We start from the raw sequence: 455892 nt of genomic DNA on the forward strand, positions 1-455892 counted from the left end.
ACGCCGCGCACGACGGCCACTGGGACGACCACTGACCACCGGGCCCACCCGGCCGCACCACCAAGCCGCGCCCACCAGGCCGCACCGACTCGGCGCACTGGCCGAGAAGACACCACGACAGCTCCCCGGCGCTCTGCGCGGGGAGCTGTCGGCCTATGGTGGCCCCGATCACGTTGGGCTCCCCCACTGGACGACATACCGACTGGTCGGCATCATAAGTCAGGTCCCGTTCACGTGCCTTTAGGAGCGCAGTATGAGCACCGACCATCCGCCCGGACTCGACCTCGACCGGCTGCGCGGCCTGCTCGAGCGCGAGCAGCCCGGTCTGGCGCAGGGTCCGCTGACCGGAAGGCTGATCGAGGGCGGACGGTCGAACCTCACCTACATGGTCTCCGACGGCGCCTCGAAGTGGGTCGTACGGCGGCCCCCGCTCGGCCACGTCCTCGCCACCGCGCACGACATGAAGCGCGAGCACCGCGTCATCAGCGCGCTGCACCCGACGAACGTGCCCGTGCCGCGGCCCGTGCTGCTGTGCGAGGACGAGGAGGTGCTCGGGGCGCCGTTCTACGTCATGGAGTTCGTCGAGGGCACCCCGTACCGCACCGCCGACCAGCTCGCCCCGCTCGGCCCGGAGCGCACCCGCGACGCGGTGCTGTCGCTGGTGGACACGCTGGTCGAGCTGCACGCCGTGGATCCCGCGTCGGTGGGCCTGGACGACTTCGGCCGCCCCGAGGGCTTCCTGGACCGGCAACTGCGCCGCTGGGGCAAGCAGCTGGACGCCTCCCGCAACCGTGAGCTGGCCGGCATCGACGAGTTGCACGCGACCCTCGGACGGCGGCTGCCCGCCTCCCCCGCGCCGGCCGTCGTGCACGGCGACTACCGGCTCGACAACGTCCTGATCGGTGCGGACGACCAGATCAAGGCGATCCTCGACTGGGAGATGTCGACCCTCGGCGACCCGCTGACCGACCTGGGCCTGCTGGTGATGTACAGCATGCCGCTGGGCATGGCGGACTCCCCCGTCTCCACGACCGCCGAGGCCCCCGGGCACCCGGACCCGGCCGAGCTGATCGAGCGGTACGCCGCGCGCTCGGGGCGCGACGTCTCCGCTGTCTCCTGGTACACGGCGTTCGCCTGGTTCAAGCTCGCCGTGATCCTGGAGGGCATCCACTACCGCTACACGCTGGGCCAGACGGTCGGCCGCGGCTTCGACCGCATCGGCGACCTGGTGCCGGTCTTCATCGAGCACGGCCTGACCACTCTTCAAGACGGCATCCAGGAAGGCTGACGGACATGGACTTCGCGTTCGACGCACGCACCGAGGAGCTGCGCGGCAAGCTGCTCGCCTTCATGGACGAGTACGTCTATCCGGCCGAGGCGGTGGCCGAGGAGCAGCGGGCCGCGCTGGCGTCCCCGTGGGACACGCCGGCCGTGGTCGGGGAGCTGAAGGCGCAGGCGCGCAGGCAGGGCCTGTGGAACCTCTTCCTCCCCGACGCCGAGCACGGCGCCGGACTCACCAACCTCCAGTACGCCCCGCTCGCCGAGATCACCGGCCGCTCCCCGCACCTGGCACCGACGGCCACGAACTGCGCGGCGCCCGACACCGGGAACATGGAGGTGCTGGCGCAGTTCGCCGACGACCAGCAGAAGAAGCAGTGGCTGGAACCGCTGCTGGCCGGTGAGATCCGCTCGGCGTTCGCCATGACCGAGCCGGACGTGGCCTCCTCGGACGCCACCAACATCACCACGCACATCGAGCGGGACGGCGACGAGTACGTCATCACGGGCCGCAAGTGGTACATCTCCGGTGCGATGAACCCGGACTGCAAGATCTTCATCGTGATGGGCAAGACGGACCCGGACGGCGAGGACATCCGCCGTCAGCAGTCCATGGTGCTGGTGCCCCGCGACACCCCGGGTGTCACGGTCAAGCGCGCGATGCAGGTGTTCGGCTACGAGGACCACTCCCACGGCGGCCACGCCGAGGTGATCTTCGACCACGCGCGCGTGCCGGTGTCCAACCTGATCGGCGAGGAGGGGGGCGGCTTCGCCATCGCCCAGGCCCGGCTCGGCCCCGGCCGGATCCACCACTGCATGCGGCTGATCGGCATGGCCGAGCGGGCGATCGAGCTGATGTGCCGACGGGCGGCGTCCCGTACGGCGTTCGGCAAGGCGCTGGCCCAGCAGGGCGTGGTGCACAACTGGATCGCCGACGCGCGCGTGACCGTCGAGCAGCTGCGGCTGCTGGTGCTGAAGACGGCCTGGCTGATGGACACCGTCGGCAACAAGGGCGCCCACACCGAGATCCAGGCCATCAAGATCGCCACGCCGCGTGCGGTCGTCGACATCATCGACCGGGCGATCCAGCTGCACGGCGCGGGCGGCGTCAGCCAGGACTTCCCGCTGGCGGAGCTGTACGCCAGTGCGCGGACGCTGATGATCGCCGACGGGCCGGACGAGGTGCACCAGCGGTCGCTGGCGCGGCGGGAGTTGAAGAAGTACCTGTAACCGGACGTGTGTAAGGGGCGGCCGCCTTTGCGGCCGCCCCTTACACGTGGGTCTCAGGGACGCAGTGCGCGCAGCAGCAGGTCGGCAAGGTGGTCGGCGACCTCCTGCGGGCTCATCGGGCCGTCGGGCCGGTACCAGGTCGACAGGTGGTGGACGGAGCCGAAGTGGTAGTCCACCACCAGGTCGGCCGGGGTCGCCTTCGAGAAGACGCCCGACTCCTGGCCCTCCTCGACGAGCGCACGGAAGCGTTCGTGGTAGCGCCGACGCTCGGCGCGCACCTGCTTGTTCTTCTCCGGGCTCAGGTGGTGCATCGAGCGGAAGAAGATCATCGCGTCGTCGAGGTTGTCGATGGTCGTGACGACGACGTCGGCGGCCGCGCCTCTGAGTCTCTTCTCGATGGGTTCGTCGGCGTCCGCGAACGCGTCGAGCCGCTCCTGCTGGACGCGCAGCACGCGCGCGTACACCTCGTGCAGGAGGTCGTCCTTGGAGCCGAAGTAGTGGTACAGCGCCCCCTTGGTGACGCCGGCCGCCTCCACGATCTCCTGCACCGAGGTGCGGTCGTAGCCCCGCTCGGCGAAGAGCCGGGTGGCGGCGGCGAGCAGCCGCTGCGGGACGGGCGTACCGTCACCGTCCATCGTCCTGGCCACTGTGCCGCCACCTGCCCTTCCGAGATGTCTGCCTGCTGTCTAGCCGTTGTCCACTCGGGAACGAAGTTCCCGCCGGAGGATCTTCCCACTAGCCGTCTTGGGCAAGTCGGGCAGGATCTCCACCTGCCGGGGATATTTGTAGGCCGCCAGTCTCTCCTTGCAGTACGCGGCGAGTGCGTCGGGGTCCGTTTCCGCACCCGGACGGAGGCTGATGTACGCCTTGACGGTCTCCCCGCGGTACCCGTCGGGCACCCCTACGACGGCCGCCTCGCGCACCGCCGGGTGGGTGTAGAGCACGTCCTCGACCTCGCGCGGCCACACCTTGAACCCGGACGCGTTGATCATGTCCTTCTTGCGGTCGACGACGTACAGCCAGCCCTCGGCGTCCATGAAGCCGATGTCGCCGGTGTGCAGCTCGCCGTCGGGGAAGGTCTCGGCGGTGGCCTCGGGGCGGCGCCAGTATCCGGGGACGACCTGCGGCCCTCGTACGAGGATCTCCCCCTGCTCGCCGAACGGCACCTCCTGCCCCAGGTCGTCGACGATCCGTACGACCGTCTCGGGCCCCGGCAGACCCACCGCGAGCGTCCCGGAGACCGGGTCGACGGGGGCCTCCAGGCCGGGCGGGACGGAGGCGCAGGGGGCGGTGCACTCGGTGAGGCCGTAGCCGTTGCGGATGTACGGCCCGAAGCCGGCCCGGAACTTCTCCACCAGGGCGGGCGGCAGCGGCGCGCCGCCGGAGGAGATCATCCGGAAGGAGGCGAAGTGGTCGCGGGTGACGCCCGGGTGGGCGGCCAGCGCCATGAAGGCGGTCGAGGGGCCGACGGTGTAGTGCGGCCCGTGCTCGGCGAACGCGTCGAGCACGACACCCGCCTCGAAGCGGTACGCCAGCACGAGCACGCCCGCGCTGTTGAGGCAGGCGGCGAGCTGGGCGACCATCCCGGTGATGTGGAACAGCGGCGCCATCGCGAAGTAGACGGGCGGGTCGGGCAGGTCCAGTCCGGTCCGCTGCCGCTCGGCGTTGTACATGATGTTGCCGTGCGTGTTGGTGGCTCCCTTGGGCGTGCCGCTGGTGCCCGAGGTGTAGCTGATCAGCGCGATGTCGGACGGACCGAGGTCGCGCCCCTGCGGCGCCTTGTGGCCGGCGCGGGCCACGCTCGTCAGGTCGTCGGTGTCGTCGGCCTGCGCGAGCCGCTCGAACGACAGCACGCGCGCGTCGTTGCGAGTCTGGAAATCCAACTCGCACCCGGTGAGCACGATCCGCACCGGCGAGTCGGCCGCTGTCTCGCGCAGATACGACTCCCAGGCCCGGTCGGAACAGATCAGCGCGGCCACGTCACCGTCCCGCAGGACGTGGGCGACCTCCCCCGACTTGTACATCGGGTTGACGGGCACGACGACCGCCCCCGCCTTCCAGGCACCCAGCAGGGCGAGCACGAAGTGCGGGGAGTTCTGCAGCAGGATCGCCACGCGGTCGCCGCGCTCCAGACCGCGGGCGGCCAGGTGCCCGGCGACCGAGTCGCTGAGCTCGTCGACCTCGCGGTAGGTCAGTCGGCCGTCGAAGTAGGCGAGGAAGACGCGCTCGGGGGTGTCGACGGCGGCCCGGCGCAGGGCGTGCGCCGGTGAGTCGTCCGGCGTTATCGGCGCACGCTGGGCGTCGGTGAGCAGGGCGAGCCAGGGCTTGGCGGAGTAGCGGGAGGGTTCGGTCACCGGCTCGCCTCCCACTTCTGCTGGAGGTGGTTCATGTTGCTCAGCCAGCGGTCGGGCTCGGCGGCCCGCGCCTGGTAGTACCCGGCGACCTCGGGGTGCGGCAGGATCAGGAACCGGTCCTCCTCCATGCCCTTGAACAGGGCGGCCGCGACATCCTCCGGCGCGATGGCGGTCGGCTTGAGCACCAGGTCACCGGCGGTTCCGGTGGCGGCGAGCATGTCGGTACGGACACCCTGCGGGCAGATGGCGTGCACCTTGATCCCTCGGTGCCGGTACGTCAGCGACAGGTACTCGGCGAAGGCGTACGCGCCGTGCTTGGTGACGGCGTAGGGCGCGGCCCCGATCATGGTGAGCAGCCCGGCGGCGGAGACGGTGGAGACGAACCGCCCGCTGCCGCGCTCCAGCCACTCCGGGAGCAACTCGCCCGCGGCACGCACATGGGCCATGACGTTGACGTCCCAGGACAGCGCCCAGGCCTTGCCGTCGGCGAGGTCCGCCACATCGGGCCCACCGAAGGCGACACCGGCGTTGGCGCAGTAGACGTCGACGGTGCCGCCGAGGGCCGCACGGGCGTCAGCGACGATCGCGGAGGCGTCCCCGGGGACCGCGGTGCCCCCGATCTCGTCGGCGACCGCCTGAGCCTTGTCGGCATCCAAGTCGTTGACGACGACCCGAGCCCCTTCGGCGGCGAAGCGGCGGGCAAGGGCAGCTCCGATACCGCCCCCGGCCCCCGTGACGACTACCCCAGCACCCTGCACGGCGTCCACCATTGGTCTCCTTCGACTGCGGCTCGACAAGACATCAGACTAACCGGTCGGTATGTTGCTGGGAAGGGCGACCGCCACGCCACCAGGGACGCGGGACTGCACCTACCTGCGGCTCCGCCGCGTGGGCGCGACAAGCCACGATTCACCCGCATCTTCCCCGCAACCTGCGAGAGCAATACCGTGCCCCCCATGCGCCTATCCAGACGAGCTCTCCTCGCGGCGACAACGGCAGCAGCAGCCGTACCTTCGGCAGCATCGGCGTCCGAGCGCCACACGCAATTGCGCACCGGCTTCGAGCGGCTCGCAGCCGACGGTTACTCGGTCCTCGAAGGCCAGAAGGTCGGAATCGTCACCAACCCCACCGGCGTGACCCGAGACGTCCGCCACATCGTAGACGTCATGCACGCCGACGAAAGGGTGAACCTGGGGGCCGTCTTCGGCCCCGAACACGGCTTCCGCGGCACCGCCCAGGCCGGCGGCTCCGAAGGCCGCTACGACGACCCGGCGACCGGCCTCCCGGTCTACGACACGTACCTCAAGAGCGGCCGTCCCCTCGCCGACATCTTCACCGCCTCCGGCGTCGACACGGTGGTCTTCGACATCCAGGACGTGGGCGCCCGCTTCTACACCTACATCTGGACGCTCTACGACTGCATGGAGGCGGCCCAACTGGCGGGCAGACGCCTCGTGGTCCTGGACCGCCCGAACCCGGTGACCGGACGAGCGGCGCAGGGCCCGGTGCTCCACAAGGAGTTCGCGACCTTCGTGGGCCGACAGCCCGTCTCCCAGGCGCACGGCATGACGGTCGCCGAGCTGGCCCGACTGTTCAACGAGGAGTTCCTCACCACCCCGGTCCCCCTGGAGACCGTATGGATGACGGGCTGGCGGCGGTCCGACTTCTTCGACGCCTCGGGCCTGCCCTGGGTGCCGCCGAGCCCGAACATGCCGACCCCGGACACGGCCCTCGTGTACTCCGGGACCTGTCTCTTCGAGGGCACGAACCTCTCGGAGGGACGCGGCACCACCCGCCCCTTCGAACTGCTGGGCGCGGAGGGCATCGACGGACGCTGGGCGGCGACGGCCAACGAACTCGGCCTTCCCGGCGTGCGCTTCAGGGAGGCGTACTTCGCGCCCACGTTCTCCAAGTTCCAGGGCAAGACCATCGGCGGTGTGCAACTCCACGTCCACGACCGCGCCGCGTACGACCCCGTCCGCACCGGAATCGCCCTGCTGGTGACCGCCAAGAAGGTCTGGAGCGGCTTCGCCTGGCGCGCCGACAACTGGATCGACAAGCTCACCGGTTCCACCCGGGTACGGACGATGATCGACGCCGGCGCGAGTGCCGACGAGGTGGTGGCGGGCTGGCAGCAGGAGCTGGCGGCGTTCCGGCGGATGCGCAAGGAGTACCTGCTGTACAAATGAGCGCCCCACTGATGGGTGACGACGTATGGCCTTTCCCGCCCGCCGGCAGGACGATGCGCCCGTATCGCACCACTTCGGGGGACGAGGGGGCCTGTCATGGCGGATCCGGCAGTGAGCGTGACTCCCTACTGGGAGCTGACCTTCGACGCGGACGGGGATCCGGACGCCCGCCGACGGGACCGGCTGCTGGACGGCGTGACGCGCAAGGGCGTGCGCGATCTGATCGTCTTCGCGCACGGCTGGAACAACGACCGCTCGGGCGCGACCCGGCTCTACGACGGCTTCTTCGCGCCGATCCCGCGGCTCGTCCCCACGGCGAAGATCGGGTACGTGGGCGTGGTCTGGCCGTCGATGCGGTTCTCCGACGAGCCGATCCCTGACTTCCCGCGGGCGTTGGCGGCCGAGATGCCCCGTCGGCCGGCGCTCGACAAGGACACGCGGCACGCGCTGCTGGAGACGTTCCCGGGGCGGGCGACCGTGATCGACCAGATCGCGCGGATGCTGGACCAGCAGCCGCGCGAGGAGGCCGAGTTGGAGGAGTTCGGGCGGCTGGTGCGGATGCTGGTGGACGTCGTGCCGCCCGGTCCGCAGGCGCTGTTCGCGGCGGACACGCTGTGCGAGGGGGTGCCGCAGGACTCGCCGGACATGCTCTCGGGATCCGTCGCGGCCGCGTGCAAGGAGTTCGCGCAGGCGCTGACGTTGCTGGAGTCGCCCGACGGGGCGCCGGACGGCGCGGCCTCCTTCTCGTTGCCGAACCCGTGGGAGGGTGCGCACGAACTGCTGCGGCAGGCGACGTACTACGCCATGAAGCGGCGCGCGGGGACAGTCGGTGAGCGCGGGCTGGGCCGGGTGATCGGGCAACTGGCCGCGCGGGAGCCCGAGGTGCGGGTGCATCTCGTGGGGCACAGCTTCGGCGCGCGGCTGGTGTCGTTCGCACTGCGCGGGCTGCCGAAGGGGGTGCGCACGGTGAAGTCCGTGACGCTGCTCCAGGGCGCCTTCTCGCACTACGCGTTCGCGTCGCGGCTGCCGCACGACGCCCGTGCGGGCGGGGTCCTGGAAGGCCAGCACAAGCGTATCGACGGGCCGCTGGTGTGCTGCTACTCGCGGCACGACTCGGCCCTGTCCACGATGTACCCGCTGGCCTCCCGCATGGCGGGGGACGCGCGCGGGGTCGCGGCCCAGGGGATCGGCCGGATGCTGGGCGACAAGTGGGGTGCGCTGGGGCACGACGGGGTGCAGGCGGTGCCGGGGACGAAGTCTCTGAAGCTGGCCGACGCGCTGGAGGGGAAGCTGCCCACCTCGGGGTGCGTGAACATCGACGCGGCGGCGGTCGTCAGGCGTGGCGGGGCACCGGCGGGAGCGCACAGCGACATCGTGCACCGGGAGCTGGCGCAGGTGGTGCTGGCGGCGGGCCGCGTCAAGTGACCCGCCGCCGGCAACCCGTCCCCGTTGGGACGTGATCACCGGTGTGACGTGATCACCGGTGTGAAGTGAACTCCACGACCTGCTGATACGTCGGCCGGTTCTGCCAGCTGATCCTGCCGTGCTTGATGCCGCCCAGGGTGCGCTGGACGATCGAGTCTGCGCACCACTGGTCGCCCGCCGAGCACTGGTCGTCGCCCGGGTAGACCTGGGCGGCGGTCTTGCCGGCCGCCTCCTTCAGGGTGCTGATGAGGATGTCCCGGCAGGCGCTGAGGCTGCCCCCGCCGCAGTACTTCCGGTCGAGCGGACCCTGGACCGGCTCACCGAGCACGGCCCGGATGTCCTTGTCGACATAGCTCCACCAGCCGTACTGGAAGGAGCTTCCGGCGTGCGAGCCGGTCGGGCCGTGCCCGGCCGACGGGGACTCGTCGATGGGCAGGTTGTTCGTCATCGCGGCGTACAGCTCGCTGCCGAGGCCCGGCTCGAACTCCGCCTTCACCAGCAGCGGCCACCACGCGTCCAGGATGCGGATCGCGTCGGCGTCGGCGTACTTCTTCGAACCCGCGGACGTCTCGGTGCGCTTGCCGCCCGCCGACAGCCACGTCTGGAGTTTGCTCACGGCCGCCGCGGCCGCCGAGTCGGTCACCGTGGAGCTGGTGACGACCTTGAGCAGGTCCGGCAGTACGTCCTCGGCCCGCAGGTCGGCCAGGCCCGCGTCGGCCATCGCCTTCACCAGCGAGGCTCGGGTCACGCCGCCCGCGTCGACCAGTTCCCTGACCCGGTTCTCCAGCAGGTTGCCGCGGTGGACCGAGCCGTCGCCCCAGGGAGCGGTCGTGTAGTCCTTGGCCTGCTTGTTGTTCCAGGAGATGTAGTAGTCCTGGTCGAGGGAGTTGGGGTGCGCCGAGGCAGGCGTGTACTGGGCCGTGTTGGTCGCCGGGTCCCACCCCCGCCACTCGTACGCCGACTGCGCCCACACCGGGAACTCCGCGTCGACGCCGGTCGCCCGGACCGGGTTGTCGCCGCTGTTGTAGTAGGCGGTGTGCTCGGAGTCGGCGTAGAACCAGTTGAACGTGTAGTTGATGTGCCGCGCCGCCTCCTGGAAGTCCTCGGGGCCCTTGACGTAGTCCGGGTCGTTCAGCATCTGGAAGCCGATGATCGAGTCGGCCTCGTGCAGGTAGGACGAGCGCAGGGTCGTGTAGGCGACCTTCTTGCCGCCGACGGTCGCGCGGTGCGTGACGGGTCCGTACTTCGTGCGCCAGACCCGCATCGTGTACGAGCCCTCGGGGGTGCTGTCGGCGGTCGTCGGTTTCCAGGCGTTCTTCTGCTCGACCTTCTCCATCGCGGTGCAGGTGCCGCGGTAGAGGTAGTGGTGGTCGTCCTGGCACAGCTCGACGGCGTAGGTGTCGATGATGTCCTGGCCGGAGGTGGTGGCGCTCCACGAGTAGTCCTGGCCGCGGCCGAGCTCGACGTACATGCTCAGGCCGGCGAAGGAGGCGCCGCGTGCGCTGATGCCCGGGCCCTGGATCTCCTGGAGCAGGAGCAACTGGGGCGCGAAGTAGCCGGTCTGCGGGCCGAAGACGGCGACCGGGTGGCCGCTCGCGGTGTGCTCGCCGCTCACCACGAGGGCGTTGGACATGCCCCGCCTGGCCGAGGTCATGGCGGTCGCGGCGGCCGTGGTGGAGGCGCTGGTCGCGGCTGTGCCGGCCGCGCTGCCCGTACGGTCGTACACGAGCTGCTCCTCGGTCACCGATCCGGCGTCGGGCAGGGCCTCGCCCTGCGGGTCGGCGGGCTTGGTGGCGTACGGGAAGCTCTTGTCGTGGACGGTGACGACCGCCTCGGGGTCGTTGCGCTCGCGGAACGACTCCCACAGCTTCGTGCCCTCGGCCACGCCGTACTTCTCCTGGGCGGCCAGCAGGGAGATCGCGTTGTTGACCTCGCCGCCGCCTCCGGAGCCGAACAGGGCGCCGATGACGGAGCCCAGCGCGACCAGGTCGGTGATCTTGAAGTGCTCGATGGTGCCGGCGTTGGTGACGGAGTCCTTGTGGCCGGTCAGGACGTACTCGCCGGGGAAGTAGCGGCCGCTGTCGGAGGCGTCGATGTAGGCGTTGATGCCGTCGAGGTAGGCCTTGGCGTCGGCGAGGGCCAGCTGTCCGCGTTCGCCGTTGGTGGCGACGGCGTTGTCGATCTGGGCCTGCAGATCGGCTTCGGTGTAGGGCGCGTGGCGCCAGAACTGCTGCTCCAGGCCCTGGTTGGAGACCGCGCCGCCCGCGAAGGAGGTCAGCCGGCCGCGTCCGACGTGCCGGAAGACGTCCATCAGCCACAGCCGGTCCTGGGCGGCCGCATAGCCGGCGCCGAACTCCGTGCCGTATCTGGTGGTACCGGTGATGTGCGGCACACCCGTCTTCTTGTCGCGGACGATCGTCACGTCGCCGCGCCCGGCGGGATTGACGGTGGAGGCGACTTGGTCGGAGGGGACACCGAACGAGGCATCGTTGAAGAAGGAGTTGATCGTCGCGTTGGTGAGGCCGGAGTAGCCCTTGGCCAGGTTGGCGTACGGGCCCAACTGGTCCGAGGCATGCTCGGGCATGGCTCCGAAGGCCTGGTTGAGCAGGATCTGGGCGAGGGTGGCGTTGCCGTTCTGCCCCGGCGGCAGGATGTCGGAGCACTGCTTGCCGCAGTGGTCGTTCGCGGCCGTCGCCTCCGCCGCCGCTGCCTCGGGCGTGCCCACCGCTTGGGAAAGAGGTGACAAAAGACCGGCAATCAGCGCGCATACGGATGCCGTCTTCAGGAACCCGGGGAATCTGCCGGGAGTTCTCAGTCTGGACAGGGCGTTACGGGGGATACGCCGTGGCATGGCAGCTCCTACCGACGAGGGGGGGCCGGGACGTTACCGGCGGTATCCCCGGGATTGAAGATGAACATGCGTCACTTTTTGGAGTCACCAGGACTCGCTATGGAGGTCATCGGAAATCGGATGGAGCCGAATCGCTTGTCGATACGTCTATTCGTCAACGTCGCGCGAAGTCCGTGCGGCGACGCCGAAGTGACCGAAGTACAGGTGCAGATGTGACGGAGGTGCAGGGCGATGGCCGGTTTCCGGAGTCTGGCGAGACAGGTGCGAGATACGCGGTGCGATCTGGCGCTGCGGCGCTACTCGCTGCGTAAGTGCCTGGAGCGGTTCGCTCCTTACGGGCACAGGGCGACCTGGGACCACTTGTGCTCCCGGGCGGGATTCGGTCCGGAGGACCGCTCCCCCGATCCTGCGCGGCTCGTGGCCGCGTTGGACGAGCTGGAAGAGGCGCGTTCGGTCTGGCTGGCCTATGAGGTCGAGTTCGCCGAGCGGCGCAAGAAGGAAAAGCACGACGGACTGCGCAGGCCGGGCAGCGTGGACGACTGGCACCGGCTGACCTGGGGCGGTTTCGGAGTCGCCTGGTGCGACAACCCCCGGGTCCACCCGCACGAACCGCTGGCCGAGGTGCTGCGCCGACTGATCTCCGCGCTGGAGCGCGATCCGGGCTCGGAGTGCCCGGTGTGCGGCGGGGAGCGGCTGATCTGGATGTACGACCTGGCCCATGAACCGTCGTCGGGCCCGGTCTGCACGGACTGCGGAATCGTGGTGCCGCGTCCGATTCTCACGCCGGAAGCGCTCGCGGCATCGCGGCGCGAACGGCGGCTGCTCATGTCCGCCTAGTACGACGGGGGTGCGCCGGGGATGCCGCACCCCCTCTTGTATGCGTAGGGTTCCCCGCTTTCTCCGCCCGCCGTTGTCAGTGGTGACTGGCACCATCGAGACATGATCCAGGTGTGTCTCAACGGGCCCCGAGGGGCCGGTGACGGTGCCGCGGTGCCGCTCTCGCCGGAGGCGCTGGCCGACTCCGCGGCCGAGGCGGTCGCGGCCGGAGCCACGGACATCCATGTCCACGCCAAGACTCCCTGCGGACAGGACAGTCTGTCGCCGCGCGTGCTCGCGCCCACGCTGGAGGCGATACGGGCCCGGGTGTCGGTGCCGGTCGGGGTGACGACGGGCGCCTGGGCGGAACCCGACCCTGTGGCCCGGGTGCAGCATGTCCGGAGCTGGACGGTGCTGCCGGACCACGCCTCGGTCAACTGGCACGAGGAGGGTGCCGAGGCCGTGGCCGCGGCGCTGATCGAGCGGAACATCGGCGTGGAGGCCGGCATCTGGTCCGGCACGGACGGGGCGGCGCGGTTCGCCGCCTCACCGCTGGGGCCGAGGGTGCTGCGGGTGCTGGTGGAGGTGACGGACCCCTCCGCGGAGACGGCCGAGGAGAGCGCGCGTGCGCTGCTCGCCGACCTGGGCTCGACGTTCGACCGCCCCGTGCTGCTGCACGGGGAGGACGGCGGGGCGTGGCCGGTGCTGAGGCTGGCGGGGCGGCTGGGGCTGGCGACGCGCATCGGCCTGGAGGACACGCTGGTCCTGCCGGACGGGGAACGGGCCGTGTCCAACGCTCAGTTGGTGGCCGAGGGCCTGGTCCAGTACGGGTGGGCCCAGCGCTCGTCGTAGGGCAGCGCGAGGAGTTCGGCGCGGATCGCGAGGTCGGGCTCGCCCTGGGCGCGGAGGCGGGCGGGGGCGTGTGCGGTCAGCCAGGACTGGAGTTCGGCGACGACGGGGGCCTCGTCGTCGTGATCCCACCAGCGCAACGGCGCGGCGTCGGAGTCCAGGTCGTACAGCCACGTCGCCGCGCAGCTCGCGAGGTGGGCGTCGGCGACAGGACCGCTGCCCCAACGGTCGAGCAGCGGCGTCATGGTTCCGAGGATCATCGCGCAGGTCTCGAACACATCGGCCACGGGGTACGGCGGCTCGGACGCCGTGAGAACGTCCTGCCACCAGGCGTACACGAACGCCTCGACGGCGGCCGCCTGCTCGGCGGGCCAGGCGCGCCAGTCGACCCGGCTCCACCCGTGGTGTCCCCAGCCGACGCCGTCCAGTGTGCCCTCGGCCATCGCATGCGCGGCCTGCGGCAGAAGCCGCCGCATCACGGCGGCGTGGTCCTCGAAGTGGCCGGGGACCTTGAAGACGAACCTGCCGACCAGACCGGCGGGCACGCGCGTGTACGGCGTGCGCAGATACGCCGTCTCCTCCGGGAGAAAGCACCGCTCACAGCCGGTCTCGGAGGGGCTGGCGAAGCCGTTGAAGACGGTGTCGATGTCCGCGAGGGCGGCGTCGAGGGAGGGCGAGGACATGGAGGGTCGTCCCGTCAGGACTCCGTGCGCGGCGGCGGGCCGCCGGCCGAAGATCGCGACGATACCAGCCGCTAATCCGCTCGCTCCAGCCCTTTCCCGTCCGGACAGTTGGGGGCGATGAAACCCGGCCCGAGTCCCTGAAGGAGCCCCTCATGTCGACGCTGCGCGTCACCGCCGAAGTGCTGACCGTCCACGAGCATCCGAACGCCGACGCCCTCGAACTGGCCCAGGTGGGCCTGTACCGGGCCGTCGTCGCCAAGGGCGCGTACCGCAGCGGTGAGGCCGCCGTGTACATCCCCGAACAGTCCGTGCTGCCGGCCGGGCTGATCGAGGAGCTGGGGCTGACCGGGCGGCTCGCGGGGAGCAGGTCCGACCGGGTCAAGGCGGTGCGGCTGCGGGGCGAGCTGTCGCAGGGGATCGTGTGCCGTCCGAAGGCGCTGGCCGACGTGGATCTGGAGCGGGCGGCCGTGGAGGGCACCGACTTCACCGAGGCGCTCGGGATCACCAAATGGGTGCCGCCGATCCCGCCCACGATGTCCGGTGACGTGGAGTCGGCGCCGGATCTGCTGCCGTGGGTCGACATCGAGAACATCCAGCGCTACCCCGACATCTTCGCTCCGGGTGAGCCGGTGGTGCTGACCGAGAAGCTGCACGGGTCGGCGTGCCTGCTGACGTATGTCGCCGACGAGGAGCGGGTGTACGTGTCCTCCAAGGGCTTCGGCGCGAAGTCGCTGGCGCTGAAGGAGGAGCCGCGGAACCTGTACTGGCGCGCGGTGCGGGGGCACGGTGTCGCCGAGGCGGCGGCCCGGATCGCCGAGCGGCTCGGGGCTCGGCGGGTCGGGATCTTCGGGGAGGTGTTCGGGGCGGGCGTGCAGGACCTGAACTACGGGGCCGACGGGCGCCGGGAGACGTTGGGGTACGCCGCTTTCGACGTGTCTGCCGACATCGACGGGCAGGTGCGGTGGCTGGACGCGGCCGAGGTGCTGGAAGGCGAACTGCCCCTGGTGCCGCGCCTGTTCGAGGGGGCGTTCGACATCGAGCGGGTGCTGGAGGTCGCCACGGGGCGGGAGACGGTCTCGGGGCGGGGGCTGCATCTGCGCGAGGGCGTGGTGATACGGCCGGCTGCCGAGCGGTACAGCGCGGTCACCGGCGGGCGGGCGATCGCGAAGGCGGTGAGTCCGGCCTATCTGACGCGCAAGGGCGGGACCGAGTACGAGTGACGTGGTGCCGCTGGGCCGGTAGAGCTTCCCAGCGGCTGCTCACCCACGGCCGTCCCCGGCCTCCTGTCCCTGCCCGCCGGCCCTCTCGGCGCCGTTCCCCTTCCGGCGCCCCCTCCCTTGTTCCACCATCAGTCGGGAACCCGCGTGGCGCTGGCCGAAGGCGTCGTCCGGGTTGGAGAGGACGCAGGTCTCGAGCGACAGGCAGCCGCAGCCGATGCAGTCGGTCAGGTGGTCGCGGAGGCGGTTGAGCTGCTTGATGCGCTCCTCCAGCTCCGAGCGCCAGGCCTCCGAGAGGCGTGCCCAGTCCTCGTGGGTGGGGGTGCGCTCCTCGGGGAGTTCGGCGAGGGCCTCGCGGATCGTGGCCAGGGGGATGCCCACGCGTTGCGCGGCCCGGACGAAGGCCACCCGGCGCAGGGTGTCACGGGTGTAGCGGCGCTGGTTGCCGGACGTACGACGGCTGCTGATCAAGCCCTTGGACTCGTAGAAGTGCAGGGCGGAGACGGCGGCGCCGCTGCGGGCGGCGACCTGGCCGACCGTGAGTTCGTGGATCTTCTCGGGGATCTGGGGCACGTCCCCCAACCTACCTATCGCGACTCGGCCCCGGACCGTTGACAGAGCCTTCCCGGCCTAGCATGCTAAGCAGTCGCTTAGGCATGAGGCTTGGACATACGCGACGCGAGAGGCCTGGACATGGCAGAGCCGAGGATCTTCACCTCCGCCGACGACCTGAAGGCGGCGGTGGGAGAGCAGCTGGGGTACACCGACTGGCTGGAGGTCGACCAGAAGCGGATCGATCTGTTCGCGGAGGCCACCGGCGATCACCAGTGGATCCACATCGATCCCGAGAAGGCCGCCGCGGGCCCCTTCGGGACCACGATCGCCCACGGCTACCTCACGCTGTCGCTGCTTCCGCTCTTCGGACCCCAGCTCATCGCGGTCGAAGGCGTGAAGATGGGCGTCAACTACGGGACGAACAAGGTTCGCTTCCCCGCCCCCGTACCGGTCGGCTCGCGGCTGCGCGCCACCGCCACCATCACCGGCGTCGAGGACGTGACCGGCGGCATCCAGGTCACCGTCGCCTTCGCCGTGGAACGCGAGGGCGGGGACAAGCCCGTGTGCGTCGCCGAGTCGGTGTCCCGCTACTACCTCTGAGCCGGGCAGTGGGCTACTTCGCCCCCACCATCCGCAGCACGAGGTCGGCGTCCAGCGCGCCGACCTCGTCGGGCGTCCAGGGGCCGTCGACGTTGAACCAGCGGGCCACGTCGATGCAGAGCGACATGACGGCGAGGGTCGTGCCCTTCACGTCCAGCACGTCGAAGTCACCGGCCGCCACACCGTCCTCGATGATCCCGCGCACCTCGGCGTCGCACTGCCGGCGCAGGGCGAGGATCTCGGCGCGGGCGTCCGGGCCGAGCGAGTCCAGCTCGTACTGCACGACGCGCGCGGTCGTACGCCCCCCGGCGTGCCAGCGGACGAAGGAGCTCACCGCGTCGGCGAGCCGCTCGGCCGGGGTGCCCTCGCGGCGGGCCGCGGTCCGCAGGATGTCGAGGGCCTTGGCGTGGCCGATGCTGCTGATGCGGTGGAGGAGCTCTTCCTTGGTCTTGTAGTGGATGTAGAGCGCGGCCGGGCTCATGCCGGCGCGGCCCGCGATGTCACGGGTCGTCGTGGCGTGGTAGCCGCGCTCGGCGAAGGCCTCCACGGCGGCGACCAGCAGCCGCCGGGCCGCGTCGGGCGTGACCTCACCCCACGCCGACGTCTCGCCGCCGGCCGTCTCCTCCGCCGTACTCATCGCTCACTCGCCCCTCTCGCCCGCCCGTCACCCACCACCGCCCTAACGGAGGCCCTTCGGGCCACACCTTTTCATCGGGCGAGCCCCCACCATACCGCCGATGCTGAGCGAGCGCTTAGTGAGTCCGGTCGGAGGCGGCCGTACGAGGTGAGGCCTTCTCGTAGGGGTCGTGGTCGGCGAGCAGCTTCTCCAGCCGCGCCTGGTCGACCCGGCTGACGATCTGCCCGGCCTCCTGGCGGTCCCGGATGACCTTGGCGAGGGTGAACGCGGAGGTCACCAGGTAGAGGACGGCGATCGCGAGGAAGCCGCGCACCCAGGCGTTGGCGTTCAGCTGGTAGATGCCGATGGCGGTGGCGGCCATGGCGACCGCGAAGGAGGCCACGGCCTGCCCGTAGAACGCCGCCGTGCTCTGCTGCTTGACCGGTGTGTCACTCATGGGGAACAGGGTCGGCGACGGTGGCGCCGGCCACATCCGCCGAAGTACTCAGACGCGTACTCAGAACGCCGAAACGCCCGTCAACGCCCGCCCGATGACCAGCTTCTGGATCTGGCTCGTGCCCTCGTAGAGGGTCATCACCCGGGCGTCGCGCAGCAGCTTGCCCGCCGGGTACTCGTCGATGTAGCCGTAGCCGCCGAAGACCTGAAGGGCGTTGTTGGCGGCGCGGACGGCGGCCTCCGAGGCGAAGAGTTTGGCCTTGGAGGACTCGACGGCGAAGGGCAGCCCGCGGTCGATCAGGTCGGCGACGCGCCAGGTCAGCAGGCGGGCCGCGTCCACGTCGACGGCGATGTCGCTGATCAGCTCCTGGACGAGCTGGTGCTGGGCGATGGGCTTGCCGAACTGCTCGCGTTCACCGGCGTACCGGACGGCCGCGTCCAGCGCGGCCTGGGCTATGCCCACGCACCCCGCGGCGACCGACATCCGCCCCTTGGCCAGGGCGGACATCGCGACCGAGAAGCCCTTGCCCTCCTCCCCCAGCATGGCCGCCGCGGGCACCCGTACGTCCTCGAGGACCAGCTCGGCGGTGGCCTGGCCGCGCAGGCCGAGCTTGCCGTGGATGGTGCGGCGGGTCAGGCCGGGGGCGCCGGTGGGGACCAGGAAGGCGGAGACGCCCTTGTGGCCGGGCGCGTCGGTGGAGCGGGCGAAGAGCAGGACGACGTCGGCCCACGTGCCGTTCGTGATGAACATCTTGGTGCCGTTGATGACGTAGTCGTCGCCGTCACGGACCGCGCGGGTGGCCAGGTTGCCGGCGTCGGATCCGGTGCCCGGTTCGGTCAGGCCGAAACAGCCGACCAGTTCGCCCGCGGTGAGCCCCGGCAGCCAGCGGCGCCTGTGCTCCTCGCTCCCCCAGGCGGCGATCGTCTTGGCGACCAGGCCGAGCGAGACCGACACGATCCCGCGCACCGAGGAGTCGCCCCGGCCCAGTTCCTCCGTGACCAGGCAGTACGCGAGATGGTCGCCGCCCGAGCCGCCGTACTCCTCGTCGATCGTCAGACCGAGGAAGCCGACCTCGCCGAGCTTCTTGACGATCGAGCGGTCCACCTCCTCGGCACGGTCCCACGCGACGACGTTCGGGGCGATCTCGCGGTCCACGAAGTCCCGGGCGAGCCGTCGGACGGCGATCTGTTCCTCGCTGAGCTCCAGGTTCATGCCGAGTCACCCCACAGACAGCGGCCACCGAGGGCCGTCCATTGAAAGCCGTACATTTAAATTAGCACTGCTAGTTTCCGTTGGGCAGCCCTACTATGTGCGCCATGGCCCGACCGCGCAAGCCCCTCCTCAGCTACGACCGGATCGTCGAGACGGCGCGCGAACTCGTGGACGGGGAGGGCCTCGCGGCCTTCTCAACCCGCCGGCTCGCCGCCGAACTGGGCGTGAGCGGGCCGTCCCTGTACAACCACTTCCGCACCAAGGACGAGATCCTGGAGGCGGTCGCCGACTCGGTCAGCGCGCAGGTCGACCTGTCGATGTTCGAGGACGGCCGGGACTGGCGGACCGCGCTGCACGACTGGGCCGTCTCCTACCGGGCCGCCCTGCGCGACCACCCGAACATCGTCCCGGTCCTCGCCCAGGGCCCCGGCCGCCGCCCCGCCGGTCTCCGCCTCGCCGACGCCGTCTACGGCGCGATGGTCCACGCGGGCTGGCCGCCGGCGCAGGCCACGTCCATCGGCGCGCTGATGCGGTACTTCATCATGGGCTCGGCGCTCGGCTCGTTCGCCGGCGGCTTCGTGGACGACGCGAGCGCGTACGACCCCGCCGACTACCCCCACCTCGGACAGGCCCACCTCCTCGCCGAGCAGCAGGAGAAGATCGACGAGCGGGCCTTCGAAACCGGGCTCGCGGCGCTGCTGGACGGGCTGGCCCGGCAGTACGAGCAGGTCGGGCGGGCCGGCTGACACCGGCTGGGAACCTTTCGGTGAGCGCCGAAGTGTCCGTGCCCCATCCTGGGACGCATGGCCACCAAGGACCCCCAGGCACCGCACCTCGCCCGGCTCGCCGCGCTCATCGCCGACGAGACCCGGGCCGCCTGCCTGCTGGCGCTGCTCGACGGGCGGGCGTGGACGGCCGGTGAGCTGGCGCGGCATGCCGGGGTCGCCGCGTCCACGCTGAGCGAGCATCTGGGCAAGCTGGTGGCGGGCGGGCTGCTCACCGAGGAGCGGCAGGGACGGCACCGGTATGTCCGGCTGGCCGACGCGCGGGTCGCCCAGCTGGTGGAGGACCTGGCCGCGCAGGTCACCCCGGCAACGGCCGTACGGCCGCGGAATCTACGGGAGTCCAGCGCGGGGTCCGCCATGGCGCGTGGGCGCACCTGCTACGACCATCTCGCCGGGCGGCTCGGCATCGCGGTCACCGACGCGCTGACCGTGCGCGGGCTCTTGCGGCAGGACACCGGGTTCGCTCTCACGGACGCGGGGCTGGGCTGGTTCGACTCCGCCGGGATCCACCTCGAACGCACCGGGCGTCGGCCGCTTGCCCGAGCCTGTCTCGACTGGACGGAACGCCGGCCTCACCTGGCCGGTGTCGCGGGCGCGGCCCTGTGCCGGCATGCGCTGGATGCGGGGTGGTGCGTGCGGATCGGGTCGGAGCGGGCGGTGAAAGTGACTCCGTCGGGGGAGCGGGCTCTGGGGGAGCTCCTGGGTATCGAGGCGGGGGCGTTGTGGTGAGGCGGGCGGCTACGGGGGTGGGTGGTTGTGTTGTGTGCCGAGTGCGGGTGCGTGGGGGCTTGTCGCGCAGTTCCCCGCGCCCCTGGGTCGGCTGCAGCCGACGCCGTTGAACAGGCACCACACGCCCCATCGTCCCGTCCGAAATCCGCGAGCCCTCGCCCACCCTCCCCTCCTAGCCTCTGGAGCATGATGAACGCCTCCCCTGCGCGCCGTACCGAACTGCTCGCCGCCGGTGCCGCCACCCTCACCGTCGTCCTGTGGGCCTCCGCCTTCGTCTCCATCCGCAGTGCGGGTGAGGTGTACTCGCCGGGTGCGCTCGCGCTGGGGCGGCTGCTCGTCGGTGCTTTGGTGCTGGGGGTCATATGCCTCATCCGGCGCGAGGGGCTGCCCCCTCGGGCCGCCTGGCCCGGGATCGCGATATCGGGGCTGCTGTGGTTCGGGTTCTACAGCGTCGTGCTGAACTGGGGCGAGCAGCAGGTGGACGCCGGTACGGCGGCGCTCGTGGTGAACATCGGGCCCATCCTGATCGCGCTGCTGGGCGCCCGGCTGCTCGGTGACCCGATGCCGCCGCGGCTGCTGGCCGGGATGGCGGTGTCGTTCGCCGGTGCGGTGACCGTGGGGCTGTCGATGTCGGGCGGGGGCGGTTCGTCCGTGCTCGGGGTGGTGCTGTGTCTGCTCGCCGCGGTCGGGTACGCGGGCGGTGTCGTGGCGCAGAAGCCGGCGCTCGGCCATGCGAGCGCGCTCCAGGTGACGACGTACGGGTGCCTGGTCGGCGCGGTCCTCTGCCTGCCGTTCACCGGACAGCTGATCGGCGAGGTGGCCGACGCGCCCCTGTCCGCCACGCTCAACATGGTCTATCTGGGCGTCTTCTCGCTGGCCCTCGCCTTCACCACGTGGGCGTTCGCCCTGGCCCGCACGACGGCCAGCCGTATGGGCGCGACCACGTACGCGGTGCCCGCGCTGGTCGTGCTGATGTCGTGGCTGGCGCTGGGCGAGGTGCCGGGGCCGCTCACGCTGGCGGGCGGGGCGCTGTGTCTGGCGGGGGTCGCCGTGTCGCGGTCCCGGACGCGGTCCGCCCGGGTCGTGGCTGCGGCGCCACGACCCGAGCAGGCTCGCGAGTCAGCGTGAACGCGCCCTGTCCGCAAGGACCTTGATGGAGAGCAGGGCGATCACCGAGAGGCCGATGATGTAGCCGGAGACGGCCATCGAGGTACCCGTGGCCTCCAGCAGCAGCACCATGATGAACGGGGCGAGGCCGCCGCCGAGCACGGCCGCGATCTGGTAGCCGAGGGAGGCACCGGTGTAGCGCATCTCGGGCGTGAACAGTTCGGCGAACAGGGCCGCCTGGGGGCCGTACATGATGCTGAGGAAGCAGCTCGCGACGAACGTGCCGACCGCCAGCCACAGCAGTGAACCGGTGTCGATCAGCAGGAACAGCGGTACGGCCCACAGGGCGATACCGGCCGCGCCGATCGCGTAGACGCGGATGCGGCCGACCTTGTCGGAGAGCGCGGCCGCGGCCGGGATCAGCACCAGCTGGGTGAGGCTGATGCAGAGCGAGACCATGAGGACGGCGCTCTTCTTCATGCCGAGTTCGCGGGTCGTGTAGTCGAGCACGCCGGTGATGATGATGTAGAAGGTCGCGGTGTTCACGGCGAAGGAGCCGCCGGCCAGGAGGACCGTGCCCAGGTGGTCCTTCAGGATCGTGCGCAGCGGGGAGGACTGCTCGGCCTTCTCCTGCTCGGCCAGCTTCTGCTCCGCCTCCCGGAACTCGGGGGTCTCCTCGACGCGGGTGTGGATGTACCAGGCGAGCACGAGGACGAACAGGCCGACGAGGAACGGCACGCGCCAGGCCCAGGCCGCGAACTCGGAGTCGGTCGTGAACGCCCCGGCCAGCAGGAAGACGGTGTTGGCGGTCACCACGCCGATGGGGACGCCGAGCTGGACGAAGCTGCCGTAGACACCGCGCTTGCCCTCGGGGGCGTACTCGGTGGCCATCAGCATCGCGCCGCCCCACTGGGCGCCGACGGCGATGCCCTGCAGCACCCGGAAGAGGACCAGCAGGATCGGGGCGGCGACGCCGATCGTCTCGTACGTCGGGAGCAGGCCGATGCCGGTGGTGGCGAGGCCCATGAGGGTGAGCGCGAGGACCAGCATCGGCTTGCGGCCGCGCTTGTCGCCGAGCTGGCCGGCGACGATGCCGCCGAGGGGGCGGGCCAGGAACCCGACGGCGAAGGTGGCGAAGGAGGCGAGCACTCCGGCGGTGGAGCTGCCGGCCGGGAAGTACAGGTCACCGAGGACCAGTGCGGCGGCGATACCGAAGACGAAGTAGTCGTACCACTCCACGGCTGACGCCAGAGCGGCGGCGGTGGCGACACGGCGGCGGTTGCCGACGGCGGTAGCGGTAGGGGTGAGCGGCTGGGCGGAAGGTGCCGTGTCCATGCGTGCACACTCCGATGGGTGCGGGGACGGAACAGGGGGTGGCTCGGGTTCCGGGAACGTACTGACCGGACGGTATGGACGTCAACGGGTCGCGCAGCAGCAGTTTTGCCTGTAGACGGCACGCAGAGCGGGATCCGGGCATGCCGAGGGCCCCGGCCTCGCACGGAGACCGGGGCGCGCGGGAGGCGGGGCTAGAACACCACCAGCGCCCTGCCGCCCTTGCCCGCCAGCATGTTCTCGAACGCCGCCGGGATGCCTTCCAGGGCGATCCGTTCCGTCACCAGGGCGCCCAGGTCCAGGCGGCCCGCCCGCACGTGCTCGGCCAGGATCGGCACGTCGCGGGCGGGGTCGGTGTTGCCGTAGACGCAGCCGGAGAGGGTGCGGCCCCAGTGGAAGATCTCCAGGGCGTTGAAGGTGACCTGCTGGTCCTTGCCGCCGATGCCGACGACCGTGGTGCGGCCGCCGCGGCGGGTGGAGTCCCAGGCCGTGCGGATGGTGGTCGCACGGCCGACGCACTCGACGGCCACGTCGACGCCCTGCTTGCCGGTGAGGGCGCGGATCTCGCGGGCGGTGTTCTCGGAGGCGACGACGTAGTCCGTGGCGCCCGCGGCCCGGGCCAGCTCCTCCTTCTCCGGGGAGACGTCGACCGCGACGATCTTTGCCGCGCCCGCGATCCGGGCCGACTGCAGGGCGGCCAGGCCCACTCCCCCGACGCCGAACACCGCGACCGTCTCGCCCTCCCGGACCCGCGCCGAGTGGTGCACGGCGCCGTAGCCGGTGAGCACGGCGCAGCCCAGCAGGGCGGCGTCGGTGAGCGGGATGCCGTCCGGGAGCGGCAGGACGCAGCCCGCCGAGACGACCGTCTCCTCGGCGAACGCGGCGACGTTCAGGCCGGGGTGGAGGTCTACGCCCGCCGCGGTGCGGGCGTAGACGTCGGCGGCGCCGTTCAGCGCGTTGGCGCACAGCCAGACCTCGCCGAGCCCGCAGGCGTGGCAACCGCCGCAGGACGGCGCCCAGTTGAGGACGACCGCGTCCCCCGGGGCGACATGGGTGACGTCCTCCCCCACGGCCACCACCGTGCCCGCGCCCTCGTGGCCCAGCACCGCGGGGACCGGGACGCGCATCGTGCCGTTGGACAGGGACAGGTCGGAGTGGCAGACACCGGCGGCGGCGAGGCGGACGCGGACCTGGCCGGGGCCGGGGTCCGGGAGGTCGATCTCGGTGATCTCCAAAGGAGCGTCTACGGCGGGAAGAACTGCTGCGCGAACCACGTGAAGGCTCCTCAGAACTGCAGGGACTTGGTCTGGAGGTACTCGGTCAGGCCGTGCGCGCCCAGTTCGCGGCCGACGCCCGACTGCTTGTACCCGCCGAAGGGGGCGAGCGGGTTGAAGCGGCCGCCGTTGATGTCGACCTGGCCGGTGTCCATACAGCGCGCGAAGGCCACCGCCTCCGCCTCCTCGCCCGCCCAGACGGCGCCCGCGAGGCCGTAGACCGTGCCGTTGGCGATCCGCAGGGCGTCCGCCTCGTCCTCGTACTTCAGGATCGACAGGACCGGGCCGAAGATCTCCTCCTGCGCGATGGTCATCTCGGGCGTCACGTCGGCGAAGACGGTCGGGCTGACGAAGTAGCCCTGCTCGCGTGGCGCTTCGGGCCCGCCCGCGACAAGGCGCGCGCCCTCCGCGACACCCTTCTCGATGTAACCGCGCACCCGCGTCTGCTGCTTGGCGCTCACCACCGGGCCGATGCGCTCCCCGTACTTCGCAGCGGCGGCCCGGGCCAGCTCCACGGCCTCGTCGTACTGGTCCCGGTGCACCAGCATCCGCGTCCAGGCACTGCACGTCTGCCCCGAGTTGGACATGACGTTGGCGACGCCGACGTTGACCGCCTTGGCCAGGTCGGCGCTCGGCAGGATGACGTTTGCGGACTTTCCGCCCAGCTCCAGGGCGACCTTCTTGATCGCCGCGGCGGCCACGGCGGCGATCTGCCGGCCGACGGCGGTGGAGCCGGTGAAGGAGACCAGGTCGACGTCCGGGTGCTCGGCGAGCGCCTGGCCCGCGACCGGGCCACGACCGGTGACGAGGTTGAAGACGCCCGCGGGCATGCCGGCCTCGTGCACCGCCTCGGCGAAGAGCTGGGCCACCAGCGGGGTGTCCTCGGCCGGCTTCACGACGACCGTGCAGCCGGCGGCCAGCGCCGGGCCGACCTTGGCGACGATCTGGTGGAGCGGGTAGTTCCAGGGCGTGATGGCCCCGACCACACCGATCGGCTCGTGGTACACGGTCGAGTTGCCGACCTTCTCCTCGAAGGCGTACGTCGCCGCCAGCTCGGCGTACGAGCCCGCGACCGCGATCGGCACGCCCGCGTGGACCGCCTGCGAGAAGTTCAGCGGCGAGCCGAGTTCGGCGGTGACCGTCTCGGCGATCTCGTCCTTGCGGGCCACCAGCACGTCCCGCAGGGCGGCCAGCCGCGCGGCCCGCTCGGCGGGCGGGGTCGCGGCCCAGCCCGGGAAGGCGGCACGGGCGGCCCGTACGGCGGTGTCGACGTCGGCGGCGGTGCCGGCCGGGACCCGGCCGACGACCTGCTCGTCGGCCGGGTTCACGACCTCGATGACCTCCCCGCTCGCGGCGGGGCGCCATGCGCCGTCGATGTACATGCCGTCGTGTGCCTTCATCGAGCTTCCTCCCGGGTGGGCCGTTTCATCGACCGGCTGCCGTCGCCGTCGTCCGGCTCGTCGTCCGGCTCACAAACTAGCGGCGATAGTTTTACCGCGCCAGACGCCTCCGGAGTGAGCCGCGCCCCATGACATCAGAAGTCGACCCGCGCCCTGTCGTCCACCCTCGCCACCGCCTCCTGGCCGAAGGCCTTCTCGTAGGCGCGGCGGATCTCCTCGATCTTGCGGTCACTGCTCTGCGCCTGCCCCCGCGGGTAGAGCAGGATCAGCTCGTACGACCGCTCCTTCTCGATCGTCCCGCTCGCGTCCCGCCACTGTCCGCGCCCGGACTGGATCGTGAGCCCGTCCGGGAAGTCCGGCGTGACCTCCTTGTCGACGAACGCCATGAACTGCTGGTCGGTGACGGCCGGGCCGGCGTCCGGGCGGGCGGTGCCGAAGAACAACCGGGTCTCGATGTACGGCTCTCCCCGTGCGGGGGCCAAGGACGCGGCCGGCGCCGCGGAGGTGTCGTCGTCGAGGGTGGCGTACGCGGTCGGCGCGCCGACGGCCAGCAGGAGGCCGACGGCGGTGAGGACGGCCCGGGTTCGGGTGAAGTGCACGTTCATGGCCGCATGACTAGCCATGTCCGGCGGACTTCACTCCTCCAGGTCGGGAAGGCGCGCCGGGGCCGGGCAGATGCGGTCGCCGTGCTGGTCGAAGACGAACAGATGGGCGAGGTCGACGAGGAGCGGGACGTGCATGCCGTGCCGGAGCTCGAAGTCGGGGGTGGTACGGACGATGAGGTCGCCGGGGAGTCGGCCCTCGGGCGGTGTCGGATCGGGCCCGGCGTCGGCCGGGTCGTCGAGCGTCACCACCGGGCCGGCGCGCAGGGCGCCCGCGCGTTCCCTGAGGCGGTCCAGGACCGTGCCGCCCTCGCGGCGACGGCGGCGCGCGGGGCGGACGGCCGGGCGCGGGGCCTCCAGGTCCGGTACGACGGCCGGGCGGGAGCCCGTGTTGAAGTGGACGAGGACCTCGTGACCCTGGAACTCCACGTGCTCCACCAGCCCGGTGATGTGCACCTCGCCGGGCCGTGCGGAGGCGGGCTTGGCGATGCGCACCGCCTCGGAGCGCAGACCCACGATGACCTCGCGGCCCTGCTGGACCCGGAGCAACTGGTGGTCCAGGCAAAGGGGTTCGGGCAGGCGCAGGTACTGCTTGCCGAGGCTGATGGTCATCGCGCCGTCCAGCGGGGCGCGTACGACGCCGCGCAGGAGGTTGATGCGCGGGGTGCCGATGAAGGCGGCGACGAAGACGTTGCGGGGCAGGGCGTACACCGAGCGCGGAGCGCCGACCTGCTGGAGGACGCCGCCGCGCAGGACGGCGACCCGGTCGCCGAGCGACATCGCCTCGGCCTGGTCGTGGGTGACGTAGACCGTGGTGACGCCCAGTTTCCGGGTGAGGCCGGAGATCTCGGCGCGCAGGTGGTTGCGGAGCTTGGCGTCGAGGTTGGACAGCGGCTCGTCCATCAGGAACGCGGTGGGGTGGCGGGCGATGGCCCGGCCCATGGCGACGCGCTGGCGTTCACCGCCGGAGAGCTGCGCGGGGAAGCGGTCGAGGAGGTCCTCGATGCCCAGCATGCGGGCGGTGGCGTCCACCCGTGGGCGCGGGTCCGCGCCGGGCGACTCGATGCGCAGCGGGAACCCGATGTTGTCGCGGCCGGTCATGCTCGGATAGAGAGCGAAGTTCTGGAAGACCATCGCCATGCGCCGGTCGGCGGGCAGCAGGTCGTTGGCCCACTCGCCGTCCAGGAGCAGTTCGCCCTCGTCGATCTCCTCCAGGCCGGCGATCATTCTGAGCACGGTGGACTTGCCGCAGCCGGAGGGCCCGAGGAGGACGAGGAACTCACCGGGCTCGATGTCCAGCGAGAGCCGGTCCACGACCCGGACACCACGCGTGTAGGACTTGCTCACGTCGTGCAGGGAGATGGCGCGTGTCATGACTGCTGCCCCCGAGGGCTGTGCGGAGCGCCGCTGCTCCGTGGATTCGAAGGCCCCGTGCGGGTCGTACGGGGCCTGTGAGTCACGGAAGTTAACGGAATGTGCCCGGCCGGGGGAAGGGGTTGGTCACTTCGTCCGGTCATCGGTCACTTCGTCGCGGTCAGCGGTCACTTCGCCGCGGCCATGGGACACTCCGTCGCGGCCATGGGTCACTTCGTCGCCGTCAGGTGGGCGAAGACCACCACGTTGCTGGTGTAGCCCGTCTCCCGGTCGAAGAGGCCGCCGCAGGTGAGCACGCGGAGTTCCGGACGCCGGGCCGGGCCGTAGACCTCCTTGTCGGGGAAGTTCGCCTTGTCGTACACCTTCACCCGGTCCACGGTGTAGACGGCGGTACGGCCGTCCTCGCGGCGCGCCTCGATCTTCTTGCCGCGCTTCACCGAGGCGAGCCCGGCGAAGACGGCGGAGCCGGTCGTGGTGTCGCGGTGGCCCACCGCGATCGCGACGCCCCGCTCACCGGGTGTGGGACCGCCCCGGTACCAGCCGATGAGCTTCGGGTCGTCGACCGGCGGTGTCTCCAACTCGCGGGTCGCGGTGAGCCCGAGGCCCATCACCGGGGCGTCGATGCCCAGGGACGGGATACGGACGGACGTCGGCCGGGACCTCGGGAGCGGGCGGGGCGGGGGCGTGGGCTCGGCGGCCGCCACGGGGTGCCGGCCGTCGGGCCCTGTCGGCGCGATCGGGTCGCCGTGCCCCTCGCACCGGACCACCACCGTCACCAGGATGACCGTCAGCACGGCCGTCCTGGCGAGGCGGAAGGCGCGGGTCCGGTACCAGGGCCTGCGTCTGCGCCTACGCGGCACCATGGGGCTGCCGGCGGGTCCTGCGGACGTACACGGTGCCGCCGACGGCTACCAGGCCCACCAGGCCGGCGCCCGCCACCGGCGCGTACGCGGCCACGGTGTCGCCGAGCCCGCCACCGCCCGCGTGCACACCGCCTCTCGGGCCGTCGTTGTCGCCACGGCCCCATCCTTCGCCGCGGTCGCCGCCTTCGCCGCCCCGCTCGTTGTCCCCGATCTCCCCACGCGGGCCGTCGTCCCCGCGCGGGCCGCCGTCCTCCCCGCGCGGGCCGCCGTCCTCCCCGCGCGGACCGCCGTCCCCGTCCCGCCGGTCGCCGTCCCGCCGGTCGCCGCACCTGACCCGGAAGACCTTCTCCTTCGGCGGGATGCCCGTCACGACCCAGGTGAGCTTGTACTGGCCTTCGGCAAGCCCCAGGACATCGGTGTGCCCGGCACCCCCGGCGAGCTGGATGGCGCCGGTGACGGTGGCGCCCGTGGGCAGCGGAGGCTGCGGCGAGATGGTGTACGTGATCGACGCGAGGATGTCGAAGTTGACGGCGTCGAGGTAGAACCGGCAGACCACCGGGTCGTCCTTCGGAACCCCGTAGGGCACGCCCTCGCGGTGGATCCTGATGTCGCCGTTCTCCCCCTGGGCCCACGCGGTCGGCGCCGCCACCCACGACGCACCCGCCGCGGCGAGGGCCGTGAGGACGACTGTGGCGCCCGCGCGAGCACGGAAGGCACGTGAGGGTGTCAGGGTCGGCATACGCGCTCCTCAGATTCAGACGATTTTCATACAAATCGTTCTTTCGCCTGACTCTCCTTCACGCGCACCACGACGCGCCGCACGACGTCCGGCGCGTCGTCAAATATCGCTCGTCCGGCGCAATCCCGAGCCTTTCGGCCGCTCCCGTGCGGCTGATCGGGGCCCCCCGGGCCGCTTCGGCGTGCGCACCGCGACCCCCGCCGACAGCAGCAGCAACGCCGCCAGCATCACGAACGGCGCAGCGACCCCGGCGACGCCCGCGACCAGGCCGGCCGACGCCGGGGCGGCGACCTGGCCGAGGCGGTTGCCGGTCAGCCGCAGGGCGAGCGCTGTCGAGCGGGCACCCTCGGGGGCCGCCTGGACGACCGTCGTCATGGACAGCGGCTGGCCGACGCCGAGGCAGAAACCGAGCACCGCCAATATCACGGCCAGCGCCCACACGGGCACCGGCAGCGCGATCCCGGCGCACAGCAGGGCCGCCAGCAGACAGGTCACGGTCAGCAGCAGGGTGCGGCCGAGCAGTCGCAGCAGGGGCGTCAGAACCAGACGGCACGCGATGGTGGCCGCGGCGCGCAGGCTCAGCAGGAGGCCGATCACGGACGGCGCGATGCCCCGGTGCTCGCCGACCACCGGAAGGTAGGCGGTGAGGATGTCGGTCGCGGACAGCACGGCGAGGCTGACGAAGATGCCGGCGGGCACGCCCCGGGCGCGCAGGATGCGCCGTACGGGAACGCGTTCGCCCTGCTCCTCACGGGACTTGGCCGTCGTACGGCTCTCTATCCGCCACAGCGAGGTGAACGCGACCGCGCCGCCCGCACCCGCCACCAGCAGGGCGAGGGCGCTGGTGGCCGCCATGTCCCGGCCGCCGATCAGCGCGCCCGCGGCGATCGGGCCGACCAGCTGGCCGAGGGAGGCGCCGATGGTGAAGTGGCCGAAGTTGCGGTCCTGTTCGTGCGGGGCGGACTGGCGGGCGACGAGCGACTGGGCGCCGATGACGAAGCAGAGGTGGCCCAGGCCCATCACCCCGCTCCAGATCGCCATCGCCCAGAGGGAGCCCGCGATACCACTCATCGCGCATCCGCCGGATATCAGGACCACGCCGATCGGCAGCAGGGGCGCGCACCGGCCGTGGTCGGTGCGACGCCCCAGGGGGACCGCGGCGAACAGCGGGAGCAGGGCGTACACCCCCGCGATCACACCGATCGCCCGCTCGTCCGCGCCCAACGCCAGCGCCCGGTAGGAGACGGCGGGCCGGGCCATCGACACCGCCCCCTGCGCGAAGCTGAAGGCGATGACGAGGCGGAGCAGCCAGCCGCGGTTCCCACCGGGCGCCATGAACGAGTCCTCCTGCAAGGTGGTTGCGGATCAGATGATTCCGAAGAGCATCCCTGCCCCGAGGATGATGAGGCATGTGAGCGCCGCCCACTTGACCACGAACTTCGTGTGGTCGCCGAACTCCACCTTGGCCATGCCGACCAGGACGTAGACGGCCGGGACGAGCGGGCTCGACATGTGCAGCGGCTGGCCGACCAGGGAGGCGCGGGCCATCTCCAGCGGGGAGACGCCGTGCGCCGCGCCGGCCTCGGCGAGGACCGGCAGGACGCCGAAGTAGAAGCCGTCGTTCGACATGAAGTAGGTGAGCGGAAGGCTCAGCAGACCGGTGACCAGGGCCATGTGCGGGCCCATGCCCTCGGGGATGACGTCCACCATCCACTTGGCCATGTGGTCGACCATGCCGGTGCCCTGCAGGACGCCGGTGAAGACGGCGGCGGCGAAGACCATGCCGGAGACGTTGAGGACGTTGTCGGCGTGGGCGGCGAGGCGGGCCTTCTGGTCCGGGATGTGCGGGAAGTTCACGGTGAGCACGAGGGCGGCGCCGAGGAGGAACAGCACCGGGATCGGCAGCCACTCCATGATCATGGCGGTCAGCAGGGTGGCCGTGACCAGCGCGTTGAACCAGTACAGCTTGGGGCGCAGGGTGGCGCGGTTCGGGTCGAGGACGGTGAAGCGCTCCTCGTCGTCGTCCTCCGCGTCGGTGCCGGAGCCGGCGCCGCCGGTGGCCTTGTCCTTGCCGGACGTCCCGGACGTACCGGAGGCACCGGAACCGGCGCCCACGAGGACCGTCTCGGTCTCCTTCTCCTCGACCTTCTCCTCCACCAGGACCTCGTCCAGCGTGAGCACTCCGAGGCGCTTGCGCTCGCGCAGGCCGAGGAAGTACGAGAGGACGAAGACGCCCAGCAGACCGACGAGCAGGGCCGGGATCATCGGGACGAAGATGTCGCTGGCGTCGAGCTTGAGCGCGGTGGCGGCGCGGGCGGTCGGGCCGCCCCACGGCAGGGTGTTCATCACGCCGTTGGCCATGGCGGCGACACCGGTCATCACGACCAGGCTCATCTTCAGGCGCTTGTACAGCGGGTACATCGCCGAGACGGTGATCATGAAGGTGGTCGAGCCGTCGCCGTCGAGCGAGACGATCGCGGCGAGGATCGCCGTGCCGACGACGATCCGCATCGGGTCGGCCTTGGCGAACTTCAGGATTCCGCGCACGATCGGGTCGAAGAGACCGACATCGATCATCACACCGAAGTAGACGATCGCGAACATCAGCATCGCCGCGGTGGGAGCGAGGCTGGTGACGCCGTCGATGACGTAGTCACCGAGGTTGGCGCCCTTCCCGACGAAGACGCAGAACAATGCCGGGATCAGCACGAGCGCCGCGATCGGCGACATCTTCTTCATCATGATCAGGACCAGGAAGGTCGCGATCATGGCGAAGCCAAGGATGGTCAGCATGAGTGGATACCTAACGTTCGCCCTTGAACGACCCACCAGGGCCGGCGGTGCGTTGACGTTAGGTCCCGCTCTACGGCGTTAACAAGACGTTGACGTGCGAGCAATAAGCGCAAAACCCCAGGTCACAGCTTTGCGCTGCTCACAGGGCCGCCACGGTGGCCGGTTTTACTCAGGCTTCGCTTCGCCGACGTCCGCGCCGGTCGCCCCCGCCGACTGCTTTTCTGCTGGGGGTCCGGGGGTTATCCCCCGGGAAAAAGCAGTACCGGTACTCCGTTGAGGACCGCGTTGCCCGACAGCGGGTCAAGCAGGCTGCCGTCGAGGAGCTGGTTGACGTTGACGCCGGGTTCTTTCCGCGCGTGGTTCAGCCGGGTGCCGGGGCGGTCGTGTCCCCAGCCGTGCGGCAGGCTCACCACGCCCGGACGCACGCCGTCGGTGACCTCCGCGGGGGCGGTGACCTCTCCCCCGGCGCCCTTGACCCGCACGGGCGCTCCGTCCGTGACGCCGAGCCGTTCGGCGTCCTCGGGGTGGATGTGCAGGGTGCAGCGGTTGGTGCCGCCGGTGAGGGCGGGGACGTTGTGCATCCAGCTGTTGTTGGAGCGCAGATGGCGCCGGCCGACGAGGACGAGCCCCTCGGGGCGCTCGTGCAGGGCCTGCCTCAGGCGCGGCAGATCGTCGACGATCGGCTGCGGCAGCAGCTCGACCTTGCCGCTGACGGTCTTCAGCGGCTGCGGCAGCCGGGAGCGGAGCGGGCCGAGGTCGATGCCGTGCGGATGCGCCAGCAGTTCCTCCAGGTTCAGCCCGTCCGGTCGTACGCCGAAACCGTCGCCGTAGGGGCCGAGGCGCAGCATCATGTCGAGCCGGCGCTCGGGGCCGGTGTCGCCGAAGAGCTGTGCGGCGAGTTCCTGGGGGTCGCGGCCGTGTACCGGGGAGTGCGCTTCCTTCACCGCCTTGCCGAGGGTCTGCCCGATGACCAGGTCGTCGACGGCCGCCGGATCCGCGCCGTGCATCCCGGTGGCGGCGAGGGTCAGCCGGGCCAGGATCTCCGTCTCGGCCATGCGACCGGGCTCCAGCGGGACGGCGGGCCGGTTGTAGCGGACCTGGTTGCGTACGGCGAGGGTGTTGAAGGCGAAGTCGTGGTGCGGGCTCTGCGAGGGCGGGGGCGGCGGCAGCACGACGTGGGCGTGGCGCGAGGTCTCGTTCAGGTACGGGTCGACGCTGACCATGAAGTCGAGCGAGTCGAGGGCCTTGTCGAGCCGGTCGCCGTCGGGCACCGACAGGACGGGGTTGGCGGCGACGGCGATGACGGCCCGGATCGGCTCGCCCTCCTCGGTCGCGGTGTCGATCTCCTCGGCGAGCGCGGAGATCGGCAGCTCGCCCTTGGCCTCGGGGTGCCGGCTGGCCCGGGAGTGCCAGCGCGCCAGCGCGAAACCGTGGCCGGGCCCCGCCGGGCGAGGCGTCCTGTCGGTGGCCGCCTGTGGGAAGAGGGCGCCGCCGGGGCGGTCGAGGTTGCCGGTCAGGATGTTCAGTACGTCGACCAGCCAGCTGGCGAGGGTGCCGTGCGGGACGGTGCAGCTGCCGATCCGGGCGTACACGGCGGCGGTCGGCGCGGCGGCGAGCTCGCGGGCGAGGGTACGGATGGTGCCGGCGTCGATGTCGCAGGCGGCGGCCACGGCTTCGGGGGTGAAGTCGCGTACGGCGTCGGGGAGTTCGGTGAGTCCCTGGAGGTGCGGGGTCAGCTCGCCGGTGTCCACGAGGTCTTCCTCGAACAGGACGTACGCCATCGCCGCCAGCAGGAGCGCGTCGGTGCCGGGGCGGATCGCGAGGTGCCGGTCGGCGAGCTTGGCGGTGCGGGTGCGGCGCGGGTCGATGACGGTGAGGGTGCCGCCGCGGGCCTTGAGCGCCTTGAGCTTGCCCGGGAAGTCGGGCGCGGTGCACAGGCTGCCGTTGGACTCCAGTGGGTTGGCGCCGATCAGCAGCAAGTGGTCCGTGTGGTCGAGGTCGGGGACGGGGATCGCGTTGGCGTCGCCGTAGAGCAGCCCGCTGGAGACGTGCTTGGGCATCTGGTCGACCGTGGACGCGGTGAAGAGGCTGCGGGTGCGCAGGCCGGCGATAAGCACCGGCGGGTAGAGGGCGCCGGCCATGGTGTGCACGTTGGGGTTGCCGAGCACGACGCCGACCGCGTTCGGTCCGTACCGCTCGACGACCGGGCGCAGACCGGCGGCCACCGCGTCGAAGGCCTCCTCCCAGGTGGCCTCGCGCAGCTCGCCGTCCTTGCGGACCAGCGGGGTGCGCAGCCGGTCGGGGTCGCCGTCGACGGCACCGAAGGAGGCGCCCTTGGGGCAGATGAACCCCTTGCTGAACACGTCCTCGCGGTCGCCGCGGGCGTGGGTCACGGCGGTCCCCTCGATGGTGAGGGTCAGGCCGCAGGTGGCCTCGCACAGGGGACAGATGCGCAGTGCGGTGCGGGACACGGGTCCTCCTGAGGGGCGGCGACGATGACGCGCGGACTCAGGGCGAGCATACCGACCGGTATGCAGGGAGGGGAGTCCCAGCCGGGGACAAGGTCGGAAATTCGCGAGCCTCCGGCCCGGGACGGTCAGTCCAGCACGCGCGCCAGATACGCCCGCAGCATCTCCCGCGCCTCCTCGATGATCCGCTCGTCACCCTCCGGTGCCATCCGGAAGGCCAGGTGGACCAGGGTGTCGGCGGTCTCGACGGCGATGAGGAAGATGCGGCGCAGATCGTCGTCCGGCTCGCGGCCGAGGTAGCCCGAGAGCAGCTCGGTCAGCCGGTCGGCGACCCGGTGGTTGGGTTCGCTGCGGGTGCCGACCGGGATCTGGTTGCCGAAATCGACGAGCGAGAAGCCGGGCGCGGTGCGCTTCATGGCGAGGTACTCGTCGAGCACGACGTCCATGGCCGCGCGCCAGCCTCCCTCGCCGGTCTCCTTGAGGCGGTCGGTGACACGGGCGGTGTAGCGCTCGAGGTTGCGCTGGGCGAGGGCGTCGGCCATCTGCCGCTTGTTGCCGAAGAAGCGGTAGACGGAGCCGATGGGGACGCCGGCACGCTGGGCGACGGCCCGGGTGCTCAGGTCGTCGTAACCGACCTCGTCGAGGAGGTCGGCGCAGGCGTCGAGGATCCGGGTGAGCCGTTCGGCACTGCGCCGCTGCACGGGCGCCCGACGAAGCGATGCGGGGTGAGGCACGGTCTTCATGATGCCTTTCCGGCTCGGTCCGGTGAACCTCGCCCCCCAGTACGGGAGCGGACGCCCGGCGCACTCACTGCCGGGCCGGACGGATCCGCCGTCGGGGGCGCGGTCGTCTCCGCCGCCGACGCCGTGAGGGCGGCCGTGCTCTCGACGGGGTCGCCGTCCACCGCCCAGACCGTGCCGTCGTCGGCGTACAGCCGGACGGTGACCTGGTGCGTGCCGCGTGGGACGAGGCCGGAAGCGAGGCGGTACTCGGGGTTGCGCAGCCTGGTGACGAGCCGGTCGTCCACGTAGAGGTGAGCCAGCCCCCGGCCGGCCACCGCGCGCGTCTGCGCCCCGGCGGCCGAGAAGCGGAAGTCGCGCAGGGTCAGCCGTACGTCCCAGGCGCCGTCGCCCTCCGGGTCCGGCTGCACCTCGATGCCGACCTCGGGGGCGTCGTCCTCGTCCACCTCACGCAGGTGCCGCCCCTCGCCGTCGGTGTCGTCGAGGACCTTGCCCACGGGAGAGGACGACACCCCGTTCTCCCCCTCTTCCCGCGCAGCATCGGAGTCGCAGCCCGAGGTTCCGGTCAGCAGCAGGACACAGACCCCGAGCGCGGCGAGAAAGGTCCGCGTCCATGACATATCCGGAGACTAGAACACCCTTCCGACAGCTGAATCCCCCTGAAGTCTGGTTGGCGTCCGTATCCGGTCGTACCTCCAGGGGATGACCGGCCGATCTTCCGCGCTTCTCTTGCGCCCGCGAAACCGCAATCCTACGGTGTTACATAGGAATCAGATCTCGAGGGAGCGATCATGAGCGATGGGGGTACCTCCCGCGCGAGCGTGTTCGAGCGTGAGGGAGCGCGGAAGACCGCGGAAGGGCTGACCTACCTCTCCGGTTTCGGCAACGAGCACAGCTCGGAGGCGGTGCCGGGCGCCCTCCCGGAGGGCCGCAACTCACCCCAGCGTGCCCCGCTGGGCCTGTACGCGGAGCAGCTGAGCGGGACGGCGTTCACCGAGCCGAGGGCGCACAACCGCCGCTCGTGGCTGTACCGCATCCGCCCGTCGGCGGCGCATCCGGCATTCACGCGCACGGACAACGGCGCGATCCGTACGGCCCCCTTCACGGATTCGGTGCCGGACCCGAACCGACTGCGCTGGAACCCGCTGCCCGAGCCGTCGCCCGGCACCGACTTCCTCGCCGGCCTGTGGACCCTGGGCGGCAACGGCGACGCGACCCAGCGCACCGGCATGGCCGTGCACCTCTACCACGCCAACTCCTCGATGGACCGCGTCTTCAGCGACGCCGACGGCGAGCTGCTGATCGTGCCGGAACTCGGCGGACTGCTGCTGCGCACGGAGTTCGGCCTGCTGCATGTGGAGCCGGGACATGTGGCGCTGATCCCCCGTGGGGTGCGCTTCCGTGTGGAGCTGCTGGATGCTTCCGCGCGCGGTTATGTGTGCGAGAACTATGGGGCCCCCTTCCACCTCCCCGACCTCGGCCCGATCGGCGCCAACGGCCTGGCGAACGCCCGCGACTTCATGGCACCGGTGGCGGCGTACGAGGACGTCGAGGGCCCGGTGGAGGTGGTGAACAAGTTCTGCGGCAACCTGTGGACCGCCACCTACGGCCACTCGCCGCTCGACGTGGTCGCCTGGCACGGCAACCATGTGCCGTACGTCTACGACCTGCGCCGGTTCAATGTGATCGGCACCATCTCGTACGACCACCCCGACCCGTCGATCTTCACGGTGCTGACGTCCCCGTCGGACACCCCGGGCCTCGCGGGCGTCGACTTCGTCGTGTTCGCCCCGCGCTGGCTGGTGGGCGAGGACACCTTCCGGCCGCCGTACTTCCACCGGAACGTGATGAGCGAGTACATGGGCCTCGTCGAGGGCGCCTACGACGCCAAGGCGGAGGGCTTTGTGCCGGGCGGCGGCTCGCTGCACAACATGATGTCGGCGCACGGCCCGGACCGGGAGACGTTCGACCGCGCGAGCGCCGCCGAGCTGAAGCCGCAGCGGGTCGACGACGGCCTGGCCTTCATGTTCGAGACGCGCTGGCCGGTGACGCTCACCCCGCAGGCGGCGGGGGCGGAGCACCTCCAACAGCGCTACGACGACGTCTGGCAGGGGCTGGAGCGCCACTTCCGCCCCTTGCGGTAAAGATCCCCCACCGGTACGGATGGCCCCGTGACCTCCTTCGCCCCGGACTCGATCGTCCTGAACCGCAAGCTGCCGCTCTGGTACCAGGTGTCGCAGTCGCTGCGCGCCTCGATACTGGGCCGCCGCCCGCAGGACCCGCTGCGCCTGCCCACCGAGGAGCAGCTGGCCGAGCACTACGGCGTGAGCGTGCTGACCATGCGGCAGGCGCTGAAGGAGCTGGAGGACGAGGGGCTGATCACCCGCCACCGCAGACGCGGCACGTTCATCGAGCCGGACGCCCGCCGGGGTGCCCCCGTTCGGCTGCTCGGCTCGGTGGACGCGATCGTGGCCCAGCAGTCCGGCATGGCGACCGAGCTGCTGGACCACGGCAGGGCTCCGGTGCCGGCCGAACTCGCCGAGTACTTCCCGGACATCGACGAGGTGGCGACGTACCACCGCCTGCGCGGCGACGAGAAGACGGGCGAGCCGACCAACCACGCCCGCAACTACGTCCGCCCCGAACTGGCCGCGCGCATCGACCCCGACGACCTGGTCCGCTGGCCGATGACCAAGGTGCTGCGGGACGTCGTCGGGGCGGACATCAGCCGCATCACGGACACCGTGGAGGCGCGACTGGCCGACCCGGAGACGGCGCGACTGCTCCAAGTCCCGCTGCTGAGCCCGATCCTGCACTACACAGGTGTGACGTACGACGAGCAGGGCCGCGTGCTGGACGCCGCGGTCATCCACTACCGGGGCGACCGCTTCTCCTTCACGGTGACCCTGGAAGCCACATGACTTCACCGTCGGTGACAGGTCGTACGATGCCCAGCGTGACGCACGACGACGCTCCGCCGCTGGCGGACCTCATGCCGTGGTCCGTCGCACCGCCGCGGCTCGGCCGGGGGTGGCCGACGGGCCCCGACGCGGCATCCCTGAAAGCCCGCTGGGACGCCTTCGTGCAGGCCGAGGGCCCGGACCGGGAGGCCCTGCTGGAGCCGACGCGCTCTCGCACCCTGCACTCGGCGGTCGGGCAGCTGCCCGGCCGGTCGACCGGCACGGAGAGACTGCTCCGCGCCTCGGGCCCCTGCCCCGAGCCGGTGCGCGTCCTGTGCGCCCCGTTCGACGAACAGTGGTTGATCCCCGACCACCGCCTGATCGACGCGGCGCGTCCGGAGCTGTGGCGGGTGGCGGACGAGCACCAGATCTTCGTGCTGGAGACACCCGACTCCGCCCTGCTGGCGACCTCCCTGCTCCCCCTGCTCCGCCCGGGCCGCGTCCGCCCCCTCTACCGCCGCCCCGCCGGCGAGGAGCCCAATCTCGCCCCGGGCCTGCTGCGACACCTGACCTCCCGGCTGGGCCACTCCCCCGCACCCGCGGACCTCCTGGCCTGGATCCTGGCCGCCGCCCGCCCCGATCTCACCGTCCCCCTCACGGAGGACCCCGAACTCTGGACGCGGGGCGTCGAGTTGGGCCACCGCCTGCTCTGGCTGATGCGCCGCAACGGCGAACGCCCCAAGCTGCCGGGCGGCCGCCGCCCGTACGTCCGGGCTCCGCTCCCCTCCCGCCCCCTCAACCTGCACTACGACCGCGACGAGGAGACCCTGGAGCTGGACGAGGGCCGCATCTCCCCGGTGCCGCCGGAGGCATGGGACTTCGAGACGGGCGGAGTGCGGGTCCTGGAGCACTGGTTCACGACCCGCACCGCCACCCCGGAACCGGGCACACTGGCGGCGATCCGCCCGGCGACGTGGCCACAGGCATGGACGTCGGAGCTGCTGGAGCTGATCACGGTCCTGGCGCTGCTGGCTGAACTGCGCCCGCAGCGGGAGGAGTTGACGGTCAAGGCGCCGATCACGGCGACGGAGCTGCACGAGGCAGGCGTACTGCCGGCACCGGAGGCGGCACGCCGCCCGGCATCGGTCCTCGATCACCACGAGGAAGGCCCGGAAGGCCAGTTCGCGCTGATCTAGTTCCTGGGATCGAAGGCGTCGAGCAGTCGGCCGAGCATCATCTCGAACGCCCCGTCCAGATCGATCGGCCCCTGATCCTCCGCGAACGACGCGGCCAGCCGCGGATAGGCCCCCGTGGCCACCTGACTCCCCAGATAGGCGATCCGCACCGCGTTCTCCTCCTCCGCCGACCACGGCAACGACCGTGTCCGCTCGGCGGCGGCCAGCTCCGTCGCCACGTACGACGTGACGCACCCGTTCAGCATCCCGACCAGCTGCATCTTCATGCCGTACGCGGCCTCCAGCGGATCCAGGCACGCCAGACAGTGCTCCAGATACCGCAGGGCGTTCGGGGAGAAGCCGTAGATCGGTGACATCAGCCGCGGCATCCACGGGTGCCGGTGCATCAGCGCCCGCGTCTGCCCGGCGACCCGGCGCATGTCCGCCCGCCAGTCCCCGCTCGGCTCCCACAGCTCGTGCTCCGCGCTGACGGCGTCCACCATCAACTCGTACAGGTCCTCCTTGCGGGGCACGTAGTTGTACAGCGACATCGTGCCGCACCCCAGTTCACCGGCCACGTGCCGCATCGACACCGCGTCCAGACCCTGCGCGTCGGCGACCCGCACCGCGGCCGCCGCGATGTCGGCCCTGGTGAACGCCGGTTTCGGCCCACGCCCCGTCCGCTCGGGTCGCGCCCAGATCACCCCGGGTTCGGCCGTCTTGCCCGCCATCGATCATCACCTCGACCTCCATCCTAGTTACGTACAGCGTACGTAGTGCGCTATGGTCGAGACATGACTTCTACGTACGCTGTACTTAGTGAAGGTCTGGAGAAGCGCTTCGGCGAGGTCCATGCCCTGCGCGGGCTCGATCTGGCCGTCCCGCAGGGCACCGTCTGCGGTCTCCTCGGGCCCAACGGCGCGGGCAAGACCACGGCCCTCAGGCTCCTCACGACGCTCCTGCGCCCGGACGCCGGCTCGGCCCGCATCGCCGGACACGACCTGCTGCGGGACCCGGCCGCCGTCCGCCGCCGCATCGGCGTCACCGGTCAGTACGCCTCGGTCGACGGCGAACTCACCGGCCGCCAGAACCTCCAGCTGTTCGCCCGGCTGCACCGGGTGCGCGGGCCGGCCGAGCGGGCCGGCGAGCTCCTGGACCGCTTCGGCCTGACCGAGGCCGCCGACCGCCCGGCGTCCACGTACTCGGGCGGGATGCGACGCCGCCTCGACCTGGCGGCGAGCCTCGTCCGCCGACCCGACGTGCTGTTCCTGGACGAGCCCACGACCGGCCTGGACCCCGCCAGCCGCAACCGGATCTGGGACGCCGTACGGGAGCTGACCGCCGACGGCACGACCGTGCTGCTGACCACGCAGTATCTGGAGGAGGCCGACCAACTCGCCGACGACATCGCCCTGATGGGCCAGGGGCGGGTCGCGCACACGGGTTCGCCGGCCCAGTTCAAGGCGGTCATCGGCGCGCGCGTCGAGGTCGTCGTCACCGACCCCGACTTCCTGGTGAAGACCGCCGCCGTACTGGATCAACTCACCGGCGCCGAGCCGTCGTTCGACCACGAGCGGCGCGCCGTCGGCGCGGTCACCCGGGACGGCACGCTCACGCTCCCGCGCCTGGTCCGCGAACTCGACGCCGCGGGCGTGCCGTTGCTCGACGCGAGCATCGAACCACCGACCCTCGACGACGTGTTCCTGCGACTCACCCAGGAAGAGGAGCGTGCGGCATGAGCACCCTGGCCCACGACGGCAACGCGATGCTGGGCAGGCAACTGCGGCGGATCCGGAACAACCCGGGGCTGCTCGTCCTGACCCAGACCATGCCGATCACGATGCTGCTGTTCTTCGGCTACGTCTTCGGCAGCGCGCTGGCGATGCCTGGCGCGGAGTACCGCTCCTTCCTGGTGCCCGGCCTGCTGGTGGCGACCGCGGCCAACGGGCTCATGACCGGTATGTTCCAGGCCGCCCAGGACACGCACCGCGGCGTGATGGACCGCTTCCGGACGCTGCCGATGAGCCGGGCCGCCGTACCGCTGGGACAGGCGGGTGCGGACCTGGTCGTGACGGCCGTCGGGACCGTGCCGTTCCTGCTGGTCGGACTCGCGGTGGGCTGGCGGATCGAGGGGTCCGCGCTCGAAGCGGTGGGCGCCTTGGGGCTGTTGCTGCTGTTCCGGTTCGCGACGGCGTGGGCCGGGATATTCCTGGGGCTGCTGACCCGGAACGAGGAGGCCGCCGGTCAGCTCGGCGGGGCGACCTTCATCCTGCCGCTGCTGTCCAACGCGTACATCCCGACCGAGGGCCTGCCGGGCTGGCTGCGCACCCTCGCCGAGTGGAATCCGATCAGCGCGGTCACCATGGCCCTGCGGGACCTCTTCGGCAACGCCCCGGTGCCGGACGGCGCCGCCTGGCCGGTCGCCCACCCCGTCGCCGGGTCACTGGCGTGGTGCGCGGTGCTGCTCGCGGTGTTCGTGCCGCTCGCGGTGCGCAGGTACGCGCGCGGCGAGCGCTGAGGGCAGCGCCCGACAAGGACGGCCCCGTCCATCCTCGTGCATGCCCGTGCACGACAACGGCCCCGTCAACGTCAGTACTCGGCAGAGCCGTTACGTACGGGGACGGGGCCGATGAGCGGGTGGGTGAAGCGGGGGACGCACCCGCGCCCGGGTGGCACTCCGAAGCCACGCCGCGCGCCGCGGGGATGACGGCGACGACAGCGCGGTACAGCACCGGAGACGGTGGAACTGCCGGGCGCGGGCCTGGAATTCGTTCGAGGAACGCCGGTACGAGTCAGCGTCCGCCGAACAGCGAGCGGCGGAGCCGACGCAGCGGGGCGAAGAGCGAGACGCGTCGCACCCGCGCACCGCGGTCGCTGCGCGACTTCGTGGTGTCACGAGTGGTCAGTTCAAGCATCAGCGAGGTCGCTTCGGCCGCCTCCGTCTGCGGCACGGCGGGACCCGCCAGCACCGAGAGATGGCGGTCGAGGCGCGAACTCGTCGCGCTGCTCCCGCAGGTGATCGCAGGGACCCTGGCCCTGCTGCGCACTGTTATCTGATCCATGTCACTCCCCACCCGTACGAGTCCACCCGGCCCGGGCAGGTTAACCCTATCGCCCCGGTGGGGCACTCGTGTATCGCGGTCACAGGATTCACCTTCCCCGTAAGGGTGTTGACAACCCGTCTTTGATTACTCTCCGAATCCAACCGATTTCAGGGCGAGTTGGACAACGGGCTGGCTGGTGGGTTGCGGAGAGCCTCCGTCCGGCTCGACGGTCACAGCCAGTGACGTCGCCGACTTGTCGAGACCGGACGCGACCAAGGGCGTGTCGCCGTCGAAAAGCCCTAGGGAGCGCGGCTGCACATCCGGGCGCATGAGCCAGAGCTGATGCACACGGCCGCTCGACAGCTCGCCATATCCGCTCAGAGTGACGATCGCACGCCCCTCCGATACGGAGGCGACAACTCCGATTGTCCGGCCCTTCGCGTCCTCGCCGGCGGTCGCGCGGGCGTCGGGTGCCGCGAGAACGTTAGCGATCTCACTCGCCCGGTCCCGCTGGGCGTCCAGCTGATCCTGCGTGCGGCCGGCCTGGACGGCGAAGAGGGAGGCGACGACGAGGGCCGCGGCGGCCGTGGCCGTGGCGAACGGCACGAGCAGCGGGCGCGTCCCGCGCGTCCGGGTGCGCGGCGGCGGCTGGGTCCCCCATACATGCGGCGGCAGTTGGGTGGCACGCGCGTGTGCCGGTTCCCGCCCGGTGGACTCCTGCGGAGTCGTCCGTACGGCGGCCAGGACCCGGTTGCGCATCGCGGTCGGCGCCGGGGCGGCCGTCGACCAGGCGAGGCGGACGGCGTCCTCGGACAGGACCCGCACCTCGGCGGCACAGCTGTCACAGGTCTTCAGATGCTTCTCGAAGCGGAGCCGCTCACCGGGTTCCAGGGCGTCGAGGGCGTAGGGGGCGGCGAGCGAGTGCAGGTCCTCGCGCCGCAGCAGACGGTCGACGAAGCTCACGCGACACCTCCCAGACACTTGCGCAGCTGGGTGAGTCCGTCGCGCATACGGGTCTTGACCGTGCCCAGCGGCAGGGAGAGCCGCTCGGCCACTTCACGGTAGGTGTAGCCCTCGTAGTAGGCGAGGGTGACGGACTGGCGCTGCAGCGCGGTGAGGCGTTCCAGGCAGCGGCGCACCCACTCGCGTTCGAGGCCGGCCTCGACCTCCTCTGCGACATGGTCGAAGGCCGGCTGGTTCGCGCGCAGGGCCTCGCGCTGCTCGCGCTCGCCGGCCGCGCGGGCGCTGCGCACCCGGTCGACGGCGCGACGGTGGGCGAGGGTGAGGATCCACGACAGGGCGCTGCCCCGCCCCGGGTCGAACTTCGCGGCGGACCGCCACAGTTCGAGCAACACCTCCTGCGCCACCTCCTCGGACTGGGCGGGATCGCGCACCACACGTCGCACCAGCCCGTACACCGGCCCGGAGACCAGTCCGTACAGCTCCTCGAACGCCTTCTGGTCACCGCCCGCAACGAGCACCAGCAGCTCGTCCGCCTCCAACTCGTCTCCCCCTCCAGTCAGGCCGCAGCGCGGCCGTCTAGTCCCACGAGGCATTCGCAACGAACCCACCTCCGGATGGGGTTACGGATCAGCGCGCCGAAAACGCGGGTCGTCCGCCGATGAAACAACTTTTCAGTTCCGCCGTAAGAACGCTTGAGATTCGACCAATCCACCCTGGCGGCCGCTCCGAATCGGGTTCGTCAGGCAAGTTGGCACTGAGGACGGACGGCATGACACCTATTTCCAGGAGCGGTGCGGGACGCAAGGGCCTCGCGACCCTCGTATGTGGTGCGCTGGCCGCCGGGGGGCTCGCAGCCGCCGGCGTCGCCGCGCTGGCACCGGGGGCGGCCTCCGCCTCCAGCCACCGGGAGGCCCCGCTGATCTCGGGGACACCGCAGTACGACAACACGGACGTGTACGCGTTCGTCAGCCCGGACAAGCCGGACACGACGACGATCATCGCGAACTGGATCCCGTTCGAGGAGCCGGCCGGCGGGCCGAACTTCTTCACGTTCGCCGAGGACGCGCAGTACGACATCCACATCGACAACAACGGTGACGCGCAGGGCGAGCTGCTCTACCGCTTCACCTTCGACACGCACATCAAGAACAAGAAGACGTTCCTGTACAACACCGGCCCGGTCGAGAGCCTCGACGACGCCGACCTCAACATCACGCAGACGTACGACGTCGAGCTGATCAAGCTCAAGAACCAGAAGCTGGTGTCGAAGACGAAGGTCGCCAACGACGTGCCGGTGGCGCCGTCGAACGTCGGCAAGGCGTCCATGCCGGACTACGCGAAGCTGCGCGAGCAGGCCGTCCACGAGCTCCACGGCGGCACCACGTCGTTCGCCGGGCAGGCCGACGACCCGTTCTTCCTGGACCTGCGCGTCTTCGACCTGCTGTACGGCGGGAACCTCTCCGAGGTCGGCAACGACACGCTCAAGGGCTACAACGTCAACTCCATAGCCCTGCAGGTCCCGACACACATGCTCGCCGAGTCGGCGGACCAGCCGATCGTGGGCATCTGGTCGACGACGCAGCGCAAGAACGCCAGGGGCTACTTCGAGCAGGTCTCGCGCCTGGGCAGCCCGCTGGTCAACGAGGTCGTCAACCCGCTCAAGGACAAGGACAAGTTCAACGCGTCCGCGCCCTGGGACGACGCCCAGTTCCTGAAGAACGTCACCAACCCCGAGCTGCCGAAGCTCATCGAGGCGATCTACAAGATCCCGGCACCCAAGGAGCCGCGCAACGACCTGGTCGACGTCTTCCTGAAGGGCGTGAAGGACCTCAACCAGCCGCCCCACGTCCGCCCGGCGGAGATGCTGCGCCTGAACACCTCGATCAAGCCGGCCGCCGAACCCAAGCGGCTCGGTGTCCTCGACGGTGACACCGCGGGCTTCCCGAACGGCCGTCGCCTCACCGACGACGTGATCGACGCCTCGCTCCAGGTCGTCGAGGGTGAACTGCTGGGCGCCAAGAACGACTTGGGCGACGCGGTCGACAAGAACGACAAGGAATTCGAGAAGTCCTTCCCGTACGTCGCCCTGCCGACCGAGGGTTCGCGCGGCCCGCTCGCCAAGGGCACGGACGGCGAGACCGACGTGCGCAGCCAGCTCGGCGACGCCCTGCAGCCGGCGGGTGCCTCCGGCAGCACCGACAACACGACCCTGATCGCCGGGTCGGCGGGCGCCGGCGCGATCGGAGTCCTGCTGATCGGCGCGGGTCTGGCCTGGTGGCGCCGGACGCGGGAGCGGGCGTACTAGGCCCCGTCGACTGGCGCGGCCCGCGCAGTACTCATCCCCCACGGCGCGGGCCGCGCCGCCGTATGCGACAACGACCGTTCCTGCAAACCCGATCGAGGAGAGGGCATGGCCCCGCGGACGAACGACAACGCACCGCAGAACGAGGAGCACGGCCAGGCCGCCGGTGCGGATGCCGCTGCCGCGGAGACCGATGAGCGGGTTGCCGCCATGCGGCGGGTGAGCAGCGCGAGGCGGCAGGGGCTTCGCTTCTGCCGAAGCGGGGTCCGGGGGCTCAGCCCCCAGCGGGGCCCAGGGGCAGAGCCCCTGGACGGGGTCGAAGGGGCGGAGCCCCTGGAGGACGGGAAGGGTAGGGGCGGCGGGGGCGAAGAATCCGCTGACCAGCGCATCGCCGCCGTACGCCGCGCCGCGGCAGCGGGACGACGCCGGCGGGCTCTTCATCTCGCCGGCTGCACCGCCCTGCTGGCCATCGCCTTCACCGCCGGCTCCATCGCACTCGACGCCGTACGCGACAACCCGGCCACCGGCATCGCCCCCGCCTCCGCCGCCGTCGCACCCGGCCTCCTCGCCACCGGCGACCTGGACACCGGCGTCTCCTCCCTCCAGGCCCACCTGCGCGATCAGCCGAGGGACTTCGTCGGCTGGTCCACTCTGGGCCTCGCCTACGTCGAACAGGCCCGCACCAAGGGCGACCCCTCCCGCTACCCGCAGGCCGAGCAGGCCTTCAAGCGCTCCCTCGCGCTGAAGTCCGACAACGACCAGGCCCTGGCCGGCCGCGCCGCCCTCGCGGCCGCCCGCCACGACTTCGAGGACGCCCTGAAGTACGCCGACCAGGCCCTGAAGGTGAACCCGTACAGCGAACGCGCCCTGTGCACCCGCGTCGACGCCCTGGTCGAACTCGGCCGCTACACCGACGCGTCCAAGGCCGCCGACACGGCCGACGACCGCCGCCCGGGCATCCCGGTCTTCACGCGCTACGCGTATGTCCACGAGCTGCGCGGCGACGTCCGCACGGCCCGACGCGTGCTGGACCAGGCGCTCTCCTCCGCGGTCACCCCCGGCGACATCGCGTACGTCGCCACCCAGCTCGGCCAACTCGCCTGGAACCAGGGCGACTACGACAGCGCCCTCACCCACTACGCCCGCGCCCTCGCCGCCGACGAGAACTACGTCCCCGCCCTCGAAGGCCGCGCCCGTGCGCAGGCCGCGAGCGGCGACAGGACCGGCGCGCTCAAGGGCCTGCGGGACGTCGTCTCCCGCTACCCCCTCCCCGGCCCGCTCGTCGCACTCGGCGAGCTGTACGAGGCGTCCGGCGACCGGGCCGAGGCCGTCGACCAGTACGCCCTGGTCGACGCCTGGACGGCCCTCGCCCGCGCCAACGGCGTCAACGCCGACCTCGACACCGCCCTCGCGGCCGCCGACCACGGCGACAAGGCGTCCGCCCTGCGCGCCGCCCGCGCCGAGTGGGACCGTCGGCAGACCGTGCACACCGCGGACGCCCTCGCCTGGGCACTGCACGCCAACGGCAAGGACGAGGAGGCCCTGCCCTACACCCGCAAGGCCACGGCCACCGGCTACCGCAGCGCCGCGTTCCTCTTCCACCGCGGCGTCATCGAGCGCGCCACGGGCCACGCCGAGGACGCCCGCGAGCACCTGCGGGCCGCGCTGAAGCTGAACGCCGGCTTCTCGCCGCTGGGCGCCCGGGAAGCCCGTACGGCACTCAAGAACCTGGAGGCGGGCAAGTGACCCCCCGTCGGCTGTTCGCCTCCGGCGCCGCCGTCCTCACGGCGGCCTGCGCGCTCGCGCTGTTCTCCTCCCCTCCCGCGAGCGCGCACCCCCTCGGCAACTTCACCGTCAACCGCTACGACGGCCTCGTCGCCGCCCCCGGCGAACTGCGCGTCCACCATGTCGAGGACCTCGCCGAGATCCCGGCTACGCAGGCGAAGCCGGACATCGAGAAGGCGGGCATGACGGAGTGGGCCCGGCAGCGCTGCGAGAACGCCGCGCAGGGCAGCGAGGTCACCGTGGACGGCCGTACGGTCGAGCTGACGCTGAACAGCAGCCACTCGCGCGTGCGGCCAGGTCAGGCGGGTCTGGACACCCTCCGTGTGGAGTGCCGGCTGACGGCGCCGCTCCCCGAGGACGCCACGGTCGCCCTCGGCTTCCGGGGCGCGGGCGCGCAGGCCGGCCCCGGCTGGCGGGAGATCACGGCACGCGGCGACCGTATGACGCTCACCGCCTCGGACGTGCCGAAGGAGTCGGTCTCCCGCGAACTGACCGAGTACCCCGAGGAGTTGCTCTCCTCGCCGGCCGACACCAAGGCCGCGTCGCTGCGCGTGCGCCCCGGCGGACCGGCCCTCGCCGAGTCCGCGCCTGACGCCCCCGCCTCCTCGGTCCTGCCCCGAGGCGCCGACCGCTGGACGCGCGCCCTGGACGGACTGGTCGCCCGCCACGACCTCACCGTCGGCTTCGCCGCCCTCGCCCTGGTGATCGCGGTCTTCCTCGGCGCGATGCACGCGCTCGCCCCGGGCCACGGCAAGACGATCATGGCCGCGGTCGCCACGGCACGCGGCGGCAACGCACGCCTCAAGGACGTCATGCCGCTGGCCGCCTCGGTGACGGTCACCCACACCCTGGGCGTGGTCGCCCTCGGCCTCCTGATCACGGCGGGCTCGGCGGCGGCACCGTCGGTCATCACATGGCTGGGCATCGCGAGCGGAGTCCTGGTGACGCTGGCGGGGGTGACGCTGGTCCGCCGGGCCTGGCACATCCGCAAGCACACCCAGCCGCACGGGCACGGGCACGACCACTCACACACCCACGATCACGACCACTCCCACGGGCACGAGACCGAGCACGAGACCGAGACCGACGAGGTCCGCGAGCACCAACCGGTCCTGGTCGCCGCCCACACCCACGCCACGGCGCAGACCCACGCACCCGCACAGGGCCACGTCCACGCGCACGAGGACCATCAGCACCACGAGCACGACCACACGCACGATCACCCCCACCCCCACCCCCACAGCCACACCCACGGCCTGCTCACCCACACCCACGGCGGCTTCACGCACACCCACCCCACCGCCCCGACCCTCCGCGGCACGATCCTCCTCGGCTTCGCCGGCGGCCTCGTGCCCAGCCCTTCCGCGGTCGTCGTGCTCGTGGGCGCCGCGGCGCTCGGCAAGGCGTGGTTCGGGCTGCTGCTCGTCGTCGCGTACGGGGTCGGGCTGGCCCTCACCCTCACCGCGGCCGGGTTCGCGGTCGTCAAGCTGGGGACCGGGGTCACACGGGTACTGGACAAACGCCCCCGCTGGACCACCCACCCGATCACGACCTTCCTGCGCAGGACCGCTCCGCTGGGCTCGGCGCTCCTCGTCGTGCTGCTCGGGGCCGGATTGGTGTTCCAGGGGGCGGCATCCGCACTCGGCTGAGCTACTTTTGGGAAGAAATCACACGGAGTGGAGATTTCGCACGGATGCGAATGGGGGACGCCCGTGTCCGAAGAACACGGCAGTGAACGTGTCATCGCGGGCCGCTACCGCCTCCTGTCCCCGCTCGGCGAGGGCGGCATGGGCACCGTGTGGCGGGCGCGCGACGAGGTGCTGTACCGCGAGGTCGCCGTCAAGGAGGTGCGTGCGCCGCACGGGCTGCCGGCGCCCGAGGTCGAGCGGATGTACGCCCGGCTGGAGCGCGAGGCGTGGGCGGCGGCGCGGGTCGCCAACCGCAATGTCGTCACGGTGTACGACGTGGCCACGCAGGACGGCCGGCCCTGGATCGTGATGGAGCTGGTCCGCGGCATCTCGCTGGCCGAGCTGCTGGACGCCGAGGGCCCGCTGAGCCCGCAGCGCGCCGCGCACATCGGTGCCGAGGTGCTGTCCGCGCTGCGGGCCGCGCACGAGGCCGGGGTGCTGCACCGGGACGTGAAGCCGGCCAACGTGCTGATGTCGAACGACGGCCGGGTCGTGCTCACCGACTTCGGCATCGCCATGGTCGAGGGCAGCTCCGCGCTGACGATGACCGGCGAGGTCATCGGCTCCCCCGAGTTCCTGGCCCCGGAGCGGGCACTGGGCCGCACGCCCGGCCCGGAGTCGGACCTGTGGTCGCTCGGCGTGCTGCTCTACGCGGCCGTGGAGGGCAACTCCCCCTTCCGCCAGAACACCCCGCTCAGCACCCTGCGCGCGATCGTCGACGACGAGCTGCCCCCGCCGCACCGGGCCGGTCCGCTCACCGGCGTCATCGAGGGGCTGCTGCGCAAGGACCCGGCCGAGCGGCTGCCCGCCGACCGGGCCGAGCAGGACCTGCGGATCATCGGCGCGGGCGGCACGCCACGCGCGGACGCCGTGCAGGCGACCCCGTACACCCCCACCGTCGCGGCGTTCCCGGCGCCGTCGCAGACCGCCCCGACGGCCCCGGTCCCACCGCCCGCGTCGACCCGGCCCGTCACCGCCACCCCCGCCGACACCACGGCTCCCGTCCGCCCCGACCGCAACCGCCGCGCCGCCGTCGTCCTGATCGCCGGCGTCGCCGCACTCGCCTTGGCCGTGGCAGGGCTGACGTACGCCCTCCTCAACCGCGGGGGCGACGGGGACAAGGCGCGCGGCGACGAGACCACCAGCCAGACCGGCGGCGGGACTTCACCGGCCGAGACCGAGGACGAGAACGCCTCGGGCGGGGGCCAGAGCCCGACACCGAGCCCGAGCGACAGTGACACGCCCTCCGCTGCCCCGCAGTCCGTGAAGGTGACGTTGGCGGGCTCGAACCTCGAGTACTCCGGGTCCTGTCCACCGCCGAACGGCGAGGCGCCCGCCTTCACGGCGACGTTCACGGTGGGGCGGCTGCCGGCCGAGGTCACCTATCGCTGGGTGTCGCGGGACGGCGACGTCATGGACCAGGGCTGGAAGACCCTGTCGTTCCCGGAGGGGGGCGAACGGACCAAGCAGGACAAGGCGTTCGTGACGACGTACGACGACAGCGGGACGTTCGAGAACGAGATCGGCGTCGAGGTGCGCGACCCGGTGGAGACGAAGTCCGACTCGGTGCCGTTCTCGGTGACCTGTGTGACGGAGACCCCGACGGGCGGGGTCTCGCCATCGCCCAGCGGATCGCCGGGCTCGTAAGGGGTCAGGCCGCGCTGGCCAGCACCGGCAGATAACCACCCGACTGGCCCGCGGCCGTCGGGTGGTACGACTCCGGGATGTTGAGCCAGTTCACGGCGTGCATCCACGAGCTGCCGGAGCAGATCTCGTGCCCGGTGAACGTGGGACGCACGTCGGCGAAGGTGAACCCGTGGTCGAGGGCGCGCTTCTCGGTCGCGGCGTCGATGTAGTCGGCCGCGTCGTTGAGCGCCCTGCGCTTGGTCTCGGACAGACCGAGGCACCCGGACACGCCCAGCTTGTAGAAGCGGGGGTAACCGAGCACGACCACATGGGCCGACGGGGCCTTGGTGCGAATGGCCGAGTAGACGGTGTCGAGCCGGCCGGGCAGCGTCGAGTCGACGTACGCCTTGGCGGTGTTGATGCGGGAGACGCAGGCGCTGTCGGACTGCAGCACACAGGTCGTCATGATGTCCGAGAACCCGGCGTCGTTGCCGCCGATCGAGATGGACACGAGGGCGGTGGCGGGGCTGAGCGGGCCGAGCTGACTGGCCGTGACATCACTCGTACGAGCGCCCGCGCAGGCGGTGAAGTCGAACGACGAGGGTGAGTTCGCGGCGGCCCACAGATACGGATACGCCTTCGTGCTGCGTGCGCAGTCGCCGCTGGAGGCGAGGTAGCTGCCCGCACCGAGGCCGGAGGAGTAGGAGTCGCCGAGGGCCACATAGCCGCCGATTGCGGCGGTTTCGGAGGCCTGCGCGGCGCCGGTCCCGGTGAGGGCGGTGCCGACGGCGAGGAGGAGCGAGGCGACGTATGCGGAAAGTCGGGAACGTCTCATGGAACCTCCCTATAGCAGGATCTCTGCATTAACCGTCGTACCAACTACGCGTGTTGACCGGAAGTGTCCATGCCAAGACCTTTCCGGGCATCACGACCTCCACTCCGGGCGTTCACCACCCGTCCGATTGCGTGCACATGTCATGTGTGTTGACAGGTCGTCAACCGCCTTGTTCTACCCCCGTAGACCGCCCAGTCTTTACATCAGCCCCGAGCGGAACGCGACGCTCCAGGCTGTGCCCGCGATCACGCGCGCACCCCCCACAGACGCGCGCCCCACCCGGGCTCGCGCCGCCTAGAGGAGGACTCCCTCGTAATGGCACAACTGCGTAGCAAGAAGGTCCGGTTCGCCGCGATAACCAGCCTGGCGACCGCCGCCCTCGTCGGCGGACTCACCGCTCTCCCCGCCCAGGCCGCCCCGGCCGAGGGCAAGGTCCTGGCCGCCGGTTCGGCCACGGCGATCAAGGACAGCTACATCGTCACGCTCAAGAAGAGCGCGGGCCTCAAGGCCTCCTCGGCCGCGGGCAAGGACGTCGTCGAGGAGTACGGCGGCACGGTGAAGAGGACGTTCACCAAGGCACTGAACGGCTACTCCGCCACCCTCTCGGCGACCGAGGCCAAGAGACTCGCGGCCGACCCCGCGGTGGCCTCCGTCGAGCAGAACCAGCGCGTCCACGCGGACGCCACGCAGTCCAACGCCCCCTGGGGCCTGGACCGCATCGACCAGGCCGCCCTTCCGCTCTCCGGCACCTACACCTACCCGGACAGCGCAGGCAGCGGCGTGACGGCGTACGTCATCGACACCGGCGTGCGCATCACGCACCAGCAGATCAGCGGTCGGGCCACCTACGGCTACGACGCCGTCGACGGCGACACCACCGCCTCCGACGGCAACGGCCACGGCACCCATGTGGCCACCACCATCGCGGGCTCGACCTACGGCGTCGCCAAACAGGCGAAGATCGTGGCGGTCCGTGTGCTCGACAACTCGGGCTCCGGCACCACCGCGGGCGTGATCGCGGGCATCGACTGGGTGACCAACAACCACTCCGGCCCCTCGGTCGCCAACATGTCTCTCGGCGGCGGCGCCTCGGCCTCGCTGGACACGGCGGTGCGCAACTCCATCGCCAGCGGCGTGACCTACGCGGTAGCGGCCGGCAACAGCAGCGCCAACGCCTCCTCGTACTCCCCGGCCCGGGTCACCGAGGCGATCACCGTCGGCGCCACCACCAGCTCGGACGCCCGCGCCAGCTACTCCAACTACGGCTCGGTCCTGGACATCTTCGCGCCGGGCTCCTCGATCACGGCGGGCTGGTACACCAGCGACACCGCGACGAACACCATCTCCGGTACGTCGATGGCCACCCCGCACGTCGCGGGCGCGGCCGCGGTCTACCTGGCGAGCCACACCTCGGCCACCCCGGCCGCGGTCGCCTCGGCCCTGACCTCCGGCGCGACCACCAACGTGGTCACCAGCCCGGGCAGCGGCTCGCCGAACCGCCTGCTGAAGCTCGTCCCGTGACGCACCCCCGCACCATCTGAACCACCGGCCCCCGCAGGCCCCACGCCTGCGGGGTCCGTCCGCGCTCCCGCGCGCCACGAACAGATGTCAAGAGTCCGACCGCATCTTGACGGCCGACGCGGCGCTGAGCCACATTGAAGCCCGGCATCCGGCGCTTCGGGGGGCAAAGTCGCCAATGCAGACCTTACGTATCAAGACAGCTTCATCCAGAGCCGAGGCTCAGGACACCGAGCGAGCGCGACCAGGACCGGGGAGGGACCTGACGCCGCTGCTCGCGGGTGCCGCAACGGCCGTGGGGGGAATCGGCGCGGTCCTCGCGCTCGTCGACTCGGGCTCGCCGCTGCGCGGCCCCTTCACCCTGTTCTTCCTGCTCGCGGCACCGGCCGGGGCGATCGCCGCCGCGCTGCGCGGGCTGGAACCCTTCGGCCGTGCCATCGCCTCGGTTGCGGGCGCGGTCGTCGTCAACATGCTGGTGACCCAGGGCATGCTGGCCGTGCACCGGTGGTCGGTACGCGGCGGGATCGTGGCCGTGACCGCGATCAGCGCCCTCGTTCTCCTGCTGGTTCTGCTGCGGCGGCTGCGCGGCCGTACGACGCGAAGGCGGACTGACTGACGTGGACATCAGCGTGTACCGCCCCGGCGAGCTCAGCTCCGCCGACCGGGCGGCGTGGACATCGATGCAGTCCAAGGCCCATCTCCAGGGTTCGCCCGAGCTGGGCAACCCCTTCCTCTCCCCCGAGTTCGCCCTCGCGATCGGCCGCTGCCGGCGCGGGGTGCGGATCGCTGTCGTACGGGAGGGCGGCGAGCCGGCCGCGTACTTCCCGTTCCAGCGGACGGCGGCCGGCGTCGGCCGGGCCATCGGCCTCGGTGTCTCGGACGCCCAGGGAGTGGTCCACCGGCCCGGGTTCACCTGGGACGCCAGGGAGCTGCTGAAGGCCTGCGGGCTCGCCGTCTGGGAGTTCGACCACCTGGTGGAGGGCCAGGCGGCGTTCGGGGCGGAGGCGTCCGGCAGGTATCCGTCCCCGGTCATGGACGTCGACCAGGGATACGACGCCTATCTGGCCCAGCTCCGCGCGCAGTCACCGAAGTTCACGAAGTCGACGCTCGCCAAGGAGCGCAAGCTGGGCCGGGACCACGACGGCGTGCGGTATGTGCACGACGAGCGCGATCCGGCCGCTCTGCGCGCGCTGATGGCGTGGAAGTCCGCGCAGTACCGCAGGACGGGGCGCAGCGACCGGTTCGCGCACGAGTGGATCACCCGGCTCGTGGACCAGCTGTTCCACACCCGCTCCGAGCCGTTCGCGGGGATCCTGTCGGTGCTGTACGCGGGCGACAGGCCGATCGCCGCGCACTTCGGGCTGCGCTCCGAGCGGGTGCTGGCCTGCTGGTTCCCGGCCTACGACCCGGCGTTCTCGAAGTACTCGCCGGGCCTGGTCCTGCATCTGCGCATGGCCGAGGCGGCCGCCGCCGACGGCATCGCCTACCTGGATCTCGGCCGGGGCCAGAAGGAATACAAGGACTCCCTGAAGACACGCGAGCTGATGGTGTCGGAGGGGTGGGTGACCCGGCGTCACCCGGTCGCGTTCGGACACCGGGCACGCCGTGCCCCGGTCCGGGCGCTGCGCAACACCGTGCAGAGCCGGCCGGAGCTGTTCGCACCGGCGGACCGGCTCCTCAAACGCATGGGGAAGATCCGCTCGGGACGGCGGTAACGGCAGGCCCGGCCGGGCCGGTTGCCACTACAGCAATCGGGCCGGTTACGGTCAAACCAACAAAAACGTGAGAGCTCGTTCCAGCTCTTGCCATACAGGCTCAATCGTCAATACCGTCGTACATCTCACCCGCATCGGACTGTCGGCTAACGGCTCTAGGGGAGGGCTCAAGTGCCGCGACGGTCCCGGGGCGGGGCGCGGTAGGGGGGTGCTCGGTGAAGGTGTCCGCACTTGTCGCTGAGTCGTGCCGCGCGACCGGCTGCCGATCTTCTGGTGGTCGGCCAGACATGCCAGCTCACCACACGCGCGCGGAGATCCACTTATCCGTGCCGTGAGTGAGAAACCCCCCTTTCGAACCGGACCAAGAGCCGGGCCGCCCAGGGGCGGGCGGTCCACCGGACGAGAGGGACCTGACTCATGAGTTCTGTTCTGCGCCCGGCGGTCGCGGACCAAGATCCGTCACCGGTCGGCAAGTACCGGCCCGTCTCCACGCACCTGGCCATCGCGCCACCGGTGAGCGTGGTGATACCGGCCATGAACGAGGCGGAGAACCTTCCGTACGTCTTCAAGACCCTGCCGGACTGGATACACGAAGTGGTCCTGGTCGACGGCAACTCCACCGACAACACCGTCGAAGTGGCCCGTGAGCTGTGGCCCGATGTGAAGGTCGTGCGCCAGCGCGGCAAGGGCAAGGGGGATGCCCTGATCACCGGTTTCGAGGCGGCCACCGGCGACATCATCGTGATGGTCGACGCGGACGGCTCGGCCGACGGCAACGAGATCCTGTCGTACGTCTCCGCCCTGGTCTCGGGCGCGGACTTCGCCAAGGGGTCCCGCTTCGCCAACGGCGGCGGCACCGACGACATGACGCCGATCCGCAAGCTGGGCAACTGGGCGCTGTGCACGGCCGTCAACCGCAAGTTCGGCGCCCGCTACACCGATCTCTGCTATGGATACAACGCGTTCTGGCGGCACTGCCTGGACAAGATCGACCTCGACTGCACGGGCTTCGAGGTGGAGACCCTGATGAACATCCGGGTCGTCAAGGCGGGGCTGAAGGTGCAGGAGATACCCAGCCACGAGTACCTCCGTATCCACGGCACGAGCAATCTGCGCGCCGTGCGGGACGGGCTGAGGGTGCTCAAGGTGATCCTCAAGGAGCGCTCCAACCGGCGTGCCCTGCGCCGGCGCAGGAACCACTCCCAGGTGCTCAGCTCGGTCCGGGGAGAGGCGTCTTGAGCGATCCCGACATCTCCGTCGTGATCTGCGTGTACACCGAGGACCGCTGGGAGGACATCCTCGCGGCGGTCTCCTCGGTGCGGGCGCAGTCGTATCCGGCGCTGGAGACGCTGCTGGTCGTCGACCACAACGAGGCGCTCCTGGACCGGCTGACCAAGGAGTACAAGGAAGCGGCCGACGTTCGGGTGCTCGCCAACGCGGGTCCCCGCGGCCTGTCCGCCGGCCGCAACACCGGGATCGCATCCTCGTACGGCGAGGTGATCGCGTTCCTCGACGACGACGCCGTGGCCGAGCGCGACTGGCTGCGGCACTTCGCGGCCGGGTACGCCGACCCGCGCGTGATGGCCGTCGGCGGGCGCACCGAGCCGATCTGGGCGTCGGGACGCCGGCCGCACTGGTTCCCGGAGGAGTTCGACTGGGTCGTCGGCTGCACCTACCGGGGTCTGCCGAGCGGCCGGGTCAAGGTGCGCAACGTCCTCGGCGGCAACGCCTCCTTCCGGCGCACCGCGTTCGACTTCGCCGGCGGTTTCGCCACCGGCATCGGCCGCGACGGCGACCGGCTGCCGCTGGGATGCGAGGAGACGGAGCTGTGCATCCGGCTCACCCGGGCCCGGCCCGACGCGGTCCTGCTGATCGACGACCGGGCGGTGATCCACCACCGGGTTCCCGAGGCCCGTGAGCACTTCCGGTACTTCCGCACCCGCGCCTACGCCGAGGGCCTGTCGAAGGCGCTGGTGGCCCGAAGTGTGGGCGCCGACAAGGGACTTGAGTCCGAGCGCCGGTACGCCACCCGGGTACTGCCGGCCGGGGTGGCGCGCGGCGTCCGGGATGCCGTACTGGCCCGGACCGGCGGTGCGGGGCGGGCGGGTGCGATCGTCGCGGGGGTGCTGACGGCGGCCGGTGGGTACGTCGTGGGGAGTGTCCGCGCGCGCCGGGGAGGCGCCATGTACTCGGTGGCGGGGCTCGCCGGGGAAACGGGCAGCGGGGAGGAACCGGGCATCAAGGGGGGAAGAAGATGACCGACGCGCGTGTGCCGATCCTGATGTACCACGCCGTCTCCACCTCGCCGAACGACGCCACCCGTGAGCTGTCGGTGGCGCCGGAGGCGTTCGCGGAACAGATGGCGCTGATCGGCGACCTGGGACTCACGCCCGTGCGGACGGCCGATCTCGCGGCGCGCTGGCGTTCCGGCAAACCGCTGCCCGAGCGCCCCGTGCTGATCACCTTCGACGACGGCTACGAGGGCGTGCACCGGCACGCCCTGCCCGTGCTCGCCAAGCACGGCTTCGCGGCCACGGTGTTCGTCTCCACGGGCTGGCTGAAGGGCCCGCACGACATGGGCGGCGGCCTGGACACCATGCTCGACTGGGACCAGGTCCGCGAACTCGCCGAGGCGGACGTCGAGATCGGCGGCCACAGCCACACCCACCCCCAGCTCGACCAGCTCCCGGACGACAGGCTGCGCTCCGAGCTGATCCTGTGCAAGGAGATCGTCTCGGACCAGCTCGGCACCGTCCCGGCCTCGTTCGCCTACCCGTACGGCTACTCCAGCCGCCGGGTGCGCGAGGCCGTGCGGGAGACCGGGTACGCCCAGGCGCTCGCCGTCAACAACGGCCTCGCGCGGCGCCGGCAGGGGCCGTACGCCCTCACCCGGCTGACCGTGCGCCGTACCACCGGCATCGAGGAGTTCGGGCGGATGGTCGAAGGCCGTGCCATCGCCCGCACCTTCGCCGGGGACCGTGCCCTCACCAAGGGGTACGCCCTGGTCCGCAGAGCCCGACAGGTCCGCCGGAAGGCCATCCGTTCCCGTGTCTGACACGACGACGACCGAGCCCGCATCGACCGACGCGACGGCGCCCGAGCAGTCGGGGCGCCGCCTTCGCCTGCCCGGCATGGGCGGGTCCTCCGGGGGCAGCCAGCTGTTCCGCAACGCCTACGCCCTGATGATCAACACGGGCATCTCCGCCGTGCTGGGGCTCGGTTTCTGGCTGGCCGCGGCCCGCTACTACTCCGAGTCCGCGGTCGGCCAGGGCTCCGCCGCGATCGCCGCGATGAAGTTCCTCGCGGGGCTCACCGCGGTGACGCTGACGGGCGCGCTGGCCCGGTTCATCCCGGTGGCGGGGCGCAGGAGCGGCCGGCTGATCTTCCGGACGTACGCGGGCAGCTGTGTGGTGGTGGCGCTGGCCGCGGGCGGCTTTCTGCTGACGCTGGACCTGTGGGGGCCGTCGTACCGGTTCCTGAACGGGGCGGCGGGCGGGCTCTTCTTCGTCGTGGCCGTCATCGCCTGGAACCTGCTCACCCTCCAGGACGGCGTGCTGACCGGGCTGCGCAGCGCGGTGTGGGTGCCGGTCGGCAACACCGTGTTCTCCGCGGTGAAGCTGGGCCTGCTGGTGGCCTTCGCGGTGGCGATCCCCACCGCCGGGGTCTTCGTGTCCTGGGTCGCGGCGATCGCGGTGTCGGTGCTGCCGCTGGGCTGGCTGGTGTTCCGGCGGCTGGTGCCGCGCCATGTGGAGGCGACCAAGGACAACGGCAGCCCGCCGTCCCTGAAGGAGATCGGGAAGTTCCTCGCGGGCGACTACACCGGCTCCCTGTTCTCGCTCGCCGTGGTCTATCTGATTCCGGTGATCGTGGCGGCGCAGGTCTCCTCCGAGGACAACGCGTACTTCTACATCACGGCCACGATCGGCGGCACAGTCAACCTGCTCGCCATCAACATGGGCGCCTCCCTGACGGTCGAGGGCTCGCACGACCCCGGCCGGCTGGCCGCCAACACCCGGGCGGCGCTGCGGCGCATGGCGCGCATCATGGTGCCGGTCGCCGCGATCCTGTTCTTCGGCGCGCCCTGGATCCTGGGCGTCTTCGGCCAGGGGTACGCGGACGCGGCCACCCCGCTGCTGCGCTGGTTCGCGGTCGGCGCGCTGCTGCGGGTCGTCATGGAGACGTACTTCGCGGTGCTGCGCGCGCAGAGCCGTACGGCCGGACTGGCGTGGCTGCAGGGCCTGTTGTGTGCCCTGGTGCTCGGCCTGACGCTGCTGCTGCTCCCCCGCATGGGCCTGACCGGCGCGGGCGTCGCCGAGATCGTCTCCCTCGCGGTGATCGTCACGATCGCCGCGCCGAAGCTGTACCGGACGGCCCGGGCCACCTCGGCCGACGTTCCCGAGGACGCGGCTCCCGACGGTGACCTCGCCGATCTGGGGGCGCGCGAGGTGCCCGAGGGGGCGCGCAAGCGCATGCCCGGCTGGGCGCTCGACTCCGACACCCTCGCCCTCGGAATCCACGTCGACTTCGACCACCTGGAACGCCGCCCGGATGTCCGCCCGGGCCCGGGCACGCCGCCCACCGGTACGCCCCCGGTCACCCCGCACCAGCACCGGCCGACCTGGGCACGCAAGCCGGAGTTCGGGCCTCCGGTGGAGACGGGGGTCCCCCCGCTCGAGCGCATTCGGGAGTGGGGGAGCGAGCCCGGTTCGGAGGCCTCGCAGGGGCCCGCCGAGGTGGACGCGCCGTTCGAGGCGGAGTACGACGCGGGCAAGGGCGAGGAGGCCGCACCGGAGGAGCGCGAGGAGGCTGCCGTACGGGAGGAGGCCGTCGTACGGCAGGAGACCGCCGTACGGGAAGAGCCGCCCATGCCCGAAGATCCCGTACGACTGCCGCAGGCGCCCGCGCCGACCTGGCGTGAGCGGTTGCTGCCCACCCGGCTCGGGGTGGTCCTCGGCTGTCTGCTGATCGCCGCGCTGCTGCTCTACTGGGTGCCCGCGCTGCGGCTCGGCGAGGCGGACCTGGACGGCATGGGCGGGCTCGGGCTGATCTCCGTGCTGCCGATGCCGACGCTGGTCGGGGCCGCGCTGCTGGTGGTGGTGTTCGCCTCGGTGCTGTGGCTGGGGCGCGAGCACAGGGCGTTGCTGCTGGTCACCCTGCTGGCGACGGTCGTGTCCCTGCACGCCCTGCCCGCGCTGATCGAGACCGAGCCGAGGTTCGCGACGGCCTGGCAGCACCTCGGCTTCCTCGACTACATCGACCGCACCGGGTCGGCGGTGCCCGACCTGGACGCGCGCTGGAGCTGGCCGGGCTTCTTCGCGGCGGCCGCGTTCGTCGCGAAGGCCTGCGGGGTCGGCGACTTCACCGAGGTCATCCGCTGGTGGCCGCTCACCATGCAACTCCTCTACCTGGTGCCGATGTTCCTGCTGGTGCGCTCCATGCGGGCGAGCTGGCGGGCCAAGTGGACCGGCATCTGGGTCTTCGTGCTCAGCGGCTGGGTGGGCCAGGACTACTTCTCGCCGCAGGGCTTCACCTACCTGCTGTACCTCGTCTTCGCGGCGATCCTGCTGGTCTGGTTCCGCGCGCCGCATGTGATCTGGACGAAGCGCCGCCCCGGCGAGGTCGAGGTCGAGCCGGCGAACCGGCGGCAGCAGGCCGTGCTGCTGGCGGTCGTGATCGGACTGTTCGCGGCGAGCGTCCCGGCCCACCAGCTCACGCCGTTCGTGATGCTGGGCGTGCTGACGGCGCTGGTCCTGATCGGCAAGTCCGAACTGCGCGGCCTGCCGATCCTGTTCGGCGTCATGGTCACGGTCTGGATCGGCTTCCTGGCCGAGCCGTACTGGTCCGGGCACTTCGACGAACTCTTCGGCGGGGTCGGCGGCGTCGGCGGCAACGTGTCGTCGTCCGTCTCCGGCCGTATCGAGGGCGGCAGCTCCACCCACAAGCTCGTCCTCTACACGCGCGTACTGCTGGCCGGCGGCGTGATGGCCTTCGCCTGCTGGGGCTGGTGGCGGCGGCGCTTCCACCACTACCGGGAGCGCTCGCTGCTCGTCCTCACCTTCGTGCCGTTCCTGGGCTTCGGCATGCAGTCGTACGGCGGTGAGATGGCGCTGCGCGTCTTCATGTTCGCCCTGCCCGGCGCGGCCCTGCTGGCCGCACTCGCCTTCTTCCCGCGCACCGGCGTCACCGCCAAGGAGCGCGACAAGGACCGGGTGAGCCTCGCCCCGCTGGCCGCGCTCATGGCGGGCCTGGTGCTCATGGGCGGCTTCCTGGTGGCCCGCTGGGGCAACGAGCCGTTCGAGCGGGTGCGGCCCGGCGAGGTCGCCGCCATGGAGTACGTGTACGCCCATGACGATCCGAGTCTCAGGCTGCTGTGGCTGAGCGACGACCCGGTCAACGTCGTGACGCCGTCGATGCCGTGGGGCTCACGGGACATGGAGAAAGTGGAGTACCTGCCCACGCTCGCGCCGGCCGACCCGGTGCTGGTGTCGGGGCTGGTGAAGGCGCTCAAGGACGCCGGCCCGAACTCGTATCTGATGATCAACCGCGGCCAGGTGACCTATCTCCGGCTGGACGTCGGCTACTCGGCGACCTGGGAGTCGCGGCTGATCCAGAACCTGGACAAGCGCCAGGAGCTGAAGAAGGTCTTCGTCAACGCCGACGTGACCATGTACGCGCTGCGCAAGCAGCCGGCGGGCGAGATCCCGAAGGCCGATCCCGGTCCGATCGGGCCGCAGGTGACCTGGACGCCGTGGTCGGTGGTCGGCGGGCTCGCGGCGGTCGCGCTGATCCTGCTGCTGATGGCCCGCGAGATCGTGCGGGTGGCGCTGGCGCCGAGCGTGCGGCAACTGCGCTGGCTGCAGAGCAGCTTCTGGTTCTCGCTGCCGCTGCTGGCGGTGCTGCTGGCCTCCCTGGTGCAGCGGTTCCTGACGATCGAGTAGAGGGCGTACGAGGTGAAGCGGCTCAGCGCTTCAGCCACTTCACCTCGTACGCCTGCAGCTCGACCTTCTTGCCGTCGATCTTCGCGCTGGTCTGGCGGTCGAGGGTGTTCACGGCCAGGACCACCTTGTCCGTGGCCAGGACCCGCACGTCGGGGCTGTCCACGGACACCTTCGTGTACTCGGTCCCCGGCCGGAACTCCTTGCTGAACCGGGCGAGCAGGTCGTACATGGGCAGCTTCTCGCCGCCTCCCGAGCCGTCGGTCGGCGTCCACAGACAGCCGGCGCATTCGGTGCCCTTCTCCTCCTCCGGATTCCAGTAGAAGGCGGAGGTGGCACCTCCCTTGGCCAGCGCGATCATCCCGGCGGCCTGGACGGCACCGCGGCGGGCCTCGGACCAGCCCTTGCGGTCGTCGTTGCCGTCGGCGGGCTCGACGTAGTACTCGGCCCACCACAGCGGCAGGTCACCGGTCTGTTCGCGCACCCACCGGCTCACGGCCGTGAACTTGTCGGTGGCGGTGAACTCGTCGGGCAGCAACTCGTCGTCCCGGGTGTAGCTGGAGCCGTCCACGACGACGAAGTCGGCGCCGACTTTGTGCTCGTTCCAGTACGCGAAGGCGTCGATCGTGCGCTGGTCCAGGGCGCCCCAGGAGCCCTTCAGCGCCGTCGATGCCTCTTCGGCGCGCGGGTCGACGCTGTCCATCACGAGGTACGGCCCGCCGACCATGATCTCCGGGTTGACCTTCTTGAGCGCCTTGTGGACGAGGTTGTAGAGCTGTGTGTAGCCCTCGTAGTCCCAGCGGGCCTCGGCGTCGTTCCAGAAGCCCTTGAACTCGTTCCAGACGATGAAGTGGCGTACGTCCGGGTAGCGCTTGGCGACGGTGACGGCGAGCGCGGCGAAGTCGTCGAAGTGTTCGGGCTCGGGTGCCGTCTCCAGGGCGGCCTGGCTCCAGTTCGTGTTGTCGACGCCGGGCTCGCCGCCCTTCATCCAGTCGGGGGCGCAGCACAGGGTGACGACCGGGGTGCTGCCGGAGGCGCGGACGAAGTCGATCCGGCGGTCCATCGCCTCGAAGTCGTAACGCCCCTCGACCGGCTCGGGGTTGTCGGCGCCCCAGCCCATGATGTGCTGGATCTGCGGCAGTCCCCCGGCGTCCGCGAGCCGTTCCTCGACGCGCTTCACGGCCGCCGCGGCGCCCTCGTCGGCGCTGTGCCGGGTGTGGGTGAACCCCCAGCCCACCTGCGGGTTCGTCGCGTCCGGCGTGGCCGTCGGGCTGCCGTGCACCTTGTCGCCGTCACGTGTGGTGCCCTCGGTGCTCGCGCCGTTGCCGGGAAGCGTGTTGAGCAGGGTCACCACCAGGGCCAGGGCGGCCGCGCCCACACCGAGCAGCGCGGTGAGCCGCCACCGCCCTGCCCCCGAATTCCACCCATGACGTCCCATCAAGGACAACGGTAACGGGGGTGACCGCCGCTCGGGCAGGTTTCCGCCTACACAGTCCTGCAACAGGACGGAGGGGACACGGGGAGGACACGACGGCCGCACGGGCACGGCGCACGGCGGCCACGCCCCGGTTCTCGGGCGTGCACCTTTGGCGGGACGTGCCAGGGAAACCGGGTGCAGAGGGACGCCACGTGCCGGATCATGGCCGCATGTCTGCGAACCCACACGACGCTCTGCCGATCCGGCTCAACGTCGACGACAGCGACTCGCCGTCCGACGTCGTCGACGCGCTGTTCCTCGGCCGCTTCGCGACGGGCGAGCAGCCGTTCTCGCACGCGGTGAACATCGACCGCGTGCGGTCCGGGGCGACACTCCTGCCGCCGGGTGCCCGCGTGCTGCGCGCCGCCCGCGACGACGACCGCAGCGCGACGCTGGCGGAGGGCGAGGGCTGGACCATGCTGATCTCCCGCTGGAACCGGGGCGCCGACGTCACGGTGACGGCGACCAGCGAGGAACTGGCGGCACGGGTGCTGGGCGAGGCGACGGACGGCGCGGCGGACGAGCCCGAGCCGCAGCCGGAGAACGTGACCATGGGCTTCTGGTACGTCTCCCCCAGGCGCGGCCCGCATCGCACCACCCGGCAGATCTCGGCGGGCACCTGGGACGAGGTGCGGGCCAACTACACCGCGCCGGTCGCGGACGCGATGGACCGCCTGATGAAGACGACCCCGCAGGACATCGCGGGCCGGCTGCTCCTGCTGCACGGCCCGCCGGGCACCGGCAAGACCTCCGCGCTGCGCACCCTGGCCCGCTCCTGGCGGGACTGGTGCCAGGTGGACTGCGTCCTGGACCCGGAGCGGCTCTTCAGCGACGTCGGCTATCTGATGGACATCGCGATCGGCGAGGAGGACTCCACGGGCAAGGGCCGCTGGCGGCTGCTGCTCCTGGAGGACTGCGACGAGCTGATCCGGGGCGAGGCGAAGCACACCGCGGGCCAGGCGCTGTCGCGGCTGCTGAACCTGACGGACGGCCTGCTGGGCCAGGGCCGCAACGTCCTGGTCGGTGTGACGACCAACGAGGACCTGGAGCGCCTGCACCCCGCCGTCGTCCGCCCCGGGCGCTGTCTGGCCCGCATCGAGGTGGGGGCGCTGACGCGCCGGGAGGCCGTGAACTGGCTGGGCACCGATGAGGGCGTCGGCCGCGAGGGGGCCACCCTGGCGGAGCTGTACGCCCTGCAGCGGGGCACGTCCCCGACGTCGCTGCCGGAGCCGCGGGACGGGGCGGACGCGGGGCTGTACCTCTAGCCTTCCGGTGCTTTCATGGTCGTATGACCCTGTTCGTCGGGACGTCGGGGTGGCAGTACCGGGACTGGCGGGGTGCTCTCTACCCCGCCGACGTGCCCATGCGGCTGTGGCTGGAGGAGTACACGCGGCACTTCGCCACGGTGGAGATCAACAACGCCTTCTACCGGCTGCCCACGCGCGAGAACTTCGAGGCCTGGCGCGACCGGGTGCCGGGGGACTTCGTGGTCGCGGTGAAGGCGAGCCGCTATCTGACCCACATCAAGCGCCTCAAGGATCCCGAGGAGCCGGTCCACCGTCTGATGTCCCATGCGGCGGGCCTGGGCGACCGCCTGGGGCCGGTCCTCCTCCAACTCCCGCCGACCCTGCGCGCCGACCCCGACCTCCTGGACGCCTGCCTGGCCCGCTTCCCGTCCGGGGCGCGGATCGCGGTCGAGCCCCGCCACGAGTCCTGGTGGGTCTCCGGTACCCGCAAGGTGCTGGAGTCCCGGGGTGCCGCCCTGTGCTGGGCCGATGTCCGGGCCCGCCCGGTGACCCCCTTGTGGCGCACCGCGGACTGGGGCTACGTCCGCTTCCACGAGGGCCGCGCCCACCCCTGGCCCCGCTACGGCCGGCGCTCCCTGGAGACCTGGGTCGACCGCCTCGCGACCACGTGGTCCGACGCCGAGGACATGTACGCGTACTTCAACAACGACCCGGGCGGGGCGGCGGTGGAGGACGCGGTGGTCTTCGGGAGGGCGGCGACGCGAGCGGGCCTCGCGGTGACGCGCACGCCGGGTTTCGCCGCACGCCGCTGACTACTCGCCGTAAGCCGCCCGCAGGGCGTCCCGCACGGCCGCCAACGCGTCGCCCTCCGGGAGCCCGAGCCTGCGGGCCCGCTCCACGTACGCCTGCGCGGCCGACGCCAGCTCCCGCTCCGCGGCCGATCCGGCGGCGGCCACGAACGTGCCGTTGCGGCCCCGCGTCTCGATCACCCCGTCGCTCTCCAGCGCCCGGTACGCCTTGGCGACGGTGTTGGCCGCCAGCCCCAGCGACTCCGCGAGCCCCCGCACGGTCGGCAGCCGGTACCCGACCGGCAGCACCCCCGCGCGTGCCTGCTCGGAGATCTGCGCCCGTACCTGCTCGTACGGCGCCGCACTGTCGTCGATGTGGATCTTCAAGGTCACAGGGCCGATTGTCCCGTAACCCCTCGGAAAATGAGAGGCACCCCGACGCCGGCCCCCGTAGCGTGCGCCGTGATGACTGTAATCGTGCGCCCCCTGCGTCCCGAGGTACGAGCCGACGTCGAGGGCTTCTCCCGCGTCCGCCATCGCGCCCTGCCCTTCTTCGTGGTGACCCCGGACTCCATCACCTACGACGTCACCCACATGCACCCCGACGCCCACTACCGGCCGCTCGTCGCCGAGAAGGACGGCGAGGTGATCGGCACGGCACAGGTCGGGCTCGTGCACGACAGCCCGGAACCCGGCCAGGGCTACGTCAACGTGTACGTCGACCCGGCGCGCACCCGCCGCGGCGCGGGCACGCTGCTGGTCCGCACCGCCGAGGAGTACCTGTCCGAGCGAGGGGCGACCAGGCTGTTCGCATGGATCCTCGACGCACCGGGCAACCGTGCCTTCGCCGAACGGCACGGCTACCGCGAGGGCCGCTCGGCGCACTTCCTTCGCCTGGACCTGGCGAACGGCACCCTGCCCGCGCTCCAGGCCCCGCCCCCGGGCGTCGAGCTGCGCACGGCGGCCGACTTCGCGGACGACCCGCGCCCGCTGTTCGAACTGGACGCGGAGACGGCGTCGGACGAACCGAGCGACGTCGCCTACGAGTTCACGGACTACGAGGCCTGGCTGGAGGAGACCTGGAACCACCCGCTCCTCAGCCGGGAACTGACCTCCGTCGCCGTCGTCGACGGCCGTCCCGCCGCCTTCACTCTGGCCCGCACCGACGGCGGCACCCGGTACACCTCCGGCATGACCGGCACCGCGCGCGCCTTCCGCGGCCGCGGCCTGGCCAAGCTGGCCAAGAACGACTCCCTGCACCGCGCCCGCGCCGCCGGTCTCACGGAGGCGTTCACCGGCAACGACACCGGCAACGGACCGATGCTCGCCATCAACAAGTGGTTCGGGTACGAGATCTGCGCGACGGAGGTGCGCCATGTCCGCGAACTCGGCTGACCAGGGCCGCCTCCTGGACGTGGTCCTCGTCAAGTCCGGCCGTACGAAGATCCGTTACGCGGCCGAACTGCTCACCGACGACGGCACCCGTATCACCGTCCGCGCCCCCTGGTCCGGCGACGGCGTCCGTGACTTCGGGTTCGTCCGCTTCGAGCCGGGCGACGTCTTCACCGAGTACTACTGGCGCGACCGCTGGTACGCCGTGAAGGAGGTCCGCGACGCCGCGGGCGCCCTCAAGGGCTGGTACTGCGACGTCACCCGCCCGGCCACGCTGTCCGGCGCCGAGCTGGTCGTCGAGGACCTCGACCTGGACCTGTGGCGCTCCGCCGACGGCACGGACGTACGGCGCCTGGACGAGGACGAGTTCGCCGAGAGCGGCCTGGCGAAGACGGATCCCGAGGCGGCCGCGGCGGCGGTGGCGGCGCTGGACGAGCTGGAGGCGTCCGCCACCGGGGCGGGCGGCCTGGAGTCGCTGCTGGCCTAGCTGGCTAGACCCTCGCCACCAGGGCGTACCGCTCGTCGTCCACGGCCTTCGCCCACAGCAGCTCGTCGTCGGACAACCGCTCCAGGTGCACCTGCCCGGCGAGCGGGGCGAGGAGGGCGGCGAGCCGGTCCGCGGGTATGCCGACGGGGCCGACCGTCCCCCACACGCCCTCGACCAGCACCAGCCGCCCGCCGGGTCGCAGCAGCCCCGCCCAGTGCCGCAGCACGCGCGCGGGGTCGGGCAACGTCCACAGCACATGCCGTACGAGCACGACGTCGAACCGCTCCTCCCCCACCGGCGGCGCCGCCGCGTCCCCGACGAGGAACACCGCGTCACGCCCGGCGAGCTTGGCGCGGGCGAGGTCCACCATCGCCGGGGACAGGTCCACTCCCGTGACCCGGTGCCCCTGCTCGGCCGCGAGGAGCGACAGGCTGCCGGTGCCGCAGCCGAGGTCGAGGACGTCGCACGCCCGCTCGGGCAGCCAGGAGCGCAGCCGGGAGGCCCAGGCCCGGCGCACCTCGGGGTCGCGCAGGCCGTGGTCCGGTTCGTCGTCGAAGGAGGCGGCCGCCGTGTCCCAGTCCGTGCTCGTCCCGGTAACGGCGTGTTCACCGTTCGTCGTGTCGGTCATGGGGCCAAGAGTGACACCCGCCACTGACAGTCGAATGGTGACAGCCGCCACTGACAGGACCAGCGGCGATGAGCAACTCTCCCCGCAAGGGTCTACCTCCGTAAGAACGAGGAACTCGGTGGACCCTGAAGGAGGCAGCCATGCGCCGTATGCAGAAGCCCCTGAAGAGGAAGTCGGACACCCGTCGGGTCCGTGAGGAGGCCGACGAGCGCCCCTCGGGACGACCCGAGGTCCGCAAGGACATCGCCCGGACCTGGTGGCCGGACGGCTGAGACGCCCTGCCGGTCGCACAAGACACAGACGGAAGACACGGACGCGTCAGGCAAGCCGCTTGCGGTAGTGGACGCGGTCGTACGGCCCGTCCACGCGACGCTCGACGACCTCGTAGCCGTACTTCGGGTAGATCTTCTGGTTCTCCCACATCAGCGCGTTCGTGTAGAGCCTGACCTCGGCCAGGCCCAGCGCACCCGCGTGTGCGTCCACGAAGTGCAGCAGCCGTCGCCCTACGCCCTGCCCCTGGGCGTCGGGGTGGACGGCGATGTTGTCGACGTACAGGTGGTCCTCGTACGCCTCGACCACGACGAGCCCGACCACGCGCCCCGTGCCGGGTTCCTCCGTGACGAACACCTTCCCCTCGGCCACGTACGCCGCGTGGTCCCGCTCCATGGGCTGCGGCACTCTGCCGATCCGCTCGATGTAGTGGTGGTAGGCGGCATCGGTGACGGCTTTGACGGCCGGTACGTCGGCGGCGACGGCGGGCCGGATCCCCTGATCGGTCATGGCTGGAACCGTACCTACCTGATCTCCGCCTGAGCACTCCCTTAAGGCGGCCCTAAAGATCGCCTGGAACCCCCTGCGACAGGCGAATTCACGGTTTCTTGGATCCGGCACTCATCAGTTTCGGTTCCGAGGAGATCCCCCATGCCCGCACGCCGCAAGGCCGCCACCGTCGCCGCCCTCGGCCTGACCCCGCTGGCCCTGACCGCCCTCGCCACCTCCCCCGCGTCGGCGCACGGTTCGATGGGCGACCCGGTCAGCCGGGTGTCCCAGTGCTACGCGGAGGGCCCGGAGAGCCCCAAGTCCGACGCGTGCAAGGCGGCGGTCGCGGCGGGCGGCACCCAGGCCCTCTACGACTGGAACGGCATACGCATCGGCAACGCGGCCGGCCGGCACCAGGAGCTGATCCCGGACGGCAAGCTGTGCAGCGCCGACAGCGAGGAGTTCAAGGGCCTCGACCTGGCCCGCGCCGACTGGCCGGCGACGAGCGTGAGCAGTGGGTCGTACACCTTCAAGTACCGCGTCACCGCCCCGCACAAGGGCACCTTCAAGGTCTACGTCACCAAGGCGGGCTACGACCCGACGAAGCCGCTGGCCTGGTCCGACCTGGACCTGGCGAACCCGGTGGCGACGGCCACCGACCCGGCGGCGTCGGGCGGCTTCTACACGTTCTCCGGCACCCTGCCCGAGCGCTCCGGCAAGCAGCTGCTGTACGCGGTCTGGCAGCGCTCGGACAGCCCGGAGGCGTTCTACTCCTGCTCGGACGTGACCTTCGGCGGCGGCGAGGGCAACGGTGACTCCGACGGCGGTGGCGGCGGGGGCGAGGTCACCGCGGCCCCGAGCGCCTCCGCGCCCTCGGAGGAGCAGATCGAGGACGGTGCCGACCAGTCGACGGTCGAGCACAACGGCCACGGCGACCAGGACGCCAGTACGTCGGCGGAGCCGGCCGCTGCGGCCGAGGAGGCGCAGTCCGCCACCCCGGCCAACCGGCCGAAGGCCGCCGGTGCCACCGAGAACCTCGCCGAGACCGGCGGGGACAGCGGCACGGCGTATCTCGCGATGGGCGGTGCGGCGACCCTGGCGCTGGGTTCGGCGGTCCTGTTCGCGTCGGTGCGCAGGCGGGCGGCGGCCGGTGGCGGCCGGCACGGCCGCTGAGCCGAGGCTCGACCGCCCCGGTACTCCGGGGCCTGACCGGCGGCTCAGGCCGGTCAGGCCCCGGCGGATGTTCCGCGCCTACCGCTCTCAACCGATCGCAGACGCGCAGGTGGTGGGGGTCGCGCGGGCCGGGTCGAGCGCGTTGGCCACCTCATGGAAGGCGATCCGGTCGGTCAGGCCGATGAGCGCGTGCTCGGACAGGTCGACCGCGCACAGGTCCTGGATCAGGACGTTCTTCACGTCGGGCCCGTTCAGGAACTGAGTCCGGTACGGCGTGACCACCTCGTCGTACTTGGTGGCGATGACCGTGTAGCGGACGCCGGGGACGGTGTCGCCGCCGGCGTTGAGCCTGGTCATGAACTCGGAGCCGGCGACCTGCTGGGCGAGGGCGGGGATGGCGGTGGACAGCAGGTCCTCGGCGCCGGGGAAGTACGGCAGCAGGTTGGCCAGCCCGGACAGCGTGGTGCCGTGGTTGTTGGGCGCGATGCCGACGAGGGCGTTCACCTTGGCGGCGCCGCCGAGGAACTTGACGTAGTAGCGGGGCATCATGCCGCCCTGCGAGTGGCCCACGAGGTCGGCCTCGGCGGCGCCGGTCGCGGCGAGCACCTTGTCGACATGGGCGGAGAGTTGCTCCGCCGACTTGTCGATGGGGCCGAGGGCGTGGAAGAACGGGACACCCGGCAGCTGGCCGTAGTCGAGGGAGAAGACGCAGTAGCCCCGGTTCTTCAGATAGGGGGCGAGGGCCAGCCAGTTGTCGACGGAGTTCGCGAAGGTGCCGTGCACGAGGACGACGGGGCGGGGATGGGCGGCGGACGGTTTGCAGGAGTAGTCGTTCCAACCGCTGCTCGCGGTCGCCGTCGTCTCGGCCGCCTGGGCGGTGGTGGCGGGGACGACGGCGACCGCGGCGGTCAGCAGCAGCGCGGCCAGGGGTCTGAGCGCTCGTTTCCAGGGCAGCATCGTGTGATCTCCTTGCGGCTCAAGGGAGGTGCGACGGCCTTACGCCCTGTGATCCGGATCACGAGGATGCTGTTCACTCGTCAAGTTACGGGCGAGTAGGAGAAGTGTGAAGTTACGCGTCAGTAAAAACTTCCAGTGATAGTCGCCGACGGCCGGAGACGGATCACCGCCACTGACGAACCGTCACCAGGAGGGCCTGATGGGCCCATTGGGCGCGATGCGCAGCAACTGCGCGAGCAGCGCCCGGACTTCACCCTCCCCCAGCAGATCGCCCCACGTCCGCACGGCGTCCGCGGCCGCCTCCTCGGCCGCCCGGGCGCAGGCCCACCCCCGTTCGGTCAGCACGACCAGCCGGGCACGCGCATCCCCGGGATGCGGCCGCCGCTCGGCGTACCCCTTGCGCACGATCTCGTCGACGAGCTGACTCGCCGCCTGCTTGGTCACGCCGAGGTGGACGGCGAGGTCGGTGACCGTCGCGCCGCCCGGGGCCAGTCGCGCGAACGCGAACCCGTGCACGGGCCGCAGCCCTTCGAAGCCCCGGTCGACCACGCCGTCATGGATGCGTTGCGTGAGCTCACCGGCGACGGCGAGCAGGGCGGCGGACAGGGCCATGGCTTCGGAGTTGTGCACGCAGGCATTGAAACACCCTTGACTGATTGGTCAAGCTGCTTGACCATCTAAGGAGCTACATGGTCAAGCAGCTTGACCATTCCCGGCCGACAGCGATCACCAGGAGGCACCGATGCCCGTAGTCCGCGCGTCCGAAGCCGTCACCCACGAAATCCACGGCGCCCGCTTCATCTCGTACGCGACCCCCGGCACCGGCAGCAAGGAGCTCTGCGCCTGGCGCGGCGAGATCCCGGCCGGCACCAAGGCTCCCGCGCACACCGTCAGCCGCGAGGAGATCCTCCATCTGCTCGACGGCGAGCTGCTGGTCACGCTGGACGGCCGCACCGAGGAGATCCGCTCAGGCGACACTCTGATCATCAACCCCGGCGCGACCCTGACCATCGAGAACCAGGCCGACCGCACCGCCGTCACCTGGGTCACCACGTCCATAGGCCTGACGGCGGAGCTGGCCGACGGCACGCGCATCACGCCGCCGTGGGCCAACTGAGCCCTGCTCGGCGAGCGGATCGAACGCGGGCCGGTACGGGGCCTGCTCGGCGGGGCCGAGACCCTCGGCGCGCAGGGCGAGGGCGCGGACGCGGGCGGGCCGCAGGTCGAGGGCGTCGTACAGGGCGTACGCCGCACCGGTCAGCGCCGCCGAGCGGGCCGTCGGTGCCGTCAGGGTGTGACTGTGGACCGTCGGGGCGCTGTCGGTACGGCGGACGGTGAGGGTCAGGGTGCGGCAGACCTTGTCCAGGGCGCGCAGCCGGGCACCCAGCTCCTCGGCGGCCGAGAGCAGGGCGCGGCGGTGCCGCTCGGGGTCCGACTCGTCACGGGCGAGGGGGCGTTCGGTGGCCAGCGAGCGCGATACGGCGTTCGGGACGACCCGGCCCCGGTCGATCCCGCTCGCCTTCTCCCGCAGCTCGCGCCCGGCCCTCGCGCCGACCAGGCGCTGGAGCGTGGAAAGGGGCGCGGCGGCGACCCGGCCGAGGGTGTCGAGGCCGTGCTCACCCAGGGTGCGGGCGGTCGCGGCGCCCACGCCGGGCAGCGCGTCGACGGGCTTCCCGCAGAGGAACTCCGCGACGGCGTCCGGCTCCTGGGGCACGGCACACGTCTCGCCGGGCCGCGCGTCCCGCAGCGCGACGCGGGCCAGCGTCGGCCCCGGCCCTGCGCCGATCGCGCAGTCGACCCCGTGGTGGGCGAGGGCACGCGTCCGGATCACCGACGCCAGCTCGACCGCGCCGCGCCCGAAGTGCCGCTCGGCGCACCGCAGATCGGCCAGCGCCCCGTCCGGCGGCAGCGCCTCCACGACCGGCGTGAAGTCCTCGAGTAACCCGAGCAGTCCCGGCAGGACCGCCGCCTCGCCCGTCGGCGGCAGCTGGAAACGTATGCAGAGGATGGTCATCCCGCACTCCCGGGCTCTGGTGCCACGACTTCCACGACTTCCACAACTTTCGTACCTGTGAAGGCACTTGACCCGCGGTCGCGGATCGGCCCACGGGTTCGGTTCGTATCCCGCGGGCATTTGGATTCACCCGACCTCGCAGGCGGCGTCAGGGGACGGCGTTCTGGGCGCACGTGATCAGTCCGCCAGCGTCGCGGGCCGTACGGCCTGTGGTCCGAAGCGTCGGCGGGCGCGGTCCGCGGCGACTTCGGCCGCGCGGGCCCGGGCATCGGCGGGATCCAGGGAGAGCTGCCAGTAGGCGCTCTCGGCCGGCAGCAGTCCGTCGGCGCGGATCGCGTAGGCGCGGACTCTCGCCCGTTGCAGGCCGAGGCCGGCCAGCAGTCCCAGGGCGGTCGCGGCGAGGGCGGGCGAGTGGTCGGTGGGCTGCGGCAGCGCACGCGTGCGCGTGCTGGAGCTTCGGTCGGCGTACCGCACCGTCAGACTCAGCCGACTCGCGATCTGCCTTTCCCCGCGCAGACGTTGGCCCAGCTGTTCGGCAAGTCCCAGCACCGCGCGGTGATGCCGTGCGGGGTCGAGGCAGTCCCGCTCCAGCACCAGGTCGGCGGTCAGGTGCTCGGCCGGTTCCGCGGGAGTGACCGGGCGGGGGTCGTGGCCGCGGGCGCGTTCGGCCAGCAGCCGTGCCTGGCCCGCGCCGAGGAGCCGCTGCAGGGTCGCCGGGGGCAGGTCGCCGAGCTGGCCGATGGTGTGCAGACCGTATCTGCCGAGCGTCGACGCCGTGGCGCGGCCGATGCCGGGCAGCGCGGTGACCGGGCGCGGGTGGAGCCAGTCGGCGGCCCGCTCGGCGGGAACCCAGGTGGTCTCGCCCGGCGCGGAGGCATCGGCCGCCATCGCCGCCAGCATCCGGTTGTTCGCGAGGCCGGCGCTGCAGTCGATGCCGTGGAGGAGCTTCAGTCTCATCATCGTCGTCTGGACCATGTCGTAGGGAGAGAGGTCGAAGTACCTGAGCGCCGACGTCAGGTCGAGCTGGACGGCGTCGGGCGGGACGGCCTGCACATGAGGCGTGACACCGCACATCAGTTCGATTATGTCACCGTACTCATCCTCGGTCAGCGCGGCGTGCAGATGGAGATGGGCAATGTGCCGCTGCCGCGCACTCATCCCACTCATCCCACTCATCCCTCTTGTTCCGCCTGTCTCACTCATCTGGCCCGTACCCCTTATTCCGCTCATCCCGCGCTCCCGGAGCTTCGATGGCCGAACTTCTTCAGGTCGGCGGAACGGGTTCCGGCGGGCTGGAGGTCGGCGTACGGATGCAGCCGTGCGCCCGCGGTACCGTCGGCCAGGGTGCGCTGCGGCTGGGCGGGGGTCGGGTGCGGGCGGCTCTCGCCGAGGAGGGCGAGCGCGGCCTCGGGGCCGTTGTCGCGGCGGGCGGCGGCGATCTCGTCCAGGTCCCAGGCCATGGTGCCGACGACGGTACGGCGGGTACCGCGCACCTGGACCGTGCCCCGCACCAGCAGCAGCCCGCTGTGGAAGACGGTGTGCGCGCAGGCCGGGTGGGAGTCCTCGAAGAAGGCCAGGTCGACCAGCCCGGACCCGTCCTCCAGGGTGACGAAGATGATCCGCTTGCCACTGGCGATCGGCGGCGTCTGAGTCGATGCCCGTACCCCGGCCACGAGCACCTGCTGCCCTGCCCGCATCCCGGCCAGATGCGCCGCGTCGGTCGCGCCGATCTCGCGCAGCAGCCGGTGGTGGTGCTCCATCAGATGCTTGGAGACATCGATGCCGAGGGTGCTCAGCTCGGCGCTCAGCGCCTCCCGGCCGGTCATCTCCGGCAGCCCGCTCGGCTCCGCCCCGCCGACCGCGCCCGCCACGATGGGCAGTTGGCCCTCGTGCGCGGACCGGTTCCGGGACTGGCGATGCAGCTCCGCGATCTGGAGCAGCAGGTCACGCCGGGTGAGCCGGCCGTCGTGCAGACAGTCCAGGGCGCCGATCTCCGCGAGACGCTCGGCGACCGGCCTGCTGGGACGGCCCCGCTGCCAGAAGTCCGACAGCGATCCGTACGGCTGGCTCTCCTCGATCCGCGCGCACTCGTCCTCACTGATGCCGTGCACCGCGGCCAACGCGATCCGCACCCCCCACTGGTCCCCGTCGGCCTTCTCCACGGTGTGCCGCACCCGGGAACGGTTGATGTCGACGGGCAGGACCTGTACGCCGCCCCGCCGGGCGTCGGCGACGAGCACGCGCTTGGGCCACATCCCGGGATCGTGTTCGAGCAGGCCGGCCAGCAGGAACGCCGGATAGTGCGCCTTGAGCCAGGCACTCTGCAGCGCCGGTACGGCGAAGGCGACCGCGTGCGCGCGACAGAAGCCGTACGCCCCGAAGGCCTCGACGGTCTTCCAGACCTCGTCCCGCACGGCCGCGCTGTAGCCACGCGCGCGTGCCCGCTCGTGGAACCAGTCCCGGATCCTGGGCAGTTGCTCCTTCTCGCCGAGGGCCCGCCGGGTGATCTCCGCGAAGGCCCGGTCGCAGCCGGTCATCACATGCAGCGTCTCGATGATCTGCTCGTGCCAGATCGTCACGCCGTAGGTGTCGGCGAGCACCGGCTCCAGGTCCGGATGGGCATACGACGGCGTGCCACCATGGCGCGCGGCGATGTACCGCTCGGGCATACCGCCGGCGACCGGCCCGGGCCGGAAGAGACTGATGTCGGCGATGACGTCCTGCACGTCGCGCGGCTGCAACCGGGACAGCAGATCCTGCTGACCGGGCGACTCCAGCTGGAACAGACCCAGGGTCTGACTCTCCTGGATGAGCTTGAAGGCGAAGACGTCGTCGAGCGGCACCTGCTCGGGGTCGTCCAGGTCGATGCGATCGCCCGTGGTCCGTTCGATCTCGGCGACGGCATGGGCCATGGCGGACTGCATCCGCACCCCCAGCACATCGAGTTTGATGTTGCCCAGCGCCTCGATCTCCTCCTTCGCGGCCATGGCCATGGGGTAGTCGCCCTGCGGGGTGGGCTGCACCGGCAGCCGGTCCAGGAGGGTGGCGTCGCTGATGACCACGCCGCAGGGGTGCATGGCCATGCCGTGGACCAGGGAGTCGAGGCCCTCGGCGAGTTCCCACAGGGGCCCGTACCGGCCCGCCTCGCCCGCCAGCTGCCGCAGTTCGGGCAGTTCGGCGAGCGCGCCGGTGATGTCGGCGGCCCGCAGATGCGGGAAGCTCTTGGCGATCCGGTCGACCTCCGCGGGCGCGATCCCCAGCGCGAGGCCGGTGTCCCTCAGTGCCCGGCGCGCCCGGTAGGTCTCGGGCATCGCGGTGACCGCCACCCGCTCCTTGCCGAACCGTTCGAAGATCGTGTCGTAGCACTCCAGCCGGCGGGCGGACTCCACGTCGATGTCGATGTCGGGCAACGACTCCCGGCGCCTGCTCAGGAACCGTTCGAACAGAAGACGGTGGTCGAGCGGGTTGGCGGTGGCGATGTCCAGGGCGTGGCAGACCATCGATCCGGCGCCGGAGCCGCGGGCCGCGACCCGGATGCCCTTGGCCCGGATGTCGGCCACGACCTGGCCGATGGCGAGGAAGTACGCGTCGTAGTTCCAGTGGGAGATGACGGCGAGCTCCTCGTCCAGCCGGTCGAGTGCCGCCCGGTCGCGGTCGAGGCCGCGTCGGACCATGCCCTCTTCGCACCTCAGGCGCAGCAGTCGGGCCGCACCACCCGCTCCCGGCCCGGCGCCGAAGAGTGACGGTTCCGGAAGGTGCGGTGTGCCTAGACCGAGGTCCGCTCGGGGGTCGACATTGCACCCCGCAGCCGTATCCACGGTGTCCGCCATGAGGCGGCGGGCCCGGCGGACATCGGTTCCGGCGCACTCGGCGACCATCCGCGCGACGACCGCCATCCCCCGCTCGCCCTTGAGCCAGCGCTGACCACTGTCCAGGTGACGCCGGTCGATGGGGCGCAGCAGCCGGGCGGCGTCCAGGACGTCAGCGAGTCGGTGCTGTACGGGATCGGCGTAGCGGACGGCGTTGGAGAGCACCGCGGTGGTGCGGGTGCGGTCGGCCAGGGCCAGCGTCCGGGCGGCCAGCCGAAGCGATCCCGCCCCCATGCCAAAACGTTTCTGCGCCACTACCTCCAGCCTGACCCCCCTCCCGAAGACCTCCCGCCACGGCGCCAGCAGCTTCACCGCGACATCCTCCCGCCCCACCGACAACGCCCGCACCGGCTCCGAGAGCGGCCCGAGCAACACCATCAGCCCGGGACCGCCGTACTCGCGCAGCGCCTCCCACGGCACCACCGGCGGCGTACCGGACAGAGCACCCTCGTGCGCCGCCGAGGTGATACGGCACAGCCGCGCCCACCCCGCCCGGTCCTCGGCGAGCAGCACGAACCGAAGCGGCGGCTCGACGACGTACGCACCACCGCGTGCGGGAGTACGGCGGCGCCGACCGGGTGGCGGAGGCGCGAGAGCCTCCACGGCCAGATCGATCCCGAAGACCGGCCGGACCCCCTCCTTCGCACATGCCTGCGCGAACCGCACAGCCCCGGTGACCGTGTCCCGGTCGGTGAGCGCGAGCGCGGCCATACCCCGCTCGGCCGCCCGCCGGGCGAGCTGCTCGGGATGGGAGGCCCCGTAGCGGGCGGAGTAACCGGACGCGACGTGCACGTGGGCGAAACCCGCCATGCCGCACCTCCATCACTCCACCCCTTTTAAGCCATAAGCCCGATATGTTCATCGTACTCGCGTTCGATTACTCTAACCCCATCAGCCCCGGTCAGCGACCCACATTCGAACACGTCATCGATTCCTCAAGGTGTGAGCGGCGATCGGAACAAGCCCCACCCCGCCAGCTCCCCAGCCCCCGAGAGCAGTTGAGGAAGCGCACGGAAACGGAACACCCGTACGACATCCATTCGGCCGCCCCCCGCCTGCACAACCCCCACAGGCCCCAGACCGTGGGGGCATGACGCAGACCACCGGCGCCGACACCTCCGGCAGCCCCTTCCTCGCCGAAGTGAAGGACGCAGTCACTCCACGAGCCACCCTGCTCGTGACCGGCGTGGTGATCCTCCATCTGCTCTTCATCGCCTCCTATGTGGGCGCACTCCACGACCCGAAGCCCAAGGACGTGCCCTTCGGGGTCGTGGCACCCCAGGTCGCCGCCCAGCAGACGGTGACCCGGCTGGCGAACCTCCCCGGCGACCCGCTGAACCCACGCGCACTGCCCGACGCGGCGACAGCCCGCGCACAGATCCTGAATCGCGACATCGACGGCGCCCTGCTGATCAACCCGAGCGGCACCACCGACACCCTCCTGGTCGCCACCGGCGGCGGAAGGGTGCTGGCCACCACCCTGGAGAACCTCGTATCCGCACTGGAGAAGTCCGAGGCACGCACCCTCCGCACCATCGACGCGGCCCCGGCCGACCCACAGGACGCCAACGGACTCTCGTCCTTCTACCTGACCGTCGGCTGGTGCGTGGGCGGCTACCTGTGCGCGTCGATCATGACGATCAGCTCCGGCGCCGGCCGCCCCACACCCAGACGCTCGGTGATCCGGCTCATCGCCATGGCCCTGGTCGCGATCGTCGGCGGCCTCGGCGGCGCACTGATCGTGGGCCCCGTCCTCAACGCCCTACCGGGCAGCATCGCCGCCCTCTGGGGCCTCGGCGCCCTGATCATCTTCGCGGTGGGCGCGGCCACACTCGCCTTCCAGGCCATCTTCGGCATGGCCGGTATCGGCCTGGTCATCCTGATCATCGTCATCCTGGGCAACCCGAGCGCCGGCGGCGCCCTCCCACCCCCACTGCTCCCACCGTTCTGGAGAGACATCGGCCCAGCCCTGCCACCCGGCGCGGGAACATGGGCAACACGCTCGATCGCCTACTTCAACGGCAACGACATGACCAGCGCACTGCTGGTGCTGTCGGCGTGGGCGGCAGCAGGGATCGTAGTCACACTCCTGGCGGCGACCCTGCGAGCGGGCGGCAGCACATCCAAGGCGCCGCAGGCGGCAAAGACCCTCTGAGGCGCACCCCCGCAGCGCGGCACCCCCGCAGCGCGGCACCCGCGTACGGCGGCAAGGGGACGCGTCGGGGGGTGTCCGCCCGCAGTGGCCGGCGTCAACACGCAGCACCTCCCGGCCTAAGTCCAGCCGCCGGTCCGAGGACGGACACCCCCCGACGCGGCCCCGACCCACAACAAAACGCAAGGCGCTACACGCACCCCCACCGAGGCCGCACAGGCGCCGCAGGCACAGACGCGCGCCCCCACCGAACCCACGCCCCCCACATGCGAAAGCCCCGCCCCTCACACGCAGGGGCGGGACTCCACGAACCGACGAACGAACCGTCAGCCGATCTCGGTACCCGTGGCAGACAGCGCCTCGGTCACCGGCTGGAAGAACGTCTCCCCACCGGAGGTGCAGTCACCGCTACCACCAGAGGTGAGGCCGATCGCCTTGTCACCGGAGAACAGCGACCCGCCACTGTCACCGGGCTCGGCGCAGACGTCGGTCTGGATCAGCCCGTTGACGATGTCGCCGTTGCCGTAGTTCACCGTGGCGTCGAGCCCGGTGACCTTGCCGTCATGCACCTGGGTGGTCGACCCGCTGCGGGTGACCTCCATGCCGACGGTGGCCTCGGCGGCGCCGCTGATGGCCTGCGAGGAGCCGTTGTAGAGGTTGACCTCACTCGGGTGGTCGACCTCGGCGGTGTACTTCACCAGCCCGTAGTCGTTGTCCGGGAAGCTGGACGTCTCGTTGGTGCCGATCTGGTTGCCGCTGGAGTCGGACCAGTCCGTGATGCCCTCGGTGCAGTGCCCGGCGGTCAGGAAGAACGGCTCGCCACCCTTGACGACGTTGAAGCCGAGCGAGCAACGGCCACTGCCACCGGTGATGGCGTCACCACCCGCGATGAAGGGCTTGAACTCCCCCTTCGTGCGCTGGAGCTCGGCCTTGGCACCGAGCCCGTCGACGACCTCGGTCAGCTTGGCCAGCTCGGCCTTGGAGACCGTGCGGTCGGCGGTGACGACGACCTTGTTGGTCGTGGGGTCGGTCGCCCATGAGGTACCGGGAATGGTCGCGTCCGACTTCAGCGTCGCACGCGCGCTCTTCAGCTCGGCGAGCGAGTTCTCGACGACCCGCGCCTTGGCGCCGGCCGCCTCGACGGCGTCGGCAGCGGCCTCGTCGAGGACGTTCACCACAAGGCTCTTGGCCTGCGCGTCGTAGTAGGTACCCGCGGCATCGGCGCCGAGGTCCTTGGCGAGCGTCGAGGCGAGCTTTCCGGCCGCGCCGACCGACAGGGTCTTGAGCGCGGGCGCCTCGGGCGTCTCACTCGCGTTCGCAGTCTGCAAGGTCACTCCCGCGGCCACCAGTGCGGCGATGCCCGCACCTGCCACGGCTGCACGCCGCTTGGGTATGCGTCGGTGCTTCAACTTACGTCCTCCTGTGGGGGGTCGGCCCGAGAGGTTGTGGGGACCTCGCCGGACCGGAAGGCGTACGGCTTCGGGGGCGGTGCACAACAAAAGCCGCACCCGCGCCGGTTGAACAACGCTCACTATTCCGAGGCCCACAGGGAGCGCACAAGGTCGACTTCCGGACGCGCGTAGAACACGGTTGCACGCCCCCCTCGTCTTGACCGTGCACAGTCACGCGGGGCCTCTTCGCACAGCAAACACCGCAAGCGAGCGAACCATACGCAACGCGTTAGGTCTACTCCTGTCTTGAAATCGACCCTCCGGGATCCAAATCCAAGCGCGGCTCAAGGGGCGGAAGTTCTTCCTGCACGGCCCGAGACTCGGCCCGCACCCCGGCCCGAGACTCGGCGGACGGGGCCCGCTGCGCACCGGCGACCTCCCCCGGTACCTGCGCCCCTTTCTCCAGAAACCGCAACAACTCCACCGGAATCGGAAGCACCAACGTGGAGTTCTTCTCGGCCGCCACCGCCATCACCGTCTGCAGCAGCCGCAACTGAAGAGCCGCGGGCGCATCGGCCATCTGATGCGCCGCCTCCGCCAGCTTCTTCGAGGCCTGGAGCTCCGCGTCGGCGTTGATCACCCTCGCCCGCCGCTCCCGGTCGGCCTCGGCCTGCCGGGCCATCGACCGCTTCATGGTCTCGGGCAGCGACACGTCCTTGATGTCCACCCGGTCGATGGTCACGCCCCACTCCACCGCCGGGCTGTCGATCATCAACTCCAGCCCCTGGTTGAGTTTTTCCCGGTTGGACAGCAAATCGTCCAGTTCGCTCTTGCCGATGATCGACCGCAGCGACGTCTGCGCCATCTGCGAGACCGCGAACCGGTAGTCCTCCACCCGCACGACCGCCTCGGCCGGCGAGGTCACCTTGAAGTAGACGACGGCGTCGACCCGCACGGTGACGTTGTCCCGCGTGATGCCCTCCTGCGCGGGCACGGGCATCGTCACGATCTGCATGTTCACCTTGCGCAGCTTGTCGACACCCGGAACGATCATGGTGAACCCGGGCCCGCGCACCTGTGACCGGAGCTTCCCGAGGCGGAAGACCACGCCCCGTTCGTACTGTTTGACGACCCGCGCGGCCGCCGCCAGATACACCACACCGGCGGACGCGAGCGTCACTCCTGCCGCCACCAGCTCCTCGACCATCACCGACCCCCAGGGTCCGACGTGGGCGCGTTACAGGCGAGTAGGGCCTGTACGTCGACGGTAACCCCGCGGCGCGACCAAGGGCGAGCCCCCGCACGACAGTTGCGTGCGGGGGCTCGCATGCTGCCGGCCGCAGTTCAGGCCGTACAGGTGCCGATGTCCGGCTGAGTGTCAGCAGGCGCCGAACGTCAGTAGACGCTCACGCCGTACGCGCTGAGGGCCTCGGTGACCGGCTGGAAGAAGGTCGTGCCACCGGAGCTGCAGTTGCCGCTGCCGCCGGAGGTCAGACCGTAAGCGGTGCCGTTGCTGCCGTACAGCGAGCCGCCGGAGTCGCCGGGCTCGGCGCAGACGGTGGTCTGGATGAGACCGCCGACGACGTCGCCGCCGCCGTAGTTGACGGTCGCGTTCAGGGCGGTGACCCGGCCGCTGTGCGTACCGGTGGTGGAGCCGTCGCGGATGACGGTGGTGCCCACGCTCGGCGTGGCCGCGCGGGTGATGTCGACGCCGTTCGCGGTGCCGGGCCGGCTGACGGAACCGGAGTAGCGCACGATGCCGTAGTCGTTGCCCGGGAAGCTGGAGCCGGCGGTCGAGCCGATGACCTGGGTGCGGCCGGAGTTGGAGTACCAGGTGCCCGCACCGTCGGTGCAGTGGCCGGCCGTCAGGAAGTACTGGTTGCCGCTGCTGTCCTGGACGTTGAAGCCGAGCGAGCAGCGCCAGCTACTCGCATAGATGGCGTCGCCGCCCTGGATGAACTTGCTGAACTTGCCCGCGGTGCGCTTGATCGTGAGCGCGTCGGCGTTGGAGCCGGCCTGCTCCTTGATCTTCGCGATCTCCGCCTGGGAGACCGTGGAGTCGACGGTCACCGTGACGCGGTTGGTCTTGCTGTCGACCGCCCAGGCGGTGCCCGGGATGTCGGCCTTCAGCACCGAGCCGCTGGCGCTCTTGAGCTCGGCGGCGCTGAAGGTGGTGGAGGTGTCGGCGGCGGTCGCGTTGGGGATCGCGATCGCGGCTGCGGCCACGAGGCCGGAGGAGACGGCGATCAGCCGGGTCCGTCTCGTAATGCCACTGCGGGGGATGGTGCGCTTGATCCTCACTTTTCGTTCCCTCCAAGGGAAGTCGGGGGCCCGCGTGGGGTGGGGCCCGTGAGGCGCAGTCAGCGGGCCACATGTCCGGATTTCGAACACGCCGTGCCCCTGACAAGCGCTGAGGGGGAGTATTCGGCCGAACGACCGGTAGCCGCAAGGGCGCCTTTCGGCCGTCAACCGTTGAACGATCTGCGTGAATTGGCCGCTCCTGCCCCGGTCAGCGCGCTCCCTTCAAAAGCCCGGCACGTCTCCGCAGCAAGGTCGAGGGGACGGGGGCGTACGCCCCCGCGCCCTCACACACCAGCACAACCAGCCGACGCGCCCCATACGCCACCCGCGCCCGCCTCACCGGCCCTGAGCACAACTCCGTCACCATCGGCCACCCATGCCCCGGGGATGTCCGGAAGTCGCCGCTGCTTCCACAAACCGTCAGCAGCCGTCGCAGGGGCAGCAGCAGCCGCAGTCGCCGCAGTCACAGTCACGGCAGCAGCCCTCGCGCTTCTTGCGGGACCAGGGCCCCTCGTACTCCTTCGCGCAGCACAACTTGCAGGTGCAGCACAGCAGCCAGAACATCCCGCAGCCGGCCCAGAACCCACGCCGTCCCTTCGGCGGCTGCGGGGCCGGCCCACCACCGAACCCGCCGAAGCCACCACCGCCGCCACCGGCACCGCCCCCGCCGAGCGCTCCGCCACCCCCGGCGTACGGGTTCCCTCCGGCGTACGGATTCTGCGGTGCCCCGTACGGCCCCTGCCCCTGACCCGGCCCATGCCCATGCCCATGCCCATGCCCATGCCCATGCCCATGCTGCGGCGGCTGCCCATAGGGCCCCGGCCCCGGCTGGTGCGACGCGCACATGGGCGCCGTGCCGAACGCGCGGTCCACCGAGCGCCGCAGCTCGTGCACGAGCAGCAGGTGCGCGAGCCCGGCGCCCGTGCTGTGTTTTTCTGGGGAGACCCCAGACCCCCAGGCGACCTCGCGCAGCGCCAGCCGCACCCCGTGCACGGCGTCGTCGGCGAGCCGTCGCGCCTCGGTGAGCGAGGTCCCGGTCGCGGTGAGCGGGTTCCACGCACCCGCCTCGGCGTCGGCCACCTGGTCCTCCACGGCGTCCAGGAGGTGCGCCAGCCGGCCGAAGAGGCGCCCGGCCTCGGCGAGCGGCACGGCGTTGTGCGGCCGTCCGGCCAGGATCGCGGTGTGGGCGAAGGCCGCGGCGGTCGCCGTCTCGGTCGGTTCGGTCACCGTGAGGATCGGCGTCCCGGGCCCGGCGAGCGACTCGATTCCGACCTGCCGGTCCACGGCGTCGACGAGCACGGCGGTGTCGAACCCGACGGCCGAGCCGCTACGGGCACCCGCCGCGCCCCAGCCCGAGGCCACCCGGCGCGCGGCGAGCGCCAGCGGCCTGCGGGCCAGCAGCCCGTCCCCGTCGGCCACATGGTCCCGCACCTTGGCCGAGGCGAGCACCAGCGAGACGGCGGCGGCGAGCCGCGCGCCCTCACCCTGCGCGACGGACGCGGTCCGCATCCCGCGCAACGGGCACGGTCCCGCCGTGCGCCGCAGTCCGCTGTTCTGCTCGGCCTGAGCCTCCGTCAGAACGGAGATCAGCAGCCCGTCGTAGTTCGTCACGATCCGAGCGAACTGACCGTGGTCCCCGCGCAGTGAGAGGCACAGCCCGCACAAATGAGCCATCCACTGCCCGGTGAGGTTCTCTCCGAGTCGATGGCGACAGGGCCTGACGATTCCGAACACAACGTTCCCCCGAGGTTCTTACGACGTTCCTGCGACGCTGAGCTGCCGCATCGTACCGACCGGCGTACCGGTCGCGACGGCCGACTCGTTCACCCGTACGCACCCCGGCTCACCCATACGCCGCGAAGAATCATATTTCACTCACAGTCAGCAGCCGTACGTGGCATGCCCCTTGGGGGACACGGGCTCTCGACGGATTCGCTGTGCACCAGTACCGTCACAAACCCCCCGCGCGGCGTCTATCCACTTGGCACGACGTCCGCATCATGGATGACCATAGGGATGCGGAAGGCAGAAGAGACCGCTGTGAGAGGAGGCGTCCATGGGATCGGTACGCAAGGCGAGTGCCTGGCTGGGCCTCGTTGACGACAACGATGACGAGCGTTACTACGACGACGACTACTCCGAAGGGACCGAGTCCGGGGATGCCTGGGTCACCGACCCGCGGGTGAAGGTGGCCACGGACGTCGCCGAGGAGAAGGGCCGCCGTATCGGCACGGTCACCCCGGACAGCTTCCGGGACGCCCGCGCCATCGGCGAGCTGTTCCGGGACGGCGTCCCCGTCATCATGAACCTCACGGCCATGGAGCCCGCCGACGCCAAGCGGGTCGTCGACTTCGCGGCGGGGCTCATCTTCGGTCTGCGCGGCTCGATCGACCGCGTGTCCAACCGTGTGTTCCTGCTGACCCCGGCCGACACGGAGATCATCAACGGAGAGGCGTCCGCACACCGCACGGACGGCTTCTACAACCAGAGCTGAGGCAGGGCCGCTCACCGGCCCTGCCCCCTGGTGGGTCAGCGGAAGGCGTCGAGTCCGGTGAGCGCCTTGCCCAGCACGAGCTGGTGCATCTCGACGGTGCCCTCGTAGGTGAGCACCGATTCGAGGTTGGTCGCGTGCCGCATCACGGGATATTCGAGCGAGATCCCGTTGGCACCGAGGATCGTCCGGGACGTACGGCAGATGTCGATGGCCTCGCGGACGTTGTTGAGCTTGCCGAAGCTGACCTGCTCGGGACGCAGGCGGCCGGCGTCCATGCGCCGCCCCAGATGGTGGGCGAGCAGAATCCCCTTGTGCAGTTCGAGCGCCATGTCGGCGAGCTTGGCCTGGGTGAGCTGGAAGCCCCCGATCGGCCGGCCGAACTGCTCCCGCGACTTCGCGTAGTCGACAGCGGCCTCGAAACAGGACCGCGCCGCGCCCATGGCACCCCACACGATCCCGTACCGGGCGTGCGAGAGACAGCTGAGCGGCCCCTTGAGCCCGACGACCTCCGGCAGCACCGCATCGGCGGGCAGCCGTACGTCGTCCAGGACGAGCTCACTGGTGACGGAGGCGCGCAGTGACAGCTTGTGCTTGATCTCCGGGGCGGAGAACCCGGCACTGTCGGTCGGCACGACGAACCCGCGGATCCCCTCGTCGGTCTGCGCCCACACGACGGCGACCCCGGCGACGGACCCGTTGGTGATCCACATCTTCCGCCCGCCCAGCACCCAGTCGCCGCCGTCCCGCTTGGCGTACGTCCGCATGGAGGCCGGGTCGGAACCGTGGTCGGGCTCGGTCAGCCCGAAGCACCCGATGACCTCACCGGAGGCCATGCGGGGCAGCCACTGCTGCTTCTGCTCCTCGCTGCCGAACCGGTGAATGGCGTACATGGCGAGGGATCCCTGCACGGAGACGAGGGAGCGGATCCCGGAGTCGGCGGCCTCCAGTTCCAGACAGGCCAGCCCGTACTGCACGGCGGAGGCCCCGGCACACCCGTACCCGCTGAGCGACATCCCGAGGGCGCCGATCTCCCCCAGCTCCCGGGCCAGCTCACGAATCCCCGGCAGCTCGCCGGTCTCGTACCACTCGGCGACGTACGGCAGCACCCGATCCGCCGCCCAGTCCCGCACGGTGCTCCGGATCGCCAGGTCCTCGGGCTCCAGGAGGTCGTCGATACCGAGGGGGTCGGCGGGGTCGAACGGGGGCAACTTCGAGGACGCGGACATGGGAGACCTTCCGGCAGGGACGGAAAACTATCACCGCTAGTTACGACGAGGATGACGCTACGACGCGAGGTGCCTTGCGTCCAGTACCGCCCGAGGCCCACGCACAGCGCACGGCGAACGCGCCCCCCGGGGGGCGCCGTCACCTCGGACAGCCGCCGGCGGGCAACCGCCACGGGAGACGTGGGCAACCCCTACGGGAGACGTCCACCCCATCAAGAAACTGGAAAGGGTGGCGCGTGGGTGGGAGAAGGCTTGGTCAAGCGGAGACGCGGGACTCCGCGACTTCCCTCGGCTTGGGCAACTCCACCGCAGGCGCCTCACACTGCATGGCCCGCGGCAACCGCAACGCCATCACCGCCCCCAGCAGCAACAACCCCGCGCTCACTAGCAACGTGACATGCAGCCCGTGCACGAAGGAGTCCCGAGCCGCGTGCCGCAGGGCAGCCCCCGCAGGCCCGCCCAGCTGCGCGGCAACCTCGTACGCCTCCCCCAACGAGTGCGAGGCGGCCGTAGAGGCAGAGGCAGGGACGCCCCCCACATGCGCCAGCCCGGGGGCATACGCCGCGTTCATCACGCTGCCCAGCAGCGCGATCCCGATCCCGGCGCCCAGTTGGTACGACGTCTCACCGATCGCCGCCGCCCCGCCGGCCTGCTCCTGCGGAGCCTCGCTCAGCATCGACTCGTACGCCCCGAAGAGCGTCGTCTCCAGCCCGAAGCCGAGCAGCACGAACCCGAACAGCAGCAGCGCGGGGTTGTCCGATCCGCCCATGGCCGTCAGCAGCACGACCGCGGCCGCGGTCAGGCCGAACCCGGCGCACACCATGCGCCGCGGCCCGAACCGGCGTAGCATGCGCGCCCCCGCCAGCCCCGCCGCCATCGCGGCGAAGGTCAGCGGCAGCAGCCTCAGGCCCGTCTCCAGCGGCGAAAGACCCAGCACGAGCTGCAGATACTGCGCCGCGATCAGTTCGAGCCCGACCAGCGCGAGCATCGCCAGCACGATGCACCCGACGGACGTGCTGAACGCCGGTCGCGCGAACATCCGCAGGTCCACCAGCGGATGCGCACGGCGTCGCTGGCGGCGCACGAAGAGCACCAACAGCACCGCACCGATCACCAGCGGTGCCACGGTGAACACGCTGCCCGCGGCCTCGCCGCCGCCGAGCCGCTTCACGCCCAGCACCACACCGAACAGGCCGGCCGCCGCCAGCAGCGCGCCGACCACGTCCCAGGGGCCCTTGCCGTCGCCCTTGGACTCGGGCAGCAGAAGTCGTCCCACCGGAAGGCTGACCAGCATCAGCGGGATGTTGACCAGGAAGACCGAGCCCCACCAGAAGTGCTCCAGCAGGAACCCGCCGAGCAGCGGCCCGACCGCCGCGCCCACCGCGGCCACGGCACTCCAGATACCGATCGCGAGGGCGCGCTCCCGCCGGTCCGGGAAGACCTGGCGCAGGATCGACAGTGTCGCGGGCATGATCATGGCGCCGCCGACGCCGAGCAGGGCGCGGGCGAGGATCAGCACCTGTGGGTCGTGCGCGAGGGCCGCGAGGCCGGAGGCGATGCCGAAGAGGCCGTATCCGAGCAGCAGGACGCGTCTGCGGCCCACCCGGTCGCCGAGCGTGCCGAAGAGGATCAGCAGCGAGGCGCAGACCAGCGGGTAGATGTCGACGATCCAGAGCAGTTCTATCGCGCCGGGCCGGAGGTCCTCGGTGACGGCGGGGATCGCCACGTGCAGCACGGTCGCGTCGACCGCGACCAGGAGCAGGCTGACGCAGAGGACGACGAGAACGACCCAGCGGTTGGCACCGGCCCCGGCCGCCCGACGGCGCAGCGCAGCGGCAGCCGTGGTCGTCCCGGACATGTACGTACCTCCCAGTGTTTCCTCTGCCCTCGGCGGGCTCACGGGGTGGGGACTTCCCGTGACTCGGCCGGAGAGGAGCGGTGATCTCCGGCCCGCGCAACGAAGGGCGAGTGACTCGTCAGGTTACGCGAGTCCTCGTCGGTGCCGAGTGGCGGACCTCTCAGACCTCGCACAGAACGCGTGTGGCGTACGCCACTCCCCTGCCCTGTGACCACGTCCCGGCGGCCGGTCCGGTTCGGCCCACCGTCGATAATCGAGCCCGTGACCGATCTTGACACGCGCATGGCACCGCCCGGCCCGTCGGCCCTGCGCCGCGCGGCCCCGGCCCTCCTCGGCTACGCGGCCGTGCGCGCCCTGAGCCTGCTGGCCCTGGCCGCGTGGAGCGCGGCGCGCGACAAGAGCGCGTACACCCTGCTGACCGCCCGCTGGGACGCGCTCTGGTACGCGAGGGTCGCGGAGCTTGGCTACGGCTATGAGGTGCGCATGCCGAACGGCGACGTGCACTCGAACCTGGCGTTCTTCCCCCTCCTGCCCTGGCTGGAGCGGCTCGGCGCGGCCCTGACCCCGCTGTCGCACGCCGACGCGGGTTTCGCCGTGAGTCTGCTCGCCTCGTTCGCCGCGGCCTGGGGGATCTTCGCGGTCGCCGATCACGTATACGGCCGCCGAGCGGGGGTGTGCGCCGTGCTGCTGTGGGCCGTGCTCCCCGTGGGGATCGTGCAGTCGATGGCGTACAGCGAGTCGCTGTTCACCGCGCTCGCCGCCTGGTCGCTGTACGCCGTCCTGACCGGCCGCTGGCCGGCGGCGGGTGCCCTCGCCATGCTGGCGGGCCTGACCCGCCCCGTGGGGCTCGCCGTCGTGGCGGCGGTGTGGGCGGCGGGGATCGCCTCTTTCGTGCGAGACCGGAGCACACCGGGTCCGCACGGCTCACGACACGTGACGCGCGCCCTCGGCATGCTTCTCGCCCCCCTCGGCACCGCCGGCTACGTCCTCTGGGTCGGCCACCGCACCGGCAAGGGCCCGCTCGGTTATGTCGACGTCCAGGCCGGCTGGCGCAACGGCTTCGACGGCGGCTACGCCTTCGCCCGGTTCGTCGCGGACAAGTTCACGTCGTTTCCGTCGGCCCTGGCGGGGATCGGGCTGATCATCGGGGTCGGGCTGGTGGTGTGGCTGTACGTCGTCTGCGTACGGCAGCGCCAGCCGCTCCCGCTCCTGGTGTACGGCGGCATCGTCACCGCGCTCGCCCTGTGCGCGTCGAGCTACTTCGGCTCGAAACCGCGGCTGCTGCTGCCCGCCTTCCCCCTGTTGCTGCCCCTCGCGCTCGCCCTGTCCCGGCTGCGTACCCGCAGGTCGGCGGGGGTGCTGGCCGGGGTCGCGGTGGCCTCGGCGGTGTACGGGGCGTTCTGGCTGAACGGCTCCGGTCCGCCCTGACCGAGCCCCGGCCGCCAGTGAGCGCCCGGATAATTCCGCCCCAGCATTCGGTGAACGAATTCATAAGCGGCGAAAAACAAGCGCATCAGAATGATCAAAGGAAATGAAGGGTACAGCGCGCGAGGATTGTGGATTCCGAGGAAATAGACGCCTCGCTGAGAGGAATCCCACATCACATCGTCATCACAAACCGGCGGAATCGCACGGGAACAGAGCTCACTCGCTGTAACGTCGATTGGGTGCGTACCGAACGAACCCTCACCCGTCTGGACCGGGTGTTCGCCAGGCTGGACCGGGAACCGGAACGTCCGGCACACATCGACGTGCCGAAGATGAGCCGGCACCGGATCGTGCTGCTCGCCTCCACGCTGGCCTTCTATGTGGCGATCGTATGGGCCGTCCTCATCACTTCGTGGCTGGTCCGGCTCGACTGGCAGGTCATGTTCTTCCGGCCGTACCAGCAGTGGGCCGAGATCCACGCGTTCGTCGACTACTACGTGGTGCTCGGCCAGCGCGGCCCGACCGCCGTGATGGTCGCGGCCTGGCTGGGCTGGCGTTCGTGGCGGCAGCACACGCTGCGGCCGCTGCTCGCGCTCGGTGTCTCACTGCTCCTGCTGAACATCACCGTGGGTGCCGCCAAGCTCGGCATGGGCCGTCTCGGCCCCCACTACGCGACCTCCATCGGCTCGAACGAGATGTGGCTGGGCGGCGATATATTTCCCAGCGGCCACACCGCCAACGCCGTGGTGACCTGGGGAATCCTGGCCTATCTGGCCTCGACCCCGAGAGCGCGCCGCTGGCTGTCGGCCCTGTCCGCGGTGACCTCGCTGGGCGTCGGCCTCGCCACGGTCTACCTCGGTACGCACTGGCTGAGCGATGTGCTGCTCGGCTGGGCCGCGGGACTGCTGATCATGCTGGCGCTGCCGTGGTTCGAGCCGCTGATCGCACGCGCGGAGACCTGGATCCTCGACCTGCGCGACCGTCTGCGCGCACGTCAGGCCGTCCCGGCACAGCTGCCGCCCGCCCCCGTCGAGGTGCCGGTGCTGCTCAAGCCGCACCCGGCCGCCGCCGAGGACGAGGCAGCGGCATGCGAGGCGGCCTCCGCGGCCCGCTCCGCGCGGACATCCATCCACTTGTCACCGGTACCGCACACGGCCCGCGCGGAGCGCGCACCGGTCACGCCGGTCGGCAGCCGTCGCCCGCCCCACCCGGACCGCCTGTCGCGCGGCGCCGCCCCGGCGGCCCGGCCGCTGACGGGCGGCTGAGCACAGGCCGGCGCGGGACGGCACGGAACAGCGGGGTTCGGCACGGGTTCGGTACGCACAACCGGCCCGCACGACGAAGGCCCCGGCTCCTCTCCAGGAGCCGGGGCCTTCGCTCTCGCACAGCCCCGCGTCAAGCCTGCGTCAGCCCTTCCAGGCCCGCGCCACCTGGCCGTCCTTGACCTCGAAGTTCAGCCGGCCCTCGCGGTACTCCATGGTGATGATCGCCCCCGGCGGCAGCGAACGCACCGTCGACCACCCTCGGTCACGGGCGAGCCGCTCGGCCCGGTCGGCGTCGAGTCCGACATAGGTGTCCGGGTTGTCACCGGCTTCGGCAGGGGGTTTCGGAATGGGTGCCATGCCGCCACGCTAGGGCCTGCACGAAGGGTCGGGCCAGAGCGGACCGTGAACCTTTGTAGCTGCCATCCGAGTCACACGTACCTCTCGGGTCACGCTTTTGTCACAGGATCACGACACGCGTTTCAGCCGTACTTCGTCACACTAACGAGCGGTTCCATAGGCCTTCCGCAGGCATTCGATCGTAATTCCCGCGTGTCGCGACGACCCCGTCAATAGCCCGGCGGAAAAGTTCCCGGAGAACTGCCCGCGAACTCGTTTTCCCCGCCATTCCGCACCGGCCGCGGAAGCCGTTTCCGCACAGAAAGTACATGGTTCTGGCACAGAACCCCCGTACGCCCCCTGTCGGAGCGCTGCCGACGCGAGCATCATGGCGTGAGCTCGCGTCGGCGCGTGCGGCGCGGGTTCAGCGGGCCCGGGGCGCGACGAGCGAAGGGGCGAGCCAGCGATGGGGACGCAGACCGTACGAGGGACGGCACGGCCCATGCGAGGCATCCAGCCCGGCGGCCGTGTGGTCGTCGACTGGCTGACCACCACCGACCACAAGAAGATCGGGCACCTCTACCTGATCACGTCATTCGTGTTCTTCCTGGCCGGTGGTGTCATGGCACTGCTGATGCGGGCCGAACTGGCCCGGCCGGGGCTGCAGCTGCTGACCAACGAGCAGTTCAACCAACTGTTCACCATGCACGGCACGATCATGCTGCTGCTGTTCGCGACCCCGACCTTCGCGGGCTTCGCCAACGAGCTGATGCCGCTGCAGATCGGCGCCCCGGACGTGGCCTTCCCCCGGCTGAACATGTTCTCGTACTGGCTGTTCCTGTTCGGCGGCCTGATCGTGATGGGCTCGCTGATCGTGCCGAGCGGGCCCGCCTCCTTCGGCTGGACCGCCTACGCGCCGCTCAACGGCCTGGAGCGCTCCCCGGGGATCGGCGCCGACCTGTGGATCATGGGCCTCGCGCTGGCCGGCTTCGGCACGATCCTCGGCGCGGTCAACTTCATCACCACGATCATCGGGATGCGCGCCCCGGGCATGACGATGTTCCGGATGCCGATCTTCGTGTGGAACACACTGTTCACGTCGATCATGATCCTGATGGCGTTCCCGGTGCTCGCGGCGGCGCTGCTCTGTCTGGAGTCGGACCGGCGGTTCGGCTCGCACATCTTCGACGCGACCAACGGCGGGACGCTGCTGTGGCAGCACCTTTTCTGGTTCTTCGGCCATCCCGAGGTGTACATCATCGCGCTGCCGTTCTTCGGGATCATCAGCGAGATCATCCCGGTCTTCTCGCGCAAGCCGATGTTCGGCTATCTGACGCTGGTCGCGGCGACGATGGCGATCACCGGTCTGTCGATGGTGGTGTGGGCGCACCACATGTTCGCGACGGGCGCGGTGCTGCTGCCCTTCTTCTCCTTCATGAGCTTCCTGATCGCGGTGCCCACGGGCGTGAAGTTCTTCAACTGGACCGGCACCATGCTCAAGGGCTCGCTGTCCTTCGAGACGCCGATGCTGTGGTCGGTGGGCTTCCTGGTGACGTTCCTGTTCGGCGGCCTGACCGGGGTGATCCTGGCGTCGCCGCCGATGGACTTCCACGTCACGGACACCTACTTCGTGGTCGCGCACTTCCACTACGTCGTCTTCGGCACGGTTGTCTTCGCGATCTTCGCCGGGTTCTACTTCTGGTGGCCGAAGTTCACCGGGAAGATGCTGGACGAACGGCTCGGCAAGATCCAGTTCTGGACCCTGTTCATCGGCTTCCACACCACCTTCCTGGTGCAGCACTGGCTGGGCGCGGAGGGCATGCCGCGCCGGTACGCCGACTATCTCGCCGCCGACGGCTTCACGGCGCTGAACACGGTCTCGACGATCGGCGCGTTCCTGCTCGGCATGTCCACACTGCCGTTCCTCTACAACGTCTGGAAGACCGCCAAGTACGGCAGGAAGGTCGAGGTCGACGACCCCTGGGGCTACGGCCGCTCCCTGGAGTGGGCGACGTCCTGCCCGCCCCCGCGGCACAACTTCACGACGCTGCCGCGGATCCGTTCCGAGTCCCCGGCGTTCGACCTGCATCATCCCGACCACGCGTGGGAGGCTCCGCAGCCCGAGCCAAGGAGCGAGCAAGCCGGCCGTGAGCCGTCCTGATCCTCTCGACGAGTTCGTCCGGCTCCAGGACCTCGAACTCGAAGCCCATCAGCATCACGTGGATCACCATCACGTCGAGGCTCCCGGCGCCGGTGCGCAGCAGACAGCTGTCGGGACCCTCCGCCTCCAGCTGCCCGGTGGTGGGCGAGATGCTCGCCGCCGCCTCCTCCAGGGGCACCAGCAGCCGGATGACGGCGTGCGAGGCGTACGCGCGCGTGGAGACGCCCTGGGAGACGTACGCGGCGAGGTCCTCGGCGGGCGGGGTGCGCGGGGCGAAGCGCGGGCCGTGCGGCGGCTTGGGGGTGATGCGGTCGACGCGGAACGTACGCCAGTCGTCGCGGTCGAGGTCCCAGGCGACCAGATACCAGCGGCGCTCGCTGCACACCAGGCGGTGCGGTTCGACGCTGCGGCGGGTGGGGGCGCCCTCGTGGTCGCGGTACTCGAAGCGCAGCCGCTCGGCGTCCCGGCAGAGGTGGGCCAGCTCGGTCAGGACGGCCGGGTCGACGGCGGAGGGCTGGGGGCCGCGCAGCATCGGCACGGTGAAGGCGTTGAGGGCGCCCACCCGGCGGCGCAGGCGGCCCGGCAGGACCTGCTCCAGCTTGGCGAGGGCCCGTACGGAGGTCTCGCCGATGCCCTCGATGCCCTGGCCGGCGGCGGTGCGCAGGCCTACGGCGACCGCGACGGCCTCGTCGTCGTCCAGCAGCAGGGGTGGCAGCTCGGCGCCGGCGCCGAGCTGGTAGCCGCCGCCCGTGCCGGGGCTGGCGTTGACCGGGTAGCCCAGCTCGCGCAGCCGGTCGACGTCGCGGCGGACCGTGCGCGGGGTGACGCCCAGGCGTTCGGCCAGGTCGGCGCCGGACCATTCCCGGTGGGCCTGGAGGAGGGAGAGGAGCCGCAGGAGTCTGGCGGAGGTGTCCAGCATGAAGCGCCTAACAGCTCGGGGATGCGGGTTTCACGGGCGAGTGCGGGTCCATCGTGGCCGATCGCGCCCGCGCGGCGGTAGCCGCAGATTCGGCACAGCCCCGCGCCCCTAACGGCGTCGCCGGGACCCGGGATTCCACGCTCAAGTTGCCCTGGCGAGTTTCGTACGGGACTCGGGAAGCGTGAGAGTGCACCTTCATCGCGCCCGGCGCCAAGCGGTGCGGCTGGCCCTTCGTCACGCTGGCGTACGCGTCCCAGTGGCCCTCCGGCAGGGCGACGCTGCTGGGCAGGGCGGCGCGCAGACGGCCGCGGGTGGCGGGGGTCAGCGGGAGGCTGACCTCCTCGTGGCCCTCGCGGTGGCGCAGCACCAGGTGGGCTTCACCGGTGGCTCCGGCCACGGTGACGTCGAAGGTCAGTCCGCCGGCCGAATCCGCGATGCAGTCGGCGCGCAGTGGTACTGCCTGCGGCACGGGCGTCGTCATGCGGTGCGGTTTCCTCCCTCGGCGTTCTGCTCCGCCAGTTGGACCGGCGACGCGGCCTTTTGGTTGCCCGTCAGGGCTCGTACGACAGCTGTGGGACGTCGAAGCACGTGTTGTTCATGTCTCCCTGGGCGACCCATCCCCGGCCGTCCTCCCAGCGGGCCACCGACAGACAGGTCCGGCGGCTCTTCGGTGGTTCGGCCAGCCGCTCGAACCTGACCGGGATCAGCAGGCCGTCGGCGGTGTATCCCTGGCTGCGGTTCATGTGGTCGTCGACGCACGCGCGCGTGACGCCCCGGTCGGCGCACGCCTTCGCCGCGTCCGTGAACCACATGGCCGCGGCCCAGCCCTCCAGTTGCCACTGGGAGTGCGCCTCCAGGTCGTTCGTGGCGTCCCGGAACTCCCGTACGGCGTCCTGGTCCTTGTCCTCGAAATTGCGGGACGACCCGGTCGCCCACAGGGCGTTGCGGCAGCGCGGGGCGTCCTTGTAGTCCTCGGTGACGGTGGAGGTCCAGTTCTGTACGTTCGTGACCTTGGCGGTGACCTCGGCGCCGACATCGTCCATCGCCTCGCACAGCCGGGCGTTGCCGTGGCTGTCGATGGCGTCGAAGACGAGGTCGGCGCCCTGCTCCTTCAGATCGGCCGCCACCGCGCGGAAGTTGGGCAGCGCGAAGTCGACCTGCTCGGTGACCACCTTGTAGCCCTCGGCCTTCAGCCCCCGCTCGACGAGCCGGGCGTAGGCGGCGGACGCGGGCTGGTTGTACGAGACGACGGCGGCCGTACGGGCACCGTGCTCGCGCTTGAAGTAGCGGTAGACCTCGGTGCCGCCGTACTGCTTGCCGTCCCAGCCGGTCGTGCCGTCGCGGGGGGCGAGGCTGCCGTAGATGCCGTAGAGGTGCGGGTAGGTGTCGTAGGCGGCCCCGATGGGCTGGCCGCCGATGTCGGGCACGCGCGCGCGTGAGACGCGGGAGGCGCCCGCGTAGTCCAGGGCGGTGGTGGCGACCAGGGCGACGACCTTCTCCTCGTCGATCAGCTCGTGCACGCACTCGTTGTTGCCGACGCCGCTGCCGCCGTCGTCGCACTCGCGCACCTCGACCAGGCGCCCGTCGACGCCCCCGCGCGCGTTGAGGCGGTCGAAGTAGGCTTTGGCCCCGTCGCGCGGGCCGGTGAAGGCGTTGCCGCCGACGGGACTGGTGGCGCTGGTGACGATGCCGACCCGGATCGGGGTGCGGTCGCCCGCGGGCTCCGAGGCAGTGCCCCGGTCGCGGTGCTCGAAGTCGCTCTCCGGCAGCCGGCTGCCGCACGCCGTACTCAGAGCCAGCACCATCACGGCGATCGCCGCCTCAGCACCCCGGGATCGGCGACCCATTGCCGCTCAACTGGACCAGCGCGCACAGCGTCTTGGCGGACACCTTCCAGGTGCCGTCCTGTTCGACGGCGGTTCCGGAGGCGTTCGGCAGGGCGGTCGCGCCCTTCAGGGTCAGGTCGTACGTCACGTTCGCCTCGGTCGGCGAGGTGAACTCGACCTTGGAGACCTTCGCCTGGACCTGTCCGCCGCGCTCGTCACCGCTGAACGCCTGCAGGACCGGCGCCATCCGGTCGCCGTTCTCCAGGACGGTCTGCTTGTCCTCCATGGACGTTGCCGGGTCGAAGAACTTCCGCCAGTTCTGCTTGATCTCCGTCTCGGCCGCCCCCGCGTCGGCGGGTGCCGTCGCGGCCGGCGACTGCCCGCCGGGTTCGGTCTGCTCGACGGTCGGTGTCGGCGGCGTCTCGTTCCCGCCGCCTCCCTCGTCGTCGCTGCAGGCCGCGAGGGCCGGGGTGAGGAAGAGGAGCAGGGCGGCCGCCAGCGCCGTCCCCCGTCCCCTGTGCGCGATGCTCCGCCTGACGTCGCTCCCGAGAACCATCTGGCTCACCGCCGGGTGTCGATCCGGGCCGTGCGCGCCCGGTGCTTTCAGGGTCAGCTTGCAGGAGGCATAGTGCAAGTCCATTGGCGGACATGGAAGAGCGCCAGGCACATGCGCAGAAACCAGACGTGCGTGCACTGAGATCCCGGCACGCACGCACCGAACCCGATGTGTGGGAGCCAGCGATGCGGACAGCCCGACTGCGGACCGTGCACCCGGTGATCTGGGCCGGCTGGGCCGCGCTCGCGGCCGGTGCGGTGCTGTGCGTCATCGGCTGGTACGGCGTCTCCGGCGAGCGGTTCGCCGAGCGGCAGCTGCCGTATCTCGCGTCCTGCACGGTGCCCGGCGCCGCGCTGATCATCGCCGGCTCGGTGCTGCTGACCCATGGCCGGGGCGCGCTCGCCGCCGCGCGCGTGGAGGAGCTGTACGGCCTTCTGGTGGCCGCCGAGCCCGCCGACGCCGAGGAGTCCGGCCAGTCGCCCACGGCGCCGCTCGCGGTCAGCGGGGACCTGCTGATGGTGCCCGGGGGCACCCTCTGGCACCGCGCGGACTGCCCGCTGGTCGCCGGGAAGGCGGAGGCCGTACCTGTCGATGCGAAGCTGGTGAGGAGTGGCGAACTGGGCCCGTGCCCGATCTGTGAGCCCGTCGAGGCGGATCACTGAGGCGGATGACCGAGGCGGATGACCGATGTCCTCGCTGACGTACGACCTCGCCCTGGCCGGCCTGTCGGTCGGCAGCGCCGCCGCGCTCACCGGGATCGGCCTGATCGTCACCTACCGCGCGACCGGCGTGCTGAACTTCGCGCACGGGGCGATCGCGATGGTGTGCGCCTACGCGCTGCGCCAGTGCGTGGTGGAGTGGGGCTGGCCGCTGTGGGCGGCCGCGACGGTGACGCTGCTGGTGCTGGCGCCCGGTATCGGGATGGCGCTGGAACGGTTCGTCTTCCGGCCGCTGTCGGTGCTGGGCAGCGACCCGGCACAGACCCTGGTCGCGTCCATCGGCGTGTTCGTGCTGCTGGTGGGCGGCGCCGCGCTGCTGTGGGGCCAGGGGGCGCGGGACGACGCGCCGGAGCTGGTGTCGGCGGACCCCTGGGGCCAGCTGGCGGTGGCACTGCTGCTGGCGGCCGGCGTCGGCGCGGTCATCCGCTGGACCCGCTTCGGCCGGGAGCTGCGGGCCGTGGTCGACGACCGCCAACTGGCCGTCCTCGGGGGCGTCGACGCGGACCGGGTGGCGGCCGCGGGCTGGGCGTTCGGCTCGTTCACGGCGGGCCTGACGGGCGTACTGCTGGCACCGTACGTGCGCCTGGACCCGTACGGCCTTCCGCTGCTGGTCATGGAGGTGGTCGCGGTCGCGGTGGCGGCCCGGATGCGCAGCCTGCCGGTCGCCGTGCTGACGGCGCTGGCCATCGGGGTGGCGCAGAGCCAGCTGACGCGCCTGCACCCGACGGGCTGGGGCGCACCCTTGCTGCAGGCCGTCAGCACGAACCTGTTCGTCGTCGCCCTGCTGATCGCGGCCCTGGCCCTCCCCCGCGTGGGCACCCGCGACGCCCTCCCGCGCACGGCCACCGCGCGCGTGCCGACCCCACCGGGGGCCTGGATCGTGGCGGCGGTGCTCTTCCTGCTCCCGCTGGGCTTCGCGGGCTCCGACCTGCATACCTCGGTGCAGGTGCCGGCGCTGGCCGTGGTGCTGCTCTCCCTGGTCGTGGTCACGGGCCGCGGCGGCCAGATCTCCCTCGGCCAGGCGGCGTACGCGGGCCTGGGCGCCCTGTTCACGGCCCTGCTGGCGGCCGGCCGCTTCCCGGGGCTGCCCCGGCTGCCGGAGCTCGCGGCACTGGCCCTGGCGGTCGCCTTGGTGGCCCCCCTGGGTCTCCTGACCGGCTGGCCGGCGATCAGCCGCCGGGGCCTGGCCCTGGCGCTGGTGACCTTCGCGGTGGGCGTGGGCGTGAGCCGCTTCGTGTTCGCCCAGCCCTACGCCGTCTCGGGCCTGTCCCTGGGCCGCCCGGCGGGCTTCGAGGGCGACCGCGCGTACTACGTCCTGGAACTGACCCTCCTCGCGGCCGCCCTCCTGGCGACCTGGCTGCTGCGCCGGGGCCGCACGGGCCGGGCCCTGGCGGCGATGCGGGACCACGAGCCGGGCGCGTCGGCGGCGGGCGTCCAGGTGCCCTCCTTGAAACTCCTGGCCTTCGTCTCGGGCGCGGCCCTGGCGGCCCTGGGCGGCGGCCTGCTCGGCATGGGCCTGCGCGCCTTCGACCCGTCCGCCTACGACCCCGTCCGCGGCCTCCTCTGGTTCGCCGCGGTGGTCGTCCTGGGCGCCGACAGCACCCTGGGCGCCCTGGCCGCGGCGGCCCTCCTGGTGGGCCTGGACGCGGGCGCCCGGGGCGGGGTGGCCGCGGCCCTGATCGGGGTGCTGGCGGTGCTGGTGGGACGGTTCCCCGGGGGGCCGTACGAGGCGGCTCGGGCGGCGGCGGGGAGGCTGCGGGGGCGGCGGGGGGTGGCGCTGACGGCGTTGGGGGTGGAGGTGCGGGGGCGGCTGCGGCCGCCGGATCGCCGGGCGGCGCCACCCCGGGTGGCACGATCAGCCGCCGGCGGCGCCGAGCCCCCACAGGGGCCACCCGCAACCGACGACGAAAGCCGCACGAGCGGTGCGGGTGGGAAACCGAACGCGGCCGAAGGCCGCGTGCCCACCCACGCGCAAGCGCCCGAAGAGCCCACCCTCACCACCCACCACCTCCAGGCCCGCTACGACGGCTTCACCGTTCTGGAGGACATCACCCTCACCGTCCCACCGGGCCGGGTCACCGCCGTCATCGGCCCCAACGGCGCAGGCAAGAGCACCCTGTTCCACTGCCTGGCCGGCACCCACCGCCCCACCCGAGGCCAAGTCCTCCTCGGCACCCGCGACATCACCCACCTGCCCGCCCACGCCCGCACCCGCCTCGGCATCGCCCGCACCTTCCAGCAACTGGCCGTCTTCCCCTCACTGACCGTCGCCGAGAACGTCCGCGTAGGCGCCGAACAGGGCCGCCTCCATGACCCGTCGGCCGTGGAACGATCCCTGCGCCTCCTGGGCCTCGACGGCCCTGTACGCGACCTCCCCGCCGCCGGCCTCCCCACCGGCACACTCCGGCGCGTCGAACTGGCCCGGGCCCTGGCCGGCAGCCCGCGCGTACTGCTGCTCGACGAGCCCGCCGCCGGCCTGGACACCGCCGAGGTCACCTCACTGACCCGGATCCTGAGGGCCCTCGCCGCCGACGGCACCGCCCTGCTCGTCGTCGAGCACGACCTCGACCTGGTCGCCGACCTCGCCGACACCGTGCACGTCATGACGGCGGGCCGCATCGTCGCCTCCGGCCCACCCGACCGCGTACTCGACGCCACAGGCCACCAGGAGACCCCGGCATGACCACCACCATCGCCCTGCGGCACGCGCGCGTGCGCTACGGCCCGTTGGAGGCCCTGCACGGCGTCACCCTCGCCGCCCCCGGCCCCGGCCTCACCGTGCTGCTGGGACGGAACGGGTCCGGCCGTACGACCGCCCTGCGAGCGCTGGCCGGAACGGTGCCCCTGTCCGGCGGCACGGTGGTCTGGGACGGCACCGACATCACCCGTGTGCCCGCCCACGAGCGGGCCCGCTGCGGACTGTGCCTGGTCCCCGAGCGCCAGGCCGTGTTCGGCTCCCTCACGGTGCGCGAGAACCTCGAACTGGCGGCGCGCTCGTACGACATCGCCCTCGACGCCTATCCCGCGCTGGAGCCCCTTCTCGCGCGCCGCGCCGGCACCCTCTCCGGCGGCGAGCAGCGCATGCTCGCGCTGTCCCGCGCCCTGTTGGCACGCGCACGCGTGCTGCTCGTCGACGAGCCCACACAGGGCATGTCGCCCACCGTGGCCGCCCGTACGTACGAACTGCTGAGCGAACTCGACGCCTGCGTGGTCGTCGCCGAGCAACGAGTGCCGCCCGTCCTGCGCGGCCGGACGGCACTCGTGCACGAACTGCGGCGCGGCGCGGTCGTGTTCAGCGGCGAGACAGGCGAATGGGAGCGCCGTGCAGGGCGCCGAACCGGGTCGAGCCCTTCCGGAGGAGCAGCGACGCCCCCAGGGACGCGCCCGAGGTCAGCCGGTTCGTGACGCTCAGTTTCCAGGTCTGCGTTCGGCCCGTGAGCCCGTACCGCCTGGAACAGTGCGGCCAGGCGCCCCATCCCTGCACGGCCACCACCTTCTTGGCGATCGCGATCTGCTCCTTGCGGGTGGCGAGATCCGCGCGCGGGGCGTACTTGGCGCCGCCGAAGCCCACCCAGGTCCGGTGCGAGAACTGCAGGCCGCCGTAGTGGCCGTTGCCGGTGTTGATGTGCCAATTGCCGCCGCTCTCGCACTTGGCGACGCAGCCCCAGGGCCACTGGTCCTTGGCACAGCCGAACGCCGCGGGTTTGGGAGGCGGTCCAGGGGCCGGTCGTGGCGGCGCCGTATGGCTTGCACGTGTTGTGTGCGTGGCCGGCGCGGCCTGCGACGTTCCCGGGGCAACTGCGGTGAGCAGTGCGGCGGCGATGACGATCGTGAGCGGTGTGCATTTCATATGAGCACGCTAGGCAGCTTGTTGCGCTCAGCCGTCGCGGCGCGTCCGAGGTGCCCCGGGGCCCCACCCGGTCGGCGGACCGGGTGGCACCCCGTGCCTCTACAGGGAGCGGCACTCAGAGTTCGAGGCGCTGCCCGGGCACGATCAGGTCGGGATCACCGCCGATGACGGCCTTGTTGGCGGCGAAGATCCGCTGCCATGTGGTCCCGTGCCGGGCGGCGATGCCGCTCAGCGTGTCGCCCTCGCGGACGGTGTAGTCACCACGGGACGAGCCACGGGTCGTGTGTCCCGACGAACGCTCCGGCGTCCGCGCCGGATTCGACCGGGCCGCCTCGGTGTTCGACGGAGCCGCCTTGCTGGAGGAGGAGGCCGCCGAGCCGGTGGCGGGAGCCGCGGGTGCGCTCCCGTACGCTCCGGCCCGGGCCGAACAGGTCGGCCACGCGCCCCACCCCTGGGCACGCTGGACCTTGGTGGCCACTGCGATCTGCTGGGCCCTGGTGGCCCGGTCCGCCGTCGGCGCGTAGGCCGTACCGCCGTACGCGCGCCAGGTGGAGGCGGCGAACTGCAGCCCGCCGTAGTAGCCGTTGCCGGTGTTGATGTGCCAGTTGCCGCCGCTCTCGCACTGTGCGATACGGTCCCACACTCCGCCGTCCGCCGCCGCGGCGTTGCCGGTGGCGGCCAGCAGCCCGAGCGGGGCGAGCAGTGCAGCCCCGGCGAGGACCGCCGTCGTACGAGTCCGGCTCCCGTTCGGAGCCTTCGGCGCCTTACGAGCGATGTCGTGAGTGTTATCGGCACATTCGGACATGTAGTTCCCTCCCGAAGGACTCGGGGTCCCCCTGAGGCGGAACGCCACTGCGCACGCCATGGGGCGTGTGAGTCGCGCCCGCCCCGTCCGCCGAGGTTTGGTGCTGAGTGCTGGCTGATGCGGTCGGCGGACGTACCCGAGCGGTGCTCGTTGCACACGGCCGAGGAATGTAGGGAGGCCGAGCGGCCGGTATCAACCAACTCCTTGTCATTCCAGGCCAGTTCGCCGTTACCTCCGGTATCAGCGATTTTCGGCCACCCACTTCATTCGCTGATTTCGGGATTTGTCGACCAGTCACCTCAGTGATCTGTGACCCACCTCACGCAACCAACTTCCTTGGAAATCCAAGGACTTGACGGTGAGTGCGCAATTCCGTACGCGAGGTGACCGTGCGCGGTGGATGGTTCGATTCCGTTCGGTGTGGTGCGTGACTCCCGCCACAGATCACCCGTTGTCTTCTTCATGAGCCCGGGACCCGCCCGGTTCACGGGCCGGGAGCCACCCGGCCCCGCCACGCCACATCCCGAGGAGCCACCCGTGCCGCGCATGCTCGACGTCAGCGACGAGGTACGTGCCGAGATCGGCGACGACGAAGCCGACCGGCTGCTCGCCGGAGACAACGCCCCCGGCAGTTACGACTGCACGTCCTGCCGCACCCCGGGCGACTCCGAACAGGAGCGCACCAGCACCGTCCTGTTCATCGGGGACGAGACCGCCGTCCTCGCCTTCGCCCACGCCACCTGCCTGCCCTCGCAGGTCGTCCAGGTCACCGAGGCGCAGCTGCAGGGCGCCGTGAAGTCCATCACCGGCGACCGGGTCGACCTGGAGCCGGACACGATCGTGCCGGAGCAGGCCGTGCTCGGGGTGACCAGCGGACTGGTGCTGATCGCCGGGGAGTTGCACCCCGCGCTGGTCGTCGAGCCGACCGGGCCCATCGTGCGTCCCGGGGCGGTCGGCGCCGGTGACGACTTCCTGCCGCTGCTCATCGAGCAGGGGTTCATGCCGGCGTCGGAGCTGGCGGATGTGCCGCCGGTACTGCACGGCTGGTCCGTGCTGCTGGCCATGGGGCAGCTGCACGCGGTTCTGCAGCCGGGCACGAATGGGGGGCAGCCGGTCGCGTGGTGGCAGGCGCACCAGCCGCTGCTGGTGACGGACGGCTGGAGGGCCGCCGCGAACAAGCATCAGCAGGTACTGATGTTCGCCGCACCCGTGGGGTCCATCGGCCGACAGCCCAGGGAGGACCTGCTGCGGGAGGCCCTGGACAAGGCCGCCGCCAACGGAAAGCTGGTCGCGGCCGCGCTGCCGCTCGCCGGAACCTGAGCGCGGTTACCGCCCCCCTGAGGCGTGGCCCGCGCCCCTGATGAGCAGGCGGTCCGTCACCACGGCCGCATCTCTTCGAGCGCGGTGTCGTTTGGACATACGTGCATGCATACGACGTTCCCCGCCTTCAGGGCGGCCCATCGGCCACGCCCATCTACGACGCGCTCTACGCCGAGTACGTCAAGTCCTTCCGCTCGCTGCCGGGTGACCGCAGTGGCGAGGAGGACCTGGGGTTCACCGCGTTCGGGAACATTCCGCGGAGCACGGGCCCGTACGGAGGCCATCGCCCGGGGTCGTTCAGCAGCTCGTACAGCGCCTACAGCGCGGGGGCCCACAGCGCCCGCCACGGCGCCGGTCAGCAGCCGCAGTGGCAGCGCGTCGGGCACATCGGCCCGCAGGGCTCGGGTATGCACCACGTCCCGGCCGCACTGCCCCCGGCGCGCAGAGGCTGAACACACGGAAGGGCGGCCCGATGAGGGCCGCCCTTCCGTGTGCGTGCGCTACTTCTTCTTGCTCCCGCGCTTCTCACGCACCCGCACCGAGATATGGATCGGCGTCCCGTCGAAGCCGAACTCCTCGCGCAGCCGGCGTTCGATGAAGCGGCGGTAGCCCGCCTCGATGAACCCGGAGGCGAAGAGCACGAACCGCGGGGGCTTGGTGCCGGCCTGGGTGCCGAAGAGGATGCGGGGCTGCTTGCCGCCGCGGATCGGGTGGGGGTGGGCGGCGACCAGCTCGCCGAGGAAGGCGTTGAGCCGACCGGTCGGGACCCGGGTCTCCCAGCCCGCGAGGGCCGTCTCGATCGCCGGGACGAGCTTCTCCATGTGTCGCCCGGTGCGCGCCGAGACGTTCACCCGGGGCGCCCACGCGACCTGGCCGAACTCGGTCTCGATCTCCCGTTCCAGGTAGTAGCGGCGCTCCTCGTCGAGGGTGTCCCACTTGTTGTAGGCGATCACCATCGCGCGGCCCGCCTCGACGGCCATCGTCACGATCCGCTGGTCCTGGACCGAGATGGACTCGGAGGCGTCGATCAGGATGACCGCCACCTCGGCCTTCTCGACGGCGGCCGCGGTGCGCAGCGAGGCGTAGTAGTCGGCGCCCTGCTGGAGGTGGACGCGCTTGCGGATGCCGGCGGTGTCGACGAACTTCCAGGTGACGCCGCCGAGTTCGATGAGCTCGTCGACCGGGTCACGGGTGGTGCCGGCCAGCTCGTTGACGACGACGCGCTCCTCGTTCGCCACCTTGTTCAGCAGGGAGGACTTGCCGACGTTCGGGCGGCCGATGAGCGCGATACGACGCGGCCCGCCGACCCCGGCGCCGCCGAAGGTCTGCTCGGGCGCCTCCGGCAGGGCCTCCAGGACGGCGTCCAGCATGTCGCCGGTGCCACGGCCGTGCAGCGCCGAGACGGGGTGCGGCTCGCCGAGGCCCAGGGACCACAGGTACGTGGCGTCCGCCTCACCACTGGGACCGTCCACCTTGTTGGCGCACAGCACCACGGGCTTGCCGGCCTTGCGCAGCAGTCGTACGACGGCCTCGTCGGTGTCGGTGGCACCGACCTTGGCGTCGACGACGAACACGACGGCGTCGGCGGCCTCGATGGCGTACTCGGCCTGCGCGGCCACCGAGGCGTCGATGCCGAGGACGTCCTGCTCCCAGCCGCCGGTGTCGACGACCTTGAAGCGCCGGCCCGCCCACTCGGCCTCGTAGGTCACGCGGTCGCGGGTGACGCCGGGCTTGTCCTCGACGACCGCCTCGCGGCGGCCGATGATCCGGTTGACGAGAGTCGACTTGCCGACATTCGGCCGGCCGACGACGGCGAGGACGGGCAACGGCCCGTGCCCGGCCTCCTCGATGGCACCCTCGACGTCCTCGAGGTCGAAGCCCTCTTCCGCGGCGAGCTCCATGAACTCCGCGTACTCGGCATCGCCAAGCTCTCCGTGGTCGTGCCCGTCGGGCGAGCCCTCGGAGTGGATGTGGTCGTTCATGAAGTCCGTACCTCGTCGTTCATCGTGGTGATCGGTGGACCTTCCGGGGTTCTCCCGGCTGATCCACTACTCAGTGTCGCCTAGCGGCCGGTCAGCTGCCTGGCGTTTTCCAGGTGCGCGCTGAGCTGCTTCTGGATGCGCTCGGTCGCCTCGTCCAGCGCCCTGCGGGTGCGCCGCCCGCTGCCGTCGCCCGCCTCGAAGGGATCGCCGTAGACGACGTCGACCCGGTGGCGCAGCGGAGGCAGCCCCTTTATCAACCGTCCCCGCTTCTCGGAACTTCCCAGCACCGCGACCGGGACGATCGGCGCACCGCTGCGCACCGCGAAGTAGGCGAGCCCGGCGCGCAGCGAGGCGAAGTCGCCCTCGCCACGGGTGCCCTCGGGAAATATGCCGAGGACGCCGCCGTTCGACAGGACGTCGAGGGCCTGCGTGATCGCCGTCCGGTCGGCGGAGTGACGGTCCACCTTCAGCTGGCCGATGCCGGTCAGGAAGGGGTCGAGCGGGCCGACGAACGCTTCCTTCTTGATCAGGAAGTGCACGGGGCGCGGCGACACGCCCATCACCATCGGCCCGTCGATGTTGTGGCTGTGGTTGACCGCGAGGATCACCGGCCCGGTCGCGGGCACCTTCCAGGCGCCCAGGACGCGCGGCCGCCACAGCCCGAACATCAGGCCGACGCCGATGCGTCGCCCGACGTCGGCACCCCGCTCGGAGGGAGCTGTCACTTCGCGGTCCGCTTCTCCTCGACGAGCGTGACGACGCACTCGATGACCTGCGTCAGCGTGAGCTCGGTGGTGTCCACCTCGACCGCGTCGTCCGCCTTGGCGAGCGGCGAGGTCTTGCGGCTGGAGTCGGCCGCGTCCCGCTTGATCAGTGCCTCGCGGGTCGCGTTGACGTCGGCGCCCTTCAGCTCACCGCTGCGGCGGGCGGCGCGGGCCTCCGGGGAGGCGGTGAGGAAGATCTTCAGATCGGCGTCGGGCAGCACGGTCGTACCGATGTCGCGCCCCTCGACGACGATGCCCCGCTCGGCGGAGGTGGCCAGCGAGCGCTGCAGCTCGGTGATCCGGGCACGCACCTCGGGCACCGCGCTGACGGCGCTGACCTTGGAGGTGACCTCCTGGGTGCGGATCGGGCCGGACACGTCGGTGCCGTCGACGGTGATCGTCGGACCCGCCGGGTCGGTGCCGGAGATGATCTCGGGCTTGCCGGCCACCGCGGCGATCGCGGTCGGGTCCTCGATGTCGATGCCGCTGGTCACCATCCACCAGGTGATCGCCCGGTACTGGGCGCCGGTGTCGAGGTAGCTCAGCCCGAGCTGCGCGGCGACGGCCTTCGACGTGCTCGACTTGCCCGTGCCGGAGGGGCCGTCGATGGCGACAATCACGGGCTTGGCGGCACCGTTTTCCACGGGAGGACACCTTCCTGGTGCGGTGAGGCGGGGTGTGGGGACGCGAGGGCGCCCCGCACAAGGTTACTGGGTTCACGTCACTCGTCCGGCCGCGCGTGCCCCGCCCGGCGAACGCGGGCCCAGGCAGTTCAGCCCGTCCGGCGTTCGAGGACGAGGCCCTCCTACTGCCGAATCGCCCAGCCCCGCTCCCGCAACGCCGCCGACAACACCGTCGCAGCCTTCGGCTCCACCATCAGCTGCACCAGACCGGCCTGCTGCCCCGTCGCATGCTCGATCCGCACGTCCTCGACGTTGACCCCGGCCCGCCCGGCATCCGCGAAGATCCGCGCCAACTGCCCCGGCTGGTCGTCGATCAGCACGGCGACAACCTCGTAGACCCGCGGAGCGGCCCCGTGCTTGCCGGGCACCCGAACCTGCCCGGCGTTCCCACGCCGCAGCACGTCCTCGATACCGGAGGTCCCCTCCAGCCGCTTCGCCTCGTCGGCGGACTGCAGCGCCCGCAGTGCCCGCACCGTCTCCTCAAGATCCCCGGCGACGTCGGTGAGCAGGTCGGCCACCGGCCCCGGGTTCGCGGAGAGGATGTCGATCCACATCCGGGGATCGGACGCGGCGATCCGGGTCACGTCCCGAATGCCCTGACCGCACAGCCGTACGGCCGCCTCCTCGGCGTTCTCCAGCCGCGCGGCGACCATGCTGGACACCAGGTGCGGCATGTGGGACACCAGCGCGACCGCGCGGTCGTGGGCGTCGGCGTCCATCACCACCGGCACGGCACGGCAGTGCGAGACCAGTTCCAGGGCGAGGTTCAGCACCTCGGTGTCGGTGTCCCGGGTCGGCGTGAGCACCCAGGGCCGGCCCTCGAAGAGGTCACCGGTCGCGGCCAGCGGCCCGGACTTCTCGCGCCCCGACATGGGGTGCGTGCCGATGTAGGACGACAGGTCGAGCCCGAGCGCCTCCAGCGCCCGGCGCGGCCCTCCCTTGACACTGGCCACGTCGAGGTAGCCGCGTGCCACGCCCCGGCGCATGGCGTCGGCGAGCACCTCGGCCACGTGCGCGGGCGGGGAGGCGACGATCGCGAGGTCGACGGGGCCCTCGGGCGCCTCGTCGGTGCCGGCGCCGAGCGCGGCCGCCGTGCGGGCCTGCTCGGGGTCGTGGTCGGCGAGGTGGACGACGACACCGCGACCGGCCAGCGCGAGCGCTGCGGACGTACCGATGAGGCCGGTGCCGATGACGAGTGCGGTTCTCACTGGGCGATGTCCTTGCGCAGGGCGGCCGCGGCGCCGAGGTAGACGTGCGCGATGTCGGCGCGGGGCCGGTCGGACTCGATGTGCGCGAGGACACGGACGACCCGCGGCATGGCGCCCTGGATGTCCAGTTCCTGGGCGCAGATCAGCGGTACGTCGACGATGCCGAGCTTGCGGGCGGCGGCCGCCGGGAAGTCGCTGTGCAGATCGGGCGTGGCCGTGAACCAGATGCTGATCAGGTCGTCCGCGCTCAGCCCGTTCCGCTCCAGGATCGCGGTGAGCAGGGCCCCGACCTGCTCGTCCATGTGGCCGGCCTCGTCCCGCTCCAGTTGGACGGCCCCCCGGACCGCTCGTACCGCCACGGCTGTGCTCCTTGCTGCTGTACGGATCGGCTCTTCGACCAGCCAGCCTAGTCAGCCCGCGCGCGACGGACGCGGGTCGCCCGCCCGCTGAGACACCGGGGACCCGGGTGGTCGGCTTTGAGTCAATGTCACCCGTCCCTCCCGATTTCGCTACCGGACCGCGAACGCCTCCGTACGCCTCTGGACGGCGCGTTGCAGGTCCGCTCTCATGGCAGGAAGCTCGCCTCGGGGGAGGCCTCGTGAAGCGTCCCGGCCCCTTGCTCACCCTTCTCGCGGGACTGTTGGTCGGCGTGTTCCTGCTGTCGCTCAACGTGACGACGGGGGTGAGAAACGCGTCGTCGCCCTCGCCCAAATCGTCGCCCTCGTCCGCGGACACCACGAAGGAGTCGCCCGCGGCGACACCGCCACCGGCGCCCTCTCAGACGACTCCGTCGCCGTCACCGTCGAAGACCCCTGTCCCGAACGCCGGCTACACGGGCCGCACCGACGACGACTCCTCCGCCGTGGCCGTCACCCTGCGCGACGGCAGGGCGATCGCCTACTTCTGCGACGGCCGCGCCAAGGAGTCCTGGCTCAAGGGCGACGTGAACGACGACGGGACCATGCGGCTCACCGGCAAGGACGGCTCCGTCCTGAACGGCACCCTCAAGGAGGGCGTGGGGGTCCCCCCGCTCGAGCGAAGCCGAGAGTGGGGGAGGATCCGCGGCACGGTCGACATCGACGGCGGGCACCACGCCTTCACCGCCGACAGGACGAAGAAGCCCTCGGGCCTGTACCGGGCCACCGCCACCGTGCGTGGTGCCGAGGTCGACGGCGGCTGGATCGTGCTGCCGGACGGCCGGCAGGTCGGCGTCCTCACCCGCGACGACCGCCCCTCGCCCGCCCCGCGGATCAACCCGGAGACCGGCGCGGTGACGGTCGACGGACAGCGACTGACGGCCCGCCCCGCGGCCCCCTGATCCCTTCCCCGACCTCCCCGAACCGTCCTCGATACCCCTCCTCACGGGAGTCGATCATGACCGTCGACCCGAACGCCGTCACCCAGGACTTCCCGTCCCCGCGGCCCGGCCACCGCCGCCCGAGCCCGGCCCGCTACCTGGTCCCTGCCCTGGTCGCCGGCGCCGTCGCGGTGGGCCTCGGGGCGTATGGCAAGGTCCACGACCCGTCGGGGACGGCCTTCAACCTCGCCGGGTTCAACAGCACCGGCGCGGTCAAGTCATGGCTGGCGACGGGGGCGGTCTTCTTCGCGCTGGTCCAGGTGGTCTCCGCGTTCATGGTGTACGGCAAACTCCCCGGGCCTGCCTGGTCGTCCGCGCTGCATCGCCGGTCGGGCCGAGTGGCGTTCCTGCTGGCCGTGCCCGTGGCGGTGCACTGCCTGTACGCGATGGGCTACCAGGCTTACGAAACGCGCGTTTTCCTCCACTCTGTCCTGGGTTGCTTCTTCTTCGGTGTTTTCAGTGCAAAGATGCTGTTGCTCCGGTCGGAGCGACTCCCCGGCTGGCTGCTGCCCCTCGTGGGCGGAGTGGTCTTCGCCGCTCTCACCATCATCTGGCTGACCTCCGCCCTCTGGTTCTTCCGCACTTTCGGAGTGACGACATGAGCATCCGTCCGACGCGGCGCACGATCCTCATCGCGACAGGCGGGGCCGGCGCGGCGGCGCTCGTCGCCGGCTGCGGCGATTCCGGCGACAACGGCGATGCGAGCACCTCGACACCGACCTCGACCACCTCCCCCGGCCAGGGCGGAGAGGAGCTGGCCACCACGGACGACATCCCGGTCGGCGGCGGCACGATCTTCAAGGACCAGGAGGTGGTGGTGACCCAGCCGGAACAGGGCGAGTTCAAGGCCTTCTCCGCCATCTGCACCCACCAGCGGTGCACGGTCTCCACCGTCGCGGACGGCACGATCAACTGCCCCTGCCACGGCAGCAAGTTCAACATCACGGACGGCTCGGTGGCCAACCCTCCGGCGACGAAACCGCTGCCCGAGAAGCAGATCACCGTGGACGGAAATTCGATCCGCCTGGTGTGACCCGCCACGTACGCTCCGGGGCATGCGCCCCGAGCCCCTGACACCGGTCCACGACACACTCGTACGCGACCACACGATCTACGCCTGCGTGATGGGCTCGCGCGCCTTCGGTCTGGCGACGGACGGCAGTGACACCGACCGCCGGGGTGTGTTCCTCGCCCCGACACCGCTCTTCTGGCGTTTCGACAAGCCCCCGACGCACGTCGAAGGCCCCCGGGAGGAGCAGTTCAGCTGGGAGCTGGAGCGCTTCTGCGAGCTGGCCCTGCGCGCCAACCCGAACATCCTGGAGTGCCTGCACTCCCCGCTCGTGGAGCACGTCGACGACACGGGCCGCGAGCTCCTCGCCCTGCGCGAGGCGTTCCTGTCCCGCCGGGCCCATGAGACGTTCACGCGCTACGCGCTTGGCCAGCGCAAGAAGCTGGAGGCCGACGTCCGCGTCCACGGCGCCCCGCGCTGGAAGCACGCGATGCACCTGCTGCGTCTGCTCGCGAGCGCCCGCGACCTGCTGCGCACCGGCCGGCTGACGATCGACGTGGGCGAGCGGCGCGCGTCGCTGCTGGAGGTCAAGCGCGGCGAGGTCCCCTGGCCGGAAGTCGAGTCCCGGATGACCCGCCTGGCGAGCGAGGCCGACGAGGCCCTCGCCCGCAGTCCGCTCCCGGCCGAGCCGGACCGCGGCCGGGTGGAGGACTTCCTGATCCGGACCCGCCGCGCCTCAGCCCTCCAGCCGGGCCCGTACGACGAGGGCGTGCAGGGCGTCGTAGGCACCCGGGGCGTCGGGCAGCGCTGAGGCCGCCTGCGCCTCGTCCAGCACGGCGTGCAGGCGCTCGACGTCGGCCGCCACGCGCGCGTGGTCGACGCCGGCAGTCCCGTGCTCCTGCTCCGCCTTCGCCGCGATCAGCTCCGGCAGGTAGGCCGGGGCGTCGACATGCTCCAGCAGCGTGGGCAGATGCGCCTGCACCTCACCGCCGCGCATGAGGTGGACGCCGGTGAGCAGCACCCGGAAGGTGTAGAGCAGCGGCTTGAGCTCGCCGGTCTTCTCGAACAGCCGCCACTGTGTGGTCGCGCGCTGACATCAGCCGCTCCGCGGCGGGCACGGTAGTGGTGGGCGTGGTGGCTGGTGAGGACACCGGGCGCGAGCTCGGCCAGCTCCCGGTGGGCGTCCGTCGTGTGCACGACCAGCGGCGAGAGCAACTGCTCCAGCACATAGCCGTTGCGGCGCAGCATCAGCCGTACGAACGTGCGCAGGTCGTGCGTGACCAGGTCCATCTCGACGCCGTCCCGCACCCACATCCGCGTCCGCGTCTCGTCCGGCTCGCGCAGACCGACGAGGTCGGCCGCCGGCAGCAGGTGCGCGCCCGAGACGGTCGCGAACAGCACCGGGTCGGGCTGTTCGGCGACGACGGGCGCGAGGTCGATGTCCAGGGCGTCGATCATCCCTCAAGCGTCCCAGAGCGCCCCGAGGGTCAGCAGGTCCCCCCGGTACTCGATCCGGTCCGCCCACTCCGTCGGCCAGGCGTCGGCCCCGAGCCAGGCGCCCGCGAACGCGCCCGTCAGGCACGCGATCGAGTCCGAGTCGCCGGAGGTGCAGGCGGCCCGGCGCAGGGCGGTCAGCGGCTCGTCGACGAACCACAGGAAGCACAACAGGCCGCCGGCCAGGGCCTCTTCGGCGATCCAGCCCGCACCGGTGGCCAGGCACGGGTCGGTCTCGGGCGACGCCGTGCGCACGGCGTCCTGGAGGCGGTCCAGAATCGCCAGGCACTCGTCCCAGCCGCGCGCGATGAAGTGCTCGGCCGTGGGGTCCTGGCTGCGGGTCCACAGGTCGCCGAGCCAGCGCTCGTGGTAGCGGGTGCGGTTCTCGTAGGCGTACGACCGCAGCAGGCCGACCAGCCCGGTCGGCTCGGCGCCCTGCGCGAGCAGTCGTACGGCGTGCGCGGTCAGGTCGGAGGCGGCGAGCGCCGTCGGATGTCCGTGGGTGAGCGCGGACTGCAACTGGGCGGCGCCCGCGCGCTGTTCGTCGCTCAGGCCGGGGACGAGGCCGATCGGCGCGACGCGCATGTTGGCGCCGCAGCCCTTGGAGTCGATCTGGCTGGCGTCCTGCCAGAGCGTGCGCTCGTTCTTCAGCAGATTGCAGGCGACCATGCAGGTCCGGCCCGGCGCGCGGTTGTTCTCCGGGGACTGGTACCAGTCGACGAACTCCTCCCGTACCGGCCGCTCCAGCCGCTTCGGCCCGAGCACGCCCCGGTCCATCGCCGACCGCAGCCCCTTCCCCAGCGCCAGCGTCATCTGCGTGTCGTCGGTGACGATCGCCGGCGTCGGCAGCTGCATCTCGCGCCACGGCCCGCACTTGGCGAGGATCGACGGCACGTCGCTGAACTCGGTCGGAAAGCCGAGCGCGTCCCCGAGGGCGAGGCCGAGCAGGGAGCCGGTGGCGGCGCGCTTGCGCACGGTGGTCATGGTCATGCGGGGCGTCCTTCGGGGGTCGGCCGGAGCAGGGGCGGGTGGAGGGTGGTCGCGGTGCCCGGGCGGTACAGCGCGGCCGGTTTGCCGCGTCCGCCGGTGAGCCGGGCGGCGCCGGGGACCGGCTCGACGAAGCCCGGCGTGGCGAGCACCTTGCGGCGGAAGTTGGGCCGGTCGAGGGCCGTGCCCCACACGACCTCGTAGACGTGCTGCAGCTCGCCGAGCGTGAACTCGGGCGGGCAGAAGGCGGTGGCGAGGCTGGAGTACTCGAGCTTGGCGCCGACCCGGTCATGGGCGTCGGCCAGGATCCGGTCGTGGTCGAAGGCGAGTGGCCCCGCCTTGTCGTACGGCACCCAGCACGCCTGGGCCGCGTCGCTGCCGCCGTGCGGTTCGGGCGGGTGGGGCAGCAACGCGGTGAAGGCGACCGTGACGACCCGCATGCGGGGGTCGCGGTCGGGCTCGCTGTAGGTCCGCAGCTGCTCCAGATGCAGCTCGGAGACGTCCGACAGGCCGGTCTCCTCGGCGAGTTCACGCCGGGCGGCCGTCTCCGCCGACTCGTCCGGCTGCACGAAGCCGCCGGGCAGCGCCCAGTGGCCCTGGTACGGCTCCTGCCCGCGTTCGACGAGCAGGACGTGCAGGACGCCGTCGCGGATGGTGAGGACGGCGAGGTCGGCGGTGACCGCGAAGGGTTCGTGGGCGTACTTGTCGTAGCCCTCGGGCACGGTGGGTCCCGGCATGCCGCTCACCCCTCTTCACGGGCATCTTTATAGTCGGATCGACTATTAGTCACTACGACTATAAAGAGGGCGGCCGGGTTGCACAACCAGCGGACGGCAAACCCGCGTCACCCCGGCAGGAAATCCCGCCGCCCCAGGAACCCCAGCAACCGCACGCCGGGCCCGGCTCCCACCGGCACGGCGACCGGCGCGCCGAACCGCACACCCCGGTCCGCCTCCGCGACCACGCACCGGGCGACGGGCAGCAGCTCGGCCGCGAGCGCGACGGGCAGGGGCCGGGGCCGACCGCAGGCCTGGGCGACGTCCCACCCGTGCACGGCGATCTCCACGGCTCCCAGGGCCGCCATCACCCGCACGTCCAGCGGCCGTTCGCCCACCAGCGCCGACTCCGGCGGCCCGGCCGCCCAGGCGCCGAGCACCGCGCACGCGCGCGTACGGAACCCGCAGGCACGGTCGGAGCGCGGGACCAGCCCGATCCGCCCGCCGGTCAGGCCCTCGTACAGGGCGTCCAGCGAGTCGTCGAGGTGCCCGAGCAACTCCCCCAGGTCCCACTGGGCACAAGGCGTCCCGCGCCCCAGACTCCCGGACCCCACTCCGGCGACACTGCCCAGCGCGTAACCGAGCGAACGCTCCAGAAGCTCCCCCGAGTTCATCGGCCCTCACCCCGCCGGCACCGCGGGCCCCACCCTGCCGCAAAGGCCCTCAGCGGCCCCTCAGGCGCCTCCCACGGCCCTCCGGGGTCCGAGGGGGCCGAGGCCCACGCGCGGCTCTTCAGCGCCGTCACACACGCGCTGACGGCACTCCGGCCCTCGATCGTCCCCATGTCCACTCCCTCCGTCACGGATGAAGACCGGCCGAGGGGCGAAAACGAATCGGCCGGTCCCGGACACATCCCGGAACCGGCCTGCACACACGCGTGGGCTCAGGAACCCGCACGCACGCGTGGGCTTACAGATCGACTTCCTTCATGAGCATCCCGACCTCGGTGTTCGACAGCCGCCGCAGCCAGCCCGACTTCTGGTCGCCGAGGGTGATCGGCCCGAAGGAGGTCCGCACCAGCTTCTCCACGGGGAAGCCGGCCTCCGCCAGCATGCGCCGCACGATGTGCTTGCGGCCCTCGTGCAGGGTGACCTCGACCAGGTAGTTCTTTCCGGTCTGCTCGACGACCCGGAAGTGGTCCGCGCGCGCGTAGCCGTCCTCCAGCTGGATGCCGTCCTTGAGCTTCTTGCCCAGGTCGCGCGGGATCGGGCCGACGATGGCCGCGAGGTAGGTCTTCTTGACGCCGTACTTGGGGTGCGTGAGGCGGTGGGCCAGCTCACCGTGGTTGGTCAGCAGGATGACGCCCTCGGTCTCGGTGTCAAGCCGGCCGACGTGGAAGAGCCGGGTCTCGCGGTTGGTGACGTAGTCGCCGAGGCACTGGCGGCCTTCGGGGTCCTCCATCGTCGAGACGACACCGGCGGGCTTGTTGAGCGAGAAGAACTGGTACGACTGCGTGGCGACCGTCAGCCCGTCGACCTTGATCTCGTCCCTCTCGGGGTCGACGCGCAGGCCCTGCTCCACGACGATCTCGCCGTTGACCTCGACCCGCGCGTCCTCGATCAGCTCCTCGCAGGCGCGCCTGGAGCCGTAGCCCGCGCGCGCGAGCACCTTCTGGAGCCGCTCACCCTCCTGCTCGGCGCCCGGGAAGGTCTTGGGCAGCTTGACGTCCTTCTTGGCCGCGTAGCGCTCGCGGTTGCGCTCCTCGGCGCGCGCGTCGTACTCGCGGGAGGTCGCCGGAGCCGAACGGCCCCGACCGGTGCCGCGCTGCTGGCCCTGCTTGGGCCCGCCCTTGGCGCCGCCGCGCGCGGAGGCGCCGCGCCCGGACTTCGGGCCGTCCTGCGTCGCCCCGGGGCCCACGTCGTAGCGGCGCTCCTCGGGACGGGGCTTGCGGGGGCGGCCCTGACCCTGCCCCTGCTTCTGGTCCCTGCTGTTGCCGGCACCGCGGTAGTTACCGCGCCCGCCGCTCTTGCCGCTACCGCTGCCGCTGCTTCGCATCAAAGTTCCGTCTGGTCGTCTACGTCGTCGGTGCCCCGGGGTGCCGGGGCGCCCGGACCGTCATCGGGAGCGTCCGGGTCGAACGACGGCACCCCTTCCTGGGTCTCGGCCTCGATCGCCTCAGCCTCCGGGAGGAAGGGCGCGAGCTCCGGGAGCTCGTCCAGACCGCGCAGGCCCATCCGCTCCAGGAAGTAGTTCGTCGTCCTGTACAGGATCGCACCTGTTTCGGGTTCCGCGCCCGCCTCCTCGACCAGCCCGCGCTGGAGCAGGGTGCGCATGACACCGTCGCAGTTCACTCCGCGCACGGCCGAGACGCGGCTGCGGCTGACCGGCTGGCGGTAGGCGACGACGGCGAGCGTCTCCAGGGCGGCCTGGGTGAGGCGGGCGGTCTGCCCGTCCAGGACGAGGCGCTCCACGGCCGGGGCGTACTCGGCACGCGTGTAGAAACGCCAGCCGCCCGCGACGAACCGCAGCTCGAAGCCGCGCCCCTGCATGACGTACTCGTCGGCGAGCTCCCGCAGGGCGTCGGCGATCTGCCGTCGCGGCCGCTCCAGGAGCTTCGCGAGGTGCTCCTCGGTCGCGGGCTCGTCCACGACCATGAGCATCGCCTCCAGGGCGGGCTTGAGGTCGAGGTCGGCGACGGTACGCAGCCCGGCCGGAAGTTCGGTGGTCTCCTCACTCACGCCTTCTTCTCCTCCTTCGGCGGCTCGGGCGGCCGGTCGAACTCGTCGGTCACCATGGGCGTCTCGTCCCCGTCCCCGCCGGTCCACCGCACGAGGAGCTCCCCGAGCGCGGTCTCCTGGTCGAGGGCCACGGCCTTCTCGCGGTACAGCTCCAGCAGCGCCAGGAAGCGCGCCACGACGGTGAGGGTGTCGTCGGTGTCCTCGATGAGCGCCCGGAAGCTGGCCTCGCCGAGCTCCCTGAGCCGGGCGACGACGATCCCGGCCTGCTCCTGCACGCTGACCAGCGGCGCATGGATGTGATCGACGTAGACCTGCGGCTTGGGCTTGGGCTGCATCGCCTTGACCGCCAGCTTGGCGAATCCTTCCGCCCCGATGCTGATGACGACCTCGGGCAGCAGCTCCGCGTGGTGCGGTTCGAGCCCGACGGTACGGGGGTGGCGCCGCGCCTCGTCGTCGAGCCGCCGGCTGAAGATGTCGGCGATCTGCTTGTACGCGCGGTACTGGAGCAGCCGCGCGAAGAGCAGGTCCCGCGCCTCCAGCAGCGCGAGGTCGGCCTCGTCCTCCACCTCGGCGGAGGGCAGCAGCCGGGCCGCCTTGAGGTCGAGCAGGGTGGCCGCGACCACGAGGAACTCGGTCGTCTCGTCGAGATCCCAGTCGGCGCCCATCGCCCTGATGTGCGCCATGAACTCGTCGGTCACCTTCGACAACGCGACTTCGGTGACGTCGAGCTTGTGCTTGGAGATCAGCTGGAGGAGGAGGTCGAAGGGGCCCTCGAAGTTCGAGAGGCGGACCTTGAAGACGCCGTCGTCGGGTTCATCGGGTTCACCGGATGCGGCGGGCTCGGGCCCGGGCTCGGCAGCAGCGACTTCCGGGGCCGACTCGGGCACCACGACCGGAGGTTCCGGCTCCGTGTCGACAACCTCGGGTTCCGGCTCGACGACCTGCGGTTCCGCCTCGAGGAGCTGAGGTTTCGGCTCCGGGACGACGACCTCCGGCTCCACGGGATCGGGAGCCGCCACCGGCACCGGCTCGACCGGCGGAGCCACAGGCGCCGCCCCCGGCCCCCGGCCCAGCACACGCCGCCGCCCGCCGGAGGCACCGGCGCCGGATGCGGGAACGTCGTTCGAGGTCATGGCCCCCGCAGGCTACCGCTACCGCCCGCGAAGCCGTCGTACCAGGATGCTGGCGTCTCCCCGGCTCTCCAGATCCGCGAGGACCACGGCCACCGCCTCGCGGACGATCCGCCCGCGGTCCACGGCCAGCCCGTGCTCGCCACGCAGCACCAGACGCGCGTGCTCCAGATCCATGAGCTCCTCGGCGGAGACATACACGGTGATCTTCTCGTCGTGCCGCTCTCGACCACTGGGCCGACGGGAGGCCTGCCGTCCGCGCTTGCGCGGCGCGGCGGAGGCAGCCCCACCGGACGCCGCAGAGCCGCCCGCGGCACTCGCGGACGCCCCGGCAGAACCTTCCTGCGCCCCCTGACGCCGTGCGGAGCGCTCCGCGGCCGCAGCACGGCTGCGCGACTCGCCGGCGTCGACGGACTCGGCGTCGGCGGCGACATGCTCCGCGCCGTCGCCGTCACCACCCTGCGCGGGCACCGACTGCGGCGCGTCCTCCGCCGCGACGGCGTCGGACTCCCCCGCGGGAGCCGGCACCCGGGCCTCGCCGTTGGCCGGGCGCCGGGGAGTGGACGGCTGGAGCGCCATACCCCCTGTCGTGCGGAACAGTTCGTCGGCCCCCGGCAGACTCACTCGGCGTGACACCGGGCGAGCACCTCCCTGGCGAGCTGGCGATAGGCGGCGGCGCCGACGGAGTTGGAGGCGTACGTGGTGATCGGCTCACCGGCGACCGTGGTCTCCGGGAAGCGGACCGTGCGCCCGATGACCGTGTGGTAGACGTGATCGTCGAACGCCTCGACGACACGCGCGAGCACCTCACGGCTGTGCACCGTGCGCGAGTCGTACATCGTGGCGAGGATCCCGTCGAGCTCCAGGTCCGGGTTGAGCCGCTCCTGGACCTTCTCGATGGTCTCCGTCAGCAGCGCCACACCACGCAGGGCGAAGAACTCGCACTCCAGCGGCACGATCACCTTGTGGGCGGCCGTCAGCGCGTTGACCGTGAGCAGGCCGAGCGAGGGCTGACAGTCGATCACGATGAAGTCGTAGTCGGGCAGCAGCGGCTTCAGGGCGCGCTGGAGCGTCGACTCACGCGCGACCTCGCTCACCAACTGGACCTCGGCGGCCGACAGGTCGATGTTGCTCGGGAGCAGGTCCATGTTGGGGACCGCCGTCTTCAGAAGCACCTCGTCGGCCGACATCCCCCGCTCCATGAGCAGGTTGTAGACCGTGAGGTCGAGCTCCATCGGATTGACGCCGAGACCGACCGAGAGCGCGCCCTGGGGGTCGAAGTCGACGAGCAGGACCCGGCGCCCGTACTCCGCGAGCGCGGCACCCAGGTTGATGGTCGACGTGGTCTTGCCGACGCCGCCCTTCTGGTTGCACATCGCGATGATCTTCGCGGGGCCGTGGTCGGTCAGCGGACCCGGGATCGGGAAGTACGGCAGCGGACGCCCGGTCGGGCCGACGCGCTCACGGCGCTGCCGGGCAGCGTCGGGCGCGAGCGTGGCCGCGTACTCGGGGTCGGGCTCGTACTCCGCGTCGGGGTCGTAGAAGTGCCCCTCGGGCAGTTCGTCGTAGTCGGCGAAGTGGTTGTGGGGCGCGCCACTTCCGTCGCCGGCCATGGCGTTCACGTGATGGCCATCCATGCTCATGTTTGCTGGCTGAGTCACCCTTGAGGTCAGGGGACCCTGGTGGGCTGCGAAGGTGCGCACCGCGACGGAGCCGACAGCCTCGAACCCCGCGGGACCCTGGCCCCGTACCGGCATTCCTGGTTGACCACCCCCGGGAGAAAATGTCGACTCATTCACAAGTCGTCTTACCTCCTTGGTGACCAGGAAACTTCTAGACAGGTCAGCGTGGCACCATGCCGACGGTTGGCGACTCTATGGCGTGTCGGCGGTTCGCAGCAACACAATCCGCCGGACCGGGCAGATGTGTCGACAATGAAACATCCCGCTGTCAAGGGCGTACGGCCGTCGCATGGTGGGTTTCACCGGTGTGCGAATCGGGCGAAGGGTTGCGTTCGAGGCGAGTTGACCGAGAGTCGCAAAGTGACCATACACACATCCGGCCGGACCTTTTTGGGCAAGGTCCGGCCGGGTGCGTGCGGTTGACGACTTGTGTTGACGTATCGCCTTTACCAGAAAGTGACTTAACCGATCGGCTCAGCCGAGCAGCGATTCGAGCTCCGCGTGCTCCAGGCCGTGTGCCTCCGCGACGGTCCGGTAAACCACCTTGCCGTCGTGCGTGTTGAGGCCCTTCGCCAGCGCGGGGTCACGGCGCAGCGCCTCCACCCAGCCGTGGTTGGCCAGTTCGAGGATGTACGGCAGCGTGGCGTTGGTCAGCGCGTAGGTGGAGGTGTTGGGCACCGCGCCGGGCATGTTGGCGACGCAGTAGAAGACCGAGTCGTGGACCGGGAAGGTCGGCTCGGCGTGGGTGGTGGGACGCGAGTCCTCGAAGCAGCCGCCCTGGTCGATCGCGATGTCGACAAGGACACTTCCCGGCTTCATCCGCGAGACCAGCTCGTTGGTGACCAGCTTCGGGGCCTTGGCACCCGGGATGAGGACGGCGCCGATGACGAGGTCGGCCTCGAGGCAGGCCTTCTCCAGCTCCAGGGCGTTGGAGACGACGGTCTGGATCTTCGTGCCGAAGACCTTGTCCGCCTCCTTGAGCTTGTTGATGTCCTTGTCGAGCAGGGTCACGTGGAAGCCCATGCCGATGGCGATCTGCGCGGCGTTCCAGCCGGAGACGCCACCGCCGATGACGACGGCCCGGCCGGCCAGCACGCCCGGAACACCGCCGGGCAGCACTCCGCGGCCGCCGTTGGCCCGCATCAGGTGGTAGGCGCCGACCTGCGGGGCGAGGCGGCCGGCGACCTCGGACATGGGGGCGAGCAGCGGCAGGGCCCGGGAGGGCAGCTCGACCGTCTCGTAGGCGATCGCCGTGGTGCCGGACTCGATGAGCGCGTCCGTGCACTCCTTGGAGGCGGCCAGGTGCAGGTAGGTGAAGAGCGTCTGGTCCTTGCGGAGGCGGTGGTACTCCTCGGCGATGGGCTCCTTGACCTTCAGCAGCAGGTCGGCGGTGGCCCACACCTCGTCGGCGGTGTCGAGGATCCGGGCGCCTGCGGCGATGTACTCGGCGTCCGGGATCGACGAGCCGACACCTGCGCCGCGCTCGATGACGACCTGGTGGCCGTGGCGCACCAGCTCGTGCACACCGGCGGGGGTGATGGCCACCCGGAACTCGTTGTTCTTGACCTCGCGGGGGATGCCGACCTTCACGTCGATCACGGTCCTTGGCTCAGAGGGTGTGGGGGCATTGCAAGACATACCCGTGCATGCATGGGCACACCGGGAGACACCGCAGGAGAAGGTGCGGCAGAGCCAGTCTAATGAAGGTGTTCCCGCTGTCTAGCCTTTCATTGCATCAATCTTCAGCAGATGTACTGCGGATTTCGCAGGCGTTAGGGCCGTGTTCCGGCTCGAAACTGTCTTGCTGGGGCTCTGCCGGGTCCACATCGGCCTCCTCGGGCTCCTCCCCCAGGATCCGCCGGGCCGCGCCCCGGTGCAGCTGCGCCGCCGCCGAATCGCCCAGGTGGTCGAGGGTGTCGGCGAGCCGCAGATACAGGGCGCCCTGCAACCGCGGGTCCTCGGCGCGCCGCGCCCACTCCACCGCCTCCTGGCAGGTCCGCAGCGACTCCTCGGGCCGTCCCGCGTACTCCTGGACCCGCGCCAGCTCGCTCAACGCCCGGGCCTGCCCGGCGACATCGCCGTTCTTGCGGTGTCCGGCGACGGCGGCCCGCCAGTTCCGCAGGGCCTCGCCGTACCGGCCCGCGTAGGTGTGGGCCTCGGCGATACGGCCGTACAGCCGGGCGGCGTCGACACGCTCGCCCCGGGCCAGCCGCTGGGCCAGCGCCCGGCCGAACCAGTCGGCGGCCCGGTCGTAGTCCCGCAGGTCCAGGTGGGCCCCGCCTACGGATTCCATCGCGCGGCCGGCCGCATACGGGTCGTTCGCCTGCCGTGCGGCGTCCAGCGCAGCCCGATAGCGCGCCAGCGCCTCCTGTCCGCGCCCCGTCCGGGCGTCGACGTCGCCGAGGTTCAGCAGGGCCGCGGCCATCTCGCGGGGCAGGTTCTGCCGCTCGGCCACATCGAGGACCAGGCTGTGCACGGCGTACAGGTCGTCGGCGGCCGCCTGTGTGCCGACGTGCACGACCAGCGCCCTGACCAGCTGGGACATCAGGCGCCGGGCCAGGGTGTCCAGCTCTCCGTCGGCGACCGCGGCCCGAACCGAGGCCAGCAGGGCGGGCCTGCGGATGGCCAGCCAGTCGGCGGCCGCCCGGGGGCTGGGGAAGCGCAGGGCCTGGGGCATGGCGAGGAGCTTGTGGCGGGTCTCGGGGCTGTCGGTCTCCGTGATCGCCCGGCAGGACTGCAGCAGCCGCACGGTCCGCTCCAGCATCCGGGCTCGGGCGAGCTGCAGCTCGGCGGGGCGGTCCTGGGTCTCGGTGAGGGTCCTGAGGTACGGGTGCAGACAGCCCGGGATCTCGTACTGGGGCAGCGGCGAGTCGACGGAGTGCAGCAGGCCGAGGGCGGTGAGGTCGTCCAGGGTGGTGCGGGCGCCGTCGACCGAGCTGCCGGCCAGGGCGGAGGCGGTGTGCGGGTCGACGATGCCGCCGGGGGCAAGGGTCAGCAGGCGCAGTATGCGGGCGGCCGGGGTCGGCAGGGACGCGTAGGCGAGGCGGAAGACCCGGCCGAGCGGCGCCCCCTCCTCGCCCTCGGCGCGCAGCTGCTTGGCGAGGTCGGCGACGGCCGCCTTGGGGCGGGCGGCGAGCCAGCCGCCGGCCAGCATCAGGGCGGCCGGCTGCCCCTGGCACACCTCGACGAGGCCCTCGGCGGCTCGCGGGTCGACGGTGATGCGGACCGAGCCGGCGTACCGGGACAGCAGCTCCACCGCCGACTTGGTGTCCAGGCCGCCGAGGGTGCAGGGCCGTACGTCCGAGATCCCGGTCAGCGGGCCGTCGGAGACGGCGACGGCCAGGCACTCCGGGGAGTCCGGCAGCAGGGCGTCGACCTGCTCGGCCTCGGCCGCGTCGTCCAGCAGGAGCAGGACCCGGCGCTCCGCGAGGGCCTCGCGCAGGGCCGCCGTGAGGTCGTCCTCGGCGGCGCCGGGCGGGATCGGCCGGTCCAGGGCGGTGAGCAGGGCGCGGGCGGCGCGCCCGACGGGGACAGGGGTGCCGTCGGGCTCGCTCAGGCGGGTGCGCAGGACGCCGTCGGCGTAACGGTCCGCCACCTGCCGTGCGAGTTCCTCGGCGAGCGCGGTGCGGCCGCAGCCGGGACGGCCCGCGATGAGCAGTACGCGCGCGCGTGGCGCCTTGCGACCGGAGAGGGTGTCCAGGCCCGCGCGCTCGATGTCGGCGCGGAGCTCCTTCAACTCGCGGGTGCGGCCCAGGAATTGGTTCTCACCGGACGCGTGTGCCGACACCCGCACGCCGCCTGTGTCCACCACCTGATCCGTCACGGGCCACGCTCCCGTCCCACCACACGCGCAAGCCCGCCGGGACTCCGGTTCGGGCGTATTCAGAGCCTAGTTCACGCTCTGCTACGTTCCGTGCGGAGCACGGCGGGCAGGGAGAGGACGTCCCCCGATCGGATCAGCCGATCTTCACACTGAAGGGTGTGCTCAGGATTCGAAGGGACGGGCCGGCCACGGCGCCTCCGCCGGGCGCAGCGCGTCGAGTCCGTCGCCGGTGCGCGCGGCGACCAGCGACAGCACGCCCACCACGAGGCAGTTGTTGTGCAACTCGCCCGCGAGCACGCCCCGGACGAGTTCGTCGACCGGCACGCGCGCGTGCTCCATGTCGGCCTCCTCGTCCTCCACCTCGAAGCGGTCGCCGTCCGCCTCGGACAGACCACGGGCGAGGAAGATCCGCACGGCCTCGTCGCAACCGCCGGGAGTCGTGTAGACGTCCGTCAGCACCCGCCAGTCCTCGGCCTTGACGTGCGCCTCCTCGTAGAGCTCGCGCTGGGCGGCGTGCAGCGGGTTCTCGCCGGGGATGTCGAGCAGGCCGGCCGGGATCTCCCACAGCTTCTGGCGCACCGGGTGGCGGTACTGCTTGATGAGCAGGACGCGGTCCTCCTCGTCGAGGGCGAGGACGGCCACCGAGCCGGGGTGGACCTGGTAGTCGCGTCGCACCACCGAGCCGCCGGGCATGACCACGTCGTCCGTGCGGACCGAGGTCTTGTTGCCCACGAAGGGGGTGTCCGTCGCCCGGACCTCCCACTCCTGCGGGGTGTCCTTGATCGTCATGCCCTGCCCTTCCACGTGCGCAAAGAAAAACCGGGGTGCCCACCTTTGAAGGTTTGCACCCCGGCCACCGTACAACTCTCGTGTTACTTCGAATCCTTGCCGACGCCCTCGCCCTGCTGGCGCTGGACGGCTGCCTTCACCAGCCCGGCGAACAGCGGGTGCGGGCGCGTCGGACGCGAGCGCAGCTCCGGGTGGGCCTGCGTGGCCACCAGGTAAGGGTGGACCTCGCGCGGGTACTCCACGTACTCCACCAGCTTGCCGTCGGGCGACGTGCCGGAGAACAGGATGCCCGCCTTCTTCTCCAGCTCCGCCCGGTAGGCGTTGTTCACCTCGTAGCGGTGACGGTGCCGCTCCTCGACGTACTCCTTGCCGTCGTACACCTCGCGCACGATCGAGCCCTCGGCCAGCTTCGCCGGGTACATGCCCAGGCGCATCGTTCCGCCCATGTCGCCCTCACCGGCGACGATGTCCAGCTGCTCGGCCATGGTGGAGATGACCGGGTGGCCGGTCGCCGGGTCGAACTCGGTGGAGTTGGCGTCGGAGATGTCGGCGAGGTTGCGGGCCGCCTCGATCACGATGCACTGCAGGCCCAGGCACAGGCCCAGCAGCGGGATCCGGTTCTCCCGGGCGTACTTGATCGCGCCGACCTTGCCGAGCACACCGCGGTCGCCGAAGCCGCCCGGGATGCAGATGCCGTCGACGTCGGCGAGCTGCTGCTTGGCGCCGGCCGGGGTCTTGCAGTCGTCGGAGGTGACCCACTTGATCTTCACGCGGGCCTTGTTGGCGAAGCCGCCCGCGCGCAGCGCCTCGGTGACCGAGAGATAGGCGTCGGGCAGGTCGATGTACTTGCCGACCAGCGCGAGGGTGATCTCGTGGTCGGGGTTGTGGACGCGGTCGAGCAGATCGTCCCAGGTCGTCCAGTCCACGTCGCGGAACGGCAGGTCCAGCTTTCGGACGACATAGGCGTCCAGGCCCTCGCCGTGCACGGTCTTCGGAATGTCGTAGATCGAGCGGGCGTCGGGGCAGGCGACCACGGCCGCCTCGTCGACGTCGCACATCAGGGAGATCTTCCGCTTGATCGCGGTCGGCACCTCACGGTCGCAGCGCAGCACGATCGCATCTGGCTGGATACCGATGTTGCGCAGAGCCGCAACCGAGTGCTGGGTCGGCTTCGTCTTCAGCTCTCCCGAGGGGCCGATGTACGGCAGGAGCGAGATGTGGACGACGAAGACGTTGTCACGGCCGACCTCGTGACGGACCTGGCGGACGGTCTCCAGGAACGGCAGCGACTCGATGTCGCCGACCGTGCCGCCGACCTCCGTGATCACGACGTCGACCTCGTCCGTCGCCATGCGACGGATGCGGTGCTTGATCTCGTTGGTGATGTGCGGGATGACCTGCACGGTGTCGCCGAGGTACTCGCCGCGCCGCTCCTTGGCGATCACGGTGTTGTACACCTGACCGGTGGTGACGTTCGCGGAGCCGTCCAGGTCGCGGTCGAGGAAGCGCTCGTAGTGGCCGATGTCCAGGTCGGTCTCGGCGCCGTCGTTGGTGACGAACACCTCGCCGTGCTGGAAGGGGTTCATCGTGCCAGGGTCGACATTGAGGTACGGGTCCAGCTTCTGCATGACCACGCGCAGGCCCCGCGCCTTGAGGAGCATGCCGAGACTGGAGGCCGTCAGGCCCTTGCCGAGCGAGGAGGCGACACCCCCGGTGACGAAGATGTGCTTGGTCGTCGTGGATTTGGGCGTCATGGCCAAAGGGGGGCTCCCGTGGTCGCGGTCTGGGGTGCGTTACGGCTGCCTGGCCGGAGAGTTTTCCGGGGTCGCCGTCGCTGCGGTTCCGGGGTTTCTCGCCCACCGGTCCACGGGCTACCAGGGTATCAGCGACAGAGACCGATGGCTTCCGGCCACGCTCCGCACACGAGTCGCCACGAACCTGCACAGGTGTCTTGGTTTCTCACCCGTTGCTCACCCGTTCGGCAGACCCGGGTTGCCCGGACCGGCACGCAGATCATCTACGTGCGTCGTATCCTGCTCGGACATTCGCTGCCGAGCCCGTCCGGCAAACACGGCACCACCCCCGCCCGTCACACCCGGAACAACGAGAGCTCGTCAGTTCGTTGAGCAGAGATTGTCGAGAAGAGACTGTCGTTTTGCCTCACGGCGGAAACGACTGCTTTGCTTCACCGCTCAACGACGCTTAACAACCACCCCTTGACCGCACTAAGCGAGAGCCTCCTTGCCAGAAGGGGGCGACGTGGCCGTTCGACTGGAGTTGCACGTGGCCGGGCGCATCGAAGACTACGCACTCATCGGAGACATGCAGACCGCTGCCCTGGTCTGCCGGGACGGCACAGTGGACTGGCTGTGCCTGCCCCGCTTCGACTCGCATGCCATCTTCGCCGGCCTGCTGGGCACCGAGGAGCACGGCTTCTGGCGACTCGGCCCCGCCCACGCCTCCGACTCCCCGCCGCCCACCGCGGCCCGGCGCAGCTACCGCGGCGACTCCCTGATCCTGGAGTCCGAGTGGGACACGCCGCGCGGCACGGTCCGGGTGATCGACTTCATGCCGCCGCGTGACGGCGCGCCCCAGCTGATCCGGATCGTGGAGGGCGTGTCGGGCCGGGTGCCGATGCGCTCGGCCCTCAGGATGCGTTTCTCGTACGGCCGTGTCGTGCCGTGGGTGCACAAGCACGAGGGCCGTACGGTCGCCGTCGCGGGCCCGGACTCGGTGTGGTTCGACACGGAGGCCGAGACCTACGGCAAGTCGCTGACGACGTACTCGGACTTCACGGTCGCCCCGGGTGAGCGGATCGCGTTCACGATCTCCTGGGAGCCCTCGCACAAGCAGCCGCCGGCGCTGCCCGAGCCGGAGCAGTCGCTGGAGGCGACGGAGGAGTTCTGGCGCGAGTGGGTCGAGCACTGTACGTACCACGGCCCCTACCGCGAGGCGGTCGTCCGCTCGCTGATCACGCTGAAGGCGCTGACGTACGCCCCGACCGGCGGCATCGTCGCGGCGCCCACCACCTCGCTGCCGGAGGACATCGGCGGCGTCCGCAACTGGGACTACCGCTACACCTGGCTGCGCGACGCGGCCATCACCCTGTCCTCGCTCCTGCGCACCGGCTACCGCGAGGAGGCCCGCGCCTGGCGCGAGTGGCTGCTGCGGGCCGTCGCGGGTGACCCCGAGAACCTGCAGATCATGTACGGCATCGCCGGCGAGCGCGAGCTGGGCGAGGCCGAGCTGGACTGGCTGCCCGGCTACGAGGCGTCCGCGCCGGTCCGGGTCGGCAACGGCGCCGCGCACCAGCTCCAGCTGGACGTGTACGGCGAGGTCACCGAGGCCCTGCACCTGGCCCACATGACGGGCCTGGCCCGCAACGACTACGCCTCGCTGCTCCAGCTCAAGCTGATCCGCTACCTGGAGGACCACTGGGACGAGCCGGACGAGGGCATCTGGGAGGTGCGCGGCCCGCGCCGCCACTTCGTGCACTCCAAGGTGATGGCCTGGGTCGCCGTGGACCGGACGATCAAGCTCATCGAGTCCGGCGACGCGGACGGCCCGCTGGAGCGCTGGCGCGAGCTGCGCGACGACATCCACCGGGACGTGTGCGAGAAGGGCTACGACAAGGAGCGCAACACCTTCACGCAGTCGTACGGCTCCAAGGAGCTGGACGCCTCGCTGCTGCTGATCCCGCAGATGGGCTTCCTGCCGCCGGACGACAAGCGCGTCATCGGCACCATCGAGGCGATCCAGCGCGAGCTGTCCACCTCGGACGGCTTCATCCTGCGCTACCCGACGCAGGGCGACGACGAGGGCGTGGACGGCCTCCCCGGCGACGAGGGCGCCTTCCTGGCCTGCTCGTTCTGGATGGCCGACGACCTGGCGATGATCGGCCGCGTCGACGAGGCCCGCAAGCTGTTCGAGAAGCTGCTGTCACTGCGCAACGACCTCGGTCTGCTGGCCGAGGAATGGGACCCGCACCTGCAGCGCCAGGTCGGCAACTTCCCGCAGGCCTTCAGCCACGTTCCGCTGATCGACACCGCCCTGCGGCTGACGGCATCCGGGGCGTACGGCGGCTGACAGGGCCTGGCCGCAAGGCCCGCCGCGGCGCTCGACAGGACGGACGTGACGCGCCCGCCTAGCCTGGAAACAAGCGATTGCCCCTTGTCCTGCCGTTTTTCGGAAGGGGGCGGCCATGGCTTCCCGGTCGAAGGCGGGCGCAGCGCTCGACGCGCTGCGTGAGGGTCTCTCCGGTGATGTGTTCGCACCGGGGGACTTCGGTTACGACGACGCCCGGGGTGTCTTCAACACCATGATCGACCGGCGGCCCGCGGTGATCGCGCAGTGTGTGGACGAGGACGACGTCGTGCGGGCCGTGCGGTTCGGCCGGGAGCTGGACCTCAACATCGCGGTGCGCGGCGGCGGGCACAGCGTCGCCGGCATGGCGCTGAACGACAACGGTCTGGTCGTCGACCTGCGCCACATGCGTGCCGTCACCGTCCACCCCGCGGCCGAGGCGGTACGGATCGCGGGCGGCGCCACGATGAGCGATCTGGACCACGCCACCCAGCCGTACGGCCTCGCCACGACCGGCGGCCGGGCCTCGACCACCGGCGTCGGCGGCTTCGTCCTCGGCGGGGGCACCGGCTGGCTGGACCGCTGCTGCGGGCTCGCCGTCGACAATCTGCTCGGCGTGGAGCTGGTCACCGCCGACGGCAACCGGGTGCACGCCAACGCCGACGAGAACCCGGACCTGTTCTGGGCCCTGCACGGAGGCGGCGGCAATTTCGGCATCGCCACCGCGATCACGCTGAAGCTGCACGAACTGCCCGACTTCGCCATCGCGATGGTGCTGTACCGGCCCGAGTTCGGGCCCGACGCAGTCCGCACGTTCCGCGACGTGATCGAGTCCGGCCCCGACGAGGTGGGCGGCGGCAGCATCTACTTCACCGGCCCGCCCGAGGAGTTCGTACCGCCGCCGCTGATCGGCACTCTGGTCTGCGGTGTGCTGCTCACCTACGCCGGTACCGAGCAGGACATGCGCAAGTACGCCGAGCCGCTGCTGGCGCTGCCGCACGAGGCGGAGATCGTGGGCGCGATGCCGTACACCGACGTGCAGTGCATGATCGACGATCCGCCCGGCATGCGGCACTACTGGTCGGCGGAGTACCTGACGGGCGCGCCGGACGACTTCGTGGACGTCTACGGTGCCGAGGCGCGGTCCATGCCCGTACCGACCGGCACCCAGCACGTCCTCCTCCCGCAGGGCGGCGCGATCGCGGCCGGCCCGCACGAGTACCCGGTGCCCTACCGGGACGCGCCCTGGGCGATCCATCCCTACGGCATGTGGGAGGACCCGGCGGACGACGAGCGGTGTGTCCAGTGGGTACGTGACGTCCGGGCCGGCGTCCGGCCGTGGAGCACCGGTGCGGTGTACCTGAACTTCATCGGCGCGGAGGGCCAGGAGCGCGTGATCGCCGGCCTGGGCGCCGACAACTACCGACGTCTCGCGTCACTGAAGCGGCAGTGGGACCCGGACAACGTCTTCCGCTTCAACCACAACATCACGCCGGCCTGAGCGCCGTCAGCGTCCGCTCCCCGCCGGGATCGCCCGCCGTCGCCGGCACGAGGGCGATCTCGTCGAGTCCGGCTTCGGCGTACTCCTCGGCACGCGCGCGTACGGCGTCCAAGTCGCCGACCAGGCCGACCGTGCCCGCCGCCGCGGCGGGCAGCGCCCGCACCAGTGTGCCGGGGTCCGCGCCGGTACGGGCCAGCTCGACCGCCTCTCCGAATCCGGCCGCCTCGAACATGTCGCTGTACCCGGGCACGGTCAGATACCCGGCGATGCTCCGCAGGACCTGCGCGAGGGAGTGCGGGTCCGGATCGACGGCGACCGGCAGCCAGGAGGCCAGGGTCGGCGGCGACGTACGGCCCGCACGCGCGGCGGCCGCCTCGAGCTTGGCCCGCAGCAGGCGCACCTGGTCCGGCGAGACGATGTCGAGCAGCATCCGGTCGGCGTGCGCGGCGGCCGTGGCGATCGCGCGGTCGCCGAAGGCCGCCACGGTGAGCGGGCCGCCGGGCGGCGGTAGACGGCGCGGGAAGACGCTGCCGGGGGCCGCCGGCTCGCCGGGCTTGCCGTGCAGGAAGCCGCGTACGGCCGCTGCCGAGGCCTCCATCGCCGCCGCGGGCCGTACGCGCGGCACCCCGTGCACGCCCTCGACCACCCGCTTGCTGGACGTCCCCAGCGCCACCCCGACCGGGCGTCCGACGACGGCGGCGACCGAGGCGGCACCCCGCGCGATGCCGAACGCGTCCCGCACCGACACCGCCACCGGACCGGCCGTCAGCGCGACCCGCTCGGTGGCCCGCCCGATCGCCGTGGCGAGGACGAAGGAGTCCCAGGTGGGCCCCTCCCCCGCCCACACCTCGCGGTACCCGAGCCGGTCGGCGACCGCTGCCACCCGCAGCGGCTCCTCGACCGGACTGTCGTCCTCCCGTGCCACGGCGACCACGCTGAAGTCCATGCAGGCGCGGCTACCCCGCCGAGCGTGCCCCAACCGGGGCCTGCGTTCGCTCCGCCGAGTCCTCCAGCACGATCCTGCCGATGACGTCGTAGCGCTCCGGCCGCCGCGCCTTCAGATACAGACCGAGCCCGAGACCGCCGAAGAAGACCAGCCCCACGATCCACGGGATGGCCTTGAAGAAGAGTGAGTGGGCCGCCGTGCCGGCCGCGGTGTCCAGGTTGGTCACCAGCAGGCCCACGACCGCGATCATGCCGATGCCGCCGAGCAGCGGGGCGGTGAACGTGCGGAACCAGTGCCGGTCCTCGGGGTGGTTGCGGCGGAAGTAGCCGATGACCGCGAACGAGCACAGGGTCTGCACGATGAGGATGGCCATCGTGCCGAGGATCGCCAGCAGCGTGTAGAGGTGGATGTACGGGTCCTGACCGGTCAGCCAGAAGGCGCCGACGAGCGCGACCGCGATGACCGACTGCACGAAGGACGCGATGTACGGCGATCCGTGCCGGGCGTGCGTACGGCCGAGGGCGGGGTGCAGGAAGCCCTCGCGGCCGATGGCGTACAGATAGCGCGCCGCGCACTGGTGGAAGGCCATCCCGCAGGCGAACGAGCCGGTGATCAGCAGCCACTGGAAGGCGTCGACCGCCCAGGCACCGATGTAGGTGTGCGCCGGGTCGAGGAACAGGTCGAGCGGGCTGGTGCCGGAGGAGATCTCGACGGAGCCCTTGAGGCCGTTGCCGGCGATGGTCATCCAGGAGACGTAGATGTAGAAGATGCCGACCCCGATGACGGAGATCAGCGTCGCGCGCGGGATGACGCGCTTGGGGTCGCGGGACTCCTCGCCGTACATCGCCGTCGACTCGAAGCCGACCCACGACCAGAAGGCGAAGAACAGGCCGAGACCGGCGGAGGCGCCGGTGAAGGCGTTCTTGGGGTTGATCGGCTCGACGGGGATGCCGTCCGGGCCGCCGCCGTGCAGCAGGACGGCCGTGGCGACCGCGAAGAGGACCGCGATCTCGGCGATCAGCATCACGCCGAGGGCCTTCGCGGTGAGGTTGATGTCGAAGTACGCCAGGACCGCGGTGACCAGCAGCATCGCGGCGGCGTACAGGATCCAGGGCAGATCGAGGCCGAGCTGGTCGTGGACCGTCGTCTGCGCGAAGTACGAGAAGACGCCCACGATGGACGCCTCGAAGACGATGTAGGCCAGCACGGCGAGCATCCCGGAGGCCATGCCGGTGATCCGGCCGAGCCCGTGCGAGATGTAGCCGTAGAAGGCGCCCGCGGCGGTGATACGGCGGGCCATGGCGACGTATCCGACGGAGAACACCGTCAGCACGAGGGTCGCGAAGAGATAGCCGGCGGGCGCGCCCGTGCCGTTGCCGAAGCCGACCGCGATGGGCAGGTTGCCGGTCATCGCGGTGATCGGCGCGGCGGTGGCGACCGCCATGAAGACGACGCCCACCAGGCCGACGGAATTCGCCTTGAGCCGGTGAACCTCTCGCGTGGGTGTTTCCGTCATTTCATCCCTCTCGAGGTGCTTCCACAACGAAATCCGAAGCCGAAGGCACCGCTTCCCTTCGGATGCGCCAGTCTGACGGCACAGTGATGTACGCCACAACCGACAAGGGGTCCTGCAATCCGGCGCGCGGCGCGACGCATTGTCGGGCGCCGGGAGCCGATGATCGTCTCCGTAACCGTCCGGAGATGTCGCCGAAGCATCCCCACGGGTAGCGTCCGACTCATGGGCAGCGGCACGGGCGGTACGGACAGCGGATTCGAGACCTACGGCGCCGGAATCACGGTGCGGCGGGCGCTGGAGCTGCCCGGGCTGCGCAGCGGGCTCCCCGAGGTCCTCGCGGGCGCCGACCGGCTGGGGCGGTCCGTGCGCTGGGTGCACGCGGGCGAGGTGCCGCACATCGCCTCGCTGCTGAAGGGCGGGGAGCTGCTGCTGACCACGGGCTACGGCCTCGGCACCCGACCGGCCGACCAGCGCGCGTTCGTGCGCACCCTGGCCGAGCGCGGTATCGCGGCCCTCGTCGTCGAACTCGGCCCGCGCTTCACACGCCTGCCCGCCGCGCTGGTCGACACGGCCCGCACGGCCGGTCTGCCGCTGGTCCAACTGCACCGCGAGGTGCCCTTTGTGACGGTCACCGAGGAGATCCACACCGAGATCGTCAACGGCCACTACGCGCTGCTGCAACGGGCGGAGGAGGTGCACCGCCGGTGCACGGAAGCACTGCTCGGCGGCGGTGGTGTGCCCCAAGTGCTCGGCATCCTGGCCGACTTCAGCGGCAACCCGGTGTTCCTGGAGACGACGGACGGACGGCTGCTGTACGCCGCCGGGGCCGGCCCCGAGGGCGCGGATCCGTTGCAGGTGTGGGAGGGGCTGCGAGGCCAGCACAAGGACGCTCCGCCGCCCGCCGGGTCGGTGCTGGTGGATGTCCCGGGAGGTGGTCCCGGGACGGGTTCGGTGCGGGCGCGGCTCGTCCTCCTGCCCGTGCGGGGCGTGCTGACGCCCGTCCACCGCATCGCGGCCGAGCGGGCCGCGGGCATCCTCGCCGTGGTGCTGATGCAGGCCCGGCAGGAGGAGGAGCTGGCGGCGCGCGGGCGCGGCGACTTCCTGACCGACCTGGCGGAGGGCCGCGTCGACGCCGAGGACGCCCCGGCACAGGCGCGCGTGCTCGGCTTCAAGCCGGGCAACAGCCCGCTGCTGCCGGTGGTGATGCGGCTCGGGGACGTGCTGTCGCCGGGCGGCGGCTGGGCGGTGCTGGCGCGGGCGGTCGGGGAGGAGCTGGCGTCCGTGGGGGTTCCGGTCCTGCTGGGCGTGCGGCCGGTCGAGGGTCGCGTCCCCCTGCTGCTGGGCCTGCGTGCGGAGTCGGAGCGGTCGACGGTCGCGGACCGGGTCGCGGCGGCGCTGCGGGCGGGTGTGGAGCGGGCGGGGATCCAGCGGCCGGGGGCGCAGCCGCCGGTCGTGGTCGTCGGGGTGGCCGGCGGCTGGGCGGCGGCCTCGGCGGGTCTCAGGCACGCGGCGGAGACGGCGACCGCGGCGCAGGGCCTGTCCGACCGCCCCTGGTACGACGCCCGGCGCCTGGACATCGACCTGCTGCTGTGGCGGCTGCGCGAGCACCCCGACCTCGCGGCCTTCGTGGACCGCGCGATCGGCCCGCTCCGCGACCACGACAGCCGCTCCAAGCCGCCCCTGCTGCCCACGCTGGAGACGTACTTGGCGCACGCGGGCCGCAAGGCGGAGACGGCCCGCGAACTGCACCTCAACCGGCAGACCCTCTACAACCGCCTCGCGCGCATCGGCGAGTTGCTCGGCACGGACCTCGACGACCCGCAGACGGTACTGGCGTTGAGCCTGGCGCTGCGGGCGCGCAGGCATGTGGGCTAGGGACGCGCTCCGGCGGCTAGGCCCTGTCGTTTGGATCAGGCCGGCTGCGAGGCACCGCGCCTTTCAACTGAGCCGAGCGGGGCCTGGTGCGTGCAGCTGCAAGGCGGAGGAGGGAGTCGACGCGATGGGGGTCCCCCCGCGCGAGGTTGTTCGAGCGTGGGGGAGTCGGCGAGTGACGACAACGCGGCTGGGGGTCCCCCCTCTGGGGGAGTGCGTGCCAGGCCCCGCGACGCCGGGATGATCCAAACGACAGGGCCTAGATCATGGGCTGCGGCTGCGTCAACTCGTCGTAGACGCTCAGCACTTGGGCCACCGTCTCGTCCTCCGTCGGCCAAGTGGCCGCCTGCCGCACACCCCGCTCCCTGAGGAGCTCCTGGCGCTCGGGGTCGCCCAGCAGCCGTACGACGGTGTCGGCGAGTGCCTGCGGGTCGCCGTACGGCACGAGCTCGGCCGCGTCGCCGACGAGTTCCGGGATGCCGCCGACCTCGGTGGCGATGAGCGGCACGCGCGCGCGAAGGGCTTCCTGGGCCAGCAGGGACCGCGACTCCCAACTGCTAGGCAGGAGCGCGACATCGGCGGCGGCGAGCAGCTCGGGGACGTCGGCGCGCCGCCCGATGAGCCGCACGGGCAGCCCTTCGTCCTCGATCCGGCGCTGCAGTACGGCCCGCAGCTCCCCTTCGCCCGCGATCACGACCAACGGCGCGGGATCGAGCCCCCGCCACGCGCGCGAGGCGTCCAGCAGCACGTCGTATCCGCGCTGCCGCTCGAGCGAGCCGACGGCGATCAGCAACGGGCGCCCGGTGGCACCGAGTTCGGCCCTGATCTTGGGACGCAGCCGGTCGGGGTCGTCCCGCTCGACGGGACGGCCGGGCTCGGGCAGCGCGACCGCGGCCAGGCGGGCGTCCCGCGCTCCGGTCCGGCGGGCCCGGTCAACGAGCGCCGAGGTGGACCCGAGCACGACGGAGGCGGCCTTGACGACCCGCCGCTCCAACAGCCGTACGAGATGGGCGCGGGCCCCTTCGGCATGGGCCCGGTCGTGCCAGGTGACGACGAGCGGTGTACGCCGCCCGCTGAGCGCGAGCACGGTACGGAAGGAGGCGTGCAGCCCATGCGCGTGGACCAGGTCGGCGTCCGCGCACGCGGCCCGCAGGGCGGCCACGGAGCCGGGGTCGCTGCTGCGCGGCACATGCACGTGCTCGGCGCCGACGCCGGTGAAGTCGTAGAGGTGATCGGCCTCGACAGGAGCACAGACGACGACCCGCACGCCCCGCGCGACCAGCCCCGAGGCCAGCGATCGCACGTGCGCGCTGCTGCCGGCGTTGCCACCGCCCAGCACCTGCACGGTGCGCAGCGACGACTGGCCGTGCGGTGAGTGGCTGCTCACGGGGGTCACGTGGCCGGGGCTCCTGGTTGTGGGTCGGGCGGTCACGAAGAAAGTACAGAAGGATCGCGCGGAGGGGGTGTACCGCGAGGATCCCTGCGCATACGACGTGCTTACGCCAAGGATGCCAGGACGCACGGGGGTTCCGGGAACGGCGGGAGCCCGGAGGGCGGGCAACACGGCGTGCGGGGTCACCTGTACGAGTGAGGTTCGGTAGGCGGATGTGCCCGAACACGCGCGCGTGGCGCACGCCTCCTACGCCGGCCCGAACCAGTGCGCCGCACCGGGCCGGTGGACTCGTCCGGGCTCGTCGCCCCACGACCGCACCACGGGTCGTCGCCCCACGACCGCACCACGGGTCGTCACGTCCGACCGCACCCCAGCGGGCCGACCGTTCGTCTCAGCGGGCGCCCGACGCCCGCACCGCCTCGCTGACCTTGTCGCCGTACGCCGCGGCGGCCACGAGCGCCGCGGCGTGCGCGACCAGCCCCGCCCGGCCGTTCCCGGCGACGACAGCGGCGCCCAGGGCCGCGCCCAGCGCATGCGCGCCGGTGTCCCCGATCATCGCCCGCTCCCCGAGGTCGTCGGGCAGCACCGCCGCGGCGGCGCCCATGGCGGTGGCGGCGATCTGCGCGCCGGGCCCTTCCCGGAGCAGCCCCGGCGCCCCGAGCGCGAGCACCGCGGCGGCGGCCCTGCCCGGGCGCACGTCGACGAGGTTGACGAAGTGCGCGGCCCCGGCGATCACCACGCCCGCGAGCAGCTTGTCCACGGGCCGCTCCTTGAGGAACGCCCCCGCGACGAGCCCCGCGGCGGACACCCCGAACAACTTGACCGCGCCGCTGGTGACTTCACCGTCCCGAAGAGCCGAAAGATGTGCCCTAAACCCACGCCGACGGTCTCCGGCCCCCGCGACGTCGTCGTACGCCCCGCAGACTCCGGCGACGGCCACGGCGACCCCGGCGGCCGGCCGTATCCGTCCGGCACCCACCGTCGCCGCCAGCGCGGAGGCGGCACCGGCGTACAGCTCGACGGTGCGGCCCGCGTAGTTCTTCCGCTCCCAACGGCCGGGGCCGCCCGGCGCCTTGGCGCGCAGGGCGGTCACAGTGGCGCGGGTGAGGGCGGCGGAGAGGCCGAAGGCGGTGGCCCTGGGGGCACGTTCGATCATTCGGCCACCCTACGGGCCACCACTGACAACCCGGCCCTGCCCGCGCCCAGGCCGACAGCACCGCCCCTCGCGCAGGGGCCCGCTACCCGTCGGCCCGAGCCGTCGCCAGCAGTTCCTCGGCGTGCGCCCGCGCGGTCTCCGAGTCCTCCTGCCCGGCCAGCATCCGGGACAGCTCCCGGACCCGCTCCTCGCCCTCCAGGACCTTCACGCCGGAGCGGGTGACCGACCCGTCGTTGGTCTTCTCGACGAGCAGCTGCCGGTCGGCGAAGGCGGCCACCTGCGGAAGGTGGGTCACGACCACGACCTGCGCGCTCTTCGCGAGCCGCGCCAGCCGCCGCCCGATCTCCACGGCCGCCTTGCCACCGACACCGGCGTCGACCTCGTCGAAGAGATACGTCGGCACGGGATCCGTCCCCGCGAACACGACCTCGACGGCGAGCATCACGCGCGAGAGCTCACCACCGGACGCGCCCTTGGCGATGGGCCGCGGCGGAGCCCCGGGATGCGGGGCGAGCAGCAGCTCGACCTCGTCCGCACCCGACGGCCCGTACGCGACCGTACGCCCGCCGACCTCGACCCCCTCCGGATCCTCGGTCTGGCGGATGTCGAAGGACACGCGCGCGTGCGGCATGGCGAGCGAGGCCAGCTCGGCGGTCACGGCGGCGGCGAACCGTTCGGCCGCCTCCGCCCGCGCATCGGTCAACGCCTGCGCCAGCCCGCCCAGCTCGGTGCGCAGCGCGTCCCGCTCGGCGGTCAGCTCGTCGATCCGCTCGTCGTCGCCGTCCAACTCGGTGAGCCGGGCGGCGCTCTGCTCGGCCCAGGCCAGCACCGAGGCGACGTCCTCGCCGTACTTCCGCGTCAGCGCGCCGAGCGCGGCCCGCCGTTCCTCGACGGCCGACAGCCGCAGGGGATCGGCGTCCAGGTCATCGGCGTACCCCGCCAGCTCCCCCGCCACATCGCCCAGCAGGATCCCGATCTCGCCGATGCGGTCGGCCAGGGCGGCCAGCGCCGGGTCGTGCGACCGGACGGCGTCCAGGGCGCGCTGCGCCCCCGCGACGAGCGTGGCGGCGTCGATGCCCTCGGGGTCCTCGGGATTGCCGGCGAGCGCGGCGTGAGCGGCCGTGGCAGCGGACGACAGCGCCTCGGCATGCCCGAGCCGCTCCGCCTCCTCCGCCAGCTCTATGTCCTCCCCGGCACGCGGCTCCACGCCCGCGACCTCGTCGAGCCCGTACCGCAGCATGTCGGCTTCCTGGGCCCGCTCACGCGCGCGCGTGACGATCTCCTCCAGCTCCACCGACACGGCCCGCAACCGCCGGTAGGCCTCGCCGTACTTGGCCAGCGGCCCGGCGACCGCGTCACCGGCGTACCGGTCGAGCGCCTGCCGCTGCCGGGACAGCTTCAGCAGCCCCTGCTGGTCGGTCTGCCCGTGCACGGCCACGAGGTCGTCGGCGAGGTCGGCGAGCAGCCCCACGGGCACACTGCGCCCGCCCACATGCGCCCGCGACCGCCCCTCGGCGGAAACGGTACGGCTGATCAGCAGCGCCCCGTCGTCGAGCTCGGCCCCGGCCTCCTCGGCCCGCACAACGGCCGACGCGCCCGCGGAGACGGTGATCCGCCCCTCCACGACCGCCTTGTCGGCCCCGATCCGCACGAGCGCCGGGTCGGCACGCCCCCCGAGCAACAGCCCGAGGCTGGTGACGACCATGGTCTTGCCCGCACCCGTCTCACCGGTGACGGCGGTGAACCCCGGCGACAGCTCGACGACAGCGTCGTCGATGACTCCGAGCGACCGTATCCGCATCTCCTCCAACACGGACACGACCTTACGAGGTCGGGGGCGGGGAGTGCGACGGGCCCCGGGCCCATGATGTGAAGGTGCAGGTGACGAATGTGTATCGGCCGCACATGTCACCCAGCCGAGTGCAGCGCCGCCAGGAGCGCGGGGCTGTATCGATTTGCGGCTCCGCCGCGGTGGGCGCGACCAGCCACAGACCACCCGCACCCGCCAACGCTCTCAAGCCACCCCCCACGGTTGGCTAATGAGGCGCCCCACGCCACCCAGAAACCGGCAACGCAAACTTCGCAACCAGACGATCCGTGAACGAAGCATGATGCAACCGAGCCAGCCGCACCGGCACGGCCCCCCGCCGAACCTCCACCCGCGCCCCCGGCGGCAACTCGACAGTCCGCCGCCCGTCGCACCACAACACACCCGGCGGAATATGAGGCAGAACCTCCACCGCCAGCACGGAGTCCGGCGACGTCACCAACGGCTTCGCGAACAACGCATGCGCACTGATCGGCACCATCAACAACGCCTCGACCTCGGGCCACACCACAGGCCCGCCCGCGGAGAACGCATACGCCGTCGACCCGGTCGGCGTGGACAGCACGATGCCGTCGCACCCGAACCCCGTCACCGGCCGCCCGTCGATCTCCAGCACGACCTCGAGCAGCTTCTCGGCCCCGGCCTTCTGCACGGCGGCCTCGTTCAGCGCCCAGTCGGTGTGCACGACGTTGCCGTTCTGGTGCACGACGACGTCGACGGTCATCCGCTCCTCGACCTCGTACGCCTTGGTGACGACCCGGTCGACAACCTTGTCGAGATCGTCCCGCTCGGCCTCCGCGAGGAACCCGACCCGCCCGAGGTTGACGCCCAGCATCGGCACCCCGGACGCCCGGGCGAACTCGGCGCCACGCAGCAGCGTCCCGTCACCGCCGAGCACGATGAGCAGCTCGCAGCCGTCGAGGCACTGCGGGGTCGCCTCCTTGACGAGCTGCACCTCGTCCGGCAGGGGCAGGTCGGCGGCCTCGTACTCCAGGACGCGCACCCCGATGCCCTCCCGCAGCAGCCCCTTCACCACAAGCTCCGCGCTGCGAATAGCGGCCGGCCGCCCCGTGTGGGCGAGCAGGAAAACAGTACGAGCTCGGTTCTGCATCAACGCGGCCCCTCCGCAACTGCACGGTCAACGTCGGCCGGGTCCAGAGCGGGCGCCCCGGCACGCAGCCACAGAAAGTACTCGACATTCCCGGAGGGTCCGGGCAACGGACTGGCCGTGACCCCGTTCACCCCGAGCCCGAGTCCCCACGCCTTCTCGGCCACGCCGCGCACGGCCTCGGCCCGCAGCTGAGGGCTGCGGACGACCCCGCCGCTCCCCAGCCGTTCCTTCCCCACCTCGAACTGCGGCTTGACCATCATCACCAGATCGGCGTCCGGCTTCACGCACCGCACCAGGGCGGGCAGCACCAGGCCGAGCGGGATGAAGGACAGATCCCCCACGACAAGATCCACTGGTTCCCCATCGATCGCTTCGAGCGTCAACTCGCGTACGTTCGTACGGTCCTTGACGGTGACGCGTTCATCACTCTGGAGAGTCCAGGCGAGTTGTCCGTATCCGACGTCGACGGCGACGACGTGCGCTGCTCCCGAGCGCAGCAGGACGTCGGTGAAACCGCCGGTCGACGCGCCGGCGTCCAGCGCCCGCCGCCCCTCCACCGCGAGCCCCTGGGGTACGAAGACCTCCAGCGCGCCGGCGAGCTTGTGCCCGCCCCGCGACACGTACTCGGGATCGCTGTCGTCGGCCACGACGACGATCGCCGCCGCGGTCTCCACCTGCGTGGCCGGCTTGGTCGCGACGGTCTTGCCGACGGTGACCCGCCCGGCGGCGATCAGCTGGCTGGCGTGCTCGCGTGAGCGCGCGAGCTTCCGGCGGACCAGCTCCGCGTCGAGACGGCGACGTGCGACTCCTGCCACTTTCGGTTCAGCTCCTGTGTTGGTACGACGGTGAAGGCGCCGGGGGCCCCTGGCGGGCGTCGAGCGCGGTGAGCGCGTCGCGCAGCCCCCGATGCACATCCTCGTACACCTCGAGGTGTCCGTCGGTGGCGAGGTGGTCGGCATCACCGAGCCGCTCCAGCTGGGCGTCGACGTCGGCGTTGCCGGTGGGCGTGCGCGGGACGTTCAGCGGGGCGGGAGCGGCGGGGTCGTACTCGGGTTCGCCGGCGAGCCCGGCCTCGACGACCTCGACCTCGCCCTCGGCCTCGGCCCCGACCGCAGCCTGCGCTTCGGCCACCTCCGGGATCTCCGTCTCCGGAACTGTGTCGCTCATGCCCAGACGCTACCCCGAACCGCTGGGGTACCGTCGATCGCGATGGCCACGATCGAGGAGTGCCGTGCCGCACTCGAAAAGCTCTCGGACAGCATGCAGCGTGCCGAAGGGGACGTCCGTACGGCCGCTGCCCTGGACCGCTCGGTGAGCTGCCACATCACCGACCTGGACGTCACGTTCGCCGGCCGCATGGCGGGCGGCCGGATCCATGTCCAGGACACGCTCCAGGGCCCGCCCCGCGAGAAGGCCCAGATCAGACTCGGCATGACCGGCGACGACCTGGTCGCCCTGGTCGACGGCGAACTGCACTTCGCCAAGGCGTGGGGCTCGGGCCGGGTGAGGCTGCACGCGGGCCTGCGCGATCTGATGCACCTCAGGAAGCTTCTCTAGCCCGCTCCTCAGGGGTCCTTGCTCGGCCCGCCCTCCGGAAGCCGCCTCAGGACGCTTCCGTGGCCGCGACCTTCGTGACGTCGGCCTTGCCCCCGGCCCGCGCCTTGCGTGCCGCGGGCACCACGAGCGGCGTCCCCGTCTCCGGGTCGTCGATGACCTGGCAGCGCAGCCCGAAGACCTCCTCGACCAGCTCGGCCGTGACGATGTCGTTCGGCGCGCCCTCGGCGATGATCTCCCCGCCGCGCAGGGCGATGAGGTGCGTGGCGTACCGGGCGGCGTGGTTGAGGTCGTGCAGCACGGCGACCAGCGTCCGCCCCTGCTGCTCGTGCAGCTCGGCACACAGGTCGAGGACGTCGATCTGGTGCTGGATGTCGAGATAGGTGGTCGGCTCGTCCAGCAGCAGCAGCGGCGTCTGCTGGGCGAGCGCCATGGCGATCCACACCCGCTGCCGCTGACCACCCGACAATTCGTCGACATAGCGATCGGCCAGCTCGGCCACCCCGGTCTGCTCCATCGACTCCTGGACGACCCGCTCGTCCTCGGTCGACCACTGGCGCAGGATCCCCTGATGCGGGTACCGGCCCCGGCCCACCAGGTCGGCGACGGTGATGCCGTCGGGCGCGATCGACGACTGCGGCAGCAGACCCAGCGTGCGCGCGACCTTCTTCGCCGGCATCGACTGGATGACCGACCCGTCCAGCAGGACCCGGCCCTGGCTGGGCTTGAGCATCCGCGACAGGGCCCGCAGCAGCGTGGACTTGCCGCACGCGTTCGGGCCGACGATCACGGTGAAGGAGTTGTCGGGTATCTCCACCGACAGCTGCTCGGCGATGACCCGCTGGTCGTAGGCGAGGGTGACGTTGTCGGCGGACAGGCGGTTCACAGTGCTCCTTCGGTTGTTCAGCCCGTTGTTCGGCCCGCTGCTGTTGCTGCCGGCGCTCATATCCGGCCCGCCTTGCGCTCGGTGACCAGCAGCCAGAGCAGGTATACGCCGCCGAGCACGCCCGTGACCACGCCCACGGGCATCTGGTCGGCGCCGAAGACCCGCTGGGAGACCCAGTCGGCGGTGACGAGGAGGGCGGCGCCCATGCACAGGGAGGGCAGCAGGTTCGGCCCGGGCGAGCGCGTGAGGCGCCGGGCGAGCTGCGGGGCGGTGAGCGCCACGAAGCTGACGGGGCCGGCGGCGGCGGTGGCGGCCGCGGTGAGCAGCACGGCGGCCAGCATCAGCAGCATCCGTACGCGTTCGACACGCACTCCGAGGGCGTACGAGACGTCGTCGCCCATCTCCATCATCCGCAGGGCTCGCGCGTTGCCCAGGACGAGCGGTACGAGGATGACGCACAGCGCGGCGAGCGGCGTGACCTGGTCCCAGTCGCTGCCGCTGAGGGATCCGGTCATCCACACGACCGCTCGGGCCGCGTCGAACAGGTCGGCCTTGGTCAGCAGATAGCCGTTGACCGCCGTCATGATCGCGGACATGCCGATACCGACCAGGACCAGTCGATAACCGTGCACGCCCCGCTTCCAGGCGAGCAGATAGATGGCGAGTCCGGTCGCGAGTCCGCCCAGGAGCGCACCGGCGGTGACCTCGCCGGCGTCCCCGGAGAACAGCACGATGACCACGAGCGCCCCGGCCGTGGCCCCCTGTCCGAGGCCGAGGATGTCCGGGCTGCCCAGCGGGTTGCGGGACAGCGCCTGGAACAGCGCGCCGCCGAGGCCGAGCGAGGCACCGACGAGGAGCCCGACCAGGACCCTCGGCAGCCGCAGCTCGTTGACGATGAACTCCTGCCCCGCGTTGCCGTCACCGAGCAGCGTTCTGAGTACGTCACCCGCCGCGATCGGGAAGTCGCCGGTGCCGATCAGCAGCACGCTCGCGGCCAGCGCGGCGAGGAGCAGCAGGACGACGGCGGTCAACGCCCGGGCGTCCAGCCGGACCGAAAGCCCGCCCGGGGTCCGCACGGCACGGATGGCACGGATGGCACGGTGAGCCTTTCCGGAAGCCTTCCCCGCGTCCTTCCCCGCGGCCTTCGCGCCGCTCGTCGACGCGCTGCCGGACGCGCTGCTCGACGCGCTCTTCGTGTCGCTCTTCACTGCGCTCCTCACAGCTGCGCCGTCCTCCGCCGTCGTACGAGAAAGATGAAGACCGGTCCGCCGATGACCGCGGTGACGATGCCGACCTGGAGTTCGGCGGGCCGGGCGACGATCCTGCCGAGGACGTCGGCGCCGAGCAGCAGCACGGGCGACAGGACGGCCGCGTACGGCAGGATCCAGCGCAGGTCGGGACCGGTGAAGGACCGTACGACGTGCGGCACCATCAGGCCGACGAACACGATCGGCCCGCAGGCGGCGGTCGCGGCCCCGCACAGCACGGTCGCGGCGAGCATCGCCAGCACCCGGGTGCGGTTCAGGTGGGCGCCGAGCGCCTTGGCGGTGTCGTCGCCCATCTCCATCGCGTTGAGCGGCCGGGCGAGGGCGAGCGCGAGGACGGTGCCCGCGAGCAGGAACGGCAGCACCTGGGTGATGGTCGCGTCGGTCGCCGAGGACAGTGAACCGACCGTCCAGAAACGCATCTTGTTGAGCGCGGCGTCGTCCATGATCATCACGGCCTGGAGATACCCGTAGAGCGCGGCGCTGATCGCCGTACCGGCCAGCGCGAGCCGCACCGGCGTGGCACCCCGGCTGCCGCCGAGGAACCAGACCATCGCCCCGACCGCGGCCGCCCCGAAGAAGGCGAACCAGACATAGGCTGTCAAGCTCGTGACGCCCAGGAAGGTGATGGCGGTGACGACGGCGGCGGACGCGCCCGCGTTGATGCCGAGCAGGCCCGGATCGGCCAGCGGGTTACGGGTGAGCGCCTGCAGCACGGCCCCGGCGAGACCGAGGGCGGCGCCGGCGAGCAGTCCGAGGGCGGTGCGCGAGATCCGGTCGTCGACGACGACGTCGCCGTAGGTACCGGAGGCCTCGAACAAGCCGTGCCAGACCTCTCCGATGGACAGCTGTTTCGCCCCGATCGCGATGCTCGCCGTCGCGACGACCACCAGAATCAGGACAGAGACAAGCAGACCAACGGCTCGTATCGCCCGTCGGGTTGGGGGCGCGGACCCGGACTCCGCGCGCTGTTCGGGAGGACTGTCGACCAACACGCAGTTAGGTTAGCCTACCCTCCTATTCAGCCACGATCCCGCTGCACGCGGGTGCCCGGCGGCACCACGGAACCGTACGACCGCTCCGGAGCCGTACGACTACGCCTTTCCGGAGCCGGACGACGGCTCACAACCCCAGCCGCGCCAGCGCCTTCCCCGCGTCCAGCGCGCACGAGCCCTCCCCGGCCACGGTCCAGGCCGCCGCGCACAGCGCCCGCAGCCCGTCCAAGGCCGCACCGCCACCGTCGAGTTCCAGCCGCTCGGCCCGCGCGACCGCCGCCCAGCCACCACACCGGAAGCCATCCCCGTCGGCAACGACCTCCGGCTGCCCGGTGAGCAGCCCCCGCAGATCGGCGTCCACATACGTCGGCCGGTGCTGCGGCGGCGCCGCCAGCAACTGCGCGCCGTCGGTAACCCCGGTCAGCACCAGCAGCGAGTCGACCTCCCCGTTGAACGCGCCCTCGATGTCCGTGTCCAGCCGGTCCCCGACCACCAGCGGCCGCTCGGCGCCCGTCCGCAGGATCGTCTCCCGGTGCATGGGAGGCAACGGCTTGCCCGCCACCTGCGGCTCGGCGCCGGTGGCTATCCGTACGACCTCCACCGCGGCCCCGTTGCCCGGCCCGATCCCCCGCGCGCCGGGAATCGTCAGGTCGGTGTTGGACGCGAACCAAGGCACCCCGCGCGCGACGGCGTACGAGGCCTCCGCGAACCGCCCCCAAGGCAGCTCGGGCCCGCCGTACCCCTGCACGACCGCCGCCGGATCGTCGTCCGCCGACTCCACCGGTTCCAGCCCGCGCTCGCGCAGGGCCACCCGCAGCCCCTCCCCACCGATCACCAGCACTCGCGCCCCGGCCGGCACCTGCTCGCTGATCAGCCGCGCGACCGCCTGAGCCGAAGTGATGACGTCGTCCGCCCCGGTGGGTATCCCGAGCTCCGTCAGATGCACGGCCACCGCGTCAGGCGTCCGCAGGGCGTTGTTCGTGACGTACGCGAGATGCATCCCGCCCGCGCGGGCCACGGCGAGCGACTCGACGGCATGCGCGATCGCGTTGCCCCCCGCGTACACCACACCGTCGAGGTCGAGCAGCGCCGTGTCGTACGCCTCGCTCAGGGCCTGGCCACAGCCATCGGGGCTCGTCCTGACGCTCTGGCTCATTCCGCATCGCTCCTCGTTCGACGTCTTTCCCCGATCATCCCCCATGCCACTGACACCCGTACGATGCCTGGATGAACACAGCAGGTCACCCGGAAGCAACGGCGCGCCGAGGCCTCGAACTCACCCCGTTCCGAGGCCTTCGCTACGACCCCGACCGGGTCGGCAGCCTGGCGGCCGTGACGTCACCGCCGTACGACGTCGTGGTCCGCCCCGACGGCCTGCTCCATCTCGAGTCGGCCGACCCGCACAACATCGTCCGCCTGATCCTCCCCCAGGCCGACACCCCCAGCGCCCGCAACGAACAGGCGGCGCAGACCCTCCGCCGCTGGCTGTCCGAAGGCGTCCTGACCGCCGATCCGGAGCCCGGCCTCTACGTCTACGAACAGCACGACGGCAACGGCATGCTGCAACGCGGCATCATCGGCGCCCTGCGCGTCTCGGAACCGGCGGAGGGCCTGGTCCTGCCGCACGAGGACGTCATGCCGCACGTGGTCGCCGACCGCGCGGCCCTGATGCGCGCCACGTCCGCGAACCTCGAACCCCTGCTCCTGACCTACCGCGGCAACGGCACGGCGGCCGACGCCACCGCCGTGATCGAGCGCACGACGGAACACCCGCCGCTCCTGTCGACCACCACGGAAGACGGCTTCAGCCACCGCCTGTGGTCGATCACCGACCCCACCGACCTGGCCCGCGTCCAGTCCGACCTGACCCGCCACCAGGCCCTGATCGCCGACGGCCACCACCGCTGGGCCACGTACCGCCGTCTACGCGCGGAGCACCCCTCACCCAGCGCCTGGGACTACGGCCTCGTCCTCCTGGTCGACACGGCCCGCTACCCCCTGCGCGTCCGCGCCATCCACCGCCTCCTGCACGACCTGCCCGTGCCGGACGCCCTGGCCGCACTCGACGGCCTGTTCCGCGTACGCCGCCTCGAAGTCCCGCTGGCCCAGGCCCTGGAGACGCTGGCCGACGCGGCCTGCGCCGGCAACGCCTACCTCCTCGCCGGAGACGGCGCCTTCCACCTCGTCGACCGACCGGACCCGGCCCTCCTCGCCCGTACGGTCCCCACCGAGCGCCCCGCAGCCTGGCGCACCCTGGACGCGACGGTCCTGCACGCCACACTCCTCGCCCACGTCTGGCACATCCCCGAGGACGACCCCACCCGCATCGCCTACATCCACGACACCGCCGCCACCGTCAAGAAGGCGGAACGCGACGGCGGTACGGCCGTCCTGATGCACCCGGTCCGCGAGGACGTCGTACGCGACCTCGCTCGCCAGGGCGTCACGATGCCCCGCAAGTCGACGTCCTTCGGCCCGAAGCCGGCCTCGGGCCTGGTCCTGCGCGCCCTGGACCACTGAACGCGAAAGGGGCGGGACCCCGATCCGGGATCCCGCCCCTCACATCAAGCGATCAAGCGCCGCTCACTCCTTGTGGCCCTCGTCGGCCGCACCCTGAGCCTGCTGCTCGTCCCCGCTGTCGCCCTCGCTCTCGCTCTCATCGAGGGCGTCCACGAAGTCGACACCGTCCAACTCGGCAAGCCGGTCGGAGGCGTCCGTGCTGCCGTCCTTGTCGGCCTCGACGGCCTTGGCGAACCACTCCCGCGCCTCACCCTGCCGCCCGGCGGCAAGCAGCGCGTCGGCGTACGCGTACCGCAGCCGCGCGGTCCACGGCTGTACGGCGTTGGAGGCCAGCTCCGGGCTCTGCAGCGTCACGATGGCCGCGTCCAGCTGCCCCAGGTCACGCCGGGCGCCGGCCGCGACGAGCCGCATCTCGACCTGCCCGGCCTTGTCCAGCTTCTGCACCTCGGGCGCCCCGGCCATGTCCAGCGCCTTCTCCGGCCGTCCGAGCCCACGCTCGCAGTCGGCCATGAGCGGCCACAGCTCCACGCTGCCGGTCATCCGCCGCGCGGCCCGGAACTCGGCGAGCGCCTCGGAGTACTTCTGGTTCGCGTACGCCGCGAACCCGCCCGCCTCTCGTACGGCAGCGACCCGCGACGCCAGCCGCAGGGCCACCTTGGAGTAGCCGTAAGCGCCCTCGGGGTCCTCGTCGATGAGCCGGGCGACCATCACCAGGTTCTTGGCGACGTCTTCCGCGAGCGTCTTCGGCAGGCTCTGCAGCTCCTGCTTGACGTCCTTGTCGATCTCGTCGCCCGTGACGTCCTCGGGAATCGGCAGCCGCTTGATCGGCTCGCGGTCCCCACGGTCCCGGTCCCGCTCATCACGGAACCGGCCACCGCCACGCCGGTCATCCCGACGGTCGTCACGCCCACGGAACCCTCCCGGACGCCCACCCCGGTCATCACGACGGGGCCCACGACCACCACGGTCGTCACGCCCACGGAACCCACCACGGTCGCCTCGGCTGTCGTCCCGCCGGAAGCCACCACGGTCATCACCACGACGGTCATCCCGACGGTCGTCACGGCGATCATCACGCCGGAAACCGCCCCGGTCACCACCACGGTCGTCACCACGACGATCATCCCGGCGATCGTCACGGCGGAAGCCACGGTCCCGGTCGTCGCCACGGAAACCACGGTCGCGGTCGTCGCGGCGGAAACCACCACGGTCGTCACCACGACGATCGTCACGGCGGTCACCGTCACGCCGGTCATCGCGCCGGCCGTAGCCGCCACCTCGGCTGTCGTCCCGCCGGAAGCCGCCCCGGTCATCACCACGACGGTCATCCCGACGGTCGTCACGGCGATCATCACGCCGGAAACCGCCCCGGTCACCACCGCGGTCGTCACCACGACGGTCATCCCGGCGGTCGTCCCGACGATCGTCACGCCGGAAACCGCCACGCTCGTCGTCGCGACGGTAGGACGGGCGATCGCCGTCGCGGCGGAACCCACGGTCCCGGTCGTCCCTGCGCGGCCCGCCGGGACGGTCGTCCCTACGGAACGGCGGACGGGGACCACGATCGCCGTCACGCCGGTCATCGCGTCGGTCATCGCGCCGGCCGTAGCCGCCACCGCGGCTGTCGTCCCGCCGGAAGCCGCCCCGGTCATCACCACGACGGTCATCCCGACGGTCGTCACGGCGATCATCACGCCGGAAACCGCCCCGGTCACCACCACGGTCATCACCACGACGATCGTCACGCCGATCGTCCCGACGACCGTAACCACCACGGTCGTTGTCGCGACGGAAACCGCCACGGTCCCCTCGGTAACCGCCTCGGTCACCCCGGTCGCCGCGGTCACCACTGTCCCGTCGCCGCTGGTCGCGCTCCGGTCGGTCGTCGGGAGAGTTGGTGGACATCGGTGACTCCTGTCTTCGGTACTGCAAGCATTGTAAAAACAAAAGGACCCCTGGTCCCAGCTGAACGCTGGGACCAGGGGTCCTCCAAAGATTGTTCGGCGGCGTCCTACTCTCCCACAGGGTCCCCCCTGCAGTACCATCGGCGCTGTAAGGCTTAGCTTCCGGGTTCGGAATGTAACCGGGCGTTTCCCTCACGCTATAACCACCGAAACCCTAATGGTTTCGAGCGAACAAGCACACTCTTCTTTTGTCTGTTCTACTCAAAGCCGACAACGGTCGTTGTCTCAGAACTAACACAGTGGACGCGAGCAACTGAGGACAAGCCCTCGGCCTATTAGTACCGGTCACCTCCACACCTCACGGTGCTTCCAGATCCGGCCTATCAACCCAGTCGTCTACTGGGAGCCTTACCCCATCAAGTGGGTGGGAGTCCTCATCTCGAAGCAGGCTTCCCGCTTAGATGCTTTCAGCGGTTATCCCTCCCGAACGTAGCCAACCAGCCATGCCCTTGGCAGAACAACTGGCACACCAGAGGTTCGTCCGTCCCGGTCCTCTCGTACTAGGGACAGCCCTTCTCAAGACTCCTACGCGCACAGCGGATAGGGACCGAACTGTCTCACGACGTTCTAAACCCAGCTCGCGTACCGCTTTAATGGGCGAACAGCCCAACCCTTGGGACCGACTCCAGCCCCAGGATGCGACGAGCCGACATCGAGGTGCCAAACCATCCCGTCGATATGGACTCTTGGGGAAGATCAGCCTGTTATCCCCGGGGTACCTTTTATCCGTTGAGCGACGGCGCTTCCACAAGCCACCGCCGGATCACTAGTCCCGACTTTCGTCCCTGCTCGACCCGTCGGTCTCACAGTCAAGCTCCCTTGTGCACTTACACTCAACACCTGATTGCCAACCAGGCTGAGGGAACCTTTGGGCGCCTCCGTTACCCTTTAGGAGGCAACCGCCCCAGTTAAACTACCCATCAGACACTGTCCCTGATCCGGATCACGGACCCAGGTTAGACATCCAGCACGACCAGAGTGGTATTTCAACGACGACTCCACGAACACTGGCGTGCCCGCTTCACAGTCTCCCACCTATCCTACACAAGCCGAACCGAACACCAATATCAAACTGTAGTAAAGGTCCCGGGGTCTTTCCGTCCTGCTGCGCGAAACGAGCATCTTTACTCGTAGTGCAATTTCACCGGGCCTATGGTTGAGACAGTCGAGAAGTCGTTACGCCATTCGTGCAGGTCGGAACTTACCCGACAAGGAATTTCGCTACCTTAGGATGGTTATAGTTACCACCGCCGTTTACTGGCGCTTAAGTTCTCAGCTTCGCCACCCCGAAGAATGACTAACCGGTCCCCTTAACGTTCCAGCACCGGGCAGGCGTCAGTCCGTATACATCGCCTTACGGCTTCGCACGGACCTGTGTTTTTAGTAAACAGTCGCTTCTCGCTGGTCTCTGCGGCCACCCCCAGCTCAAGCAGCAAGTGCCATCACCAGGTGTGGCCCCCCTTCTCCCGAAGTTACGGGGGCATTTTGCCGAGTTCCTTAACCATAGTTCACCCGAACGCCTCGGTATTCTCTACCTGACCACCTGAGTCGGTTTAGGGTACGGGCCGCCATGAAACTCGCTAGAGGCTTTTCTCGACAGCATAGGATCATCCACTTCACCACAATCGGCTCGGCATCAGGTCTCAGCCTTAACGGTGTGCGGATTTACCTACACACCGGCCTACACCCTTACCCCGGGACAACCACCGCCCGGGCTGGACTACCTTCCTGCGTCACCCCATCACTCACCTACTACAAGTCTGGTCCGTCGGCTCCACCACTCCCCTTTGCCCGAAGGCTCCAGGGCGGCTTCACGGACTTAGCATCGCCTGATTCGATGTTTGACGCTTCACAGCGGGTACCGGAATATCAACCGGTTATCCATCGACTACGCCTGTCGGCCTCGCCTTAGGTCCCGACTTACCCTGGGCAGATCAGCTTGACCCAGGAACCCTTAGTCAATCGGCGCACACGTTTCTCACGTGTGAATCGCTACTCATGCCTGCATTCTCACTCGTGAACCGTCCACCACTGCCTTCCGGCGCGGCTTCACCCGGCACACGACGCTCCCCTACCCATCCATACACCCGTTGGGGCTGTTGCATGAATGACACGACTTCGGCGGTACGCTTGAGCCCCGCTACATTGTCGGCGCGGAATCACTAGACCAGTGAGCTATTACGCACTCTTTCAAGGGTGGCTGCTTCTAAGCCAACCTCCTGGTTGTCTCTGCGACTCCACATCCTTTCCCACTTAGCGTACGCTTAGGGGCCTTAGTCGATGCTCTGGGCTGTTTCCCTCTCGACCATGGAGCTTATCCCCCACAGTCTCACTGCCGCGCTCTCACTTACCGGCATTCGGAGTTTGGCTAAGGTCAGTAACCCGGTAGGGCCCATCGCCTATCCAGTGCTCTACCTCCGGCAAGAAACACACGACGCTGCACCTAAATGCATTTCGGGGAGAACCAGCTATCACGGAGTTTGATTGGCCTTTCACCCCTAACCACAGGTCATCCCCCAGGTTTTCAACCCTGGTGGGTTCGGTCCTCCACGAAGTCTTACCTCCGCTTCAACCTGCCCATGGCTAGATCACTCCGCTTCGGGTCTTGAGCGCGCTACTATATCGCCCTATTCGGACTCGCTTTCGCTACGGCTTCCCCACACGGGTTAACCTCGCAACACACCGCAAACTCGCAGGCTCATTCTTCAAAAGGCACGCAGTCACGAGAACAAGGCAAGCCTTGTTCCGACGCTCCCACGGCTTGTAGGCACACGGTTTCAGGTACTATTTCACTCCCCTCCCGGGGTACTTTTCACCATTCCCTCACGGTACTATCCGCTATCGGTCACCAGGGAATATTTAGGCTTAGCGGGTGGTCCCGCCAGATTCACACGGGATTTCTCGGGCCCCGTGCTACTTGGGTGTCTCTCAAACGAGCCGCTGACGTTTCGACTACGGGGGTCTTACCCTCTACGCCGGACCTTTCGCATGTCCTTCGCCTACATCAACGGTTTCTGACTCGTCCTGTCGCCGGCAGACGACAGAAGAGAGATCCCACAACCCCGCATACGCAACCCCTGCCGGGTCTCACACGTATACGGTTTAGCCTCATCCAGTTTCGCTCGCCACTACTCCCGGAATCACGGTTGTTTTCTCTTCCTGCGGGTACTGAGATGTTTCACTTCCCCGCGTTCCCTCCACATACCCTATGTGTTCAGGTATGGGTGACAGCCCATGACGACTGCCGGGTTTCCCCATTCGGAAACCCCCGGATCAAAGCCTGGTTGACGACTCCCCGGGGACTATCGTGGCCTCCCACGTCCTTCATCGGTTCCTGGTGCCAAGGCATCCACCGTGCGCCCTTAAAAACTTGGCCACAGATGCTCGCGTCCACTGTGCAGTTCTCAAACAACGACCAGCCACCCGTCACACACCACTCACGCGATGCTTCACCGGGGCCGGCACTGAAGGCAGCCGCATTCGGCCGTACCCTCAGACACCCAACAGCGTGCCCGACACACTCCCCGCTCCCCTCAACGTTCCACGCTCCGAAGAGCAGTACTAGAAGGAGAAGACGACCGAGTGTGCCGAATAATCAACGTTCCACCCATGAGCTGACCACCGTCGATCGTTCGCCGACGTAGTGGCTCTGGACCACCAAGCAAGCTTGGCGGCCTAGATGCTCCTTAGAAAGGAGGTGATCCAGCCGCACCTTCCGGTACGGCTACCTTGTTACGACTTCGTCCCAATCGCCAGTCCCACCTTCGACAGCTCCCTCCCACAAGGGGTTGGGCCACCGGCTTCGGGTGTTACCGACTTTCGTGACGTGACGGGCGGTGTGTACAAGGCCCGGGAACGTATTCACCGCAGCAATGCTGATCTGCGATTACTAGCAACTCCGACTTCATGGGGTCGAGTTGCAGACCCCAATCCGAACTGAGACCGGCTTTTTGAGATTCGCTCCACCTCACGGTTTCGCAGCTCATTGTACCGGCCATTGTAGCACGTGTGCAGCCCAAGACATAAGGGGCATGATGACTTGACGTCGTCCCCACCTTCCTCCGAGTTGACCCCGGCGGTCTCCTGTGAGTCCCCATCACCCCGAAGGGCATGCTGGCAACACAGGACAAGGGTTGCGCTCGTTGCGGGACTTAACCCAACATCTCACGACACGAGCTGACGACAGCCATGCACCACCTGTACACCGACCACAAGGGGGCGACCATCTCTGGCCGTTTCCGGTGTATGTCAAGCCTTGGTAAGGTTCTTCGCGTTGCGTCGAATTAAGCCACATGCTCCGCTGCTTGTGCGGGCCCCCGTCAATTCCTTTGAGTTTTAGCCTTGCGGCCGTACTCCCCAGGCGGGGAACTTAATGCGTTAGCTGCGGCACCGACGACGTGGAATGTCGCCAACACCTAGTTCCCACCGTTTACGGCGTGGACTACCAGGGTATCTAATCCTGTTCGCTCCCCACGCTTTCGCTCCTCAGCGTCAGTAATGGCCCAGAGATCCGCCTTCGCCACCGGTGTTCCTCCTGATATCTGCGCATTTCACCGCTACACCAGGAATTCCGATCTCCCCTACCACACTCTAGCTAGCCCGTATCGAATGCAGACCCGGGGTTAAGCCCCGGGCTTTCACACCCGACGTGACAAGCCGCCTACGAGCTCTTTACGCCCAATAATTCCGGACAACGCTTGCGCCCTACGTATTACCGCGGCTGCTGGCACGTAGTTAGCCGGCGCTTCTTCTGCAGGTACCGTCACTTTCGCTTCTTCCCTGCTGAAAGAGGTTTACAACCCGAAGGCCGTCATCCCTCACGCGGCGTCGCTGCATCAGGCTTTCGCCCATTGTGCAATATTCCCCACTGCTGCCTCCCGTAGGAGTCTGGGCCGTGTCTCAGTCCCAGTGTGGCCGGTCGCCCTCTCAGGCCGGCTACCCGTCGTCGCCTTGGTGAGCCATTACCTCACCAACAAGCTGATAGGCCGCGGGCTCATCCTTCACCGCCGGAGCTTTCAACCCTCACAGATGCCTGCGAGAGTGGTATCCGGTATTAGACCCCGTTTCCAGGGCTTGTCCCAGAGTGAAGGGCAGATTGCCCACGTGTTACTCACCCGTTCGCCACTAATCCCCACCGAAGTGGTTCATCGTTCGACTTGCATGTGTTAAGCACGCCGCCAGCGTTCGTCCTGAGCCAGGATCAAACTCTCCGTGAATGTTTTCCCGTAATCGGGACGACACATCACGAGAGCGGAACAGTCGAGCGGAATAGGCCCGACCGTTCACAGCGTCCTCGCTGTGTTATTTCAAAGGAACCTCGTCCCGACCGTGATGGCCGGAGACGGGGTATCAACATATCTGGCGTTGATTTTTGGCACGCTGTTGAGTTCTCAAGGAACGGACGCTTCCTTTGTACTCACCCTCTCGGGCTTTCCTCCGGGCGCTTCCCTTCGGTCTTGCGTTTCCGACTCTATCAGATCTTTTCTCGATCCGATTCCCTGTCGGCGGGATGTCATGAGCCTCTGGGCTTTCGCCCGTCGGCCTTTCGACATTCACTACGTTAACCGATTCCCCCGCCCGATTCATAATCGGGCCTCTTGGATTCGAATTCGGGCATGCAGGCACGCCGAAATCGACCCCGTTGAGGGTGTTCGTAGGTAGTGGGTTGGCCGCTCCGGCTGCTGACTACGCAGTACCCGGTTCAGCGGCTCGGGCTACGTTACGCGCCTCTCCAAGGAGCGTCAACTTGAGCGGCGCCGCGGGACATGGGCCCTATAGGGGCTCACCGTTGGGTCGTCGGCGATCCAGAAGCGCCACGGGTGGATGTCGCCGTTGCCGCCGTCACCTGCCACGCCGGTGCGGGGGCCGTTGCGTACCTGGTCGGAGGGGATCGGAGTGCCGGCGAGGATCCGCAGCTGTGTCTCGCCGGAGGCACAGGCGTCCGTGCCGTCCAGGGACCGGTCCACGTCCAGGGCGGTGGCCAGACGTGCCGGTCCTTTGGCCAGTTCCTTGTCGTTGCGGGCCGAGAGTCGACGTTTGCGAGCGAGCTCGCTGCCCTCGACGATCTCGCCGGCCCGGAGCAGGACCGCGCTCGCTTGGCCGTCGGGGCCGCACACCAGGTTCATGCAGTGCCACATGCCGTAGGTGAAGTAGACGTAGACGCGTCCGGGGGGACCGAACATCACGTCGTTGCGGGCGGTGCGACCGCGATAGGCATGGGAGCCGGGGTCGCTCGGGCCGTCGTAGGCCTCGACCTCCGTGAGGCGCAGGGCGATCGGACCGTCCGGTGTGGTGCGTACGAGGATGCGGCCCAGGAGGTCGGGGGCGACCTCCAGGACGGGCCGGTCGAAGAAGTCCCTGGGGAGGGGCGTACGGTCGGGGGTCGCGATCATGCCGTCCGAGGGTAGTGCAGACGGGTGGTTGCGACGGGGTGGTCAGGGGACGTGCACCTTGCCAGGGTGGGAGCGCGGAACCGGCCACGACCGGATCGCGTTTGTAGGGATCAAGGATCCACTCTGAAAGAGGAGAGACATGGCGTTCAAGAAGCTGCTCGCGAGCCTGGGGGCCGGTGGGGCTTCGGTCGAGACGGTGCTGACGGAGGTCAACGTCGTTCCGGGCGGTGTCGTCCAGGGTGAGGTGCGGATTCAGGGCGGGTCCGTGAGCCAGGACATCGAGGGCCTGTCCGTGGGCCTGCAGGCCCGCGTCGAGGTCGAGGGCCAGGACTCGGAGTACAAGCAGGACATCGAGTTCACGAAGCTGCCGCTCGGTGGTGCCTTCGAGCTGCAGGCCGGGGCTGTGCACGCGGTGCCCTTCGGGCTGGAGATCCCGTGGGAGACGCCGGTCACGACGATCGACGGTCAGACGCTGCGCGGCATGAACATCGGTGTGACGACGGAGCTGGCGATCGCGCGGGCCGTGGACTCCACCGACCTGGACCCGATCAACGTGCACCCGCTGCCCGCGCAGAAGGCGATCCTCGACGCCTTCATCCAGTTGGGCTTCCGCTTCAAGAACGCGGACATGGAGCGCGGCCACATCCGGGGTACGCGGCAGAAGCTGCCGTTCTACCAGGAGATCGAGTTCTTCCCGCCGCAGCAGTACCGCGGCATCAACCAGGTCGAGTTGAGCTTCGTCGCGGACGAGAACGCGATGGACGTCGTCCTGGAAATGGACAAGAAGCCGGGGCTGTTCAGCGAGGGCAGCGACACCTTCCGGTCGTTCCAGGTGGGTCTGAACGACTTCCACGGGACGGACTGGGCGGCGTATCTCAACCAGTGGCTGTCCGAGGTCGGCAGCAAGCGCAACTGGTTCTAGGCTCGGAACTGCTGATTCCACTGGTTCGTCAGGAGGTATCGAAGTGACCGAGCTGAAGAGGCGGCCGCTGCCGCACGACTTCCATCCGCCCGTGCCGTCGTTCACGGTCGCGAGCGAGGACGTCGAGCACGGCGGGACCCTCAAGGACGCTCAGGTCTACGCGGACGGCAACACCTCGCCCCAGCTGCGCTGGGAGGGCTTCCCGGCCGAGACCAAGAGCTTCGCCGTGACCTGCTACGACCCCGACGCCCCTACGGGCAGCGGGTTCTGGCACTGGGTCGTCTTCGACATCCCGGCCTCCGTGACGGAGTTGCCGGCGGGGGCGGGCAGCGGCAAGTTCGAGGGGCTGCCGGAGGGGGCCGTACAGGCGCGGAACGACTACGGGTCGAAGGACTTCGGTGGTGCAGCGCCGCCCCCGGGCGACGGGCCGCACCGCTATGTGTTCACGGTGTACGCCGTGGACCAGGAGAAGCTCGGTCCGGACTCGGACGCCAGCCCGGCCGTCGTCGGCTTCAACCTGAGGTTCCACGCGATCGCGCGTGCCCATGTGATCGGTGAGTACGAGGCGCCCGCCGAAGCCTGACGTTCATGGAACGTTTGCCCGCCCCTGGTCTTGGAAGTGATCAGGGGCGGGCATTTTTTATTTCGTTGTCCATCTCGGCGCGCCCGGCCAGAGTTGATCCCAGTCCGCCAGGGGGTGGGCAGGTGCACACGGGAGGTGGGCTGGTCATGCGGGACACGTTGGTACTCAACGCGAGTTTCGAGCCGCTGTCGACGGTGACGTTGAATCGAGCCGTCGTTCTGGTGCTTCAGGACAAGGCCGTCGTCGAGCAGGCCCACCCCGAACTGCGCATGCGTGGAGCCGAGGTCGACATACCCGCGCCCCGGGTGATCCGGCTGTGCAGGTACGTACGGGTGCCGTTCCGAAGACAAGCGCCGTGGTCGAGGCGGGGTGTGCTGGTGCGTGACCGGCACAGGTGCGCGTACTGCGGGCGCAGGGCCACGACGGTGGACCATGTGGTGCCGCGGTCGCACGGTGGGCAGGACACGTGGCTGAACACGGTCGCCTCGTGTGCGGAGGACAATCATCGGAAGGCTGACCGGACGCCTGAGCAGGCGGGTATGCCGTTGCTTCGGGAGCCGTTCGAGCCGACGCCGGCTGATGCGATGCTGCTGGCGCTGGGGGCCGACGAGTTTGCTGCGCTGCCGGATTGGCTTGCTCTGGACGCGGCGTGAACTGGTCGCCGTAGGACCTGGTGTTGTTCGTTGGCTGCGGGTGCGTTGGGGCTGGTCGCGCCCACGCGGCGGAGCCGCACATCGATACAGCCCCGCGCCCCTGAAAAGCCTTTGGGCCCGCCTTCCTCAGAAGGCGGGCCCCTTTGTCGTACGGCCGACTTGGCGTCAGTCGATCGACGGCTTCTCTCGGCGTTCCGCGCCTGAACCGCTGTTGCCGGACGACCCGTTGCCTCCGCCCAGGCCGCCCAGGTTGCCCATCGCGCCGGAGAGGCCCTTGAGGGCGTCGCCGATTTCGCTGGGGACGATCCAGAGCTTGTTGGCGTCGCCCTCGGCGATCTTGGGGAGCATCTGGAGGTACTGGTAGGACAGGAGCTTCTGGTCCGGGTCGCCTGCGTGGATCGCCTCGAAGACCGTGCGGACTGCTTGAGCCTCACCCTCGGCTCGCAGGGCCGCCGCCTTGGCCTCACCCTCGGCGCGCAGGATCTGGGACTGCTTCTCGCCCTCCGCGGTGAGGATGGCGGCCTGGCGCGTACCTTCGGCGGTGAGGATGGCGGCGCGCTTGTCGCGGTCGGCGCGCATCTGCTTCTCCATCGAGTCCTGGATGGAGGTGGGGGGTTCGATCGCCTTCAGTTCGACTCGGTTGACCCGGATTCCCCACTTGCCCGTCGCCTCGTCGAGGACGCCTCGCAGCGCCGCGTTGATCTCCTCGCGGGAGGTCAGGGTGCGCTCGAGGTCCATGCCACCGATGATGTTGCGCAGTGTGGTGACCGTCAGCTGCTCGATTGCCTGGATGTAGCTGGCCACTTCGTAGGTGGCGGCGCGGGCGTCGGTCACCTGGTAGTAGATGACCGTGTCGATGTTCACGACCAGGTTGTCCTGGGTGATCACCGGCTGCGGCGGGAACGGCACGACCTGTTCACGCAGGTCGATGCGGTTGCGGATGGTGTCGATGAACGGGACCACGATGTTGAGGCCCGCGTTGAGTGTCCGCGTGTAGCGACCGAAGCGTTCGACGATGGCCGCACTCGCCTGTGGGATGACCTGGATCGTCTTGATCAGGGCGATGAAGACCAACACCACCAGAATGATCAGGACGATGATGACCGGTTCCATCGTCGTTCCCCGTACCCCTTCTCCACCGCGGCGTTTTCCGCAGATCTTATGGTTGTTGAAGATCTTGCTGGTCGAGTCTGACAGACCGTCGTGCGCCTCGTGGCGGGTTCGCGCCACTTACGTCGGGCGAGGTCACATGACGATCGCCGTGGCCCCCTCGATGTCCACGACGTCCACTTCCTGGCCTACTTCGTAGGCGCGGTCGGTGTCGAGGGCGCGTGCCGACCAGACCTCTCCGGCGAGCTTGATCCGGCCGCCGGAGGCGTCGACGCGTTCCAGGACGACGGCCTGTTTGCCCTTCAACGCCTCGATGCCGGTGGCCAGTTGGGGCCGCTGCGCGCGATGCCGGTTCGCGATGGGTCGTACGACGGCGATGAGTGCGGTCGAGATGACGACGAAAGCCACGACCTGGATGACGGCGTCACCGCCGAAGATGCCGGCGACCACCGCGGCCGCGACGGCACCGACCGCCAGCATGCCGAGTTCGGGCATCGCGGTGATCACGAGCCCGATGCCGAGCGCTGCCGCGCCGATCAACCACCAAACCCACGCGTCGATTTCCACATGGTCATGGTATGACTGCGGGCCCTGTCGCGGACAGGGCGCCGATCAGTTTGAAGGGCCTTCTTACCGGGGTTTCGCCGAGAGTTCGCGGGGTGAAGGGCGGGGTCAGGACAGGGGGAGGCCTTGTGCGGTCCAGCGGTCGCCGACCTGTTCGACGACGAGGGGCAGGCCGAAGCAGAGGGAGAGGTTGCGCGAGGTGAGCTCGAGTTCCAGCGGGCCGGCGGCGAGGACCTTGCCCTGACGGATCATCAGGACGTGGGTGAAGCCGGGGGCGATCTCCTCGACGTGGTGCGTGACCATGATCATGGAGGGGGCGATCGGGTCGCGGGCGAGCCGGCCGAGGCGGCGGACGAGGTCCTCGCGGCCGCCGAGGTCGAGGCCGGCGGCGGGCTCGTCGAGGAGGAGCAGCTCGGGGTCGGTCATCAGGGCGCGGGCGATGAGGGTGCGCTTGCGCTCGCCCTCGGAGAGGGTGCCGAACTTCCGGTCCAGGTAGTCGCTCATGCCGAGGCGGTCGAGGAAGGCGCGGGCGCGCTGCTCGTCGATCTCGTCGTAGTCCTCGTGCCAGCCGGCGGTCATGCCGTACGCGGCGGTCAGCACGGTCTGCAGGACGGTCTGGCGCTTGGGCAGCTTGTCGATCATCGCGACACCGGCCGTGCCGATGCGCGGGCGCAGCTCGAAGACGTCGGTGCCGGGCTTGCCGAGGGTCTCGCCGAGGATGGAGACGGTGCCCTTGCTGGGGTAGAGGTAGCTGGAGGCGAGGTTCAGAACGGTGGTCTTGCCGGCGCCGTTGGGGCCGAGGATGACCCAGCGCTCGCCTTCCTTGACCGACCAGGAGACCTGGTCCACCAGAGCCCGGCCCTCACGGACCACGGATACGTCCTGAAGCTCCAGAACATCGCTCATGAGCGCGTTGTCTCCCCTTGCAGTGTGACCGGTGTCGGCGTCTCGGCGTCTCGGTGGTCGCGTGCGCCTGTGGGCGCAGCCCTCAAGGAAATCTACGCCACCGGTCCACCGCTTCATTCCATCGGTCCGGTCCTTAGGGTGGGGGCATGCTCTCGGAACCACGTTCAGGACGCCTTGCGGCTTGGGGAAATGCCCTTTTGGCCGGACTTGTCTCGCCGGATGACGCTGTGCTCGAGATCGTCGGGGACGATGCCGTGCACCGGGTGGAGGGGCTGCCGGGTGAGTCCGCGCCGGTCGGGCTCACGCTGGCGCTGGGGCGGCTGCGGGCGCTCGGGGTGAGCGGGCTGCGGGTCGCGCTGCCCGCGCCGGGGCATCCGCTGGGGTTGAGCGGGCCGCCGGAGTTCAATGCGCGGGCGATGGAGGCCGAGCAGGCGGTCGTCTGTCACGGGGCCGCGTTCGGGCTGGTGCCCGAGGTGTACGAGGCCGGGCCCGACGGTGATGTGCATGTCGAGGTGGTCTGGCACTGTCTGGCCGTGCGGGAGGCGCCGCCCGCCGATGTGCCCTCCCTGGGGGAGGCCGAGCGGGAGCTGGCGGAGGCCCTGCGGGACGCGACCGAGGTGTTGTCGCGGTTGGATGTCGCCGGGTCGGGGCCGGTGGCGGAGGCGGCGATCGACGCGTATCGGGCGCGGGCCGAGCGGGGGCGGGAAGTGTTGGCGCCGGGGTATCCGCCCCGGGCGGTGCGGGTGCTGGAGCTGGCGCAGCGGGTGGGGTTGCTGGTGTCGCTGGCGTGTGAGAACGGGCACGGGGCTGCGGTCAGCTCCGCTGAGATGAGAGCTCGGGCGGAGGCGCTGCGGCCGGTGGAGCGGGTGGCTCGGCGGGCGCAGGTGGCGGCGTACAACGCGTATGTGGAGGAGCGGGAGCGGGGCGTGCGGTGAGCGTCGGCTGGGCTGGTGCCCGGCGCGGGGCTGGGCGGGGGTAGGTCGCGCAACCCGGCGCCGACGGGTGCCGCCTGCGCCCACCCGTGCCGCCCCGGCGGCACGACTGCCCGCAGGCTCAGCCCTCAGTGGTGAGCCGGCAAACAGACCGGCCTCCCGGGGTACCCGGGAGGCCGGAGGTCACTGCTCGCTTCGAGGCGGCGTCAGTTGTTGACGGCCAGGTTGCCGAAGGCGGGGTTCAGGACGCCGACGACGTTCACGCTGTTGCCGGAGATGTTGACCGGGACCTTCACCGGGACCTGGACGACGTTGCCCGAGGCGATGCCCGGGGAGCCCACGGCCTTGCCCTCGGCCTGCGCGGCGTCGGTGGCGGAGGCCATTCCGGCACCGGCGGCCAGCAGGCCACCGGCCACCATCGTCACAGCCGCTGCCTTCTTCAGGTTCTTCACTTCTAAGCCCTCCTTGCGATTGCCGCGGCAAGTCGCCGCAGCACGCACTGAAGAACGGCGGAGATCCGCGGAGGATGCGCCATCTGGGGGACATTCCCACGACGGTATGAATCTCAGTCCGGAGCGGAACGCTCCATATTGCCGTCGGTGACGTCCTGCGGAGAGCGTTTCAGCCGGTCACGCCATGGCGTACGGCCCACAGGGCCGCCTGTGTGCGGTCTGCCAGGTCGAGCTTCATCAGGATGTTCGAGACGTGGGTCTTGACGGTCTTCTCCGACAGGACCAGGGCCCTGGCTATCTCCCGGTTCGAGCGGCCGTCCGCGATCAGACCGAGCACCTCGCGCTCCCGCTCGGTCAGGGAACCTGCCCTCCCCTGCCCCGAGTTGGCCTCCTCCTGGGACAACAGGGCGCCCGCGACCTCGGGTTGGAGCAGGATGTGGCCGGCGTGGACCGAGCGGATGGCACCGGCGAGTGCGTCCGGGTCCACGTCCTTGTAGACGTAACCGGCGGCGCCCGCGCGCAGGGCGGGGATCACCGTGCGCTGTTCGGTGAAGCTGGTGACGATCAGCACGCGCGCGGGGTTGTCCAGTTCGCGGAGCTTGCGCAGGGCGTCGACGCCGTCCATGCCCGGCATCTTGACGTCCATGAGGACGACGTCCGGCTTCAGTTCCTCCGCGCGGGCCACTCCTTCGGCGCCGTCGGCGGCCTCGCCCACGACCTCGATGTCGTCCTGCACCTCGAGGAAGGTGCGCAGGCCCCGGCGGACCACCTGGTGGTCGTCGACGAGCAGCACCTTGATTGCGTCAGCCACCGGGAGCCTCCATTTCGATCGTGGTGCCCTTGCCGGGCGCCGATTCCACGGTCAGCGTGCCGCCGACCCCGCTCGCGCGGTCCCGCATCGAGACCAGGCCCAGGTGGCGCCCGGCGCGGCGTATCGCCTTCGGGTCGAAGCCGTTGCCGTCGTCCGTGACCCGCAGGACGGCTCCGCTGCCGCGCCGGTCCAGCGTCACGTCGACGTGCTCGGCTCCGGAGTGCCGAAGGGCGTTGTGCAGGGCCTCCTGGGCGACACGCAGCACGGCCTCCTCCTGGGCGGAGGGCAGCGCCTTCACGCCGCGACCGGCGAAGGTCACGTGCGCGCTGTGGGCGCGGTCGAGGACCTGGATCTGGGTACGCAGGGTGGCTACGAGGCCGTCCTCGTCCAGGGCGGCGGGGCGCAACTCGACGACCGCGGCGCGCAGTTCGTCGGCGGCCTCGGCGGCGAGTGCGGCCACCTGGTGCAACTCGCCCTTGGCGCGGGACGGGTCACGGTCGATCAGGGCGGCGGCGGCCTGGGCCGTCAGACGCAGGGAGAACAGCTTCTGGCTGACCGCGTCGTGCAGTTCGTGGGCCAGGCGCGAGCGCTCCTCGGAGATCGTCAGCTCGCGGCTGCGCTCGTAGAGGCGGGCGTTGGTGAGGGCGATCGCGGCGTGCTGGGCGAGGATGGAGAGGAGTTCCTCGTCCTCCTGCGTGAAGCCGCAACTTCCCTCCGGCTTCGGGCAGTTCTTGTTGGCGAGGAACAGCGCGCCGATGACCTCGTCGCCGTCGCGGATCGGCAGGCCCAGGAAGTCGGACATGTCGGGGTGCGCCGAGGGCCAGCCCTCGAAGCGCGGGTCCTTGCGCACGTCCGCGAGGCGCTCGACCTCGGCCTCCTGGAGCATCGCGGCGAGGATGCCGTGCTGGCGGGGCAGCGGGCCGATGGCCTTCCACTGCTCGTCGCTGACCCCGTCGACCACGAACTGGGCGAAGCCGCCGTGGTCGTCCGGCACTCCGAGCGCGGCGTACTGCGCGCCGAGCAGCTCGCGGGCCGAGGCGACGATCGTCTTGAGGACGTCGCGCACCTCCAGATGCCTGCTCATGGCCAGCAACGCGGAACTCACCGCGGCGAGGCCGGACCTGGGACCTTGACTCATGCCCTCACGGTACCGGCGGGGTGTGACAGCCGGATCGGACCTGTGGCGGCGGCCGGCTGGGGCGCGGGACCTAGGGCTGTGGTCCCGGGCTCGGCTGCGTAGGGCGACGGGCCCCCGGCGCGCGACGTAGGACGAAAGGCCCTGGTGGGCGGCGTAGGACGAAGGGCCCCGCCGCTTTGCGGCCCGCGTCCGAGGCGGAGCGGGCGTTCCGGTTCCTACGTTGAGGGCACCGCCGATCGGAGGCGGTCCGGGACGAGGGGACGGTTGTCATGCCGGTAGCGATCATCACGGGGGCCTCGAAGGGACTGGGGCGGGCGCTCGCCGAGGCGCTGGCCGGGCGGGGCTGGGACCTGGTGCTCGACGCCAGGACGGCGGAGGTCCTCCAGGAGACGGCGGCGGGGCTTCAGGTGTACGGCACGCGCGTGACGGCCGTGCCGGGGGACGTCACGGACGCCGGGCACCGGGCCGGGCTGGTGGCCGCCGCCTGGCAGCTGGGCGGCGTCGATCTGCTGGTGAACAACGCCAGCGCACTGGGCGCCGAGCCGCTGGTACGGCTGGACGAGCTGCCCCTGGCGGGGCTGCGGCGGGCGCTGGAGGTGAACGTGGTCGCCGCGTTGGCCCTCGTCCAGGAGGCGCTGCCGCTGCTGCGGGCGTCCGGGACGGGCACGGTGATCACGGTCAGCTCGGACGCGGCCGCCGAGGCGTACGCCACCTGGGGCGGGTACGGGGCGTCGAAGGCCGCGCTGGACCATCTCGCGGCGGTGCTCGGCGAGGAGGAGCCCGGGCTGCGGGTGTGGGCGGTGGACCCCGGGGACATGGCCACGGACCTGTACGCGGCGGCCGTACCGGACGACGACGATCCGCGGCCGGCGCCGGACAGTGTGGTGCCGGCCTTCCTGCGCCTGCTGGACGAGCGCCCGGCGAGCGGCCGCCACGGGGCGCCGTCTCTGTTGGAGGGGCGGCGATGACGCTGGCGGTGACGGTGCCGGAGGAGTTGTCGGCCCGGGTGCCGGCCGAGCAGCGTGGGCCGGGGCTGGACCGGGATGCCGTACGGCTGCTGGTGTCCCGGGGCACGGAGGTGTCGCATCACGCGTTCGGCGAGCTGCCGCGGCTGCTGCGGGCCGGGGACCTGCTGGTCGTCAACACCTCGGAGACGCTGGCCGCCGCCGTGGACGGGCGGATCGGGCACGCGCGTGTGGTGGTGCACTTCTCCACGCGCGGGGACGACGGGCGGTGGGCGGTCGAGCTGCGGGATCCCGACGAGCGGGGCACCACGCGCGCGCGTGCGGGCGGGCCCACGGGGACCGAGGTGCGGCTGCCGGATGGGTTGTGGCTGGTGCTGGAGGAGCCGCTGAGCGCCGGGAGCGAGCGGCTGTGGTGGGCACGGGTGGGCGGAGCGCAGGGGGCAGGGGCCCCCTGCACGCAGAACTCACGGATCGCCGGCCCGCAGGGGGCAGGAGGCGGACCACAGGACCCGCGGGTCGCCGGCGCGCAGGACCCGCCGGGCATCGACCCTGAGGGGGCCGTCGTCCTCGGGCTGATGCGTGAGCACGGGCGGCCGATTCGCTACTCCTATACGGAGCGGGATCAGCCGTTGTCCGTTTACCAAACGGTGTTCGCGTTGCCGTCGGCCGACGGCACGGGCAGTGCGGAGATGCCGAGCGCGGCGCGGCCCTTCACGGTGCGGATGGTGACGGAGCTGGTGAGCCGGGGTGTGCAGTTCGCGCCGATCACGCTGCACACCGGGGTGGCCTCGGCCGAGGCGCACGAGCCGCCGTATCCGGAGCGGTTCGCGGTGCCGGAGTCGTCGGCCCGGCTCATCAACGCGGCGAGGGCGGGCGACGGGAGGGTCGTCGCGGTCGGGACCACGGCCGTGCGGGCCGTGGAGTCGGCGGCGGACGCCGACGGGGTCGTACGCGCGCGTGCGGGGTGGACGGACCTCGTCGTCACCCCGGAGCGCGGGGTGCGGGTGGTGGACGGGCTGCTGACCGGGCTGCACGAGCCGGAGGCCTCGCACCTGCTGATGCTGGAGGCGGTCGCGGGTCGAGCCGCTGTCGGCCGCGGCTATGAGGCGGCACTGCGAGAGCTCTACCTCTGGCACGAGTTCGGCGACGTGCATCTCATCCTCCCGTCGGAGGCTCCTCACTCAGAGCATTGCTCCAGCAACTGCCGGTGAGACTGTTACGAGGCCGATGTGAGCCCGCGCATAGGGCGCAGGTCACGTACGAAAGTCCGTAGTAGGTAGAGGCGTCCCATTTGAACGGCATAGACGGTCCTGTCTGTCCTATTTTGCCCTTCCCGGCTCCACTATCGGGGATCGTACGTCACACCTTTGCCACGCAATTTTGCGGCCGCTAAGAATTGCTCTCGTCGCTCAGCGCCGCGGGTTCCGCCCGCGGCGTTTGTGCCGGAAGCACCCGTGTCCCCCGACGGACAGCGAGCGACCTCCTGCGCTATTCGAAGAGGTCAATCTGCCATGCTCAAGAACACCAAGAACCGCGGTCCCATTCGTGCGCTGACCCAGCGGCACAAGATCGCGATCGCCGGTGTCGCCACCCTCGGCGCCGCCGCCCTCGCCTTCTCCGCCGTCCCCGGCAACGCTCAGACGACCACGGCCGAGGCCCCCACGGGCCAGGTGGCTTACAGCAATGAGCAGATCAAGGACGTCAAGGGCAGCGTCACCGACCAGCTGGCCGGCGACAAGGTGAAGGCCGAGCAGATGTCGGCCAAGCACAAGGCCGCCGTGGCTGCCGCCAAGCACCGGGCCGCGGAGGCCGCCGCCAAGCACCGGGCCCACGTGGCTGTCGTCAAGAAGCAGGCCGCCGAGGCCGCCGCCGAGAAGAAGGCCGAGGCCGCCCGCAAGGCCAAGGAGGCCGCCAGCCGGTCCGCCAAGCGCATACAGGTCAAGCCGGTCGCGGCCAAGACCTACGCCAACAACCTCGACGGCTGGATCCGTGAGGCCCTGGACATCATGAAGAAGCACAACATCCCGGGCACCTACGACGGCCTCTACCGCAACACCATGCGGGAGTCCTCGGGTAACCCGAACGCCATCAACAACTGGGACATCAACGCCCAGAACGGCGTCCCGTCGATCGGTCTGCTCCAGGTCATCAAGCCGACCTTCGACGCGTACCACGTCCCGGGTACGGCCTTCAGCCAGTACGACCCGGTCGCCAACCTCACCGCCGCCGCCAACTACGCGGCCGACCGGTACGGCTCGATCGACAACGTCAACAGCGCGTACTGATCGAGGTAGGCGCGGGCCTCTGATCCGTACGCCGAAGGGCGGCACCCTCCTGACGGGGTGCCGCCCTTCGGGCGTCGTACGACAGCGACTACTTGCGCATGACCTCGGGCTCGTGCCGGCGCAGGAAGCGGGCCACGAAGAAGCCGCAGATCACGCCGAGGGCGATCAGGGCGAGCATGTCCATGGTCCAGGCGCCGACCGTGTGCTCCCAGAGCGGGTCGTTGCTCTCGCCCTTGGCCGGCGGGCTGATCCTGTTGAAGTCCAGCGTGGCGCCCGCGGCGCCCACCGCCCAGCGCGACGGCATCAGGTACGAGAACTGGTTGACGCCGATCGAGCCGTTCAGGGCGAACAGGCAGCCGGTGAACACGACCTGGATGATCGCGAACATGACCAGCAGCGGCATCGTCTTCTCGGCCGTCTTCACCAGCGCCGAGATGATCAGGCCGAACATCATCGAGCTGAAGCCCAACGCCATGATCGGCAGCGACAGCTCCAGGAGCGTCAGCTTGCCGAGCACCAGGCCCTCGTCGGGGATCTTGCGGCTGGAGAAGCCGATGACGCCGACCATCAGGCCCTGCAGCACGGTGATCACACCGAGCACGAACACCTTGGACATCAGGTACGCGGACCGGGACAGGCCGGTCGCGCGCTCCCGCTCGTAGATGACCCGTTCCTTGATCAGCTCACGTACGGAGTTTGCGGCGCCGGCGAAGCAGGCGCCCACCGCGAGGATCAGCAGGACGGTCGTGGCCGTGCCGTTCGGGACGGGCAGGCCGGTCTTCGGGTTCACCTCCGTGTTCACCAGCAGGTCCTTGTCCGCGTCGATGAGCAGGCTCACCGCGCCGAGGACGGCCGGCAGGATCACCATCAGGGCCAGGAAGCCCTTGTCGGAGGCGATCACCGAGACATAGCGGCGCACCAGGGTGATGAACTGGGACATCCAGCCCTGGGGCTTCGGCGGCTTCATCGCCTGCATCGGAGGCATCTGTACGGACTGCGGAGCAATCGCGTCGATGTCCGCGGCGTACATCTGGTAGTGCTGCGAGCCCTTCCAGCGTCCCGCCCAGTCGTAGTCGCGGTAGTTCTCGAAGGCGGAGAAGACATCGGCCCAGGTGTCGTAGCCGAAGAAGTTCAGCGCCTCCTCGGGCGGGCCGAAGTAGGCGACCGCCCCGCCCGGGGCCATCACCAGGAGCTTGTCGCACAGCGCCAGCTCGGCCACGGAGTGGGTGACGACGAGGACCGTACGGCCGTCGTCGGCGAGGCCGCGCAGCAGCTGCATGACGTCGCGGTCCATGCCCGGGTCGAGGCCCGACGTGGGCTCGTCGAGGAAGATCAGCGACGGCTTGGTGAGCAGCTCCAGGGCCACCGAGACGCGCTTGCGCTGGCCGCCGGAGAGGGAGGTGACCTTCTTCTCCTTGTGGATGTCCAGCTTGAGTTCACGCAGCACCTCGTCGATGCGGGCCTCGCGCTCCTTGGCCGTGGTGTCGGCCGGGAAGCGGAGCTTCGCCGCGTACTTGAGGGCCTTCTTGACGGTCAGCTCCTTGTGCAGGATGTCGTCCTGCGGGACCAGACCGATGCGCTGGCGCAGCTCGGCGAACTGCTTGTAGAGGTTCCGGTTGTCGTAGAGGACGTCGCCCTGGTTGGCGGGGCGGTAGCCGGTGAGCGCCTTGAGCAGGGTCGACTTGCCGGAGCCGGACGGGCCGATCACCGCGATGAGGGACTTCTCCGGGACGCCGAAGGAGACGTCCTTGAGGATCTGCTTGCCGCCGTCGACCGTGACGGTCAGGTGGCGGGCGGAGAAGGAGACCTCACCGGTGTCGACGAACTCCTCGAGTCGGTCGCCGACGATACGGAACGTGGAGTGGCCGACGCCCACGATGTCGGTGGGGCCGAGCATCGCCGAGCCGCCCTTGGGGATCGGCTGGCCGTTGACGTACGTGCCGTTGTGCGAGCCGAGGTCGCGGATCTCCATGCGGCCGTCGGGCGTCGAGTGGAACTCGGCGTGGTGGCGGGAGACCTGGAGGTCGGAGACGACCAGTTCGTTCTCCAGGGCACGGCCGATGCGCATGACACGGCCGATGGCGAACTGGTGGAACGTGGTGGGGCTGCGGTCGCCGTAGACCGGCGGTGCCCCCGCGCCACCGCCGGGGGCCTGCTGGGCCGGGATGTGGGCCGCGGCCTGCTGGGGCTGCTGCCAGCCGGCCTGCGGGGCCTGCTGTTGCGGGACCTGCTGGGCCGGTGGCTGATGAGCCGGTGCCTGCTGGGCCGGTGCCTGCTGGGCCCAGCCGGCCTGCGCGCCCTGGGCGGCGTACGGCTGCTGCTGTGGCTGGGCCTGCGGAGAGGCGACGGCGGGTGCGGGGCCGGAGAGTTTCAGGCGCGGTCCGTCGGTCGCGTTGCCCAGGTGCACCTCCGAGCCGGGGCCGATCTCCAGGTGATGGATCCGGTGGCCCTGCACGAAGGTGCCGTTGGTGCTGCCGTGGTCCTCGAGGACCCAACTGCGGCCGCCCCAGCTGATCGTGGCGTGACGCCAGGACACTCTGGCGTCGTCGAACACGATGTCGCCCTGCGGATCGCGTCCGAGGGTGTAGGACCTGGACGGGTCGAGCGTCCAGGTCCTTCCATTCAATTCCAGTACGAGTTCCGGCACTCCATGCCCCACTGAGTAGTCCCCCGAGTTACCCCCAACACAGGGAGTCTAGGGATGTCGAACATCGTCGGGAACTATTTCAGGCTCCGCCCCCTGACTGAAAGTCGGGCCTTATGAAGAGCACGCGCGCGTGCTTCGACTGGTTCCGTTGACGGGGTTGAAACCAGCCCGGAGAGTGGTAATCCACGCGAGGGGGACATGCGCGGCGAGCCGGCCGCGGAGCGGATCGGGGGGTCTGCCATGAGCGCGTCCACGAACGTCGAGTCCGCGACGCACGGCACGCGGCTGCCGTGGGGGAACATCCTGCTGTCCGCGATCGCCACCGTGAGCTGGGCGTTGATCGGGATGGCGGGCACCGCGGCGCTGGGTCTGCATCTGCTGGAGGCGGACACAGCGAGCTCTCTGGGCCCGATGACCGCGGCGGTGGTGGCCCTTGGGGCGGGTGGTTCCGTCACACCGTCCGGGGATGTGTCCGCTTTCGGGTTGACGGGCGCGGAGGCGGCCACCGCCATCGAGATCACGCCACTCGGAGTCAGCCTGGTCGGCGCGGTCCTGCTGGCGTGGTTCTTCTTACGGTCCCTGCGGGGCGCGGGAGTTGTGATCGCGCCGACCGAACTCCTGGCGCGCGCGGGCGCGGTGGTCACGCTGTTCGTGGCGACGCTGGGCGGGCTGGCCTGGGCGGGCCACGACGTCATCACGATCGACGGGAGCTCGCTGGGGCTCGACGACCTGCCGAGCGGCGGGGGCGGCGGTGTCGAGATCCCTGGAGTGGGCGACATCGGGGACATCGGCGGGCTGCTGCCCGACCAGATCGGAGACCTCATCGACGCGAAGGCTTCGGTGGGCTTCACGGTGGACACCGTGCCGACGCTCCTCGGCGGCCTGGGCTGGTCCGCCGGCATCCTGCTGATCGCCCTGCTGGCCTCGCGCCGCACCCCGCTGCCACGCGGCTGGGAGGCCGTGCACCACGTCTTGCGGCCCGCCGTGTCCGCCCTCGTCACGGTGCTGCTCGTCGCGGTCGCGGCGGGGCTCGCGGCGGCGGCATACGCGGCGATCGGCGACGAGCACCCCAAGCGCATCGCGGGCGCCGCCCTGCTGGGTGCCCCGAACGGCGTGTGGCTCGGCATCCCCATCGGCCTGTTCGTACCGTTCGACGGCAGGGCGACGGGGGTCCTGGTCGGCCTGCTGCCGGATCCGCTGGACGACCTGCTGAACAGCGGATCCGACCAGTCCGTGACGCTGAGCGGGCTGGCGGAGCTGGACGGGCGCGTGTGGCTGCTGGGAGTCGCGGCGGCGGTGATGATGCTGCTCGCGGGGGTGCTGACCGCTGCGCGGACGCCGGTGGGGGTGGGGGCAGGCGGTGGCGCGGGGGCTGGTGCTGGGGCTGGGCTCGGGGCCGGGGCCGGGAGCCGGGGCAGGGTCGGCGGGCCCGGCGAGGTTCCGGGTTCGCGAGGCGGGGTGGCTCCCGGTGCCGGGGCGGCGTCGGGTGCGGGGCCGGCAGGTGGCTCGGGTGGTTCTTGGGGAGTACGGGCATCGGGAGCCGGGAGCGCGTCCGTCGGGGGGCCGGATTCGGGTGTCGTACGCCCGTCAGGTGGCGGCGCCTCGGGAGGGCCGGGCGTCGGAGGCGTACGGGACCCAGGGCCCTTCGGATTCGCCGGGCGGTGTGCGCTGCGGCTCGGGATCGCGACGGCGTTGACCCTGCCGTTGCTCACGTGGCTGACGGGACTGTCCGTGGACGCCTCGCTGTCGGTGCTGGGCTTCGACGCGTTCGGCGCCGGGGTGGAGCTGCGGGGGAACCTCGGCATGGCGCTGCTCCTCGGGGCGGCTTGGGGCGCGGTGGCGGGGGCCGTGGGGGCGTTGCTGGCCCGGGCGACCGGGGCGGCGGGACAGCGGGCGGCGGCGCCGGCTCTGGGCTCGGCCGTGGGTGCGAGGCCGGGTGCGGCTGCCGCGACGGCGGCGACGGGGACCGCGGGTGCCGGGGGCACGGCGGCGGAGGGTGCCGGGGCCTTGCCGTACGGGAGCCCGTCGGGGCCGTACACGCCGGGCACGCCGTACCGGCCACCGAATCCGGCGACGAATCCGTATCTGCGGGTGCCGGAGGAACTGCGTGAGCCTGAGGACGCGCGGCCGCCGGGCGGGGGGCCGCGTTCCGGGGGTGCGTGGCCGTCCGATTCCGGGAGGGCGTGGCCGTCCGATTCTCGCGGTGCGTGGCCGTCCGTCGAGGGGCGTGGAACCGATGCGAGGTCGGGGGGCGACGCGGGCTTGGGGCACCACGAGGTTCCGGGAGGCGACGCGCACTGGGACCGCGACGCGGGGCAAGGGCACAGTGCGAGGTCGGGGCGCGACGAATCACGGCGGCCCGGTGACCCGGCGTCCGGGGACCAGACTTCCGGCGATCCACCGCCCCCCGCCGGCGACGACGTGTACGGCGCGCCCACCGTCGCCCGGCCGATCGAACCGCCGCCGAGGTCGCCCCGGCCTCCCCGGCGGCGTGGGAACCGGTCGCCGTCCGGAGCGGACGAAGGACCTCCTCCTCCGCCACCGCCGCCACCGCCTCCTCCCCCGCCGCCGGGGAGGCCGAAGCGGCGCCCATGATCCGCGCCAGGGGGCCGAAGCAGCGCTCGTGATCCTTGGGCTGGTCTGACGGGCTCTGGGCTGGGCCGTGGGCTGGCCGGGGCTGGGCTGACGAGCCTCGCTGTGATCCGCCCGGGCACAGCCGCCGTACGCCCCGGAGACACCCGGCGCAACCGGAGCGAGTCGACGACCCGACTCACAGCTACCCCTGTGCCGTTTCACAGGTACCGATACGACCGTGGCCCGAATGTAAGACCCGCGCCACCCGAGCGACACCCACTGTTCCGTGTCCGCTAGACGGACCTCAGGGGCGCCAGGCACTGAGTGCCGGATACGGTGGAAGCACCATGAGCGCTTCGCAGACCTCCGACATCCCCACACTTCTCGTCAAGATCTTCGGGAAGGACAGGCCTGGCATCACGGCCGGCCTCTTCGACACGCTGGCCGCCTACTCCGTCGACGTGGTCGACATCGAGCAGGTCCTCACCCGTGGCCGGATCACGCTGTGCGCGCTCGTGACGCAGCCTCCCGCCGGGATGGAGGGGGATCTGCGGGCGACCGTCCACAGCTGGGCGGAGTCGATGAAGATGCAGGCGGAGATCATCTCCGGCCGAGGTGACAACCGGCCCCGTGGGCTCGGTCGGTCCCTCGTGACCGTGCTCGGGCACCCGCTCACCGCCGAGGCGACGGCCGCTATCGCCGCCAGGATCACCAAGTCCGGCGGCAACATCGACCGTATCTTCCGGCTCGCCAAGTACCCCGTGACAGCGGTGGAGTTCGCGGTGTCCGGCGTGGAGACCGAGCCCCTGCGCACCGCGCTGGTGACGGACGCGGCGGCACTGGGTGTCGACATCGCCGTCGTCGCGGCCGGTCTGCACCGGCGCGCGCAGCGCCTGGTCGTCATGGACGTGGACTCCACACTCATCCAGGACGAGGTGATCGAGCTCTTCGCCGCGCACGCCGGCTGCGAGGACAAGGTGGCCGAGGTGACGGCCGCCGCGATGCGCGGGGAGCTGGACTTCGAGCAGTCGCTGCACGCGCGCGTGGCGCTGCTGGAGGGGCTCGACGCCTCGGTGGTGGAGAAGGTGCGCACCGAGGTGCGGCTGACGCCGGGGGCGCGCACGCTGATCCGTACGCTGAAGCGGCTCGGCTATCAAGTGGGTGTCGTCTCGGGCGGGTTCACCCAGGTCACCGATGATCTGAAGGAGCGGCTCGGACTCGACTTCGCCCAGGCGAACACGCTGGAGATCGTCGACGGGAAGCTGACGGGCAAGGTCACCGGCGAGATCGTGGACCGGGCGGGCAAGGCGCGGCTGCTGCGCCGGTTCGCCGCCGAGGCGGGTGTGCCGCTGTCCCAGACGGTCGCGATCGGTGACGGTGCCAACGACCTCGACATGCTCAACGCGGCCGGCCTCGGCGTCGCCTTCAACGCCAAGCCGGTGGTGCGGGAGGCGGCACACACGGCCGTGAACGTGCCGTTCCTGGACACGGTCCTGTATCTGCTCGGCGTCACCCGTGAAGAGGTCGAGGCCGCGGACACGCACGACGAGGACTGAGGTGCCGCATGCGCGCCGTGTGCCGCCCACCGCACGGTGACGGCGGCTGCCACCGCGCATGTCCTGCCGACCCGGGCCTGGCGCCTGGGGCCCGCACCCGATGGCTGCATGCGCAGGGGCCCGGCACCGTGACGGTGCCGGGCCCCTGCGCATGGGTCGGTCACTCGGACGGGGCCCAGTAGTCGACGAGCGTGGCAACGCCTGGCTCCAGCGTCTTCCAGGTGCCGCTGAAGGAGAGCACGGCGAAGGCGGCGGCGGGGAAGCCGCGGCGGCTCAGCCGGTCGCGCGCGTCGCCCTCGGCCGAGCCCGACAGGATCTCGGCGAGTCCCTGTACGCCCGGGTTGTGGCCGATCAGCAGGAGGTTCTGCGCGTCGTCGGGAGTCTCGTTGAGCACGGCGATCAGCTCGCCGGGCGAAGCCTCGTAGATCCGCTCTTCGTAGATGGTTTTCGGCCGGTGCGGGAACTCGTGGACGGCGAGCTTCCAGGTCTCCCGGGTCCGGGTCGCGGTGGAGCACAGGGCCAGATCGAAGGGGATGTCGGTGTCGGCCAGCCGGCGTCCGGCCTCTGCCGCGTCCATTCGGCCCCGATCTGCGAGCGGCCGCTCGTGGTCGGTCACCTGTGGCCAGTCGGCTTTCGCATGCCGGAAGAGGACAATCCTGCGGGGTTCTGCGACGCTCATGAGTCCCAGCTTCGCATGAAACAGGCCATGGGGCGCAGGGAGTTGACGTGCGGCTTCGGCCGTGCTCAGCGCATGATCAGCTGTTGTACGCGCTCGAAGAGCTGGGTGATCGCGGGTTCGGCGGTCGCGGCGTGGGCGTCGGACGGGTTGAGTATCAGCGTCAGCAGCGTGATGAAGGCGAGTGTCGGCAGGGCGAGGGCCCACCAGGGCAGCCGGATGTCGGCACGGCCCGTGGACGCCGGGTGGGGCGGGGTGTGCGTAGGGGCCGACATGATGCCTCCGTGGGTCTTCGAGTGGTCCGTGTCCGCCTCTCGCGGTCACACTCCGAAGTTACGGAAATCCCGGCCCTCAACCCATCCGGTGATCCACCCAGTTGACCCTGACACTCACCCCCTAGGGGATGGTGGTGCTAGCCCCACCATCCGCCCGACGCGCGTCAGGGAGAGGCGATCGTCGCGATGATGCCGATGATCACGAAGATGGCGAAGAACGCGCCGAAGACGAGCAGCATCTTCTTCTGGCCGTTCTGGGGGTTCGGGTCGAGCACTGGCATACGGCCAGTCTCGCACCCCCCTCCCGCATCGAGCGCGCCGGGGTGAGGCTCAGCGGGTCGCCTCGTCCTCGACCGTGCGGTTGCGTCCCGCGAGGACGCCCACCAGCATCTGCGGGATCATCAGGCCGGTCATGAGCGCGATGGGCAGCCCCCAGCCGCCGCTGTGCTGGTAGAGCACGCCCACCAGGAGCGGACCCGGGATGGAGAGCAGATATCCGGTGCTCTGCGCGAAGGCGGACAGCTGGGCGACGCCGGCGCCCGTCCTGGCCCGCATCCCGACCATCGTGAGGGCCAGCGGAAAGGCGCAGTTGGAGACGCCGAGCAGCAGCGCCCAGGCCCAGGCACCGGCGGCCGGCGCGAAGTACAGGCCGGCGTAGCCCGCCAGACCGCAGACGCCGAGCGCGAGGGCGATCGGGCCCTGGTGCGGCAGCCGGGTGGCCACGCGCGGGATGACGAAGGCCAGCGGCACGCCCATCACCATGGTGACGGCGAGCAGCAGCCCGGCCGTGGACGCGGGCACGCCGGCGTCCCGGAAGATCTGCGGCATCCAGCCCATCGTGATGTAGGCGGCGGTCGCCTGGAGCCCGAAGAAGACGGCGAGCGCCCATGCGGTACGGCTCCGGGTGACACGCAGGGCGACGGGAGGCTCCCCGCGCGCGTGCTCCGGCCGAGCCGTCGACGGCTCGGCCGGCTCCGCGCCCCGCCGGCGTACGAACGGAATCCACGGCAGTACGGCCGCCGCGGCCAGTCCCGCCCACACCGCGAGGCCGGTCTGCCAACTGCCGCCGAGTGTCTCGGTCATGGGCACGGTCACCGCGGCCGCCGTCGCGGTCCCGAGGGCGAGGGCCATCGAGTACAGGCCGGTCATGGAGCCGACGCGGTCCGGGAACCAGTGCTTGACGATGACCGGCATCAGGACGTTGCTGACGGCGATGCCCATGAGGGCGAGGGCGCTGGCGGCCAGGAAGCCGGGGGTGCTCCCGGCGTACGGGCGCAGCAGCAGTCCGGCGGTGATGGCGGCCATGCCGGCGCACACCACCGCGCCGGGGCCGAATCGGCGGGCGAGCCGTGGGGCCATGACGCCGAAGACAGCGAAGCAGAGCGGGGGCACGGAGGTGAGTACTCCGGCCAGGCTGCCGCTCATACCGAGCCCGTCGCGGACCTCCTCGAGGAGGGCGCCGAGGCTGGTGATGGCGGGGCGGAGGTTCAGTGCGGCCAGCACGATGCCGAGTACGAGCAGCCGTGTCGTCCACGCGCGCGTGGAGGGCGTACTGGGCTCGGACGCCTCCGAAGTACGTATGGATGTCGGTGTCGTCGTCCGGGTCTCCTGGCTTGCCATGCCGCCCATCATAGAATCATGGGATGATTGGTTGTCCACCCCCGGGCCGCCCGGCCCCGGCCCTCCCGTGCGAAGGTGTGCCATGCCCCTGAGCCACCCCCGCCGTTCGGCGCTGTCCGAGCAGGTCATCGCGGCGTTGCGGAACCAGATCACCTCGGGCGAGTGGCCGGTCGGCTCCCGGATCCCGACGGAGCCGGAGCTGGTCGAGCAGCTCGGCGTGGCCCGCAACACGGTCCGCGAGGCCGTCCGCGCACTCGCGCACAACGGCCTGCTGGACATCCGCCAGGGCTCCGGCACCTATGTGGTGGCGACCAGCGAGCTGGCCGGCGTGATGCACCGCCGCTTCGCCGACGCCGACCCCCGGCACATCGCCGAGCTGCGCTCCACGCTGGAGTCGGCCGCCGCCAAGCTGGCCGCCGAGCGGCGCACGGAGAAGGACCTCAAGCAGCTGGACGCGCTGCTGGTGCGGCGCGAGGAGGCCTGGGCGTCGGGTGACGCGGAGGCGTTCGTGGCGGCCGACGCGACCTTCCACCTGGCCGTGGTGGCGGCGTCCCACAACGACGTCATGACCGCGATGTACGCGGACCTCGGCGAGGTGCTGCGGGACTGGCTGCGCGAGGACGTGGGCGAGAAGCTGACGCCGGAGACGCACATGGACCACGGGCGCCTGGTCGACGCGATCCGCGCGGGTGACGCGACGACGGCCGCGGCGGAGGCGGCCGGCTATCCGTTCCTGTGCCGTCCGGGGCGCTTCAGCTCTCCCGCCGGTGACTGACCCACACCGAGCCGACCTCTTTCCAGCAGCGGGCGGTCAGCCGCACGGTCTGCGCGGGCTCTGCGTCCACCCAGGAGCCGTCGCTGTCGATGTCCCACCAGCGGGCGCACTCGACGTGCAGGCTCACCCGGTCGGTCTCCGGATACGGGTTGTGGCAGTAGGCGGTCACGTGTGAGCCGGTGAGACGGATCCAGCACTCGGCGCCGTACGGCTCCCGGGGCTCCGTTTCAGCGGCGTGCACGCGCGCGTGGGCCATCACCTCGAGCGGCAGAGGCAGGACGAGTGCGACGGCGACGGTCGTTGAGGCCAGGCGGCGGGACAAGCGCACAAGGGGACCTCCTCGGCCGTACGGGGGAGGGGCTCGCGTGGTGAACGCGTACTTCAGAGTGTGCGTTCGCGGGTCTCCCCCGCCCGGCCGGATGGGCCGAACGGGTGACGCCCCGCTCCCCGCGCGGTGCGGGGAACGGGGCGTCGACGACGTACCGGGAAATCAGGCGCCGATGGCGTGCAGGCCGCCGTCCACGTGGATGATCTCGCCGGTGGTCTTCGGGAACCAGTCGCTCAGCAGGGCGACGATGCCGCGGCCGGCCGGCTCCGGGTCCTTGAGGTCCCACTCCAGCGGGGAGCGGCTGTCCCACACGGAGGCCAGGTCGCTGAAGCCCGGGATGGACTTGGCGGCCATCGAGCCGAGCGGGCCCGCCGAAACGAGGTTGCAGCGGATGTTCTGCTTGCCCAGGTCGCGGGCCATGTAGCGGCTGGTGGCCTCCAGGGCGGCCTTGGCCGGGCCCATCCAGTCGTACTGCGGCCAGGCGTACTGGGCGTCGAAGGTGAGGCCGACGACGGAGCCGCCGTTCTGCATCAGCGGCAGGCAGGCCATGGTCAGCGACTTCAGGGAGTACGCCGAGACGTGCATCGCCGTGGCGACCGACTCGAACGGCGTGTTGAGGAAGTTGCCGCCGAGCGCGTCCTGCGGGGCGAAGCCGATGGAGTGCACGACGCCGTCGAGACCGCCGAGCTCCTCGCCGACGATGTCGGCCAGGCGCCCGAGGTGCTCGTCGTTCGTCACGTCGAGCTCGATGACCTTGGTGGGCTTGGGGAGCTTCTTGGCGATGCGCTCGGTCAGCGTGGGCCGCGGGAAGGCGGTCAGGATGACCTCGGCGCCCTGCTCCTGGGCCAGCTTGGCGGCGTGGAAGGCGATGGAGGCCTCCGTCAGCACACCGGTGATCAGGATGCGCTTGCCCTCGAGAATTCCGCTCATGGTGATCAGTGACCCATTCCCAGTCCGCCGTCAACAGGGATGACGGCTCCAGTGATGTACGAGGCGTCGTCCGAGGCGAGGAACCGCACCGTCGCGGCGATCTCCTCCGGCTGCGCGTAACGACCGAGCGGCACCTGCTTCACGATGCCCTCACGCTGCTCGTCGGTGAGCACCTTGGTCATGTCGGTGTCGACGAAGCCGGGCGCGACGACGTTGAAGGTGATGTTGCGCGAGCCCAGCTCACGGGCGAGGGAGCGCGAGAAGCCGACCAGGGCGGCCTTGGAGGCGGCGTAGTTCGCCTGGCCGGGACCGCCGTACAGCCCGACGACCGAGGAGATGAGCACCACGCGGCCCTTCTTGGCGCGCAGCATGCCGCGGTTGGCGCGCTTGACCACCCGGAAGGTGCCGGTGAGGTTGGTGTCGATGACCGAGGTGAAGTCCTCCTCGGACATGCGCATCAGGAGCTGGTCCTTGGTGATGCCGGCGTTGGCGATCAGAACCTCGACCGGGCCGTGCTCGGCCTCGATCTCCTTGTAGGCCTGCTCCACCTGCTCGGTGTCGGTGATGTCGCACTTGACGGCGAGGAAGCCGGCCGGCGGCTCACCCGAGCGGTATGTGATCGCGACCTTGTCGCCGGCGTCGGCGAACGCGCGGGCGATGGCGAGGCCGATGCCCCGGTTGCCTCCGGTGACGAGAACCGAGCGGCTCAACGGATCACCCTTTCGATAGCGGTCTGATACCCCGCCCGAGCACCTGTGGACAGGCGGCGATGACAGGCGGCTTCTCCGAAAACCTATCGGTCGCGTCCCGCCGTCGGACATTCGGGCACCGACAGTGGCTTACGGGTGTCACTGTCGGGTCCCTACAGAAAGATGCGGACTCCAGCCGGAAACGTGTGGTCCACGGCCCCGCCCGCGCGAAATGATCGGTGCCGACAGGCCACGACAGCAGGGAGACCTCCGTGCCTCATACGATCGATGAAGCCTTCACGGCGCTTCCGCTACGCGCCCTGGCCGACGCGGCGCTGGCACGCGCGCGTGCGCTGGGTGCCGAGCATGCGGACTTCCGGTTCGAGCGGGTGCGCAGCGCGTCCTGGCGCCTGCGGGACGCCAGGCTCGCCGGGTCGTCGGACACCACCGACCTCGGGTACGCGGTGCGGGTCGTGCACGGCGGGACCTGGGGGTTCGCCTCCGGGGTGGATCTGACACTGGACGCCGCCGCCAAGGTCGCGTCGCAGGCCGTGGCGATGGCGAAACTGTCCGCCCAGGTGATCAAGGCGGCCGGGTCGGACGAGCGGGTGGAGCTCGCCGACGAGCCCGTGCACAGCGACAAGACGTGGATCTCGTCGTACGAGATCGACCCGTTCGGCGTACCCGACGAGGAGAAGTCGGGGCTGCTGGCGGACTGGAGCGCGCGGCTGCTGGCGGCGGACGGGGTCAATCACGTCGACGCCTCGCTGCTCACCGTCCACGAGAACAAGTTCTACGCCGACACCGCCGGGACCATGACCACCCAGCAGCGCGTCCGGCTGCACCCGCAGCTGACCGCCGTGTCGGTGGACGAGTCGAGCGGCGAGTTCGACTCCATGCGCACCATCGCGCCGCCCGTGGGACGCGGCTGGGAGTACCTGACGGGCACCGGCTGGGACTGGGAGAGCGAGCTGGAGCAGATCCCGGAGCTGCTCGCCGAGAAGATGCGGGCGCCGAGCGTCGAGGCGGGGCCGTACGACCTCGTCGTCGACCCCTCCAACCTGTGGCTGACCATCCACGAGTCCATCGGCCACGCCACCGAACTGGACCGTGCCCTCGGCTACGAGGCCGCCTACGCCGGCACCTCCTTCGCCACGTTCGACCAGCTCGGCAAGCTCAGGTACGGCTCGGACCTGATGAACGTCACCGGTGACCGCACCGCCGAGCACGGCCTGGCGACCATCGGGTACGACGACGAGGGCGTCGCGGGCCAGTCCTGGGACCTGGTGAAGGACGGCACGCTGGTCGGCTACCAGCTGGACCGGCGGATCGCGAAGCTGACCGGCTTCGACCGGTCCAACGGATGCGCGTTCGCCGACTCCCCCGGGCATGTGCCGGTGCAGCGCATGGCCAACGTGTCGCTGCAGCCGGATCCGGCCGGGATGTCGACCGAGGATCTGATCGGGAGCGTCGACCGCGGTATCTACGTCGTCGGCGACCGGTCCTGGTCGATCGACATGCAGCGCTACAACTTCCAGTTCACCGGGCAGCGGTTCTTCCGGATCGAGAACGGGCGGATCACCGGGCAGCTGCGGGACGTGGCCTACCAGGCGACGACGACCGACTTCTGGGGCTCGATGGCCGCTGTGGGCGGTCCGCAGACCTATGTCCTGGGTGGCGCCTTCAACTGCGGCAAGGCGCAGCCGGGGCAGGTCGCGGCGGTCTCGCACGGGTGCCCCTCGGCCCTCTTCAAGGGAGTCAACATTCTCAACACCACGCAGGAGGCCGGTCGATGAGCGCCCGTACCAACAAGCCGCACGAGATCGTCGAGCGGGCCCTGGAGCTGTCGCGGGCGGACGGGTGCGTCGTCATCGCCGACGAGCAGTCGACCGCCAACCTGCGCTGGGCGGGCAACGCGCTGACCACGAACGGCGTCACGCGCGGGCGGACGCTCACCGTCGTCGCGACGGTCGACGGCAAGGAGGGCACGGCGTCCGGGGTCGTCTCCCGGTCCGCGGTGACCGCCGACGAACTGGAACCGCTGGTCCGGGCCGCCGAGGCAGCCGCGCGCGGGGCCGGGCCCGCCGAGGACGCGCAGCCGCTGGTGACGGACGTACCGGCGTCGCCCGACTTCACGGACGCCCCGGCCGAGACGTCGTCCATCGTGTTCGCCGACTTCGCCCCGGCGCTCGGCGAGGCCTTCGCCCGCGCGCGTGCGGGCGGTCGGGAGCTGTACGGCTTCGCCAACCACGAGCTGGTGTCGACGTACCTGGGCACGTCCACAGGGCTGCGGCTGCGGCACGACCAGCCCAACGGGACGCTGGAGCTGAACGCCAAGTCGCCGGACCGTACGCGCTCGGCGTGGGCGGGGCGCTCCACGCGGGACTTCAAGGACGTGGACCCGACGGCGCTGGACGCCGAGCTGGCCGTACGCCTCGGCTGGGCCGAGCGGCGCCTGGAGCTGCCGGCGGGCCGGTACGAGACGCTGCTGCCGCCGACCGCCGTGGCCGACCTGCTGATCTACCAGTACTGGTCGGCTTCGGGACGGGACGCGGCCGAGGGCCGGACCGTGTTCTCCAAGCCGGGCGGCAGGACGCGCGTCGGCGAGAAGCTGAGCGAGCTGCCGCTGACGCTGCGCAGCGACCCGAACGAGCCGGGCCTGGAGTCCGCGCCGTTCGTGATCGCGCACTCCTCCGGAGGCGACCAGTCGGTGTTCGACAACGGTCTGCCGCTCGCGCCCACCGAGTGGCTGCGCGAGGGCGAGCTGAAGCACCTCACGACCAGTCGGCACAGCGCGGGGCTGACGGGCCTGCCCGTGGCGCCGGCCGCCGACAACCTGATCCTGGACGGCGGCGAGGACCGCTCGCTGGAGGAGATGGTCGCGAACACCGAGCGCGGGCTGCTGCTGACCTGCCTGTGGTACATCCGCGAGGTCGACCCGGCGACGCTGCTGCTCACCGGTCTGACCCGGGACGGGGTGTACCTCGTCGAGAACGGCGAGGTGACCGGCGAGGTCAACAACTTCCGGTTCAACGAGTCGCCGGTGGATCTGCTGGGACGGGCGAGCGAGGCCGGTCGTACGGAGAAGACGCTGCCCAGGGAGTGGGGCGACTACTTCACCAGGGCGGCGATGCCGGCGCTGCGCGTCCCCGATTTCAACATGAGCTCTGTCAGTCAGGGCGTATAACCTCGTAGGCGTTCCCAGTCGGGCTGTCATCCGGCTGGCCGAAGATCACTGAGGAGACACGAGAACCGTGACGGACATCGTCGACGAGCTGAAGTGGCGCGGCGTGATCGCCCTGTCCACTGACGAGGACGCATTGCGCAAGGCGCTCGCGGACGGTCCCGTCACGTTCTATTGCGGTTTCGACCCGACCGCGGCCAGCCTGCACGTCGGCCACCTGGTCCAGGTGCTCACCATGCGCCGCCTCCAGCAGGCGGGCCTGCGCCCGCTGGCGCTGGTCGGCGGCGCGACCGGCCAGATCGGCGACCCGCGCCCGACGGCGGAGCGCACGCTGAACGACCCGGAGACGGTCGCGAACTGGGTGAACCGCCTGCGCGCGCAGATCGAACCCTTCCTGTCCTTCGAGGGCGACAACGCCGCGACGATGGTCAACAACCTGGACTGGACGGCCGGCCTGTCCGCCATCGAGTTCCTGCGCGACATCGGCAAGCACTTCCGCGTCAACAAGATGCTGACCAAGGACTCGGTCGCCCGTCGGCTGCAGTCCGAAGAGGGCATCAGCTACACGGAGTTCAGCTACCAGCTGCTGCAGGGCATGGACTTCCTGGAGCTGTACCGGCGGCACGGCTGCACGCTCCAGCAGGGCGGCAGCGACCAGTGGGGCAACCTCACGGCGGGTCTGGACCTGATCCACCGGCTGGAGCCGCACGCCCATGTGCACGCTCTCGCGACGCCGCTGATGACCAAGTCGGACGGCACCAAGTTCGGCAAGACCGAGGGCGGCGCCATCTGGCTCGACCCGGAGATGACGACGCCGTACGCGTTCTACCAGTTCTGGCTGAACGCGGACGACCGGGACATCTCCACGTACATGCGCATCCTGTCCTTCAAGTCCCGTGCGGAGCTGGAGGAGCTGGAGAAGCAGACGGAGGAGCGCCCGCAGGCCCGTGCCGCGCAGCGTGCGCTGGCCGAGGAGCTGACGACGCTGGTGCACGGTGCCGACCAGACGGCCGCCGTGATCGCCGCGTCCAAGGCCCTCTTCGGCCAGGGCGAGCTGACGGAGCTGGACGACCGGACGCTGGCGGCGGCCCTCTGCGAGGTGCCGCACATCCAGGTCGAGCGGCTCGGCCAGGTCGTCGACCTCTTCGCCGAGGTCGGCCTCGTGGCCAGCAAGTCCGCGGCGCGGCGCACCGTGAAGGAGGGCGGGGCCTACGTGAACAACGTCAAGGTCGCCGGTGAGGACGCGGTGCCCGCGAAGGAGGACCTGCTGCACGGGCGGTGGCTGGTGCTGCGGCGCGGGAAGAAGAACCTGGCGGCGGTCGAGGTCACGGGCGTCTAGCCGAAGTACAGGAACCTGTGTACGACGAAGGGGCGGCTTCCCGCGTGGGAGGCCGCCCCTTCGAGGTCCCCGACCTCATGTCCGCTGCTTGCGCTTGCCCAGCGTGGCCATGTACAGCATGTCGCCCACGTACACGATGATCACCGCGGCCACGATCTGGAAGGCGTGCCGGCTCCAGTCGATGCCGCGGGTCGATTCGACGCCGAACGCGCGCGCGATGGAGTTGCCGACGATCGCGCCGAGGATGCCGAAGATGGTGGTCAGCCAGAGGGGGCTGTGCTGCTTGCCCGGGATGATCGCCTTCGCGAGCAGACCCAGCACGAATCCGACGATGATCGCCCACAACCAGCCCATGGCTGCCTCCTCCTACGGCTCGGTCGAGCCTCCCGCCCAGTCTTGGACCGGCCCTGGTACGCCGCACGCCGGGTACCGCCGTACGCGTTACGCCTGGCGGCGTTCCCCCAGGTGGCAGGGGCCCCGGTCTCGTAGGCGGCGCAGGCGGGGCGTACCGTGGAAGGTGTCCTGGCCCGGGTCCCCGACCAGGGGCGGACGGGTAGGGGCAGGGGGAGAGTCCGATGCGGGCGGATGGTGGAATCTGATGCGGAAGCTGCATGCCGGCGGTAACGCCCAGGTGTTCCGGATCACCGGGGCCCGGGCGGGGCTCCACGACGATGTGCGTGCCCGGCAGCGCCGGTACGTCATCTCCATGTCGGTCCGCACGGTGTCGGTGATCCTCGCCGCCTCGCTGTGGAACGTCCAACGGCACGTCGCGATCGTGGCGTTGGTGCTCGGGGCGGTCCTGCCGTATATCGCGGTGGTGATCGCCAACGCGGGGCGGGAGAATGCGCCGGGTCTGCCGTCGACGTTCGTGAGCGCGCCGATGCGGCCGATGATCGCGCCGCCCCGGACGAATGACGGCTCCGCGGAATCCGTCCCGGAAGATGTCGCGGACGACTCCGCGCCGGGCGCACAAAGCAAACCGGGCGACGGGATGTGATCCTGCGGAGCGTTGTCCTCCGGACATCTCAAGGGGTCGAGTCCGCGCCAAGCTCAGGAAAAGCTCAGATCAATAGTGCTGTTCCGGTGCCGGGCGAGGGGTTACCCATGACATACTTCGTGGACGCTCCGCATCCCCCGTCGGAGCGACGGACCGACGCCGGGCAGCTCCCCCCGTGGCTGCTCGGCGTCGCCTTTTGTGTACGACGGTTTCTTGCAACGGTGAGATGAATCTGTGAGTGACACGCCCATCTGTTCTGCCAAGGGATGCCGTGCCGACGCCGTGTGGGTGCTGGCGTGGAACAACCCGAAGATTCATACGCCGGAGCGGCGGAAGACGTGGCTCGCCTGCGAGGAGCATCGCGAGCATTTGTCGCAGTTTCTTGGGGTGCGGGGGTTTTTGAAGGACGTTGTCCTGCTGACGGAGTGGGAAGCGCCGGACGTTTGAGGGCGCGCCATCCGTCCGGGGCGGTGTGGGACGAATGGCGTATGCGGATCCGTTGTGGTTGCTCGCGCAGTTCCGCGCGCCCCTGAGTTCCGTCAGCCACCGATCGCTGACATGGGCCGGTCCGGCTGGACGAAGCTCGGGTCGTCCAGGCCTGCTCCCGCCTTCTTCCCCCACATCGCCAGGCGCCAGATGCGGGCGATCTCCTCGTCGGGGGCGTCGGAGCGCAGTGCCGCCCGTAGGTCCGTCTCCTCCTGGGCGAACAGGCAGGTGCGTATCTGGCCGTCGGCCGTCAGGCGGGTGCGGTCGCAGGCCGCGCAGAACGGGCGGGTGACCGAGGCGATCACGCCCACCACGTGCGGGCCGCCGTCGACCAGCCAGCGTTCCGCCGGGGCCGAGCCGCGCTTCTCCTCGCCCTCGGCCGTCAGCTCGAAGCGGGTGCGCAGGGAGGTCAGGATGTCGCCGGCGGTGATCATGCCGTCGCGCTTCCAGCCGTGCTGGGCGTCCAGCGGCATCTGCTCGATGAACCGCAGTTCGAAGTCGTGCTCGACCGCCCAGGCCAGCAGGTCCGGGGCCTCGTCGTCGTTCAGACCCGGCATCAGCACCGAGTTGACCTTCACCGGGGTCAGACCCGCCTCGCGGGCGGCGTGCAGGCCCTCGATGACGTCCTTGTGGCGGTCGCGACGGGTGAGGGTCTTGAAGACATCGGGGCGCAGGGTGTCCAGGGAGACATTCACCCGGTCCAGGCCCGCCGCCTTCAGGGCGGACGCCGTGCGCTTCAGCCCGATGCCGTTCGTCGTCAGGGACATCTGGGGGCGGGGCTCCAGGGCCGCGACACGCTCGACTATGCCCACCAGGCCGGGGCGCAGCAGGGGCTCTCCGCCCGTGAAGCGGACCTCCTCGATGCCCAGGGAGGTGACCGCGATGTCGATCAGACGGACGATCTCGTCGTCCGTGAGCAGGTCGGGCTTGGCCAGCCACTGCAAACCCTCCTCGGGCATGCAGTACGTACAGCGCAGATTGCAGCGGTCGGTCAGCGAAACCCTCAGGTCGGTGGCCACCCGGCCGTAGGTGTCGATGAGCACGTGGGCCCCCTCCCTCGGCAAGACCGGATTCAACTTCCTTCACCTGCGAGCCTACGTGACCGCACTGACAGCGACACCGGCCCGATCCCACTACGTACGACGCGGCCGCGTCGTAGGGATCTACGACGCGGCCGCTCGAGGGACGTGCTCAGAGGTGCGTGCTCAGTGGGCGCCGGTGCCGGTCAGGGACCGGACCTCCAGCTCCGCGTACTTGCCGGCGTCGGGCTCCTCCTTGGACAGGACCGTGCCGAGCCAGCCCATGAGGAAGCCGAACGGGATGGAGATGATGCCCGGGTTCTTCAGCGGGAACCAGGCGAAGTCGACGTCCGGGAACATCGCCTTCGGGTCGCCCGAGACGACCGGGGAGAACAGCACCAGACCGACGGCGACGATCAGGCCGCCGTAGATCGACCACAGGGCGCCCTGGGTGGTGAACCGCTTCCAGAACAGGCTGTAGAGGATCGTCGGCAGGTTGGCGGAGGCCGCGACGGCGAAGGCCAGGGCGACCAGGCCGGCGACATTCAGGTCGCGGGCGAGGGCGCCGAGGAGGATGGAGACGGCGCCGATGCCGATGGTGGCGAGGCGCGCGGCCCGGACCTCCTCCTTCTCGGTGGCCTGGCCCTTCCTGATGACGTTCGCGTAGATGTCGTGGGCGAACGACGAGGACGAGGCCAGGGTCAGGCCGGCGACGACGGCGAGGATCGTGGCGAAGGCGACGGCCGAGATGGTGGCGAGCAGGATCGCGCCCCACGCCGAGTCCACGCCGCCCAGATGCAGCGCGAGCAGTGGTGCGGCCGTATTGCCGGACGGGTTCGAGGCGATGATCTCGTCCTGCGAGATGAGCGCCGCGGCGCCGAAGCCGAGGGCGATGGTCATCAGGTAGAAGCCGCCGATGATGCCGATCGCCCAGTTCACGGACTTACGGGCGGCCTTGGCGTTGGGCACCGTGTAGAAGCGGATCAGGATGTGCGGCAGACCCGCGGTGCCGAGGACCAGGGCGATGCCCAGGGAGATGAAGTCCAGCTTGGAGGTGCCGGTCGCGCCGTACTGGAGGCCGGGCTCCAGGAAGGCGGCGCCCTTGCCGCTGTTCTCGGCGGCCTTGCCTAGCAGGTCGGAGATGTTGAAGTTGAACTTCAGCAGCACCAGGAACGTAATCAGGATCGTGCCACCGATCAGCAGCACGGCCTTGACCATCTGGACCCAGGTGGTGCCCTTCATACCGCCGATGGAGACGTACACGATCATCAGGACGCCGACGAGGGCGACGATCAGGATCTTGCCCGCGTCGGTGGTGATGCCGAGCAGCAGCGAGACCAGGACGCCCGCGCCCGCCATCTGGGCCAGCAGGTAGAAGATCGACACGACGATCGTGGAGGTGCCGGCCGCCGTACGGACCGGGCGCTGGCGCATGCGGTAGGCGAGGACGTCACCCATCGTGTAGCGGCCGGAGTTCCGAAGCGGCTCGGCCACCAGGAGCAGGGCGACCAGCCAGGCGACCAGGAAGCCGATGGAGTACAGGAAGCCGTCGTATCCGAAGAGGGCGATGGCGCCCGCGATGCCGAGGAAGGACGCGGCGGACATGTAGTCGCCGGAGACGGCGAGGCCGTTCTGAAAGGCGCTGAACGACCGGCCGCCCGCGTAGAAGTCGGCGGCGTCCTTGGTCTGGCGGCCGGCCCACACGGTGATGAAGAGGGTCGCGATCACGAAGGCCGCGAACAGGGAGATGATCAGCGGCCGGTGCTCGCTGGCCTCGTTGGCGGCGAGCTGTACCTGGGCAATCGCGGGGCTCATGCGCCGCCCTCCATACGGGTCTTGATGGCCTCGGCCTTGGGGTCGAGCTTGGCGCCGGCGTGGCGCGCGTACCACCAGGCGATGAGGAACGTGGTGACGAACTGGGCGATACCGAAGACGAACGCGACGTTGATGTTGCCGAACAGCTTGGTGCCCATGAAGTCGCCCGCGTAGTTGGAGAGCAGGACGTACAGCAGGTACCAGACGATGAAGGCGACGGTCAGCGGGAAGGCGAAGGAGCGGTAGGAGCGGCGCAGTTCACCGAACTCCGCACTCTGCTGCACCTCGGCGAACTCCTCGGTGGTGGGGAGTTTGTGTTCCTCTTTCGAGGGGGGCGGTGCGTCGGTAGCCACGGAGTCTCCTCGCGTTGCGGGCGCTGTTGCGACGGTGGACGGGGACGGGTCGGGGGGTGGGGACGAGTGGGATGCGGGCATGGCGGCTCTGTTCCTAGCGGTGACATGGATCACTTGAGCCGGGTGGCGATGTTAGGGCCACGGCGTGTGATCCGACAGAGGGCTCGATCCTGCTCGCGCCCCCTTCCCAAGGTCACGGCGCCACGCGAGGACCGGTTCAACTCCGAGGGCTTCTTTCCGAAGTCGCCCGGGTGAGTGATTGCTGGCCAGGAGGTTCGGGGGATAGCTTCGCTCCAGCACCACTCGTCATGTACCTGCCCGGGCGCCCATCAGCGTCCGGGCAGGTTCCCGTTCCGGATGATGTGGAGATCCCATGGTTCATCTGCGGTCCAGACGCCGACTCGGCCTCGCCGCATCCCTCGCCCTGTCGCTGACCGCCTCGCTCGGCTTCCTGCCGGCGGCGGCCTCGGCCGCTCCGTTCGCGGAGTCCGGCACGCAGGCCACGGACGCGACCGGCCTGGCGTACGTCGTCAACACCCGCACGGACCGTCGCACGATCGAGTCGGTGAAGAAGGCGATCGCCGCAGCCGGCGGCACCGTCGTGATCGCCTACGAGAAGATCGGCGTGATCGTCGTCCACTCGGCGAACCCCGACTTCGCCAAGGCGATACGCGCGGTGCGCGGTGTGCAGTCGGCGGGCGCGACGCGTACGGCGCCCCTGGCCCCCGCCGGGACGACGGACGAGGGCCCCGCCCAGCCGTTGACGAAGGGCCAGGCCTCGAAGATCGCGCGCGCGTCCGCCGCGGCACAGGACAGCGAGCCGCTCGAGGCCGACCAGTGGGACCTGCGGGCGATCGGCGCCGACAAGGCCGCCCGGATCAACCCGGGCAGTCCGAAGGTCACCGTCGCCGTCATCGACACCGGCGTCGACGACACCCACCCGGACCTGGCACCGAACTTCTCCGCGTCCCAGTCGGCGAACTGCGTCGGCGGCGTCGCGGACACCGGCGCGGGCGCCTGGCGTCCGTACACCGCCGAGGACTACCACGGCACGCACGTCGCGGGTGAGATCGCCGCGGCCCGCAACGGCATCGGCGTCGCGGGTGTCGCGCCCGGCGTGAAGATCTCGGGCATCAAGGTGAGCGACCCGAAGAACGGCCTCTTCTACCCGGAGAGCGTCGTCTGCGCCTTCGTGTTCGCCGCCGACCACGGCGTGGAGATCACGAACAACAGCTACTACGTCGACCCGTGGCTGTACAACTGCATGGACGACCCCGACCAGAAGGCCATCGTCGACTCGGTCAACAGGGCCCAGCTGTACGCCCAGAAGAAGGGCACGCTGCACCTGGCCTCGGCGGGCAACTCCAACCACGACATGGACGCCGACTCGATCGTGGACGAGACCAGCCCCGACGACTCCACGCCGGTCACCCGCACGATCGACCCGCACGAGTGCTTCGACGTGCCGACCCAGCTGCCGGGCGTGGTCACGGTGAGCGCGACGGGCGTGCAGAACGTCAAGTCGTACTACTCGTCCTACGGTTACCGCGTCGTCGACGTCGCTGCGCCGGGCGGCGACCGCAAGTTCCAGATCCCGACGGACACCCCGTCCGCGAACGGCCGCATCCTGTCCACCATGCCGAACGGCGAGTACGGCTGGCTGCAGGGCACGTCCATGGCCTCCCCGCACGCGGCCGGCGTGGCCGCGCTGCTGAAGTCGCGGTACCCGAAGGCGTCTCCGGCCCAGTTGCAGGGGCTGCTGAAGGTCCAGGCGGACAACCCGGGCTGCCCCGAGTCGTACGACCAGGACGGCGACGGCAAGCAGGACGCGGTGTGCGAGGGCGGCGAGCGGTTCAACGGCTTCTACGGGTTCGGCGTCGTCGACGCACTGGACGCCGTTGACTGACCGGATGGGCCGCATGTAGCCGGGCGACCGTCCGGTCAACATGTTGATCGAGTCAACACTGCATAGTGCAGTCATGACAGGAATCAGTACCGCTTGGTCCGCGGTGGGCGGCGATGCCGCCCTCCTCCCCCGTGTGACGACCGTGGTGCGGGAAGGCGCGCTTCACGCGCGTCTTCCCGTACGGGAGTTGGCGCGCGCGTGCGTGGGCGCGTGCGCGCTGGCCGCGGCCGAGCTGGGGGCGCGGCGGGCCGGGCTCGCCGAGGTGCCCGAGGTGCGGCTGGACGACGGGGCGATCGCCACGGCGTTCGTGAGTGAACGCCATCTGCTGGTCGAAGGGCGCGCACCGGTCAACTTCGCGCCGCTGTCGCGGTTCTGGCGCACGGCGGACGGCTGGGTGCGGACCCACGCGAACTATCCGCATCACCGGGCCCGGCTGCTGGCCGCGCTGGGGGTGACGCAGGAGGATCCGGCCGCCGTCGCCGCGGCGCTCGCCGATCGGTCCGCGCACGAGATCGAGGAGTCCGTGTACGCGGCAGGCGGGCTGGCCGTGGCGCTGCGGACGGCCGAGGAATGGGCGGCGCACGCGCAGGCGGCCGCGGTGGCCCGACGGCCGCTCGTGGAGCGTGAACGGCTCGACACGGCACGCGCGCGCGTGCTCCCGCCTCTCGACGGGGCTCCCCTGCTGCCCGCCGCCGGAGTGCGCGTACTGGACCTGACGCGGGTCATCGCGGGCCCCGTCGCCACGCGCACACTCGCGCTGCTCGGCGCGGACGTCCTGCGCCTGGACCCGCCGCGACTGCCCGAACTGGCCGACCAGCACGCCGACACGGGCTTCGGAAAGCGCTCGGCGACCCTGGACCTGGCGGCTGACCGGCGCGTCTTCGAGGAACTGCTCGCGACGGCGGACGTCGTCGTGACCGGGTACCGGCCGGGCGCCCTCGACCGGCTCGGGCTGTCGGCGCGGGAGTTGGCCGAGCGGCGGCCCGGCCTGGTGGTGGCACAGCTGTCGGCATGGGGGGCGTACGGGCCGTGGCGCGAGCGGCGCGGCTTCGACAGCCTCGTGCAGGTCGCCACCGGCATCGCCGCGATCGAGGGGGCCACGACCGACGGAGCATCCGAACGGCCCGGCGCGCTGCCCGCGCAGGCCGTCGACCACGGGACGGGTTATCTGCTGGCGGCGGCCGTACTGCGGGCGCTGACCGAGCGGCAGGAACAGGGGTACGGCCGTTGCGTACGGCTGTCCCTGGCGCGCACGGCGCAGTGGCTGACGAGCGGCATCCGGCCCGGCCCGGAGGGGGAGATGACGTACGACGCGCCGGACGCCTGGCTCGGCGAACAGGACAGCGCGCTCGGGCGACTTCGGTACGCCCTGCCACCTGTGTCGTTCGCGGGCGGTCCCGTCGACTGGGCGCGGCCGCCGGGGGTGTGGGGCGCGGAACCGGCGCGGTGGGTCTGAACCACCGAGGCCCGGTCCCCTCCGCATCGGAGCTGAGCGTGCGGGCCGCCCGAGCCGTACCCCTGGGCGGAATGCCGCACCACCACTTGTTTTCCGGCGCTTGCCCGAATCTGTGATGTTTTGTGAAGCTCTTGAGGTGACATTGACCGAACCCTCCCCCTCCCGATCCGACGGGAGCGCACCGAGACCCCGCCCCGGGGTCGGCCCGGCCGCCGCCGTTCTCGTCCTGGTGGGGCTGGCGGCGCTGATCCCGCTGCTCGGACCGCCGGCCGCGCTGCACGGCACCGGGGAGGCCGCCGCGCCCGGCACCGGTGGGATCGCGCTGCTGCGCACGGTGCTGTTCGCGGCGCTGTGCGTCCCGGTGGGCGAGCTCTTCGTGAGCAGGCTGGCCCGTTCCCTGCCCGGCGCTCCCCGGGCCCTGCCGCGCAGTTGGGCGCCGTACGCGGCCGCCGCCGGTTTCGTCGCCGCCCTCGGTCTGGCCTCGGTCGTGTCCACGGGCAACCTCGTGCCGCACAGCCCCGCCGACCTCGACTTCGGCGGCCTGTACGCGTCGCGCGACGGCAAGCTCGCGCTGGTGGAGGTCAACGCCTTCGCCGTGGCCGGGCTGTGCGCCCTCTCGCGCCGGCCGGCCGCCCAGATCTGGCCGCTGGCCGCGGTGGTGGTCGCCGAGGCACTGCGTGCGCACCCCACGACCGAGTACGGCCCGCTGCTCGGCTCGGGCCTGACGCTCGTGCACCTCGCCTGCGCGTCGCTCTGGGTCGGCGGGCTGCTGTCCGCGCTGCGGACGCTGCGCGGATGGGGCGCAGCGGAGGCGGGTGCGGCCCTGCTCGGCCTCTACGCGCGCGTGGCGGTCGTACTGCTCGCCGCCATCACCGCGACCGGGGTGTGGAGTTCACTGCGCCGGATGCCGTCGGACACGGTCCTGGCGCAGCTGACGGACACGGCGTACGGCCGTGCGCTGCTGGCCAAGGTGATCCTGGTGACGGCCGTGGCCGCGCTCGCCCTGTGGGCACGGATCCGGCTGCGCCGGGCGGCCGACCCGCTGACCGCCTGCGCTCCCGCGCGGGCGGAGGTCTTCGCCCTGGGAGTGGTGGTCGCGCTGTCGGGGCTGCTGACGGCGCTGCCGGTGCCGATCCGTTGGTGAGCCCTTCTCAGGGCCCTCAATCGGCTTCTCCGCGCCCTCAGTTGGTGACCAGGACCTTGAGCGCGGTGCGCTCGTCCATCGCCTTGTAGCCGGCGGGGACGTCCTCCAGGCCGATGGTCATGTCGAATACGGGCGACGGGTCGATCGTGCCGTCCAGGATGTCGGGCAGCAGCTCGGGGATGTACGTGCGGACGGGCGCGACGCCGCCGCGCAGCGCGATGTTCCCGTCGAACATGACACCGAGGTCGAGCCCGGTGCCGCTGCCGTGCGGCACACCGACGAAGCCGACGGCGCCGCCGTCCCGGGTGATGTTGACCGCCGTACGCATTGACTGTTCAGTACCGACTGCCTCAACCACCGCGTGTGCGCCCTGCCCGCGCGTGAGTTCGCGTACGGCTGCGATGGCTTCGTCCCCGCGCGCGGCGACGACGTCGGTGGCGCCGAAGCGGCGCGCGATGTCGGTGCGGACCCGGTGCCGGCCCAGCGCGATGATCCGCTCGGCACCGAGCCGCTTGGCCGCGAGCACCGCGCACAGTCCGACGGCACCGTCCCCGACCACGGCGACCGTGGCGCCCGCGCGGGCTCCGGCGCCGAGGGCGGCGTGGTGGCCGGTGCCCAGGACGTCGGACAGGGTCAGCAGGGCGGACAGCAGGTGGTCGTCGGAGGCCGCGTCCTTGGGGAGCCGGACGAGGGTGGCGTCGGCGTAGGGGACGCGCACGGCCTCGCCCTGGCCGCCGTCGGAGCCGACGGAGCCCCAGAAGCCGCCGTCCTCGCAGGAGGTGGTGAGCCCCTCGCGGCAGTAGTCGCAGACGCCGTCGGACCACATGAAGGGCGCGACTACGAGGTCGCCCCGCCGGACGCCGGTCACCTCGGAGCCGGTCTCCTCGACGACGCCGAGGAACTCGTGGCCGATGCGCTGGCCCGGCTGCCGGCCCGCCTCGCCCCGGTACGCCCACAGGTCGCTGCCGCAGATGCAGGCGCGCAGCACGCGGAGCACGGCGTCGGTGGGCTGCCGCACCACGGCGTCGGGCACGTCCTGCACACGCATGTCGAACGGGGCGTGGATGGTGGTGGCGCGCATGGCGGGGTCCTTCTCGTCTCTTGTCCTGCATGCGCTCGACAAAGGGGTGGTCGAGCGCGCATCTCACCGTACGCCGCGGTCCGGGACGACCGCGCTCCGAGGGCCCCGGAAACCGCGCTGAACTGCGCAAACCCCGTGGCCCTGAGCCGGCCGGGTCGCGGCGCTACACCCCCGCCACGTCCAGCAGCGACCCCGCCGCGTAGGTGACCGCCATGGCCAGCGCGCCGCCCGCCACATTGCGCAGCACCGCTCGCACCGGGGCGGCGGCGCCCAGGCGGGCGCTGCTCCAGCCGGTCAGGGCGAGGGCGGCCAGCACGGAGGCGACGGTGACCGCCAGCCGCCAGTGCGCCGGCGGCAGCACCATCGCGAGCAGCGGCAGCAGCGCCCCCGCCGTGAACGCCAGGAAACTCGCCCACGCCGCGTGCCACGGGTTGGTCAGCGCGTCCGGATCGATACCGAGCTCCACGCGCGCGTGGGCCTTCAGCGCGTCCCGTTCCGTCAACTGGGCGGCCGCCTCCATGGCCACGTCCCGGGTCAGTCCGCGCCGCTCCAGGAGTACCGCCAGCTCCTCCAGTTCCGCCTCCGGCCGCTCCCGCAACTCCCGTTTCTCCAGGGCCAGCGCGGCCTTCTCCGAGTCACGCTGGGTGGAGACCGAGACGTACTCCCCCGCGGCCATGGACATCGACCCGGCGAGCAGCCCGGCCAGCCCGGCCGTGAGCAGCGCCGAGCGGTCGTCCGTCGCGCCGGCCACACCGACGACGAGTCCCGCGGTCGACACGATGCCGTCGTTCGCCCCCAGGACGGCAGCCCGCAGCCAGTTCAGCCGCTCGCCCAGCGCGCCGCCGTGGGCCTCGTCATGCGTTGGTTCGGTCACATGCGGAGGATCGCACCGCGGGGGACATCCCGGACGTACCGACGCACCCGGCCGGACACCGCGGCCATCGGGGCGCGGCAACACGGCGTGCCCGCCGACCGGTTGACGTCCGTGCGTTCGCCGCACTCGAACAGGCGGGCGCGGCAAGGCACCTGACGGTCAGGACTGTCAGTCCCGGCCCGTATCCTCAGTGACCATGCTCGAAGACCGTGCGACCGCAGCGTCCTCCCCCACAGCATGGCCGACCGCGTATCCCCAGGGGTACGCGGTCGTTGACGTGGAGACCACCGGCCTGGCCCGGGACGACCGGATAATCTCCGCGGCCGTCTACCGGCTGGACGCGCGCGGCGAGGTCGAGGACCACTGGTACACGCTGGTCAACCCGGAGCGCGATCCGGGCCCGGTCTGGATCCACGGGCTGACGAGCGATGTGCTCGAATCGGCGCCTCTCTTCACGGACATCGCCGAGGAGTTCTCGGCCCGCCTCGACGGCCGGGTGCTCGTCGCGCACAACGCCGTCTTCGACTGGCAGATGATCGCGCGGGAGTACGCGCGCGCGGAGCGCCAGGCGCCGGTACGGCAGCGGCTGTGCACCATCGCGCTCTCCAAGGAGCTGGGCCTGCCGCTGCCCAACCACAAGCTGGAGTCCCTGGCCGCACACTTCGGCGTCGTGCAGCAGCGCGCGCACCACGCGCTGGACGACGCGCGCGTGCTGGCGGAGGCGTTCCGGCCGAGCCTGCGGGCCGCGGCGGCGGACAGCGTGCGGCTGCCGCTGCAGGAGTGCCGGCCGCTGACCGAGTGGCGGGACGGCGCCGCGCCCCGGATCGGGCAGCAGGCGGGGGGCTACGGCGGTGGCGGTTACGGCGGCTACCGGCCGACCAGTTGGCGTCCGTCCCGGAAGAGGCCCGCCTGCCCCTACCCCAACCCTGGCCGTTACGAAGAGGGCAAAAGACTCAAGCAGGGCATGCGGGTCGCGTTCTCCGGAGACACCTCGATCGAGCGCGACCTCCTGGAGGACCGCGCGACCGAGGCCGGGCTGCATGTGTCGACGAGCCTGTCCCGGCTGACCAGCCTGCTCGTCACGAACGACCCGGACGCCGGCACCTCGAAGGTGGTCAAGGCCCGGCAGTACGGGACGCCGGTGATCGACGAGGCCGCCTTCGGGCAGCTCCTGAGGGATGTGGAACCGGCGTCGGAGCGGTGACCGTACGGACGGGTGATTGCCGCGCGACTCGCCCGCAGCCGTCTCGCCCGGGCCGCGGTGACGGCTCACCCTGTGGCGCATGGCGACATGTGAAGTATGCGGAAACGACTACGGCATGACCTTCGAGGTGCACGCGCAGGGCGCGGTGCACGTCTTCGACTGTTTCTCCTGTGCGATCCACCGCATGGCCCCGGTCTGTGAGCACTGCCGCGTCCAGATCATCGGGCAGGGCGTCGAGGTCGAGGGCCAGTGGTTCTGCGGCGCCCACTGCGCCCGCGCGGAGGGAAAGGTGGGGATCGTCGACAAGGTGTGACCGGCCAGGACCCGTACCCGCCTGAGAACACCCCACGACCGAGTTGTACGGTCGTGGGGTGTACCGCTTCCTGTTGTCCCGGCAGTGGGTGATCCTCACGCTGGTCGCCCTGCTCCTCATCCCCACGATGATCAGGCTGGGCATCTGGCAGATGCACCGCTACGAGGAGCGCAGCGCCCGCAACCAGCTGGTCGCCGACGCGCTGGGCGCGAAGGCGGTGCCCGTGGAGAAGCTGACCTCCCCGGGACACACCATCACCTCCAAGCAGCGGTATCGCACCGTGACCGCCGAGGGGCGGTTCGACACCGACCGGGAAGTCGTCGTCCGGCGGCGCGTCAACGCCGACGAGGAGGTCGGCTTCCACGTCCTGACCCCCTTCGTCCTGACGGACGGCAAGGTGCTGCTGGTCAACCGCGGCTGGATCCCCGCGGACGGGCCCAGCCAGACCGCCTTCCCCAAGATCCCCGCGCCGCCCAGCGGCCGGGTCACCGTCAGCGGGCGGCTGATGCCCGACGAGACGACCGAGGCCAGCGGGATCAAGAACCTCGAGGGGCTGCCCGACCGACAGGTCATGCTGATCAACAGCGAGCAGGAGGCGCGGCGGCTGCACGCCCAGGTGCTGGGCGGCTATGCCGTGCTGACGGCCCCCGAGCCGAAGGGCGACACGCCGGAACTGATCGGGAAGCCCGGTGACGAGAACGCTCCGCTGAACTACGCGTATGCCGTGCAGTGGTGGCTGTTCGCCGCGGGTGTGCCCGTCGGGTGGTGGATTCTGCTGCGCCGTGAGGTCCGCGACCGGGCGAACGCGGCCGCCGCGGAGGAGACGCAGACCGCGCCCGCTCCCGTGTAGCGTCCCGGGCGTGGCGTACGTGATCGGTCGCCGCTGTCACTTCCGGCGGCCGACCGACCGGTCCCGCCAGTAGCGGAAGGCGCGTTCCGGCTCGGGCAGCAGGTCCCACGGGTGGCGGGTCATGTGACGGCCGACGCGCTGGAAGACGGGGCCCGCCTCGGTCGGGCGGTGGGCGCGGGTCAGGGCGAAGGCCAGGACGTTGAGGTCGACGACGGCTTCGGCGTGCGGTGCGGCGCCGGCGGGAACCAGCGGGAGAGGGCCGTGTCGATCTCCCTTGCCGCCCTGGGTTCGTTCCAGTCGCCGCTCGTGCCGAGCGCGTCGCGCCCTGTCCGCCCCTGGCGGTGAGCGACGAGCTCCACCCGGGCCGCGACCGGCAGCAGAGCGATCGGGGAGCCGTGCGGCGCCTGGAAGGCGGCCTGCCAGGCGAAGTCCATCATGTCGGGGACCGTGCCGTGGCCGCGCGGGGACAGGTACCGCAGGAGCAGGTGACAGGCCGTCCGATGCCAGGGCGCGCGGTTGACGGCCTGCGTCCAGACCGGCACCGCGTCCCGCACCGGTACGGCGGCGGCGTGCATCAGGGACAGCAGCGCCAGCCAGGGCGTCGGGTCCTCCGGGCAGGCCGCGGCCGCGCGCGGACACGTCTGCTCGGCCTGGCGGACCGCGGCGTGTCCCTCGGCCGGGGCGCGGGCCGACTGGACGAAGGCCCGCAGGACCAGGGCGTCACCGTCGTCGGGCCGGTCCGCGGCCCATCGCTCGCAGACCACGGCCGACAGGCCCCGGGCGAGGACGGAGACCCGGTGGGCACGGCGGTCCCAGTCGCGTCCGGTGGCGTGCAGCAGTTCGGCCACGGGGCCCCATGCGGGGCTTGTGCGGCCGGCGCCGAGGCCGTGGAGTTGTTGGGTGGGGCGGAGGTCGCGCAGGGTCCTGTGCAGGGGGTCGTCGTCGAGTTCGGGACGGATCAGGAGGGATGTTCGGCGTCTCAGCATCTGGGTGTGTCTCGCCGTGGAGTGTCTGCTTCGGGGGCGGGTGCGGGTTGTTCGTGGTTGCTCGCGCAGTTCCCCGCGCCCCTGGGCGGGTGCACTGCACCTGCCCAGGGGCGTGCCGTGTCAGCAGCAGCGGCTCTGCGGATGCTGCTCGCGGTGCAGGGTGCGCAGTACCTCGTACTCCCGCCGGGTCGGCACCGGGGCCCGGGGGTGACGGCGGCGGTGCCGGTCGCAGTAGCGGTCGTACTCCGCCTCGCCGGTCAGCTCACGCGCGTACCAGCGCAGCGCACCCAGCACCTTCCTCACGGTGCTCATGAGCGTGCCCCGACCAACGGCTCCTCCGAGTGCTCCGGCACGTCGATGCGGGACTCCACGTACGGCGCCTCGGTGGTCGGCAGCGGCTCCCTGGCGCGGACGGCACGGACGCACACCACCGCGCAGTTGACCAGGACCGTGAGGACCAGCAGCAGGAAGACCGCCATGATGACGCCGTCCACCGTGTTGTTGAGCACGATGGTGTGCATGTCGTCCATGTTCGTGGCGCCCGGCAGCAGCTGACCGTCGTCGATGGCCTGCGCGTACTTGTCCCGCAGGGCGAAGAAGCCGATCGCCGGATTGTCCGAGAAGATCTTCTGCCAGCCCGCGGTGAAGGTGACGGCCACGTCCCAGGCCAGCGGGATGCCGGTGACCCAGGCCCAGCGCAGCCTGCCGGACTTGATCAGCACGGTGGTGGTGACGGCCAGGGCCACCGCGGCCAGCAGCTGGTTGGCGATGCCGAACAGCGGGAAGAGCTGCTTGATGCCGCCCAGGGGGTCGGTGACACCGGCGTAGAGGAAGTAGCCCCAGGCGCCGACGACCAGGGCGCTGGTGATCCAGATGCCGGGCTTCCAGGTGACCCGGCCGATCGGCTTCCAGACGTTTCCGAGCATGTCCTGGAGCATGAACCGGCCCACCCGGGTACCGGCGTCCACGGTGGTGAGGATGAACAGGGCCTCGAACATGATCGCGAAGTGGTACCAGAAGGCCTTCATCCCGGCCCCGCCGAACACCCCGGCGAAGATCTCCGACATACCCACGGCCAGCGTGGGCGCACCACCGGAGCGGCCCACCAGCGTCTCCTCCTCGACGGCCTTGGCCGCCGCGGTGAGCTGGTCCGGGGTGATGGTGAAGCCGAGGTTGCTCACGGCCTCCGAGGCGGTGTCCACGGTCGGGCCGAGCAGCGCGGCCGGGGAGTTCATCGCGTAGAACAGGCCCGGTTCCAGCACGCAGGCCGCGATCAGCGCCATGACGGCGACGAAGGACTCCGTGAGCATGGAGCCGTAGCCGATCAGCCGGACCTGGGACTCCTTCTGGATCAGCTTCGGCGTGGTGCCGGAGGAGACCAGGGCGTGGAAGCCGGACAGGGCGCCGCAGGCGATGGTGATGAACAGGAACGGGAACAGCGACCCGGCGAACACCGGTCCGGCGCCCGTCGAGGCGAACTCCGTCACCGGCTCGGCCTTGAGGTTCGGGGCGGCGATCACCACGCCGACGGCCATCAGGGCGATGGTGCCGACCTTCATGAAGGTGGAGAGGTAGTCGCGCGGCGCCAGCAGCATCCACACCGGCAGCACGGAGGCGAAGAAGCCGTAGCCGACCAGGCAGAAGACCAGGGTCTGCGGGCTCCAGACGAAGTACTCGGCGAGCGAGGAGTCCTGGATCCAGCCGCCGCCGAGGATGGCGAGCAGCAGCAGCGCCACCCCGATCAAGCTGGTCTCCACGACCCGGCCGGGCCGCAGATAGCGCATGTAGAAGCCCATGAAGAGGGCGATGGGGATGGTCATGGAGACCGAGAAGGTGCCCCACGGGGACTCCGCCAGCGCGTTGACGACGACCATCGCCAGCACCGCGAGCAGGATGATCATGATGGCGAAGACGCCGATCAGCGCGGCGGCACCGCCCACCTTGCCGATCTCGTCCCGGGCCATCTGCCCCAGGCTCTTGCCGTCCCGGCGCATCGAGAGGAACAGGACGATCATGTCCTGCACCGCGCCGGCGAAGATCACGCCCGCGATGATCCAGATCGTGCCCGGCAGATAGCCCATCTGGGCCGCCAGCACCGGGCCGACCAGCGGGCCGGCGCCGGCGATCGCCGCGAAGTGGTGGCCGAACAGCACCCGCTTGTCGGTGGGGTGGTAGTCGACGCCGTCCTCCAGCCGTTCGGCCGGCGTGGCCCGTGTGTCGTCGACCCGCAGGACCCGCCGGGCGATGAACCGCGAGTAGAAGCGGTAGGCGATCGCATACGACCCGAGGGCCGCCACGACCAGCCAGACGGCCGAGATCTCCTCGCCCCGGGACAGGGCGAGCACGGCCCAGGCGAGGGCGCCGACGAGGGCGACCGCGATCCACAGGGCAACCGACTTCGGCGACATCCGGGATCTGCCCGGCGCCTCGCGACCGGATTCGGGCATGACTGACGTGGGCATGGCGGCTCCTGAACTCAGTGGGCAGAGCGGGTGTGTGGCGGAAAACAGATGTGCGGCGGAACGCAGATGTGCGGCGGGAAGCGGGCGTGCGGCAGAAGCGGAAGAACGGCTCAGCGATCTCGATGCCGATGTCGATCTCGATGTCCGTCTCGATCTCGATTCCGGTCCGTCAGCGCGTACGCCGCGAGCAGGCAGAGGCCGCACCCCGGCACCCAGGCGAGCTGGTACCAGTAGAAGAACAGCGTCCCGGCCAGCCGCGGTTCGGCACCGGCGTACAGGGGGACCCACAGCAGGCCTGCGGCGGGCGCGAGGAGCAGTACGGCGATCGCGACGCGCCGTAGCCGGTGATGACCGGTCCGTGCCATGACCTGCGCTCCTCTCCCGCTCGCTGTCGGTCTGTGCAAGAGTTGCCCACCCCCGGAGACCGGTTGACAGGGAATTTCCGGGAAATTTCCCGCCGGTTTTCTGTCATCCGTTCCGGCCGCTCGCGCAACTCAGACGCGAGGGCACAGGCACACCAAGGACGGTGACCACCCATGGCCGACGGCGCCATGACCGCGACGTTCCTCGCCGTGATCGGCGGAGCGTCGCTGCTCGCCGTCACCGCGCGGCGCCTGAGTCCGAGCGAGCGGCTGCCGTCCCTGGAGGGCTGGGCGCTGGCCGACCGCAGCCTGGGCCCGGTGTGGACCTGGCTGCTGCTCGGCGGCACGATCTTCACCGCGTACACCTTCGCCGCCATACCGGGACTGGCGTACGGCAACGGCGCACCGGCCTTCTTCGCGGTGCCGTACACGGTGATCGTCTGTCCGCTGGCGTTCGTGCTGCTGTCCCGGCTGTGGACCGTGGCCCGCAGGCACGGCTATGTCACGGCGGCCGACTTCGTGCGCGGCCGGTACGGCTCGGCGCCGCTGGCCCTGGTGGTCGCGCTGACCGGGATCCTCGCGACGATGCCGTATCTGGCGTTGCAGCTGCTCGGCATAAGGGCGGTGCTGGCGGCCGGGGGCGTGTATCCGCGGGGTGCGGCCGGTGATCTGGTGATGGTGGCGCTGTTCGCCGGGCTGGCCGTGGCCACGTACCGGCACGGGCTGCGTGCCCCCACCGTCATCTCCGCGCTGAAGGCCGTGGCCGTCTTCGTCTCGCTGACCGCGGTGACCTGGCTGGTCCTCGCCCGGCTCGGCGGCCCGGGTGCCGTCTTCGACGGTGCGGCCGAGCGCCTCGGCGGCCCGGCCCTGCTCCTCGCCCCCGAGCAGCAGCCCGCCTACGCCACCCTCGCCCTCGGCTCCGCGCTGGCCCTGCTGATGTACCCGCACGTGCTCACCGCCGGTTTCGCCGCCGACGGTCCGCGGACGCTGCGCAAGGTCTCGGTCGCGCTGCCCGCCTGGACCGGGCTGCTCGCCCTCTTCGGCTTCCTCGGCATCGCGGCCCTCGCGACGGGCGTGCGCGCCCCCGCGGGCGGCGCCGAGGCGGCCGTACCGATGCTGGTCGACCGGCTGATGCCGGCGCCGCTGGCCGGGCTGGTGTTCGGGGCGATCACCGTGGGGGCGCTGGTGCCGGCGGCGGTGATGTCGATCGCGGCCGCCACGAGCTTCGTACGCAATGTGTACGTCGAGTACGTCCATCCGACGGCCACGCCCAAGCGGCAGGTGCGCATCGCCAAGGCGGTGTCGCTCACCGCGAAGGTGGGCGCGGTGGCGTTCGTGTTCGGGCTGCGCGACCAGGACGCCATCAACCTCCAGCTTCTCGGCGGGGTCTGGATCCTGCAGATCTTCCCGGCCGTCGCGGTGGGCCTGTTCACCGGGCGGCTGCATCCGCGGGCGCTGCTCGCCGGGTGGGGCGTGGGCATGGTGGCGGGGACCTTCATGGTCGTACGGGAAGGGTTCTCGTCGGTCGTGCCCTTGGGCGGCGGGCCCGAGATCTACGCCGGGCTCGCCGCACTGTTCCTCAACCTGACCGTCGCCGTGGCCGGTACCGCGGTGCTCGAACGCCTCGGCGTCCCGCGCGGCGCCGATCTCACCGACCTGCCGTCGCGCCTGAGCGTCAGGCGGCGCCCCGAGACGGGAGCGAACAACCCGTGAGACAGCACCTGAGACGTGAACGTGAAACCGGTGGTGCCGCGGTACCGGCCGTCCCGCTCACCCCCGCGGTGAGCGACCCGGCGGACCTGGAGCGCGAGGCCGGTCTGGCGCGCCTGTTCGAGCTGCACTACTCCTCGATGCTGCGCCTCGCCGTCCTGCTCGGGGCCGACGATCCGGAGAACGTGGTCGCGGAGGCCTACTACCAGATCTACCGGAAGTGGCGGCGGCTGAGGGACATCGAGGCGGCGGAGGCGTATCTGCGCTCCACGGTGTGCAATCTGACGCGGATGCGGATACGGCATCTCCAGGTGGCCCGCAAGCACGTCGAGAAGCCGACGCCGGACGAGGTCGTCGCCTCCGCCGAGAGCACCGCGCTCCTGCACGATGACCAGCGTGTGCTGATCGACGCGCTTCAGCAGCTGCCGGCCCGGCAGCGCGAGGCGCTGGTGCTGCGGCACTGGCTCGGGCTGAAGGAGAGCGAGATCGCGGCGGCGATGGGGATCTCCTGCGGCTCCGTGAAGACCCATACGTCACGCGGCCTCGCCGCCCTGACCCAGGCGATGGAGGCCCGGCGATGACGCATCGAGATGCGACTCCGGCGCATGACACCGGCCCGGACCGCACGGAGCGGGAGCTGCGCGAGGCGCTGTCCGCGCTCGCCGACGGGGTACAGGCGGCGCCCGACGCCTACCGCACGGCGCGCGGCGAGTGGCTGCGCCGGGAACGCCGACGTCGGCTCGTCCTCGCCGTCCTCATCGCGGTCGTGTTCGCCCTGGCCACGCTGATCGGGCTGTGGGTCCTCAACCAGGCCCCGGCGGACCCCGGCGTCATCTTCTCCGGCACCGGCACCGGCATTGGCTCCGCAGCGAGCGAGCCACTGGCCCGGCCTCAGCCGTGACGTGCGGTTCCTCGGCCTGGGCCCTTGGGGCGCCGTTCCCCGGCCCACCCGTGACGCGTCATTGCTCGGGCCGCCCCGGACGCGCCTTCCCGGACCATCCCCGGCCCGGCATTCCCGGGACCCACCCCTGGCATGGCATTCCCCGAGCCACCGCCGACGCGCCGTTCCCCGGCCCACCCTTGGCGCGTTGCTTCCCGGGCTCATGCCCAGCCCGGCATTCCCGGGGCCACCCCTGGCACTCCCCGGATCACCCCTGACGCACCGTCCCCCGGCCCACCCTTGGGGCGCCATTCCTCGGCCCACCCGTGACGCGTCATTCCTTGGGACACCCCTGACGCACCGTCCCCCGGCCCAACCTTGAGGCGCCATTCCTCGGCCCACCCCTGGGACTGCCCGGCCCGCTCCCGACACACCGGTCCCCACCCACCCCTGACGCGCCTTCCCGGACCACCCTTGACGTGCCTTCCCCGACCCATCCCGGCCCGCATTCCCCGACCCATCCGGGCCCGGCATTCCCCGGAGCCATCCCTAGCACTCTCCCCTGCCCACCCTCGACACACCGGTCCCCCTCCCACCCCTGACGTACCTTTCCCGACCCATCCCGCCCGGCGTTCCCCGGGCCACCCCTGGCCCGTCATTCCCCCGGCCACCCCGACACGCCACTCCCCCACCCACTCTCGAAGCATCACTCCCCAAGCCCGGCCCCCCCACCCACGGCCCCACTCCTCAACCCACCGCTCCACACCCCGACGCATCCCTCCCCGGCCCCACCCCCCCCCGACACGCCATCCCTCCGGCCTCCCCCCAACCCATCACTCCCCCGGCCCCACCCCTGATTGCCCCACCGCCCCTTGGGGAACCCGCACTTGCGTGCACCCCCGCATCGAGGACTACGCCCTTATCGGCGACGAGCAGACGGCCGCCCTGGTCGGCAGGGACGGGTCCGTCGACTGGCTGTGTCTGCCCCGGTTCGACTCGGCCGCCTGCTTCGCCAAGCTCCTCGGCGACAAGGACAACGGCCACTGGCGCATCGCCCCCAAGCACACGAAGGGCCCCTGCACCCGGCGCGCCTACCGCCCGGACACCCTGGTGCTGGACACCGAGTGGGAGACCGCCGAGGGGGCGATCCGTGTCACCGACCTGATGCCCCAACGCGACCGCTCCCCCGACCTCGTACGCATCGTGGAGGGGCTGAGCGGCCGGGTCACGGTGCGCAGCAGTCTGCGGCTCCGCTTCGACTACGGCTCGATCGTCCCCTGGGTGCGCAAGTCCCGCGGCCACCGGGTGGCCGTCGCCGGCCCGGACTCGGTCTGGCTGCGCAGCGAACCGGCCGTGCCCACCTGGGGCGAGGACTTCGGTACGCACTCGGAGTTCACGGTCGAGGCCGGTGAGCGGGTCGCGTTCGTCCTCACCTGGCACCCCTCGCACGAGCCGCGCCCGCCGCTCGTCGACCCGTACAAGGCGTTGCACGCCAGCATCCGCGACTGGCAGAAGTGGGTGAGCCGCTGCAACTACGCCGGCCCGTACCGCGACGCCGTCGTCCGTTCCCTGATCACTCTCAAGGCCCTCACCTACCGCCCGACCGGCGGCATCGTCGCGGCCGTCACCACCTCGCTCCCCGAGGAGATCGGCGGCGTCCGCAACTGGGACTACCGCTACTGCTGGCTGCGCGACTCCACCCTCACCCTGAACGTGGGCCTGTCGGCGGGCTACCGGGCGGAGGCGGAGGCCTGGCGCGACTGGCTGCTGCGCGCGGTCGCGGGCGACCCGGCCGACCTGCAGATCATGTACGGCCTGGCGGGCGAGCGACGGCTGCCCGAGTTCGAGGTGCCGTGGCTGTCCGGCTTCGCCGGCTCCGCCCCCGTACGCATCGGCAACGAGGCCGTGGAACAGCTCCAGTTGGACGTCTACGGCGAGGTCATGGACACCCTGGCGCTGGCCCGGGACGCGGGACTGCCCTCCAAGCCGCACATCTGGGCGATCCAGGCCGCCCTCATCGACTGGCTGAACGAGCAGTGGCGGCAGCCCGACGAGGGGCTGTGGGAGGTACGCGGGGGGCGCCGGCACTTCGTGCACTCGAAGGTGATGGTGTGGGTGGCCGCGGACCGGGCGGTGCGCACGCTGGAGATGAACCAGACCCTCGAGGGCGACCTCGCCGGCTGGCGGGAGTTCCGCGACGAGGTGCACCGCGAGGTGTGCGAGAAGGGCTTCGACGCCGAGCGGAACACCTTCACGCAGTACTACGGCTCCCGTGAACTGGACGCCGCGCTCCTGCTCATGCCGCGCGTCGGCTTCCTGCCGCCCGACGACCCGCGCGTCATCGGCACCATCGACGCGATCCGCGCCGAGCTCAGCCACGACGGGTTCCTGCGCCGCTACAGCCAGGAGACGTCCGTCGACGGACTCCCGGGCGGCGAGGGCACGTTCCTGGCCTGCTCGTTCTGGCTCGCGGAGGCGCTGCACATGACGGGGCGTACGCAGGAGGCACGGGAGCTGTTCGACCGGCTGGTGCGCCTCGCCAACGACGTGGGCCTGCTGTCCGAGGAGTACGACCCCGTGGCCGACCGCCAGCTCGGCAACTTCCCGCAGGCCTTCAGCCACATCGGCCTGGTGAACACCGCTCTCGCGCTGTTCGGCGGCGACGGGGCAGGATAGGGCCATGGATCTTGGACTGAGGAACCGGGTGTACGTCGTCACGGGGGCCACCCGTGGACTGGGCAACGCGGCGGCGCGTGAGCTGGTGGCCGACGGGGCGAAGGTCGTCCTGACCGGCCGGGACGAGAAGCGGGTCGCCGCCGTGGCCGCCGAGTTGGGGCCGAACGCCGTCGGGGTGGCCGTCGACAACGCCGATCCGGAGGCTCCGGGGCGGCTCATCGCGGTCGCCCGGGAGGCCTTCGGCAGGTTCGACGGCATCTTCATCAGCGTCGGCGGACCGGCTCCGGGATTTGTCGCCGACAACACGGACGACCAGTGGCAGTCGGCGTTCGAGTCGGTGTTCCTGGGCGCGGTGCGGCTGGCGCGGACCGCGGCGGCCGAACTGGAGGCGGGGGGCGTCATCGGGTTCGTGCTGTCGGGGTCGGTGCACGAGCCGATTCCGGGGCTGACCATTTCCAACGGACTGCGCCCGGGGCTCGCCGGATTCGCCAAGTCCCTCGCGGACGAACTGGGGCCTCGGGACATTCGAGTCGTCGGGTTGCTTCCGGCCCGCATCGATACGGACCGGGTGCGGGAGCTGGACGGATTGTCCGCGGATCCGGAGGCCACTCGGGCCGCGCACGAGGCACGAATTCCGCTGCGTCGTTATGGAACTCCGGAGGAGTTCGGGCGTGCGGCCGCGTTCTTGCTGTCTCCGGCGGCTTCCTATTTGACGGGGATCATGCTGCCGGTGGACGGCGGCATGCGGCACGGGTTCTAACTGACCCTCTCCGCACGGTGTTTGACGCCCTTCAATCGAACCTCCGTCGGCAATTGCGCCAGCCCCGCTGAATTGCGCGCGTGGGCCAGGGCCTGAGTGGTGAGGTCGTTCAGTGCCGTCCCGGGGTCCACGTGCGGTTCCAGCAGGAGGCGTACCCGGGTCTCGGGGGTGCTGCGCCTGCCCGTCAGGTGGACGCGGGCCCGCTGCACGCCCTCGCCGCCCGCCGCCTCGCCCTCCAGGACGTTCTCCAGGGCGCGCCCCCGCAGCAGCGCGCCCTCGCCGTCGCCGGTGTCGACCAGGACCTCGGCGAGGCGGCGCCGGCGCAGGTTCGCGGTCAGCCACCACAGGGCGAGCAGGACCAGGACGGCCAGTACGGCGAGGACGGTCGGCCACCACCAGCCGTCGTCCCGCCAGCGGGTCCGCTCGGCGTCGCTGAGCAGTACGTCGTGCCGGCTGTCGTGGATCCACCAGGACGGCGGGTCCAGCCCGAGTCCCACGGCCAGCACGGACCCCCCGATCACGAGCAGCACCAGCCCGACGATCCCGATCAGCACCCGGTTGACCACCCTGAGCACGGCCCTCACCCCTTCCGTCCGGGCCGCCGCACCCGCACCGACAGCGCGGGCGGGCGGGACAGGCCCAGGCCCCGGATCGCGTCGGCGAGCGTGGCGTCCAGGTCGGCGCGTACGTCGTCCAGGTCGCGGAAGTGCGCGACGGCACGGACATCGGCGCGGGCCCGGCCCATCCGTACCCGTACCGACTGGACGCCGGAGACCTCCATGGCCCGGTCGCGCAGCACGAGGGCGGCGAGATCGCGGTGGAGTCCGGCGCGGACGTCGGGGTGGGTGCGCCGCATCGGCAGGACGGCGCGCAGTCCGGGGGTGGTGGCCAGGACGAGCAGCCACAGGCCGATGACGGCGGCGACACCCGCGCCGACGAGCACCCAGATGTCGTCGAGGGGGCGTGTGGCGAGCTGGTCGGCCAGTTCCCGGCGCCAGCGCATGGCGGGCCGGTCGGCGCGCACGGAGGCGATGTCGTACAGGAAGAAGCCTGCGACGAGGAAGAGCAGGAGCGCCATGATCGCGGCCGGGATCCGGCGTGCCGACCAGAAGCGGCCGTCCTTGCCGCCCTCGCCGTCGAGCGGGGGCGGGGGCTCGTAGTCCGCCGCCGACGCCGACTGGTCGAGGGTGTCGGGGCCGGTCTCCTTCTCGATGACCGGCAGTCGCTGTGTGGTGCCCTCGGAGCCCTGGGACTCGCTCATCGCGTCCTCCCCTGTGCCGTGCCCTGCACGGGCGCCGAGTGCAGCCGCTCCACGTGCACGGCGACCTCCGGCACCTCCATTCCCACCAACGCGCCTACCCGCTCGGCGACGTGTCGACGCACGGCCGCGCAGCGGGCGCCGATGTCGGTGGGGTAGTCGAGTTCGACGTGGACGCGGATCCGGGCGGTCTCGTGCGCGACGACGACGTTGGCGTACTGCCGGGCGGCGTCCGTGACCGACCCCACCGCCTCGCGTGCGGCCTGTGAGGCGACCTTCGCGACGACCCGGTCGGCGATCCGCGTCGCCCCGCGCTCACCGGGCGGGACGGCGGCCGACGGTCGGCGGAACTCCGCGGCCCCCTCGCTCACGGATGTCACCGCCGCCGTTCGTCACGGTGCCGGAAGAAGTCTCCGAGCTCCCAGTCCCCCTCCAGGAACCGCCCGGCGACGAAACCGACGGCGCCCAGGGCCGCCACCAGCAAGAAGGCGCCGAATCCGCCGAAATACCCGGCGAAGCCCAGTGCCATGCCGGCGATCATGCCGACCACGGCCATGCTCATGATGCGCTCCTCAGCTTCTCGGCGACTGCCCGGCCGCCGTGTTGTCCGGTCGCCGGCGCATCACTGGATCCGGCGCTCCGGTTCCTCTTCCTCTTCCTCCGGCAGCTTCACATCACTCACCGCGATGTTGACCTCTACGACTTCGAGGCCGGTCATCCGCTCGACGGCGTTGATCACGTTCTCGCGCACGTACCGGGCCACATCGGCGATCGAGACGCCGTACTCGACGACGATCTCCAGGTCGAGCGCGGCCTGCACCTCGCCGACCTCGGCCTTCACCCCCCGGGTCACCGACTTCGTCCCGCCCGGCACCCGGTCGCGCACGGCCCCGAAGGTCCGCGACAGTCCGCTGCCCATGGCGTGTACGCCGTCCACATCGCGTGCGGCCATCCCGGCGATCTTCTCCACGACGCCGTCCGCGATGGTCGTCCGGCCCCGGGCGCCGGCGTCTCCCCCACCGCGCTTGGTCACCTGGGTCTTGCGGGTGACGGGGGCCTCGCCCTCCGTCCCCCGGTTCTGCTCCGTGGTCTCAGTCATGGCCGTTCGTCCTTTTCGGTTGTTGTCCCCTGACCACGGTAAGCACGGTTGCGCGTTCGCGCGCCGGGGATGCGGCAGGCTGGAGGAATGACAACGGCGGACAGGTGGACGCAAGCAGTCCGGCATCAGCTGGGGCTCGGCAGACTGCTGCCCCTGGGCAGCGCGCGCGACGGAGCGTGGATCTCCGAGCGGGCGGCCGAGGCGGTGCTGCGGCACGCGGCCGAGGACATGCGCGGGGTGCGACTGGACGTGCTCCGGATCGCTCTCACCGACCCCGAGGACACGCACGAGGCCGCCGTACCGCCCCCGCCGAGCGCCCTGCCGCCGGGGCCGCTGAGAGTGACGGCGGACTTCGCGGCGACGTCGGCCGAGCCGCTGCCCGCGACGGCGCAAGGGCTGCGCGGCCTGCTGGCCACCGCGGCCACGGAACGTCTCGGCCTGACGGTGACCGAGGTGGACCTGCGCGTGACGGCCCTGCTCGACGAGGACGAGGGCACCGAGCCCCCTCCCGTGCGGGAGCCCGAGCCGGCGGCGGCCGCGGAGCCGGGGAACCCCGACGAGGAGCGCATCACCGCCGCGGTCCTCGCCGTCCCGGGCGTGGCCCGGCTGACGGGCGCCCTGGGCGGGTTGGGCCGTGCCGTGCACATCGAGGAGCGGCAGGGCGGGACAGCCCTGCCGCGCCGGCATGTGCGCGTGGAGATCTCGGTGCGCGCGGAGCACCGGGCCGTGGAAGTGGCCCGGGAGGTCCGTACGCGGGTGGGGCAGGAGTTGGCTGATCACCCGACGGTGGCCGTACTGGTCACCGCCGTCGGCTGATCAGCGCATGGCTCACTCGCCGAGGCCGGCCAGGTCCCGCAGCCGTCGCGCCTGCGCGGCCCGCTCGGCGCCGCGCTGCTCGTCGTACACGCGATCCACGGCACCACGAAGCAGCGCCTTGGTCTCGATCACGGCATCCCGCGGCGCGGCCACGATGGCCCCCGCCAGATCCCGTACGGCGTCGTCGAGCTGCTCAGCGGGCACCGCGAGGTTGGCGAGCCCGCTGCTCACGGCCTCCTCGGCCAGCACGAACCGGCCCGTGACACAGATCTCCAGCGCGCGGCCGTAACCGACCAGCCCGACCAGCGGATGGGTACCCGTCAGGTCCGGCACCAGCCCGAGGCTGGTCTCACGCATGGCGAACTGCACGTCGTCGGCGACGACGCGCACGTCACAGGCGAGCGCGAGCTGGAAGCCCGCCCCGATGGCATGGCCCTGGACGGCGGCGATGGACACGATGTCGTTGCGCCGCCACCAGGTGAAGCCCTCCTGGAACTCGGCGATGGCAGCGTCGAGTTCACCGTCGCTGCTGCGCGCGAGGTCGATGAAGGAGGGCTCCCCTTCGATCCCGTCAGGCGTGAACATCTGCCGGTCGAGGCCGGCGGAGAAGGACTGGCCCTCTCCACGCAGCACGACGACCCGCACGCTGCCCGGCAGAGCCCGCCCGGCCTCGGCGAGCGTCCGCCACATGGCGGGGCTCTGCGCATTGCGCTTGGCCGGGTTGGTCAGGGTCACCGTGGCGATCGCGCCGTCGACGGTGAGCCGTACGCCGTTCTTGTCGAGCAGGGGAGCGAGTTCCTGGCCGGACGAAGCCATGGGGTGCCTCCGATGAGTGCGGTCATCACGGGATGCCCGGGAGGGCACCCCCTAAGTGACTGCACAGTAACCACCCGGTCAGTCAGCCGACCGACCGGGTGGCCACCATCGAAGCCGATGGGCCGCCCGGGCTCAGGACGATGCGGCCTTCTTGCCCCGCGTCGCCCCGCCACGCCCACGGAGCGTGACGCCCGATTCGCTGAGCATCCGGTGGACGAAGCCATACGAGCGGCCGGTTTCCTCGGCCAGTGCCCGAATGCTCGCACCGGAGTCGTACTTCTTCTTCAGGTCTGCCGCGAGCTTGTCGCGCGCGGCGCCGGTTACCCGGCTGCCCTTCTTCAGAGTCTCGGCCACCCGTGCCTCCTCATGGGAAGTGCGCTCTGGTCTCCTCATGATCACCCCTCCGGGCCTTCATGGCCACCCATTCGGCAAGGTCCGTAAGACATCGTCGTGACGACAGGAGCACATCCCCACAAGCGGAATCTGGAATTCCGTTGAGCGATGCCCGTACGGCCGAACGGGTTATTTCGCGAAGTGCCAGGTCAGGGACGCGAGACGGCCGAGCCCTTGTCGATAAAGGACTCGGCCGTGAAATTGATGTAGTACACACCTCGGTACGAGGAGATCTCACACAGATGATGGATCACCGATGGGCCGAATGATCCATACGCCGGTGATCACGCATTCGATCAAGCCAGGGCGACGAGATCCGCGTAGTCGGCGCCCCACAGGTCCTCGACACCGTCCGGCAGCAGAATGATCCGTTCCGGCTGCAGCGCCTCGACGGCGCCCTCGTCGTGGGTGACGAGCACGACCGCGCCCTTGTACGTGCGCAGCGCGCCGAGGATCTCCTCGCGGCTGGCCGGGTCGAGGTTGTTGGTGGGCTCGTCGAGGAGCAGGACATTCGCCGAGGAGACGACCAGGGTCGCGAGCGCGAGACGGGTCTTCTCACCGCCGGAGAGGACCCCGGCAGGCTTGTCGACGTCGTCACCGGAGAACAGGAACGAGCCGAGCACCTTGCGGACCTCGACGAGGTCCATGTCGGGGGCCGCGGAGCGCATGTTCTCCAGCACCGTGCGCTCGGGGTCGAGGGTCTCGTGCTCCTGGGCGTAGTACCCGAGCTTGAGGCCGTGGCCCTCGATCACCTCGCCGGTGTCGGGCTTCTCGACGCCGCCGAGGAGGCGGAGCAGGGTGGTCTTGCCGGCGCCGTTGAGCCCGAGGATGACGACCCTCGACCCCTTGTCGATGGCCAGGTCGACGTCGGTGAAGATCTCCAGCGAGCCGTACGACTTCGACAGGCCCTCGGCGGTCAGCGGGGTCTTGCCGCAGGGCGCGGGCTCGGGGAAGCGGAGCTTGGCGACCTTGTCGCTCTGGCGCACCGCCTCGAGTCCGGCGAGCAGCCGGTCGGCACGCTTGGCCATGTTCTGCGCGGCGACGGTCTTGGTGGCCTTGGCGCGCATCTTGTCGGCCTGCGAGTGCAGCGCGGCGGCCTTCTTCTCGGCGTTCTGCCGCTCGCGCTTGCGGCGCTTCTCGTCGGCCTCGCGCTGCTGCTGGTAGAGCTTCCAGCCCATGTTGTAGACGTCGATCTGGGCACGGTTGGCGTCCAGGTAGAACACCTTGTTGACGACCGTCTCGACCAGGTCCACGTCGTGGGAGATCACGATGAACCCTCCGCGGTAGGTCTTCAGGTAGTCCCGCAGCCAGACGATCGAGTCGGCGTCGAGGTGGTTGGTCGGCTCGTCGAGCAGCAGGGTGTCCGCGTCGGAGAACAGGATGCGGGCCAGCTCGATACGGCGGCGCTGACCGCCGGAGAGGGTGTGCAGCGGCTGGCCGAGCACCCGGTCGGGCAGGTTGAGCGCGGCGGCGATGGTGGCGGCCTCGGCCTCGGCGGCGTACCCGCCCTTGGTGAGGAACTCCGTCTCCTGGCGCTCGTACTGCTTCAGGGCCTTCTCGCGGGTGGCGCCCTGGCCGTTGGCGATGCGCTGTTCGTTCTCGCGCATCTTGCGGATCAGTACGTCCAGGCCGCGCGCGGACAGGACGCGGTCGCGGGCGAGGACGTCGAGGTCGCCGGTGCGGGGGTCCTGCGGGAGGTAGCCGACCTCGCCGGAGCGGGTGATGTTGCCGCCGGCGGGGATGCCCTCGCCGGCCAGGCACTTGGTGAGGGTGGTCTTGCCGGCGCCGTTGCGGCCGACGAGGCCGATGCGGTCACCCTTGGCGACTCGGAAGGTCGCGGACTCGATGAGGACGCGCGCACCGGCGCGCAGCTCGATACCGGAGGCGGAAATCACGGACAGACTCCAGGGCGGGGTTAAGTGGCGGGATGGGCGGCTGAGGACGTTCCCGCCGTCTAATGCGCGAGGAGAATGGCCATGAGGCCAGTCTAACGGGGCCGTGCAACCACTTTTCGTGGGTCCGGGTGTTCGGGCCGCCGCCGAGCCCCTTCCTCGCGGACTTCGTCGCCGAGCGACCTGCGGTCCGGGGTGATCCGCCCCAGGTCGTGCACGGCGATGAGCTGGGCGGTCCAGGCCGCGCGGGGGCGGGGCCTGGCGAGGAGCAGCGCCCCGCCGTGACGTTCGGCACGTGCGGGCTCGAAGGCACGGCCCTCGCGAGCGGGAAGCACCCGGCGCGGGACGCCGTCGGCGATCCGGTACGCGACGACGCGGCCCGGCGTGACGACCGCGAGCATGCCCGCCCGAGGGGGCGCAGGACGCCGGTGCCGCGCCGTGGGCCGGCAGCCAGTCGCCGGCCGCGGGCAGCGCGCGGTGCCGGCGCACGGAGCGACCGTCGGTGTCGGTGACCATGCCGTCGCCCCAGAGCGTGACGACCTCCACGCGCGCGTGGAGCCGCGCCTGGAGCGAGGTCAGGGGGCGGCGGCCTTCGCGGGTGTGGCGCCACAGGAGGAGGCCGACGCGGGGGTCGTGGGCCTCGATGGCGGCGAGGCGCGTGCGCAGGTGCGCCGGGGCCTGCGGGTGCGGCCGCAGTGGCAGCGGGGTGGCGTGCGGTACGCGTGCGTGGACGGTGAGGTGGTCGCCGTAGGGGGCGGGGCGACGTGGTGGGCGGCGGCGAGGACGGGGAGGACCAGGAGCAGGAGCGACGCGGCCGCGAGGAGGGGGCTCGGAGCGGGGGGGGCGGGGCTGCTCGGTCACCTCGGTCGGCAGGACGATCACCGACGCTCCCTCGGACCCCGTCCCGGGTTCCTCCTGGGCCTCGGCGGCCTGCGGGGCAGCGACTGCACCGCGGCCCGCTTCCGGCGGATCAGCCGCGGAGCGCAGCAGGTTCGGGGCGGACGACTGGGGCGGGCGGTCGGGACACGGCAACTCGCCGGGGCCTTCTCCCCCGTTCGGCCCTCGGGAGGGGCCCGGTGGCCCGACCCGCGGGCCGTTGTCGGTGGTCGCTGCAAGACTGGGCAGCGGGTCGGGATCCGGCATTTCGGCGGCTGTGGACCACAGCGATTGATCACGGGATTGATCACAAAGGGGTGATCGGTATGGCAGGCACGAGCGGTGGGCGTCCGAGCATCTACCCGACGCTGCACTACGTGGACGCGAAGGCGGCGATCAAGCAGCTCACGGAGGCCTTCGGGTTCACGGAACTGGCGGTGTACGAGACCGAGGACGGCAAGATCGCGCATGCGGAACTGGTGCAGGGCAACGGCGCGGTGATGCTCGGTTCGACGGGCACCGGCAGCACCTTCGACAAGCTGATGAAGGACGCGGGCCCGACCGGCGTGTACGTCGTGGTGGACGACGTCGACGCACACCACCGGCGGGCCGTGGAACACGGCGCGGAGATCCTGATGCCCCCGACGGACCAGGACTACGGCTCGCGGGACTACATGGCCCGCGACAGCGAGGGCAACGTGTGGAGCTTCGGCACCTACGCCCCCGCGCTGGGGAACTGAGGCCGGCCCGGCTCAGCTCCCCCCGGTGTGCACCTGGAAGGCGGCGCGGCGCACGGCCTTCGCGAGCGCGGGGTCGGGGTGCGCGGCGGCGAGTGCGACCAGAACCTGCACGGTGCGGGGATGACCGACGGCACGCACCTCGACGAGGAGCGCGGGCACGGTCGGCTGCAGCGCCGACTCCAGGTGCCGTACGAGCATGGGGGCCTCGCCGTGGTCGGCGACGGCGGCGGCGGTGTCGACCCACAGCCAGGTGGCCTCTTCCCGGGTGAGCACCTCGTGGGCGTCCTCGGGGTCGATCCCGTCGTGCTCGGCGAGCCACAGCAGGGCGTACGGCCGCAGGGTCGGCTCGTCGACGACGGCACGTACGTCGGGCTCGGCGGGGGCGCCGACGACGCGCAGCGCCTCGAAGGCGAGGCCGCGCAGGAGGGCGTCGTCGCCGCGGGCGGCGCCGAGGAGTTCGGTGACGGCGCTGCCGACCGGGCGTGCGGCGAGCCAGGCGCGGTATTCGTCGCGGGCGGCGTTGGGGCGGAGCTGGGCGCAGCCGCGGAGCATGTCCTCGGCCGCCTGCTCGATGTTCCCGGCGGGGCTCTGGGCGGCGACGCAGATCTGCTCCAGCTTGACCCAGACCGCCCAGCTGCCGAGCGGGGTGAGGGTGGCCTGGCCGTCGCCGTAGGTGAGGGCGCCGACGGAGGCGAGGGCGTGCAGGGCCCAGTCGAGGAGCGGGGCGAGGGGCGTGTCCGCGGCGGCCGGGTCGGCCATCGGCTCGGGCTGCGGCCCGTAGGGGATCTCGCATCTCTCGGTGCGCAGTTCGGTGACGCGCTGCTCCAGCAGGTCCAGGAGCTGCTCGACGGGGACGGGCCCGGCGGACAGCTGGAGGAAGGAGAGCACCTGCGGCATGGCGGACACGACGTCGGCGACGGCGCCGTGCGCGAGCCGCTCGGGTTCCGGGTGGGCGATCGACCAGGCGTCGAAGAGAGCGACCCAGCCGCGCAGGACGGCGCTGTCGTCGCGGTCCCAGGCGCGCAGTCGCCAGCCGGGCCGCGCGCTGTCGCCGTGCACCTCGACGAGACCGGCGAGCCGGGCGGTGTCCCAGTCCGCGCGCACCTGAGCCACGGTCAGGCCCAGGTCGATCGCGGCCCGTTCGGCGGTCGCGTCGGAGAGGGTGCCCTTGCCGTCGGAGCCGGCACCGTCCCGGCCGGGGCGCAGGGCGGCGTCGGCCCAGTGGGCGACGCGGGCCGCGCTGGCCAGACCGGAGCGAGCCATTCTGGCCAGCTCGGACGGGGCCGGTGTGCCCTCCGGAGGGCGGGGTACGGGGCGCCGTGGGCGTCGCTGGTTCACGGCTCTGGGGGCGGCGGCCAGGGGTCGCGGGCGGACGAGTCGAAGCCTGGAGTCGCGCGGGATACGGGACGTCACGGGTGCAGTCTTCCGGTTGACGGTCCGAAAACCCAAACGGAATGTCACCAGGGGCTACGGGGATGGCCAACGCACGGGGTCCCGTGAGCGGCGAAGGACCGATAACAGGCCAGTGGTACGGGGTTAAACGGAACCTGTGCCACCGGTGCGGGAGCCAGGGGAGGGCGACGTCGGTCGAGCGGCGTCACATGAGCGGTGTCATGAAGCGGCGCAGGGCCTCTTCGTAGAACTCGGGGTCGGCGTTCCACATGGCGGCGTGGGGGGCGTTGCGGACCGTGTGGAGGGCCACCAGGTTGGGGTGGGCGTCGGCGAGCCGGCGGGAGAGGGTCCAGGGGGCCACCCTGTCGCCGGGGCCGTGGAAGATGAGGGTCGGCACCGTGAGGCGGTCGGGCGCACCGTTGCCGGTGGCGCGGTCGGTGTCCAGGCCGGTGCGGCCCTGTGCCGCGCGGACCGCGAGCGGCAGCAGCACACTCGGCGTGTGGCGGGCCCTGGCGAGGGCACGCAGTGTGGCCTCCCAGTTGAGCACCGGGGAGTCCAGGACGAGGCCGGAGACACGCTCACGCAGGCCCGAGTGCGCGGCGGCGCGCAGCGCCATGGTCGCGCCGGTGGACCAGCCGAGCAGGACGAACTGTTCGGCGCCGTACCGCACGGCGTAGCGCATCGCCGCGTCCAGGTCGCGCCACTCGGTCTCGCCGAGGTGGTTCAGTCCGTCCGGCGGGCGGGGTGCGCCGAGGTCGCCGCGGTAGGAGAGGGCGAGGACCGGGAAGTGGCGGCCGTTGAGGAACCGCATGACGTTCATGGCGTGTTCGCGGGTGGTGCCGAGGCCGTGCACCGCGATGACCCAGGTGCTGCGGCTGCCGGGGACGAACCAGGCGGGCAGGGCGCCGAGTTCGCCGGGGATGTCGACGTCGGCGTGGTCGAGACCGAGGGCGGCGCTCGGGTTGCCGACGTACACGTTCGGGGTGAGCCAGACGGTGTCGCCGGGCTTGAAGCTGCCGTGGGTGACGCGCTCCAGGCGGCGTACGACGGTGTCGGCGGAGTGGCTCGCCGCGGGCAGTACGGGGCCGACGACCGCGTGCGAGCCGTCGCCGGAGAGGCCGTAGGTGCCGGGGCGCAGGGAGGCGAGGTCGCGGGTGAGGGCGATCTGGCCGGCGGCCGTGGCGTGCACGGTGAGCCGGGGTTCGGTGGGCAGGGGGCGGCCGGCGGGCGCGGTCAGCGCGGCTCCGCTGGCGAATCGGCCGGCCGCCACGGTGGCGGCGCCGGCGGCCAGGGCCACGGTGACGGCGGCGGCCGTCGCTTTGACAGTGCGCACGTGTTCCAGTGTCCGGGCGGACGGGAGGAGCGGCCAGTGGGAGGGCGGGTTTGGGTGAGGTTCCGCCTGTCTCGCCCCCGCCGCCCCTACCCGTCCCGTCCCTGGGGGCTGCCGCCCCCATACCCCCGCTTCGGCCCTGAACGGGCCTCGTCCTCAAACTCCCCCAGAGGGGGCCCACCCCCAACGGGCTGGAATGCCTGGGCCTGCGTCCAAGTGCGCCAGCACCCCTCACCCCCGTTGCCCATACCCCCGCAGCCGCTCCCCCGCCTCCGCCACCTGCTCCTCCGACAGCAGTGTCGGTGCGAGTCCCGGTACCGAGGACGCCGTGAGCCACAGGCGGCACATCCACTCCAGCTGGGCCGTACGGTCGTAGGCCTGGTCCAGGGTCGCGCCGTAGCCGATCGTGCCGTGGTTCTGGAGGAGGCAGGCGGTGCGGCCGGTGAGCGCCCGGAGCATGTTCTCGGCCAACTCCTGGGTGCCGTACGTCGCATACGGGGCGACTCGGACGGGTCCGCCGAGGCCGCCGGCCATGTAGTGGATCAGCGGGAGCTCGGGAACCAGGGTCGAGACGGCCGTCGCGTGGACCGCGTGGGTGTGGACGACGGCACGGGCGTCCGTGGCCCGGTAGACGGCCAGATGCATGGGCAGCTCGCTCGTCGGCACCAGCGACCCCAGCACCTGCCTGCCGTCCAGGTCGACCCCCGTCACATCGTCCGGCGTCAGGCGGTCGTACGGCACTCCCGACGGGGTGACCAGCACCGTGTCACCGACCCGCACCGAGACGTTCCCGGACGTGCCGACGACCAGCCCGTCGGACACGGTGCGCCGCGCCGTCGCCACGAGGGCCTCCCAGGCCTCCGTCTCCTCGGGCCGCGCACTCCTGCCCCACGGCTCCCCCACTTCCTGTGCGCCCTCCCGCGCATCCCGCGCTTCCCGATCGCCCCGCTGGTCCCGCCGCTCCTCAGCCATGCGGCGATCCTGCCAGGCGCGACCCCGAGACGGTCTCAAGTCGCCGACGGGCCGGGGCACTTTAGGGCGGAATGCAGGCATCCGGAAGATGACATATCAGGATGAATCCCCCTCTCTCCGGCTTGGCCTGAGATCGATCGGCTTTCAACGGCCCTCCAGTAATCTCTGGGAGATTTGTCGCGCACGTCGCCATTCCGGGGGGAAATATGGCTCGTGATCACAAACCGTCCCGTCACCGCTCCCGCCTCGTAGCGGCATCCGTGGCCGCACTCGCGCTGGGGGGAACCGCACTCGCCGAGATCCCGGCGATGGCAGCCGGCAAGCCCAAGGGGCACGACGTCTCTTCCCATCAGAAGAACGTCAACTGGCAGAGCTCGAAGGCGAAGGGCGCGCGGTTCGTCTACGTCAAGGCGACCGAGTCCCACACCTACCGCAACCCGTACTTCGACCAGCAGTACAACGGCTCCCGCAACGCGGGCCTGATCCGCGGCGCGTACCACTTCGCCCTGCCGAACAAGTCGGCCGGCAGGACGCAGGCGCAGCACTTCGTGCGCAACGGCGGCGGCTGGACGTCGGACGGCTGGACTCTGCCGCCCGCGCTCGACATCGAATACAACCCGTACAGCAAGCACAAGTGCTACGGACTGAGCAAGGCCAAGATGGTCAACTGGATCCAGTCCTTCAGCAACGAGGTGAAGCGGCTCACCGGCCGCCGTCCGGTGATCTACACCACCACCCACTGGTGGAACACGTGCACCGGCGCCAGCCGCGCCTTCGCCTCGAATCACGCGCTGTGGATAGCCCGCTACAACTCCTCCAGCGCGGGGGCACTGCCGGCGGGATGGCAGTTCTGGACCATCTGGCAGTACGACAACGGCGGCAGCCTGCCGGGTGATCAAAATCTCTTCAACGGGTCCATGACCCAGCTGCGGAAGTTCGCCCGGGGCTACTAGCCCTGCGGCGCCTGGGCCGCGCGCCATCCGGCGGAAGGGGGACCCTCTCCCGTTGGGGAAAGCCCTCCCTCCCGGACACCGTGCGGCCTGCCCCAGTTCACCTTCCGTTCATCCAGGTTACCTACGTTCGTCCGGCCAATGACCTCGAACGATTGCCTGGGTAAATGGAAAACTTCTCGCTGATCCTCGCGATTGTGGTGGTAACCGCACTCGCGTTCGATTTCACGAACGGTTTCCACGACACCGCCAACGCGATGGCCACGACCATCTCGACCGGTGCGCTCAAGCCCAAGGTCGCGGTGGCCATGTCCGCCGTACTGAACCTTGTCGGCGCCTTCCTCTCCGTGGAGGTCGCCAACACGATCTCCAAAGGTCTCGTGGACGAGACCGGCATCCGTCCCGAAGTCATATTCGCCGCGCTGGTCGGCGCGATCCTCTGGAACCTGCTGACCTGGCTGGTCGGACTGCCGTCCAGCTCCTCGCACGCCCTGATGGGCGGCCTGATCGGCGCCACCATCGCCTCCGCCGGTGTCGGCGCGGTCCACGGCGACGTCCTGGTGACCAAGGTCCTGATCCCGGCGATCGCCGCCCCGCTGGTCGCGGGCATCGCCGCGCTGCTGGCCACCCGCCTGACGTACAGCCTCGGCAAGAAGGCGGACGGCAACGCCTCCAAGAAGGGCTACCGCGCCGGCCAGATCGCCTCCGCCGGCCTGGTCTCCCTCGCCCACGGCACCAACGACGCGCAGAAGACGATGGGCATCATCACCCTCGCCCTGGTCGCCGGCGGCACCCTCGCCCCCGACTCCGACCCGCCCATGTGGGTCATCCTCTCCGCGGGCGTGGCCATCGCGCTCGGTACCTACCTCGGCGGCTGGCGCATCATCCGCACCATGGGCAAGGGCCTGACCGACCTCCAGCCGCAGCAGGGCTTCGCCGCCCAGACCAGCGCCGCGACGGTCATCCTGGCCTCCTCCCACCTCGGCTTCTCCCTCTCCACCACGCACTCCGTCTCCGGCGCGGTGATGGGCGCGGGCCTCGGCCGCAAGGGCGGCGTGGTCCGCTGGTCGACGGCCACCCGCATGTTCGTCGCCTGGGGCCTGACGCTCCCGGCCGCGGCCCTGGTCGGCGCGCTCGCCGAGTACGTGACCGGCTTCGGTGCCTGGGGCACCGCCCTCGTCGCGGTCTTCCTGGTCACCTCCAGCGCCGCGATCTGGAAGATCTCCCGCCGCGAGGTCGTCGACCACACGAACGTCAACGAGACCGACGAGCCGGCCGGCGTGGTGACCACCGCCATCGCCGCGGTGACCCCGCCGCCGGCGGGCACGGCGACCGAGGACCTGTCGGCCACGATTCCGGCCCCCGCCTCCGAGGCAGCGCCTTCGCAGGCCACCGTCTGATCCCCGCCCGGTTACTCGACCCATCTCCTCAGGAAGTAGCAGCATGAAGATCGACTGGGCAGCTCTCGGCTCCGTCTTCGGCGTCAGTCTCGTGGTCACCGTGGCCCTGGTGGGCCTGTTCACCCTCGGCATCGCGGGCCTGTCCCGCCAGGAGAAGGCCTCCGCGCAGGGGGGCTCGGCCGCGCTCGCGGTGACGGGGGCGTATGCGTGCTTCGCGGCGTGCGCGGCTGCCGTGGGGTACGGGATCTATCTGATCGTGGCCTGACGCACAGCGCGCGAGAACACCTGAGGTGCGGGACGGAACACCGTCCCGCACCTCACGTCTGTGTGGGCCTTCGCACACTCTCCCGTCGCAGGTCAAAGGCAAGTTGACGCCCCTTCCAACCCCATGGTGGACTGCCGGAGCCATATACGGCGGCAGGAGAGGAAGCCGGTGTGAATCCGGCGCGGTCCCGCCACTGTCACCGGGGTAGATAGCCCCGGGAGCCAGGAACTCTCGCCGCCGGTCTCGTCGTACCAGGGCGTGGACACCCTGAGTGAGGACATAACGCGATGCTCGCCTGCCGATCGACATGCAGTGTCGGACCCTCGTCTGAACCCACGGTCGGCTGACCCCGATGCGTGCCGATCGCGTCTTCGCGTACGGCGCCGCCGCCGGACTTCTCGGTGATCTGCTGCTCGGCGATCCGCGTCGTGGGCATCCGGTCGCCGCGTTCGGACGGGCCGCGGGGGCCGTGGAGAAGGTGGCGTGGCGGGATCACCGGGGGTGGGGCGCGCTGCACACCGCCGTGTGTGCGGGGGGTGCCGTGGCGCTCGGTGCCGTGGCGCAGCGAGTCGTGCGTCCGTCCCGTACCGCCTCTGTCGCGCTGACCGCCGCCGCCACCTGGGCCGTTGTCGGCGGGACCTCGCTCGCGCGCGAGGCCCGGGTCATCGGGCGTGCGCTGGAGGCAGGGGACGTCGAGGGGGCCCGGGAACGGCTGCCGCATCTGTGCGGGCGGGATCCGCAGGCGCTGGATGCGGACGGGATCGCGCGGGCCGTCGTGGAGTCCGTCGCCGAGAACACCTCCGACGCGGTGGTGGGGGCGCTCGTGTGGGGCGCCGTCGGCGGGGTGCCGGGGCTGCTCGGGTTCCGGGCCGTCAACACGCTGGACGCCATGGTGGGGCACAGGTCGCCCCGGTTTCGGCGGTACGGGTGGGCCTCGGCGCGCCTCGACGACGTGGCCGGGTGGCCGGGGGCGCGGCTCACCGCCGTACTCGCGACGGTCGCCGGGCGCGATCCCCGGGGCGCCGTACGGGCCTGGCGCGCCGACGCCGGCAAGCATCCGAGCCCCAACGCCGGGCCCGTGGAGGCCTCGTTCGCGGGGGCGCTCGGGGTTCGGCTGGGCGGGACCCTGTCGTACGGCGGGCGGGTCGAGCACCGGCCCGTCCTCAACGGGGCGGGACGTACCGTCGCCGTCCACGACATCGAGCGGGCCATACGGCTGTCCAGGCGCGTCAGTTGGCTGGCTCTCGGCGCCTGTGTCGCCGCGCGCCGCATCGTGAAGGGGCGTACGTCATGACGGGCGGTGGGCTTCTCGTCGCCGGCACCACCTCCGACGCAGGCAAGAGCGTCGTCACCGCCGGGATCTGCCGGTGGCTGGTGCGGCAAGGGGTCAAGGTCGCGCCGTTCAAGGCGCAGAACATGTCCCTCAATTCGTTCGTCACGCGCGAGGGTGCCGAGATCGGGCGGGCTCAGGCCATGCAGGCGCAGGCCTGTCGCGTCGAGCCGACCGCGCTGATGAATCCCGTGCTGCTCAAGCCCGGTGGCGAGCAGAGCAGTCAGGTCGTGCTGCTCGGGAAGCCGGTCGGTGAACTGAGTGCGCGCGGCTATCACGGGGGGCGGCAGCAGAAGCTGCTCGGGACCGTCCTGGAGTGCCTCGCCGAACTGCGGGGCACTTATGACGCGGTGATCTGTGAGGGGGCGGGGAGTCCGGCTGAGATCAACCTCAGGCGGACCGACATCGTGAACATGGGCATCGCCCGCAATGCCGGGCTGCCCGTGCTGGTGGTGGGTGACATCGACCGCGGCGGCGTCTTCGCCTCCTTCTTCGGGACCGTCGCCCTCCTCTCCCCGGAGGACCAGGCGCTCGTCGCCGGGTTCCTGGTGAACAAGTTCCGGGGGGACGTGACGCTCCTCGAACCCGGGATCGACATGCTGCACGGACTGACCGGGCGGCACACCTACGGCGTCCTCCCCTTCCGACACGGCCTCGGCATCGACGAGGAGGACGGGCTCCGGGTCTCCCTGCGCGGCACCGTGCGCGAGTCGAACGTCGCCCCGCCCGTCGGGGAGGACGTGCTCCGGGTCGCCGTGTGCGCCATCCCCCTGATGTCCAACTTCACCGACGTGGACGCCCTCGCCGCCGAACCGGGCGTCGTCGTGCGGTTCGTGGACCGGCCCGAGGAGCTCGCCGACGCCGACCTCGTCGTCATTCCGGGGACCCGGGGGACGGTGCGTGCCCTGGAGTGGCTGCGGGAGCGGGGGCTTGCAGAGGCCATCGGGCGCAGGGTCGCCGAAGGGCGGCCCGTCCTCGGTATCTGCGGTGGCTTCCAGATCCTCGGCGAGCACATCGAGGACGAGGTCGAGAGCCGGCGCGGGCATGTCGAAGGGCTCGGCATCCTGCCCGTCCGCGTCCGGTTCGCCCGCGAGAAGACCCTCACCCGGCCCGTCGGCGAGGCCCTCGGGGAACCCGTCGAGGGGTACGAGATCCATCACGGCGTCGCCGACATAGCCGGGGGAGATGCCTTCATCTCTGATGACCAAGGACACAGCCTGGACGGCTGCCGGGTCGGGCAGACCTGGGGCACGCACTGGCACGGCTCCCTGGAGTCGGACCGTTTCCGGCGGGCCTTCCTGCGCGAGGTGGCGGCCGCCGCGGGCCGTCGCTTCGTGCCGGCCCCCGACACCTCTTTCGCCGCGCTGCGCGAGGAACAGCTCGACCGGCTCGGCGATCTGATCGAACAGCACGCGGACACGGACGCGCTCTGGCGGCTCATCGAGTCGGGCGCGCCGCAAGGACTGCCTTTCATTCCACCGGGAGCGCCCGCATGAGCACTGTGTTGTTGTTGTCGACCGCCGACACGGATCTGCTGGCGGCCAGGGCCGCCTCCGGTGCCGACTACCGGATCGGCAACCCGACCCGCCTCGACGTCGAGGCCGAGCTGCCCGCGCTGCTCGACGGGGCGGACATCGCCGTCGTACGGCTGCTGGGCGGCAAGCGGGCCTGGGAGGACGGGCTCGCAGGGCTCAGGGCGTCGGGCATCCCGACCGTGCTGCTCGGCGGCGAGGCCGTGCCGGACGCGGAGTTGATGGCCGAGTCGTCCGTGCCGGCCGGTGTCGTGGCCGAGGCGCTGAAGTATCTGGTCGAGGGCGGCCCCGCCAACCTCACCGAGCTCGCCCGGTTCCTCTCCGACACCGTGCTGCTGACCGGCGAGGGGTTCGTCGAGCCGCAGAAGATGCCGGAGTACGGCGTCCACGGCGACCGTACGGTCCAGGAAGGCCGTCCGACCGTGGGCGTGCTCTTCTACCGGGCCCATGAACTCAGCGGCAACACCGCCTTCGTGGACACCCTGTGCGATGCCGTCGAGGCACACGGCGCCAACGCCCTTCCCGTGTACTGCGGTTCGCTGCGCGGGGCGGACGCCGAGCTGTACGAGATCCTCGGGAAGGCCGACGCCCTCGTCGCCACTGTCCTCGCCGCCGGCGGCACGCACGCCTCGCAGGCCTCGGCGGGCGGTGACGAGGAGGCGTGGGACATCGGCCGGCTCGCCGAGCTCGACGTGCCCGTGCTGCAGGGGCTGTGCCTGACGTCCTCCAAGGGCGCCTGGGACGAGTCCGACGCCGCCCTCTCCCCCATGGACGCGGCGATGCAGGTCGCGATCCCCGAGTTCGACGGCCGCCTGATCACCGTCCCGTTCTCCTTCAAGGAGCAGGGCCCGGACGACGTCCCGGTCTATGTCGCCGACCCCGAGCGGGCCGGGCGCGTCGCCGGAATCGCCGTACGGCACGCGCAGTTGAAGCACAAGGCGAACGCGGACAAAAAGCTCGCGCTCGTCTTCACCGCCTACCCGACCAAGCACTCGCGCGTCGGCAACGCGGTCGGCCTCGACACGCCCGCGTCGGCGGTACGGGTGCTGGACGCGCTCAAGCAGGCCGGGTACGGCGTCACCGAGTACCCCGCAGGCGGCGACGAGTTGATCCACCGCCTCATCGAGGCCGGCGGGCACGACGTCGAGTGGCTCACCGAGGAGCAGCTGGCGTCCGCGCCCGCGCGCGTGCCGCTGGCCGACTACCAGGCCTGGTTCGACAAGCTCGACCCGGAGCTGCGGGAGGCGATGCTGGAGGCGTGGGGCGAGCCGCCGGGGTCCCTCTACGTCGACGGGGACGACATCGTCCTCGCCTCCCTCCGGTTCGGGAACGTCGTCGTGATGATCCAGCCGCCGCGCGGCTTCGGTGAGAACCCGATCGCGATCTACCACGACCCGGACATGCCGCCGTCGCACCACTACATGGCGGCCTACCGGTGGCTGGACAACTCGTTCGGCGCCGACGCGATCGTGCACATGGGCAAGCACGGCACGATGGAGTGGCTGCCGGGCAAGGGACTGGGGCTCAGCGGCGGGTGCGCTCCGGACGCCGTACTCGGTGACCTGCCCCTGATCTACCCGTTCATCGTCAACGACCCCGGCGAGGGCACCCAGGCCAAGCGCCGCGGGCACGCCACCGTCGTCGACCACCTCGTGCCGCCGATGGCACGCGCCGACACCTACGGCGACCTGGCCAAGCTGGAGCAGCTCCTCGACGAGTACGCGCTCGTCTCCGACCTGGACCCGACGAAGGCGCCGGCCGTGCGCGCGCAGATCTGGACGCTGGTCAAGGCGGCCGAGCTGCACAACGACCTGCATGTCGACGAGCAGCCGGACGACGACGACTTCGACGAGTTCGTCATGCACATCGACGGCTATCTGTGCGAGATCAAGGACGTGCAGATCCGCGACGGTCTGCACATCCTCGGCGGCGGTCCGGTCGGTGAGCCGCGCGTGAACCTGGTGCTCGCCGTGCTGCGCGCCTCGCAAGTGTGGGGCGGGCAGGCGAACGCGCTGCCGGGGCTCAGGGCGGCGCTGGCCGCTCACTTCGGGCTGGTCGAGAAGGAGCTGCTCGCCGAACCGGGCGCGCCGGTGAAGGTTCCGGTCGAGCTGAGCGACCTCGTCGAGGGCCCGTCCCGTACGGCCGCCGACGCGATCGACCTGCTGGAGCAGCTGTGCCGGCGGATCGCGGAGGGGATGGAGGAGCGCGACTGGGCGGTCACGGAGGTCCGTACGCTCGTCCGTGACGTCCTCGGCACCGAACTCCCCGACGCGCTGGCCGTGTTGGAGTTCGCCTGCACCGAGGTCGTGCCGCGCCTCGCCCGCACCACCGACGAGATCGGCCACATCCTCAAGGCGCTCGACGGCGGTTACGTCCCGGCGGGCCCGTCCGGTTCGCCGACGCGCGGACTGGTCAACGTCCTGCCGACCGGCCGGAACTTCTACTCCGTCGACCCCAAGGCCATCCCGTCCAGGCTGAGCTGGGAGGTCGGGCAGGCGCTCGCGGACTCGCTGGTGCAGCGGTATCTGCAGGACACCGGCGAGTTCCCGCAGTCCGTCGGCCTGACGGTCTGGGGCACCTCGGCCATGCGGACCCAGGGCGACGACATCGCCGAGATCCTCGCGCTGCTGGGCTGCCGCCCGGTGTGGGACGACGCCTCGCGCCGGGTGACCGGCTTCGAGGTCATCGGTCTGGAGGAACTGGGGCGCCCGCGCATCGACGTCACGGTGCGCATCTCGGGGTTCTTCCGGGACGCCTTCCCGCATGTCGTCGGCCTCATCGACGACGCCGTCCGCAAGGTCGCCGAGCTGGACGAGCCCGCCGAGCGGAACTTCGTGAAGGCCCACGCCGACGAGGACACCGCCGGGCACGGCGACCGGCGGCGCGCGACGGCCCGTATCTTCGGCTCGAAGCCGGGGGCGTACGGCGCCGGTCTGCTGCCGCTGATCGACGCCCGCAACTGGCGCTCGGACGCCGACCTGGCCGAGGTGTACGCCGTCTGGGGCGGCTACGCCTACGGGCGCGGGCTCGACGGGCGGGCGGCGCGCGGGGACATGGAGACCGCGTTCAAGCGGATCGCCGTCGCCGCGAAGAACGTCGACACGCGCGAGCACGACCTCGTCGACGCCGACGACTACTTCCAGTACCACGGCGGCATGGTCGCCATGGTGCGGCACCTGACGGGCGCCAACCCCGAGGCGTACGTGGGTGACAGCGCCACCCCGGACCAGGTGAAGACCCGCACGCTCGGCGAGGAGACCCACCGTGTCTTCCGCGCCCGCGTGGTCAACCCGCGCTGGATGGCGGCCATGCGCCGGCACGGCTACAAGGGCGCCTTCGAGATGGCCGCGACCGTGGACTACCTCTTCGGGTACGACGCCACGGCCGGGGTCGTCGACGACTGGATGTACGAGAAGCTGTCGGCCGAGTACGTCTTCGACGCCGAGAACCGGGACTTCATGAAGAAGTCCAACCCGTGGGCGCTGCGCGGCATCACCGAGCGGCTGCTGGAGGCCGCCGACCGCGGGCTGTGGGCCGAGCCGGACGCGGACACGCTGGAGCGGCTGCGCGCCACGTACCTGGAGCTGGAAGGCGACCTGGAGGGTGACGAGAAGTGAGCACCCCCTTCCCCTTTACGGCCGTTGTCGGCCAGGACGATCTGCGGCTCGCGCTGCTGCTGAACGCCGTGTCGCCCGCGGTGGGCGGTGTGCTGGTGCGCGGCGAGAAGGGCACCGCCAAGTCGACGGCCGTGCGCGCGCTGTCGGCGCTGATGCCCGAGGTGCCGGTGATCGCCGGATGCCGCTTCTCCTGCGACCCGGGCACCCCCGACCCGGCGTGCCCGGACGGGCCGCACGAGACGGGTGCGGGCACCGCTCGCCCCGCCCGCATGGTCGAACTCCCCGTCGGCGCCTCCGAGGACCGCCTGGTCGGCGCGCTGGACATCGAGCGCGCGCTGGCCGAGGGCGTCAAGGCCTTCGAGCCGGGGCTGCTCGCCGACGCCCACCGCGGGATCCTGTACGTCGACGAGGTCAACCTGCTCCACGACCACCTCGTCGACCTGCTCCTGGACGCGGCGGCGATGGGCGCGTCGTACGTCGAGCGCGAGGGTGTGTCGGTCCGGCACGCGGCGCGTTTCCTGCTCGTCGGCACCATGAACCCCGAAGAGGGCGAGCTGCGGCCGCAGTTGCTCGACCGGTTCGGCCTGACCGTCGAGGTCGCGGCCTCGCGGGAGCCCGACCAGCGGGTGGAGGTCGTACGGCGGCGGCTGGCGTACGACGACGATCCGGGCGGGTTCGCCGCTCGGTGGGCGGACGAGGAGGCGGCCGTACGGGCACGGATCGTGGCGGCGCGGGAGCTGCTGCCCTCCGTGCGGCTGGGTGACGGGGCGCTGCGGCAGATCGCGGCGACCTGTGCCGCGTTCGAGGTGGACGGCATGCGGGCCGACATCGTGATGGCCCGTACGGCCACCGCGCTGGCCGCGTGGGCCGGGCGGACCGATGTGCTCGCCGAGGACGTCCGGCAGGCGGCGCTGCTCGCGCTGCCGCACCGCAGGCGCCGTAACCCCTTCGACGCGCCGGGGCTCGACGAGGACAAGCTCGACCAGACGCTGGAGGAGTTCAGCGGCGAGGGCGACGAGGATCCCGACCCGGACGGGCCCGGTGGCGGTGGCGGGCAGCCGCCGTCCGAGGGGCCGCAGGGCGAGGGGGGTTCCGGGGCCCGGCCGGAGGCCGGTGACGGTGGCGAGCCGCAGCCCTCGGGGGCCGGCGCGGGCGAGCAGTCCGCCGTACGGGCCGCCGAGCCCTTCCGCACCAAGGTGCTCAGCGTGCCCGGGCTCGGTGACGGCGCTGCCGGGCGGCGTTCTCGGGCGCGGACCGAGCACGGCCGGACGACCGGTGCGCGGCGGCCCCGGGGGACGCTGACCAAGCTGCACCTGGCGGCCACCGTGCAGGCGGCGGCGCCGCATCAGCGGGCGCGCGGACGGTCCGGGCCGGGCCTTGTGCTGCGCCGGGACGATCTGCGGCAGGCGACGCGGGAGGGGCGCGAGGGGAACCTCGTGCTGTTCGTCGTGGACGCCTCCGGGTCGATGGCGGCGCGGCAGCGGATGAGTGCGGTGAAGGGGGCCGTGCTGTCGCTGCTGCTGGACGCGTACCAGCGTCGGGACAAGGTGGGGCTGGTGACGTTCCGTGGGTCGGCCGCCGATGTCGCCCTGCCTCCGACCTCCTCCGTGGACGCGGCCGCGGCACGGCTGGAGTCGCTGCCCACCGGGGGGCGTACTCCGCTGGCGGCCGGGCTGTTGAAGGCCCATGAGGTGTTGCGGGTGGAGCGGCTGCGGGATCCGGCTCGGCGGGCGCTGGTGGTTGTGGTGACCGATGGGCGTGCCACGGGCGGGACCGAGCCGGTGGCGCTCGCGGGGCGCGCGGCTCGGCTGTTCGCGGCCGAGGGCGTCGCGTCCGTCGTGGTCGACTGCGAGTCGGGGCCCGTGCGGCTGGGGCTCGCGGGGCAGCTCGCGGGTGAGCTGGGTGGTACGGCGGTGACGTTGGACGAGTTGCGGGCCGACTCGATCGCCGGGCTGGTCAAGGACGTTCAGCAAAGCAGGAGGGCCGCGTAATGCCGCAGGGGCAGCCGAGTGTCGTACCGGACGACGGACTGACGACCCGTCAGCGGCGCAACCGTCCGCTCGTCGTCGTGCACACGGGCATCGGCAAGGGCAAGTCCACCGCCGCCTTCGGGCTCGCGCTGCGGGCCTGGAACCAGGGGTGGCCCATCGGGGTGTTCCAGTTCGTCAAGTCGGCGAAGTGGAAGGTCGGCGAGGAGAACGCGCTGCGGGTGCTGGGCGCCAGCGGTGAGGGCGGGTCCGTCGACTGGCACAAGATGGGTGAGGGCTGGTCGTGGGTGCAGCGCGATCAGCAGATGGACAACGAGGAGAAGGCCCGCGAGGGCTGGGAGCAGGTCAAGCGGGACCTGGCCGCCGAGACGTACAAGCTGTACGTCCTCGACGAGTTCGCGTACCCGATGCACTGGGGGTGGGTGGACACCGACGAGGTGATCGACGTGCTGCGCGACCGTCCCGGAACCCAGCATGTGGTGATCACGGGGCGCAACGCGCCCGAGAAGCTCGTCGACTTCGCCGACCTGGTGACCGACATGTCCAAGGTCAAGCACCCGATGGACGCCGGGCAGAAGGGGCAGAGGGGCATCGAGTGGTGACTTCTTCCGTCCCTCGGCTGGTCATTGCCGCGCCCTCCTCGGGCAGCGGCAAGACCACCGTTGCCACGGGGCTGATGGCCGCGTTCGCCGCGCGGGGGCTTGCCGTGTCCCCGCACAAGGTCGGGCCGGACTACATCGACCCCGGGTATCACGCGCTCGCGAGCGGGCGGGTGGGGCGGAACCTCGACGCGTATCTGTGCGGGCCGGAATTGATCGGGCCGTTGTTCCTGCACGGGGCGGGCGGGTGTGACATCGCCGTCGTCGAGGGGGTCATGGGGCTGTACGACGGGGCCGCGGGGGAAGGTGAACTGGCGTCCACGGCTCATGTGGCGAAGGTGCTGCGGGCGCCGGTGGTGCTGGTGGTGGACGCGTCGTCGCAGTCGCGGTCCGTCGCGGCGCTGGTGCACGGGTTCGCGTCGTGGGATCCGCAGGTGCGGGTCGGGGGCGTGATCCTGAACAAGGTCGCGTCGGATCGGCACGAGGAGTTGTTGCGGGAGGCGCTGGACTCGGCGGGGGTGCCGGTGCTGGGGGTGTTGCGGCGGGTTGTTCAGGTGGACACGCCGTCGCGGCATCTGGGCTTGGTGCCGGTCGCCGAGCGGCGGGCGGAGGCGGTGGAGGCGGTTGCGGCCATGGCCGCGCAGGTCTCCGACGGGTGCGATCTGGAGGCGTTGCTGGGGCTGGCGCGGAGTGCGGGTGCGTTGGAGTGTGCGGCTTGGGGTGCGGCTGAGGCCTTGGCTTCCTCGCCCGCGCCGCCCCTTCCCGTCCCGTCCCCGGGGGTTGCCGCCCCCGGACCCCCGCTTCGGCCCGAAGGGCCTCGTCCTCAAACTCCCCCAGAGGGGGGACCCCCAGACGGGCTGGATTGTGCCGACCTGGGCTCAGGAGTGAGAGTCGCCATCGCCGGCGGCCCCGCCTTCACCTTCTCCTACGCCGAGCACGCCGAGCTTCTCACCGCCGCCGGTGCCGAAGTCGTCCCCTTCGATCCCCTGCGCGACGAGCAACTCCCCGAGGGGACGCGCGGCTTGGTCATCGGCGGCGGGTTCCCGGAGGTATACGCCGCTGAGCTGTCCGCCAACGAGCCCCTGCGCAAGGCCGTCGCCGCCCTCGCCGAGAGTGGCTCTCCCGTCGCCGCCGAGTGTGCCGGGCTGCTCTACCTCTGCCGGGAGCTGGACGGGCGGCCCATGTGCGGGGTGCTGGACGCCGGCGCCCGGATGTCCGAGCGGCTCACCCTCGGGTATCGGGACGCGGTCGCCGTCAGCGACAGTCCGCTGGCCGTCGCGGGGACGCGCATGCGGGGGCACGAGTTTCATCGGACCGTCGTCGAGCCCGGCTCGGGGGCGGCGCCCGCCTGGGGTGTGCGCAGCCCCGTGCGGCGGGTCGAAGGTTTCGTACAGCAGGGCGTGCACGCGAGTTATCTGCACACGCACTGGGCCGCAGAGCCCGGTGTCGCCCGTCGGTTCGTGGAGAGGTGCCGGACGTCATGAGCAGCAGCAGGTTGGTCGGAGTCGGGGTCGGTCCCGGGGATCCGGAGCTGGTGACCGTCAAGGGCGTCAACGCTCTGCGGGCCGCCGATGTCGTCGTCGTACCCGTGATGGCTGCGTCTGATGGAAAAGACGGGGGTGAGCGTGGGCGCGCCGAGGCGACCGTGCTGCACTACGTGCCCGAGGAGAAGGTCGTCCGGGTCGTGTTCGCCCTCAATGAGCGCACCGACCGGGCGCGGCGCGAGGCCGCCTGGGACGCGGCGGGCGAGCGGGTGGCCGCGTTGTTGCGCGGGCATGGCACCGTCGCCTTCGCGACCATCGGCGACCCCAACGTGTACTCCACGTTCACCTATCTCGCCCAGACCATCGGCGAGCTGGTGCCCGGCACCGTCGTCGAGACCGTCCCCGGTATCACCGCCATGCAGGACCTCGCCGCCCGGTCGGGCGCCGTGCTCACCGAGGGGACCGAACCGCTCACGCTCGTGCCCGTCACCGCGGGGACGACCGTGCTCAAGGAGGCCCTCGCCGGGCCCGGGACCGTCGTCGCCTACAAGTTCGGGCGGCAGGCGGCCGAGGTCGCCGAGGCCCTGCGGGAGACCGGGCGGCTCCAGGACGCGGTGTGGGGGTCGGCGCTGGGGCTGACGGAGGAGTCGATCCGGCCGGCCGCCGAGCTCGACGGCACCCCCCTCCCCTACCTCTCGACGCTCATCGCACCCGCGCGGCGCGAGGGCGGCCGGGGCGGCAAGCTCTGACGCGCCCGTCGACAGCCTGGCCCCCAACTCCACCCCCGATCCCCGTCGACAGCCTGGCCCCCGACCCCACCCCCAACCCTCGCCGCCCCCCTGTGGCCGACCCCTTGTAGGAGGACCGATTCCCATGGCCGATGCCCTCACCGGCAAGGTGACCTTCGTCGGTGCCGGCCCCGGTGCCGCCGATCTGCTGACGTTCCGTGCCGCCCGTGCCATCGCCGAGGCCGACGTCGTGATCTGGGCGGCCAGCCTGGTCCAGGCGGAGGTCCTCGAGCACGCGCGCGAGGACGCCGAGATCCTCGACTCGGCGACCATGTCCCTGGAGGACGTCGTCGCCGTGTACGAGCGGGCCCGGGAGGAGGGCCTCAGGGTCGCCCGCATCCACTCCGGCGACCCCGCTCTTTGGGGCGGTACGCAGGAGCAGCTCGACCGGTGTGCCGGGATCGGCATCGAGACGGAGGTCGTGCCCGGGGTCTCCGCCTTCTCCGCGGTCGCCGCGCTCGCCCGGCGGGAGCTGACCATCCCCGAGGTCGCCCAGTCGGTCGTCCTCACGCGGCTCGGGGGCGGCAAGACGCCGATGCCGCCCGGGGAGGAGGTCCGGGAGTTCGCCAAGCACGGCACCACGATGGCGATCTTCCTGTCGGCCGCCCGCAGCGGGCAGCTCGTACGGGAGCTGCTGGAGGGCGGGTATCCGACGTCCACTCCGGTCGTCGTCGCCTACCAGGCGACCTGGCCCGAGGAGCTCGTCGTGCGGTGCACCGTCGGCACGCTGGAGGAGACCGTCAAGGAGCACAAGCTCTGGAAGCACACCCTGTTCCTGGTCGGCCCGGCCCTCGACGCGCACGGCACGCGCTCGCACCTCTACCACCCCGGTCACTTCCACGGGTACCGCAAGGCCGACCCGGAGGCCCGCAGGGCCCTGCGTGAGCGGGGGGCCAGTACGTGATCACCGTCGTCGGTACGGGGACGGGGGCGCCGCCGCCCGAGGACGTCCTCGCCGATGCCGAGCTGGTGGTCGGCGGGCGGCGGCATCTGGAGGCCGTACGGCTGCCCGACGGGGTGGAGCGGGTCGTGCTCGGGGCGCTCGCGCCCGCCCTCGACACCATCGAGGAGTACGTCGCCAAGGAGCGGCCGGTTGTGGTGCTGGCCTCCGGTGACCCCGGGTTCTTCGGGATCGTGCGGGTGCTCGCCGAGCGGTTCGGGTCCGAGCGGCTCGATGTGCGGCCGGGGGTGTCGTCCGTCGCCACCGCCTTCGCGCGGCTCGGGCTGACCTGGGACGACGCCGTGGTCGTCAGCGCGCACGGGCGGGATCCGCGGACGGCTGTGCATGTGTGCCGGGCGCATCCCAAGGTGGCGGTGCTGACCGGGCCGGGAGCCGGGCCCGCCGAGCTGGGTGCGGCGCTGCGGCACACCGGGCGTGTCCTGGTCGTCGCCTCCGCGCTGGGCGATCCGGAGCACGAGCGCGTGGAGCGGGTGATGCCCGCCGAGGCGGCGGCCCGTGACTGGGGCACGGCGGTGAGCGTCGTGCTGTGCCTGGACCCCGAGCGGGCGCTGGGCGCGGTGCGCGCGGTGGCCGGTCCGGCGCCGGGGCCCGCAGGATGGGCCCTGGACGAGGCCGAGTTCGCGCACCGCGACTCGATGATCACCAAGTTCGAGGTACGGGCCCTTGCCCTGGCCCGGCTGGGGCCACGCCTGGGCGACCTGGTGTGGGACGTCGGCGCGGGGTCCGGCTCCGTGGCCGTGGAGTGCGCCCGGCTCGGGGCGGCGGCCGTCGCCGTGGAGAAGGCTCCGGACGGGGTGGAGCGGATCCGCGCCAACGCCGCCGCGCACGGCGTGGACGTGCACGTGGTGCACGGCTCGGCGCCGGACGCGCTCTCGGAGCTCGCCGACGACCCCGACGCCGTGTTCGTCGGCGGCGGCGGGCATGAACTGCCCGCCGTCATCACCGCCTGCGCGCGGCGCGCCCGGCGCACGGTGGTCGTCGCGATGGCCGCGCTCGACCGGGTGCCGGCCGCGCGCGAGGCCCTGACCGGCGCCGGGTTCTCCTGCGACGGGGTGCTGTTGCAGTCGTCCCGGCTCGCGCCGCTGCCCGGGGACGTGACCCGGCTGGCGGCGACCAATCCCGTTTTTCTGCTGTGGGGCGTGCGGCCTCAAGCCTGTTCTGAAGGAGTTGCCCAGTGATCGGCCTCATTTCCGCCACCGCGGCGGGGGCTGCGGCGCGGGACCGGCTGGCCGCGGCGTGGCCGGACCGCACGCGCGTGTACGAGGGTCCCGTGAAGGACGCCGTACGGCGGGCGTTCGCCGAGTGCGAGCAGTTGGTGTGCTTCCTGGCGACGGGGGCGGTCGTACGGCTGATCGCCCCGCTGCTGGGCGACAAGGCGGCCGACCCGGGTGTGGTGTGCGTCGACGAGGGCGGGCGGTTCGCCGTGTCGCTGGTCGGCGGGCACGGCGGCGGGGCCAATGAACTCGCCCGGGAGGTCGGGGAGTTGCTGGCCGCCGAGCCCGTGGTGACCACGGCGACGGACGCCGTGGGGGTGCCCGGTCTGGACACGCTCGGGCTGCCGGTGGAGGGCGATGTCGCCGGGGTCTCGCGGGCCCTGCTCGACGGGGAGCCGGTCGCGCTGAAGACCGAGGTGTCCTGGCCACTGCCGCCGTTGCGGGCCGGCGCCGAGGGGTCGTACGCGATCCGGCTGACGGACCGCCTCGTCGAGCCCGCCGAGCGCGAGGTCGTCCTGCGTCCGCCGACCCTCGTCGTCGGCGTCGGCGCCTCCAAGGGCGCCCCCGTCGACGAGGTGCTCGGACTGGTCGAGAGCGCGCTGCGCGACGCCGGCCTCTGCGCCCGGTCCGTCGCCGCACTCGCCACCGTCGACGCCAAGGCCGACGAACCCGGCATCGTCGAGGCCGCCCGGCGGCTCGGCGTGCCCCTGGTCACCCACTCCGCCGAGGAGCTGGCGGCCGTCGAGGTCCCCAACCCCTCCGACGCCCCCCTCGCGGCCGTCGGCACCCCCTCCGTCGCCGAGGCCGCCGCCCTGGTCGGCGGCGGCGAACTCCTCGTACCCAAGCGGAAGTCAGAGCGTGCCGACGGGCAGGCGGCGATGGCGACCTGCGCCGTCGTACGGCGTCCGGGGCGCGGGCGGCTCGCGGTGGTCGGGCTCGGGCCGGGCGCCCGGGACCTGCTGACGCCTCGCGCGAAGGCCGAACTGCGGCGTGCCTCCGTGCTCGTCGGCCTCGACCAGTACGTCGACCAGATCCGCGATCTGCTGCGGCCCGGCACCCTGATCCTGGAGTCCGGGCTCGGCGCCGAGGAGGAGCGGGCGCGCACGGCCGTGGCTCAGGCCCGCAAGGGGCAGGCCGTCGCGCTGATCGGCAGCGGGGACGCGGGCGTGTACGCCATGGCCTCCCCCGCGCTCGCGGAGGCGTCCGACGACATCGACGTGATCGGCGTGCCGGGTGTGACCGCCGCCCTCGCCGCCGCCGCGATCCTGGGCGCCCCGCTCGGCCATGACCATGTGTCCATCAGCCTCTCCGACCTGCACACACCCTGGGAGGTCATCGAGCGGCGGGTGCGGGCGGCGGCCGAGGCGGACATCGTGGTCACCTTCTACAACCCCCGTTCCCGGGGCCGCGACTGGCAGCTGCCCAAGGCCCTCGCGATCCTCGCCGAGCACCGCGCGGCGACGACGCCGGTCGGTGTCGTGCGGAACGCGTCACGGCCGGACGAGTCCAGTCGGCTCACGACACTGGGCGCCCTGGACCCGGCGACGGTCGACATGATGACGGTCGTGACCGTCGGCAACACGGCGACCCGGGACATCGCGGGGCGCATGGTGACGCCGCGCGGCTACCGCTGGCAGGCATCGCGGGAGGGGGCGGAGTGAACCGCGTCGTTCATCCGATCGAGGTGGAGTCCTACCGGCGGCTGCGCGCCCGCCTGGACACCTCGCACTTCCCGCCGCTGACCCGGGCGGTCGTGGAGCGGGTCATCCACTCTGCCGCCGATCTGGAGTACGCGGACGATCTCGTCATGGACGAGGGCGAGTTGGAGAAGGCGTACGCGGCCCTGCACGCGGGGGCGCCGGTCGTCGTGGACGTGGAGATGGTCGCCGCCGGCATCACCCGGCGCGAGACCGTCTGCCGTCTGAGGGACGCCGTGGCCGGCCCCGGCCTGACCCGTTCGGCGCACGCGATCCGGCTCGCCTACGAGCAGGTCGGCCCCGGTGCCCTCTGGGTGATCGGCAACGCGCCGACCGCGCTGGAGGAGCTGCTGACCCTGGACGCCGCCCCCGCGCTCGTCATCGGCCTGCCCGTAGGCTTCGTCGGCGCGGTCGAGTCCAAGGCAGCGTTGCGCGAGAGCGGGTTGCCCGCCGTGAGCAACGTGTCCGAGAAGGGCGGTTCGGCGGTCGCCTCCGCCGCGCTCAACGCCCTGCTGTACCACCCCGTCGCACCAGCCGTTTCCCACTCCGCTTCGTCATCCGATTCGCATTCCGAGGAGAAATCGTGACCACCCCGCCGCCCGCCCTTCTCATCGCCGGTCACGGCACCCGGGACGAGGCCGGAGCCGAGGCGTTCCGCGACTTCGTACGGGAGCTGGGGCGCCGCCACCCCGAACTGCCCGTCGCGGGCGGCTTCATCGAGCTGTCCCCGCCCCCGCTGGGCGAGGCCGTCAACGAGCTGGTCGAGCAGGGCGTACGGCGGTTCGCCGCCGTGCCCCTGATGCTGGTGTCCGCCGGCCACGCCAAGGGCGACATCCCGGCCGCGCTGGCCCGCGAGAAGGAGCGGCACCCCGGGATCTCGTACACCTACGGCCGTCCGCTGGGACCGCACCCGTCGCTGCTGTCGGTGCTGGAGCGGCGGCTCGACGAGGCGCTCGGCACCGAGGGCCACCGCACGCCCGGCGACCGGGCCGATGTGACCGTGCTGCTGGTCGGGCGCGGTTCCACCGACCCGGACGCCAACGCCGAGGTGCACAAGGCGGCGCGGCTGCTGTGGGAGGGGCGCGGATACGCGGGTGTGGAGACGGCGTTCGTGTCGCTGGCGGCGCCGGACGTGCCGAGCGGCCTCGACCGCTGTGTGAAGCTGGGGGCGAAGCGGATCGTCGTCCTCCCCTACTTCCTCTTCACCGGCATCCTGCCCGACCGCGTGCGCCAGCAGACCGAGGGCTGGGCGGCCGCGCACCCGGAGGTCGAGGTGCGCTCGGCGGACGTCATCGGTCCGGAGCCGGAGCTGCTCGACCTGGTGATGGAGCGGTACGAGGAGGCCCTCAAGGGCGACCTGCGGATGAACTGCGACTCGTGCGTGTACCGCATAGCGCTGCCCGGCTTCGAGGACAAGGTCGGCATGCCGCAGCAGCCGCACTTCCACCCGGACGACGACGGCCACCACCATGGGCACGGTCCTCACGACCACGGCCACCACCACCATGGCGCCCACTCCCATGCCCACTGAGGCGCACGACCTCCGGCATCACGGCGACGCCGAGGTCCGCGGTGACGGCGCGGCGCTCGTCGACCTGGCCGTGAACGTCCGCGCGGACACACCGCCCGTGTGGCTGCGGGAACGGATCGCCGGGTCGCTGGGCTCCCTCGCGGCCTACCCGGACGGGCGGGCCGCGCGGGCGGCGGTGGCGGCGCGGCACGGACTGCCGGTGGAGCGGGTGCTGCTGACGGCGGGGGCGGCGGAGGCGTTCGTGCTGCTCGCGCGTGCCCTGAAGGTCCGCCGGCCGGTCGTGGTCCACCCCCAGTTCACGGAGCCGGAGGCGGCCCTGCGGGACGCCGGGCACACGGTCGACCGGGTGCTGCTGCGGGAGGAGGACGGCTTCCGGCTCGACCCGGCGGCCGTCCCCGAGGAGGCCGACCTGGTGGTGATCGGCAACCCGACGAACCCGACGTCGGTCCTGCACCCGGCCGCCTGCATCGCCGAACTCGCCCGGCCCGGGCGGACGTTGGTGGTGGACGAGGCGTTCATGGACGCCGTGCCGGGTGAGCGGGAGGCGCTGGCCGGGCGGACGGACGTGCCGGGCCTGGTGGTGCTCCGCAGCCTGACCAAGACCTGGGGACTGGCCGGCCTGCGGATCGGCTACGTCCTGGCCGCCCCGGAGACCATCGCCGACCTGGAGCGCGCCCAGCCCCTGTGGCCGGTCTCCACGCCCGCGCTCGTCGCCGCGCAGGCCTGCGTGTCGCCCCCGGCCCTGGCGGAGGCGGCCCACGCGGCCCACCGCGTCGCCTCCGACCGGGCCCATCTCGTCGCGGGGCTCGGCGAGTTCGCCGCGGCCGGACTGCGGGTCGTCGAGCCCGCCGAGGGCCCCTTCGTCCTCGTACGACTGCCGAGGGCGGCCGCCGTACGACGGCATCTGCGCGAGCTCGGGTTCGCCGTCCGGCGCGGGGACACCTTCCCCGGGCTGGGCGAGGAGTGGCTGCGGCTGGCGGTGCGGGACCGGGGAACGGTCAGTTCCTTCCTCGGGGCGCTGGAGCGGGCGATGACGGCCGCGGGGCGCTGAGCGGGGGGACGCGCTCCCGAGCCCCGTCCGGGAAGCGGCGGTCGACGGTGCCGTCGGCTGGAGAACGCGAGTTGGCCCAGGCCAGCCGCTGAGGCTGACCTGGGCCAGGAGTGAAAACGCTTCCGCTCGGTTGGCGGCGGGAGTCAGCCGCGACCCCGGCGCGCCAGCGCGACCGCTCCCCCGCCCGCGACGAGCAGCGCGACCGCGCCGCCCGCGATGTACGGCGTCATGGAGTTGCCGCCGGTCTCGGCGAGGCCGTCGTCGGAGGACTCGCCCTGCGGCTTCACGTCGCCGGCCGGGTCCGTGCCCGTGCCCGGGTCCGTGCTCGGCTCGGCGCTCGGGTCGGTCGCCTGCTCGGCCGCGGCCGGTGTCTCGCAGGTCGCCTTCGCCAGGGTCAGGGTGCCCTCGACCTCGGCGACGTTCAGCTTCAACGGGTCGACGGAGACCTTGAGTTCGAGGGCGGTGGCGGCGGCCGTGTCCGACGTGGTCTGCGTCTTGGAGTAGTCCAGCCGCACCTCGCCCACGTTCGGGACCTCGACGTTCGTGGTTCCGCCCGCGGTCAGGGTGACCTTCTTGCCCAGCACGGTGACGTCGCCCAGCAGGTTGGACGAGGCGGTCGGCTTCTTGCCGGCTTCGCAGGTGGCCTTGGAGGTGACCTGGCCGACCTCGATGAGCGACAGGAGGGGCAGGCCGGGGACATGGACCTTGGCGTGGGCGAGGTTGGTGTACCCCTCGGCCTTGCCGCCTTCGACCGTGGCCTTGGACCGGGCGACCTCGGCGTTCAGGACGCTGAAGGACCGGCCGCCGTCAACGCCGTTCAACTGGGCGGTCAGCGTCGACTTCTCGGCGCTCTGCGGCGCCTGCACTTCGTTGAGGGAGACCGCGAGCGGGACGTTCACGGTCTTGTTGAGCAGGGAGACGTCGAGCCCGGTACGCAGCACGACGGCGCTCGCGCGGCCCTCGTCGCCGGTCGCCTGCGCGGGGCCCGCCGCGGCCAGGACCGCGGGCCCGGCGGCCAGGGCGGTGGCCGTCGCGACGGTGGCGAGACGGCGTGCGGGCAGGCGGAAGTTCTTGCCGTTCAAGGTGGGGACCCCTCGGAGGAGACTTGCTCGGGACCTGCCAAGAATCGCGCATGCGGGGTGCCCGGTCAGCATCCTTACGGGAGTTCACCCCTACGTGTGTTTCCCGTGCAGGTTTTCGAACCTCGTGGCACGCACGTTCTCCACAGTCACAGGCGCAACAGCCGCCTCAGCTCACGATCTTCCCGTTCAGGACGACCCGTCGCGGTGCCGCCAGCACCCGTACGTCGGCCCGCGGATCCGTCTCGTACACCACGAGGTCGGCCGCCGCGCCCTCGTCGAGGCCCGGCCGGCCGAGCCATGTCCGGGCCGCCCAGGTGGTTGCCGCGAGGGCCTCGACGGCGGGGATTCCCGCGGTGACCAGTTCCGCCACCTCGGCCGCCACCAGGCCGTGCGGCAGGGTGCCGCCCGCGTCGGTACCGACGTAGACCGGAATGCCGGCGTCGTAGGCGGAGCGGACCGTGTCGTAACGGCGTTCGTGGAGCCGGCGCATGTGGTCCGACCAGCGGGGGAACTTGGACTGGCCGCCGTCGGCCAGCTTCGGGAAGGTCGCGATGTTCACGAGGGTGGGGACGATCGCCACGCCGTGCTCGACGAAGAGCGGGATCAGGTCCTCGGTGAGGCCCGTGGCGTGCTCGATGCAGTCGATGCCCGCCTCGACCAGGTCCGGCAGGGACTCCGCGGAGAAGCAGTGCGCGGTGACGCGGGCGCCCAGGCGGTGGGCCTGCGCGATGCCCGCCTCGACCGTCTCCCGCGGCCAGGTGGGCGCGAGGTCCCCGAGGTCGCGGTCGATCCAGTCGCCGACCAGCTTGACCCAGCCGTCGCCGCGCCGGGCCTCCCGGGCGACGTACGCGACGAGGTCCTCCGGCTCGATCTCGTGGGCGTAGCCGCGGATGTAGCGGCGGGTGCGGGCGATGTGCCGGCCGGCCCGGATGATCTTCGGAAGGTCGTCGCGGTCGTCGACCCAGCGGGTGTCGGAGGGCGATCCGGCGTCCCGGATCAGCAGGGTGCCCGCCTCGCGGTCGGTCAGCGCCTGCTTCTCGGCGACGTCGTCGTCGACCGGGCCGTGCGCCCCGAGGCCCACATGGCAGTGCGCGTCGACGAGGCCGGGCAGGGCCCAGCCCTCGACGGTCCGGACGTCGTGGGCGCCGACGGGACGGTCGTAGGAGATCCGGCCGTCGACGACCCACAGCTCGTCCCGGACGTCGTCCGGGCCGACGAGGACCCGGCCCTTCACGTGCAGCACCGCGCGTTCGCTCATGCCTGCACCCTAATGACCGGGCCCCGATGACCGGACAGGCCCTAGTCGCCCTTGCCCACCTGGTCCGAGGTCTCCTCCTCCACGTCGGCCATCGCCGGGTCGAGCAGGCGGGAGAGGAAGTGGCGGGTGCGCTCGTGCTGGGGGTTGCCGATGACCTGGTCGGGGGTGCCGTCCTCGACGATCACGCCGCCGTCCATGAAGACGACGCGGTCGGCGACCTCGCGCGCGAAGGTCATCTCATGGGTGACGACCATCATCGTCATGCCCTCGTTGGCGAGCATGCGCATGACGGCCAGGACGTCGCCCACCAGCTCGGGGTCCAGCGCGGACGTCGGCTCGTCGAACAGCATCACCTCGGGGCCCATGGCGAGGGCCCGGGCGATGGCGACGCGCTGCTGCTGGCCGCCGGAGAGGGAGGCCGGGTAGGCCGTCGCCTTCTCCGACAGGCCGACCCGCTCCAGGTTCTCGGCGGCGGCCTTCGCGGCCGACGCCTTGTTCCGCTTGAGGACCCGGCGCTGCGGCAGCGTGAGGTTCTCGGTCACCGTGAGGTGCGGGAACAGGTTGAACTGCTGGAAGACCATGCCGATACCGCGGCGTGCGGCGTCGATGTCGACGTCCGGGTCGGTGAGCTCGGTGCCCCCGACGAAGACCTGGCCCTTGGTGGGCTCTTCGAGCAGGTTCACGCAGCGCAGCAGCGTCGACTTGCCCGAGCCGGACGGGCCGATCACGCACACGACCTCGCCCTGGTTGATCTCCAGGTCGATGCCGCGCAGCACCTCGTTGTCGCCGAAGGACTTGTGCAAGCCGCGGACTTCGATCTCCGGGCCGGCCTTGAGAAGGCTCTCGCTCATTTCACGGCCTCCTGGGCCTTCGCCTCCATACGGCGTACGACGAAGCCGAGCGGGATGGTCACCAGCAGGTAGCACAGGCCGGCGACCAGGATCGGCGTGGAGTTGGCGGTCGTGCTGGCCAGGTCACGCCCGAACTTGGCGAGTTCTCGCTCCTCAAGAGTGACGCCGAGGAGCAGGACCAGCGAGGAGTCCTTGAAGAGGATCACGAACTCGTTGGTCAGCGGCGGGAGGATGATCCGGAACGCCTGCGGGATGATGATCGAGATCATGGCCCGGGCGGGCGAGAAGCCGAGCGACCGTGCCGCCTCCATCTGCCCCTTGGGCACCGCCTGGATGCCGGCACGGAACGTCTCCGCCAGATACGCCGCCCCGACCAGGCCGAGCGCGATGGCGGCCTTGCCGTACGTCCCGCCGACGATCTCCGTGCCGGGGAAGGCCAGCGGAACGGCCACGCCGATGAAGATGAAGATCAGCAGGGCGGGCAGACCGCGGAAGATCTCGATGTAGACGCCGGCGACCCAGCGGTACGGCGCGACGGACGACAGCCGCATCAGCGCGACCACCAGACCGAGCACCAGGGCGAAGACGAACCCGGACACGGTGTACAGCACGGTGTTCTTCAGCGCGAGGGTGATGACGTCCGGGAACATCTCCCGGGCGATCTCCCACTGCGCGAACTGGTTCTTCAGCCGGTCCCAGTCGGCCGCGACCGCGAAGGCGACCACGGCCGCGACGAACACGACGTACTGGATGCCGCGCGAGAGGCTGCGCTTCTGCCGCCGGGTCAGGCCCTTCTTCTTGAGCTGCTTCGACCTGAGTGGTACGTCCGCGTCACTCATCGGGGTCAGGCGGCGGGCGACGGAGAGGCGGCGGACTCGTCGTACGGACCGATCCACTGCTCGTACAGCTTCTTGTACGTGCCGTCGGCCTTGGCGTCCTTGATCGCCTTGTTGATGGCCTCGCGGAGCTTGTCGTTGCCCTTCTTCACCGTGACGCCGTACTGCTCACCGGTGTTGACCTGCTCGGCGACCTCGAAGGCGGCGGCGTTGGCCTTGTCCTTCAGCCAGCCCTGGACGACCGGGTAGTCGATGACGACGGCCTCGACCTGCCCGGTGCGCAGGCCGTTGAGGACGGCGTCGGAGGACTCGAAGGAGACCGGGTCCAGGCCCTTGCTCTTGGCGTAGTCCTCGCCGGTGGTCTGCGCCTGGGCGCCGACCTTCCTGCCCTTGAGGTCCGCGAAGGAGGAGATGCCGCTCTTCTTGTCGACCAGGACGGCCTGGGTGGCCTCGAAGTACGGGTCCGAGAAGTCGACGTTCTTCTTGCGCTCCTCGGTGATGGTCATGCCGGCGGCGGCGAGGTCGCACTCGCCGGAGTTGAGGAAGGCGCCCGTCTTGAAGTTCTCGAAGGGCGTGTCGAGGATCTCCTGCTTCACGCCCAGGTCCTTGGCGACCAGGTCGATCAGGGAGACGTCGAAGCCCTGCACCTTGCCGCCGATCTCCGACTGGAAGGGCGGATACGGCAGGTGCGTGCAGGTGGTGAGCTGGCCCGCCTTGACGAGCTCCACACCGCCGGCCGCGGTCTTCGTGCCGCTGCCACCGTCGTCACTGGAGGTGCAGCCGGCCACGAGCACCAGCCCGGCCGTCGCGGTGGTGGCGGCCAGAACGCGGGTCCGGCGCGCGAAGGTCGTCTTCACGGGGAGCCTCCTTCAGGGAACTGTGAGTTCCGATTATAAGGAGAAGTTTGAGATCCTCAAACCAAACCGATGGTATAGGGGCTGTTCGACCTAAGAAGTCGGGATCGTCAGGGGTGTTGGGGCAGCCGGTTACCCTCGTGATCGTCGATCCCGGAGCGAAGAGAGCGAAGAGAGCCCTGTCGTGACCCACCCCTTCCTGGACCTTGCCCCGCTGAGCGCCGCACGATTCGCCGCCATCGAGGCCCGGGTGGCCCGGCTGCTCGGGACCGGGCAGGACGTCGTGATCATGCAGGGCGAGGCGCTGCTGCCGCTGGAAGGCGCGATCCGCGCGACGGCCGGGCCCGGCACGACCGCGCTGAACGTGATCACCGGTCCGTACGGGCAGACCTTCGGGGACTGGCTGCGCGACTGCGGCGCGACCGTGATCGACCTGGCGGTGCCCTTCCACACGGCCGTCACGGCGGACCAGATCCGCGAGGCCTTCGCCGAGCACCCCGAGATCGACTTCGTGTCCCTCGTGCACGCGGAGGCGGCCACCGGCAACACCAACCCCGTCGCCGAGATCGGCGAGGTCGTGCGGGCCCACGGGGCGCTGTTCTACCTGGACGCGGTGGCGTCCGTCGGGGCCGAGCCGGTGCTGCCGGACGCGTGGGGTGTGGACCTGTGCGTGATCGGGGCGCAGAAGGCGATGGGCGGGCCGGCCGGGGTGTCGGCGGTGTCGGTGAGCGAGCGGGCGTGGGCGCGGATGGCGGCGAACCCCCGGGCGCCGCGGCGGTCGTACCTGTCGCTGCTGGACTGGAAGGAGCGGTGGGTCGACGGCGGGCGCAAGGCGCTGCTGCACGCGCCCGCGCAGCTGGAGATGCTGGCGCTGGAGGCGTGTGTGGAGCGGATCGAGGGGGACGGCCTGGAGGCGGTGATGGGCCGCCATCGGGCCGCCGCGCGGGCGACTCGGGCCGGGGCGGTGGCGCTGGGTGCGGGGTTGGAGCCCTATGTGTACGACGATCGGGAGGCCGCGCCGGTCGCCACGACGTTGAGGGTGCCGGCGGGGGTGGTGGCGTCGGAGGTGGTGGCTCGGGCGCTGGCGTCCGATCCGGCGTTGCCGCTGGCCGCGGGGGGTGGGGCGTTGGCCAAGGAGATGATTCGGGTCAATCACTACGGGGCGGACGCGACGGTGGGGGCTGTGCGCGGGAGTCTGGCGGCGCTGGGCGCTGCGCTGGCGGAGGAGGGGCTGGGTGTGGATGTGGAGGGGGCGCTTCGGGCTGTGGACGCGGGGTGGGTGTAGGGGTTTTCTCGCCCCCGCCGCCCCTACCCGTCCCGTCCTCCAGGGGCTCCGCCCCTTCGACCCCGGACCGCTTCTGGGGGCTGCCGCCCCCAGACCCCCGCTTCGGCCCTGAACGGGCCTCGTCCTCAAACGCCGGACGGGCTGAAAGGCCGGGACCGGCGCCGGGAAGTGGCACTCGCTCACATCACGCCCCCTGCCGACGGGCTGAAATGCGCGGGCGGCATCGAAAGGGTGCGCCATGCTGCCCCCATGACCACCGACACTCCCACCCACCTCCCCGACGGCCGCCCCATCCCTCTCATGACCGGCCCCGAGCGCCCCATGCTCGACAGCTGGCTCGACTTTCACCGCGCCACCCTGGAGCTCAAGTGCGCGGGGCTGGACGACGCGCGGTTACGGCTCGCATCCGCCGAACCCTCGGAGTTGACCCTGCTCGGCCTGGTGCAGCATCTCGCCGAATGTGAGCGGAACTGGTTCCAGCGGGTGGTGGGCGGGGTCGATGTGCCGCCGGTGTTCGAGGACGAGACCGGGTACGGCCTCGACCCCGGGCGAGGGATCGACGAGGTTCTGTCGGTGTGGCGGCGGGAGATCGCACGGGGGCGCGAGGTGTGTGGCGGGCTGTCGCTGGAGAGTGTGGGGCGAATCGGGGGTGGGCCGATGGCCGGCGTCGAGGTCAGCCTGCGGTGGGTGCTCGTTCACATGATCGAGGAGTACGCCCGGCACAACGGTCACGCCGACATTCTGCGAGAGCGCATCGACGGCGTTATCGGGGCCTGAATTCGGCGTAATTTTGGAATTCCCTTCCAGGGCAGCTTCCCATTCTCTTCTGCCCGCTTTTTCCAGACCTAAACGCAAAGATTCCGCGAACACCAACCGACGTAATTCGGGCAGATCTCGTGAGAGTTACATGGCTGTGACGCGTTCCACATCACGCCCCTTTTGTGGGGTATTAACCGGACAGACAACGCATATCACAGCCGTATCGCAGGGGGTCTCACGCCCGCGTGATAACACAGGCGGCCCGCACACGTAACCCCTGACGGCCATGCAATTTCGAATTTCCCTCGGTAAATTCAATTCGCATGACTGCCGCACAAGCAGACCTGCAAATCGACCGTCCGGCGGTGGCCGACGGGGCCGCGCTGTGGCGGATTGCCAGAGACTCCAAGGCCCTCGACCTCAACTCGTCGTACAGCTATCTGCTGTGGTGTCGGGACTTCGCCGGCACGTCGGCCGTCGCGCGTGACGAGCGCGGGGAGCCGGTCGGCTTCGTCACCGGATACGTACGGCCGGAGCGTCCGCACACCCTGCTCGTCTGGCAGGTGGCCGTGGACGACGCCCATCGCGGCCGCGGCATCGCCGCCGCGCTGCTCGACGGGCTCGTCGCACGGGTCGGCCGCGAGTACGGCATCACAAGCGTCGAGACCACCATCACGCCCGGCAACACCGCCTCCGAACGCCTGTTCGTCTCCTTCGCGGAGCGGCACGGTGCCGCCCTGGAGCGCGAGGTGCTGTTCCCCGCGAGCGTGTTCCCGGACGGACCGCACGACCCCGAGGTCCTGTACCGCATCGGTCCCCTCTCCCTCTGACTTCCCCCCACGCAACGAGGAGCGATTCGTCGTGACCATCACCCAGCCCGACCTCAGCGTCTTCGAGACCCTGGAGTCCGAGGTGCGCAGCTACTGCCGCGGCTGGCCCACCGTCTTCGACCGTGCGCGGGGCAGCCGCATGTACGACGAGGACGGCCACGAGTATCTGGACTTCTTCGCCGGGGCCGGCTCGCTGAACTACGGGCACAACAACCCGGTCCTGAAACGGGCCCTGATCGACTACCTGGAGCGCGACGGCGTCACGCACGGGCTCGACATGTCCACCAGCGCCAAGCGTGCGTTCCTGGAGTCCTTCCAGAACATCGTGCTGCGGCCGCGTGACCTGCCTTACAAGGTCATGTTCCCCGGCCCCACGGGCACCAACGCCGTGGAGTCGGCGCTCAAGCTGGCACGGAAGGTGAAGGGCCGCGAGTCCATCGTGTCCTTCACCAACGCCTTCCACGGGATGTCCCTGGGCTCCCTCGCCGTGACCGGCAACGCCTTCAAGCGGGCCGGGGCCGGGATCCCGCTCGTGCACGGCACGCCGATGCCGTTCGACAACTACTTCGACGGCACGGTCGAGGACTTCCTGTGGTTCGAGCGGCTCCTGGAGGACCAGGGCTCCGGGCTCAACAAGCCCGCCGCCGTGATCGTGGAGACCGTGCAGGGCGAGGGCGGCATCAACGTCGCCCGCCCGGAGTGGCTGCGCGCCCTGTCCGAGCTGTGCGAGCGGCAGGACATGCTGCTAATCGTCGACGACATCCAGATGGGGTGCGGGCGGACCGGGGCCTTCTTCTCGTTCGAGGAGGCGGGCATCACCCCGGACATCGTCACCGTGTCCAAGTCCATCAGCGGCTACGGACTGCCCATGTCGCTGTGCCTGTTCAAGCCCGAGCTGGACATCTGGGAGCCGGGCGAGCACAACGGCACCTTCCGCGGCAACAACCCCGCCTTCGTCACCGCGACCGCCGCCCTGGAGGCGTACTGGGCGGACGGGTCCGCGATGGAGAAGCAGACCCAGGGGCGCGGCGAGCAGATCGAGCAGGCGCTCATCTCCATCACCGAGGAGAACCTCGCCGACGTCAAGGAGTACCGCGGACGCGGGCTCGTGTGGGGCCTGGAGTTCCACGACAAGGACCGCGCCGGACGCGTCGCGCACCGAGCGTTCGAACTCGGGCTGCTCATCGAGACGTCGGGCCCCGAGAGCGAGGTCGTGAAGCTGCTTCCGGCGCTCACGATCACCCCGGAGGAACTGGACGAGGGACTCAGCGTCCTCGCCCGCTCCGTCCGGGAAACCATCTGAAACACCACCTAGGAGGCATCGCAGCACCGTGATCGTCCGTTCGTTCAAGGACATCGAAGGAACCGACCGCCATGTGAAATCGGCGTCCGGCACCTGGGAGAGCAAGCGCATCGTCCTCGCCAAGGAGAAGGTCGGCTTCTCCCTGCACGAGACGATCCTGTACGCGGGTACGGAGACGTCGATGTGGTACGCGAACCACATCGAGGCCGTCGTCTGCGTCGAGGGCGAGGCCGAGCTGACCGACCACGAGACCGGGCGGACGCACACCATCACGCCCGGGACCATGTACCTCCTGGACGGGCACGAGAGGCACACGCTGCGGATCAAGGAGGACTTCCGCTGCATCTGTGTCTTCAACCCGCCCGTGACCGGCCGGGAGGACCACGACGAGAACGGCGTGTACCCGCTGCTCACCGAGCCCGAGGAGGTGTGAGAAACCCATGACCACCGCCATCACCGGAAACGTCACCGATCTCTACCCCAGCCGCGGCGCCACCGAGGTGTCGACCCCGCGCCAGGACCCCGTCGTGTGGGGCTCCCCCGACACGCCGGGCCCGATCGCGAACGCCGATCTCCAGTCGTTCGAGCGCGACGGCTTCCTCGCGATCGACCAGCTCATCACCGAGGACGAGGTCGCCGTCTACCACCAGGAGCTGGAGCGGCTGATCACCGACCCGGGGATCCGTGCGGACGAGCGGTCGATCATCGAGCCGAAGTCCAAGGAGATCCGGTCCGTCTTCGAGGTGCACAAGATCAGTGAGGTGTTCGCCTCCCTGGTGCGCGACGAGCGGGTCGTCGGGCGGGCGCGGCAGATCCTCGGCTCGGACGTGTACGTCCACCAGTCGCGGATCAACGTCAAGCCGGGCTTCGGGGCGAGCGGCTTCTACTGGCACTCCGACTTCGAGACCTGGCACGCCGAGGACGGTCTGCCGAACATGCGGACGGTGTCCGTCTCGATCGCGCTGACCGAGAACTACGACACCAACGGCGGGCTCATGATCATGCCCGGCTCGCACCGTACGTTCCTCGGCTGTGCGGGTGCCACGCCCAAGGACAACTACAAGAAGTCCCTGCAGATGCAGGACGCGGGCACGCCGTCGGACGAGGCGCTGACCAAGATGGCTTCCGAGTACGGCATCAAGCTCTTCACGGGCAAGGCCGGTTCGGCGACCTGGTTCGACTGCAACTGCATGCACGGGTCCGGGGACAACATCACGCCGTTCCCGCGCAGCAACGTCTTCATCGTGTTCAACAGCGTGGAGAACGCGGCCGTCGAGCCCTTCGCGGCTCCGGTACGGCGGCCGCCGTTCATCGGCGCAAGGGACTTCACTCCCGTGCGGTGAGACCACACGGCCCGGTGTTCCGGCGCCCGTGAAGCGGCCGGACCCGCACGCCTTCGGGCAGAGGCGGGTCCGGCCGCTCACGGCTGTCACCCCTTCCCCTTGTGTGTCGACAGATGACCGTTCACCGGTCCTGCGACAGAAGGCCGGCCAGCGTCCTGTAGGAACGGTCCCAGCTCCATTCCCGGTGCACCCAGGCACGCCCCTTCTCGCCCAACGCGCGTGCCTCCTCCCGGTCGAGGAGTAAGCCGGTCAGACGAGCGGCCCGAATCCCCGACGACCACGGGGAGCCCGGCGGCGGCCGCCTCGAGGAAGACGATGCCCAGTCCCTCGACCTCGAGGCCCGCGGGCGATCGGCACCTTCGCCCACCACAGTTCGTGGCCGTGCGTGGTGGCGGCGATGCGCTCGCCAAGCTCGACCTGCGTGATCGGGCTCAGGCGGTGATCCTCGCCTATGAACTGGGCCTGGTCTCCCCGAGGAACGGCGGGCCCGCGCGGTGAAGCGGTGACCCCTCACAGCCACGCCAGCGACGCGGCCCGCTCCAGTACGTTCCGTACGGCGGCGGCGTCGCCCGTGGCTCCCCTCGGCACCGTCTGCGGCGTGTACCGGCCGCCGACCAGCAGGCAGAAGTCGACGGGTTCCAGGGCGAGTTCGGCCCGTACGGGCTCGTCCTCGGAGCCCAGCACCCACTCCTCGCCCCCGGTGACCGAGAACAGCACCGGGGGCGCGCCGGTCCCCAGGGCCAGGCCGAGGACGCGAACGGCGAGGCGGACCAGCTGCCCCAGGTGCTCCCGCGGGGGCGGCGGGACGGCGAGGCCGAGGGCGCGGCCGATGTCGTCGGTGTGGATCCACGTCTCGAAGGCGCGCACCAGGAAGTGCTCGGCGACGGGCAGCCGCATCCCCATCAACGTCACGGCCCGCGCGGCGAGTTCGGCGTCCCGGGCCTCGGGCGTGCCGAGCAGCTGCTCCGCCTGCGCGGCCCAGTCGGCCACGGTCTCCTCAGGCGTACGGCCGTGCTCGTGGGCGATGACGTCGGCGGTACGGCGGTCCCAGGCGTCCTCCCAGGGCGTCCCCTCCTCGATCCGCGAGGGCGGCACACGTGCGCCGATGCCGAGGCGGGTCGCCAGGTGCTCGTCGGCGGCGAGGAGATGGGCGAGGGTGGCGTGCGCGTCCCAGTCGTGCACGACCGGCGTGGCCCAGCGGTCCGCCAGCTCGGGCAGCAGCGCCTTGAGCCCGGCGACGGCGGCGGCGTAGGGCGCGGCGTGCCCGGCGATGCGGGCAACGGCAGGCCGGGTGCGCAGGGCGAGGGAGAGCACGCCGTCGGCGGACCGCGCGGGAGCCTTCGGCGGCGGCCCGTCCAGCAGTCGTACCGTCCCCCGCAGCCGTGCCGCCTCCGCCGCGCAGCTCTCGCACGCGGCCAGGTGTGCCGCGACCGTCTCCTCCTCGGCCGGGTCGAGGGCGCCGAAGGCCCAGGCGGCCAGCAGGTCACGTACCGCCTCGTGATCGTCGGTCATCGCGCACCTCCTCCCAGTGCCGTTCTCCCGCGAGTACCCCTCTCGCCATCATGCGCCCCTTTCGAGCGCGGGGTCCGGTGGGTCGGCCAAAGTTTCCGCCAAGGAGCGCAGGGCGGTGCGCAGCCGGGTCTTGGCCGTGCCCTCGGGTATCCCCAGTTCCACGGCGGCCTGCCGGTAGGTGCGGCCGGCGAAGTAGGCGAGGTGCACGACCTCCCGTTGCGGCTGCGGGAGTTCGGCGAGGGCGGAGTGCAGCAGGAGGGAGCGCTCCCGGTCGACGACCGTCTCGTCGGGGCCGGGACCGGCGTCGGGGATGGCCTGGAGCGCCAGGTCGTCGGCTCCGGCGTCCTTGCGGTGCCGGGCCTCGCTGCGGACCCAGTCCACGGCCCGCCGGTGGGCGAGCACGGACAGCCAGGTGCGCAGCGAGCCGCGGTGCGGGTCGAAGGCGTACGGCCTGCTCCACAGCTGGGCGAAGACCTCCTGCGCCACGTCCTCGGCGGCGCCCGGCGAGCGGGTCACCCGCACGGCGACCCCCCGCACCAGCCCGCCGTACGCCGCGTACACCTCGGCCAGCGCGGACTCGTCGCCGTACACCAACCGCCGGTGCACTTCCGCGTCGGCAGGCGACTGGACGGACGTATCGCCCGTGGACTCCACCGGCACCACCACCCCTGGTGCCCTTCCTAGCGTCCTCGGCGGGCCCGCGCCAGTGGTTCAGGCAGACAGGGCGTCCAGCAGCCGGTCGACGTCCTCGACGGTGTTGTAGAGGTGGAAGGCCGCGCGCAGGTTGCCCGCGCGGTTGGAGACCTCGATTCCGGCGGCGCTCAGGGCGGGCTGGCGCTCGCCGAGGCGGGGCACGGAGACGATGGCCGAGCCGGGTGCGGGCACCGGTTCGTGGCCGAGCGGGGCGAGTCCCGCGCGGAAGCGGTCGGCGAGGGCGAGGTCGTGGGCCCGGATGGTGGCGACCCCGAGTTCCTCGACCAGTTCCAGCGAGGCGCGCAGTCCGGCGTACGTGAAGAGGGCGGGGCTGATGTCGAAGCGGCGGGCGGAGCGGGCGAGGTCCTCGACGGGGCCGTAGCAGCTGTCCCAGGGGATCTCGCCGGCGACCCAGCCGGCCAGCAGCGGCGTCAGCCCGCCGAAGTCCTCGGGGACGACGCAGAACGCGACCCCGTGCGGGCCCAGGAGCCACTTGAAGCCGACGGCGGCGAGGAAGTCGTACCGGTCGGCCTCCAGCGGCTGCCATCCGGCCGCCTGGGAGGCGTCGACGTAGGTGCGTGCCCCATGCTCGAGGGCGGCGGCGCGCACCGCGGGCAGGTCGGCGACCCGGCCGTCGGCGGACTGCGCGGCGCTGACCGCGACCAGGGCGGTGTCCGGGCGGACCGACTCGGCGAGGCGTTCCAGCGGGACGGCGCGCACCTTGAGGTCGCCGCGCGCGTGGAAGGGGTTCACGAGGGAGGAGAAGTCACCCTCGGCGGTGAGGACTTCGGCTCCGGCGGGCAGCGAGGCGGCGATCAGCCCGCCGTACTCGGCGACCGACGCCCCGGTCGCGACCCGCTCGACGGGCACGCCGGCCAGCCGGGCGAAGGAGGCGCGCACGACCTCCACGTCCTCGTAGAGAGGGCCGAGCGGCGTGCCCTCGGCCCGCATCCGCACGGCCCGGTGCAGGGCGGTGACGGTGCGGGCCGGGAGCAGCCCGCTGCTCGCGGTGTTGAGATAGACGTTCTTCGGGGCGAACTCGGCGCGGACGAGGCTCTCGAAGGTCTCCATGGCTCCACTGTGGGCCCTGAACACCTGTCGGTCCATTGCGATTCTTTACGTGGTTTCGCTAAGGAACGCTTATAGATCCGCACCGACCTGCGGGTTCGCTCAGTGCTGCGGCACCGCGCACCCGTCGGGACCGCACGCCTGCGCGTCGCCCTGGTCGACGAGCTGCAGCGGCGACCGCGCGCCCCACGCCTGCGTCAGCGCCTGCTCGAACACCTCGGCGGGCTGGGCGCCGGAGACGCCGAACTTGCGGTCGAGGACGAAGAAGGGCACCCCGTTCGCACCGAGCTCGGCTGCCTCGCGCTCGTCGGCGCGGACGTCGTCGGCGTAGGCGTCCGGGTCGGCGAGGACCTTGCGTACGTCGCCCGCGTCCAGCCCGGCCTCCACCGCCAGTTCCACCAGCCGCTCCTCGCCCTCGGCGAAGACGGACCGCTCCTCGGCGAAGTTCGCCCGGTAGAGGATCTGGATCAGCTCGTCCTGCCTGCCCTGCTCCTTGGCGAGGTGCAGCAGCCGGTGCATGTCGAAGGTGTTGCCGTGGTCGCGGCCCTCGGTGCGGTACGCGAGCCCCTCGGCGGCGGCCTGCGCGCCGAGGTTCTCCTCGCCGGCCTGGGCCTGTGCCGCGCTCATGCCGTACTTCTTGGTGAGCATGGTGATCACGGGCTGGATGTCGCCCTTGGCGCGCCCGGGGTCCAGCTCGAAGGAGCGGTGCACCACCTCGACCTGCTCGCGGTGCGGGAAGGCTTCGAGCGCCTTCTCGAAGCGGGCCTTGCCCACGTAGCACCAGGGGCAGGCGATGTCGCTCCAGATCTCGACGCGCATGTCTGTGGCTCTCCAGCTCGTAACGGGAAACGGAGACTCCCTCCGCCGACTGGATGAACGTTCAAGCAGCGAGGTTCATTCCCCTGTCTCCCGCCGCGGGCTCATGTCCCGGTCACGGAGAAACGCAGGTTCAGGTGGTGGTCGTCCTCGGCGGGTGGGTTCTCCGGGTCCGGGACCCAGCCCTGGCGGGCGTAGAAGGCCTGGGCGCGCCGGTTGTCGACGTGCACGTCGAGGACGGCCGTCCGCCTGCCGTCGGCCTCCCACTCCTCGACGCAGGCCGCGTGCAGGGCGCTGCCCACGCCCGAGCGCCAGCGGTCGGGGTCCACATGGAACTGGAACAGCTTGACCGTGTCCGCCGGTGCGCCCTCCGGGGTGCGGAAGGAGGCCAGGCCGATGATGCGGCCCTCCTCGACGACGCACAGCACATGCCCGTCCGGCCGCTCGACGGCACTCCGCCAGACGGCGACCCAGTCCGTGCCGTCCTGCGGAATCCCGTCGGGGTAGTACGTCGCCCGGGCCCGCGCGTGCAGCGCGACGATGTCCTCGACCTCGGCGGACAGAACGGTGCGAATCACTCGGCCTGCGGTCAATCGGTCACTGATCATGCAACGGAGGACGTGACCTCGGCCGCCCCGGTTCCGAGCCGGGTGAACTGCGCCCGGTAGGCGCTCGGCGTCAGCCCCGTACGGCGGACCAGATGCCCCCGCAGCGAGTCGGCCGTGCCCAGGCCGCAGGCGCGGGCCACCTGGTCCATGGGCAGAGCGGTCGTCTCCAGCAGTTCCTTGGCGCGTTCGATGCGCTGATGGAGCAGCCACTGCAGCGGGCTCACCCCGCTTTCGGCGTGGAAGCGGCGGGTCAGGGTGCGCACGCTGACGCCGGCGTGGCGGGCCAGGTCGGTGAGGGTGAGCGGCTTGTCCAGGTTGCGCATGGCCCAGCCGCGGGTGTCGGCGCAGGCGATGCCGCGCTCGGGCGGCAGCGGGGTCTGGGTGAACTGGGTCTGCCCGCCGGGCCGTACGGGCGCGACGAGGGCACCTCGGGCGACCTCGTTGGCGACGGCGGCGCCGTAGTCGGTGCGGATGACGTGCAGGCACAGGTCGATGCCGGCGGCATAGCCGGACGCGGTCAGATACGGGCCGTCCTGCACGTACAGCACGTCCCCGCACAGGTCGATCTGCGGGTACCGCCTGCGCAGTTCCGCGGCGTGCGCCCAGTAGGTGGTGGCCTTGCGGCCCTGGAGCAGGCCCGCCTCGGCCAGTTGGAACGCGCCGGTGCACAGTGAGGCGATGCGCTTGCCGGCGTCGGCCGCTTCCTTCACGGCGGCCACGATCCGCGCCTCCGGCTCGTACGGCGCCCCGGTGCCCGCCACGATCACCGTGTCGGCGTCCCGCACGGCGTCGAGCCCGTGCCGTACGTACAGGTCGAGGCCTCCGGAGGTGGGCACGGGCCCCGGCTCGGCCGCGCACACGACCACCTCGTACCCCGGCCGCCCGTCGCTGACGACCTTGCCGAAGAGCATCTCCGGGATGGCGAGGTTGAACATCGACACGGGCGAGGGCGCGATGACGGCGATGCGGTGCGGCGCGATCGGCTGGGGCATGGCCAGAACCTCCGGGTGCATGGCATTCCGGCCACTACTGTACGGCGTCGGAGATCCGCAGCATGGAGTCATGTCAACGAACCCGACCCTCCAGGCGGACGAACTCGCCGACCCCGAGCGCGAGTTGGGGCTCAAGAGGCCCTCCCCCGCGCTCACCCTGACCGCCGCCCTCCTCGGATTCGCGCTGATCTGCCTCGACGCCTCCGTGGTGAACGTGGCGCTGCCCGCGATCGGCTCCTCCCTGGACAGCGGCATGTCCGGCCTGCAGTGGGTGGTGGACGCCTACACGCTCGCCTTCGCCTCACTGATGCTGTCCACCGGGGCGTTCGCGGACCGGGCGGGCGCGAGCCGCGCCTACGCGCTCGGCACCGTCGTGTTCACGCTCGCCTCGGTGGCCTGCGGTCTGGCACCGAACCTGCCGACGCTGATCGGTGCCCGGGTGCTGCAGGGCGTGGCGGCGGCCGCCGTGCTGCCGGCGTCCCTCGCCCTGGTGCGCCAGGCGTACACCGATCCGGTCCGGCGGGCCCGCGCGGTGGCCCTGTGGGCGGCGGGCGGCTCGGCCGCGGTGGCGCTCGGTCCGGTGGCGGGCGGCGCGCTGACCACGGCCTGGGACTGGCGGGGGATCTTCTTCGTCAACGTGCCCATAGGCCTGGCGATCCTGGCCCTGCTGACCCGGGCACCGCGCTCGCAGCGCCGTCCGGCGCCCCTGGATGTGCCGGGCCAGGTGACCGCGGTGGTGGCGCTCACGGCCCTGGCGTTCGCGGTGATCGAAGGCGGGACGGCGGGCTGGGCGGCGCTGGCGGTGGCCGTCGTCGCGGCCGTGGCGTTCCTGCGGATCGAGGCGCGCGGGCCGCATCCGGTCGTCCCCCTCGACCTGTTCCGCAACCGGACGGTGACCGCCACGGTCGCGGCCGGAGCGGCGGTCAGCGTCGCCTTCTACAGCCTCGTGTTCGTCTTCTCGCTCTTCTTCCAGCAGGTGCAGGGCCGTTCGGCACTGCATGCCGGGCTGCTCTTCCTGCCGATGACCGGGCTGATCGCGGCGACGAACGTCGTGGCGGGCAAGCTCGCCGGCCGGTACGGCCCCCGGCTGCCCATGCTGCTGGGACAGGCCCTGGCGGTCGTGGGCCTGCTCCTGCTGCTCTACGTCGACGCCGGCACGCCCTCGTCCCTGGTGGCCGTGCTCCTCGTCCCCATGGCCCTGGGCTGCGCGCTGACGGTGCCGCCGCTCACCGCGGCCATGATGGACGCCGTGCCCGCCGAACGCGCGGGCCTGGCGGCCGGTGTGCTCAACGCGGCCCGCCAGGTGGCCGGCGGTCTGGGCATCGCCGCCTTCGGGGCGCTGGTCTCCGACGGGTTCGTCGGGGGGATGCGGCTGAGCCTGGTCATCAGCGCGGCCCTGCTCACGGTGACGTTCGCGCTCAGCTTCCGTCTCGCAGGTCCTTCGGCCAGTGCGGCCTGAACTCCAGGTGGTCGTAGGTCACGACGCACCCCTCCCCCATGGGCGACTGCGTCATGAAGCCGACCAGGGCGGCGTCCGCCTCCTTCTCCTCCCCCAGCGTGAACAGCCGGACGAAGGTCCAGCGCTCACCGTCCCGGGAGGCGTGGAAGGCGAAGGCCCGCCCGGTCCGGCTCACCCGCAGCCAGACCGAACTGCCCTCCACGGTGAAGGAGTTGGCGTCGTCGGAGTGCCCCCGCGTGACCACCGTGCACACGGTCGGCACGTCCGGCGAGTACTCCAGGCACAGCTTGGCCCAGGCCCGCTCCCCGACATGGACGTAGAGCACCCCGGCGTCGAAGGCCGCGGCGAAGCCGACGGTGACCCGGGCGATCAGCTGGAAGTCGCCCTCGGGAGACCCGAGCAGCCGCGGCGCGTCGGAGGCGGGGTCGAGACCCTCGTCGGTGGGCGGCACGAAACGGTCCTGACGGGGGCCGGCCCATCCGGAGAGGATGCCGTCCTCGTAGGACCAGTGGCCGTCGGGGCCGTAGGTGCGGAGGGGAAAGGGCAGTTCAGGAAGTTCCACGTCCATCCCCTGAGTCTTACAGTTTCCCCTCCGCCATGTGGTCCTAAATCGTTCAGCGTTCGAGGAGACCGTTGAAGCGACGCGGCAGCCCCAGCGGGTTGTCGTCCCGCAGCTCGGGCGGCAGCAGGGCCTCGGGGGCGCCCTGATAGGCGACCGGCCTCATCCAGCGTTCGATCGCCGTCCCGCCCACCGACGTCGACGTCGAGGTCGTCGCCGGGTACGGCCCACCGTGGTGCTGGGCCGGCGCCACGGCGACACCCGTGGGCCACCCGTTCACCAGCACACGACCGGCCAGCGGCGTCAGCTCGGCGAGGATCTCCGCGCCCCGGCCCTCACCGGCCGCCTCCTCGGCCGACAGATGAACCGTCGCAGTGAGGTTGCCGGGCAGCCGGGACAGCACGGCCTGCGCCTGCGCGTCGTCGTCGTAGCGGGCCACCACCGTCACCGGGCCGAAGCACTCCTCCAGCAGCAGGTCGTACGCCCCCTCGCTGGTCAGCTTCTCCGCGGCCACCGTGAGGAAGCCCGCGCTCACGGTGTGCTCGCCGCCCGCACCCGGGGTCACCGGCGAGTCCACGTCGGGGAGTTCGGCACGCTCGGCGACACCGGCGACGAAGTTGTCCCGCATGCGGTGGTCCAGGAGAACGCCCGCGTCGGTGTCGCTGACGGCGTCCGTGAGCGACTTGATCAGCCGGTCACCGGCCGCACCGCTCGGCGCGAGCACGAGCCCGGGCTTCACACAGAACTGCCCGACGCCCAGCGTCATCGAACCGGCCAGGCCGCTGCCGATGGCCTCCGCGCGCTCGGCGGCCGCGGCCTCGGTGATCACGACGGGGTTCAGCGAGCCCAGCTCGCCGTGGAAGGGGATCGGCACCGGCCGCGCGGCGGCCGCGTCGAAGAGGGCCCGGCCGCCCCGGACCGAACCGGTGAAGCCCGCGGCGGCGACCAGCGGGTGCTTGATCAGCTCGACGCCGGCCTCGAAGCCGTGCACGAGCCCCACGACGCCCGCGGGGATGCCGTGCTCGGCGGCGGCCGTCCGCAGCACCTTGGCGACCAGCTCGGACAGCGCCGGGTGGTCGGGGTGGGCCTTGACGACGACGGGGCAGCCCGCGCCGAGCGCGCTCGCGGTGTCGCCGCCGGCGACGGAGAAGGCGAAGGGGAAGTTGGACGCCGAGTAGACGGCGACGACGCCGAGCGGCACCTTGTAGCGGCGCAGGTCCGGGATCGGCGGGGTGGCGGTGTCGTCGGGGTGGTTGATGACGACGTCCAGGAAGGCGCCCTCGTCGACGATGTCCGCGAACGCCCTCAGCTGGAAGCAGGTGCGGGCGAGTTCACCGGTGAGGCGGACCGGGCCGAGCGCGGTCTCGGCGTCGGCGGCCTCGACGAGCTGGTCCTTGGCGGCCTGGAGCCGGTCGGCGGCGGTGCGCAGGAAGGCCGAGCGGACCGTGCGGTCGGCGAGCGAACCGCGCGCCTCGTGCGCGGCGCGGACGGCGGCGTCCACCTCCTGGGCTGTGGCCTCCACCGCAACCTGTTCACGCTGCTTCCCGGTACGGGGGTCGACACTCCAGACTGGTGCTGCTGCCACCGCGGGTCCCTCCACATGTATTGCCGCAGTACGGGGTCATCCACCAGGGTCGTTCGATATACTGAACGCTGTCTCTGATGATGAATATGCTGTCGGAGACTATTTCCGGTCGGACGAAGGGGTCAAGGGCGATGTCGGCTGGCGAGACGGGCGGCGGGGCGCAGGTCAAGTCCGCGGTACGGACGGTTGAGCTGCTCGAATACTTCGCCGGACGCCCCGGTATGCACTCGCTCGCGTCGGTCCAGGAAGCCGTCGGCTACCCCAAGTCCAGCCTGTACATGTTGCTGCGCACCCTCGTCGAACTGGGCTGGGTGGAGACGGACGCGACGGGCACGCGGTACGGCATCGGCGTACGGGCGCTGCTGGTCGGCACCTCCTACATCGACGGCGACGAGGTGGTCGCGGCGGCCCGCCCGACGCTGGACCGCCTGTCCGACGACACGACGGAGACCATCCACCTGGCCCGTCTGGACGGCACGAACGTCGTCTACCTGGCCACCCGCCAGTCCCAGCACTACCTGCGCCCCTTCACCCGGGTCGGCCGCCGGCTCCCGGCCCACTCGACCTCCCTCGGCAAGGCGCTGCTGAGCACCTACTCGGACGAACAGGTCCGCAAGATGCTCCCGGAGACGCTCCCCGCCCTGACCGAGAACACGATCACCGACCGCGAGAAGCTCATCGAGGAGCTCCACCAGGTCCGCGAACAGGGCTTCGCCGTCGACCGCGAGGAGAACACCCTCGGCCTGCGCTGCTTCGGCGTCGCGATCCCGTACCGCACGCCGGCCAGGGACGCCATCAGCTGCTCGGTGCCGGTCGCCCGGCTTACTCCGGCCCACGAGCAGATGGTGAAGGACGCGCTGTTCGACGCGCGCGACAGACTGACGCTGGCCACTCGCCGACTCTGACTTCGTCATACGCGCCGGCTCTTTCATAGGCTCTGGCTCCATGGATGTTGAACTCCGCGAGGTTCACGACAGCGACCTGCCCGTCTTCTACCGACAGATGAACGACCCGGAGGCCCTGCGTATGGCGGCCTTCACCCCCAAGGACCCGGCCGACCGGGACGCCTTCGACGCGCACTGGAAGCGGATCCGGTCCTCGCCGGACGTCCTGCGCACGATCCTGGCCGACGGTGACGTGGTGGGCAGCGCGGCCGTCTACGGGGAACCGGGCGAGCGGGAGGTGACCTACTGGGTCGACCGCGCCTACTGGGGACGCGGTGTCGCCACGGCCGCGCTGCGCGGACTGCTCGCCGAGGTCCCCGAGCGCCCGCTGTACGCACGGGCCGCGGCGGACAACGAGGGCTCGCTGCGGGTGCTGGCGAAGTGCGGGTTCCGGGTGACCGCCCGGGCCCGGGGCTTCGCGAACGCACGGGGCGAGGAGATCGAGGAGTTCGTGCTCCATCTGGAGGACTGACCCGGGGGCCGACGGGAGGGCTGAGGGCCTCTCCCCCGTGCGGCGGAGACGGATCGTCACCGGGCAGGAGGTGCCTGCCCGGGCCCTCGCGAGAGCGTGGCCGTATGACGCAGACACTCGCTCCCGCCCCTGAGACCGCGCAACAGCGCGCGGTCGGTCTCAGCCGGGCCCGTCGCGCCCTGCGGGCCGTCGCCATCGTCTCCTGCGTGCCGTATCTCTCGCTCAAGGTCGCCTGGATCGCGGGGAGTCGGGTGGGGATCCCGGACGGCAGTTCCCTTCTGGAGCACCGGGCGAGCATTGCTGTCGCCAACAGCGTCACCGTGCTCATGGACGCGGGCGTGATCGTGCTCGCGCTGGTGCTGACCCGGCCGTGGGGGCTGCGGGTGCCCGCGTGGCTGCTGGCCCTCCCCGCGTGGGTGGCCACCGGGCTGCTCGCGCCGATCATGGCCGGGTTTCCGCTCCAGCTCGCCGTCGACGCGCTCGGCGGAACGGCGGACACCCCCGTCGGCGGCGGTGAACCGTTCCTGGACGCCTGGGTCTTCGGCGTCGTCTACACCGGGTTCATCGTGCAAGGGCTCACCCTCGGCGCCCTCTTCGTGCTGTACGCCCGTGACCGCTGGGGCCGGCTGTGGGAGGGGCGGGTGTGGGAGCTTCCGGTCGGTGTCATCGGGGCGGCGCAGCGGGCGGTGGCCGTCGCGGCCGCCGTCCTGGCGCTGCCGCCCCTGGCCGCCCACCTGGTGTGGGCGTGCGGCGGCACCGTCGGGCTCGACGAGAGCCAGGCCGCCGACCGGACCAGCGGCTCCCATGTCATGGAGGCCCTGTCCGCCGTGTTCCTGGCCCTGGCCGTCACCGGCGGTCTGCTCCTCGCGTTCCGGCGCGGCCGGGCCCTGCCCGTGAGGCTGCCGCTCGCTCTCGCCTGGGTCGGTTCGGCGGCCCTGGTCTGCTGGGCGGGCTGGCTGTCGCTGGCCCCGCTCACCGACGTGGGCGGCGGGGCCACGCCGCTGATGAACCTCGCCTACGCTGGCCAGATGATGGTCGGCATCCTCGTCGCCTGCCTCGGCGTCCACTTCCTCGCCGAGCGCTCCGCGAGCCGGAAACGTCGTACGACGTGACGGAACTGTCCCGGTTCCTGTTCGGGCGGCGGGCACGCCGGCGCTGGATCCATCTGATCCTCGGCGGCGCGCTCGCCATGCCGTACGTCTTCGTCGGCCAGCTCGTCGTCGGTCCCGCCACCGACTCCCGGTACGTCTTCAACGACCTGCCCCTGCAACTGCTCTCCTTCGCCGTCGGGTTGCCCCTCGCCACGATCACCGCCGTGCTGTTCCCGCTGACCCGGCCCCTGGAGGCGGGGGCGGTGCGGTCGCTGTGCGGGGTGGAGGCGGGCCTGCTCGCCTACGGGCCGGCCCGGACGCGGACGGCCAAGGGGCGTGCGGCGGCCTGGTTCACGCTGCATCTCGGGTTCGGCGGGATCATCGCCGGGATGTCGCTGGCGGTGCCGCCGTTCGCCGGGTTCCTGGCCGCACTGCCGCTGCTCGTGTGGCTGGGCGGCGAGGAGCTGGTCGAGCTGCCCGATGCCCTCGACCACACCTGGGTGCTGGTGCTCGCGCCGGTCGCGGGCGTGGCGACCATGGTGGCGCTCGCCGGGTGTGCGGCCGTCTGCGGTTCGCTGCTCGCCCGCTGGGCGCCCGCGCTGCTGGGGCCCACGCCCGAGGACCGGCTCGCGGCGGTCGAGGCGCGCGCCGCCGACCTCGCCGTGCGCAACCGGCTCGCGCGCGAGCTGCACGACTCCGTGGGCCACGCCCTCAGCGCCGTCACCCTCCAGGCGAGCGCGGCCCGCCGGGTCCTGGACAGCGACCCGGAGTTCGTCCGCGAGGCCCTCGCCGCGATCGAGGACACGACCCGGCGCACGGTCGGCGAACTCGACGCCGTCCTGGGCGTGTTGAGGGACGGCGACACTCCCGGTACGGCCCCGGCGCCCACCCTCGCCGCCGATCTCGACGGCCTCCTGCGCCGCACGCGCGCGGGCGGGCTGCGGGTGACGGCCACGCTCGCCGCCGACGCCGAGGCCCTGCCGCCCGTCCTGTCCCGCGAGGCCTATCGGATCGTGCAGGAGGGACTGAGCAACGCCCTCAAGCACGCCGGTGAGGGGGTGACCGTGCGGCTGTGGATCGAGGTGGCCGACGGGCACCTGCGCATCACCGTCGAGAATCCGGTCGCCACCGCCCGCGAGTGCCGCCCCGGCGGCGGCCACGGGCTGCGCGGCATCGCCGACCGGACGCGGCTGCTGGGCGGGACGACGGAAGCCGGCGCCGCACGGGGGACGTGGCGGCTGCACGTACGACTGCCCATGACAGGGCCCGAAGACCTGCCTGTGAAAGGACCCGCATGACGCCCCGCCCGACCGTCCGGATCGTCCTCGCCGACGACGAGCGCATGGTCCGCACCGCCCTGCGCGCCATCCTCTCCGCCGAGCCGGACCTGGAGGTGGTCGGCGAGGCGGCGACCGGCGCCGAGGCCGTGTCCGTGGTGCGCGAGCGGCGGCCCGACGTGGTCCTCATGGACGTCCGCATGCCCGAGATCGACGGCATCCGGGCCACCGAGCAGATCCTCGCCACGCTCACCGACCCGCCCCGGATCGTCGTCGTCACGACCTTCGAGAACGACTCCTACGTGTACGACGCCCTGCGCGCCGGAGCCGCCGGGTTCCTGCTGAAGCGGGCGGAGGCCGACGCGCTCGTCCAGGCCGTACGGCTGGTCTCGCACACCGACACCCTGCTGTTCCCGTCGGCCGTACGCAGCCTCGCGGCCGAGCACGCGCGCGCGTGCCCCGCGCCGGCGCCCTGGGTGGCACGGCTCACCGGCCGCGAGAGCGATGTGCTGCGGCTGATGGCTCAGGGCCTGACCAACGCGGAGATCGCGCGGCGGATGGAGGTCGGTCCGGCCACCGTGAAGTCGCACGTGGCGGCGGTCCTGGCGAAGACCGGGACCAGGGACCGCACGCAGGCCGTGATCGCCGCGTACGAGGCGGGCTTCATGAACGCCAGATGAGAAAACGGGGCGCAAGGGAACGATTGCGCCCATCCCGCTCGTCCTCTCGAGTGGGATGAACAAGACGATCAGGCGGGTGTCCGTCTTCACACTGCTGCTGGTGTTCGCTCTGCTGGTCAGGGCGACCTGGGTGCAGTTCTACGAAGGCCAGGCACTCGCGGACGGCAAGCACAACCGGCGGAACACGATCGCGCTGTACAGCGAGCCGCTCGGCAACATCGTCGTGGGCGGCGAGGCGGTCACCGGCTCGACGCGGACGATGAGCGGCGACCTCGCGTACAAGCGGACGTACACCGACGGCTCGCTGTACGCGGCGGTCACCGGGTACAGCTCGCAGGCGTACGGTGCCACCCAGCTGGAGGGCGTCTACCAGGATCTGCTCGACGGAACCGACACCCGGCTCAAGAGCGTGCTGGACACGGTCACCAACAAGCGGTCCGACCCCGGCAATGTGATCACGACGATCGACCCGGACGTGCAGAAGGCCGCGTACGACGCGCTCGGCGACAACAAGGGCGCCGCCGTGGCGATCGACCCCGCCACCGGGAAGATCCTGGCAGTCGTCTCCACTCCGTCGTACGACCCGTCGCGGATCACCACGGGCGACTCGGACGCCTGGAAGCAGCTGACCAAGGACGCCGACAAACCGATGACGAACCGCGCGCTGCGCCAGCCGCTGCCGCCGGGTTCGACGTTCAAGCTGGTCGTCGCGGCGGCCGCGCTGGAGGACGGGCTGTACTCGTCGGTGGACGACAAGACGGTCAGCCCGGACCCGTACCCGCTGCCCCAGTCGAGCAGCGACCTGACGAACGAGAACCCGTCCGCACCCTGCGAGAACGCCTCGATCCGGGTGGCCCTGCAGTACTCCTGCAACAACGTCTTCGGGAAGATGGCCGTCGACCTGGGCCAGGACAAGGTCAGGGCGATGGCCGAGAAGTTCGGCTTCAACGACGAGGAGCAGGACGTGCCGGTGCGGGCGTACACCAGCGTGTACCCCTCCGACATGGACAAGGCGCAGACGGCCCTGTCGGGCATCGGCCAGTTCGACGTGACCGCCACCCCGCTGCAGATGGCCATGGTGTCCGCCGCCATAGCCAACGGCGGCAAGCTGGTCTCACCGCACATGGTGTCGAAGATCACCGACAGCGGTGGGGATGTGCTGGAGAACTACGACGACCGCGCCGGGACCGAGGAGATCGTCAGCTCCGACACGGCCGAGCAGCTCCAGTCCGCGATGCAGACGGTCGTCGAGGAGGGCACGGGCACGAACGCGCAGATCTCGGGCGCGACCGTGGGCGGCAAGACGGGCACGGCCCAGCACGGCGAGAAGAACAGCAAGACGCCGTACGCCTGGTTCACGTCGTACGGGAAGGCCGACGGCAAGGAGGTCGCCGTGGCGGTGGTCGTGGAGCAGTCGGACGCGGCTCGGTCGGAGGTCAGCGGCAACGGGCTGGCCGCCCCCGTGGCCAGGAAGGTCATGGAGGCGGCACTGAAGGGCTAGGGCCTGTCGTTTGGATCATGCCGGCGTCGCGGGGCGTGGCACGCGCATCTGCCGCGTTGTCGTCGGTTGTCGACGCTCCGCGTCGCCGCCCTCCTCCGCCTTGCAGCTGCACGCACCACGCCCCGCTCGGGTCGGCCGAGAGGCGCAGTCTCTCTCAGCCGACCTGATCCAAACGACAGGCCCTAGCTCACTTCACACCCAGAACCTGCTCGATCGGGTTGATGGCGAAGTACACCAGGAACAGCACCGAGGTCCCCCACATGAGCCAGTGGATCTCCTTGGCCTTCCCGAGCACCGCCTTGATGACGACGTAGGCGACGAACCCGGCCCCGATGCCATTGGTTATCGAGTACGTGAACGGCATCACCGCGATGGTCAGGAACGCCGGGATGGCGATCTCGTACTTGTCCCAGTCGATGTGCTTGACCTGCGTCATCATCAGGAACCCGACGGCGACGAGCGCGGGCGCGGCCGCCTGGAGCGGGACGATGGTGAGCAGCGGCGTCAGGAACAGGGCAAGTCCGAACAGACCGCCGGTGATCAGGTTGGAGAAGCCCGTACGCGCGCCCTCTCCGACGCCCGCCGCCGACTCGATGTAGGAGGTCGCGGAGGAGGAGGACGCCGCACCGCCGGCGGCCGCCGCCGCACCGTCGATCAGCAGCACCCGGCCGAGGTTGGGCACCTTGCCCCGCTCGTCGAGGAGACCGGCCTCGGCGCTGATGCCGACGACCGTGCCCATGGTGTCGAAGAAGTCGGACAGGACCAGCGTGAAGACGAGCAGGACGACGGTGATGGCGGTGGTCTCGCCGAACGCGCCGAACAGGCTGAAGTCGCCGATGAGTCCGAAATCCGGGGTGTCGACCACCTTGTCCGGCCACGCGGGCGTGGTCAGACCCCAGGCCTTGATGTCGGCGACCGAGTTGATGATCAAGGCGACGACCGTCATCGTGACGATGCTGATCAGGATCGCGCCCTTGACCTTGCGGGCGAGCAGACCGATCGTCAGCAGAACTCCGAGGCAGAACACGAGGATCGGCCACCCGGAGAGCTGACCGGTGCCGCCCAGCTGAACCGGCACGGTGGTGTTCGCGGCGTCCGGGATCCGGCTGACGAACCCGGCGTCGACAAAGCCGATGAAGGCGATGAACAGGCCGATGCCGACACTGATCGCCTGCTTGAGCGGCTGCGGGATGGCGTGCATGACGGCCTCGCGCAGCCCGGTGACGACGAGCACGCAGATCAGCAGGCCTTCGAGGACGACCAGGCCCATCGCGTCGTCCCAGGACATCAGCGGGGCGATCTGGAAGGCGACGACGGCGTTCAGGCCGAGGCCGGCGGCGAGCGCGAGCGGGAGGTTGCCGCCGACACCCATGATGATCGTCATGACCGCGGCCACCAGGGCGGTGGCGGTGGTGAGTTGGACGGCATCCAACTGGTGGCCGAACTTGTCCTTCGCGCTGCCGAGGATGATGGGGTTCAGGACAAGGATGTAGGCCATCGTGAAGAACGTGGCGAAGCCGCCGCGTATCTCACGGGCGAAGGTGGATCCCCGTTCGGAGATCTTGAAGAACCGGTCGACGCTGTTCACGCCCGGTGGCGTGGCACTTGGCCGGTCGGCCACCTTCTGGGATTCGGACATGGCTCTCGCTCCTTGTTGCCTGGCTGATCGTGTGCGGATGCTGGCTGGATTGTTCCCGCGTTGAACTCGTTTCAGGTTTTCCCCGTGTTACGGAATTGGGCTGCTCACCGTACGGCCTGCCATACGCCGTTCGAAGCCTCGTACGAACCGGGCGCGCGATCGCTGCTACGCTTCCGCATCTCGCCCGGATGATCTCCGGACGATCACATGTCATTCACATGACGCGCACGTTCAGGCAGGAGGGGTTGCCCGTGGGCACGGTCGTCGACGACGCCGCCTCCGTGGAGTTCCACGCCTTCTTCGACCGTCACTATGCCGAACTGTCACGCCTGGCCCATCTGCTGACGGGCGACGCGGACGCCGCCGACGATCTGGCGGCGGACGCGTTGCTGGCACTGTGGCACCGCTGGGACCGGGTGCGCGCGGCAGACCATCCGGTGGCGTACGCGCGCGGGGTCGTGGCCAACCTGGCCCGTACCAGGATCCGCAGCGCGGTCCGGGAGCGGCGGCGTATCGCGCTGTTCTGGTCGCAGCGCGAGGAGAAGATCGAGAACCCGGACGTGGCGGGCGTCGTCGACGTCCAGGAGGCGTTGCGTAGACTTCCGTTCCGCAAACGCGCCTGTGTGGTGCTGCGGCACGCCTTCGACCTCTCGGAGAAGGACACCGCGCTCGCCCTGGGCGTCTCGGTCGGTACGGTGAAGAGCCAGACCTCGAAGGGGATGGCCGAGCTGCAACGGCTGCTCGGCACCCAGGGGGCTCCGCTCAAGGTGCACGCGGCCGCGATGGCCCGCACCTCGAACGCCGGAGGAAGGAACCGATGATGCGGCGGGACGTGCACGACGAACTGCGCGCCCGGCTGCACGAGGCGGCCGAGGCGCACGAGCCCAATCGCGAGCGGATCCTGGCCCGCGTCGAGCGGGGCATGGCGGATCCCGCCGGGCAGGCCCGCGGCGACCACCGGGCGACCCGTCCGCCGGTGTACGGCTGGTTCCGGGTCGTGACCGCGACGGCCGCGGTGGCCGGCGTCCTCGCGGTCGGCGGCTACGCGGTGGCATCCGCGGTGAAGGACGACACCCCGCAGCAGACGGTGGCCACGTCGCCGACGCCCACCCCGTCGCCGGACGCGACGAGCCGCGCCCCGGTCCCGCCGGCCGACCCGACGCCGGAGGACACCCCGGAGTCCCGCGAGACGACGAAGGAGCCGACGCGGCCGACCGCCACGGCCGAGCCGCCCGCCGCCAAGGGCGAGGAGGACGGCCCGCTCCGGTCGGACGGCTCGGTGGACCCGCACAGCAACGAGTTCTGGGCGCAGAGCAACCTGACCCTCAAGACGAGCGAGCAACTCACCGCGCTCACCGTCCGGTTGAAGGTCGCCCAGACCGGCGGGGTCACCTCGACCGGCGCCTGGCGCTCGCTGCCGGAGGACGACTTCACGCTCACCGTCGAGGAGAAGGACGGCTTCCTCGTCTACACCTGGGTGCTCAAGGAGGGCCGTACGGTCCGCGCGGGCGACTGGGTGTTCGCGGGCCAGTACAACCATGAGCGCGGCGGCCGGGACGCGCGCGGCGACAGCTATGCGATGACGGCCTCGGCAGGCGGCGAACAGCTGTCCGTGGCGGGCGACTTCGCAGGCCACGACGACAACCCCGCCACAGATGAAGGGGATTCGTAAAAAAATCCCGAGCGCGCGGCAACCCTTCCTTCACCCGGGGGCGACCAAGAGTCGCAACGATCCCCCACGCAAGGAAGCGGGTCTCGAGGACGATCCCGGTGTCGGGCACGTACGACGGCAGGATGGCGAAGTTCTACGGCACCGGCGACCTGGGCGGCAGCGGTCAGGAGGAGGGCCAGGACCCGATCTTCGAGCTGGCCGACGGCGCGGTCCTGAAGAACGTCGTCATCGGCAGTCCGGCCGCGGACGGCGTCCACTGCAAGGGCTCCTGCACGCTGCGGAACGTGTGGTGGCTGGACGTCGGCGAGGACGCGGCGACCTTCAAGGGCAAGTCGTCCTCGGCCGTGTACACGGTGTACGGCGGCGGCGCGAAGAACGCCGACGACAAGGTGCTGCAGTTCAACGGCGCGGGCAAGCTGGTGGTCTCCAAGTTCCAGGTGGAGAACTTCGGCAAGCTGGTGCGCTCCTGCGGCAACTGCTCCACGCAGTACAAGCGCACGATCATCATCAACGACGTGGACGTCACCGCGCCCGGCAAGTCGATCGTCGGCATCAACTCCAACTACGGCGACACGGCCGCCCTGCGCAAGGTCCGCATCCACGGCGACAGCGGCAAGAAGATCAAGACCTGCATCCGCTTCGAGGGCAACAGCAGCGGCAAGGAGCCGAAGGAGCTCGGCACCGGACCGGACGGGACCGCCTGCAGGTTCTCGCCGTCGGACATCTCGTACCAGTGAGCGAGTCCGCACCCCTGCGGCTCGCACACAACCCTCGACACGTTCCCTCACATGGGACACAACCACGTGTTCACATTGAACGTCACTATTAGTGCACGGCAGACGGACAAGACGAAGTACGACGTCTCGTCCGACCCCATGGATCTGCTGGCCTGAGCCCCCCTCGGTCAGCAGCGCCGGCCAGAGCCCCCCTCGGGCCGGCAACAGGAACGCCCCGCCTGTGACGACAGGCGGGGCGTTCGATCGTGCGGCGAGGGCTAGGGCCTGTCGTTTGGATCATGCCGGCGTCGCGGGGCGGCCAGGAGGCGCGGTCTCTCTCAGCCGACCTGATCCAAACGACAGACCCTAGTTCATCGTCGAGCCGATGGTGGTGGAACCCGTCGTCAGGAAGGTCGTCGCCGGCAACGCCCCGCTCGCCCGCCGGGAGGCATACGCAGTCGCCGCGTCCGTCGACCTGAAGGACGGGGTCGCCACGCCGCTGTCCCAGTTGTTCGCCGCCGACACGGCCGACGAACCCAGCCTGGACAGCCTCTTCTTGTTGCTCACGGCGAGATTGCGGGCCAGGCGCGCCTTGCCGGTGGCGAAGTAGAACCCGGTCTCGGCGTTGGAGTACGCGGTGTTGCGGTTGAGGGCGATCGCCCCGGTGTTGGAGTTCTCCGTGAAGCCGTGCAGCGTGTTGTCCCAGGCCGCGTTGTTGTTGACCACATGGGCCACCGAGGCGCCCCCACCGCCCAGCTTGAACCCGTTGCCGTTGCCCTCGAAGGCGGAGTCGCCCCAGCGGTTCTCGCCGTTGCCGAAGGCCCAGGTGTGCTCGATGGTGACCGGCGAGGAGAACTGCCAGAGGTCGATGCCGTCGTCCGAGTTGTTGTAGAGGCGCGCCCCGGTGATCTTGTTCCCTGTCCCGGAGCCGAACTTGACGGCGATGCCGTCGGCGTTCTGGCCGTGCCCGGCCGGGTCGTAGTTGCCGTGACTGTCCAGGTTCTGCACGAGGTTGCCGGTCGTGCCGTCACCGCGCAGCGTGAACCCGGAGTCGCCGTTGTCCGCGGTGACCAGGTTCTTGAAGACGCCGCCCACGGACGACGTGGCGACGAAGCCCTGGGCCGGGGAGTTCTGGAAGGTGAGGTTCTGAACGGTCCAGTAGTCGCCGTAGATCCCGGCCAGCCAGGAGCCGTCGGGCAGCTTGGAGCCGTCGATCCGCACCTTCTCGCCACCGTACGCCCGCAACGTGATCCGCGCCGAACTCGTGCCGTTCGCCGTGGACTTGAGGGTGGCGGCCGGCTGGTAGGTACCGCCTCGCACCTGGATGGTCGTACCGGCGACGGCGTTCTTGACCGCCGACTCCAGCTGCGCGGTACCGGACACGGTGACCGTCGTCGAGGCGGCCTGGGCACCGCCGTTCGACAGGCCGAGGCAGACGCCGCCCGCCCCCGCGGAGACGGCCACCGCGGCGGCGATGGAGAGGGTGCGGGTCCTGCGGTGGCGACCGGTGCTCAAACGCACGAGGCGTTCCTTTCCTGGGGAACGAGAGATGCCCTGCGGTGGTCGCCGCGCCCCGCGGAGGTTGCCGCACCTCAGCGAAATCGACCGAAACTTTCGCTGCTCCTCATCCCGCACTCACCGATTGACGTGCTGTTTCCCGCTGGCAACACTCCGAGGGCGCGCACAGCGAACAACAGAATCCCCCACGCCCCCACAAGGAGTGACATGCGTCCACGCACCCTCCTAGTCGCCTGTCTCTCGCTACTGCTCGCTCTCCTCACCGCCCCGCCCAGCGCCGCCCAGTCAGGAGCACCACCCGTGCAGCAGTCCCCGTACGCCGGCTATCTCTTCGCCTACTTCACCGGCGAGGGCACCGCCGACGGCGAGCAGATCCGCTACGCCCTCAGCCGCGGCAACGACCCGCTGCACTGGCGTGAGCTGAACGCCGGGAAGCCGGTCCTGTCCTCGACGATCGGCGAGAAGGGCCTGCGCGACCCGTTCGTGATCCGCTCCCCCGAGGGCGACAGGTTCTACATGATCGCCACCGACCTGCGGATGTACCGCAACAGCAGCGGCAGTTGGGACCAGGTCCAGCGGCACGGGAGCAAGTCGATCATGGTGTGGGAGTCCACCGACCTGGTCCACTGGACCGACCAGCGCCTGGTGAAGGTCTCGCCCGACAACGCGGGCAACACCTGGGCGCCGGAGGCCTACTGGGACGACTCCCTCGGCGAGTTCGTCGTCTTCTGGGCGTCGAAGCTCTACGCCGCCGACGACCCCGACCACACCGGATCGACGTACAACAAGATGCTGTACGCGACCACGAAGGACTTCCGCACCTTCAGCGAGCCGAAGGTCTGGGACGACCCCGGCTACTCGGTCATCGACTCGACGGTCGTGCGGCACCGGGGCACGTACTACCGCTACACCAAGGACGAGCGGGACCCGAGCTCCTCCAGCCCCTGCTCGAAGTTCATCACCGCGGAGAAGTCGACGAGCCTGACCGACACGTCGTACGACTTCGTGGCGGACTGCATCGGCAGCGGCGCGATGGAGCGGGGCGAGGGCCCGACGGTGTTCAAGTCGAACACCGAGGAGAAGTGGTACCTGTTCATCGACGAGTACGGCGGCCGCGGCTACGTCCCCTTCGAGACGACCGATCTCGACTCGGGCAGGTGGACACCGTCGCGGAACTACCAGCTCCCCGCAAGTCCCCGGCACGGCACGGTGATCCCGGTGACGCGGGCGGAGTACGACCGGCTGCTGTCCGCGTACCCCGCGAGCCCCGCCTCGGTGGTGGACGCGACGGCGAAGGACCAGAAGGGGTACGCGATCGTCACCGAGAGCGCCTCGAAGGTCGTCCTGCCGATGCGGCCGGAGGCCGACCTCGCCCGCCTGGCCCCGAAGCTGTGGGCCGGTGAGGGCGCGACGGTCAGCCCGCGCTCCGGCACCCGGCGCGACTTCCGCAAGCCGCAGACGTACACCGTGACGGCCGCGGACGGTACCGAGCGCACCTGGACGGTCGAGGCGGTACGGACAGCAAGCCCCGTGCTTCCCGGGCTCAACGCCGACCCGGACGTCCACCACCTGAACGGCGAGTACTGGATTTACCCGACGACCGACGGCTTCCAGGGCTGGGGCGGGACCAGGTTCAAGGCGTACTCGTCGAAGGACCTGGTCCGCTGGAAGGACCACGGCGTCATCCTGGACCTGGGCCCCGACGTGACGTGGGCCGACAAGTACGCCTGGGCGCCGGCGATCGCCGAGCGCGACGGCAAGTACTACTTCTACTTCTGCGCCGAGCAGCAGATCGGCGTCGCGGTGGCCGACTCCCCGGCGGGCCCCTTCAAGGACGCGCTCGGCAAGCCGCTGGTCGCCAAGGGCGGGGCGTGGAGCGGCCAGATGATCGACCCGGCGGTGTACACGGACGACGACGGGACGTCGTACCTGTACTGGGGCAATGGTCACGGCCATGTCGTCCCGCTCAACGACGACATGGTGTCGTTCGACCCGTCGAAGGTGCGGGACATCACGCCCGACGACTTCCGCGAGGGCTCCTTCGTGATCAAGCGGAAGGGCACGTACTACTTCATGTGGTCCGAGGACGACACGCGCAGCGAGAACTACCACGTGGCGTACGCGACCGGCCCGTCCCCGCTCGGCCCGTGGACCAAGCGCGGCACGATCCTGCAGAAGCGCCCCGAGTACGGCATCCTCGCCACCGGCCACCACTCGGTGGTGAACACCCCCGGCACGGACGACTGGTACATCGTCTACCACCGCTTCGCCCTGAACGGCCCCGGCAGGCCGGGCGGCGACGGCATGCACCGGGAGACGACCGTCGACCGCATGGAGTTCGCGGCCGACGGTTCGATCAAGCCCGTGGTGCCGACGCTGGAGGGCGTCAGGCCCGTGCGGAGCTAGCTCGGCCCCGCTCAGTCCATCGTCGCCCCGATGGTCGTGCTGCCCGTGGTCAGGAACGTGGTCACGGGCAGCGAGCCGTTCGACTGCCGGGCGTTGTAGGTGCTCGACGCGTCCGTCGACCGGAACGCAGGGGTCGATGTCCCGGAGTCCCAGTTGTTGCCGGCAGAGACCACCGCGGAGCCCTTGTTCACCGTGCCGCCGCCGTTGCTCACGGCCAGACGTGGGCCACGTCAACTCGGCCTTGTCGGCGGGGACTTCGACGACCTCGCGGTACGTCCCCGGATGCACGACGATCGTCCACCCGGGCCCGTCCACCGCGTCGACGGCCGCCTGCACCGAGCCACCGGGCCGGACGTGCAGCACCCGGCGGCCGGCACCACCGGCGAAGGCGGGGGACCCGACGGCGACCGGTCCCCCGCAGATCACGGCGATCCCTGCCAGGAGAGTCCGCCTGCGCATCTCAGCGACCCTCCTTCCACGGCGCCCAGTCGCCGAGGTATGCCTCACAGGTCGCCGACTCGGCCTGTACGGCGGTGAGTTGGGGACGGTTCTCCAAGGCGGTGATCTCCGCTCCCGGCCCGGCGTTGCGGTACTCGGCGAACCGCTGCTCCTGCCAGGGGAAGGACGCCGACATGTTGGCGTAGGGCGCGACCGCGTCGATGCCGGGGCCGAGGTGGGTGTCGCGGACGGTGAGCGCGGGGCGGGCGGTGGGATCGGAGCTGGGCACCCAGGGGCGGGCCAGTTTGTAGTAGGCGTCCGGGGCCTCGCCGGTGACACGGCTGCGGGTCACCAGGCAGCCGCGCGGGTTGGCACCGGCGGTGGAGGGCGCGAAGACGAAGCCGTACGGGGCGGACGACAGGTCGGTCCGGTTCAGGGTCTGGAAGTGGCAGTGCTCGTAGACGGCCGTGGCCCTCCCGAAGACGAAGTCGACGTCGCCCTCGATGTAGCAGTGTGCGAAGTACTGGCGGGCGAAGACGCCGAGGGCCATGGAGTCGGCGTACAGGGTGTCCTGGTGGCCGAGGAAGCGGCAGTGGTGGAACGCGGACCGGTCGCCCTGCACCTTGATGGCGACGGCCTGGGTGCCGCTGATGCCGGGGTGGTCGGCGCGCAGCCAGTCGTTGGCGAAGGTGAGGTCGCGGGCGGTGAAGCCGTCGGCCTGGACGAGGGTGGTGGCGGAGCCGGTGGTGCCGTAGGTGCCGCCGCCGGGCTTGGGGGTGCCGGCGGCGTTGTCGTGGACGATGACGACGTCACGCGGGTCCCGGCCGGCGCCGAGCCAGGTCATCTCCGTACGGGTCACGTCGACGGCGACCGTCTCGCGGTACGTCCCCGGCGCGATGACCAGCGTCCGGCCGCTGCCGGTAGCCGCGGTCACGGCGGCCTGGACGGTGGTGAAATCGCCCTGGCCGGACGGGTCGACGTAGAGGGTCTGCGGGGTCAGGCGGGCGACCGGGGAACCGTAGCGCCCGAAGGGACAGGGGCGGGCGACGGCTCGTGCGGGGTAGGGCGCGAGGGCGAGTGCGGTGGCGGCGCTCGCGGTGAGGAATCCCCTTCTGGACAGGGGCGGTCGGAGGTGGGGCGAGGGCATGCGGGTGCTCCTTCGCAGGGCGGATCGTGCTGGGGGCGGCCGGGCCTGCCGGGCGTCCCTCCCCCGGTGCGTGCGTCAGCCCAGACGGCCGGCGCCCGCGCAGCGGTTGACGATTCCGGGCACCGCCTTGGGGTTGTCGACCTTGGTCCGGAGGGTCGGTGTCCACCCGGCGCCGGACTGGAGGGTCTCGGCCGGGATCTCGGCGTTGTGGACCGCGATGAGATCCGTCAGCTTGCCGTTGACGTAGTTGTTCTCGGCGGTCAGCGGCGACTCGTTCCACTTCTTCAGGACCTTGCCGACGCTCGCCCCGGCCGGCAGCGAGATGGCGTTGTCGCTGGCGTGGAGCCGCGAGGAGATACCGACACCGAAGATGTAGTAGTCGTCCTTCTGCTCCTCGGTCACCACGTAGTGGTTGTTGTAGACGTCGACCTGCCCGAACCGCACGCGCGGGGAGCGCTGGAGGATGCCCTCGAAGCGGTTGTGGTGCATGGTGACCTTGAGCTTGCCGCCGTCGGTGGTGGTGAGGCCGTCGCCGTTGCCGATCAGCATGTTCTTGTCGTGGTCCTGGAAGCGGTTCCAGGACACGGTCACGTAGTTGGAGCCGCGCACGATGTCCGTCAGACCGTCGTGCTGCTGGAACACCTTGCCGAAGTAGACCGGCCGCTCGCTGTCCGGGTAGCGCCCGTCGGTGAACGTGTTGTGGTCGAGCCACACATGGTCGGTGCCGTAGACGACCACGGCGTCGTACTCGGAGTTCCAGTTGCCGGTCTTGTTGTCGTCGGTCGGGTCCCACTTGGGGAAGCAGTCGAGCGGGGCCTCGATGGTGAGGTTGCGCAGGATGACGTTCGAGACGCCCTTGATCTGGAGGCTGGCGCCGAGGATGCCGGAGTTCCTGCCGACGCCGACGATGGTGGTGTTGCTGGGGATGTTGGCCTTGATCTCCGTGTCCTGGTTGGCGGCGGAGGCGACCCGCGCGTCCTCCTGCGGACCGCTGGCGACCTCGTCGTTGCCCCAGACGGCGGGGTCGTACGCCTCGAGGTACTCCTGAAGGTCGTAGCCGCCGGTGACGAAGGCCTCGCAGCCCTCGGAGACGGCGTCGATCATGCCGTCGACCTTGATGATCTTCGGCGCGTCACCGCCGGCCTTCAGCGCGGCCTTGAACTCGGCCCAGGTGGTGACGGTGTAGACGTGCTCGGCCTCGGCGGCCGAACCACCGCTCGTCCCCGCCCCTTCCGAGCCCCAGCCATCCCCCGCGCCGAGGACCTGCCGGCCGAGGTCACGCGGCCCGGCCTGCGCTCCGGTGCCGGTCAGCCCGAGGACGAGCGCGGTGCAGCCGATCAGCACAGCACACTTCCTTGTGGCATGCCCATGCCATATCTGGGCCTTCATTGTGCGGCTCCCTCTTCTGCGATCGGGTGGTTGGTCAAGCGGCGGAGGCTTCCGGCCAGGTGATCCAGGACTCCGGGATCTCCTCGTCGAGCCGGCGCACGTCCCGCGGGCCGAGCACCCGCGTACGCAGCAGCTCTGCCACCACGAGACGCGCCACGGCGATCGCGCCGGCCGGGTTGAATGGCGTGTTGTCCTGCGCGGCGGCGGTCCAGTTGAAGTACCTCTTCGTGGCCTCGACCCCCAGCCTCTGCCACAGCGCGAGCGACAGCGCCTGGATGTCGAGCAGCGCGACGCGCTCCTCCTGCGCGAGCGCCCGCATCGCCGCCGGATAGTCGCCGTGCGTCGGCACGGCGTTCCCGTCGGCGTCGAACCGCCGCCGCTCGACGGCAGTGGCCAGCACCGGCCGAGCGCCCCACGCCCGCGCGCCGTCGATGTACAGCCGCAGACAGTCCTGGTACGTCGTCCAGGGCTCGGTGTACCGAGCGGGATCGGTGACCTTCTCGTCGTTGTGCGCGAACTGGACCAGCAGGAAGTCACCGGGCCGGATGGCCCCGAGGACGACATCCAGCCGCCCTTCATCGACAAAACTCTTGGAACTGCGCCCGTTCACGGCGTGATTGGAAACGAGCCGGTCCTTGTGCAGAAGGAACGGGAGCGCCATGCCCCACCCGGTCTCCGGGACGGCGTCGGCGTATTTCTGGGCGGCGGTGGAGTCGCCGACGATGTAGAGGGTGCGGTGGCGCGGGGTTGCCTGGGCGGTACCCATGCCCGAGAGGGCGAGAGGGACGGCGGCAACGGCCGCCAAACTGACCTGTCTGCGCGTAAGAGACACACCGGTGCCTTTCAAGCAGGGGGAAGTGAAGTTCCCTCAGGGGCGCGGGGCTGTATCGATTTGCGGCTCCGCCGCGTGGGCGCGACCAGCCACAACCGACTCGCAGCCGGCCACGCACAGAACCAACCGAACCGAGCTCTCAGCCGTTCCTTTCCTTCCACTCGGCCTGAGCCTCATTCAGCTGACCGGCCACCGTGTCCAGGAATTCCTTCGCACTCATGTCCCCGTTCAGCACCTTCTGGAAGTTCGGCTCGTTGTCGGCCTTGGAGATGGTGTTCCAGTCAGGCAGGTAGTACGGCAGCTGCACAATCGTCGTGGACCCGTCGGTCAACGCGGCGGCAGCCAATTTCGTGGGCTCGGCCTCGGAAATCCACGCATCCCTCGCGGCGTCATTGTTCGACGGCACCTGCCCGGCCGCCTCATTGAACTTCGAGTTCTCCTCGTGCGAGGTCGCGAACTCGATGAACTTCCAGGCCGCTTCCTTGTTCTTGGAGCTCTTGAAGAGCCCCATCCCGTCAACGGGGTTGGACACCTGAACCCGCTTACCGGCGGAGCCGACCGGCTGCGGAATCCCCCGGAACTTCTCGGTCCCCAGCGCCTTCACATGGTCCTGGTACGACCCCAGGTTGTGGTTCAGCATCCCGATCGTGCCGGAGTCCCACTGCGCGACCATCTTGGTGAAGTCGTTGTTGAGGTCGGCGGCCGGAGTGACCTTCTTGTACAGGGCCGCGTACTTCTCCAGCGCGGCCACGTTCTTCGGGTCGTTGACGGTGGTCTTCTCACCACTCGCGTCCCAGAACGACGTGATCCCGGACTGCCCGTACATCGCGTCCAGCGCCTGCGCGATGGACCCGGAGCCGCCACGGATGGTGTACCCGAACTCGTTCTTCCCGGCGTCGGTCAGCTTCTCAGCGGCCTCGTAGAACTTGTCCCAGGTCGTCGGCTCGTCCAGCCCGGCCTTCTTGAACAGGTCGGTGCGGTAGTACAGCACACCGTTGTTCGCGGAGGTCGGCAGCGAGTACAGCTTGCCGTCACCGCCCCCCGCGGCCTTCAGCGAGGCGACCATGTCCTCGTTGAGCTTGCCGTTCAGGGAGGACTTGGCGAGCCGGTCGTCCAACGGCTCCAGCGCGTTCTGCGCGGCGAACCCGGCGAGCATCGCCGCGCCGACGCCGCCGACGTCCGGCAGGCCGCCGCCCTGGAGGGCGGTGTCCACCTTGGACTGGTAGTCGGTGGACGGGATCCCGACGTACTCGACCTTGATGTCCGGGTTCGCCTTCTCGAAGTCGGCGATGATCTCCTTCCAGATGTCGGTGCGGACACCGCCGTTGTTGTCCCAGAAGACGATCTTCCCCGTGCCGCTGCCCTCGGCACCCTTGTCGCCGCCCGCGCCGCTCCCGTCGTCACCGCAGGCGGTGGCGGTCAGGGCGAGCACGGCACTCAGGGCGACGGCGACCGACGCGCGGCGCCCGCCTCTGCTCCTGCGATTGCTGATCTTCATTGGTCGGCTCTCTCTTCTGGATCAGACGGAGATATGAGGTTGTGGGGGGTCAGTGGCGGGCCTACGGCTTCCAGCCGTCGGCGCCCTTGAGGTGGTCGGCGACGGTGTGCGTACGCGGCTCGTCGTCGCCCATCTGCGGCCGGTCCGCGGTGACGGCGGCCCCCTGCCCGTAGTTCCGGTACTCCGCGAACCGCGCGTCCTTCCACGAGAACCCGCTCATGTCGGTCCACGGCAGAGCCCCGCGCCGTTGCCCTTGACCCGGCGCCTGCTCACCGTTCAGCTCGTGCGCGGCCTCGCGGGCGGTGACGTCGTGCGCGGCAATCCTGACGGTCGCGCTCCCTGTCGAACCCTCGTACGCGGCGGGCGTGTCGAAGACGGTGACGGTGTCGGACCCGTCCCGCCCCGTACCCTCCAGCACGATGTGCGGCTTGCCCGCGGGGATGACCACCTTCTCGCGATACGTCCCGGGCGCCACGGCGATCGTGACCCGCCCGGCGTTCCCGTCCGGCACCGCGTCCACGGCGGCCTGCACCGTCGAGTACTCCCCGGGGCCGTGCAGCGTCACCGAGTCACCGATCCGCTTCTGCGGTCCGGAGAACCGCGTCACCAGCGCCACCCTGGTCGGGGTCGCCCCAGAAGATCCAGAACCGGTCGTCGTGGTGCCGGAGCGACGGGGCCCAGACTCCGCAGTCGTGCCGGGGTGCCGCGAACTCCTCCGCCGGTTCGAGGTGGTCGACGGCGTGGCCGACCAGGGTCCAGCTGATCAGGTCGCGGGAGTGCAGCAGGGGCAGGCCCGGGGCGCGGCCGAAGCTGGAGGCGGTGAGGTAGAAGTCGTCGCCGACGCGGACGACGTCCGGGTCGGACCAGTCGGCGTTCAGGACGGGGTTGGTGTAGGTCCCGGTCGTCACTGGCTCACCGCCTTGCGGACCAGAGCGGCCACTTCCAGGCGGGGAAGCCGGCCGTCGGCGACTACGGTGACGATCCGCCGTACGACGGTCTCGCCCGGCAGGACCGCCAGCCGCTCCTCGGCGGCCAGCGAGGACCCGACGCCCGGATACTCCTCGGCGCGCACGAACCACGGGTCCTGCCGGGTCTCTTCGGTGGCCCCGGCGAAGACGAGCGTCCAGGTGGCGCCCGCGAGGGCGACCCAGTCGGCGCGGGTGCCGTGGACGGCCGCCTCGCCCTCGCGGTCGACGGTGAACACCTGTGGCGCCGACGCCTCCTTGCGGGCCCGCCAGAAGAAACCGCCGTACGCGGCGCCGGGGCGTCCGTTCGTCGCCGGGCTGCCGATCGACAGCGGGTCCGGGGTGACGTTGGTCAGGGAGAAGGTGAAGTCCAGCGCCCAGGCGAACGCGGTGAGTTCGGTGGCCGCGACCGTACGGCGTTCGCGCAGCAGCTCGGCTCCGGAGGCCACCCAGCGCAGTTCCTCGACGAAGCCGTCGGGGTCGCGGAGCTGGAAGGCGGTGTGCCGCTGGGCTCCGTGGTTGTCCAGCTCGGTCGGGCCCAGGTCGCGGACGTAGGTGCGGCCGCCCCAGAAGTTGGACCCCTCGACGTCGGGAACGGCGACACCGACGCCGAGGTGGTGTATGTGGTCGGCGGGGCCGATCTCGGTGACCGCCGTGCCGGCCAGGGTGGTGACGGGGTGGAGGTACGGGCGCGGCGAGAGCCTGGCCGGGAGTTCGGGCCGGGTGACGTACCGGCCGACGGGGCGGCCCGCGACGCGCAGCACCGGGGTGTCGTGGGGGGTCATCAGGTGCTCACCTCGTTGGTTCGTGCCGGCGGTACCCAGGGGGCGCCGAGCTCGGAGTAGAGGGCGAGGGTGTCGGCGGCGGCCGCGACCAGGCCGTCGATGCCGGGCACGACACGGCGCTGCTCGTCGGGGAGCAGCTGCCAGGCCCCGTCCGGCAGCGGGGCCGGGTCGGGGGCCAGTCGAATCGCTTCAACGACCTTCATGAAGGCGCCGGTCGCCTCGGGTGTGACCAGCAGGTCGGCGCCGTCGGTGAGGTGCTCGACGAGGTTCTCCAGCAGGTCCGTGCGGCCGTACTCGAACTCCTCCGGGCCGTGGTTCGCGCGCTGGAGCAGCACCCGGTCCTGCTTGTACCAGAAGGTGATGCGGCCCTGTTCGCCGTGGACGACGACGTACGGCTCGTCGGGATCCTCGGCACACAGGGTCGCGCCGACGACGATCTGGCGCCCGGTCGTGGTGACGCGGACGCAGGAGGTGTCGTCGGACTCGATGTCGTTGGCGCGCAGCAGCTCGGTCTCGATGCCGGTGACGTCCTCGGCACGCGTGGTGCCGCCCAGCGCGAGCGCGGTGGCGACGGCGTGCGCGAGCGGGTTGGTGAGCACGCCGTCGATGACGTCGACACCGTTCAGCCTTCGCCTGCCGGCCCAGGGCGCCCGCCGGTAGTACGCCTCGGGCCGCGCCCAGGCACCGGCCCCGCCGATCCCGACGATCTCGCCGACGGCACCCTCGGCCATCAGCGTCCTGATCGCCGGCACCGCGTGCGAGCCCAGCGACTGGAAGCCGATCTGACAGGCGACCCCGGCCTCGGCGACCCCGTCGGCCATACGCCGGAACTCGGCGTACGACGGGGCGGGCGGCTTCTCCAGCAGGATGTGCACGCCACGCCGGGCCGCCGTCAAAGCCAGGTCCGTGTGGGTCGGGATCGGCGTGCAGATCACCGCGATCCGCGCGCCGGTGGAGTCGAGCAGGGCGCCGAAGTCGGCGGACTGCTCGGGCGCGCCCGAGGGCAGGACGAGCCCCTCGGGAAGCTCCTCCTCGCTCAGCGGGGTCAGCTCGCAGATCCCCGCCGGCCGGACAATCCCCTTGTCCTGGAGCCGGCGGATGTTGTCGAGGTGCCAGCGGCCGTGGCCGCGCGCGCCCGCCAGGACGATGGGTACGGCAGTGCTCATGGGATCCTCCCTGCGCCCGCGCCACGGGCCACCGCTCGGTCGGCCGCCTCGGCGCTGTCGATCTTTGTGTGCAGGGTAGGTGTCCAGCCGACGTCGGCCGTGAGATCGCGCTCGCTGCCGGAGTTGTAGGCGTTGTGGATGGCGAGCAGGTCGACCGGGAAGCCGTTGAAGAGGGTGCCGGACTGGTGGAGGGCGGTGCCGTTCCAGCTCTTGACCAGGTCGGCGACCTCGATGTGGCCGGGAGTGTGGAAGGCGTTGTTCTCGGCGAAGATCGCCGACTCGGTCGACACGCCGATCGAGTAGCGGTATTCGTGCGCGTCGGCCGGGACGACGTACCGGTTGTCGCGGCTGTTGTCGCTGATCGGTGCGGGCGCGGCAGCGCCGCTGAGGGGCGCGGGACTGTATCGATATGCGGCTCCGCCGCGGGGCGCGACCAGCCACGACGGCGCCGCAGTCGGCAAAAGACCCGTCGCGGCACTTCCGGCGGAGCTCGTGGTGTCGTCGGCGCGGGCGGGGACGCGGAGCAGTCCCAACAGCGTGGTCAGCGCCGCGATCTGACGGAGCCTCATGGACTGACGGAGTCTCATCCCTTCACCGCCCCCGCGCTGAAGCCCGTGATCAGCCACTTCTGGATGAAGGCGAACACGATCACGACGGGTACGGCCGCGATGATGCCGCCCGCGGCGAGCGCGCCCAGGTCGACGCTGTCGGCGCCCATCAGGGTGTTGAGGCCGACCGGGATGGTCTGCTTCTCCTGGTTGTTGAGGAACATCAGGGCGAACAGGAAGTGGTTCCAGGAGTGCACGAAGGCGAAGGAGCCGACGGCGATCAGACCGGGCCGCAGCAGCGGCAGCACGATGATCCGGAAGGCCGTGAACCGGTTGCAGCCGTCGACCCAGGCGGCCTCCTCCAGGGAGTACGGCACGTTCTTGATGAAGTTGCTGATCAGGATCATCGACAGCGGTAGCTGGAAGACCGTCTCCGCGATGATGACGCTGCCCAGCGAGTTGATCATCTGCAGCTCGGCGAAGATCTCGAACAGCGGCACCAGGAGCAGCGCGCCCGGCACGAACTGCGAGCAGAGCAGGGCGAGCATGAAGGCGCTCTTGATCTTGAAGTTGAAGCGCGCGAGGGCGTAGCCGCCGGCCAGCGCGACGAGGGTCGTCATCAGCAGGGTGACGACGCCGACGAGCACGCTGTTCTGGAAGTACGTACCGAAACTCCGCTCCGTCCAGACCTTCTCGAAGTGGTCGAAGGTCATCGGCCAGGGCACGAGCGAGGTCGAGCCGGCCGGGCGCAGGGAGAACAGCAGGATCCAGTAGAACGGGATCAGGGTGAAGACCAGGTAGATCGACAGCGGGAGGTAGATCTGCCAGCGCGGGACCTCGTCCCAGGAGCGGTTCTTCTTCGCCGGACGCGGCGGTTCGGGGGCGGCACGCACGGGTGCGGGCGCTGCCTTGGTGGCTTCCTTCACGCTCACTTGTCCTCACCTCCGAACTTGCTCAGCCGCAGATAGACCATCGAGCAGAAGAGCAGGATCACGAACGCGACCGTGGTCAGGGCGGACGCGTAACCGAAGTTGTGCGCGTCGACGCTGGTGTTGGCGATGTAGAGGGGCAGGGTCGTGGTCACTCCCGCCGGGCCACCGCCGGTCAGCGTGTACAGCAGGTCGACGTTGTTGAATTCCCACACCGCCCGCAGCAGCGTGGACAGCACGATCGCGTCCTTCAGATGCGGCAGCGTGATGTGCCAGAACTGCTTGATACGGCCGGCCCCGTCGACCTCGGCGGCCTCGTACAGGTCCTTCGAGACGGACTGGAGGTCGGCGAGGATGAGGATCGCGAAGAACGGCACGCCGCGCCACAGGTCGGCGACGATCGCCGCCGGGAACACCGTGGAGGTGTCCGACAGCCAGCTGGTGCCGTAGGAGCCGATGCCGACGTCCGCGAGGTAACGGGTGATGCCCGTCTGGGAGTTGTAGAGCAGCACCCAGATCGCGGAGGTCAGCACGCCGGAGACGGCCCACGGGGAGAAGACGAGCGCACGGCCCATGGCCCGCCCCATGAACGTCTGGTTGACGATCAGCGCGAGCGCGAGCCCGAACAGCAGCTGCAGCCCGACCTCGACGAACACCCACTTGGCGCTGAAGACCAGCGTGTCCCAGAACAGCGGGTCCTCGGTGAAGGCGTGGACGAAGTTGTCGAGGCCCGTGAAGCCGTTCCGCCACGGCTTGGTGGGGTTGTACTCCTGCAGGCTGTAGTAGAAGACGCTGATCACCGGGTAGGCGATGAACCCCAGCATGAGCAGGGCCGCCGGGGCGATCAGCAGATACGGCAGCCTGCGCGGCGTGGCGGAGGCACGGCGTCGCCGGGGTGGCGCGGGCGGTTTCGCCACGGCTGCGGCTTGGGCCATGACTGTTCTCCGTTCGTGTGCGTCGTGCGGGCGTCGTGCTTTCGTCGTGCGTGCGAACGTCGTTCGGGAAGCGCTTTCTCGCCGTGCAGGGCCGTGCAGAGCTGTGCGAGGTGGTGCGAGGTCGTACCGTGCTGGTCAGCCCGCGTACGGGTCGGCGACCTTGCCCGGCCGGGCCAGGAACTCGAAGTCGCAGCCGGTGTCGGCCTGGGTGATCTGCTCGTTGTAGAGCGCGCCGTAGCCGCGCTCGTACCGTGCGGGCGGCGGCGTCCACCCGGCCCGGCGGCACTCCAACTCCTCGTCGCTCACGTTGAGCTGAAGGGTCCGCGCCTCGACGTCGAGGGTGATGGTGTCCCCGGTCCGCACCAGGGCCAGCGGTCCGCCGATGTACGACTCCGGAGCCACGTGCAGCACGCACGCGCCGTAACTCGTGCCGCTCATCCGGGCGTCGGAGATCCGCACCATGTCCCGCACGCCCTGCTTCAGCAGGTGGTCGGGGATCGGCAGCATGCCGTACTCGGGCATGCCCGGACCGCCCTTGGGCCCGGAGTTGCGCAGCACCAGGACACTGTCGGCGGTGATGTCGAGCGCCGGGTCGTCGATGGTCCGTTGCATCGTCTTGTAGTCGTCGAAGACGACCGCACGGCCCGTGTGCTTGAGCAGGTGCCGCTCGGCGGAGATGTGCTTGATGACCGCGCCGTCCGGACAGAGGTTGCCGCGCAGGACGGCGACTCCCCCCTCGGCGGCGACCGGGTTGCCGCGGGGGCGGATGACGTCGTCGTTGTGGACGACGGCACCTTCGAGCTGCTCCCCCAGCGTGCCGTTGACGGTCGGCCGGTCCGGGTGGAGCAGGTCGGTGATCCGCGAGAGGAAGGCGGGCAGGCCGCCGGCGAAGTAGAAGTCCTCCATGAGGTACGTCTGTCCGCCGGGCCGCACGTTCGCCAGCACCGGGACGGTACGGGCGATGCGGTCGAAGTCGTCGAGGGTGAGCCTGAGCCCGGCGCGGCCCGCCATCGCGATGATGTGGATCACGGCGTTGGTGGAGCCGCCGAGCCCGAGCACCGTGGTGACGGCGTCCTCGAACGCCTCACGGGTGAGGATCTCGGACGGCTTGAGCCCGGTCCACGCGAGCTCCACGCAGCGGCGCCCGGAGGCGGCGGCCATCCGCTCGTGGCCGGAGTCGACGGCCGGGATCGAGGAGGCGCCCGGGAGCGTCATGCCCAGTGCTTCCGCCGCTGCGGTCATCGTGGACGCGGTCCCCATGGTCATGCAGTGCCCGGGTGAACGCGCCAACCCGCCTTGCAGCTCCCGCAGTTCACAGTCGGTGAGGTTGCCCGCGCGGTGCTCGTCCCAGTACTTCCACATGTCGGTTCCGGACCCGAGGGTCTCGCCGCGCCAGTGTCCGGGCAGCATCGGCCCTGCGGGAACGAAGATTGACGGTACGTCAGCGGAGGTCGCGCCCATGAGCAGCGCGGGCGTCGACTTGTCGCAACCGCCCAGCAGCACGGCCGCGTCGATCGGGTACGACCGCAGCAGCTCCTCCGTCTCCATGGCGAGGAGGTTGCGGTAGAGCATCGGGGTCGGCTTCTGGTAGGTCTCCGAGAGCGTGGCGACCGGGAACTCGAGCGGGAAGCCCCCGGCCTGCCACACCCCCCGCTTGACCGCCTCGGCGCGCTCGCGCAGATGGACGTGGCAGGGGTTGATGTCGGACCAGGTGTTGAGGACGGCGATCACCGGACGGCCCCGGTACTCCTCCGCCTCGTATCCCAGCTGGCGCATGCGGGCGTTGTGCGACCAGGTGCGCAGCTGGCCCTCGGTGCCGTACCACTGATGGCTTCTGAGTTCCTCGGGGCGCTTCCTGTCGGTCATATGGACCACCCGGCGACTATCGCGGCGACCTCGGCGCGTTCGTCCTCGGGCAGGTGCCGGCTCGGCGGGCGGACGTCGCGGCGGCACAGGCCGAGGGAGGCGAGGGCCTCCTTGACGACGGTGACGTTGTCGGCGGAGCCGTTCGCGGCACGCAGTTCCTCGAAGCGGCGGATCTGTTCCCAGACCTTCATCGCGCCGGGGTAGTCCCCGGATCGAAGCGCTTCGATCATGTTCATGGAGACGGCCGGGGCGACGTTCACCAGCCCCGAGGTGAAGCCGGTGGCGCCCGCGGAGAAGTACGAGGGCGCGTACGGCTCGGCGAGCCCGGCGACCCAGACGAAGCGCTCCAGCCCCGCGTCGCGGGCGAAGGCGGCGAACCGGGCGGCGTCCGGGACGGCGTACTTCACGCCGATGACGTTGGGGCAGTCGTCGGCGAGTTCGGCCAGGCGCGCGCCGCCGAGCTGGGCGTTGCGGATGTACGGCACGACCCCGAGCTCGGGTACGGCCGAGGCGATGGCACGGTGGTAATCGACCCAGCCGCTCTGCGAGACGTACGGGTGGACGGGCTGGTGGACCATGACCATCTGGGCGCCGAGCTCACGGGCGTGCCGGGCGGAGGCGATGGCGGTGGGCACGTCGTGACCGACGCCGACGAGGATGACGGCGCCCCGGTCGCCGACCTCGTCGATGGTCAACTCGGTGACGAGGCGCCGCTCTTCGGGGGTCAGGGCGTAGAACTCGCCGGTGTTCCCGTTGGGGGTCAGGGTCCTGATCCCCCCGTCGAGGAGACGACGCAGCAGGGCCCGGTGGGCACCCTGGTCGAGCCGGCCGTCCTCGGCGAACGGGGTCACCGGGATCGCGACCACGTCGGCCAGGGCCGCCCGCTGGGTCTCGAACGTCGTTGCCGCGCCGGACCGTGTTGTCATGCCCGACCGACCTCTCCCCGGGCCTCGACCTCCGCGGCGGGGAAGGCCCGTTGCACGAACGACGCGATGTGGGCGTGCAGGGCGCGCGCCGCGCCGTCGGCGTCCCCGTCGAGCGCGAGCCGCAGGATCTCCCGGTGCTCGCCGGCCTCCCGCTCCCAGGAGGGCGAGGCCGCCCAGGCGACGGCGGAGACGAGGGCGGCCTGGTCGCGGACCTCGTCGAGCATCCTGCCGAGCAGCGGGTTGCCGCACGGCAGGTAGAGGGCGCGGTGGAACTCCCGGTTGGCGAGCGACCGTTCGGCGGTGTCGGCGGCGGCGTCGGCGCGGGTCAGGGCATCCCGGGCGGCATCGAGGGAGGCCCCCCGCCGGACGGCCCGCTTCAGCGCTTCGGGCTCCAGCAGCAGCCGCACGTCGTAGACCTCGCGCGCCATGTCCGCGTCCACCATGCGCACCGTGACGCCCTTGTACTGGCTCATCACGACCAGCCCGGTCCCGGCCAGCGTCTTGAGCGCCTCGCGCACCGGGGTCTTCGACACTCCGAACTGAGCGGCGAGCTCGGTCTCGACCAGGGCCTGACCGGGCGTCAACTGCCCGGTGAGGATGCGACGTTTGATCTCCTCCAGCACGTACTGCGTGCGGGACGGGATCGGCGTGGGCACAGAGGTCATGCGCGCCTCTCGGATCTTCGCGGGATGGGCATCTCGCGTATGGGATCTCACGTATCGCGTCTCATATATGACGTACGAAGTACGACGCGATGAAGGTAGGAGGGGCCGCATGTTTCGTCAATGCTTCCGGCAAAGGAAGTTGAGGTTGCCTCAGACGGACAGCACGTGACCCTCACGTGCGGTGCGGGTGGACCCGCCGAAGGCCACGGCGGCACGGGAGGTCGCCACCTCCGGGGTGAGCGTGGGCCCGACATGCGTGACGACGAGCTCCCGTACGCCCGCCTCACGAGCGACGTTCCCGGCATCCTCGGGCGTCAGATGCACCTGCTCACCCTCGCGATGCTCATCGATGTCGGCCTCGCACAGGAACAGGTCGGCACCGCGGGCGAGTTCGACGAGCGCCGGACACGGCCCACTGTCCCCGGAGTACACGAGAACCCGCCCGTCACCACCCTCGATCCGCACCCCGTACGCCTCGACGTCGTGCACGACCGCGCGCGAGGTGAGCAACAGGTTGCCGTGCCGGACGGCGTGTCCGTCGTACAGGGGCCGGAAGTCGAGGATGCCGCTCAGGCGGCCGGTGTCGGTCCCCCCGAGGAACCCGACGAGACGTTGCGCGCAATCCCCGGGCGCATAGACCGGAATGGGCGCGTCCGGAGTGAGCCCGCCGTAGGCCAGCCCATACACGGCGGCCAGCAGATCGGCGTTGTGATCGGCATGCAGATGCGAGACCCAGATCGCACTCAACCGCGCCGGATCAGTGTGCCGCTGCAACTCCGCGAAGGTCCCGCTCCCGGCGTCCACCCACACCTCGGCTCCTCCACCGCGCACCAGATAGCCGGAGCAGGGGCGGCCGGGGCCGGGGTGGGGGGAGGCGGTGCCGAGGACGGTGAGGGTGAGGGACATGGAGGGATGGTAGGTGCCGACGCCCGCGAGGTCGATCAGCTTCTCGGCACGGTCGGCCGAGGCGATCGCCACGCAGAAACGCCTCCGGCCACGCTGGTATCAGGCGTTTGCATCAGGCATCGCCCACTCCTCGCACCCGTTCTCTACGGCCGCCGCCACCCCGGATCCCGCCCGCTCAGCCCCACCGCCCGGTCCAGCAGGGGCGCGTCGTCCGGCACCGGGACGACCGGGCCGAAGATGCCGCCTCCCCGGTCGTCGTCGGCGGCCGCGGCCAGGAGGAAGTCGTGGCACGCCTGAAGCGCGGCCGGGTCGGGGTCGTACGGCTGGGCGGTCGCGTGGGCCAGGTCCCAGCCGTGGATGACGAGTTCGTCGATGGCGACGGCACCGGCGACCGCGCCGGGGAGGTCCACGCCGCCTGCTCGGGTCATGCCGGTCCACGCGGCCGGGGCACGCCAGGCGTCGGCGAGTTCGTCGAGGACCTTGGGCAGTTCCTCGCGCCAGCCGGGGCCGATGTCCGGGAGGGCGTCCGTCGGGCTGGTGTCGGTCGTGGCGCCGAGGTCCTTGCGGCCGGCGTCGCGGAAGGCCGCGGCCAGATGGACCAGGTGGCCCAGCATGTGGTGCACCGCGTAGTCCGGGCACGGGGTCGCTTGCGCCAGCTGTTCGTCGGTGACGGCCGCGGCGAGGCGGGCGATGACTCGGGTCTGGGGACCGAGGTCGAGAGTCGTGTCGGTCATCGGCTGCTCCTCACGATTCCGGGCGTCCTGAAGGGTGGACCGGCCCCGGTCCCGGAACTCATCGCCGGGCGGGCAACACGTTTCGGCGGGCTCGACGCGCGCACCGCGTGCCAGTTCGACGTGCGTGGCCCGCTCGGCCCTCGCGGCCCGCACCACCCCGGCCAGCTCCCGCGGCGTCCTTCCGCCGCCCAGGCACCACAGGGCGATCACCGGGTCGCAGATCGCGCATCCCAGCGAGGAGTCGTGGGAGAACGGGACGATCGGGTTGCCCTTGAGGTGGTGCACGACGTCCCCCCGCCGGGCCCGCTCGGTTCTCGCCGACGACCGGACTCAGTCCTGCCAGTCGGCCGCGCTCAGACCGTCGGGGTGACCGGCCGGCCACTGGACCAGTTCGATCCGGTTGCCGTCCGGGTCCGTGAGCCACGCCGTCCGGAAGTCGTCCGAGCCGTCCGGGGACACGGGTGCCTCGGCATCGACGCCACGGGCGGTGAGCTCGGCGAGGGTGGCGTCCATCGACTCCACCTTGATGACGAAGTGGCTGAGGCCGCTGTCGGCGTCGGCCTCGTCCCGCCCGGCGTGTCGTCCGGCCTGCCGCCCGGCGGGATCGTGGACGAGCTCGATGCTGACGAACTCGTCACCAGGGAGTTTGAGCATGGTCAGCCGCCCCAGCGGGGTGTCGGGGACGCTCCCGACCACCTCGTAGCCGACGGCCGTATAGAAGGCGAGCGACCGCTCAGGATCGGTCACTCTCAGGCTGAAGTGCAGGGTTCTCATCCGTCTCGCCGCTTTCTGCGCGCTGCCTCTTCAGAAGATTCCTCAGAGCGAGTTCCCTGGCCATCCTCTCCGAGTGCTGCCTCATCTCCGCTTCTTTGCGCAGTTCGAACACGTTCGCCTCCCGCAGACTTTACCTTTTCTTTGCTTGAAGGTTACATCACGGGCCGGCCTCACGTCACGGTCAAATTGCGGGCGCACACAGGTAGTTGGCCGAGTGTTCACCTTCCGAGAGGGCCGTCCCCGTAGGGCACCTTCCCGATCCGCGCCCACCCCCCTTAGCACCACGATCGCCAGGCATGACGACGACATGGACCGTCCTGCGCGACCGCGACGCCCGCCTCTACCTCACCGGAGCCGTGATCTCCGGATTCGGCACCTCGGCGCTGTGGCTGGCATCCGGCGTATGGGTCAAGGACCTCACCGGGTCCGACGGCCTGGCCGCGCTGTGCATGCTCGCCCTGTGGGCGCCCACCCTGGCCGGCCCGCTGCTCGGCACGCTCGCCGACCGCATCCGCCGCAAACCGCTGCTGATCGGCGCCGACCTCCTCCTGGCCGCCCTCCTGCTCACGCTCCCCACCGTCGACTCCCCGGATCGCCTCTGGCTCCTCTTCGCGGTCCTGTTCGTCTACGGCGCGGCAGGCGTCGTGCACGACGCGGCCGAGTCCGCCCTCGTCGCGAGCGCGGTCCCCGCACCGCTGCTCGGCGACTTCAACGGGCTGCGCATGACGGCCACCGAGGGCATGAAACTCCTCGCGCCACTGGCCGGCGCGGGTGTCTACGCGGCGTACGGCGGCGCGAGTGTCGCCCTGCTCGACGCCCTGACGTTCGTGGTGGCGACCGGCCTGTACGCTGCTCTCCGGGTCCGCGAGAGCAGGCCCGGGCCGCCGAGCGGCGGCCGACGGGCGCGGACCGCCGAGGGCGCCCGCCATCTCTGGTCGCACCCCCGGCTGCGCCCGCTCGTCCTGGCCGGCGGCACGACCATGCTCTTCGCGGGACTCAGCGGGTCGCTGGTCCACGCCGTCATCGACGCTCTCGGACACGCTCCCGCGTACGCCGGTGTGCTGTACGCCGTCCAGGGCGCCGGTTCGGTGGCGATCGGGCTGCTCTCCGGTCCGGCCCTGCGTCGCCTCGGCGAACGCCGTTTCGCGGCGTACGGCATCGCCGTGACGGCCGCCGCGGCGGGGCTGAGGGCGATCCCGTCCGACCCGGTCGCCCTGGTCTGCAGCGCGGCGATCGGCGCGGGCCTGCCCTGCGTGCTCATCGCCGCGCTCACCGCCGTACAGCGTGAGACGCCGGACGCGCTGCTCGGCCGTACCGCCGCCACGGCCAACACCCTCGTCTACGCGCCGAACGTCATCGGGCTGGCCATGGGGGCGGCGCTCGTCGAACTGGTCGACGTACGGCTGCTGTTGGCGGTCCTCGGCGCCGTGTGGCTGGTGACCGCCCTACCGCTGCTTCACAGCCCGGCGAGCGCCTCCCGCACCGCGGCCAAGTCCGCGTCCGACGCCAACCCCGCGTGATAGAGCCGGATTTCCGTGGCCCCCAGCTCACGCGCGCGTGCCGCGTCCGACGCCAGCGTGCCCGGGCTGCCGCCCATCCCCAAGACCACACCGAAGTTGGCGGCGATGACGGCGCCCTCGCGGCCCTGCTCGGCGAACGGCGTCAGCAGACCGGGTCCGCCCGCGCAGGGCACGACCACGCCGTCCGCGACGGAGAGGATGTGCGCGGGGTCGACGCCCGGGTTGGCGCCCACGTGGTACGTCACCGGGTCGGCGTGCAGCAGCACCTGGAAGCCGGCGGGTGCGGCCACGCGGACGGCGGCGACCGCTGCCTCCTGGAGCGTACGGGCGCTTTCGTCGCGCCACGCGCGCGTGGCCGCCGCCGTCTGCGAGCCGAGCAGCTTCTCCACCCCGGCCCAGCCCTCGTCGGCGACCGTGCCCTGCCACAGCGGCTCCAGGGCGGCCCGTACGGCGGCCGCGAGCGCGTCGGGGTCCAGGCCCTGGGCGCCGTAGCCCTCCCGGCAGGTGGGGCAGAAGCAGAGCGCCATCAGGTACTGGCCGGCGTCCCCGAGCGGGACCCCGCCGGTCTTGTCGTGGGCGTGCAGATGCTGGAGGCCGTACCAGCCGAGGGACTCCAACTCGGTGCCGCGCGCCCCGGGGCGTACGGCGGCCTCGGCGGCCAGGTCGACGAGGTACGCGCGCGTGGCGGGCTGTGCGATGCAGGGCGCCCACGGGTAGCGGTCGCCGTAGGCGTTGACGACCGAGGTGGCCGGATGCTCGGCGCCCAGGCGGGAGTTGTGCGCGAGAACCACCCAGGTGTGGACCTCCAGGCCCGCGTTCGCGAGTGCGGTGGCCGCCTCGCCGTACGCGTCACCGGGCGCCCAGTCCCCCGCCGCGTACGGGCGCAGCTCCCGGCCCGCCCACCGGTCGTCCGTCGGGTAGAGCACGGCCGCGTGTTCTGCGGTGACGATGCGGTGGCGCGGGTGGCGGGGGGTGAGGGCGCGGGTGGAGTGGTAGGCGGCGGCGAGCGTCACCTGGTGCACGCCGAGGGCGGCTGTCCTCCCGGGCGCCTCCGGGTCCCCGTTGACATCCCAGGGGTATAGGAATGCCGACGCCTTCACTTGGCCTCCTCCGGCTCCTTCTCCAGCAGCGCGTAACCGCGCTCGATCACCTGGGCGAGCTGCTTGACGTGATCCTCGCTCGGCTCGTGCAGCGGGGGCCGGACCTCGCCGACGTCCAGCCCGCGCAGCCGTACCCCCGCCTTGACCAGCGCGACGGCGTATCCGCGGCCCTGGGCGCGCAGTTCGACGAAGGGGCGGTAGAAGCCGTCCAGGAGGCGGCCCGCCGTGGTGTCGTCGCCGGTTTCCAGCGCCCGGTGGAAGGCCAGGGCGATCTCCGGGGCGAAGCAGAACACGGCGGAGGAGTAGAGCGGGACGCCGATCGCGCGGTAGGCGAGCTGGGTCTGTTCGGCGGTCGGCAGGCCGTTGAAGTACAGGAAGTCGCCGGGGGCCTCGGTGCGTACGGCGCTGATGATCCGCTGCATGAGGTCGAGGTCGCCGAGACCGTCCTTGAGCCCGATGATCCCGTCGGTGCGGGCCAGCTCGACGACGGTCCGCGGGGTGAACACGGCGTTGTCGCGCTGGTAGACGATGACGGGGAGCGCGGTCGCGGCCGCGATCTCCTGGTAGTGCCGCAGCAGCCCCTCCTGCCCGGCGACGACGAGATACGGCGGCATGGCGAGCAGCCCGTCCGCCCCCGCGCTCCCGGCGAGCCCGGCGTACCGCACGGCCAGGGCGGTGCCGTAGCCGGTGCCCGCGACGACCGGCACCCGTCCCGCCGCCGCCTCGACGGCAGCCCGCACGCACGCCTCGTACTCCTCGGGCGTGAGCGCGTGGAACTCCCCGGTGCCGCAGCACGCGAACACGGCGGCGGCCCCGGCCTCGACGCCCCGGCGCACATGGGTGCGGTAGGTGTCGAGGTCGACCGAGCCGTCGGAGGCGTAGGCGGTGACGGGGAAGAACAGCGGCCCGCTGGGGATGCCGAGTCGAGCGGCGAGGGGGGCAGGCGTCACGGGCTCTCCCTGGAACGAGAACGGGTAAGTGCAGGTTTCTGATCAGAGTTTACGGTTATGAACGCAACCTGCACCACTCTTGACGCGATAGGGCAGTGATCCTTAACTAGTCCAAGAATGTGAATACCGTGCACGCATGCGGCCCACGACTCAAGGAGACCCGAGGATGCCAGCGCCCCGCACCGTTCTGCTCACCGGCGCCGCCGGCGGACTCGGCACCCTGATGCGGGACCTGCTCCCGGAGTACGGCTATCAGCTGCGCCTGCTCGACCTGCGCCCCGTGGAGGGCGAGCCGGACTCGATCGTCGCCGACCTCGCCGACCGGGAGGCGCTGCGCGAGGCCGTGCGGGGCGTCGACGCGATCATCCACCTCGCGGGCATCTCCCTGGAAGCCCCGTTCGAGAAGATCCTCCGGGCGAACATCGAGGGCACCTACAACCTGTACGAGGCCGCCCGCGAGGAGGGCGTGAGCCGTATCGTCTTCGCCTCCTCCAACCACGCGGTCGGCTTCACCCCCCGCCCCGAGGGCACCGCACCGCATGACGCGGGCGCACTGATCCCCGTCGACACCCCGCGCCGCCCCGACACCTTCTACGGACTGTCCAAGTCCTTCGGTGAGGACCTCGCCCAGTTCTACTGGGACAAGTACGGCTTGGAGACGGTGTCCGTGCGCATCGGCTCCTGCTTCCCCGAGCCGACCAGCGTGCGCATGCTGTCCGTGTGGATGAGCCCCGCCGACGGCGCCCGCCTCTTCCACGCGGCCCTGACCGCCGAGAACGTCGGGCACACCGTCGTCTACGGCTCCTCCGCCAACACCCGCCTGTGGTGGGACCTGACCACCGCCCGCGCCCTCGGCTACGAGCCGCGGGACGACTCCGAGCCGTACGCCGAGAAGCTGATCGCCGAGCAGGGCGAGCTCGACCCGGAGAACATCGCGCACGCCTACCTGGGCGGCCACTTCGTGAGCGACCCGCCCATCTGGCCGTACTGACCGAAACGAGCCGTCGACAGGCTCCCGAAGGACGGGCGGGCACCGAACGGGCCCGCCCGCCGCCGTATTCGGGCGCCGCGCGCGCCCGATCTCACGCGCCCCACCACAACCATGCAGGTCCGCGACGGGCACCCCGCACCGTGAACGGGCGCATACGGGCAGCATCGGGCATGCAACAGACCTGGTCAGCGCCGAAACCCCGCTGTAGAAATTCCCCCATGGGCCGCACCGGGCCCGAACGGGCAGCACAGCGGAAGGCAAGTGTCGGCATGAGCACGAGAACGGCGGAAGAACGCCAGCGCGAGATCGTGCTGGCCGCACGGCGCGACGGCTCCGTCGACGTCACCGCGCTCGCCACCGAGCTGGGCGTGGCCAAGGAGACCGTACGGCGGGACCTGCGCGTCCTGGAGGACCACGGCCTGCTCCGCCGTACCCATGGCGGCGCCTACCCGGTGGAGAGCGCCGGCTTCGAGACGACGCTCGCCTTCCGCGCCACCAGCCATGTCCCCGAGAAGCGCCGGGTCGCGGGCGCCGCGGCCGAGCTGCTGGGGGACGCCGAGACGGTCTTCGTCGACGAGGGCTTCACCCCGCAGCTCATCGCCGAGGCACTGCCCACCGACCGGCCGCTGACCGTGGTCACCGCGTCCCTGCCGGTCGCGGGCGCCCTCGCCGAGTCGGAGCACGTCTCCGTGCTGCTCCTCGGTGGCCGGGTGCGGCCCGGCACCCTCGCCACCGTCGACCACTGGACGACGAAGATGCTGGCCGGCTTCGTCATCGACCTGGCGTTCATCGGCGCCAACGGCATCTCCCGTGAGCACGGGCTCACCACCCCCGACCCGGCGGTCAGCGAGGTCAAGTCGCAGGCGATCCGGGCCGCGCGCCGCACAGTGTTCGCGGGCGTCCACACCAAGTTCGGAGCGGTCAGCTTCTGCAGGTTCGCCGACATCGGCGCGCTGGAGGCGATCGTGACGAGCACCCTGCTTCCGGCCGCCGAGGCGCATCGGTACTCGCTGCTGGGACCTCAGGTCATCCGCGTCTGACAGTCCGACTCACGTCCTGTGCAAGGCACATCCATACCCGACAGCGTCCTTTATCTCCCCTATATCCCTCTCTCCCCCTACGCCATCCCTCCATACGTCCCCCCATCCAGGAGCGATCCATGCGAACCCAGAGCCGACGACGGCCACCGCGAGCCACGCTCGCCATGGCCGCCGCAGGGACGCTGCTCGCCCCGCTGCTCTCCGGCTGCTGGGTCGGAGCCGGCGGGGCGGGGTCGGGCGGCAACTCGATCAACGTCCTCATGGTCAACAACCCCCAGATGACGGAGTTGCAGAAGCTCGCCCCCCGCTTCACCGAAGAGACCGGTATCAAGGTCAACTTCACCGTCCTGCCCGAGAACGACGTCCGCGACAAGATCAGCCAGGACTTCGCCAACCAGGCGGGCCAGTACGACGTCGCCACCCTCTCCAACTACGAGATACCGATCTACGCCCGCAACGGCTGGCTCAAGGAGATGAACTCCTACGTCGCCAAGGACCCGGCGTACGACGAGCAGGACGTCCTGGGGCCGATGCGCCAGTCCCTGACCGGCGACGACGGCAAGCTCTACGGCCAGCCCTTCTACGGCGAGTCGTCCTTCCTCATGTACCGCAAGGACGTGTTCGAGAAGGAAGGGCTGACGATGCCCGCGCACCCCACCTGGCAGCAGGTGGCGGACCTCGCGGCCAAGGTGGACGGCGCCGAGTCGGGCATGAAGGGCATCTGTCTGCGCGGCCTGCCCGGCTGGGGCGAGGTGATGGCCCCGCTCACCACCGTCGTGAACACCTTCGGCGGCACCTGGTTCGACAAGGACTGGAAGGCCCGGCTCGACTCCCCCGAGTGGGAAGAGGCGACGAAGTTCTATGTCGACCTGGTGCGCGAGCACGGTGAGTCCGGAGCGGCCCAGTCCGGGTTCGCCGAGTGCCTGAACAACATGACCCAGGGCAAGGTCGCCATGTGGTACGACGCCACCTCCGCGGCCGGTTCCCTGGAGGCGGCGAACAGCCCGGTCAAGGGCAAGGTCGGCTACGCACCCGCGCCCGTCGAGAAGACGGAGTCCGCCGGCTGGCTCTACACCTGGGCCTGGGGCATCCAGGAGGCGTCCCGGAACCCGGACAAGGCCTGGAAGTTCGTGTCCTGGGCGTCCGGCAAGCAGTACGAGCAGCTGGTGGGCGACGAGATCGGCTGGTCCAACGTGCCGGCCGGCAAGCGGGCCTCCACCTACGCCAACCCGGCATACCGCCAGGAGGCGGCCGCCTTCCAGGAGATGACGAAGGAAGCCATCGAGGGCGCCCGCCCGAACGACCCCGGCGTACAGCCGCGCCCCGCGCCCGGCATCCAGTTCGTCGGCATCCCCGAGTTCACCGATCTCGGCACCAAGGTCTCCCAGGAGATCAGCGCGGCCATCGCCGGACGCCAGTCCGTCGAGTCGGCCCTGAAGAAGTCCCAGCAGCTCGCCGAGAAGATCTCCGAGGAGTACGAGGGGCGATGACAGCGACTACGACGGCCCCCGTGGCCACGACACCCGTGCATACGGCCCGCAGGCCCTCCCCAAGGCTCCGCGCCTGGGCGACCCGCGCCCCCCTGCTGCCCGCCCTGGTCTTCATGATCGCGGTGACCCAGCTGCCGTTCGTGGCCACACTGGTGATCTCCTTCTTCGACTGGAACTCCCTCTACCCCGACGCCCGCCATTTCGCCGGCATCGACAACTACCGGGAGGTCCTCACCGACGCGGACCTGCGGCACTCGGTGTGGACGACGGTGCTGCTGACGGCCGCGGTGGTGCTGGCCAGCCTGGTCCTGGGCCTGGTGCTGGCCCTGCTCCTCGACCGCAGGTTCCGCGGCCGCGGCGTGGTCCGCACCCTCCTCATCGCCCCGTTCCTCGTGGTCCCGGTGGCGGCGGCCCTGCTCTGGAAACATGTGCTCTACAACCCCGAATACGGCCTGTTCAATGGGTTGTTGCACTATGTGGGCGGCCCACAGCCCGACTGGATCTCCAACACCCCGCTGCTCGCGGTCGAGGCGTCCCTGGTCTGGCAGTGGACGCCGTTCATGATGCTGATCCTGCTGGCCGGCCTGCAGAGCCGCGACCACGAGCAGATCGAGGCGGCCCGGGTCGACGGCGCGAGCGACTGGCAGATCTTCCGCCACCTCACACTCCCCCACCTGCGCCGCTACCTCGAACTCGGCGCCCTGCTCGGCTCGATCTACATCGTGCAGAACTTCGACGCGGTCTTCACGATCACGTCCGGGGGCCTCGGCACCGCCAACCTCCCCTACACCGTCTACCAGAGCTTCTACCAGGCCCATGAGAACGGCCTCGCCTCGGCCGCGGGCGTCCTGGTGGTCATCGGCTCGATCATCATCGCGACCTTCGCGCTGCGCGTGGTGTCGTCCCTGTTCCGCGAGGAGGTGTCACGCGCATGAGTGCAGTAGCCGTACGACCTCGTATGCGCAGCCGCCGCAAGGGAGCCGGCCTGGGCCTGGTGGCCTGGCTGCTCGGAATCCTGTTCTTCCTGCCGATCGCGTGGATGGCCCTGACGTCCTTCCACTCCGAGCAGGACGCGGCGACCAACCCGCCGTCCTTCGCCGCGTCGCTGACGCTGGACGGCTACCGCGAGTTCTTCGGCGCGGGCGGCGGGGCGAGCCCCTGGCCGGCGCTGATCAACTCGACGGTGGCGTCCGTCGCCTCGACCCTGTTCGTCCTGGTCCTGGCCCTCCCGGCGGCGTACGCCCTCTCGATCCGCCCGGTGAAGAAGTGGACGGACGTCCTGTTCTTCTTCCTGTCGACGAAGATGCTGCCGGCGGTGGCGGGCCTCCTGCCCCTGTACCTGTTCGCGAAGAACACGGACATGCTCGACAACATATGGCTGCTGGTCATCCTCTACACCTCCATGAACCTGCCGATCGCGGTGTGGATGATGCAGTCCTTCCTGGCCGAGGTCCCGGTGGCGATCATCGAGGCGGCGAGGGTGGACGGCGCAAGGCTCCCGACGATCCTGACCCGCGTGGTGGCCCCCATCGCCCTCCCGGGCATCGCCGCCACGGCCCTGATCTGCTTCATCTTCAGCTGGAACGAGCTGCTGTTCGCCCGAGTACTGACCGGCGTGGTGGCGGAGACCGCCCCCGTCTTCCTGACCGGCTTCATCACCAGCCAGGGCCTGTTCCTGGCGAAGGTGTGCGCCGCCTCGCTCGTCATCTCCCTGCCGGTGCTCGCCGCGGGGTTCGCCGCCCAGGACAAGCTGGTCCAGGGCCTGTCGTTGGGAGCCGTGAAATGAAGGCCGCCGTCATCGAGTCCGTGGGCAAGGCCGTCGTCGCCGAGGTCCCGGATCCGACGCCGGGCCCGCGCGAGGTCGTGGTCGAGGTCGCCGCGTGCGGCCTGTGCGGCACCGATCTGCACATCCTCCAGGGCGAGTTCGCGCCCAAGCTGCCGATCGTGCCCGGGCACGAGTTCGCGGGCGAGGTGGTCGGGGTCGGCACCCAGGTCACGGAGATCTCGGTGGGCGACAGGGTCGCGGTAGACCCCTCGTTGTACTGCTACGAGTGCCGTTACTGCCGTACGGGCCACAACAACCTCTGCGAGCGCTGGGCGGCGATCGGCGTGACGACGGCCGGGGGTGCGGCGCAGTTCGCGGTGGCCCCGGTGGCGAACTGCGTACGTCTCCCCGAGCACGTCCGTACCCAGGACGCGGCGCTGGTGGAGCCGTTGTCGTGCGCGGTACGGGGCTACGACGTCCTCCGCTCCCGTCTCGGCGCCCACGTCCTGATCTACGGCTCCGGCACGATGGGCCTGATGATGCTGGAGCTGGCCAAGCGGACGGGGGCCGCCAGCGTGGACGTGGTGGACGTGAACCCCTCCCGCCTGGAGACCGCACGCCGCCTCGGCGTCTCGGCCTGCGCCGCGAACCCGGACGAACTGGACCGCCCCCAGGGCTGGGACCTGGTCGTCGACGCCACGGGCAACGCGGCCGCGATCCAGGACGGCCTGGACCGGGTGGCCAAGGCCGGCACCTTCCTCCAGTTCGGCGTCGCGGACTACGCGACGCGCGTGACGATCGACCCGTACCGCATCTACAACCAGGAGATCACCATCACGGGCTCCATGGCTGTCCTGCACAGCTTCGAACGGGCGGCGGAGCTGTTCGCGAACGGGGTGCTGGACCCGGAGATCTTCATCAGCGACCGCGTTCCGCTGGAGCGGTATCCGGAGGCGCTGGGGCAGTTCGCGTCGGGGGTGGGGCGGAAGATCGTGGTGGTGCCGTAGGGGGATCGACCCCGCTGGGAGCTCTGGCCCCCTAAAACCCCGCTCCTCGAACGCCGGCCCCGACAATTTCAGCCCGTCCGGCGTTTGAGGACGAGGCCCTTCGGGCCGATGCGGGGGTCTGGGGGCGGCAGCCCCCAGGGACGGGACGGGTAGGGGCGGCGGGGGCGAATCCATGGACACCGCATACCCGAGCGGCCGAAGGGCACCGGCCTCGAAATCCGTTGGGACCGCCGCTCCCCTCCCCCTACGATCCCGACCATGCCCCGACCCCACGGATTCACCTACCAGGAACACGCGAACGGCACCGTACACATCACCCACCACGGCCGCCCCGCCACCACCCTCCACGGCCCCCGCGCCGCCCAGTTCCTCGCCGAGATCGAGACGTCCGACCCGCAACTGGTCATGGCCCGCTGGACCGGAAACTACAAGCGCGGCAACGAGCGCACGGCCCGCGATCACCCCCGCAACCGCCGCTGACCCGATCGGTCGCTGGTAAGGGAACGGTAAAGCGCCCCCGCTCGTTCACCGGGCATGACAGCTATGACCCCCGGCTCGAACATCCCTCTCTCCGCCGCGCGCGTGACGGTGGACGTCGCCGCCCCGGTGCGGCTCGACGTATCGGGCCTGCTGCTCACCGCCGACGGCAAGGTGCGCTCCGACGACGACTTCATCTTCTACAACCAGCCCCAGGGCCCGGGTGTGACGTACCGCTCGGGCGGTGGCACCAGCCCCGACGCGATCATCGTCGACACCGCGGCCGTTCCCCCCGGCATCGAGAAGATCGTCGTCACCGCCAGCCCGGACGCCGCCGGCCAGACCTTCCAGGGCATCGAGCCGACGGCCACCATCCGCAACGGCGACGACAACAGCGTCCTGGCCACGTTCACTCCCCCGCAGCTCGGCACCGAGACGGCACTGGTGATCGTCGAGATCTACCTGCGCAACGGCGCCTGGAAGGCCCGCGCGGTGGGCCAGGGCTACGCCAACGGCCTGGCCGGCATCGCCACCGACTTCGGCGTCACGGTCGAGGAACCGGCCCCGGCTCCGACGCCGGTGGCCCCGCCGCAGCCCACCATGCAGCCCCCGGTCACCCCGCCGGCCCCGCCCATCTCCACGCCCGCGGCTCCGCCCGCACCCCCCGCCCCCGGCGCCGGGAAGATCAACCTCGACAAGGGTCGCGTCAGCCTCCAGAAGAACCAGACCGTCTCCCTGATGAAGGGCGGCCGTCCGCTGCTCTCCCAGGTCAAGATGGGCCTCGGCTGGGAGCCGGCGTACCGCGGCAAGGACATCGACCTGGACGCCTCGGTCATCGCCTACGGCCCGCAGCGCAACCACATCGACAGCTGCTACTTCGGCAAGCTCCAGATCGTGCAGGGCGCCATCCGCCACTCCGGCGACAACCTCACCGGTGAAGGCGGCGGGGACGACGAGGTCATCACCGTCGACCTCGGGCGCCTGCCCCAGGACGTCACCGGCCTGGTCTTCACCGTCAACTCCTTCTCCGGCCAGAAGTTCACCGAGGTGGCCAAGGCCTACTGCCGTCTCCTCGACGCCGCGACCGGCGAGGAACTCGTCCGCTTCGACCTGACCAGCGCCGAACCGCAGACGGGCGTGATGATGGCCAAGCTCATCCGCCAGTTCTCCGGCGAGTGGGAGATGACGGCCATGGGCGACTTCGTGAAGTCCCGCACCGTGCGGGGGATGGTGAAGCCGGCGGCCCAGGCACTGTAGGCACAGGCACACAGGCAGTCGTACGACGTCCAGGGCGCCCCCGGTCGACGGGGTGCGCCCGGCGCGACCGGAAGCTGGGACACGGTTCCGGTCGGTCGTATCGAGGAACGCGAGGGCCGGTCCGTCCGGCGTCAGACATGCATCAGGTCAGGTGATGTGCAAGCCGATGCGTCGAGGCCCCGGAAGCCGCGCCGAACCATCAGGCGGTGTCAGGCGGAGGCCCGCACGACCAGCTCGGGGATGACCCAGGCATCCGCGCCGCTCATCGGCTCCTCGCCCGCCCGCAGCCGAGCCAACTGCTCGACAGCCAGCCGACCGAGCCGCCGTTTGTCGATGTGCAGAGTGGTCAGGGCGGGCTCCACCAACTCTCCTAGCGACAGTCCGTCGAACCCCAGGACGGCAAGGTCGTGCGGGACCCGGCGGCCGCGACGCCGGGCGGCACGCATGGCGCCGACGGCGATGAGATCGTTGAAGCCGAACACGGCGGTGATCTCGGGCCGCTCGTCCAGCAGCCCTTCCATGCCGGCCTCGCCCCCCGCCACGCTGTGCTCGTCACACAGCGCGATCCAGTCGTCGTCGACGGGCAGGTCGTGCCGCCGGGCCTCCTTCAGGAAGGCCTCCCGTCGCGGGCCGGGGCCGTAGACGCCGTCCAGCATGCCGATCCTGCGGTGACCCGCCGCCACCAGGTGCGCCATGCCCTGTTCGAGCCCTGCGGCGGCGTCGATCCCCACGGCCGCGAAGCGGGTCTGCTGCGGGCCGCGCTCCAGCAGCACCAGCGGTACGCCGCCCAGGTGCCGGGCCAGCACGTCGTCAGGGTTCTTGAAGTAGCCGACGACCGCGTCCGCCTGGTGGGAGAGCACGTCGAGCGCCTCCCGCTCCCGGGCGTCGTCGGTGCGCGTGTCCCATACGACCACCTGCCAGTCGCGCTGCTCGGCGGCCTCCAGCACCCCGGCTGCCACCTCGGGGAAGAAGGGGTTCATCAGATCCGGGATCACCAGCCCCGCCGTCACGGTCCCCTTCCGGACGAGGCCGCGCGCGAACCGGCTCGGCCGGTAGTCCAGCAGCCGCGCCGCCTCCAGGACACGCTCCTTCGTGCCCGGGTCGATCTCGCCCTTGTCGTTCACCGCGCGGGAGACGGTCTGGCGCGACACTCCGGCCAGTTGGGCGACGTCGTGGATCGTGGCCCGGCGGCGAGGGCCGTCGGTCCGGTCGACACTCGGCTCCCTCTGCTGATCGTCCGCCAACACGCTGTGCACTGTATCCGGCCAGGTGGGCGCCAGGGCAGGGCTCCGTATCGCGAGGGTGGCCCGGTCCCTGCACAGCGAATCCCCCGAGCCTCCTAGAACAGCGCGCTGTACGCGTTCAGCGCCGGCTGTCCGCCGAGGTGGGCGTAGAGCACCGTGGAGTCCGACGCGATCTCGCCACGGCCCACCAGGTCGATCATCCCGGCCATCGACTTCCCCTCGTACACAGGGTCCGTGACCATCCCCTCGGTCCGCGCGGCGAGCCGCATCGCCTCCAGCGTGGTGTCGTCCGGGACGCCGTACGTGCCCGCGTGGTACCGCTCGTCGAGTTCGATGTCGGCCTCGGTCAACTCACGCTTGACGCCGATGAGTCGGCCGGTGGTGTCGGCGATCCGGGCGATCTGCGCGCGGGTGGTGGCGGGCTTGGCCGAGGCGTCGATGCCGAGGACGCGTCGCGGGCGGCCGCCCGCCTCCTCCAGGGCGGCGAAGCCGGCGACCATGCCCGCCTGGGTGGAGCCGGTCACGGAGCACACGATCACCGTGTCGAAGAAGACGCCCGACTCCCGCTCCTGCTCGGCCACTTCATACGCCCACCGCGCGAACCCCAGCCCGCCGAGCGGATGGTCGGAGGCGCCGGCCGGGATGGCGTACGGCTTGCCGCTCGACTCCTCCACCTCCCGCAGCGCCTGCTCCCAGCTCTCCTTGAAGCCGATCCCGAACCCGGCCCGCACCAGGCGTACGTCGGCTCCGGCGAGCCTGCTGACGAGGATGTTGCCGACCTTGTCGTAGACGGCGTCGGGCCAGTCCACCCAGCTCTCCTGGATCAGCACGCACTTGAGACCGGCGCGCGCGGCGACCGCGGCGACCTGGCGGGTGTGGTTCGACTGCACGCCCCCGATCGAGACGAGGGTGTCGCAGCCCTGCGCGAGCGCGTCGGCGACCAGGTACTCCAGCTTGCGGGTCTTGTTGCCGCCGTACGCGATCCCGGAGTTGCAGTCCTCGCGCTTGGCCCAGAGGGAGGCCCCGCCGAGGTGGGCGGTCAGGCGCTCCAGGGGGTGCACGGGGGACGGGCCGAAGAGGAGGGGGTAGCGGTCGTACGAGGGAAACGGCTCGGAAAGGGACATGGGGTGCCTCCAGGGCTCCGGCGTCTGTGGTCTCGGCGTCAGTCGAAGTCGGCCAGGTCGGCGAGGGTGCGCCAGATCTCCGCCGTGACGCGGACCGCGGCGTCCACCTCCCCGGCGGCGCACGCCTCGATCAGCCGCTCGTGCAGCCCGGCCGAACGGCAGGTGCCGCCCTCGCCGAAGCGCCGGCGCTCCAGGCGGCGGATGAGCGGGGTGTAGCGGGCGACCGTGGCGGCGGCCGCGCGGTTGCCGCTCACCCGTACCAGGACGTCGTGCAGTTCGTCGTCGGCCCGCAGGGCGAGGTCCACCTCACCGGTCGTGACGGCGGCGGCGAAGCGCTCGTTGGCGGCACGCATGATCTCCACGTCCGCGGCCATCAGCCGGGGCACGGCGACCCGCGTCACCAGCTCGTGCATGGCGCCGACCACGGCGGCCGCGTCCCGTACGTCGGCGGCCACGACCGGCGTCACGCGCGTGTAGCTCTGCGGCTTGCTCTCCAGCAGCCCCTCGTCCACGAGCCGCGAGAACGCCTCGCGCACCGGCGCCCGGGACAGCCCGAGCCGCTCGGCGAGATCGGCGTCCCGCACCACCGCGCCGGGCTCGATCTCCCCGGCCACGATGGCGTCCCGGATCGCTTCGTACGCCCGGTCCCTGAGCAGGGTCCGGCTCACGGGTCGTATCGCCTCCACGAACTGAAATGTTAGATGTCAGTTCGGCCCCGGACAAGGGTCCGGACAAGGGTGTGGCCCGCACCCCCGTGAAGTGCGGGCCACGGCCCAAGGGCACGCTCCGAGCTCAGGCCCAGGCCTCAGTCCTCAGGCCGCCCAGGGCCAGTCGGCGTCCCGAGCGCTCTCGAGCAGCGGAACCATCCGGAAAGCGGCGTCCGACAGACCGCCGAAGGTGTGCCGGTTCGCCTTCCCCGACGGGCCGTGGCCCGCCCGGTAGCCGGCGAGGTTCCAGGTGTAGACCGGCACGTCGGCGGGGACCTGCTGGGTCGGGTCGCCGTGCCGGTTGTGCGTGTACTGCTCGTCGGTGACGATCAGCACCCGGTCCTGCCCCCGGTAGTGCGCGCGGACCGCCGAGGTGGTGTCCGTGCCGCCCAGGTCACCGAAGCGGCCCAGGATCTTGAGCACGGACTCGCCCTTGCCGAAGGTCAGGCGTCGGCTCGTGGTGCCGAACTCGACGAGGTCCGCGTCCTTCGCGCGCAGCGCCAGCGCCGTGCCGAAGATCGCCGCCGCGTCGGCCCGGTTGAGCTCCGAGCGGTCGGACAGCGGCGACCAGAACATCGAGCCCGAGCGGTCGACGAGCACCAGTGTCCGGCCGGGCAGCGCCGGTACGTTCGCCAGCGAGTGGCCGAGCGCCTGCTCCAGCGGGTACGCCCAGCGCAGCGAGGGCGCGTGCTGGTACGCGGCGAGGTACCGGAAGGGGAACTGCCGCGACCGCGCGACCTCCGCCGGGTCACTGATCCGCGCGGCGACCTGGGCGGCCACCTCGTCCGAGACGCCGGCCTGGTCGAAGTTCCGCAGGTTCCGTACGAGCGCCATGGCACCCATCGACGGAATCACGGCCTCCCAGGCCTCCTTGTCCATCGGCCCCTGAAGCCAGCCCGCCAGCGCCTCCCACGTCATCCCGGCCGCCGCGAGCCGCTCGGCGCCGCCGGCCGACCGGACCACCGCACGCCGTTCCCCGACGGGCACCGCCATCAGCTCGCGGTGCGCGACCAGCGTGCGGTTGGAGTCGGGCGGCAGCGCGGTGTCCGGGTTGTGCCGGCGGTCGAGGGCGTACTGGAACAGCTCGCCCTGCCACGACTTGTCCGGGTCCGGTGCCGCGTGCACCAGGTTGAGGACGTCGCCGAAGCGGTAGCCCTTGGACGCGGTGTCGTACTTCAGCAGCGACTTGCCGCTGTACAGACGCCGTACGGCGTCGGCGATGCCGCGCTTGACGGGCTTCGGGACGCTGCGCCCGTACGTCGCCGTCCAGTACGCGAGCAGTTCGCCGGGCTCGTCGGGCCGCTGGAGCACGGAGTCGACGACCTGCCGGTTCGAGGGACCCTCGGTGGCCCCTGCCTCCAGGCGTGCCTTCACGTACTCGGCGGCGCCCACGACCGACGCCGTACGGAGATTGCCCGCGCCGCGCAGCCAGCCGAGCAGACCGGCCGTCCAGGCCGGGTCGGTGACGGCGAGCTCGCGCACGAGGGTGGCGAACCGGTCGTCGCGGTCGGCGCCGCTCTCGTAGAAGGTCTGCTGCGAGACGAAATTGGCCACGGCGAGCAGAAAGAGCTCGGAGCGCGGGTCACGCTCCTGGCCGCGGCCGCCCTCGTAGGTGCGGAGCACACGTCCCGTCGACGTCACTCGCGAAGTGGGACGCGCCTTGGCCGCCCGCGTGTTGAATCGCGCCATGCTGAATTCCCCCGAATTCACTGTGGTTTTCGGAGGGAGGCGCAGCAAAAGGAGGGTGCCCGAGGTCGAAGTCGGTTGCGGTGCTTATAAACTGGCGCGTCTTCCGTTCCGCCACATCGACCTGGGTCGATGACGGGATTCGAACCCGCACGAGGGGTGTCCCCCACCAGTTCCCGAAGTATCCGCCGCCTGCGCACCGGGCACCCACCATGAGCTGCGCCTCCCGAGATCAAGTCGGCGGCGGCAAGGGATTCTTTTTGCAGAAGAAGTAGCCGCGGCCTGCGCACCGGGAGGTGCATGAAGTTGTGGTGTCCAGAGTTCAGGTCGGCGGAACCGACGTAGGTGCTCTAACCCCTGAGCTACACCGGCGCGTTGTACCGGTGGCGGGACTCGAACCCGCGGCCGCCCCATTATGAGTGGAAGTAGGTCCTGCCTTCGCACCTGGACGTTCATCACTCTAGGAGGCGTGCCGCGGGACGGGCGAGCGAATTAATTACCGTCGCTGACGCTTCCAGGGGCCGGTAATGGCCAGCATGATCCCCGGCGTCTGAATGCTGGCGTACAGCGTGCGGCCGTCGCACGAGAACGTGACGCCGGCGAACTCGCTGTACTCCGGCTCCTCGGCGGTGCCGATGTTCAGCTCGTTGCGGGCGATCGGGTAGGTGCGGCCGCTGTCGGTGGCGCCGAAGAGGTGCTGGACGCCCTCGCCGTCCTCGGCGAGGATCAGGCCGCCGTACGGGGAGACGGTGATGTTGTCGGGGCCGTCGAAGGCGCCGTCCTCGGCGGGGTCGGGGTTGACGCCGAGGAGGACCTTCAGGGTCAGGGTGCGGCGCTTGGGGTCGTAGAACCAGACCTGGCCGTCGTGCTGGACAGGGCTCTCCGCGCGGGCGTACGAGGAGACGATGTAGGCACCGCCGTCGCCCCACCACATGCCCTCCAGCTTGCGGGCGCGGGTGATCTCGCCGGCGGCGAACTGCTTGCGTACGGGTGTGGTCTTCGCGTCGCGGTCGGGGACGTCCACCCAGTCGACGCCGTAGACCGTGCCGATCTTCGTGGCGCGGGAGAGGTCGTCGACGAACTTGCCGCCGGAGTCGAAGCATTTGGGGGCCTGCAGGACGCCCGCGTCGTCGGCCAGGGTGCGGAACCTGCCGCGGCCGTACTCGAAGCCCTTCGGCGGGGTCCAGCGGAAGAACAGGCCGTTGGGGCTCGCGGCGTCCTCGGTGAGGTAGGCGTGGCCGCGCCTGGGGTCGATGACCACGGCCTCGTGGTCGTAGCGGCCGAAGAACTTCAGGGGCTTGGGGTTCTGGTTGGCCCGGCGGTCGCCGGGGTCGACCTCGAAGACGTAGCCGTGGTCCTTGGTCATGCCGTTGGTGCCGGCTCTGTCGGAGTTCTCCTCGCAGGTGAGCCAGGTGCCCCAGGGGGTGCGGCCGCCCGCGCAGTTGGTGGAGGTACCGGCGATGCCGACCCACTCGGCGACCTGTCCGTCGGGGCGGACCTCGACGACCGTGCAGCCGCCGGACGCGGCGGGGTCGTAGACGAGGCCCTCGGTCAGCGGGACGGGGTACTTCCAGTTGGCGCGCGGGCCCTTCAGCTCGTGGTTGTTGACGAGGAGGGTGGTGCCGCGCGGCCCGTCGAAAGCGGCCGTGCCGTCGTGGTTGGAGGGCGTGAACTCGCCCGACTCCAGCTTCGTCTTCCCGCTGTGGGTGATGACGCGGTACTTGAACCCGGCGGGCAGCGCGAGGATGCCCTTGGGGTCCGGGAGCAGCGGTCCGTAGCCGACACCGCCACGTTGAGCGTCCGCGGACTCCTCGCTCGCGACCTCGGTGTCCGCGGACGCGAGCGCGTTCGGTGCGGTGGCGAGGACGCCGGCACTGCCCGCCAGCGCGACACCGGCACCGGTGATCGCGGAGTTCCTTGCGAAGTCCCTGCGGGTGAGCGACATGGTGTCTCCTGTGACAGTGGGTGCCGTGGAGGGTGGCGGACTTCGAGACGGCGCAACGGTCCCGCGTACGTCTGAACACCAGTTGAACAACGCCCCAAGGGGCGCGGGCCTGTGTCAGATATGCGGCTCTGCCGCGTGGGTGCGAGCAACCACGACGAGCCCGCACCCGCGAACCGAGCTCAACCCCCCTGCTGCGACCGCGCCTTGAACGCGGCCTTCCGCGCTTCCTTCGCGACCTTCTTGTCCGGATGCAACCGCCCCATCGCCTCCAGCACGTCCGCGGTCGCCGGGTGGTCCACCCGCCAGGCCGCGGCGAAGAACCCGCTGTGCTGCGCGGCCAGCCCCTGCACCAGTTCCCTCAGCTCGTCGGAGTTCCCCTCCGCCGCCAGCTGCGCGGCGACCGTGTCGACGGTCAGCCAGAACACCAGGTCCTGCGACGGCGCGGGCACGTCGGCGAACCCCGCCTCGCTCAGCCAGACCCGCGCCAGCCCGCCCAGCTCCGGATCGTCGAGGACCTCCCGCAGCGCCGGCTCGGCCTCCGCGCCCACCAGGGACAGGGCCTGCTGGCAGCGCAGGCGGCGCAGCGGCGCCCCGGCATCCAGCCCGCGGGCCGCCGCCAGCAACTCCCGCGCCGCGGCGAGGGGCTCGGGCCGGGCGGCCAGCCACTGCTCGGTCTCGGCCTGCGCGGCGGACTGCGGGTAGGTGGCCGTCCCGTCGAGCAGCGCGTCGGCGCCCTTGTCCGCGAGGTCGCCGACCGCGGGCGCCTCGAACCCGGCCTCCAGCAGCCGGGCCCGCAGCCCGTACCGCCCGAGCGGGGTCAGCCGCACCATGCCGTAGCGCGACACGTCGGTGTCGTCGACGGCGGTGGACGGTTCCTCGGCGTCCGCCATCAGCGCCTCGTCCACCGGCTGGTACTCCACCAGCCCGACCGGCTCCAGCAGCCGGAACTGGTCGTCGAGGCGCATCATCGCGTCCGACACCTGCTCCAGCACGTCGTTCGTGGGCTCGCCCATGTCGCTGGGCACGATCATCGACGCGGCGAGGGCGGGCAGTGGTACGGGCGCGTCGCCCGGGCCGTCCTCGCTGACCGTCAGCAGGTACAGGTTGCCGAGCACGCCGTCGAGGAACTCCGCCTCGGCCTCCGGGTCCCAGTCCAGCGAGGAGAGGTCGACCTCGCCGCCCGCGTCCATGGCGTCGACCAGGTCGTCGAGGTCGGGCACGCTCGCGTCCGCGAGCACCGTCTCCACCGCGCCGAGCCACACGCCGAGCACGTCCTGCGGCGAACCGCCGGTCAGTACGGCCAGATCCGCGCCGGCCGCGACGGTGCCCGCCTCCTCGTCGACGATCTCGACGAGTCCGGTGTCGACGGCCACCCGCCAGGCCTCACTGGCGTACGCGGCGGCGTCGTCGCCGCTCAGCCCCAGGACCTCGGCGGCGGCGGGCAGTTGCTCGTCGACGAGCCCGCCCCCGGCGTCGACCCGGGTGTCGGGCCCGGCCCAGCGGGCCAGCCGCGCGGCCCGGGCGAGCAACGGCGTGGACAGCGCGTCCCGCGCCAGCTCCGCTTCGGGGTGCAGCCGCACCGGCGGCAGTGGGGAGCGGGAGCTGTCTGACATCGGCTGGTTCTCCTAGGGCGTTCTGCATGGCCGTACACATCACGACGCATCACGACGGATCACGACGCTTCACAACGCATCACGACCCATCACGGCTCGGCCGCCGTACATCGCGGCTCAACCGCTCAGCCTAGACGGATTTCCACCCATGCCGCCCGGTTCATCTCCCCGTCCGGCCACGTACATGGCCGAAACCTTGACAAGTGACGTGACCAGGCAGGAGATTACGCGCGTAGAAATCTGGCGGACATCTGTTCACTGTATTTTCTACGCGCGTTGCCACCGCCCCACCGGTCGCGACTCCCACGTTCCACGCGTCACCCTCGTCCCGGCACCCACGTATGTCCCCGGAGGGATCCCGTTGCCGAGCAAGAAGTCCGCGCGTCTCGCCGCGCTCACCGTCGCCGCCGTCTGTTCCGCGGCGTCCACCGTGGTGCTCACCGCGCCCGCGCACGCCGACTCCGTGCGCATCCATGACATCCAGGGCAGTACCCGAATATCCCCGTACGCCGGCAAGCAGGTCACGGACGTGGCCGGAATCGTCACCGGCGTACGCACCTACGGCTCCTCCAGAGGTTTCTGGATCCAGGACCCGCAGGCGGACGACAGCCCGCTGACCAGCGAGGCCATTTTCGTCTACACGAACTCCACGCCGAAGGGCGTCGCCGTCGGCGACGCGGTCACGGTGTCGGGCACGGTCCAGGAGTACGTCCCCGGCGGCGCCAACACCGGCAACCAGTCGATCACCGAGATCACCAAGCCGACGTTCACCGTCGTCTCCAGCGGCAACGCCGTCCCCGCCGCCAAGGTGATCGACGCGAAGTCGGTCCCGGCCGTCTACAGCCCGCAGGGCGACACCGCCGCCGGCGGCTCGGTCAACGGCCTGACGCTGGAGCCCACGAAGTACGCCCTGGACTACTACGAGTCCCTGGAGGGCGAGAACGTCCAGGTCGCCGACACCCGCGTGGTGGGCGCCACCGACCCGTACAGCGAGCTGTGGGTCACGGTGAAGCCGTGGGAGCACCGCAACCGCCGCGGCGGCACGGTCTACGGCTCCTACGACTCCCAGAACACCGGCCGGATCCAGATCCAGTCGCTGGGCAAGACCGCCGACTTCCCGGTGGCGAACGTCGGTGACGTCCTCGAAGGCGCCACGTCCGGTCCCCTCGACTACAACCAGTTCGGCGGCTACACGCTGGTCGCCAACCGGATCGGCACGCTCAAGAGCTCCGGACTGCAGCGGGAGACCACGCAGAAGCAGTCGCGCGGCGAGCTGGCGGTCGCCACGTACAACGTGGAGAACCTCGACCCGTCCGACGCCACGTTCGCCGAGCACGCCTCCGCGATCGTGAACAACCTGCAGTCGCCGGACATCGTGTCCCTGGAGGAGATCCAGGACAACAACGGCGCGACGAACGACGGCACGACCGCCGCCGACCAGACGGTACAGAAGCTGATCGACGCGATCGTCGCCGCGGGTGGCCCCACGTACGACTGGCGCTCCATCGACCCGGTCGACAAGGCCGACGGCGGTGAGCCGGGCGGCAACATCCGCCAGGTGTTCCTGTTCAACCCGCAGCGGGTCTCCTTCACCGACCGCGCGGGCGGCGACGCCACCACCGCCGCCGGTGTGACCAAGGTGGGCGGCAAGGCCGCCCTGACGGTCTCCCCCGGCCGGATCGACCCGGCGAACGCGGCCTTCGCCAACAGCCGCAAGCCGCTGGCCGGCGAGTTCGTCTTCCGCGGCAAGACCGTCTTCGTGATCGCCAACCACCTCAACTCCAAGGGTGGCGACCAGGGTCTGACCGCGCAGTTCCAGCCGCCGGCGCGCAGCTCGGAGGTGCAGCGCCACGCGCAGGTCACCGCGCTCCACGCCTTCGTCAAGGACATCCTCGACACGCAGAAGAACGCGGACGTGATCGCCCTCGGCGACATCAACGACTTCGAGTTCTCCGACACCGTGAAGATCCTCGAGGGCGACGGCGCCCTGTGGTCGGCGATCAAGTCGCTGCCGAAGAGCGAGCGTTACTCGTACGTCTACCAGGGCAACGCCCAGACGCTGGACCAGATCCTGATCAGCCCGTCGATCCGGCGCTCCTGCGACTTCGAGTACGACAGCGTGCACGTCAACGCGGAGTTCAACGACCAGATCAGCGACCACGACCCGCAGGTGCTGCGGTTCCGTCCGTAGCCGTCGGTAGGTCTCAGGGCTGGCTGAACACGCCGTTCAGCCAGCCCTTCCACGTTTCCTCGATCACCTCGGCGTCGGCGTCGGGCGCGAAGGCGTGCACAGACATGCCGACCATGTAGCCCCAGTGGTTGCGTCCGAAGAAGCGGATGAGCGCGTCGTCGGTGCGCAGTCCGAGGAAGTACGGGTTGCGGAAGTCGACGACGGCGTCGACGAGTTGCCCCTGCGGACCACGTGCCCGCACCCGCGCGCCCTGCGCCGTGTCGTCGGCGAGGCCGAGCGCACGGCCCACGGTGACGAACGCGTCGGACGCCTTGGACGCCTCGGGCCCGTCGAACGTGGCGAAGGCGGTGACCGGGCGACCCCGGAAGCGGGTGAGGTACTCGCGCAGGGTGTGCAGGTAGAACTCGGTGTGCCGGGCCGCGCCGTCGTACTGGTTGTCCCAGTCGTCGACGAAGATGCCGCTGTGCACGTACCGCACCCAGGCGCGGCGGCCCTCGTCACGCGGCTCGATGGTGTAGTCGAGCTGATTGAGGGTCTGCTCGGAGATGCCCTCCACGTCCTCGACGCGGTTGGTGTAGCGGTGCGGCGGGTCCCACGCGGTGACCTTCGACCCGAAGGGACCCTTGCCGCCCTCGCGGGGCTCGGGTGCCTCCATCGGCCACAGCCAGCCGCCGGTACCGGCGGTCACCGCCTCCCACACCTCGTCGGGCGTGGCGTCGACCTCGAACTCACGGACGATCTCGAATTCCTTGGACATGGTGGACTCCTCCTGACTAGCTGACTACTGGTCCAGTGCGGGGGTCGACTGGTCCTTCACCGTGGGGTGTACGGCGACCACGATCCGGTGATCCCGGCCGCCCTGCGCGTCGGGCGCGTCGTACTTGCGGATCAGCGCGCTCACGCCAGCCGTCAACTCCTGGATGAAGGCGGCCCGTTCGGCGGCCGAGGCGAAGCGGACCTCGCCGTCCAGCGCGTACGTCGCCAGCCGTTTGCGGGCCTTCGTCGCACCGGTGATCAGCGAGCCGACGTCCCGGACGAGCCGGGCGCCGAGCGCGAGCAGCCAGCGGGCGGAGAGCTGGTCGCGGAAGCGGTCCGGGTCCGGCTGCACGGCGGCGAGCGCGAGCGGCGAGATCACGTACGAAGCGGCGGTCGCCCGCATCAGCCGCTCGGTCACGTTGCCCTTGCGGCGCTCGTCCGCCAACTCGACCAGTCCGTGCCGTTCCAGCGCCTTCAGGTGGTAGTTCACCTTCTGGCGGGGCAGCCCGACCTTGCCGGCCAGCATGGCGGCCGACGCGGGCCCGGCCGCCAGCTCGGCGAGCAGCCGGGCCCTTATGGGGTCCAGGGAGACGGCTGCGGCCTCGGGGTCCTCGATCACGGTGACGTCCAGCATGGGTCTACGGTCCCACCGAAAACTTTTTTGTCCAGACGGTTCGAGTGTTCGGTGTGGATGGACCCACCCTCCCGGAAACCCGCAGGTCAGTCGGGGACGAGGCCGAGGGCGTGGTCGTACCGGCTGACTGTGCTGTTCTTCAGTCCGGGCCAGCTCTGCACGCGCTGCCACAGCTCCGTCGACGAGCCGATGCCGCCGCCCGGGGAGCCGAGGGCCTCGACGTGGGCCTGGGCGCTCTCCCACTCGGCGTAGTTGAGGACGCGGGTGCCGTCGGTGCTCAGGTGGAAGTGGCCGGAGATACCGCCGGGGTGAGGGTTCGGGTCGCTCTCGAGCGCCTCCAGGACGGCGTCGACCCAGGCGCGCTGCCGGTCGGGGTCGGGGCCGTCGAACTCGATGTCGACGATCACGACACAGCCGGGAACGCGGGTGTCGTCCGGCCGGCCGAGGCTGCGGTAGTGCCGGTACCGGCCGAGCCACAGCCGCTCGATGTCCGGCACGGCGGTGTCGATCTCGTCGACACGCTCCTGCCGGTGCACCTTCGTGAACGCCTCGAAGGCCTCCTCGCTCCTCCACTGCGAGTAGTGGAGGAGGGTGGAGGCGTCGTGGCCGGTGTAGACGTGGTAGCCGAGGAGGCCGTCGGCGGGCCAGGGGCGGCGCTGCCAGGTGTCGGCGATCGCCTCCACGGTCTGCCGCTGCCGAAGGGGGGTGCCCACGCGCCAGGTGCTGAAGAAGGGGGCGCCGATCTCGGGGTGGGTGAGGTCGGGGTGGGTGGTGGTGCGACGGGTCACGGAGGCCTCCGGCAAATCGGTGGTCGATGCGTACGTCGACCACCTTTCGACCTCAACCGGACTTGAGGTCAAGTGGGGCCTGGAGGGCGGGGGTTCGCGGGACTGCGATACTCGGGAGCACGCAGCAGGGCGCGGGACCGGTGACCGGTCCCGCGCCCTCTCGCCGTGCAGGGTGCCTGCGCCGCCTGCGCCTTCGCTCTGCGCCTCGCTCCGCGCCTCAGCGGTGCCCGTGGTGCCGTCGCCGCAGCACCCCGGTCGCGACCACCGCTCCCACGGCCGCCCCGGCGACCAGCACCGGCTTCGGATGCCGTAGGCCGGCCTGGACGACCGTCCGGACGGGGCGCGGCACACGGCCTTCCACGGCGTGCCCCGCGCGCGCCGCCCTGTCCTGAACGGTGTGTCCGGTCCGGGTCGCCCGATCCTGGACGGCATGCTTGGCCTCGGTCGCCCGATCCTGCACCGCGTGCCCGGCCTCGGTCGCCCGATCCTGCACCGCGTGCCCGGCCTGAGCCGCCCGGTCCTGCACCGCGTGCCCGGCCTGGCCCACGCTGCTGCGCAGTTGCACCGTCATGGCACCCGCCTTGTCCTTGAGGTCGGCGGCACGGGTCAGGGCCCGGCCCTTCACGTCCGCCTTCCCCGCGAGGTCCGCCGCGTTGTCGCCGGCTCCGCTCCGCGTCTGCTCGATGTGCCGCCGCAATTCCTCGGGCCCCTTGGCTCCGCGGGCCCCCTTGGACTCCTCGGCTCCACCGGACACCTTTGCCTCCTTGGCTCCGCCAGGCTCCTTGGACCTCTTGGCTCCGCCGGCCCTCTTCGGCTCCTTGGCCGCGCCGGGCCCGTTGGGCCCCTTGGCTCCGCGGGTCCCCTTGGACTCCTCGGCCCCACCAGTCCCCTTGGACCCCTCGGCCCCGCCGGCCCCCTCGGCTCCGCCTTTCGCGGCAGCGCCCTTGACCGCTTCGTCGGCCGGCTCCCCCGCGGTCCCTTCCGCCCCCGTCCTCCTGTCCGTCATCGCACGCGCCCTTCCCTTTGATCTCCTGAGTCTCCGCGATGTCCGATCCGAACCGGGCGATGAGCGGCGCCCGCCCGCGCGACGGGTCCGCCCACCGAGCGGTCCCCGTCCCGCACCGGCTCGGGAGCCGTGGTCGCGGTCAGGCGCCCGCCCGCGCCCGGTTCGGAACACCCGGGTACCCGGACCCGCCCCCGCTATCCCTGCCGTCCGCCGCCGCCCGGCCCGTGCTCGCCCAGCCGGGCCAGCTGGGCCTGGAACCAGTCGAGGCGGGCCTGCAACAGCGCGGCCTCGGCGGCGAGTTCGGGGACGCCGAGGCCGTCGGCCGGACCTGGGCCGGTCAGCGCGACGGACGCCCCCTTGCCGGCCACCACCCGCAGCCCCTGAGCCCCCAGCCGGGCGAACCCCGCGAGCGAGACGGACGTACGGCCGCGCAGGCAGCCCGCGCAGGAGGGGGCGAGCGCCCGCCAGCCGGGGCGGCCCCAGCCGGCGTCGGCCAGGGCGGCGGCGACCGTACCGCAGACGCAGGGCCCGACCGTGGCGGTGCGCACCCGCTGACGGGCGTAGCGGAAGCCGCGCTCGAAGCGGATGTACCGGCCCAGCACGGTGACTTCGAGCAGGGCGGCCGCCCGGTGCTCGGCCGTGCACAGCAGCGCCTCGGCCACCGTACGGTCGTGCACGCAGTGGAAGCCGCAGTCGCAGCGGCGGCTCGGTGCCCGGTGTCGCAGACCGTAGACGCAGGACGCGTCGGCCAGGACTCCGTACGGCAGCGCGCCGCCCAGCGACACACCGGTGAACCCGGCCCGGGTGCCGTCCTGGGACAGCATCGGGTGGGCGATCTTGTATCCGGTCGGCGGCTCCGTCGGGCGTTCCTCCGGAAGCCGCAGCCTCATCGGGCGGCCGGCACCTCGTCGGGGGCCTTCAGTTCCTCGGCCACCTCGGGGAGTTCGGGCTCTTCCTCGTGGGCCTGCGGTCGCTCTTCCGCGACTCCCGTGGCCAGTGCCTTGCCGAGCTTCATGACGCCTCCATGGGCCGATGGCGGTGACCGTCCTGGCCATGGTGACCCATGAAGGGCGAATTGGACATAGGGCCTGAGGGACCTCCCTACAGCAATACTTATGCATACTTGGTAGAAGAATTAAGTGGAGCTTCATTGTCGATCTGTCGAGACTGGTTCCATGACGACACCCGCATCCGCCGCCCCTCCCTTCGGCCGCGCCCTGTGCGCGATGATCACGCCCTTCTCCGCGGACGGCGGGCTCGATCTCGACGGGGCCCAGCGGCTCGCCGACCATCTGGTCTCCCAGGGCTGTGACGGCCTGGTGCTCTCCGGTACGACGGGCGAATCACCGACCACGACCGATGCCGAGAAGGCGGCCCTCGTCGAGGCGGTACGGGAGGCGGTGGGCGGCCGGGCGTCGATCGTGACCGGGATCGGCACGTTCGACACACGGCACACCGTGGAGCTCGCCCGGGAGGCCGAAAAGGCGGGCGCGGACGGCGTGCTGGTGGTCAGCCCGTACTACAGCAAGCCTCCGCAGGACGCGCTGGAGGAGCACTTCCGCACCGTCGCGGACGCCTCGGGACTGCCGCTCACGCTGTACGACATCCCGGGCCGCACCGGCACCCGTATCGAGCCGGAGACGCTGATCCGGCTGGCCGAGCACCCCCGGATCGTCGCGGTGAAGGATTGTTCCTACGACTTCCTCGGCGCCCAGAAGGTGCTGTCCCGCACGGAGTTGGCGTACTACGCGGGCTGCGACGAGCACAACCTCGCGCTGTACGCGGTCGGCGGCGCCGGCTACATCAGCACGGTCGCCAACGTCGTACCGGACCGGCTCCGCGCGGTCCTCGACGCGTTCGAGGCGGGCGACACCCCCGTGTCCGCCCGCCTCCAGCAACGCGCCACGCCGCTCATCGAGTTGGTGATGTCGGCGGGCCTGCCCGGCACGGTGACCGCCAAGGCTCTGCTCAACGAGCTCGGCCTGCCGGCGGGCCCCGTCCGCGCGCCGCTGCGCCCCGCCGGCCGTGCCGCGGTCGACGGCCTGCTGGCAGCCTACGAGGAGCTGACGGCCGGCTGATCAGCGCCGGGCGAGGACCGGCTGCCACTCGTAGGACAGGTCCTCGTCCTTCTGCGCGCTCGGGCCGCTCAGCCACTCGACCTTGTCGCTGCCGATCGTCACCAGGACGAGCCGGGGCCGGTACAGTCCCTTGCCCGCTGTCCGCTCCTGCGCGATGAGCCGCTTGTCGTCCACCCAGGCGAGCAGCTCCGCGCCTCGCACCTTGGTGATCTCCTTGCCGGTGAGCGGATCGCGGATCGAGGAGTAGGACTTGTCGGGGACCTCCTTGGACAGACCGGTGGCCGCGAGACTGCCGTCCGGGGAGAGCCTGGCGCCGACGTCCGTGCGCAGGTGGCGCTCGTTCGCGGGCGCCGCGACCTTGTTGCCGTCGAGGTCGTAGAACTGCTGCGAACCGTCCCGGGGCCCGGTGACCGGCGTGTACACCAGGTTCCCGGTCCGGCTGAAGTCGAAGTCCTGGCGGGAGTTGATGTCGCGGCCGTCGGACTGGACGCCCGTCCAGGAGGCCGTGCCGGAGGCGACGTCGACGACATGGAAGCCGCTGCGGCTCGACTCGCCGAACTCCGGCACCCAGGGGACCGCCCCTTCCCCGCCCGTCTGCCTGATACGCAGGTCGGGGTTCTCGTCGTACGTCGTCGCGACCAGCCTCCGCCCGTCGTACGAGTACGCCAGCCCGCCGACCCCGTGGTCCACCGGGATCCACCGCTCGACCTCCCCCGTCGCGAGGTCGAGCAGGCCGATCCGCCGGGCAGGCAGGTTCCGCTCCAGTACGGCGGCCGTTGTGATGCCGGGCGCGACGGCGACGAAGGACCACCTGTCGTCCTTCTCGTACCGTCCGGTCTCCGGGTCCAGCAGCCAGTAGGTGCGCTCGGCGATCCCGCGGCTCTTCGTCTGCGGGACGATCCGCGAGGTGGCGTAGGCGGCGAGCGCCACGTCCCCGGCCGCGATCAGGTCACGCGGCGGCGACTGGTCCGGGTGGGCGCTGGTCCCACGGCCGTCCAGCACGCTCGCCGGGCGCACGTCCTCCCGTCCGGCGTCCAGCAGGGGCACCGCGACCCCGACGGCGACGACGGCCGCGGTGGCGGCGGCGACCGTGGCGATCCTGCGGGTGCGGCGGCGCCGGCGGACGCCCAGCACCCGGTCCGCGTAACCGGGACCCGCCGACGTCTGCTCGGCGGCCAGTTCCCGCAGGGAGTCTCGTACGAGTTCCTCGACGTTCACTTAACGCACCTCCACGGGCGAGAAGTCACGGGACGGCCGCGGCCGGGCGTCGGCGGACCCGGTGCCGAGGGCGGCCAGTTCGGGCGCGAGGGTGCGCAGCCGGGCGAGCGAGCGGTGGGTGGTGGAGCGCACGGTGCCGACGGAGCAGCCGAGGATGCGGGCCACGTCGGCCTCCGGCAGGTCCTCGAAGTAGCGCAGCACCAGCACGGTGCGCTGCCGCGGGGTCAGCCGGGCCAGCGCGCCGCGCATCAGCAGCCGTAGCTCGGCGGCGGGGGCGGCGTCCGGGTTCGCGGCGGTCTCGGGCGGCTCGGCGACGGTCAGCTCGCGGCGCCGCCACTTCAGCCGCCAGCGGCTGATCTGCTGCCGGTACAGGATCTGGCGTACGTACGCCTCGGGCTCGTCGATGCGATGCCAGCGGCCGGCCGCCTTGATCAGGGCGTTCTGCAGGAGGTCCTCGGCGGCGTGCCGGTCGCCGCCGGCCAGCAGGACCGCCGTCTTCAGCAGCGCGGACGACCGGTTCCCCACGAACTCCCGGAAGCTCTCCTGCGCTTCGGCATCCATCGTCACCTTCTCTTCCCCCGGGCGGGCCCGGTGCCCGCCTCTCCTACCCCTCGTGACGCGTGCGGGGCGCCGCCGCTATGCCTGCGCGCGGAAAGAACTTCCGCGCACGCGCCGGGGCCCGTACCGCCTCGCTGTGCGGTACGGGCCCCGGCTCACGCTCGCCGTGCTCAGTGCGCGGTCAGCCCCACTTGTAGCCGTCGCCGAAGAGCAGGGTGTGCTCCAGCACGTCCTCCATCGGGTCGTCCACCTGCCCCACGTTGACCAGCCCGATGCGGGGCCCGTTGTGCGAGCCCGTGTTGGTCTCGTCGGCGTACGCGGCACCGGCCGGCAGCCAGCACGCCGCCCCCGCGGCCAGCACCCCGACCACCAGGCGCAGCACGGTCCTGGTCCGCCCGCTCGTCTTCACTCGACCCGTCATCAGCCCTCGGTCCTCATCTCGTCGGTTCGGCGTGTGATCGGAAACTGCGTCCACCCGTTCATCTGCCTGGACCGTGCGGAGGTCACGAGGAGTAACCCGTACGTGAGGGTGCCGACGTGGGACTGACGGCGTCAGTTGTGGCTGTGCAGGATGTCGTTCAGACCGCCCCAGACCGCGTTGTTCGGGCGGGCCTCGACGGTGCCGGTGACCGAGTTGCGGCGGAAGAGGATGTTGGAGGCGCCGGAGAGCTCGCGGGCCTTGACGATCTGGCCGTCGGGCATGGTGACGCGGGTGCCCGCGGTGACGTACAGACCGGCCTCGACGACGCACTCGTCGCCGAGCGCGATGCCGACGCCCGCCTCGGCGCCGACCAGGCAGCGCTCGCCGATGGTGATGATCACGTTGCCGCCGCCGGAGAGCGTGCCCATCGTGGACGCGCCGCCGCCGATGTCGGAGCCGTCGCCGACGACGACGCCCGCGGAGATACGGCCCTCGACCATGGAGGTGCCGAGGGTGCCGGCGTTGAAGTTGACGAAGCCCTCGTGCATGACGGTGGTGCCCGAGGCGAGGTGGGCACCGAGGCGGACCCGGTCGGCGTCGGCGATGCGGACACCCTTGGGGGCCACGTAGTCGGTCATGCGCGGGAACTTGTCGATCGAGGTCACCTGGAGGTGCAGACCCTCGGCGCGGGCGTTGAGGCGCACCTTCTCGACGTCGTCGACCGCGACCGGGCCCAGCGAGGTCCAGGCGACGTTGGCGAGGAAGCCGAACTGGCCCTCCAGGCTGAGGCCGTGCGGCTGGACCAGGCGGTGGGAGAGCAGGTGCAGGCGCAGGTAGACGTCGTGCGCGTCGATCGGCTTCTCGTCGAGCGAGGCGATGACCGTGCGGACCGCGACGACCTCGACGCCCCGGCGGGTGTCCGGACCGATCGCCGCGGTGGCGCCACCGCCTAGCAGCTCCGCGGCACGCTCGGCGGAGAGCCGCTCGCTGCCGGAGGGGCCGGGCTCGGCGACGAGCTCGGGCGCGGGGAACCAGGTGTCGAGAACGGTGCCGTCGGCGGCGATCGTGGCGAGGCCGGCGGCCACGGCGCCGGTGGTGCGAGGAGCAGTCGTGTCGGTCATGAGGGCAACCTAACCGGCGGGGGGCCGCGCGGGCCAACCGGTGGCGGGGGCGTCTCAGGGTGCGGGCCACCCCTCGCGGGACACGGACGTCGTCGCGGGCGCCCGTCCCGGGCTCGCGGCGCGCCCTCCCTCGCCCGCCGCACGTCAGGGAATCACCCGGCGCAGCACGTCGCGCGCGTACTCCTCGTCGTACGGCGCCTCCGTGAGCAGTACCTGCAGACAGATCCCGTCCACCAGCGCCACCAGTGCCCGCGCCGTGACCGCGTCCGTACGGCGGGACAGCCGGTCGGCGAGATCGCGTGCCCACTCGGCGGCGACCGGCCGCAGGGCGGGGCGGCGCAAGGCTGCGAGGTAGAGCTCGCACTCCAGCTCCACGCCCGTGCGGTCCCCCGCGAGCCACTCGCCCATCAGACCCGCGAGTTCGCCGGCCAGGTCGGTCTCCGGGTCCTCCAGGCCACCGCGCGAGGCGACCACCTTGGCGAAGCCCTCGTTGGCCTGGCGCAGGGCGGCGACCAGCAGGTCGTCGAGGGTCTTGAAGTGGTACGTCGTGGAGCCGAGCGGCACGTCGGCCGCGGCGGCGACGGTGCGATGGCTCAGCCGCGCGATGCCCTTCTCCCCGACGACCCGGATCGCCGCGTCGATGATCCGCTGACGTCGCTCGGGGTCGTAGCGCCGGGCCATCAGTGCGCGCCTCCCAGGTTCAGCACCACCACGCCGACGATGATCAGCGCGATACCGGCGGCCTTGGTGAGAGTCATCCCCTCCCCCAGGAGCAGGACCCCGATGGTGGCGATGGCCGCGGTGCCGACGCCGGCCCAGATCGCGTAGGCCGTGCCCACGGAGACGGTCCTCAGCGTCTGGGCGAGCAACGCGAAGGAGACGACGTATCCGAGTGCGGTCAGCAGCGAGGGCCACAGCCTGCTGAAGCCGTCGCTGTACTTCATGGCGGTCGTGGCGGCCACCTCGGCCGCTATGGCTCCGGCGAGCAGCAGGTATCCCATGTGTACAAGCGTACACAACGATGCGTACGACCGTACACAAACCCGCCGGGCCGCTCCGCGTGCCGACCGGTTCAGCAGGTACGGCGGCGGTATCCGCCCTCCCCCGCCGGTACGACGTCCAGGTCGCGCAGGACCACCGACAGCCGGTCGCCCCAGTCCGCACAGGCCGCGGCGAGGCCGTCGGAGCGGTACTCGATGACGAAGACCCGGTCGTCGTAGGCGTCGGCGTACGCGCCGCACTCGTCGTACTGTCCGCACTCCTCGGCGACCGCGAAGTCGAAACCGAGGCGGCGCCCTTGCCGCGCCAGTTCGGCGGCGTTCTTCTGGCCGATCGCCAGGCCGGCCGCGTGGGCCCGGGCGGCGATCAGCTTGCCGAAGGCCAGGTTGTCCTCGGCTGTCAGCAGCCCGTCGGACCGTTCGTTGGAGTCGAGGTTGTCGGCCTCGACCGCCTGGAACCCGGACTCGGCGCAGGCGTCGATCCACTTGCCCACGATCCCGGCGAGCCGTTCGCGCTTGGCGGCCGTCGAGATGTCCAGCAGGGCCTCGTCCCAGTCCCGGTCGACGACCGGCTCGTCGTCGGCGTCACGGAGCAGCAGGTCGGGGTGGTGCTCCTCCCACCAGCCCTCGGCGTCCGGCTGGGCCTGGAAGGCGTTGACGTAGCAGATGCTGTACACCCCCGGCGCCGGTTTCGCGGTGCGGTCGCGGGAGACCGCGTGTACGCCCGCGGGCGGCGGGTACGCGCCGCCGATCTGGTAGTCGAAGGCGACCCCCGGCTCGGGCAGCTCCGCCTTCGGCGCGTCGGCGCCCTCGCCGTCGGACGCAGTACACCCGCCCGCGGCCACGGCGAGCGCACCGCACAGTGCTGCGGCCGCGAGCGCGCGGCGGAGTGCTGGGGGGATGCGGTGGACCATGATCCGGGGGCTCCTGTCGGTGCGTGATCTTCGGCGCTGTCCGGCCATGATGCCCTGCGCCGCGACGGGCGCTTACCACGGCCGGCCGCCGCCTGCCGCGGCCGGGTCGGGACGGGCCGCGTCGGGGACGGGCCGCGTCGGCAAGGCGCCGGGCGGGCACCGGAGTTGTGGATACGGCTGATGACAAAGGGCTGCTCCGGGGCCACCGGTTCCACTAGTGTTGTTCACCGTTCACATACCGGGCCTTCGCAGCCGCGGTCGTCGCCCCATGACGCCGCTGGGGGGAACAGCGCATGCCAGACAACAAGTCCCGGCCGTCTCAGGACCAACCTTGGGAGAACGGCTGGGCCCCGGACACCTCGCGGGCGCCGGGGACGCGCCGCCTGTGGCTGGCGGGCGGAATGGCGGTGGCGACGATCGTCGCCTGCGTCACCGCGATCGCCGTATCCGAAAGGGAGTCCGACAAGGAGTCACCCTCGGCGTCGTCCGCCACCGAGAACACCTCGTACCCCGGTCTGATCTCCTTCGCCAGCCCGTCGGCGACTCCTCCCAGGGGCAAGAGCGGCCTGTCGACGGACCGGCCCGCGACCCGGTCGCCCGGCCAACAGCACGCCACCACGCCGAAACCCGCGCCGGATCCGTCCAAGTCGCCTTCCCGCGAGGGCAGTTCACCGACCGCCGCCCCGAAGCCACCGGCCACCACAGGGCGATCCGTCCGCTCGGTCAACTACCCGGACCGCTACTGGCATGTGAGTGACGGTTACGTGAGGCTGGACCGGGTCCAGGGCTCGGAGTCCCGTGAGGACTCCACCTTCAGACAGGTCAAGGGCCTGGCGAACAGCTCCTGTTACTCCTTCGCCGCGCAGGACGGCCGGTATCTGCGCCACCGCGCCTTCGTCCTGCGCGCCGAGCGCAACGACGGCTCGTCCCTCTTCGGGCAGGACGCCACCTTCTGCCCCCGCGCCTCGTCGTCCCACTCCGGTGCCACCATGCTGGAGTCGGTCAACTATCCGGGCTACTTCCTGCGCCACCGCGACTTCGTGGTCCGTCTCGAACGCTTCGAGTACAGCTCCCTGTACCTGTCCGACTCGTCGTTCCAGCTGGTCGGCGGGCTGGCCTGAGCACACGAAAGCGGCGGCACCCGACAGGTACCGCCGCTGGTGTCCGGCCCAGGGCCGGACAGGCCTCGGACGGCCTCAGACGTTGAACCCGAGCGCCCGAAGCTGCTCGCGACCGTCGTCCGTGATCTTGTCCGGGCCCCACGGCGGCATCCAGACCCAGTTGATGCGCAGCTCGCTGACGAGGCCGTCCGTGGCGGACTTGGCCTGGTCCTCGATGACGTCGGTCAGGGGGCAGGCCGCCGAGGTCAGGGTCATGTCGAGCGTCGCGACGTTCGCGTCGTCGATGTGGATGCCGTAGATCAGGCCGAGGTTGACGACGTCGATGCCCAGCTCGGGGTCGACGACGTCGTACAGCGCCTCACGGACCTCTTCCTCCGAGGCCGGCTTCATCTCAACGGTCTCGCTCATGCCGTCTTCCTTTCGGCGTCGGCTCCGCCCAGGGCCTGGGCCGTCGCGTCCTTCCACGCCATCCAGCTGAGGAGGGCGCACTTGACCCGGGCCGGGTACTTGGAGACTCCGGAGAACGCGACCGCGTCCTCCAGGACCTCCTCCATCGCGTCATCGGGCTCGATCTTCCCCTTCGACTGCATCAGCTCCAGGAAGGTCTCCTGGATCTTCCGCGCGTCGGAGAGGTCCTTGCCGACGAGGAGTTCGTTCAGTACGGACGCGCTCGCCTGGCTGATGGAACAGCCCTGGCCCTCGTACGAGACGTCCTCGATCGTCGTGCCGTCGTACTTCACACGGAGCGTGATCTCGTCGCCGCACGTCGGGTTCACGTGGTGCACCTCGGCGTCGCCATCCCTCAGACCACGCCCGTGCGGGTTCTTGTAGTGGTCCAGGATGACTTCCTGGTACATCGAATCCAGCTTCATGCGTCGCTCTTCCCGTCCCGTCAGCCGAAGAAGTTCCGTACGTGCTCCAGGCCGTCCACCAGAGCGTCGATCTCGGCCGGCGTGGAGTACAGATAGAACGACGCTCGCGTGGTCGCAGGAATTCCGTAGCGCAGGCAGACCGGGCGGGCGCAGTGGTGGCCGACCCGGACCGCGATGCCCTGCTCGTCGAGGACCTGGCCCACGTCGTGCGGGTGGATGTCGCCGAGCGTGAAGGAGATCGCGGCGCCGCGGTCCTCGGCCGTGGTCGGGCCGATGATCCGCAGGTCGGGGACCTCCGCCAGCCGCTTCACCGCGTACTCGGTGAGCGCGTGCTCATGGGCGAGGATCTTGTCCATGCCGATCGAGTTGAGGTAGTCGATCGCCGCGCCCAGGCCGATCGCCTGCGAGATCGGGGGCGTGCCCGCCTCGAACTTGTGCGGGGCGGGAGCGTATGTCGACGAGTGCATCGACACCGTCTCGATCATCTCGCCGCCGCCGAGGAACGGAGGCAGGTCCTCCAGCAGCTCCTGGCGGCCCCAGAGCACGCCGATGCCGGTCGGGCCGCACATCTTGTGGCCGGTGAAGGCCACGAAGTCGGCCTGGAGGGACTGCACGTCCATCGGCATGTGCGGCGCGGCCTGCGAGGCGTCGATGCACACCAGCGCGCCGACCTCCTGCGCGCGGCGCACTATCGCCTCGACCGGGTTGACCGTGCCCAGGATGTTCGACACCAGCACGAAGGAGACGATCTTCGTCTTCTCCGTGATGATCTCGTCGATGTTGGACAGGTCGAGTCGGCCGTCGTCGGTGAGACCGAACCACTTCAGCTTCGCGCCCGTGCGCTGCGCGAGCAGCTGCCACGGGACGATGTTGGAGTGGTGCTCCATCTCCGTGATGACGATCTCGGTCTCGTGGTCCACCCGGTAGGGCTCGTCGGCCCAGCCGAGCATGTTCGCCACGAGGTTGAGCGATTCGGAGGCGTTCTTGGTGAAGATCACCTCGTCGCGCGAGGGCGCGTTGATGAACTCCGCGACCTTGTCGCGCGCGCCCTCGTACAGCGCCGTGGCCTCCTCGGCGAGGACGTGCACGCCACGGTGGACGTTGGCGTTGTGCTGCTCGTAGTACTCGGAGAGCACGTCGAGCACCTGGCGCGGCGTCTGCGAGGTCGCCGCGTTGTCCAGGTACACGAGCTTCTTGCCGTCGTGGACGACGCGGTCCAGGATCGGGAAGTCCTTGCGCAGCGCCTCGGTGTCGAGGAGGCCCGGCAGCTGTGTCACGCGGATGCGCCACCCTTCGTGTAGGCCTCGTAGCCCTCGTTCTCCAGCTTGTCGGCGAGCTCGGCGCCGCCGGACTCGACGATGCGGCCGCCGGAGAAGACGTGGACGTGGTCGGGCTTGATGTAGCGCAGGATGCGCGTGTAGTGGGTGATCAGCAGGGTGCCGACCTCGCCGGTCTCGCGGACGCGGTTGACGCCCTCGGAGACGATGCGCAGCGCGTCGACGTCCAGACCGGAGTCCGTCTCGTCGAGGATCGCGACCTTCGGCTTGAGCAGCTCCAGCTGAAGGATCTCGTGGCGCTTCTTCTCACCGCCGGAGAAGCCCTCGTTGACGTTGCGCTCGGCGAAGGACGGGTCCATGTTGAGGCGCTCCATGGCCTCCTTGACCTCCTTCACCCAGGTACGCAGCTTGGGGGCCTCGCCGCGGATGGCGGTGGCGGAGGTGCGCAGGAAGTTGGAGACCGAGACGCCGGGGACCTCGACCGGGTACTGCATCGCCAGGAACAGGCCCGCGCGGGCGCGCTCGTCGACGGACATCTCCAGGACGTCCTCGCCGTCGAGGGTGACGGTGCCGCCGGTGATCGTGTACTTCGGGTGACCCGCCAGCGAGTAGGCGAGGGTCGACTTGCCGGAGCCGTTGGGGCCCATGATGGCGTGCGTCTCGCCCTGCTTCACGGTGAGGTCGACGCCCTTGAGGATTTCCTTCGTGGCGTTGTCGGCCTCGACGGTGACGCGCAGGTCTCGGATTTCAAGCGTTGCCATGGGTGCCTCAGGACTCCTGGTTGAGGGAGACGAGCACGTCGTCTCCTTCGATCTTTACGGGGTATACGGGGACGGGGCGCGTCGCGGGTAGGCCGGACGGCTTGCCGGTGCGGAGGTCGAACGCGGAGCCGTGCAGCCAGCACTCGATCTGGCAGTCCTCCACCTCGCCCTCGGAGAGCGAGACGTTCGCGTGGGAGCAGATGTCGTAGATGGCGAACACCTCGCCCTCGGTCTGCACGACCGAGACCGGCGTGCCGTCGAGTTCCACCCTCTTGGGGGTGTCCTCCTCCAGCTCGCTCAGCCCACAGGCGCGTACGAAGGCCATCAGACCGTGGCCTCCAGCTCCTCGTTGATCTTCACGAGGAGGCGCTCTTCGATGTCGTCGACGCCGATCTGCTGGACCAGCTCGGCGAAGAAGCCGCGGACCACCAGACGGCGGGCCTCGTCGGCCGGGATGCCGCGCGCCATCAAGTAGAAGAGCTGCTCGTCGTCGAAGCGGCCGGTCGCCGAGGCGTGGCCGGCGCCGACGATCTCGCCGGTCTCGATCTCCAGGTTCGGCACGGAGTCGACGCGGGCGCCGTCGGTCAGAACCAGGTTCCGGTTCATCTCGTACGTGTCCGTGCCCTCGGCCTTGGCCTCGATGAGGACGTCGCCGATCCACACCGCGTGGGCGTCGTCGCCCTGGAGCGCGCCCTTGTACATCACGTTGGACTTGCAGTGCGGGGTGTTGTGGTCGACCAGGAGGCGGTGCTCCTGGTGCTGGCCCGCGTCGGTGAAGTACAGGCCGAACAGCTCGGCCTCGCCGCCGGTGCCGGCGTAGGCGACACGCGGGTGCAGGCGTACGAGGTCGCCGCCGAAGGTGACCACGAACGACTTGAAGGTGGCGTCCCGGCCGATCAGCGCGTTGTGCTGGCCCACGTGCACGGCCTTGTCGTCCCAGTCCTGGACGGAGACGACGGTCAGCTTGGCGCCGTCGCCCAGGATGTAGTCGACGTTGGCGGCGAGCACGGCGTCACCGGTGTGGTCGATGACGACGACGGCCTCGGCGAAGGCTCCGAGCTCCACGACCTGGTGGCCGTAGGCGACCCCGCCCTCGCCGTGCACGGCGATACGGATCGGCTCGGTGAGCACCGTCTCCTTGGGGACGGTGATGACACCGGCCTTCTCGAACGCCGAGTACGCCTGGGCGGCGACGCGGTCCACCGGGGTGCCCGCCTTGCCGATCCGGGCGTCGTCACGGCCGACGGTCTCGACGGTGACGCCCTCGGGGGCCTGCACGTCGACCTTCACGCCGTCACCGGTCGCCACGGCGGTGCCGTCGTGCAGCCCGCGCAGGCGCTCCAGCGGGGTGAACCGCCACTCCTCCTCGCGGCCGTGCGGGACCGGGAAGTCCGCCACGTCGAAGGACGGGGGCGCGCTCATGCGCGTGGCGACGGTCGACTCGGCGGCAACGGCCACCGCGCCGGCGGTGGTGGATCCCAGCGGTGGGGGTCCCCCCGCCCGAGTGGATTCGAGGGTGGGGGAGTTCTGAGCCTCAGCCATGGCTGTCGGTCTGCTCTCTTCCTACGTCAGAAATTGCTGGCTGCTGTCGGGCGGCGGGTCTTAACCGACCGCGCCTTCCATCTGCAGCTCGATCAGCCGGTTGAGCTCGAGGGCGTACTCCATGGGCAGTTCCTTGGCGATCGGCTCGACGAAGCCGCGCACGATCATCGCCATCGCCTCGAACTCGCTCAGACCGCGGCTCATCAGGTAGAAGAGCTGGTCCTCGGAGACCTTGGAGACGGTCGCCTCGTGGCCCATGGACACGTCGTCCTCGCGGACGTCCACGTACGGGTACGTGTCGGAGCGGGAGATGGTGTCGACGAGCAGCGCGTCGCACAGCACGTTCGACTTGGAGCCGTGGGCGCCCTCGCCGATCTCGACGAGACCGCGGTAGGAGGTACGGCCGCCACCGCGCGCCACCGACTTGGAGACGATGTTGGAGGACGTGTTCGGCGCCATGTGGACCATCTTGGAGCCGGCGTCCTGGTGCTGCCCCTCGCCCGCGAAGGCGATCGACAGGGTCTCGCCCTTGGCGTGCTCGCCCATCAGGTAGACGGCCGGGTACTTCATCGTCACCTTGGAGCCGATGTTGCCGTCGATCCACTCCATGGTCGCGCCCTCGTAGGCGACGGCGCGCTTGGTGACCAGGTTGTAGACGTTGTTCGACCAGTTCTGGATGGTCGTGTAGCGGCAGCGGGCGTTCTTCTTGACGATGATCTCGACGACCGCGGAGTGCAGCGAGTCCGACTTGTAGATCGGGGCGGTGCAACCCTCGACGTAGTGCACGTAGGCACCCTCGTCGACGATGATCAGGGTCCGCTCGAACTGGCCCATGTTCTCCGTGTTGATACGGAAGTAGGCCTGGAGCGGGATCTCGACGTGCACGCCCGGCGGCACGTAGATGAAGGAGCCGCCCGACCACACCGCGGTGTTCAGCGACGCGAACTTGTTGTCGCCGACCGGGATGACGGTGCCGAAGTACTCCTTGAAGAGCTCCGGGTGCTCCTTCAGCGCCGTGTCGGTGTCGAGGAAGATGACGCCCTGCTCCTCCAGGTCCTCGCGGATCTGGTGGTAGACGACCTCCGACTCGTACTGGGCCGCGACACCGGCGACGAGGCGCTGCTTCTCCGCCTCGGGGATGCCGAGCTTGTCGTACGTGTTCTTGATGTCCTCGGGCAGGTCCTCCCAGGACTCCGCCTGCTTCTCCGTGGAACGCACGAAGTACTTGATGTTGTCGAAGTCGATGCCGGAGAGGTCCGAGCCCCAGTTCGGCATGGGCTTCTTGTCGAACAGCCGCAGACCCTTGAGGCGGAGCTTGGTCATCCAGTCCGGCTCGTTCTTCTTCGCGGAGATGTCACGAACGACGTCCTCGCTCAGACCACGCTTCGCAGAGGCGCCGGCTTCGTCGGAGTCGGCCCAGCCGTATTCGTACTTGCCCAGACCCTCGAGCTCAGGGTGGGCAGTCTCCTCGATGGGGAGAGTCATGCGGGGTTCCTCCCGGCCGTGCTTGCAGATGCGTTGTCGCTATGAACTTGCGTGTGGGAAATCTTTGGGATGAACGTCGTGCAGACGCCGTCGCCGTGCGCGATGGTCGCCAGTCTCTGGACGTGCGTTCCGAGCAGCTCGGCGAAGATCTCCGTCTCCGCCTCGCACAGCTGCGGGAACTGCTCCGCGACATGGGCGACCGGGCAGTGGTGCTGGCAGAGCTGCTCGCCTTTTTGGGGGAGGGGTGCGCTGCGCGCCGTAGCAGCGTACCCGTCGACGCTCAGGGCCTTGGCCAGGGCTTCGGTGCGCTTGTCCGGTGTGGCCGCCTCGATCGCCTTGCGGTAGACGCGCGCCTGGGCGGCGATCCGGGCGCGGGCGAAGGCGGCGACCGCCTCGCTCCCGCCCTCGCGCTCGGCGATCCACTTCAGGGCGTCCGCGGCGAGCTTGTCGTACGACTGGTCGAAGGCGTCACGGCCGCAGTCGGTGAGCGCGAAGACCTTGGCTGGACGGCCACGCGTGCGCGTGCCGTACACCCGCTGTTCGCGAGCCTCCACGACGTCGTCGGCGACCAGTGCGTCCAGATGCCTGCGTACGGCGGCCTGGGTCAGTCCCAGCCGGCCGGCCAGCTCGGCGACGGTCGACTGGCCGTGGTCCAGGATGGACCGCGCGACCCGGTTGCGCGTGGAGCGCTCCCCGGTCGCGAGCTCCTCCTGAGGGGTTCCCATGGGGGTCTCCCGAGCCTCGCCGACGTTTTTCACAACGCCATTGTTGCGTAATTCCTCAAAGGCAGGCAAGCCGCGTCCGGGTGCCTCGCGGGTGCCCTGCGTCACTTAGGCATACCTAATCTGACCTGCGGAAACGATCTTTGATCGATCAAACCGGTAGAACTTCGAGGCCCCGTCCGGAACACTCCGGAAACATGTCCACACCCCCTCCGACCGGGCCTCTTGTCACTCGGGGCACCCTCGCGGCACATCTGCGCGAGCTAGGCGTCCGAACCGGTGAAACCCTCCTCGTGCACTCCTCGCTCAGCGCCCTGGGCTGGGTCTGCGGAGGGTCCGTCGCGGTCGTCCAAGCCCTGCTCGACGCGGAAACCTCCGGCGGCTGAGCCGATCGGGACAGTCACACCCCCTGCACTCCACGTGGCCGGGGCCGGGCGAACCCTCTGGGGGCTGCGCTCCCAGGCCCCCGCATCGGCCTGAAGGGCCTCGTCCTCAAACGCCGGACAGGCTGGCTTTCGCTGACCAGCGCCGACACCCGGCCGTAGTGGCGGGCAGTCGTGCCGCTGGGGCGGCACTCCGTCCCCAGCGGCGCCGGGTTCCGCGACCGACCTGGGCACGTTGCCGACACCCGCCCGACAGCGCGGGGCGGCACGGTCCGGTTCAGCGGCGCAGCCCCGTCGCCGGGGCCCACGGGATGGGAGGTGGTGACCGAGGTGTCGATCACCTCGGAGCGGTTCGACGAGCTGGGGCACGACTTCGAGCGGGACCGGCCCGTCGTACGCGGGAAGGCGGGCGCGGCCGACGTACGGCTGTTCCCGGTGGCGGACGCGGTGGCGTACGCGGTGCGGTGGCTGGAGATGCACCGGCCCCGCGCCGAGGAGATCTGAACCGGACCGTGTGGGGAGATGTGAACCCGCCATGTGGGGAGATGTGAACCCGGCCGTTCGGGTTACCGGCCGCGTACCTAGACTCTGGAGCCATGCGAACTGAGCCCGTGGTCCAGGTCCAGGCCCTGGTGAAGCGGTACGGCACGAAGACCGCGGTGAACGGCCTCGACCTGGTGGCCCGGGCGGGCGTGACCGCCGTGCTCGGACCCAACGGCGCGGGCAAGACGACGACGGTCGAGACCTGCGAGGGATACCGCAAGCCGGACTCCGGCACGGTGCGCGTCCTGGGCCTCGACCCGGTGAGACAGTCCGGCGAGCTGCGGCCGCGCATCGGCGTGATGCTGCAGTCCGGGGGCGTCTACTCGGGAGCGCGGGCGGACGAGATGCTGCGGCATGTCGCCAAGCTGCACGCACACCCCCTGGACGTCGACGCCCTGATCGAGCGGCTCGGGCTGGGCAGCTGCGGCCGGACCGCCTACCGCCGCCTCTCCGGCGGCCAGCAGCAGCGGCTCGCGCTCGCCATGGCCGTGGTCGGCCGACCGGAGCTGGTGTTCCTGGACGAGCCGACCGCCGGACTCGACCCGCAGGCCCGCCGCGCCACCTGGGACCTGATCCGGGACCTGCGCGCCGACGGCGTCTCCGTGATCCTCACCACCCACTACATGGACGAGGCCGAGCAGCTCGCCGACGACGTCGCGATCATCGACGCGGGCCGGGTCATCGCCCAGGGCTCCCCCGAGGAGCTGTGCCGCGGCGGCGCCGAGAACACCCTCCGCTTCACCGGCCGCCCCGGCCTCGACGTGGGGTCCCTGCTGAAGGCCCTGCCCGCCGACTGCACGGCGGCGGAGCTGACGCCGGGCTCCTACCGGGTCGGCGGCAAGGTCGACCCGCAGCTGCTCGCGACGGTGACGTCGTGGTGTGCGCAGCACGGGGTGATGCCGGAGAAGATCTCGGTGGAGCGGCACACCTTGGAAGACGTGTTCTTGGAGATGACCGGCAGGGAGCTGCGATCATGATTCCGGCCCGCACAGGGATCGGCCGGGGGCCCGGGGGTTGTCCCCCGGGAAGACACAGCCTGGAGATGACCGGCAAGGAGCTGCGTTCGTGACCACCGTCGGTACGGGTACGTACACCCCGAAGCCGGGCGCCGCCCCCCTCCCCCGCATGATCGCGACGCAAGCGGCACTCGAGACCAGGATGCTGCTGCGCAACGGCGAACAGCTGCTCCTGACCGTGGTGATCCCCACCCTCCTGCTGGTCCTCTTCAGCTCGGTGGACATCGTCGACACCGGCGCAGGCGAGGCCGTCGACTTCCTCGCCCCCGGCATCCTCGCGCTCGCGGTGATGTCCACGGCGTTCACGGGGCAGGCGATCGCCACGGGCTTCGAGCGCCGGTACGGCGTGCTGAAACGGCTGGCCTCCTCGCCGCTGCCCCGCTGGGCCCTGATGACCGCGAAGACGGCGTCGGTGCTGGTCACGGAGGTCCTGCAGATCGCCCTGCTGACGGTGATCGCCTTCGCGCTGGGCTGGTCGCCCGAGGGCAACCCGTTGGCCGTGCTGCTCCTTCTCGTCCTGGGCACGGCGGCCTTCTCCGGTCTCGGCCTGCTCATGGCGGGCACGCTCAAGGCCGAGGCCACCCTGGCCGCCGCCAACCTGGTCTTCCTGCTGCTGCTCGTGGGCGGCGGGGTGATCGTGCCGCTGGACAAGTTCCCGGCGGGTGTGCAGGACGTGCTGGGCCTGCTGCCGATCTCGGCCCTCTCCGACGGACTGCGGGACGTACTGCAGCACGGGGCCGGGATGCCGTGGGGCGACCTGGGGATTCTGGCCGTGTGGGCGGTCGTGGGGCTGGCCGCGGCGGGGAAGTTCTTCCGCTGGGAGTAGGCGTCCCGGGCCCGGGGCGGCCCCCTGTCCCGGGACCCTCGTGAAAGCGTGCACAAGCGGCCGCCTACGATAGGGCGCGTGCCAAAGCTGACCCGCGCCGACGCCGTAGCGGCCGTGCGCAACCCCCTCGCCTTCATCGCCGCACGCTGGACCCCCACCCCGAGGGCGGTCCGACGGGCGGCCCTCGCCGCGCTCGTGATGTCGGTGCTCATCGTGGTCACCGGCGGTGCGGTACGCCTCACCGGTTCCGGGCTCGGCTGCCCGACCTGGCCCAAGTGCACCGACGACTCGCTGACCGCCACCAGCGAGATGGGCCTGCACGGCGCCATCGAGTTCGGCAACCGCATGCTGACGTACGTGCTGTGCGCGGCCGTCGGCTGGGCGATCATCGCGGCCCGTTCCACCAAGCCGTACCGGCGCGGTCTGACCCGGCTGGGGTGGGCGCAGTTCTGGATCGTGATGAGCAACGCGGTGCTCGGCGGCATCGTCGTGCTGGTCGGCCTCAACCCGTACACGGTCGCGACCCACTTCGTGGCGACGTCCGCGCTCATCGCGGTCGCGACGGTGATGTGGCAGCGCACCCGGGAGGGCGACGCGGCGCCGCGTCCCCTGATCGGCAAGGCGGTGCAGCAGCTGGTGTGGGTCCTGGTCGGGGCCTCGGTGCTGCTGATCCTGGTCGGCACGGTGGTCACCGGTGCGGGCCCGCACGCGGGCGACTCCAGCGAGGTCGAGCGGATGCCGGTCGACTGGGAGACCGTCACCAAGCTGCACGCCGTACTGGCCTGGATCGTGGTCACGCTGACGTTCGCCCTGTGGTTCGTCCTCAAGGCGGTCGACGCCCCGAAGGGCCCCCTGAACCGCACCCGCGACCTGTTCCTGATCCTCCTCGCCCAGGGCGTCATCGGCTACGTCCAGTACTTCACGGACCTCCCGGAAATCCTGGTCGGCCTGCACATGTTCGGCTCGGCCGTGACATGGATCGCGGTGCTGCGGGTGCTGCTGTCCCTGCGGGAACGGCCGTACGACGAGATCGGCATCCCGGCTCCGGCACCCGAGGCGACGGTCGGCACGCGCGCGTGAGTCAGCCGTACGTCGTCACCAACTCGTCGATCGCCGGCCCCAGGTAGGCCCGCGTCAGCCCGGCCCTGCGCGCCGCCCACTCCTCGTCCGGCGGCGCGGCGTCGCCGTAGCGGCGCCTGCGGATGTCCTCGACCACCTCTGCGGACGCCCCGAGCCCCGGCAGCAGGTCCAGGGCCTCGCGCTTGGAGATCAGGCGGCCGTCGCGCAGGGTGACGCATGCCCGGGCGAAGGTGATCAGCCCCAGGTCGACCCAGACGTCCCGGGTCCACAGCCGGGCGTTGTCGACGGCCGGCCGCCAGAAGTCCCGCTGATCGCGTACGACGAAGTCGCCGAGCTCCCGGTCCGAGACCGGCGGCAGCAGGCCGGCCGGCGCCTTCCCGTGCAGCACCCGCCCGAAGGCGTGCAGCTCGCGCCGGGTCACCGGGGTCACCGGCCGTCTGAACAGCTCCTGGTGCGCCCAGGTGAGATGGGGCCGGTCGGGATCGTCCGCCGTGCCGGGCGTGAGGTAGGTGCAGTGCAACAGCGCGGCGAGCGGCTCGGCCCGCAGCCGGGCGTGGACTTTGGCCAGCCGCCAGACGGTACGGGGCGTGAGCGGGCCGTCCAGTACGGCGATCAGGTCCAGGTCGCTGCGGCCCTCCTGGTAGTCGCCCCCGGCGAGCGAGCCGTGCGCCCAGACGGCGACGGGAGCGAGAGGCTGGAGTTCCGCGAGGAAACGGTCGAGTAAGGCAGAGGTCGGCATCCGCCCAGTCTGGAGGGCTCACCCCAGCCCGTACACCCGCCGCGCGTTCCCCGCCGCCACCATCCCCGCCACCCGTTGCGCGTCCGCCAGCGACCACGCCCCCTCGGCGACCCAGCCGCCGAGCACCCTGGCGAGGGCCTCGCGGAAGAGCCCGGCGCCCACCACGTGCAGTTCGGGCAGGCCCTGTGCGCCGCTGGAGAAGAGGATCTTGCCGAAGGGGGCAAGTTCCAGGATCTCGGCGAGGATCGTCGCGGCGCGGGCACCCGTACGGATGAGCGCGGCGCCCGAGTCGGCGTAGACGTGCGGGAAGACGCCGGCCAGATGGGCGGCGTGGCGGTGGTACGGGTAGCCGTGCAGGAGGATCAGGTCGGTGCCGAGGCCGGCCGTGGCCCGGACGAAGTCCGTGAGCAGCACCGGGTCGGCGCGGTCGATCCGCACGCCGGGCTCTGCCAGCCCCGCGTGCAGTTGGAGCGGCAGTCCCGACGCCACCGCGATCCACAGCAGGTGCCGTAGCAGCACCGGGTCGGTCAGTTCCCCGCCCACCCTGCGCCCCGCCAGCCAGCGGCCCGCCGCGCCCCGTACCTCTCCCGGCCCGGGTGGCTCGGGGGCGAGCGCGAGTCCGTGCCGTACTCCGGCGACCGAGGTGAAGGCCACCGCTCCGGCCGCCGCGCCGTGCACCGATTCGGCGAGGTTGGCGAGGAAGGACTCGACGGTGCCGGAGGTGTCGGCGACCTGTTCGGCGAGCAGTTCCAGGCGCACGATCTCCAGGGCCTCGGCGGAGGCGGCGGAGGCCAGTTCGGTGGGGCCGGTGAGGTCGCCGGGCACGCCGGTGTCGATCAGATACGTCGTGATGCCACTGCCGCGCAGCAGCCGCCGGCCCGCCTCCACCACGCCGAGTTCACGGCGTCTGGCCAGGTAGCGGGCGGGTGGGCAGTGGGGTTCCAGACCGAGGAGGGGCGGGCACCAGCGGCGTACGGCGAAGCCCGTCTGGGTGTCGAAGAGCGTGGTGCCGGGGGCCGGGGGGCCTTCGGTGCGGGCCAACTGGGCCTCGAAGGTGCCGAGGCCCAGCTCCGTGCGCAGTACGCCGTGGCAGTACTGGTCCACGAGGGACGGCGTGTCGATCATCCGGGCTCCCCGTGGGTGGACTGCGCTTGCTACAGGTCCTAACGGGTGAACCGGTGACTAGGTGTTGCGTAAGAGGGAGGGTGGCTCAGGTTGTTCGGCGAGTACGGCTCGTTTCAACCGCCGATCTGAATGCCCGCCATCCGCTTCCACTCGTACGTGCCCGTCGTCACCTTCGCCGCGAACTCGCCGTCGAAGGACTCGTGGCGGGTGACCCCGGCCGTCTCCACCGCCTTCTCGGCGATCTCGTACGACGGTGCCACCAGGTCGCCCCAGCCGCCGTCCTCGCCGACGAGCACGATGCGGGCGCCGCGCTGTCCGATGTACGCGACCTGGGCCTCGGCGCCGCCGTGGGACTTCGCGAAGGAGTTGATCTGCTTGGCCAGCTTGGCCACCTTGTCTGCCATGGCCAGGATGCTACTCGCGGGTAGATCGGCTGGCGAGAGCAGGGCCCTGTGACCTGTGTCAGCGCAGGAACGTGACCTACGTCAGCGCAGGAACGGGTCCACCGCCACCGCCACGAACAGCAGCGACACATACGTGATCGACCAGTGGAACAGGCGCATCTCCTTCAGCTTCACGCCCGTCACCTCCGCCTTCGCACGGTTCTGCAGCGCGTGCGCCTCCCACAGCCACCAGCCGCCCGCGCCCAGCGCGACCGCGGTGTAGAACCAGCCCGTGTAGCCGAGCGGCGTGAGCAGGAGCGAGACCGCGACCATCACCCAGCTGTAGATGACGATCTGCTTGGCGACGACCTTGTTGGAGGCGATGACCGGGAGCATCGGCACGCCCACGCGCGCGTAGTCCTCCTTGACCTTCATGGACAGCGGCCAGTAGTGCGGCGGCGTCCAGAAGAAGATCACCAGGAAGAGGATGAGCGGCGCCCAGGTGAGGGAGTTCGTGACGGCCGTCCAGCCGATCAGCACCGGCATGCAGCCCGCGATGCCACCCCACACGATGTTCTGCGACGTACGGCGCTTGAGGATCATCGTGTAGACGACGACGTAGAAGAGGAGCGCTCCGAGCGAGAGCCAGGCACTCAGCCAATTGACGGTGAGGCCGAACAGCAGCGTGGAGGCGACCGCCAGCGTGATGCCGAAGGCCAGGCACTCGCGCGGGCTGACCATGCCGGTGACCAGCGGACGCTGCGAGGTGCGGTCCATGAGCGCGTCGATGTCGCGGTCGATGTACATGTTCAGCGCGTTGGCGCCGCCCGCGGACAGGTAGCCGCCGATGCAGGTGAGCAGCACCAGACCGAGGTCGGGCACGCCCTGCTCGGCCAGGAACATCACCGGAACGGTGGTGATGAGCAGCAGCTCGATGATCCGCGGCTTGGTCAACGCCACGAACGCCTTGACCCGGGCCCCGATCGGCCGCCGGCTCGGGCTCTGGCTCGTCCCGATAATCCCCGCTGGACGGGATTCAACGGCCGTCACGCACACCCCTGACAGAGACATCCCAGCAAGCCTCCCCGTGTGAAGTCCCGGTAAAGGCTCGCGCGTACCACGCCACTGTAGACGTTGCCCAGACCCGGACATTCGCGGGGGTGGGGTCGTGTTGAAGGGGGTGGTCCGACGGGCGCACCACGGCTCGATTGAGCACCCGGATGAGCGGGTGCGTATTCACTTGCCGAACGCGGAACGACCTAGTCGGGAGGCACATCCCGGCGACTCCCGGCAGTCTGGAATGACTCGAAAAAACGCACGTACTTCCGGGGGTAGGCTCGACAACGGCCGGCCGACGCCGAGTACGCCGGCAGCCGGTGGGGGTGTGTGCCCGTGACACCGGCAACCGACATGTGGAGAGGAGCCCTGACCCAGGGTGAGCACCAAGCCGACCACCACAGACCTCGAGTGGACCGAGTTGGACCAGCGGGCCGTCGACACCGCCCGCGTCCTGGCCGCCGACGCCGTACAGAAGGTCGGTAACGGCCATCCGGGTACGGCGATGAGCCTGGCGCCTGCCGCGTACACCCTCTTCCAGAAGGTGATGCGGCACGACCCCGCGGACGCCGAGTGGGTAGGGCGCGACCGCTTCGTGCTGTCCGCCGGCCACTCGTCCCTGACCCTCTACACCCAGCTGTACCTGGCCGGCTTCGGCCTGGAGCTGGACGACCTGAAGGCGTTCCGGACGTGGGGTTCGAAGACCCCCGGTCACCCGGAGTACGGCCACACCACGGGCGTCGAGACCACCACCGGCCCGCTGGGCCAGGGTGTCGCCAACGCCGTCGGCATGGCGATGGCCGCCCGCTACGAGCGCGGTCTGTTCGACCCGGAGGCCGCCGAGGGCACCTCCCCGTTCGACCACTTCGTCTACGTCATCGCCGGTGACGGCTGCCTCCAGGAGGGCATCTCCGCCGAGGCGTCCTCGCTGGCCGGCCACCAGAAGCTCGGCAACCTGGTCCTGCTGTGGGACGACAACCACATCTCGATCGAGGGCGACACCGAGACGGCCGTCTCCGAGGATGTCGTCAAGCGGTACGAGGCGTACGGCTGGCACGTGCAGCGGATCGCCCCGAAGCCGGACGGCGACCTCGACCCGCACGCCATCTACAACGCGATCGAGGCCGCGAAGCAGGTGACGGACAAGCCGTCCTTCATCGCCATGCGCTCGATCATCGCCTGGCCCGCCCCGAACGCGCAGAACACCGAGGCCGCCCACGGCTCGGCGCTCGGCGACGACGAGGTCGCGGCCACCAAGCGCGTCCTCGGCTTCGACCCGGAGCAGTCCTTCGAGGTCACCGACGAGGTCATCGGCCACACCCGCAAGGCTCTGGAGCGGGGCGCCGACGCGAAGGCCGAGTGGGAGAAGTCCTTCCAGCTCTGGCGGGACAACAACCCCGAGCGTGCCGCCGAGTTCGACCGGATCAGCAAGGGCGAGCTGCCCACCGGCTGGGAGGAGAAGCTCCCCGTCTTCGAGCCCGGCAAGGGTGTCGCGACCCGTGCCGCGTCCGGCAAGGTGCTGCAGGCGCTGGGTGCCGTGATCCCCGAGCTGTGGGGCGGCTCGGCCGACCTGGCCGGCTCCAACAACACCACCATCGACAAGACGTCGTCGTTCCTCCCGGCGGACAACCCGCTGCCGGAGGCCGACCCGTACGGCCGCACGATCCACTTCGGCATCCGCGAGCACTCCATGGCCGCGGAGATGAACGGCATCGCGCTGCACGGCAACACCCGTATCTACGGCGGCACGTTCCTCGTGTTCTCCGACTACATGCGCAACGCCGTGCGCCTGTCGGCGCTGATGCACCTGCCGGTGACGTACGTGTGGACGCACGACTCCATCGGTCTCGGTGAGGACGGCCCCACCCACCAGCCGGTCGAGCACCTCGCCTCCCTGCGCGCCATCCCCGGTCTCAACGTCGTCCGTCCGGCCGACGCCAACGAGACCGCGATCGCCTGGCGCGAGATCCTCAAGCGCTGGACCAAGGAGTTCGGCAAGGGGCAGCCGCACGGGCTCGCGCTGACCCGTCAGGGTGTGCCGACGTACGAGGCCAACGACGACGCCGCGCGCGGCGGTTACGTCCTGTTCGAGGCCGACGGCGGCCAGGCGCAGGTCGTCCTCATCGCGACCGGTTCCGAGGTGCACGTCGCCGTCGAGGCGCGCGAGCGGCTCCAGGCCGACGGGGTGCCGACGCGGGTCGTGTCCATGCCGTCCGTGGAGTGGTTCGAGGAGCAGGACCAGGGGTACCGGGACAGCGTCCTGCCGCCCGCCGTCAAGGCGCGGGTCGCGGTCGAGGCGGGCATCGGCCTCACCTGGCACAAGTACGTCGGGGACGCGGGTCGCATCGTTTCCCTGGAGCACTTCGGTGCTTCCGCCGACGGCAAGGTCCTTTTCCGGGAGTACGGCTTCACTGCCGAGAACGTGGCGGCCGTCGCGCGGGCTGTGCTTGATTCAACTACGGGCCTCGCCGCGACCCAGCGCTGACGCTCATATACGAGACGTAGGAGTTTGATTTTCCATGACAGACGCACTGAAGCGCCTCTCCGAGGAGGGCGTCGCGATCTGGCTGGACGACCTGTCGCGCCAGCGCATCACGTCCGGCAACCTCGCCGAGCTGATCGACCAGCAGCACGTCGTCGGTGTCACCACCAACCCGACGATCTTCCAGAAGGCGATCAGCAGCGGTGACGGCTACGAGCAGCAGGTCGCCGACCTCGCCGCCCGCAAGGTCACCGTCGAAGAGGCGATCCGCATGATCACCACGGCGGACGTCCGCGACGCCGCCGACATCCTGCGCCCGGTCTTCGACGCCACCGGCGGCCAGGACGGCCGGGTCTCCATCGAGGTCGACCCGCGGCTCGCCCACAACACGCGTGCGACCGTCGCCGAGGCCAAGCAGCTGGCCTGGCTGGTCGACCGTCCGAACACCCTGATCAAGATCCCGGCCACCAAGGCGGGCCTTCCGGCGATCACCGAGGTCATCGGCCTCGGCATCAGCGTCAACGTCACGCTGATCTTCTCGCTGGAGCGCTACCGCGAGGTCATGAACGCCTACCTCGCGGGCCTGGAGAAGGCGAAGGAGCGCGGGCTCGACCTGTCGCTCATCCGCTCCGTGGCGTCCTTCTTCGTCTCCCGCGTGGACACCGAGATCGACAAGCGCCTCGACGCGCTCGGCACCGACGAGGCCAAGGCCGCGCGCGGCAAGGCGGGCGTGGCCAACGCGCGCCTCGCCTACCAGGCGTACGAGGAGGTCTTCTCCTCCGACCGCTGGAGCGCGCTGGAGAACGCGGGCGCCAACAGGCAGCGCCCGCTGTGGGCCTCGACCGGCGTGAAGGACCCGGCCTACAAGCCGACCCTGTACGTCGACGACCTGGTCGCGCCGAACACCGTCAACACCATGCCCGAGGCCACCCTCCAGGCGACGGAGGAGAAGGGCCAGATCACCGGCAACACCGTCGCCGGCACCTACGAGCAGGCCCGCGCCGACCTGGACGCCGTCGAGAAGCTCGGCATCTCCTACGACGACGTGGTCCAGCTCCTGGAGGACGAGGGCGTCGAGAAGTTCGAGGCGTCCTGGAACGACCTGCTCAAGTCGACCGAGGCGGTACTCGAGCGCCTCGCCCCCTCGGAGGGCTGATCCCTTGCCACCCTTCAACGTCACTGAAGCGAACCCGCTTCGTGACGCCGCCGACCGACGGCTCCCGCGTATCGCGGGGCCGTCGGGCCTGGTGATCTTCGGCGTTACGGGCGATTTGTCACGTAAAAAGCTGATGCCCGCGGTGTACGACCTCGCCAACCGGGGTCTGCTGCCGCCGGGCTTCTCGCTGGTCGGCTTCGCCCGCCGCGAGTGGGCCCACGAGGACTTCGCGCAGGAGGTCCACGACGCGGTCAAGGAGCACGCCCGCACCCCCTTCCGCGAGGAGGTCTGGCACCAGCTCATCCAGGGCATGCGCTTCGTGCAGGGCACCTTCGACGACGACGACGCCTTCGAGCGGCTGCGCGGCACCATCGAGGAGCTGGACAAGGCCCAGGGCACGGGCGGCAACTTCGCCTTCTACCTCTCGGTGCCGCCGCGCTCCTTCCCGGTGGTCATCCAGCAGCTGAAGAAGCACGGCCTCGCCGACCAGACGGGTGGCTCCTGGCGCCGCGCGGTCATCGAGAAGCCCTTCGGCCACGACCTGAAGTCCGCCGAGCAGCTCAACAAGGTCGTCCACGAGGTCTTCGCCCCGGACCAGGTCTTCCGTATCGACCACTACCTGGGCAAGGAGACCGTCCAGAACATCCTGGCGCTGCGCTTCGCCAACACGATGTTCGAGCCGATCTGGAACCGGTCCTTCGTGGACCACGTGCAGATCACCATGGCCGAGGACATCGGCATCGGCGGCCGCGCCGGCTACTACGACGGCATCGGCGCCGCCCGTGACGTCATCCAGAACCACCTCCTGCAGCTGATGGCTTTGACGGCCATGGAGGAGCCCGCCTCCTTCGACGCGGACGCGCTCGCGGCGGAGAAGACCAAGGTGCTCGGGGCGGTCAGGCTCCCCAAGGACCTGGGCCGCGACACCGTGTTCGCGCAGTACGCGGCCGGCTGGCAGGGCGGCGAGAAGGCGGTCGGGTACCTCCAGGAGGAGGGCACCGACGCCAACTCCAAGACGGACACGTACGCCGCGATCAAGCTGGGGATCGACAACCGCCGCTGGGCGGGGGTCCCCTTCTACCTGCGCACCGGCAAGCGGCTGGGCCGCCGGGTCACCGAGATCGCGGTGGTCTTCCAGCGGGCGCCGCACTCCCCCTTCGACACGACGGCCACCGAGGAGCTGGGCCAGAACGCGATCGTGATCCGCGTCCAGCCCGACGAGGGCGTCACGGTCCGCTTCGGCTCCAAGGTGCCGGGCACGTCGATGGAGATCCGGGACGTGTCGATGGACTTCGCCTACGGCGAGTCCTTCACGGAGTCCTCGCCCGAGGCGTACGAGCGTCTGATCCTCGACGTCCTGCTCGGCGACTCCAACCTCTTCCCGCGCACCGAGGAGGTCGAGCTGTCCTGGAAGATCCTCGACCCGATCGAGGAGTACTGGGACACGCACGGCAGCCCCGCCCAGTACCCGTCCGGTACCTGGGGCCCCGTCGAGGCGGACGAAATGCTCGAGCGAGACGGACGGAGCTGGCGCCGGCCATGAAGATAGACCTCACGGACACCACGGCCAGCAAGATCAACAAGGCGCTGGTGCAGGGCCGTCGGGCGATCGGCACGCCGGCCGTCGGCATGGTGCTCACGCTGGTCATCGTGACGGACGAGGAGAACGCGTACGACGCCCTCAAGGCGGCGAACGACGCCTCGCACGAGCACCCCTCGCGCACCCTGGTCGTCATCAAGCGCGTCTCACGTTCGCCCCGCGACCGTACGCAGTCCCGGCTGGACGCCGAGGTGCGGGTGGGCGCGGACGCCGGCAGCGGCGAGACGGTGGTGCTGCGCCTGTACGGCGAGGTGTCCGACCACGCGCAGTCGGTGGTTCTGCCGCTGCTGCTGCCGGACGCCCCGGTGGTGGTCTGGTGGCCGGTGAACGCGCCGCTCGACCCGGCGAAGGACCCGCTGGGCGCGCTGGCCCAGCGCCGGGTGACGGACACGTACGCCTCGGAGCAGCCGGTGCGGGAGCTGTCGGCCCGCTCCGACACCTACACGCCCGGCGACACCGACCTGTCCTGGACCCGGATCACGCCGTGGCGCTCGATGCTGGCGGCGGCTCTGGACCAGGTGGTCTGCGACGTGCGGGCCGTCGAGGTGGAGGGCGAGGAGTTCAACCCGAGCTGTGAGCTGCTGGCGATGTGGCTCGCGGACCGGCTGGACGTGCCCGTGAAGCGGTCGCTGTCGTCGGGCCCCGGTCTGACGGCGGTCCGCATGGACACCGACCGCGGCCCGATCACGCTGGACCGCGCGGACGGCTCCCTGGCGACCCTCTCCATCCAGGGCCAGCCGGACCGCGCGGTGGCGCTGAAGCGGCGGGAGACCGCCGAGCTGATCGCGGAGGAGCTGCGGCGGCTCGACCCGGACGACACGTACGCCTCGGCGCTGCGGTTCGGGGTGGAGCGGCTGAACTCGGTGCCGGCTCCGGCGGTTCGGGGCGCGGAGGCCGCCCATGCCGCCGAGGCCGCCGTGGCCAAGGCCGTGCAGGCCGTGGCGCTGGCCGAGGCCGCCGTGGCCAGGGCCGAGGAGCCGCCCGCGGAGGCGGAAGGGCCGGCCAAAGGAGAACCGGCCTCAGAGCCCTCCCAAATCGCTGCGCAAGCATCCGGGAAGGAAGCGGCGTCGCCGGAACCGGTGAAGAAGGCGGCGGCGAAGTGAGTACTCCGCAGTTGGTCGTGCACCACGACAAGGAGCTGATGGCGCAGGCCGCGGCGGCCCGGCTGATCACGAAGATCGTGGACGCCCAGGCCTCCCGGGGCTCGGCGTCCGTCGTCCTCACGGGCGGCCGCAACGGCAACGGCCTGCTGGCCGCGCTGGCGGCCGCCCCCGCGCGGGACGCCATCGACTGGGGCCGCCTCGACCTCTGGTGGGGCGACGAGCGCTTCCTCCCCGAGGGCGACCCGGAGCGCAACGTCACGCAGGCCCGCGAGGCGCTGCTGGACACGGTGCCGCTGGATCCGAAGCGGGTGCACGCCATGCCCGCCTCGGACGGGCCGTTCGGCGCGGACGTGGAGGCTGCGGCCGCCTCGTACGCGGAGGAACTGGCAAGGGCGGCGGGGCCGGAGAACCACGGTGCCGTGCCCACCTTCGATGTCCTGATGCTGGGCGTGGGTCCCGACACCCATGTCGCCTCCCTGTTCCCGGAGCTGCCCGCGGTACGGGAGACGCAGCGCACGGTCGTCGGGGTCCACGGCGCCCCGAAGCCCCCGCCGACCCGTGTCACCCTCACCCTGCCCGCGATCCGGGCGGCGCGTGAGGTGTGGCTGCTGGCGGCGGGCGAGGACAAGGCGCAGGCCGCGGCGATCGCCCTGTCGGGCGCGGGTGAGATCCAGGCGCCGGCGGCGGGGGCGTACGGGCGTTCCAGGACGTTGTGGCTGCTGGACTCGGCGGCGGCTTCGCAGTTGCCGCGGTCCATGTATCCGCCGGCTTCGCCGTGAGTGGGGGGCGGTGGGGGATGGATTTCGCCCCCGCCGCCCCTACCCGTCCCATCCTTCTGGGGCTCCGCCCCAGACCCCGCTCCTCAAACGCCGGAGGGGCTGAATTTTGCCGGCCGCGCTGATTTCAGCCCGTCCGGCGTCTGACGACGAGCACGGCCACCCCCCTTGGACGCCGCCCCAGTCATTCCAGCCCGTCCGGCGTCTGAGGACGAGGCCCTTCGGGCCGAAGCGGGGGTCTGGGGGCGGCAGCCCCCAGGGACGGGAAGGGTAGGGGCGGCGGGGGCGAGAAACCCCCTACTTCACCGACCCCGCCATCACCCCCTGCACAAAGTGCCGCTGGAAGGCGAAGAACACGACCACCGGCACCACCAGCGACACGAACGCCCCGGGCGCCAGCACATCGATGTTGCTGCCGAACTGCCGTATCTGCGACTGGAGTTCAACGGTCAACGGCTGAGACGCACTGTCGGCGAACAGCAGCGCCACCAGCATGTCGTTCCACACCCACAGGAACTGGAAGATGGCCAGCGAGGCGATCGCCGGACGCCCCACCGGAAGCACCAGCCGCGTGAAGATCCGCCACTCGCTCCCCCCGTCCATCCGCGCCGCCTCCAGCATCTCCTTCGGCATCTCGGCGAAGTAGTTGCGCAGCAGGAACACGGCGAACGGCAGCCCGTACGCCACATGGAACAGGACGACTCCGGGAATCGTGCCGAACAGCCCCAGTTGGCCGAAGAGTTTGGCGACCGGCAGAAGGCCGATCTGCACGGGAACCACCAGCAGCGCCACCACGACCAGGAAGATCGCCTCGCGGCCGGGGAAGTCCAGCCACGCGAACGCGTACCCGGCGAGCGCGGCGATGACCACGACCAGCACGGTCGCCGGCACCGAGATCAACACGGTGTTCCAGAAGGCCTGGCTGATCCCGGCGTTGCCCAGCAGCGCCGAGTAGTTGTCGAACGACAGCTGGCCGGGACTGGTGAACACGGTCCACCAGCCGCCCTTCGCCGTGTCCTCGGCCGACCGCATGGACGACAGGAACAGGCCGGCCAGCGGCGTCAGCCACACCAGCCCGATCACCACCAGAAACGCCTGGACGACTCCGTTGCCCAGGCCCCGCCTGACCGCGTTCATCGCTGACTCCCTCGGAAACGGCGGACGTTGAAGACCATGGCGGGGATGACCAGCAGCAGCAGGAGCACACCCAGCGCGCTGCCCAGCCCCTGGTTGTTGCCACCGCCGAACGACACCAGCCACATCTGCGTCGCGAGCACGGTCGCGTCCTCCTGCACCGGGCCGGGCGCGATGATGTAGACGAGGTCGAAGACCTTCATCACGTTGATCACGAGGGTCACGAAGACCACCGTCAGCACCGGCGCCAGCAACGGCACCGTGATCCGCCGGAAGATCTGCCACTCGTTCGCGCCGTCCATCCGCGCCGCCTCCAGCGCGTCCCGGGGCAGGGCCGCGAGACCCGCGCCGATCAGGACCATCGCGAAGCCCGTCCAGATCCACAGGTACGCCCCGATGATCGCCGGAGTGACCAGCGTGGGCCCGAGCCAGGAGATGCCCTCGTAGGGCGCGGCGAAGTTCGAGGCCGGCAGCTTCACCGTGTACGAGCCGTCGTCCAGCCCCTCGAAGCGGAACGAGCCGTCGGCCGCCGTGGTCGTCGAGGCGACCGCCTCTCCGGCCCGCACCGCCTCGACCGTCATCTCCGGCAGCCCGCTCTCCCGCCGGTCGACCTGGCCCTGCTCCCCTCCCCCACCGGGCGTGAAGTCGAGGTACACGACACCGCGCAGCTCACCGGGGGCCGCCTTCCGCTCGGCTGCCGTGTACGCCGGCCGAGCGTCGTCCGGCAGATCCGCGGGCAGCACCCCGACCAGGCCCAGCGTCAGCGCCTCGCCCGCAGACGCGGTCGCGCTCGTGCGGTACGAGCCGTCCGCGGCCTTCGTCAGCCCCTGCCCGTCGCGCGCCCGGGCCGTCGGATAGGTCGACGTGCCCTGGAAGGCGTCGTGCACGGAGACGGCGGCGGCGTTCAGCACGCCCTTGTCCGGGTCCTCGTCGTACGCGAGCCGGAAGATGATGCCGGCCGCGAGGAAGGACACGGCCATCGGCATGAACAGCAGCAGCTTGAACGCGGTCGCCCAGCGGACCTTCTCCACCAGCACGGCCAGGATCAGACCGAGGCCGGTGAGCAGGGCCGGAGCCACGACGACCCAGATCGTGGTGTTGCGGATGGCCTTGAGGGTGGCCGGGTCGCGGAACATCTCCGTGTAGTTCTCGCCGCCCACGAAGCGGGTGCCGGAGGCGTCGAAGAAGCTGCGACCGACTGAGAACAGCACGGGATAGACGACCAGCGCGCCCAGCAGGAGCAGCGCCGGGAAGACGAAGAGCAGGGCGATGATCCGGGCGCGCCGCCGCGAGCGCCGGGCACGTTCCCTGCCCGGGCTCACGGCGGCCCCCCGGCTCGCCTCGTTCACGAGAGTGGCGGTCATGTCAGGTCAGCCCTGGCTCTCGTACGCCTTGGCCGCCGCGGCCTCCAGCTTCGCCGCGGTCCCCTTCGGGTCCGACGGGTCGCGCAGGAAGTCCTGCAGGAGCTTCCACTCGCCCGCGCCCTTCGTGCCACCGAAGGCCGCCGGGGCCTGGTCGGACATGTCGAACCGGACCGAATCGCCCGCGGCGACCAGGGACTTGGCGGTCGCGCGGGTGACGTCGTCGCCGTACGACGTGAGATCGACGCTCTTGTTCGGGGACAGGAAGCCACCGGCCTCGGCCCACACCGCCGCGGCCTGCGGCGTCGCCAGGTACTCGAGGAGCGCCATGCCGGCCTTCTGGTTCTTGCCGTCCTTCAGGACGACGGCCGCGTCACCACCGCTGACCACCGGCGCCTTGCCACCGCCGACCGCCGGGAACGGGAAGAAGTCGGCGTCCTCGCCTATCGACTTCCCGAACTGGTCCTTGGCCACGCCCGCGACGAAGTCGCCCTCGTAGACCATCCCCGCCTCGGGCTTCGGCCCGAACACCTTCTCCACCGAGCCCGGGAAGTCGGTGTTGAGGGCCCCCTTCTGGCCGCCCGCGATCAGCTGCTTGTCCTTGAACAGCTTGCCGAGCGTGGTGAGCGCCTCGACCACGGACGCGTCGGTCCACTTCAGCTGGTGCGCGGCGAGGGCGTCGTACTTCTCGGGGCCGGCCTGGGAGAGGTAGACGTTCTCGAACCAGTCGGTGAGCGTCCAGCCGTCCTGTCCGGCGACCGAGAAGGCGGCGAGTCCGGAGTCGGAGACGGTCTGTCCGGCCTTCAGCATGTCGTCGTACGACTTCGGCGGCTCGACGCCCGCCTGGGCGAGGGCGTCGGGGCTGTACCAGACGGTCGACTTGTGGGCGGCCTTGAAGTAGAGGCCGTAGAGGGTGTCGTCGACGCTGCCGTAGTCCTTCCACACAGGGGCGAAGTTGGCTTCCACGGACTCCTGGGCCGTGGCCGACAGGGGCTTGAGCCAGTCGTTCTTCGCGAACTGCTTCAGGACGCCGACCTGCGGGACCATCACGACGTCGGGGGCGTTGCCGCCCTCGATCTTGCTGCCGACGACGGTGGAGACGTTGTCCCCGGTGGACACGAACTGGGTCTTGGCGCCGGTCTTCTCGGTGAAGGCGTCCAGCACCTTCTGGAAGTTCTTCTGCTCGGTGCCGGTCCAGACACCGGCCACGGTGACCGTCTGACCGTCGAGCGCCTTGTCGCCGCCGCCCGCGGAGACCGGCCCGCCGCCACAGGCGGTCGCGCCGAGTGCCAGGACGAGGGCGGTGCAGCCGGTGAGCAGGGTGGTACGTCGTCGCATCATCGTTGATGTCCCTTCGGGGATGGGGAAACTAAGGGGGGTTCAGAGGGCCGGTGACTCGGTCCCGTCGCTGATCCACCAGGCCGCCGTGGAGCCGGGCAGTACCCCGGCCGGGCAGGGCCCGCTCGACAGCAGCGGGGTGCCGGAGACCGGCGCGGAGGTGGGCGCCGTACCGAAGTTGACGGCGCAGACCAGGCCGTCGCCGCGGACGAAGGCCAGGACGCCGGGCGGGCTGTCCAGCCAGCGCAGCGTGCCCTCACCCAACTGGGGCAGCGCGGCGCGCAGTTGGAGGCCGTCGCGGTAGAGGTGCCAGAAGGAGCGGGTGTCGGCGAGGGCGCGGTCGGTGGCGTACTCGGCGAAGTACTCGGGCTGCGGCAGCCAGGGCTTGGCGCTCTCCACGCCGGAGGTGAAGCCGAACGGCGACGCCTGTCCCGACCACGGCAGCGGCACGCGGCAGCCGTCGCGGATCCGGGCCCGGCTGCCGGTGCGCCGGAAGATCGGGTCGGTGAGCACGTCGTCGGGCAGGTCGACGACCTCGGGCAGCCCCAGCTCCTCGCCCTGGTAGATGTACGCGGCTCCGGGCAGCGCCAGCATCAGCAGCGCGGCGGCGCGGGCGCGGGCGGCGCCGAGGCCGCTGCCCTCGGTCGCGGGTTCGCCGTAGCGGGTGACGGTGCGGACCTGGTCGTGGTTGTTGAGGACCCAGGTGACCGTCGAGCCCGTGCCGGCGATGTCCTCCATGGCCTCGGAGATGACCTTGCGGAACGCGTCGGCCTCCCAGGGAGCGCTCAGCAGGTCGAAGAAGAAGGCCTGGTGGAGTTCGTCGGAGCGGACGTACAGGGCGTGCTCGCGCGCGGTCGGCACGGACACCTCGCCGACGAGGAGCCGCTCACGGCCGTCGCGGGCGGTGTACTCCTCGCATATGGAGCGCCACTGGCGCCACACCCTGTGCACCTCGGGCTGGTTCCAGGCGAGCGGGTTGACCGAGTCGCGGGTGCGGGCGTCGGCCTCCGGGTCGTCCGAGTCGGGCAGCTCCGGGTGCTTGTACAGGCCGGCGGCGACGTCGATGCGGAAGCCGTCGATGCCCCGGTCCAGCCAGAAGCGCAGGATCCGCTCGAACTCGGCGCCGATCCCGGGGTTGCGCCAGTTCCAGTCGGGCTGCTCGGACGCGAACATGTGCAGGTACCACTGGCCGGGCCGCCCGTCCGCCTCGGTCACCCGGCTCCAGGCCGGGCCGCCGAACATGGAGTGCCAGTTGTTGGGCGGCTCCTCGCCGTCGGCGCCGCGACCGTCGGCGAAGTGGAAGCGGGCGCGGGCGGCGCTGCCGGGTTCGGCGTTCAGCGCCTCCTCGAACCACGGGTGCTCGCTGGAGCAGTGGTTCGGGACGATGTCGAGCAGCACCTTGATGCCGAGCCGACGGGCCGCCGCGACGAGCAGATCGAACTCGGCGAGGTCGCCGAAGAGCCGGTCGACGTCGCAGTAGTCGGCGACGTCGTAGCCGTGGTCGTGCTGCGGCGAGGGGTAGAAGGGGCTCAGCCAGATGCCGTCGACCCCGAGCTTCTTCAGGTAGGGCAGTCCGGCGCGGACCCCGGCCAGGTCACCGATGCCGTCCCCGGTGCTGTCCAGGAAGCTGCGGACATACACCTGGTAGATCACCGCGTCGCGCCACCAGTGGTACTTACTCAACATGTATGCATGTTAGGTAGGCGTGTCGCGAGGATGTCAATGAAAAGAACAGACACTACTGGCGGGTCACGGCGCCAAATACGGACTTAAAGGGGCAACCGCATAACAGATGAGACGTCGCCGTTACTTAACAAGTAACTAGCGGCTGGAGATGGTCGCCAGCTCCCGCGCCAGCCGCCGCACGGCCACTTCGGGCGTCTGGCGCCCGGTCATCGCGTCGCGCACGACCGCCTGCACCACCAGGCTCACCTGGTCGTAGCGCGGGCTCTTGGGGCGCGGCGCGGCCGTCAGCACGCTCTCGCGCAGGGTCGCCAGATACGGGAACTCCCGCGTCAGCTCGGGATCTTCGTACAGGTCGGCCCGTACGGGCGGCAGCGCCCCGCGCCTGAGGACCTGACGCTGGACGCGTTCGCTGGTCAGGTACGCGATCAGGCGGGCGGCCGAGTCGGGATGCCGGGCATGTGTGCTGACGGCGAGGTTGGAGCCGCCCAGCACGCTCGTCCCGGGCCCGTCCGGCCCCGGCAGCGGTACGGCGCCGACCTTCCCGGCGACCGGCGAGCCTTTCGCCGACGTGACGACATAGGCGTACGGCCAGTTACGGAGGAACAGCAGGCGCCCGTCCTGGAAGGCCTGCTTGGACTCCTCCTCCTTGTACGTGAGCGCCTGCCTCGGGATCCAGCCCTCGCGTACGCCGCGGGCGAGGAAGTCGATGCCTTCGCGGGCGGCCGTCGAGTTGACGGTGACGCGCTCGCCCTCGTCCCCGAGGATCGAACCACCCGCCGAGTAGACGGCCTCGGCCGCGTTGACGGTGAGGCCCTCGTAGGGCAGGAACTGTCCGGCGTAGCCGTCGACGCCGTACTCGGGCGCGATGGTCCTCGCGGCCCGTTCGAGTTCGGCCCAGGTGCGGGGCGGGTCGACGCCCTCCTTGGCGAGGATGTCCTTGCGGTAGAGCAGGAGGCCGGCGTTGGTCACGTACGGGACCGCGTACAACTGGCCGTCGTAGGTCGCCGTGTCCACGACCGGCGGCAGGAAGGTGTCCAGCGGGAAGCGGTCGCGGGGCAGCGGACGGATCCAGCCCTGTGCCGCGAACTCCGAGGTCCAGCTGACGTCGATGTTGAGCATGTCGAAACGGCCGCCGTCGTCGTCGCCGTCGCGCAGATCGGTGATCATCTGCGCGCGGGTCTCGTCGGCGGAGTCCGGCAGCTCGACGAGGGTGACCCGCTCGTCGGGATGGGTACGGTTCCAGCCCTCCAGGACGGAGCCGAGATAGCCGGTGAGGTCACCGGCGGTGGCGATGGTCAGGGGCCCTCGACCGCTTCCGGCGCCCTCGTCGGCATGGACGCCGGCGGTGACGTAGCCAGTCATGACCACGACCAGAACGAGGAGGCCCCTACCGGCGGCATGTATCCACCGCATAGGTTCCTCCTTGCATACTGGCCCCGGTCGTCTTCGCCCTGGGTCAGAGGCCATGTATACCTGTTAGGTATGCGCGATACTAGGCCTCGCGGCACATTACTCGGGATGCGGGGAGGAGAGCACGAGTGCGTCTGCCCCTCCTGGCACTGCTGGCACGCGGCCCGGCGCACGGCTACGAGCTGAAGCAGGACCTTGAGCAGACGCTGGGCTCCGCGTACCCTCAGCCGAATGTCGGCCAGATCTATGTGACCCTCGGCCGTCTCGAGAAGCAAGGGCTGATCGAGGGCGAGGACGTCGAGCAGTCCAGCCGGCCCAACAAAAAGGTCTACCACCTCACCGACGCCGGGCGTGAGGCGCTGCGCGCCTGGTTCGAGGAGCCCGAGGACGAGCCGCGGGTGCGGGACGAGTTCTTCATGAAGCTGGCCCTCGCCCCGCAGAGCGGCCTCGCCGACCAGGTCGCCCTGATCAACAAGCAGCGGCGGCAGTACCTGAACACCATGCGTCAACTGTCGAAACTGGCCGCCGCCGAGGACCGGGACAACCGCATCGCCCACCTGCTGATAGAGGGCGCGATGCTGCATCTGCAGGCCGACCTCGACTGGCTGGAGCGGTGCCAGGAAGAGCTGGAGGAGTTGGAGTGAGCGACGATTCCACTCCTGAGCTGCGCGCGGGAAGCCGTGAGCCGGGCGCGCAGGGCCCTGTACCGCGTGCCGAGAGCGCTGCACCACGTGCCGAGAGCGCTGTGTCACGCGCCGAGAACCCTGTGCTGCGTGCCGAGGGCCTGGTCAAGACGCATCGCGGCGAGGGCGCCCCGGCGCATGCCGTGCGGGGTGTGGATCTCGCCGTGCGGCGGGGCGAGTTCGTGGCCGTCACCGGTCCGTCCGGGGCCGGCAAGTCGACCTTGCTGCATCTGCTGGGCGGGCTGCAGCGGCCCGACAGCGGCAGTATCTGGCTGGACGGCGAGTGCGCGGACGCGTGGCGCGAGGCCCGCTGGGCGGTGGAGCGCAGGAAGCGCATCGGGATCGTCTTCCAGTTCTTCAACCTGGTCTCCGACCTCTCCGTCGCCGACAACGTCGAACTGCCCGCGCTGCTGGCCGGCGTCCCGCCGAAGCGGGCGCGCGCCGAGCGGACGGAACTGCTGGCCGAGCTGGGGCTCGCGGGCAAGGAGCGGAGCATGCCGGGCGAACTGTCCGGCGGCGAGCAGCAGCGGGTCGCGCTGGCCCGGGCCCTGGTCAACCGTCCCCCGCTGCTGCTGGCCGACGAGCCCGCGGGCAGCCTGGACAGCAAGGGCACCCGCGAGGTGATGCGGCTGCTGTCCCGCTTCCACCAGCGCGGCCAGACGATCGTGCTGGTCACCCATGACGCCCGTCTCGCGAGCGCCGCGGACCGGGTGATCAGCTTCTTCGACGGCCGGATAGCCGACGACGCCACACTGGACGGCGGCGCGCCGCCGCGCCGGGGCGGGATCTCCGGTGTGCTCGAGCTCAAGGACTGACATGCGGGTGTACGACCACCGTCCGGTGTCCGGGCCGAGGGGCTGAGGCCATGCGAGCCACCCTGCGCTGGGCGCACTCCGATCTGCGGACACACCGCGGCGAGGCGCTGTTCCTCGTGCTGGCCACGGCCGGGATCGTCGTGTCGCTGCTGCTGGCCACGGCGCTCTTCGGCTACGCCACCAACCCCTGGCAGCGCGTCTTCACCCAGGCACGCGGTGCGCACGTCTGGCTGCACACCGGCCCCTCGGCCGACACCGGGAAGCTGGCCGAACTCGACGGCGTCGAGTCCGTCGCGGGCCCCTATCCCACCGCCTCCACCACCCTCGCCGCGCGCGGCACCCGCGCCTCCGTCGAGCTGCGCGGCACCTCCGAACGCCCCACCGTCGGCCGCCCGCTGCTGACCTCCGGCCGCTGGCTGGATCCCGCGACCCCCGACGGCGTCGTCCTGGAGACCCGCCTGGCCCGCGCCCTCCTGGCCGCACCCGGCGACACTCTCACCCTGCCCGCCGACGGCACCGGCACCGACCTCGGGACCGCCACCGGCACGCCCCGGACCCTGACCGTCCTCGGCATCGCCGACAGCGCCGAGCCGCGCTACCGGGCGGGAGAGCAGCCGGGGCTCGTCTGGGCGTCGCCGTCCGCCGTACGCGACCCGGGCGGCGAGGTGATCGGGCTGCGCCTGACGGACCCCGAGGACACCGACTACGCCGTGCAGCGCGCCGTGACCGTGCTGGGCGCCGGCGCGGTCAGCGAGGTCTCCACCTGGAAGCAGGCCCGCTCCGAGGCGCAGGGCGACAACCGGCTGCTCGGGCAGGTGCTGGGCCTGTTCGGGCTGGGCGCGCTGGTCGCGGCCGGACTCGCCGTGCACGGCGCGATCGGCACCCGGATCCGCGGCCATCTGCGGGACATCTCGGTGCTGAAGGCGATCGGCTTCACCCCGGGCCAGGTGGTCCGCGTCTTCCTGCTCCAGCACCTCGCCTACGCACTCCTGGGCGCCGTGGCCGCGGCGTCCGTCATCCAGGCCCTGGGCAGCCGTGTCCCGGGCCGGCTCGGGGACGCGGTCGGGGTGTGGCAGGGGCTGCCCGGAAACACCGTGGCCCTGTTCGTGGTGCCGGTGGGCGCGGTGCTGCTCATCGGCGCGACCACGGGGCTCGCGGCGTGGCGTGCGGGGCGGGTGCCTCCGGTTCCGGTGCCACGGCCCGCGGCCCCGCTCGGCGGGCGGCTCTCGGGCGCGGCCCGGCAGGCGCTCGGGCTGCGGCTGCCGCCCGCGCTGGTGCTGGGCTGGCACCGGGCCTTCACGCGCCGTCCGCGGTCGCTGGCCACGGTCGCCCGGCTCGCGCTGCCCCTGCTGCTGATCGTGGTGGCGATGAGCGCGTGGACCACCATCGACCGCTTCGACAGCAGGCCCGACCGGATGGGCCTGCCGACGGCCCTGACCGCCCGCGCCGACTCGGGCCTGGCCGACCCGGACGCCCGTACGCTGCTGGAACGCGACCGACAGGTCGCCGCCGCATACCCGGGCGTCGAGGTGGCCGCGCTGGTCCCGGGCCAGACGGCCACCATCGCTCTGCGCGGCCTCGGCACCCACCAGGACCCCTACCCGTACGCCCTCGCCGAGGGCCGCGCACCCCAGGGTCGCGACGAGGCGGTGGCCGGGCAGGGGCTGCTCGACCTGCTGGACGTCCAGGTGGGCGACTGGGTCCGCATGACCGTCGGCGACCAGCCGCAGATCCTGCACCTCGTCGGCCGCAGCATCGAGCCGGAGAACGCCGGCCGGGTCATCTCCACGTCCCTCGACACCCTCCGCGAGAACGACCCGGACCTCGGCCCCACCCTCTACGAGCTGCGGCTCCGTCCCGGCGCGGACCCGCAACAGGTCGCCGACCGCCTGGCCACCGCCGGCCACGGACGCCTGGACGTGCACGCCGTCCCGAACCCCGCCGACGGCCTCTCCCCGCTGCGCGGCGTGGTCGTGGGCCTGATCGTGGTCCTGGCCCTCATCGGCCTCATCGAACTGCTGACGGCGATCGGCGGCACCGTCCGCGAGAGCGAGCGCGACCTGCTGGCCCTCAAGGCCATCGGCCTCTCCCCGCGCCAGATCACCGCGATCACCGTCGTGTCCACGACCTGCACCGCCCTGGCCGCGGTCGTCATCGGTACGGCCCTGGGCACACCCCTCGCCCACTGGCTGATCGACGCCCAGGGCAGATCGAGCGGCATCGGCGCCGGGATCGCCCAGGGCCCCTCCCCCGCTCTCCTGCTCCTCTTCGGCGCCGCGGCGGTCACGGGAGCGGCCGCCCTGGCCGCCGTCCCCGCCTCCCGCGCGGCCCGCCGCCGACTCGCGGACACACTGAGCGCGGTCGCCTGAGCCAGCGGCCGGGCGGACGCGTTTCGGGCGGTCAGCCGCCGTAGGGGCCGTGGCCGTGAGGCGGCTGCGGGTGATGCGGCGGCTGCGGCATGTACGGGTTCTGCGGGCCCGGCGCGTACGGGTTGCCCTGCGGCGGCACGAAGCCGTTCGGGGCGTACGACGGTGGCGGCGGTGTCGGAGTCGGTGTCGGTGTCGGTGTCGGTGTCGGTGTCGGCAGCGTGGCCGGGTGCGCCGCCAGCCTGATGCCGTAGCGCTGCTCCAGCCGCCGCATCTCCAGCAGTGCGATCCCGGTGACCGTCACCGGTGCGCCCAGGATGAAGAAGACGCCCATGGCCAGGCCGAGGCCGTGCAGGTCACCCGTCACGAGATCGGGGATGGCCATCAACCAGGTCGTCACCGTGGCCAGCAGCGGCGGCAGACAGCGGTGCACCGCAGCCGTGCCGAAGAAGTTCCCCGAGATCCGGTAGGCACCGGCGATCACGAAGAAGCCCATCCACAGACCGACGAGACTGAACAGCATGTTCCCGAGCGTCCCGAGGGCGCCGCCCACCTGGAAGATCAGCACCGTCCCCAGTGCCGAGCCGACGAACAGCAGCAGCAACTTCAGCGACCTGACGAGCGGCTGCCGCAGCTGCCCGGCCGTACCGGCGCCGGAGCGCTGCCAGAGACAGAGCATCACGCCGACCGTGAGCGGCGTGATGAACAGCAGGACGGCACAGGCGGTGGCCGCGTTGTCGAGCATCTCGTCGAAGGCGAAGCCGCCCTCGACGAAGGTGTAGACACCGAACGCCGCGACCGCGCCCGCGATCACCCGCACGCGCTTGAGCGCGTCCACCGACGGGTCCAGGGGCTCCGGGATCCAGGTCGGATGGAACATCGCGCGCGCCACATGATGCGGCTTCAGGAACGACCGGGCGCTCAGCGCGCCGCCGGTCCAACTCCCTTGTGGATGCGTCAACTTGCACTCCCCCGAGTGATCGTGACCATGATCAACGAGGGAGTCTACGGGAAGCGGACGACCATGCGCCGCCCGCCACCGGCGTCCCCGGTCACTGCCGGCCGCGCAGCTCCCGGTACTTGGCGACGAGCGCCTTCGTCGACGCGTCCAGACCCTGCACCTCGGCGCCCTCGGTCAGCGCGGGCTCGACACGCTTGGCGAGGACCTTGCCGAGCTCGACGCCCCACTGGTCGAAGGAGTCGATGTTCCACACCGCGCCCTGCACGAACACCTTGTGCTCGTACAACGCGATCAGCTGTCCGAGCACCGACGGGGTCAGCTCGCGCGCGAGGATCGTGGTCGTCGGGTGGTTGCCCTTGAACGTCTTGTGGGCCACCAGCTCCTCCGGCACCCCCTCACCACGCACCTCGTCAGGCGTCTTGCCGAACGCCAGCGCCTGCGTCTGGGCGAAGAAGTTCGCCATCAACAGGTCGTGCTGCGCCTTGAGCTCGTCACTCATCTCGGCGACCGGCTCGGCGAAGCCGATGAAGTCCGCCGGGATCAGCTTGGTGCCCTGGTGAATCAACTGGTAGTAGGCGTGCTGCCCGTTGGTCCCCGGTGTGCCCCACACGACCGGCCCGGTCTGCCAGTCGACCTCCCGCCCGTCCCGGCCGACGTACTTGCCGTTGGACTCCATGTCCAGCTGCTGCAGATACGCCGTGAACTTCGACAGGTAGTGGCTGTACGGCAGCACCGCGTGCGACTGGGCGTCGTGGAAGTTGCCGTACCAGATGCCCAACAGGCCCAGCAGCAGCGGCACGTTGGCCTCGGCGGGCGCGGTGCGGAAGTGCTCGTCGACGGTCCGGAAGCCGTCGAGCATCTCCCGGAAGCGGTCCGGACCGATGGCGATCATCAGCGAGAGCCCGATGGCCGAGTCGTACGAGTAGCGTCCGCCGACCCAGTCCCAGAACTCGAACATGTTCGCCGTGTCGATACCGAAGTCGGCGACCTTCCCGGCGTTCGTCGACAGGGCGACGAAGTGCTTGGCGACCGCCTCCTGACCCGCCTTCAGCTCGCCCAGCAGCCAGTTGCGCGCCGACGTCGCGTTGGTGATCGTCTCGATCGTCGTGAACGTCTTGGAGGCGATGACGAACAGCGTCTCGGCGGCGTCCAGATCACGGACGGCCTCGTGCAGGTCGGCACCGTCGACGTTCGACACGAAGCGGACCGTGAGGTCGCGGTCGGTGTAGCTGCGCAGCACCTCGTACGCCATGGCCGGCCCGAGGTCCGAGCCGCCGATGCCGACGTTGACGACATTCCTGATGCGCTTGCCGGTGTGGCCGGTCCAGGCGCCGGAGCGGACCCGCTCGGCGAAGCCGGCCATCCTGTCGAGGACGGTGTGCACAGCCGGGACGACGTTCTCCCCGTCGACCTCGATCACCGCGTCACGCGGCGCGCGCAGCGCGGTGTGCAGCACCGCGCGGTCCTCGGTGGTGTTGATCTTCTCGCCGCGGAACATGGCGTCCCGCAACCCGAACACGTCCGTGGCGGCGGCCAGCTCGCGCAGCAGCCGCAGTGTCTCGTCGGTGACCAGGTGCTTGGAGTAGTCGATGTGCAGGTCGCCGACCTGCAGCGTGTACCCCGCACCGCGGCCCGGGTCGGTGGCGAACAGCTCCCGCAGCCGCACCTCGCCCAGCTCCTCGCGGTGCTTGGCCAGCGCGGTCCACTCGGGCGTCCGGTTGAGCCTGGTACGGCCGTCTGCGTTCATGTCCGACTTCAGCCTTCTTTCGTGCCTGTCCCAGCTGTTCCAACCTAATTGATCAGCGCGGGGCGTGACCCGTCACGGCGTCGTCCTCCGGCGCAACAACAGGTACGTCCACCTTGCGCGTCGGTATCAACGAGGTGACGGCGAGGGCGAACAGCACCGCGGTCAGCAGGGCGGGCGCGTTGAGCCCGAACGCCCCGGCCACGGCACCGCCGAGCAGCGCACCGAGCGGGGCACCGGCTGTCGAGGCCGTGCGGAAGGACGAGGCGATGCGGCCCACCATGGCGTCGGGGCTGCGCTGCTGCATGAGCGTCACCTGGTTGACGTTCCACACCATGCCCATGGCGCCGAGCAGTGCCATGGCCACCAGGAGGGCCGGCAGGTGTCTGACGGTCCCCGCGAGCAGCAGCGACGCCGTCTGGACGGTCCCGGCGAGCAGCAGCGCCGCCACCCTTCCGGCCTTGCGCGCGATCCGCTGGGCCGCGAACCCCCCGGCCAGGCTGCCGGCCGCGTACGCCGTCATCGCAGCCGCGTACGCCGCGTCTCCCCCGTGCAGCCAGCGCGTCACGTGCAGCACCAGGGTGGCGATCAGGGCCCCCATACCGATGTTGCAGAGCAGCGTGGCCACGCAGACCGACCGCAGTGCCCGGTCCCGCCACAGGACGCGCAGCCCCTCGCCGATCTCGGCCCGCAGAGTGCTGCCCGCCGGGCGGGGCCCTCGCTCGGGCGGCCGTACCCGCAGGGAGGCCACCAGGGCGGCGGCCAGCAGATAGGTGCCCGCGTCGGCCGCGAACGGCATGGCGGCCCCCGCCGTGAGCAGCAGCGGTACGAACGGGCCCGCCAGCAGGCCGCCCGCGAGCTGTTGGCCGGTCATCAGCCGGGCGTTGGCACTGCCCAGGGCCTCGCGGTCCACCAGGGACGGAAGCAGGGCGGTGGACGCGTTGTCGAACAGCGTCTGGAGTGTGGTCAGTGAGAAAGCGAGCGCCAGCAGCAGGGGGATCGACGCGTGCCCGAGTCCGACGGCGAGGGCGAATCCGGCGACGAGCAGCCCTCGTACGAGATCGACCGCCCACATCGCGCGCCGTTGGTCCACCCGGTCCGCCACGGCTCCGCCGAGCAGCCCGAACAGCAGCCAGGGCACATAGCCGCAGGCGGTGACCGAGGCGATGATCAGGGGATCGTCCGTGAGCTGCACGGCGAGCAGCGGCAGCGCGGTCGTACGCAGCGCGTCTCCGAGCCGCGAGACCACGGCTGCGGTCCACAACCGCCCGAACCCACCGCGCCATGCGGGCGCACGCAGTCCTGCCGCCTCAGCCGTCGTCACCAGTCCCCCTCACGGTCCATCGATGCGAAAGATCGATACACGAACCGTAGAGGGCGCCACTGACAATCGGTCCGCGAGCGGCGCGGCCCTGTGCCTCAAACGGGTCCGGCCAGGCGCCCGCGGGCACCTGGCCGGTCCTCAACTCCTAGATCTCGCCCCGGAGTTTGGCGAGCGCCTCGGCGAGGATCGCCTCGCCGTCCGCATCGCTGCGCCGTTCCCGTACATACGCCAGGTGCGTCTTGTAGGGCTCGGTTCGCGGCGGGTCCGGCGGGTTGTCCCGGTCCTGTCCGGCGGGGAAACCACAGCGCGGGCAGTCCCAGGTCTCGGGAACCTGCGCGTCGCTGGCGAAGCTGGGCTGCGTCTCGTGCCCGTTGGAGCACCAGAAGGAGATGCGCAGACGCGGCGCGGACTCGCCACGCTCGGCCTCGCCCATCGGCCCCGCCCCGACCCGGCTTCCTCGGATCGCGTTGCCACTTGCCACGGTCGTAACTCCCTGCGTGATGGTGCCGCAAAGCGAGTCGGCGTTTCGCTTCGCTGCGAGCGCCTCAGTCTACGTAAGGCCCAACGCGCGTCCAGTGATTCGAGTTACATAGCCCTTACACCAAGACGCAAGCCCCATGATAGGCCGCGCTCAGCTGCGCGTACCGAACATGGGGCCTTACGTACGGATTGTGCGTGCCGGTCAGTTGTTCACCTTCATCAGGATGCCGAGCACGACAATGCACGCGAACCACAGCAGACCGACCACCACGGTGATCCGGTCGAGGTTGCGCTCGGCGACCGAGGAGCCGCCGACGGACGACTGCATGCCGCCACCGAACATGTCGGAGAGGCCGCCGCCCTTCCCCTTGTGCATCAGCACCAGCAGCATCAGCAGCAGGCTGAAGACGATCAGGGCGATGGAGAACCCCAGAACCACGGCTGGACCAACTTCCTCGGATTCGGATGACGACGGGGGTCGAAGCTCTTTCTTGTGAGCCTCATGCTCACTTTCCAAGCCCCGACCCCCGCAAGGGTACGACGAATCGCCGTTACCGCATACTCACTGGTCGCGGAACCGCACGATCTTGACGAACTCGTCGGCGTCCAGCGAAGCACCGCCGACGAGAGCGCCGTCGATGTCGGCCTTGGCCATGATCTCCGCGACGTTGCCGGACTTGACCGAGCCGCCGTACTGGATACGGACCTTGTCGGCCACGTCCTGCGAGTACAGCTCGGCGAGCTTGCCGCGGATGGCGGCGCAGACCTCCTGCGCGTCATCGGCGCCGCAGACCTTGCCGGTGCCGATGGCCCAGACGGGCTCGTAGGCGATCACGATGGTCTCGGCCTGCTCGGCCGGGAGGTCCTTCAGACCGCCCTCGACCTGGGCAAGCGTGTGCGGGACGGCGTTGCCGGCCTCGCGGACGTCCAGCTCCTCGCCGACGCACATGATCGGCGTGAGGCCGTGCTTGTAGGCGGCCTTGACCTTGGCGTTGACGATCTCGTCGGTCTCGGCGTGGTACTGGCGGCGCTCGGAGTGGCCGATCGCCACGTACGTGCACTTCAGCTTGGCCAGCATCGGGCCGGAGATCTCGCCGGTGTAGGCGCCGGAGTCCTGCGCCGAGATGTCCTGGGCGCCGTACTTGATCTTCAGCTTGTCGCCGTCGACCAGGGTCTGCACGGAGCGCAGGTCGGTGAAGGGCGGCAGGACGGCGACCTCGACGGCGTCGTAGTCCTTGTCGGCCAGGGCGAAGGCGAGCTTCTGGACGTGGGCGATGGCCTCGAGGTGGTTGAGGTTCATCTTCCAGTTGCCCGCCATCAGCGGCGTGCGCGTGCTCATCAGGGTCAGTCCTCCAGTGCGGCGAGGCCGGGGAGCGTCTTGCCCTCGAGGTATTCGAGGGAGGCGCCGCCACCGGTCGAGATGTGGCCGAATGCGGTCTCGTCGAAGCCCAGGGTGCGGACGGCCGCGGCGGAGTCGCCACCGCCGACCACGGTGAAGCCCTTGGACTCGACGAGGGCCTGGGCGACCGCCTTGGTGCCCTCGGCGTAGTCGGGGTGCTCGAAGACGCCCATGGGGCCGTTCCAGAAGACGGTGGCGGCGTCGGCGAGCTTCGAGGCGTACAGCTTGCGGGTCTCGGGACCGATGTCCAGACCCTCCTGGTCGGCGGGGATGGCGTCCGCGGCGACGGTCGTGGGGTTGGCCGGGGCCTTGGTCTTCAGGTCCGGGAACTCGGTGGCGACCAGGACGTCGACCGGCAGGACCAGCTCGACGCCGGTCTTCTCCGCGCGCTCGATGTACTCCTGCACGGCCGGGATCTGGTCCTCCTGGAGGAGGGAGATGCCGACCTCGTAGCCCTTGGCCTTGAGGAAGGTGTACGCCATGCCGCCGCCGATGAGCAGCCGGTCTGCCTTGCCGAGGAGCTGGTCGATCACGGCGAGCTTGTCGGAGACCTTGGCGCCGCCGAGCGCGACGACGTACGGCCGCTTGACGTCCTCGGTGAGCTTCTTGAGGACGGCGACCTCGCCCGCGATGAGGTAGCCCGCGTAGTGCGGCAGCTTGCCCGGGAGGTCGTACACGGACGCGTGCTTGCGGTGCACCGCACCGAAACCGTCACCGACGTAGACGTCGGCGAGGGCGGCCAGCTGGTCGGCGAAGGCGCCGCGCTCGGCGTCGTCCTTGCTCGTCTCGCCGGCGTTGAAGCGGAGGTTCTCGACGACCGCGACCTGCCCGTCGGCGAGGCCCGCGACCGTGGACGTGGCGGACTCGCCGACCGTGTCGGTCGCGAACGCGACGTCGCCACCGAGGAGTTCACCCAGGCGCGCGGCGGCGGGCGCGAGGGAGAAGGCCGGGTCCGGAGCGCCCTTGGGGCGGCCCAGGTGGGAGGCGACGACGACACGGGCGCCCGCCTCGGCCAGCGCCTTGACGGTGGGCAGCACGGCGCGGATACGGCCGTCGTCGGTGATGGTGGTGCCGTCCAGCGGCACGTTCAGGTCGGCGCGGACGAAGACCCGCTGGCCGGCGACGCCTTCGGAGAGAAGTTCGTCGATCGTCTTCATGTAGGGGACTCCTGGGAAGGGCTCGTGATCGCTCGGAAACGCTCGTGATCCAACAGGTTGGATCCGCACGTGAGTCAGGGCTCGGGCGACGCGTCCCTGCGCCGCCCGAGCCCTGACTCACATCATGTGCTCGCTCTGGATATCAGAGCTGGTTGCCGACGAAGACCGTGAGGTCGACGAGGCGGTTGGAGTAGCCCCACTCGTTGTCGTACCAACCGATGACCTTCACGTTCTTGCCCTCCTGGACCATGGTCAGGGAGGAGTCGAAGGTGCAGGACGCCGGGGCGTTGACGATGTCGGAGGAGACGATCGGGTCCTCGGTGTACTCGAGGATGCCCTTGAGCTCGCCCTCCGCGGCCTTCTGGAAGGCGGCGTTGATCTCTTCCTTGGTGACCTCGCGGCCGAGCTCCAGGACGAGGTCGGTGACCGAGCCGGTCGGGACCGGGACGCGCATCGCGATGCCGTCCAGCTTGCCCTTGAGCTGCGGCAGGACCAGGGCGGTGGCCTTCGCGGCGCCCGTCGTGGTCGGGATGATGTTCTCGGCGGCGGCGCGGGCGCGGCGCAGGTCCTTGTGCGGGAAGTCCAGGATGCGCTGGTCGTTGGTGTACGCGTGCACCGTCGTCATCAGACCCTTGACGATGCCGAAGTTCTCGTCGAGGACCTTGGCCATCGGCGCCACACAGTTGGTGGTGCAGGAGGCGTTGGAGATGACGTGGTGGTTCGCCGGGTCGTACTTGTCGTTGTTGACGCCCATCACGATGGTGATGTCCTCGCCGGAGGCCGGAGCCGAGATGAGGACCTTCTTGGCGCCGCCGGCGATGTGCTTCTCGGCGTCGGCCTTCTTGGTGAAGATGCCGGTCGACTCGATGACGATGTCGACGCCGAGCTCGCCCCACGGGATGTCGGCGGGGTTGCGCTCGGACAGGACCTTGATGGTTTTGCCGTCGACGGTGATCGTGTCGGCGGTGTGGGTGACCTCCTGCTTGAGGCGGCCCAGAATCGTGTCGTACTTCAGCAGGTGAGCGGTGGTCGCAGTGTCACCCAGGTCGTTGACAGCCACGATCTCGATGTCTGCACCCTGCTCCAGCAGCGCGCGGAAGTAGTTGCGACCGATACGACCGAAGCCGTTGATGCCTACGCGGATCGTCACGAACCGATCTCCTCGTTGGTACGCCGGCCATGCGGTGCCGGCGAGCTCTGTTTGGGATGTCCCCGACCGCCTACGACCCTACCTCTCTGAGGCCGCCGCGGTGACATCCAGATGTCCCATACACGGCACGGCGGCCCGTACCCGCCAGTAGGGGTACGGACCGCCCTGCTTTGAAGCCCGGATCACTCGATTCGGTCACTGTGTGTCGCGCACAGTTGACCTCGGCGTGTCACTCGTCAAGTGAGTCGAGGGCCTTTCCGATGAGCGCCGTACGGTCGGCCGCCGCGGTGACATGCTCCAGGCCGAAGCCCAGCAGCACCGTGTCGTCCGTGGTGACCGCTCCATAGGTCTGGAACAGCGTCCCGGTGCGCGCCCAGTCCTTGAGGACGGCCGGGCTGCCCGCGGGCGGTCCGGTCACCTTCCAGGCGCCGAGCGACGTCTCGAAGCCCTCGGTCTCGGTCGCCGTACCGCCGACGACGAGCGAGGCCTCGTCGGCGAGGACGCCGTGACCGCCGAAGGCCGGGTCGCTGACGTAGCCGATCGAGACCTCGACCGTCTTGCCCGCGTACGCGCTCAGGTCGAAGTCGAGCTGCTTCCAGCCCTCGGAGGCACCGGTGAGGGCGTTCCACGAGCCGCTGCTGCCGGTCGCGGTGCAGCCGCTGTTGGCCACGGTCAGGTAGTGGGCCAGCCAGGGGTGCTCGCCCACGTAGAACCCGGCCTCGCAGTCGGCCGGCACGGTGGTGCTGGTGGCGCCGCCCGCCTCGGGGAGGGTCGTCCAGTCCTCGGCACCCGTGGTGTGGGCCTCGACCAAGACGTTGTCGTAGCCGGGCTCGACGTCCCACAGCAGCTGGGTGCGCAGCGTCGGTTTGTCCGCCGCCGTCACACCGGTGAGGTCGACGGTCCTGGTCAGCCGCTTGTAGGCGTCGTCGGTGTGCACGGCGGCCGCCATGTAGGAGCCCGTGTACGGCCCGTACGGGTTGACGGTCCCGGCGAACTGGCCCGCGCCCGCGCTGGCGAACTGCGGGTACGTGGCGGCGGGCAGCTCGTCCGAAGTGACGCCGTACGTCCCGGCCTTGTCGAGCGGGTTGCCGGTTGCGTCGCCGAGCGCTCCGGTGAAGCCGCCGAGCTTGCCGGAACCGGTGAAGCCGGTGGCCCCGGGGGTCGACGTACGGGAGTAGGCGCCCAGGTAGTACTGGCTGAAGTCGTTCGACAGGTTGCCGCCGCCGAGGTCCACGTTGCCGCCGGCCTGCTCGCCCGCCTCCATCAGCTTGCCGCCCTCGTTGAGGTAGGCGCGCAGCTGGAGCTGGGTTGCGTTGCCCGGGACGTTCGCGCCCGTGTAGTGGACGAGCGTGTCGAAGTGGCCCAGCACGCCGAGCGCGTCGGGCGCGCCCTGAGTGGCGACGTCCCAGACGATCGCCCGGTGGCCGTTGGCCTTGAGCGCGTCGACGTACTTCTGCGCGTGTGCCGCGGTGGCGCCTTCCTCGGCGACCACGAGGACGTCCGCGCGCGGCCGCTGTGCCACGGTGTACGTGAAGTGCTCGCTGGAGACGGGCTTTCCGCTCCTGGTCTCGCCGGTGAACCACACCTCGACCTTGTCACCCGGGTCGCCGTCGGCGACCTTGGCCCGGTACTCGTCGAAGTAGAGGTTGTCGTCACCGCCGTACGTCTCGCCGCCCTTCCAGGGCTTCAGCGCCATGTCCTCCGTACGGCCGCCGTTGACGCGGTACTTGAGCTCCTTGTCGCGCACGGACTTCCGTGCGACGACGGACACCTCCTGGTCCGCGCCGCGGGAGTACGACGTGGTGAACGGCGCCGGCGTGAAGTCGGCGGCCTTCAGACCCAGCGAGGACGCCGGCTGGTCGGGGCGCGCGGCGGACTCGGCGACGGAGAGCGCGAACGGGACGTTCTTTGCGAACTCCTGCTGGATCAGCTTCTCGTCGTCCGGGAAGTTGAATACCGACTGGCAGTCGGCCGCGTTCCACTGGTCGTTCGGGTCGATGTTCGACGCGGTCTGGCAGGTCGACATCTCGGGCGTGAACATCGCGATGCCGTTGAGGTTCGCGGCGTGGCCGTCGGTCTCGCCGTTGGTGGTGTACAGCTCCGAGGAGACCTGCGGGTGATAGCCCGGGATCGCGGGGTTCTCCGGGGTGCCGGCGAGGGCCTCGTAGAGGACGTCGTCCGGGGTGTCCGTGGCCACCTGCCAGCCGACGCCGTAGAGGATGAGCTCGGCCGCGGAGTGGTAGTTGATGCCGTACTCGAACCCGATGCGCTTCTGGAAGGCGTCCATCGCCTTCGTTTCGGGCTCGGAAGCCGGGGAGGCGCCGCGGTAGGTCTCGCTCGTGGGGTTGGGGGACGAACCCTCGTCGTCGTAGCCCCACTTGTAGGCGAAGTTGCGATTGGGGTCGACGCCGTCGCCGGTGCTGATGACACCGTCGCCGTTGATGTCGCGCAGGTTCTTGCGCCACAGGCGGGTGCTGGAGTCCTTGAACGTGTAGTCGTAGCCGTCGGGGTTGGCCGAGAGGACGAACCACAGCTCGGTCGAGTCGACGATCTTCTTGACGCGCTTGTCCGTCTTGTAGTTGTCCAGGTAGTAGTGCATCAGACGCCGGGTCATCTCCGGCGTGATCCACTCGCGCGCGTGCTGGTTGGAGACGTAGAGAACGGACGGCTTGGCGCCGTCCTTCGTCTTCTTGGCGTTCTTGGTGAGCTTGACCGCCAGGATGTCCTGGCCGTTGATCGTCTTGCCGATGGAGACGACCTTGGTGAGGCCGGGGTTCTCCTGCCCGGTCCGGACGATCTCCTCCTTGAGCCCCCCACTTCCGCTGTACGGGCGGTACACGCCCTCCGCGGCTTTCTCCGTACGGGCCTCGGCCCTGGCGGAGAGTTCGTGCTCCGTGAGCTCGACGCCCTGCTTCTCGAGCTTCTCGGCCTGTTTGTCGGTGAGGTAGACCTCGACCGTGGCCTTGCCCTTCTCGGGTGCCTGCTCGCTGAGTTCGTGGCCGTCCTGGCCGGCCGCCAGCAGCAGGGGTACCTGCTTCTTGGTGACCTCGGCGCGGAAGACCTTGACTTCGTTCGCGTCGGTTTCTTCTGAACTTCCCGGTTGTGCCTGGGCGATGGGTGCGATACTCGCTCCGCCTATCAGGAGCGCACCGGCAGCGAGGATCGATCTCGCTCTGGGTCTCATGAACCCCCCTAGCAGTCTTTCGCCACAGTGACGAATGACTGCCAGGCTCATGCCACTTCACGGTCCAGTCAAGAGTGCCGCAAAGACACACAAATACCGGTGCCGACATCCCAAGTGGACGTCGGCACCGGTCTGTTGACGATCTTTCACCTCATCCCGCGAGGTTGTCCGCCAGTTCGTCGGAGAGGTTGGCCTCCGTGCCCGGGATGCCGAGGTCCTGGGCCCGCTTGTCGGCCATGGCCAGCAGACGGCGGATACGGCCGGCGACGGCGTCCTTGGTCAGCGGCGGGTCGGCGAGCGCGCCCAGCTCCTCCAGGGAGGCCTGCTTGTGCTCCATGCGCAGGCGTCCGGCCGCGGCGAGGTGCTCGGGGACCTCGTCGGCGAGGATCTCCAGCGCGCGCTGCACGCGGGCCCCGGCGGCGACGGCCGCGCGCGCGGAGCGACGGAGGTTGGCGTCGTCGAAGTTGGCGAGGCGGTTCGCCGTGGCGCGGACCTCGCGGCGCATCCGGCGCTCCTCCCAGGCCAGCACCGACTCGTGCGCGCCGAGGCGGGTCAGCAGGGCGCCGATCGCGTCGCCGTCCCGGACGACCACGCGGTCCACGCCGCGCACCTCACGGGCCTTGGCGGCGATCGACAGCCGGCGTGCCGCGCCGACCAGGGCGAGCGCGGCCTCGGGGCCCGGGCAGGTCACCTCCAGGGAGGACGAGCGGCCGGGCTCGGTGAGCGAGCCGTGCGCCAGGAAGGCACCGCGCCAGGCGGCCTCGGCGTCGCACGTGGCCCCGGAGACCACCTGCGGGGGCAGGCCGCGGATCGGGCGGCCGCGCCCGTCGACCAGGCCGGTCTGGCGGGCCAGCTGGTCACCGCCCGCGACCACCCGCACGACGTAGCGCGAACCGCGGCGCAGCCCGCCCGGAGCCATCACGATCAGCTCGGAGCTGTGGCCGAAGATCTCCAGGATGTCCCGCTTGAGCCGGCGGGCCGCCATCGCGGTGTCCAGCTCCGCCTCGATCACGATGCGCCCGCTCACCAGGTGGAGGCCGCCGGCGAACCGCAGAATGGCGGAGACCTCCGCCTTCCTGCAGCAGGTCCGGGTGACGGGAAGCCGGGAGATCTCATCCTTCACCGCTGCCGTCATCGCCATGGGCCGATCCTTCCATGCATCCGAAAAATACGGTCGTACGCGGCGGCGAGGAGCTCCGGGTCGTGCCGGGGCGTCCCGTCCGTCCGGGCCACCGGGGCCAGCTCGACCGCGGCACCGAGTCGCTTGGCGGCCTCGGTGAGCACATCCCGATCGGGCACGGCGGCCTCGTCGGCCAGCACCACGTCCAGGGCGAGTTTAGGGGCGTGTCGTCCCAAAACCTCCAAATGACGCTGCGGGGAGAAGCCTTCGGTTTCTCCCGGCTGCGGGGCGAGGTTCAGCGAGAGTACCCGGCGCGCCTTCGTCTCGATGAGGGCGTCCAGGAGATCGGGCACGAGCAGGTGCGGGATGACCGAGGAGAACCAGGAGCCCGGCCCGAGCACCACCCAGTCCGCGTCCCGGACGGCGGCGACGGCCTCCGGGACGGCGGGCGGGTCGTGCGGCACGACGTGCACCGACTGCACCTCACCGGGGGTGAGGGCGACGTTGGCCTGGCCGCGGATGGTGTCGACGTCCTCGGGCCGGTCCGGGTCGTGCCCCTTGACCAGGGCCTGCAGCTCCAGCGGCACGGCGGACATGGGCAGCACGCGCCCGTGCGCGCCGAGCAGCTTGCCGACCAGGTCGAGGGCCTGGACGTGGTCGCCGAGCTGCTCCCACAGGGCGACGATCAGCAGGTTGCCGACCGCGTGGTCGTGCAGGTCGCCCTTGGAGTGGAAGCGATGCTGGATGACGCGGGCCCAGGTCTGGCCCCAGTCGTCGTCGCCGCACAGCGCGGCCAGCGCCTTGCGCAGGTCGCCGGGCGGCAGCACGCCCAGTTCGTCGCGCAGACGCCCGCTGGAGCCGCCGTCGTCGGCCACGGTGACGACGGCGGTGAGGTCGCCGGTGATCCGGCGCAGCGCGGCGAGCGAGGCGGACAGGCCCATGCCGCCGCCGAGGGCGACGACCTTGGGCTGGGTGCCCCGGCGGCGCGGCTTGGCACCGCGGGCCTCGACGGGCCGGCCCGCGCGCGACTCGGGCACCGCGCGACGCAGCCTGCTCAGCCGCGGAGTACGTCCCGTCATTCCCGTCCCATGTCCCGGTGCACGACCACCGTCTCCACGCCCTGGGATGCAAGGCGTGCCGCGAGCTTCTCGGACGTGGCGACCGAGCGGTGCTTGCCGCCGGTGCAGCCGACCGCGATCGTCACGTACCGCTTGCCCTCACGACGGTATCCGGCCGCGATCAGCTGCAGCAGCTCGGAGTAGCGGTCGATGAACTCCTTCGCGCCGGGCTGGTTGAAGACGTACGCCGAGACCTCCTCGTTCAGGCCCGTGAAGGGGCGCAGCTCCGGGACCCAGTGCGGGTTGGGCAGGAAGCGCATGTCCACGACCAGGTCCGCGTCGACCGGGAGGCCGTACTTGAAGCCGAAGGACATGACCGTGGCCCGCAGCTCGGGCTCCTCCTCGCCGGCGAACTGGGCGTCCATCTTGGCCCGCAGCTCGTGCACGTTGAGGCTGGAGGTGTCGATCACCAGGTCGGCGTCACCGCGCAGCTCGCGCAGCAGCTGGCGCTCGGCGGCGATGCCGTCGACGATGCGGCCGTCGCCCTGGAGGGGGTGCGGGCGGCGCACCGACTCGAAGCGGCGCACCAGGGCGTCGTCGGAGGACTCCAGGAAGACGATCCGGCGTGTGACGCCCCGCGTGTCGAGTTCGGCGAGGGACTCGCGGAGGTTGTCGAAGAAGCGCCTGCCTCGGACGTCGACGACCACCGCGATCCGCGCCACGTTGCCCTGGGAGCGGGCGCCGAGCTCCACCATGGTGGGGATCAGCGCGGGAGGGAGGTTGTCGACGACGAACCAGCCGAGGTCCTCCAGACACTTGGCGGCCGTCGAGCGGCCGGCCCCCGACATGCCGGAGATGATCACCAGCTCAGGGATGGCCGTTTCGGGGACCCCGGCTGTCTCGATGCCCGTACTCACCTGTGCTCCGTCTTCCTGGCGTGCGTCCTGCTGGGTGAGATCCTCGCCGGTTTCCTTGTGCGTTTCCTGGGTCTGCTGATCTCGCCCTGCTGTGGGGTGTGTCTCGTGCTCGCTCATCTCTCCTGCCCCCGTCGTTCGTCCGGGGCGCCCGCGGACACGGGCTCCCCCGAGGTCTCCGCCGTCGTTTCGGATTCCTCGTCTTCCATGATCTCTCCAGTCGCCGTGTTCACGGCGGGTGCGGCCGGGGCCGCCTGGGCGAGTGCCACGGCAATCGTCTCGGCCGTTTTACGACCTATGCCCGGAACCTCGCAGATCTGGTCGATTGTCGCGGATCGCAGCTTCTTCACCGAACCGAAGTGCTTGATCAGCGCCTGCTTGCGAGTCTCACCGAGGCCGGGGACATCGTCCAACGGGCTCGACCGGAAACGCTTGGCGCGCTTGGTGCGCTGGTAGGTGATCGCGAAGCGGTGGGCCTCGTCCCGGACGCGCTGGAGCAGATAGAGGCCCTCGCTGGTACGGGGCAGGACCACCGGGTCGTCGTCGCCTGGCAGCCAGACCTCCTCCAGACGCTTGGCGAGGCCGCAGACGGCGATGTCATCGATGCCGAGCTCGTCCAGAGCGCGCTGGGCGGCCGCGACCTGCGGCCGGCCGCCGTCGACGACGACGAGCTGCGGGGGGTAGGCGAAGCGCCTGGGGCGGCCCTCGTCGTCCTTGAGGCCGTTGGTGAGGGGGGCCTCGGCGAGGGGGTCGGGGGAAGTGGGGCGGTCGGGGGAGGTGAGGCCGTCGTCGGCGCCGGAGGGTGCGTCGGCGAGGGTGTCCTCGCCGTCGGCCCACTCGCCCGTGCGCTCCTTCTCGGCGAGGTAGCGCTTGAAGCGGCGGGTGATCACCTCGTGCATGGAGCGGACGTCGTCCTGGCCCTCGAAGCCCTTGATCTGGAAGCGGCGGTACTCGCTCTTGCGCTGCAGCCCGTCCTCGAAGACGACCATGGAGGCCACGACGTCGTCGCCCTGCAGGTGCGAGATGTCGTAGCACTCGATCCTGAGCGGGGCGCTGTCCAGGTCGAGGGCGTCGGCGATCTCCTCCAGGGCACGTGAGCGCGTGGTCAGGTCGGAGGCGCGCTTGGTCTTGTGCAGGACGAGCGCCTGCTGGGCGTTGCGCTCGACGGTCTCCATCAGGGCGCGCTTGTCCCCGCGCTGCGGGATGCGCAGCGAGACGCCGGAGCCGCGGCGCCCCGTGAGCCACTCCTGCACGGGCTCCAGCGGGTCGGGGAGGGCCGGGACGAGGACCTCCTTGGGCACGGCGTCCCCGGTCTCCTCGCCGTAGAGCTGCTGGAGGGCGTGCTCGACGAGGGCGCCGGTGGTGATCTCCTCGACCTTGTCGGTGACCCAGCCACGCTGGCCGCGCACCCGGCCGCCACGCACATGGAAGATCTGCACGGCCGCCTCGAGCTCGTCCTCGGCGACCGCGATGAGGTCGGCGTCGGTCGCGTCGGCGAGCACGACCGCGTTCTTCTCCATGGCCTTCTTCAGGGCCTCGATGTCGTCGCGCAGGCGGGCGGCCCGCTCGTACTCCATCTCCTCGGCCGCCTCCATCATCTGCTTCTCCAGGCGGCGCAGATAGGCACCCGTGCGGCCGGTCATGAAGTCGCAGAACTCTTCGGCCAGTTCGCGGTGCTCCTCGGCGGAGACACGGTCCACGCAGGGGGCGGAGCACTTGCCGATGTAGCCGAGCAGGCAGGGGCGGCCGGTGCGGCGGGCGTTCTTGAAGACGCCGGCCGAGCAGGTGCGCACGGGGAAGACGCGCAGGAGGAGGTCCACGGTGTCGCGGATGGCCCACGCGTGCGCGTACGGTCCGAAGTACCTGACGCCCTTCTTCTTGTGACCGCGCATCACCTGCACACGCGGGAACTCCTCGTTCATCGTCACCGCGAGGTACGGGTAGCTCTTGTCGTCGCGGTACTTGACGTTGAACCGGGGGTCGTACTCCTTGATCCAGGAGTACTCCAGCTGGAGCGCCTCGACCTCTGTGGACACCACGGTCCACTCCACGGACGCCGCCGTGGTGACCATCGTGCGGGTGCGCGGGTGCAGGCCCGCCAGGTCCTGGAAGTAGTTCGCCAGGCGCTGACGCAGGCTCTTCGCCTTTCCGACGTAGATCACCCGGCGGTGCTCGTCACGGAACCGGTACACCCCGGGAGAGTCCGGGATCTGTCCCGGCTTGGGGCGGTAGCTGGAGGGATCGGCCATGTCTCACACCCTACTGGCGAGGGGTGACAGTCCGGCGAGGCTGTGGACAACCGCTCCCGCGGCCGGCGGGGCTGCAGAAACGTGAGTGCGGCCAGAGCGTGGCGGTGGTCGTCGCCGCCCTCCGGGAGGCGGGCCGTCCACGACGGTGCCCCGGCTCCTGACCTGACAGTCGACCTTGCGGCCGCTCGCCTGCCACCGGTTCCGGCAGCCCGTCCCGCCTCACCCGCCTGGCCCACCACCTCGTGTCCGCCCCCTCTCGCGCAGGCCGGCCAGACCCTCCTGAGCCCGGCACGCGACTTACCACCTAAATCGCCTCTTTCGGCGCAAAACATCACGGAGGTGCTGGGCGACGGGCGCAGCACGGGGACGGACACGGCGACGGCTGGCCGCGAGGCCCTGGACGGCCTCGCAGCTCGGTCGGGCAGCACCGCTGTTGGGCATCAGGTGTTGTCGGGACTTGGTCAACACGCTTCAATGCGGGGGAACTCGGGGCCGTGAACCACGGCGTACGGATGTGACGACCCCTGCCGTGCCGACGGGGAGCCCCGACGAGCTGCGCGAACGGTCCGACCAGCCGTTGTGAACAACCACAGAAAGGCCCCTGCATGCCGCACGCCACACAGCACGCGGACCTCCCTGCCGTCGCCACCGCGGAACTGGACACGGCCCTGCAAGGCGGCCCCTTCCATGTCGCCCTGCGCGCCGCGATAGCCGCCCGGGGACTGCCGCTGCAGCGCGTGCAGCACCATCTGTCCCGTCGTGGCGTGAAGGTCGGGGTCACCAGCCTGAGCTACTGGCAGCAGGGCGCGCGCAGGCCCCAGCGCCCCGAGTCGCTGCGTGCCGTACGGGCGCTGGAGGAGATACTCCAGCTGCCGGAGGAGTCCCTGATCCGGCTGCTCGCCGAGGCCGACGCCCACTCCGCCCTCCAGCGGCCCGCGGCCCGCTCCTACCGCTCCCTGGTGGAGGCCTCGGGCGTCCTGGAACAGCTGCTGGCCGAGCTGGACTGTCCGGTCGACTGCGGCGTGCACACCCTCGCGCACCACGAGCGGATACACATCGGAGCTCGCCGTGAGCTGGCGGGGCGCGAATCGCACCACATCGTGCGTGCCCACAAGGACGGCGTGGACCGCTTCGTGGCCGTCCATCACGGCGACCCGGGGTGCATACCGGAGCGCATGACAGTGCACGCCCTGGAGAACTGCCGTACGGGGCGGGTCCGTTGGCACCACGACACCGGTGTCCTGGTGGCCGAGCTGCTCTTCGGCACGCGTCTGCGGGCGGGCGACACCTACCTCTTCCGCTACGGCGTCGAGGACGGCACCGCCGGCGTGTCCCGCGAGTACGCCCGCGGCTTCCCTCTCGCGGGCGGCCAGTACGCCCTCCAGGTCCACTTCACGGAGAACGCCCTCCCCGTCCGCTGCCACCGCTTCGCCCAGCACTCGGCGGCGGCTCCCCGCAGCGGCCGCCAAGGACTGGCCCTCAGCGGCCTGCACCGTTCCGTCCACCTTGTCGAGCCACGGGTGCGGACGGGGATCCTGGGCATCGGGTGGGAGTGGGAGTGAGACACCGCTCCCAGCTGCCCTCGGCGCGGTCGACCGCCGCGTTCTGATCCCGGAGCGGCCCTCCTCCCGGCGCGGCCTCATCACGGCACAGCCCGACGGGTCCGGCACGGCTTGGCGTCCCGTCAGCGGCTTGGGAGGGGACGTAAACGATTGCGCAATCGTTTACGTCCGGCTCCGAATGGGATACGTTCCGGGCCAGGAGACCCGCCGCAGCCCAGGGAGGCCGCGGCACAGCCGGGACCGGGAGGGATCCGATGGCAACCATGGCCGACGTCGCGCGGAGCGCCGGCGTCTCCGTGGCGACCGTCTCGCACGTGCTGAACGGCACCCGGCCGGTGCTGCCCCACACCCGCCAGGCGGTGCTGGACGCCATGGACGAGCTCGGCTACACGCCCAACACCCTGGCCCGTTCCCTGGTGACCTCCCGCACCCGGTCCATCGGGCTCGCGGTGTCGGCAATCAGCAACCCGTACTTCACGGAGATACTCCAGGGCGTCGAGGCCGCGGCCCTGGATCATGGCTACAGCCTGCTGATCGCCGACCCACATGACGATCCGGTGCATGAGCGCAAGGTCGTCCAGCTCCTGCACGAACGCCGGGTGGACGGCATGATCGTCGCGCCCTCCGCCGACCCGGGTGAACTGCTCGCCTACCTCGGGCGCCACAAGGTGCCGGCCGTCCTCCTCGACCGGGTGGTCGACAGCCCGGCGGACGGCTCGCAGCACTTCGACCAGGTCTGCGCCGACAGCGCCGACCCCGTGGCCCGGCTGGTCACCCATCTGGCCGGGCTCGGTCACCGGCGGATCGCGCTGATCGCCGGCCTGCCCGGACTCAGCACCACCAGCGAGCGACTCACCGGATACCGGAACGGCATCGCAGCCGCCGGGCTCGCCCACGACGACCACCTCGTGGTGCACGGCGACTCCGAGTCGGCCGGTGCCGAACAGGCCACCGCGGCCCTGCTGTCACTGGCCTCACCGCCCACCGCGCTCGTCACCGCCAACAACGCGATGACGATCGGCGCCCTGCGTGCCCTGCGCGACCGGGGTCTGTCCGTGCCGGACGACATCGCGCTGTGCTGCTTCGACGACTTCGCCTGGGCCGATCTGTTCTCGCCCCGGCTCACCGCGATCGCCCAGCCAAGCAGGGACATCGGCGCCGAGGCGGTCCGTGTGCTGCTGGACCGTCTCGCCTCGCCGGAGCGGCCTGCCAGGACCGTGCGCCTGCCCTGCGCCTTCGTGCATCGCACCTCGTGCGGCTGCGCCGAGCAGCCGCGGGGGTCCGGGAAACCCGAGGGCACCGCCGAGCCCCTGACCTCCGCCAGTCCCGAACAGCCCCTGCCGTCCGTGAAAGGAACCGTCTCGTGATAGTCGTCGCCGGTGAGGCCCTGATCGACCTGGTACCCCGGGGTACGGGCGCCCTCGCGAGCCTGAAGCCGGCGCTCGGCGGCGGCCCCTACAACACCGCCGTGGCCCTCGGCCGGCTCGGCTCCAGCACCGCCTTCTGCTCCCGGACCTCCTACGACGCGTTCGGTGAGGCTCTGCTCGACGGACTGCGGGAGGCCGGGGTGGATGTGTCGGGCGTGCAGCGCGGGATGGAGCCGACCACGCTCGCGGTCGCCACCATCGACGCGAACGGCTCGGCCGCCTACTCGTTCTATGTCGAGGGCACCGCCGACCGGCTCTTCACCGCGCCCGAGGAGCTGCCCGCGCGGGCCCGCGCGGTCTCCTTCGGTACCTGCTCGCTCGTCCTGGAACCGGGGGCGAGCGCCTATGAGGAGCTGATGCGGAGCGCGGCCGCACAAGGGGTGTTCACCGCGCTCGACCCGAACATCCGGGCCGGTCTGATCCCGGACCCGGACGGCTACCGGGCGCGGTTCAAGAGCTGGCTGCCGTCGGTGTCGCTGCTCAAGCTCTCCGAGGAGGACGCGCTGTGGCTGGGCGGAACTCCGCGCGAGTGGCTGGCCGCGGGACCTGCGGCCGTCGTGATCACCCAGGGCGGTGACGGGCTGACCGCCTTCACTCGGGACGGCGCGGTGCGCTCCGTGCCGGGCGAGCAGGTCGACGTCGTGGACACGATCGGTGCGGGCGACACCGTGAACGCGGCCCTGTTGCACGGCCTGGCCGCCCAGGACGCCCTGTCCGCCGAGGCGCTCGTGGGACTGGGCGCCGACGGCTGGACACGGCTGTTGCGGTTCGCGGCGCGGGCTGCCGCGATCACCTGCTCCCGGGCGGGCGCCGAGCCGCCGTATGCCTCCGAACTGGGGGACTTCTAGGAGGCGTTGCTTTTCCGTTTCGCTGTTGAGGAGTCAAGGTCCGTCACGACCGCTTGGATCGGGCGGCTGACTGTGCAACGGACGGCGCCCCGCGGTGAGTTCCCGCGGGGCGCCGTACTTTTTCAGGATTTTCGGGCTCGTCGCCCGCCCTCCTCAGGCCTTGCGGGCCCGGGTGGTCTTCTTGGCGGGCGTCGCCTTCTTCGTGGCCTCGGCCGCCTTGTCGGTGGCCTTGTTGTTGGCCGCCTTGGTGGTCCTGGCCGCCTTCGTGGTCTTGGCCGTCGCGGTCTTCCGCGCCGTCGCTCCTGCCGCGACCGTCTTCTTGGCCGCCGTCCTGCGCGGGGCCTTCACCGAGGCCGCGTCGCTGATGCGGTCGGCGCCGAGGATCTCGCGCAGGAACTTGCCGGTGTGGCTGGCGGGCACCCCGGCGACCTGCTCGGGCGTGCCCTCGGCAATGACGAGGCCACCGCCGGCGCCGCCCTCGGGACCCATGTCCACGACCCAGTCCGCGGTCTTGATCACGTCGAGGTTGTGCTCGATGACGATGACCGTGTTGCCCTTGTCGACCAGACCGGCGAGGACCTTCAGCAGCTTGCTGATGTCCTCGAAGTGCAGACCGGTGGTCGGCTCGTCGAGGACGTAGACCGTGCGGCCGGTGGAGCGCTTCTGCAGCTCGCTGGCGAGCTTCACCCGCTGCGCCTCACCGCCGGACAGGGTGGTCGCGGCCTGGCCGAGACGGACGTAGCCGAGACCGACGTCGTTCAGCGTCTTGAGATGGCGGTTGATCGCCGGAACGGCCTCGAAGAAGTCCATGGCCTCTTCGATCGGCATGTTCAGGACCTCGGAGATGGACTTGCCCTTGTAGTGGACCTCCAGGGTCTCCCGGTTGTACCGGGCGCCGTGGCAGACCTCGCACGGGACGTACACGTCCGGGAGGAAGTTCATCTCGATCTTGATGGTGCCGTCGCCCGCGCAGTTCTCGCAGCGGCCGCCCTTGACGTTGAAGGAGAAGCGGCCCGGCATGTAGCCGCGGACCTTCGCCTCGGTGGTCTCGGCGAACAGCTTGCGGATGTGGTCGAAGACGCCCGTGTACGTGGCCGGGTTCGAGCGGGGGGTGCGGCCGATCGGCGACTGGTCGACGTGCACGACCTTGTCGACGAGGTCGTCGCCGTCCACGCGCGTGTGCCGACCCGGGACGCTGCGGGCGCCGTTGAGCTCGCGCGCCAGGTGTGTGTACAGGATGTCGTTGACCAGCGTCGACTTGCCCGAGCCGGACACGCCGGTGACCGCGGTGAACACGCCCAGCGGGAACGAGACGTCGATGTCCTGCAGGTTGTTCTCACGGGCGCCGTGCACCGTGAGCTGCCGGGACGGGTCGTGCGGGCGGCGGATGTCGGGCAGCGGGATGGACTTCTTGCCGGCCAGGTACTGGCCGGTCTGCGACTCGGCGTTGGCGAGCAGTTCCTTCAGGGAGCCGCTGTGCACGACCTTGCCGCCGTGCTCACCCGCGCCGGGGCCGATGTCGACGATCCAGTCGGCGGTCTTGATGGTGTCCTCGTCGTGCTCGACGACGATGAGCGTGTTGCCCATGTCGCGCAGCCGGACGAGGGTCTCGATCAGCCGGTGGTTGTCGCGCTGGTGCAGGCCGATGGACGGCTCGTCGAGGACGTAGAGCACGCCGACCAGGCCGGAGCCGATCTGGGTGGCCAGGCGGATGCGCTGGGCCTCGCCGCCGGAGAGCGTGCCGGCCGCGCGGTTCAGCGAGAGGTAGTCCAGGCCGACGTCGACCAGGAACCGCAGTCGCTCGTTGACCTCCTTCAGCACGCGCTCGGCGATCTTCTTGTCGCGGGCGTTGAGCTTCAGCTCGCCCAGGAACTCCGCGCAGTCGCTGATGGACATCGCGGAGACCTCGGCGATCGACCTCTCCATGATCGTGACCGCGAGGACGATCGGCTTCAGACGCGTGCCCTCACACGTCGGGCAGGGCACCTCGCGCATGTAGCCCTCGAAGCGCTCACGGCTGGCGTCGCTCTCGGCCTCGCTGTGCCGGCGCTTGACGAAGTTGACGGCGCCCTCGAAGGACGCCATGTAGACGCGCTCGCGCCCGTACCGGTTGCGGTAGCGGATCTCGATCTGCGTCTTGTGGCCGTTGAGCAGGGCCTTCCTGGCCCGCAGCGGCAGACCCGCGAAGGGGATGTCCGTGCGGAATCCGAGGGCCTGCGCGAGGCCGCCGATCTGGCGGTCGAAGTAGTCCTTGGTGTGGCCGTGCGACCAGGGGTGGATGGCGCCCTCGTCGAGGGTCTTCTCCGGGTCCGGGACGATCAGCTCCGGGTCGACCTCCATGCGCGTACCGATACCGGTGCAGTCGGGGCAGGCGCCGAAGGGCGAGTTGAAGGAGAAGGAGCGCGGCTCCAGCTCCTCGAAGGAGAGGTCGTCGTACGGGCAGTACAGGTGCTCGGAGTACATGCGCTCGCGCTCGGGGTCGTCCTCGGGGAGGTCGACGAAGTCGAGCACGACCATGCCGCCGGACAGGCCGAGGGCGGTCTCCACGGAGTCGGTGAGGCGGCGCTTGGCGGAGTCCTTGACCGTGAGGCGGTCGACGACCACCTCGATGGTGTGCTTCTCCTGCTTCTTCAGCGTGGGCGGGTTGGACAGCTGGATCGTCTCGCCGTCCACACGCGCGCGGGAGTAGCCCTTGGTCTGCAGGTCGGCGAAGAGATCGACGAACTCGCCCTTGCGCTCGCGCACCAGCGGCGACAGCACCTGGAAGCGGCTCCCCTCCGGCAGCTCCAGGACCCTGTCGACGATGGCCTGCGGCGACTGGCGCGAGATCGGGCGGCTGCACTCGGGGCAGTGCGGCTTGCCGATGCGCGCGAAGAGCAGACGCAGATAGTCGTAGACCTCGGTGATGGTGCCGACCGTCGAGCGCGGGTTCCGCGACGTGGACTTCTGGTCGATCGAGACCGCCGGGGAGAGGCCCTCGATGAAGTCGACGTCCGGCTTGTCCATCTGACCGAGGAACTGCCGGGCGTACGACGACAGCGACTCGACATAGCGCCGCTGCCCCTCGGCGAAGATGGTGTCGAAGGCCAGCGAGGACTTGCCCGACCCCGACAGGCCCGTGAAGACGATGAGCGAGTCGCGTGGCAGGTCGAGCGAGACATTCTTCAGGTTGTGCTCGCGCGCGCCACGGACGATGAGACGGTCGGCCACGCCGGTCCGCACCTTTCTTGAGAGAAGTGACAGGGGGGCGAGGCCCCCGTGCTTTCTCAGACTCGAGGCCCCCGTGCCTTCTCAGACTAGGGGGAGCCACTGACAACGCCGGTCGGATTCCCGGATGCGACAACAATCCCGGGCCATCCAGCATGCCCGACGCCACGACCGAGCCTATAGCACGTGCATTCGATTTACGGCACTCGTTCACCACCTTCACCCAAAGGTGTGGCGAGGCTAGTGTCAGCACCATGATTGATCACGCTCGTGACCTGGTGTCTGTACGTGAAGCGACCGACCGGCTGCTCACCGCAGCGGCCAAGCTGGACAACGCGGCGGTCGCCGAGCCGTCACGGCTCCCCGGCTGGAGCCGCGGCCACGTCCTCGCCCATCTCGCCCGCAACGCGGACGCCCTCGTGAACGTCCTCGAGGGGCGCCCCATGTACGTGTCCGGCACCGCCCGGAACGCCGACATCGAGGCGGACGCCCCGCGCCCCCTCGACGTCCAGCTCACCGACGTGCGCGAGAGCGCTGCCCGCTTCCAGGACACGGGAGCGGCCCCCGCGGACTGGTCGCGCACGGTGGAGCTGCGCAACGGCGTCACGGACGCGGCGGCCCGGGTGCCGTTCCGACGCTGGGTGGAGGTGGAGCTGCATCACGTGGATCTCGGGATCGGGTACGAGCTGGAAGACCTGCCGGCCGAGTTCGTGGAGCGGGAGATCGACTTCCTCGCCCAGCGGTTCACCGGGCACCCCGAGGTGCCGCCGACCCGGCTCACGGACGGCACGCGCGCGTGGAGCACGGGCCGGGAGGCGGGCGCCGCCGAGGTCACCGTCCGAGGGTCCGCACCCGACCTGCTCGGCTGGCTCGCCGGCCGCCGCGACGGGGCCGGCCTGACCGTGGAGGGCGGCTCGCTGCCGTCGCTCCCCCCGCTGTAGGAGCTGGACGGTCGCCGGGCCGCCGGAGAGCTGGGCGGGCTCCTGGGCCGCTGTGCCGCCACAACGCCTGGACGGCCCGGGGCCGCCCCTGCCGCGGAGTGGCGGGGGCGAGGCGCCGCAACGCCCGCACGGCCCGGGGCCTCCTGCCACCGCAATGCCTGCACGGCCCAGCGACCACCCTGCCGCTATAGGCTGCCGACATGACCTACAGCGGACAGGTGACGGTCGGCGGCCCCGCCGACGTGCACGAGCTCAAGGACCTGATGATCACCAAGATCGCGGTCGGCCCGATGGACAACAACGCCTATCTGCTGCGCTGCCGGGCCACGGACGAGCAACTGCTGATCGACGCCGCCAACGACGCGGAGACGCTGATCGGCATGATCGGTGACGACGGCATCGCGTCGGTCGTCACCACGCACCAGCACGGCGACCACTGGCAGGCGCTCGCCGCGGTCGTCGAGGCCACCGGTGCGCGCACGTACGCCGGCCGGGACGACGCCGACGGCATCCCCGTGCCGACCGAGGTCCTCCTCGACGACGGCGACACCGTCCGGGTGGGGCGTGTGGAGCTCACCGCGCGCCACCTGGTCGGGCACACGCCGGGTTCGATCGCGCTCGTCTACGACGATCCGCACGGGCATCCCCATGTGTTCACCGGAGACTGCCTCTTCCCAGGAGGTCCGGGGCGCACGACACGGCCCCAGGACTTCAAGTCCCTCATGGAGGGCCTGGAGGCGAGGATCTTCTCCCTGCCGGACGAGACCTGGATCTACCCGGGCCACGGCAACGACACCACCCTGGGCGCGGAGCGGCCGCAGATCGCCGCCTGGTGGGAGCGCGGCTGGTAACGCTCAGGAGGGCCGCGTCCGCGCTCTCCGGAAGGACCGGAAAGGCAGAAAGCCCGGAAAGACAAGAGTCCTCGCACCCCCGCCGGATCGGACGGGAGCGCGAGGACTCTCCGGGTCTGGTCGTGAAGCGGTTCAGGCCCGGGTCGTAGTCGCGGAAGACCATGTCGTGGTGGGTGCACGGCCAATACGTCCGAAGCGCCACCACCACCGGCACGTTCGGCCGCGTCACCTGCAGCGGCGCCCTGTCCGTCGCCACCATGGCCGCCGAATCATGAGCTCCCGCACCACCCGCGCACACACCCCGTGTGAACCATTCGCACGCGTCGGCGCCCCGCGCGCGCTCCCGGCGCGCGTAGTTGCGCAGTCAACTGGAAGCAGCCCCGCACAGGATGACGGCTCCTGAGCGGTACGGGCCGCCGGTCTCACATCCCCGCCCTCGGCCGGCGGCCCCGGCGACTGCCCCGGGGACCTGGCGCCGGGGCCGGCGTGGGGACTGGCGCCAGGACCGGTGTGCGGACTGGCGCCGAGACTGACGTGGGGGCTGTTCACAGGAACGCAACACCCGTTCCCACTATGCGGACATTCACCGTCGTTACCTCGACAAAAGCGACCGTGTACTGTCAATCTCCCGCCATGCATCCTGCCCCTCGCGCGCTGCGCCGCGCCGTCGTCGTCGCAACGACAGCTCTCCTCGCCACCGCTCTCGGCTGCGCTCCGCAGCCGGACGACCAGGCCACCGGCACACCGTCGGGGTCGGCCGGGAACACCTGCGCCAAGGGCAAGTTGGCCACCGAGGCCTCCGGCAAGCTGACCATCGCCACCGACGAGCCGGCGTACGAGCCGTGGTTCAAGGACGACAAGCCCGCCAACGGTGAGGGCTTCGAGTCGGCGGTCGCCTACGCCGTGGCGAAGCAGCTCGGCTACGACAAGAGCGCCGTCGTCTGGCAGAGCGTGCCGTTCAACAAGGCCTTCGCGCCCGGCGAGAAGACCTTCGACTTCGACATCAACCAGGTCTCCATCAGCGACGAGCGCAAGAAGGCCGTGGACTTCTCGTCCGGCTACTACGACGTCCGCCAGGCCGTCATCGCCCTGAAGGACAGCAAGGCGGCCAAGGCCAAGAGCGTCGCGGACCTCAAGGGGCTCAAGCTGGGCGCCCAGGTCGGCACCACCAGCCTCGCCTACATCGACGACGTGGTGAAGCCGACGCAGGAGGCCGCCGCGTACGCCAAGAACGACCAGGCCAAGTCCGCGCTGAAGAACGGTCAGGTCGACGCAATCGTCGTCGACCTGCCGACCGCCTTCTACATCACCGCGGCCGAGGTGACGGACGCGACGATCGTCGGCCAGTTCGAGAACCAGGGCGGTACGCCTGAGCAGTTCGGGCTCGTGCTCGACAAGGGCAGCGCGCTCACCCCGTGCGTGACGGACGCCGTGGACACCCTGCGCGAGGACGGCACCCTGGCCAAGCTCGAGCAGCAGTGGCTGTCGGACGCCGTCGACGCTCCGGTGCTCAAGTGACGGTCACGAAGGAGGAGTCCGGCCACGAGGGCGCGGACGACGGCGATGGCATGTCCGGCGCGGGTGACGACGGCTACGTGCCCTCGCAGCGGCGTCTCGACCGCGAGCGCCACAAACGCCTGCGCGCCCGCCGTGCCACGGCGATCGCCGCCCTCTCCACGCTGGTCACCGGTGTCGTCCTCTACCTGGTCGTGGTCAACGCCCCGGGCTGGCCCCGTACCAAGGAGACCTTCTTCGACCGGGGGTACGCGCGCGAGGCGTTGCCCAAGGTCCTCGAAGGGCTCTGGCTCAACGTCCGGCTGCTGCTGATCTGCGGCGCGGCCGTGCTGGTCCTCGGCATGCTCATCGCCGTCGCCCGCACGCTGCGTGGCCCGGTGTTCTTCCCGCTGCGGGCGCTGGCGGCGGCGTACACGGACTTCTTCCGGGGCCTTCCGCTCATCATCAACCTCATGATCGTCGTGCTCGGCGTCCCCGCGCTGCGACTGCAGGGCGTGACCGTGGACCCGGTGCTGCTGGGCGGTACAGCGCTGACCCTGACGTATTCGGCGTACGTCGCCGAGGTGTTCCGCGCGGGCATCGAGTCCGTCCACCCCTCGCAGCGCGCCGCGGCCCGTTCGCTCGGCCTCACCAACCGGCAGGCGCTGCGGCACGTGGTCCTGCCCCAGGCGGTACGCCGTCAGGTGCCGCCGCTGCTGAACGACCTGGTGTCGCTGCAGAAGGACACCGGTCTGGTCTCGATCGGCGGCGCGGTGGACGCCGTACGGGCCGCGGACATCATCGTGGGCCGCAGCCTCAACTACACGCCGTACATCGTCGCGGGCCTGGTCTTCGTGGCGCTGACCATCCCGATGACCCGCTTCACGGACTGGGTGACGGCCCGGATGGACCGCCGACGCGCCCAAGGAGGAACCCTGTGAGCGACACGCCCGCGCCGGTGAGCGACGCGCCTGTGCTGCGCATGGAGTCGGTCCGCAAGACCTTCGGCGACTCGGTCGTGCTCCGGGACGTCGACCTGGAGGTCGCCCCGCACACGGTGACCGCGCTGATCGGTGCCTCCGGCTCCGGCAAGTCGACGCTGCTGCGGTGCGCCAACCTCCTGGAGGACATCGACGACGGCGCGATCTGGCTGGACGGCGAGGAGATCACCGATCCGCGCGTGGACCAGGACGCCGTACGGCGCCGTATCGGCGTGGTGTTCCAGGCGTACAACCTCTTCCCGCACATGACGGTCCTGGAGAACATCACCCTCGCCCCGCGCCGGGTGCACGGCGTGTCCCGCGCCGAGACCGAGGCACGCGCGCGTGAGCTGCTGGAGCGGCTCGGGCTGGCCGGCAAGGCGGGCGAGTACCCGGACCGGCTGAGCGGCGGCCAGCAGCAGCGCGTCGCGATCGTGCGCGCTCTTGCCGTACGGCCCCGGCTGCTGCTGCTCGACGAGATCACCGCGGCCCTCGACCCGGAGCTCGTGGGCGAAGTCCTCAATGTCGTCCGCGACTTGAAGGACGACGGGATGACCATGGTGCTGGCCACACATGAAATGGGGTTCGCGCGCGACGTCGCCGACCAGGTTTGTTTTCTGGACGGAGGCGTCGTCCTGGAGCGCGGCACGGCCGAGCAGATCTTCGGCGATCCGCAGCAGGAGCGGACTGGGCGCTTCCTGCGGCGCATCGTGGAGGCGGGACGGTTGTCATGAGCCGTTCCAAGGAGCGGCTGTAAGGACCGCTCGCCATGGCCAGGCGGTCCTTACACGTACGCCCCGTCGGCCGACGTCAGGTGGCGGCCTGTCCCGCCCCCGCCAGTGCCGCGACCCGCTCCACCCCGAAGACGTACCCCTGCACACCGCAGCCCGCGATGACGCCCTCGGCGCGCAGGGAGACGTAACTGTGGTGCCGGAACGACTCGCGCTTGTGGATGTTGGAGATGTGGACCTCCAGCACGGGCAGTCCGTCGCAGGTGTTGAGCGCGTCCAGAATCGCCACCGACGTGTGCGAGTAGGCGCCCGGGTTGATCACGATGCCGCAGTGGTTCAGGCGCGCCTCGTGGATCCAGTCGACCAGCTCGCCCTCGTGGTTGGACTGCCGGAAGTCGATCGTGCCGCCGTACGCGGCCGCCGCCTTGGCGCACAGTGCCTCGACGTCGGCCAAGGTCTCGGAGCCGTAGATCTCCGGCTGGCGCTGGCCCAGCAGGTTCAGGTTGGGGCCGTTGAGGATCATGATCGGGGCGTTGGCCAGGGTGCGGGGCACGGTTCCTCCGGTCCTTTCGGGGTCGGGCGGCGCGTCGACGACCGCTGCTCAGACCCCGGTTTATCACGGTGCGCGGATCACGCCACCGGTCCTACCCTCCAGTCATGACCATGATCTCGTACCCTCCCAAGCCCTCCCCCGGCGACCGCATCGCCGTCATCTCCCCCGGCGCGGGCCTGCCCGGGCTCTTCCCGCGCCCCTTTGAGCTGGGCCTGGAGCGGCTGCGCAAGGACTACGAACTCGAACCGGTCGAGTACCCGGCGACCCGCAAGATGGGCTCGACGCCGCAGGAGCGGGCCGACGACATCCATGCCGCGTTCGCCGACCCCGACATCAAGGCGGTCATCGCGTCCATCGGCGGCGACGACCAGATCACCGTGCTGCCCCTGCTGGACCGGGAGTTGATCCGGGCGAACCCGAAGCCGTTCTTCGGGATGAGCGACAACACGAACCTGCTCTTGTACCTGCGCAACACGGGGATCGTCGGGTACCACGGCGCGACCGTGATGACCGCACTGGGCCGCCCCGTCGCCATGGAACCGTTGACCGCCGCATCACTGCGGGCCGCGCTGTTCACCTCCGGTGAGTACGAACTCCGGCCTGCCGAGCGCTGGAACGACGTCAACCGCGACTGGGCCGACCCGGCGACCTTCGACGCGGAGCCGCAGACGCGGCCCGGCAGCGGATGGACGTGGGTGAACGACGACCGGGTGGTGGAAGGCCGCAGTTGGGGCGGCTGTCTGGAGATCCTCAGCTGGCTGCTGATGGCCGATCGCGAGATCGCCCGTGACCTCTCCGAGTACGACGGCGGAGTGCTGCTCCTGGAGACCTCCGAGGAGATGCCCAGCGGCACGGAGGTCTTCCGCATCCTGCGGAACATGGGCGAACGCGGCCTGCTCCAGCGCTTCTCGGCCCTGCTGATGGGCCGGGCGAAGACCTGGTCCTTCGAACGCCCCAACAGCCCGGAGGAGGCCGCCCGTTACGCCACGGAGCAGCGCGAGGCGGTTCAGCGGGCCATGCGGGTGTATGCCCCCGACACCCCGATCGTCTTCGACGTGGACTTCGGCCACACCGACCCACAACTCGTCATCCCCTACGGCGGCATCGTCCGCGTCGACGGCCCCGCCCGGCGCATCACCGTCACGTACTGATCAAGCCCCGGCGCGCCCGTGCGCCCCCGTAACCCGTGGTCACCGTGGGTAGTTGACGCAGCATGCACGATGTACGCACCGTAAAGGCCCCCTCCATGCTGCGGCTCGCGGCCGCCTCGCTCGCCGGGACCGCCATCGAGTTCTACGACTTCTTCGTCTACGGGACCGCTGCGGCATTGGTCCTGGGGCCGTTGTTCTTCCCGACGTTCTCGCCGGTCGCGGGGACCCTGGCCGCCTTCGTGACGTTCGGCGTGGGCTTTGTGGCGCGGCCACTGGGGTCGGTGCTGTTCGGGCACATCGGGGACCGGCGCGGACGCCGGCCGGTCCTCGTCGCCTCGCTGCTGCTGACCGGCGCGTCCACGGTCGCGGTGGGCTGCGTACCGACGTACGACACGATCGGTGTGTTCGCTCCCCTGCTGCTGCTCGTGCTGCGCTTTCTGCAGGGGCTCGGCCTCGGTGGCGAGTGGGGTGGTGCCGTGCTGCTGACCGTGGAGCACGCGCCCGCCGAGCGACGCGGTCTGTGGTCGAGCTTCCCGCAGGTCGGGCCCGCGCTCGGCTTCCTGCTGGCCAACGGGGTGGTGCTGGGGCTGTCGGCGACTCTGTCCGAGGCGCAGTTCGCGGCGTGGGGATGGCGGGTGCCGTTCTGGGCGGCCGGTGTGCTGGCCGTGGTGGGGCTGTGGCTGCGGTCGTCGCTCGCCGAGAGCCCCCGGTTCCTCGAAATCGACGACCACGCGCGCGTGCCGCTCGCGGAGGTCGTGCGCGACCACTGGCGACTGGTGCTGCTGACGGCCGGGGCGCTCGCCATCGGGTACGCGATCTTCTACGCCGTGACGACCTGGTCCCTCGCCTACGGCACCGAGCGACTCGGGGTGGACCGCAGCGTCATGCTGACCTGCATCATGGCCGTGGTGCTGGTGAAGGGCTCGCTCACGCCGGTGGCGGCGGTGCTCGGCGACCGGTACGGGCGGCGGCCCCTGACCCTGATCGGATGTGCCGCCGCCGCCCTGTGGATGTTCCCGATGGTCGCGCTCCTCGCCACGGCCGAGCCGTTGCTGATGTTCCTGGGCTTCCTCGGGGCGATGCTCGCGTTCATCACCATGTTCGCCGTGATCGCCGCGTATCTGCCGGAGTTGTACGAGCCCCGGGTGCGCTGCACGGGCGCCGCGGTCGGCTACAACCTCGGGGGCGTTCTCGGGGGCGCGCTCACGCCGATCGCGGCGACGGCGCTCGCCGAGCAGGGCGGTCGGGTGCCCTGGGGTGTGGGGGCGTATCTGACGGGGATCGCGCTGCTCAGCCTGGGGTGCTTCGCGTTGCTGCCCGAGACGCGGCCGGAGTCCGCCGTGGCGGCGGAGCCCGCCACCGGGTGACGGGCTCCGCCGCAGCGATGAACGACGGCGGTCACGGATCGGACGGCGGTCACGGATTGAGCGCGAGCTCCAGGTACGCCGCGAACACCACCAGGTGGACGCCGCCCTGGAGCGGCGTCGCCCGCCCCGGCACCACCGTCAGCGAGCTCACCACCACCGTCAGGGCGAGCAGCACCATGTGGGTGGGGCCGAGGCCGAGGACCAGGGGGCCCGAGAGCCAGATGGAGGCCAGGGCGACCGCGGGGATCGTCAGGCCGATGCTGGCCATCGCCGAGCCGAGCGCGAGGTTCAGGCTGGTCTGCACTCGGTCGCGGCGGGCGGAGCGCACCGCGGCGATCGTCTCGGGGAGCAGCACCAGCAGGGCGATGATCACGCCGACGACGGCGTGCGGCAGGTCGGCGGCGGCCACGCCGGACTCGATGGTGGGCGACACCCCCTTGGCCAGGCCGACCACACCGATCAGGGCCAGGCCCAGCAGCCCCAGGCTGATCAGGGCGGTGCGCGTGGAGGGCGCGTGGGCGTGGTCGTCCACGGTGATCACTTCGCCCTGCCGGGTGACGGGCAGGAAGTAGTCGCGGTGCCGCACGGTCTGGGTCGTCACGAACAGGCCGTACAGGACCAGCGAGGAGAGCGCGGCGAACGTCAGCTGCACGCTGGAGAACTCCGGCCCGGGCTTGCTCGTCGTGAACGTCGGCAGCACCAGGCTGAGCGTGGCCAGGGTGGCGACGGTCGCGAGCGCGGCTCCCGTGCCCTCGGGGTTGAAGACCGCCGTACGGTGCCGCAGCGAGGCGACCAGCAGGCACAGCCCGACGATGCCGTTGCAGGTGATCATCACGGCCGCGAAGACCGTGTCCCGGGCAAGGGTGGAGCTCTTGTCGCCGCCGTCCGCCATCAGGGTCACGATCAGGGCGACCTCGATGATCGTGACGGCGACGGCGAGGACGAGGGATCCGAAGGGTTCGCCGACCTTGTGCGCGATCACTTCGGCGTGGTGCACGGCGGCCAGCACGGCCCCCGCGAGGACCAGCGTCACCAGCGCGACGACCGCGCCGGGCAGATCCCGTCCCCAGGTGAAGACCAGCAGGACGACCGCGAGCACCGGCACGAAGGACGTCCACCGGGTCGTGAGCGGCCTGAGCCGAGCGATCATGGAGCGATCGTCGCAGAGGGCCTGGGGGTCCGCATTCCGGTCCGTGCGGTTGTCGGGGTGGCTGTCGGGCGGCCCCGCACCCTCGGGATGCGGGGCCCCTGTGCGTCGTATGTCGCTACGCGAAATCGGTCATCTCCTGTACGTCGTAGTCCGGGAAGGACGGTGTGAGAGGGCACGCGAGGCCGCCACTGGGGCCTGCCAGGCGCTGTTCCGTCGCCACTCGGCACCTGACGAAACACCGGGAGCGGTGCTCGGCGATTCGCTCGGCACCACTCCCGGTGTTGGTTGTTCCTCTGTCTGACGTGATCAGACGTCGATGCTGTCCTTCGGAGCGCCGTCGCTCCGCTCCTGCGCCGCCTCGGCCGCCTGCTTCTTGGAAGCCCGCAGGCTGGTGATCGTGGTGACGATCAGAACCGAGCAGATCACGCCGAGCGAGACGGGGATGCTGATCTCCGGGACGTGGACGCCGGACTCGTGCAGGGCGTGCAGCACCAGCTTCACACCGATGAAGCCCAGGATGACCGACAGGCCGTAGCTGAGGTGGACCAGCTTCTTCAGCAGACCGCCGATGAGGAAGTACAGCTGCCGCAGACCCATCAGCGCGAAGGCGTTGGCCGTGAACACGATGTACGGGTCCTGCGTCAGGCCGAAGATCGCCGGGATGGAGTCCAGCGCGAACAGCACGTCGGTGGTACCGATCGCCAGCATCACGACCAGCATCGGGGTCATGACCCGCTTGCCGTTCTCCTGGATCCACAGCTTGGTGCCGTGGTAGCGGTCGGCGACGCCGAACCTGCGCTCGGCCGCCTTGAGGAGCTTGTTCTCCTCCCAGTCCTCGTCCTCCTCGCTGGCCCGGGCCTCCTGGATGAGCTTCCAGGCGGTCCAGATGAGGAAGGCACCGAAGAGGTAGAACACCCACGAGAAGCTGGCGAGGATCGCGGCACCGGCGGCGATGAAGATCGCCCGCAGCACCAGGGCTATGAGAACACCGACCAGCAGCACTCGCTGCTGGTACTGGGAGGGAACCGCGAACTTCGCCATGATCAGGACGAAGACGAAGAGGTTGTCGACACTCAGTGACTTCTCGGTGATGAAGCCCGCGAAGAACTCGCCGCCGGCCTGCCCCCCGCCGAAGATCATCAGGCCGAGCCCGAAGAGGCCCGCCAAGACGATCCAGACGATGGTCCAGATGCCGGCTTCCTTGATCGACACGTCGTGCGGCTTGCGGCCGATGAAGAAATCGACCGCGATCAGGGCGGCAAGGCCCACGATGGTCAGGACCCACAGGGTCGTAGAAACTTCCACTGCGCCTCCGGCAGTACGTAACGGCAAATGACAGCGTCGTCGCGCGCCGGAGGTCTCTTCCACCCACGATGGGCCGACGCCCCGGGATCTGGCCTGATCCGTATTGACGGGTACGCCGCAGCAGACAGGGAGTACTCCCCTCCGTGGGATGAACAGTACCCCAATCACCAAGGAAAGGTAAAGTGCTTGGCAAAAGAAAGGCCAAGTGTGCTGGTCAGGGGCGCTTTACTGGTACTTGGTACGAGCCGCCGCGACCTGCGTGAGCACCTGCTGGAGCACCTGGCTGCCGGGCGGCACGAATGAGGGCTCGTAGGTCCAGGCGTGCCCCACCCACGGGTCGGCGAGATGGTCGTCCGGTACCGGGGTCAGTCGCAGCAGCGAACGCCACAGCGGGTCGAGCAACGGGCCGTAGCCGGCCGCCTCCTCCCGGTCCGCGACCACCATCAGGTGGACGCCGACGGCAGGCCCCTCGTCCGCCAGGTAGCGCAGCTGGTTGACGGCACGGTCGTCGAAACCGTGCGGGAAGTCGTTGACGATCAGCAGCTGCTCGGAGGTGTCGAAGCCGGGCGGCAGGGAGTCGGGCGCACCGCCGCGCACCGCCATCTGCACCAGGTCGACGCGCTCGGTGAGCCGCGTCAGGGTCTCCGTGACACCGGCCGCGCCCACGGCGGGCGGGGCCGCGAGCACACCGGTCTGCACCAGCGGCGCGAGTGGCTGTGCGCCCGAACCGGCCGGATCGATGACGTGCACCGTGAACTCGCCCGCCGGATAGACGGCGAGCAGCCGTGCCGCGTGCGCCACCGCCGTCTCCATCGCGAGGCGCCGCAGGTCGTGGGAATCGGTGAAGGAGCCGTCGAGCGATCCGCCGCGTCCGCTGTCGATCCACAGACCGCGCTCCAGCGGCAGCCGGACCAGCATCGGGATGCGCAGCCCCTCGCTCTCGGGCAGATGGAGGTCGCCCAGGCGCAGGGCCATGGGGATCTCCATCGGTACGCGGTAGCCGTGCCAGACCGGGTTGTCCCAGCTTGCGTATGCGGGCGGCAGTGCGGGTTCGACGACCTCGGCCTCGGCGGTGAGCTGGGCGATGTCCCGGTCGAGCGCCGCCCTGGCCTGGTTGACGAGCTGCCCGTGCTTGGCCTGGGCCGCCTCGCGTGCGGCGTCGCCCTGCCCGCCGATCCGGCTGCGCGGGTCCGACAGGACCTGGTCGAGCTCCTTCTCCATGCGCGAGTCGGCGAAGTCGACCGCGCTGCGGTAGGCGGCGGTCGTACGGGCCAGGTCCTCGAACATGCCCCACACCTGGTTGTAGAGCCGCTCGTCCATCGACCAGCCGGTGGCGTCACCCGCGACGGGCTGCGCGGGCTGTCCGGGCTGGGCCGGGGGCGCGGTCGGCGGGGGCGGCGGAGCCGCGTTCTGGCGGCGCGGGTGGCTGTAGTCGATCGGCCCGCCCGACGTGGGCGTGGACGGCTGGGCGGGGTCGCCGGCGCCGGTTCCGCCCTGATACGACGGCTGCGGCGCGGGCCGGCCCGGCACGCCGGGCGCCTGGATGTCGTACGAATCCGGCTGCGCAGCCGACTGGCCGGGCCCGCCCGGTGTCTGGGTGCCGTAGGGCGACGGCGGCTGCGGTGACACGGGGCCGGGGGCGCTTTGCGGAGCGGGGCCGCCCTGGTCCGGACCGAGTGCCGGTGCGGCCGTCTGCCGGGAGCGGTCGCCGTCCGTCCGCGGCGGGGGCGCCGGCACCGAGCGGGCCATGCCCTGGGCCACTGCTTCGTTGATGCCGTCGGCGAGTTGGTGGGCCTGGGGCAGGCCCTGGTCGGTGAGGAGGTCGGCGAGGCCGCCGGCGTAGCCCTGGCCGATGGCGCGTACCTTCCAGGCGCCCTGTCGGCGGTAGAGCTCCAGGGCGACGACCGCCGACTCGGCCTCCAGGCCGTCGATGGTGTAGCTGGCGACCTCGGTGCCGTCGAGGCCGGTGACCGCGACGAAGGGGGTGGGGACGGCGCCGAAGCGGGTCGGGCCCGCGGCTCCGATCGGCAGGGCGAGCAGCACACTGACCCGATGGACGGCCTCCGGCATGGCGTCCAGGTCCACCGCGAGGCGATGGTCGGCGGCCGCCTGCCGGGAGACCTCGAGGCCGGGCAGAGTGGGGGCGCCGGGGTGGGCCACCCACTCGACGCCGTGGATCCTGCCCTGCTCGTCGCCGAGCGTGGCTCCGGCCACGATCGGCGTGCCGGCCGAGACCCGGATCTCCAGTCGGGCCTGGGAGAGCGGGTGGTTCTGTCCCCGCACCAGCTCGGCCGTCATGCCTTCGTCCCCCTGTGTCGCTTGTCGTGTCGTGTGCCGCCCGCCGGGCCGCGCTGCAGTCCTACAGGTGCGGCAGGATCGCCGGCATCAGGTCCTGGAAGGTGCGGCCGTTGGCCGGGGTGCCCAGGGCGGTCATCTGCCAACCGGCGCCCGCGCGGTGCACCTTCGCCATGATCTGGGCCGTGTACGAGCCGCCGCCCGCGAGGGTGTAGCGCGCGAGCTCCTCGCCGTTGGTCTCGTCGACCAGGCGGCAGAACGCGTTCTGCACCTCCTGGAAGGTCTGGCCCGTGAAGGAGTTCACGGTGAAGACGATCTGGTCGATGTGGACCGGGATGCGCGCGAGGTCGACGAGGATCGCCTCGTCGTCGCCGCCCTGGCCGACACCGCCGACGAGGTTGTCTCCGGTGTGGCGCACCGAACCGTCGTCACTCACCAGGTGACGGAAGAAGACGACGTCGACCGGCTGCTTGTCCGCGAACAGGACGGCGGAGGCGTCGAGGTCGACCTCCCGCGTCCGAGAGCCGAACAGGCCGCGCCGGGGAGCCGCCTGCCAGCCGAGACCCATGCGCACCGCGGTCAGGCTGCCGCCGTCGTTCTTCTGCAGACTGATGGCCTGACCCTTGGTCATGTTGACGGTCACGTGCTGAATCCCCTCTCGAGCTGTCCCCTGTTGGCCGCGGGCTCCGCGGATGACCAGAACCCTACGCAGGGGCACTGACAGTGCCGTAGCCCGGTCCGCACTTTGTGTCGGTCTTGCAACACAGCGCGTACTCGGCGGCCCCCGAAGGGCGTTCGGGGGCATCGATTCCGGGGCGTGGACCGGCGTCGGCGGTCCCGTCAGGCCAGGCCCGCCTCCCTCATCTGGCGCAGTTCCTTCTTCATTTCGGACACCTCGTCACGCAGTCGGGCCGCGATCTCGAACTGCAGATCCGCGGCGGCGGCGCGCATACGCTCCGTCAGCTCCTCGATCTGCTCGGCCAGATCGGCCGCCGGCCGGTCGGTCGGCACCGTCTCCTTGCCCTTGCCCTTGGCGGACTTGGCCGCCTTCGCACCCTTGGCCGCCTTGTCGCCGAGAGAGGGCACGGGTGCCTTGGTGCCCCGGCCGTCCTTCTTCGCGCGGTAGCCCGTGCCGAGGAGCTGCTCGGTGTCGACGTCCTCGCGGGCGATCTGCGCGACGATGTCGTTGATCTTCTTGCGCAGCGGCTGGGGGTCGATGCCGTTCGCCTTGTTGTAGGCGACCTGCTTCTCGCGGCGGCGGTTGGTCTCGTCGATGGCCTTCTCCATCGCCGGGGTGACCTTGTCGGCGTACATATGGACCTGGCCGGAGACATTGCGCGCCGCGCGGCCGATGGTCTGGATGAGAGAGGTGCCGGAGCGCAGGAAGCCTTCCTTGTCGGCGTCGAGGATCGCCACCAGGGACACCTCGGGAAGGTCGAGGCCCTCCCGGAGGAGGTTGATGCCGACGAGAACGTCGAACTCGCCGGCGCGCAGCTCGCGCAGCAGCTCGACACGGCGCAGCGTGTCGACGTCGCTGTGCAGGTAGCGGACCTGAATGCCGAGTTCCAGGAAGTAGTCCGTGAGGTCCTCGGCCATCTTCTTGGTGAGGGTGGTGACCAGGACACGCTCGTCCTTCGCGACGCGGCCCCGGATCTCGTGGACCAGGTCGTCGATCTGGCCCTCGGTGGGCTTGACGACGACCTCCGGGTCGATCAGGCCGGTGGGCCGGATGATCTGCTCGACCGCGCCGTCCGAGCGGGAGAGCTCGTAGTTGCCCGGGGTCGCCGACAGGTAGACGGTCTGCCCGATGCGCTCCTGGAACTCCTCCCACTTCAGGGGCCGGTTGTCGAGGGCGGAGGGCAGGCGGAAGCCGTGGTCGACGAGGGTGCGCTTGCGGGACGCGTCGCCCTCGTACATGGCGCCGATCTGCGGCACGGTGACGTGCGACTCGTCGATGACGAGCAGGAAGTCGTCCGGGAAGTAGTCCATCAGGGTGTTGGGCGGGGAGCCGGGCGAGCGGCCGTCGAAGTGCATCGAGTAGTTCTCGACGCCGGAGCAGGAGCCGATCTGGCGGAGCATCTCCAGGTCGTACGTCGTGCGCATCCGCAGGCGCTGGGCCTCCAGGAGCTTGCCCTGCTTCTCCAGTTCGGCGAGGCGCTCCCCGAGCTCCTTCTCGATGTCGTTGACGGCCCGCTCCATGCGCTCGGGGCCCGCGACGTAGTGGGAGGCCGGGAAGACGTACAGCTGCTGGTCGTCGCTGATGATCTCGCCGGTGAGCGGGTGGAGCGTGGACAGGGCCTCGATCTCGTCGCCGAACATCTCGATGCGGACGGCGAGCTCCTCGTAGACCGGGAAGATCTCGATGGTGTCGCCGCGCACCCGGAAGGTGCCGCGGCTGAAGGCCATGTCGTTGCGTGTGTACTGGATGTCCACGAAGCGGCGCAGGAGTTGGTCGCGGTCGATCTCCTCGCCGACCTTGAGGGGGACCATCCGGTCCACGTACTCCTGCGGGGTGCCGAGGCCGTAGATGCAGGAGACCGAGGCGACCACGACGACGTCACGGCGGGTGAGCAGCGAGTTGGTCGCGGAGTGGCGCAGGCGCTCGACCTCCTCGTTGATCGAGGAGTCCTTCTCGATGTAGGTGTCCGACTGCGGGACGTAGGCCTCGGGCTGGTAGTAGTCGTAGTACGAGACGAAGTACTCGACGGCGTTGTTCGGCAGGAGCTCGCGGAATTCGTTCGCCAGCTGGGCGGCCAACGTCTTGTTCGGCGCCATCACCAGGGTGGGGCGCTGGAGCTTCTCGATCATCCACGCGGTGGTGGCGGACTTGCCGGTGCCGGTCGCGCCGAGCAGGACGACGTCCTTCTCGCCGGCTTCGATGCGCCGGGCGAGCTCGGCGATGGCCTGCGGCTGGTCGCCGCTGGGCTGGTAGGGGCTGACGACCTCGAAGGGCGCCACCGTGCGTTCGATGCTGGAAACGGGCCGCATGGAATCCACCGTACGACCCGCCACTGACAACGCGGTCCGATCAGTGGTTCTGCGGGGCTCGGGAGCCTCGGTGGTCCTTGGCGCGGCGGGGCCGCAGCGGCGGGCGGCGGGTCGGGTGCGGGACGGTGGCGTGGGCCGGGACGCCCGGCTTGTGCTCGACGGGGGCACCGGTGGGTTTCCCCATGACCATCTTCGGGTCGAACAGCACGACAGCGCCCGCGAGGAGGAGGAAGGCGAGCGGGCCGACCAGCATCGGCGCGAGCAGGGAGGCGGGCGAGTCGCCCGACGAGGGGGCCCCGGTGCCGTGGAGATGAACGCTGAGGGCGGCCATGCCCGTGTAGTGCATGCCGCTGACGGCGAGACCCATGACCAGGCTCGCGCCCACGCTCCACAGGAAACCTCTGACCTGTCCGGCGGCCCACAGGGCGGCGGTGGCCGCCACCATCGCTATCACGACGGACGCGGAGACGGTGAAGGTGTTGTACTCGAGCCTGCCGTTCAGCTGCATACCGGCCATGCCGAGGTAGTGCATCGACGCGATGCCCAGGCCGGTGATGGTGCCGCCGGTGAACAGCGCCGTTCCGCTGGCCCCTCTGTAGCCGACGATGAAGATCCCGATGCCCACCATGACGATGGCGACGGCCAGGCTCGCGAACGTCATCGGTTTGTCGTAGTGGATCGGCGTCTCCGCGACCGTGAACCCCATCATCGCGACGAAGTGCATGGTCCATATGCCGGAGCCGATGGCCGCCGCGCCCAGGGCGAGCCAGCCCGGGCGCCAGGAATGCGAGACGAGCATCGATCTGGTGGTGCAGCGCAGACCGAGGGCACCGCCGAGGCAGGCCATGAGGTAGGCCACCAGCGGTGTGACGAGTCCGTAGCTGAAACCGTCGATCGTGCCCTGCATACGCGGCTGCCCTTCCCGCCCTCTTACGTCCCGGAACTCCGTGAAATGCGCCCCCTCCCAGGACCGCCCGAGCGGTCAGGGTTGAGGCAGAGAGTAACTCCCACCGCAATGGTCGAACGATTTTCCGGCAAAGAAACACGGGCTTGCCCCAGTTGTGCGGCACAGGTGAGCGGGCCCGGGCAACTCCATTCAATCTGTGGCCATTCTGTACTCCCTCATCGTTGACCCTCTGCTGTCACAGTTGTGCTGTCCGTGATCGTTCGATGCGAGGAGTACGCATGCACGCGCGCGCTGTAGCCGCCACGACGACCGCACTCCTGGGGACCGCCGCTCTTCTGCTTCCCGCCTCCGACGCCCTGGCCGGCACCGAGCCGCCCGCGGTCATCGCCCACCGGGGAGCCTCCGCCTACGCCCCCGAGAACACGCTGGCCGCCGTCGACAAGGCCGCCGACCTGGGCATCAGCTGGGTGGAGAACGATGTCCAGCGCACGAAGGACGGCGAGCTGGTCGTCGTCCACGACGACAACCTCAAGCGCACGACCGATGTGGAGCAGGTCTTCCCCGACCGGGCGCCCTGGAAGGTGAAGGACTTCACCGCCGCCGAGATCGCCCGCCTGGACGCGGGCAGCTGGTTCGATCCCGCGTACGCGGGTGCGCGCGTGCCGACGCTGGAGCAGTTCGCGGACCGCCTGGAGCTGCATCACCAGAAACTGCTGCTGGAGATCAAGAATCCCGATCTGTACCCGGGTATCGAGCGGCAGACCCTCAAGGTCTTGGACGACGCGGGTTGGCTTGATCCGCACCACCTCGCGAGCCGGTTGATCGTGCAGAGCTTCAGCGCCGACAGCATTCGTACCGTCCACAGCCTCAAGCCCGCCGTCAAGACCGGCTTCCTCGGCACGCCGCCCGCGGCCGACCTCGCCGGGTACGCGGCCTTCGCCGACCAGATCAACCCGTCGTACAGCTCCATCTCCAGGCGCTATGTCGCCTCCGTGCACACCTTCACCGGGCCGCACGGCAGGCCGCTGGAGGTCTTCACATGGACCGTGAACGACGCGGACACCGCAAGGCTGGTCGCCGGGTACGGCGTGGACGGCATCATCACCAACAATCCCGACGTGGTGCGGGACACCCTGCCCGAGGAGAACCCTGAGCGGGAGCCGGCGTCCGCTCTCGGGGCGTTGTCAGCGGTGGGTCGTACGGTGGGCGCATGGACAGCCATGGGCAGTACGAGCAGCAGGTCGTGTGGGCCGTCGTCGGTACCGACATCGGTCCACTGATGCTGGCCGCGACCCGCGACGGCCTGGTCAGCGTCGTCTTCCATGCCACGGAGAAGGTGCGCGAGAAGGCACTCGACCGGCTGGCGTCCCGGCTGGGCACCGAGCCGGTCAAGGCACCCGGCTCTGCGTTGCTGGCCGAGGCGATACGCCAGACGGAGGAGTACTTCGCGGGTACGCGGCGCGACTTCGAGCTGCCCCTTGACTGGTCGCTCATCTCCGGCTTCAACCGGGAGGTGCTGCGCGAGCTGGCCGCCGGGGTCCCGTACGGCACCGTCGTCGGGTACGGCGATCTGGCCGGGCGGGTCGGACAGCCGGGTGCCGCCCAGGCGGTGGGCATGGCGATGGGTGCCAATCCGCTGCCCGTGGTGGTGCCCTGTCACCGTGTCGTGGAGAGCGACGGCGGCATCGGTGGGTTCGGGGGCGGGCTGGAGACCAAGCGGAAGCTGCTCGCGCTGGAGGGTGTGCTGCCGGAGCCGCTGTTCTGAGGCTTTCCGGGACTTCGGAGGGTTGGGCAGCGCTCTGCGACCGGGCGTCTTCGGCGGACGCACGGGTTGGGCAGGCGCGACCAGAGGGGGAAACTGCGCCTGTGACGACACTTTTCACCCACTTGTACGCGGCCGGTCCGGTGTGCTCTTCCGGGTCGGCCGGTCCGGCGCGCCGTACGGCCGGTTGTGCGTCGTGACCTCCGTCGAGCGGCAGGTCATCGCCAATGTCACGCCCGACCGGCTTCCGGCCCTGCGGCGCCGTACATCGGCCGTGCTGATCGCGACGCAGATACTGGGCGGGCTGGGTGTCGCCACCGGCATCGCGCTCGCGGCCGTGCTGGCCACGGAGGTCAGTGGCACCGAGTCCCTGTCCGGGCTCGCGCCCACCGCGACCGTCGCCGGTACAGCGGTGCTGTCGATGCCGCTGGCCGCGCTGATGACCGCGCGGGGTCGCCGTCCAGGGCTGGTGCTGGCCTATCTCATCGGCGCGGTGGGTGCCGGTGTCACGGTGGTCGCGGCCGGTGTCGGGAGCTTTCCGTTGTTGCTGTGCGGTATGGCCGCGTTCGGCGCTGCCTCGTCGGCGAATCTGCAGGCGCGGTTCGCGGCCGCCGATCTGGCCGAGCCGGAGCGGCGGGCTCGGGCCATCTCGCTCGTCGTGTGGGCGACGACCATAGGCGCGGTCATCGGCCCGAACATCGCCGCGCCCGCCGGCCGCAGTGTCACAGGCCTCGGGATACCCGCGGCGGCGGGACCGTTCCTGTGGGCGGCCGGGATCTTCCTGATATCCGCGGTCGTGGTGGCCGTACTGCTGCGGCCGGACCCGCTGCTGACGGCGCGGGCGCTCGCACCGGCCGAGGAGCAGTCGCCCGCGGCGCGCTCGCTGCGCGCCGGGCTGGCAGCCGTGGCCTCCTCGTCCCGGGCCCGGCTCGCGGTGGTGACCGTCGCCGTGGCTCACACGGCGATGGTCTCGGTGATGTCGATGACGCCGGTCGACCTCGCGCACCACGGCGCGGGCATCGATCTGATCGGGCTGGTCATCAGCGGGCACATCGCGGGTATGTACGCGTTCGCGCCGCTCATGGGGCGGCTCTCGGACCGGCTGGGGCGGCTGTCCGGGATCGGGCTGTCCGTGGGGCTGCTGGCGTTCGCGGTGTTCCTCGCTGGTACGGCGGGCGGCAGTCACGGACAGACGGCCGTCGGGCTGTTCGTGCTGGGGCTCGGCTGGTCGGCGGGGCTCGTCTCCGGTTCCGCGCTGCTCACGGACTCCGTAGCGCAGCCCGCGCGCGCCGCCGCTCAGGGGCTGTCGGACCTGATCATGAACGCCTCGGCGGGCGTCGGCGGAGCTGTCGCCGGGCTCGTGGTCGCCCGGGCGAGCTACGCCTGGCTGAACTTCACCGCCGCTTGTCTGCTCGTCCCCTTGGCTGCACTGGCACTTTTCACGCGGCTCGGACGACAGGCGCGGGACGTCTCGGCGAACGGTTGAGTTCAGGCCCGGGCCGCTCGGGGCGGGTCAGTCGTAGTGCCGGGCTTCGAAGACGTTGCCGTCGGGATCGCGGAAGTAGAAGCTGCGCTTGGCCTTGCCGCGGGCGCCGAAGGAGTCGTGGGAGATGTCCGACACGGGCGCGCCGCGCTCCTCCAGTCGGGACCGCAGCGCGTCGAAGTCGTCACCGGGCAGGGCCACGCAAACGTGGTTGACCGGGTGGCCGGAGCTGTCGGCGGCGCCGGGAAGCATCTTCATGCGCTCCGCCATGGTGAGCGGCATGAGGTCGAGGATCGTCTCCTCGTTGAGGCGCACGGAGGGGAACGGAACCGCCCCCGCGGAGTATTCGGAGAGCCTGACCGATGCCATGCCGACCGCCTTCTCGTAGAAGTCGGCCGACGCCACCGGGTCGCGCACCCAGAGGACGACATGGTCGAGACGTGCGGTGTTGTCCGTCATACATCCCAGGCTGGTGTCGTCTCCCACAGGCCGCAAGGGTTTGGCCTGGTGCGCAGCCCGCCAGAAATGAGGGAAGACCAACAGACAGGAGGCAGGCGCGTGGTGCTGGTGGTGTCCGAAGAGGTGCGGGAGGCGATTGACGCGCGTCGACCCGTGGTGGCCCTGGAGTCCACGATCATCGCGCACGGGCTGCCGCGCCCGCGCAATCTGCAGGTGGCACTGGAGCTGGAGGACGCCGTACGGCAGGAAGGCGCCGTTCCCGCGACGATCGCCGTGCTGGACGGCCGGCCCCATGTCGGGCTGGGCAAGGAGCAGTTGGAGCGGGTCGCGAACGAGGACGGGATCCGCAAGCTGGGGCACCGGGATCTGCCGCTCGCCGTGGCCTCCGGTGCGAGCGGGGCGACCACGGTGTCGGCGACGGCTCTGCTGGCGGCCCTCGCAGGCGTACGGGTGTTCGCGACGGGTGGGCTCGGCGGTGTGCACCGGGAGTGGACGGTGACGCAGGACGAGTCGGCCGACCTGGGGCTCCTGGCACGCACGAGGATCACGGTGGTGTGTGCCGGCGTGAAGTCGATCCTGGACGTCCCGGCGACCCTGCAGCGGCTGGAGACCCTGGGCGTGGCAGTCGCCGGTTACCGCACGGAGCGCTTCCCCGGCTTCTACCTCTCCGACTCGGGACATCCGGTGGAGTGGACGCTTGGATCGCCGCAGGAGGTGGCCGAGGTGATGCGCGCTCAGGACGCCCTCGGCGGTCCCGAGTCGGCGCTGATTGTCGCCAATCCGGTGCCGGAGGAGGAGCAACTGGATCCCGAACTGCACGCGCGCGTGCTCGCCGACGCGCTGCACGCGTGCGAGGAGCAGGGCGTCACCGGTCAGGCGGTCACTCCGTTCCTGTTGGACTACTTGGTGAGGCACACGGACGGTGCCTCGCTGAGCGCCAATCTCGCGGCGGTGCGCGGCAATGTACGGCTGGCGGGGCGGATCGCGGCAGCGTCGGCCGGGGCGTGAGCGGCACGTGACCGGGACGGGGGCACGCGGAACCGGGCGCGAGGCGGGCGGTCGCGGACCGGGGAACGGGGCAGCCGTGCACAAGCCGGGGAGTGGGACCGCCGTGCACCATCCCGGCAACGCGGCCGCCGTGCACCAGCCGGGCAACGTGGCCGCCGTGCACCAGCCGGGCAACGGCGGTACAGCGCCTGACGGTTCGGGGAGCGCACGGGCCGTCAGCGGTGTCGGCGACGGTGCGCTTCTTGTCGTGGGCGACGTGGTGACGGACGTCATCGCCCGGCACCGGGGTCCGCTCGCCTCGGGTACGGACACGGCCGCGGCCATCCGTACGGTGCCGGGCGGCGCGGGAGCCAACGTGGCCTGCTGGGCCGCGTATTGGGGCTGTGCGGAGGTGCGGTTGCTGGGTCGGGTCGGCGCGGACACAGCCGCATGGCACGAGCGTGAGCTGACCGCCGGCGGAGTACAGCCCTGTCTCGTCGTGGATCCGCAGGCACCGACCGGGACGGTGATCTGTCTGGTCGACACCGGCGCCGCCGCCGAGCGCACCTTCGTCACCGACAGCGGCGCGGCGTTGCGGCTCGAGCCCGGCGACTGGTCGGAGGCGATGCTGGACGGTGTCGCCCGGCTGCATCTCTCGGGCTACCTGCTGTTCTCCGAGCAGGGCCGCGCGCTCGTGGCGGTGGCTGTGGAGTCGGCACGCGCGCGTGGCGTGCCGGTGAGCCTGGATCCGGCGTCGGCGGGGTTCCTCGTGGAACTCGGCGTGGACCGTTTCCTGGCTCTGGTGGAGGGCGTGGACGTCCTGCTGCCGAGCCGCGACGAGGCGTGCCTGCTCACGGGGCTGCCCGACGGGGCGGACGCAGCGGCCAAGCTGAGCCGGCATGTCCCGCTGGTGGTGGCGAAGCAGGGCGCGGACGGCGCTGTGGTCGCCCGGTCGGGCACCGTGAGCGCGCACGTCCCCGCAGTGCCGGCTACGGCGAGGGACACGACGGGCGCGGGCGACTCCTTCACCGGCGCCTTCCTCGCGGCGCTCCTCTCCGGTGCCGGACCGCAGGACGCGGCTCGGGAGGGCTGCCGGGCGGGGGCGCTGGCGGTGGAGCGGGTGGGCGGGAGGCCGCCGCGGCGGGAGTGACGGCCGCTGGTGCGGCGGGCTGCCCACGCATCCCATGCCCGCCCATGCCTCGCAGGCCCGCCCACGCATCCCATGCCCTCTGTCCGCTGTCTACGCCTTGCGCCCCCACGCCGAGATCATCGGGGTCGCGGACAGGTCCATGCCGCCGGCGGTGATGTTGGCGAGGTGGCGGTCGATGTCCCGGTCGGTGGCGATGCCCGCGGTGACGAGCTGATCGCGGATTTCGCGAACGGTGGCGGCTTCCAGGGCGGCACAGGCGGGCGAGGAGACCGGGTAGTACACGTCGGCGACCACCCGGCGCAGCCCGGCCGCACGGAGCAGGCGCGGGAGTCTGCGACCGAAGGAGAGGTCGGCGCCGCGCTCGGCGAGGTGGGCGTGGACGCCGTCGCGGAGGCGGTTGGCCAGTTGCTGTTCGGGGCCGTACTCGTCGGGGCAGAGCTGGGGCTGCAGGAGGGGGTCGGCGTCCTCGACCAGGAGCCGGCCGCCCGGGCGCAGGGCCTTGATCATCGACCGCAACGCCCGTTCGCTGTCCGGCACATGAGAGAGGACGACCCGGGCGTGCACCAGGTCGAACTCCTCCCCCGGCGGCTCCTCGACGCCCACGTCGTGCACTCGGACCTCGACCGGTGGGCGAGCGGCCGGGGCGAGCCGTGAGGTGTCGAGGTCGGTCGCGACCACCTTTCCGGTCGGGCCGACCTTCTTGGCCAGCCAGGAGACCACCGAGGTGCCGCCGGCGCCCACCTCCCAGCAGCGCCAGCCGGGTCCGATGCCGAACCCTTCGAGGTACCGGAACGTCGTGGGATCGAAGAGAGGGCCCAGTGCGTCGCAGTGCTCGCCCGCCTCGGCCTGCCGGTTGTGGAGGAGATTCCGGTCGGTTCGCATCATGCCGAGATCATCCCATTTGTCTTGTTTGCCGGGAGTGGTCGACGCTCGGTGGGACGGCCCCGAATTCCACCCGCCCGCCCCCGTTCCGGCCATGCGCACCACCCCGCACACCACGCTTCGCGCCCAACGGACCCATTCCGTACGGAGACCTGGGCAGAATCCCTTCATCCACAGGCGGGAACAAAGCGGAATCCGCTGTTCCCACAGGCTTACCCGCAGCTCACCCCCACCTGGCAAACTGGCCAGCCAGGGCGCAGAAATGCGGCGCGAGGATCCACGCAAGGAGATCCAGATGTCCATGGCAGGGAATCTGCGGAAGGTCACGGGCCTCGACAAGGTCGGCAGCCTCCGCAAGGTGGCACGGCTGGCTCGACGGCGCCCGCGTGTCGACCTCAGCCACCCCGCCAGGTCCCCGCTGGGCTCCTCCGTGGTGAACTGCGTGACGTACCGGGACGGCGTGCGGGTCCAGGAGAACGGCGACCTGGTGGACGTCGTGCAGCGAGTACGCAAACGCGGGGCCGGGTTCGTCTGGCTGGGCCTCCACGAACCCACGGACCAGGAGTTCGCGGGCATCGCCGAGTTGTTCGCCCTGCATCCACTGGCGGTCGAGGACGCGGTGGAGGCGCATCAGCGACCGAAGCTGGAGCGCTACGACGAGACGCTGTTCGCCGTGTTCAAGACGGTCTGCTACGTCGAGCACGAGCAGCTCACGGCGACGAGCGAGGTCGTGAACACCGGCGAGATCATGGTGTTCGTCGGCCAGGACTTCGTGATCACGGTGCGGCACGGGCGGCACGGCTCACTGGGCCCGCTGCGCGAGGAACTGGAGTCGAACCCCGAGCAGCTCGCCAAGGGGCCGGCGGCGGTGCTGCACGCGATCGCGGACCACGTGGTCGACGACTACCTGAGCGTCACCGACTCGGTGCAGGAGGACATCGACGAGGTGGAGACGGATGTGTTCGCGGAGAACGGCGCGCGGGCCGACCCGGGGCGGATCTACCAGCTCAAGCGGGAACTCCTGGAGCTGAAGCGGGCCGTGGTTCCGCTGAGCCGTCCGCTCGAGAACCTGGCCACACTGCCGATCCGGGTGGTGGAGCCGGAGATACAGGCCTACTTCCGCGACGTGTCCGACCATCTGCTGCGGGCCAAGGAGCAGATATTCGCCTTCGACGAACTGCTGAACTCGATCCTGCAGGCGCACCTGGCGCAGGTCACCGTCGCGCAGAACGAGGACATGCGGAAGATCACGGCCTGGGCCGCGATCATCGCCGTGCCGACGATGGTGTGCGGGGTGTACGGAATGAACTTCGACTACATGCCGGAGTTGCGCTGGACGTTCGGCTACCCGCTGGTCATAGTCGTGATATCCGTCGCGTGCGTGGTTCTGTACCGCGGCTTCCGGCGCAACGGATGGCTCTGACGGTTCTCCGGCCGACTCCGGTGCGTCCCCGCCCGGCACGGCCGGCCGGACGGGGACGACACAGGGGGTGAAGGTGGAGCGTTCGCCGGGTCAGCGCCTCTTCTGCGCCCCGGACGTGGCGTAGACGCTCTCGGCCCAGTGGGCGATCTGACCCTCCGACAGATGACGGGCCAGATCGGCCTCGCTGATCATGCCGACCAGGCGCTTGTCGTCGATGACGGGAAGCCGGCGGATCTGGTGCTCCTTCATCTCCCGGAGCACGTCACTGATGTCGGCGTTCGCGTCGATCCAGCGCGGGGTGCCCTGCGCCATCTCACCTGCGGTGACCTTGCTCGGGTCATGACCCACGGCCACGCAGCCGATGACGATGTCGCGGTCGGTCAGGATGCCGCAGAGCCGTTCGTTCTCGTCGCTGATGGGCAGAGCTCCGACGCCCAGCTCGCGCATGAGCTGGGCGGCGCGGTCCAGGGTCTCGTGGGCGGGGATCCACTGGGCGCCGCGGTGCATGATGTCTCCGGCAGTGGTCATTGGAGTACCTCCCGATGCCGGACGGCCGGCGCGGCGCCGGACGCACCGCTAGTCCCGGCGCCCTTCATTCTCGCCGCGCTGTCCGATGCATGCACCCGGAACCGAACGGCGCGGCCGCCGGCGGCAGGCGGTGATCAGGCCGAGAAGCGGACGATCTTCCGCGGGACGACACGGACGATCACCCGGGTCTCGTCGTCCTTCTCGGCGGGCGGGTCGATGCCGAGGTACTTGCGCGAGAGCTCGAACGGGAGCCGCTTGGCCTCGTCCGGGACGATCTCGGCGGTGCCGCGGATCTCGACCGAGGTGTAGGGGTTGGCGAGGTCGTAGACCGAGAGGCTGACGCGGGGGTCGCGGCGGAGGTTGCGCACCTTCTGGCGGGTGTCGACGGAGGAGAAGAGCACGGTGTCGCCCTCGCGCTTGAACCAGACCACCGAGTTCTGCGGGGCGCCGTCGGGGCCGAGGGTGGCCACGCCGGCGAAGTTCTTGCCGTCGAGCAGGGAGCGGAGGGAGTCGTCGAAGAGGGGGTCGCCGGAGGAGGTCGGATCACTCGTGGAGGTCGTCATGACAGCAGGGTAATTAAATGCACGTGCATACAAAAGCGGTTTGCCGGATCCCGCTCAGCCGCGCCACGCCGGGTGCCGCGGGTCGTCGGCCCGCACCAGGACATCCGCGGTGCCGGCCGGGTCGGTTTCGTGGTCGTAGCGCTCGAAGGCGGGGAGGGTCCAGTGATCGGCCTCGGGAGTACGGCGACGCAGGGCGCCGGGTGAGAGGAGGAGGTGGACGGTCAGGTCGAAGGGAAACCAGTGGCGCAACAGGAAGGGGCCGTGCAGCAACAGGACGCCGCCGGGCGGGAGTTGGACGTAGGGACTGCGGGTGGCTCGGTCGGTGACCGGGTCCCACAGGTCGGGCAGGACGCGGCCGTCGCCGCCGGATTCGAGAGGGCCGAAGACCTCGCGCCACAGGGCACCGGTGTCGAACCAGCCGTCGTAGTAGGCATCCACGTCCTGGTGGCCGTACTCCAGCCGGACCGAGGCGGGGCGCAGGAAGCCCTCCGCGCCGACGGCGAGCGAGCGGCGGCCGCGTATGCGCAGCGCCTCGCCCACCCGCTCGGCGAGGTCTCCCGGGCGGGCCGCCGGGGCACCGTCGAAGGCGACGCGCGGCCAGGGGCTGCCGTCGGCCGGCTTCAGGTCGAGCAGCCGCTCGGCCAAGAGGTCGCCGAGCCGGTCCCAGGTGATCGCTTCGAGTCGCACAGGGCCCATGATGCGACAGGGGGTGGTCGGGGTGGCGTGGGGTTCGGGGTTCGGGATGCGGATTGCGGCGTGCGGGTGTGGGGTCGGGTAGTTCCCCGGACCCGCCCGGAGGGGAATGAACCCGGTATGGCGTCCCTCGCAACTCCCCCGCCCCGCACCGGCCTTCTGGTGATTCAGCCCCTCAAGCGGCGGCACTGTGCGGAGTGTCATGGGGGGCCGTTGCAGATGCTCGTGCTGGAGGACGGGGCGCCGCGGTGTCTCGACTGTGCGGATCTCGGGCACCTGGTGTTCCTGCCGCGCGGCGACACGGCGTTGACGCGTCGGTCGAGGGAGGAGAGTGCGCTGTCGGCGGTGGTCGTGCGGTTCAACCGGCGCGCAGGCCGTTACGAGCGGCAGGGCGTGCTCGTCGAGGAGGCGGGGCTCGCCCGGGCCGAGCAGCGGTGTCTGGCGGACGGCGAGGCTCGACGGCGGCGCCGGATGCGGGACGCCCGGCGACGGGCGCGGGAGGACGTGCGGTTTGCGGAGGCGTTCGCGGCGGAGATACGGCGGCTGTTCCCGGGATGCCCGGTGGAGCGGGCGCGGGACATCGCCGGGCATGCGTCGGCGCGGGGCAGCGGGCGGGTGGGGCGGAGTGCGGCGGGGCGTGCGCTGTCCGAGGGGGCGGTGACGTCGGCGGTCGTGGCCTCCGTGCGGCATCTGGACACGCCGTACGACCAGTTGCTGATGAGCGGGGTGGCACGGCACGAGGCTCGGCGGCGGATCATGGCGGCGGTGGAGACGACGTTGCGGAGGTGGCGGGCCGAGGTGTCGGAGGCCGGCTGACGGTGATCCCCTTCGGTCGAGGGAGTCGGCGACAGCCGATTCCGACGGGCACCGCCCGGGCAGGGGCGCGCACAGCAATCGGACACGCCGGGCAGGGAAGGCATGCCGGGCAGGGAAGGCACGCGGCCACCACCGGACCCGCTCCCACGACCCACGGCGCCGTTCCTCAAGGCGCGACATCTGTCCGTCGGCCTGCTGGACGTTCGCGTATGTGCTCGCGCCGCTCGGCCATGGTGACCGTTCTCGTACAGGATTTCACTTGAGGTGACAGATGGGCCGGGCCGGGAATGATCTCGGCGGGACACGGGGAGTTGACGTTGACATGATCGATGGGCCGTACTTCGTACTCGTCGTGATCGGCGTGGTCGGGACCGGTCTCGTGGCCGGGGTCTTCTGCGCGTTCTCGACCTTTGTCATGCGTGGGCTGGCCGCACTGCCGCCGGCGCAGGGCGTCGCCGCGATGAAGGCGATCAATGTGACGGCGTTGGCGCCGGCGTTCATGCTGGTGTTCCTCGGGACGGCGGTGCTGTGCGCGGTGATCGCCGTGGTGACGTTCGTGCTCTGGCCGGACGAGGGGCTGGTGGAGTTGCTGCTGGGCAGCGGGCTGTATCTGTTCGGCTCGTTCGGGGTGACCATGGTGGCGAACGTGCCCCGCAACGACACGCTGCTCAAGCTCGACGCGGGCACTCCGGAGGCGGCCGACTACTGGCCGACGTATGTGCGCCAGTGGACGGCGTGGAACCACGTCCGCATGGTCGCCTCGGCCGCCGCGACGGTGGCGTACGCCCTCGCCCTCAGCTGACCCACACCGACTTGTGCGGGCCGGAGAAAGCGCTGTCCCCACCCTGCGCACGCGGCCGGTGGGACGTATCGTTGCCGGAAGAGTGCTGGAAGAGTGCCGGACGAGCGCCGGCAGGGTGTCGCTCGATGACGAACGGCTCCGACACGGCACACGCGCACATGAGGAAGACGGCCATGGCCGATCCCAAGGGTTTCATGACCACCCCCCGCCAGGACTGGCCGCGCCGGCCCGTCGAGGAGCGGGTCAAGGACTGGGACGAGGTGTACGTCCCCGGGGCACTGCTGCCGATCATCAGCAAGCAGGCCGACCGTTGCATGGACTGCGGCATACCGTTCTGCCACGACGCCTGCCCGCTGGGCAATCTGATCCCCGAGTGGAACGACCTGGTGTCGCGGGAGGACTGGCGGGCGGCGGCGGATCGGCTGCACGCGACCAACAACTTCCCCGAGTTCACCGGGCGGTTGTGTCCGGCGCCCTGCGAGGCCGGGTGCGTGCTCGCGATCAATCAGCCGGCCGTCACCATCAAGAACGTCGAGTGCGCCATCGCGGACCGGGCCTGGGAGGAGGGGTTCGCGCCGCCGAAGCCCCCGGACCGGCTGTCCGGGCGGACGGTCGCGGTGATCGGGTCGGGGCCCACCGGGCTCGCGGCGGCGCAGCAGTTGACGCGGGCGGGGCACACGGTCGCCGTGTACGAGAAGGACGACCGGATCGGCGGGCTGATGCGGTACGGCATCCCTGAGTTCAAGATGGAGAAGCACCATCTGGAGCGCCGGATCGAGCAGATGACGGCCGAGGGGACCAAGTTCCGTACGTCGACGGCGGTCGGGCGGGACATCGGGGCGGCCGAGCTGCGGTCGCGCTACGACGCCGTGGTGATCGCCACCGGGGCCACGGCCTGGCGTGAACTTCCCGTACCGGGGCGGGAGTTGAGCGGTATCGAGCAGGCGATGCAGTATCTGCCGCTGGCCAACCGGGTACGCGAGGGAGATCTGGAGACGTCCCCCATGTCCGCCGCCGGGAAGCATGTCGTCATCGTCGGCGGTGGGGACACGGGGGCCGACTGTCTGGGCACGGCCGTACGGGATGGCGCCGCGTCCGTGACCCAGCTGGACATCTACGCCCAGCCGGATGCCGAGCGGGACGAGGACACCGAGCCCTGGCCGACGTACCCGAAGATCTACCGGCTGTCGGCCGCGCACGAGGAGGCGCGCGATCTGGAGACGGCGCCGGCGGCGGACGCGGACGCGCGGCTGTTCGCGGCGTCCACGCTCCGCTTCACCGGTGACGCCGACGGGCACGTACGGTCGCTGCACCTGACTGAGGTGGACGCCCGGCGCCGCCCGCTGCCGGGCACCGGGCGGACGCTGCCGGCCGACCTCGTACTGCTCGCCCTCGGCTTCTCCGGGCCCGACCGGGAGGACGGGCTGATCGACCAGTTGGGGCTGGACCTGCAGCCTCGCGGCACGATCGCGCGGGATGCCGGGTTCGCGACGAACGCGCCCGGGGTGTTCGCCGCGGGGGATGCCGCCCGGGGACAGTCACTCATCGTGTGGGCGATCGCGGAGGGGCGGGCTGTGGCGGCGGCCGTCGATCGTTATCTGACGGGGAGTTCCAGGCTGCCCTCGCCGATCTCGCCGTACGACCGGCCCATGACCGTTTGAGAGCACGAACGACAGCCCCTCCCCTGCCCTCCCCCTACCGCCGCTCGTCCGTCCCCGCCACCTTCCCCGTCGCCAACGCCACCCTGTTCCACGTGTTGATCGTCATGATCAGGGCGAGGACGTGCGCCAGTTCCGCGTCGTCGAAGTGGGCCGCCGCCCGGGCGTAGACCTCGTCCGGGACGCCGCCGTCGGACACCAGGGTCACCGCCTCCGTCAGGGCCAGGGCCGCCTGCTCCTTCTCGGTGAAGAAGTGACGGGCCTCGCGCCAGACGGCGACCATGTGCAGCCGGTCCTCGCTCTCGCCGGCCTTGCGGGCGTCGTTGGTGTGCATGTGGAGGCAGTAGGCGCAGTGGTTGAGGTGCGAGGCGCGGATCTGGATCAGTTCGACCAGGGCCGGGTCGAGGCCCTCTCGGGCGGCGGCGTCGAAGCCGATGATGGCGCGGAAGACCTTGGGCGCGGCCTTCGCGAAGTCCAGGCGGGTCCGCGCGGCCTCGGCGGCGGCGATGGACGCCGCGGAGGCGGGGGTGCCTGCGGCCGTGGTGTCGATGGTCGTGGTGTCGATGGTCGTGGTGTCGATCGTGTGCGTCGTCATGTCCCTCAACCTATGGGTCGGAAAGACCGGCTGTAGGGTGCATTTCCATGGCGAAATCGTGGGTCAATTCCGCGGAGCGGATCGGTGCCGACCTGCATCTGGAGCTGTCCGGACCGGGCGGGCGGCGGGCCGCGTTGACGCGTGCCCTGCGCGACGCCGTGCGCAGTGGGCGGCTCGCGCCGGGCACCCGGCTGCCGCCGTACCGTTCGCTCGCCGCCGACCTCGGGGTCGCCCGCAACACGGTGGCCGACGCGTATGCGGAACTGGTCGCCGAGGGCTGGCTCACCGCCCGGCAGGGGGCGGGGACGAGGGTGGCCGAGCGTGCCGAGCCGCTGCGGCCCGCCGAGCGGGTGGCCCCGAGGTCACCCCGGACACCTCCACGCGCGCGTGGACCTCGGCACGACCTGCGGCAGGGCACTCCGGACGTGTCGGCGTTCCCGCGCGCGGCCTGGCTGGCCTCCTACCGGCGGGCCCTCCAACAGGCGCCGAACGAGGTCTTCGGGCCCGGGGATCCCGCCGGACGCGTCGAACTGCGGGAGGCGCTCACCGAGTATCTGGCACGCGCGCGTGGTGTACGCACCGAACCGGGCCGCATCGTGATCTGCTCCGGGTTCGCGCACGCCCTACGGCTCCTGTTCGCCCAGGACACGGGCAGCGGCACGGGCACGGGCACGGGCAAGGACAGTGGCGCGGGCAGGGGCGGGAGTCGTGGCGTGCTGCGTGGGCCGCTGGCCGTCGAGGCGTACGGGCTCGGCTTCCACCGGGAACTCCTCGCCGCCGCGGGCGTACGGACCGTCCCGCTCCCCCTCGACGAGGACGGCGCACGCGTCGACCGGCTGACGCGCGAGCGGGCCGTGCTGCTCACACCGGCGCACCAGTTCCCGACCGGCGGCCCGCTGCACCCCGAGCGCCGCGCCGCCGTGATCGACTGGGCACGCGCGCGTGGGGGCGTGATCCTGGAGGACGACTACGACGGCGAGTTCCGTTACGACCGCAAGCCCGTCGGCGCCGTCCAGGGCCTGGATCCCGAGCGGGTGATCTTCATCGGCTCGGTCAGCAAGAGCCTGTCGCCGGCGGTGCGGCTCGGATGGATGGTGCTGCCGGAGCGGTACGTCGACGCCGTGCTCGCGGCCAAGGGCGAGCGCGAGGCCTGGGCGAGCGTTCTCGACCAGCTCAGCCTCGCCGACTTCATCGTCTCCGGGGCGTACGACCGTCACGTACGGCGCATGCGGCAGCGCTACCGGAGCCGCCGCGACCGCCTCGTCACCGCGCTCGCCGAGCAGGCTCCGCACATCGACGTCACGGGCGTCGCCGCCGGACTGCACGCGGTGCTGCGGCTGCCGCCCGGCACCGAGCGGTCCACCGTCAAGGCGGCGACCTGGCAGGGCATCGCCCTGGACGGCCTCGCCGAGTTCCGCCACCCGGAGGCCACGGGGTCGGACATGCCGGTCCGCGACGGCCTCGTCGTCGGCTGCGCCACCCCCTCGGAGCATGCGTACGGGGCGGCACTGGAGGCGCTGTGCGGGGTGCTGCCGCCCGGTGAGGAGCGGGGATCGGACGGCGGGTGAGGACCGGGCGCCGACCGGGCGCCAAACCAGTCGCCCCCTCCCGGCATACTGCCGCATTCGTATTTGTTCTCCCATCTGTCCGACATCTGTCCGAAAAGTGACTTCTGGGCTACATGCAGGCGAACAGGAGTGGGATCATCGGAGCAGGAGGCGTGCTGTCGTCGCACCCGGACCCGGGCCGGTAGCGGCTCGCCCCCATCCTTCGTTCCGTCGTCAGGCGCAGGGCCACCCCCGCGCGTCCCCCCTGTTGGCGGTCGGTCCTGGAGGGTGTTCGATGACGACGATCGACGAATGTCATGGAGAAGGTGCCCGCGACAGGGAAGTGCACCGCGGTGACGTCGCCCCCGGCCAGGCCGTCGAGGAGTACGGCCCGGCCCTCGTCCCGCTGGACCGGCCCGGCGCGGCACTCCCACGGCTGACGGGGTCCAAGGCCGCGAACCTCGCCCGCGCGGCCCGCGCCGGACTGCCCGTACTGCCCGGGTTCGTGATCCCACACCGTGCGGGCGGCGACCTGGTCGCCCTGCGGCGCGCCTGGGACGAGCTCTCCCACGGCGGCACCCGCCCGCTCGTGGTGCGGTCCTCCTCGCCACACGAGGACACCGAGGAATCCTCCCTGGCGGGCCAGTTCACCTCGGTGCTCGACGTACGCGGCTGGCGGGCCTTTCGTACGGCCGTACAGACCGTGCTCGACTCGGCGCACCGGGCCGACGGGTCCACGGCGCCGATGGCGGTGCTGGTGCAGCCCATGCTCGCGGCGCGGGTCGGCGGGGTGATGTTCGGCGCCGACCCGGTCGAGGGGCGGGCCGACCGGCTGCTGGTCAGCGCGGTGCGCGGCGGGCCGGACAGTCTGGTCAGCGGGGCGCGGGCCGGTACCGACTACTGGCTGAGCGCACGCGGACGGCTGGTGCGGACGGAGGCTTCGGGGGATCACCGCGCCGCGTCTTCGGACGAGCCGTGGCCGGCGTCCACGGAGTCTTCGGAGGGCCCGCGGAGGAGGCCTTCCAGAGATCCGCAAGGCGTGTCCTGGGCGAACCCGCACGCCACCCCCTCGAAAGCCCTGTCCGAAAATCCACATCCCGCATCCGCGGAGAGCGGCCCCTTGCTCACGCGCGCCCAGCTGTTCCGCCTGGCGCGGCTCGCGCGGCAGGTCCGGCGGGTCTTCGACGGGCCGCAGGACGTGGAGTTCGGGTTCGACGCGGACGGTCGGCTGTGGCTGTTCCAGAGCCGACCGATCACGGCGATGGCGGCGCGGCCGGGCCGCGGTGCGCGGCTGCTCGGGCCGGGCCCGGTGGCGGAGACGCTGCCGGAGCAGCTGGCGCCGCTGGAGGAGGACCTGTGGGTCGCGCCGATGGCCCGGGGGCTCGCGGCCGCGCTCGACATCGGCGGCACCGCGCCGCGCCGGCTGCTGAAGTCGGTGCCCATGGTCACCACGGTCGCCGGACGCGCCGCCGCCGACCTGCGTCTCCTCGGCGCCGTGCCGCCGCGGCACCGGTGGCTCGCGTTGCTCAACCCGGCGCCGGGGGCGCGTCGGCTCGTCGCGGCCTGGCGGGTGGGGCGCCTCGTGTCCTCCCTGCCCGGGCTGGCGACCGATCTCGTCGCCGACGTCGACCGCCGCCTCGCCGAGATCCCGTCACCCAGCGGCCTCTCCGCTTCCGCCCTGGCCGCGGAGCTCCGCTGGACCCGACGGGCCCTGGTCTCCCTGCACGCCCAGGAGGCCCTCGCGGGCGCCCTCCTCGACGAACCGCCCAAGAGCCGCACAGCGGCAGGCACGGCACTCGCCACCCTTGCCGAGGCCCGCGCCCAGGGCATACCCGACGACCAACTGGTCGCCACGGACCCCGTGATCCTGGCCCTCACCGCCCCCAGCCTGCGGGAACGAGGGCGACCGCCGGGCGCTACGGCGGCACCGTCGACGACACCGGCCACGGTGCCCGACCCGACCCGCCCCACAGCGATCGGCCGAGCAGCGCAAGAACCGGGACAACCGGCACCACGGCCTCAGGCGGCCCAGCCGGCCGACGCCACCCCCGCCCCCGAGCCGACTCGCGTCCGGAGGGCCAACGGCACCGCCCGCCCCGAAGCGGCACCGCCCCCGCCCCTCCACACCCCGCCCACGGGCAACGGCGGCCGCACGCCCTCTCCGCGCCTGCCGACCCTCGAGCCGGCACGGCGCCCCACGCCGGGCACCGCGACCACCCCGACCGGCACCACCCGCACCTCCACCCCCACCAGCGCGGCCTTCGCCGCCTACGCAGCCCCGTTCACGAGGGCCACTCAGGCCGCTCCCCCCACTTCCCGCACTTCCCCCACTTCCCGCACTTCCCGCACTGAAGCCGTCACCCTCCCCCACCCCCTGCCGACCCCACCCGCCCGCACAACCCCCCTCCCCACCCGCGAATCCCTCCGCCTACGCATCCGCTGGGTGCAGGAGCTCCAGGTCCGGCTTGTGCGGGACGTCGCGCGGCGGCTGGGGATCGGCGTGGAGCGCGTCGGGCTGTTGCGGTGGGCGGAGCTGGCCGCCGTGCTGGCCGGCGAGGCCCTGCCCGGCGACCTGCACGCGCGCGTGCCGCAGGCCGAGTCGCCGCCACTGCCGGACGCCTTCCGGCTCGCGGACGGTCAGGTCGTCGTCACCGAGCGCACCGCCGGCCGGGGCGACGGCGTGCGGGGCGTGTCCGCCGGGCGGGGCGTCGGGACCGTGTGGGACGGGACGGGCACCAGGCCGACGGACGCCGTACTGGTCGTGCGCACCCTGGACCCCGCGCTCGCCCCGCTGCTGCCGGACCTCGCCGGCCTGGTCGCCCAGACCGGCAGCCCGTTGTCCCATCTGGCCGTCCTGGCACGGGAGTTCGGGATCCCCGCGGTCGTCGGCGCCACCGACGCCGTACGCCGTTTCCCGCCCGGCTCCCGGCTCACCGTCGACGGGACGGCAGGTGACGTACGACAGGGGGACGCGCCATGAGAAGGATCGCGTACGTCTTCGGAGCGCTGGCCGCCGCCGGCGCGGGCACCTATCTCATCGTCTACCTGTACCGCTGGCAGTGGCAGCGGGCGATGATCTGCGGGGTGTTGCTGCTGGTGGTCGAGGTGATGCTGTTCGGCCTGGTGACGCTGGGGCGGCTGAACCGGATCGAGGAGCGGCTGCGCGACACCGACCGGCGGCAGCGCGAGCTGGACGCCCGCCAGGAGGACGTACTGGCGCGGCTGCGGGAGCCGGCCGCGGCGAGCGAGGAGAAGCGGTTCCGGTGGCTGGACGACCCGGCGGACCGGACGTACGTCTTCGTGCCGGTCCTCATGGTCGCCGGCGTGGTGCTGTCCGGGCTCGCCTGGGTGGTGCAGAAGGTCGCGGCGGCCACGGCCAGACCCGCCGAGCGACGCCTGGCCGGACGGCTGGCGGTCCTCGCCGCACCGGATCCTGGGGCACCCGGCGACCTGGACGACCTGCCGCCGCCGGGCTCCGGGTCCTCCCGGGGCCGTACCGCACGCGTGACCACCGTCGGCATTCTTGCCGCCGCGCTGCTCGCCGCGCTGATCGTGGGGCTCGCCGACCTCACCCAGACCAGGGCCGAGGGGTCCAACGAGAACGAGGCGACCTCGGTCGTCGTCCAGGTCGATCTGCGAGGCCCGGACCTGACATCGGACCGGAAGGCCTTGGCCGCGCAGCAGATCTGGGAGAGCTGCCGTGACTCCACGGCCGTACCGCTGCGCCACGCCACCCTGGGCGACCTGGGGGACGGCATGTTCGCCGGGGTCGTACGGCCCGCGCTCACCGAGCACGACCTGATGCGACTGCGCGGCTGCCTGGAGGACGCGACCCTGGAGCGCGCCCACCTCACGGTGATCGCCGTGGGCGACGCGGAGCCGAGCGACGAGTGACCGTGACCGTGACCGAATGACGGTGACCGGATGGCCTGCCTGCCGGGCGCCCCGCCTGCTCTACGACCGAACATGACAAGTGAGATGTATTGCACAAAAACGGACTTAACACCCAGTTGATCACAGACCCGGGCTACCATTGCCATTCGCGCCCTCGTCCCCTAGTCCCCCGGGTCGCCCATGGCTGTTCTCACCGCTACCCTGCCCCGCCCTGCCCTCCGCAAGCGCCCGCTGTCCCGGCGCGCCATGCGGCTCCTCATCGGGCTCCTCATCGGCTATCTCGTCCTGTGGGCAGCCGGCGCGGGCAGCATTCTCGGCCTGTCGTACCTGGCCCGCGAGGGGACCCCGGCACCCGTCGGCACCCACGCCATCCAGGGCGTGAACCACTTCCAGCCCGTGGACACCGACGGCCGGCTGTGGCGCGGCTCCGCGCCCTCCCCCGCCGGTTACCGGGCACTGGCGAGCATGGGCATCACCACCGTCGTCGACCTGCGCGCCGAGCGCATGAGCGCGACCGAGCTCGCCGAGCCGGGCGAGGCCGGGCTGAAGGCCGTACGCCTGCCGATCCGCGACGGTCAGACGCCGTCGCCCAACCAGGTGCAGCGCTTCCTCGACACCGTCGCCTCGGCGTCCGGCCCGGTTTTCGTGCACTGTGGCGCGGGTGTCGGCCGTACGGGCGCGATGGTCGCGGCGTACCTCGTGGAGACCGGTGAGGAGTCGCCGTCGCAGGCGGTCCGGCGCAACCTCGCGGTCGGACCGCCGTCGATCGAGCAGATCTACTACGGGCTGAACCTCAGCCCGGCCAAGGCGGAGCAGCCCCCGCTGCCGGTGGTCCTCCTCAGCCGCCTGGTGGACGCTCCGCGGCGCATGATGTCGTACCTGTAAGGCACCTGATGACGTACCTGTAAGGCACGTGCGAGGCCGTTGACACCGACGCCGTACGGCTACGGCTTGCGCCCCACCGCCCCGTACCCGGGAATGACCCCGTCGTCCTGCCCGGGTACCGGTTCCCCCAGCTCGGGGTGCCAGTGGTGGGGCACTGCCACGCCGGGCTCGACGAGTTCGAGACCGTCGAAGAAGCGGCTGAACTCCTCGCGGGAACGCAGGGCCAGCGTGACGCCGGCCGCCTTGAGCTTCTCGGTCGCCGCCTTGGACTCCTCCGGAGTGAAGTCGGCGCTCGCGTGGCTCATCACCAGGTAGCTGCCGGAGGGGAGTTCCGACAGCAGCCGGCGGACCAGTTCGTGCGCGCCGTCCTCGTCGGAGACGAAGTGCAGCAGCGCGACGAGGGAGAGGGCCACCGGCCGGCCGAAGTCCAGGACCTGCTTGGCGCCTTCGATGATGGCGTCGGGGTCGCGGACGTCGGCCTGCAGATACTCCGTGACCCCCTCGTCGGTGCCGCGCAGCAGGGCCGCCGCGTGCGCGAGCACGATGGGGTCGTTGTCGCAGTAGACCACGCGCGCGTCCGGCGCGATCCGCTGGGCGACCTGATGGAGGTTCGGCTCGGTCGGGATGCCGGTGCCGATGTCCAGGAACTGCCGTACGCCCTGCTGGGCGAGCCAGCCGGTGGCACGGTGCATGAAGGCCCGGTTGACCCGCGCCATCACCGGGACGCGCGGGTCGAGGGCGAGCATCTGCTGCCCCATGGCCTCGTCGACCGGGTAGTTGTCCTTGCCGCCGAGATACCAGTCGTACATCCGCGCGGGGTGCGGCTTAGTGGTGTCGATCTCCACGGAACGGTTCCGCCCGGTCATGACGAACTCCATAAGGGTCTGCGGTAGAAGGTGTTCAACTCAGCACCAAAATAAGGGAATTGAAAAACAAGGGCAGCGACTGATCAACAAGGTCAGGACAGCAGGAAGTCCGCCTCCCCCGCCTTGGCGCCCTCGATGAACGCGGTCATCTCGTCCGTGGTGTAGATCAGCGCCGGCCCGTCCGGGTCGGTGGACTGACGGACGGCGATCCGGCCGTCGGCGAGCTTCATCGCCTCCAGGCAGTTTCCTCCGTTCCCCCCGCTCCACGGCTTGTGCCAGCCTTCGCTGCCCAAGTCCCGCGCGGGCATGCCGTTGTAGACGCGTATGCGCGGCTTGATGCGATCCATTCACAGCTCCTTGCGGAGATCCCGCAGGATCTCCTTCGTGCGATGTGCCGTAGCGGCCTGCGCCGCCATGCGGTCCATGACCTCGAGGTGGGCCGCCACCTCGGTACGCGCGTCGAGGTAGACGGCGCCGGTCAGGTACTCGCTGTAGACCATGTCCGGCAGTTCGGGCATGGCGAATCGGAACAGCACGAAGGGCCCGTACGTGCCGGGGTGCGGCCCGTTCGCGAACGGGGCCACCTGCAGCGTCACGTTGGGCATCTTCGTGGCCTCGAGCAGCCTGTCGATCTGGGCACGCATCACCTCCGGGCCGCCGACCGGGCGGCGCAGCACGGTCTCGTCCATCACGACCCACAGCCGGGGCGCGTCCTCACGGGTGAGTAGTCGCTGGCGCTGCATGCGCAGGGCGACATGACGCTCGATGTCGTCGGGGCTGGTCTGGCCGATGGCGCCCGACCTCAGCACTCCGCGCGCGTAGTCCTCGGTCTGCAACAGGCCGGGCACGAAGTGGGGTTCGTACGACCGGATGAGGCCGGCGGCGCCCTCCAGGCTGACGTACATCGAGAACCAGCCGGGCAGGATGTCGTGGAACCGCTGCCACCATCCGGGCTTGTTGGCCTCCTCGGCCAGTTGCACGAAGGCGTCGGCCTCGTCGTCGGCGATGCCGTAGGCCTTCAGGAGCATTTGGAGGTACGGGATCTTGAGCGTGACCTCGGCCATCTCCATACGGCGGACCGTGGCGGGGGCGACGCGGAGGATGCGGGCGGCCTCCTCGCGCTTGAGTCCGGCGCGTTCCCTCAGGTCCAGCAGGCGCCGACCGAGGACGACCTGACCGACCGTCGGCGCGGATCGCGGCTCGCTCACGCCCCACCTCCACGATGAATCCCGACCCGACCGGCTTGGTTCTGCCTGTTCCTGCTGTTCCTGCTGTTCCTGTTGGTCCTGTTGTTGCCGCTCGCTACTGCCCGTTACTGCTCATCCCTGCCCATTACCGGCAGATCGGCTCAATCCTGACAGGCGGACGGCGCCATTCGAAGACCTTTTCGAAGATCTCGGTGGATCTTCGGCGATCCCAACTGGCGCCGTTCGACGTGCTGTTGCGAGCAGTGTGCCACGGCCTTCCAGAGAGTCACACAGCACTCTGCATTTTTCAGAGTGACACTTGCCAAGTGTTCACGGCGGGGCGATAGTGGCAAGCGTGATTCCGTCCCCGCCCTTAGGAACAGACGCCGCCGAAGTCCCCCACGACCTCGGTACCGCCCCGGCGGTCGGGCCCCAGCGGGGCGCCGCCGCCGAGCGCCGGTTCCGCTTCGAACTGGCCGCGCATCCGGGTTCTCCCGCGCAGGCCAGACGCCTGACCAGGGCGCGGCTGAACGGCTGGTCGGTGTGCGAGGACACCTGCGACACGGCGGCTCTGGTCGTCTCCGAGCTGGTCACCAACGCGATCGTGCACACCGCCAGTGAGCACATCGTCTGTGAGCTCAACGACGGTGCCGAACTGGTGCGAATAGCCGTGCGCGACGAGGGCTGCGCGCCGGGTGAGCCGCACCCGTTGGCGGCGCGGCCCGAGGAGGAGCACGGGAGGGGACTGCTCCTCGTCGACGCCCTCTGCCATGCGTGGGGAGCCCATGAGCAGGGGGCAGGGCTTGTTGTCTGGGTGGACCTGCCGCGTGGGAACGCCTCCTGCGGGGGCGCCTCGCCCGGGGACACCTCGCTCCGGGACACCTCTCGCGGTGGCGCCCAACCCCGCGGCGACCTCGGCTGGGGGTCCCGCCCCAAGCCCGGGCCGTCCGACGGGTCCGGTGACGAGGACGAGGCGCAGGCGCGGTACGGCTGGGGGACGGGGTCCGGATGGCTGTGAGCGGTGCGTCCGGCGGGGGTCAGGTGGTGAGCCTGGACACGCTGGTGCGGCTCCGTCGTGGCCTGCCCGCCGCTGCCGACGGCCCTGCGCGGCTGCCGGTTCCTGACGGGATGACGGCTCCTCTGGGGTGGGACGCGGTCGCGGTGCCCGCCCGCTTCGGGCCGCTCGTGCTGCCTCGGTTGCCGCGGGTGGGGTGTGTGTACGCCGATGAGACGCACTGGTGGTGGATCGTGCCGTCGGACTCGGACTATGCGTTGGAGTGGCCGGCGGGTGTGCGGTACATGACGGGCGCGGTTGTGCTGGACACGCCTCGGCTGATCCATCGGCCGGACGGGAGGGTGCCGTATACGCCGCCGATTCCGCTGTATCTGGCGTTGTGCCGGGTGACGGGGACTACGCCGGTCTGGTCTCGGCAGCTGAGTGCGTGAGGGTCGTTTTCTCGCCCCCGCCGCCCCTACCCGTCCCGTCCTCCAGGGGCTCCGCCCCTTCGACCCCGGTTGCTTTCTGGGGGCTGCCGCCCCCAGACCCCCGCTTCGGCCCTGAACGGGCCTCGTCCTCAAACGCCGGACGGGCTGAAAGCCGGGACCGGCGCCAAGAAGTCACCCTCCTTCAAATCACGCCCCCTACGGGTGGGTGGGGGCTAGGGACGGCGTGACCCTCGTCCTCGGACGCCGGACGGGCTGATAGTCCCGGGCGTACGCCCGCGCGCACGCCCCACCCCCACTTACGCCCTCCCTCCAACCCGCCCACCCCGCCATAGTGGCCCTCCGTCACGAGCGACGGTCGGGGAGGCTGGGCTGTGGGGAAGAAGAGCGTCGGGGCTGAGGGCGGGGTCTCCGAGTCGGAGCGGCTGTTGTTCGGGGGGCCTCTGCGGTACGACATGGGGTGGAATCAGCATCGGGACGCCTTTATGGAGCTGACCTTCCGGGCCATGGTGACGCGGTTGCCGTCGCTGTTGGGGTCCAGCTTCCGGCTCGCGTGGCAGGCCGATCGTCGGGCGGCGCGGACCGTGCTGGTGGCCGAGGTGGGGCGAGGGCTGGCGCAGGCGGTCGGGCTGCTCGCGGTCAACAGTGTGCTGGGGCGGCTCATCGGGGGCGGGGCGCTGGAGGAGCGGTTACGGGGTGCCGTTCCGGCGTTCGTCGCCATGGCCGTCGTCATGGTCGTCTCCACGCTGCTGCGGGCTGCGTCGACGTACGCCACGGGCCGCCTCGAACCCAAGGTGGAGCGCGTGGCGACCGAGCTGTACCTGGAGCGGGCCGCCGCCGTGGAGCTGGCCGCGATCGAGGACCACGCCTTTCACAAGCTGCTGGACACCGCGCAGTACGGCGCCTCGTCCGCCCGCCGCATGATCTCGTACAGCACGCGGGTCGTGAACGCGGCCATCTCGCTGATCGCCGCGGCGGGCGTGCTCGCCGTGCTGCACCCTGCCCTGCTCCCTCTCCTCGCCACCATGACCCTGCCCAGCGCCTGGAGCGCCCTGACCAACGCCCGGCGCCGCTACGAGTCGTTCCACACCTGGGTGCAGCACTCCCGTGCCGGCCATCTGATCAGCGGGCTGCTGACCGAGCCCGCCGCGGCACCCGAGATCCGGGTCCACGGCGTGGGGCCCTTCCTGCTGCGCCACTACCGGGCGATGTCCGAGACGGCGGAAGCGGAGCAGGCCCGGCTGGCGCGGCTGGCGGCGCGTACGGGGCTCATCGCCGCGGCGTGGACGGGGCTGGCGACCGTCGCGACGTACGCCACGCTGGGCGGACTGCTGCTCGCCGGGGCGATGGCGCTCTCCGTGGCGGGTACGGCCGTCATCGCCATCCGCACCGGCTCGTCGAGCCTCGACAGCCTCGTCCTGGAGGTCAACGCGCTCCACGAGGAGGCCCTCTTCGTGGGCGATCTGCAGCGGCTGTACGTCGAGGCGGCCGAGCGGGCGATCCCGGTCGGTGGAGTGCCCCTGCCCGAGGATCCGCAGGAGATCCGGTTCGAGAACGTCGGCTTCAGCTACCCCGGTGAATCCGCCCGGCCCGCCCTCGACGACGTCACGCTCACCCTCCCCCTCGGCCGGATCATCGCCCTGGTCGGCGAGAACGGCTCCGGCAAGACCACCCTGGTCAAGCTGCTGGCGGGCCTGTACACCCCGGACCGGGGCCGCATCCTGTGGGACGGCGTCGACGCGGCGACCGCCGACCGGCGCCTGCTCGCCGAGCGCATCGCGATGGTGGCCCAGGACTTCAAGCGCTGGCCGTTCACGGCCAGGGTGAATGTCGCCGTGGGGCGTTCCTCCGCGCCGCTCACCGAAGAGCGCCTGGCCGCCTCGCTCGCCGAGGCCGGGGCCGGGGACGTGGTGGCCGATCTGCCGCGCGGCCTGGACACCCTGCTGGCCCGCCACTTCAGCGGTGGGCACGAGCTGTCCGGCGGGCAGTGGCAGCGGCTCGGGATCGCGCGGGCCGCGTACCGGCGCGGCCGCATCCTGATCGTGGACGAGCCGACGGCGGCCCTGGACGCACGGGCCGAGCTGGAGGTCTTCGAGAAGATCCGCGCCCTGGCCTCCGCCGGCCAGACGGTCGTCCTCATCACCCACCGGCTGGCGTCGGTACGCCACGCCGATCTGGTGCACGTGCTCGACCAGGGCAGGCTCGTGGAGTCCGGGACACCGGACGAGCTGCTGGCCACCGGCGGCGTCTACGCGGAGCTGTACTCGCTCCAGGCGGAGCAGTTCACGGCGCCGGTACCCGCTCCCAAGGCGGGCTGATCAGCACGAGGGCCCGGCGAGAGGCCGTACCGGCCCGCGGCAGCGGGGCGCGGCTCACGCGGCGGCGTCGGCCGCCGCCTCGCCGCGGACGATCACCAGGAACGCGTCCGTCGCGAGGTCCATGACGACCTCCGCGGGCAGACCCTCCATGCGCCGCGCGTGCGCGAACTCCTCCGCCGGCCATGATCCTCGCGGCCCGCCCGCGGGAAAGCGTTCGAGCACTGTTCGCCCGTTCACCATCCTGACCTCCGATAAGCGTCGTACTTGTAGGAGTTAACGCCTGCCGGAGGCGAAACGCCTCGCCCGGTGACGGGACTGAGACGTAGTTGACACTCGTTCACCGCGATGTGTGAGCGCACGCTCACCTTCCGGAGCGACCCCTCACACTCCGGTCATCCGCCACCACGCTCCGCTTCAGTCCCCTTCAGTCCCCTCAAGTCCCCATCAGTCCTCGTACTCGTCGTGGTACCGGATGCGCTCACTGCCCGCAGATGCCCCAAGAGCCGAGGCGCGCCCCTTGGGCTCCTCCCACTCCTCCTGCCGGCCCAGGGCGGTGAGGTCCAGGAAGCCGGTGGTCGAGCCCAGCCCGTCGAGGCCGCGCTCGTACGTCGAGTAGGTGTGGAAGACACGGTCCCCGTCCCGCAGGAAACAGCTGACGCCGGGCCGCTCCACCAGCTCGCCCTCGTGCTCCAGGGTCACCTCGAAGTCGCGGTTGAAGTCGCTGCCGTAGGACGAGTACCAGGGCACCGTCCAGCCCATGCGCGCCTTGAACGGCAGGATCTTCGGGTACGGCGCCCGGGAGACGGCGACGAGCGTCGTGCCGCGCGCCTTGAGGTGCGCCAGATGCCCGATCTGGTCCAGGAACCCCGAGCAGCTGCGGCAGCCCGCGTCCCACTCGGGGGCGAACATGAAGTGGTGGACGACGAGTTGGTGCCGCCCCTCGAAGAGGTCGGGCAGCGTGGCCTTGCCGTCGCCGCCCTCGAAGACGTACTCGTCCTCGACCTCGACCATCGGCAGCCCGCGCCGCTCGGCGTTGAGCGCGTCACGCGCGCGCGTGGCCGCCTTCTCCTTGACCAGCAGTTCCTCGCGCGCCGCACGCCACTGCTCGCGCGAGACGATCTCCGGAAGCGACATGGGCGCCCCTCCTGTGCAGCGGTCCGTTCCAGGTGGTGACCGGCGGGAGGGGCGGAACTCATCGCCGCACCGGAGAACTTGGGAGATTTTCTGCCGGAGAACTTCAGGAGGTTCTTCCGGAGACCTCGGGAGGATTTCTGGTACGTCAGACCTCAGGAGGATTTCTCGGAGTACGTCACCGGCAGCGCGAGCAGGCCACGCGCGCGTAGCGAGCGACGCCACCGCAGGTCGCCCTCGGCCAGGGCGAGTTCGGGGAACCGTTCCAGCAGCGCGTCGAGGGCGATCTCCGTCTCGGCGCGGGCCAGCGGTGCGCCGAGGCAGTAGTGGATGCCGTGGCCGAGGGCGAGGTGCCCGGAGGCGTCGCGGGCGACGTCGAGGCGGTCGGGGTCGGGGAAGCGGGCCGGGTCGCGGTTGGCGGCGGAGAGGGAGAGCAGGACGGTGTCGCCGGCCGGGACGGTGACACCGCCGATGGTGATGTCCTCGGTCGGGAAGCGGCGGATGGCGAGCAGGGCCGGGCCGTCGTGGCGGGCGAACTCCTCGACGGCTCGCGGGATTCGGGACCGGTCCTCGCGCAGGGCCGCGAGCTGCTCCGGATGACTGAGCAGCGCGAGGACGGCGTTGCCGATGAGCTGCACGGTGTTCTCGTATCCGGCGAAGAGGATGAGGAAGGCGAGGGACATCAGCTCGTCCTCGCCGAGCCGGTCGCCGTCGGTGTCGCGGACGGCGATGAGGTCGCAGAGCAGGTCGTCGGCGCGTTCCCGGCGCTTGTCCGCGAGAAGCCGGGTGAAGAACCCGAGCATCGCCACCACCGCCTCCTTGGCGGCCTGCGGTCGCGCCGGGTCGGGGGCGACGAGAGCGTCGGTCCAGTCCCGGAAGTCCCGCCGGTGCTCGTCCGGGACGCCGAGGAGGTCGCAGATGACGGCGATGGGCAGGGGCGCGGCGTAGGAGGCGATCAGGTCGGTGGTGCCGTGCGGGCCGAGGGCGTCGAGGAGACGGTCGGCGGTGCGTCGTACGGGCGTACGGAGTTGGGCGACACGGGACGGGGTGAACGCCCGGCCGACCAGGCGGCGGATGCGGGTGTGGTCGGGCGGGTCCATGTTGAGGAGGTTGGCGTCGAGGGCCGCGGGGAGGGCGAGGCCGCGGTAGGTGCCGGGCGCCGCATGCCGTTTGTCCAGGGACAGCCGCGGGTCCGCGAGGGCCTCGCGTACGTCGTCGTAGCGGGTGACGAGCCAGGCGGGGCTGCCGTCGGGGCCGGCGATCCGGTGCACGGGGGCGGCCTCCCGGAGGCGTCGGTAGACGTCGTACGGGTGGTCGATGAGGCCGTCGGCGAGATCCATGAACCTCAGACTATGTGTCGTACTCCTGGATGCGCCTGCCGTGGCCGCGGTCCAGGAGCGCGGGCGTCCGCTCCCCCAACTCCCTCACCACGGCGGGTACATCGATCGTCAACAGCTCGCGGTCGCGCATCAGGATCCGCCCGTCGACGATCGTCGTGCGGACGTCGGAGGAGCGGGCGCTGTGCACGAGGGTGGCGGCGAGGTCGTGGACGGGCTGGGTGTGCGGGCCGGTGAGGTCGACCAGGATGATGTCGGCGCGGCGCCCGGGGGCGATGCTGCCGACCGTCTCCCCCAGTCCGACCGCCCGGGCACTCTGCAGCGTGGCGTGGTGCAGGGCCTGACGGGACGTCAGCCAACGGGGGTCGCCGGTGGTCGACTTCTGGATGAGGGCGGTGAGGGCCATCGACTCCCATACGTCGAGGGAGTTGTTGGAGGCGGCGCCGTCCGTGGCGAGGCCGACGGGGATGCCGAGGTCGTGCAGGGCGCGTACGGGTGTGGTGGTGGGCCAGGCGAACTTGAGGTATCCGCGCGGGGCGGTGGCGACGGCGACGCGGCCGGTGGCGTCGCGGAGCACGGGCAGGTCACGGTCGAGGATGCCCGTGCCGTGCGCGATGAGGACGTCGGTGTCGAGGATTCCGGTGCGCCGCAGGACCTCGATGGGGGTGACGCCGTGGCGGGCGAGACTGGTCTCGGCCTGGTCGCGGTTCTCGGCGGCGTGGAGGTGTACGGGGAGGCCGTGCTCGCGGGCGAGTTCGGCGGTGGCCGCGAGGTCGGCGTCGTCGACGGTGTAGGGGGCGTGCGGGGCGAGGGTGGTGGTGATACGGCCGTCGGCGGCGCCGCGCCGGCGGAGCGCGAACTCCAGTGACTTCTCCCGGCCTTGCGGGCCCTGGGAGGAGAAGTAGGCCTCCCCGAGGTGGGCCCGGATCCCGCATTCCGCCACGACGGCGGCGACCGCGTCCATCGAGAAGTAGTGGTCGGCGAAGCAGGTCACGCCGCCGCGGATCATCTCGGCGCAGGCGAGCCGGGCACCCAACTCGACGTCCTTCTCGGTGAGGTTGGACTCGATCGGCCAGACGACGTCGTTGAACCACTCCTCGGTGGGCAGGTCCTCGGCGACGCCGCGCAGGGCGACCATGGGGGCGTGGGTGTGGCAGTTGACGAGCCCCGGGAGGGCCACCTGCCCGCGGGCGTCGACGCGTTGCCGGGCCTCGGCCTCCTCCGCTCCGGTGATGACGGACTCGATGACTCCGTCTCGTACGACGATCGTCGCGTTCTCCTCGAACCCGATGCGCTCTTGATCGTCATGCACGAGGACGGTGCATCCGGTGATGATGAGATCGGCGGGAGAGTCACTCATCACGCCAACGTACGACGGTGTCGTCGCCCCGCGTGAGCCGAACCGCGCATCCCGTCACCGCTCTGTCGCGAGGCGGGCGGGCCGAGCACGCTGGCCTCACCACCACGGCTCGCGGAAAGGGGCCCGGCATGCTCCTCGGCACCTGGAACCTGGAGAACCTCTACCGGCCCGGCGGCGAGTTCGGCCCCAGGGACAAGGCCGCGTACGAGACGAAGCTCGCGGCGCTGGCCGCGGTCGTGACCGAGCTCGACCCGGCGCTGCTGGGCGTGCAGGAGGTCGGGGAGCCGGAGGCGTTGCGGGACCTGGTCGGGATGCTGGGCGGCGACTGGCACGTCGCGCTCTCCGAGCATCCGGACGGCCGGGGCATCCGGGTCGGCGTCCTCAGCCGTACGGAGCTGCGGGTGCTGCACGACACGCCGGCGTTCCCGGCGAAGCTGGTCCCGGTGCAGGCGGACGACGAGGGTGGCACGGCGTCGCGGGCGGGCCGGGGGTTCCTGGCGGTGGAGACGGAGACGGGGGCCGGACCGCTACGGATGGCGGTGGCCCATCTGAAGTCGAAGCTGCTGACGTATCCGAACGACCGCTTCCTCCCCCGCGACGAGGGCGAACGGGCCCGCTACGGCGCGTACGCCCTCTACCGGCGGGCGGCCGAGGCGACGGCGCTGCGCGCGCTGGTCGATGTGCTGCTGGCCGGTGACGGACGTGAGCGTGCCGTGGCCGTCGTCGGCGACCTGAACGACGAGGTCCAGGCGGCGACAACCCAGATCCTGCTGGGCCCGCCGGGCTCCGAGATCGGCACGCCCGGTTTCAGGACGGACGACAAGGGCGACTTGGGCCGGCTGTGGAACGTGGCGCCGCTGATCCCCGTCGAGCGGCGGTTCTCGCGGGTGAACTCCGGGCGCCCCGAGCTGATCGACCATGTCCTGTGCAGCCACCGCCTGGTCCACCGGGTGACGGCGGCGGGGACGGGAGTGCCGGGGGCGGCCGGTCCGCCGCAGCTGCCGTCGGTGGGGGCGGATCCGCAGGAGCGGCGGGGCGCGGCGGGGTCGGATCACGCGCCGGTCTGGGTACGGGTCGGGGGCTGAAAGGGCCGAGAGACTGCGAGTCCTGACAGGGCTGAGAGGACTGAGAGGACGGGGTGCCGTGAGCTCGGTGCCGGAGCGGCTGACGTGGGCGGTGCGCAACCTCGACCCCGCGCCCGGTGACCGGGTGCTGGAGATCGGCTGCGGCCGGGGAGTCGCGGTCGCCCTGCTCTGCGAGCGGCCGGCCTCGGGCACGGTGACGGCGATCGACCGTTCGGATACGGCGGTGGAGGCGGCCCGGCGCCGTAACGCGGAGAGCGTGGCGGCGGGCCGGGCCGTGATCCGGGTCGCCGCACTGGAGGAGGCCGAATTCCCGGACGCGTCCTTCGAGGGGACCCTCGCCGTCAATGTGAACCTCTTCTGGATGCGCTCCCCAGGGTCCCCCGGGTCCCCTGGGTCCCTCGACAGGGAGACGGCTGCGCTGCGGCGGCCTCGCACGGGTTCGTGACGGAGGTGCGGACGGGAACGACCGCGGGCGGGAGCGGCCTGGTCCGCGTGCGGGCCACCGCGCCGACGTCAGCCGGCGAGGGGAACCTCGGGAGCCTCGGGGATCCGTAGCCCGACCCGGTCCCGCTCCTGCGCGAGCTCGTCCAGCAGCTCGGTGAGCCGTTCGGTGTGCCAGGGCGTGAGCCGACCCGAGTCGTCGAGATGGACGGCGCACGCGGTCGTCGCGTCGACGAGCCGTTCAAGGGTGGCGACGACCTCCTCCGCGCCCTGGGTGTGCCGGGCGAGCGCGGGGAGTTCGGCGGCGCCGAGCGCGATGGCGGTACGGGCCTCGGCGAGCGCGCGGTAGGCCTCGCGGCGCAGGGTCCAGCGGACGGCGCGGGCGTCGTGGCCGCTCGCCACGTCGTGGGCGCCGGAAGCGCGGAGGGGTCGGGCGTCGGAGTCGCGCGGCGCGGGGCGGTCGGACTCCCGCAGAACGTGGGCGAGGTAGGAGTAGGCGGCACCGCCCGCCGCGGCGAGCCGCGCCCGTACGCCCCCGCCGCGCTGCCCCGGCATCGGCAGATGCCCCACGACGAGGACGATCGCGCAGGCCAGCAGCGTCTCCCCGATCCGGCTCACGGAGGCCTGCGGCTCGCCGCCGACCATCACCAGGGCGAGCACGAGGACGGTCACCACCGCGGTCTGGGCGGCGAAGTGGCGGGTGGCCACGGGAATGAGGGCGCCGCTGAGAGCCACGAGCGCGATGAGCCCTTCCGGCCGGGGCAGTACGGCCGCGAACCCGGCGAACAGGAGTGCTCCGAGCACCGTGCCCGCGGCCCGGCACAGCACCCTCGACGCGAGGGGCCCGAGGTCGGGCTTGACCAGGAAGACGGCGGTGGCGGGGAGCCAGTACCAGTGCTCGTGCTCCCCGTACCACCGGGTGTGGTGCAGGGCCTGGGCGATGCCGGCGCTGGCCCCGAAGCAGAGGGCGACGCGCAGCCCGTACTCCCGTCCGCCGGCCCCGAACACCGACCGGAGAAGATCCCTTGCCGTACGGCGCCGGGTGTGCAGGTCGCGGTTGCCCCTGCCCTGGTCGAAGGCCTCGGCGGCGTGCAGCAGGGCGTCGTCGAGGGCGCGCAGCGCGGGCGCGCAGCGGGACGGGGCGGGCAGGGGTCCGGTGTGCGTGTTGTCGCGTACGGCGGCGGCGAGTCGGCGTGGGCCCTCGGAAGCCCGGGTCGGCGCGGCCTCCCCGGCCCAGGCGAGCGCGGTGGCGGCCTCGGCGAGCGGCAGCGCGGCGGCGTACTGCGCGTGCAGCCGTCGCTCGGCGGACGAGGAGGCGTAGCGCCGCAGCCGCGGTCCGGTGAGGGCGTCCTGCGCGTGGTCGAGGGCGGCGGTGAGCGCGACGCGGCGGGCGGTGGCACGGTCGGTCCCCACCGCGTCGAGCAGGTCGGCGACGGCGTCGTACACCCCCGCCACCGCGTCGCGCTCCCCGTCGAACCGGAAGTCCCCGGCGAGGGAGCCGGGCGTGGGAAGCGCCAACCGCAGCGCGAGCAGCCAGGCGGCACCGGCGAGATAGGCGAGCACTCTCTGCCATACGCTCTCGGGCAACGGCATCCCGGCCCCGATGGCGGCCGCGACGAGGAGCTGCGTGCCGGCACCGGAGGCCACCGGTCCGACGGCGCTGATGCCACCGGCGAAGAGCCCGAGGCCGGTCAGGAGGAGGGTGAGCGGAGCGGCCCCGGCGTGATCCCCGGCGTACGTCCCGACGAACATCCCGGCCGCCCCTGCCAGCGCGGGCGCCCCCAGCCGCTTGACGGAGGCACGGCGGCTGCCGGGGCGGTCGTTGATGCCGGCGAGCATGGCGGCGATGGCGGCGACTACGCCGAGGGAGACGCGGTCGAGGAGGACCGCGGCGAGAAGGAGGGGCCCGGCGGCGAGCGCCCCTCGTGTGACGGCGCTCCAGGGGACCGGGCCGCGCTGGGCGCGCAGGGCGTGGGCAAGCCAGGGCGGAAGGGTGAACGTCGGGGCCGCGGGGCGGGTCACAGGGCTCCTGTCAGGACGAGGGCGGGGCGGGCGCCTTCGGGCGACGGTGGCCGGGCGGTGGGTTGCTGTGCCCACGGTAGATCGCGGTCCTGGAGAGGATGGGACGCCCGTATTTCGAGGATGTGACGATGCTTGGCAGAGCCACGTTCTTTATGAACGCAATCGCTCACAGGCCGAGGGCGATGGCGAGGCGCGTGAGTTCCGCGGTGGTGTTGACCTGGAACTTGGCCCGGATGCGGCGGAGGTAGGCGTCGACGGTGTGCTGCGAGAGCCCCATGTGGCGAGCCGTCTGGAGGTAGGTGTGGCCTGAGGCGATGTGGCGCAGGGTCTCCCGTTCGCGCGGGGCGAGCGTGGCGGCCTCCGTGGCGGTCTCCGTGGCGGTCTCGGTGGCGGTTTCGACGGGGGTGGCAGTGAGGTTCATGGGGGGTGTTCTCCGGCGGTCGGCTCGGTCGTCTCCGCTCGCACCCTTGAAAGCTGAAGAGAATGCCCGATTACTGCTTTTTGTCTCTTGTAAAGACGATGTCTGGAGAACGTCATCGCCGCGTCCGCCCGTTGTCACAGGCGTGTCACAGGCAAGGTTCCGCCCAGGAGTCCGCCAACTGTCCGCCCTGTTCAGGCCGGGAGCCGCCGTGGGGGCGAGGGGTTTCCGGTTGGTGGTCGGCGCGCTTCAGCATCACGCTGGTTAGGGGTGCCGCAGGTACGTGAACGGCCAGAGGAGCGGTGATGGCGCGACCTTCCTCCCCTTCCGGCGAGTGGGCTCGGGCGGGTGCTGATCCTCAGGGGGCGTGCACGGCCACGGTGGACGAGCGGGGCATCGTGACGGGGTGGAGCGAGGGGGCCGGGCGGCTGCTGGGTTATGGACCGGCGGAGGTGGTGGGGCATCCGGCGGCACGCCTGCTGGCCGGTGACGTCGGGGAGCGGGCGCGACGGATCGCGGCCGGACGTCGGGGATGGAGCGGCACGGTGCTGTTGCAACACCGGGACGGCCGGCGCCTGCAGCAACGGCTGCTGGCGCACCGACGGGCTTCCGGGGACGCGGCGGCCGAGTGGCTGGTGGTGGCGAGAGCGGCCGGCGGGCCGACGACGATGCCCGGCGAGGTGCTGCCGAGGGGTGGCGTGTTCGGGGAGTGGGTGCTGCGCCAGCTGCCCTGCATCGTCGGGGTCTTCGACCCGGATCTGCGGCTGGTGGGAGCGAATGCCGTACTGGAGGGCGCGCTGTCGCTGAGCGAGGAGGAGATGCGCGGGTGGCGGCTGTCGGAGCTCGCGCCGCATCCGTCGAGCGATCGGGCCGAAGCGGCGATGCGGCTGGTGCTGGAGGGGGGCGGAGTGCAGCATGTCGCGGATCTGATCGGGCCCGGGGGTGTGGGTACGGAGGGCGCCTGGCCGGCGTCGCTGGCGCCGCTCGCGCCACTGGAGGCGGCCGACGCCCCGGCGCGTGCGGTGTGCCTGGTGGCGCACCCCACGGCGGGGGCGTACCCGGCCCGGCAGCGGATGCTGCTGCAGGGCCAGGCCCGTATCGGCACCACCGAGGACGCCGAGCGCACGGCCCAGGAACTGGCCGAGGTCGTGGTGCCCGCGGTGGCGGACTTCGTCGCCGTCGAGGTCTTGGAGGACTTCTGGCACGGCGGCGGGGCGGACACTGTCGGGGCCGGGCCGACGGGGAGGGTGCGGTTGAACCGTGTCGCGGTGCGGTCCGTCCTCGGCGACACGGGCGTTCTCGCCACGAGGGGCGACTCGGTGCGCTACCCGGCCGCCTCGCCGGTGACCCGGTGCGTGGCCGAGGGGAAGGCGACCGTGTACGCGGCGGGTGAGCCGGCCATCGCCCGGTGGGCGGACGAGGATCCGCAGGCCGCCTGGATCGGCCGGGCGGAGGTGCAGTCGCTGATGGTGGTGCCGTTGCGCGCCCGCAGCGGCATCCTCGGGGCGGTGCTGCTGGGCCGTCACCGGCGCCGGGAGCCCTTCGACGCGGACGACATGTGGCTGGGCGAGCAACTGGTGGGCACGGCGGCCGAGGCCATCCACGGGGCCCGGCGACGCGGTCGGGAGCACACCACCACCGTGACCCTGCAGCGCAGCCTGCTGCCGCAGACCTTGTCGGACCAGCAGGCCCTGGACGTCGCCACCCGTTACCTGCCGGCCGGTGGCCGGGCGGGGGTGGGCGGAGACTGGTTCGACGTGATCCCGCTGTCGGGCTCCCGGGTGGCCCTGGTGGTGGGCGATGTGGTCGGCCACGGCATACGCGCGTCGGCGACCATGGGCCGGGTGCGCACCGCCGTGCGCACGCTGGCCGACGTCGACATGCCGCCCGATGAACTGCTGACCCACCTCGACGATCTCGTGGTGCACCTGTCCGCCGAAGAGGCCGGGCCCCAGGAGGCCGTACAGGGCGCCGCGGGCATCGGCACCACCTGTCTGTACGCGGTCTACGACCCGATCTCCCGCCACCTGACACTGGCCCGGGCCGGTCACCCGCCGCCCGCCGTGGTCGGCCCCGACGGCACGGTCCGCTTCCTCGACGTCCCGCCCGGCCCGCCCCTGGGCCTGGGCGGCCTGCCGTTCGAGACCGTCGAGACCGAACTGGCCGAAGGCAGCCTGATCGCCCTGTACACCGACGGTCTGCTCGAGGCGCGCGACCACGACATCGACGAGGCCCTGGACAAGATGTTCGCCACCCTCGCCCGCCCAGCCTCGACGCCGGACGCCGTCTGCGACCGGCTCCTGACCGCCATGCTGACCCACCCGCCGGACGACGACGTCGCCCTGCTCGTCGCCCGCACCCGCTGCCTCGGCGCCGACCGGGTCGCCACCTGGGAGCTGACCTTCGATCCCACGGTCGTCGCCCAGGCACGCCGGCTGGCCGCCGACCAGTTGGCCACATGGAACCTGGAGGAGGCCGGGTTCGTGACCGAACTCGTCGTCAGCGAGTTGGTCACCAACGCCCTGCGCTACGGCCGCGAGCCCGTCCGGCTGCGGCTGATCCATGAGGGCCGCACCCTCATCTGCGAGGTCTTCGACTCCAGCAGCACCGCCCCGCACCTGCGCCGAGCCCGGGTCTTCGACGAGGGAGGACGAGGCCTGCTGCTGGTCGCCCAGCTCGCCCAGCGCTGGGGCACCCGGCACGAGGCCACCGGCAAGACCGTCTGGGCCGAGCAGTTCCTCGCCCCGGGCTGAGAGGCACACCGAGCCCGGGCGCCGGAGACCTGGCGTGCGGAGACAGCGGCGGCGGCGCGGACAGCGGTATGCCGCGAGCGCAGCGCACCCGCGGCATGGCACCGTCGTCAGCAAGGAGACCGACCAGAGGGGCGGCGCCCTTTCGCGTGGCGGCCGGAGTGCCGGTGACAGCCACGCGGCACCTCGTCGGATCCGGTCGGCGGGCCGGAACGCCCCGCGAGCCGACCGAGCGGACGAAGACGAAGGGGTGCGGGCAGCCCTGGGGGCGATGGTGCGCGGGTGTGCCGTCTGAGCGTGGTCTCGCTGCCAGAACCGTGCGGGCATGAGGGCCGAATCCTTTCGGGGAGATTTCGGATTGGGGGGAGATTGGGGGGAGGCGGAAATCGGGGCGGCCGAGAAATTGAGGCGGCGGAAAAGGAGACGGGGTGAAGGCCGCATTTGGCTTTCACCCCGTCGCAGTGGGCGTCGTGGCCCGCCGTCCTCCTCAGAGGACCGGCTCCTCCACCGGGGGCTCGACCGGCTCGGCCGGCTGCTCCTCGACCGGAGGGTCGACCGGCTCCTCGGCGGCCGGAGGCTCGACCGGCTCAACCGGCTCCTCCTCGGCCGGAGGGTCGACCGGCTCAACCGGCTCCTCCTCGACCGGAGGCTCGACGGGCTCGGCCTCGTCGTCCGGCTTGGCCTCGTCGTCCGGCTTGGCCTCGTCGTCCGGCTTGGCCTCGTCGTCCGGCTTCGTCTCGTCGTCCGGCTTCGTCTCGTCGTCGGGCTTGGCCTCGTCGCCCTCCTCGTGCTCGTCCTTGTCCTCGACCTCCTCGTGGTGGTCGTCGACCCAGCCCTCCTCCTTCCAGTGCTCCTCGTCCTCCCAGAAGTGCTCGTCCTTGTACTTGTTCTTCCAGTAGTCGTCGTAACGGTGCTTCTCGAAGAAGTAGTAGTCCTTGCAGCTTTCCCAGAAGTACTTCTTTACGTGCTTTATCACCACGTAGTAGATCTCGTACTTCTCTTCCCAGTAGAACTTCTTGCCGAACGCCCAGCAGAAGTACTTCTCGTCGTGCTTCTTACCCTTCTTCTCGTGCTCCTTGTAGTCCTTGTGCTCCTTGCTCCAGCAGTAGTTCTTTTCCTTTTCCTTGTGCTTGTCCTTGCCCTTGTCCTTGTGCTTGTCCTTGTGGTGGGACGCCATGGCCTCCACCGAGGTCTGGGACGCCGGGGCCGCCGTCGCCGTGGCGGCCGGCAGGATGATGGCTCCGCCGACGGCCGCGGCCGCCGCCGCTGCCGTGGCCAGGGTCAGTCGACGCTTGGAACGGGCGTTGTCACGAGTGCGGGTCGTAGAGTCCACGATTCCTCCTGAAGTGAAAGGCACTGATCCGTACCCCGGTGCCTCGTTTTCTCCGGTGTGTTCCGGTGAGGCCTTGCACTTCCAGTAGGCGGGAATCGTCTGGCCAGGTCATGTTCCGAGGGCTCGGGACTTGACAGGCCCGAGGCCGTCGGGTAGCTCGCGGAGGCGATGGGCAGGTCGCCCTTGGGCAGGGCAGGCAGAGCGACGGTGGCCCGTGCCAACTAGCCGATATTCGCGCGGAGTTGTCCGTCTCGACGCCACCCGGCCTCACACGGCCCCGCACGGCCCCGCTCAGTGACCGGCCCGGCACACAAAGACCGGCCGGGCCCACGGGGGCGGGTCAGGAGGCAGCCCGACAGTCCGCTCCGCCCGGGCCGGCGGATGCGCGGCCGGCCGGGCGACGTGCACCGCGGCGCGCAACGCCGCCACGAACTCCAGGCAGGAGTCGTACCGATCCTCGGGAACCTTGGCCAGGGCCCGGGCCACCACCTCGTCCATCTCCGGCGGCGTACCCGGTCGCCGCTCACTCAGGGCGGGCGGCTGGTCGTACTGGTGGGCCCACAGCAGTTCCATGCTGTCGTCCCGCTGGAAAGGCGGCCCGCCCGCGAGGGTTTCGTAGACGACGCAGGCGAGGCTGTACAGATCGCACCTGCCGTCCACGGGGCGGCCCGCGATCTGCTCCGGGGCCACATAGTCGAGCGTGCCGACGAACTCGCCCACGGACGTGAACCCCGTCAGCGACAGCGACTTCTTCGTCAGCCCGAAATCCGTGAGATAGACATGCTCGGGGTGGTCACTGTCCGTGCCCCGGGCCAACAGCACATTGCCGGGCTTGACGTCCCGGTGCACCAGATCGTGCTCATGGGCCGCGTCCAGGGCGGACGCCACCTGTGCGGCGATGCGCAGCGCGGTGTCGACCTGCAGGGGGCCCTCCCGGTCGAGGAGTGCGCGCAGATCCAGCCCCGGGACGTAGCGCATGGCGATGTACAGGACGCCGTCCGTCTCACCGGCCTCGAAGATCGGCACCACGTGCGGATGGTCGAGCGCCGCGGCGACCCGTTGCTCGTGCGCGAAACGGCGGCGGAAGGTGTCGTTGCGGACCATGTCCGGGGTCAGCAGCTTCAGCGCCACCGTGCGCTCCAGCCGCAGATCCCTCGCCCGGTACACCACGGCCATGCCGCCGCGGCCCAGCTCGCACTCCACCTGGTAGCCCGCGATCTGCGCCCCGATCAGTCCCGCAGCCATCGCATGCCCCCATCCGCACAGCACCGGCCCTCATGCCACCGGCGCCCCACAGACGCATCGCCCAACCGGCAAATCCTGTTCATCCACAATTGTCCTGCGCTCCCGCCCGACCGGCCACATCCCGGCGGGAACAGCAGCTCAGGAAGCCTGCGGGGAGGCGGAGCGGGCGGTCACGGGCGCGACGCCGCCGCCCTCTCCATCACCTGCTCGAAGAGCTTCTCCGCTTCGGCGACCGCCCGGCCCATCCGATCGCGTCGGGCACCCAGGGAACCGATGACCGCGTCGACATCCCGCAGCCCCGCCCGCTCCAGCAGCCTCTTCTCATTCGTCACCCACTCGCCCCGTGCCGCCAGCACCGCGTGTCCGGTCTGCGCGGCTGCCGTGGCGAGCGCGCCCGCGAGTTCGGTGAGGCGGCCCGCCGGAGCGTGGTTGGCCTTGGCGTAGGCAAGGGTGGCTCGGGCGGTGCCGTACCAGCGCTCGGGCGCCGTGCGGCGCAGCTTCTCCGGATACGCCGCCGGACGCGGGAGTTCACCCCGCAGTACGTGGTTGACGGCCAGCTCCGCGACGACCAAGTAGCTGGGAATCCCGGCGAGATGGAACAGCAACGGCTCCACCCGGAACCGCCCCTCCTCCGCCTCCGCCAACTCCCGTTCCACCACGTCGAGATCACGGTAGTGGACGTCCACGCGCCGCCCGTCGATCGTCAGCCACGCACCCCCGTTGAAGACACCGCCACCCCAGCCGCCGACCTCGCAGACCTCGCCTTCCCAGCCGACCGCCCGGAGTTCGGCGGGGTCGAAGGCGCCCCGGTAGTAGATCGCCAGATCCCAGTCGCTGTCGGCCCGGTGTGTGCCCTGGGCGCGTGAGCCGCCGAGGGCGACGGCGCGGACGGTGGGGAGGGCGGCCAGGCGGTCGGTGACGGTGGCGAGGAAGGTGGGGTCGTCGGGGGTGGGCATGGGCGCAGCGTACGTAGCCCTGCGCCGCGCCTCCAGGCAATTACGCGCGCCGGCCTCGGCCTGTCGGCCCGTTGTCAGTGGCACGCGTTATCAATGAAGCCGTCACTCAGTGTCACGAAAACGGGGGAAGCAGTGATGACGACGTACGAGAAGGGTCCAGGGGGCCAGACCCAGGACCCGCATGAACCGCGGGAACCGCATGACCCGCATGACCCGCAGCAGCCCACCATCCGCACCCACCTCTCCGCGGCCGGACTGCGGGCCCGAGGGTGGACTCCCGCGATGATTCGCCAACTCCTCGGCGATCCCGACCTGCTGCGCTCCCATCCCCACTTCCGCTCCGCCCCGCGGACCCGCCTCTACGGCGTCGAGCGCGTCGAAGCCGCCGAGCGGAGCGAGGAGTTCCGGGCCGCCTCGGCGGTTGCCGCGCGGCGGTCCGCCGCCGCGCGGGCCGCGGCTCTGCGCAGGCGGCGCGAGGTGCTGGCGCGGATCGCGGCGGAGCCCATCGAGGTACCGCGGCTGCCCCCGGAACGGCTGGCTGCGCTGGCGGTCGAACACCGCAACCGCCGGGACGAGGAGCGGGTGCTGTGGCGCCGGGGGCATGTCGCGGCGCCCATCACGCTCGAGCGGGCCGAGTCCGGCGCCCTCGACCGCTGGAAGGTGGACTACCTGCGGCATCGGCTGACCCGCTGCGACGAGGTCCTGGACGAGCTGTACGGACGCACGGGCCGCGCGGCGGCCGAGGAGCTGCTGCGCGGCCGCATCTACGCGGCCATCGCCAAGGCCTACCCGGACCTTGCCCGGGAGTGCGAACGCCGGCTGGGAGACCGGTGAACGGGGGTGCGGGCCGGAGCCACCGGACCGTCGGGGAAATTCGGATGCGCGTGGCGGTGCGGGCACACATGATCGGCGGGTTGGCCGTCGACCTCGCCGCCGCCGTACCGCTCAGGAGCCCGCATGATCCCTCGCGTCACCTCCCCCGCCCTCTTCCCACCGCCCACCTACTCCCACGCCTCCGTCGTCGAGGCCGGTACGAAGCTCGCCTTCCTCGCCGGGTCCGTGCCCCTCGACGCCGAGGGGAACCTCGTGGGGGAAGGGGACCCCGTACGGCAGGCCGAGCAGGTGATAGCCAATCTGGAGGAGCAACTGCGCGCGGTCGGCAGCGACTTGGCGCACGTGGTGTCGACCGACGTGTACGTCGTGAGCGGTGAGACGGCGGTGCTGTCCGCCGTCTGGGAGGTCGTCGAGGCGTCCGGGCTGAGCGCCGGTCCTCACTCGTCGACGCTTCTCGGGGTGGCCTGCCTCGGATACACGGGACAGCTGGTGGAGATCACGGCCACGGCCGTCGTTCCCGAGGGGGACGGAGGGAGCGCGGCCATGACCCCGGTCACACTCCGCCGCGCCACGGCGACCGACGCCGGTGCCGTGGCCGACCTCTGGCTGCGGTCGTTCGCCGCCGCGCTGCCCACGGTCGTCCGGCCGCGCTCGGACGACGAGGTGCGGACGTACTTCCGCGAGGTGGTGGTGCCCCTGATGGAGACCTGGGTGGCCGAGGCCGCCGACCGCGTCGTCGGTCTCATGGTGCTCGACGACGACCAGCTCTCCCAGCTCTACCTCGACCCCGACTGGCGCGGCCGCGGCATCGGCGACCGCTTCGTCGACCTCGCCAAGCGTCGCAGACCGGGCGGTCTGGCCCTGTGGACCTTCCAGGTCAACAAGCCCGCCCACCGCTTCTACGAGCGGCACGGCTTCGTCGCCGTCGAGCGCACGGACGGCAGCGGGAACGAGGAGCGGGAGCCGGACGTGCGGTACGTGTGGAGTCCGGACCGTCCTGAACAGACCTGAGCGAGTCCCAGGCCCGTCGGCCGCCCCTGAACCGCCCTGCCCCAGGCCCGTCGGTCACGCCGAAGCAGCCCCCCAAGCGCGCCGCTTCGGCAACGGCTTCGCATACCCACCGGTTCGACTCGTCGTCAGCCCCAACGCGACCAGGGACTCGGCGAGTTTGACGGCCGCCGCCACCCCGTCGACGACCGGAACCCCCAGCTTCTCCCCCACCACCCGCTGCAGACCGGTCATCCCGGCGCACCCGAGTACCAGGACCTCGGCGCCGGCGTCCCGCGCCCGTTCTGCGGCGGCCAGGAAGGCGGATTCCGTGCGCTCGCCGTCTTCCAACTCCAGCACCCCGAGCCCCGTACCGACCACGGCGGCACAGTTCCGCCCCACCCCCGCCAGCTCCAGACTGTCCTCGATCTGCCCGCACGACCGCTCCAGCGTGGTCACGACGCCGTACCGCCGCCCGAGCAGGCAGGCCAGATGCGCGGCCGCCTCCGTGATGTCGACGACCGGCACGTCCACCAGCTCGCGGACGCCCTCACGCCCGTGCTCCCCGAAGCCCGCCATGACGACGGCGTCGTAGCGGGGACCGTCGTACCTGCGCAGCGTGTCGATCACCGCCGCGGCCGAGAGGTAGCTGTCGAGCCAGCCCTCCGCCGACTCGGGTCCCCACGCGGGGGTGAGCCCGAGCACGGTGGTGCCCGGACCTGCCGCGGCCCGGGCACCTCGTACGATCTCCTCGGTCATCTCCTGCGTGGTGTTGCAGTTGGTGACGACGATCCGCACGTCCTTCAGACCTCCTGGGACGTGGATTCGGTGGACCCGGTACCGGACCCGGCGGCGGACTCGGCGCGCTCATCGCGGCACAGCACCAGGTACAGGCCCGCGCCCATCGCCGTGCCGATGAACCACGAGTACGGCGCCACGTCGCTGAACGTCCCGACCAGTGCCAGCACCGCCGAGACCCCGGCGGCCGGCAGGAACGCCCACAGCGCCTTGGGGTTGACGCCCTTGCGGTAGTAGTAGCGGGAACCGGGGGTGGCGTCGAACAGTTCGTTCACGTCCACGCGGCCGCGCTTGACCAGGTAGTAGTCGACCATGATCACACCGAACAGCGGGCCCAGGAAGGCGCCCAGACCGCCCAGGAAGTAGTTCACGACCGTCGGGTTCGAGAAGAGGTTCCACGGGGTCACGACCAGCGCGGCGACCGTGCTGATCATGCCGCCGACCTTGAAGGAGATCTTCTGCGGCCAGACGTTGGCCAGGTCGTACGCCGGTGAGACGAAGTTGGCGACGATGTTGACGCCCATGGTGGCGATGGCGAAGGTCAGCGCTCCGACCACCAGCACCCAGGTGTTGCCGATCTCGGCGACCAGGTAGGCCGGTTCGGTGATGGCCTTGCCGAACACCTCGATCGAGCCCGCCGTGACGATGACCGAGACGACCACGAACGCCGTCGAGTTGATGGGCAGGCCCCAGAAGTTGCCGCGCTTGACGGTCTTGTAGTCGGGCGAGAAGCGGGAGAAGTCGCAGAAGTTGAGCATCAGCGTGCCGTACGTGGCGAGGATCAGCCCGACCGCGCCGAACCACTGCCGCCACTGCTCGCCGACCGAGACCGGGTTGGGGGTCGAGGTGAGCGAGATCGTCCAGCCGGCCTTGGCGAGGATCCAGACCGCGAGGGCGATCATCACGATCCAGATCGCCGGGCCGCAGAAGTCCTGGAACTTGCGCACCGACTCCATGCCCTGGCTGATGATCGCCGCCTGGATCAGCCACAGGGCGATGAAGGTGCACCAGCCGAGCTGGTGCAGGCCCAGGAAGGAGTTGTGCGTCCAGGACTCCAGGCCCGGCCAGGCGGCCAGCAGCATGATGTTGACGGCGACGGAGGCCAGATAGGTCTGGATGCCGTACCACATGATGGCGATGACGGCCCTGATCAGCGCCGGGATGTTGGCGCCCCAGACGCCGAAGCTGATGCGGCTGACCACGGGGAACGGGACGCCGTGGCGCTGGCCGATCTTCCCCATCCAGTTCATGCCGATGTAGATGATCACGAAGCCGACGAGCAGGGACGTGAAGACCTGCCACACGTTCATGCCGAGGACCAGCAGACCGGCCGCGAACGTGTAGTTGCCGAGGTTGTGGACGTCGGACATCCACATGGCGAAGAGGTCGAAGACCTTCCAGTTGCGCTTGCCCGCGGGCGCGAGGTCTTCGTTGGTGAGCCGGGGATCGGGGACGAACGCTGGCGTGCCGGTGACTTCGGCACGGTCGGCGAGGGACACGGGGCCTCCAGGAGCCGGGGACGGAGGACTGCTTATGGAGGGGTGTTTGGTATACCAAACTGCCGACATAGTCCTCCCGTCAACAGTTCTGACCGATGTCGCTCTTGTTAACGCTCCGTAAATCACACCCGGAGTCGGCGAAGATGGCCCCATGAGCTCGACGACGAAGATCGAACCCCTGGGCGCGGTACGGGAACGCGTCCTGGCGACCCTGCGGCAGGACATCATCGCGGGCCGCCTCCGGCCGGGTGACCGGCTCGTCGAGCGGGAGCTGGCCGAGCGCCTCGGGGTCTCGCGCGTGCCGGTCCGCGAGGCGATCCGGGCGCTGGTCGTCGAGGGCTTCGTCCACTTCGAGTCGGCCCGCCGTACGGTCGTGCGCAGGCTGACCCCGGCCGACGTCAAGGAGCTCTTCGAACTGCGCGAGGCCTTGGAGGTGTACGCGGCCGGGCTCGCCGCGGCACGGGCCACGCCGGAGGACCTGGCCGAGGTCGAGCGGCTCCTCGACCAGGCGGCCACCGCCACCGAGGCCGGGGACGCGGAAGCGATCACGGACGTCAACAGCCGGCTGCACGACCGCATCGTGGCCATGGCGCGCAACAGCCTGCTGCTGGAGGCCCTGGAGCCTGTCGCGGGCCGTCTGCGCTGGATGACCCGGCGCAACGAGGAGTGGCCCCAACTCCTCGTGGAGCACCGGGAGTTGTACGAGGCGATCGCCTCCGGCGACCCGGCCCGTGCCCGCGCGCACGCCCTCGCGCACGTGCAGACCAACTACCGGTCGACGGTACGGCAGCTCTTCGGGGAGGACGCGGCCGAGGAAGGGCCGTAGAGGCGGCCGAGGAAGGGCCGGGAGGTTGGCCAAGGCGGAGCCGTGGAGGTCAGAGCCCCTCACGGGACGTCGTGCCGTGCGGCAGCACGCCGCGCCACGGAATGACCGCGAGCGTGGCCGCCAGGGTGACCGCCCCCGCGGTCAGGGCCGTCGCCGTGAGGCCGTCGACGAACGCCTGCCGGGCGGCCGGGGACGGTGCCAGGACGGCGGCCGGGCCGGCCGCCGAGACCGCGGCGCCGAGACGGTCGGTGATCACCGTGCTGAGGACGGAGCCCTGGACGGCGACGCCCAGGGCGGCCCCGACCTGACGGGTGGCGTCGTTCACGGCCGACCCCAGTCCGGCCCGGGACAGCGGGACCGCGCCCATGACGGCCTCCGTCCCTGCGGCCGCGACCAGGCCGGCGCCCAGTCCGGCGACGACTTCGAAGACCATCAGACGCCCGTAGCCGGAAGCCGCCCCGGTGTGGGCCAGCACCGCGAAGGCGACGGTGACGAGGGCGAGTCCGGCCGCGATCGGCTTCCGTGCGCCATGGCGGGCCATCAGCGACGGCGTCGCGAGCGAGCCCGCGGCGAGGGCCGCGGCCAGGGGCAGCGTGCGTACGCCGGCCTGCCAGGGGGTGTAGCCCAGGACGCCTTGCAGATAGAGGGTGATCACGAACAGCGCTCCGTACAACGCGAAGGACAGCAGTGCCAGGGACAAGGCACCGCGCACCACGCCGGGCAGCCGCAGCAGGGACAGGGGCAGCATCGCGGCCTCGGCGCGGCGCCTCTCGTGCACGACGAACGCCGTCAGCAGGGCGGTGGCCAGGGCGAACCCGGACAGCACCGGGGCGCTCGTCCACCCCTGCGCCGGGCTCTCGATCACCGCCCAGACGAACGTGAGCAGTCCGCAGGCCGACAGCACCGCGCCCGGGAGGTCGACGCGCTCGCCTTCGTGACGCGGGGTACGACCGGATCCGGTCGCCGGTACGACGCGCAGGGTGAGGACCAGGGTCACGGCCACCAGCGGCACGTTCACCCAGAACCCGGCCCGCCAGGAGAAGCCCTCGACGAGGGCGCCGCCGAGCACCGGTCCCGTCATGCCGCCCAGGCCGAGGACCGCGGCCCACAGGGCGATCGCCCGGCGCCGCGCCGCGGGTTCGGTGAAGAGGTTGCTGATGATCGACAGGGTGGCGGGCATGAGCAGCGCCGCCCCGGCCCCCATGCCGCAGCGCGCGGCGAGGACCAGGCCCGGCTCCTCGGCGAGGGCTCCGAACGCGGAGGCGGCGCCGCACACGGCGAGGCCGGTCATGAAGGCGCGGCGCCGGCCGATCCGGTCGGTGAGGGCTCCGGCAGTCAGCACGAGGCCGCCGAGGACCAGGGCGTACGCGTCGACGATCCACTGGACCTGGGCCATGGAGGGGTTCAGGTCGCGCTGCAGATCGGGCACGGCGACGTTGAGGACGGTCAGGTCCATGCCGAGCAGGAACAGGCCGAGACAGACGACGGCGGCGGCCGCCCGGCGCTCACGGTCGCCGGTCATCGGGCCGCGGTCTGCAGGTCCTTGGCGAGCTGCCGCGCCAGATCGGGGGCCTGGTCCTGCGGATAGGTATGGCGTCCGGCGAAGAGGCAGGGCGTCGCGGGGGTCGTGAACAGGTCGTTCCAGCGCTCCAGGAGCTCCGGCGGAACGAGGGGGTCCGCGGCGCCTCCGTACAGGGCGAGGGACATCTCCAGGGGCGGTTCGTCCTGGTGGCGGTGGTGCAGGGCGAGGACCAGGTCGGCGAGGAACGGCGTGCACAGGCGGGTCACGGTCACCGGGTCCTCGAGGAGTTCGGCGGGGACGGGCCCCACGATGTCGGTGAAGGCGTCGATGCCCGACATCAGCAGCGTGGCCAGGAGCTTGTCGAGGTCCCCCTGATGGGGCGCGGGAAGGGCGGAGAGCGCGACGAGTACGGGCTCGCGGCGGCCGGTGCGGCCGAGGCGACGCGCGGTCTCGTAGGCGAGCAGGGCGCCGAGGCTGTGCCCGAACAGCGCGAAGGGCCGCGGGTCGGCGTCGTCGCCGGTGAGCGAGGCGAGCGCGGCGACGAGTGCGCTCAGGTCGGTCACCGACGGTTCCTCACGGCGGTCGCCACGGCCGGGCAGGGCGACGGTGTACGGCTCGACGGCGGGCGGCAGCAGGTCGGCCCAGAGCTGGTAGAACTCCGGACCGGAACCGCCGGGCGGCAGGCAGTACAGGCGAACGGCCGCCTCGGGACGGCGGTCGAGCAGGACGGGTGCGGGCACGGGAGCGGTCCTCATCGGGCTGGTCGGCGGGTGGGCGGGGGCGGGCCTGAGCGGCGTTGGCGGGTTCCGGTGCGGGACAGCGCCCCGTAAGGGGCGCGGGGCCGTGTCGGAGGTGCGGCGCCCACCGGCCCGCGGGTTCCTCACCCTGGTCCCGGCAGAGCGCTCAGCACGCGGCGGGCTAGGGCGCTGAGGTTCGGTGTGCCGGCGAGTTCCACGGTGGGCAGTTCGCAGCCGAGCCGCTGCCGCAGCAGGGTGGCGAGTTCGGCGGCCAGCAGGGAGTCCACGCCCAGCTGGTCCAGCCGCCGGGTCCGGTCGATGTGGTCGGGCGTGGTCTGCAGGACCTGGGCGAGGAGGTCGGCCAGGACGTCCTCGACGAGTACGGCCGCGTCGTCGGGCTCGGCCCGCTCCAGCGCCTGCCGCAGCCGGTCCGCGCCGTCCGTGTGCTCGGCCGGAGGCAGCAGCGCGGCCGTACGTGGTGCGGCGAGGTTGTGCAGGAACCGGTGCAGTCGCCCCCAGTCGAAGTGGCCCACGGCGATCGCGGTGGCGTCGGGGTCCGCGAGGAGCCGGTCGAGGACGGCGAACGCCTCGGCGGTGGCGAGTCCGCCCAGGCCCAGCGCCGTCATCTCGTCGCCGCGTCCGCTGCGATGCACATAGCCCGCTTCGGCGATCGCGCCCCACTGCACCGCGAGTCCGGGCAGTCCGGCCCGGCGCCGGTCGCGGACGACGGCTTCGAGGGCGAGGTTGGCCGCCGCGTACGAGGACTGCGCGAGGTTGCCGGCGACGGCGGCGCCCGAGCTGTAGACGACGAAGAAGTCGAGCGGGCGGTCCCGCGTCAGCTCGTCCAGCACCTGGCCGGCCGTCACCTTGGGGGCGAGGACGGCCCGTACGCGTGCGTCGTCCAGTTCGTGCAGCGGAGCGTCGTCGAGCACCATCGCGGCATGGACGACCCCGGCGAGGCGTCGCCGCTCGGTGCCGAGATCGCCGAGGTCATCGGGGACATCGAGGTCGTCGAGGACACGGCGCATGGCGTCCCGGTCGGCCGCGTCGGCGGCGTACGCGCTCACCCGCACGCCGAGCGCGGCGAGGTCGGCGGTCAGCTCGGCGGCGCCGGGCGTGTCCGCGCCGCGTCGGCCGACCAGGATCAGGTGGCGGGCCCCGCGGGCGGCCAGATGGCGGGCGGTGGCGGCGCCGAAGCCGCCGAGGCCGCCGGTGACCAGGTAACTCGCCTCCGGGTCCAGGACGACAGGGGTGGGCGCGGGGCGGACCGGCACGGGTTCGGCGGGGTCGAAGGTGATGACGACCTTGCCGATGTGCCGGGAGTGCTGCAGGGCGGCGAACGCCTCGCGGATCCTGGCGGCGGGGTGGACGCGATGGGCGGGCGGCCGGTAGTCGCCCGCGTGGACGGCCCGGGTGATCTCGGTCAGATGGGCGTCGGACGCCGGGGAGTCCTCGGTGAGCAGGGCGGCCACGTCCACCCCGTGGAAGGAGAGATTGTGGCGGAAGGGCGCCAGGGCCAGGGAGTTGTCGGCGAAGAAGTCGCGCTTGCCGAGCTCCACGAACCGCCCGTGCGGTGCCAGCACCCGCAGGCCGCGCTCCATGGCCTCGCCCGCCAGGGAGTTGAGGACGACGTCCACGCCCCGGCCCTCGGTGATCGCGTCGACCTCGTCGGCGAAACGCAGGGTGCGCGAGTCGAGGACGTGCTCGACGCCGAGCAGCCGCAGCAGGTCACGCTTGCCGGGGGTGCCGGCGGTGGCGATGACCCGGGCGCCGACGTGCCGGGCGTACTGGAGGGCGGCGAGGCCCACGCCTCCGGCCGCGCCGTGCACGAGCACGGTCTCGCCGCAGCGCAGGCGGGCCTGGTGGTCCAGGGCGTGCTGGACGGTCAGGAAGACGGTGGGCAGCGTGGCGGCCTCGGTGAAGTCCATGCCGTCCGGCACCGGCATCACCCGGTCGGCACGGACGCGCACGTGCGAGCCGTAGCAGCCGAGGGTCGGACAGGCCACCCGGTCGCCGACGGCGACGCGCTCCACACCGGCCCCCACGGCGACGACCGTGCCGGCGCACTCCAGCCCGATCGGTTCGGCGTCCAGCCCGGGCGGCGCCTGAGGCGGCCGTACGAGGCCGGTGACGGCCATGACGTCGTGGTAGTTGAGCGCGGCGGCCGCGACCTCGACGACGATCTCGCCGTCCTTCGGTCGGGGCGTACAGGCGGGCCGCCAGCCGAGCCGGTAGCGCAGCCCGGGCTCGTCCAGGGTCAGCGTGTACGAGGCGTACTCACCCGCTGTCGGAGCCGTCACCGGACGCGGCGCGTAGGGACGCAGCCGCGTCACGAACCGCCCCTCCCGCCGCAGCAGCACCTCGTCGTCGGCCGGGCGGACCGCCATCTCCTCGGCGAGCCTGTCCTCGGCCCCGGCTGCCAGGGCGATGCGCCGGACGGTCAGCCTGGGCTGCTCGTTGGCCAGGCTGCGGGCCGCTCCCCACACGGCCGCGGCGGCGGACGGCGGGATGTCCAGGGCTCCGCACACGACGAGCCAGACGGTGATGGCACGGTCCTCGGTCACCTGCCGGGTGGCGGTCGCGAGGGCCCGCAGCACGGCGCAGTGGCGTACGGCGATCTCGGTGGCGGATTCGGTGCCCGCCTCGGCGCCGTTGGCCGCGGCACGCAGAGCGTCTGCGTCGGCCAGCAGGACCACGTCGTCCGTGTCCGCGAGGAGTTCGGCCCACCGCCGCGGGCTCTCGCTCGCGGGCCGCGCGCCGCCGCCGAGGGCCGCGGCGGCCGCAACGGCGAGCGGCCCGCCGGTCAGGTCGGCCACCGCGGGCGGGCGTCCGGGACCCGGGCCGGGCGACGCGGTGGCGGGCGTGGGGCGGGGGCCTCGAGTGGTGAGGATGACGGAGTGGTCGTCGTACGCGGGCTGGGTGGCGTCGCCGGGCTGCACGGTGCCGGTGTATCCGCACGCACGCAGCAGCCCGGGCCATCGGTCGCGCGCCAACAGCGGCCCGCCGGGCCGCAGTTCGGTGTCCTCGGCACTCCAGTAGGAGTCCAGCAACCCGAAGACCGGCGTGAGCGCGGCCGGGTCGTGGCTCTCGATCGCGAGCAGTTGGCCACCGTCGGCCAGCAGGTCGCCGATCCGGTGCAGGGTGCGCCGCAGATCCCGCGTGGCGTGCAGCACGTTCGCGGCGACGACGAGGTCGTACGAGGCGGGGGTGAAGCCCTGGGCGGCGGGATCGGCGTCGAGGTCGAGGCAGCGGTGGTGGACGAAGTCGTGGTCGGCGAAGCGCTCCTGGGCCGCCGGGAAGAAGGCCGAGGACACGTCGCTGTAGGTGTAGTGCGTGCGGTCGGGCGGCAGACACGGCAGGAGCGCGGCCGTCAGCCCGCCGGTTCCGGCGCCGACCTCCAGCACCCGCAGCGGCCGTTCCTCGGGCCAGGCCGCGACGGCCGCCTCCAGCAGGAGCCGGGCGGTGCGGTAGTGGTGGTGCATGACGGGCGTGCTGTCGTAGAAGCGCGCGGCGAGGGCGTCGGGCTCGGCGAACAGCAGGGTGAGCGGGTCGGTACGCCCGCGCAGCACGTCCGCGAGGTGCAGCCCGCAGACGCCGTAGGCGTGGGCGGCGGCCGCCTCGGCCGGGAAGGCCAGCAGCACCTCCCGGAACAGCCGGTGCGGCTGCGGTTCCTCGGCCACCCGCCACCGCCCGCCCTCCTGGCTCCCGGTCAGCACGCCCTCCCGGGCCGCCTGCTCGAACAGGGCGGTCAGCAGCCTGCGATGCCGGGGCAGCACCCCGGCCGCGATCAGGTCGTCCAGGCTGAACTCCCTTGTGTCCGGGAGGAGTTCGCGTACGGCCGCCACGGTCAGGTGCGCGTTCAGGCGCAGGCCGTGGGCGCGGGCGCGGTCGTACGGGTGGTTCCGCCAACCGCGGGCGGCCCGTGCCAGCGCGTCCGTGCAGGCGGCCAGGGTGTCCGCCGGTGTGGGCCAGGGCGACGGGGCGGAGGGACTCGTGGGCAGCGGGGCGGCGCGCAGGACCTCGGCCAGTTGCTGGGGCGCCGGGGTGTGCGTCGCGTCGAAACGGCGCAGTCGGCAGCCGAGCGCTTCCAGGGCGACGGTGCCGTCGTCGGCCATGACGGTCAGATCCCAGAGGGCCTCGCGGGCGGTGCGGGCGCGCAGGCGCACATGGATCAGGCCGGTGCGGGGCAGTGGCTGCCAGCAGCGCAGGGTGTCGATGCCGACGGGCAGGTAGGCGGCCGGGGCGGCGTCGAGGGCGGCCGGTTTCCGGTCGGGGAGGGCCGGCTGCCGGTCGGTGGCGGGCGCGAACAGCGGCGTGAGCAGCGGGAGGCCCGCCTGGAGCGCGCCGTCGAGCAGGGTCGGGTGGGCGACGGGGGCGTCGGCGAGGTCGACGGTGGCGGCGTAGCAGGCGAGCACCTCACGTCCGTCTCCGGCGTCGACACGCAGACCGGTCAGGGTGCGGAACGCCGGACCGTAGGGCAGTCCGGCGCGGGCGCACAGGGCGTAGTGGTCGGCCGCGCTCAGCTCGCGGGGCAGTCGGCTGCGCAGTGCGTTCGGGTCGGAGCCGGGCGGGCACGCGCGCAGCAGCCTGCGCACTCTGCCGCGCGCGTGCTCGGTCCACGCACCGCCGCTCCCGTCCCGGCCGGAGACGGTGAAGGCACCGTCGCGTTCCAGCACGGTGTGGACCGACACGGCCCGGTCCTCGTCGTCGCCCGGCAGGCTCAGCGCACGGCTGATCGACAGCCCGAGCACCTCGACGGGCGCGTCGTGCACGGCCTGCCCGAGGGTCAGGGCCATGTCCGCGTACCCGGCCGCCGGTACGACCACGGTCTCGCCCACCAGGTGATCGGCCGACCAGACCGGCGCTGCACGGGAGAGCTCCTGCCACCAGGCGGGCCGCGCCCCCGGCTGCCGTACGCCCAGCAAAGCGTGGGGCGGCCGCGCCGACTCGCCGTCCTCCTCGGCCGCGGTCTCCTCCCACCAGCCGGGACCGCCGTTCCAGTGCCGTTCGCGCTGCCACGGGTAGGCGGGCACGTCGACCACGCGCCCGGGCTGCGGGAACGGAACGCTCCAGTCCGTCTCGGCTCCGCACGCCAGCAGCTGTGCCACGGCGGAGTCGAGCGCGCCGGGGCCGGCGGCGGTGCGGGTGAGCGTGGGGATCACGGCGACGGGCCGTCCGGCATCCGCCGTGCCACGCCGCAGATACGCGCCGAGCACCGGGTGCGGGCCGATCTCCACCAGGACGTCGCAGCCGGCCTCGCCGACGAGCGCGTCCACAGCCTCGGCGAACCGTACGGGTGCGCGCACGTTGCGCCACCAGTAGTCGGCGTCGAGGGCCGCGCCGCCGCTGAGCCGGCCGGTTACCGTGGAGGCCAACGGGATCCGGGCGGGACGCGCGGGCAGCCCCGACAGCGCGGTCGCGAGCGGCCCGCACAACGCGTCCATCGCCGGACTGTGGAAGGCGTGGTCCAGTCCGAGGTCGCGGAAGAACACGCCCCGTTCGCCCAGCACTTCGCCGAGCCCGGCGAGCGCCTCGGCGTCCCCCGCGACGGTCACGTCCCGCGCGCTGTTGACCCCGGCGACGACCAGCCGCTCCGCCTGCCCGGTCTCGGCGATCAGCTTCTCGGCCTCCGAGGAGCCGAGCCCGACGGCCGCCATCCGCCCGCACCCTGCGGTGCCGCCCTGGGCCCGGCTGCGCGCGGCGATCACCCGGCAGGCGGCCCCGCGGTCCAGGGCTCCCGCGCAGTAGGCGGCCGCGACCTCGCCCACGCTGTGCCCGCAGACCGCGGCGGGCGTGAAACCGCGCGCGGTGAGGGCCGCGACCAGCCCGGCCTGCAGGGCGAACAGCATCGGCTGGGCGATCTCGGTGCGCTGCCACACCTCCGGTCCGCGCGGCGCGGCCATCTCCTCCCGGACGGACCAGCCGAGCAGGGGACGCAACACCTCGTCGACCGCGTCGACCTCGGCGGTGAAGTCGCCGTCCGCGCCGAGGAGTTCGGCCCCCATCCCGGCCCACTGGGAGCCGTTTCCACTGAAGACGAGTGCGATACGGCCCCGCTCCACGCCCACCCCGCGAGCCGCACCCGGCGCGGGCTCGCCCCGCGCCACCCGCCGCAGCGCCCGCGCCGCCGCCGACGGGTCCTCGGCCAGCAGCGCGACGCGCTGCTCGTACCGGGCCTGACGACGGCATGCCGTGTACGCGGTGTCGTGGAAGGCATCCGGGGCCAGCCCCTCCAGATGCTCGGCCCACCGGACGGCGGCGGCCTCCAGAGCCTGCGGGGTGCGGGCGGACAGGACGAGCGGGAACGCGCCGTCCCGGCCGGGGCGCCGCGGGTCGTCCGCGTCCGGGGCGGCCCCCAGCACCACATGGGCGTTGGCCCCACCGAACCCGAAGGAGTTCACCCCGGCCACCGGCCGCTCCCCCGGCACCAGGCACGCCTCGGCCACCGGCTCCAGCCCCAGCCGGGCGAAGTCGATCCGCGAACTCGGCGGAACCGTGTGCAGCGTCGCGGGAATCCGCCGCTCCCGCAGCACCAGCAGCGCCTTGAGCAGCCCGGGCACACCGGCCGCCGCCTCCAGGTGCCCCAGGTTCGACTTCACCGAGCCGATCGGCAGCGGCACACCCGACGTACGGCGCCGCCCGAGCACCTCGCCCAGCGCCGCGCACTCCACCGGGTCGCCGGCCTGGGTGCCGGTGCCGTGCGCCTCGACGTACCCCACCTCGTCCGCGCCGACGCCCGCCTCGGCGTACACCCGCGCCAGCAGCGCGGCCTGGCTGCGCGCGCTCGGCAGCGCCAGCCCGGCGGTACGGCCGTCCGCGTTGACGCCGCTGCCGAGGATCACCCCGTGGACGCGGTCGCCGTCCGCCAACGCCGCGGTCAGCGGCTTGAGCACGAGCACACCGGCGCCCTCGGAGCGCACATAGCCGTCCGCGCGCTCGGAGAAGGGCCGGCACCGCCCGGACGGCGAGAGCATCGACGCCTGCGCGAACCCGACGCTCTCCCCCGGGTTGAGCAGCACACTCACACCCCCGGTGAGCGCGAGCGCGCTGCGCCCGGACCGCACCTCCTGGCACGCCTGGTGCACGGCGGTCAGCGTCGACGAGCACGCCGTGTCGACCGCGAACGACGCGCCACGCAGATCGAAGACGTACGAGACCCGGTTCGCGGTGTTGCAGGACGCCGTGCCGCTCATGGTGTACGCGTTCATCGTGCGCGGCCGCCGCTGCTGCAGATCGCCGTACCCGTGCGACGACACGCCCACGATCACCGCCGCGTCGCCGCCGGCCAGCGCCGCCGGGTCGATGCCCGCGTCACCGAACGCCTCGACGGCGCACTCCAGGAGCAGCCGCTGCTGCGGGTCCAGCCGGGAGGCCTCCTTCGGCGAGATACCGAAGAACTCCGCGTCGAAGGAGGCCACGTCGTCCAGGAAGCCGCCCGCGGCGGTGTAGGTGCGGCCGGAGTGCGCACGTCCGTCGGCCGACACGAACCGCGCCACGTCGAACCGGTCGCCCGGCACCTCCCCGACCAGGTCCCGGCCCTCGGTCAGCGCCTCCCACAGCCCGTCGAGCGTCCGGATCCCACCGGGCAGCCGGACCCCCACGCCCACGACCGCGACGTCTCCGTCACGGGCGAGGGGTACGGGGTTGTCGACGGAGACGTCCGAAGTGGCGGGGGCAGCGGAGACAGCGGACATCGGACGATCGTGGTCATTCGCCTGGGGCACGCCGCCGACAACTCTCCGGGCCCGCCCACGGTTACTGCCGACGACGCCATACGGGGACGTCGGCGCCCGAGTGGAGGGCTGTCAGGCCCGGGGGCCGGGGTGCAGGGTGACGAACAGCGCCCGGGCCCGGCTGCCGTCCGGCAGGTCCCAGGCACCCGCGACGTGCCCGGTCGTGCCCTGGGGAGGGACGGGCGGGGCGTCCGGGGTCGCGGGACGCAGGACCCGGTGGAGGCGGAGGGTGGTGCCGTCCGGGAGGGGGAGCTCGGTGCCGTCCTGATCGTCGGTGGCCGTGGGGACGAAGGCGGCGGGGAGACCGTCACCGGTGCAGGACCGGGTGACCTCCCGGTCGGGCGTGTCACTGATGCTCTGGGCCTGGGCCTGGACCCGCCCCTCCAGCAGGGCCAGCAACTGGGCGGTCAGCACCGGGTCGTGGCAGCCGTCGTAGGCCCAGCGCTTGCCCAGCACTCCGTGTTCCATGGTGCCGACGAGGGCGTGCTCCGCCCCGTCGAGCGGTGCCCCACGGTAGCTGAGCGGCACCAGGTAGGCGGTGGGGACCGCGCCGGAGGCATCGGTGGCCACCATGAACTCGATCCCCACCTCGCCCTCCGGGTCGTCCAGCCGGAAGCCGCCCGCCTTGGTCAACTCCGGTTCGCCCGGGCCGCCTTCGTACCAGGGGCGGGTGGGCAGCCAGGAGGCGAGCAGTTCCAGCTTGGTCGGCTTGAGGGTGGTGCGGTGAATGACAGCCATCCGACGGTCTCCCTAGAGGTCTTCCTGAACGTGCGCGTACTTGTCCGTGGCCGCCACCAGCGCCTCGGCCGTGCCCGGCGCCCCGGCGTTGTGCCCCACGTCGTCGATGACGACCAACTCGCTGCCGGGCCAGGCGTGGTGGAGGCGCCAGACGATGCCGAGGAGGTTGCCGGGGTCGAGGCTGCCCTGGACGAGGGTGCCCGGGATGCCCTTGAGCAGGGGCGCGTCCCGCAGGACGACGCCCTCTGCGTTGCCGTCCCCGAGGAAGTGGTCGTTGCCCCAGTAGTGCGTCACGGTGCGGGCGAAGCCCATGCGGAACACCGGGTCCTCGTAGCGCGGGACGGAACGCGGCGGGGCGGCGGCGATGGCGGTCTCCCAGTCGGTCCATGCCCGCGCCGCCCGCGCCCGTGTCCCAGGATCGGGTGACTCGATCAGCCGGTTGTACGCGGCCGCGAGGTTCCCCGCGCGCTCGTCCTCGGGCACCTCGTCGAGGAACCGCTCGAACGCGTCGGGGAAGTACTGACCGAGTCCCCTGGTCAGCAGGGCGACTTCGGCGGCGGAGCCCGTGGCCACCCCGGTGAGGACGAGTTCGGACACGACTCCCGGATGCGTCTGGGCGTACCGCAGCCCCAGCACGGACCCCCACGAGACGCCCCACACCAGCCACCGCTCGATCCCGAGGTGCCGCCGCAGCAGCTCCAGGTCGGCCATCACATGCGTCGTGGTGTTGACGCTCATGTCCGTCTCGTACGCGCTCGCGTGCGGCGTCGAACGCGCGCACCCGCGCTGGTCGAGCAGCACGACACGGTACGCCTCGGGGTCGAACAGCCGCCGGAACCAGGGGTTGCTGCCGCTGCCCGGCCCGCCGTGCAGCACCAGCGCGGGTTTGCCGTGAGGGTTTCCGCAGGTCTCCCAGTACACGTGGTTGCCGTCGCCGACGTCGAGCATGCCGTGGTCGTACGGTTCGATCTCCGGATAGAGGCCCATCCGCGCACCGTAACGCCGTACGACCGCCCGGTCGCCTCATTTACGACCGATTACGACCGGCCGCCGCCGCCCGGTCCGGCCACCTCCGCCGCCGCACCCAGCACCTCCCGCAGCATCGCGGGCGTGAGCCTGCCGGTGAAGGTGTTGCGCTGGCTGACATGGAAGCACCCGAAGAGTTCGAGCCCGCCGACGTCACCGTGCCCGTCGACCGCGAACCGCGCCCCGTGCGCGAACGCCGGCCGCGGCCGGGGCACCTCCCACCCCGCCTCCACCAGCGCGGGCAGCGTCGCCTGCCAGCCGAAGGCGCCCAGGAGGACGACCGCCCGCAGCGTCGGCCGCAGCAGCCGCAGCTCCTGCACGAGCCAGGGCCGGCAGGTCTCCCGCTCGCCCGGTGTGGGCTTGTTGGCGGGCGGGGCGCAGTGCACGGGGGCGGTGACGCGGACGCCGTGCAGCTCCAGCCCGTCGTCGACGGCCACCGACGTGGGCTGCGAGGCGAGGCCCACGTCGTACAGCGCCTGGTACAGCACGTCCCCGGAGCGGTCCCCGGTGAACATCCGGCCGGTGCGGTTGCCGCCGTGCGCGGCCGGGGCGAGCCCCACGATCAGCAGCCGGGCGTCGGGCGGCCCGAAGCCCGGTACCGGCCGGCCCCAGTACGTCTGGTCGGCGAAGGCCGCGCGCTTGGTGCGGGCCACCTCCGCACGCCAGTCGACCAGACGCGGGCAGGCCCGGCAGCCCGCGATCCGACGGTCGAGATCAGCGAGGGCGTCCACGACTCCACCGTACGGCCGCCTCGGCCCCGTACAGGAACGTCCGCGCGGGGACTAAGGTCGAGGCATGGCTTCCGAGGATGACGAGGCGAAGACCGGCAGCGCGGTCGAGGGACAGCGGCCGGACGCGGATCAGTGGTCGGACGCGGGGAAGGCCGAGCAGGCCGTCGACCCGAAGATCGCCGCCGCCGTGGCCGCCGCCGAGGCAGCCGGTCCGCAGAACGGCGAGAGCGTGCGGATCGACAGCTGGATCTGGGCCGTACGCCTGGTCAAGACCCGTTCCATGGGCGCCACCGCCTGCAAGGGCGGGCACGTGCGTGTGAACGGCCAGAACGTGAAGCCCTCCCACTCCGTGCGCGTCGGCGACGAGGTGCGCCTGCGCCAGGAGAACCGGGAACGGGTCGTCGTGGTCAAGCGGCTCATCCGCAAGCGGGTCGGCGCACCGGTGGCGGCACAGTGCTTCGTCGACAACTCGCCCCCTCCGCCGCCGCGCGAGGCCGTCGCCCCGGCCGGCATCCGCGACCGCGGCACGGGCCGGCCGACCAAGCGGGACCGCCGCGAGCTGGAACGGCTGCGCGGGCTCATGGGCGGAGCAGCGGGACAGCCGCGCGGACAGTGACATACGGCGGTGGCGTCCGGCAGGCCGAGAAGGCCCGGGCCGGACGCCACCGACGGCGTCGGGTCACGCGCGTCGCCGCACCAGCCGCAGCAGATCCGCGTTGGAGCTGCGTCGGGCCCAGGCGATCAGGGCCAGCGGCACGATCAGGATGAGCGGTGTCGCCGCGTTCTCGCCGTCGAACGCGGTGATCGTCACGACGAACGCGCCCACCATCAGCGCGCTGAGCGCCATCGCCGCCACCGACTGCAGCACCGGGATCAACAGCGCGACGGCACCGGCCAGTTCGAGTGCGCCGATGGTGTACATCCCCGCGCTTCCCCAGCCGAGCTCCTCGAAGCCCTCGGCGGCCGAGGGGTGAGCGATCAGCTTGGGCAGCGCGCTCGCGATCGCGTAGAAGAGGGCGAGCAGTATCTGCAGGCCGCGCAGGGCGAGGCGGGCCCGGCGGCCGCGCGGCGTCGCGGACTCGGCGATGACCGTGCCGGAGCCGGCGGAGGCGGCGGTGGGGACGGAGGCAGCGGAAGCGGCGGTCTCGGACATGGGGTTCTCCTGTGTGAAGCGGTGGTCCGTGGTGCTGTCACAGAGGTAGACCGGGGGTCGCGCCGGAACTCATCGCCGTACCAACGACATTGCGAAGGAAGTTCAGACGCTCCCGTCCAACGGCAGCCATCCGTGCCCGACATACCAGTGACCGCCCGCCCGCAGATGGTCCCCGACCGCCCGTTCCACCGCGGTGCGACGCGGCAGTCCCTCGACCGGCAACTCCGGGTCGCCGAAGACGAACTGGACCGGCTCGGTGTCGGACGGCTCCGGCTCCGCGCGGGCGATGCGGAAGCGCTCCTGGAACCGGACGATGTTGGAGTCCTCGGGCAGGTACTTCCTGAGCTGTGTGTCCAGCAGCCAGGAGTGGCAGGTCACCACCCGGTAGCGCGCCTCGGGAAAGTACGCCGCGAAGAACTCCCGGGCGAGCGTCAGGGACCGGTCGACGGCGGCCGGCGTCAGCGGCCCGTGGAAGTCGGGGATGTGCAGGTTGAGGCAGGGCGAGTCCGGGCCCACGCCGACCCCGGCCGCCGCGAGCCCGGCCCCCGTCCGCGCCCCGAGCCGCGCCCGCTCGAACTGCAGCCGCCCCAGCTGGTACAGCGCGCCGCGGAAGTGGTGGACGAGCCACCAGGGAGCCTGCACGCCGGCCCGCCCGTACCGCCGGCGGTGCACGGCCATGTTCCGCCCGAGGTCGGCGAGGGTGCGCCGGGAGACGTCGGCCGGGATGCCGCGCTCGCGGTGGTACGCGCGCGTGGCGGGCAGCGCGGCGACGAACACGTACACGGGGAAGCAGCGCTGCAAAGGGCCCGAGGGCCAGTCCAGGTCGGGCAGGTCGACCGGGCGGCCGACCTCCCCCACGGTCCGGACGAGCTCGTCGACGGACCGTTCCAGGAACTGCCGCAGCTCCGGGTCGTCCGTCACCCGTCGGGCCATCCGCACGAGGTCGTTGATGTCCTCGTGCGGTATCTGGAGGTCGAGGAGCACCTCGGCCAGTTCATCGGTGTCCGGCAGCACGGAGCCCCCTGTGAGGAGAACGAGGAGTACGTTTCAAGGAGGAGTGGTGATCCCGATGCGTACGGGCAGTGAGCCGACGACAGCGCGCAGTGCACTGCGGGCCCGCTTCTGGCTGTGCGTGTGGGGCGTGGTCTGGGCGGTCTTCGGCACCGTCGCGTTCGCGCTCGCGGGCCGCCCCGGCTGGGCGGTGGCCTGCGGGGCGCTGTGGCTGGTGATCACCGTCGACATGGCCATGGTCCTCAGACACATCCGCCAGGGCCCGCACTACCAGCCGGGCCGCGACATACCGCCGTATCGCCCACCAGAGGACCGCCCGTACCGCCCGCGAGAGGACCGCCGGCACCGGCCACCGCCGAACCGCTACCCCTAGCCGCACCGCAGAGCCGTCACCTCCGCTCGGTCGCGTCGGCGCTCACCCGTCGAACCGTGCCGCCTTGAGGTACTCCGGGTTCGGATCGAGCGCGGCGGCCAGCCGGAAGTGCCGCTTGGCCTGGTCGGCTCTGCCCTGGCGCTCGTAGGTGCGGGCGAGCGCGAAGTGCGCGAACGCGTTGTCCGGCTCGCGCTCCAGGACGATCGTGAACTCCAGCTCGGCGGGCCGGAGTTGGGCTGCGGCGAAGAAGGCACGCGCACGCAGCAGCCGGGCGGCGGTGTTCTCCGGGTGCACGGCGACGACCTCGTCGAGCAGCTTCACCGCGCCCCGCGGGTCCCGCGCGGCGAGCAGTTGCTCGGCGGCGCGGAAGTCGATGACATGCGTCTCCGGAGTACGTCCGGTCGAACCGCTGGTCTCGGGCACGGCAGAGTCCTTCCCTCGCTGGAGGAGTTCAACGCGCGACCCGCGCACCGCTATTCCTGCGGCGACCGGGGCTGGGGACTCCCCTGTGACTCCTGGGACTCGCGCCGGTCCCCGTGGGCCCGGCGCACGAGCTCGTCCCACACGTCCTTCACACGCCGCTGGAGCACCTCCAGCGGTACGTCGTTGTCGATGACGACGTCCGCGATCTCCAGCCGCTTCTCACGCGTCGCCTGCGCGGCCATACGCGCGCGGGCGTCCTCCTCGGTCATACCGCGCAGCCGGACCAGCCGGTCGAGCTGGGTCTCGGGACTGGCGTCGACGACGACCACGACGTCGTACAGCGGCGCGAGGCCGTTCTCCGCGAGGAGCGGCACGTCGTGGACGACGACGGAGTCCTTCGCGGCGCCCTCTTCGAGTTCGCGCGAGCGGGCGCCGACGAGGGGGTGCACGATCGAGTTCAGTACGGCGAGCCTGTCGGGGGCGGCGAAGACGATCGACCCCAGCTTGGGCCGGTCCAGACTGCCGTCCCCGGCGAGCACCTCCTCGCCGAAGGCCTCGACGACGGCGGCGAGACCGGGGGTACCGGGCGCGACGACCTCGCGCGCGATACGGTCCGCGTCGATCAGCACGGCCCCGCACTCGACGAGCAGCCGCGACACCTCGCTCTTGCCGGCACCGATGCCGCCGGTCAGGCCCACCTTCAACATGACCGGCAGCTTAGGGCCTGCCGCCGACATCAACACCCGGCAGGCCCGGTCGGCCCTCAGTTGTCGCCCTCGCGCTCCGCCAGGAACCGCTCGAACTCCTGGCCGATCTCGTCCGCCGACGGGATGTCCACCGGCTCGGCGAGCATGTTGCCGCGGGTCTCGGCGCCGGCGACGGCGTCGTACTGGTGCTCCAGTCCCTCGACGAGGTTGGTGAGCTCGTCGTCGCCCTCGCGGATCTGCCGGTCGATCTCGTTCTGCGTGCGGTGGGCCTCCGTGCGCAGGGAGTGCGCGACGCCGGGCAGCACGAGTCCGGTGGCCGCGGTGAGGGCCTCCAGGATGGTCAGCGCCGCGTCCGGGTACGAGGAGCGGGCGATGTAGTGCGGGACGTGCGCGGCGATGCCCAGGACGTCGTGCCCGGCCTCCATCAGCCGGTACTCGATCAGGGACTCGGCGCTGCCGGGCACCTGCGCCTCGTCGAAGGGGCTGCGGTGGCCCGGGACGAGGTCGGTGCGGTTGCCGTGCGGGGTGAGGCCGACCGGGCGGGTGTGCGGGACGCCCATGGGGATGCCGTGGAAGTTCACCGACAGACGCACCCCGAGCCGCTCGACGATCTCCTTGACGGCCGCGGCGAAGCGCTCCCACTCCACGTCCGGCTCGGGCCCGGACAGCAGCAGGAAGGGCGCGCCGGTGGCGTCCTGCACGAGCCGGACCTCGATGGCGGGGTCCTCGTAGTCGCTCCAGCGGTCGCGCTTGAACGTCAGCAGCGGTCGGCGGGCCCGGTAGTCCACCAGCCGGTCGTGGTCGAAGCGGGCGACGACCTGGTGGGGCAGCGAGTCGAGGAGCCGGTCGACGATCTGGTCGCCGGTCTCGCCCGCGTCGATGTATCCGTCGAAGTGGTAGAGCATGACCAACCCGGCCGACTCCTGGGCAAGCGCCATGTCGACGACAGCCAGCCCCTTCGGCTCCCATGCGTACAAACCCTGCGGATCAAGCACTGTGACCGCTCCTCCTCGTGTCCGTACGTCACAACGCCCTTACGGGCGTGGGCATTCCCGAGAAGGACGGGCTCTTGATCTTGCCGGGCCGGACAACCCCCTCAGGGGCGCGGGGAACTGCGCGACCAGCCCCCACAGGCCGGCAGCCGAAACTCAACCCCCACAAACGCCTGAGGGACCGCACCCCGAAAGGTACGGCCCCTCAGTCAACTGCTAAGCCTCAGCGAGCCAGCGTTCAGCTCTGGCCGCCCGCCAGCTTCTCGCGCAGAGCGGCAAGCGCCTCGTCCGAGGCCAGCGCGCCGGAGTTGTCCGGGCCCTCGGAGGAGTACGAGCCACCGGAAGCGGCCGGAGCCGCACCCGCGGCGTCGCCACCCTCGGCGGCAGCGGCAGCGTCGGCCTCGCGGCTCTTGATGACCTGCTGCTGGTGCTGCTCGAAGCGCTGCTGCGCCTCGGCGTACTGGTGCTCCCACGCCTCGCGCTGGGTCTCGTAGCCCTCGAGCCAGTCGTTGGTCTCGGGGTCGAAGCCCTCGGGGTAGATGTAGTTGCCCTGGTCGTCGTACGAGGCAGCCATGCCGTACAGGGTCGGGTCGAACTCGACCGTGGCCGGGTCGGCACCGAAGGCCTCGTTGGCCTGCTTCAGCGAGAGGCTGATGCGACGACGCTCGAGGTCGATGTCGATGACCTTGACGAAGATCTCGTCGTTGACCTGGACGACCTGCTCCGGGA

The 455892-nt window shown here is 71.1% G+C and carries 404 protein-coding genes, 3 rRNA genes, 15 pseudogenes and 1 riboswitch (2 of these 423 only partly in view); of the genes and pseudogenes, 175 read left to right on the forward strand and 247 right to left on the reverse strand.

The annotated features are described in order from the left end of the window. From EJ357_RS09555 to EJ357_RS09565, 3 genes are all read left to right on the forward strand, one after another. Positions 1–35: the 3' end of a hypothetical protein gene (locus EJ357_RS09555; protein ID WP_126390550.1), read on the forward strand. 262 nt of this gene lie to the left of the window's left edge; 35 of the gene's 297 nt are visible here — the last part of the coding sequence; its start codon lies beyond the left edge, outside the window; its stop codon occupies positions 33–35. Between the two features lie 218 nt (positions 36–253). Beyond that, positions 254–1288: a phosphotransferase family protein gene (locus EJ357_RS09560; protein WP_126390552.1), complete on the forward strand. Its 1035-nt coding sequence runs from the start codon at positions 254–256 to the stop codon at positions 1286–1288. A 5-nt stretch (positions 1289–1293) separates the two neighbouring features. Then, positions 1294–2508 carry an acyl-CoA dehydrogenase family protein gene (locus tag EJ357_RS09565; protein ID WP_126390554.1) on the forward strand — a complete coding sequence of 405 codons (1215 nt, stop codon included), beginning with the start codon at positions 1294–1296 and terminating at the stop codon, positions 2506–2508. A gap of 53 nt (positions 2509–2561) precedes the next feature. On the opposite strand, the gene EJ357_RS09570 is transcribed toward EJ357_RS09565, so the two are convergent. From EJ357_RS09570 to EJ357_RS09580, 3 genes are read right to left on the reverse strand one after another with little or no spacing between them, the layout of a single operon-like run. Continuing rightward, complete coding sequence (locus EJ357_RS09570; protein WP_126390556.1) at positions 2562–3155, reverse strand: TetR/AcrR family transcriptional regulator; 594 nt, start codon at positions 3153–3155, stop codon at positions 2562–2564. A 39-nt stretch (positions 3156–3194) separates the two neighbouring features. Next, on the reverse strand, positions 3195–4862 hold the full coding sequence (locus EJ357_RS09575) for a class I adenylate-forming enzyme family protein (protein WP_126390558.1): 1668 nt from the start codon (positions 4860–4862) through the stop codon (positions 3195–3197). Beyond that, positions 4859–5632 carry an SDR family oxidoreductase gene (locus tag EJ357_RS09580; RefSeq protein WP_126390560.1) on the reverse strand — a complete coding sequence of 258 codons (774 nt, stop codon included), beginning with the start codon at positions 5630–5632 and terminating at the stop codon, positions 4859–4861. The genes EJ357_RS09575 and EJ357_RS09580 overlap by 4 nt, the downstream gene beginning before the upstream one ends. 186 nt (positions 5633–5818) lie before the next feature. On the opposite strand from EJ357_RS09580, the gene EJ357_RS09585 reads away from it, so the two are divergent. Then, positions 5819–7051, forward strand: coding sequence for an exo-beta-N-acetylmuramidase NamZ family protein (locus EJ357_RS09585; protein WP_126390562.1), 1233 nt, complete (start codon positions 5819–5821; stop codon positions 7049–7051). 96 nt (positions 7052–7147) lie between these two features. After that, positions 7148–8476: a serine-threonine protein kinase gene (locus EJ357_RS09590; protein WP_126390565.1), complete on the forward strand. Its 1329-nt coding sequence runs from the start codon at positions 7148–7150 to the stop codon at positions 8474–8476. Positions 8477–8528: 52 nt separating this feature from the next. Here EJ357_RS09590 and EJ357_RS09595 read toward each other — a convergent pair whose 3' ends face one another. Then, entirely contained in the window at positions 8529–11327 is a 2799-nt protein-coding gene (locus EJ357_RS09595; RefSeq protein ID WP_126390567.1) for a penicillin acylase family protein, read from the reverse strand. Positions 11328–11558: 231 nt separating this feature from the next. Between EJ357_RS09595 and EJ357_RS09605 the strand changes: the two genes are divergently transcribed. Continuing rightward, complete coding sequence (locus EJ357_RS09605) at positions 11559–12164, forward strand: hypothetical protein (RefSeq protein ID WP_126390569.1); 606 nt, start codon at positions 11559–11561, stop codon at positions 12162–12164. A 102-nt stretch (positions 12165–12266) separates the two neighbouring features. Beyond that, positions 12267–12995: a 3-keto-5-aminohexanoate cleavage protein gene (locus EJ357_RS09610; protein WP_175647348.1), complete on the forward strand. Its 729-nt coding sequence runs from the start codon at positions 12267–12269 to the stop codon at positions 12993–12995. On the opposite strand, the gene EJ357_RS09615 is transcribed toward EJ357_RS09610, so the two are convergent. Continuing rightward, the gene (locus EJ357_RS09615) at positions 12941–13675 is read right to left on the reverse strand and encodes a hypothetical protein (RefSeq protein ID WP_126390571.1); all 735 of its coding nucleotides are present in this window, start codon (positions 13673–13675) and stop codon (positions 12941–12943) included. The genes EJ357_RS09610 and EJ357_RS09615 overlap by 55 nt on opposite strands. A 152-nt stretch (positions 13676–13827) precedes the next feature. On the opposite strand from EJ357_RS09615, the gene EJ357_RS09620 reads away from it, so the two are divergent. After that, positions 13828–14895 (forward strand): RNA ligase (ATP), encoded by a 1068-nt coding sequence (locus EJ357_RS09620; protein WP_126390573.1) that lies wholly within the window; start codon positions 13828–13830, stop codon positions 14893–14895. Between the two features lie 39 nt (positions 14896–14934). Here the strand turns inward: EJ357_RS09620 and soxR are convergent, their stop codons facing one another. Beyond that, positions 14935–15465 carry a redox-sensitive transcriptional activator SoxR gene (soxR, locus tag EJ357_RS09625; protein WP_126390575.1) on the reverse strand — a complete coding sequence of 177 codons (531 nt, stop codon included), beginning with the start codon at positions 15463–15465 and terminating at the stop codon, positions 14935–14937. Between the two features lie 120 nt (positions 15466–15585). On the opposite strand from soxR, the gene EJ357_RS09630 reads away from it, so the two are divergent. Then, the gene (locus tag EJ357_RS09630; protein WP_126390577.1) at positions 15586–16047 is read left to right on the forward strand and encodes a MaoC family dehydratase; all 462 of its coding nucleotides are present in this window, start codon (positions 15586–15588) and stop codon (positions 16045–16047) included. Positions 16048–16060: 13 nt separating this feature from the next. Here the strand turns inward: EJ357_RS09630 and EJ357_RS09635 are convergent, their stop codons facing one another. From EJ357_RS09635 to EJ357_RS09645, 3 genes are all read right to left on the reverse strand, one after another. Next, positions 16061–16684 carry a TetR/AcrR family transcriptional regulator gene (locus EJ357_RS09635; RefSeq protein WP_126390579.1) on the reverse strand — a complete coding sequence of 208 codons (624 nt, stop codon included), beginning with the start codon at positions 16682–16684 and terminating at the stop codon, positions 16061–16063. Between the two features lie 115 nt (positions 16685–16799). Further along, complete coding sequence (locus EJ357_RS09640; RefSeq protein WP_126390581.1) at positions 16800–17120, reverse strand: YiaA/YiaB family inner membrane protein; 321 nt, start codon at positions 17118–17120, stop codon at positions 16800–16802. 60 nt (positions 17121–17180) lie between these two features. Beyond that, on the reverse strand, positions 17181–18332 hold the full coding sequence (locus EJ357_RS09645) for an acyl-CoA dehydrogenase family protein (RefSeq protein ID WP_126390582.1): 1152 nt from the start codon (positions 18330–18332) through the stop codon (positions 17181–17183). Between the two features lie 104 nt (positions 18333–18436). Between EJ357_RS09645 and EJ357_RS09650 the strand changes: the two genes are divergently transcribed. From EJ357_RS09650 to EJ357_RS09660, 3 genes are all read left to right on the forward strand, one after another. After that, positions 18437–19078 (forward strand): TetR/AcrR family transcriptional regulator, encoded by a 642-nt coding sequence (locus EJ357_RS09650; protein WP_126390583.1) that lies wholly within the window; start codon positions 18437–18439, stop codon positions 19076–19078. Positions 19079–19135: 57 nt separating this feature from the next. Further along, the gene (locus EJ357_RS09655; RefSeq protein ID WP_126390584.1) at positions 19136–19846 is read left to right on the forward strand and encodes an ArsR/SmtB family transcription factor; all 711 of its coding nucleotides are present in this window, start codon (positions 19136–19138) and stop codon (positions 19844–19846) included. Positions 19847–20032: 186 nt separating this feature from the next. Next, a complete protein-coding gene (locus EJ357_RS09660; RefSeq protein WP_126390585.1) occupies positions 20033–20974 on the forward strand; it encodes a DMT family transporter in 942 nt (313 codons plus the stop codon). Here EJ357_RS09660 and EJ357_RS09665 read toward each other — a convergent pair. The 12 genes from EJ357_RS09665 to EJ357_RS09720 form a co-directional block, all read right to left on the reverse strand. Beyond that, positions 20966–22288, reverse strand: coding sequence for an MFS transporter (locus tag EJ357_RS09665; protein ID WP_126390586.1), 1323 nt, complete (start codon positions 22286–22288; stop codon positions 20966–20968). The genes EJ357_RS09660 and EJ357_RS09665 overlap by 9 nt on opposite strands. Before the next feature lie 191 nt (positions 22289–22479). Then, positions 22480–23559 carry a Zn-dependent alcohol dehydrogenase gene (locus EJ357_RS09670; RefSeq protein ID WP_126390587.1) on the reverse strand — a complete coding sequence of 360 codons (1080 nt, stop codon included), beginning with the start codon at positions 23557–23559 and terminating at the stop codon, positions 22480–22482. An 11-nt stretch (positions 23560–23570) separates the two neighbouring features. Next, the gene (locus EJ357_RS09675; RefSeq protein WP_126390588.1) at positions 23571–24959 is read right to left on the reverse strand and encodes an aldehyde dehydrogenase family protein; all 1389 of its coding nucleotides are present in this window, start codon (positions 24957–24959) and stop codon (positions 23571–23573) included. Between the two features lie 134 nt (positions 24960–25093). Beyond that, the gene (locus EJ357_RS09680; protein ID WP_126399330.1) at positions 25094–25564 is read right to left on the reverse strand and encodes a DUF3574 domain-containing protein; all 471 of its coding nucleotides are present in this window, start codon (positions 25562–25564) and stop codon (positions 25094–25096) included. Positions 25565–25594: 30 nt separating this feature from the next. Further along, a complete protein-coding gene (locus tag EJ357_RS09685) occupies positions 25595–26935 on the reverse strand; it encodes an ABC transporter ATP-binding protein (protein ID WP_126390589.1) in 1341 nt (446 codons plus the stop codon). 209 nt (positions 26936–27144) lie between these two features. Continuing rightward, on the reverse strand, positions 27145–27798 hold the full coding sequence (locus EJ357_RS09690) for a class F sortase (protein ID WP_126390590.1): 654 nt from the start codon (positions 27796–27798) through the stop codon (positions 27145–27147). Beyond that, complete coding sequence (locus tag EJ357_RS09695) at positions 27785–28537, reverse strand: hypothetical protein (protein WP_126390592.1); 753 nt, start codon at positions 28535–28537, stop codon at positions 27785–27787. The genes EJ357_RS09690 and EJ357_RS09695 overlap by 14 nt, the downstream gene beginning before the upstream one ends. A gap of 99 nt (positions 28538–28636) precedes the next feature. Further along, positions 28637–29872 carry an MFS transporter gene (locus tag EJ357_RS09700; RefSeq protein WP_126390594.1) on the reverse strand — a complete coding sequence of 412 codons (1236 nt, stop codon included), beginning with the start codon at positions 29870–29872 and terminating at the stop codon, positions 28637–28639. A gap of 30 nt (positions 29873–29902) precedes the next feature. Beyond that, complete coding sequence (locus EJ357_RS09705; protein WP_323377914.1) at positions 29903–31366, reverse strand: CitMHS family transporter; 1464 nt, start codon at positions 31364–31366, stop codon at positions 29903–29905. Between the two features lie 203 nt (positions 31367–31569). Beyond that, positions 31570–33801 (reverse strand): molybdopterin oxidoreductase family protein, encoded by a 2232-nt coding sequence (locus tag EJ357_RS09710; RefSeq protein ID WP_126390598.1) that lies wholly within the window; start codon positions 33799–33801, stop codon positions 31570–31572. A 125-nt stretch (positions 33802–33926) separates the two neighbouring features. Continuing rightward, positions 33927–34541, reverse strand: coding sequence for a TetR/AcrR family transcriptional regulator (locus EJ357_RS09715; RefSeq protein WP_126390600.1), 615 nt, complete (start codon positions 34539–34541; stop codon positions 33927–33929). Next, complete coding sequence (locus tag EJ357_RS09720) at positions 34538–35158, reverse strand: hypothetical protein (RefSeq protein ID WP_126390602.1); 621 nt, start codon at positions 35156–35158, stop codon at positions 34538–34540. The genes EJ357_RS09715 and EJ357_RS09720 overlap by 4 nt, the downstream gene beginning before the upstream one ends. 171 nt (positions 35159–35329) lie before the next feature. On the opposite strand from EJ357_RS09720, the gene hmgA reads away from it, so the two are divergent. Genes hmgA through EJ357_RS09735 form a run of 3 tightly spaced genes read left to right on the forward strand, consistent with a single transcriptional unit; the run spans position 35330 to position 38634 of the window. Then, entirely contained in the window at positions 35330–36682 is a 1353-nt protein-coding gene (gene hmgA / locus EJ357_RS09725) for a homogentisate 1,2-dioxygenase (RefSeq protein ID WP_126390604.1), read from the forward strand. A 27-nt stretch (positions 36683–36709) separates the two neighbouring features. Then, positions 36710–37459, forward strand: a complete 750-nt coding sequence (locus EJ357_RS09730) for a GntR family transcriptional regulator (protein ID WP_126390606.1) — start codon at positions 36710–36712, stop codon at positions 37457–37459. A 26-nt stretch (positions 37460–37485) separates the two neighbouring features. Continuing rightward, positions 37486–38634: a type ISP restriction/modification enzyme gene (locus tag EJ357_RS09735; protein ID WP_126390608.1), complete on the forward strand. Its 1149-nt coding sequence runs from the start codon at positions 37486–37488 to the stop codon at positions 38632–38634. Here the strand turns inward: EJ357_RS09735 and EJ357_RS09740 are convergent. Further along, entirely contained in the window at positions 38631–39344 is a 714-nt protein-coding gene (locus EJ357_RS09740) for a TetR/AcrR family transcriptional regulator (RefSeq protein WP_126390610.1), read from the reverse strand. The genes EJ357_RS09735 and EJ357_RS09740 overlap by 4 nt on opposite strands. A 63-nt stretch (positions 39345–39407) precedes the next feature. Between EJ357_RS09740 and EJ357_RS09745 the strand changes: the two genes are divergently transcribed. Next, positions 39408–40352: an ATP-binding cassette domain-containing protein gene (locus EJ357_RS09745; RefSeq protein WP_126390612.1), complete on the forward strand. Its 945-nt coding sequence runs from the start codon at positions 39408–39410 to the stop codon at positions 40350–40352. Next, positions 40349–41131, forward strand: a complete 783-nt coding sequence (locus EJ357_RS09750) for an ABC transporter permease (RefSeq protein WP_126390614.1) — start codon at positions 40349–40351, stop codon at positions 41129–41131. The genes EJ357_RS09745 and EJ357_RS09750 overlap by 4 nt, the downstream gene beginning before the upstream one ends. Positions 41132–41405: 274 nt before the next feature. Here EJ357_RS09750 and EJ357_RS09755 read toward each other — a convergent pair whose 3' ends face one another. From EJ357_RS09755 to EJ357_RS09765, 3 genes are all read right to left on the reverse strand, one after another. Continuing rightward, on the reverse strand, positions 41406–41675 hold the full coding sequence (locus tag EJ357_RS09755) for a hypothetical protein (RefSeq protein ID WP_126390616.1): 270 nt from the start codon (positions 41673–41675) through the stop codon (positions 41406–41408). Positions 41676–41801: 126 nt separating this feature from the next. After that, entirely contained in the window at positions 41802–42620 is an 819-nt protein-coding gene (locus EJ357_RS09760) for an anti-sigma factor (protein ID WP_126390618.1), read from the reverse strand. Next, on the reverse strand, positions 42617–43159 hold the full coding sequence (locus EJ357_RS09765) for a sigma-70 family RNA polymerase sigma factor (protein ID WP_126390620.1): 543 nt from the start codon (positions 43157–43159) through the stop codon (positions 42617–42619). The genes EJ357_RS09760 and EJ357_RS09765 overlap by 4 nt, the downstream gene beginning before the upstream one ends. Before the next feature lie 230 nt (positions 43160–43389). Here EJ357_RS09765 and EJ357_RS09770 point away from each other — a divergent pair, with 230 nt between their 5' ends. The 4 genes from EJ357_RS09770 to EJ357_RS09785 all read left to right on the forward strand — a co-directional run bounded on the left by EJ357_RS09770 (position 43390) and on the right by EJ357_RS09785 (position 50042). After that, entirely contained in the window at positions 43390–44925 is a 1536-nt protein-coding gene (locus tag EJ357_RS09770; protein WP_126390622.1) for a DUF4331 domain-containing protein, read from the forward strand. Positions 44926–45030: 105 nt separating this feature from the next. Further along, on the forward strand, positions 45031–46668 hold the full coding sequence (locus tag EJ357_RS09775) for a tetratricopeptide repeat protein (protein ID WP_126390624.1): 1638 nt from the start codon (positions 45031–45033) through the stop codon (positions 46666–46668). After that, a complete protein-coding gene (locus tag EJ357_RS09780; protein WP_126390626.1) occupies positions 46665–48356 on the forward strand; it encodes a HoxN/HupN/NixA family nickel/cobalt transporter in 1692 nt (563 codons plus the stop codon). The genes EJ357_RS09775 and EJ357_RS09780 overlap by 4 nt, the downstream gene beginning before the upstream one ends. A gap of 63 nt (positions 48357–48419) precedes the next feature. Beyond that, positions 48420–50042, forward strand: a complete 1623-nt coding sequence (locus EJ357_RS09785) for a serine/threonine-protein kinase (RefSeq protein WP_126390628.1) — start codon at positions 48420–48422, stop codon at positions 50040–50042. Between the two features lie 4 nt (positions 50043–50046). Here the strand turns inward: EJ357_RS09785 and EJ357_RS09790 are convergent, their stop codons facing one another. Next, positions 50047–50856, reverse strand: coding sequence for an SGNH/GDSL hydrolase family protein (locus tag EJ357_RS09790; RefSeq protein WP_126390630.1), 810 nt, complete (start codon positions 50854–50856; stop codon positions 50047–50049). A gap of 315 nt (positions 50857–51171) precedes the next feature. Between EJ357_RS09790 and EJ357_RS09795 the strand changes: the two genes are divergently transcribed. The 7 genes from EJ357_RS09795 (at position 51172) to EJ357_RS09825 (ending at position 61027) form a co-directional block, all read left to right on the forward strand. Beyond that, the gene (locus EJ357_RS09795) at positions 51172–52377 is read left to right on the forward strand and encodes a S8 family peptidase (protein WP_126390632.1); all 1206 of its coding nucleotides are present in this window, start codon (positions 51172–51174) and stop codon (positions 52375–52377) included. A gap of 292 nt (positions 52378–52669) precedes the next feature. Next, positions 52670–52990, forward strand: coding sequence for a hypothetical protein (locus tag EJ357_RS09800; RefSeq protein ID WP_126390634.1), 321 nt, complete (start codon positions 52670–52672; stop codon positions 52988–52990). A 1-nt stretch (position 52991) separates the two neighbouring features. Further along, positions 52992–54089: a GNAT family N-acetyltransferase gene (locus EJ357_RS09805; RefSeq protein WP_126390636.1), complete on the forward strand. Its 1098-nt coding sequence runs from the start codon at positions 52992–52994 to the stop codon at positions 54087–54089. Positions 54090–54506: 417 nt separating this feature from the next. Continuing rightward, on the forward strand, positions 54507–55328 hold the full coding sequence (locus EJ357_RS09810; protein ID WP_126390638.1) for a glycosyltransferase family 2 protein: 822 nt from the start codon (positions 54507–54509) through the stop codon (positions 55326–55328). Further along, positions 55325–56347, forward strand: coding sequence for a glycosyltransferase family 2 protein (locus tag EJ357_RS09815; protein WP_126390640.1), 1023 nt, complete (start codon positions 55325–55327; stop codon positions 56345–56347). Before EJ357_RS09810 ends, EJ357_RS09815 begins: the two co-directional genes overlap by 4 nt. After that, a complete protein-coding gene (locus tag EJ357_RS09820; RefSeq protein WP_126390642.1) occupies positions 56344–57144 on the forward strand; it encodes a polysaccharide deacetylase family protein in 801 nt (266 codons plus the stop codon). The genes EJ357_RS09815 and EJ357_RS09820 overlap by 4 nt, the downstream gene beginning before the upstream one ends. Next, a complete protein-coding gene (locus EJ357_RS09825; protein ID WP_126390644.1) occupies positions 57137–61027 on the forward strand; it encodes a lipopolysaccharide biosynthesis protein in 3891 nt (1296 codons plus the stop codon). Before EJ357_RS09820 ends, EJ357_RS09825 begins: the two co-directional genes overlap by 8 nt. A gap of 22 nt (positions 61028–61049) precedes the next feature. Here EJ357_RS09825 and EJ357_RS09830 read toward each other — a convergent pair whose 3' ends face one another. After that, complete coding sequence (locus tag EJ357_RS09830; protein ID WP_126390646.1) at positions 61050–62462, reverse strand: GH39 family glycosyl hydrolase; 1413 nt, start codon at positions 62460–62462, stop codon at positions 61050–61052. Positions 62463–62671: 209 nt separating this feature from the next. On the opposite strand from EJ357_RS09830, the gene EJ357_RS09835 reads away from it, so the two are divergent. Both EJ357_RS09835 and EJ357_RS09840 read left to right on the forward strand, forming a co-directional pair. After that, entirely contained in the window at positions 62672–63766 is a 1095-nt protein-coding gene (locus tag EJ357_RS09835; protein ID WP_126390648.1) for a DUF5925 domain-containing protein, read from the forward strand. Between the two features lie 23 nt (positions 63767–63789). Further along, positions 63790–64560 (forward strand): DUF72 domain-containing protein, encoded by a 771-nt coding sequence (locus EJ357_RS09840; RefSeq protein WP_126390650.1) that lies wholly within the window; start codon positions 63790–63792, stop codon positions 64558–64560. On the opposite strand, the gene EJ357_RS09845 is transcribed toward EJ357_RS09840, so the two are convergent. Continuing rightward, positions 64561–64929: a GntR family transcriptional regulator gene (locus tag EJ357_RS09845; RefSeq protein WP_126390652.1), complete on the reverse strand. Its 369-nt coding sequence runs from the start codon at positions 64927–64929 to the stop codon at positions 64561–64563. A gap of 72 nt (positions 64930–65001) precedes the next feature. Here EJ357_RS09845 and EJ357_RS09850 point away from each other — a divergent pair, with 72 nt between their 5' ends. Next, entirely contained in the window at positions 65002–65931 is a 930-nt protein-coding gene (locus EJ357_RS09850) for a GNAT family N-acetyltransferase (protein WP_126390654.1), read from the forward strand. Then, positions 65912–66415, forward strand: a complete 504-nt coding sequence (locus tag EJ357_RS09855; RefSeq protein ID WP_126390656.1) for a DUF402 domain-containing protein — start codon at positions 65912–65914, stop codon at positions 66413–66415. Before EJ357_RS09850 ends, EJ357_RS09855 begins: the two co-directional genes overlap by 20 nt. Before the next feature lie 4 nt (positions 66416–66419). On the opposite strand, the gene EJ357_RS09860 is transcribed toward EJ357_RS09855, so the two are convergent. Next, complete coding sequence (locus EJ357_RS09860; RefSeq protein ID WP_126390658.1) at positions 66420–67043, reverse strand: class I SAM-dependent methyltransferase; 624 nt, start codon at positions 67041–67043, stop codon at positions 66420–66422. 140 nt (positions 67044–67183) lie between these two features. Between EJ357_RS09860 and EJ357_RS50195 the strand changes: the two genes are divergently transcribed. Beyond that, positions 67184–67315 (forward strand): hypothetical protein, encoded by a 132-nt coding sequence (locus tag EJ357_RS50195; protein ID WP_126390660.1) that lies wholly within the window; start codon positions 67184–67186, stop codon positions 67313–67315. Between the two features lie 46 nt (positions 67316–67361). On the opposite strand, the gene EJ357_RS09870 is transcribed toward EJ357_RS50195, so the two are convergent. Then, complete coding sequence (locus EJ357_RS09870) at positions 67362–67823, reverse strand: GNAT family N-acetyltransferase (protein WP_126390662.1); 462 nt, start codon at positions 67821–67823, stop codon at positions 67362–67364. A 141-nt stretch (positions 67824–67964) separates the two neighbouring features. On the opposite strand from EJ357_RS09870, the gene EJ357_RS09875 reads away from it, so the two are divergent. Continuing rightward, entirely contained in the window at positions 67965–68975 is a 1011-nt protein-coding gene (locus tag EJ357_RS09875; RefSeq protein WP_126390663.1) for a lytic polysaccharide monooxygenase, read from the forward strand. Positions 68976–69062: 87 nt separating this feature from the next. On the opposite strand, the gene EJ357_RS09880 is transcribed toward EJ357_RS09875, so the two are convergent. Continuing rightward, positions 69063–69932, reverse strand: coding sequence for an esterase/lipase family protein (locus EJ357_RS09880; protein WP_126390665.1), 870 nt, complete (start codon positions 69930–69932; stop codon positions 69063–69065). A 183-nt stretch (positions 69933–70115) separates the two neighbouring features. After that, complete coding sequence (locus tag EJ357_RS09885; RefSeq protein WP_126390667.1) at positions 70116–70562, reverse strand: MarR family winged helix-turn-helix transcriptional regulator; 447 nt, start codon at positions 70560–70562, stop codon at positions 70116–70118. Between the two features lie 112 nt (positions 70563–70674). Between EJ357_RS09885 and EJ357_RS09890 the strand changes: the two are divergent. Further along, positions 70675–70962, forward strand: a pseudogene (locus EJ357_RS09890) (cupin domain-containing protein); the annotation flags it as partial. On the opposite strand, the gene EJ357_RS09895 reads toward EJ357_RS09890, so the two are convergent. From EJ357_RS09895 to EJ357_RS09905, 3 genes are all read right to left on the reverse strand, one after another. Further along, positions 70900–71946, reverse strand: a complete 1047-nt coding sequence (locus EJ357_RS09895; protein ID WP_228473020.1) for a DNA polymerase Y family protein — start codon at positions 71944–71946, stop codon at positions 70900–70902. The pseudogene EJ357_RS09890 and the gene EJ357_RS09895 overlap by 63 nt on opposite strands. 177 nt (positions 71947–72123) lie before the next feature. After that, positions 72124–73104: a DNA polymerase Y family protein gene (locus tag EJ357_RS09900; protein ID WP_126399332.1), complete on the reverse strand. Its 981-nt coding sequence runs from the start codon at positions 73102–73104 to the stop codon at positions 72124–72126. 68 nt (positions 73105–73172) lie between these two features. Then, positions 73173–76625 (reverse strand): DNA polymerase III subunit alpha, encoded by a 3453-nt coding sequence (locus EJ357_RS09905; RefSeq protein ID WP_126390671.1) that lies wholly within the window; start codon positions 76623–76625, stop codon positions 73173–73175. Positions 76626–76905: 280 nt separating this feature from the next. Here EJ357_RS09905 and EJ357_RS09910 point away from each other — a divergent pair, with 280 nt between their 5' ends. Next, the gene (locus tag EJ357_RS09910) at positions 76906–77970 is read left to right on the forward strand and encodes a DUF3533 domain-containing protein (protein ID WP_126390672.1); all 1065 of its coding nucleotides are present in this window, start codon (positions 76906–76908) and stop codon (positions 77968–77970) included. Positions 77971–78293: 323 nt separating this feature from the next. Here EJ357_RS09910 and EJ357_RS09915 read toward each other — a convergent pair whose 3' ends face one another. The 4 genes from EJ357_RS09915 to EJ357_RS48200 form a co-directional block, all read right to left on the reverse strand. Then, positions 78294–79376 carry a S1 family peptidase gene (locus tag EJ357_RS09915; protein ID WP_126390674.1) on the reverse strand — a complete coding sequence of 361 codons (1083 nt, stop codon included), beginning with the start codon at positions 79374–79376 and terminating at the stop codon, positions 78294–78296. A gap of 277 nt (positions 79377–79653) precedes the next feature. Then, positions 79654–80565 carry a slipin family protein gene (locus EJ357_RS09920; RefSeq protein ID WP_126390676.1) on the reverse strand — a complete coding sequence of 304 codons (912 nt, stop codon included), beginning with the start codon at positions 80563–80565 and terminating at the stop codon, positions 79654–79656. A gap of 188 nt (positions 80566–80753) precedes the next feature. Further along, positions 80754–81659 carry a S1 family peptidase gene (locus EJ357_RS09925; RefSeq protein WP_126390678.1) on the reverse strand — a complete coding sequence of 302 codons (906 nt, stop codon included), beginning with the start codon at positions 81657–81659 and terminating at the stop codon, positions 80754–80756. 420 nt (positions 81660–82079) lie between these two features. Continuing rightward, positions 82080–83393 (reverse strand): DUF5685 family protein, encoded by a 1314-nt coding sequence (locus EJ357_RS48200; RefSeq protein WP_175647349.1) that lies wholly within the window; start codon positions 83391–83393, stop codon positions 82080–82082. A gap of 322 nt (positions 83394–83715) precedes the next feature. Between EJ357_RS48200 and EJ357_RS09940 the strand changes: the two genes are divergently transcribed. After that, the gene (locus tag EJ357_RS09940; RefSeq protein WP_126390682.1) at positions 83716–84153 is read left to right on the forward strand and encodes a cell division protein SepF; all 438 of its coding nucleotides are present in this window, start codon (positions 83716–83718) and stop codon (positions 84151–84153) included. A 35-nt stretch (positions 84154–84188) separates the two neighbouring features. Here the strand turns inward: EJ357_RS09940 and EJ357_RS09945 are convergent, their stop codons facing one another. Continuing rightward, complete coding sequence (locus tag EJ357_RS09945; RefSeq protein WP_126390685.1) at positions 84189–85379, reverse strand: acyl-CoA dehydrogenase family protein; 1191 nt, start codon at positions 85377–85379, stop codon at positions 84189–84191. A 256-nt stretch (positions 85380–85635) separates the two neighbouring features. Continuing rightward, the gene (locus EJ357_RS09950; RefSeq protein ID WP_126390687.1) at positions 85636–87237 is read right to left on the reverse strand and encodes an MFS transporter; all 1602 of its coding nucleotides are present in this window, start codon (positions 87235–87237) and stop codon (positions 85636–85638) included. 261 nt (positions 87238–87498) lie between these two features. On the opposite strand from EJ357_RS09950, the gene EJ357_RS09955 reads away from it, so the two are divergent. Together EJ357_RS09955 and EJ357_RS09960 are read left to right on the forward strand one after the other, a co-directional pair. Next, positions 87499–88665 (forward strand): glycosyltransferase family 39 protein, encoded by a 1167-nt coding sequence (locus EJ357_RS09955; RefSeq protein WP_126390689.1) that lies wholly within the window; start codon positions 87499–87501, stop codon positions 88663–88665. Between the two features lie 239 nt (positions 88666–88904). After that, positions 88905–89930: a phosphatase PAP2 family protein gene (locus EJ357_RS09960; RefSeq protein WP_126390691.1), complete on the forward strand. Its 1026-nt coding sequence runs from the start codon at positions 88905–88907 to the stop codon at positions 89928–89930. 141 nt (positions 89931–90071) lie between these two features. On the opposite strand, the gene EJ357_RS09965 is transcribed toward EJ357_RS09960, so the two are convergent. Continuing rightward, positions 90072–90287: an I78 family peptidase inhibitor gene (locus EJ357_RS09965; RefSeq protein ID WP_126390693.1), complete on the reverse strand. Its 216-nt coding sequence runs from the start codon at positions 90285–90287 to the stop codon at positions 90072–90074. A gap of 481 nt (positions 90288–90768) precedes the next feature. On the opposite strand from EJ357_RS09965, the pseudogene ctaD reads away from it, so the two are divergent. Then, a pseudogene (gene ctaD / locus EJ357_RS09970) lies at positions 90769–92307 on the forward strand (aa3-type cytochrome oxidase subunit I); the annotation flags it as partial. On the opposite strand, the gene EJ357_RS09975 reads toward ctaD, so the two are convergent. The 4 genes from EJ357_RS09975 to EJ357_RS09990 all read right to left on the reverse strand — a co-directional run bounded on the left by EJ357_RS09975 (position 92306) and on the right by EJ357_RS09990 (position 95728). Beyond that, entirely contained in the window at positions 92306–93346 is a 1041-nt protein-coding gene (locus tag EJ357_RS09975) for a helix-turn-helix transcriptional regulator (RefSeq protein ID WP_126390695.1), read from the reverse strand. The pseudogene ctaD and the gene EJ357_RS09975 overlap by 2 nt on opposite strands. 7 nt (positions 93347–93353) lie before the next feature. Continuing rightward, positions 93354–93827, reverse strand: coding sequence for a hypothetical protein (locus EJ357_RS09980; protein WP_126390697.1), 474 nt, complete (start codon positions 93825–93827; stop codon positions 93354–93356). Between the two features lie 70 nt (positions 93828–93897). Continuing rightward, positions 93898–95193, reverse strand: a complete 1296-nt coding sequence (locus tag EJ357_RS09985; protein ID WP_126390699.1) for an ABC transporter substrate-binding protein — start codon at positions 95191–95193, stop codon at positions 93898–93900. Continuing rightward, positions 95168–95728 (reverse strand): hypothetical protein, encoded by a 561-nt coding sequence (locus EJ357_RS09990; RefSeq protein WP_126390701.1) that lies wholly within the window; start codon positions 95726–95728, stop codon positions 95168–95170. The genes EJ357_RS09985 and EJ357_RS09990 overlap by 26 nt, the downstream gene beginning before the upstream one ends. A gap of 185 nt (positions 95729–95913) precedes the next feature. Here EJ357_RS09990 and EJ357_RS09995 point away from each other — a divergent pair, with 185 nt between their 5' ends. From EJ357_RS09995 to EJ357_RS10005, 3 genes are read left to right on the forward strand one after another with little or no spacing between them, the layout of a single operon-like run. After that, a complete protein-coding gene (locus tag EJ357_RS09995) occupies positions 95914–96390 on the forward strand; it encodes a hypothetical protein (protein ID WP_126390703.1) in 477 nt (158 codons plus the stop codon). Between the two features lie 25 nt (positions 96391–96415). Next, entirely contained in the window at positions 96416–99130 is a 2715-nt protein-coding gene (locus EJ357_RS10000; protein ID WP_126390705.1) for an ABC transporter permease subunit, read from the forward strand. Continuing rightward, positions 99127–99852, forward strand: coding sequence for an ABC transporter ATP-binding protein (locus EJ357_RS10005; protein WP_126390707.1), 726 nt, complete (start codon positions 99127–99129; stop codon positions 99850–99852). Before EJ357_RS10000 ends, EJ357_RS10005 begins: the two co-directional genes overlap by 4 nt. Here EJ357_RS10005 and EJ357_RS10010 read toward each other — a convergent pair. Further along, a complete protein-coding gene (locus tag EJ357_RS10010) occupies positions 99740–100297 on the reverse strand; it encodes a transglycosylase family protein (protein ID WP_126390709.1) in 558 nt (185 codons plus the stop codon). The genes EJ357_RS10005 and EJ357_RS10010 overlap by 113 nt on opposite strands. 115 nt (positions 100298–100412) lie before the next feature. Continuing rightward, entirely contained in the window at positions 100413–101102 is a 690-nt protein-coding gene (locus tag EJ357_RS10015; RefSeq protein ID WP_126390711.1) for a LysM peptidoglycan-binding domain-containing protein, read from the reverse strand. A gap of 537 nt (positions 101103–101639) precedes the next feature. On the opposite strand from EJ357_RS10015, the gene EJ357_RS10020 reads away from it, so the two are divergent. Together EJ357_RS10020 and EJ357_RS10025 are read left to right on the forward strand one after the other, a co-directional pair. Then, the gene (locus tag EJ357_RS10020; protein ID WP_126390713.1) at positions 101640–102422 is read left to right on the forward strand and encodes a hypothetical protein; all 783 of its coding nucleotides are present in this window, start codon (positions 101640–101642) and stop codon (positions 102420–102422) included. A gap of 101 nt (positions 102423–102523) precedes the next feature. Continuing rightward, positions 102524–102874 (forward strand): hypothetical protein, encoded by a 351-nt coding sequence (locus EJ357_RS10025; protein WP_126390715.1) that lies wholly within the window; start codon positions 102524–102526, stop codon positions 102872–102874. Positions 102875–102922: 48 nt separating this feature from the next. On the opposite strand, the gene der is transcribed toward EJ357_RS10025, so the two are convergent. From der to aroH, 5 genes are all read right to left on the reverse strand, one after another. Next, positions 102923–104404, reverse strand: coding sequence for a ribosome biogenesis GTPase Der (gene der, locus EJ357_RS10030; RefSeq protein WP_126390717.1), 1482 nt, complete (start codon positions 104402–104404; stop codon positions 102923–102925). Positions 104405–104484: 80 nt separating this feature from the next. Continuing rightward, on the reverse strand, positions 104485–105168 hold the full coding sequence (locus EJ357_RS10035) for a lysophospholipid acyltransferase family protein (protein WP_126390719.1): 684 nt from the start codon (positions 105166–105168) through the stop codon (positions 104485–104487). Next, positions 105126–105812 carry a (d)CMP kinase gene (cmk, locus tag EJ357_RS10040; RefSeq protein WP_126390721.1) on the reverse strand — a complete coding sequence of 229 codons (687 nt, stop codon included), beginning with the start codon at positions 105810–105812 and terminating at the stop codon, positions 105126–105128. Before cmk ends, EJ357_RS10035 begins: the two co-directional genes overlap by 43 nt. 161 nt (positions 105813–105973) lie before the next feature. After that, the gene (locus tag EJ357_RS10045; protein WP_126390723.1) at positions 105974–107059 is read right to left on the reverse strand and encodes a prephenate dehydrogenase; all 1086 of its coding nucleotides are present in this window, start codon (positions 107057–107059) and stop codon (positions 105974–105976) included. Next, a complete protein-coding gene (gene aroH, locus EJ357_RS10050; protein WP_126390725.1) occupies positions 107056–107418 on the reverse strand; it encodes a chorismate mutase in 363 nt (120 codons plus the stop codon). Before aroH ends, EJ357_RS10045 begins: the two co-directional genes overlap by 4 nt. Positions 107419–107657: 239 nt before the next feature. Here aroH and EJ357_RS10055 point away from each other — a divergent pair, with 239 nt between their 5' ends. Genes EJ357_RS10055 through EJ357_RS10070 form a run of 4 tightly spaced genes read left to right on the forward strand, consistent with a single transcriptional unit; the run spans position 107658 to position 110236 of the window. Further along, positions 107658–108377: a hypothetical protein gene (locus EJ357_RS10055; RefSeq protein ID WP_126390727.1), complete on the forward strand. Its 720-nt coding sequence runs from the start codon at positions 107658–107660 to the stop codon at positions 108375–108377. A gap of 56 nt (positions 108378–108433) precedes the next feature. Next, positions 108434–109018 (forward strand): DUF6529 family protein, encoded by a 585-nt coding sequence (locus EJ357_RS10060; RefSeq protein WP_126390728.1) that lies wholly within the window; start codon positions 108434–108436, stop codon positions 109016–109018. Next, positions 109015–109449, forward strand: a complete 435-nt coding sequence (locus EJ357_RS10065; protein WP_126390730.1) for a Rieske (2Fe-2S) protein — start codon at positions 109015–109017, stop codon at positions 109447–109449. The genes EJ357_RS10060 and EJ357_RS10065 overlap by 4 nt, the downstream gene beginning before the upstream one ends. A 22-nt stretch (positions 109450–109471) precedes the next feature. Beyond that, positions 109472–110236: a nucleotidyltransferase domain-containing protein gene (locus tag EJ357_RS10070; RefSeq protein ID WP_126390732.1), complete on the forward strand. Its 765-nt coding sequence runs from the start codon at positions 109472–109474 to the stop codon at positions 110234–110236. Here EJ357_RS10070 and EJ357_RS10075 read toward each other — a convergent pair. The 13 genes and pseudogenes from EJ357_RS10075 to EJ357_RS10135 all read right to left on the reverse strand — a co-directional run bounded on the left by EJ357_RS10075 (position 110162) and on the right by EJ357_RS10135 (position 124538). Continuing rightward, positions 110162–110883 (reverse strand): annotated as a pseudogene (locus tag EJ357_RS10075) (nucleotidyltransferase domain-containing protein). The gene EJ357_RS10070 and the pseudogene EJ357_RS10075 overlap by 75 nt on opposite strands. A gap of 3 nt (positions 110884–110886) precedes the next feature. Next, on the reverse strand, positions 110887–111909 hold the full coding sequence (locus EJ357_RS10080; RefSeq protein WP_126390734.1) for an ADP-ribosylglycohydrolase family protein: 1023 nt from the start codon (positions 111907–111909) through the stop codon (positions 110887–110889). Continuing rightward, positions 111906–112643, reverse strand: a complete 738-nt coding sequence (locus EJ357_RS10085; protein WP_126390736.1) for an NUDIX hydrolase — start codon at positions 112641–112643, stop codon at positions 111906–111908. The genes EJ357_RS10080 and EJ357_RS10085 overlap by 4 nt, the downstream gene beginning before the upstream one ends. A 107-nt stretch (positions 112644–112750) precedes the next feature. Continuing rightward, complete coding sequence (locus tag EJ357_RS10090; RefSeq protein ID WP_126390738.1) at positions 112751–113296, reverse strand: TIGR03086 family metal-binding protein; 546 nt, start codon at positions 113294–113296, stop codon at positions 112751–112753. Between the two features lie 295 nt (positions 113297–113591). Beyond that, complete coding sequence (locus tag EJ357_RS10095) at positions 113592–114677, reverse strand: pseudouridine synthase (RefSeq protein ID WP_126390740.1); 1086 nt, start codon at positions 114675–114677, stop codon at positions 113592–113594. Then, positions 114677–115360, reverse strand: coding sequence for an SMC-Scp complex subunit ScpB (gene scpB, locus EJ357_RS10100; RefSeq protein ID WP_126390742.1), 684 nt, complete (start codon positions 115358–115360; stop codon positions 114677–114679). The genes EJ357_RS10095 and scpB overlap by 1 nt, the downstream gene beginning before the upstream one ends. Next, positions 115357–116493 carry a segregation and condensation protein A gene (locus EJ357_RS10105; RefSeq protein ID WP_126390744.1) on the reverse strand — a complete coding sequence of 379 codons (1137 nt, stop codon included), beginning with the start codon at positions 116491–116493 and terminating at the stop codon, positions 115357–115359. The genes scpB and EJ357_RS10105 overlap by 4 nt, the downstream gene beginning before the upstream one ends. 18 nt (positions 116494–116511) lie before the next feature. Next, the gene (locus tag EJ357_RS10110; protein WP_126390746.1) at positions 116512–117126 is read right to left on the reverse strand and encodes a hypothetical protein; all 615 of its coding nucleotides are present in this window, start codon (positions 117124–117126) and stop codon (positions 116512–116514) included. Then, on the reverse strand, positions 117111–118247 hold the full coding sequence (locus EJ357_RS10115; RefSeq protein ID WP_175647350.1) for a ParA family protein: 1137 nt from the start codon (positions 118245–118247) through the stop codon (positions 117111–117113). The genes EJ357_RS10110 and EJ357_RS10115 overlap by 16 nt, the downstream gene beginning before the upstream one ends. Positions 118248–118646: 399 nt before the next feature. Next, complete coding sequence (gene ald / locus EJ357_RS10120; protein ID WP_175647351.1) at positions 118647–119771, reverse strand: alanine dehydrogenase; 1125 nt, start codon at positions 119769–119771, stop codon at positions 118647–118649. Between the two features lie 136 nt (positions 119772–119907). Next, positions 119908–121995, reverse strand: a complete 2088-nt coding sequence (locus EJ357_RS10125; RefSeq protein ID WP_126390750.1) for a tetratricopeptide repeat protein — start codon at positions 121993–121995, stop codon at positions 119908–119910. A 162-nt stretch (positions 121996–122157) separates the two neighbouring features. After that, positions 122158–122784 carry an NUDIX domain-containing protein gene (locus EJ357_RS10130; protein ID WP_126390752.1) on the reverse strand — a complete coding sequence of 209 codons (627 nt, stop codon included), beginning with the start codon at positions 122782–122784 and terminating at the stop codon, positions 122158–122160. Between the two features lie 83 nt (positions 122785–122867). Continuing rightward, entirely contained in the window at positions 122868–124538 is a 1671-nt protein-coding gene (locus EJ357_RS10135; protein ID WP_126390754.1) for a CTP synthase, read from the reverse strand. A 529-nt stretch (positions 124539–125067) separates the two neighbouring features. On the opposite strand from EJ357_RS10135, the gene EJ357_RS10140 reads away from it, so the two are divergent. Both EJ357_RS10140 and EJ357_RS10145 read left to right on the forward strand, forming a co-directional pair. Then, a complete protein-coding gene (locus tag EJ357_RS10140; protein ID WP_126399336.1) occupies positions 125068–126870 on the forward strand; it encodes a glycoside hydrolase family 15 protein in 1803 nt (600 codons plus the stop codon). A 115-nt stretch (positions 126871–126985) separates the two neighbouring features. After that, entirely contained in the window at positions 126986–128368 is a 1383-nt protein-coding gene (locus EJ357_RS10145) for an FAD-binding oxidoreductase (protein ID WP_126390756.1), read from the forward strand. On the opposite strand, the gene EJ357_RS10150 is transcribed toward EJ357_RS10145, so the two are convergent. Both EJ357_RS10150 and EJ357_RS10155 read right to left on the reverse strand, forming a co-directional pair. Beyond that, positions 128355–129314: an LLM class F420-dependent oxidoreductase gene (locus EJ357_RS10150; protein ID WP_126390758.1), complete on the reverse strand. Its 960-nt coding sequence runs from the start codon at positions 129312–129314 to the stop codon at positions 128355–128357. The genes EJ357_RS10145 and EJ357_RS10150 overlap by 14 nt on opposite strands. A 10-nt stretch (positions 129315–129324) precedes the next feature. Beyond that, entirely contained in the window at positions 129325–130830 is a 1506-nt protein-coding gene (locus EJ357_RS10155) for an APC family permease (protein ID WP_126390760.1), read from the reverse strand. A 222-nt stretch (positions 130831–131052) separates the two neighbouring features. On the opposite strand from EJ357_RS10155, the gene EJ357_RS10160 reads away from it, so the two are divergent. Then, the gene (locus EJ357_RS10160) at positions 131053–132705 is read left to right on the forward strand and encodes a PucR family transcriptional regulator (protein ID WP_126390762.1); all 1653 of its coding nucleotides are present in this window, start codon (positions 131053–131055) and stop codon (positions 132703–132705) included. A 256-nt stretch (positions 132706–132961) separates the two neighbouring features. Here EJ357_RS10160 and EJ357_RS10165 read toward each other — a convergent pair whose 3' ends face one another. From EJ357_RS10165 to EJ357_RS10190, 6 genes are all read right to left on the reverse strand, one after another. Further along, complete coding sequence (locus EJ357_RS10165; protein WP_126390764.1) at positions 132962–134098, reverse strand: glycosyltransferase family 4 protein; 1137 nt, start codon at positions 134096–134098, stop codon at positions 132962–132964. A gap of 388 nt (positions 134099–134486) precedes the next feature. Then, positions 134487–135251, reverse strand: a complete 765-nt coding sequence (locus EJ357_RS10170; protein WP_126390766.1) for a hypothetical protein — start codon at positions 135249–135251, stop codon at positions 134487–134489. Positions 135252–135333: 82 nt separating this feature from the next. Continuing rightward, a complete protein-coding gene (gene recN / locus EJ357_RS10175) occupies positions 135334–137052 on the reverse strand; it encodes a DNA repair protein RecN (RefSeq protein ID WP_126399338.1) in 1719 nt (572 codons plus the stop codon). Positions 137053–137287: 235 nt separating this feature from the next. After that, the gene (locus EJ357_RS10180; RefSeq protein ID WP_126390769.1) at positions 137288–138193 is read right to left on the reverse strand and encodes an NAD kinase; all 906 of its coding nucleotides are present in this window, start codon (positions 138191–138193) and stop codon (positions 137288–137290) included. Then, positions 138190–139005, reverse strand: coding sequence for a TlyA family RNA methyltransferase (locus EJ357_RS10185; RefSeq protein WP_126390771.1), 816 nt, complete (start codon positions 139003–139005; stop codon positions 138190–138192). Before EJ357_RS10185 ends, EJ357_RS10180 begins: the two co-directional genes overlap by 4 nt. Positions 139006–139012: 7 nt before the next feature. Next, entirely contained in the window at positions 139013–139357 is a 345-nt protein-coding gene (locus EJ357_RS10190; RefSeq protein WP_126390773.1) for a hypothetical protein, read from the reverse strand. Between the two features lie 42 nt (positions 139358–139399). Between EJ357_RS10190 and EJ357_RS10195 the strand changes: the two genes are divergently transcribed. After that, a complete protein-coding gene (locus EJ357_RS10195) occupies positions 139400–139747 on the forward strand; it encodes a sterol-binding protein (RefSeq protein WP_126390775.1) in 348 nt (115 codons plus the stop codon). A gap of 46 nt (positions 139748–139793) precedes the next feature. Here the strand turns inward: EJ357_RS10195 and EJ357_RS10200 are convergent, their stop codons facing one another. The 4 genes from EJ357_RS10200 to EJ357_RS10215 all read right to left on the reverse strand — a co-directional run bounded on the left by EJ357_RS10200 (position 139794) and on the right by EJ357_RS10215 (position 144046). Next, entirely contained in the window at positions 139794–140690 is an 897-nt protein-coding gene (locus tag EJ357_RS10200) for an ABC transporter ATP-binding protein (RefSeq protein ID WP_126390777.1), read from the reverse strand. Beyond that, entirely contained in the window at positions 140687–141724 is a 1038-nt protein-coding gene (locus EJ357_RS10205; protein ID WP_126399340.1) for a FecCD family ABC transporter permease, read from the reverse strand. Before EJ357_RS10205 ends, EJ357_RS10200 begins: the two co-directional genes overlap by 4 nt. A 122-nt stretch (positions 141725–141846) precedes the next feature. Then, positions 141847–142890, reverse strand: coding sequence for a FecCD family ABC transporter permease (locus tag EJ357_RS10210; RefSeq protein ID WP_126390779.1), 1044 nt, complete (start codon positions 142888–142890; stop codon positions 141847–141849). A gap of 127 nt (positions 142891–143017) precedes the next feature. Beyond that, on the reverse strand, positions 143018–144046 hold the full coding sequence (locus EJ357_RS10215) for an HAD hydrolase-like protein (RefSeq protein ID WP_126390781.1): 1029 nt from the start codon (positions 144044–144046) through the stop codon (positions 143018–143020). A gap of 71 nt (positions 144047–144117) precedes the next feature. On the opposite strand from EJ357_RS10215, the gene EJ357_RS10220 reads away from it, so the two are divergent. Beyond that, positions 144118–145410, forward strand: coding sequence for a DUF1015 domain-containing protein (locus EJ357_RS10220; protein ID WP_126390783.1), 1293 nt, complete (start codon positions 144118–144120; stop codon positions 145408–145410). A 63-nt stretch (positions 145411–145473) separates the two neighbouring features. Here the strand turns inward: EJ357_RS10220 and EJ357_RS48860 are convergent, their stop codons facing one another. From EJ357_RS48860 to EJ357_RS10250, 6 genes are all read right to left on the reverse strand, one after another. Further along, a complete protein-coding gene (locus EJ357_RS48860) occupies positions 145474–146226 on the reverse strand; it encodes a hypothetical protein (protein WP_194374403.1) in 753 nt (250 codons plus the stop codon). Next, on the reverse strand, positions 146118–147212 hold the full coding sequence (locus EJ357_RS50200) for a hypothetical protein (RefSeq protein ID WP_267132856.1): 1095 nt from the start codon (positions 147210–147212) through the stop codon (positions 146118–146120). The genes EJ357_RS48860 and EJ357_RS50200 overlap by 109 nt, the downstream gene beginning before the upstream one ends. Before the next feature lie 196 nt (positions 147213–147408). Further along, positions 147409–147525 (reverse strand): 5S ribosomal RNA (rrf, locus tag EJ357_RS10230). Positions 147526–147629: 104 nt separating this feature from the next. Beyond that, a 23S ribosomal RNA gene (locus EJ357_RS10235) occupies positions 147630–150750 on the reverse strand. A gap of 314 nt (positions 150751–151064) precedes the next feature. Further along, a 16S ribosomal RNA gene (locus EJ357_RS10240) occupies positions 151065–152590 on the reverse strand. The 16S, 23S and 5S rRNA genes sit together here, the layout of an rRNA operon. A 525-nt stretch (positions 152591–153115) precedes the next feature. Next, entirely contained in the window at positions 153116–153766 is a 651-nt protein-coding gene (locus tag EJ357_RS10250; protein WP_126390786.1) for a DNA-3-methyladenine glycosylase, read from the reverse strand. A 139-nt stretch (positions 153767–153905) separates the two neighbouring features. Here EJ357_RS10250 and EJ357_RS10255 point away from each other — a divergent pair, with 139 nt between their 5' ends. From EJ357_RS10255 to EJ357_RS10265, 3 genes are all read left to right on the forward strand, one after another. Then, positions 153906–154688: a sporulation protein gene (locus tag EJ357_RS10255; protein ID WP_126390788.1), complete on the forward strand. Its 783-nt coding sequence runs from the start codon at positions 153906–153908 to the stop codon at positions 154686–154688. 43 nt (positions 154689–154731) lie between these two features. Further along, positions 154732–155271 (forward strand): YbhB/YbcL family Raf kinase inhibitor-like protein, encoded by a 540-nt coding sequence (locus EJ357_RS10260; RefSeq protein WP_126390790.1) that lies wholly within the window; start codon positions 154732–154734, stop codon positions 155269–155271. Positions 155272–155417: 146 nt separating this feature from the next. Next, positions 155418–155924 (forward strand): HNH endonuclease, encoded by a 507-nt coding sequence (locus EJ357_RS10265; RefSeq protein ID WP_126390792.1) that lies wholly within the window; start codon positions 155418–155420, stop codon positions 155922–155924. A gap of 165 nt (positions 155925–156089) precedes the next feature. On the opposite strand, the gene EJ357_RS10270 is transcribed toward EJ357_RS10265, so the two are convergent. The 3 genes from EJ357_RS10270 to EJ357_RS10280 all read right to left on the reverse strand — a co-directional run bounded on the left by EJ357_RS10270 (position 156090) and on the right by EJ357_RS10280 (position 158504). After that, positions 156090–157037 carry an SPFH domain-containing protein gene (locus tag EJ357_RS10270; protein ID WP_093907364.1) on the reverse strand — a complete coding sequence of 316 codons (948 nt, stop codon included), beginning with the start codon at positions 157035–157037 and terminating at the stop codon, positions 156090–156092. 132 nt (positions 157038–157169) lie between these two features. Continuing rightward, positions 157170–157601 carry an NfeD family protein gene (locus tag EJ357_RS10275; protein WP_126390794.1) on the reverse strand — a complete coding sequence of 144 codons (432 nt, stop codon included), beginning with the start codon at positions 157599–157601 and terminating at the stop codon, positions 157170–157172. Positions 157602–157706: 105 nt separating this feature from the next. Further along, the gene (locus EJ357_RS10280) at positions 157707–158504 is read right to left on the reverse strand and encodes an ABC transporter ATP-binding protein (RefSeq protein ID WP_126390796.1); all 798 of its coding nucleotides are present in this window, start codon (positions 158502–158504) and stop codon (positions 157707–157709) included. A 146-nt stretch (positions 158505–158650) separates the two neighbouring features. Here EJ357_RS10280 and EJ357_RS10285 point away from each other — a divergent pair, with 146 nt between their 5' ends. Next, on the forward strand, positions 158651–159439 hold the full coding sequence (locus EJ357_RS10285) for a hypothetical protein (protein ID WP_126390798.1): 789 nt from the start codon (positions 158651–158653) through the stop codon (positions 159437–159439). 203 nt (positions 159440–159642) lie between these two features. Here the strand turns inward: EJ357_RS10285 and EJ357_RS10290 are convergent, their stop codons facing one another. The 3 genes from EJ357_RS10290 to EJ357_RS10300 all read right to left on the reverse strand — a co-directional run bounded on the left by EJ357_RS10290 (position 159643) and on the right by EJ357_RS10300 (position 161837). Further along, positions 159643–159888 (reverse strand): chaplin, encoded by a 246-nt coding sequence (locus tag EJ357_RS10290; protein WP_126390800.1) that lies wholly within the window; start codon positions 159886–159888, stop codon positions 159643–159645. A gap of 169 nt (positions 159889–160057) precedes the next feature. Beyond that, a complete protein-coding gene (locus EJ357_RS10295; RefSeq protein ID WP_126390802.1) occupies positions 160058–160699 on the reverse strand; it encodes a response regulator in 642 nt (213 codons plus the stop codon). Beyond that, the gene (locus tag EJ357_RS10300) at positions 160692–161837 is read right to left on the reverse strand and encodes a GAF domain-containing sensor histidine kinase (protein WP_126390804.1); all 1146 of its coding nucleotides are present in this window, start codon (positions 161835–161837) and stop codon (positions 160692–160694) included. Before EJ357_RS10300 ends, EJ357_RS10295 begins: the two co-directional genes overlap by 8 nt. Positions 161838–162106: 269 nt before the next feature. Between EJ357_RS10300 and EJ357_RS10305 the strand changes: the two genes are divergently transcribed. From EJ357_RS10305 to EJ357_RS10315, 3 genes are all read left to right on the forward strand, one after another. Beyond that, complete coding sequence (locus EJ357_RS10305) at positions 162107–162805, forward strand: SDR family NAD(P)-dependent oxidoreductase (protein WP_126390806.1); 699 nt, start codon at positions 162107–162109, stop codon at positions 162803–162805. After that, entirely contained in the window at positions 162802–164013 is a 1212-nt protein-coding gene (locus EJ357_RS10310; RefSeq protein WP_126390808.1) for an S-adenosylmethionine:tRNA ribosyltransferase-isomerase, read from the forward strand. The genes EJ357_RS10305 and EJ357_RS10310 overlap by 4 nt, the downstream gene beginning before the upstream one ends. Before the next feature lie 300 nt (positions 164014–164313). Next, the gene (locus EJ357_RS10315) at positions 164314–165087 is read left to right on the forward strand and encodes a transglycosylase SLT domain-containing protein (RefSeq protein WP_126390810.1); all 774 of its coding nucleotides are present in this window, start codon (positions 164314–164316) and stop codon (positions 165085–165087) included. 88 nt (positions 165088–165175) lie between these two features. Here the strand turns inward: EJ357_RS10315 and EJ357_RS10320 are convergent, their stop codons facing one another. Beyond that, positions 165176–167734, reverse strand: coding sequence for an ABC transporter ATP-binding protein/permease (locus tag EJ357_RS10320; protein WP_175647352.1), 2559 nt, complete (start codon positions 167732–167734; stop codon positions 165176–165178). Between the two features lie 240 nt (positions 167735–167974). On the opposite strand from EJ357_RS10320, the gene EJ357_RS48205 reads away from it, so the two are divergent. Both EJ357_RS48205 and serB read left to right on the forward strand, forming a co-directional pair. After that, positions 167975–170329 carry a streptophobe family protein gene (locus EJ357_RS48205; protein WP_175647353.1) on the forward strand — a complete coding sequence of 785 codons (2355 nt, stop codon included), beginning with the start codon at positions 167975–167977 and terminating at the stop codon, positions 170327–170329. Between the two features lie 326 nt (positions 170330–170655). Then, positions 170656–171864 (forward strand): phosphoserine phosphatase SerB, encoded by a 1209-nt coding sequence (gene serB / locus EJ357_RS10330; protein WP_126390814.1) that lies wholly within the window; start codon positions 170656–170658, stop codon positions 171862–171864. A gap of 160 nt (positions 171865–172024) precedes the next feature. On the opposite strand, the gene EJ357_RS10335 is transcribed toward serB, so the two are convergent. From EJ357_RS10335 to EJ357_RS10350, 4 genes are all read right to left on the reverse strand, one after another. Next, positions 172025–172543 carry a SixA phosphatase family protein gene (locus EJ357_RS10335; RefSeq protein WP_126390816.1) on the reverse strand — a complete coding sequence of 173 codons (519 nt, stop codon included), beginning with the start codon at positions 172541–172543 and terminating at the stop codon, positions 172025–172027. A 65-nt stretch (positions 172544–172608) separates the two neighbouring features. Continuing rightward, complete coding sequence (locus EJ357_RS10340) at positions 172609–172815, reverse strand: hypothetical protein (protein ID WP_126390818.1); 207 nt, start codon at positions 172813–172815, stop codon at positions 172609–172611. Between the two features lie 164 nt (positions 172816–172979). Continuing rightward, complete coding sequence (locus EJ357_RS50205) at positions 172980–173096, reverse strand: SGM_5486 family transporter-associated protein (protein ID WP_086021381.1); 117 nt, start codon at positions 173094–173096, stop codon at positions 172980–172982. A gap of 49 nt (positions 173097–173145) precedes the next feature. Further along, entirely contained in the window at positions 173146–174447 is a 1302-nt protein-coding gene (locus EJ357_RS10350) for a CynX/NimT family MFS transporter (protein WP_126390820.1), read from the reverse strand. A 70-nt stretch (positions 174448–174517) separates the two neighbouring features. Here EJ357_RS10350 and EJ357_RS10355 point away from each other — a divergent pair, with 70 nt between their 5' ends. Beyond that, positions 174518–175210, forward strand: coding sequence for a FadR/GntR family transcriptional regulator (locus EJ357_RS10355; protein WP_126390822.1), 693 nt, complete (start codon positions 174518–174520; stop codon positions 175208–175210). On the opposite strand, the gene EJ357_RS10360 is transcribed toward EJ357_RS10355, so the two are convergent. The 3 genes from EJ357_RS10360 to fabG form a co-directional block, all read right to left on the reverse strand. Next, positions 175188–175538 carry a hypothetical protein gene (locus tag EJ357_RS10360; RefSeq protein WP_126390824.1) on the reverse strand — a complete coding sequence of 117 codons (351 nt, stop codon included), beginning with the start codon at positions 175536–175538 and terminating at the stop codon, positions 175188–175190. The genes EJ357_RS10355 and EJ357_RS10360 overlap by 23 nt on opposite strands. Before the next feature lie 162 nt (positions 175539–175700). Then, positions 175701–176468 (reverse strand): enoyl-ACP reductase FabI, encoded by a 768-nt coding sequence (gene fabI / locus EJ357_RS10365; protein WP_126390826.1) that lies wholly within the window; start codon positions 176466–176468, stop codon positions 175701–175703. Positions 176469–176473: 5 nt separating this feature from the next. Further along, entirely contained in the window at positions 176474–177178 is a 705-nt protein-coding gene (gene fabG, locus EJ357_RS10370) for a 3-oxoacyl-[acyl-carrier-protein] reductase (RefSeq protein WP_126390828.1), read from the reverse strand. A 251-nt stretch (positions 177179–177429) separates the two neighbouring features. Here fabG and EJ357_RS10375 point away from each other — a divergent pair, with 251 nt between their 5' ends. The 3 genes from EJ357_RS10375 (at position 177430) to tyrS (ending at position 181680) form a co-directional block, all read left to right on the forward strand. Then, positions 177430–178953, forward strand: coding sequence for a TldD/PmbA family protein (locus EJ357_RS10375; protein WP_126390831.1), 1524 nt, complete (start codon positions 177430–177432; stop codon positions 178951–178953). Then, a complete protein-coding gene (locus EJ357_RS10380; protein WP_126390833.1) occupies positions 178950–180344 on the forward strand; it encodes a metallopeptidase TldD-related protein in 1395 nt (464 codons plus the stop codon). The genes EJ357_RS10375 and EJ357_RS10380 overlap by 4 nt, the downstream gene beginning before the upstream one ends. Before the next feature lie 67 nt (positions 180345–180411). Continuing rightward, positions 180412–181680: a tyrosine--tRNA ligase gene (gene tyrS / locus EJ357_RS10385; RefSeq protein ID WP_126390835.1), complete on the forward strand. Its 1269-nt coding sequence runs from the start codon at positions 180412–180414 to the stop codon at positions 181678–181680. Between the two features lie 75 nt (positions 181681–181755). Here the strand turns inward: tyrS and EJ357_RS10390 are convergent, their stop codons facing one another. Then, positions 181756–182034 (reverse strand): GlsB/YeaQ/YmgE family stress response membrane protein, encoded by a 279-nt coding sequence (locus EJ357_RS10390; RefSeq protein WP_126390837.1) that lies wholly within the window; start codon positions 182032–182034, stop codon positions 181756–181758. A 244-nt stretch (positions 182035–182278) separates the two neighbouring features. On the opposite strand from EJ357_RS10390, the gene EJ357_RS10395 reads away from it, so the two are divergent. Continuing rightward, positions 182279–182677 carry a DUF3099 domain-containing protein gene (locus tag EJ357_RS10395; RefSeq protein ID WP_175647354.1) on the forward strand — a complete coding sequence of 133 codons (399 nt, stop codon included), beginning with the start codon at positions 182279–182281 and terminating at the stop codon, positions 182675–182677. A gap of 234 nt (positions 182678–182911) precedes the next feature. Further along, the gene (locus EJ357_RS10400; protein ID WP_126390841.1) at positions 182912–183124 is read left to right on the forward strand and encodes a hypothetical protein; all 213 of its coding nucleotides are present in this window, start codon (positions 182912–182914) and stop codon (positions 183122–183124) included. Positions 183125–183216: 92 nt separating this feature from the next. On the opposite strand, the gene moaA is transcribed toward EJ357_RS10400, so the two are convergent. The 3 genes from moaA to EJ357_RS10415 all read right to left on the reverse strand — a co-directional run bounded on the left by moaA (position 183217) and on the right by EJ357_RS10415 (position 186350). Continuing rightward, entirely contained in the window at positions 183217–184206 is a 990-nt protein-coding gene (gene moaA, locus EJ357_RS10405) for a GTP 3',8-cyclase MoaA (protein ID WP_126390843.1), read from the reverse strand. 162 nt (positions 184207–184368) lie between these two features. After that, positions 184369–185997, reverse strand: a complete 1629-nt coding sequence (locus EJ357_RS10410) for a solute symporter family protein (protein WP_126390845.1) — start codon at positions 185995–185997, stop codon at positions 184369–184371. Further along, positions 185994–186350, reverse strand: coding sequence for a DUF485 domain-containing protein (locus EJ357_RS10415; RefSeq protein ID WP_126390847.1), 357 nt, complete (start codon positions 186348–186350; stop codon positions 185994–185996). The genes EJ357_RS10410 and EJ357_RS10415 overlap by 4 nt, the downstream gene beginning before the upstream one ends. A gap of 373 nt (positions 186351–186723) precedes the next feature. Here EJ357_RS10415 and EJ357_RS10420 point away from each other — a divergent pair, with 373 nt between their 5' ends. The 3 genes from EJ357_RS10420 (at position 186724) to EJ357_RS10430 (ending at position 190856) form a co-directional block, all read left to right on the forward strand. Beyond that, on the forward strand, positions 186724–188256 hold the full coding sequence (locus tag EJ357_RS10420) for a S8 family peptidase (protein ID WP_126390849.1): 1533 nt from the start codon (positions 186724–186726) through the stop codon (positions 188254–188256). A 73-nt stretch (positions 188257–188329) separates the two neighbouring features. Continuing rightward, entirely contained in the window at positions 188330–189712 is a 1383-nt protein-coding gene (locus EJ357_RS10425) for a CoA transferase (protein WP_126390851.1), read from the forward strand. 115 nt (positions 189713–189827) lie between these two features. Continuing rightward, positions 189828–190856 (forward strand): CopD family protein, encoded by a 1029-nt coding sequence (locus EJ357_RS10430; protein ID WP_126390853.1) that lies wholly within the window; start codon positions 189828–189830, stop codon positions 190854–190856. A 37-nt stretch (positions 190857–190893) separates the two neighbouring features. Here the strand turns inward: EJ357_RS10430 and EJ357_RS10435 are convergent, their stop codons facing one another. After that, positions 190894–191937 carry a zinc-dependent alcohol dehydrogenase family protein gene (locus EJ357_RS10435; protein ID WP_126390855.1) on the reverse strand — a complete coding sequence of 348 codons (1044 nt, stop codon included), beginning with the start codon at positions 191935–191937 and terminating at the stop codon, positions 190894–190896. A gap of 163 nt (positions 191938–192100) precedes the next feature. Further along, positions 192101–192811 carry a VIT1/CCC1 transporter family protein gene (locus EJ357_RS10440; RefSeq protein WP_126390857.1) on the reverse strand — a complete coding sequence of 237 codons (711 nt, stop codon included), beginning with the start codon at positions 192809–192811 and terminating at the stop codon, positions 192101–192103. A gap of 196 nt (positions 192812–193007) precedes the next feature. Between EJ357_RS10440 and EJ357_RS10445 the strand changes: the two genes are divergently transcribed. The 3 genes from EJ357_RS10445 (at position 193008) to EJ357_RS10455 (ending at position 195178) form a co-directional block, all read left to right on the forward strand. Further along, the gene (locus tag EJ357_RS10445; RefSeq protein WP_126390859.1) at positions 193008–194015 is read left to right on the forward strand and encodes a DEDDh family exonuclease; all 1008 of its coding nucleotides are present in this window, start codon (positions 193008–193010) and stop codon (positions 194013–194015) included. Positions 194016–194094: 79 nt separating this feature from the next. Then, positions 194095–194328 carry a hypothetical protein gene (locus EJ357_RS10450; RefSeq protein ID WP_062719308.1) on the forward strand — a complete coding sequence of 78 codons (234 nt, stop codon included), beginning with the start codon at positions 194095–194097 and terminating at the stop codon, positions 194326–194328. A gap of 58 nt (positions 194329–194386) precedes the next feature. Next, positions 194387–195178, forward strand: a complete 792-nt coding sequence (locus EJ357_RS10455; RefSeq protein ID WP_126390861.1) for an SURF1 family cytochrome oxidase biogenesis protein — start codon at positions 194387–194389, stop codon at positions 195176–195178. A gap of 179 nt (positions 195179–195357) precedes the next feature. Here the strand turns inward: EJ357_RS10455 and EJ357_RS10460 are convergent, their stop codons facing one another. From EJ357_RS10460 to EJ357_RS10475, 4 genes are all read right to left on the reverse strand, one after another. Further along, positions 195358–196164 carry a hypothetical protein gene (locus EJ357_RS10460; protein WP_228473023.1) on the reverse strand — a complete coding sequence of 269 codons (807 nt, stop codon included), beginning with the start codon at positions 196162–196164 and terminating at the stop codon, positions 195358–195360. Positions 196165–196284: 120 nt separating this feature from the next. Continuing rightward, complete coding sequence (locus tag EJ357_RS10465; RefSeq protein WP_126390863.1) at positions 196285–196476, reverse strand: YbdD/YjiX family protein; 192 nt, start codon at positions 196474–196476, stop codon at positions 196285–196287. Continuing rightward, positions 196473–198626, reverse strand: a complete 2154-nt coding sequence (locus EJ357_RS10470; protein WP_126390865.1) for a carbon starvation CstA family protein — start codon at positions 198624–198626, stop codon at positions 196473–196475. Before EJ357_RS10470 ends, EJ357_RS10465 begins: the two co-directional genes overlap by 4 nt. A 110-nt stretch (positions 198627–198736) precedes the next feature. Beyond that, positions 198737–198991: a DUF3311 domain-containing protein gene (locus tag EJ357_RS10475; RefSeq protein WP_126390867.1), complete on the reverse strand. Its 255-nt coding sequence runs from the start codon at positions 198989–198991 to the stop codon at positions 198737–198739. A gap of 171 nt (positions 198992–199162) precedes the next feature. Here EJ357_RS10475 and EJ357_RS10480 point away from each other — a divergent pair, with 171 nt between their 5' ends. The 5 genes from EJ357_RS10480 (at position 199163) to EJ357_RS10500 (ending at position 205014) form a co-directional block, all read left to right on the forward strand. Further along, complete coding sequence (locus tag EJ357_RS10480; protein WP_126390868.1) at positions 199163–200701, forward strand: sodium:solute symporter family protein; 1539 nt, start codon at positions 199163–199165, stop codon at positions 200699–200701. Beyond that, positions 200698–201279 carry a sigma-70 family RNA polymerase sigma factor gene (locus EJ357_RS10485; RefSeq protein WP_407698476.1) on the forward strand — a complete coding sequence of 194 codons (582 nt, stop codon included), beginning with the start codon at positions 200698–200700 and terminating at the stop codon, positions 201277–201279. The genes EJ357_RS10480 and EJ357_RS10485 overlap by 4 nt, the downstream gene beginning before the upstream one ends. Further along, the gene (locus EJ357_RS10490) at positions 201276–201599 is read left to right on the forward strand and encodes a hypothetical protein (protein ID WP_126390871.1); all 324 of its coding nucleotides are present in this window, start codon (positions 201276–201278) and stop codon (positions 201597–201599) included. The genes EJ357_RS10485 and EJ357_RS10490 overlap by 4 nt, the downstream gene beginning before the upstream one ends. Positions 201600–202469: 870 nt before the next feature. After that, positions 202470–204254: a glycoside hydrolase family 15 protein gene (locus EJ357_RS10495; protein ID WP_126390873.1), complete on the forward strand. Its 1785-nt coding sequence runs from the start codon at positions 202470–202472 to the stop codon at positions 204252–204254. A gap of 4 nt (positions 204255–204258) precedes the next feature. Beyond that, on the forward strand, positions 204259–205014 hold the full coding sequence (locus EJ357_RS10500) for an SDR family oxidoreductase (RefSeq protein WP_126390875.1): 756 nt from the start codon (positions 204259–204261) through the stop codon (positions 205012–205014). Here EJ357_RS10500 and amaP read toward each other — a convergent pair. From amaP to EJ357_RS10525, 5 genes are read right to left on the reverse strand one after another with little or no spacing between them, the layout of a single operon-like run. Continuing rightward, positions 205011–205598 carry an alkaline shock response membrane anchor protein AmaP gene (amaP, locus tag EJ357_RS10505; RefSeq protein ID WP_175647355.1) on the reverse strand — a complete coding sequence of 196 codons (588 nt, stop codon included), beginning with the start codon at positions 205596–205598 and terminating at the stop codon, positions 205011–205013. The two genes, EJ357_RS10500 and amaP, sit on opposite strands and share 4 nt — an antisense overlap. Then, on the reverse strand, positions 205595–206275 hold the full coding sequence (locus EJ357_RS10510) for a DUF6286 domain-containing protein (protein WP_126390879.1): 681 nt from the start codon (positions 206273–206275) through the stop codon (positions 205595–205597). The genes amaP and EJ357_RS10510 overlap by 4 nt, the downstream gene beginning before the upstream one ends. Beyond that, a complete protein-coding gene (locus EJ357_RS10515) occupies positions 206272–206652 on the reverse strand; it encodes an Asp23/Gls24 family envelope stress response protein (protein WP_126390881.1) in 381 nt (126 codons plus the stop codon). Before EJ357_RS10515 ends, EJ357_RS10510 begins: the two co-directional genes overlap by 4 nt. Then, on the reverse strand, positions 206649–206834 hold the full coding sequence (locus tag EJ357_RS10520; protein WP_126390883.1) for a hypothetical protein: 186 nt from the start codon (positions 206832–206834) through the stop codon (positions 206649–206651). The genes EJ357_RS10515 and EJ357_RS10520 overlap by 4 nt, the downstream gene beginning before the upstream one ends. Before the next feature lie 60 nt (positions 206835–206894). After that, positions 206895–207371: an Asp23/Gls24 family envelope stress response protein gene (locus tag EJ357_RS10525; protein WP_126390885.1), complete on the reverse strand. Its 477-nt coding sequence runs from the start codon at positions 207369–207371 to the stop codon at positions 206895–206897. 87 nt (positions 207372–207458) lie between these two features. Between EJ357_RS10525 and EJ357_RS10530 the strand changes: the two genes are divergently transcribed. After that, positions 207459–208187: a nucleopolyhedrovirus P10 family protein gene (locus EJ357_RS10530; protein WP_126390890.1), complete on the forward strand. Its 729-nt coding sequence runs from the start codon at positions 207459–207461 to the stop codon at positions 208185–208187. A 12-nt stretch (positions 208188–208199) separates the two neighbouring features. Here EJ357_RS10530 and EJ357_RS10535 read toward each other — a convergent pair whose 3' ends face one another. The 4 genes from EJ357_RS10535 to EJ357_RS48210 all read right to left on the reverse strand — a co-directional run bounded on the left by EJ357_RS10535 (position 208200) and on the right by EJ357_RS48210 (position 211689). Further along, positions 208200–209003, reverse strand: a complete 804-nt coding sequence (locus EJ357_RS10535) for an enoyl-CoA hydratase/isomerase family protein (RefSeq protein ID WP_126390892.1) — start codon at positions 209001–209003, stop codon at positions 208200–208202. A gap of 132 nt (positions 209004–209135) precedes the next feature. Continuing rightward, the gene (locus tag EJ357_RS10540) at positions 209136–209357 is read right to left on the reverse strand and encodes a helix-turn-helix domain-containing protein (RefSeq protein ID WP_004002281.1); all 222 of its coding nucleotides are present in this window, start codon (positions 209355–209357) and stop codon (positions 209136–209138) included. Between the two features lie 335 nt (positions 209358–209692). Next, positions 209693–211291, reverse strand: coding sequence for an ABC-F family ATP-binding cassette domain-containing protein (locus tag EJ357_RS10545; RefSeq protein WP_126390894.1), 1599 nt, complete (start codon positions 211289–211291; stop codon positions 209693–209695). A gap of 92 nt (positions 211292–211383) precedes the next feature. Then, positions 211384–211689: a hypothetical protein gene (locus EJ357_RS48210; RefSeq protein ID WP_175647357.1), complete on the reverse strand. Its 306-nt coding sequence runs from the start codon at positions 211687–211689 to the stop codon at positions 211384–211386. A gap of 801 nt (positions 211690–212490) precedes the next feature. Between EJ357_RS48210 and EJ357_RS10555 the strand changes: the two genes are divergently transcribed. Beyond that, the gene (locus EJ357_RS10555) at positions 212491–212904 is read left to right on the forward strand and encodes a VOC family protein (protein WP_126390896.1); all 414 of its coding nucleotides are present in this window, start codon (positions 212491–212493) and stop codon (positions 212902–212904) included. A gap of 12 nt (positions 212905–212916) precedes the next feature. On the opposite strand, the gene EJ357_RS10560 is transcribed toward EJ357_RS10555, so the two are convergent. The 3 genes from EJ357_RS10560 to EJ357_RS10570 all read right to left on the reverse strand — a co-directional run bounded on the left by EJ357_RS10560 (position 212917) and on the right by EJ357_RS10570 (position 216598). Then, positions 212917–214317 carry a hypothetical protein gene (locus EJ357_RS10560; protein WP_175647358.1) on the reverse strand — a complete coding sequence of 467 codons (1401 nt, stop codon included), beginning with the start codon at positions 214315–214317 and terminating at the stop codon, positions 212917–212919. Positions 214318–214501: 184 nt separating this feature from the next. After that, positions 214502–215629: an alpha/beta hydrolase gene (locus tag EJ357_RS10565; protein WP_126390898.1), complete on the reverse strand. Its 1128-nt coding sequence runs from the start codon at positions 215627–215629 to the stop codon at positions 214502–214504. A 228-nt stretch (positions 215630–215857) separates the two neighbouring features. After that, complete coding sequence (locus tag EJ357_RS10570) at positions 215858–216598, reverse strand: class II aldolase/adducin family protein (protein WP_126390900.1); 741 nt, start codon at positions 216596–216598, stop codon at positions 215858–215860. A 206-nt stretch (positions 216599–216804) separates the two neighbouring features. Between EJ357_RS10570 and EJ357_RS10575 the strand changes: the two genes are divergently transcribed. The 16 genes from EJ357_RS10575 (at position 216805) to cobC (ending at position 237005) form a co-directional block, all read left to right on the forward strand. Then, on the forward strand, positions 216805–217551 hold the full coding sequence (locus tag EJ357_RS10575) for a lysozyme (protein ID WP_126390902.1): 747 nt from the start codon (positions 216805–216807) through the stop codon (positions 217549–217551). 164 nt (positions 217552–217715) lie between these two features. Next, positions 217716–218948 (forward strand): inorganic phosphate transporter, encoded by a 1233-nt coding sequence (locus tag EJ357_RS10580; RefSeq protein ID WP_126390904.1) that lies wholly within the window; start codon positions 217716–217718, stop codon positions 218946–218948. A gap of 43 nt (positions 218949–218991) precedes the next feature. Next, positions 218992–219213, forward strand: a complete 222-nt coding sequence (locus tag EJ357_RS10585; RefSeq protein WP_062142391.1) for a hypothetical protein — start codon at positions 218992–218994, stop codon at positions 219211–219213. Positions 219214–219320: 107 nt separating this feature from the next. After that, a riboswitch (cobalamin riboswitch) is annotated at positions 219321–219466 on the forward strand. A 99-nt stretch (positions 219467–219565) separates the two neighbouring features. After that, entirely contained in the window at positions 219566–220507 is a 942-nt protein-coding gene (locus tag EJ357_RS10590) for a cobalamin biosynthesis protein (protein ID WP_126390906.1), read from the forward strand. Further along, on the forward strand, positions 220504–222039 hold the full coding sequence (locus tag EJ357_RS10595) for a cobyric acid synthase (protein ID WP_126390908.1): 1536 nt from the start codon (positions 220504–220506) through the stop codon (positions 222037–222039). Before EJ357_RS10590 ends, EJ357_RS10595 begins: the two co-directional genes overlap by 4 nt. Next, complete coding sequence (cobN, locus tag EJ357_RS10600; RefSeq protein WP_126390910.1) at positions 222036–225692, forward strand: cobaltochelatase subunit CobN; 3657 nt, start codon at positions 222036–222038, stop codon at positions 225690–225692. The genes EJ357_RS10595 and cobN overlap by 4 nt, the downstream gene beginning before the upstream one ends. Then, the gene (locus tag EJ357_RS10605) at positions 225689–227683 is read left to right on the forward strand and encodes a putative cobaltochelatase (protein WP_126390912.1); all 1995 of its coding nucleotides are present in this window, start codon (positions 225689–225691) and stop codon (positions 227681–227683) included. Before cobN ends, EJ357_RS10605 begins: the two co-directional genes overlap by 4 nt. Further along, positions 227683–228282, forward strand: a complete 600-nt coding sequence (gene cobO, locus EJ357_RS10610) for a cob(I)yrinic acid a,c-diamide adenosyltransferase (protein WP_126390914.1) — start codon at positions 227683–227685, stop codon at positions 228280–228282. The genes EJ357_RS10605 and cobO overlap by 1 nt, the downstream gene beginning before the upstream one ends. Continuing rightward, entirely contained in the window at positions 228279–229763 is a 1485-nt protein-coding gene (locus tag EJ357_RS10615) for a cobyrinate a,c-diamide synthase (RefSeq protein WP_188142317.1), read from the forward strand. The genes cobO and EJ357_RS10615 overlap by 4 nt, the downstream gene beginning before the upstream one ends. Further along, entirely contained in the window at positions 229748–230512 is a 765-nt protein-coding gene (cobI, locus tag EJ357_RS10620) for a precorrin-2 C(20)-methyltransferase (protein WP_175647359.1), read from the forward strand. Before EJ357_RS10615 ends, cobI begins: the two co-directional genes overlap by 16 nt. 124 nt (positions 230513–230636) lie before the next feature. Then, positions 230637–231455, forward strand: a complete 819-nt coding sequence (gene cobM / locus EJ357_RS10625) for a precorrin-4 C(11)-methyltransferase (RefSeq protein ID WP_126390920.1) — start codon at positions 230637–230639, stop codon at positions 231453–231455. Beyond that, positions 231452–232690, forward strand: coding sequence for a precorrin-6y C5,15-methyltransferase (decarboxylating) subunit CbiE (cbiE, locus tag EJ357_RS10630; RefSeq protein ID WP_126390922.1), 1239 nt, complete (start codon positions 231452–231454; stop codon positions 232688–232690). Before cobM ends, cbiE begins: the two co-directional genes overlap by 4 nt. Next, entirely contained in the window at positions 232687–234387 is a 1701-nt protein-coding gene (cobJ, locus tag EJ357_RS10635) for a precorrin-3B C(17)-methyltransferase (protein ID WP_126390924.1), read from the forward strand. Before cbiE ends, cobJ begins: the two co-directional genes overlap by 4 nt. After that, entirely contained in the window at positions 234384–235010 is a 627-nt protein-coding gene (locus EJ357_RS10640) for a precorrin-8X methylmutase (RefSeq protein WP_126390926.1), read from the forward strand. Before cobJ ends, EJ357_RS10640 begins: the two co-directional genes overlap by 4 nt. Continuing rightward, positions 235007–235954, forward strand: a complete 948-nt coding sequence (locus EJ357_RS10645; RefSeq protein WP_126390928.1) for a sirohydrochlorin chelatase — start codon at positions 235007–235009, stop codon at positions 235952–235954. The genes EJ357_RS10640 and EJ357_RS10645 overlap by 4 nt, the downstream gene beginning before the upstream one ends. After that, positions 235893–237005 (forward strand): Rv2231c family pyridoxal phosphate-dependent protein CobC, encoded by a 1113-nt coding sequence (cobC, locus tag EJ357_RS10650; RefSeq protein WP_407698477.1) that lies wholly within the window; start codon positions 235893–235895, stop codon positions 237003–237005. The genes EJ357_RS10645 and cobC overlap by 62 nt, the downstream gene beginning before the upstream one ends. 143 nt (positions 237006–237148) lie before the next feature. On the opposite strand, the gene EJ357_RS10655 is transcribed toward cobC, so the two are convergent. The 5 genes from EJ357_RS10655 to EJ357_RS10675 all read right to left on the reverse strand — a co-directional run bounded on the left by EJ357_RS10655 (position 237149) and on the right by EJ357_RS10675 (position 241889). Then, a complete protein-coding gene (locus EJ357_RS10655; protein ID WP_126390930.1) occupies positions 237149–238087 on the reverse strand; it encodes an SCO1860 family LAETG-anchored protein in 939 nt (312 codons plus the stop codon). Positions 238088–238253: 166 nt separating this feature from the next. Further along, entirely contained in the window at positions 238254–239345 is a 1092-nt protein-coding gene (locus tag EJ357_RS10660) for an amidohydrolase family protein (protein ID WP_126390932.1), read from the reverse strand. A gap of 41 nt (positions 239346–239386) precedes the next feature. Further along, positions 239387–240196 carry an amino acid ABC transporter ATP-binding protein gene (locus tag EJ357_RS10665; protein ID WP_126390934.1) on the reverse strand — a complete coding sequence of 270 codons (810 nt, stop codon included), beginning with the start codon at positions 240194–240196 and terminating at the stop codon, positions 239387–239389. Further along, the gene (locus EJ357_RS10670) at positions 240193–241035 is read right to left on the reverse strand and encodes an amino acid ABC transporter permease (protein WP_126390936.1); all 843 of its coding nucleotides are present in this window, start codon (positions 241033–241035) and stop codon (positions 240193–240195) included. The genes EJ357_RS10665 and EJ357_RS10670 overlap by 4 nt, the downstream gene beginning before the upstream one ends. 5 nt (positions 241036–241040) lie before the next feature. Further along, positions 241041–241889, reverse strand: coding sequence for a transporter substrate-binding domain-containing protein (locus EJ357_RS10675; protein WP_126390938.1), 849 nt, complete (start codon positions 241887–241889; stop codon positions 241041–241043). A gap of 181 nt (positions 241890–242070) precedes the next feature. Here EJ357_RS10675 and EJ357_RS10680 point away from each other — a divergent pair, with 181 nt between their 5' ends. The 6 genes from EJ357_RS10680 (at position 242071) to thpD (ending at position 247406) form a co-directional block, all read left to right on the forward strand. Then, positions 242071–243171, forward strand: a complete 1101-nt coding sequence (locus EJ357_RS10680; protein WP_126390940.1) for a pyridoxal-phosphate-dependent aminotransferase family protein — start codon at positions 242071–242073, stop codon at positions 243169–243171. 249 nt (positions 243172–243420) lie between these two features. After that, positions 243421–243948 carry a DinB family protein gene (locus EJ357_RS10685; RefSeq protein ID WP_126390942.1) on the forward strand — a complete coding sequence of 176 codons (528 nt, stop codon included), beginning with the start codon at positions 243421–243423 and terminating at the stop codon, positions 243946–243948. Between the two features lie 305 nt (positions 243949–244253). Beyond that, positions 244254–244760, forward strand: coding sequence for a diaminobutyrate acetyltransferase (gene ectA / locus EJ357_RS10690; protein ID WP_126390944.1), 507 nt, complete (start codon positions 244254–244256; stop codon positions 244758–244760). 31 nt (positions 244761–244791) lie between these two features. Beyond that, positions 244792–246063, forward strand: coding sequence for a diaminobutyrate--2-oxoglutarate transaminase (ectB, locus tag EJ357_RS10695; protein ID WP_126390946.1), 1272 nt, complete (start codon positions 244792–244794; stop codon positions 246061–246063). Between the two features lie 28 nt (positions 246064–246091). Further along, positions 246092–246496: an ectoine synthase gene (locus tag EJ357_RS10700; protein ID WP_126390948.1), complete on the forward strand. Its 405-nt coding sequence runs from the start codon at positions 246092–246094 to the stop codon at positions 246494–246496. Positions 246497–246503: 7 nt separating this feature from the next. After that, positions 246504–247406, forward strand: a complete 903-nt coding sequence (gene thpD, locus EJ357_RS10705; protein ID WP_126390950.1) for an ectoine hydroxylase — start codon at positions 246504–246506, stop codon at positions 247404–247406. Positions 247407–247527: 121 nt separating this feature from the next. Here thpD and EJ357_RS49245 read toward each other — a convergent pair. After that, positions 247528–247762: pseudogene (locus EJ357_RS49245) on the reverse strand (glycosyltransferase family 4 protein); the annotation flags it as partial. 37 nt (positions 247763–247799) lie between these two features. Between EJ357_RS49245 and EJ357_RS10715 the strand changes: the two are divergent. Beyond that, positions 247800–247904: pseudogene (locus EJ357_RS10715) on the forward strand (DNA-binding response regulator); the annotation flags it as partial. A 12-nt stretch (positions 247905–247916) separates the two neighbouring features. Here the strand turns inward: EJ357_RS10715 and EJ357_RS10720 are convergent. From EJ357_RS10720 to EJ357_RS10745, 6 genes are all read right to left on the reverse strand, one after another. Further along, complete coding sequence (locus tag EJ357_RS10720; RefSeq protein WP_126390952.1) at positions 247917–248918, reverse strand: maleylpyruvate isomerase family mycothiol-dependent enzyme; 1002 nt, start codon at positions 248916–248918, stop codon at positions 247917–247919. A 48-nt stretch (positions 248919–248966) separates the two neighbouring features. Further along, a complete protein-coding gene (locus EJ357_RS10725) occupies positions 248967–249584 on the reverse strand; it encodes an RNA polymerase sigma factor (RefSeq protein ID WP_126390954.1) in 618 nt (205 codons plus the stop codon). 45 nt (positions 249585–249629) lie between these two features. Continuing rightward, a complete protein-coding gene (locus tag EJ357_RS10730) occupies positions 249630–250682 on the reverse strand; it encodes an aminotransferase class V-fold PLP-dependent enzyme (RefSeq protein WP_126390955.1) in 1053 nt (350 codons plus the stop codon). A gap of 99 nt (positions 250683–250781) precedes the next feature. Continuing rightward, positions 250782–251498: a DsbA family oxidoreductase gene (locus EJ357_RS10735; protein WP_126390957.1), complete on the reverse strand. Its 717-nt coding sequence runs from the start codon at positions 251496–251498 to the stop codon at positions 250782–250784. 101 nt (positions 251499–251599) lie between these two features. Further along, positions 251600–252103 (reverse strand): GNAT family N-acetyltransferase, encoded by a 504-nt coding sequence (locus tag EJ357_RS10740; RefSeq protein ID WP_175647360.1) that lies wholly within the window; start codon positions 252101–252103, stop codon positions 251600–251602. After that, complete coding sequence (locus EJ357_RS10745) at positions 252100–253095, reverse strand: GlxA family transcriptional regulator (RefSeq protein ID WP_126390961.1); 996 nt, start codon at positions 253093–253095, stop codon at positions 252100–252102. The genes EJ357_RS10740 and EJ357_RS10745 overlap by 4 nt, the downstream gene beginning before the upstream one ends. A gap of 70 nt (positions 253096–253165) precedes the next feature. Between EJ357_RS10745 and EJ357_RS10750 the strand changes: the two genes are divergently transcribed. After that, a complete protein-coding gene (locus tag EJ357_RS10750; protein ID WP_126390963.1) occupies positions 253166–254554 on the forward strand; it encodes an MFS transporter in 1389 nt (462 codons plus the stop codon). Here EJ357_RS10750 and EJ357_RS10755 read toward each other — a convergent pair. After that, complete coding sequence (locus EJ357_RS10755) at positions 254514–255122, reverse strand: DUF1349 domain-containing protein (protein ID WP_126390965.1); 609 nt, start codon at positions 255120–255122, stop codon at positions 254514–254516. The genes EJ357_RS10750 and EJ357_RS10755 overlap by 41 nt on opposite strands. A gap of 46 nt (positions 255123–255168) precedes the next feature. Next, on the reverse strand, positions 255169–256698 hold the full coding sequence (locus tag EJ357_RS10760; protein ID WP_126390967.1) for an aldehyde dehydrogenase (NADP(+)): 1530 nt from the start codon (positions 256696–256698) through the stop codon (positions 255169–255171). 131 nt (positions 256699–256829) lie between these two features. Between EJ357_RS10760 and EJ357_RS10765 the strand changes: the two genes are divergently transcribed. The 6 genes from EJ357_RS10765 (at position 256830) to EJ357_RS10790 (ending at position 262663) form a co-directional block, all read left to right on the forward strand. Continuing rightward, positions 256830–257603 (forward strand): IclR family transcriptional regulator, encoded by a 774-nt coding sequence (locus EJ357_RS10765; protein WP_031477319.1) that lies wholly within the window; start codon positions 256830–256832, stop codon positions 257601–257603. A 40-nt stretch (positions 257604–257643) separates the two neighbouring features. Next, positions 257644–258114, forward strand: coding sequence for a GNAT family N-acetyltransferase (locus tag EJ357_RS10770; protein WP_126390969.1), 471 nt, complete (start codon positions 257644–257646; stop codon positions 258112–258114). Between the two features lie 104 nt (positions 258115–258218). After that, positions 258219–259226, forward strand: a complete 1008-nt coding sequence (locus EJ357_RS10775) for a hypothetical protein (protein ID WP_126390971.1) — start codon at positions 258219–258221, stop codon at positions 259224–259226. Continuing rightward, entirely contained in the window at positions 259223–260503 is a 1281-nt protein-coding gene (locus EJ357_RS10780) for a sensor histidine kinase (RefSeq protein WP_126390973.1), read from the forward strand. The genes EJ357_RS10775 and EJ357_RS10780 overlap by 4 nt, the downstream gene beginning before the upstream one ends. Then, positions 260500–261162 carry a response regulator transcription factor gene (locus EJ357_RS10785; RefSeq protein ID WP_126390975.1) on the forward strand — a complete coding sequence of 221 codons (663 nt, stop codon included), beginning with the start codon at positions 260500–260502 and terminating at the stop codon, positions 261160–261162. The genes EJ357_RS10780 and EJ357_RS10785 overlap by 4 nt, the downstream gene beginning before the upstream one ends. Positions 261163–261217: 55 nt before the next feature. Next, complete coding sequence (locus EJ357_RS10790) at positions 261218–262663, forward strand: peptidoglycan D,D-transpeptidase FtsI family protein (protein WP_126390977.1); 1446 nt, start codon at positions 261218–261220, stop codon at positions 262661–262663. Positions 262664–262850: 187 nt separating this feature from the next. Here the strand turns inward: EJ357_RS10790 and EJ357_RS10795 are convergent, their stop codons facing one another. Next, a complete protein-coding gene (locus tag EJ357_RS10795; RefSeq protein WP_126390979.1) occupies positions 262851–264302 on the reverse strand; it encodes an NCS2 family permease in 1452 nt (483 codons plus the stop codon). 251 nt (positions 264303–264553) lie between these two features. On the opposite strand from EJ357_RS10795, the gene EJ357_RS10800 reads away from it, so the two are divergent. The 3 genes and pseudogenes from EJ357_RS10800 to EJ357_RS10810 form a co-directional block, all read left to right on the forward strand. Then, positions 264554–265123 (forward strand): SigE family RNA polymerase sigma factor, encoded by a 570-nt coding sequence (locus EJ357_RS10800; protein ID WP_126399348.1) that lies wholly within the window; start codon positions 264554–264556, stop codon positions 265121–265123. After that, positions 265120–265974 carry a hypothetical protein gene (locus EJ357_RS10805; protein ID WP_126390981.1) on the forward strand — a complete coding sequence of 285 codons (855 nt, stop codon included), beginning with the start codon at positions 265120–265122 and terminating at the stop codon, positions 265972–265974. The genes EJ357_RS10800 and EJ357_RS10805 overlap by 4 nt, the downstream gene beginning before the upstream one ends. Positions 265975–266048: 74 nt before the next feature. Next, positions 266049–266711, forward strand: a pseudogene (locus tag EJ357_RS10810) (pectate lyase); the annotation flags it as partial. A 345-nt stretch (positions 266712–267056) separates the two neighbouring features. Here the strand turns inward: EJ357_RS10810 and EJ357_RS10815 are convergent. Further along, positions 267057–268211 (reverse strand): right-handed parallel beta-helix repeat-containing protein, encoded by a 1155-nt coding sequence (locus tag EJ357_RS10815; protein WP_126390985.1) that lies wholly within the window; start codon positions 268209–268211, stop codon positions 267057–267059. Positions 268212–268415: 204 nt separating this feature from the next. Here EJ357_RS10815 and EJ357_RS10820 point away from each other — a divergent pair, with 204 nt between their 5' ends. Further along, entirely contained in the window at positions 268416–270614 is a 2199-nt protein-coding gene (locus tag EJ357_RS10820) for a family 43 glycosylhydrolase (RefSeq protein ID WP_126390987.1), read from the forward strand. A gap of 11 nt (positions 270615–270625) precedes the next feature. Here the strand turns inward: EJ357_RS10820 and EJ357_RS10825 are convergent. The 20 genes and pseudogenes from EJ357_RS10825 to EJ357_RS10920 form a co-directional block, all read right to left on the reverse strand. Further along, positions 270626–270841 (reverse strand): annotated as a pseudogene (locus EJ357_RS10825) (right-handed parallel beta-helix repeat-containing protein); the annotation flags it as partial. After that, a pseudogene (locus EJ357_RS49250) lies at positions 270816–271073 on the reverse strand (pectinesterase family protein); the annotation flags it as partial. The pseudogenes EJ357_RS10825 and EJ357_RS49250, both read right to left, overlap by 26 nt. Position 271074: 1 nt before the next feature. After that, on the reverse strand, positions 271075–272199 hold the full coding sequence (locus tag EJ357_RS10835; protein ID WP_126390989.1) for a pectinesterase family protein: 1125 nt from the start codon (positions 272197–272199) through the stop codon (positions 271075–271077). Positions 272200–272274: 75 nt separating this feature from the next. Further along, entirely contained in the window at positions 272275–273588 is a 1314-nt protein-coding gene (locus EJ357_RS10840; protein ID WP_126390991.1) for a pectate lyase family protein, read from the reverse strand. Positions 273589–273622: 34 nt separating this feature from the next. After that, on the reverse strand, positions 273623–274420 hold the full coding sequence (locus EJ357_RS10845) for a rhamnogalacturonan acetylesterase (RefSeq protein WP_126390993.1): 798 nt from the start codon (positions 274418–274420) through the stop codon (positions 273623–273625). Positions 274421–274559: 139 nt separating this feature from the next. Then, entirely contained in the window at positions 274560–275918 is a 1359-nt protein-coding gene (locus EJ357_RS10850; protein ID WP_126390995.1) for an ABC transporter substrate-binding protein, read from the reverse strand. A 61-nt stretch (positions 275919–275979) separates the two neighbouring features. After that, a pseudogene (locus EJ357_RS10855) lies at positions 275980–276531 on the reverse strand (pectinesterase family protein); the annotation flags it as partial. Between the two features lies 1 nt (position 276532). Continuing rightward, positions 276533–276826: pseudogene (locus tag EJ357_RS10860) on the reverse strand (family 43 glycosylhydrolase); the annotation flags it as partial. Then, positions 276823–277668: a DUF6807 domain-containing protein gene (locus EJ357_RS10865; RefSeq protein ID WP_126390999.1), complete on the reverse strand. Its 846-nt coding sequence runs from the start codon at positions 277666–277668 to the stop codon at positions 276823–276825. The gene EJ357_RS10865 and the pseudogene EJ357_RS10860, both read right to left, overlap by 4 nt. Continuing rightward, positions 277668–278834, reverse strand: a complete 1167-nt coding sequence (locus EJ357_RS10870) for a Gfo/Idh/MocA family protein (RefSeq protein ID WP_126391001.1) — start codon at positions 278832–278834, stop codon at positions 277668–277670. Before EJ357_RS10870 ends, EJ357_RS10865 begins: the two co-directional genes overlap by 1 nt. After that, positions 278831–279178 (reverse strand): annotated as a pseudogene (locus EJ357_RS10875) (pectate lyase); the annotation flags it as partial. The pseudogene EJ357_RS10875 and the gene EJ357_RS10870, both read right to left, overlap by 4 nt. Before the next feature lie 239 nt (positions 279179–279417). After that, positions 279418–280314, reverse strand: coding sequence for a carbohydrate ABC transporter permease (locus EJ357_RS10885; RefSeq protein WP_126391003.1), 897 nt, complete (start codon positions 280312–280314; stop codon positions 279418–279420). Continuing rightward, positions 280311–281246 carry a carbohydrate ABC transporter permease gene (locus EJ357_RS10890; RefSeq protein ID WP_126391005.1) on the reverse strand — a complete coding sequence of 312 codons (936 nt, stop codon included), beginning with the start codon at positions 281244–281246 and terminating at the stop codon, positions 280311–280313. The genes EJ357_RS10885 and EJ357_RS10890 overlap by 4 nt, the downstream gene beginning before the upstream one ends. 135 nt (positions 281247–281381) lie before the next feature. After that, entirely contained in the window at positions 281382–283112 is a 1731-nt protein-coding gene (gene araD, locus EJ357_RS10895; RefSeq protein ID WP_126391007.1) for an L-arabinonate dehydratase, read from the reverse strand. Then, complete coding sequence (locus EJ357_RS10900; protein WP_126391009.1) at positions 283109–284038, reverse strand: dihydrodipicolinate synthase family protein; 930 nt, start codon at positions 284036–284038, stop codon at positions 283109–283111. The genes araD and EJ357_RS10900 overlap by 4 nt, the downstream gene beginning before the upstream one ends. After that, positions 284035–284703: a GntR family transcriptional regulator gene (locus EJ357_RS10905; protein WP_126391011.1), complete on the reverse strand. Its 669-nt coding sequence runs from the start codon at positions 284701–284703 to the stop codon at positions 284035–284037. Before EJ357_RS10905 ends, EJ357_RS10900 begins: the two co-directional genes overlap by 4 nt. Before the next feature lie 150 nt (positions 284704–284853). Continuing rightward, positions 284854–285609, reverse strand: a complete 756-nt coding sequence (locus EJ357_RS10910) for an MBL fold metallo-hydrolase (RefSeq protein ID WP_126399350.1) — start codon at positions 285607–285609, stop codon at positions 284854–284856. Positions 285610–285752: 143 nt separating this feature from the next. After that, positions 285753–286343: a TIGR03086 family metal-binding protein gene (locus EJ357_RS10915; protein ID WP_126399352.1), complete on the reverse strand. Its 591-nt coding sequence runs from the start codon at positions 286341–286343 to the stop codon at positions 285753–285755. A gap of 189 nt (positions 286344–286532) precedes the next feature. Then, a pseudogene (locus EJ357_RS49255) lies at positions 286533–286628 on the reverse strand (DUF6010 family protein); the annotation flags it as partial. 45 nt (positions 286629–286673) lie between these two features. After that, entirely contained in the window at positions 286674–287117 is a 444-nt protein-coding gene (locus EJ357_RS10920) for a VOC family protein (RefSeq protein ID WP_126391013.1), read from the reverse strand. Between the two features lie 296 nt (positions 287118–287413). Here EJ357_RS10920 and EJ357_RS10925 point away from each other — a divergent pair, with 296 nt between their 5' ends. Beyond that, the gene (locus EJ357_RS10925) at positions 287414–288637 is read left to right on the forward strand and encodes an MFS transporter (protein WP_126391015.1); all 1224 of its coding nucleotides are present in this window, start codon (positions 287414–287416) and stop codon (positions 288635–288637) included. On the opposite strand, the gene EJ357_RS10930 is transcribed toward EJ357_RS10925, so the two are convergent. Then, the gene (locus tag EJ357_RS10930) at positions 288574–289737 is read right to left on the reverse strand and encodes a hypothetical protein (protein WP_126391017.1); all 1164 of its coding nucleotides are present in this window, start codon (positions 289735–289737) and stop codon (positions 288574–288576) included. The genes EJ357_RS10925 and EJ357_RS10930 overlap by 64 nt on opposite strands. Beyond that, a complete protein-coding gene (locus EJ357_RS10935; RefSeq protein ID WP_126391018.1) occupies positions 289734–290687 on the reverse strand; it encodes a 5-dehydro-4-deoxyglucarate dehydratase in 954 nt (317 codons plus the stop codon). The genes EJ357_RS10930 and EJ357_RS10935 overlap by 4 nt, the downstream gene beginning before the upstream one ends. Before the next feature lie 166 nt (positions 290688–290853). Here EJ357_RS10935 and EJ357_RS10940 point away from each other — a divergent pair, with 166 nt between their 5' ends. The 8 genes from EJ357_RS10940 to EJ357_RS10975 all read left to right on the forward strand — a co-directional run bounded on the left by EJ357_RS10940 (position 290854) and on the right by EJ357_RS10975 (position 298714). Continuing rightward, positions 290854–291678, forward strand: a complete 825-nt coding sequence (locus tag EJ357_RS10940; protein WP_126391020.1) for an NAD-dependent epimerase/dehydratase family protein — start codon at positions 290854–290856, stop codon at positions 291676–291678. A gap of 269 nt (positions 291679–291947) precedes the next feature. After that, the gene (locus EJ357_RS10945; protein ID WP_126391022.1) at positions 291948–292718 is read left to right on the forward strand and encodes a DeoR/GlpR family DNA-binding transcription regulator; all 771 of its coding nucleotides are present in this window, start codon (positions 291948–291950) and stop codon (positions 292716–292718) included. A 119-nt stretch (positions 292719–292837) separates the two neighbouring features. Beyond that, positions 292838–294208 carry an ABC transporter substrate-binding protein gene (locus EJ357_RS10950; RefSeq protein WP_126391024.1) on the forward strand — a complete coding sequence of 457 codons (1371 nt, stop codon included), beginning with the start codon at positions 292838–292840 and terminating at the stop codon, positions 294206–294208. Then, positions 294205–295143, forward strand: a complete 939-nt coding sequence (locus tag EJ357_RS10955) for a carbohydrate ABC transporter permease (RefSeq protein WP_126391026.1) — start codon at positions 294205–294207, stop codon at positions 295141–295143. The genes EJ357_RS10950 and EJ357_RS10955 overlap by 4 nt, the downstream gene beginning before the upstream one ends. Then, positions 295140–295994 carry a carbohydrate ABC transporter permease gene (locus EJ357_RS10960; protein WP_126391028.1) on the forward strand — a complete coding sequence of 285 codons (855 nt, stop codon included), beginning with the start codon at positions 295140–295142 and terminating at the stop codon, positions 295992–295994. Before EJ357_RS10955 ends, EJ357_RS10960 begins: the two co-directional genes overlap by 4 nt. Continuing rightward, the gene (locus tag EJ357_RS10965; protein WP_126391030.1) at positions 295991–296980 is read left to right on the forward strand and encodes a zinc-dependent alcohol dehydrogenase family protein; all 990 of its coding nucleotides are present in this window, start codon (positions 295991–295993) and stop codon (positions 296978–296980) included. The genes EJ357_RS10960 and EJ357_RS10965 overlap by 4 nt, the downstream gene beginning before the upstream one ends. 258 nt (positions 296981–297238) lie before the next feature. Then, entirely contained in the window at positions 297239–297460 is a 222-nt protein-coding gene (locus tag EJ357_RS10970; protein WP_126391032.1) for a hypothetical protein, read from the forward strand. A gap of 63 nt (positions 297461–297523) precedes the next feature. Beyond that, a complete protein-coding gene (locus EJ357_RS10975; RefSeq protein WP_175647809.1) occupies positions 297524–298714 on the forward strand; it encodes a TerD family protein in 1191 nt (396 codons plus the stop codon). Between the two features lie 209 nt (positions 298715–298923). On the opposite strand, the gene EJ357_RS10980 is transcribed toward EJ357_RS10975, so the two are convergent. The 6 genes from EJ357_RS10980 to EJ357_RS11005 form a co-directional block, all read right to left on the reverse strand. Beyond that, positions 298924–299970, reverse strand: coding sequence for a LacI family DNA-binding transcriptional regulator (locus EJ357_RS10980; protein ID WP_407698478.1), 1047 nt, complete (start codon positions 299968–299970; stop codon positions 298924–298926). 83 nt (positions 299971–300053) lie between these two features. After that, positions 300054–301082 carry a 1-aminocyclopropane-1-carboxylate deaminase gene (locus EJ357_RS10985; protein ID WP_126391038.1) on the reverse strand — a complete coding sequence of 343 codons (1029 nt, stop codon included), beginning with the start codon at positions 301080–301082 and terminating at the stop codon, positions 300054–300056. Between the two features lie 38 nt (positions 301083–301120). Further along, a complete protein-coding gene (locus tag EJ357_RS10990) occupies positions 301121–301768 on the reverse strand; it encodes a GntR family transcriptional regulator (protein ID WP_126391040.1) in 648 nt (215 codons plus the stop codon). Between the two features lie 126 nt (positions 301769–301894). Next, positions 301895–303478 carry a TROVE domain-containing protein gene (locus EJ357_RS10995; RefSeq protein ID WP_126391042.1) on the reverse strand — a complete coding sequence of 528 codons (1584 nt, stop codon included), beginning with the start codon at positions 303476–303478 and terminating at the stop codon, positions 301895–301897. A gap of 493 nt (positions 303479–303971) precedes the next feature. Continuing rightward, the gene (locus tag EJ357_RS11000; RefSeq protein WP_126391044.1) at positions 303972–305420 is read right to left on the reverse strand and encodes an alkaline phosphatase PhoX; all 1449 of its coding nucleotides are present in this window, start codon (positions 305418–305420) and stop codon (positions 303972–303974) included. 179 nt (positions 305421–305599) lie between these two features. Continuing rightward, positions 305600–307033, reverse strand: a complete 1434-nt coding sequence (locus EJ357_RS11005) for a hypothetical protein (protein ID WP_126391046.1) — start codon at positions 307031–307033, stop codon at positions 305600–305602. A 361-nt stretch (positions 307034–307394) separates the two neighbouring features. On the opposite strand from EJ357_RS11005, the gene EJ357_RS11010 reads away from it, so the two are divergent. Next, positions 307395–309224: an endonuclease/exonuclease/phosphatase family protein gene (locus EJ357_RS11010; RefSeq protein ID WP_126391048.1), complete on the forward strand. Its 1830-nt coding sequence runs from the start codon at positions 307395–307397 to the stop codon at positions 309222–309224. Positions 309225–309237: 13 nt separating this feature from the next. Here the strand turns inward: EJ357_RS11010 and EJ357_RS11015 are convergent, their stop codons facing one another. The 6 genes from EJ357_RS11015 to EJ357_RS50210 all read right to left on the reverse strand — a co-directional run bounded on the left by EJ357_RS11015 (position 309238) and on the right by EJ357_RS50210 (position 313423). Continuing rightward, positions 309238–309981, reverse strand: a complete 744-nt coding sequence (locus EJ357_RS11015; protein WP_126391050.1) for an SRPBCC family protein — start codon at positions 309979–309981, stop codon at positions 309238–309240. A gap of 24 nt (positions 309982–310005) precedes the next feature. Further along, the gene (locus EJ357_RS11020; RefSeq protein ID WP_126391052.1) at positions 310006–310614 is read right to left on the reverse strand and encodes an ArsR/SmtB family transcription factor; all 609 of its coding nucleotides are present in this window, start codon (positions 310612–310614) and stop codon (positions 310006–310008) included. Between the two features lie 86 nt (positions 310615–310700). After that, positions 310701–311402, reverse strand: coding sequence for an antibiotic biosynthesis monooxygenase (locus EJ357_RS11025; RefSeq protein ID WP_126391054.1), 702 nt, complete (start codon positions 311400–311402; stop codon positions 310701–310703). Between the two features lie 217 nt (positions 311403–311619). After that, positions 311620–312156 (reverse strand): DUF3618 domain-containing protein, encoded by a 537-nt coding sequence (locus tag EJ357_RS11030; protein WP_228473024.1) that lies wholly within the window; start codon positions 312154–312156, stop codon positions 311620–311622. Positions 312157–312602: 446 nt separating this feature from the next. Beyond that, entirely contained in the window at positions 312603–313298 is a 696-nt protein-coding gene (locus EJ357_RS11035; RefSeq protein ID WP_126391058.1) for a hypothetical protein, read from the reverse strand. Then, the gene (locus tag EJ357_RS50210; protein WP_267132845.1) at positions 313295–313423 is read right to left on the reverse strand and encodes a hypothetical protein; all 129 of its coding nucleotides are present in this window, start codon (positions 313421–313423) and stop codon (positions 313295–313297) included. Before EJ357_RS50210 ends, EJ357_RS11035 begins: the two co-directional genes overlap by 4 nt. Positions 313424–313583: 160 nt before the next feature. On the opposite strand from EJ357_RS50210, the gene dapA reads away from it, so the two are divergent. Beyond that, positions 313584–314486: a 4-hydroxy-tetrahydrodipicolinate synthase gene (dapA, locus tag EJ357_RS11040; RefSeq protein WP_175647361.1), complete on the forward strand. Its 903-nt coding sequence runs from the start codon at positions 313584–313586 to the stop codon at positions 314484–314486. Here dapA and EJ357_RS11045 read toward each other — a convergent pair whose 3' ends face one another. The 7 genes from EJ357_RS11045 to EJ357_RS11075 form a co-directional block, all read right to left on the reverse strand. After that, the gene (locus EJ357_RS11045) at positions 314487–315704 is read right to left on the reverse strand and encodes a WD40 repeat domain-containing protein (protein WP_126391062.1); all 1218 of its coding nucleotides are present in this window, start codon (positions 315702–315704) and stop codon (positions 314487–314489) included. It abuts the gene before it with no gap. After that, positions 315705–316265: a SigE family RNA polymerase sigma factor gene (locus tag EJ357_RS11050; protein WP_126391063.1), complete on the reverse strand. Its 561-nt coding sequence runs from the start codon at positions 316263–316265 to the stop codon at positions 315705–315707. It lies immediately after the preceding gene. A 178-nt stretch (positions 316266–316443) separates the two neighbouring features. Beyond that, on the reverse strand, positions 316444–316683 hold the full coding sequence (locus EJ357_RS11055; protein WP_126391065.1) for a hypothetical protein: 240 nt from the start codon (positions 316681–316683) through the stop codon (positions 316444–316446). Between the two features lie 131 nt (positions 316684–316814). Continuing rightward, positions 316815–317804, reverse strand: a complete 990-nt coding sequence (gene dapD / locus EJ357_RS11060) for a 2,3,4,5-tetrahydropyridine-2,6-dicarboxylate N-succinyltransferase (RefSeq protein ID WP_126391067.1) — start codon at positions 317802–317804, stop codon at positions 316815–316817. Positions 317805–317948: 144 nt separating this feature from the next. Next, positions 317949–318485, reverse strand: coding sequence for a TetR/AcrR family transcriptional regulator (locus EJ357_RS11065; protein ID WP_126391069.1), 537 nt, complete (start codon positions 318483–318485; stop codon positions 317949–317951). Further along, complete coding sequence (locus EJ357_RS11070; RefSeq protein ID WP_126391071.1) at positions 318485–318805, reverse strand: DMT family transporter; 321 nt, start codon at positions 318803–318805, stop codon at positions 318485–318487. The genes EJ357_RS11065 and EJ357_RS11070 overlap by 1 nt, the downstream gene beginning before the upstream one ends. Before the next feature lie 71 nt (positions 318806–318876). Beyond that, positions 318877–319716 carry an endo alpha-1,4 polygalactosaminidase gene (locus EJ357_RS11075; protein WP_126391073.1) on the reverse strand — a complete coding sequence of 280 codons (840 nt, stop codon included), beginning with the start codon at positions 319714–319716 and terminating at the stop codon, positions 318877–318879. A gap of 293 nt (positions 319717–320009) precedes the next feature. Here EJ357_RS11075 and EJ357_RS11080 point away from each other — a divergent pair, with 293 nt between their 5' ends. Further along, on the forward strand, positions 320010–320837 hold the full coding sequence (locus tag EJ357_RS11080; protein ID WP_126391075.1) for an AbfB domain-containing protein: 828 nt from the start codon (positions 320010–320012) through the stop codon (positions 320835–320837). A gap of 75 nt (positions 320838–320912) precedes the next feature. Here EJ357_RS11080 and EJ357_RS11085 read toward each other — a convergent pair whose 3' ends face one another. Genes EJ357_RS11085 through EJ357_RS11120 form a run of 8 tightly spaced genes read right to left on the reverse strand, consistent with a single transcriptional unit; the run spans position 320913 to position 327532 of the window. Next, positions 320913–321245, reverse strand: a complete 333-nt coding sequence (locus EJ357_RS11085) for a metal-sulfur cluster assembly factor (protein ID WP_126391077.1) — start codon at positions 321243–321245, stop codon at positions 320913–320915. Continuing rightward, positions 321242–321709, reverse strand: a complete 468-nt coding sequence (gene sufU / locus EJ357_RS11090; protein WP_126391079.1) for a Fe-S cluster assembly sulfur transfer protein SufU — start codon at positions 321707–321709, stop codon at positions 321242–321244. Before sufU ends, EJ357_RS11085 begins: the two co-directional genes overlap by 4 nt. 20 nt (positions 321710–321729) lie before the next feature. Next, on the reverse strand, positions 321730–322986 hold the full coding sequence (locus EJ357_RS11095; protein ID WP_126391081.1) for a cysteine desulfurase: 1257 nt from the start codon (positions 322984–322986) through the stop codon (positions 321730–321732). After that, entirely contained in the window at positions 322983–323747 is a 765-nt protein-coding gene (gene sufC / locus EJ357_RS11100; protein ID WP_126391083.1) for a Fe-S cluster assembly ATPase SufC, read from the reverse strand. The genes EJ357_RS11095 and sufC overlap by 4 nt, the downstream gene beginning before the upstream one ends. 7 nt (positions 323748–323754) lie before the next feature. Then, positions 323755–324072 carry a non-heme iron oxygenase ferredoxin subunit gene (locus EJ357_RS11105; protein ID WP_126391085.1) on the reverse strand — a complete coding sequence of 106 codons (318 nt, stop codon included), beginning with the start codon at positions 324070–324072 and terminating at the stop codon, positions 323755–323757. Next, the gene (gene sufD / locus EJ357_RS11110) at positions 324072–325289 is read right to left on the reverse strand and encodes a Fe-S cluster assembly protein SufD (RefSeq protein WP_126391087.1); all 1218 of its coding nucleotides are present in this window, start codon (positions 325287–325289) and stop codon (positions 324072–324074) included. The genes EJ357_RS11105 and sufD overlap by 1 nt, the downstream gene beginning before the upstream one ends. A gap of 60 nt (positions 325290–325349) precedes the next feature. Then, positions 325350–326774: a Fe-S cluster assembly protein SufB gene (gene sufB, locus EJ357_RS11115; RefSeq protein WP_062719203.1), complete on the reverse strand. Its 1425-nt coding sequence runs from the start codon at positions 326772–326774 to the stop codon at positions 325350–325352. Beyond that, complete coding sequence (locus EJ357_RS11120) at positions 326771–327532, reverse strand: helix-turn-helix transcriptional regulator (protein ID WP_126391089.1); 762 nt, start codon at positions 327530–327532, stop codon at positions 326771–326773. The genes sufB and EJ357_RS11120 overlap by 4 nt, the downstream gene beginning before the upstream one ends. Positions 327533–327693: 161 nt before the next feature. On the opposite strand from EJ357_RS11120, the pseudogene EJ357_RS50725 reads away from it, so the two are divergent. The 4 genes and pseudogenes from EJ357_RS50725 (at position 327694) to EJ357_RS11145 (ending at position 331344) form a co-directional block, all read left to right on the forward strand. After that, a pseudogene (locus EJ357_RS50725) lies at positions 327694–328383 on the forward strand (AAC(3) family N-acetyltransferase). Positions 328384–328475: 92 nt separating this feature from the next. Continuing rightward, positions 328476–329399, forward strand: a complete 924-nt coding sequence (locus EJ357_RS11135; RefSeq protein WP_126391091.1) for an ABC transporter ATP-binding protein — start codon at positions 328476–328478, stop codon at positions 329397–329399. A gap of 148 nt (positions 329400–329547) precedes the next feature. Beyond that, positions 329548–330264: an ABC transporter permease gene (locus EJ357_RS11140; RefSeq protein WP_228473159.1), complete on the forward strand. Its 717-nt coding sequence runs from the start codon at positions 329548–329550 to the stop codon at positions 330262–330264. A gap of 87 nt (positions 330265–330351) precedes the next feature. Next, positions 330352–331344, forward strand: a complete 993-nt coding sequence (locus tag EJ357_RS11145; RefSeq protein ID WP_407698512.1) for a COX15/CtaA family protein — start codon at positions 330352–330354, stop codon at positions 331342–331344. Between the two features lies 1 nt (position 331345). Here the strand turns inward: EJ357_RS11145 and EJ357_RS11150 are convergent, their stop codons facing one another. The 4 genes from EJ357_RS11150 to EJ357_RS11165 form a co-directional block, all read right to left on the reverse strand. After that, positions 331346–332083, reverse strand: a complete 738-nt coding sequence (locus EJ357_RS11150; RefSeq protein WP_126391097.1) for a nucleotidyltransferase domain-containing protein — start codon at positions 332081–332083, stop codon at positions 331346–331348. An 18-nt stretch (positions 332084–332101) separates the two neighbouring features. Continuing rightward, complete coding sequence (locus EJ357_RS11155; RefSeq protein WP_126391099.1) at positions 332102–333208, reverse strand: amidohydrolase family protein; 1107 nt, start codon at positions 333206–333208, stop codon at positions 332102–332104. Positions 333209–333321: 113 nt separating this feature from the next. Continuing rightward, entirely contained in the window at positions 333322–333612 is a 291-nt protein-coding gene (locus tag EJ357_RS11160) for a hypothetical protein (protein ID WP_126391101.1), read from the reverse strand. Between the two features lie 81 nt (positions 333613–333693). Then, complete coding sequence (locus tag EJ357_RS11165; RefSeq protein WP_407698479.1) at positions 333694–334662, reverse strand: heme o synthase; 969 nt, start codon at positions 334660–334662, stop codon at positions 333694–333696. Between the two features lie 364 nt (positions 334663–335026). Here EJ357_RS11165 and tkt point away from each other — a divergent pair, with 364 nt between their 5' ends. Genes tkt through pgl form a run of 5 tightly spaced genes read left to right on the forward strand, consistent with a single transcriptional unit; the run spans position 335027 to position 341767 of the window. Beyond that, on the forward strand, positions 335027–337132 hold the full coding sequence (gene tkt / locus EJ357_RS11175) for a transketolase (RefSeq protein WP_126391103.1): 2106 nt from the start codon (positions 335027–335029) through the stop codon (positions 337130–337132). Between the two features lie 34 nt (positions 337133–337166). Then, complete coding sequence (gene tal, locus EJ357_RS11180) at positions 337167–338285, forward strand: transaldolase (RefSeq protein WP_126391105.1); 1119 nt, start codon at positions 337167–337169, stop codon at positions 338283–338285. Between the two features lie 4 nt (positions 338286–338289). Beyond that, positions 338290–339828, forward strand: a complete 1539-nt coding sequence (gene zwf, locus EJ357_RS11185) for a glucose-6-phosphate dehydrogenase (protein ID WP_126391107.1) — start codon at positions 338290–338292, stop codon at positions 339826–339828. Beyond that, positions 339825–340988 carry a glucose-6-phosphate dehydrogenase assembly protein OpcA gene (gene opcA, locus EJ357_RS11190; protein WP_126391109.1) on the forward strand — a complete coding sequence of 388 codons (1164 nt, stop codon included), beginning with the start codon at positions 339825–339827 and terminating at the stop codon, positions 340986–340988. The genes zwf and opcA overlap by 4 nt, the downstream gene beginning before the upstream one ends. Beyond that, positions 340985–341767, forward strand: coding sequence for a 6-phosphogluconolactonase (gene pgl / locus EJ357_RS11195; RefSeq protein WP_126391111.1), 783 nt, complete (start codon positions 340985–340987; stop codon positions 341765–341767). Before opcA ends, pgl begins: the two co-directional genes overlap by 4 nt. A 294-nt stretch (positions 341768–342061) precedes the next feature. On the opposite strand, the gene EJ357_RS11200 is transcribed toward pgl, so the two are convergent. From EJ357_RS11200 to EJ357_RS11220, 5 genes are all read right to left on the reverse strand, one after another. Beyond that, positions 342062–342901 carry a carbohydrate ABC transporter permease gene (locus EJ357_RS11200; RefSeq protein ID WP_126391113.1) on the reverse strand — a complete coding sequence of 280 codons (840 nt, stop codon included), beginning with the start codon at positions 342899–342901 and terminating at the stop codon, positions 342062–342064. Beyond that, complete coding sequence (locus EJ357_RS11205; protein WP_126391115.1) at positions 342898–344262, reverse strand: ABC transporter permease; 1365 nt, start codon at positions 344260–344262, stop codon at positions 342898–342900. Before EJ357_RS11205 ends, EJ357_RS11200 begins: the two co-directional genes overlap by 4 nt. Before the next feature lie 6 nt (positions 344263–344268). Then, positions 344269–345600: an ABC transporter substrate-binding protein gene (locus tag EJ357_RS11210; RefSeq protein ID WP_126391117.1), complete on the reverse strand. Its 1332-nt coding sequence runs from the start codon at positions 345598–345600 to the stop codon at positions 344269–344271. A gap of 39 nt (positions 345601–345639) precedes the next feature. After that, positions 345640–347283, reverse strand: a complete 1644-nt coding sequence (locus EJ357_RS11215; protein ID WP_175647363.1) for a glycoside hydrolase family 13 protein — start codon at positions 347281–347283, stop codon at positions 345640–345642. 135 nt (positions 347284–347418) lie between these two features. Beyond that, on the reverse strand, positions 347419–348696 hold the full coding sequence (locus EJ357_RS11220) for an ABC transporter substrate-binding protein (protein ID WP_126391119.1): 1278 nt from the start codon (positions 348694–348696) through the stop codon (positions 347419–347421). 125 nt (positions 348697–348821) lie between these two features. Between EJ357_RS11220 and EJ357_RS11225 the strand changes: the two genes are divergently transcribed. From EJ357_RS11225 to EJ357_RS11235, 3 genes are all read left to right on the forward strand, one after another. Further along, positions 348822–349337, forward strand: a complete 516-nt coding sequence (locus EJ357_RS11225) for a PadR family transcriptional regulator (RefSeq protein WP_126391121.1) — start codon at positions 348822–348824, stop codon at positions 349335–349337. A gap of 101 nt (positions 349338–349438) precedes the next feature. Then, positions 349439–350191 carry an ABC transporter ATP-binding protein gene (locus tag EJ357_RS11230; protein ID WP_126399358.1) on the forward strand — a complete coding sequence of 251 codons (753 nt, stop codon included), beginning with the start codon at positions 349439–349441 and terminating at the stop codon, positions 350189–350191. Positions 350192–350241: 50 nt separating this feature from the next. After that, positions 350242–352560 (forward strand): ABC transporter permease, encoded by a 2319-nt coding sequence (locus tag EJ357_RS11235; protein ID WP_126391123.1) that lies wholly within the window; start codon positions 350242–350244, stop codon positions 352558–352560. A gap of 31 nt (positions 352561–352591) precedes the next feature. On the opposite strand, the gene EJ357_RS11240 is transcribed toward EJ357_RS11235, so the two are convergent. From EJ357_RS11240 to uvrC, 13 genes are all read right to left on the reverse strand, one after another. Then, on the reverse strand, positions 352592–353518 hold the full coding sequence (locus EJ357_RS11240) for a hypothetical protein (RefSeq protein ID WP_126391125.1): 927 nt from the start codon (positions 353516–353518) through the stop codon (positions 352592–352594). A gap of 91 nt (positions 353519–353609) precedes the next feature. Beyond that, positions 353610–355265 (reverse strand): glucose-6-phosphate isomerase, encoded by a 1656-nt coding sequence (gene pgi, locus EJ357_RS11245; protein ID WP_126391127.1) that lies wholly within the window; start codon positions 355263–355265, stop codon positions 353610–353612. A 52-nt stretch (positions 355266–355317) separates the two neighbouring features. Then, the gene (locus tag EJ357_RS11250) at positions 355318–356586 is read right to left on the reverse strand and encodes an MFS transporter (protein WP_126391129.1); all 1269 of its coding nucleotides are present in this window, start codon (positions 356584–356586) and stop codon (positions 355318–355320) included. Between the two features lie 145 nt (positions 356587–356731). Continuing rightward, positions 356732–357067 (reverse strand): RNA polymerase-binding protein RbpA, encoded by a 336-nt coding sequence (locus tag EJ357_RS11255; protein WP_003976875.1) that lies wholly within the window; start codon positions 357065–357067, stop codon positions 356732–356734. 201 nt (positions 357068–357268) lie between these two features. Continuing rightward, a complete protein-coding gene (secG, locus tag EJ357_RS11260; RefSeq protein ID WP_031121198.1) occupies positions 357269–357505 on the reverse strand; it encodes a preprotein translocase subunit SecG in 237 nt (78 codons plus the stop codon). Positions 357506–357628: 123 nt separating this feature from the next. Next, positions 357629–358405, reverse strand: a complete 777-nt coding sequence (gene tpiA / locus EJ357_RS11265; RefSeq protein ID WP_126391130.1) for a triose-phosphate isomerase — start codon at positions 358403–358405, stop codon at positions 357629–357631. 5 nt (positions 358406–358410) lie between these two features. Continuing rightward, the gene (locus EJ357_RS11270; RefSeq protein ID WP_126391132.1) at positions 358411–359622 is read right to left on the reverse strand and encodes a phosphoglycerate kinase; all 1212 of its coding nucleotides are present in this window, start codon (positions 359620–359622) and stop codon (positions 358411–358413) included. A gap of 142 nt (positions 359623–359764) precedes the next feature. Next, positions 359765–360772: a type I glyceraldehyde-3-phosphate dehydrogenase gene (gene gap / locus EJ357_RS11275; protein ID WP_126391134.1), complete on the reverse strand. Its 1008-nt coding sequence runs from the start codon at positions 360770–360772 to the stop codon at positions 359765–359767. A gap of 229 nt (positions 360773–361001) precedes the next feature. Further along, a complete protein-coding gene (locus EJ357_RS11280; protein ID WP_126391136.1) occupies positions 361002–363956 on the reverse strand; it encodes a M14 family metallopeptidase in 2955 nt (984 codons plus the stop codon). 151 nt (positions 363957–364107) lie between these two features. Beyond that, complete coding sequence (gene whiA / locus EJ357_RS11285) at positions 364108–365097, reverse strand: DNA-binding protein WhiA (protein ID WP_126391138.1); 990 nt, start codon at positions 365095–365097, stop codon at positions 364108–364110. Further along, positions 365088–366155 (reverse strand): gluconeogenesis factor YvcK family protein, encoded by a 1068-nt coding sequence (locus EJ357_RS11290; protein ID WP_126391140.1) that lies wholly within the window; start codon positions 366153–366155, stop codon positions 365088–365090. Before EJ357_RS11290 ends, whiA begins: the two co-directional genes overlap by 10 nt. Continuing rightward, positions 366152–367168, reverse strand: a complete 1017-nt coding sequence (gene rapZ, locus EJ357_RS11295) for an RNase adapter RapZ (protein WP_126391142.1) — start codon at positions 367166–367168, stop codon at positions 366152–366154. Before rapZ ends, EJ357_RS11290 begins: the two co-directional genes overlap by 4 nt. Then, on the reverse strand, positions 367165–369297 hold the full coding sequence (gene uvrC, locus EJ357_RS11300) for an excinuclease ABC subunit UvrC (RefSeq protein ID WP_126391144.1): 2133 nt from the start codon (positions 369295–369297) through the stop codon (positions 367165–367167). Before uvrC ends, rapZ begins: the two co-directional genes overlap by 4 nt. 605 nt (positions 369298–369902) lie before the next feature. On the opposite strand from uvrC, the gene EJ357_RS11305 reads away from it, so the two are divergent. The 3 genes from EJ357_RS11305 (at position 369903) to EJ357_RS11315 (ending at position 373134) form a co-directional block, all read left to right on the forward strand. Continuing rightward, on the forward strand, positions 369903–370859 hold the full coding sequence (locus tag EJ357_RS11305; protein WP_126391146.1) for a hypothetical protein: 957 nt from the start codon (positions 369903–369905) through the stop codon (positions 370857–370859). A gap of 254 nt (positions 370860–371113) precedes the next feature. After that, complete coding sequence (locus EJ357_RS11310; protein WP_126391148.1) at positions 371114–372226, forward strand: LacI family DNA-binding transcriptional regulator; 1113 nt, start codon at positions 371114–371116, stop codon at positions 372224–372226. Beyond that, on the forward strand, positions 372223–373134 hold the full coding sequence (locus tag EJ357_RS11315) for a carbohydrate kinase family protein (protein ID WP_126391150.1): 912 nt from the start codon (positions 372223–372225) through the stop codon (positions 373132–373134). Before EJ357_RS11310 ends, EJ357_RS11315 begins: the two co-directional genes overlap by 4 nt. A 153-nt stretch (positions 373135–373287) precedes the next feature. Here the strand turns inward: EJ357_RS11315 and uvrA are convergent, their stop codons facing one another. Further along, positions 373288–376344 carry an excinuclease ABC subunit UvrA gene (gene uvrA / locus EJ357_RS11320; RefSeq protein WP_126391152.1) on the reverse strand — a complete coding sequence of 1019 codons (3057 nt, stop codon included), beginning with the start codon at positions 376342–376344 and terminating at the stop codon, positions 373288–373290. 251 nt (positions 376345–376595) lie between these two features. On the opposite strand from uvrA, the gene EJ357_RS11325 reads away from it, so the two are divergent. From EJ357_RS11325 to EJ357_RS11345, 5 genes are all read left to right on the forward strand, one after another. After that, entirely contained in the window at positions 376596–377282 is a 687-nt protein-coding gene (locus EJ357_RS11325; protein ID WP_126391154.1) for a maleylpyruvate isomerase family mycothiol-dependent enzyme, read from the forward strand. 200 nt (positions 377283–377482) lie between these two features. Then, positions 377483–378133: an MBL fold metallo-hydrolase gene (locus EJ357_RS11330; protein ID WP_126391156.1), complete on the forward strand. Its 651-nt coding sequence runs from the start codon at positions 377483–377485 to the stop codon at positions 378131–378133. Positions 378134–378766: 633 nt separating this feature from the next. Then, positions 378767–379651: an ABC transporter substrate-binding protein gene (locus EJ357_RS11335; protein WP_126391158.1), complete on the forward strand. Its 885-nt coding sequence runs from the start codon at positions 378767–378769 to the stop codon at positions 379649–379651. After that, the gene (locus EJ357_RS11340) at positions 379648–380568 is read left to right on the forward strand and encodes an amino acid ABC transporter permease (protein ID WP_126391160.1); all 921 of its coding nucleotides are present in this window, start codon (positions 379648–379650) and stop codon (positions 380566–380568) included. Before EJ357_RS11335 ends, EJ357_RS11340 begins: the two co-directional genes overlap by 4 nt. Before the next feature lie 41 nt (positions 380569–380609). Further along, on the forward strand, positions 380610–381341 hold the full coding sequence (locus tag EJ357_RS11345; protein WP_126399360.1) for an amino acid ABC transporter ATP-binding protein: 732 nt from the start codon (positions 380610–380612) through the stop codon (positions 381339–381341). A 76-nt stretch (positions 381342–381417) separates the two neighbouring features. Here EJ357_RS11345 and aroQ read toward each other — a convergent pair whose 3' ends face one another. Continuing rightward, a complete protein-coding gene (gene aroQ, locus EJ357_RS11350; protein WP_126391162.1) occupies positions 381418–381891 on the reverse strand; it encodes a type II 3-dehydroquinate dehydratase in 474 nt (157 codons plus the stop codon). A 104-nt stretch (positions 381892–381995) separates the two neighbouring features. Here aroQ and EJ357_RS11355 point away from each other — a divergent pair, with 104 nt between their 5' ends. Both EJ357_RS11355 and EJ357_RS11360 read left to right on the forward strand, forming a co-directional pair. Then, the gene (locus EJ357_RS11355; RefSeq protein ID WP_126391164.1) at positions 381996–383042 is read left to right on the forward strand and encodes a S66 family peptidase; all 1047 of its coding nucleotides are present in this window, start codon (positions 381996–381998) and stop codon (positions 383040–383042) included. 62 nt (positions 383043–383104) lie between these two features. Then, positions 383105–384409, forward strand: a complete 1305-nt coding sequence (locus EJ357_RS11360) for an MFS transporter (RefSeq protein ID WP_228473026.1) — start codon at positions 383105–383107, stop codon at positions 384407–384409. A 49-nt stretch (positions 384410–384458) separates the two neighbouring features. Here EJ357_RS11360 and EJ357_RS11365 read toward each other — a convergent pair whose 3' ends face one another. The 6 genes from EJ357_RS11365 to EJ357_RS11390 form a co-directional block, all read right to left on the reverse strand. Beyond that, positions 384459–385559 (reverse strand): calcium:proton antiporter, encoded by a 1101-nt coding sequence (locus EJ357_RS11365; RefSeq protein WP_126391166.1) that lies wholly within the window; start codon positions 385557–385559, stop codon positions 384459–384461. 306 nt (positions 385560–385865) lie between these two features. Then, positions 385866–386864 carry a TerC family protein gene (locus EJ357_RS11370; protein WP_126391168.1) on the reverse strand — a complete coding sequence of 333 codons (999 nt, stop codon included), beginning with the start codon at positions 386862–386864 and terminating at the stop codon, positions 385866–385868. Positions 386865–387089: 225 nt separating this feature from the next. Next, positions 387090–389162: a TerD family protein gene (locus EJ357_RS11375; RefSeq protein ID WP_126391170.1), complete on the reverse strand. Its 2073-nt coding sequence runs from the start codon at positions 389160–389162 to the stop codon at positions 387090–387092. Positions 389163–389223: 61 nt separating this feature from the next. Then, positions 389224–389802, reverse strand: a complete 579-nt coding sequence (locus tag EJ357_RS11380; RefSeq protein ID WP_126391172.1) for a TerD family protein — start codon at positions 389800–389802, stop codon at positions 389224–389226. A 197-nt stretch (positions 389803–389999) separates the two neighbouring features. After that, positions 390000–392147 (reverse strand): excinuclease ABC subunit UvrB, encoded by a 2148-nt coding sequence (gene uvrB, locus EJ357_RS11385; RefSeq protein WP_126391174.1) that lies wholly within the window; start codon positions 392145–392147, stop codon positions 390000–390002. 40 nt (positions 392148–392187) lie between these two features. Continuing rightward, on the reverse strand, positions 392188–393054 hold the full coding sequence (locus EJ357_RS11390) for an MHYT domain-containing protein (protein WP_126391176.1): 867 nt from the start codon (positions 393052–393054) through the stop codon (positions 392188–392190). Between the two features lie 278 nt (positions 393055–393332). Here EJ357_RS11390 and EJ357_RS11395 point away from each other — a divergent pair. From EJ357_RS11395 to EJ357_RS11405, 3 genes and pseudogenes are all read left to right on the forward strand, one after another. After that, positions 393333–394190: pseudogene (locus EJ357_RS11395) on the forward strand (glycerophosphodiester phosphodiesterase); the annotation flags it as partial. 74 nt (positions 394191–394264) lie between these two features. Continuing rightward, entirely contained in the window at positions 394265–394819 is a 555-nt protein-coding gene (locus EJ357_RS11400) for a methylated-DNA--[protein]-cysteine S-methyltransferase (RefSeq protein ID WP_126391180.1), read from the forward strand. Between the two features lie 193 nt (positions 394820–395012). After that, positions 395013–396302, forward strand: coding sequence for an MFS transporter (locus EJ357_RS11405; RefSeq protein ID WP_126391182.1), 1290 nt, complete (start codon positions 395013–395015; stop codon positions 396300–396302). Positions 396303–396329: 27 nt separating this feature from the next. On the opposite strand, the gene EJ357_RS11410 is transcribed toward EJ357_RS11405, so the two are convergent. Beyond that, the gene (locus EJ357_RS11410) at positions 396330–396758 is read right to left on the reverse strand and encodes a VOC family protein (RefSeq protein ID WP_126391184.1); all 429 of its coding nucleotides are present in this window, start codon (positions 396756–396758) and stop codon (positions 396330–396332) included. 99 nt (positions 396759–396857) lie between these two features. Between EJ357_RS11410 and EJ357_RS11415 the strand changes: the two genes are divergently transcribed. Beyond that, a complete protein-coding gene (locus EJ357_RS11415; RefSeq protein ID WP_126391186.1) occupies positions 396858–397766 on the forward strand; it encodes a pseudouridine-5'-phosphate glycosidase in 909 nt (302 codons plus the stop codon). Between the two features lie 130 nt (positions 397767–397896). Then, positions 397897–398895 (forward strand): carbohydrate kinase family protein, encoded by a 999-nt coding sequence (locus EJ357_RS11420; RefSeq protein WP_407698513.1) that lies wholly within the window; start codon positions 397897–397899, stop codon positions 398893–398895. 90 nt (positions 398896–398985) lie between these two features. Here EJ357_RS11420 and EJ357_RS11425 read toward each other — a convergent pair whose 3' ends face one another. Next, positions 398986–399780, reverse strand: coding sequence for a methyltransferase domain-containing protein (locus EJ357_RS11425; RefSeq protein WP_126391188.1), 795 nt, complete (start codon positions 399778–399780; stop codon positions 398986–398988). 292 nt (positions 399781–400072) lie between these two features. Here EJ357_RS11425 and corA point away from each other — a divergent pair, with 292 nt between their 5' ends. Further along, positions 400073–401200, forward strand: a complete 1128-nt coding sequence (corA, locus tag EJ357_RS11430) for a magnesium/cobalt transporter CorA (RefSeq protein ID WP_126391190.1) — start codon at positions 400073–400075, stop codon at positions 401198–401200. 90 nt (positions 401201–401290) lie between these two features. Here the strand turns inward: corA and EJ357_RS11435 are convergent, their stop codons facing one another. The 3 genes from EJ357_RS11435 to EJ357_RS11445 all read right to left on the reverse strand — a co-directional run bounded on the left by EJ357_RS11435 (position 401291) and on the right by EJ357_RS11445 (position 402987). Further along, positions 401291–401728: a CBS domain-containing protein gene (locus tag EJ357_RS11435; protein ID WP_126391192.1), complete on the reverse strand. Its 438-nt coding sequence runs from the start codon at positions 401726–401728 to the stop codon at positions 401291–401293. A 134-nt stretch (positions 401729–401862) separates the two neighbouring features. Then, on the reverse strand, positions 401863–402291 hold the full coding sequence (locus tag EJ357_RS11440) for a PPOX class F420-dependent oxidoreductase (RefSeq protein WP_126391194.1): 429 nt from the start codon (positions 402289–402291) through the stop codon (positions 401863–401865). Positions 402292–402345: 54 nt separating this feature from the next. Continuing rightward, the gene (locus EJ357_RS11445) at positions 402346–402987 is read right to left on the reverse strand and encodes a nucleoside/nucleotide kinase family protein (RefSeq protein WP_175647364.1); all 642 of its coding nucleotides are present in this window, start codon (positions 402985–402987) and stop codon (positions 402346–402348) included. Positions 402988–403104: 117 nt separating this feature from the next. Between EJ357_RS11445 and EJ357_RS11450 the strand changes: the two genes are divergently transcribed. The 3 genes from EJ357_RS11450 to EJ357_RS11460 all read left to right on the forward strand — a co-directional run bounded on the left by EJ357_RS11450 (position 403105) and on the right by EJ357_RS11460 (position 406263). Continuing rightward, the gene (locus EJ357_RS11450; protein WP_126391198.1) at positions 403105–403800 is read left to right on the forward strand and encodes a DUF2293 domain-containing protein; all 696 of its coding nucleotides are present in this window, start codon (positions 403105–403107) and stop codon (positions 403798–403800) included. 322 nt (positions 403801–404122) lie between these two features. After that, positions 404123–404602 (forward strand): anthrone oxygenase family protein, encoded by a 480-nt coding sequence (locus EJ357_RS11455; protein ID WP_126391200.1) that lies wholly within the window; start codon positions 404123–404125, stop codon positions 404600–404602. Between the two features lie 173 nt (positions 404603–404775). After that, the gene (locus EJ357_RS11460) at positions 404776–406263 is read left to right on the forward strand and encodes a glutamate synthase subunit beta (protein ID WP_126391202.1); all 1488 of its coding nucleotides are present in this window, start codon (positions 404776–404778) and stop codon (positions 406261–406263) included. 34 nt (positions 406264–406297) lie between these two features. Here the strand turns inward: EJ357_RS11460 and EJ357_RS11465 are convergent, their stop codons facing one another. After that, positions 406298–406855 carry a carboxymuconolactone decarboxylase family protein gene (locus EJ357_RS11465; protein ID WP_228473027.1) on the reverse strand — a complete coding sequence of 186 codons (558 nt, stop codon included), beginning with the start codon at positions 406853–406855 and terminating at the stop codon, positions 406298–406300. A 47-nt stretch (positions 406856–406902) separates the two neighbouring features. Between EJ357_RS11465 and pdxR the strand changes: the two genes are divergently transcribed. From pdxR to EJ357_RS11490, 4 genes are all read left to right on the forward strand, one after another. Further along, the gene (gene pdxR / locus EJ357_RS11470; protein WP_126391204.1) at positions 406903–408423 is read left to right on the forward strand and encodes a MocR-like pyridoxine biosynthesis transcription factor PdxR; all 1521 of its coding nucleotides are present in this window, start codon (positions 406903–406905) and stop codon (positions 408421–408423) included. Between the two features lie 274 nt (positions 408424–408697). Continuing rightward, positions 408698–411382 (forward strand): PEP/pyruvate-binding domain-containing protein, encoded by a 2685-nt coding sequence (locus EJ357_RS50215; RefSeq protein WP_267132846.1) that lies wholly within the window; start codon positions 408698–408700, stop codon positions 411380–411382. Beyond that, positions 411379–412296, forward strand: coding sequence for a hypothetical protein (locus tag EJ357_RS11485; protein ID WP_126391206.1), 918 nt, complete (start codon positions 411379–411381; stop codon positions 412294–412296). The genes EJ357_RS50215 and EJ357_RS11485 overlap by 4 nt, the downstream gene beginning before the upstream one ends. 180 nt (positions 412297–412476) lie before the next feature. Further along, positions 412477–413181 carry a protein-tyrosine phosphatase family protein gene (locus EJ357_RS11490; protein ID WP_126391208.1) on the forward strand — a complete coding sequence of 235 codons (705 nt, stop codon included), beginning with the start codon at positions 412477–412479 and terminating at the stop codon, positions 413179–413181. 59 nt (positions 413182–413240) lie between these two features. Here the strand turns inward: EJ357_RS11490 and EJ357_RS11495 are convergent, their stop codons facing one another. The 3 genes from EJ357_RS11495 to EJ357_RS11505 all read right to left on the reverse strand — a co-directional run bounded on the left by EJ357_RS11495 (position 413241) and on the right by EJ357_RS11505 (position 415255). Further along, on the reverse strand, positions 413241–414059 hold the full coding sequence (locus tag EJ357_RS11495; protein WP_175647365.1) for an SAM-dependent methyltransferase: 819 nt from the start codon (positions 414057–414059) through the stop codon (positions 413241–413243). 80 nt (positions 414060–414139) lie between these two features. Further along, positions 414140–414394: a DUF397 domain-containing protein gene (locus EJ357_RS11500; protein ID WP_019757219.1), complete on the reverse strand. Its 255-nt coding sequence runs from the start codon at positions 414392–414394 to the stop codon at positions 414140–414142. Beyond that, positions 414395–415255: a helix-turn-helix domain-containing protein gene (locus EJ357_RS11505; RefSeq protein WP_126391212.1), complete on the reverse strand. Its 861-nt coding sequence runs from the start codon at positions 415253–415255 to the stop codon at positions 414395–414397. Between the two features lie 325 nt (positions 415256–415580). Here EJ357_RS11505 and EJ357_RS11510 point away from each other — a divergent pair, with 325 nt between their 5' ends. The 3 genes from EJ357_RS11510 to EJ357_RS11520 all read left to right on the forward strand — a co-directional run bounded on the left by EJ357_RS11510 (position 415581) and on the right by EJ357_RS11520 (position 418995). Continuing rightward, entirely contained in the window at positions 415581–416252 is a 672-nt protein-coding gene (locus EJ357_RS11510) for an ATP-binding protein (protein ID WP_126391214.1), read from the forward strand. Next, complete coding sequence (locus EJ357_RS11515; RefSeq protein ID WP_126391216.1) at positions 416243–416680, forward strand: hypothetical protein; 438 nt, start codon at positions 416243–416245, stop codon at positions 416678–416680. The genes EJ357_RS11510 and EJ357_RS11515 overlap by 10 nt, the downstream gene beginning before the upstream one ends. Positions 416681–417132: 452 nt before the next feature. Then, a complete protein-coding gene (locus tag EJ357_RS11520; RefSeq protein ID WP_228473162.1) occupies positions 417133–418995 on the forward strand; it encodes an ABC transporter ATP-binding protein in 1863 nt (620 codons plus the stop codon). Positions 418996–419049: 54 nt separating this feature from the next. Here EJ357_RS11520 and EJ357_RS11525 read toward each other — a convergent pair whose 3' ends face one another. The 4 genes from EJ357_RS11525 to EJ357_RS11540 all read right to left on the reverse strand — a co-directional run bounded on the left by EJ357_RS11525 (position 419050) and on the right by EJ357_RS11540 (position 422823). Beyond that, positions 419050–419235, reverse strand: coding sequence for a hypothetical protein (locus EJ357_RS11525; protein ID WP_175647366.1), 186 nt, complete (start codon positions 419233–419235; stop codon positions 419050–419052). 204 nt (positions 419236–419439) lie between these two features. After that, on the reverse strand, positions 419440–420129 hold the full coding sequence (locus tag EJ357_RS11530) for a DUF899 domain-containing protein (protein ID WP_126391219.1): 690 nt from the start codon (positions 420127–420129) through the stop codon (positions 419440–419442). A gap of 152 nt (positions 420130–420281) precedes the next feature. Further along, entirely contained in the window at positions 420282–421466 is a 1185-nt protein-coding gene (locus EJ357_RS11535) for a cytochrome P450 family protein (protein WP_126391222.1), read from the reverse strand. A gap of 10 nt (positions 421467–421476) precedes the next feature. Then, entirely contained in the window at positions 421477–422823 is a 1347-nt protein-coding gene (locus EJ357_RS11540; protein WP_126391224.1) for an amidohydrolase, read from the reverse strand. Positions 422824–422951: 128 nt separating this feature from the next. Here EJ357_RS11540 and EJ357_RS11545 point away from each other — a divergent pair, with 128 nt between their 5' ends. Next, positions 422952–423908: an endonuclease/exonuclease/phosphatase family protein gene (locus EJ357_RS11545; RefSeq protein ID WP_126391226.1), complete on the forward strand. Its 957-nt coding sequence runs from the start codon at positions 422952–422954 to the stop codon at positions 423906–423908. 58 nt (positions 423909–423966) lie between these two features. Further along, positions 423967–424353 carry a class I SAM-dependent methyltransferase gene (locus EJ357_RS11550; protein ID WP_175647367.1) on the forward strand — a complete coding sequence of 129 codons (387 nt, stop codon included), beginning with the start codon at positions 423967–423969 and terminating at the stop codon, positions 424351–424353. Positions 424354–424421: 68 nt separating this feature from the next. Here the strand turns inward: EJ357_RS11550 and EJ357_RS11555 are convergent, their stop codons facing one another. Both EJ357_RS11555 and EJ357_RS11560 read right to left on the reverse strand, forming a co-directional pair. After that, positions 424422–426371, reverse strand: a complete 1950-nt coding sequence (locus EJ357_RS11555) for an FUSC family protein (protein ID WP_126391230.1) — start codon at positions 426369–426371, stop codon at positions 424422–424424. A gap of 166 nt (positions 426372–426537) precedes the next feature. Further along, positions 426538–426792 carry a response regulator transcription factor gene (locus EJ357_RS11560; RefSeq protein WP_126391232.1) on the reverse strand — a complete coding sequence of 85 codons (255 nt, stop codon included), beginning with the start codon at positions 426790–426792 and terminating at the stop codon, positions 426538–426540. 302 nt (positions 426793–427094) lie between these two features. Between EJ357_RS11560 and EJ357_RS11565 the strand changes: the two genes are divergently transcribed. Beyond that, positions 427095–429542 (forward strand): SpoIIE family protein phosphatase, encoded by a 2448-nt coding sequence (locus EJ357_RS11565; protein WP_126391234.1) that lies wholly within the window; start codon positions 427095–427097, stop codon positions 429540–429542. 484 nt (positions 429543–430026) lie between these two features. Here the strand turns inward: EJ357_RS11565 and EJ357_RS48215 are convergent, their stop codons facing one another. From EJ357_RS48215 to EJ357_RS11580, 3 genes are all read right to left on the reverse strand, one after another. Beyond that, positions 430027–430872, reverse strand: a complete 846-nt coding sequence (locus EJ357_RS48215) for a hypothetical protein (protein WP_175647368.1) — start codon at positions 430870–430872, stop codon at positions 430027–430029. Between the two features lie 291 nt (positions 430873–431163). Continuing rightward, positions 431164–432117, reverse strand: a complete 954-nt coding sequence (locus EJ357_RS11575; RefSeq protein WP_126391236.1) for a serine/threonine-protein kinase — start codon at positions 432115–432117, stop codon at positions 431164–431166. A 170-nt stretch (positions 432118–432287) separates the two neighbouring features. After that, positions 432288–433073, reverse strand: coding sequence for a nucleotidyltransferase domain-containing protein (locus EJ357_RS11580; protein ID WP_126391238.1), 786 nt, complete (start codon positions 433071–433073; stop codon positions 432288–432290). Between the two features lie 135 nt (positions 433074–433208). Between EJ357_RS11580 and EJ357_RS11585 the strand changes: the two genes are divergently transcribed. From EJ357_RS11585 to EJ357_RS49275, 3 genes and pseudogenes are all read left to right on the forward strand, one after another. Beyond that, positions 433209–433907, forward strand: a complete 699-nt coding sequence (locus EJ357_RS11585; RefSeq protein ID WP_228473028.1) for a hypothetical protein — start codon at positions 433209–433211, stop codon at positions 433905–433907. Between the two features lie 123 nt (positions 433908–434030). Continuing rightward, positions 434031–434363, forward strand: a pseudogene (locus tag EJ357_RS49270) (RidA family protein); the annotation flags it as partial. Positions 434364–434450: 87 nt separating this feature from the next. Further along, on the forward strand, positions 434451–434918 hold the full coding sequence (locus EJ357_RS49275; protein WP_228473164.1) for a GNAT family N-acetyltransferase: 468 nt from the start codon (positions 434451–434453) through the stop codon (positions 434916–434918). 54 nt (positions 434919–434972) lie between these two features. Here EJ357_RS49275 and EJ357_RS11595 read toward each other — a convergent pair whose 3' ends face one another. Both EJ357_RS11595 and EJ357_RS11600 read right to left on the reverse strand, forming a co-directional pair. Next, entirely contained in the window at positions 434973–435692 is a 720-nt protein-coding gene (locus tag EJ357_RS11595; protein WP_126391242.1) for an aspartate/glutamate racemase family protein, read from the reverse strand. A gap of 5 nt (positions 435693–435697) precedes the next feature. Beyond that, a complete protein-coding gene (locus EJ357_RS11600) occupies positions 435698–437191 on the reverse strand; it encodes an NCS1 family nucleobase:cation symporter-1 (protein WP_126391244.1) in 1494 nt (497 codons plus the stop codon). A gap of 151 nt (positions 437192–437342) precedes the next feature. On the opposite strand from EJ357_RS11600, the gene EJ357_RS11605 reads away from it, so the two are divergent. Beyond that, positions 437343–438017, forward strand: a complete 675-nt coding sequence (locus tag EJ357_RS11605; protein ID WP_126391246.1) for a GntR family transcriptional regulator — start codon at positions 437343–437345, stop codon at positions 438015–438017. A 49-nt stretch (positions 438018–438066) separates the two neighbouring features. On the opposite strand, the gene EJ357_RS11610 is transcribed toward EJ357_RS11605, so the two are convergent. The 6 genes from EJ357_RS11610 to EJ357_RS11635 form a co-directional block, all read right to left on the reverse strand. Then, a complete protein-coding gene (locus EJ357_RS11610) occupies positions 438067–439539 on the reverse strand; it encodes an MFS transporter (protein ID WP_126391248.1) in 1473 nt (490 codons plus the stop codon). After that, positions 439536–440279, reverse strand: coding sequence for a thioesterase II family protein (locus EJ357_RS11615; protein ID WP_175647369.1), 744 nt, complete (start codon positions 440277–440279; stop codon positions 439536–439538). The genes EJ357_RS11610 and EJ357_RS11615 overlap by 4 nt, the downstream gene beginning before the upstream one ends. 140 nt (positions 440280–440419) lie before the next feature. Further along, on the reverse strand, positions 440420–447970 hold the full coding sequence (locus EJ357_RS11620) for a type I polyketide synthase (RefSeq protein WP_126391252.1): 7551 nt from the start codon (positions 447968–447970) through the stop codon (positions 440420–440422). A gap of 111 nt (positions 447971–448081) precedes the next feature. Beyond that, a complete protein-coding gene (locus tag EJ357_RS11625) occupies positions 448082–448747 on the reverse strand; it encodes a maltokinase N-terminal cap-like domain-containing protein (protein ID WP_126391254.1) in 666 nt (221 codons plus the stop codon). Positions 448748–448759: 12 nt separating this feature from the next. After that, positions 448760–449734, reverse strand: a complete 975-nt coding sequence (pip, locus tag EJ357_RS11630) for a prolyl aminopeptidase (protein ID WP_126391256.1) — start codon at positions 449732–449734, stop codon at positions 448760–448762. A 50-nt stretch (positions 449735–449784) separates the two neighbouring features. After that, entirely contained in the window at positions 449785–450504 is a 720-nt protein-coding gene (locus EJ357_RS11635) for a uracil-DNA glycosylase (RefSeq protein WP_126391258.1), read from the reverse strand. Between the two features lie 64 nt (positions 450505–450568). Here EJ357_RS11635 and EJ357_RS11640 point away from each other — a divergent pair, with 64 nt between their 5' ends. Then, positions 450569–451120, forward strand: a complete 552-nt coding sequence (locus EJ357_RS11640; RefSeq protein WP_126391272.1) for an RNA-binding S4 domain-containing protein — start codon at positions 450569–450571, stop codon at positions 451118–451120. Between the two features lie 63 nt (positions 451121–451183). On the opposite strand, the gene EJ357_RS11645 is transcribed toward EJ357_RS11640, so the two are convergent. Both EJ357_RS11645 and EJ357_RS11650 read right to left on the reverse strand, forming a co-directional pair. Further along, on the reverse strand, positions 451184–451657 hold the full coding sequence (locus EJ357_RS11645; protein ID WP_126391274.1) for a DoxX family protein: 474 nt from the start codon (positions 451655–451657) through the stop codon (positions 451184–451186). A 102-nt stretch (positions 451658–451759) separates the two neighbouring features. Continuing rightward, positions 451760–452671 carry an acyltransferase domain-containing protein gene (locus tag EJ357_RS11650; protein WP_126391277.1) on the reverse strand — a complete coding sequence of 304 codons (912 nt, stop codon included), beginning with the start codon at positions 452669–452671 and terminating at the stop codon, positions 451760–451762. A gap of 43 nt (positions 452672–452714) precedes the next feature. Here EJ357_RS11650 and EJ357_RS11655 point away from each other — a divergent pair, with 43 nt between their 5' ends. Further along, positions 452715–453041, forward strand: coding sequence for a DUF6343 family protein (locus EJ357_RS11655; protein ID WP_126391279.1), 327 nt, complete (start codon positions 452715–452717; stop codon positions 453039–453041). 42 nt (positions 453042–453083) lie between these two features. Here EJ357_RS11655 and EJ357_RS11660 read toward each other — a convergent pair whose 3' ends face one another. The 4 genes from EJ357_RS11660 to rpsA all read right to left on the reverse strand — a co-directional run. Next, positions 453084–453464, reverse strand: a complete 381-nt coding sequence (locus EJ357_RS11660; protein ID WP_126391281.1) for a tetratricopeptide repeat protein — start codon at positions 453462–453464, stop codon at positions 453084–453086. Between the two features lie 50 nt (positions 453465–453514). Beyond that, the gene (gene coaE, locus EJ357_RS11665; RefSeq protein WP_126391283.1) at positions 453515–454171 is read right to left on the reverse strand and encodes a dephospho-CoA kinase; all 657 of its coding nucleotides are present in this window, start codon (positions 454169–454171) and stop codon (positions 453515–453517) included. Positions 454172–454227: 56 nt separating this feature from the next. Next, positions 454228–455166 (reverse strand): PAC2 family protein, encoded by a 939-nt coding sequence (locus tag EJ357_RS11670; RefSeq protein WP_126391285.1) that lies wholly within the window; start codon positions 455164–455166, stop codon positions 454228–454230. A 235-nt stretch (positions 455167–455401) separates the two neighbouring features. Next, on the reverse strand, positions 455402–455892 hold the end of the coding sequence (gene rpsA, locus EJ357_RS11675; RefSeq protein WP_126391287.1) for a 30S ribosomal protein S1. It continues 1006 nt past the right edge of the window; only the last 491 of its 1497 coding nucleotides appear in the window; its start codon lies beyond the right edge, outside the window; its stop codon occupies positions 455402–455404.

This window comes from Streptomyces cyaneochromogenes, assembly GCF_003963535.1.
Lineage (GTDB): Bacteria > Actinomycetota > Actinomycetes > Streptomycetales > Streptomycetaceae > Streptomyces > Streptomyces shaanxiensis.

Bases quoted from the DNA above. Each gene is read 5' to 3' on its own strand.
- EJ357_RS09560 (WP_126390552.1), top strand. From the start codon at position 254: ATGAGCACCGACCATCCGCCCGGACTCGACCTCGACCGGCTGCGCGGC.
- EJ357_RS09565 (WP_126390554.1), top strand. From the start codon at position 1,294: ATGGACTTCGCGTTCGACGCACGCACCGAGGAGCTGCGCGGCAAGCTG.
- EJ357_RS09580 (WP_126390560.1), bottom strand. From the start codon at position 5,632: ATGGTGGACGCCGTGCAGGGTGCTGGGGTAGTCGTCACGGGGGCCGGG.
- EJ357_RS09585 (WP_126390562.1), top strand. From the start codon at position 5,819: ATGCGCCTATCCAGACGAGCTCTCCTCGCGGCGACAACGGCAGCAGCA.
- EJ357_RS09590 (WP_126390565.1), top strand. From the start codon at position 7,148: ATGGCGGATCCGGCAGTGAGCGTGACTCCCTACTGGGAGCTGACCTTC.
- EJ357_RS09595 (WP_126390567.1), bottom strand. From the start codon at position 11,327: ATGCCACGGCGTATCCCCCGTAACGCCCTGTCCAGACTGAGAACTCCC.
- EJ357_RS09605 (WP_126390569.1), top strand. From the start codon at position 11,559: ATGGCCGGTTTCCGGAGTCTGGCGAGACAGGTGCGAGATACGCGGTGC.
- EJ357_RS09610 (WP_175647348.1), top strand. From the start codon at position 12,267: ATGATCCAGGTGTGTCTCAACGGGCCCCGAGGGGCCGGTGACGGTGCC.
- EJ357_RS09615 (WP_126390571.1), bottom strand. From the start codon at position 13,675: ATGTCCTCGCCCTCCCTCGACGCCGCCCTCGCGGACATCGACACCGTC.
- EJ357_RS09620 (WP_126390573.1), top strand. From the start codon at position 13,828: ATGTCGACGCTGCGCGTCACCGCCGAAGTGCTGACCGTCCACGAGCAT.
- EJ357_RS09630 (WP_126390577.1), top strand. From the start codon at position 15,586: ATGGCAGAGCCGAGGATCTTCACCTCCGCCGACGACCTGAAGGCGGCG.
- EJ357_RS09635 (WP_126390579.1), bottom strand. From the start codon at position 16,684: ATGAGTACGGCGGAGGAGACGGCCGGCGGCGAGACGTCGGCGTGGGGT.
- EJ357_RS09640 (WP_126390581.1), bottom strand. From the start codon at position 17,120: ATGAGTGACACACCGGTCAAGCAGCAGAGCACGGCGGCGTTCTACGGG.
- EJ357_RS09645 (WP_126390582.1), bottom strand. From the start codon at position 18,332: ATGAACCTGGAGCTCAGCGAGGAACAGATCGCCGTCCGACGGCTCGCC.
- EJ357_RS09650 (WP_126390583.1), top strand. From the start codon at position 18,437: ATGGCCCGACCGCGCAAGCCCCTCCTCAGCTACGACCGGATCGTCGAG.
- EJ357_RS09655 (WP_126390584.1), top strand. From the start codon at position 19,136: ATGGCCACCAAGGACCCCCAGGCACCGCACCTCGCCCGGCTCGCCGCG.
- EJ357_RS09660 (WP_126390585.1), top strand. From the start codon at position 20,033: ATGATGAACGCCTCCCCTGCGCGCCGTACCGAACTGCTCGCCGCCGGT.
- EJ357_RS09665 (WP_126390586.1), bottom strand. From the start codon at position 22,288: ATGGACACGGCACCTTCCGCCCAGCCGCTCACCCCTACCGCTACCGCC.
- EJ357_RS09675 (WP_126390588.1), bottom strand. From the start codon at position 24,959: ATGAAGGCACACGACGGCATGTACATCGACGGCGCATGGCGCCCCGCC.
- EJ357_RS09680 (WP_126399330.1), bottom strand. From the start codon at position 25,564: ATGAACGTGCACTTCACCCGAACCCGGGCCGTCCTCACCGCCGTCGGC.
- EJ357_RS09685 (WP_126390589.1), bottom strand. From the start codon at position 26,935: ATGACACGCGCCATCTCCCTGCACGACGTGAGCAAGTCCTACACGCGT.
- EJ357_RS09690 (WP_126390590.1), bottom strand. From the start codon at position 27,798: ATGGTGCCGCGTAGGCGCAGACGCAGGCCCTGGTACCGGACCCGCGCC.
- EJ357_RS09695 (WP_126390592.1), bottom strand. From the start codon at position 28,537: ATGCCGACCCTGACACCCTCACGTGCCTTCCGTGCTCGCGCGGGCGCC.
- EJ357_RS09700 (WP_126390594.1), bottom strand. From the start codon at position 29,872: ATGGCGCCCGGTGGGAACCGCGGCTGGCTGCTCCGCCTCGTCATCGCC.
- EJ357_RS09715 (WP_126390600.1), bottom strand. From the start codon at position 34,541: ATGAAGACCGTGCCTCACCCCGCATCGCTTCGTCGGGCGCCCGTGCAG.
- EJ357_RS09720 (WP_126390602.1), bottom strand. From the start codon at position 35,158: ATGTCATGGACGCGGACCTTTCTCGCCGCGCTCGGGGTCTGTGTCCTG.
- hmgA (WP_126390604.1), top strand. From the start codon at position 35,330: ATGAGCGATGGGGGTACCTCCCGCGCGAGCGTGTTCGAGCGTGAGGGA.
- EJ357_RS09735 (WP_126390608.1), top strand. From the start codon at position 37,486: ATGCCCAGCGTGACGCACGACGACGCTCCGCCGCTGGCGGACCTCATG.
- EJ357_RS09740 (WP_126390610.1), bottom strand. From the start codon at position 39,344: ATGGCGGGCAAGACGGCCGAACCCGGGGTGATCTGGGCGCGACCCGAG.
- EJ357_RS09745 (WP_126390612.1), top strand. From the start codon at position 39,408: ATGACTTCTACGTACGCTGTACTTAGTGAAGGTCTGGAGAAGCGCTTC.
- EJ357_RS09750 (WP_126390614.1), top strand. From the start codon at position 40,349: ATGAGCACCCTGGCCCACGACGGCAACGCGATGCTGGGCAGGCAACTG.
- EJ357_RS09755 (WP_126390616.1), bottom strand. From the start codon at position 41,675: ATGGATCAGATAACAGTGCGCAGCAGGGCCAGGGTCCCTGCGATCACC.
- EJ357_RS09770 (WP_126390622.1), top strand. From the start codon at position 43,390: ATGACACCTATTTCCAGGAGCGGTGCGGGACGCAAGGGCCTCGCGACC.
- EJ357_RS09775 (WP_126390624.1), top strand. From the start codon at position 45,031: ATGGCCCCGCGGACGAACGACAACGCACCGCAGAACGAGGAGCACGGC.
- EJ357_RS09790 (WP_126390630.1), bottom strand. From the start codon at position 50,856: ATGAGACGTTCCCGACTTTCCGCATACGTCGCCTCGCTCCTCCTCGCC.
- EJ357_RS09795 (WP_126390632.1), top strand. From the start codon at position 51,172: ATGGCACAACTGCGTAGCAAGAAGGTCCGGTTCGCCGCGATAACCAGC.
- EJ357_RS09810 (WP_126390638.1), top strand. From the start codon at position 54,507: ATGAGTTCTGTTCTGCGCCCGGCGGTCGCGGACCAAGATCCGTCACCG.
- EJ357_RS09820 (WP_126390642.1), top strand. From the start codon at position 56,344: ATGACCGACGCGCGTGTGCCGATCCTGATGTACCACGCCGTCTCCACC.
- EJ357_RS09830 (WP_126390646.1), bottom strand. From the start codon at position 62,462: ATGGGACGTCATGGGTGGAATTCGGGGGCAGGGCGGTGGCGGCTCACC.
- EJ357_RS09835 (WP_126390648.1), top strand. From the start codon at position 62,672: ATGTCTGCGAACCCACACGACGCTCTGCCGATCCGGCTCAACGTCGAC.
- EJ357_RS09840 (WP_126390650.1), top strand. From the start codon at position 63,790: ATGACCCTGTTCGTCGGGACGTCGGGGTGGCAGTACCGGGACTGGCGG.
- EJ357_RS09850 (WP_126390654.1), top strand. From the start codon at position 65,002: ATGACTGTAATCGTGCGCCCCCTGCGTCCCGAGGTACGAGCCGACGTC.
- EJ357_RS09855 (WP_126390656.1), top strand. From the start codon at position 65,912: ATGTCCGCGAACTCGGCTGACCAGGGCCGCCTCCTGGACGTGGTCCTC.
- EJ357_RS09860 (WP_126390658.1), bottom strand. From the start codon at position 67,043: ATGACCGACACGACGAACGGTGAACACGCCGTTACCGGGACGAGCACG.
- EJ357_RS50195 (WP_126390660.1), top strand. From the start codon at position 67,184: ATGCGCCGTATGCAGAAGCCCCTGAAGAGGAAGTCGGACACCCGTCGG.
- EJ357_RS09870 (WP_126390662.1), bottom strand. From the start codon at position 67,823: ATGACCGATCAGGGGATCCGGCCCGCCGTCGCCGCCGACGTACCGGCC.
- EJ357_RS09875 (WP_126390663.1), top strand. From the start codon at position 67,965: ATGCCCGCACGCCGCAAGGCCGCCACCGTCGCCGCCCTCGGCCTGACC.
- EJ357_RS09880 (WP_126390665.1), bottom strand. From the start codon at position 69,932: ATGCTGCCCTGGAAACGAGCGCTCAGACCCCTGGCCGCGCTGCTGCTG.
- EJ357_RS09895 (WP_228473020.1), bottom strand. From the start codon at position 71,946: ATGACCATCCTCTGCATACGTTTCCAGCTGCCGCCGACGGGCGAGGCG.
- EJ357_RS09900 (WP_126399332.1), bottom strand. From the start codon at position 73,104: ATGAGTGCGCGGCAGCGGCACATTGCCCATCTCCATCTGCACGCCGCG.
- EJ357_RS09905 (WP_126390671.1), bottom strand. From the start codon at position 76,625: ATGGCGGGTTTCGCCCACGTGCACGTCGCGTCCGGTTACTCCGCCCGC.
- EJ357_RS09910 (WP_126390672.1), top strand. From the start codon at position 76,906: ATGACGCAGACCACCGGCGCCGACACCTCCGGCAGCCCCTTCCTCGCC.
- EJ357_RS09920 (WP_126390676.1), bottom strand. From the start codon at position 80,565: ATGGTCGAGGAGCTGGTGGCGGCAGGAGTGACGCTCGCGTCCGCCGGT.
- EJ357_RS09940 (WP_126390682.1), top strand. From the start codon at position 83,716: ATGGGATCGGTACGCAAGGCGAGTGCCTGGCTGGGCCTCGTTGACGAC.
- EJ357_RS09945 (WP_126390685.1), bottom strand. From the start codon at position 85,379: ATGTCCGCGTCCTCGAAGTTGCCCCCGTTCGACCCCGCCGACCCCCTC.
- EJ357_RS09950 (WP_126390687.1), bottom strand. From the start codon at position 87,237: ATGTCCGGGACGACCACGGCTGCCGCTGCGCTGCGCCGTCGGGCGGCC.
- EJ357_RS09965 (WP_126390693.1), bottom strand. From the start codon at position 90,287: ATGGCACCCATTCCGAAACCCCCTGCCGAAGCCGGTGACAACCCGGAC.
- EJ357_RS09975 (WP_126390695.1), bottom strand. From the start codon at position 93,346: ATGCTGGACACCTCCGCCAGACTCCTGCGGCTCCTCTCCCTCCTCCAG.
- EJ357_RS09980 (WP_126390697.1), bottom strand. From the start codon at position 93,827: ATGACGACGCCCGTGCCGCAGGCAGTACCACTGCGCGCCGACTGCATC.
- EJ357_RS09985 (WP_126390699.1), bottom strand. From the start codon at position 95,193: ATGGGTCGCCGATCCCGGGGTGCTGAGGCGGCGATCGCCGTGATGGTG.
- EJ357_RS09990 (WP_126390701.1), bottom strand. From the start codon at position 95,728: ATGGTTCTCGGGAGCGACGTCAGGCGGAGCATCGCGCACAGGGGACGG.
- EJ357_RS09995 (WP_126390703.1), top strand. From the start codon at position 95,914: ATGCGGACAGCCCGACTGCGGACCGTGCACCCGGTGATCTGGGCCGGC.
- EJ357_RS10000 (WP_126390705.1), top strand. From the start codon at position 96,416: ATGTCCTCGCTGACGTACGACCTCGCCCTGGCCGGCCTGTCGGTCGGC.
- EJ357_RS10005 (WP_126390707.1), top strand. From the start codon at position 99,127: ATGACCACCACCATCGCCCTGCGGCACGCGCGCGTGCGCTACGGCCCG.
- EJ357_RS10010 (WP_126390709.1), bottom strand. From the start codon at position 100,297: ATGAAATGCACACCGCTCACGATCGTCATCGCCGCCGCACTGCTCACC.
- EJ357_RS10015 (WP_126390711.1), bottom strand. From the start codon at position 101,102: ATGTCCGAATGTGCCGATAACACTCACGACATCGCTCGTAAGGCGCCG.
- der (WP_126390717.1), bottom strand. From the start codon at position 104,404: ATGAACGACCACATCCACTCCGAGGGCTCGCCCGACGGGCACGACCAC.
- EJ357_RS10060 (WP_126390728.1), top strand. From the start codon at position 108,434: ATGACCGTCGACCCGAACGCCGTCACCCAGGACTTCCCGTCCCCGCGG.
- EJ357_RS10065 (WP_126390730.1), top strand. From the start codon at position 109,015: ATGAGCATCCGTCCGACGCGGCGCACGATCCTCATCGCGACAGGCGGG.
- EJ357_RS10070 (WP_126390732.1), top strand. From the start codon at position 109,472: ATGCGCCCCGAGCCCCTGACACCGGTCCACGACACACTCGTACGCGAC.
- EJ357_RS10080 (WP_126390734.1), bottom strand. From the start codon at position 111,909: ATGACCATGACCACCGTGCGCAAGCGCGCCGCCACCGGCTCCCTGCTC.
- EJ357_RS10085 (WP_126390736.1), bottom strand. From the start codon at position 112,643: ATGCCGGGACCCACCGTGCCCGAGGGCTACGACAAGTACGCCCACGAA.
- EJ357_RS10090 (WP_126390738.1), bottom strand. From the start codon at position 113,296: ATGAACTCGGGGGAGCTTCTGGAGCGTTCGCTCGGTTACGCGCTGGGC.
- EJ357_RS10095 (WP_126390740.1), bottom strand. From the start codon at position 114,677: ATGCGAAGCAGCGGCAGCGGTAGCGGCAAGAGCGGCGGGCGCGGTAAC.
- EJ357_RS10105 (WP_126390744.1), bottom strand. From the start codon at position 116,493: ATGACCTCGAACGACGTTCCCGCATCCGGCGCCGGTGCCTCCGGCGGG.
- EJ357_RS10115 (WP_175647350.1), bottom strand. From the start codon at position 118,247: ATGCCGGTACGGGGCCAGGGTCCCGCGGGGTTCGAGGCTGTCGGCTCC.
- EJ357_RS10130 (WP_126390752.1), bottom strand. From the start codon at position 122,784: ATGACGATCAAGGACACCCCGCAGGAGTGGGAGGTCCGGGCGACGGAC.
- EJ357_RS10135 (WP_126390754.1), bottom strand. From the start codon at position 124,538: ATGACGCCCAAATCCACGACGACCAAGCACATCTTCGTCACCGGGGGT.
- EJ357_RS10145 (WP_126390756.1), top strand. From the start codon at position 126,986: ATGGCTTCCCGGTCGAAGGCGGGCGCAGCGCTCGACGCGCTGCGTGAG.
- EJ357_RS10150 (WP_126390758.1), bottom strand. From the start codon at position 129,314: ATGGACTTCAGCGTGGTCGCCGTGGCACGGGAGGACGACAGTCCGGTC.
- EJ357_RS10155 (WP_126390760.1), bottom strand. From the start codon at position 130,830: ATGACGGAAACACCCACGCGAGAGGTTCACCGGCTCAAGGCGAATTCC.
- EJ357_RS10160 (WP_126390762.1), top strand. From the start codon at position 131,053: ATGGGCAGCGGCACGGGCGGTACGGACAGCGGATTCGAGACCTACGGC.
- EJ357_RS10170 (WP_126390766.1), bottom strand. From the start codon at position 135,251: ATGATCGAACGTGCCCCCAGGGCCACCGCCTTCGGCCTCTCCGCCGCC.
- recN (WP_126399338.1), bottom strand. From the start codon at position 137,052: ATGCGGATACGGTCGCTCGGAGTCATCGACGACGCTGTCGTCGAGCTG.
- EJ357_RS10190 (WP_126390773.1), bottom strand. From the start codon at position 139,357: ATGAGCGACACAGTTCCGGAGACGGAGATCCCGGAGGTGGCCGAAGCG.
- EJ357_RS10195 (WP_126390775.1), top strand. From the start codon at position 139,400: ATGGCCACGATCGAGGAGTGCCGTGCCGCACTCGAAAAGCTCTCGGAC.
- EJ357_RS10200 (WP_126390777.1), bottom strand. From the start codon at position 140,690: ATGAGCGCCGGCAGCAACAGCAGCGGGCCGAACAACGGGCTGAACAAC.
- EJ357_RS10215 (WP_126390781.1), bottom strand. From the start codon at position 144,046: ATGAGCCAGAGCGTCAGGACGAGCCCCGATGGCTGTGGCCAGGCCCTG.
- EJ357_RS10220 (WP_126390783.1), top strand. From the start codon at position 144,118: ATGAACACAGCAGGTCACCCGGAAGCAACGGCGCGCCGAGGCCTCGAA.
- EJ357_RS10250 (WP_126390786.1), bottom strand. From the start codon at position 153,766: ATGATCGCGACCCCCGACCGTACGCCCCTCCCCAGGGACTTCTTCGAC.
- EJ357_RS10255 (WP_126390788.1), top strand. From the start codon at position 153,906: ATGGCGTTCAAGAAGCTGCTCGCGAGCCTGGGGGCCGGTGGGGCTTCG.
- EJ357_RS10265 (WP_126390792.1), top strand. From the start codon at position 155,418: ATGCGGGACACGTTGGTACTCAACGCGAGTTTCGAGCCGCTGTCGACG.
- EJ357_RS10270 (WP_093907364.1), bottom strand. From the start codon at position 157,037: ATGGAACCGGTCATCATCGTCCTGATCATTCTGGTGGTGTTGGTCTTC.
- EJ357_RS10280 (WP_126390796.1), bottom strand. From the start codon at position 158,504: ATGAGCGATGTTCTGGAGCTTCAGGACGTATCCGTGGTCCGTGAGGGC.
- EJ357_RS10285 (WP_126390798.1), top strand. From the start codon at position 158,651: ATGCTCTCGGAACCACGTTCAGGACGCCTTGCGGCTTGGGGAAATGCC.
- EJ357_RS10300 (WP_126390804.1), bottom strand. From the start codon at position 161,837: ATGAGTCAAGGTCCCAGGTCCGGCCTCGCCGCGGTGAGTTCCGCGTTG.
- EJ357_RS10305 (WP_126390806.1), top strand. From the start codon at position 162,107: ATGCCGGTAGCGATCATCACGGGGGCCTCGAAGGGACTGGGGCGGGCG.
- EJ357_RS10310 (WP_126390808.1), top strand. From the start codon at position 162,802: ATGACGCTGGCGGTGACGGTGCCGGAGGAGTTGTCGGCCCGGGTGCCG.
- EJ357_RS10315 (WP_126390810.1), top strand. From the start codon at position 164,314: ATGCTCAAGAACACCAAGAACCGCGGTCCCATTCGTGCGCTGACCCAG.
- EJ357_RS48205 (WP_175647353.1), top strand. From the start codon at position 167,975: ATGAGCGCGTCCACGAACGTCGAGTCCGCGACGCACGGCACGCGGCTG.
- serB (WP_126390814.1), top strand. From the start codon at position 170,656: ATGAGCGCTTCGCAGACCTCCGACATCCCCACACTTCTCGTCAAGATC.
- EJ357_RS10335 (WP_126390816.1), bottom strand. From the start codon at position 172,543: ATGAGCGTCGCAGAACCCCGCAGGATTGTCCTCTTCCGGCATGCGAAA.
- EJ357_RS10340 (WP_126390818.1), bottom strand. From the start codon at position 172,815: ATGTCGGCCCCTACGCACACCCCGCCCCACCCGGCGTCCACGGGCCGT.
- EJ357_RS50205 (WP_086021381.1), bottom strand. From the start codon at position 173,096: ATGCCAGTGCTCGACCCGAACCCCCAGAACGGCCAGAAGAAGATGCTG.
- EJ357_RS10350 (WP_126390820.1), bottom strand. From the start codon at position 174,447: ATGATGGGCGGCATGGCAAGCCAGGAGACCCGGACGACGACACCGACA.
- EJ357_RS10355 (WP_126390822.1), top strand. From the start codon at position 174,518: ATGCCCCTGAGCCACCCCCGCCGTTCGGCGCTGTCCGAGCAGGTCATC.
- fabI (WP_126390826.1), bottom strand. From the start codon at position 176,468: ATGAGCGGAATTCTCGAGGGCAAGCGCATCCTGATCACCGGTGTGCTG.
- EJ357_RS10380 (WP_126390833.1), top strand. From the start codon at position 178,950: ATGAGCGCCCGTACCAACAAGCCGCACGAGATCGTCGAGCGGGCCCTG.
- EJ357_RS10390 (WP_126390837.1), bottom strand. From the start codon at position 182,034: ATGGGCTGGTTGTGGGCGATCATCGTCGGATTCGTGCTGGGTCTGCTC.
- EJ357_RS10395 (WP_175647354.1), top strand. From the start codon at position 182,279: ATGCGGAAGCTGCATGCCGGCGGTAACGCCCAGGTGTTCCGGATCACC.
- EJ357_RS10410 (WP_126390845.1), bottom strand. From the start codon at position 185,997: ATGAGCCCCGCGATTGCCCAGGTACAGCTCGCCGCCAACGAGGCCAGC.
- EJ357_RS10420 (WP_126390849.1), top strand. From the start codon at position 186,724: ATGGTTCATCTGCGGTCCAGACGCCGACTCGGCCTCGCCGCATCCCTC.
- EJ357_RS10425 (WP_126390851.1), top strand. From the start codon at position 188,330: ATGACAGGAATCAGTACCGCTTGGTCCGCGGTGGGCGGCGATGCCGCC.
- EJ357_RS10430 (WP_126390853.1), top strand. From the start codon at position 189,828: ATGTTTTGTGAAGCTCTTGAGGTGACATTGACCGAACCCTCCCCCTCC.
- EJ357_RS10435 (WP_126390855.1), bottom strand. From the start codon at position 191,937: ATGCGCGCCACCACCATCCACGCCCCGTTCGACATGCGTGTGCAGGAC.
- EJ357_RS10445 (WP_126390859.1), top strand. From the start codon at position 193,008: ATGCTCGAAGACCGTGCGACCGCAGCGTCCTCCCCCACAGCATGGCCG.
- EJ357_RS10450 (WP_062719308.1), top strand. From the start codon at position 194,095: ATGGCGACATGTGAAGTATGCGGAAACGACTACGGCATGACCTTCGAG.
- EJ357_RS10460 (WP_228473023.1), bottom strand. From the start codon at position 196,164: ATGCTGAGACGCCGAACATCCCTCCTGATCCGTCCCGAACTCGACGAC.
- EJ357_RS10465 (WP_126390863.1), bottom strand. From the start codon at position 196,476: ATGAGCACCGTGAGGAAGGTGCTGGGTGCGCTGCGCTGGTACGCGCGT.
- EJ357_RS10470 (WP_126390865.1), bottom strand. From the start codon at position 198,626: ATGCCCACGTCAGTCATGCCCGAATCCGGTCGCGAGGCGCCGGGCAGA.
- EJ357_RS10475 (WP_126390867.1), bottom strand. From the start codon at position 198,991: ATGGCACGGACCGGTCATCACCGGCTACGGCGCGTCGCGATCGCCGTA.
- EJ357_RS10480 (WP_126390868.1), top strand. From the start codon at position 199,163: ATGGCCGACGGCGCCATGACCGCGACGTTCCTCGCCGTGATCGGCGGA.
- EJ357_RS10490 (WP_126390871.1), top strand. From the start codon at position 201,276: ATGACGCATCGAGATGCGACTCCGGCGCATGACACCGGCCCGGACCGC.
- EJ357_RS10500 (WP_126390875.1), top strand. From the start codon at position 204,259: ATGGATCTTGGACTGAGGAACCGGGTGTACGTCGTCACGGGGGCCACC.
- EJ357_RS10510 (WP_126390879.1), bottom strand. From the start codon at position 206,275: ATGAGCGAGTCCCAGGGCTCCGAGGGCACCACACAGCGACTGCCGGTC.
- EJ357_RS10520 (WP_126390883.1), bottom strand. From the start codon at position 206,834: ATGAGCATGGCCGTGGTCGGCATGATCGCCGGCATGGCACTGGGCTTC.
- EJ357_RS10525 (WP_126390885.1), bottom strand. From the start codon at position 207,371: ATGACTGAGACCACGGAGCAGAACCGGGGGACGGAGGGCGAGGCCCCC.
- EJ357_RS10530 (WP_126390890.1), top strand. From the start codon at position 207,459: ATGACAACGGCGGACAGGTGGACGCAAGCAGTCCGGCATCAGCTGGGG.
- EJ357_RS10535 (WP_126390892.1), bottom strand. From the start codon at position 209,003: ATGGCTTCGTCCGGCCAGGAACTCGCTCCCCTGCTCGACAAGAACGGC.
- EJ357_RS48210 (WP_175647357.1), bottom strand. From the start codon at position 211,689: ATGCTCGCGGTCGTCACGCCGGGCCGCGTCGTCGCGTACCGGATCGCC.
- EJ357_RS10555 (WP_126390896.1), top strand. From the start codon at position 212,491: ATGGCAGGCACGAGCGGTGGGCGTCCGAGCATCTACCCGACGCTGCAC.
- EJ357_RS10570 (WP_126390900.1), bottom strand. From the start codon at position 216,598: ATGGCTGAGGAGCGGCGGGACCAGCGGGGCGATCGGGAAGCGCGGGAT.
- EJ357_RS10575 (WP_126390902.1), top strand. From the start codon at position 216,805: ATGGCTCGTGATCACAAACCGTCCCGTCACCGCTCCCGCCTCGTAGCG.
- EJ357_RS10580 (WP_126390904.1), top strand. From the start codon at position 217,716: ATGGAAAACTTCTCGCTGATCCTCGCGATTGTGGTGGTAACCGCACTC.
- EJ357_RS10585 (WP_062142391.1), top strand. From the start codon at position 218,992: ATGAAGATCGACTGGGCAGCTCTCGGCTCCGTCTTCGGCGTCAGTCTC.
- EJ357_RS10590 (WP_126390906.1), top strand. From the start codon at position 219,566: ATGCGTGCCGATCGCGTCTTCGCGTACGGCGCCGCCGCCGGACTTCTC.
- EJ357_RS10595 (WP_126390908.1), top strand. From the start codon at position 220,504: ATGACGGGCGGTGGGCTTCTCGTCGCCGGCACCACCTCCGACGCAGGC.
- cobN (WP_126390910.1), top strand. From the start codon at position 222,036: ATGAGCACTGTGTTGTTGTTGTCGACCGCCGACACGGATCTGCTGGCG.
- cobO (WP_126390914.1), top strand. From the start codon at position 227,683: ATGCCGCAGGGGCAGCCGAGTGTCGTACCGGACGACGGACTGACGACC.
- cobM (WP_126390920.1), top strand. From the start codon at position 230,637: ATGGCCGATGCCCTCACCGGCAAGGTGACCTTCGTCGGTGCCGGCCCC.
- cobC (WP_407698477.1), top strand. From the start codon at position 235,893: ATGGGCACGGTCCTCACGACCACGGCCACCACCACCATGGCGCCCACT.
- EJ357_RS10660 (WP_126390932.1), bottom strand. From the start codon at position 239,345: ATGAGCGAACGCGCGGTGCTGCACGTGAAGGGCCGGGTCCTCGTCGGC.
- EJ357_RS10665 (WP_126390934.1), bottom strand. From the start codon at position 240,196: ATGAGCGAGAGCCTTCTCAAGGCCGGCCCGGAGATCGAAGTCCGCGGC.
- EJ357_RS10670 (WP_126390936.1), bottom strand. From the start codon at position 241,035: ATGAGTGACGCGGACGTACCACTCAGGTCGAAGCAGCTCAAGAAGAAG.
- EJ357_RS10685 (WP_126390942.1), top strand. From the start codon at position 243,421: ATGACCACCGACACTCCCACCCACCTCCCCGACGGCCGCCCCATCCCT.
- ectA (WP_126390944.1), top strand. From the start codon at position 244,254: ATGACTGCCGCACAAGCAGACCTGCAAATCGACCGTCCGGCGGTGGCC.
- thpD (WP_126390950.1), top strand. From the start codon at position 246,504: ATGACCACCGCCATCACCGGAAACGTCACCGATCTCTACCCCAGCCGC.
- EJ357_RS10720 (WP_126390952.1), bottom strand. From the start codon at position 248,918: ATGACCGACGATCACGAGGCGGTACGTGACCTGCTGGCCGCCTGGGCC.
- EJ357_RS10730 (WP_126390955.1), bottom strand. From the start codon at position 250,682: ATGGAGACCTTCGAGAGCCTCGTCCGCGCCGAGTTCGCCCCGAAGAAC.
- EJ357_RS10735 (WP_126390957.1), bottom strand. From the start codon at position 251,498: ATGCGCGTCGAGATCTGGAGCGACATCGCCTGCCCCTGGTGCTACGTG.
- EJ357_RS10740 (WP_175647360.1), bottom strand. From the start codon at position 252,103: ATGATCAGTGACCGATTGACCGCAGGCCGAGTGATTCGCACCGTTCTG.
- EJ357_RS10745 (WP_126390961.1), bottom strand. From the start codon at position 253,095: ATGCCCCAGCCGATCGCGCCGCACCGCATCGCCGTCATCGCGCCCTCG.
- EJ357_RS10750 (WP_126390963.1), top strand. From the start codon at position 253,166: ATGTCAACGAACCCGACCCTCCAGGCGGACGAACTCGCCGACCCCGAG.
- EJ357_RS10755 (WP_126390965.1), bottom strand. From the start codon at position 255,122: ATGGACGTGGAACTTCCTGAACTGCCCTTTCCCCTCCGCACCTACGGC.
- EJ357_RS10765 (WP_031477319.1), top strand. From the start codon at position 256,830: ATGTCGGCTGGCGAGACGGGCGGCGGGGCGCAGGTCAAGTCCGCGGTA.
- EJ357_RS10770 (WP_126390969.1), top strand. From the start codon at position 257,644: ATGGATGTTGAACTCCGCGAGGTTCACGACAGCGACCTGCCCGTCTTC.
- EJ357_RS10775 (WP_126390971.1), top strand. From the start codon at position 258,219: ATGACGCAGACACTCGCTCCCGCCCCTGAGACCGCGCAACAGCGCGCG.
- EJ357_RS10785 (WP_126390975.1), top strand. From the start codon at position 260,500: ATGACGCCCCGCCCGACCGTCCGGATCGTCCTCGCCGACGACGAGCGC.
- EJ357_RS10790 (WP_126390977.1), top strand. From the start codon at position 261,218: ATGAACAAGACGATCAGGCGGGTGTCCGTCTTCACACTGCTGCTGGTG.
- EJ357_RS10795 (WP_126390979.1), bottom strand. From the start codon at position 264,302: ATGTCCGAATCCCAGAAGGTGGCCGACCGGCCAAGTGCCACGCCACCG.
- EJ357_RS10805 (WP_126390981.1), top strand. From the start codon at position 265,120: ATGATGCGGCGGGACGTGCACGACGAACTGCGCGCCCGGCTGCACGAG.
- EJ357_RS10820 (WP_126390987.1), top strand. From the start codon at position 268,416: ATGCGTCCACGCACCCTCCTAGTCGCCTGTCTCTCGCTACTGCTCGCT.
- EJ357_RS10835 (WP_126390989.1), bottom strand. From the start codon at position 272,199: ATGCCCTCGCCCCACCTCCGACCGCCCCTGTCCAGAAGGGGATTCCTC.
- EJ357_RS10840 (WP_126390991.1), bottom strand. From the start codon at position 273,588: ATGAAGGCCCAGATATGGCATGGGCATGCCACAAGGAAGTGTGCTGTG.
- EJ357_RS10850 (WP_126390995.1), bottom strand. From the start codon at position 275,918: ATGAAGATCAGCAATCGCAGGAGCAGAGGCGGGCGCCGCGCGTCGGTC.
- EJ357_RS10865 (WP_126390999.1), bottom strand. From the start codon at position 277,668: ATGACCCCCCACGACACCCCGGTGCTGCGCGTCGCGGGCCGCCCCGTC.
- EJ357_RS10870 (WP_126391001.1), bottom strand. From the start codon at position 278,834: ATGAGCACTGCCGTACCCATCGTCCTGGCGGGCGCGCGCGGCCACGGC.
- EJ357_RS10890 (WP_126391005.1), bottom strand. From the start codon at position 281,246: ATGGCCCAAGCCGCAGCCGTGGCGAAACCGCCCGCGCCACCCCGGCGA.
- araD (WP_126391007.1), bottom strand. From the start codon at position 283,112: ATGACCGACAGGAAGCGCCCCGAGGAACTCAGAAGCCATCAGTGGTAC.
- EJ357_RS10900 (WP_126391009.1), bottom strand. From the start codon at position 284,038: ATGACAACACGGTCCGGCGCGGCAACGACGTTCGAGACCCAGCGGGCG.
- EJ357_RS10905 (WP_126391011.1), bottom strand. From the start codon at position 284,703: ATGACCTCTGTGCCCACGCCGATCCCGTCCCGCACGCAGTACGTGCTG.
- EJ357_RS10910 (WP_126399350.1), bottom strand. From the start codon at position 285,609: ATGTCCCTCACCCTCACCGTCCTCGGCACCGCCTCCCCCCACCCCGGC.
- EJ357_RS10915 (WP_126399352.1), bottom strand. From the start codon at position 286,343: ATGACCGACACGACTCTCGACCTCGGTCCCCAGACCCGAGTCATCGCC.
- EJ357_RS10920 (WP_126391013.1), bottom strand. From the start codon at position 287,117: ATGAGAACCCTGCACTTCAGCCTGAGAGTGACCGATCCTGAGCGGTCG.
- EJ357_RS10925 (WP_126391015.1), top strand. From the start codon at position 287,414: ATGACGACGACATGGACCGTCCTGCGCGACCGCGACGCCCGCCTCTAC.
- EJ357_RS10940 (WP_126391020.1), top strand. From the start codon at position 290,854: ATGCCAGCGCCCCGCACCGTTCTGCTCACCGGCGCCGCCGGCGGACTC.
- EJ357_RS10945 (WP_126391022.1), top strand. From the start codon at position 291,948: ATGAGCACGAGAACGGCGGAAGAACGCCAGCGCGAGATCGTGCTGGCC.
- EJ357_RS10950 (WP_126391024.1), top strand. From the start codon at position 292,838: ATGCGAACCCAGAGCCGACGACGGCCACCGCGAGCCACGCTCGCCATG.
- EJ357_RS10955 (WP_126391026.1), top strand. From the start codon at position 294,205: ATGACAGCGACTACGACGGCCCCCGTGGCCACGACACCCGTGCATACG.
- EJ357_RS10960 (WP_126391028.1), top strand. From the start codon at position 295,140: ATGAGTGCAGTAGCCGTACGACCTCGTATGCGCAGCCGCCGCAAGGGA.
- EJ357_RS10965 (WP_126391030.1), top strand. From the start codon at position 295,991: ATGAAGGCCGCCGTCATCGAGTCCGTGGGCAAGGCCGTCGTCGCCGAG.
- EJ357_RS10970 (WP_126391032.1), top strand. From the start codon at position 297,239: ATGCCCCGACCCCACGGATTCACCTACCAGGAACACGCGAACGGCACC.
- EJ357_RS10975 (WP_175647809.1), top strand. From the start codon at position 297,524: ATGACCCCCGGCTCGAACATCCCTCTCTCCGCCGCGCGCGTGACGGTG.
- EJ357_RS10985 (WP_126391038.1), bottom strand. From the start codon at position 301,082: ATGTCCCTTTCCGAGCCGTTTCCCTCGTACGACCGCTACCCCCTCCTC.
- EJ357_RS10995 (WP_126391042.1), bottom strand. From the start codon at position 303,478: ATGGCGCGATTCAACACGCGGGCGGCCAAGGCGCGTCCCACTTCGCGA.
- EJ357_RS11000 (WP_126391044.1), bottom strand. From the start codon at position 305,420: ATGTCGCTCACCCGCAGGGACTTCGCAAGGAACTCCGCGATCACCGGT.
- EJ357_RS11005 (WP_126391046.1), bottom strand. From the start codon at position 307,033: ATGTCAGACAGCTCCCGCTCCCCACTGCCGCCGGTGCGGCTGCACCCC.
- EJ357_RS11015 (WP_126391050.1), bottom strand. From the start codon at position 309,981: ATGTCCAAGGAATTCGAGATCGTCCGTGAGTTCGAGGTCGACGCCACG.
- EJ357_RS11020 (WP_126391052.1), bottom strand. From the start codon at position 310,614: ATGCTGGACGTCACCGTGATCGAGGACCCCGAGGCCGCAGCCGTCTCC.
- EJ357_RS11035 (WP_126391058.1), bottom strand. From the start codon at position 313,298: ATGAGGCTGCGGCTTCCGGAGGAACGCCCGACGGAGCCGCCGACCGGA.
- EJ357_RS50210 (WP_267132845.1), bottom strand. From the start codon at position 313,423: ATGAAGCTCGGCAAGGCACTGGCCACGGGAGTCGCGGAAGAGCGACCG.
- dapA (WP_175647361.1), top strand. From the start codon at position 313,584: ATGACGACACCCGCATCCGCCGCCCCTCCCTTCGGCCGCGCCCTGTGC.
- EJ357_RS11050 (WP_126391063.1), bottom strand. From the start codon at position 316,265: ATGGATGCCGAAGCGCAGGAGAGCTTCCGGGAGTTCGTGGGGAACCGG.
- EJ357_RS11055 (WP_126391065.1), bottom strand. From the start codon at position 316,683: ATGACGGGTCGAGTGAAGACGAGCGGGCGGACCAGGACCGTGCTGCGC.
- dapD (WP_126391067.1), bottom strand. From the start codon at position 317,804: ATGACCGACACGACTGCTCCTCGCACCACCGGCGCCGTGGCCGCCGGC.
- EJ357_RS11065 (WP_126391069.1), bottom strand. From the start codon at position 318,485: ATGGCCCGGCGCTACGACCCCGAGCGACGTCAGCGGATCATCGACGCG.
- EJ357_RS11070 (WP_126391071.1), bottom strand. From the start codon at position 318,805: ATGGGATACCTGCTGCTCGCCGGAGCCATAGCGGCCGAGGTGGCCGCC.
- EJ357_RS11075 (WP_126391073.1), bottom strand. From the start codon at position 319,716: ATGGTCCACCGCATCCCCCCAGCACTCCGCCGCGCGCTCGCGGCCGCA.
- EJ357_RS11080 (WP_126391075.1), top strand. From the start codon at position 320,010: ATGCCAGACAACAAGTCCCGGCCGTCTCAGGACCAACCTTGGGAGAAC.
- EJ357_RS11085 (WP_126391077.1), bottom strand. From the start codon at position 321,245: ATGAGCGAGACCGTTGAGATGAAGCCGGCCTCGGAGGAAGAGGTCCGT.
- sufU (WP_126391079.1), bottom strand. From the start codon at position 321,709: ATGAAGCTGGATTCGATGTACCAGGAAGTCATCCTGGACCACTACAAG.
- sufC (WP_126391083.1), bottom strand. From the start codon at position 323,747: ATGGCAACGCTTGAAATCCGAGACCTGCGCGTCACCGTCGAGGCCGAC.
- EJ357_RS11105 (WP_126391085.1), bottom strand. From the start codon at position 324,072: ATGGCCTTCGTACGCGCCTGTGGGCTGAGCGAGCTGGAGGAGGACACC.
- sufD (WP_126391087.1), bottom strand. From the start codon at position 325,289: ATGGCTGAGGCTCAGAACTCCCCCACCCTCGAATCCACTCGGGCGGGG.
- sufB (WP_062719203.1), bottom strand. From the start codon at position 326,774: ATGACTCTCCCCATCGAGGAGACTGCCCACCCTGAGCTCGAGGGTCTG.
- EJ357_RS11135 (WP_126391091.1), top strand. From the start codon at position 328,476: ATGCGAACTGAGCCCGTGGTCCAGGTCCAGGCCCTGGTGAAGCGGTAC.
- EJ357_RS11140 (WP_228473159.1), top strand. From the start codon at position 329,548: ATGATCGCGACGCAAGCGGCACTCGAGACCAGGATGCTGCTGCGCAAC.
- EJ357_RS11150 (WP_126391097.1), bottom strand. From the start codon at position 332,083: ATGCCGACCTCTGCCTTACTCGACCGTTTCCTCGCGGAACTCCAGCCT.
- EJ357_RS11155 (WP_126391099.1), bottom strand. From the start codon at position 333,208: ATGATCGACACGCCGTCCCTCGTGGACCAGTACTGCCACGGCGTACTG.
- EJ357_RS11160 (WP_126391101.1), bottom strand. From the start codon at position 333,612: ATGGCAGACAAGGTGGCCAAGCTGGCCAAGCAGATCAACTCCTTCGCG.
- EJ357_RS11165 (WP_407698479.1), bottom strand. From the start codon at position 334,662: ATGTCTCTGTCAGGGGTGTGCGTGACGGCCGTTGAATCCCGTCCAGCG.
- tal (WP_126391105.1), top strand. From the start codon at position 337,167: ATGACAGACGCACTGAAGCGCCTCTCCGAGGAGGGCGTCGCGATCTGG.
- opcA (WP_126391109.1), top strand. From the start codon at position 339,825: ATGAAGATAGACCTCACGGACACCACGGCCAGCAAGATCAACAAGGCG.
- EJ357_RS11200 (WP_126391113.1), bottom strand. From the start codon at position 342,901: ATGAACGCGGTCAGGCGGGGCCTGGGCAACGGAGTCGTCCAGGCGTTT.
- EJ357_RS11205 (WP_126391115.1), bottom strand. From the start codon at position 344,262: ATGACCGCCACTCTCGTGAACGAGGCGAGCCGGGGGGCCGCCGTGAGC.
- EJ357_RS11210 (WP_126391117.1), bottom strand. From the start codon at position 345,600: ATGATGCGACGACGTACCACCCTGCTCACCGGCTGCACCGCCCTCGTC.
- EJ357_RS11215 (WP_175647363.1), bottom strand. From the start codon at position 347,283: ATGTTGAGTAAGTACCACTGGTGGCGCGACGCGGTGATCTACCAGGTG.
- EJ357_RS11220 (WP_126391119.1), bottom strand. From the start codon at position 348,696: ATGCGGTGGATACATGCCGCCGGTAGGGGCCTCCTCGTTCTGGTCGTG.
- EJ357_RS11235 (WP_126391123.1), top strand. From the start codon at position 350,242: ATGCGAGCCACCCTGCGCTGGGCGCACTCCGATCTGCGGACACACCGC.
- pgi (WP_126391127.1), bottom strand. From the start codon at position 355,265: ATGAACGCAGACGGCCGTACCAGGCTCAACCGGACGCCCGAGTGGACC.
- tpiA (WP_126391130.1), bottom strand. From the start codon at position 358,405: ATGAGCACGCGCACGCCGCTGATGGCGGGCAACTGGAAGATGAACCTC.
- EJ357_RS11270 (WP_126391132.1), bottom strand. From the start codon at position 359,622: ATGAAGACGATCGACGAACTTCTCTCCGAAGGCGTCGCCGGCCAGCGG.
- EJ357_RS11280 (WP_126391136.1), bottom strand. From the start codon at position 363,956: ATGAGACCCAGAGCGAGATCGATCCTCGCTGCCGGTGCGCTCCTGATA.
- whiA (WP_126391138.1), bottom strand. From the start codon at position 365,097: ATGGCGATGACGGCAGCGGTGAAGGATGAGATCTCCCGGCTTCCCGTC.
- EJ357_RS11290 (WP_126391140.1), bottom strand. From the start codon at position 366,155: ATGACGGGACGTACTCCGCGGCTGAGCAGGCTGCGTCGCGCGGTGCCC.
- rapZ (WP_126391142.1), bottom strand. From the start codon at position 367,168: ATGAGCGAGCACGAGACACACCCCACAGCAGGGCGAGATCAGCAGACC.
- uvrC (WP_126391144.1), bottom strand. From the start codon at position 369,297: ATGGCCGATCCCTCCAGCTACCGCCCCAAGCCGGGACAGATCCCGGAC.
- EJ357_RS11305 (WP_126391146.1), top strand. From the start codon at position 369,903: ATGCCGCACGCCACACAGCACGCGGACCTCCCTGCCGTCGCCACCGCG.
- EJ357_RS11310 (WP_126391148.1), top strand. From the start codon at position 371,114: ATGGCAACCATGGCCGACGTCGCGCGGAGCGCCGGCGTCTCCGTGGCG.
- EJ357_RS11325 (WP_126391154.1), top strand. From the start codon at position 376,596: ATGATTGATCACGCTCGTGACCTGGTGTCTGTACGTGAAGCGACCGAC.
- EJ357_RS11330 (WP_126391156.1), top strand. From the start codon at position 377,483: ATGACCTACAGCGGACAGGTGACGGTCGGCGGCCCCGCCGACGTGCAC.
- EJ357_RS11335 (WP_126391158.1), top strand. From the start codon at position 378,767: ATGCATCCTGCCCCTCGCGCGCTGCGCCGCGCCGTCGTCGTCGCAACG.
- EJ357_RS11345 (WP_126399360.1), top strand. From the start codon at position 380,610: ATGGAGTCGGTCCGCAAGACCTTCGGCGACTCGGTCGTGCTCCGGGAC.
- EJ357_RS11355 (WP_126391164.1), top strand. From the start codon at position 381,996: ATGACCATGATCTCGTACCCTCCCAAGCCCTCCCCCGGCGACCGCATC.
- EJ357_RS11360 (WP_228473026.1), top strand. From the start codon at position 383,105: ATGCACGATGTACGCACCGTAAAGGCCCCCTCCATGCTGCGGCTCGCG.
- EJ357_RS11365 (WP_126391166.1), bottom strand. From the start codon at position 385,559: ATGATCGCTCGGCTCAGGCCGCTCACGACCCGGTGGACGTCCTTCGTG.
- EJ357_RS11375 (WP_126391170.1), bottom strand. From the start codon at position 389,162: ATGACGGCCGAGCTGGTGCGGGGACAGAACCACCCGCTCTCCCAGGCC.
- uvrB (WP_126391174.1), bottom strand. From the start codon at position 392,147: ATGCGGCCCGTTTCCAGCATCGAACGCACGGTGGCGCCCTTCGAGGTC.
- EJ357_RS11390 (WP_126391176.1), bottom strand. From the start codon at position 393,054: ATGCAGGGCACGATCGACGGTTTCAGCTACGGACTCGTCACACCGCTG.
- EJ357_RS11400 (WP_126391180.1), top strand. From the start codon at position 394,265: ATGGACAGCCATGGGCAGTACGAGCAGCAGGTCGTGTGGGCCGTCGTC.
- EJ357_RS11410 (WP_126391184.1), bottom strand. From the start codon at position 396,758: ATGACGGACAACACCGCACGTCTCGACCATGTCGTCCTCTGGGTGCGC.
- EJ357_RS11425 (WP_126391188.1), bottom strand. From the start codon at position 399,780: ATGATGCGAACCGACCGGAATCTCCTCCACAACCGGCAGGCCGAGGCG.
- corA (WP_126391190.1), top strand. From the start codon at position 400,073: ATGTCCATGGCAGGGAATCTGCGGAAGGTCACGGGCCTCGACAAGGTC.
- EJ357_RS11435 (WP_126391192.1), bottom strand. From the start codon at position 401,728: ATGACCACTGCCGGAGACATCATGCACCGCGGCGCCCAGTGGATCCCC.
- EJ357_RS11440 (WP_126391194.1), bottom strand. From the start codon at position 402,291: ATGACGACCTCCACGAGTGATCCGACCTCCTCCGGCGACCCCCTCTTC.
- EJ357_RS11445 (WP_175647364.1), bottom strand. From the start codon at position 402,987: ATGGGCCCTGTGCGACTCGAAGCGATCACCTGGGACCGGCTCGGCGAC.
- EJ357_RS11450 (WP_126391198.1), top strand. From the start codon at position 403,105: ATGGCGTCCCTCGCAACTCCCCCGCCCCGCACCGGCCTTCTGGTGATT.
- EJ357_RS11455 (WP_126391200.1), top strand. From the start codon at position 404,123: ATGATCGATGGGCCGTACTTCGTACTCGTCGTGATCGGCGTGGTCGGG.
- EJ357_RS11460 (WP_126391202.1), top strand. From the start codon at position 404,776: ATGGCCGATCCCAAGGGTTTCATGACCACCCCCCGCCAGGACTGGCCG.
- EJ357_RS11465 (WP_228473027.1), bottom strand. From the start codon at position 406,855: ATGACGACGCACACGATCGACACCACGACCATCGACACCACGACCATC.
- pdxR (WP_126391204.1), top strand. From the start codon at position 406,903: ATGGCGAAATCGTGGGTCAATTCCGCGGAGCGGATCGGTGCCGACCTG.
- EJ357_RS50215 (WP_267132846.1), top strand. From the start codon at position 408,698: ATGACGACGATCGACGAATGTCATGGAGAAGGTGCCCGCGACAGGGAA.
- EJ357_RS11485 (WP_126391206.1), top strand. From the start codon at position 411,379: ATGAGAAGGATCGCGTACGTCTTCGGAGCGCTGGCCGCCGCCGGCGCG.
- EJ357_RS11490 (WP_126391208.1), top strand. From the start codon at position 412,477: ATGGCTGTTCTCACCGCTACCCTGCCCCGCCCTGCCCTCCGCAAGCGC.
- EJ357_RS11495 (WP_175647365.1), bottom strand. From the start codon at position 414,059: ATGGAGTTCGTCATGACCGGGCGGAACCGTTCCGTGGAGATCGACACC.
- EJ357_RS11500 (WP_019757219.1), bottom strand. From the start codon at position 414,394: ATGGATCGCATCAAGCCGCGCATACGCGTCTACAACGGCATGCCCGCG.
- EJ357_RS11515 (WP_126391216.1), top strand. From the start codon at position 416,243: ATGGCTGTGAGCGGTGCGTCCGGCGGGGGTCAGGTGGTGAGCCTGGAC.
- EJ357_RS11520 (WP_228473162.1), top strand. From the start codon at position 417,133: ATGGGGTGGAATCAGCATCGGGACGCCTTTATGGAGCTGACCTTCCGG.
- EJ357_RS11525 (WP_175647366.1), bottom strand. From the start codon at position 419,235: ATGGTGAACGGGCGAACAGTGCTCGAACGCTTTCCCGCGGGCGGGCCG.
- EJ357_RS11530 (WP_126391219.1), bottom strand. From the start codon at position 420,129: ATGTCGCTTCCGGAGATCGTCTCGCGCGAGCAGTGGCGTGCGGCGCGC.
- EJ357_RS11535 (WP_126391222.1), bottom strand. From the start codon at position 421,466: ATGGATCTCGCCGACGGCCTCATCGACCACCCGTACGACGTCTACCGA.
- EJ357_RS11540 (WP_126391224.1), bottom strand. From the start codon at position 422,823: ATGAGTGACTCTCCCGCCGATCTCATCATCACCGGATGCACCGTCCTC.
- EJ357_RS11545 (WP_126391226.1), top strand. From the start codon at position 422,952: ATGCTCCTCGGCACCTGGAACCTGGAGAACCTCTACCGGCCCGGCGGC.
- EJ357_RS11560 (WP_126391232.1), bottom strand. From the start codon at position 426,792: ATGAACCTCACTGCCACCCCCGTCGAAACCGCCACCGAGACCGCCACG.
- EJ357_RS11565 (WP_126391234.1), top strand. From the start codon at position 427,095: ATGGCGCGACCTTCCTCCCCTTCCGGCGAGTGGGCTCGGGCGGGTGCT.
- EJ357_RS11575 (WP_126391236.1), bottom strand. From the start codon at position 432,117: ATGGCTGCGGGACTGATCGGGGCGCAGATCGCGGGCTACCAGGTGGAG.
- EJ357_RS11580 (WP_126391238.1), bottom strand. From the start codon at position 433,073: ATGCCCACCCCCGACGACCCCACCTTCCTCGCCACCGTCACCGACCGC.
- EJ357_RS11585 (WP_228473028.1), top strand. From the start codon at position 433,209: ATGACGACGTACGAGAAGGGTCCAGGGGGCCAGACCCAGGACCCGCAT.
- EJ357_RS49275 (WP_228473164.1), top strand. From the start codon at position 434,451: ATGACCCCGGTCACACTCCGCCGCGCCACGGCGACCGACGCCGGTGCC.
- EJ357_RS11605 (WP_126391246.1), top strand. From the start codon at position 437,343: ATGAGCTCGACGACGAAGATCGAACCCCTGGGCGCGGTACGGGAACGC.
- EJ357_RS11610 (WP_126391248.1), bottom strand. From the start codon at position 439,539: ATGACCGGCGACCGTGAGCGCCGGGCGGCCGCCGCCGTCGTCTGTCTC.
- EJ357_RS11620 (WP_126391252.1), bottom strand. From the start codon at position 447,970: ATGTCCGCTGTCTCCGCTGCCCCCGCCACTTCGGACGTCTCCGTCGAC.
- EJ357_RS11625 (WP_126391254.1), bottom strand. From the start codon at position 448,747: ATGGCTGTCATTCACCGCACCACCCTCAAGCCGACCAAGCTGGAACTG.
- pip (WP_126391256.1), bottom strand. From the start codon at position 449,734: ATGGGCCTCTATCCGGAGATCGAACCGTACGACCACGGCATGCTCGAC.
- EJ357_RS11640 (WP_126391272.1), top strand. From the start codon at position 450,569: ATGGCTTCCGAGGATGACGAGGCGAAGACCGGCAGCGCGGTCGAGGGA.
- EJ357_RS11645 (WP_126391274.1), bottom strand. From the start codon at position 451,657: ATGTCCGAGACCGCCGCTTCCGCTGCCTCCGTCCCCACCGCCGCCTCC.
- coaE (WP_126391283.1), bottom strand. From the start codon at position 454,171: ATGTTGAAGGTGGGCCTGACCGGCGGCATCGGTGCCGGCAAGAGCGAG.